Origin of the sequence: Streptomyces sp. NBC_00691 (assembly GCF_036226665.1) — a bacterium.
Classification (GTDB): domain Bacteria; phylum Actinomycetota; class Actinomycetes; order Streptomycetales; family Streptomycetaceae; genus Streptomyces.
Map to the genome: position 1 here is coordinate 3,842,773 of NZ_CP109007.1, position 450,921 is coordinate 4,293,693.

419 protein-coding genes, 13 tRNA genes, 1 other RNA gene, 7 pseudogenes and 1 riboswitch are annotated in these 450,921 nt (G+C 71.5%); of the genes and pseudogenes, 211 read left to right on the plus strand and 229 right to left on the minus strand.

Going from position 1 to position 450,921, the window contains the following annotated elements; all coding sequences use genetic code 11:
* Window positions 1-16: 16 nt before the first annotated feature.
* Window positions 17-1,381, minus strand: a complete 1,365-nt coding sequence (locus OG392_RS17215; protein WP_329280306.1) for an aspartate aminotransferase family protein — start codon at window positions 1,379-1,381, stop codon at window positions 17-19.
* Between the two features lie 199 nt (window positions 1,382-1,580).
* On the opposite strand from OG392_RS17215, the gene OG392_RS17220 reads away from it, so the two are divergent.
* Together OG392_RS17220 and OG392_RS17225 are read left to right on the plus strand one after the other, a co-directional pair.
* A complete protein-coding gene (locus tag OG392_RS17220; RefSeq protein WP_329280308.1) occupies window positions 1,581-2,204 on the plus strand; it encodes a DJ-1/PfpI family protein in 624 nt (207 codons plus the stop codon).
* Entirely contained in the window at window positions 2,201-2,656 is a 456-nt protein-coding gene (locus OG392_RS17225; protein ID WP_329280310.1) for a MarR family winged helix-turn-helix transcriptional regulator, read from the plus strand. The genes OG392_RS17220 and OG392_RS17225 overlap by 4 nt, the downstream gene beginning before the upstream one ends.
* A 22-nt stretch (window positions 2,657-2,678) precedes the next feature.
* Here the strand turns inward: OG392_RS17225 and OG392_RS17230 are convergent, their stop codons facing one another.
* Entirely contained in the window at window positions 2,679-3,095 is a 417-nt protein-coding gene (locus tag OG392_RS17230) for a hypothetical protein (protein WP_329280312.1), read from the minus strand.
* A gap of 157 nt (window positions 3,096-3,252) precedes the next feature.
* Between OG392_RS17230 and OG392_RS17235 the strand changes: the two genes are divergently transcribed.
* The gene (locus OG392_RS17235; RefSeq protein ID WP_329280314.1) at window positions 3,253-4,089 is read left to right on the plus strand and encodes a helix-turn-helix domain-containing protein; all 837 of its coding nucleotides are present in this window, start codon (window positions 3,253-3,255) and stop codon (window positions 4,087-4,089) included.
* Window positions 4,086-4,271: a DUF397 domain-containing protein gene (locus tag OG392_RS17240; protein WP_329280317.1), complete on the plus strand. Its 186-nt coding sequence runs from the start codon at window positions 4,086-4,088 to the stop codon at window positions 4,269-4,271. The genes OG392_RS17235 and OG392_RS17240 overlap by 4 nt, the downstream gene beginning before the upstream one ends.
* Window positions 4,272-4,275: 4 nt before the next feature.
* Here the strand turns inward: OG392_RS17240 and OG392_RS17245 are convergent, their stop codons facing one another.
* From OG392_RS17245 to OG392_RS17260, 4 genes are all read right to left on the minus strand, one after another.
* Window positions 4,276-5,196: a glycoside hydrolase family 19 protein gene (locus tag OG392_RS17245; protein WP_329280319.1), complete on the minus strand. Its 921-nt coding sequence runs from the start codon at window positions 5,194-5,196 to the stop codon at window positions 4,276-4,278.
* 156 nt (window positions 5,197-5,352) lie between these two features.
* Window positions 5,353-6,303: an FG-GAP repeat domain-containing protein gene (locus OG392_RS17250; RefSeq protein WP_329280320.1), complete on the minus strand. Its 951-nt coding sequence runs from the start codon at window positions 6,301-6,303 to the stop codon at window positions 5,353-5,355.
* 148 nt (window positions 6,304-6,451) lie between these two features.
* Complete coding sequence (locus OG392_RS17255; protein WP_329280321.1) at window positions 6,452-7,393, minus strand: NADP-dependent oxidoreductase; 942 nt, start codon at window positions 7,391-7,393, stop codon at window positions 6,452-6,454.
* 36 nt (window positions 7,394-7,429) lie between these two features.
* Window positions 7,430-7,765, minus strand: coding sequence for a hypothetical protein (locus OG392_RS17260; RefSeq protein WP_329280323.1), 336 nt, complete (start codon window positions 7,763-7,765; stop codon window positions 7,430-7,432).
* On the opposite strand from OG392_RS17260, the gene OG392_RS17265 reads away from it, so the two are divergent.
* Both OG392_RS17265 and OG392_RS17270 read left to right on the plus strand, forming a co-directional pair.
* Window positions 7,752-8,888: a PstS family phosphate ABC transporter substrate-binding protein gene (locus OG392_RS17265; protein ID WP_329280325.1), complete on the plus strand. Its 1,137-nt coding sequence runs from the start codon at window positions 7,752-7,754 to the stop codon at window positions 8,886-8,888. The two genes, OG392_RS17260 and OG392_RS17265, sit on opposite strands and share 14 nt — an antisense overlap.
* A 116-nt stretch (window positions 8,889-9,004) precedes the next feature.
* Entirely contained in the window at window positions 9,005-10,897 is a 1,893-nt protein-coding gene (locus OG392_RS17270) for a serine/threonine-protein kinase (protein WP_329280327.1), read from the plus strand.
* On the opposite strand, the gene OG392_RS17275 is transcribed toward OG392_RS17270, so the two are convergent.
* On the minus strand, window positions 10,894-11,802 hold the full coding sequence (locus OG392_RS17275; protein WP_329280329.1) for a LysR family transcriptional regulator: 909 nt from the start codon (window positions 11,800-11,802) through the stop codon (window positions 10,894-10,896). The genes OG392_RS17270 and OG392_RS17275 overlap by 4 nt on opposite strands.
* 101 nt (window positions 11,803-11,903) lie before the next feature.
* On the opposite strand from OG392_RS17275, the gene OG392_RS17280 reads away from it, so the two are divergent.
* Complete coding sequence (locus tag OG392_RS17280) at window positions 11,904-12,734, plus strand: oxidoreductase (RefSeq protein WP_329280330.1); 831 nt, start codon at window positions 11,904-11,906, stop codon at window positions 12,732-12,734.
* A gap of 93 nt (window positions 12,735-12,827) precedes the next feature.
* Here the strand turns inward: OG392_RS17280 and OG392_RS17285 are convergent, their stop codons facing one another.
* Entirely contained in the window at window positions 12,828-14,111 is a 1,284-nt protein-coding gene (locus OG392_RS17285) for an adenylosuccinate synthase (RefSeq protein ID WP_055600217.1), read from the minus strand.
* A 142-nt stretch (window positions 14,112-14,253) separates the two neighbouring features.
* Here OG392_RS17285 and OG392_RS17290 point away from each other — a divergent pair, with 142 nt between their 5' ends.
* Entirely contained in the window at window positions 14,254-15,051 is a 798-nt protein-coding gene (locus OG392_RS17290) for a diacylglycerol kinase (protein ID WP_329280333.1), read from the plus strand.
* Window positions 15,052-15,087: 36 nt separating this feature from the next.
* On the opposite strand, the gene OG392_RS17295 is transcribed toward OG392_RS17290, so the two are convergent.
* Window positions 15,088-15,594 (minus strand): GbsR/MarR family transcriptional regulator, encoded by a 507-nt coding sequence (locus OG392_RS17295; RefSeq protein ID WP_329280335.1) that lies wholly within the window; start codon window positions 15,592-15,594, stop codon window positions 15,088-15,090.
* Between the two features lie 84 nt (window positions 15,595-15,678).
* Between OG392_RS17295 and OG392_RS17300 the strand changes: the two genes are divergently transcribed.
* Both OG392_RS17300 and OG392_RS17305 read left to right on the plus strand, forming a co-directional pair.
* Complete coding sequence (locus tag OG392_RS17300; protein WP_329280337.1) at window positions 15,679-16,632, plus strand: ABC transporter ATP-binding protein; 954 nt, start codon at window positions 15,679-15,681, stop codon at window positions 16,630-16,632.
* A complete protein-coding gene (locus OG392_RS17305; protein WP_329280339.1) occupies window positions 16,629-18,242 on the plus strand; it encodes an ABC transporter permease in 1,614 nt (537 codons plus the stop codon). Before OG392_RS17300 ends, OG392_RS17305 begins: the two co-directional genes overlap by 4 nt.
* Before the next feature lie 122 nt (window positions 18,243-18,364).
* Here OG392_RS17305 and OG392_RS17310 read toward each other — a convergent pair whose 3' ends face one another.
* The 19 genes from OG392_RS17310 to OG392_RS17400 form a co-directional block, all read right to left on the minus strand.
* A complete protein-coding gene (locus OG392_RS17310) occupies window positions 18,365-19,561 on the minus strand; it encodes a cytochrome P450 (protein ID WP_329280341.1) in 1,197 nt (398 codons plus the stop codon).
* 83 nt (window positions 19,562-19,644) lie between these two features.
* Complete coding sequence (locus OG392_RS17315; protein ID WP_329280343.1) at window positions 19,645-20,307, minus strand: response regulator transcription factor; 663 nt, start codon at window positions 20,305-20,307, stop codon at window positions 19,645-19,647.
* On the minus strand, window positions 20,304-21,626 hold the full coding sequence (locus OG392_RS17320; protein WP_329280345.1) for a sensor histidine kinase: 1,323 nt from the start codon (window positions 21,624-21,626) through the stop codon (window positions 20,304-20,306). Before OG392_RS17320 ends, OG392_RS17315 begins: the two co-directional genes overlap by 4 nt.
* Before the next feature lie 97 nt (window positions 21,627-21,723).
* Entirely contained in the window at window positions 21,724-23,964 is a 2,241-nt protein-coding gene (locus OG392_RS17325; RefSeq protein WP_329280347.1) for a VCBS repeat-containing protein, read from the minus strand.
* A gap of 8 nt (window positions 23,965-23,972) precedes the next feature.
* Entirely contained in the window at window positions 23,973-26,183 is a 2,211-nt protein-coding gene (locus OG392_RS17330) for an FG-GAP repeat domain-containing protein (RefSeq protein ID WP_329280348.1), read from the minus strand.
* 99 nt (window positions 26,184-26,282) lie between these two features.
* Window positions 26,283-27,152 carry an alpha/beta hydrolase gene (locus tag OG392_RS17335; protein ID WP_329280350.1) on the minus strand — a complete coding sequence of 290 codons (870 nt, stop codon included), beginning with the start codon at window positions 27,150-27,152 and terminating at the stop codon, window positions 26,283-26,285.
* Window positions 27,153-27,278: 126 nt separating this feature from the next.
* Window positions 27,279-28,478 carry a kynureninase gene (gene kynU / locus OG392_RS17340; protein WP_329287325.1) on the minus strand — a complete coding sequence of 400 codons (1,200 nt, stop codon included), beginning with the start codon at window positions 28,476-28,478 and terminating at the stop codon, window positions 27,279-27,281.
* Between the two features lie 10 nt (window positions 28,479-28,488).
* Complete coding sequence (locus OG392_RS17345) at window positions 28,489-29,346, minus strand: tryptophan 2,3-dioxygenase (RefSeq protein WP_329280353.1); 858 nt, start codon at window positions 29,344-29,346, stop codon at window positions 28,489-28,491.
* Window positions 29,347-29,469: 123 nt separating this feature from the next.
* Entirely contained in the window at window positions 29,470-30,309 is an 840-nt protein-coding gene (locus OG392_RS17350) for a DUF3152 domain-containing protein (RefSeq protein ID WP_443055077.1), read from the minus strand.
* A gap of 302 nt (window positions 30,310-30,611) precedes the next feature.
* Window positions 30,612-31,025, minus strand: a complete 414-nt coding sequence (locus OG392_RS17355) for a DUF3151 domain-containing protein (protein WP_329280357.1) — start codon at window positions 31,023-31,025, stop codon at window positions 30,612-30,614.
* Between the two features lie 125 nt (window positions 31,026-31,150).
* A complete protein-coding gene (locus OG392_RS17360) occupies window positions 31,151-32,605 on the minus strand; it encodes an MFS transporter (RefSeq protein WP_329280359.1) in 1,455 nt (484 codons plus the stop codon).
* A gap of 90 nt (window positions 32,606-32,695) precedes the next feature.
* Window positions 32,696-33,862, minus strand: a complete 1,167-nt coding sequence (locus tag OG392_RS17365) for a MalY/PatB family protein (RefSeq protein WP_329280361.1) — start codon at window positions 33,860-33,862, stop codon at window positions 32,696-32,698.
* 90 nt (window positions 33,863-33,952) lie between these two features.
* Window positions 33,953-34,975, minus strand: coding sequence for a class II fructose-bisphosphate aldolase (fbaA, locus tag OG392_RS17370; RefSeq protein WP_329280363.1), 1,023 nt, complete (start codon window positions 34,973-34,975; stop codon window positions 33,953-33,955).
* Between the two features lie 222 nt (window positions 34,976-35,197).
* Window positions 35,198-35,737 (minus strand): orotate phosphoribosyltransferase, encoded by a 540-nt coding sequence (gene pyrE / locus OG392_RS17375; RefSeq protein WP_329280365.1) that lies wholly within the window; start codon window positions 35,735-35,737, stop codon window positions 35,198-35,200.
* A gap of 10 nt (window positions 35,738-35,747) precedes the next feature.
* Window positions 35,748-36,533, minus strand: a complete 786-nt coding sequence (locus OG392_RS17380) for an aldose epimerase family protein (RefSeq protein ID WP_329287327.1) — start codon at window positions 36,531-36,533, stop codon at window positions 35,748-35,750.
* 24 nt (window positions 36,534-36,557) lie between these two features.
* Window positions 36,558-37,487 (minus strand): SRPBCC family protein, encoded by a 930-nt coding sequence (locus tag OG392_RS17385; RefSeq protein ID WP_329280367.1) that lies wholly within the window; start codon window positions 37,485-37,487, stop codon window positions 36,558-36,560.
* Window positions 37,488-37,631: 144 nt separating this feature from the next.
* Window positions 37,632-39,305 carry a polyamine aminopropyltransferase gene (locus OG392_RS17390; protein ID WP_443054798.1) on the minus strand — a complete coding sequence of 558 codons (1,674 nt, stop codon included), beginning with the start codon at window positions 39,303-39,305 and terminating at the stop codon, window positions 37,632-37,634.
* 75 nt (window positions 39,306-39,380) lie between these two features.
* Window positions 39,381-39,899 carry a DUF2617 family protein gene (locus tag OG392_RS17395; RefSeq protein WP_329280369.1) on the minus strand — a complete coding sequence of 173 codons (519 nt, stop codon included), beginning with the start codon at window positions 39,897-39,899 and terminating at the stop codon, window positions 39,381-39,383.
* A 288-nt stretch (window positions 39,900-40,187) separates the two neighbouring features.
* Window positions 40,188-40,424: a hypothetical protein gene (locus OG392_RS17400; protein ID WP_329280370.1), complete on the minus strand. Its 237-nt coding sequence runs from the start codon at window positions 40,422-40,424 to the stop codon at window positions 40,188-40,190.
* 100 nt (window positions 40,425-40,524) lie between these two features.
* Between OG392_RS17400 and OG392_RS17405 the strand changes: the two genes are divergently transcribed.
* The gene (locus tag OG392_RS17405; RefSeq protein ID WP_443054799.1) at window positions 40,525-41,697 is read left to right on the plus strand and encodes a pyridoxal phosphate-dependent aminotransferase; all 1,173 of its coding nucleotides are present in this window, start codon (window positions 40,525-40,527) and stop codon (window positions 41,695-41,697) included.
* Between the two features lie 75 nt (window positions 41,698-41,772).
* Here the strand turns inward: OG392_RS17405 and OG392_RS17410 are convergent, their stop codons facing one another.
* Together OG392_RS17410 and OG392_RS17415 are read right to left on the minus strand one after the other, a co-directional pair.
* On the minus strand, window positions 41,773-42,123 hold the full coding sequence (locus OG392_RS17410; RefSeq protein WP_329280374.1) for a hypothetical protein: 351 nt from the start codon (window positions 42,121-42,123) through the stop codon (window positions 41,773-41,775).
* Complete coding sequence (locus tag OG392_RS17415) at window positions 42,120-42,605, minus strand: prevent-host-death family protein (protein WP_329280377.1); 486 nt, start codon at window positions 42,603-42,605, stop codon at window positions 42,120-42,122. Before OG392_RS17415 ends, OG392_RS17410 begins: the two co-directional genes overlap by 4 nt.
* A 398-nt stretch (window positions 42,606-43,003) precedes the next feature.
* Between OG392_RS17415 and OG392_RS17420 the strand changes: the two genes are divergently transcribed.
* Window positions 43,004-43,462, plus strand: coding sequence for a hypothetical protein (locus OG392_RS17420; RefSeq protein WP_329280380.1), 459 nt, complete (start codon window positions 43,004-43,006; stop codon window positions 43,460-43,462).
* A gap of 216 nt (window positions 43,463-43,678) precedes the next feature.
* Here OG392_RS17420 and OG392_RS17425 read toward each other — a convergent pair whose 3' ends face one another.
* Window positions 43,679-44,215 carry a YbjN domain-containing protein gene (locus OG392_RS17425; RefSeq protein ID WP_329280382.1) on the minus strand — a complete coding sequence of 179 codons (537 nt, stop codon included), beginning with the start codon at window positions 44,213-44,215 and terminating at the stop codon, window positions 43,679-43,681.
* Window positions 44,216-44,322: 107 nt separating this feature from the next.
* On the opposite strand from OG392_RS17425, the gene OG392_RS17430 reads away from it, so the two are divergent.
* Window positions 44,323-44,775 (plus strand): hypothetical protein, encoded by a 453-nt coding sequence (locus OG392_RS17430; protein ID WP_329280383.1) that lies wholly within the window; start codon window positions 44,323-44,325, stop codon window positions 44,773-44,775.
* Window position 44,776: 1 nt separating this feature from the next.
* Here the strand turns inward: OG392_RS17430 and clpB are convergent, their stop codons facing one another.
* On the minus strand, window positions 44,777-47,368 hold the full coding sequence (clpB, locus tag OG392_RS17435) for an ATP-dependent chaperone ClpB (RefSeq protein WP_329280385.1): 2,592 nt from the start codon (window positions 47,366-47,368) through the stop codon (window positions 44,777-44,779).
* Between the two features lie 122 nt (window positions 47,369-47,490).
* Here clpB and OG392_RS17440 point away from each other — a divergent pair, with 122 nt between their 5' ends.
* Window positions 47,491-47,895, plus strand: coding sequence for a pyridoxamine 5'-phosphate oxidase family protein (locus OG392_RS17440; RefSeq protein ID WP_329280387.1), 405 nt, complete (start codon window positions 47,491-47,493; stop codon window positions 47,893-47,895).
* 116 nt (window positions 47,896-48,011) lie between these two features.
* Here the strand turns inward: OG392_RS17440 and OG392_RS17445 are convergent, their stop codons facing one another.
* Together OG392_RS17445 and OG392_RS17450 are read right to left on the minus strand one after the other, a co-directional pair.
* Window positions 48,012-48,332 (minus strand): hypothetical protein, encoded by a 321-nt coding sequence (locus OG392_RS17445; RefSeq protein WP_030323603.1) that lies wholly within the window; start codon window positions 48,330-48,332, stop codon window positions 48,012-48,014.
* Window positions 48,329-48,592, minus strand: a complete 264-nt coding sequence (locus OG392_RS17450; RefSeq protein ID WP_329280390.1) for a hypothetical protein — start codon at window positions 48,590-48,592, stop codon at window positions 48,329-48,331. The genes OG392_RS17445 and OG392_RS17450 overlap by 4 nt, the downstream gene beginning before the upstream one ends.
* A gap of 107 nt (window positions 48,593-48,699) precedes the next feature.
* Between OG392_RS17450 and OG392_RS17455 the strand changes: the two genes are divergently transcribed.
* Window positions 48,700-49,704 carry a helix-turn-helix transcriptional regulator gene (locus OG392_RS17455; protein WP_329280392.1) on the plus strand — a complete coding sequence of 335 codons (1,005 nt, stop codon included), beginning with the start codon at window positions 48,700-48,702 and terminating at the stop codon, window positions 49,702-49,704.
* A gap of 44 nt (window positions 49,705-49,748) precedes the next feature.
* Window positions 49,749-50,222, plus strand: coding sequence for a hypothetical protein (locus tag OG392_RS17460; RefSeq protein ID WP_329280394.1), 474 nt, complete (start codon window positions 49,749-49,751; stop codon window positions 50,220-50,222).
* An 84-nt stretch (window positions 50,223-50,306) separates the two neighbouring features.
* Here OG392_RS17460 and OG392_RS17465 read toward each other — a convergent pair whose 3' ends face one another.
* Genes OG392_RS17465 through dnaK form a run of 4 tightly spaced genes read right to left on the minus strand, consistent with a single transcriptional unit; the run spans window position 50,307 to window position 54,494 of the window.
* The gene (locus OG392_RS17465; RefSeq protein WP_015034631.1) at window positions 50,307-50,750 is read right to left on the minus strand and encodes a heat shock protein transcriptional repressor HspR; all 444 of its coding nucleotides are present in this window, start codon (window positions 50,748-50,750) and stop codon (window positions 50,307-50,309) included.
* A 4-nt stretch (window positions 50,751-50,754) separates the two neighbouring features.
* The gene (gene dnaJ / locus OG392_RS17470) at window positions 50,755-51,936 is read right to left on the minus strand and encodes a molecular chaperone DnaJ (protein WP_329280398.1); all 1,182 of its coding nucleotides are present in this window, start codon (window positions 51,934-51,936) and stop codon (window positions 50,755-50,757) included.
* Window positions 51,937-51,993: 57 nt separating this feature from the next.
* Entirely contained in the window at window positions 51,994-52,647 is a 654-nt protein-coding gene (gene grpE / locus OG392_RS17475) for a nucleotide exchange factor GrpE (protein WP_329280400.1), read from the minus strand.
* Window positions 52,647-54,494 (minus strand): molecular chaperone DnaK, encoded by a 1,848-nt coding sequence (dnaK, locus tag OG392_RS17480; RefSeq protein ID WP_329280402.1) that lies wholly within the window; start codon window positions 54,492-54,494, stop codon window positions 52,647-52,649. Before dnaK ends, grpE begins: the two co-directional genes overlap by 1 nt.
* Before the next feature lie 255 nt (window positions 54,495-54,749).
* Here dnaK and OG392_RS17485 point away from each other — a divergent pair, with 255 nt between their 5' ends.
* A complete protein-coding gene (locus OG392_RS17485; RefSeq protein WP_329280404.1) occupies window positions 54,750-55,238 on the plus strand; it encodes a sugar transferase in 489 nt (162 codons plus the stop codon).
* Window positions 55,239-55,345: 107 nt separating this feature from the next.
* A complete protein-coding gene (locus OG392_RS17490) occupies window positions 55,346-57,601 on the plus strand; it encodes a (Fe-S)-binding protein (protein WP_329280406.1) in 2,256 nt (751 codons plus the stop codon).
* Between the two features lie 79 nt (window positions 57,602-57,680).
* On the opposite strand, the gene OG392_RS17495 is transcribed toward OG392_RS17490, so the two are convergent.
* A complete protein-coding gene (locus tag OG392_RS17495; RefSeq protein ID WP_329280408.1) occupies window positions 57,681-58,394 on the minus strand; it encodes a hypothetical protein in 714 nt (237 codons plus the stop codon).
* 175 nt (window positions 58,395-58,569) lie between these two features.
* On the opposite strand from OG392_RS17495, the gene OG392_RS17500 reads away from it, so the two are divergent.
* Complete coding sequence (locus OG392_RS17500; protein ID WP_329280410.1) at window positions 58,570-59,442, plus strand: Yip1 family protein; 873 nt, start codon at window positions 58,570-58,572, stop codon at window positions 59,440-59,442.
* A 70-nt stretch (window positions 59,443-59,512) separates the two neighbouring features.
* Here the strand turns inward: OG392_RS17500 and OG392_RS17505 are convergent, their stop codons facing one another.
* Both OG392_RS17505 and dcd read right to left on the minus strand, forming a co-directional pair.
* Entirely contained in the window at window positions 59,513-60,010 is a 498-nt protein-coding gene (locus OG392_RS17505) for a phosphoribosyltransferase (protein ID WP_030323619.1), read from the minus strand.
* A 13-nt stretch (window positions 60,011-60,023) separates the two neighbouring features.
* Window positions 60,024-60,599: a dCTP deaminase gene (dcd, locus tag OG392_RS17510; protein ID WP_056653242.1), complete on the minus strand. Its 576-nt coding sequence runs from the start codon at window positions 60,597-60,599 to the stop codon at window positions 60,024-60,026.
* A gap of 402 nt (window positions 60,600-61,001) precedes the next feature.
* Between dcd and OG392_RS17515 the strand changes: the two genes are divergently transcribed.
* A tRNA-Gly gene (locus OG392_RS17515) sits at window positions 61,002-61,072 on the plus strand.
* A gap of 224 nt (window positions 61,073-61,296) precedes the next feature.
* On the opposite strand, the gene OG392_RS17520 is transcribed toward OG392_RS17515, so the two are convergent.
* Both OG392_RS17520 and OG392_RS17525 read right to left on the minus strand, forming a co-directional pair.
* Window positions 61,297-61,956 carry a response regulator transcription factor gene (locus tag OG392_RS17520; RefSeq protein ID WP_329280414.1) on the minus strand — a complete coding sequence of 220 codons (660 nt, stop codon included), beginning with the start codon at window positions 61,954-61,956 and terminating at the stop codon, window positions 61,297-61,299.
* Window positions 61,953-63,080 (minus strand): sensor histidine kinase, encoded by a 1,128-nt coding sequence (locus OG392_RS17525; protein ID WP_329280416.1) that lies wholly within the window; start codon window positions 63,078-63,080, stop codon window positions 61,953-61,955. The genes OG392_RS17520 and OG392_RS17525 overlap by 4 nt, the downstream gene beginning before the upstream one ends.
* Window positions 63,081-63,275: 195 nt before the next feature.
* Here OG392_RS17525 and OG392_RS17530 point away from each other — a divergent pair, with 195 nt between their 5' ends.
* Entirely contained in the window at window positions 63,276-63,620 is a 345-nt protein-coding gene (locus OG392_RS17530) for a DUF6223 family protein (protein WP_329280418.1), read from the plus strand.
* A 26-nt stretch (window positions 63,621-63,646) separates the two neighbouring features.
* On the opposite strand, the pseudogene OG392_RS17535 reads toward OG392_RS17530, so the two are convergent.
* Window positions 63,647-64,192, minus strand: a pseudogene (locus OG392_RS17535) (amino acid permease); the annotation flags it as partial.
* Window positions 64,193-64,595: 403 nt separating this feature from the next.
* On the opposite strand from OG392_RS17535, the gene OG392_RS17540 reads away from it, so the two are divergent.
* From OG392_RS17540 to OG392_RS17550, 3 genes are all read left to right on the plus strand, one after another.
* Window positions 64,596-64,799 (plus strand): cold-shock protein, encoded by a 204-nt coding sequence (locus OG392_RS17540; RefSeq protein WP_329280420.1) that lies wholly within the window; start codon window positions 64,596-64,598, stop codon window positions 64,797-64,799.
* Window positions 64,800-65,103: 304 nt separating this feature from the next.
* Window positions 65,104-66,624: a DEAD/DEAH box helicase gene (locus tag OG392_RS17545; RefSeq protein ID WP_329280422.1), complete on the plus strand. Its 1,521-nt coding sequence runs from the start codon at window positions 65,104-65,106 to the stop codon at window positions 66,622-66,624.
* Between the two features lie 46 nt (window positions 66,625-66,670).
* Window positions 66,671-67,075 (plus strand): CBS domain-containing protein, encoded by a 405-nt coding sequence (locus OG392_RS17550; protein ID WP_329280424.1) that lies wholly within the window; start codon window positions 66,671-66,673, stop codon window positions 67,073-67,075.
* 63 nt (window positions 67,076-67,138) lie between these two features.
* Here OG392_RS17550 and OG392_RS17555 read toward each other — a convergent pair whose 3' ends face one another.
* Complete coding sequence (locus tag OG392_RS17555) at window positions 67,139-67,498, minus strand: hypothetical protein (RefSeq protein ID WP_329280426.1); 360 nt, start codon at window positions 67,496-67,498, stop codon at window positions 67,139-67,141.
* An 840-nt stretch (window positions 67,499-68,338) separates the two neighbouring features.
* Between OG392_RS17555 and OG392_RS17560 the strand changes: the two genes are divergently transcribed.
* Entirely contained in the window at window positions 68,339-68,677 is a 339-nt protein-coding gene (locus OG392_RS17560) for a MerR family transcriptional regulator (RefSeq protein WP_329280428.1), read from the plus strand.
* A 208-nt stretch (window positions 68,678-68,885) separates the two neighbouring features.
* On the opposite strand, the gene trhA is transcribed toward OG392_RS17560, so the two are convergent.
* A complete protein-coding gene (gene trhA, locus OG392_RS17565; protein WP_443054801.1) occupies window positions 68,886-69,653 on the minus strand; it encodes a PAQR family membrane homeostasis protein TrhA in 768 nt (255 codons plus the stop codon).
* A 296-nt stretch (window positions 69,654-69,949) separates the two neighbouring features.
* On the opposite strand from trhA, the gene OG392_RS17570 reads away from it, so the two are divergent.
* Entirely contained in the window at window positions 69,950-70,171 is a 222-nt protein-coding gene (locus OG392_RS17570; protein ID WP_329280430.1) for a hypothetical protein, read from the plus strand.
* A 706-nt stretch (window positions 70,172-70,877) separates the two neighbouring features.
* Here OG392_RS17570 and OG392_RS17575 read toward each other — a convergent pair.
* Window positions 70,878-71,537, minus strand: coding sequence for a TetR/AcrR family transcriptional regulator (locus tag OG392_RS17575; RefSeq protein WP_329280432.1), 660 nt, complete (start codon window positions 71,535-71,537; stop codon window positions 70,878-70,880).
* A 128-nt stretch (window positions 71,538-71,665) separates the two neighbouring features.
* On the opposite strand from OG392_RS17575, the gene OG392_RS17580 reads away from it, so the two are divergent.
* Window positions 71,666-72,604 carry an alpha/beta fold hydrolase gene (locus tag OG392_RS17580; RefSeq protein WP_329280434.1) on the plus strand — a complete coding sequence of 313 codons (939 nt, stop codon included), beginning with the start codon at window positions 71,666-71,668 and terminating at the stop codon, window positions 72,602-72,604.
* 117 nt (window positions 72,605-72,721) lie between these two features.
* Here the strand turns inward: OG392_RS17580 and OG392_RS17585 are convergent, their stop codons facing one another.
* The 3 genes from OG392_RS17585 to OG392_RS17595 all read right to left on the minus strand — a co-directional run bounded on the left by OG392_RS17585 (window position 72,722) and on the right by OG392_RS17595 (window position 76,689).
* Window positions 72,722-73,996, minus strand: coding sequence for a M23 family metallopeptidase (locus tag OG392_RS17585; RefSeq protein ID WP_329280436.1), 1,275 nt, complete (start codon window positions 73,994-73,996; stop codon window positions 72,722-72,724).
* 298 nt (window positions 73,997-74,294) lie between these two features.
* Window positions 74,295-76,136 (minus strand): alkyl/aryl-sulfatase, encoded by a 1,842-nt coding sequence (locus OG392_RS17590; protein ID WP_329280438.1) that lies wholly within the window; start codon window positions 76,134-76,136, stop codon window positions 74,295-74,297.
* Window positions 76,137-76,473: 337 nt separating this feature from the next.
* Window positions 76,474-76,689 carry a DUF6243 family protein gene (locus OG392_RS17595; RefSeq protein WP_329280440.1) on the minus strand — a complete coding sequence of 72 codons (216 nt, stop codon included), beginning with the start codon at window positions 76,687-76,689 and terminating at the stop codon, window positions 76,474-76,476.
* A 326-nt stretch (window positions 76,690-77,015) separates the two neighbouring features.
* Between OG392_RS17595 and OG392_RS17600 the strand changes: the two genes are divergently transcribed.
* The gene (locus OG392_RS17600) at window positions 77,016-77,960 is read left to right on the plus strand and encodes an RNA polymerase sigma-70 factor (RefSeq protein WP_329280442.1); all 945 of its coding nucleotides are present in this window, start codon (window positions 77,016-77,018) and stop codon (window positions 77,958-77,960) included.
* Window positions 77,961-78,041: 81 nt separating this feature from the next.
* Window positions 78,042-79,235, plus strand: coding sequence for an NAD(P)/FAD-dependent oxidoreductase (locus OG392_RS17605; RefSeq protein WP_329280444.1), 1,194 nt, complete (start codon window positions 78,042-78,044; stop codon window positions 79,233-79,235).
* A 106-nt stretch (window positions 79,236-79,341) separates the two neighbouring features.
* Here the strand turns inward: OG392_RS17605 and sigJ are convergent, their stop codons facing one another.
* Window positions 79,342-80,274, minus strand: coding sequence for an RNA polymerase sigma factor SigJ (gene sigJ / locus OG392_RS17610; protein ID WP_329280446.1), 933 nt, complete (start codon window positions 80,272-80,274; stop codon window positions 79,342-79,344).
* A gap of 150 nt (window positions 80,275-80,424) precedes the next feature.
* Here sigJ and OG392_RS17615 point away from each other — a divergent pair, with 150 nt between their 5' ends.
* Window positions 80,425-80,892 carry a hypothetical protein gene (locus OG392_RS17615; RefSeq protein WP_329280448.1) on the plus strand — a complete coding sequence of 156 codons (468 nt, stop codon included), beginning with the start codon at window positions 80,425-80,427 and terminating at the stop codon, window positions 80,890-80,892.
* Here OG392_RS17615 and OG392_RS17620 read toward each other — a convergent pair.
* Window positions 80,871-81,512: a TetR/AcrR family transcriptional regulator gene (locus tag OG392_RS17620; RefSeq protein WP_329280450.1), complete on the minus strand. Its 642-nt coding sequence runs from the start codon at window positions 81,510-81,512 to the stop codon at window positions 80,871-80,873. The two genes, OG392_RS17615 and OG392_RS17620, sit on opposite strands and share 22 nt — an antisense overlap.
* 68 nt (window positions 81,513-81,580) lie before the next feature.
* On the opposite strand from OG392_RS17620, the gene OG392_RS17625 reads away from it, so the two are divergent.
* Window positions 81,581-82,501, plus strand: coding sequence for an alpha/beta fold hydrolase (locus OG392_RS17625; protein ID WP_329280452.1), 921 nt, complete (start codon window positions 81,581-81,583; stop codon window positions 82,499-82,501).
* A 97-nt stretch (window positions 82,502-82,598) separates the two neighbouring features.
* Here OG392_RS17625 and OG392_RS17630 read toward each other — a convergent pair whose 3' ends face one another.
* The gene (locus OG392_RS17630) at window positions 82,599-83,138 is read right to left on the minus strand and encodes a DM13 domain-containing protein (protein WP_329287332.1); all 540 of its coding nucleotides are present in this window, start codon (window positions 83,136-83,138) and stop codon (window positions 82,599-82,601) included.
* 211 nt (window positions 83,139-83,349) lie between these two features.
* Between OG392_RS17630 and OG392_RS17635 the strand changes: the two genes are divergently transcribed.
* The 6 genes from OG392_RS17635 to OG392_RS17660 all read left to right on the plus strand — a co-directional run bounded on the left by OG392_RS17635 (window position 83,350) and on the right by OG392_RS17660 (window position 86,574).
* Window positions 83,350-83,760, plus strand: coding sequence for a VOC family protein (locus tag OG392_RS17635; RefSeq protein ID WP_329280455.1), 411 nt, complete (start codon window positions 83,350-83,352; stop codon window positions 83,758-83,760).
* A gap of 31 nt (window positions 83,761-83,791) precedes the next feature.
* Window positions 83,792-84,232, plus strand: a complete 441-nt coding sequence (locus OG392_RS17640; RefSeq protein WP_329280457.1) for a helix-turn-helix transcriptional regulator — start codon at window positions 83,792-83,794, stop codon at window positions 84,230-84,232.
* Between the two features lie 10 nt (window positions 84,233-84,242).
* Window positions 84,243-84,872 (plus strand): glyoxalase, encoded by a 630-nt coding sequence (locus OG392_RS17645; RefSeq protein ID WP_329280459.1) that lies wholly within the window; start codon window positions 84,243-84,245, stop codon window positions 84,870-84,872.
* Between the two features lie 108 nt (window positions 84,873-84,980).
* Window positions 84,981-85,481 carry an iron chaperone gene (locus OG392_RS17650; protein ID WP_443054802.1) on the plus strand — a complete coding sequence of 167 codons (501 nt, stop codon included), beginning with the start codon at window positions 84,981-84,983 and terminating at the stop codon, window positions 85,479-85,481.
* Window positions 85,482-85,889: 408 nt separating this feature from the next.
* Complete coding sequence (locus OG392_RS17655; protein WP_015034705.1) at window positions 85,890-86,093, plus strand: cold-shock protein; 204 nt, start codon at window positions 85,890-85,892, stop codon at window positions 86,091-86,093.
* A 208-nt stretch (window positions 86,094-86,301) separates the two neighbouring features.
* Window positions 86,302-86,574, plus strand: a complete 273-nt coding sequence (locus tag OG392_RS17660) for an SCO5918 family protein (protein WP_329280462.1) — start codon at window positions 86,302-86,304, stop codon at window positions 86,572-86,574.
* Between the two features lie 4 nt (window positions 86,575-86,578).
* On the opposite strand, the gene OG392_RS17665 is transcribed toward OG392_RS17660, so the two are convergent.
* Both OG392_RS17665 and OG392_RS17670 read right to left on the minus strand, forming a co-directional pair.
* The gene (locus tag OG392_RS17665) at window positions 86,579-86,938 is read right to left on the minus strand and encodes a hypothetical protein (protein ID WP_073908329.1); all 360 of its coding nucleotides are present in this window, start codon (window positions 86,936-86,938) and stop codon (window positions 86,579-86,581) included.
* A 114-nt stretch (window positions 86,939-87,052) separates the two neighbouring features.
* The gene (locus OG392_RS17670) at window positions 87,053-87,652 is read right to left on the minus strand and encodes an MBL fold metallo-hydrolase (protein ID WP_329280467.1); all 600 of its coding nucleotides are present in this window, start codon (window positions 87,650-87,652) and stop codon (window positions 87,053-87,055) included.
* A gap of 184 nt (window positions 87,653-87,836) precedes the next feature.
* On the opposite strand from OG392_RS17670, the gene OG392_RS17675 reads away from it, so the two are divergent.
* The 4 genes from OG392_RS17675 to OG392_RS17690 all read left to right on the plus strand — a co-directional run bounded on the left by OG392_RS17675 (window position 87,837) and on the right by OG392_RS17690 (window position 91,859).
* Complete coding sequence (locus tag OG392_RS17675) at window positions 87,837-88,799, plus strand: GlxA family transcriptional regulator (protein ID WP_329280469.1); 963 nt, start codon at window positions 87,837-87,839, stop codon at window positions 88,797-88,799.
* Window positions 88,800-88,904: 105 nt separating this feature from the next.
* On the plus strand, window positions 88,905-90,368 hold the full coding sequence (locus tag OG392_RS17680) for an APC family permease (RefSeq protein WP_329280471.1): 1,464 nt from the start codon (window positions 88,905-88,907) through the stop codon (window positions 90,366-90,368).
* The gene (locus tag OG392_RS17685; RefSeq protein WP_329280473.1) at window positions 90,365-90,802 is read left to right on the plus strand and encodes a hypothetical protein; all 438 of its coding nucleotides are present in this window, start codon (window positions 90,365-90,367) and stop codon (window positions 90,800-90,802) included. Before OG392_RS17680 ends, OG392_RS17685 begins: the two co-directional genes overlap by 4 nt.
* Window positions 90,803-90,899: 97 nt before the next feature.
* Complete coding sequence (locus OG392_RS17690; protein WP_329280475.1) at window positions 90,900-91,859, plus strand: D-2-hydroxyacid dehydrogenase family protein; 960 nt, start codon at window positions 90,900-90,902, stop codon at window positions 91,857-91,859.
* A gap of 77 nt (window positions 91,860-91,936) precedes the next feature.
* Here the strand turns inward: OG392_RS17690 and OG392_RS17695 are convergent, their stop codons facing one another.
* The 3 genes from OG392_RS17695 to OG392_RS17705 all read right to left on the minus strand — a co-directional run bounded on the left by OG392_RS17695 (window position 91,937) and on the right by OG392_RS17705 (window position 94,434).
* A complete protein-coding gene (locus OG392_RS17695; RefSeq protein ID WP_055598364.1) occupies window positions 91,937-92,293 on the minus strand; it encodes a GntR family transcriptional regulator in 357 nt (118 codons plus the stop codon).
* Between the two features lie 2 nt (window positions 92,294-92,295).
* Entirely contained in the window at window positions 92,296-93,330 is a 1,035-nt protein-coding gene (locus OG392_RS17700) for a hypothetical protein (protein ID WP_329280477.1), read from the minus strand.
* A 228-nt stretch (window positions 93,331-93,558) separates the two neighbouring features.
* On the minus strand, window positions 93,559-94,434 hold the full coding sequence (locus OG392_RS17705) for an alpha/beta hydrolase (RefSeq protein WP_329280479.1): 876 nt from the start codon (window positions 94,432-94,434) through the stop codon (window positions 93,559-93,561).
* A 162-nt stretch (window positions 94,435-94,596) separates the two neighbouring features.
* On the opposite strand from OG392_RS17705, the pseudogene OG392_RS17710 reads away from it, so the two are divergent.
* Window positions 94,597-94,986, plus strand: a pseudogene (locus tag OG392_RS17710) (ATP-binding cassette domain-containing protein); the annotation flags it as partial.
* A gap of 17 nt (window positions 94,987-95,003) precedes the next feature.
* On the opposite strand, the gene cobN reads toward OG392_RS17710, so the two are convergent.
* Entirely contained in the window at window positions 95,004-98,615 is a 3,612-nt protein-coding gene (cobN, locus tag OG392_RS17715; protein WP_329280481.1) for a cobaltochelatase subunit CobN, read from the minus strand.
* A gap of 39 nt (window positions 98,616-98,654) precedes the next feature.
* A riboswitch (cobalamin riboswitch) is annotated at window positions 98,655-98,807 on the minus strand.
* A 75-nt stretch (window positions 98,808-98,882) separates the two neighbouring features.
* On the opposite strand from cobN, the gene OG392_RS17720 reads away from it, so the two are divergent.
* Genes OG392_RS17720 through cobJ form a run of 3 tightly spaced genes read left to right on the plus strand, consistent with a single transcriptional unit; the run spans window position 98,883 to window position 102,243 of the window.
* Window positions 98,883-100,112 carry a cobalamin biosynthesis protein CobG gene (locus OG392_RS17720; RefSeq protein WP_329280483.1) on the plus strand — a complete coding sequence of 410 codons (1,230 nt, stop codon included), beginning with the start codon at window positions 98,883-98,885 and terminating at the stop codon, window positions 100,110-100,112.
* Window positions 100,109-100,762, plus strand: a complete 654-nt coding sequence (locus OG392_RS17725; RefSeq protein WP_329280485.1) for a precorrin-8X methylmutase — start codon at window positions 100,109-100,111, stop codon at window positions 100,760-100,762. The genes OG392_RS17720 and OG392_RS17725 overlap by 4 nt, the downstream gene beginning before the upstream one ends.
* Before the next feature lie 47 nt (window positions 100,763-100,809).
* The gene (gene cobJ / locus OG392_RS17730) at window positions 100,810-102,243 is read left to right on the plus strand and encodes a precorrin-3B C(17)-methyltransferase (RefSeq protein WP_443055078.1); all 1,434 of its coding nucleotides are present in this window, start codon (window positions 100,810-100,812) and stop codon (window positions 102,241-102,243) included.
* 13 nt (window positions 102,244-102,256) lie between these two features.
* Here cobJ and OG392_RS17735 read toward each other — a convergent pair whose 3' ends face one another.
* Window positions 102,257-103,771 (minus strand): serine hydrolase, encoded by a 1,515-nt coding sequence (locus tag OG392_RS17735; RefSeq protein WP_329287335.1) that lies wholly within the window; start codon window positions 103,769-103,771, stop codon window positions 102,257-102,259.
* Between the two features lie 177 nt (window positions 103,772-103,948).
* Window positions 103,949-104,680: a cobalt-precorrin-6A reductase gene (locus OG392_RS17740; protein ID WP_329280489.1), complete on the minus strand. Its 732-nt coding sequence runs from the start codon at window positions 104,678-104,680 to the stop codon at window positions 103,949-103,951.
* Window positions 104,681-104,692: 12 nt separating this feature from the next.
* Here OG392_RS17740 and OG392_RS17745 point away from each other — a divergent pair, with 12 nt between their 5' ends.
* The gene (locus tag OG392_RS17745; protein WP_329280491.1) at window positions 104,693-105,817 is read left to right on the plus strand and encodes a cobalt-precorrin-5B (C(1))-methyltransferase; all 1,125 of its coding nucleotides are present in this window, start codon (window positions 104,693-104,695) and stop codon (window positions 105,815-105,817) included.
* A gap of 30 nt (window positions 105,818-105,847) precedes the next feature.
* On the opposite strand, the gene OG392_RS17750 is transcribed toward OG392_RS17745, so the two are convergent.
* Window positions 105,848-106,525 carry a hypothetical protein gene (locus tag OG392_RS17750; protein ID WP_329280493.1) on the minus strand — a complete coding sequence of 226 codons (678 nt, stop codon included), beginning with the start codon at window positions 106,523-106,525 and terminating at the stop codon, window positions 105,848-105,850.
* A 99-nt stretch (window positions 106,526-106,624) separates the two neighbouring features.
* Here OG392_RS17750 and OG392_RS37530 point away from each other — a divergent pair, with 99 nt between their 5' ends.
* Complete coding sequence (locus OG392_RS37530) at window positions 106,625-106,699, plus strand: 50S ribosomal protein bL37 (RefSeq protein ID WP_015034725.1); 75 nt, start codon at window positions 106,625-106,627, stop codon at window positions 106,697-106,699.
* 70 nt (window positions 106,700-106,769) lie between these two features.
* Here OG392_RS37530 and cobM read toward each other — a convergent pair whose 3' ends face one another.
* The 3 genes and pseudogenes from cobM to OG392_RS37535 form a co-directional block, all read right to left on the minus strand.
* A complete protein-coding gene (gene cobM / locus OG392_RS17755; RefSeq protein WP_329280495.1) occupies window positions 106,770-107,519 on the minus strand; it encodes a precorrin-4 C(11)-methyltransferase in 750 nt (249 codons plus the stop codon).
* The gene (gene cbiE, locus OG392_RS17760) at window positions 107,516-108,742 is read right to left on the minus strand and encodes a precorrin-6y C5,15-methyltransferase (decarboxylating) subunit CbiE (RefSeq protein ID WP_329280497.1); all 1,227 of its coding nucleotides are present in this window, start codon (window positions 108,740-108,742) and stop codon (window positions 107,516-107,518) included. Before cbiE ends, cobM begins: the two co-directional genes overlap by 4 nt.
* A gap of 93 nt (window positions 108,743-108,835) precedes the next feature.
* A pseudogene (locus tag OG392_RS37535) lies at window positions 108,836-108,904 on the minus strand (DUF6126 family protein); the annotation flags it as partial.
* Window positions 108,905-109,009: 105 nt separating this feature from the next.
* Here OG392_RS37535 and OG392_RS17765 point away from each other — a divergent pair.
* Genes OG392_RS17765 through OG392_RS17775 form a run of 3 tightly spaced genes read left to right on the plus strand, consistent with a single transcriptional unit; the run spans window position 109,010 to window position 111,221 of the window.
* A complete protein-coding gene (locus tag OG392_RS17765) occupies window positions 109,010-110,098 on the plus strand; it encodes an LLM class flavin-dependent oxidoreductase (RefSeq protein ID WP_329287337.1) in 1,089 nt (362 codons plus the stop codon).
* Between the two features lie 3 nt (window positions 110,099-110,101).
* On the plus strand, window positions 110,102-110,740 hold the full coding sequence (locus tag OG392_RS17770) for an FMN reductase (RefSeq protein ID WP_329280499.1): 639 nt from the start codon (window positions 110,102-110,104) through the stop codon (window positions 110,738-110,740).
* 52 nt (window positions 110,741-110,792) lie between these two features.
* Complete coding sequence (locus OG392_RS17775) at window positions 110,793-111,221, plus strand: universal stress protein (RefSeq protein WP_329280501.1); 429 nt, start codon at window positions 110,793-110,795, stop codon at window positions 111,219-111,221.
* Between the two features lie 10 nt (window positions 111,222-111,231).
* On the opposite strand, the gene OG392_RS17780 is transcribed toward OG392_RS17775, so the two are convergent.
* On the minus strand, window positions 111,232-112,443 hold the full coding sequence (locus OG392_RS17780; RefSeq protein ID WP_329280502.1) for a MerR family transcriptional regulator: 1,212 nt from the start codon (window positions 112,441-112,443) through the stop codon (window positions 111,232-111,234).
* Window positions 112,444-112,592: 149 nt separating this feature from the next.
* On the opposite strand from OG392_RS17780, the gene OG392_RS17785 reads away from it, so the two are divergent.
* A complete protein-coding gene (locus OG392_RS17785; RefSeq protein ID WP_329280504.1) occupies window positions 112,593-112,964 on the plus strand; it encodes a VOC family protein in 372 nt (123 codons plus the stop codon).
* 202 nt (window positions 112,965-113,166) lie between these two features.
* Window positions 113,167-113,742 carry a hypothetical protein gene (locus OG392_RS17790; protein WP_329280506.1) on the plus strand — a complete coding sequence of 192 codons (576 nt, stop codon included), beginning with the start codon at window positions 113,167-113,169 and terminating at the stop codon, window positions 113,740-113,742.
* On the opposite strand, the gene OG392_RS17795 is transcribed toward OG392_RS17790, so the two are convergent.
* Complete coding sequence (locus OG392_RS17795) at window positions 113,700-114,104, minus strand: hypothetical protein (RefSeq protein ID WP_329280508.1); 405 nt, start codon at window positions 114,102-114,104, stop codon at window positions 113,700-113,702. The genes OG392_RS17790 and OG392_RS17795 overlap by 43 nt on opposite strands.
* Window positions 114,105-114,231: 127 nt before the next feature.
* A complete protein-coding gene (locus tag OG392_RS17800; RefSeq protein WP_329280511.1) occupies window positions 114,232-115,593 on the minus strand; it encodes an aminotransferase-like domain-containing protein in 1,362 nt (453 codons plus the stop codon).
* 89 nt (window positions 115,594-115,682) lie between these two features.
* Here OG392_RS17800 and OG392_RS17805 point away from each other — a divergent pair, with 89 nt between their 5' ends.
* From OG392_RS17805 to OG392_RS17840, 8 genes are all read left to right on the plus strand, one after another.
* On the plus strand, window positions 115,683-116,504 hold the full coding sequence (locus tag OG392_RS17805; protein WP_329280513.1) for an alpha/beta fold hydrolase: 822 nt from the start codon (window positions 115,683-115,685) through the stop codon (window positions 116,502-116,504).
* Window positions 116,505-116,541: 37 nt separating this feature from the next.
* A complete protein-coding gene (locus OG392_RS17810; protein WP_329280515.1) occupies window positions 116,542-116,973 on the plus strand; it encodes a DUF7144 family membrane protein in 432 nt (143 codons plus the stop codon).
* An 11-nt stretch (window positions 116,974-116,984) separates the two neighbouring features.
* Window positions 116,985-117,422, plus strand: a complete 438-nt coding sequence (locus tag OG392_RS17815) for a hypothetical protein (protein WP_329280517.1) — start codon at window positions 116,985-116,987, stop codon at window positions 117,420-117,422.
* A 4-nt stretch (window positions 117,423-117,426) separates the two neighbouring features.
* Window positions 117,427-118,500: an endonuclease/exonuclease/phosphatase family protein gene (locus OG392_RS17820; RefSeq protein ID WP_329280519.1), complete on the plus strand. Its 1,074-nt coding sequence runs from the start codon at window positions 117,427-117,429 to the stop codon at window positions 118,498-118,500.
* Between the two features lie 18 nt (window positions 118,501-118,518).
* Window positions 118,519-118,755, plus strand: a complete 237-nt coding sequence (locus OG392_RS17825) for a DUF2630 family protein (protein WP_329280521.1) — start codon at window positions 118,519-118,521, stop codon at window positions 118,753-118,755.
* Between the two features lie 55 nt (window positions 118,756-118,810).
* Window positions 118,811-120,763, plus strand: coding sequence for an FUSC family protein (locus OG392_RS17830; protein ID WP_329280525.1), 1,953 nt, complete (start codon window positions 118,811-118,813; stop codon window positions 120,761-120,763).
* Between the two features lie 198 nt (window positions 120,764-120,961).
* Window positions 120,962-122,437, plus strand: a complete 1,476-nt coding sequence (locus OG392_RS17835; RefSeq protein ID WP_329280527.1) for an APC family permease — start codon at window positions 120,962-120,964, stop codon at window positions 122,435-122,437.
* 92 nt (window positions 122,438-122,529) lie between these two features.
* The gene (locus OG392_RS17840) at window positions 122,530-123,519 is read left to right on the plus strand and encodes a hypothetical protein (protein WP_329280529.1); all 990 of its coding nucleotides are present in this window, start codon (window positions 122,530-122,532) and stop codon (window positions 123,517-123,519) included.
* 22 nt (window positions 123,520-123,541) lie between these two features.
* On the opposite strand, the gene OG392_RS17845 is transcribed toward OG392_RS17840, so the two are convergent.
* Window positions 123,542-125,614, minus strand: a complete 2,073-nt coding sequence (locus tag OG392_RS17845; RefSeq protein WP_329280531.1) for a PhoX family protein — start codon at window positions 125,612-125,614, stop codon at window positions 123,542-123,544.
* A gap of 256 nt (window positions 125,615-125,870) precedes the next feature.
* On the opposite strand from OG392_RS17845, the gene OG392_RS17850 reads away from it, so the two are divergent.
* From OG392_RS17850 to OG392_RS17860, 3 genes are all read left to right on the plus strand, one after another.
* Window positions 125,871-127,703: a VWA domain-containing protein gene (locus OG392_RS17850; protein WP_329280533.1), complete on the plus strand. Its 1,833-nt coding sequence runs from the start codon at window positions 125,871-125,873 to the stop codon at window positions 127,701-127,703.
* A gap of 199 nt (window positions 127,704-127,902) precedes the next feature.
* Window positions 127,903-129,090, plus strand: coding sequence for a 4-hydroxybenzoate 3-monooxygenase (locus tag OG392_RS17855; protein WP_329280535.1), 1,188 nt, complete (start codon window positions 127,903-127,905; stop codon window positions 129,088-129,090).
* 388 nt (window positions 129,091-129,478) lie between these two features.
* Complete coding sequence (locus OG392_RS17860; protein WP_329280537.1) at window positions 129,479-131,179, plus strand: methyltransferase; 1,701 nt, start codon at window positions 129,479-129,481, stop codon at window positions 131,177-131,179.
* 19 nt (window positions 131,180-131,198) lie between these two features.
* Here the strand turns inward: OG392_RS17860 and OG392_RS17865 are convergent, their stop codons facing one another.
* A complete protein-coding gene (locus OG392_RS17865) occupies window positions 131,199-132,329 on the minus strand; it encodes a HAMP domain-containing sensor histidine kinase (protein ID WP_329280539.1) in 1,131 nt (376 codons plus the stop codon).
* Window positions 132,326-132,982: a response regulator transcription factor gene (locus OG392_RS17870; protein WP_329280542.1), complete on the minus strand. Its 657-nt coding sequence runs from the start codon at window positions 132,980-132,982 to the stop codon at window positions 132,326-132,328. Before OG392_RS17870 ends, OG392_RS17865 begins: the two co-directional genes overlap by 4 nt.
* Before the next feature lie 88 nt (window positions 132,983-133,070).
* On the opposite strand from OG392_RS17870, the gene metG reads away from it, so the two are divergent.
* Window positions 133,071-134,684: a methionine--tRNA ligase gene (gene metG, locus OG392_RS17875; RefSeq protein WP_329280544.1), complete on the plus strand. Its 1,614-nt coding sequence runs from the start codon at window positions 133,071-133,073 to the stop codon at window positions 134,682-134,684.
* Between the two features lie 67 nt (window positions 134,685-134,751).
* Here metG and OG392_RS17880 read toward each other — a convergent pair whose 3' ends face one another.
* Complete coding sequence (locus OG392_RS17880) at window positions 134,752-135,108, minus strand: DoxX family protein (protein WP_329280546.1); 357 nt, start codon at window positions 135,106-135,108, stop codon at window positions 134,752-134,754.
* 123 nt (window positions 135,109-135,231) lie between these two features.
* Window positions 135,232-135,594 (minus strand): winged helix-turn-helix transcriptional regulator, encoded by a 363-nt coding sequence (locus tag OG392_RS17885; protein ID WP_329280548.1) that lies wholly within the window; start codon window positions 135,592-135,594, stop codon window positions 135,232-135,234.
* A 55-nt stretch (window positions 135,595-135,649) separates the two neighbouring features.
* Between OG392_RS17885 and OG392_RS17890 the strand changes: the two genes are divergently transcribed.
* A complete protein-coding gene (locus OG392_RS17890; protein ID WP_329280551.1) occupies window positions 135,650-136,876 on the plus strand; it encodes an MFS transporter in 1,227 nt (408 codons plus the stop codon).
* 90 nt (window positions 136,877-136,966) lie between these two features.
* On the opposite strand, the gene OG392_RS17895 is transcribed toward OG392_RS17890, so the two are convergent.
* Both OG392_RS17895 and OG392_RS17900 read right to left on the minus strand, forming a co-directional pair.
* On the minus strand, window positions 136,967-137,176 hold the full coding sequence (locus OG392_RS17895; RefSeq protein WP_329280553.1) for a DUF397 domain-containing protein: 210 nt from the start codon (window positions 137,174-137,176) through the stop codon (window positions 136,967-136,969).
* Window positions 137,173-138,048 (minus strand): helix-turn-helix domain-containing protein, encoded by an 876-nt coding sequence (locus OG392_RS17900; protein WP_329280555.1) that lies wholly within the window; start codon window positions 138,046-138,048, stop codon window positions 137,173-137,175. The genes OG392_RS17895 and OG392_RS17900 overlap by 4 nt, the downstream gene beginning before the upstream one ends.
* A 156-nt stretch (window positions 138,049-138,204) precedes the next feature.
* Here OG392_RS17900 and OG392_RS17905 point away from each other — a divergent pair, with 156 nt between their 5' ends.
* The 7 genes and pseudogenes from OG392_RS17905 (at window position 138,205) to OG392_RS17945 (ending at window position 146,900) form a co-directional block, all read left to right on the plus strand.
* Window positions 138,205-138,636 carry an ATP-binding protein gene (locus OG392_RS17905; RefSeq protein ID WP_329280557.1) on the plus strand — a complete coding sequence of 144 codons (432 nt, stop codon included), beginning with the start codon at window positions 138,205-138,207 and terminating at the stop codon, window positions 138,634-138,636.
* Window positions 138,637-138,931: 295 nt separating this feature from the next.
* Window positions 138,932-139,780 (plus strand): helix-turn-helix domain-containing protein, encoded by an 849-nt coding sequence (locus tag OG392_RS17910; RefSeq protein WP_329280560.1) that lies wholly within the window; start codon window positions 138,932-138,934, stop codon window positions 139,778-139,780.
* A 95-nt stretch (window positions 139,781-139,875) separates the two neighbouring features.
* Window positions 139,876-140,445: pseudogene (locus OG392_RS17915) on the plus strand (hypothetical protein); the annotation flags it as partial.
* A gap of 159 nt (window positions 140,446-140,604) precedes the next feature.
* Window positions 140,605-141,144: an SseB family protein gene (locus tag OG392_RS17920; protein ID WP_443054804.1), complete on the plus strand. Its 540-nt coding sequence runs from the start codon at window positions 140,605-140,607 to the stop codon at window positions 141,142-141,144.
* On the plus strand, window positions 141,141-141,788 hold the full coding sequence (locus tag OG392_RS17925) for a hypothetical protein (RefSeq protein ID WP_329280562.1): 648 nt from the start codon (window positions 141,141-141,143) through the stop codon (window positions 141,786-141,788). The genes OG392_RS17920 and OG392_RS17925 overlap by 4 nt, the downstream gene beginning before the upstream one ends.
* Window positions 141,788-146,421 (plus strand): annotated as a pseudogene (locus tag OG392_RS37540) (putative T7SS-secreted protein). The gene OG392_RS17925 and the pseudogene OG392_RS37540 overlap by 1 nt, the downstream one beginning before the upstream one ends.
* Window positions 146,418-146,900 carry a barstar family protein gene (locus OG392_RS17945; protein WP_329287342.1) on the plus strand — a complete coding sequence of 161 codons (483 nt, stop codon included), beginning with the start codon at window positions 146,418-146,420 and terminating at the stop codon, window positions 146,898-146,900. The pseudogene OG392_RS37540 and the gene OG392_RS17945 overlap by 4 nt, the downstream one beginning before the upstream one ends.
* Before the next feature lie 63 nt (window positions 146,901-146,963).
* Here OG392_RS17945 and aspS read toward each other — a convergent pair whose 3' ends face one another.
* Window positions 146,964-148,772, minus strand: a complete 1,809-nt coding sequence (gene aspS / locus OG392_RS17950; protein ID WP_329280564.1) for an aspartate--tRNA ligase — start codon at window positions 148,770-148,772, stop codon at window positions 146,964-146,966.
* Between the two features lie 172 nt (window positions 148,773-148,944).
* Here aspS and OG392_RS17955 point away from each other — a divergent pair, with 172 nt between their 5' ends.
* Entirely contained in the window at window positions 148,945-151,062 is a 2,118-nt protein-coding gene (locus tag OG392_RS17955; RefSeq protein ID WP_329280566.1) for an ATP-binding SpoIIE family protein phosphatase, read from the plus strand.
* Between the two features lie 250 nt (window positions 151,063-151,312).
* Window positions 151,313-152,128, plus strand: a complete 816-nt coding sequence (locus OG392_RS17960) for an MBL fold metallo-hydrolase (protein ID WP_329280568.1) — start codon at window positions 151,313-151,315, stop codon at window positions 152,126-152,128.
* On the opposite strand, the gene OG392_RS17965 is transcribed toward OG392_RS17960, so the two are convergent.
* The 3 genes from OG392_RS17965 to OG392_RS17975 all read right to left on the minus strand — a co-directional run bounded on the left by OG392_RS17965 (window position 152,125) and on the right by OG392_RS17975 (window position 155,104).
* Entirely contained in the window at window positions 152,125-153,210 is a 1,086-nt protein-coding gene (locus tag OG392_RS17965) for an AI-2E family transporter (RefSeq protein ID WP_329280570.1), read from the minus strand. The two genes, OG392_RS17960 and OG392_RS17965, sit on opposite strands and share 4 nt — an antisense overlap.
* Window positions 153,211-153,499: 289 nt before the next feature.
* Window positions 153,500-154,462: a pirin family protein gene (locus OG392_RS17970; protein WP_329280572.1), complete on the minus strand. Its 963-nt coding sequence runs from the start codon at window positions 154,460-154,462 to the stop codon at window positions 153,500-153,502.
* Between the two features lie 138 nt (window positions 154,463-154,600).
* A complete protein-coding gene (locus OG392_RS17975; RefSeq protein WP_329280574.1) occupies window positions 154,601-155,104 on the minus strand; it encodes an SseB family protein in 504 nt (167 codons plus the stop codon).
* Between the two features lie 198 nt (window positions 155,105-155,302).
* Here OG392_RS17975 and OG392_RS17980 point away from each other — a divergent pair, with 198 nt between their 5' ends.
* The 4 genes from OG392_RS17980 (at window position 155,303) to OG392_RS17995 (ending at window position 160,151) form a co-directional block, all read left to right on the plus strand.
* Entirely contained in the window at window positions 155,303-155,731 is a 429-nt protein-coding gene (locus tag OG392_RS17980) for a hypothetical protein (protein ID WP_443054805.1), read from the plus strand.
* Between the two features lie 5 nt (window positions 155,732-155,736).
* The gene (locus OG392_RS17985) at window positions 155,737-157,518 is read left to right on the plus strand and encodes an alpha/beta hydrolase (protein WP_329280578.1); all 1,782 of its coding nucleotides are present in this window, start codon (window positions 155,737-155,739) and stop codon (window positions 157,516-157,518) included.
* Window positions 157,518-158,090 (plus strand): hypothetical protein, encoded by a 573-nt coding sequence (locus OG392_RS17990; protein ID WP_329280580.1) that lies wholly within the window; start codon window positions 157,518-157,520, stop codon window positions 158,088-158,090. Before OG392_RS17985 ends, OG392_RS17990 begins: the two co-directional genes overlap by 1 nt.
* A gap of 231 nt (window positions 158,091-158,321) precedes the next feature.
* On the plus strand, window positions 158,322-160,151 hold the full coding sequence (locus tag OG392_RS17995) for an acyl-CoA dehydrogenase (RefSeq protein WP_329280582.1): 1,830 nt from the start codon (window positions 158,322-158,324) through the stop codon (window positions 160,149-160,151).
* Between the two features lie 97 nt (window positions 160,152-160,248).
* Here the strand turns inward: OG392_RS17995 and OG392_RS18000 are convergent, their stop codons facing one another.
* Window positions 160,249-160,824, minus strand: a complete 576-nt coding sequence (locus OG392_RS18000) for a YciI family protein (protein WP_329280583.1) — start codon at window positions 160,822-160,824, stop codon at window positions 160,249-160,251.
* 89 nt (window positions 160,825-160,913) lie between these two features.
* On the opposite strand from OG392_RS18000, the gene OG392_RS18005 reads away from it, so the two are divergent.
* A complete protein-coding gene (locus OG392_RS18005) occupies window positions 160,914-162,221 on the plus strand; it encodes a M18 family aminopeptidase (protein ID WP_329280586.1) in 1,308 nt (435 codons plus the stop codon).
* An 83-nt stretch (window positions 162,222-162,304) separates the two neighbouring features.
* On the plus strand, window positions 162,305-162,649 hold the full coding sequence (locus OG392_RS18010; protein ID WP_329280588.1) for a hypothetical protein: 345 nt from the start codon (window positions 162,305-162,307) through the stop codon (window positions 162,647-162,649).
* On the opposite strand, the gene OG392_RS18015 is transcribed toward OG392_RS18010, so the two are convergent.
* Complete coding sequence (locus OG392_RS18015) at window positions 162,646-164,451, minus strand: NHL domain-containing thioredoxin family protein (protein WP_329280590.1); 1,806 nt, start codon at window positions 164,449-164,451, stop codon at window positions 162,646-162,648. The genes OG392_RS18010 and OG392_RS18015 overlap by 4 nt on opposite strands.
* Before the next feature lie 143 nt (window positions 164,452-164,594).
* Here OG392_RS18015 and OG392_RS18020 point away from each other — a divergent pair, with 143 nt between their 5' ends.
* From OG392_RS18020 to OG392_RS18030, 3 genes are read left to right on the plus strand one after another with little or no spacing between them, the layout of a single operon-like run.
* Entirely contained in the window at window positions 164,595-166,037 is a 1,443-nt protein-coding gene (locus tag OG392_RS18020; protein WP_329280592.1) for a DUF7507 domain-containing protein, read from the plus strand.
* A gap of 2 nt (window positions 166,038-166,039) precedes the next feature.
* On the plus strand, window positions 166,040-166,789 hold the full coding sequence (locus tag OG392_RS18025) for a bestrophin-like domain (RefSeq protein WP_329280594.1): 750 nt from the start codon (window positions 166,040-166,042) through the stop codon (window positions 166,787-166,789).
* A 54-nt stretch (window positions 166,790-166,843) separates the two neighbouring features.
* Window positions 166,844-167,329 (plus strand): LURP-one-related/scramblase family protein, encoded by a 486-nt coding sequence (locus tag OG392_RS18030; RefSeq protein ID WP_329280597.1) that lies wholly within the window; start codon window positions 166,844-166,846, stop codon window positions 167,327-167,329.
* Window positions 167,330-167,371: 42 nt separating this feature from the next.
* On the opposite strand, the gene OG392_RS18035 is transcribed toward OG392_RS18030, so the two are convergent.
* Window positions 167,372-168,613, minus strand: coding sequence for a trans-sulfuration enzyme family protein (locus OG392_RS18035; RefSeq protein WP_329280599.1), 1,242 nt, complete (start codon window positions 168,611-168,613; stop codon window positions 167,372-167,374).
* A gap of 63 nt (window positions 168,614-168,676) precedes the next feature.
* Between OG392_RS18035 and yczR the strand changes: the two genes are divergently transcribed.
* From yczR to OG392_RS18060, 5 genes are all read left to right on the plus strand, one after another.
* Window positions 168,677-170,167: an aminotransferase-like domain-containing protein gene (gene yczR, locus OG392_RS18040; protein ID WP_329280602.1), complete on the plus strand. Its 1,491-nt coding sequence runs from the start codon at window positions 168,677-168,679 to the stop codon at window positions 170,165-170,167.
* 157 nt (window positions 170,168-170,324) lie between these two features.
* The gene (locus OG392_RS18045; protein ID WP_329280605.1) at window positions 170,325-170,708 is read left to right on the plus strand and encodes a hypothetical protein; all 384 of its coding nucleotides are present in this window, start codon (window positions 170,325-170,327) and stop codon (window positions 170,706-170,708) included.
* 14 nt (window positions 170,709-170,722) lie between these two features.
* The gene (locus OG392_RS18050) at window positions 170,723-172,180 is read left to right on the plus strand and encodes a hypothetical protein (RefSeq protein WP_329280608.1); all 1,458 of its coding nucleotides are present in this window, start codon (window positions 170,723-170,725) and stop codon (window positions 172,178-172,180) included.
* 56 nt (window positions 172,181-172,236) lie between these two features.
* Window positions 172,237-172,845: a hypothetical protein gene (locus tag OG392_RS18055; RefSeq protein WP_329280610.1), complete on the plus strand. Its 609-nt coding sequence runs from the start codon at window positions 172,237-172,239 to the stop codon at window positions 172,843-172,845.
* Between the two features lie 148 nt (window positions 172,846-172,993).
* Window positions 172,994-173,845 (plus strand): histidine kinase, encoded by an 852-nt coding sequence (locus OG392_RS18060; RefSeq protein ID WP_329280613.1) that lies wholly within the window; start codon window positions 172,994-172,996, stop codon window positions 173,843-173,845.
* Window positions 173,846-173,940: 95 nt separating this feature from the next.
* Here the strand turns inward: OG392_RS18060 and OG392_RS18065 are convergent, their stop codons facing one another.
* The gene (locus OG392_RS18065) at window positions 173,941-174,738 is read right to left on the minus strand and encodes a carbon-nitrogen family hydrolase (protein ID WP_329280616.1); all 798 of its coding nucleotides are present in this window, start codon (window positions 174,736-174,738) and stop codon (window positions 173,941-173,943) included.
* Between the two features lie 155 nt (window positions 174,739-174,893).
* Here OG392_RS18065 and OG392_RS18070 point away from each other — a divergent pair, with 155 nt between their 5' ends.
* Complete coding sequence (locus OG392_RS18070) at window positions 174,894-175,721, plus strand: maleylpyruvate isomerase family mycothiol-dependent enzyme (protein WP_329280618.1); 828 nt, start codon at window positions 174,894-174,896, stop codon at window positions 175,719-175,721.
* A gap of 25 nt (window positions 175,722-175,746) precedes the next feature.
* On the opposite strand, the gene OG392_RS18075 is transcribed toward OG392_RS18070, so the two are convergent.
* The 5 genes from OG392_RS18075 to pdhA (OG392_RS18095) all read right to left on the minus strand — a co-directional run bounded on the left by OG392_RS18075 (window position 175,747) and on the right by pdhA (OG392_RS18095) (window position 181,453).
* Window positions 175,747-177,063 (minus strand): MFS transporter, encoded by a 1,317-nt coding sequence (locus OG392_RS18075; protein WP_329280620.1) that lies wholly within the window; start codon window positions 177,061-177,063, stop codon window positions 175,747-175,749.
* A complete protein-coding gene (locus OG392_RS18080; RefSeq protein ID WP_329280623.1) occupies window positions 177,060-177,713 on the minus strand; it encodes a GntR family transcriptional regulator in 654 nt (217 codons plus the stop codon). Before OG392_RS18080 ends, OG392_RS18075 begins: the two co-directional genes overlap by 4 nt.
* Before the next feature lie 95 nt (window positions 177,714-177,808).
* Window positions 177,809-179,260 carry a dihydrolipoamide acetyltransferase family protein gene (locus OG392_RS18085; RefSeq protein WP_329287343.1) on the minus strand — a complete coding sequence of 484 codons (1,452 nt, stop codon included), beginning with the start codon at window positions 179,258-179,260 and terminating at the stop codon, window positions 177,809-177,811.
* Window positions 179,261-179,291: 31 nt separating this feature from the next.
* Window positions 179,292-180,272: an alpha-ketoacid dehydrogenase subunit beta gene (locus OG392_RS18090; RefSeq protein ID WP_329280625.1), complete on the minus strand. Its 981-nt coding sequence runs from the start codon at window positions 180,270-180,272 to the stop codon at window positions 179,292-179,294.
* Window positions 180,273-180,274: 2 nt separating this feature from the next.
* Entirely contained in the window at window positions 180,275-181,453 is a 1,179-nt protein-coding gene (pdhA, locus tag OG392_RS18095) for a pyruvate dehydrogenase (acetyl-transferring) E1 component subunit alpha (RefSeq protein ID WP_329280627.1), read from the minus strand.
* Window positions 181,454-181,791: 338 nt separating this feature from the next.
* Here pdhA (OG392_RS18095) and OG392_RS18100 point away from each other — a divergent pair, with 338 nt between their 5' ends.
* The 3 genes from OG392_RS18100 to OG392_RS18110 all read left to right on the plus strand — a co-directional run bounded on the left by OG392_RS18100 (window position 181,792) and on the right by OG392_RS18110 (window position 184,306).
* A complete protein-coding gene (locus OG392_RS18100; protein ID WP_329280630.1) occupies window positions 181,792-182,451 on the plus strand; it encodes a response regulator transcription factor in 660 nt (219 codons plus the stop codon).
* A 274-nt stretch (window positions 182,452-182,725) separates the two neighbouring features.
* Window positions 182,726-183,178: a pyridoxamine 5'-phosphate oxidase family protein gene (locus OG392_RS18105; protein ID WP_329280632.1), complete on the plus strand. Its 453-nt coding sequence runs from the start codon at window positions 182,726-182,728 to the stop codon at window positions 183,176-183,178.
* A gap of 15 nt (window positions 183,179-183,193) precedes the next feature.
* Entirely contained in the window at window positions 183,194-184,306 is a 1,113-nt protein-coding gene (locus OG392_RS18110; RefSeq protein ID WP_329280634.1) for a phosphotransferase, read from the plus strand.
* A gap of 38 nt (window positions 184,307-184,344) precedes the next feature.
* Here the strand turns inward: OG392_RS18110 and OG392_RS18115 are convergent, their stop codons facing one another.
* Window positions 184,345-185,955, minus strand: a complete 1,611-nt coding sequence (locus OG392_RS18115; protein WP_329280636.1) for a protein kinase domain-containing protein — start codon at window positions 185,953-185,955, stop codon at window positions 184,345-184,347.
* Between the two features lie 276 nt (window positions 185,956-186,231).
* Here OG392_RS18115 and OG392_RS18120 point away from each other — a divergent pair, with 276 nt between their 5' ends.
* The gene (locus OG392_RS18120; protein WP_329280638.1) at window positions 186,232-187,908 is read left to right on the plus strand and encodes a protein kinase domain-containing protein; all 1,677 of its coding nucleotides are present in this window, start codon (window positions 186,232-186,234) and stop codon (window positions 187,906-187,908) included.
* 192 nt (window positions 187,909-188,100) lie between these two features.
* On the opposite strand, the gene OG392_RS18125 is transcribed toward OG392_RS18120, so the two are convergent.
* The gene (locus OG392_RS18125; RefSeq protein WP_329280641.1) at window positions 188,101-188,628 is read right to left on the minus strand and encodes a hypothetical protein; all 528 of its coding nucleotides are present in this window, start codon (window positions 188,626-188,628) and stop codon (window positions 188,101-188,103) included.
* A gap of 112 nt (window positions 188,629-188,740) precedes the next feature.
* Here OG392_RS18125 and OG392_RS18130 point away from each other — a divergent pair, with 112 nt between their 5' ends.
* From OG392_RS18130 to OG392_RS18150, 5 genes are all read left to right on the plus strand, one after another.
* Window positions 188,741-188,863 carry a hypothetical protein gene (locus OG392_RS18130; RefSeq protein ID WP_329280643.1) on the plus strand — a complete coding sequence of 41 codons (123 nt, stop codon included), beginning with the start codon at window positions 188,741-188,743 and terminating at the stop codon, window positions 188,861-188,863.
* A gap of 96 nt (window positions 188,864-188,959) precedes the next feature.
* Window positions 188,960-189,679, plus strand: coding sequence for a PadR family transcriptional regulator (locus OG392_RS18135; RefSeq protein ID WP_329280646.1), 720 nt, complete (start codon window positions 188,960-188,962; stop codon window positions 189,677-189,679).
* Window positions 189,680-189,823: 144 nt separating this feature from the next.
* Window positions 189,824-190,558, plus strand: a complete 735-nt coding sequence (locus OG392_RS18140; protein ID WP_329280648.1) for an ABC transporter ATP-binding protein — start codon at window positions 189,824-189,826, stop codon at window positions 190,556-190,558.
* Entirely contained in the window at window positions 190,555-193,419 is a 2,865-nt protein-coding gene (locus tag OG392_RS18145; RefSeq protein ID WP_329280650.1) for an ABC transporter permease, read from the plus strand. Before OG392_RS18140 ends, OG392_RS18145 begins: the two co-directional genes overlap by 4 nt.
* Window positions 193,420-193,516: 97 nt before the next feature.
* On the plus strand, window positions 193,517-194,065 hold the full coding sequence (locus tag OG392_RS18150) for a bacterial proteasome activator family protein (RefSeq protein ID WP_017240334.1): 549 nt from the start codon (window positions 193,517-193,519) through the stop codon (window positions 194,063-194,065).
* Window positions 194,066-194,194: 129 nt separating this feature from the next.
* Here the strand turns inward: OG392_RS18150 and OG392_RS18155 are convergent, their stop codons facing one another.
* The 7 genes from OG392_RS18155 to pdhA (OG392_RS18185) form a co-directional block, all read right to left on the minus strand.
* Window positions 194,195-195,181, minus strand: a complete 987-nt coding sequence (locus tag OG392_RS18155) for an NAD(P)H-quinone oxidoreductase (RefSeq protein ID WP_329280654.1) — start codon at window positions 195,179-195,181, stop codon at window positions 194,195-194,197.
* A gap of 48 nt (window positions 195,182-195,229) precedes the next feature.
* Complete coding sequence (locus OG392_RS18160; RefSeq protein WP_329287344.1) at window positions 195,230-196,291, minus strand: potassium channel family protein; 1,062 nt, start codon at window positions 196,289-196,291, stop codon at window positions 195,230-195,232.
* Window positions 196,292-196,311: 20 nt separating this feature from the next.
* Window positions 196,312-197,652 carry a molybdopterin molybdotransferase MoeA gene (locus tag OG392_RS18165; protein ID WP_329280656.1) on the minus strand — a complete coding sequence of 447 codons (1,341 nt, stop codon included), beginning with the start codon at window positions 197,650-197,652 and terminating at the stop codon, window positions 196,312-196,314.
* Window positions 197,649-198,578, minus strand: coding sequence for a DUF6457 domain-containing protein (locus OG392_RS18170; RefSeq protein ID WP_329280658.1), 930 nt, complete (start codon window positions 198,576-198,578; stop codon window positions 197,649-197,651). Before OG392_RS18170 ends, OG392_RS18165 begins: the two co-directional genes overlap by 4 nt.
* 215 nt (window positions 198,579-198,793) lie before the next feature.
* The gene (locus OG392_RS18175; protein ID WP_329280660.1) at window positions 198,794-200,209 is read right to left on the minus strand and encodes a dihydrolipoamide acetyltransferase family protein; all 1,416 of its coding nucleotides are present in this window, start codon (window positions 200,207-200,209) and stop codon (window positions 198,794-198,796) included.
* Entirely contained in the window at window positions 200,209-201,174 is a 966-nt protein-coding gene (locus OG392_RS18180) for an alpha-ketoacid dehydrogenase subunit beta (protein ID WP_329287345.1), read from the minus strand. The genes OG392_RS18175 and OG392_RS18180 overlap by 1 nt, the downstream gene beginning before the upstream one ends.
* 86 nt (window positions 201,175-201,260) lie before the next feature.
* A complete protein-coding gene (gene pdhA / locus OG392_RS18185) occupies window positions 201,261-202,421 on the minus strand; it encodes a pyruvate dehydrogenase (acetyl-transferring) E1 component subunit alpha (protein WP_329280662.1) in 1,161 nt (386 codons plus the stop codon).
* A gap of 177 nt (window positions 202,422-202,598) precedes the next feature.
* Here pdhA (OG392_RS18185) and OG392_RS18190 point away from each other — a divergent pair, with 177 nt between their 5' ends.
* Window positions 202,599-203,201 carry an Lrp/AsnC family transcriptional regulator gene (locus OG392_RS18190; RefSeq protein WP_329280664.1) on the plus strand — a complete coding sequence of 201 codons (603 nt, stop codon included), beginning with the start codon at window positions 202,599-202,601 and terminating at the stop codon, window positions 203,199-203,201.
* Window positions 203,202-203,334: 133 nt separating this feature from the next.
* On the opposite strand, the gene OG392_RS18195 is transcribed toward OG392_RS18190, so the two are convergent.
* A complete protein-coding gene (locus OG392_RS18195; RefSeq protein ID WP_329280666.1) occupies window positions 203,335-203,949 on the minus strand; it encodes a TetR/AcrR family transcriptional regulator in 615 nt (204 codons plus the stop codon).
* A complete protein-coding gene (locus OG392_RS18200; protein ID WP_329280668.1) occupies window positions 203,946-205,553 on the minus strand; it encodes a 3-hydroxyacyl-CoA dehydrogenase in 1,608 nt (535 codons plus the stop codon). The genes OG392_RS18195 and OG392_RS18200 overlap by 4 nt, the downstream gene beginning before the upstream one ends.
* A gap of 124 nt (window positions 205,554-205,677) precedes the next feature.
* Here OG392_RS18200 and paaN point away from each other — a divergent pair, with 124 nt between their 5' ends.
* Window positions 205,678-207,375 (plus strand): phenylacetic acid degradation protein PaaN, encoded by a 1,698-nt coding sequence (gene paaN, locus OG392_RS18205; RefSeq protein ID WP_329280671.1) that lies wholly within the window; start codon window positions 205,678-205,680, stop codon window positions 207,373-207,375.
* Between the two features lie 118 nt (window positions 207,376-207,493).
* Here paaN and OG392_RS18210 read toward each other — a convergent pair whose 3' ends face one another.
* From OG392_RS18210 to OG392_RS18220, 3 genes are read right to left on the minus strand one after another with little or no spacing between them, the layout of a single operon-like run.
* Window positions 207,494-208,180 carry a TrmH family RNA methyltransferase gene (locus tag OG392_RS18210; protein ID WP_329280673.1) on the minus strand — a complete coding sequence of 229 codons (687 nt, stop codon included), beginning with the start codon at window positions 208,178-208,180 and terminating at the stop codon, window positions 207,494-207,496.
* On the minus strand, window positions 208,177-209,487 hold the full coding sequence (locus tag OG392_RS18215) for an HTTM domain-containing protein (protein ID WP_443054807.1): 1,311 nt from the start codon (window positions 209,485-209,487) through the stop codon (window positions 208,177-208,179). The genes OG392_RS18210 and OG392_RS18215 overlap by 4 nt, the downstream gene beginning before the upstream one ends.
* On the minus strand, window positions 209,484-210,215 hold the full coding sequence (locus tag OG392_RS18220; RefSeq protein WP_329280675.1) for a DUF5819 family protein: 732 nt from the start codon (window positions 210,213-210,215) through the stop codon (window positions 209,484-209,486). Before OG392_RS18220 ends, OG392_RS18215 begins: the two co-directional genes overlap by 4 nt.
* 112 nt (window positions 210,216-210,327) lie before the next feature.
* Here OG392_RS18220 and paaA point away from each other — a divergent pair, with 112 nt between their 5' ends.
* The 6 genes from paaA (at window position 210,328) to OG392_RS18250 (ending at window position 215,251) form a co-directional block, all read left to right on the plus strand.
* Complete coding sequence (paaA, locus tag OG392_RS18225; protein ID WP_329280678.1) at window positions 210,328-211,380, plus strand: 1,2-phenylacetyl-CoA epoxidase subunit PaaA; 1,053 nt, start codon at window positions 210,328-210,330, stop codon at window positions 211,378-211,380.
* On the plus strand, window positions 211,377-211,664 hold the full coding sequence (paaB, locus tag OG392_RS18230; protein WP_329280680.1) for a 1,2-phenylacetyl-CoA epoxidase subunit PaaB: 288 nt from the start codon (window positions 211,377-211,379) through the stop codon (window positions 211,662-211,664). The genes paaA and paaB overlap by 4 nt, the downstream gene beginning before the upstream one ends.
* Window positions 211,661-212,401: a 1,2-phenylacetyl-CoA epoxidase subunit PaaC gene (gene paaC, locus OG392_RS18235; RefSeq protein ID WP_329280683.1), complete on the plus strand. Its 741-nt coding sequence runs from the start codon at window positions 211,661-211,663 to the stop codon at window positions 212,399-212,401. Before paaB ends, paaC begins: the two co-directional genes overlap by 4 nt.
* Complete coding sequence (gene paaD / locus OG392_RS18240; RefSeq protein WP_329280684.1) at window positions 212,395-212,892, plus strand: 1,2-phenylacetyl-CoA epoxidase subunit PaaD; 498 nt, start codon at window positions 212,395-212,397, stop codon at window positions 212,890-212,892. Before paaC ends, paaD begins: the two co-directional genes overlap by 7 nt.
* On the plus strand, window positions 212,893-213,996 hold the full coding sequence (locus tag OG392_RS18245) for a 2Fe-2S iron-sulfur cluster-binding protein (RefSeq protein WP_329280686.1): 1,104 nt from the start codon (window positions 212,893-212,895) through the stop codon (window positions 213,994-213,996).
* A gap of 121 nt (window positions 213,997-214,117) precedes the next feature.
* The gene (locus tag OG392_RS18250; protein ID WP_329280688.1) at window positions 214,118-215,251 is read left to right on the plus strand and encodes an acyl-CoA dehydrogenase family protein; all 1,134 of its coding nucleotides are present in this window, start codon (window positions 214,118-214,120) and stop codon (window positions 215,249-215,251) included.
* A 59-nt stretch (window positions 215,252-215,310) separates the two neighbouring features.
* On the opposite strand, the gene OG392_RS18255 is transcribed toward OG392_RS18250, so the two are convergent.
* The 5 genes from OG392_RS18255 to OG392_RS18275 form a co-directional block, all read right to left on the minus strand.
* The gene (locus tag OG392_RS18255) at window positions 215,311-215,655 is read right to left on the minus strand and encodes a rhodanese-like domain-containing protein (RefSeq protein ID WP_329280691.1); all 345 of its coding nucleotides are present in this window, start codon (window positions 215,653-215,655) and stop codon (window positions 215,311-215,313) included.
* A gap of 57 nt (window positions 215,656-215,712) precedes the next feature.
* Complete coding sequence (locus OG392_RS18260; protein ID WP_106975874.1) at window positions 215,713-216,456, minus strand: hypothetical protein; 744 nt, start codon at window positions 216,454-216,456, stop codon at window positions 215,713-215,715.
* Window positions 216,457-216,720: 264 nt separating this feature from the next.
* Window positions 216,721-218,211: a DUF2252 domain-containing protein gene (locus tag OG392_RS18265; protein WP_329280693.1), complete on the minus strand. Its 1,491-nt coding sequence runs from the start codon at window positions 218,209-218,211 to the stop codon at window positions 216,721-216,723.
* A gap of 183 nt (window positions 218,212-218,394) precedes the next feature.
* On the minus strand, window positions 218,395-219,054 hold the full coding sequence (locus OG392_RS18270; RefSeq protein ID WP_329280694.1) for a response regulator transcription factor: 660 nt from the start codon (window positions 219,052-219,054) through the stop codon (window positions 218,395-218,397).
* A gap of 37 nt (window positions 219,055-219,091) precedes the next feature.
* Window positions 219,092-220,870 carry a sensor histidine kinase gene (locus OG392_RS18275; protein ID WP_329287347.1) on the minus strand — a complete coding sequence of 593 codons (1,779 nt, stop codon included), beginning with the start codon at window positions 220,868-220,870 and terminating at the stop codon, window positions 219,092-219,094.
* A 106-nt stretch (window positions 220,871-220,976) separates the two neighbouring features.
* On the opposite strand from OG392_RS18275, the gene OG392_RS18280 reads away from it, so the two are divergent.
* On the plus strand, window positions 220,977-221,399 hold the full coding sequence (locus OG392_RS18280; RefSeq protein ID WP_443055079.1) for an aldo/keto reductase: 423 nt from the start codon (window positions 220,977-220,979) through the stop codon (window positions 221,397-221,399).
* Window positions 221,400-221,487: 88 nt separating this feature from the next.
* Window positions 221,488-221,561: transfer RNA gene (locus OG392_RS18285), tRNA-Met, on the plus strand.
* Between the two features lie 333 nt (window positions 221,562-221,894).
* Here the strand turns inward: OG392_RS18285 and OG392_RS18290 are convergent.
* Window positions 221,895-221,981: transfer RNA gene (locus OG392_RS18290), tRNA-Leu, on the minus strand.
* A 630-nt stretch (window positions 221,982-222,611) separates the two neighbouring features.
* On the opposite strand from OG392_RS18290, the gene OG392_RS18295 reads away from it, so the two are divergent.
* The 6 genes from OG392_RS18295 to pknB all read left to right on the plus strand — a co-directional run bounded on the left by OG392_RS18295 (window position 222,612) and on the right by pknB (window position 230,798).
* Window positions 222,612-223,481, plus strand: coding sequence for a DUF3662 and FHA domain-containing protein (locus OG392_RS18295; protein WP_329280696.1), 870 nt, complete (start codon window positions 222,612-222,614; stop codon window positions 223,479-223,481).
* Window positions 223,482-223,491: 10 nt separating this feature from the next.
* Entirely contained in the window at window positions 223,492-224,019 is a 528-nt protein-coding gene (locus OG392_RS18300; protein WP_073908637.1) for an FHA domain-containing protein FhaB/FipA, read from the plus strand.
* A 179-nt stretch (window positions 224,020-224,198) separates the two neighbouring features.
* Window positions 224,199-225,680 (plus strand): Stp1/IreP family PP2C-type Ser/Thr phosphatase, encoded by a 1,482-nt coding sequence (locus OG392_RS18305; protein ID WP_329280701.1) that lies wholly within the window; start codon window positions 224,199-224,201, stop codon window positions 225,678-225,680.
* Window positions 225,681-225,706: 26 nt separating this feature from the next.
* On the plus strand, window positions 225,707-227,146 hold the full coding sequence (locus OG392_RS18310) for an FtsW/RodA/SpoVE family cell cycle protein (RefSeq protein WP_329280703.1): 1,440 nt from the start codon (window positions 225,707-225,709) through the stop codon (window positions 227,144-227,146).
* Window positions 227,143-228,609 (plus strand): peptidoglycan D,D-transpeptidase FtsI family protein, encoded by a 1,467-nt coding sequence (locus OG392_RS18315; RefSeq protein ID WP_329280706.1) that lies wholly within the window; start codon window positions 227,143-227,145, stop codon window positions 228,607-228,609. The genes OG392_RS18310 and OG392_RS18315 overlap by 4 nt, the downstream gene beginning before the upstream one ends.
* Before the next feature lie 155 nt (window positions 228,610-228,764).
* Window positions 228,765-230,798, plus strand: a complete 2,034-nt coding sequence (gene pknB, locus OG392_RS18320) for a Stk1 family PASTA domain-containing Ser/Thr kinase (protein WP_329280708.1) — start codon at window positions 228,765-228,767, stop codon at window positions 230,796-230,798.
* A gap of 104 nt (window positions 230,799-230,902) precedes the next feature.
* Here the strand turns inward: pknB and OG392_RS18325 are convergent, their stop codons facing one another.
* The 6 genes from OG392_RS18325 to OG392_RS18350 form a co-directional block, all read right to left on the minus strand.
* Window positions 230,903-231,577, minus strand: a complete 675-nt coding sequence (locus OG392_RS18325) for a class E sortase (RefSeq protein ID WP_329280710.1) — start codon at window positions 231,575-231,577, stop codon at window positions 230,903-230,905.
* Between the two features lie 37 nt (window positions 231,578-231,614).
* Window positions 231,615-232,862 carry a class E sortase gene (locus OG392_RS18330; protein WP_329280712.1) on the minus strand — a complete coding sequence of 416 codons (1,248 nt, stop codon included), beginning with the start codon at window positions 232,860-232,862 and terminating at the stop codon, window positions 231,615-231,617.
* Window positions 232,859-233,497: an aminodeoxychorismate/anthranilate synthase component II gene (locus OG392_RS18335; RefSeq protein ID WP_329280713.1), complete on the minus strand. Its 639-nt coding sequence runs from the start codon at window positions 233,495-233,497 to the stop codon at window positions 232,859-232,861. The genes OG392_RS18330 and OG392_RS18335 overlap by 4 nt, the downstream gene beginning before the upstream one ends.
* The gene (locus OG392_RS18340) at window positions 233,494-233,655 is read right to left on the minus strand and encodes a hypothetical protein (RefSeq protein WP_024760376.1); all 162 of its coding nucleotides are present in this window, start codon (window positions 233,653-233,655) and stop codon (window positions 233,494-233,496) included. Before OG392_RS18340 ends, OG392_RS18335 begins: the two co-directional genes overlap by 4 nt.
* Window positions 233,656-233,719: 64 nt before the next feature.
* Window positions 233,720-234,388 (minus strand): class E sortase, encoded by a 669-nt coding sequence (locus tag OG392_RS18345; RefSeq protein WP_329280718.1) that lies wholly within the window; start codon window positions 234,386-234,388, stop codon window positions 233,720-233,722.
* A 54-nt stretch (window positions 234,389-234,442) separates the two neighbouring features.
* Window positions 234,443-235,210, minus strand: coding sequence for a DUF881 domain-containing protein (locus tag OG392_RS18350; protein ID WP_329280720.1), 768 nt, complete (start codon window positions 235,208-235,210; stop codon window positions 234,443-234,445).
* A 140-nt stretch (window positions 235,211-235,350) separates the two neighbouring features.
* Between OG392_RS18350 and crgA the strand changes: the two genes are divergently transcribed.
* A complete protein-coding gene (gene crgA, locus OG392_RS18355) occupies window positions 235,351-235,605 on the plus strand; it encodes a cell division protein CrgA (RefSeq protein WP_329280722.1) in 255 nt (84 codons plus the stop codon).
* Between the two features lie 315 nt (window positions 235,606-235,920).
* Here crgA and OG392_RS18360 read toward each other — a convergent pair whose 3' ends face one another.
* Entirely contained in the window at window positions 235,921-236,805 is an 885-nt protein-coding gene (locus OG392_RS18360; RefSeq protein WP_329280724.1) for a rhomboid family intramembrane serine protease, read from the minus strand.
* A gap of 22 nt (window positions 236,806-236,827) precedes the next feature.
* On the minus strand, window positions 236,828-237,355 hold the full coding sequence (locus OG392_RS18365; protein ID WP_329280725.1) for a peptidylprolyl isomerase: 528 nt from the start codon (window positions 237,353-237,355) through the stop codon (window positions 236,828-236,830).
* 165 nt (window positions 237,356-237,520) lie between these two features.
* On the opposite strand from OG392_RS18365, the gene OG392_RS18370 reads away from it, so the two are divergent.
* The gene (locus OG392_RS18370; protein ID WP_329280727.1) at window positions 237,521-238,246 is read left to right on the plus strand and encodes a DUF5324 family protein; all 726 of its coding nucleotides are present in this window, start codon (window positions 237,521-237,523) and stop codon (window positions 238,244-238,246) included.
* Between the two features lie 245 nt (window positions 238,247-238,491).
* Here OG392_RS18370 and OG392_RS18375 read toward each other — a convergent pair whose 3' ends face one another.
* Window positions 238,492-238,878, minus strand: coding sequence for a DUF6344 domain-containing protein (locus OG392_RS18375; RefSeq protein ID WP_329280729.1), 387 nt, complete (start codon window positions 238,876-238,878; stop codon window positions 238,492-238,494).
* A gap of 346 nt (window positions 238,879-239,224) precedes the next feature.
* Window positions 239,225-239,297 (minus strand) — tRNA-Ala (locus OG392_RS18380).
* Between the two features lie 128 nt (window positions 239,298-239,425).
* Between OG392_RS18380 and OG392_RS18385 the strand changes: the two genes are divergently transcribed.
* Both OG392_RS18385 and OG392_RS18390 read left to right on the plus strand, forming a co-directional pair.
* The gene (locus OG392_RS18385) at window positions 239,426-239,974 is read left to right on the plus strand and encodes a helix-turn-helix domain-containing protein (RefSeq protein ID WP_329280731.1); all 549 of its coding nucleotides are present in this window, start codon (window positions 239,426-239,428) and stop codon (window positions 239,972-239,974) included.
* Window positions 239,975-240,035: 61 nt separating this feature from the next.
* Complete coding sequence (locus OG392_RS18390) at window positions 240,036-241,460, plus strand: serine/threonine-protein kinase (RefSeq protein WP_329280733.1); 1,425 nt, start codon at window positions 240,036-240,038, stop codon at window positions 241,458-241,460.
* A 101-nt stretch (window positions 241,461-241,561) separates the two neighbouring features.
* On the opposite strand, the gene OG392_RS18395 is transcribed toward OG392_RS18390, so the two are convergent.
* From OG392_RS18395 to dnaA, 11 genes are all read right to left on the minus strand, one after another.
* On the minus strand, window positions 241,562-242,848 hold the full coding sequence (locus OG392_RS18395; RefSeq protein ID WP_329280735.1) for a hypothetical protein: 1,287 nt from the start codon (window positions 242,846-242,848) through the stop codon (window positions 241,562-241,564).
* 105 nt (window positions 242,849-242,953) lie between these two features.
* Window positions 242,954-243,088 (minus strand): DLW-39 family protein, encoded by a 135-nt coding sequence (locus OG392_RS18400; RefSeq protein ID WP_003958712.1) that lies wholly within the window; start codon window positions 243,086-243,088, stop codon window positions 242,954-242,956.
* A gap of 158 nt (window positions 243,089-243,246) precedes the next feature.
* A tRNA-Ile gene (locus tag OG392_RS18405) sits at window positions 243,247-243,320 on the minus strand.
* Window positions 243,321-243,429: 109 nt separating this feature from the next.
* Window positions 243,430-243,996 (minus strand): DUF3566 domain-containing protein, encoded by a 567-nt coding sequence (locus OG392_RS18410; RefSeq protein WP_329280737.1) that lies wholly within the window; start codon window positions 243,994-243,996, stop codon window positions 243,430-243,432.
* Window positions 243,997-244,102: 106 nt separating this feature from the next.
* A complete protein-coding gene (gyrA, locus tag OG392_RS18415) occupies window positions 244,103-246,742 on the minus strand; it encodes a DNA gyrase subunit A (RefSeq protein WP_329280739.1) in 2,640 nt (879 codons plus the stop codon).
* Window positions 246,743-246,783: 41 nt separating this feature from the next.
* Window positions 246,784-248,814 (minus strand): DNA topoisomerase (ATP-hydrolyzing) subunit B, encoded by a 2,031-nt coding sequence (gene gyrB / locus OG392_RS18420; protein ID WP_329280741.1) that lies wholly within the window; start codon window positions 248,812-248,814, stop codon window positions 246,784-246,786.
* 346 nt (window positions 248,815-249,160) lie between these two features.
* Window positions 249,161-249,724 (minus strand): DUF721 domain-containing protein, encoded by a 564-nt coding sequence (locus OG392_RS18425; RefSeq protein WP_329280743.1) that lies wholly within the window; start codon window positions 249,722-249,724, stop codon window positions 249,161-249,163.
* Entirely contained in the window at window positions 249,721-250,842 is a 1,122-nt protein-coding gene (gene recF, locus OG392_RS18430) for a DNA replication/repair protein RecF (protein WP_329280745.1), read from the minus strand. Before recF ends, OG392_RS18425 begins: the two co-directional genes overlap by 4 nt.
* 60 nt (window positions 250,843-250,902) lie before the next feature.
* Window positions 250,903-251,781 (minus strand): phosphogluconate dehydrogenase (NAD(+)-dependent, decarboxylating), encoded by an 879-nt coding sequence (gene gnd, locus OG392_RS18435; RefSeq protein ID WP_030321240.1) that lies wholly within the window; start codon window positions 251,779-251,781, stop codon window positions 250,903-250,905.
* A 120-nt stretch (window positions 251,782-251,901) separates the two neighbouring features.
* Window positions 251,902-253,032 carry a DNA polymerase III subunit beta gene (gene dnaN / locus OG392_RS18440; protein WP_125664301.1) on the minus strand — a complete coding sequence of 377 codons (1,131 nt, stop codon included), beginning with the start codon at window positions 253,030-253,032 and terminating at the stop codon, window positions 251,902-251,904.
* A 919-nt stretch (window positions 253,033-253,951) separates the two neighbouring features.
* Entirely contained in the window at window positions 253,952-255,727 is a 1,776-nt protein-coding gene (dnaA, locus tag OG392_RS18445) for a chromosomal replication initiator protein DnaA (protein WP_329280749.1), read from the minus strand.
* Between the two features lie 396 nt (window positions 255,728-256,123).
* Here dnaA and rpmH point away from each other — a divergent pair, with 396 nt between their 5' ends.
* The 9 genes from rpmH to OG392_RS18490 all read left to right on the plus strand — a co-directional run bounded on the left by rpmH (window position 256,124) and on the right by OG392_RS18490 (window position 262,859).
* Window positions 256,124-256,261: a 50S ribosomal protein L34 gene (gene rpmH, locus OG392_RS18450; protein WP_079045023.1), complete on the plus strand. Its 138-nt coding sequence runs from the start codon at window positions 256,124-256,126 to the stop codon at window positions 256,259-256,261.
* A 20-nt stretch (window positions 256,262-256,281) separates the two neighbouring features.
* A complete protein-coding gene (gene rnpA, locus OG392_RS18455; RefSeq protein WP_329280753.1) occupies window positions 256,282-256,653 on the plus strand; it encodes a ribonuclease P protein component in 372 nt (123 codons plus the stop codon).
* Window positions 256,650-256,976, plus strand: coding sequence for a membrane protein insertion efficiency factor YidD (gene yidD / locus OG392_RS18460; protein WP_015034858.1), 327 nt, complete (start codon window positions 256,650-256,652; stop codon window positions 256,974-256,976). The genes rnpA and yidD overlap by 4 nt, the downstream gene beginning before the upstream one ends.
* A gap of 3 nt (window positions 256,977-256,979) precedes the next feature.
* Window positions 256,980-258,305 carry a membrane protein insertase YidC gene (gene yidC / locus OG392_RS18465; RefSeq protein WP_329280755.1) on the plus strand — a complete coding sequence of 442 codons (1,326 nt, stop codon included), beginning with the start codon at window positions 256,980-256,982 and terminating at the stop codon, window positions 258,303-258,305.
* Window positions 258,306-258,334: 29 nt separating this feature from the next.
* Window positions 258,335-258,844 carry a Jag family protein gene (locus OG392_RS18470; protein WP_030321234.1) on the plus strand — a complete coding sequence of 170 codons (510 nt, stop codon included), beginning with the start codon at window positions 258,335-258,337 and terminating at the stop codon, window positions 258,842-258,844.
* Between the two features lie 117 nt (window positions 258,845-258,961).
* The gene (rsmG, locus tag OG392_RS18475; RefSeq protein ID WP_329280758.1) at window positions 258,962-259,678 is read left to right on the plus strand and encodes a 16S rRNA (guanine(527)-N(7))-methyltransferase RsmG; all 717 of its coding nucleotides are present in this window, start codon (window positions 258,962-258,964) and stop codon (window positions 259,676-259,678) included.
* A 236-nt stretch (window positions 259,679-259,914) separates the two neighbouring features.
* Window positions 259,915-260,991 (plus strand): ParA family protein, encoded by a 1,077-nt coding sequence (locus OG392_RS18480; protein ID WP_329280760.1) that lies wholly within the window; start codon window positions 259,915-259,917, stop codon window positions 260,989-260,991.
* Window positions 260,988-262,082 (plus strand): ParB/RepB/Spo0J family partition protein, encoded by a 1,095-nt coding sequence (locus OG392_RS18485; RefSeq protein WP_329280763.1) that lies wholly within the window; start codon window positions 260,988-260,990, stop codon window positions 262,080-262,082. The genes OG392_RS18480 and OG392_RS18485 overlap by 4 nt, the downstream gene beginning before the upstream one ends.
* A 159-nt stretch (window positions 262,083-262,241) precedes the next feature.
* A complete protein-coding gene (locus tag OG392_RS18490; protein WP_329280765.1) occupies window positions 262,242-262,859 on the plus strand; it encodes a GNAT family N-acetyltransferase in 618 nt (205 codons plus the stop codon).
* 125 nt (window positions 262,860-262,984) lie between these two features.
* Here OG392_RS18490 and trxA read toward each other — a convergent pair whose 3' ends face one another.
* From trxA to OG392_RS18525, 7 genes are all read right to left on the minus strand, one after another.
* Window positions 262,985-263,317, minus strand: a complete 333-nt coding sequence (gene trxA / locus OG392_RS18495; RefSeq protein WP_329280767.1) for a thioredoxin — start codon at window positions 263,315-263,317, stop codon at window positions 262,985-262,987.
* A gap of 45 nt (window positions 263,318-263,362) precedes the next feature.
* On the minus strand, window positions 263,363-264,328 hold the full coding sequence (gene trxB / locus OG392_RS18500) for a thioredoxin-disulfide reductase (RefSeq protein WP_329280769.1): 966 nt from the start codon (window positions 264,326-264,328) through the stop codon (window positions 263,363-263,365).
* 139 nt (window positions 264,329-264,467) lie between these two features.
* Window positions 264,468-265,430 (minus strand): hypothetical protein, encoded by a 963-nt coding sequence (locus tag OG392_RS18505; protein WP_329280771.1) that lies wholly within the window; start codon window positions 265,428-265,430, stop codon window positions 264,468-264,470.
* Window positions 265,427-266,131, minus strand: a complete 705-nt coding sequence (sigM, locus tag OG392_RS18510; protein ID WP_443054808.1) for an RNA polymerase sigma factor SigM — start codon at window positions 266,129-266,131, stop codon at window positions 265,427-265,429. The genes OG392_RS18505 and sigM overlap by 4 nt, the downstream gene beginning before the upstream one ends.
* Before the next feature lie 25 nt (window positions 266,132-266,156).
* A complete protein-coding gene (locus OG392_RS18515; RefSeq protein WP_329280773.1) occupies window positions 266,157-267,845 on the minus strand; it encodes a protein kinase family protein in 1,689 nt (562 codons plus the stop codon).
* A gap of 118 nt (window positions 267,846-267,963) precedes the next feature.
* Window positions 267,964-270,201 (minus strand): murein biosynthesis integral membrane protein MurJ, encoded by a 2,238-nt coding sequence (gene murJ / locus OG392_RS18520; protein WP_329280775.1) that lies wholly within the window; start codon window positions 270,199-270,201, stop codon window positions 267,964-267,966.
* 45 nt (window positions 270,202-270,246) lie between these two features.
* A complete protein-coding gene (locus OG392_RS18525) occupies window positions 270,247-272,625 on the minus strand; it encodes a DUF6049 family protein (protein WP_329280778.1) in 2,379 nt (792 codons plus the stop codon).
* A 210-nt stretch (window positions 272,626-272,835) separates the two neighbouring features.
* On the opposite strand from OG392_RS18525, the gene OG392_RS18530 reads away from it, so the two are divergent.
* Complete coding sequence (locus tag OG392_RS18530) at window positions 272,836-274,302, plus strand: CCA tRNA nucleotidyltransferase (RefSeq protein WP_329280780.1); 1,467 nt, start codon at window positions 272,836-272,838, stop codon at window positions 274,300-274,302.
* Window positions 274,303-274,382: 80 nt separating this feature from the next.
* Here the strand turns inward: OG392_RS18530 and OG392_RS18535 are convergent, their stop codons facing one another.
* The 3 genes from OG392_RS18535 to OG392_RS18545 all read right to left on the minus strand — a co-directional run bounded on the left by OG392_RS18535 (window position 274,383) and on the right by OG392_RS18545 (window position 277,529).
* Entirely contained in the window at window positions 274,383-275,642 is a 1,260-nt protein-coding gene (locus OG392_RS18535; protein ID WP_329280782.1) for an MFS transporter, read from the minus strand.
* Between the two features lie 75 nt (window positions 275,643-275,717).
* On the minus strand, window positions 275,718-276,800 hold the full coding sequence (locus tag OG392_RS18540) for an inositol-3-phosphate synthase (protein WP_329280784.1): 1,083 nt from the start codon (window positions 276,798-276,800) through the stop codon (window positions 275,718-275,720).
* Window positions 276,801-276,848: 48 nt separating this feature from the next.
* Window positions 276,849-277,529, minus strand: a complete 681-nt coding sequence (locus OG392_RS18545) for a PadR family transcriptional regulator (protein WP_329280786.1) — start codon at window positions 277,527-277,529, stop codon at window positions 276,849-276,851.
* A 372-nt stretch (window positions 277,530-277,901) separates the two neighbouring features.
* Between OG392_RS18545 and OG392_RS18550 the strand changes: the two genes are divergently transcribed.
* Entirely contained in the window at window positions 277,902-280,670 is a 2,769-nt protein-coding gene (locus OG392_RS18550; protein ID WP_329280788.1) for a transglycosylase domain-containing protein, read from the plus strand.
* Window positions 280,671-280,805: 135 nt separating this feature from the next.
* A complete protein-coding gene (locus tag OG392_RS18555; protein ID WP_329280789.1) occupies window positions 280,806-282,308 on the plus strand; it encodes a glycosyltransferase family 87 protein in 1,503 nt (500 codons plus the stop codon).
* A 32-nt stretch (window positions 282,309-282,340) separates the two neighbouring features.
* Here OG392_RS18555 and OG392_RS18560 read toward each other — a convergent pair whose 3' ends face one another.
* The 3 genes from OG392_RS18560 to OG392_RS18570 form a co-directional block, all read right to left on the minus strand.
* Window positions 282,341-283,372 carry an alanine racemase gene (locus OG392_RS18560; protein WP_329280791.1) on the minus strand — a complete coding sequence of 344 codons (1,032 nt, stop codon included), beginning with the start codon at window positions 283,370-283,372 and terminating at the stop codon, window positions 282,341-282,343.
* Window positions 283,373-283,454: 82 nt separating this feature from the next.
* Window positions 283,455-284,573 carry a lipid II:glycine glycyltransferase FemX gene (locus tag OG392_RS18565; RefSeq protein WP_329280793.1) on the minus strand — a complete coding sequence of 373 codons (1,119 nt, stop codon included), beginning with the start codon at window positions 284,571-284,573 and terminating at the stop codon, window positions 283,455-283,457.
* Between the two features lie 119 nt (window positions 284,574-284,692).
* Window positions 284,693-285,007: a hypothetical protein gene (locus OG392_RS18570; RefSeq protein ID WP_329280795.1), complete on the minus strand. Its 315-nt coding sequence runs from the start codon at window positions 285,005-285,007 to the stop codon at window positions 284,693-284,695.
* A gap of 284 nt (window positions 285,008-285,291) precedes the next feature.
* Here OG392_RS18570 and rpsF point away from each other — a divergent pair, with 284 nt between their 5' ends.
* From rpsF to rplI, 4 genes are all read left to right on the plus strand, one after another.
* Window positions 285,292-285,582, plus strand: coding sequence for a 30S ribosomal protein S6 (gene rpsF / locus OG392_RS18575; protein WP_015034882.1), 291 nt, complete (start codon window positions 285,292-285,294; stop codon window positions 285,580-285,582).
* Between the two features lie 74 nt (window positions 285,583-285,656).
* Entirely contained in the window at window positions 285,657-286,253 is a 597-nt protein-coding gene (locus OG392_RS18580) for a single-stranded DNA-binding protein (protein WP_329280797.1), read from the plus strand.
* 55 nt (window positions 286,254-286,308) lie between these two features.
* The gene (gene rpsR / locus OG392_RS18585; RefSeq protein ID WP_003967857.1) at window positions 286,309-286,545 is read left to right on the plus strand and encodes a 30S ribosomal protein S18; all 237 of its coding nucleotides are present in this window, start codon (window positions 286,309-286,311) and stop codon (window positions 286,543-286,545) included.
* An 18-nt stretch (window positions 286,546-286,563) separates the two neighbouring features.
* A complete protein-coding gene (rplI, locus tag OG392_RS18590) occupies window positions 286,564-287,010 on the plus strand; it encodes a 50S ribosomal protein L9 (protein ID WP_030317964.1) in 447 nt (148 codons plus the stop codon).
* Between the two features lie 176 nt (window positions 287,011-287,186).
* Here rplI and OG392_RS18595 read toward each other — a convergent pair whose 3' ends face one another.
* Entirely contained in the window at window positions 287,187-288,524 is a 1,338-nt protein-coding gene (locus tag OG392_RS18595; protein WP_329280799.1) for an MATE family efflux transporter, read from the minus strand.
* 424 nt (window positions 288,525-288,948) lie between these two features.
* On the opposite strand from OG392_RS18595, the gene dnaB reads away from it, so the two are divergent.
* Window positions 288,949-290,436, plus strand: coding sequence for a replicative DNA helicase (dnaB, locus tag OG392_RS18600; protein WP_329280802.1), 1,488 nt, complete (start codon window positions 288,949-288,951; stop codon window positions 290,434-290,436).
* A gap of 19 nt (window positions 290,437-290,455) precedes the next feature.
* On the opposite strand, the gene OG392_RS18605 is transcribed toward dnaB, so the two are convergent.
* Window positions 290,456-291,340: an alpha/beta fold hydrolase gene (locus OG392_RS18605; RefSeq protein ID WP_329280804.1), complete on the minus strand. Its 885-nt coding sequence runs from the start codon at window positions 291,338-291,340 to the stop codon at window positions 290,456-290,458.
* A 374-nt stretch (window positions 291,341-291,714) separates the two neighbouring features.
* Between OG392_RS18605 and OG392_RS18610 the strand changes: the two genes are divergently transcribed.
* The gene (locus OG392_RS18610) at window positions 291,715-293,097 is read left to right on the plus strand and encodes a serine hydrolase domain-containing protein (RefSeq protein WP_329280806.1); all 1,383 of its coding nucleotides are present in this window, start codon (window positions 291,715-291,717) and stop codon (window positions 293,095-293,097) included.
* A 103-nt stretch (window positions 293,098-293,200) separates the two neighbouring features.
* Here OG392_RS18610 and OG392_RS18615 read toward each other — a convergent pair whose 3' ends face one another.
* From OG392_RS18615 to OG392_RS18625, 3 genes are all read right to left on the minus strand, one after another.
* Window positions 293,201-293,653, minus strand: a complete 453-nt coding sequence (locus OG392_RS18615) for a GNAT family N-acetyltransferase (protein ID WP_329280808.1) — start codon at window positions 293,651-293,653, stop codon at window positions 293,201-293,203.
* Window positions 293,654-293,727: 74 nt separating this feature from the next.
* Window positions 293,728-294,186 carry a MarR family winged helix-turn-helix transcriptional regulator gene (locus OG392_RS18620; protein ID WP_055599091.1) on the minus strand — a complete coding sequence of 153 codons (459 nt, stop codon included), beginning with the start codon at window positions 294,184-294,186 and terminating at the stop codon, window positions 293,728-293,730.
* Window positions 294,187-294,297: 111 nt separating this feature from the next.
* Window positions 294,298-295,161 carry a GNAT family N-acetyltransferase gene (locus tag OG392_RS18625; RefSeq protein ID WP_329280812.1) on the minus strand — a complete coding sequence of 288 codons (864 nt, stop codon included), beginning with the start codon at window positions 295,159-295,161 and terminating at the stop codon, window positions 294,298-294,300.
* A 184-nt stretch (window positions 295,162-295,345) separates the two neighbouring features.
* Between OG392_RS18625 and OG392_RS18630 the strand changes: the two genes are divergently transcribed.
* Together OG392_RS18630 and OG392_RS18635 are read left to right on the plus strand one after the other, a co-directional pair.
* Window positions 295,346-295,999 carry an HAD family hydrolase gene (locus OG392_RS18630; protein WP_329280814.1) on the plus strand — a complete coding sequence of 218 codons (654 nt, stop codon included), beginning with the start codon at window positions 295,346-295,348 and terminating at the stop codon, window positions 295,997-295,999.
* Between the two features lie 106 nt (window positions 296,000-296,105).
* Window positions 296,106-297,398 carry a globin domain-containing protein gene (locus tag OG392_RS18635; RefSeq protein ID WP_443054809.1) on the plus strand — a complete coding sequence of 431 codons (1,293 nt, stop codon included), beginning with the start codon at window positions 296,106-296,108 and terminating at the stop codon, window positions 297,396-297,398.
* On the opposite strand, the gene OG392_RS18640 is transcribed toward OG392_RS18635, so the two are convergent.
* The 5 genes from OG392_RS18640 to OG392_RS18660 form a co-directional block, all read right to left on the minus strand.
* Window positions 297,341-297,820 (minus strand): NUDIX hydrolase, encoded by a 480-nt coding sequence (locus OG392_RS18640; protein WP_329287352.1) that lies wholly within the window; start codon window positions 297,818-297,820, stop codon window positions 297,341-297,343. The genes OG392_RS18635 and OG392_RS18640 overlap by 58 nt on opposite strands.
* Window positions 297,821-297,931: 111 nt before the next feature.
* Window positions 297,932-298,828, minus strand: a complete 897-nt coding sequence (locus tag OG392_RS18645; RefSeq protein WP_329280816.1) for a LysR family transcriptional regulator — start codon at window positions 298,826-298,828, stop codon at window positions 297,932-297,934.
* A 371-nt stretch (window positions 298,829-299,199) separates the two neighbouring features.
* Window positions 299,200-300,333 carry a cystathionine gamma-lyase gene (locus OG392_RS18650; RefSeq protein WP_329280818.1) on the minus strand — a complete coding sequence of 378 codons (1,134 nt, stop codon included), beginning with the start codon at window positions 300,331-300,333 and terminating at the stop codon, window positions 299,200-299,202.
* Entirely contained in the window at window positions 300,330-300,821 is a 492-nt protein-coding gene (locus tag OG392_RS18655; protein ID WP_329280820.1) for a low molecular weight protein-tyrosine-phosphatase, read from the minus strand. The genes OG392_RS18650 and OG392_RS18655 overlap by 4 nt, the downstream gene beginning before the upstream one ends.
* A 9-nt stretch (window positions 300,822-300,830) precedes the next feature.
* On the minus strand, window positions 300,831-301,208 hold the full coding sequence (locus tag OG392_RS18660; protein ID WP_329280822.1) for a phage holin family protein: 378 nt from the start codon (window positions 301,206-301,208) through the stop codon (window positions 300,831-300,833).
* Between the two features lie 51 nt (window positions 301,209-301,259).
* On the opposite strand from OG392_RS18660, the gene OG392_RS18665 reads away from it, so the two are divergent.
* The 4 genes from OG392_RS18665 (at window position 301,260) to OG392_RS18680 (ending at window position 303,586) form a co-directional block, all read left to right on the plus strand.
* Entirely contained in the window at window positions 301,260-301,577 is a 318-nt protein-coding gene (locus OG392_RS18665; protein WP_209495886.1) for a cupin domain-containing protein, read from the plus strand.
* A gap of 200 nt (window positions 301,578-301,777) precedes the next feature.
* Window positions 301,778-301,996: a DUF5326 family protein gene (locus OG392_RS18670; protein ID WP_329280826.1), complete on the plus strand. Its 219-nt coding sequence runs from the start codon at window positions 301,778-301,780 to the stop codon at window positions 301,994-301,996.
* A 237-nt stretch (window positions 301,997-302,233) separates the two neighbouring features.
* Complete coding sequence (locus tag OG392_RS18675) at window positions 302,234-303,004, plus strand: IclR family transcriptional regulator (protein ID WP_329280828.1); 771 nt, start codon at window positions 302,234-302,236, stop codon at window positions 303,002-303,004.
* A gap of 138 nt (window positions 303,005-303,142) precedes the next feature.
* Window positions 303,143-303,586, plus strand: a complete 444-nt coding sequence (locus OG392_RS18680; protein WP_030317990.1) for an SsgA family sporulation/cell division regulator — start codon at window positions 303,143-303,145, stop codon at window positions 303,584-303,586.
* Between the two features lie 228 nt (window positions 303,587-303,814).
* Here OG392_RS18680 and OG392_RS18685 read toward each other — a convergent pair whose 3' ends face one another.
* On the minus strand, window positions 303,815-305,224 hold the full coding sequence (locus tag OG392_RS18685) for a YibE/F family protein (protein ID WP_443054810.1): 1,410 nt from the start codon (window positions 305,222-305,224) through the stop codon (window positions 303,815-303,817).
* A 211-nt stretch (window positions 305,225-305,435) separates the two neighbouring features.
* On the opposite strand from OG392_RS18685, the gene thiC reads away from it, so the two are divergent.
* Complete coding sequence (thiC, locus tag OG392_RS18690; protein WP_329280832.1) at window positions 305,436-307,229, plus strand: phosphomethylpyrimidine synthase ThiC; 1,794 nt, start codon at window positions 305,436-305,438, stop codon at window positions 307,227-307,229.
* A 59-nt stretch (window positions 307,230-307,288) separates the two neighbouring features.
* Here the strand turns inward: thiC and OG392_RS18695 are convergent, their stop codons facing one another.
* The 3 genes from OG392_RS18695 to OG392_RS18705 all read right to left on the minus strand — a co-directional run bounded on the left by OG392_RS18695 (window position 307,289) and on the right by OG392_RS18705 (window position 310,929).
* Window positions 307,289-307,948: a hypothetical protein gene (locus tag OG392_RS18695; RefSeq protein WP_329280834.1), complete on the minus strand. Its 660-nt coding sequence runs from the start codon at window positions 307,946-307,948 to the stop codon at window positions 307,289-307,291.
* A 160-nt stretch (window positions 307,949-308,108) separates the two neighbouring features.
* Window positions 308,109-309,548, minus strand: coding sequence for a metallophosphoesterase (locus OG392_RS18700; protein WP_443054811.1), 1,440 nt, complete (start codon window positions 309,546-309,548; stop codon window positions 308,109-308,111).
* Between the two features lie 274 nt (window positions 309,549-309,822).
* Complete coding sequence (locus OG392_RS18705; RefSeq protein WP_041130217.1) at window positions 309,823-310,929, minus strand: LacI family DNA-binding transcriptional regulator; 1,107 nt, start codon at window positions 310,927-310,929, stop codon at window positions 309,823-309,825.
* A 687-nt stretch (window positions 310,930-311,616) separates the two neighbouring features.
* Between OG392_RS18705 and hisC the strand changes: the two genes are divergently transcribed.
* Window positions 311,617-312,720, plus strand: a complete 1,104-nt coding sequence (gene hisC / locus OG392_RS18710) for a histidinol-phosphate transaminase (protein WP_329280837.1) — start codon at window positions 311,617-311,619, stop codon at window positions 312,718-312,720.
* A 129-nt stretch (window positions 312,721-312,849) separates the two neighbouring features.
* On the opposite strand, the gene OG392_RS18715 is transcribed toward hisC, so the two are convergent.
* Window positions 312,850-313,230 (minus strand): cyclophilin-like fold protein, encoded by a 381-nt coding sequence (locus OG392_RS18715; RefSeq protein ID WP_329280839.1) that lies wholly within the window; start codon window positions 313,228-313,230, stop codon window positions 312,850-312,852.
* 204 nt (window positions 313,231-313,434) lie between these two features.
* On the opposite strand from OG392_RS18715, the gene OG392_RS18720 reads away from it, so the two are divergent.
* From OG392_RS18720 to OG392_RS18735, 4 genes are read left to right on the plus strand one after another with little or no spacing between them, the layout of a single operon-like run.
* A complete protein-coding gene (locus tag OG392_RS18720; RefSeq protein WP_329280841.1) occupies window positions 313,435-314,943 on the plus strand; it encodes a cytochrome ubiquinol oxidase subunit I in 1,509 nt (502 codons plus the stop codon).
* An 18-nt stretch (window positions 314,944-314,961) separates the two neighbouring features.
* Window positions 314,962-315,963: a cytochrome d ubiquinol oxidase subunit II gene (cydB, locus tag OG392_RS18725; protein ID WP_329280844.1), complete on the plus strand. Its 1,002-nt coding sequence runs from the start codon at window positions 314,962-314,964 to the stop codon at window positions 315,961-315,963.
* A gap of 28 nt (window positions 315,964-315,991) precedes the next feature.
* Window positions 315,992-319,576, plus strand: coding sequence for a thiol reductant ABC exporter subunit CydD (cydD, locus tag OG392_RS18730; protein WP_329280845.1), 3,585 nt, complete (start codon window positions 315,992-315,994; stop codon window positions 319,574-319,576).
* Between the two features lie 58 nt (window positions 319,577-319,634).
* Window positions 319,635-321,347: a GAF domain-containing sensor histidine kinase gene (locus OG392_RS18735; RefSeq protein WP_329280847.1), complete on the plus strand. Its 1,713-nt coding sequence runs from the start codon at window positions 319,635-319,637 to the stop codon at window positions 321,345-321,347.
* Window positions 321,348-321,414: 67 nt separating this feature from the next.
* On the opposite strand, the gene OG392_RS18740 is transcribed toward OG392_RS18735, so the two are convergent.
* Window positions 321,415-322,296, minus strand: a complete 882-nt coding sequence (locus OG392_RS18740) for a Cof-type HAD-IIB family hydrolase (protein WP_329280849.1) — start codon at window positions 322,294-322,296, stop codon at window positions 321,415-321,417.
* Between the two features lie 286 nt (window positions 322,297-322,582).
* Here OG392_RS18740 and OG392_RS18745 point away from each other — a divergent pair, with 286 nt between their 5' ends.
* A complete protein-coding gene (locus OG392_RS18745; RefSeq protein WP_329280851.1) occupies window positions 322,583-323,077 on the plus strand; it encodes a DUF6083 domain-containing protein in 495 nt (164 codons plus the stop codon).
* Between the two features lie 116 nt (window positions 323,078-323,193).
* Here OG392_RS18745 and OG392_RS18750 read toward each other — a convergent pair whose 3' ends face one another.
* From OG392_RS18750 to OG392_RS18775, 6 genes are all read right to left on the minus strand, one after another.
* Window positions 323,194-324,087, minus strand: coding sequence for an LLM class flavin-dependent oxidoreductase (locus OG392_RS18750; protein ID WP_329280853.1), 894 nt, complete (start codon window positions 324,085-324,087; stop codon window positions 323,194-323,196).
* Between the two features lie 25 nt (window positions 324,088-324,112).
* A complete protein-coding gene (locus OG392_RS18755) occupies window positions 324,113-324,565 on the minus strand; it encodes a hypothetical protein (protein WP_329280856.1) in 453 nt (150 codons plus the stop codon).
* A gap of 56 nt (window positions 324,566-324,621) precedes the next feature.
* Window positions 324,622-325,191 carry an RNA 2'-phosphotransferase gene (locus OG392_RS18760; RefSeq protein WP_329280858.1) on the minus strand — a complete coding sequence of 190 codons (570 nt, stop codon included), beginning with the start codon at window positions 325,189-325,191 and terminating at the stop codon, window positions 324,622-324,624.
* Between the two features lie 122 nt (window positions 325,192-325,313).
* A complete protein-coding gene (locus OG392_RS18765; protein WP_329280860.1) occupies window positions 325,314-326,261 on the minus strand; it encodes a MerR family transcriptional regulator in 948 nt (315 codons plus the stop codon).
* Between the two features lie 126 nt (window positions 326,262-326,387).
* Entirely contained in the window at window positions 326,388-328,181 is a 1,794-nt protein-coding gene (locus tag OG392_RS18770) for an SDR family oxidoreductase (protein ID WP_329287356.1), read from the minus strand.
* Complete coding sequence (locus OG392_RS18775) at window positions 328,181-329,014, minus strand: M24 family metallopeptidase (protein WP_329280862.1); 834 nt, start codon at window positions 329,012-329,014, stop codon at window positions 328,181-328,183. Before OG392_RS18775 ends, OG392_RS18770 begins: the two co-directional genes overlap by 1 nt.
* Before the next feature lie 285 nt (window positions 329,015-329,299).
* Between OG392_RS18775 and OG392_RS18780 the strand changes: the two genes are divergently transcribed.
* From OG392_RS18780 to OG392_RS18795, 4 genes are read left to right on the plus strand one after another with little or no spacing between them, the layout of a single operon-like run.
* On the plus strand, window positions 329,300-330,283 hold the full coding sequence (locus OG392_RS18780; RefSeq protein WP_329287357.1) for an ABC transporter ATP-binding protein: 984 nt from the start codon (window positions 329,300-329,302) through the stop codon (window positions 330,281-330,283).
* Window positions 330,280-331,182, plus strand: a complete 903-nt coding sequence (locus OG392_RS18785) for an ABC transporter permease (protein ID WP_329280863.1) — start codon at window positions 330,280-330,282, stop codon at window positions 331,180-331,182. The genes OG392_RS18780 and OG392_RS18785 overlap by 4 nt, the downstream gene beginning before the upstream one ends.
* A 49-nt stretch (window positions 331,183-331,231) precedes the next feature.
* Window positions 331,232-332,143, plus strand: a complete 912-nt coding sequence (locus OG392_RS18790; RefSeq protein ID WP_329280865.1) for an ABC transporter ATP-binding protein — start codon at window positions 331,232-331,234, stop codon at window positions 332,141-332,143.
* Window positions 332,144-332,157: 14 nt separating this feature from the next.
* The gene (locus OG392_RS18795) at window positions 332,158-332,877 is read left to right on the plus strand and encodes an ABC transporter permease (protein WP_329280869.1); all 720 of its coding nucleotides are present in this window, start codon (window positions 332,158-332,160) and stop codon (window positions 332,875-332,877) included.
* An 87-nt stretch (window positions 332,878-332,964) separates the two neighbouring features.
* On the opposite strand, the gene OG392_RS18800 is transcribed toward OG392_RS18795, so the two are convergent.
* Together OG392_RS18800 and OG392_RS18805 are read right to left on the minus strand one after the other, a co-directional pair.
* The gene (locus OG392_RS18800) at window positions 332,965-334,263 is read right to left on the minus strand and encodes a CynX/NimT family MFS transporter (protein ID WP_329280871.1); all 1,299 of its coding nucleotides are present in this window, start codon (window positions 334,261-334,263) and stop codon (window positions 332,965-332,967) included.
* Window positions 334,260-334,940 carry a FadR/GntR family transcriptional regulator gene (locus OG392_RS18805; RefSeq protein WP_329280873.1) on the minus strand — a complete coding sequence of 227 codons (681 nt, stop codon included), beginning with the start codon at window positions 334,938-334,940 and terminating at the stop codon, window positions 334,260-334,262. The genes OG392_RS18800 and OG392_RS18805 overlap by 4 nt, the downstream gene beginning before the upstream one ends.
* A 123-nt stretch (window positions 334,941-335,063) precedes the next feature.
* On the opposite strand from OG392_RS18805, the gene lpdA reads away from it, so the two are divergent.
* Entirely contained in the window at window positions 335,064-336,467 is a 1,404-nt protein-coding gene (lpdA, locus tag OG392_RS18810) for a dihydrolipoyl dehydrogenase (protein ID WP_329280876.1), read from the plus strand.
* An 88-nt stretch (window positions 336,468-336,555) separates the two neighbouring features.
* Window positions 336,556-337,146: a rhomboid-like protein gene (locus tag OG392_RS18815; RefSeq protein WP_443054812.1), complete on the plus strand. Its 591-nt coding sequence runs from the start codon at window positions 336,556-336,558 to the stop codon at window positions 337,144-337,146.
* A gap of 146 nt (window positions 337,147-337,292) precedes the next feature.
* Here OG392_RS18815 and OG392_RS18820 read toward each other — a convergent pair whose 3' ends face one another.
* From OG392_RS18820 to OG392_RS18860, 9 genes are all read right to left on the minus strand, one after another.
* Entirely contained in the window at window positions 337,293-338,099 is an 807-nt protein-coding gene (locus OG392_RS18820) for an HAD family hydrolase (RefSeq protein ID WP_329280880.1), read from the minus strand.
* Complete coding sequence (serS, locus tag OG392_RS18825; RefSeq protein ID WP_329280882.1) at window positions 338,096-339,385, minus strand: serine--tRNA ligase; 1,290 nt, start codon at window positions 339,383-339,385, stop codon at window positions 338,096-338,098. The genes OG392_RS18820 and serS overlap by 4 nt, the downstream gene beginning before the upstream one ends.
* Before the next feature lie 497 nt (window positions 339,386-339,882).
* A complete protein-coding gene (gene pheA / locus OG392_RS18830) occupies window positions 339,883-340,818 on the minus strand; it encodes a prephenate dehydratase (RefSeq protein ID WP_055602630.1) in 936 nt (311 codons plus the stop codon).
* An 81-nt stretch (window positions 340,819-340,899) separates the two neighbouring features.
* Window positions 340,900-342,171 carry an iron uptake transporter deferrochelatase/peroxidase subunit gene (gene efeB, locus OG392_RS18835; protein ID WP_329280885.1) on the minus strand — a complete coding sequence of 424 codons (1,272 nt, stop codon included), beginning with the start codon at window positions 342,169-342,171 and terminating at the stop codon, window positions 340,900-340,902.
* A 3-nt stretch (window positions 342,172-342,174) separates the two neighbouring features.
* Entirely contained in the window at window positions 342,175-344,127 is a 1,953-nt protein-coding gene (locus OG392_RS18840; protein ID WP_329280887.1) for a copper resistance CopC/CopD family protein, read from the minus strand.
* Between the two features lie 45 nt (window positions 344,128-344,172).
* A complete protein-coding gene (locus OG392_RS18845; protein ID WP_329280889.1) occupies window positions 344,173-344,631 on the minus strand; it encodes a copper chaperone PCu(A)C in 459 nt (152 codons plus the stop codon).
* Window positions 344,628-345,359: an SCO family protein gene (locus OG392_RS18850; protein ID WP_329280891.1), complete on the minus strand. Its 732-nt coding sequence runs from the start codon at window positions 345,357-345,359 to the stop codon at window positions 344,628-344,630. The genes OG392_RS18845 and OG392_RS18850 overlap by 4 nt, the downstream gene beginning before the upstream one ends.
* 47 nt (window positions 345,360-345,406) lie before the next feature.
* A complete protein-coding gene (locus OG392_RS18855) occupies window positions 345,407-346,189 on the minus strand; it encodes a YcnI family copper-binding membrane protein (protein ID WP_329280893.1) in 783 nt (260 codons plus the stop codon).
* A gap of 110 nt (window positions 346,190-346,299) precedes the next feature.
* The gene (locus OG392_RS18860; protein ID WP_329280894.1) at window positions 346,300-347,091 is read right to left on the minus strand and encodes a hypothetical protein; all 792 of its coding nucleotides are present in this window, start codon (window positions 347,089-347,091) and stop codon (window positions 346,300-346,302) included.
* A gap of 213 nt (window positions 347,092-347,304) precedes the next feature.
* On the opposite strand from OG392_RS18860, the gene OG392_RS18865 reads away from it, so the two are divergent.
* Complete coding sequence (locus OG392_RS18865; RefSeq protein ID WP_329280897.1) at window positions 347,305-347,754, plus strand: ATP-binding protein; 450 nt, start codon at window positions 347,305-347,307, stop codon at window positions 347,752-347,754.
* A 63-nt stretch (window positions 347,755-347,817) separates the two neighbouring features.
* Here OG392_RS18865 and OG392_RS18870 read toward each other — a convergent pair whose 3' ends face one another.
* Together OG392_RS18870 and OG392_RS18875 are read right to left on the minus strand one after the other, a co-directional pair.
* Window positions 347,818-349,278: an aminopeptidase P family protein gene (locus OG392_RS18870; RefSeq protein ID WP_329280899.1), complete on the minus strand. Its 1,461-nt coding sequence runs from the start codon at window positions 349,276-349,278 to the stop codon at window positions 347,818-347,820.
* 139 nt (window positions 349,279-349,417) lie between these two features.
* Window positions 349,418-350,869, minus strand: a complete 1,452-nt coding sequence (locus OG392_RS18875; RefSeq protein WP_443054814.1) for a PP2C family protein-serine/threonine phosphatase — start codon at window positions 350,867-350,869, stop codon at window positions 349,418-349,420.
* Between the two features lie 566 nt (window positions 350,870-351,435).
* Between OG392_RS18875 and OG392_RS18880 the strand changes: the two genes are divergently transcribed.
* Window positions 351,436-352,116 (plus strand): bifunctional DNA primase/polymerase, encoded by a 681-nt coding sequence (locus OG392_RS18880; RefSeq protein ID WP_329280904.1) that lies wholly within the window; start codon window positions 351,436-351,438, stop codon window positions 352,114-352,116.
* Between the two features lie 150 nt (window positions 352,117-352,266).
* Window positions 352,267-352,926 (plus strand): hypothetical protein, encoded by a 660-nt coding sequence (locus tag OG392_RS18885; protein ID WP_329280906.1) that lies wholly within the window; start codon window positions 352,267-352,269, stop codon window positions 352,924-352,926.
* A 219-nt stretch (window positions 352,927-353,145) separates the two neighbouring features.
* Here the strand turns inward: OG392_RS18885 and OG392_RS18890 are convergent, their stop codons facing one another.
* From OG392_RS18890 to OG392_RS18900, 3 genes are all read right to left on the minus strand, one after another.
* Complete coding sequence (locus OG392_RS18890) at window positions 353,146-354,123, minus strand: DUF5926 family protein (protein WP_329280908.1); 978 nt, start codon at window positions 354,121-354,123, stop codon at window positions 353,146-353,148.
* 256 nt (window positions 354,124-354,379) lie between these two features.
* Entirely contained in the window at window positions 354,380-354,982 is a 603-nt protein-coding gene (locus tag OG392_RS18895; RefSeq protein ID WP_329280910.1) for an ATP-binding protein, read from the minus strand.
* A 223-nt stretch (window positions 354,983-355,205) separates the two neighbouring features.
* Window positions 355,206-356,027 carry a glycerophosphodiester phosphodiesterase gene (locus OG392_RS18900; protein WP_329280912.1) on the minus strand — a complete coding sequence of 274 codons (822 nt, stop codon included), beginning with the start codon at window positions 356,025-356,027 and terminating at the stop codon, window positions 355,206-355,208.
* A gap of 206 nt (window positions 356,028-356,233) precedes the next feature.
* Between OG392_RS18900 and OG392_RS18905 the strand changes: the two genes are divergently transcribed.
* From OG392_RS18905 to OG392_RS18965, 13 genes are all read left to right on the plus strand, one after another.
* Window positions 356,234-357,706 carry a S1C family serine protease gene (locus tag OG392_RS18905; protein ID WP_329280914.1) on the plus strand — a complete coding sequence of 491 codons (1,473 nt, stop codon included), beginning with the start codon at window positions 356,234-356,236 and terminating at the stop codon, window positions 357,704-357,706.
* 48 nt (window positions 357,707-357,754) lie between these two features.
* Window positions 357,755-357,841, plus strand: a tRNA-Ser gene (locus OG392_RS18910).
* 254 nt (window positions 357,842-358,095) lie between these two features.
* Window positions 358,096-358,305 carry an antitoxin gene (locus tag OG392_RS18915; RefSeq protein WP_329280916.1) on the plus strand — a complete coding sequence of 70 codons (210 nt, stop codon included), beginning with the start codon at window positions 358,096-358,098 and terminating at the stop codon, window positions 358,303-358,305.
* Between the two features lie 203 nt (window positions 358,306-358,508).
* Complete coding sequence (locus tag OG392_RS18920; protein WP_329280918.1) at window positions 358,509-359,033, plus strand: O-acetyl-ADP-ribose deacetylase; 525 nt, start codon at window positions 358,509-358,511, stop codon at window positions 359,031-359,033.
* 420 nt (window positions 359,034-359,453) lie between these two features.
* Window positions 359,454-359,759, plus strand: coding sequence for a hypothetical protein (locus OG392_RS18925; RefSeq protein ID WP_329280920.1), 306 nt, complete (start codon window positions 359,454-359,456; stop codon window positions 359,757-359,759).
* A gap of 199 nt (window positions 359,760-359,958) precedes the next feature.
* Entirely contained in the window at window positions 359,959-361,125 is a 1,167-nt protein-coding gene (locus OG392_RS18930) for an acyl-CoA dehydrogenase family protein (RefSeq protein WP_329280922.1), read from the plus strand.
* Entirely contained in the window at window positions 361,122-362,150 is a 1,029-nt protein-coding gene (locus OG392_RS18935; RefSeq protein WP_329280924.1) for a bifunctional MaoC family dehydratase N-terminal/OB-fold nucleic acid binding domain-containing protein, read from the plus strand. Before OG392_RS18930 ends, OG392_RS18935 begins: the two co-directional genes overlap by 4 nt.
* A gap of 1 nt (window position 362,151) precedes the next feature.
* A complete protein-coding gene (locus tag OG392_RS18940; protein WP_329280926.1) occupies window positions 362,152-363,213 on the plus strand; it encodes an acyl-CoA dehydrogenase family protein in 1,062 nt (353 codons plus the stop codon).
* Entirely contained in the window at window positions 363,210-363,617 is a 408-nt protein-coding gene (locus OG392_RS18945) for a MaoC family dehydratase (RefSeq protein ID WP_329280928.1), read from the plus strand. Before OG392_RS18940 ends, OG392_RS18945 begins: the two co-directional genes overlap by 4 nt.
* Entirely contained in the window at window positions 363,614-364,780 is a 1,167-nt protein-coding gene (locus OG392_RS18950; RefSeq protein ID WP_329280930.1) for a lipid-transfer protein, read from the plus strand. Before OG392_RS18945 ends, OG392_RS18950 begins: the two co-directional genes overlap by 4 nt.
* A 229-nt stretch (window positions 364,781-365,009) precedes the next feature.
* Window positions 365,010-366,014, plus strand: a complete 1,005-nt coding sequence (locus OG392_RS18955; RefSeq protein ID WP_443055080.1) for a DUF1906 domain-containing protein — start codon at window positions 365,010-365,012, stop codon at window positions 366,012-366,014.
* Window positions 366,015-366,142: 128 nt separating this feature from the next.
* The gene (locus tag OG392_RS18960) at window positions 366,143-366,706 is read left to right on the plus strand and encodes a SigE family RNA polymerase sigma factor (RefSeq protein ID WP_329280934.1); all 564 of its coding nucleotides are present in this window, start codon (window positions 366,143-366,145) and stop codon (window positions 366,704-366,706) included.
* 159 nt (window positions 366,707-366,865) lie between these two features.
* Complete coding sequence (locus OG392_RS18965; RefSeq protein ID WP_329280936.1) at window positions 366,866-368,518, plus strand: long-chain fatty acid--CoA ligase; 1,653 nt, start codon at window positions 366,866-366,868, stop codon at window positions 368,516-368,518.
* Between the two features lie 96 nt (window positions 368,519-368,614).
* Here the strand turns inward: OG392_RS18965 and OG392_RS18970 are convergent, their stop codons facing one another.
* The gene (locus OG392_RS18970) at window positions 368,615-372,565 is read right to left on the minus strand and encodes a PAS domain-containing protein (RefSeq protein WP_329280938.1); all 3,951 of its coding nucleotides are present in this window, start codon (window positions 372,563-372,565) and stop codon (window positions 368,615-368,617) included.
* Between the two features lie 147 nt (window positions 372,566-372,712).
* Entirely contained in the window at window positions 372,713-373,138 is a 426-nt protein-coding gene (locus OG392_RS18975) for an SSI family serine proteinase inhibitor (RefSeq protein WP_329280939.1), read from the minus strand.
* Window positions 373,139-373,460: 322 nt separating this feature from the next.
* On the opposite strand from OG392_RS18975, the gene OG392_RS18980 reads away from it, so the two are divergent.
* Window positions 373,461-373,551 (plus strand) — tRNA-Ser (locus OG392_RS18980).
* Between the two features lie 232 nt (window positions 373,552-373,783).
* Window positions 373,784-373,856 (plus strand) — tRNA-Arg (locus tag OG392_RS18985).
* 84 nt (window positions 373,857-373,940) lie between these two features.
* Here the strand turns inward: OG392_RS18985 and OG392_RS18990 are convergent.
* From OG392_RS18990 to OG392_RS19010, 5 genes and pseudogenes are all read right to left on the minus strand, one after another.
* Window positions 373,941-374,300, minus strand: a complete 360-nt coding sequence (locus tag OG392_RS18990; RefSeq protein ID WP_329280941.1) for a hypothetical protein — start codon at window positions 374,298-374,300, stop codon at window positions 373,941-373,943.
* Window positions 374,301-374,500: 200 nt separating this feature from the next.
* Window positions 374,501-375,286 carry a site-specific integrase gene (locus OG392_RS18995; RefSeq protein ID WP_329280944.1) on the minus strand — a complete coding sequence of 262 codons (786 nt, stop codon included), beginning with the start codon at window positions 375,284-375,286 and terminating at the stop codon, window positions 374,501-374,503.
* 99 nt (window positions 375,287-375,385) lie between these two features.
* Complete coding sequence (locus tag OG392_RS19000) at window positions 375,386-376,153, minus strand: SDR family NAD(P)-dependent oxidoreductase (protein WP_329280946.1); 768 nt, start codon at window positions 376,151-376,153, stop codon at window positions 375,386-375,388.
* 238 nt (window positions 376,154-376,391) lie between these two features.
* A pseudogene (locus OG392_RS19005) lies at window positions 376,392-376,859 on the minus strand (SgcJ/EcaC family oxidoreductase); the annotation flags it as partial.
* A 58-nt stretch (window positions 376,860-376,917) separates the two neighbouring features.
* On the minus strand, window positions 376,918-377,382 hold the full coding sequence (locus tag OG392_RS19010; protein WP_329280948.1) for an SgcJ/EcaC family oxidoreductase: 465 nt from the start codon (window positions 377,380-377,382) through the stop codon (window positions 376,918-376,920).
* Between the two features lie 96 nt (window positions 377,383-377,478).
* Between OG392_RS19010 and OG392_RS19015 the strand changes: the two genes are divergently transcribed.
* The 3 genes from OG392_RS19015 (at window position 377,479) to OG392_RS19025 (ending at window position 379,482) form a co-directional block, all read left to right on the plus strand.
* Window positions 377,479-377,982 carry a MarR family winged helix-turn-helix transcriptional regulator gene (locus OG392_RS19015; protein ID WP_329280950.1) on the plus strand — a complete coding sequence of 168 codons (504 nt, stop codon included), beginning with the start codon at window positions 377,479-377,481 and terminating at the stop codon, window positions 377,980-377,982.
* Window positions 377,983-378,164: 182 nt separating this feature from the next.
* Window positions 378,165-378,530, plus strand: a complete 366-nt coding sequence (locus tag OG392_RS19020) for a PH domain-containing protein (protein ID WP_030318096.1) — start codon at window positions 378,165-378,167, stop codon at window positions 378,528-378,530.
* Between the two features lie 127 nt (window positions 378,531-378,657).
* Complete coding sequence (locus tag OG392_RS19025) at window positions 378,658-379,482, plus strand: BRO family protein (protein ID WP_329280953.1); 825 nt, start codon at window positions 378,658-378,660, stop codon at window positions 379,480-379,482.
* Here OG392_RS19025 and OG392_RS19030 read toward each other — a convergent pair.
* Window positions 379,467-379,862 (minus strand): hypothetical protein, encoded by a 396-nt coding sequence (locus OG392_RS19030; protein WP_329280955.1) that lies wholly within the window; start codon window positions 379,860-379,862, stop codon window positions 379,467-379,469. The genes OG392_RS19025 and OG392_RS19030 overlap by 16 nt on opposite strands.
* 25 nt (window positions 379,863-379,887) lie before the next feature.
* Between OG392_RS19030 and OG392_RS19035 the strand changes: the two genes are divergently transcribed.
* The 9 genes from OG392_RS19035 (at window position 379,888) to OG392_RS19075 (ending at window position 390,481) form a co-directional block, all read left to right on the plus strand.
* The gene (locus OG392_RS19035) at window positions 379,888-380,757 is read left to right on the plus strand and encodes a DUF2797 domain-containing protein (protein ID WP_329280957.1); all 870 of its coding nucleotides are present in this window, start codon (window positions 379,888-379,890) and stop codon (window positions 380,755-380,757) included.
* A gap of 96 nt (window positions 380,758-380,853) precedes the next feature.
* Window positions 380,854-381,189 (plus strand): antibiotic biosynthesis monooxygenase family protein, encoded by a 336-nt coding sequence (locus tag OG392_RS19040; RefSeq protein WP_329280959.1) that lies wholly within the window; start codon window positions 380,854-380,856, stop codon window positions 381,187-381,189.
* Window positions 381,190-381,250: 61 nt separating this feature from the next.
* A complete protein-coding gene (locus OG392_RS19045) occupies window positions 381,251-382,141 on the plus strand; it encodes an amidohydrolase family protein (RefSeq protein WP_329287358.1) in 891 nt (296 codons plus the stop codon).
* A 78-nt stretch (window positions 382,142-382,219) separates the two neighbouring features.
* Entirely contained in the window at window positions 382,220-382,963 is a 744-nt protein-coding gene (locus tag OG392_RS19050) for a response regulator transcription factor (RefSeq protein WP_329280961.1), read from the plus strand.
* A gap of 6 nt (window positions 382,964-382,969) precedes the next feature.
* On the plus strand, window positions 382,970-384,529 hold the full coding sequence (locus OG392_RS19055) for a sensor histidine kinase (RefSeq protein WP_329280963.1): 1,560 nt from the start codon (window positions 382,970-382,972) through the stop codon (window positions 384,527-384,529).
* Between the two features lie 26 nt (window positions 384,530-384,555).
* The gene (locus OG392_RS19060) at window positions 384,556-385,839 is read left to right on the plus strand and encodes a bifunctional glycosyltransferase family 2/GtrA family protein (protein WP_329280965.1); all 1,284 of its coding nucleotides are present in this window, start codon (window positions 384,556-384,558) and stop codon (window positions 385,837-385,839) included.
* Window positions 385,836-388,043: an ArnT family glycosyltransferase gene (locus tag OG392_RS19065; protein ID WP_329280967.1), complete on the plus strand. Its 2,208-nt coding sequence runs from the start codon at window positions 385,836-385,838 to the stop codon at window positions 388,041-388,043. The genes OG392_RS19060 and OG392_RS19065 overlap by 4 nt, the downstream gene beginning before the upstream one ends.
* 75 nt (window positions 388,044-388,118) lie before the next feature.
* Entirely contained in the window at window positions 388,119-389,645 is a 1,527-nt protein-coding gene (locus OG392_RS19070; RefSeq protein WP_329280969.1) for an MFS transporter, read from the plus strand.
* 35 nt (window positions 389,646-389,680) lie between these two features.
* A complete protein-coding gene (locus OG392_RS19075) occupies window positions 389,681-390,481 on the plus strand; it encodes a TetR/AcrR family transcriptional regulator (protein ID WP_329280971.1) in 801 nt (266 codons plus the stop codon).
* Between the two features lie 81 nt (window positions 390,482-390,562).
* Here OG392_RS19075 and OG392_RS19080 read toward each other — a convergent pair whose 3' ends face one another.
* Together OG392_RS19080 and OG392_RS19085 are read right to left on the minus strand one after the other, a co-directional pair.
* Window positions 390,563-392,179 carry an MDR family MFS transporter gene (locus OG392_RS19080; RefSeq protein WP_329280973.1) on the minus strand — a complete coding sequence of 539 codons (1,617 nt, stop codon included), beginning with the start codon at window positions 392,177-392,179 and terminating at the stop codon, window positions 390,563-390,565.
* Window positions 392,180-392,194: 15 nt separating this feature from the next.
* The gene (locus tag OG392_RS19085) at window positions 392,195-392,662 is read right to left on the minus strand and encodes a MarR family winged helix-turn-helix transcriptional regulator (RefSeq protein WP_329280975.1); all 468 of its coding nucleotides are present in this window, start codon (window positions 392,660-392,662) and stop codon (window positions 392,195-392,197) included.
* A gap of 190 nt (window positions 392,663-392,852) precedes the next feature.
* Here OG392_RS19085 and OG392_RS19090 point away from each other — a divergent pair, with 190 nt between their 5' ends.
* A complete protein-coding gene (locus OG392_RS19090; RefSeq protein ID WP_329280977.1) occupies window positions 392,853-393,080 on the plus strand; it encodes a hypothetical protein in 228 nt (75 codons plus the stop codon).
* A 134-nt stretch (window positions 393,081-393,214) separates the two neighbouring features.
* Here OG392_RS19090 and OG392_RS19095 read toward each other — a convergent pair whose 3' ends face one another.
* A complete protein-coding gene (locus OG392_RS19095; RefSeq protein ID WP_443055081.1) occupies window positions 393,215-393,889 on the minus strand; it encodes a TetR family transcriptional regulator in 675 nt (224 codons plus the stop codon).
* 92 nt (window positions 393,890-393,981) lie between these two features.
* Between OG392_RS19095 and OG392_RS19100 the strand changes: the two genes are divergently transcribed.
* Window positions 393,982-394,920 carry an oxidoreductase gene (locus tag OG392_RS19100; RefSeq protein WP_329280980.1) on the plus strand — a complete coding sequence of 313 codons (939 nt, stop codon included), beginning with the start codon at window positions 393,982-393,984 and terminating at the stop codon, window positions 394,918-394,920.
* On the opposite strand, the gene OG392_RS19105 is transcribed toward OG392_RS19100, so the two are convergent.
* The 5 genes from OG392_RS19105 to OG392_RS19125 all read right to left on the minus strand — a co-directional run bounded on the left by OG392_RS19105 (window position 394,907) and on the right by OG392_RS19125 (window position 398,477).
* Entirely contained in the window at window positions 394,907-395,749 is an 843-nt protein-coding gene (locus OG392_RS19105) for a hypothetical protein (RefSeq protein ID WP_329280983.1), read from the minus strand. The two genes, OG392_RS19100 and OG392_RS19105, sit on opposite strands and share 14 nt — an antisense overlap.
* A gap of 50 nt (window positions 395,750-395,799) precedes the next feature.
* On the minus strand, window positions 395,800-396,705 hold the full coding sequence (locus tag OG392_RS19110) for an RNA polymerase sigma factor SigF (RefSeq protein WP_329280985.1): 906 nt from the start codon (window positions 396,703-396,705) through the stop codon (window positions 395,800-395,802).
* A gap of 235 nt (window positions 396,706-396,940) precedes the next feature.
* The gene (locus OG392_RS19115; RefSeq protein WP_030318136.1) at window positions 396,941-397,786 is read right to left on the minus strand and encodes an RNA polymerase sigma factor SigF; all 846 of its coding nucleotides are present in this window, start codon (window positions 397,784-397,786) and stop codon (window positions 396,941-396,943) included.
* Between the two features lie 223 nt (window positions 397,787-398,009).
* Window positions 398,010-398,303 carry a Dabb family protein gene (locus OG392_RS19120; RefSeq protein ID WP_055599441.1) on the minus strand — a complete coding sequence of 98 codons (294 nt, stop codon included), beginning with the start codon at window positions 398,301-398,303 and terminating at the stop codon, window positions 398,010-398,012.
* A 9-nt stretch (window positions 398,304-398,312) separates the two neighbouring features.
* Entirely contained in the window at window positions 398,313-398,477 is a 165-nt protein-coding gene (locus tag OG392_RS19125) for a hypothetical protein (RefSeq protein WP_167346861.1), read from the minus strand.
* 503 nt (window positions 398,478-398,980) lie between these two features.
* Here OG392_RS19125 and OG392_RS19130 point away from each other — a divergent pair.
* Window positions 398,981-399,139, plus strand: a complete 159-nt coding sequence (locus tag OG392_RS19130) for a hypothetical protein (RefSeq protein WP_329280988.1) — start codon at window positions 398,981-398,983, stop codon at window positions 399,137-399,139.
* Between the two features lie 278 nt (window positions 399,140-399,417).
* Here OG392_RS19130 and OG392_RS19135 read toward each other — a convergent pair.
* From OG392_RS19135 to OG392_RS19150, 4 genes are all read right to left on the minus strand, one after another.
* Window positions 399,418-399,505 (minus strand) — tRNA-Ser (locus OG392_RS19135).
* Window positions 399,506-399,560: 55 nt separating this feature from the next.
* Entirely contained in the window at window positions 399,561-399,989 is a 429-nt protein-coding gene (gene tadA / locus OG392_RS19140) for a tRNA adenosine(34) deaminase TadA (protein WP_443055082.1), read from the minus strand.
* A gap of 62 nt (window positions 399,990-400,051) precedes the next feature.
* Window positions 400,052-400,585 (minus strand): tRNA adenosine deaminase-associated protein, encoded by a 534-nt coding sequence (locus OG392_RS19145; protein WP_329280992.1) that lies wholly within the window; start codon window positions 400,583-400,585, stop codon window positions 400,052-400,054.
* A gap of 339 nt (window positions 400,586-400,924) precedes the next feature.
* Entirely contained in the window at window positions 400,925-401,134 is a 210-nt protein-coding gene (locus OG392_RS19150) for a hypothetical protein (RefSeq protein ID WP_329280994.1), read from the minus strand.
* 93 nt (window positions 401,135-401,227) lie between these two features.
* Between OG392_RS19150 and upp the strand changes: the two genes are divergently transcribed.
* Entirely contained in the window at window positions 401,228-401,863 is a 636-nt protein-coding gene (upp, locus tag OG392_RS19155) for a uracil phosphoribosyltransferase (RefSeq protein WP_024756127.1), read from the plus strand.
* A 116-nt stretch (window positions 401,864-401,979) separates the two neighbouring features.
* Here upp and OG392_RS19160 read toward each other — a convergent pair whose 3' ends face one another.
* Together OG392_RS19160 and OG392_RS19165 are read right to left on the minus strand one after the other, a co-directional pair.
* Complete coding sequence (locus tag OG392_RS19160) at window positions 401,980-402,609, minus strand: LytR C-terminal domain-containing protein (RefSeq protein WP_329280997.1); 630 nt, start codon at window positions 402,607-402,609, stop codon at window positions 401,980-401,982.
* A 117-nt stretch (window positions 402,610-402,726) separates the two neighbouring features.
* A complete protein-coding gene (locus OG392_RS19165) occupies window positions 402,727-403,023 on the minus strand; it encodes a type II toxin-antitoxin system VapB family antitoxin (protein WP_015034993.1) in 297 nt (98 codons plus the stop codon).
* Between the two features lie 96 nt (window positions 403,024-403,119).
* On the opposite strand from OG392_RS19165, the gene OG392_RS19170 reads away from it, so the two are divergent.
* Window positions 403,120-404,712 (plus strand): helicase HerA-like domain-containing protein, encoded by a 1,593-nt coding sequence (locus tag OG392_RS19170; RefSeq protein ID WP_329280999.1) that lies wholly within the window; start codon window positions 403,120-403,122, stop codon window positions 404,710-404,712.
* A 32-nt stretch (window positions 404,713-404,744) separates the two neighbouring features.
* Here OG392_RS19170 and OG392_RS19175 read toward each other — a convergent pair whose 3' ends face one another.
* From OG392_RS19175 to OG392_RS19195, 5 genes are all read right to left on the minus strand, one after another.
* On the minus strand, window positions 404,745-406,298 hold the full coding sequence (locus OG392_RS19175; protein WP_329281001.1) for a M28 family metallopeptidase: 1,554 nt from the start codon (window positions 406,296-406,298) through the stop codon (window positions 404,745-404,747).
* 115 nt (window positions 406,299-406,413) lie between these two features.
* Window positions 406,414-407,064, minus strand: a complete 651-nt coding sequence (locus OG392_RS19180; protein ID WP_329281003.1) for an HhH-GPD-type base excision DNA repair protein — start codon at window positions 407,062-407,064, stop codon at window positions 406,414-406,416.
* A 42-nt stretch (window positions 407,065-407,106) separates the two neighbouring features.
* On the minus strand, window positions 407,107-408,045 hold the full coding sequence (gene pip / locus OG392_RS19185; protein WP_329281005.1) for a prolyl aminopeptidase: 939 nt from the start codon (window positions 408,043-408,045) through the stop codon (window positions 407,107-407,109).
* Between the two features lie 10 nt (window positions 408,046-408,055).
* The gene (locus OG392_RS19190; RefSeq protein ID WP_329281008.1) at window positions 408,056-408,628 is read right to left on the minus strand and encodes an RBBP9/YdeN family alpha/beta hydrolase; all 573 of its coding nucleotides are present in this window, start codon (window positions 408,626-408,628) and stop codon (window positions 408,056-408,058) included.
* Window positions 408,629-408,707: 79 nt separating this feature from the next.
* Window positions 408,708-410,978, minus strand: a complete 2,271-nt coding sequence (locus OG392_RS19195) for an excinuclease ABC subunit UvrA (protein ID WP_329281010.1) — start codon at window positions 410,976-410,978, stop codon at window positions 408,708-408,710.
* A gap of 140 nt (window positions 410,979-411,118) precedes the next feature.
* Between OG392_RS19195 and OG392_RS19200 the strand changes: the two genes are divergently transcribed.
* Complete coding sequence (locus OG392_RS19200) at window positions 411,119-411,898, plus strand: TetR/AcrR family transcriptional regulator (RefSeq protein ID WP_329287360.1); 780 nt, start codon at window positions 411,119-411,121, stop codon at window positions 411,896-411,898.
* 88 nt (window positions 411,899-411,986) lie between these two features.
* Here OG392_RS19200 and OG392_RS19205 read toward each other — a convergent pair whose 3' ends face one another.
* Window positions 411,987-412,622: a TetR/AcrR family transcriptional regulator gene (locus tag OG392_RS19205; RefSeq protein WP_329281012.1), complete on the minus strand. Its 636-nt coding sequence runs from the start codon at window positions 412,620-412,622 to the stop codon at window positions 411,987-411,989.
* A gap of 195 nt (window positions 412,623-412,817) precedes the next feature.
* On the opposite strand from OG392_RS19205, the gene wrbA reads away from it, so the two are divergent.
* The gene (gene wrbA / locus OG392_RS19210) at window positions 412,818-413,426 is read left to right on the plus strand and encodes an NAD(P)H:quinone oxidoreductase (protein WP_329281014.1); all 609 of its coding nucleotides are present in this window, start codon (window positions 412,818-412,820) and stop codon (window positions 413,424-413,426) included.
* 94 nt (window positions 413,427-413,520) lie between these two features.
* Here wrbA and OG392_RS19215 read toward each other — a convergent pair whose 3' ends face one another.
* Together OG392_RS19215 and OG392_RS19220 are read right to left on the minus strand one after the other, a co-directional pair.
* Complete coding sequence (locus OG392_RS19215) at window positions 413,521-413,808, minus strand: metal-sensitive transcriptional regulator (RefSeq protein WP_030318196.1); 288 nt, start codon at window positions 413,806-413,808, stop codon at window positions 413,521-413,523.
* 136 nt (window positions 413,809-413,944) lie between these two features.
* Entirely contained in the window at window positions 413,945-414,685 is a 741-nt protein-coding gene (locus OG392_RS19220) for a TetR/AcrR family transcriptional regulator (RefSeq protein WP_329281017.1), read from the minus strand.
* A 64-nt stretch (window positions 414,686-414,749) separates the two neighbouring features.
* Here OG392_RS19220 and OG392_RS19225 point away from each other — a divergent pair, with 64 nt between their 5' ends.
* Window positions 414,750-416,213, plus strand: a complete 1,464-nt coding sequence (locus OG392_RS19225) for an MFS transporter (protein ID WP_329281019.1) — start codon at window positions 414,750-414,752, stop codon at window positions 416,211-416,213.
* Window positions 416,214-416,237: 24 nt separating this feature from the next.
* On the opposite strand, the gene OG392_RS19230 is transcribed toward OG392_RS19225, so the two are convergent.
* Together OG392_RS19230 and OG392_RS19235 are read right to left on the minus strand one after the other, a co-directional pair.
* Entirely contained in the window at window positions 416,238-416,780 is a 543-nt protein-coding gene (locus OG392_RS19230) for a GNAT family N-acetyltransferase (RefSeq protein WP_329281021.1), read from the minus strand.
* A gap of 58 nt (window positions 416,781-416,838) precedes the next feature.
* Window positions 416,839-417,255: a YciI family protein gene (locus tag OG392_RS19235; RefSeq protein ID WP_329281023.1), complete on the minus strand. Its 417-nt coding sequence runs from the start codon at window positions 417,253-417,255 to the stop codon at window positions 416,839-416,841.
* Between the two features lie 165 nt (window positions 417,256-417,420).
* Here OG392_RS19235 and OG392_RS19240 point away from each other — a divergent pair, with 165 nt between their 5' ends.
* Window positions 417,421-418,050: a MarC family protein gene (locus tag OG392_RS19240; RefSeq protein ID WP_329281025.1), complete on the plus strand. Its 630-nt coding sequence runs from the start codon at window positions 417,421-417,423 to the stop codon at window positions 418,048-418,050.
* Window positions 418,051-418,074: 24 nt separating this feature from the next.
* On the opposite strand, the gene OG392_RS19245 is transcribed toward OG392_RS19240, so the two are convergent.
* Both OG392_RS19245 and OG392_RS19250 read right to left on the minus strand, forming a co-directional pair.
* On the minus strand, window positions 418,075-419,316 hold the full coding sequence (locus OG392_RS19245) for a winged helix DNA-binding domain-containing protein (protein ID WP_329281028.1): 1,242 nt from the start codon (window positions 419,314-419,316) through the stop codon (window positions 418,075-418,077).
* Window positions 419,317-419,332: 16 nt separating this feature from the next.
* Window positions 419,333-420,133, minus strand: coding sequence for an alpha/beta fold hydrolase (locus OG392_RS19250; RefSeq protein ID WP_329281030.1), 801 nt, complete (start codon window positions 420,131-420,133; stop codon window positions 419,333-419,335).
* Window positions 420,134-420,347: 214 nt separating this feature from the next.
* Between OG392_RS19250 and OG392_RS19255 the strand changes: the two genes are divergently transcribed.
* Window positions 420,348-421,199, plus strand: coding sequence for a helix-turn-helix transcriptional regulator (locus OG392_RS19255; RefSeq protein ID WP_329281031.1), 852 nt, complete (start codon window positions 420,348-420,350; stop codon window positions 421,197-421,199).
* A gap of 154 nt (window positions 421,200-421,353) precedes the next feature.
* On the opposite strand, the gene OG392_RS19260 is transcribed toward OG392_RS19255, so the two are convergent.
* The 3 genes from OG392_RS19260 to OG392_RS19270 are packed head-to-tail and all read right to left on the minus strand — an operon-like array spanning window position 421,354 to window position 424,370.
* On the minus strand, window positions 421,354-422,412 hold the full coding sequence (locus OG392_RS19260; protein ID WP_329281032.1) for an aldo/keto reductase: 1,059 nt from the start codon (window positions 422,410-422,412) through the stop codon (window positions 421,354-421,356).
* A 9-nt stretch (window positions 422,413-422,421) separates the two neighbouring features.
* Window positions 422,422-423,345 carry an alpha/beta fold hydrolase gene (locus OG392_RS19265; protein WP_329281033.1) on the minus strand — a complete coding sequence of 308 codons (924 nt, stop codon included), beginning with the start codon at window positions 423,343-423,345 and terminating at the stop codon, window positions 422,422-422,424.
* A 14-nt stretch (window positions 423,346-423,359) separates the two neighbouring features.
* The gene (locus OG392_RS19270; protein ID WP_329281034.1) at window positions 423,360-424,370 is read right to left on the minus strand and encodes an ArsR/SmtB family transcription factor; all 1,011 of its coding nucleotides are present in this window, start codon (window positions 424,368-424,370) and stop codon (window positions 423,360-423,362) included.
* A gap of 163 nt (window positions 424,371-424,533) precedes the next feature.
* On the opposite strand from OG392_RS19270, the gene OG392_RS19275 reads away from it, so the two are divergent.
* On the plus strand, window positions 424,534-425,763 hold the full coding sequence (locus OG392_RS19275) for an MFS transporter (RefSeq protein WP_329281036.1): 1,230 nt from the start codon (window positions 424,534-424,536) through the stop codon (window positions 425,761-425,763).
* 9 nt (window positions 425,764-425,772) lie between these two features.
* On the opposite strand, the gene OG392_RS19280 is transcribed toward OG392_RS19275, so the two are convergent.
* From OG392_RS19280 to OG392_RS19295, 4 genes are all read right to left on the minus strand, one after another.
* Entirely contained in the window at window positions 425,773-425,982 is a 210-nt protein-coding gene (locus OG392_RS19280; protein WP_030318217.1) for a DUF4287 domain-containing protein, read from the minus strand.
* 86 nt (window positions 425,983-426,068) lie between these two features.
* The gene (locus OG392_RS19285; RefSeq protein WP_329281039.1) at window positions 426,069-428,321 is read right to left on the minus strand and encodes an FtsX-like permease family protein; all 2,253 of its coding nucleotides are present in this window, start codon (window positions 428,319-428,321) and stop codon (window positions 426,069-426,071) included.
* The gene (locus OG392_RS19290) at window positions 428,318-428,992 is read right to left on the minus strand and encodes an ABC transporter ATP-binding protein (RefSeq protein ID WP_329281042.1); all 675 of its coding nucleotides are present in this window, start codon (window positions 428,990-428,992) and stop codon (window positions 428,318-428,320) included. The genes OG392_RS19285 and OG392_RS19290 overlap by 4 nt, the downstream gene beginning before the upstream one ends.
* A gap of 57 nt (window positions 428,993-429,049) precedes the next feature.
* Window positions 429,050-429,460, minus strand: coding sequence for a hypothetical protein (locus OG392_RS19295; RefSeq protein ID WP_329281044.1), 411 nt, complete (start codon window positions 429,458-429,460; stop codon window positions 429,050-429,052).
* A gap of 224 nt (window positions 429,461-429,684) precedes the next feature.
* Between OG392_RS19295 and OG392_RS19300 the strand changes: the two genes are divergently transcribed.
* Complete coding sequence (locus tag OG392_RS19300; RefSeq protein ID WP_329281046.1) at window positions 429,685-430,257, plus strand: hypothetical protein; 573 nt, start codon at window positions 429,685-429,687, stop codon at window positions 430,255-430,257.
* 87 nt (window positions 430,258-430,344) lie between these two features.
* Here OG392_RS19300 and OG392_RS19305 read toward each other — a convergent pair.
* Window positions 430,345-430,432, minus strand: a tRNA-Ser gene (locus tag OG392_RS19305).
* A gap of 275 nt (window positions 430,433-430,707) precedes the next feature.
* Here OG392_RS19305 and ffs point away from each other — a divergent pair.
* From ffs to OG392_RS19335, 6 genes are all read left to right on the plus strand, one after another.
* Window positions 430,708-430,806: signal recognition particle sRNA small type (ffs, locus tag OG392_RS19310), an RNA gene on the plus strand.
* Between the two features lie 197 nt (window positions 430,807-431,003).
* Window positions 431,004-433,187: a DNA polymerase III subunit gamma and tau gene (locus OG392_RS19315; RefSeq protein WP_329281048.1), complete on the plus strand. Its 2,184-nt coding sequence runs from the start codon at window positions 431,004-431,006 to the stop codon at window positions 433,185-433,187.
* A 61-nt stretch (window positions 433,188-433,248) separates the two neighbouring features.
* A complete protein-coding gene (purD, locus tag OG392_RS19320) occupies window positions 433,249-434,499 on the plus strand; it encodes a phosphoribosylamine--glycine ligase (protein WP_329281050.1) in 1,251 nt (416 codons plus the stop codon).
* Window positions 434,500-434,750: 251 nt separating this feature from the next.
* Window positions 434,751-436,715, plus strand: a complete 1,965-nt coding sequence (locus OG392_RS19325; protein ID WP_329281052.1) for a hypothetical protein — start codon at window positions 434,751-434,753, stop codon at window positions 436,713-436,715.
* A 287-nt stretch (window positions 436,716-437,002) separates the two neighbouring features.
* Window positions 437,003-438,463 (plus strand): N,N-dimethylformamidase beta subunit family domain-containing protein, encoded by a 1,461-nt coding sequence (locus tag OG392_RS19330; RefSeq protein ID WP_329281054.1) that lies wholly within the window; start codon window positions 437,003-437,005, stop codon window positions 438,461-438,463.
* Window positions 438,464-438,551: 88 nt separating this feature from the next.
* Window positions 438,552-439,460: a phosphoribosylaminoimidazolesuccinocarboxamide synthase gene (locus OG392_RS19335; protein WP_329281056.1), complete on the plus strand. Its 909-nt coding sequence runs from the start codon at window positions 438,552-438,554 to the stop codon at window positions 439,458-439,460.
* A 128-nt stretch (window positions 439,461-439,588) separates the two neighbouring features.
* Here OG392_RS19335 and OG392_RS19340 read toward each other — a convergent pair.
* The 5 genes and pseudogenes from OG392_RS19340 to OG392_RS19360 form a co-directional block, all read right to left on the minus strand.
* Window positions 439,589-439,664, minus strand: a tRNA-Gly gene (locus OG392_RS19340).
* A 22-nt stretch (window positions 439,665-439,686) separates the two neighbouring features.
* A pseudogene (locus OG392_RS19345) lies at window positions 439,687-440,181 on the minus strand (response regulator); the annotation flags it as partial.
* Between the two features lie 110 nt (window positions 440,182-440,291).
* Window positions 440,292-440,367, minus strand: a tRNA-Gly gene (locus tag OG392_RS19350).
* Window positions 440,368-440,448: 81 nt separating this feature from the next.
* Window positions 440,449-440,520 (minus strand) — tRNA-Gly (locus tag OG392_RS19355).
* Between the two features lie 122 nt (window positions 440,521-440,642).
* Entirely contained in the window at window positions 440,643-440,984 is a 342-nt protein-coding gene (locus OG392_RS19360) for a histone-like nucleoid-structuring protein Lsr2 (protein ID WP_329281058.1), read from the minus strand.
* A gap of 366 nt (window positions 440,985-441,350) precedes the next feature.
* Between OG392_RS19360 and purS the strand changes: the two genes are divergently transcribed.
* The 4 genes from purS to OG392_RS19380 all read left to right on the plus strand — a co-directional run bounded on the left by purS (window position 441,351) and on the right by OG392_RS19380 (window position 445,176).
* On the plus strand, window positions 441,351-441,596 hold the full coding sequence (gene purS, locus OG392_RS19365) for a phosphoribosylformylglycinamidine synthase subunit PurS (protein ID WP_017240564.1): 246 nt from the start codon (window positions 441,351-441,353) through the stop codon (window positions 441,594-441,596).
* Window positions 441,593-442,273: a phosphoribosylformylglycinamidine synthase subunit PurQ gene (gene purQ, locus OG392_RS19370; RefSeq protein WP_015035033.1), complete on the plus strand. Its 681-nt coding sequence runs from the start codon at window positions 441,593-441,595 to the stop codon at window positions 442,271-442,273. Before purS ends, purQ begins: the two co-directional genes overlap by 4 nt.
* Window positions 442,273-444,522: a phosphoribosylformylglycinamidine synthase subunit PurL gene (gene purL, locus OG392_RS19375; protein ID WP_329281061.1), complete on the plus strand. Its 2,250-nt coding sequence runs from the start codon at window positions 442,273-442,275 to the stop codon at window positions 444,520-444,522. Before purQ ends, purL begins: the two co-directional genes overlap by 1 nt.
* Window positions 444,523-444,624: 102 nt before the next feature.
* Window positions 444,625-445,176 (plus strand): ArsR/SmtB family transcription factor, encoded by a 552-nt coding sequence (locus OG392_RS19380; RefSeq protein WP_329281064.1) that lies wholly within the window; start codon window positions 444,625-444,627, stop codon window positions 445,174-445,176.
* A gap of 71 nt (window positions 445,177-445,247) precedes the next feature.
* Here the strand turns inward: OG392_RS19380 and OG392_RS19385 are convergent, their stop codons facing one another.
* Window positions 445,248-445,652, minus strand: a complete 405-nt coding sequence (locus OG392_RS19385; protein ID WP_329281067.1) for a nuclear transport factor 2 family protein — start codon at window positions 445,650-445,652, stop codon at window positions 445,248-445,250.
* A 78-nt stretch (window positions 445,653-445,730) separates the two neighbouring features.
* On the opposite strand from OG392_RS19385, the gene OG392_RS19390 reads away from it, so the two are divergent.
* The 4 genes from OG392_RS19390 to purM all read left to right on the plus strand — a co-directional run bounded on the left by OG392_RS19390 (window position 445,731) and on the right by purM (window position 450,395).
* Window positions 445,731-446,522, plus strand: a complete 792-nt coding sequence (locus OG392_RS19390) for a maleylpyruvate isomerase family mycothiol-dependent enzyme (protein ID WP_329281069.1) — start codon at window positions 445,731-445,733, stop codon at window positions 446,520-446,522.
* A gap of 57 nt (window positions 446,523-446,579) precedes the next feature.
* Window positions 446,580-447,497: an META domain-containing protein gene (locus OG392_RS19395; RefSeq protein ID WP_329281071.1), complete on the plus strand. Its 918-nt coding sequence runs from the start codon at window positions 446,580-446,582 to the stop codon at window positions 447,495-447,497.
* Between the two features lie 219 nt (window positions 447,498-447,716).
* Entirely contained in the window at window positions 447,717-449,243 is a 1,527-nt protein-coding gene (gene purF, locus OG392_RS19400) for an amidophosphoribosyltransferase (RefSeq protein WP_030318264.1), read from the plus strand.
* Between the two features lie 57 nt (window positions 449,244-449,300).
* Window positions 449,301-450,395 carry a phosphoribosylformylglycinamidine cyclo-ligase gene (purM, locus tag OG392_RS19405; protein ID WP_329281073.1) on the plus strand — a complete coding sequence of 365 codons (1,095 nt, stop codon included), beginning with the start codon at window positions 449,301-449,303 and terminating at the stop codon, window positions 450,393-450,395.
* A 209-nt stretch (window positions 450,396-450,604) separates the two neighbouring features.
* Here purM and OG392_RS19410 read toward each other — a convergent pair whose 3' ends face one another.
* A complete protein-coding gene (locus tag OG392_RS19410) occupies window positions 450,605-450,859 on the minus strand; it encodes a DUF3073 domain-containing protein (RefSeq protein WP_030318267.1) in 255 nt (84 codons plus the stop codon).
* Between the last annotated feature and the right edge of the window lie 62 nt (window positions 450,860-450,921).

A 450,921-nucleotide genomic window follows, 5' to 3' on the forward strand; every position in this document is an offset into this window, starting at 1 on the left:
CCACCCCGTTCCGCGGTTACGCGGTGTGCTCGTCGGCCACCGTGAGGGCTGCGTCGAGGGCCGCGAGGCCCTCCTTGGCCTCCGCCTCGGTGACGTTGCAGGCGGGGACGGCGTGCGTGCGGTTCATGTTGACGAAGGGCCACAGGCCGTTCTTCTTCGCCGCGGCGCCGAAGGCGGCCATCGGGGCGTTGGCCTCGCCGGCCGCGTTGTACGGGACGAGCGGCTCGCGCGTCTCGCGGTTCTTGACCAGGTCGAGGGCCCAGAAGACGCCGAGGCCGCGGACCTCGCCGACGGACGGGTGGCGCTCGGCGAGCTCGCGCAGGCCGGGGCCGAGGACGTTCTCGCCGATGTGGGCGGCGTTCTCGACGACCTTCTCGTCCTCCATCACCTGGATGGTGGCGACGGCGGCGGCGCAGGCCAGCGGGTGACCGGAGTAGGTCAGGCCGCCCGGGTAGGGCCGCTTGTCGAAGGTGGCGGCGATCTCGGCGTTGATGGCGACGCCGCCGAGCGGCACGTAGCCGGAGTTCACGCCCTTGGCGAAGGTCATCAGGTCGGGCACGACGTCGAAGTGCTCGGCGGCGAACCACTTGCCGGTGCGGCCGAAGCCGGCCATGACCTCGTCGAGGACGAAGACGATGCCGTACTTGTCGCAGATCTCGCGGACGCCGGCGAGGTAGCCGGGCGGCGGGGTCATGATGCCGGCGGTGCCGGGCACGGTCTCCAGGATGATCGCGGCGATCGTCGCCGGACCCTCGAAGGCGATCGTGTCCTCCAGGTGCTGGAGGGCCCGCGCGCTCTCCTCCGCCTCGGTGGTGGCGTAGAAGGGCGAGCGGTAGAGGAAGGGCGCCCAGAAGCGCACGACGCCGGCGGAGCCGTTGTCGGAGGCCCAGCGGCGGGGGTCACCGGTCAGGTTGATCGCGGTGGAGGTGGCGCCGTGGTACGAGCGATAGGCGGAGAGCACCTTCGTACGGCCGGTGTGCAGCCGGGCCATGCGGACGGCGTTCTCGACGGCCTCGGCGCCGCCGTTGGTGAAGAAGATCTTGTCCAGGTCGCCCGGGGTGCGCTCGGCGATGAGGCGTGCGGCCTCGGAGCGGACGTCGATGGCGAAGGCGGGCGCGAAGGTGGTGAGCTTCGCGGCCTGCTCCTGGATGGCGGCGACCACACGGGGGTGCTGGTAGCCGATGTTCGTGTAGACGAGGCCGCTGGTGAAGTCCAGGTAGCGGTTTCCGTCGTAGTCCCAGAAGTACGAACCCTCGGCGCCGGCGACGGCGAGCGGGTCGATCAGGCCCTGGGCGGACCAGGAGTGGAACACGTGCGCGCGGTCGGCGGCCTTGACGGCGGCCCCGGCCTGGGGATCGGGTTCGACGACATGAGGGGTCATGGGGTCGAGGGTAAGGAACCGCAGGTAGGGCGGGCCATGGCCATCTTGTCCACCGAGACCGGGGCGGACGCGACACCTTGTTCCGTGAGGTGGAATCCCCGCGGAATCCCACCCCCTGATTGACAGCATACTGTCGATATGACAGCCTGTTGTCATCAGCGGAACCGAGGGATCGACCACACCGACCAAGGGGTCAGCCATGGGAACGAACACCGGTACGAAGACCGTCCACCTCGCCGTCTACGACACGCTCGCCGACTGGGAGACGGGCCACGCCACCGCCTGGCTCGCCCGCGCCGGCTACACGATCAGGACGGTCGGCCCGGTCGCCGGGGAGCCCGTCACGACCCTCGCCGGCATCCGGATCGTCCCCGACCTCGCGCTCACCGACCTCCGGCCCGAGGAGAGCGAGCTGCTGATCCTTCCGGGCGCCGAGAAGTACGACGAGGGCGACGAACTGGCGCCGTTCGCCGCCAAGGCCCGCGCCTTCCTCGACGCCGGTGTGCCGGTCGCCGCGATCTGCGGCGCCACGGCCGGACTCGCCAAGGAGGGCCTGCTCGACGACCGCCCCCACACCGGCGCGGTCTCCTTCTATCTCGCCGCCACCGGCTACAAGGGCGGCGAGCACTACGTCGACGCGGACGCGGTCACGTCCGGCGGCGAGGCCGGGACCGGTGACCTGATCACGGCGGGCCCGACGGAGCCGGTCGCCTTCGCGCGTGAGGTCTTCGCGGCCCTCGGCGCGTACGAGGGCAAGCGGGACGCCTGGTTCCGCCTCTTCCACGACTCCGACCCGGCGGCCTTCGTCGAGCTGAACTCATGAGCCGCGAGCAGCAGGACGCCCTCTCGCGTACGGCCCTGGGCGTCTTCCGCCTCAACGGTCAGTTCCTCGCCGTCTCGGAGAAGCTGGCCGAGCCGGCCGGCCTGACCGCCGCCTGGTGGCAGGTCCTGGGAGCCGTCCTGCCGGAACCCCTCCCGGTCGCCGGGATCGCCCGGGCCATGGGCATCACCCGGCAGAGCGTCCAGCGGATCGCCGACCTGCTCGTACGGGAGGGACTCGCGGCGTACGAGCCGAACCCGGCCCACCGCCGCGCCAAGCTCCTCACCCCGACCGGGGCGGGCCGGGCGGCCATCGCCCGCATCGAACCGGGCCACGCGGAACTGGCCGCCGCGCTCCTGCGGGAGCTGGGCGGCCAGGAGGCCTTCGACGAGACGGTACGGGTCCTGGACCGGCTGTCGGCCGCGCTCGATGCCGTCGAGACGGATCAGCCGTAGGCGGTCCGCCGGGGCCGGGCGGTCAGGACACCCCGTTGAACTGCTCGGCCACGGCGCTCCTCAGCAGCAGCGGATGGACGAAGCGGTCCGGCGACGACGGCGGGAAGCGCCACGACAACGGCCACGTCCTGCCCGTCAACGCCGGCACCGGTACGTAGCTCACCTGGCCGGGACCGGCGTTGAACCGGGTCACCCCGCGCGGCCACGACTTGCGCGCGGTCGACCCCGGCGGCAGGAGGAAGTAGACCCCGCGCCGCCCGTTCGCCTCCAGCACGACCGGCCCCGGGTCGCCCCCGGTCAGTTCCTCCATCCGGTCGGCGAGCCGCCGCCCCTCGTCACCGTCCACCCGGACGGCGTCGAATTGCACCCCCGCCTTACGGAGTTGGAATCCGGAAACTGGAATCCAATCCGCGTTTACGTCCCGATTCTCTTCGTTCACGAGGACATGCTCCCGCGCCGGCGCTAGCGTTTTCCACGACTGCGACGGGCGCGTCGGTAACCCCTTGACCTGCGCCAACGAGCCTTGCGGGCAGTCGAATTCGGCGGGGAGCAGTTGAGACCGGTTGAGATCGGTTGAGTCCGAATGGGGAACGGGAATGGCGCGAGCGGAGAACAAGGAAGCGGCGGGGCCTGCGGCGCGGACCGTCGCGGGCATGGCGAAGAAAATGCGACAGCGAAAGGGGCTCACCCAGGAGCAGCTGGGGGCGCAGATGGGCTACACCGGCGCGGCGGTGAGCGCTCTGGAGACGCTCGCGCAACCGGTGAGCGACGAGATGCTGGTGAAGCTCGAACAGACGCTGGGCGAGGAGACGGGCATCTTCGAGGCCCTGCGCGAACTCGTACGACTGGAGAAGCTTCCTCAGAAGTTCCGGGACTACGCGCCGATCGAGCAGAAGGCGCTGGTCCTCAGCCTGTACGCGAACCACGTGGTGCACGGCCTCTTCCAGACGGAGGAGTACGCGCGGGCGCTCATCGCGGGGGGCTACCCGGAGCCGACGGAGGACCGGGTCGCGGAGCTGGTGGAGATGCGAGTGGCACGCAAGGCCCTCTTCGACAGACGACCTCCGTGCCAGATCGAGCTGGTCCTGGACGAGTCGGTCCTGAGGCGTCCGTTCGGCAGCATGGAGATCATGCGCGAGCAGCTGACGCACCTGGCCGAGTGCGCACGCCGCAGGAACGTCCACTTGCTGGTGCTCCCCCTGGACGCCGCGCTCATGGGGGAGTACGCCGGTGCGCGGGGCGAGTTGAACCTGGTGGAAACACCCGAGCATGAGCGGCTGGCCTACCTCGACGTCCAGGACGAGAGCATGATGATCGGGGACCAGTCGAGGGTGAGCACATACCTCCAGCGCTATGCGAAGATCCGGGCACAGGCCCTCGGCCCTCGCGAATCACTGGGCCTCATCGAGAGGTTGGCGGGAGACGGAAGATGAGCGAGAACTTGCACTGGCACAAGTCCAGCTTCAGTGACGACAGCGGCGGCAACTGCGTCGAAGTGGCTCACGCCCACCGGCCGGAAGGCGCCGCCGTCCACCTCCGCGACTCCAAGCAGAGCGACGGGCCCACGTTCACCGTGGAGCCCGCCGCCTGGAGCGTGTTCGTCGCGTGGCAGTAGCCGACTAGCAGGACAGGTTCGACCCCGCGGGGACGCCCAGGATCTGGGTGAACTGCTGGTACTTGGTGACCCGGCTCTGCACCTGGGCCGGGTTGCGGCCGTTGCACTCCAGGCTGCCGTTGATCGCCCAGATGGTCTGGCCGAAGCCGGCGCCGTTGACCATGGCGTTGTGGGCGGTCATCGTGCCCGGGCCGCTCTGGGTGTTCCAGTACCAGAGGCCGGTCATCATGGCGACGGCCGGGTCCTGCTCGACGCGCCAGGGGTTGTTCAGCAGGTCGATGCCGAGGGCGTCACCGGCGGCCTTGTAGTTGAAGTTCCAGGAGAGCTGGATGGGGCCGCGGCCGTAGTAGGCGGCCTGGCCGGCGGGGCAGCCGTAGGACTGGCTGGTGTCGCAGTAGTGCGGGTAGTTGGCGGTGTTCTGCTCGACGATGTAGACGAGGCCGCCGGTCTCGTGGGAGACGTTCGCGAGGAAGGCCGCGGCCTCCTGCTTCTTCACCGTGTCGCTGCCGGTGTTGGCGAAGCCGGGGTACGACTTGAGGGCCGCGGTGAGGCCCGCGTACGTGTAGAAGGGGTTCCGGCTCGGGAACATCTGGTTGAACTGGGCCTCGGAGACCACGAATCCGGAGGTCGGCGGGGTGGTCGGCGGGGTCGTGGGCGGGGTCGTGGGCCCGCCGCCGCAGACGCCCTGGTCGGCCCAGACGCCCCACTCGCCGGTCGTGCCGGGGGTCTCGTTCTGGGTCCACCACTTGGCGGACCAGTTGTGGCCGTTGTGCGAGGCGGTCATCCCGCCGGTGTAGACGCTGGAGGAGTTCCATGCGGCCGCGCAGGCGGCGGCCGCGCCGGCGGAGGCGGCGGGGAGGAACAGCACAGCGAGTCCGACGACCGTACAGAGCGCGGCCACTGAGGTGACCAACTTACGCAGCATGCGGGCTTCCTTCCGGGTGGGGCCGGGACGGGGAAGCCACAGAAAAGCGCGATTGGTCTGGACCTGTCAAGGTCTAGACCAGAACTTGTGACAATGGCCCCGGCCCCCCGGAGACGGGGGCCGGGGCCATGAGCCTGCCGCTCAAACCGCCTGCGGTTAGAGCAGGTTGTAGATCTGGAAGCCGGTGCCGATCTTGACCGGCGCCTGGAACACGGCCGGGGCGCCGCCCGTGCCCGAGTACCGCAGCAGGTCGCCGTTCGGCTTGCGCGCGATCAGGTCCGTCCTGCCGTCGGCGTCGAGATCACCGACCGACAGCAGGCGGTCGTAGGCGTTCCAGCCGCCGCCGATCTGCGTACGGCCCGCGAAGGGGGCCTTGTAGTCGCCGGTGCCCTTGTAGAGCCACAGGACGCCGGCCTTGTCGCGGGCGACGACGTCGGGCTTGCCGTCACCGCTCAGATCGCCCTGGCCCGCGATCTGGTCGAACTGCTCCCAGCCGCCGCCGACGCGGGTGCGCGGGGCGAGCGTGCCGTCCGGGTAGGCGAGGTACGACCACAGGACACCGGCCGCGTCGACACCGAGGAGGTCGGCCTCCGGGGCGCCGCCGACACTGCCGGGCGAGAGGACCGTGCGGTAGGTGTTCCAGCCCGTACCGACCTGCTTGGAGTGCTGCTGCCCGTCGTCCGAGAACCAGTGGTACGTGAGGGTTCCGTCCTTGTGGAGGAACCAGGTGCCGTCGCCCCAGCCGTCCTTGTCGTTGTCGACGTCGATCACGTCGGCAAGGTGCTCGAAGGACGCCGCGATGTGGTCGCGGGGGCCGAAGGCGCCTTCGCGGTCCGGGAAGTAGAGGTACCCCTCGTTCGTCTGCTTGTGCACGCCCATCATGGCGAAGCTCGGCGTCTCCACCGGCGCTTCCTCGGCGGCGAGCGCACCGGCGCGCCGGGCGCCCTCGGCCCGGTGCTCGGCCCCGGCCACGGCGGTGGCACGCGCCCGGTCGGCGCCGGCCGGGTCGCCGGAGGCGACGGCGATGCCCGCGGTGGCGGTCAGCGCGAGGGTGGCGGCGGTGGCGGCGAGCGCGCCGCGCAGCGCGCGGCGACGTCGGATGATCATGAAGGTCCCCCTGGGATCCACTCTGCTCGTCAACGGACTCGACGGCGGCACACGGTCGTCGGGCCGCCGGAGTCCAGAAGCCTCTCACAGGGGACCGACAAGGCTCGCGGAGAATCCAGGGGGGGTGGCGGGGCGGGCGGTGGCCGCCTCAGATCATGAGCACGATCCGCCCCGGCCGGTGGCCCGCCTCCGCGCGGCGGTGGGCCTCGGCGACCTCCTCCAGCGGCATGACGTCGGCCACCCGGGTGATCAGCTCGCGGTCCGCCACCTTCCGCAGCGCCTCCTTGAGCCGGGCGGCGTCCGGGCGGGCGCGGACGGCCTCGACGCGGATGTTCCGTTCGGCGAGCGGGACCCGGTCGGGAGCGATCGCGACGAAGACGCCGTCATCCTTCAGCAGCGGGAGGAGCTCCCCGCCGACGAGCGCCCCGTCGAAGATCCCGTCCACCCGCTCCGGGGCCGCCTCGGCCACCCGGGCACGCACCTCCTCCAGGCTGCCGCGCGGGACGGCGTGGTCCGCGCCGAGAATCCTCAGCTCGCTCTCGTCGCCCTCGTGGGCGACGGCCACGACCCGCAGTCCGGCCGCATGGGCGTACTGGACGGCGAACCGGCCCACCACGGCGCTCGCACCGGTCACGAGCAGCGTCGACCCGGCCGGCAGCGCGAGACGGTCGAGGCCCTGCTGGGCCGTGTCCGAGGCCAGCGGGACGGACGCGGCCACGGTGAACTCCACGTCGTCCGGGATCACGGCCAGCCACGCCGGATCGACCCAGATGACCTCGGCGTACGTGCCCTCGCCGGTCAGCAGCTCGTACCAGGGGATGTGACCGGCCACACGGGTCCCGGGGTCCATTCCGGGCGCCGGGTCGAGCAGCTTTCCCGCGAAGTCCGTCCCCAGGACGAACGGGGGCTTGAGATCACCGACCGCGTCGGCGTACAGGCCGGCCCGGATCCGGATGTCCGCCTGGTTCACACCGGCGGCCTTGAGCCGCACCCGCACCATGCCGGGGACGGCCCCGGCCTCCGGCTCCGGCCGACGGGCCATTCTGAGGACCTCGGGTCCGCCGTAGGCGGTCACTTCGACGACACGCATGGGGTTCTCCTCAGAATGAAGGCCCCCTCGTGGCCATTACACCCACGCTCCCCACCCCCGGCAACCTCTGATGAGCCGCCCGCGCACGGCCCGCCCGCTCCGGCCCGCCCGGCCCACCCCGGACCCGGCCCGCGGAGAGGCCTGGTTGACGGAAGGACGAACGAAGAACCCGCGCCGCACGGTCGCGCCGGGTCCGGTCACGACGGTGCTGGCGGCGGCCCCGGCGCCGATGGAGGTGTCGAGCTGGACGCGGTAGCCGATCCGGCGGCGGCGCGGAACCCACCACTGGACCCAGATGGCGGCGACGGAGACGAGGACACCGGCCAGCGCGGTGACCACGGCGATGATGCTCTCAGCGGTGAGCGAGTCCACCCGTGCGACGGTACGGACGTGTGTGCGGCGACGGCGGGTACGTCGCTCCCCGCCGTCTGGACTGCTCGTCCTGCTCACCGGCGGGCCGACGGGCGGCCCCGTCACCGTCGAGGGCACCCTCGACGACGGCGTCGTCCACGTCAACCACAGCACGACCCCCGACGACAAGGCGCCCCTGTTCAGCCGGGTCGCGCGGACCGTCACCCTCACCCTCACGCTCTGCATGATCGCCCTCGCCGTGATCATCGTCCGGGAGCGGACCCCGCCTCCGATCGGCTGCGCCACGGGCGATCTCACCGTCGTCGGGTCGACGGCCTTCGCCCCCGTCGTACGGGACGTCGCGAAGAAGTACGAGAAGGACTGCGAGGGCGCGACCGTGCGCGTGGAGACCCACGGGTCGACGTCCGGGACACGGCGGCTGGCCGAGCAGGGCGCGAAGACCGCCAAGGGCTCCCCCTCGGTCGTCGCCCTGTCCGACGGGCGCAAGCCGGACGGCTTCCCCGAGCTGCGGGAGAGCATGGTCGCCGTCTCCCTCTACACCCTCGTCCTCAACGACGACGTGCCCGTGGACAACCTGACCCTGGACCAGATCCGCCGGATCTACCGGGGCGAGATCAAGAACTGGGGCGAGCTGGTGCCGAGCCTGGACCAGCCGGTCCTGCTGGTCAGCCGGGACGCCAACTCCGGTACCAGGGAGGTCTTCCAGCGCCGGGTCCTCGGACGCAACGAGCCCGCCAACTCCTCCCTGGACTGCCGGACCAGCAACGATCCCGAGTCGGAGGTCGTCCGCTGCGAACTCGACTCCACGGACCAGGTCCTGTCCACGGTGGCCAGGCTGTCCGGCGCGATCGGCTACAGCGAGGTGCGGAAGGGCACCGGTCTGAAAGGCCTGCACCGGGTGGCCATCGACGGCCGCAGACCGGTCCTGGACGAGCTGGGCGAGTCGAGCTACCCGTACCGGGAGATCGAGTACGCGTACACCTGGCGGGAACCGAAGGCCGACTCGCCGGCCGCCAGCTTCCTCACCTATCTGCGCTGGGGCAGCGGCCAGGACATCATCCGCGTCCACGGGCACCTGCCCTGCTCGACGCCGAAGGGGCTGCGGATCTGCGGGGAGGGCTGACCGCCCGCCCGGCGCCGACCACCGGTCCGGCGGGCATGGGGCGGACACCGGCGCAGCCCCGTCCGGCGGGCGATCGGTAGGGACGGCCGACCCCCGGTCTGGCATGCTCTGACGACGTGGATCCATTGAACGCGGAAGACCCGGTCAGCATCGGCCCGTTCCGTCTGCTCGGCCGCCTCGGGGTCGGGGGCATGGGCCGGGTGTTCCTGGCGCGTTCGGCCGGCGGGCGGACCGTCGCGGTGAAGGTCGTGCACGCGGAGCTGGCCGCCCAGGAGGAGTTCCGGCGCCGGTTCGCCCGCGAGGTCGCCTCCCTGGAGCGCGTCGGCGGCACGGGCACCGCACCCGTCCTCGGCTCGGACACCGCCGCCGACTCCCCGTGGGTGGCGATCGGCTACGTACCGGGGCCGTCGCTGCGGGCCGTGGTCGGCGACGAGTTCGGCCCGCTGCCGCCCGCGACCGTGAAGGCGCTGGCCTCCGGTCTCGCCCGCGCCCTCGTGCACATCCACGCGGCCGGACTCGTGCACCGCGACCTCAAGCCCTCCAACGTCCTGCTCACCGTCGACGGGCCGCGGATCATCGACTTCGGCATCGCGCGGGCCGTCGACACCGTCGCCGACGGCGGCGATCTGACCACCACCGGCGCGGTCGTCGGCTCCCCCGGCTTCATGTCGCCCGAACAGGTGCGGGGCGACCGGCTCACCCCGGCGTCGGACATCTTCTGCCTCGGCTCCGTCCTGGCGTACGCGGCGACCGGCCGTTCCCCCTTCGGGACGGCCGACAGCGGCGTGCACGCGACGATGTTCCGGATCGCCCACGACGAGCCCGACCTGACGGATCTGGCACCCGAGCTGACCGGGGTGATCCGGGCCTGTCTCGCCAAGGACGCGGCCGCGCGGCCGACGGCCGCAGAGATCGCGGAGACCCTGCCGATCCCCGACCCCTGGCTCCCCGCCGATGTCCTGGCCCGCCTCGGCCGGCACGCGGCACGGCTCCTGGAGGCCGAGACGGAGAGCGCGACGGGCACGGGCGCCGGTGGCGCCATCCGCGCCGACGGTGACCCGACCCCGCCCACCCCCCTCCCGTCCACCGCCTCCACGACGCCCCGGCCGCAGGCCGGCCGCCCGCGCCGGACCGCCCTGGCCGCCGGAGCCGCGGCCCTCGCGGTGGCCGCCGCCGCCACCCTCGCGTACACCTTCTGGCCCGACCCGGACACCGGCATGGACGACCGGAAGAACCAGGCCCCGAGCGGCACCGGCAAGGTCGCGGCCCGCCCCGCCGGCATCGTCCCGGCCGCCTTCCTCGGCGCCTGGGAGGGCGTCGTCCAGGGCTCCCCGACCCACCCGCGGGAGACCGGCCGGTTCGAGATCACACAGGGCGCTGCGGGCTCCAAGAGCGCGGTCTACGTCCAGGTCGCCGAGAACCGCCTGTGCATGGGACGCTCCCGGCTCGTCTCCGCCGACGAGGACAAGGTCGTCCTCGGCGAGTCCGACGTGACGACCAGCGTGCCCGCCCAGCGCTGCGTCCCCGCCGCCCACCAGACGCTGACGCTGCGCTCCCCCGACGTCCTGGAGTGGACCTCGGGCACCGCGAAGGCCACCTTCCGCAAGGCCCCCACCGGCACCGAGGTCGTCCCCGCGCGCTTCCTCGGCACCTGGTCGCGCATCCCCGCCCCGGAGATCTACGGCGAGAACGACGACCGCTACACCTCGCAGGTGACGATCACCCAGGGCCCGGTCGGCGCGCCCGTGGTGAACACCCTCGACGGCTATCCGCGCACGGTCGACGGCGTGCTCATGGACGAGGACTGGTCCTGCGGGACCACGGCCGTCCTCGCGGGCGTCGGCGGCCAGCTGATCGTCGGCCCGTCGACCCGGGACACCAACGCCTGGGACCGCGAATGCCAGGAGGGCCTGTCGCGCTATCTGGTGGTCGACAAGCTGAACGGCAAGGACCGGCTCCTGGTCTACCCGATGCTCGACGGCGAACCGAACGAGTACTACCGCTCCTAGGAGACGGACCGCCCGGGCAGTCCCGCCGCCGCCTCGGCGTACCCGCGGACCAGGGGACGGGTGTCGTCCGCGCGGTGGGCGAGGGCGAGGTGGCTGGGGCCGATGCCGTCGACGGGACGGGTGACGACTCCGTCGCGGGCGAGGAGCGGGGCGTTTCCGGCGGCGACCAGACAGATGCCGTGGCCGCCGACGAGGGCCTCGTACGTCTCGTCGGCGCTGGCGATCTCCGCGCCGACGACCGGCGGGCGGCCGCCCCGGGCGTCCAGCGCCAGCCAGTGGTCACGCAGTTCGGGCCCGGTGTCCGGCAGGGCGAGGAACGGCTCGTCGAGGAGCTCCGCGAAGTGGAGGCGCTCGCGGGCGGCCAGCCGATGGGTCTCCGGAAGGGCGACGAACCGGGGTTCGGCGGCCACGACGACCCAGCGGAAGCGTTCCGCCGCGGGCAGCGGCAGCCAGACGAACGCCACGTCGCTGGCGCCGTCGGCGAGTCCGGCCGTCGGGTCCTCCCACCCCACCTGGCGCAGCTTGAGGACCGCCTCCGGGTGGGCCTCGGTGAATCGGGAGCGGATCGAGGGAAGCAGCCCGCCGCGCCCGGGGCTGGTGGACATGCCGACGACGAGCGTGGTCCGCTCGGCCGCGCGGGCCCGCCGTACGGCCCCGTCCGCCTCGGCCCAGGCGGCGAGCACGGCGCGGGCGTGCGGCAGCAGGGCCGTACCGACGGAGGTGAGACGGACGCCGTGCCGGTCGCGGTCGAAGAGCGGCGCGCCGAGCTGACGTTCCAGGGCCCGGATCTGCTTGCTGAGGGCGGGCTGGGAGACGTACAGCCGCTCGGCGGCGCGGGTGAAGTGCAGTTCCTCGGCGACGGCGACGAAGTACCTCAAGTCCCGGCCGTGCACGTCCATGGTCATGCCCATGGGCTATCACAACAGATCTTGGACCGGCAACGGCCTTGTGGCACAGGCTGGTTGAGCCATCGGAGCGAGGACGAGAACGAGGAAGAGGGATCCACATGAGCAAGGTCTGGCTGATCACGGGCGCCAACAGCGGTTTCGGACGTGCCTTCGCCGAGGCGGCGATCGCGGCCGGCGACGTCGTGGTCGCCGCGGCCCGCCGTACCGAGACCCTGGACGACCTGGTCGCGGCCCACCCGGACCAGGTCGACCCGGTCGCGCTGGACGTCACCGACGCGGTGGCTGTCGACCGGGTCGTCGCGGAGGTCGCCGAGCGCCACGGCCGCATCGACGTCCTCGTCAACAACGCGGGACGCACGCACGTCGGTTCGGTCGAGGAGACCTCCGACGCCGAACTCCGCTCCCTCTTCGACGTGCACGTCTTCGGGCCCGCGGCCCTGACGCGCGCGGTCCTGCCCCATATGCGGGCCCGCCGCTCGGGCGCGATCGTGCAGCTCAGCAGTGTCGGCGGCCAGATGTCGATGGCCGGCTTCGGGGCGTACAGCGCGACGAAGTTCGCGCTGGAGGGGATGTCGGAGGCGCTCGCGGCGGAGGTACGGCCGCTGGGCATCGACGTCCTGATCGTCGAACCGGGCGCCTTCCGCACGAGCCTCTTCGGCAACCACAGCCTGAGCGGCGACGGCATCGCGGACTACACGGACACGGTGGGCGCGACCCGCGCGTTCGTCGAGACGGGCGGCGGCGCGCAGGAGGGTGACCCGGCGAAGGCGGCCGCGGCGGTCCTCGCCGCCCTGAACGCCGACGAGACGCCGATGCGGCTCGCCCTGGGCGACGATTCGATCGACACGATCCTGGGCCACCTGGACCAGGTCAGGTCGGACCTGACGACCTGGGAGAAGGTCGGCCGGGACACGAAGCTGACCGGCTGAGGCGCCGGGGAACGAAGCGACCGGCCGAGGCCGTCGGGAAGGACTCGGGGGCAGGCGTTCCGCGAACGGAACGCCTGCCCCCGACCCGTCCCTCTAGAGGAACGAGTTGATCTCGATCGTCTCGGTGCGGCCGGGGCCGACGCCGATCGCGGAGATCGGGGCGCCCGACATCTCCTCCAGCGCCTTCACGTACGCCTGCGCGTTCTTCGGCAGGTCCGCGAAGGTCTTCGCCTTGGTGATGTCCTCGGACCAGCCCGGCAGCATCTCGTAGATCGGCTTCGCGTGGTGGAAGTCGGTCTGCGAGTACGGCAGCTCCTCGACGCGCTTGCCGTCGATCTCGTACGCGACGCAGACCGGGATCTGCTCCCAGCCCGTCAGCACGTCGAGCTTGGTGAGGAAGAAGTCCGTCAGGCCGTTGACCCGGGTCGCGTAGCGCGCGATGACCGCGTCGAACCAGCCGCAGCGACGGTCACGGCCGGTGGTGACACCGCGCTCGCCGCCGATGCGGCGCAGCGCCTCGCCGTCCGCGTCGAACAGCTCCGTCGGGAACGGGCCGGCGCCGACACGGGTCGTGTACGCCTTGAGGATGCCGATGACCCGGCTGATCTTCGTCGGGCCCACGCCGGCGCCGGTGCAGGCGCCGCCCGCGGTCGGGTTCGAGGAGGTGACGAAGGGGTACGTGCCGTGGTCGACGTCGAGCAGCGTGCCCTGGCCGCCCTCGAACAGGACGACCTTGTCCTCGTCGAGCGCGTTGTTCAGGATCAGCGTGGTGTCCGCGACGAACGGCTTGATCTGCTCCGCGTACTGGAGCATCTCCTCGACGATCTGCTCCGCGTCGATCGCCCGGCGGTTGTACAGCTTGGCGAGCAGCTGGTTCTTGCCCTCCAGCGCCGCCTCGACCTTCTGGGTGAGGATCGACTCGTCGTACAGGTCCTGGACCCGGATGCCGACGCGGTTGATCTTGTCGGCGTAGGTCGGACCGATGCCGCGACCCGTGGTGCCGATCTTGCGCTTGCCGAGGAACCGTTCCGTCACCTTGTCGAGGGTGACGTTGTACGGGGTGATCAGGTGGGCGTTACCGCTGATCAGGAGCTTCGACGTGTCGACGCCGCGCTCGTTCAGTCCACTCAGCTCGGAGAGCAGGACCGCCGGGTCGACGACGACACCGTTTCCGATCACCGGGGTACACCCCGGTGAGAGGATTCCGGAAGGGAGAAGATGCAGCGCGTACTTCTGGTCGCCGACGACGACGGTGTGGCCGGCGTTGTTGCCGCCCTGGTAGCGCACTACATAGTCAACGGATCCACCGAGGAGATCGGTGGCCTTTCCCTTGCCCTCGTCACCCCACTGAGCACCGAGCAGCACAAGTGCGGGCACAGGCGTACACCCCTTCCGGGTGGGGCATGTCCAAGGTCAGGGGCCGAGGCCGCCTCACCGGTGTGCCCCGGAATAGACGAAGCCCCTGGCGCAATAGCGCAAGGGGCTCTTGCACAAAGATGCTACCCGAGGAAGGACCGAGGTGTCGGATCACGACCAGCTGCTGGTCATCGTCGACCCGGTCGCCCGCCGAAGTGACGGCGAGTCCGTACGGATCGCGAAGGATGTGCTGTCCGCGGGCGCGGAGGCGAAGATCTGCCTGCCGGACAGCCCGGAGGAATTCACCCGGGCCCTGGCCCGGCGCGGCTCACGCCGCCCCGTGGTGCTCGGCGACGACCGTGCGCTGCTGCGTACGGTGGGCCTCCTCCACCGGGAACGGGAGCTCGCCGCGGGCGTTCTGTCCGTCGTCCCGATCGGCGCCCCGGACGCCCTGGAAATCGCCCACGCCCTCGGCGTGCCGCGCTCCACCCCGGCGGCCGCCCGCGCCGTCCTCGACGGGGCCGTACGGCGGCTCGACCTGCTGGTCGACGACAGCGACGGTGTCGTCCTCGGCGATCTGCGGGTGCCGGCCTCGCCCGTCCTCGGTCCGGCGGCCCCGACCGTCTGGGGCACCTGCCGGTCCCTCGTCCGCACCCTGGTCCGGCCGGCTCCGACGGCCCTCGCGGTCCGCGCCCACCGGCTGCGCGTGGAGGCGGACGGGGTGCTGCTCACCGATGTGGACACCCCGCTGGAGAGCCTCACGGTCCGCTCGGTCGGCGGGACGGCCGAGGTGGTCGTCCACCCCACGGAAGCCCCGCCCCTGCGGACGACCGCCCGTGTCCTCACCGTCTCGGGCCCGGACTTCCGCTACCGCGCGGACGGCCGCGTCTCGGGGCCGGTCCGCCGCCGCACCTGGACGGTCCTGGGCGAGGCGTGGGGGCTGACGCTGCCCCGCGGCTGAGCTTTTCGGGGGGGCCGGGCCCGGGTCCCGGGCCCCTCAGGAACCCGTGCGGGACTCCCGGTGGGCCGCCCAGCGGTCCATGACTCCCAGCATCTCCCGCTGGAGGAACGCGAAGAACTCGGCCGTCTCGGCCGTCCGCGCGCCCGCGGCCGTCTCCGGGCCGAGCAGTTCGGACCCCTCGCGGAGGACCTTCTCCCAGCGGACGAGGATCTGGTCGCGGCGGGTGAAGGTCTCGTACCAGAGCTCGTTGTGGAGGACGTACCGCTCGCGCCGGGTGCCGGGGTCGCGCTCACGGCTGACCATGCCGACCTGGCTGAGGTAGCGGATCGCGCCGGAGACCGCTGCCGGGCTGATCCGCAGCTGCTCGGCCAGCTCGGCCGAGGTCAGCGAGGCGCCCTCGGAGGCGAGGAGCGCCGCGAAGACGCGGGAGGCCATGCGCTGCATGCCGGCTTCCGTCAGCTCACCGGCGAAGCGCTCCACGAAGCGGGACACACCCTCCTCGTTGCCGCCCTCGCCCGCCTCGGTGGTCGCCATGCCGGTCATCGTCTCCCTCGTCCGCTCCGCCGCCTCGACTTTATACGCTTCCTTAACTTCACAACTTTGTGAAATCAGCGTACGTTCTGAAACATGACCAAGGCCCTCAGCATCGCCGGACTCCACAAGTCCTTCGGGCGGACACGCGCGCTCGACGGCCTCGACCTCGCCGTCGAGACCGGCGAGGTCCACGGCTTCCTCGGCCCCAACGGCGCCGGGAAGTCCACCACCATCCGGGTCCTCCTCGGCCTCCTCCGCGCCGACTCCGGCGGCGTCTCGCTGCTCGGCCGGGACCCCTGGAAGGACGCCGTCGAACTGCACCGCCGGATCGCGTACGTCCCCGGCGACGTGACCCTGTGGCGCAACCTCTCCGGCGGAGAGGTCATCGACCTCTACGGGAGGCTCCGGGGCGGCCTCGACAAGGCGAGGCGCGCCGAGCTGATCGAGCGCTTCGAGCTCGACCCCACCAAGAAGGGCCGCACCTACTCCAAGGGCAACCGGCAGAAGGTCGCCCTCGTCGCGGCCTTCGCCTCCGACGTCGACCTGTACGTCCTCGACGAACCGACCAGCGGCCTCGACCCGCTGATGGAGGAGGTCTTCCAGAGCTGCGTCCAGGAGGCCCGCGAGCGCGGCCGGACCGTGCTCCTCTCCAGCCACATCCTCAGCGAGGTCGAGGCCCTCTGCGACCGCGTCAGCATCGTCCGCAAGGGCCGGACCGTGGAGTCCGGCTCCCTCGCGGAGCTGCGGCACCTGACCCGTACCAGCGTCACCGCCGAACTCGCCGCCCCGCCCGACGGCCTCGCCGGCCTCCCCGGCGTCCACGGCCTCGACGTCCAGGGGCCGCGGGTGCGGCTCCAGGTCGACACCGACAAGCTCGACGCCGTCCTGCGCTCCCTGACCGCCTCCGGCGTACGGAGCCTCACCAGCACCCCGCCCACCCTGGAGGAGCTGTTCCTCCGGCACTACGAGGACGAAGGCGGGGGCGGGGGCGAGGGCGAGGGCGGGGCCGACGACGCGCACGTCGCGAGCGGGGTGACGGCGTCATGAGCACGGTGGCCCCCGCCCCCGCCGGCTCCCCGGCGGGCACCGGCGGCCTCGCCGGGACCGGCACCCTCACCCGGCTCGCCCTGCGCCGCGACCGGCTGACGATCCCGCTCTGGGCGCTGGTCACCGGCGGCCTCGTCGCCAGTGGCGCCGGCTCGCTCGAAGGCGTCTACGGCACGGCCGCCGCACGCGCCGAGGCCGCCGCCGCCATGACCGCCAACAGCTCGATGCGCGCGCTCTACGGACCGGTCTTCGACGACTCCCTCGGCGGGCTCGTCGCCTGGCGGTTCGGCACCTTCGCCGCCGTCCTCGCCGCCGTCGCGAGCCTGATCGTGGTGGTCCGGCACACCCGCGAAGAGGAGGAGACGGGCCGCCAGGAGATGCTCTCCGCCGGCGCGGTCGGCCGCCGTGCCCCGCTCACCGCCGCCCTCCTCGCCGCGCTCGCCGTCAACGCGGCCGTCGCCCTCGTCGTCACCGCGGGGCTCGCCGGACAGGGCGCGGCCGGGGCGCTCGCCCTCGGCCTGGCGATCGGCGGCACCGGCATGGTCTTCGCGACCACGGCCGCGCTCGCCGCCCAGCTGACGGAGAGCGCCCGGCTCGCGAAGGGCCTGACGGGGGCCGCCGTCGGCCTCGCGTTCGTCCTGCGGGCGGCCGGCGACTCCGGCACGGCCGGGGGAGGTTCGTCCGTGCTGACCTGGCTGTCGCCGATCGGCTGGGCCGAGAACGTCCGCGCCTTCGCCGGCGAACGCTGGTGGGTCCTGCTCCTGATCGTCGCGGCGATCCTGTTCCAGACGGCGGCGGCGTACGCGCTGACCGGCCGCCGCGACATCGGCGCGAGCTTCCTCGCGACCCGGCCGGGCCCGGCGGAGGGCGGACTCGCGACGGCGGGCGCGCTCGCCTGGCGGCTCCAGCGCGGCACGCTCCTCGGCTGGTCGCTGGGGTTCCTACTCGGCGGGCTCGTCTTCGGCGGGATGGTCGAGGGCGCCGCCGACATCGTCGGCGACAACGCACAGGCCCGGCAGATCTTCGAGCGGATGGGCGGCCAGAGCGCCCTCACCGACGCCTTCCTCGCCACCATGGTGTCCCTCTTCGGGATGGTCGCGGCGCTGTTCGCGGTCGGCTCCGCGCTGCGGCCGCACGGCGAGGAGACCTCGGGCCGCGCCGAACCGCTCCTCGCGAACGCCCTCGGCCGGACCCGCTGGGCGGCCGGCCACCTGCTGATCGCCTTCGGCGGCTCGGCCCTGATCCTGGCCCTCAGCGGGATCGGCCTGGCCCTCTCGTACGGCCACGACGCCGGCCCGGTCCTGGGCGCCTCGCTCGCCCAGCTCCCGGCGGTGTGGACCCTGGCCGGGCTCGCGGTCCTCCTGTGGGGCGTGGTCCCGAAGGCCGCGACCGCCGCGTGGGGCGCGGCCGGCCTGTGCCTGGCCCTCGGCTGGATCGGCCCGGCGCTCGACCTGCCGCAGGCGGCGCTGAACCTCTCCCCCTTCGGCCATCTGCCGAAGCTCCCGGGCCCGGAGACGGCCTGGACCCCGGTCCTGGCCCTGACCGCCCTGGCGGCGGCCCTGGTGACGACGGGCCTGGCGGGACTGCGGCGGCGGGACGTGGTGGCCTGACGTCGTCCGCACGGCTCAGGACCGGGGCGGCGCCGCCGGCCTGAGGGCGCGGGCCGGCACCTCCAGCGCCTCGGTGACCTCGCCGACACCCGGTGAGCGCACGGGGGCGGGACGGGCGCGGCTCACACCTCCACCAGCAGCTCCTCGAACCCCCTGATCACGAATCCCGGCTTCCGGACGGGCTCCGCCGTCAGCCGAAGGTTCGGGGCCTGCTGGAGCAACTCACGGAAGACCGCCGTCAGTTCGAGGCGGGCGAGCGGGGCGCCGAGGCAGTAGTGGATGCCGGCGCCGAAGGTGATGTGGGGGTTGTCGGCGCGGGTGAGGTCGAGGGTGTCGGCGGTCGGGCCGAAGCGGGCGGGGTCGCGGTTGGCGGAGCCGAAGAGCAGGGCGACCTCGGAGCCGCGCGGGATCGTCCGGTCCCCGATCTCGATGTCGTCGAGGACCCAGCGCTCGAACATCTGGAGCGGGGTGTCGTAGCGCAGAAGTTCTTCCACAGCTGTGGACAACTTTTCGGGATCCGGACGGACGCCCTCCCTCAGCAGGGTCCACCAGCCGCTGACCGTGGTGTTCACCGTCGCCTCGTGGCCCGCGTTCAGGAGCAGGACACAGGTCGAGATCATCTCCTGCTCGGTCAGCCCCTCCACCGCGATCAGCGAGGAGATCAGATCGTCCCCCGGCTCCTTGCGCCGCCGTGCGATCAACTCCCGCAGATAGTCGGAGAACTCCACGGAGGCCTCGACCGCCCGCCGGGCCGTCTCCGCCGACGGGTTCAGCTCGAACATCCCGCAGATCGCCGCCGACCAGGGCCGCAGCCGGCCCCGCTCCTCTGCCCCCTCGGGAACGCCCAGCATCTCGGCGATCACCGCGACCGGCAGCGGCTCGGCGACCGCCGCCTGGAGGTCGCCGCCGCCCGCCGCCACCAGATCCCCCACCAGACCGGCGGCGAGGCGGCGTACCGTCGGCGCCAGGTCCTCGACCGTCCTCGGGGTGAACGCCTTCGACACCAGGCGCCGGATGCGGCTGTGGTCGGCCGCCTCGAGATCGAGCAGTCCGTGGTCGTTGAGCGTGTGGAAGGGCTCGTACGCGGCGGGCGGCGCCTCCTGCCCGAACTCCTCGTGGGTGAAGCGGTGCGTGTACGTACGGCCGAGGCGCCGGTCCCTGAGGAGCGCGGACACGTCCTCGTGGTGCGGGATCAGCCACTGGCCGGTCGGGCCGTGCCAGTGGGCACGGCCCGCCGCGCGCAGCTCGGCGTAGGCGGGGTACGGATCGGCGACGAACTCCGGGGAGAAGGGGTCGTAAACAGCCTCGGCAGCGTCCATGACCGGACGCTACCCGTGCGGCCCGGCCCGCTCCAGGTCCTGTCGATCACGCCGCGAGCCCGGCCCGGCCGGGACGACACCCCCTAGCCGCCGACGCGCACCAGACCCGCCTCGTACGCGAACACCGCCGCCTGCGTCCGGTCCCGCAGCCCCAGCTTCACCAGGATGCGGCTCACATGCGTCTTGATCGTCGACTCGGCGACGACGAGGTGCTCGGCGATCTCGGAGTTCGACAGGCCCTGCGCGATGAGCACCAGGACCTCCGTCTCGCGCTCCGTCAGCTCCCCTATCTGCGCCATCGCCGGCGGGCGCGGAGAGCTCCCCGGCGCCTTCGCGAACTCGTTGATCAGCCGCCTGGTGACGGTCGGCGCGAGCAGCGCCTCGCCCGCCGCGACGACCCGCACCCCGTCCGCGAGCTGCCGGGCCGAGGCGTCCTTGAGCAGGAAGCCCGAGGCCCCGGCGCGCAGCGCCTGGTAGACGTACTCGTCCAGGTCGAAGGTGGTCAGGACGAGCACCTTCGCGTCCGCGTCGGCGGCGACGATCTCCCGGGTGGCGTCGATGCCGTTCAGCTCGGGCATCCGGATGTCCATGAGGACCACGTCGGGGCGGAGGGCGGCGACCTGGTCGACGGCCTCCCGGCCGTTGACGGCCTCGCCGACGACCTCGATGTCGGGCATCGCGCCGAGCAGCACCGAGAAGCCCTCGCGGACCATCATCTGGTCGTCGACGATCAGCACGCGGATCACTGGTCACTCTCCTCACGGCTCACGGGGACGAAGGCCGCCACCTCGTAGCCACCGTCCTCGGTGACCTCGGCCGTCATCTCCCCACCGAGCATCGTCACACGTTCCCGCATGCCGGTGATGCCGTGGCCGGCGCCCGGGGAGGGCTTCACCAGTCCCCGCGCCGGGCCGTTGGCGATGCGCAGGCCGAGACCGCCCAGGACATAGCTGACCTCGACCTTCGCGGCGGCGCCCGGCGCGTGCCGCAGCACGTTCGACAGGGCCTCCTGGACGATCCGGTACGCGGAGAGTTCCACGCCCTGCGGCAGCTCGCGCACGGCGCCGGTCACCGTCTTCTCGACGACGAGCCCGGCCTCCTGGACGTTGCGGACGAGCGAGTCGAGGTCGGCGAGGGTCGGCTGCGGGGCGTCGGGGGCCTCGTAGTCCTCGGCGCGGACGACGCCGAGGATGCGGCGCAGTTCGGTGAGCGCGGCGACCGCGTTCTCGCGGATGGTGAGGAAGGCCTGCTCCAGCTCCGGCGGCGGGTTCTCGACCCGGTACGGGGCGGCCTCGGCCTGGATGGCGACCACCGACATGTGATGGGCGACGACGTCGTGGAGTTCGCGGGCGATCGTGGTGCGCTCCTCCAGGAGGGTCCGCTTGGAGCGCTCCTGGGCGGTGACGGTCTGCTGGGCGGTGACCTCGCGGTCGGCCTGGCGGCGGGTCTGGACGACGGTGACGGCGAGCAGGACCAGGGCCGCGACGAACATCAGCGGGATGGACTCGGAGGGGCCACCGGACCCGAGGAACAGGTCCAGGAACATGCTGTAGGCCCCGGTGACGACCCACATCCAGGCGGCCGTACGGGGCCGGGTGCGGGCGGCGACCACGCCGAGGACCACCAGGTGGGCGGCGAAGGCGGGCGCCGACCAGGGCCAGTCTCCCCCGGAGCCGCCGAGGTAGCCGATGAAGGGCGCCAGGCCGAGCGAGGCCCAGAAGGCGAGCACCGGCCGGACCATGGTGAGCAGCACGACCACGGCCGGAGCAGTGGTGATCATGAACGCCGTCGGGCCGAAGCTCGCGTAGATGCGGTCGTATCCGAGGGCGAAGACGACCATGGCGCAGAACGCGATGAACGCGTGCGGCAGCAGCCCGGCGGACGCGCGTATCCGTGCCGGCAGGAAGCGGGTCGGGCCACTGCTCACGTCCATGCGCTGCAGCGGCCGGTAGGCGAACGCGTCGTGGAAGAGTTCCTGGCGCAGACCGCCGAGGGCCACCTGCGCCAGGCGGATCTCGGGGCTGCGGCTCGTCTCGGGGGCCTGTGTCTGGGTCACCCGCACCACGGTACGGGCGGCGGGGAACCCGGTCGTCCCGCTCGCTGCGGATCCTTCCGGGTCCCCCTTGAGGACTATGGCCGCTGCCTTCCGTCCGTCCCCCGGCTCAGAAGAGCGTCGGGTTCAGTTCGCCCAAGGGCCCCTGGGTGAAGAGCTGGGTGCGCGACGAGAAGGGGGCCTTCGCGTCGCCCGTGCCCGTGTAGAACCCGAGGGAGTCCCGTCCCGTGGAGAAGGCGTCGTTGACCAGGAGGTCGGGACGGCCGTCCTTCGTCGCGTCCCCGACGGCCACGATGTCGGCGTACCGCTGCCAGCCGCCGCCGATCCTGGTGCGGGGCGCGAACGTTCCGTCGCCCTTGCCGAGGTACTGCCAGAGGGCTCCGTCCCTGCCCCGGGCCAGGAGGTCCCCGGCGGGGCCGCCTCCGATGTTCCCGGTGGCGACGAGCTTGTCGTAGCCGCTCCAGCCCCCGCCGATCCGCCGGCGCGGGGCGAACGGCTCGGCGGTGTCGCCGGTGGCCCTGTAGAGCCACAGGACGCCGGTCCTGTCGGTGGCGACGAGGTCGGGCCGGCCGTCGCCGGTGAGGTCGGAGCCGGCGGTGAGCTGGTCGTACGCCTGCCAGCCGGTGCCCACCGCCGTGCGCTTGGCGAGGGAGGGGCCCGTGCCCTGGTAGAACCAGAGGACACCGGCGCGGTCCCGGGCGACGAGGTCGGGGTGCTTGGACCCGGCCAGGTCGCCGGTGGCGACGATCCGGTCGTACGCGTTCCAGCCGGCGCCTCGGTCGGTCAGGACCCAGTCCGCGATCCACCGGGAGCGGAGCTGGTTCACGTCGTACGAGATCAGCCGGCCGTCACCGGTCCGGGCGAGGAGGTCCGGAGCTCCCTTGTCCCCGTAGTCGTGCGGCGCCGTGCCGCTGTCGACCCGAAGGGTGCCGGTCCGCGTCAGGGCGGGGCCGATGCCGTTGTCCGGCCGGGCCGTGAGCGTCCAGGTGTACTCGCCGTTCAGCGCGAGGAAGAAGTCGCCGAACTGCCCGTTCCAATCGGTGACGAAGCGGCCGTCGGCGATCGCGCCGGTCGGCCCCATGAAGGAGCGCCAGCGCTTCCCGGTCCTCTTGTGGACGAGCACGACCTCGACCCGCGCCTGCGGTCGGCTGAGTTCCCAGCGCATGACGCCCCGCGAACCGCCCCTGCGGAAGTCCATGTCGGGCATCTCGACGTGCGAGTCGGTGAGCACGGTGGAGACCTTGGCGGTGGCCACCATGGTCGCGACCGGACGCCCGTCGGCACCGGGGGCGATCCGGTAGAAGCCCTCGCCGTTCGCGAGCGTCCCGCCCTGCGCGAGGGCGCCGTCCGCGCCGCTCAGGACCAGCGCGGCGCTGTCGAGGAGCTTGACCGTGGTGCTGTTGTCCTGGAGGGAGAGGGCGGTCAGCGGGTGGAGCGGGTTCGGCGCCTCGGCCGTGGCGCCGCCGGTCACGGTGTACGTGACCCAGCCGTCCAGCAGGCCGGGCGAGATCGTGCCGCTCTGGGCCGGCAGCACGAACCGGGTCGTGTCCGCCGAGCCCCGGCGGGCCGTCATCAGCACCGACCGCTGGTCGGGAAGCCGCTCCACCCAGGCCACGTGCGTGGCGGAGGCGGCGGCCCCGACCGCGGTGGCCGACACCGCCCGGTCGTCCACGACCCTGGCCGCCGCGAGGTCCACGACCGCGAGCCGCTGCCCGGTCCTTCCGTCGGCCGTCCCGGAGTAGCGGACGGCGAGGACACCGGGGGCGGTGGCCTGCGCGCTGAGTGCCGTCGCGTCGGCGGGCAGACCGGTGATCTCGCGGTGGAGCACCTCGCCCTGCTGCCGGGACACCAGGTGCAGGCGCTGGGCGGAGCCCTCGCCGGTGCGCAGGAGGAGGGCGTCGCCCACCGCCTGGAGGAAGACGGCGGTCGGCCCCAGGAACGCGGTGTCGACGACGACGGGGGCGCCGCCCGCCGCCATGTCGAACACCTGGAAGTCGCTCTGGTAGCCGCTGCCCTCCACGCGTACGACCAGGTCGCTGTGTCCGCCGCCCCGGTAGTACGGCGCCGGGGGCAGCACGGTCGTGACCCCGTCCGCGTACCGCGTCCAGGAGTAGGTCCGCTGGTCGCCCACGGCGACGCGGCTGAGGTGGCCGGACGGCCCCGCGCCCAGCAGCCGGGCGGTGGGGGCGACGACGACGGGGGCCGTCTCGTCGGCGGCGGACGGGACGGTCACCGCCGCGGGGGCGGCGACCGAGACGGGGGCGGCGGCCGCCGCCGCCGCGGTCACCGCGAGGGTGACCGCGAGGGCGGTGGCGAGCCGGCGGCGCTGCCGCAGGGGGCGCTTCACCATGCCGTTCCTCATGCGACGTGGTTGAACGTGGCGCCCTCGCCCGTGTACAGGTCCGTCGTCCGACGGCTGAACGGGGCGGTGGCGGAGCCCGTGGAACGGTAGACGTACGTGCCGCCCGTCCCGTACGCGATCAGGTCGGGGCGGCCGTCGGCGTCGACGTCGCCGGCACCGACGAGCTGGGAGAAGGCACCCCAGCCGCCGCCGATCTGCACGCGCGGGGCGAAGTTGCCGCTGCCGTCGCCCTGGTAGAGCCAGAGGACGCCGGAGGTGTCGCGTGCGACGAGGTCGCCCGCGCCCGTGCCGGCGATGTTGCCGACCGCCGTGAGGTGGTTGTACACGCCCCAGCCGCCGCCGACGCGGGCGCGGGTCGCGAAGGGCTTTGCGGAGTCGCCGGTGCCCTTGTAGAACCACAGGACGCCGGTGGTGTCCGTGGCGAGCAGGTCGGCGCGGCCGTCGCCGTCGAGGTCCGAGCCGCCCGTCAGCTTGTCGTAGGCGTTCCAGCCGGTGCCGACCTTGACGCGGGTCTCGAAGGTGCCGTCGCCCTTGCCGAGGTAGTGCCAGAGCACTCCGGCACCGTCGAGCGCGACCAGGTCGCCGACCTTGCTGCCCGCGAGGTCCCCGACGGCCTCGATCTGCTTGTACGCGCCCCAGCCGGTGCCGACCTTGGTGCGTCCGGCGGTCACGACCGTGCCGTCCACCGGCCGGTCCCGCAGGTCGTCGCGCCACAGCGCGCCGGCGGCGTCCCGGGCGAGGACGTCGGTGGAGCCGTTGTCCGTGTAGTCGTGCGGGTTGACCGACCGGACGACGTTCAGCTGCCAGCCCTGGTAGGCCGGCACGCCGGTGCCGTCGAGCAGCTTCGCCTCGGCCTCCACCGCGTACGAGCCGTTCGGCGCGTCCGCCCCGTCCAGGACGGCGTCCCAGGTGAAGGAGAAGAGGTTGCCCTCGGCGGGGGCGTACACCCGCGTCCGGTACGTCTGCTCCGTGACCATGTGCGTCAGCGTGACGTCCACGTAGGCCTCGCGGTGCGAGAGGGTCCAACCCAGGGTGACCTTGCCGCCGGTCTGGTCGAGGTTCACCGTGTCGGGGACGTGGACCTGCTCGATCTTCAGGTCGACCAGCGGGGCCTCGTCGGCCACCTTGGTGACCTTGGGGGCGCCCTCCGCGATCTCGACCCGGAACAGGCCCTTGCCGTCGGCGGCGCGCGCACCGCGCACCACGCCGGTGCCGTCGGCCCCGGCCGTCGCCTCGGTGCCGGAGTCCAGGAGTTCGCGGGTCTCGCCGGTGCTCAGGGAGACGGCCCGGACGGGCGTCGTGGGGTTGCCGTAGACCAGCCAGTCGCCGACGAGAGTGAAGTACCACTCGCTGTCGTGGGCGCCCAGGACGGTCCGCTTCTCCGCCCCGGTCGCACGGTCGACGGACGCGACGTACCCGCCGGTGCCGGCCTCGTAGCCGTACCAGGCCACGTGCGAGGCGGAGAACTCCAGGCCGCCGAAGCCGTACCCGGACTCGGGGGCGGCGAACGTCTTGGTGACCGCCCCGGTCGCCAGGTCGATCAGGGCCCGGCCGCCGGTCCGGGCACCCTCCGGGCCGGTCCCGTACCCGACGAGGACGGAGCCGTCGTGGGGCTTCGAGGCGAAGAAGTCGGAGGCGGTGCCGGGCAGGCCCGTGATCTTGCGGGTGGTCGTCGTGGCGCCGTCCTTGGTCACGACGTGCAGCTCCGCCAGGTCGAGGGCGTTCGGCAGCTGCGCGAGCACGCTCGTCGGGCTCAGCGCGGCCACGTAGTTGCCGTTGAGGGCGCCGAGGTCGATGTCGACGCCCGGGGCGGAGGGGTCGGCCATGTTCCGCAGGGTGATCGCACGCATCTGGGAGGACCAGTTGTGGTCGCCGATGACGACCACGTCGTCGGCTCCCATGGTCCAGCCGCCGCCCTCGGGCACCGCGAGCGGGGTCCGGGCGCCTCCGTCGTTCGGCGTCCAGACCAGCGTGCGGCGGCGGTCCTCCGTGAAGGAGAACGTGAGGAAGCCGGAGGCTCCCACACCCCCGAGGTCGGTGCCCTCGGGGTAGACGGGAAGGGTCTGGTCGGCCGGGGCCGCGACGGCGGCCGGCGCGGCCGCGAAGGCGGCGGGAGCGGTGGCCAGGGTGCCTGCCCCGAGCGCGGTCACGGCGAGGACGACGGTGACCGCTGTGGCGAGACGGGTGCCGGTGAAACGGTGCTGCAAGGTGAAACCCCCACGAAGAGACTCGGACACGGGAGTGCCGCACCCGATCAGACCACCGACCCGGTCGAATAGTTGTACGGGTATTCCGAAGGTCCCGGATCACCAGGCCAGTTGGGCGATCTCCTCCGCCACCACCGCGCACGCGTCCGCCGCCGGATCGATCAGCGGGAAGTGGCCGACCTCCTCGAGGAGCGTCACACCGACCGTCTCGCCCGCCTTCGCGGCCGCCTCGGCGTAGGCGTCGACGACGGCGTACGGCACGTCGACGTCCGTACGGCCCTGGACGACGGTGGTCGCGATCCCGGTCGGCAGCAGCACCGAGGGGTCGGTGTGGGCCGCCCGCTCCTCGTACGAGGAAGGGCCGCCGAGCAGTTCGGTGACCGCGCCGCCGCACACCCCCAGCTCGACCGACCGGCCGAAGTGGGCGATCGGGGCGAGGGCGACGACCCCGCGGAGCGCGGGCGGGGCGGGCAGCCGCCACGGGGAGCCGACGGGCAGGACGTGCCGGGCGGCGGCCCAGAGGGCGAGCTGGCCGCCCGCCGAGTGGCCGGTGAGCACGATCCGGTCGGTGTCGGCCTGCGGCAGATGTACGGCGGCGAGTCGGGGCAGGGCGTCGAGCGCCGCCGCCACGTCGTCGAAGGTCTCGGGCCAGCGCCCGGCGACCGGGGTGGCACCACCCTGACGGGGGATGTCGCTGCCGCGCCGGTACTCGACGTTCGCCACGGCGAAGCCACGCCGGGCCAGGAAGTCCACGAACGGGGTGAGGTGCCGCCGGTCGTACGGGGCCCGCCACGCCCCGCCGTGCAGGGCGACCACGAGCGGCGCCCGGGCCGGTCCGCCGCGCGGGGCGTAGAAGTCGATCACCTGGTCCGGGTGGCCGCCGTACGCGGCGGAGCCGTCCGGGGGGACGGCCGGGTGCGAGAAGGCCGAGGCCTCTTCGGCGGCGGCGCGCGCGGCGGGGTCCGGCATGCTGTTCCAACCTCTCGGATACGAGGCCGAATTGGCCTGACCTGCGGGGACGGTACCAGGAGTGGAGCCCCCGCAGATCGGGCGATCATCGGACCGTACGAGACCGTGCGCCGCGCGCACGAGGCCTCAGACGGGCAGGTCCGCCAGGACCTCCGAGAGGACCCGCGCCGCCCGCTCCGCGTCCGCGAAGCCGACGTACAGCGGGGTGAAGCCGAACCGCAGGATGTCGGGGCGGCGCAGATCGCCGACGACACCTCGCTTGATCAGCTCGGCCATGACGGCGGGAGCGTTCTCACAGGCGAGCGCGGTCTGGCTGCCGCGCTCCTCGTGCGCCTCCGGCGTCACGGAGGTGACACGGCCCTCCGGCACGTACGCGCGCACGCACTCCAGGAAGAAGTCCGTGAGCGCAAGGGACTTGGCCCGTACGTCCTCGATCGCGACGCCGTCCCAGACGTCCAGCGCCGCTTCGAGGGCCAGCATCGAGAGGATGTCGGGCGTCCCGACCCGGCCTCGTACGGCACCCTCGGCCGCCTGGTACCCGGGGGTCATGGCGAACGGGTCGGTGTGCGAGTTCCAGCCCGGCAGCGGCGAGTCGAACGCGGCCTGGTGACGCTCGGCGACATACAGGTAGGCCGGCGAACCGGGCCCGCCGTTCAGGTACTTGTACGTGCAGCCGACGGCCAGGTCGACCCCGTGCGCGTCCAGGCCGACCGGCAGGGCGCCCGCGCTGTGGCACAGGTCCCAGACGGCGAGCGCGCCCGCCGCGTGCAGCGCGGCCGTGAGGCCGGGCAGGTCATGGCGGCGGCCGCTGCGGTAGTCGACGTGGTTGACGAGGGCGGCGGCCGTCCGCGGGCCGGCCGCCGCGGCCATGCCGGCCGGGTCGACGGGCACGATCCGGTGGCCCGTCATCCGCGCCGCGGACTCCGCGATGTACCCGTCCGTGGGAAAGGTCGTCGCGTCGACGAGGACCTCGTCGCGGTCGTCGGCGCTCAGCCGGGCCGCCGCGACGACCGCCTTGAAGACGTTCACGCTGGTCGAGTCGCCGACCACGATCTGTCCGGGAGCGGCGCCGACGATCGGGGCGATCCGGTCGCCGATCCGCTCGGGAGCGGTCCACCAGCCGGACTCGTCCCAGGAGCGGATGCGCAGCTCGCCCCACTCGCGGGTGATGACATCGGCCATCCGGGCGGGGACGTGGGCGGGCAACGCGCCGAGCGAGTTGCCGTCGAGGTAGACGGTGCCGGCGTCGAGGGCGAACTTCTCGCGGTGCTTGCCCAGCTCGTCGGCGGTGTCGAGGGCGCGGGCCTTCTTCTGGAGGTCTGCCATGACATCGGTCTCAGACATGGCTGCGCGCCGTCCAGAGCTCCGGGAAGACGTTCTTCTGCGCCCGCTTCTCCAGCCAGGCCACGCCGGCCGAGCCGCCCGTGCCGGTCTTCGAGCCCATCGCGCGGCGGGTCGCCACCAGGTGGTCGTTGCGCCATCGCCAGATCAGTTCGGCGACGTCGCTGAGCGCCTCGCCGAGCCGCACGAGCTCGCCGTTCTGGTCGGCGTCCGCGTAGATCCCGGCCCAGACGGCCTCGACCTCGGCCGAGGGCTCGTACCGCTGCGCGAGGTCGCGGCCGAGGACGGCGGCCGGGACGGGCAGGCCGCGCCGGGCGAGCAGGCCGAGGACCTCGTCGTACAGGCTCGGCTCGTGGAGCGCCTTCTCCAGCTCGGCGTGCACGCGGGGCGCGCCCCGGTGCGGGACGAGCATGGACGCGGACTTCTCGCCGAGCAGGAACTCCATCCGCCGGTACATCGCGGACTGGAAGCCGGAGCCCTCGCCGAGCGCGGCGCGGTAGGCGTTGAACTGGGCGGGGGTGAGCTGGGCGAGCGGCCGCCAGGAGTGGTTGAGGGCGTCCAGCTCGCGCACGGAGCGCTTGAGCGCGTCCATCGCGACGGGGACGCGGTCCTCGCGCAGGGCACGGCTCGCGGTCTCCCACTCGTGGACGATCACGGTGAACCACAGCTCCATGACCTGGGTGGTGACCAGGAAGACCATCTCGCCGGGGTCGTCCGAGCGGAGGTGCTGGAGGTGGGTGAGGACGTCCGCCTGGACGTAGTCCTCGTACGGCGTCGTGCCGGCGAAGTCGAGGTTCGGGGCGTTGGTGGCCGAACCTGCTCCGGAATCGGGATTACCCGGGGAGAGTGACATTTCTGTCTCCTCGATACGAACTACCGGGTAGCGGTCTGCTCCACCGTGCGCACGTCGTCCGTGCGTCACGGGAGCCCCGGTCCCCTCGGGAGGCGGGCTTCGTCGCGCGCCGTCCCAAGCGCATCATGACACGATCGGCCCGGTGATGTAGCTCCCGTCTTCGTCATACGGAAATGCGTTCGACCGACATCCGTCCAGGCCCTTGATCTGCTGCATCATCGCGGGCGCCGGCCTGCCCGGACCCGGGCAGCCCAGGTGCTGCCGGAGGCCGATCTCGTGCCCGACCTCGTGGTTGATGATCAGGTGCCGGTACTCGGCGGCCTCCCCCGCGAAGGTCGGCGAGCCCAGCATCCACCGTCTGAGGTTCACCACGACCCCGTCGGTGGTCTCACAGTTCAGCTCGCCGTGGGTGTCCAGGCCCTGCCGCAGACAGAGCGCGTCGGCGGTGTCCGGGGTGGCGATCCGGATGACGAAGTCGGCGTCCTCCGAGACCAGCTGGAAGCGGCCCCGGCCGTGCGCGGCCCAGCCGCGCGGATGCGCCAGGATCCGCTGGATCTCGGTGGCCGCCCCGCGGGCGTCCAGCTCGATGCCCTGTTCGACCTCGACCCGGTAGCGGCGCAGCTCGCCGCTGTCGCCGACCGGCGCCCCGGAGGCCTGCGCGGTGGTGAAGGTCCCGGCGCCGGACTTCGGCACGGTGGGCGGCTCGACCGGCTTCGTCTGCGGCTTCGGAGGCGGCGTCGGTGCCGTGTCCGGTGACGGGGGCGGGGTCGGCCTCGGTTTCGGTCTCGGCGGCGGTTTCGGTTTCGCCCTCGTGGGCCTGGGGGTGGGCGCGGTGGTCCGCGGCGCCGGGCTCTCGGTGGTCGCCGTCGGCGCGGGGACGGCGGCCTCGGCCGCCGTGTCCTCGACCGGCGGGCCGTCGAAGTGGGCGAGGGCGACGCCGGCGCCGAGCGCGACCGTCATCAGGACCAGCGTCGGCAGGAGGAGCCGGCCGGCCGGGCCGCGGCCCCCTCCGGCCCGCCGCCGGGCGCGTGTTCGTCGCCGTCCTGCGGATGCGGCACGCTTGCCCACGACAGACTCTCCCCTGCGTCGGCCGGCAGTGGGGGAAGAGGACAACGGGGCCTCGGTACCGGCGTGTTCGGTCCTGCGGTACCGGGGATCGTACCGGCCCCGATCGAACAGTCTCGAACGGGCCGGGGAGTCTGTCCGGATTTCCCCCGGTCCGCCGGAGCAGGGGAAATCCGGCCGTTCTCAGCCGTCGGGCGGGGTCAGCCGAGCGTCTCCGCCGCGGTCTCCGAGGAGTCCCGCAGGAAGGTCGTGCAGCGCTCGAACTCGTCCTTCTCACCGATCTCGCCGGCCGCGCGGGCCAGCGAGTGCAGGGCGCGCAGGAAGCCGCGGTTCGGCTCGTGCTCCCACGGCACGGGGCCGTGGCCCTTCCAGCCGTTGCGGCGCAGCGCGTCGAGGCCGCGGTGGTAGCCGGTACGGGCGTAGGCGTACGACTCGACGACCGAGCCGCGCTCGTACGCGTCGTCCGCGAGCTGGGCCCAGGCGAGCGAGGAGGTCGGGTACTTCGCGGCGACGTCCGCCGGCGCCGTACCGTTCGCGAGCAGCTCGCGCGGACCGGGGTCGTCGGGCAGGTGGGTGGGGGCCGGTCCCCCCAGGAGGTTCTCATGCATGGCCATGGGGCCAGTCTGCCTCAGTCCCGCCCGCCGGAGGCCCGCCGACGGGGAAGCATCACGCGCCGGTCACCGGCGACGGAAGCCCCGGCCGTCCCCGGCCGGGGCGAACGGAGGCGTCGGGCGCCTCCTCAGCCCGAGGCGTCGCGCCGGCCCGGGTCCAGCGGCGGGGACGTCACCCCGCAGTGCACCTTGCACTCCGGGTGGCAGTCCGCGGCCACCGGCCTCCGCATCGTCGTCCACGCCAGCACCGCCCCCACCACCAGGATCCCCGCACACATCGGCATCGCCCGCCGGAACGTCGCCCCGAACTCCTCCGCCGACAGGTACGCCTCCGGGCCCATCCCCGCGAGCATCGGCAGCGCGGCCACCGCGAGCAGCCCGGCCGCCCGCGCCGCCGCGTTGTTGATGCCGCTGGCCAGGCCCGCCCGGGACACGTCCACCGAGGCGAGCACCGTCGCGGTCAGCGGGGCGACCAGGGCCGTCATCCCGAGCCCGAGGACCAGCAGGGCCGGCAGCACGTCCCGTACGTACGAGGCGTCCTCACCGACCCGCAGCATCAGGAGCATGCCCGCGGCGCACAGCAGCGGCCCCACCGTGAGCGGGATCCGGGGCCCGATCCGCTCCCCAAGCTCCCCGGACTTCGCCGAGAGCAGCAGCATCAGAACGGTCGTGGGCAGCAGGGCCGTACCGGCACCCAGCGCCGAGTAGCCGGCCACCACCTGGAGCTGGAGCGCCGCCAGGAAGAAGAATCCGCCGAAAGCGGCGTACACGCACAGGGTGACCAGGTTGACCGCGGTGAACATCCGGGACGCGAAGATCGACGGAGGCACCATCGCCCGCTCCCCGCGCCGCCGCTCCACCAGCACGAACCAGGCACCGACGAGGACCCCGGCCACCCCGGCCCACCAGGCCTCGCCGATCAGCGCGTACGTCACCAGCGCGAGCCCCGCCGCGCCCAGGACCGCGCCGAGCACGTCGAAGCGGCCGTGCGCGGTCTCGTCCCTCGACTCGGGGACGTGTTTCAGCGCGACGGGGACGCAGAGGGCGGCGAGCGGCACGTTCAGCAGGAACACCCACCGCCAGCCCGGCCCGTCCACCAGCCAGCCGCCCACGAACGGCCCGATCGCCGCCCCCACACCGCCGAAGCCGGACCACAGCCCGACCGCCCTGGCCCGGTCGTCCTCGTGGAAACTCGCCTGGATCAGCGCCAGGGACCCGGGGGTGAGCAGCGCCCCGCCCACGCCCTGGAGGGCGCGGGCGGCGATGAGCACCCCGGCGTTCGGGGCGAGGCCGCACAGGAGCGAGGCGAGCGCGAACCACACCACGCCGATCACGAAGACCCGGCGTCGCCCGAACCGGTCGCCGAGCGATCCGCCGAGCAGGATCAGACCGGCCAGGGTGAGCATGTAGGCGTTGACCGTCCACTGGAGAACGGCCAGGTCGGCGCCCAGGTCCTCGCCGATGTGCGGCAGTGCCACATTGACGACCGTGGAGTCGAGCAGCGCCATGCCGGAGCCGAGGACGGTCGCGAACACGATCCATCGCCCGGCCCTCGAAGCCATCCGCACGTCCCGCTCGCCCATGCCAGCATGGTCCCGCGAAGCGCGCCGCCCCGCCCTCCGAGACCCGCCCCGCCCTCCGTGATCCGCCCCGCCCTCCGGCGGCGCCGGGCCTCAGGTGGTGCGCAGCCGTCCCGCCGCCCTGACCAGGGCGTCCACACCCCGCTCCGCCTTCTTGCGGGTGCAGCCGACGTTCAGCCGGACGAAGCCGGGCGTGCCGTAGACCCCGCCCGGCATGATCGCGACCTTCTCGACGGTCACCAGCTCCTCCTGGAGCCGGGTCTCCTCGATGCCGAGCGGCCGCAGGTCGATCCAGGCGAGGTAGCCGGCCTGCGGGGGCTCCCAGACCACCCCCGGAAGGCCCTCCGCCAGCCGCTCCCGGACCGACTCCATCGTGCCCGCCACATAGGCGCGCAGCTCGTCCAGCCAGGGCGCCCCGTGCCGGTACGCGGCGATGTGGGCGGTCAGCGAGAGCACGGCGGGCGAGGCGAGCCCCTCGCCGGTCTCCATGCGCCGGACGAAGGCCGCGCGCTCGTCGGGGTCGCCGATGATCCCGTACGAGCCGGAGAGCGCGGGGAAGTTGAACGCCTTGGTGGCCGAGGTGACCAGCGCCCAGCGGCTGCCCCGGCCCCGCTCGGCGATCCGGGTCCACGGGATGTGGCGGTGGCCCTCGGTGGTCAGGTCGGCGTGGATCTCGTCGCTGACGACGGCCGCGCCGTGGCGCTCGGCGAGCGCGGCGAACTCCCGGAGCTCGTCCTCCGTCCACACCCGGCCGGTCGGGTTGTGCGGGGAGCAGAGCAGCAGGACCGTGCTGTCGGGCCGGGCCAGCTCCCGTTCGAGGGCCTCGGCGTCGCCGAGCGGGACGCCGCGCAGCTCGCGTCCGAGCCCCGTGACCGCCTTGCGGAAGCCGTCGTACGTGGGGGTGTGGACGACGACGCCGTCGCCGGGCGCGGTCCACATCCGCAGCAGCTGGGAGAGCTGGTTCAGCACGGAGGGCGCGTACACCAGGGAGTCCGGGTCGGTGTCGGCCCCGTACCGGGTGGCGTGCCAGTGGCGTATCGCCTCGCGGAACTCGCCGAGCCGCCAGTCGGTGTAGCCGAAGACCCCGTGGTCGACGCGCTCGCGCAGGGCCGCGAGCACCTCCGGCGGGGAGGCGAAGTCCATGTCGGAAATGGTGAAGGGAAGCAGGTCGGGGACGCCGAAGCGGTCCGCGATCCCGTCCCACTGGACCGACCAGGTACCGCGTCGGTCGATCTCCCGGTCGAAGTCGTACGTCGTCACCGTCTTCTCTCCTCCAGACAGGCCGAGGGCCCGGCACCCCCACGCCAGAGTGGGGGCACCGGGCCGCTCGTACAACGCGTGATGCAGCGCTTACTTCAGCTTGGTGCCGGTCGAGCGCAGCGCGGCGCACGCCTCGGTCACCCGGACGGCCATGCCGGCCTCGGCCAGCTTGCCCCAGGTGCGCGGGTCGTAGGTCGACTTGATGCCGACCTCGCCGTCGACCTTCAGGACACCGTCGTAGTTCTTGAACATGTGGTTCGCCACCGGACGGGTGAAGGCGTACTGGGTGTCGGTGTCGAGGTTCATCTTCACGACGCCGTTCTCCAGGGCGGTGGCGATCTCCTCGGCCGTGGAGCCCGAGCCGCCGTGGAAGACGAAGTCGAACGGGGACGCCTTGCCGTACTTCTCGGCGACACCGGCCTGGAGGTCCTTGAGGAGCTCCGGGCGGAGGACGACGTTGCCCGGCTTGTAGACGCCGTGCACGTTGCCGAAGGAGGCGGCGAGCAGGTAGCGGCCCTTCTCGCCCAGGCCGAGGGCCTCGGCGGTGCGGAGCGCGTCGTCGACCGTGGTGTACAGCTCGTCGTTGATCTCGTGGCTGACGCCGTCCTCCTCGCCACCGGTCGGGGTGATCTCGACCTCAAGGATGATCTTGGCCGCGGCGGCCTTCGCGAGCAGCTCCTGGCCGATGGCCAGGTTGTCGGCGAGGGTCTCGGCGGAGCCGTCCCACATGTGCGACTGGAACAGCGGGTTCTCGCCGCGGGCGACGCGCTCGGCGGAGACCTCGATCAGCGGACGGACGTAGCTGTCCAGCTTGTCCTTCGGGCAGTGGTCGGTGTGCAGCGCGACCGTGATGTCGTACTTCGCGGCGACGATGTGCGCGAACTCGGCCAGGGCAACGGCGCCCGTGACCATGTCCTTGTTGTACTGGCCGCCCAGGAACTCGGCTCCGCCGGTCGAGATCTGGATGATGCCGTCGCTCTCGGCCTCCGCGAAGCCGCGCAGGGCGGCGTGCAGGGTCTGGGACGAAGTCACGTTGATGGCCGGGTAGGCGAACTTGCCTGCCTTCGCCCGGTCGAGCATCTCGTTGTAGACCTCGGGGGTTGCGATGGGCATTCGTCCGCTCCTTGTGATGTGCGGGGTGTGTGCGTTGCTGTCCCTGACCTGGGGGCGACGTCATCGTCGACGCCCATCCTTCCAGACTCTTCTGTGGGCTCCCACGGGCCCGGCATGCCAAGGGGCGGGGTGTTTCACGTGAAACACCCCGCCCCTTGGTAAAAACCCAGGTCAGGACAGTTATCACCGCTGTCCGGGACCTAAGTCACGACTTCGCGGCGGTTACGCCAGGTCGAGATCGGCCAGCTGGTAGCCGGTGAGGTAGGCCAGATCCGCCCCGGCGATGGCCTCGGCGGCGCCCCGATCGACGATCGTGGCCACCGCGACGACCTCGCCGCCGGCCTCGCGGACGGCCTCCACGGCGGTCAGCGGCGAGCCGCCGGTGGTCGAGGTGTCCTCGACCACGAGGCAGCGACGGCCCTTGACGTCCGTGCCCTCGATACGGCGCTGCATGCCGTGCGCCTTCTGGGCCTTCCGGACGACGAAGGCGTCCAGTCGCTGTCCGCGCGCGGCGGAGGCGTGCAGCATCGAGGTCGCGACCGGGTCGGCGCCCAGGGTCAGACCGCCGACGCAGTCGAAGTCCAGGTCGGCCGTCAGGTCGAGCATGACCTGACCCACCAGCGGAGCGGCCTCGCCGTCCAGCGTGATCCGGCGCAGGTCGATGTAGTAGTCGGCTTCCAGACCCGAGGAGAGGGTCACCTTGCCGTGCACCACGGCCTTGTCCTTGATCTGCTGGAGCAGCTCAGCGCGTACGTCAGTCATGCTGAGCAGCTTAGAGCCGCCGCCAGCGCCAGGTGCTCTCGACCTCCAGGGGGTCGATCGGGGTGACCAGACGCGGGTGGGTGTTGAGGCCGTTCGGCGGGCCGGACTGCGGCTCGACGCAGACGGCCTCCTCGGGCTCGTCGTAGATCACCACCCACTCGGCGCGGCTGGTGACCTTCAGCTCCAGCTCCTCCGGCCAGGTGAGGGTGACGTCGACGCCTTCGGGCATGCCGAAGCAGTCGTCCCAGGGGCCGGGCGTGCGGTCGATCCGGCGGCCGGTCGGCAGGTGGTCGTCACCGCGCTCCTCCTGCCAGGCCGGGGTGAAGTCGAGGCGCACGTCCTGGCCTCCCCGGCCGAGGTTCCGCAGGAACCAGGGGTGCCAGCCGGCCTGGGCCGGGAAGGAGTCGTCGTAGGTCTCGACGCCGAAGCGGAGGGTGAGGGCGTCCTCGGCCAGCTCGAAGACCTGGGTGACCGTTCCCCGGTACGGCCACGGGTCGTCGAGCTCGCAGGTGAAGACGGCCTCGGTCGCGGAGACCCGCGCGGTCTTCCAGGCGAGGTCCCGGACGGTGCCGTGGATGGCGTGCGGGGGTGCGTTCACCGGCAGCTGATGGCTGGTGGCCCCGTTACGGAAGCGGCCGTTCTCGGTCCGCCCGCACCAGGGCACCATCGGGAAGGTCCCGAACCGCTCGCCCTGGCGCAGCACCTCGGCGCCGCCGATGCGCAGGCTCTCGATCCGGCAGCCGTTCTCGGGGCTGATGGTCAACTCGGCGTCGCCCGCCGTCAGTCGCGTCTGCATGCTCACGCCCCGACCCTAATCGTGTCAGCGGCGTCGGCGCAGGGCGCGGCCGACGACCACGGCGGAGGCGAGCGCGAGGGCCGCGGCCGGGGCGATCCAGCGCAGGGTGGCACCGGCACTCGACGACTCGGGCGCGGGAACGGGCGCGTACCGGCCGCGCGGCGGCGCGTGGTCGACCTCCTCGGCGCTTCGGCCGATCATGGTCCGGCGGGCGTGGGCGGCTTCGGCGGCGGGCTGCGGGGCGGGGAACTCGATGGGCGTGTCGGCGAGGTTCTCGTCCAGGAGGGGGTCGAGGGAGGGCGGCGGGACGGGCGCGTCGAAGACGGAACTCCGGCGCGGCTCTTCCACCCCGTCGTCGACCCCGTCGTCGTCGGAATCGGCCTCGACGACGGCGTCGGCGGCGGCGGCGTTGTCGGTGCCGGATGCGTCGGCGGCGTCGTCGGCATCGGTGCCGGTACCGGTGGCGGCACCCGCGTCGGCGGCGTCGTCGGCATCGGTCGCCCCGTCCGGAGTCGTCTCCTCCGGCTGTTCCGCCAGCGCCGCCAGCGCCTCCGCGAACTTGTCGAGCATCCGGACGCCCGCCGTGGACCGGGCCTCGTCGGTCGCCTCGGCGAGCCGGCCGGCCGCCGTCAGGCCGCCCGTGAAGCTCAGGCTGGTGCCCTCGGCCACCGGAGTGAGGACCACGGTGAGCGACAGCTCCGCCGTGCCCTTGCCACGGGCCTCGGTTCCCTGGCCCTCGTAGGTGATGGCGCCGTCCCGCTCGACGACCTTCAGGCCGCCCCGGTAGGTGATGGTGTTGCCGCCCACTCGCACCTTGAGCCGGCCCGTGAGGGGGCTCGCCTCCGCGTCGGCGTCGCGCTGGAGACCGGGGACGCAGCGGACCACCCGCGCCGGGTCCGTGAGCGTCGCACGCAGAACCTCTGCCGGGACCGGGACGAACACCTCATGCTCCATGGAAGCCGAGCCTACTCAGACGGGGGCGCGGCGTCGCCCGTTCGGCACGGAACCCGGTTTCCCGCGCCGCCGGTGCCACCGCCTCCCGCCCTCGCCCGGGCCCGCGCCCCGGCCCGTGCCCTGCCCCTGCCCCTGCCGAAACCTTCACCCTCCGTACCTCGGGTGCACCAGCGTCGACGGGGGCGGTTCGGTACCCCGGCCGCGCTCCGCGCGGCGCGCCGCGGCCGCCAGGACGTCCTCGCCGAGCGAACGCAGCCGGGGCGCGTCGGGGGCGAGGCCGAGGACGGGCGGGCGGCTGCCCGGTACGGCCAGGAGGAAGCCCCAGTCGCCGGGCCCCCGCCCCGTACCGCCGGAGTTGTCGGCGCGGTCGGGTCCGGCGGCGAAGCCGGGGGTGCGGCCGCTCGCGCTGTAGGGGCGGGTCGCGAAGCCGGCCGCGCGCAGGGTGGCGTCCACGGTCCAGTAGGTGCGGGGCCGGTCGCCGACCGACCCGGCGTGCACGGCGAACCGTCCGGAGGGGGTGAGGACCTGGGCCACGAGCCCGTAGAACTCCTGCGCGTACAGCTTGGCGCTGGGGGTGATCCCGGGGTCGGGCAGATCGGAGATCACCACGTCGTACCGTTCCTGCAGATGACCCGTGGCCCCCCGGAGCCAGTGGAACGCGTCCGCGTAGACCACCCGGACGCGCGGGTCCCGGAACGCCTGACCGTTGAGCGAGGCGAGGGCCGGGTCCGTCCGGGCCAGGCGGACGACTCCCGGGTCGAGTTCCACGACGGTGACGGAGCGGACCCCGGGGTACCGCAGGGCCTCCCGGGCGGCCATGCCGTCCCCGCCGCCGACGATCAGCACCCGGGCGTGCCCGCCGTTCATCGCGGGATGGACGAGGGCCTCGTGGTAGCGGTACTCGTCCTGGCCGGCCACCCGGAGGCGGCCGTCGAGGAACAGGTCGGGCGGGCCCTCGGGGCCCCCGGTCACGACGATCTCCTGGAGGTCGGTGTGGACCGCGACCCGCACCCGCTCCCCGTACACCGCCCGGCGGGCGGCCTGTTCGAAGTCGTCGACGAGCACGGTCGCCGTGGCGAGGACGGCGAGGACCGACACGTTCACCGCGACGAGCAGGGCGCGGGAGCGGGAGGTCAGGTCGTGGCGGAACACCCAGAGCACGAGGCCGCCGCCCGCCACGGCGTTGACCGCGCCGGTGACGAGGGCGCCGGTGAGCTGCCCGAGCCAGGGCAGCAGCAGAAAGGGGAAGGCGAGACCGCCGACCAGGGCACCGACGTAGTCGGCGGCGAAGAGGTCGGCGACGGTCCCGGCGGCGTCGTCCTGCTCCCCGAGCGAGGCCTTCCGCCCGGACCGCCCCGACCGGTCGCCCCGTTGTATCAGCGACATCAGGAGGGGGATCTCTGCACCGATGAGAACCCCGATGGCCAGCGAGAACGCCACGAGGACGTACCGCGATTCGCCGAACCAGGCGAAGGCCGCGTACAGCACCATCGCCGAGGTGCCGCCGACGAGCGCGAGCCCGGCCTCGACCAGGCCGAAGCCGACGGCGGCCCGGCAGCGCAGCGCCTTGGCGAGGAGCGAGCCCACCCCCATGGCGAAGACCATGACGGAGAGCACGACGGAGGCCTGGGTGACCGAGTCGCCGATCAAGTAGGAGGCGAGCGCGACCAGTTCGAGTTCGTAGACCAGGCCGCAGGCGGCGCAGACGAAGACCACCGCGAGGACCGGGAACCGCACCGTCCCGCGCGGCGGGGCGGGCCGCCGCACGGGCGCCCGCCGCACCCTCTTGGGTGGCATGGTCACGGTCGGCTCGATCATGACCGTAACGCTACGTCACGACCAAGGTGCCCCCTGTCACCCACACGAGTGGATCTGGGGCTCCGAGAGGGCGTATCAGAGCGTTGCGGGCATACGTACGCCGATACGCGTCCTGGTCACCACCAACTGCCCTTCCTGCGGGTAGGCGTGCCAGGTGCGCCAGCGCACCTGGCCCTCGTGGCGCTGCGCCAGCATCGCCGTGAAGGCGTGCGGGGAGCCGGGAAAGGTCCCCGCGAGTCCGTTGGGGTGGTCGGCGACGAGCGCCAGCAACTCCTGTGCCCGGCCCGCGAAGGAGCCGTGCGAGAGCGTCTCGACGCGGGCGGCGAATTCGTACTCCCATTCGCCGACGCGCCTGGAGACGCCGAGCGGCAGCGGGGTGCTGTTGCCCGGCATGCAGGCGACGGTCTCCGAACAACTGCGGCCCTCCTCCTCCAGGAGCACCTGATGGGAGGCGCCGAGCAGCCTCAACTGCAGCTTGGCGCCGGAGAGTTCGAGGTCGAGGACGGCCAGGGCGGGCAGCGGCTCGCGCCCGAGGGCCCAGGCCAGATCGGCCGCGCGGGTGTCGGTGTAGGAGGTTTTCAGGGTGGTGAGCATGGGTCGGCTCCGCAAACACGGTTTGACGGGTGGGCCGGGGGCGCCCCGGAGAAGGGTTCAACGGGAGTGGGGAATCGCCGACTCGGGTCCACACACGGTCCGAGGGCTGTCTCTGTCAGGAGCGAGAGAACCACGGACGCCGGACGACTCGCAGCGTTTTTACCCAACTTGCTGTGTTTTCCAACCCCTTCGGGGACCCCACAGTTCAATTGTTCAATCAGAATCGATCGACAAGTCCCCGTGGATTGCCCACGTCACGTGCCACACGGCTGGGAAGCCGCTCCGCGCTCAGCTGCTGCCGCCGCAGCCGCCCCCGCCGCCCCCGCAGGAGCTGGATCCGCCGCAGGAACTCGATGACCCGCAGCCTCCCCCGCTCCCGCCGCCGTCCGCCCAGGTGACGCTGCCGCTCGACCGCGAGTGCCGTCGCCGCGGCCCGCTGCTGCGGAACGCCCCCCGGAACACGGAGACGAGCCCCACGGCGACCACGACGCCCAGGAAGATGAAGAAGATGGTGAAGATTCCCATCAGTACTACCCCCGTTCGCTTGTGCGAGGGAGATTCCCTCTCCCCCGTCCCGTCAAAGCGCACTTGAGGAAGTCCAGAGCTTCGCCGCAGGATGGCCGTCATGACACGACCGCCGCTCAACCGCCGCCTCGCCGAGTTCGGGACGACGATCTTCGCCGAGATGTCCGCGCTCGCCGCCAGGACCGGGGCGATCAACCTCGGTCAGGGCTTCCCCGACACCGACGGCCCCGAGGAGATCAGGGAGGCGGCGGTCCGCGCGCTGCGGGACGGCCCCGGCAACCAGTACCCGCCCGGCCCCGGCGTCCCCGAACTGCGGTCGGCGATCGCCGACCACCAGCGGGACCGCTACGGCCTCGGCTACGACCCGGACACGGAGGTGCTCGTCACCGCGGGCGCCACCGAGGCGATCGCGGCGGCCCTGCTCGCCCTGGTCGAGCCGGGCGACGAGGTGATCGCCCTGGAGCCGTACTACGACTCGTACGCCGCCTGTGTCGCCATGGCCGGCGGGACCCGGGTCCCCGTCACCCTGCGCCCCCACGACGGGGCCTACGTCCTCGACCTCGACGAACTGCGGGCCGCCGTCACCGACCGGACACGGCTGATCCTCCTCAACACCCCGCACAACCCCACCGGCACCGTCCTCACCCGGGCCGAGCTGACCGCCGTCGCCGAGCTGGCCGTCGAGCGGGACCTGCTCGTCGTCACCGACGAGGTGTACGAGCACCTGGTCTTCGACGACGCCGAGCACCTGCCGATCGCGACCCTGCCGGGGATGCGCGAGCGCACGGTCACCATCGGCTCGGCCGGCAAGACGTTCTCGTTCACCGGCTGGAAGGTCGGCTGGATCACCGCGAGCCCCGAGCTGACCTCCGCGGTCCGCTCGGCCAAGCAGTTCCTGACGTACGTGTCCTCCGGCCCGTTCCAGTACGCGATCGCCGAGGCCCTGCGCCTCCCGGCCACCTACTTCGACACCCTCCGAACGGAGCTCTCCGCCAAGCGGGACCTGCTGAGCGAGGGCCTCGCCCAGGCGGGCTTCGCCGTCTACAAGCCCGCCGGCACCTACTTCGTCACCACCGACATCCGCCCCCTCGGCGCCGAGGACGGCTTCGCCTTCTGCCGCTCCCTGCCCGAGCGCGCCGGAGTCGTCGCCATCCCGAACGCGGTCTTCTACGACCACCGCGAGGCCGGCGCCCCCTTCGTCCGCTTCGCCTTCTGCAAGCGGACGGTTGTTTTGGAAGAGGCGGTTGAGCGCCTCGGTCGGCTGGCTCGCTGAGCGCGACCCAGATGGACGTGCAGGCACAGGGCCCGGCCTCTCAGGCCGGAGCCCGGGCCGCACGGGAACTACGAGTTACTCGGTGTCCTTGGGGTGCCGCGTGGATGCGTAGACCAAGATGACGGTCGACGTCTCAGGGCTGACCAGGTAGCGCACGCGACCGCCACTCGTAACCTCGAACTCCCATTGCTCCAGCGCGGAGCCCTTCCACTCCTTGGTGGCGAGCCTCCCGCGTAGCCGGTGCTGACGGTTCCAGTTGTCACGCGACAGCGGGTCGGTGCGCAACGCCTCCACGCATCGGTGGGCGCTGGGCAGTGCGGCGCGGCACAGCTCCTCCCACCCCGTCACCGCCTCCGTGGTCCCGAAGATCACGTTCCAGCCGCTCAGGGGTGGAACACTGACACGATCGCCCTTCTTCGGGCTCACCCGCCCACCTCGACCGGCCCCAGGTCATCCCCGTCGAGCGGACGCAGAGCTTCCGTGAGCTGCGCCGGATCAGCGTTGATACGAGCCGTCGCCCTCCAGGACACCAGCGCACGGTGTACGGCCTCCCGGGCACCCAGCTCCGCCGCGTCGGACAGAGCTTCCAGGAGCTCCACGGTGAAGGCGCGCATCTCTTCGTCGTCCAGGTGCCGCACCCACGGGAAGACTTCGGGCAGAGCCAGCAGAAGCGACCGGGCCCCGTCATCGTGCTTCATGAGCGCGAGGAAGAGTCGAGAGGCCGTCGTCAGGTTCTCCTCTGTGCGCTCCGCGTGCATCGCAGTCGTCAGCACCATGTCGGGCGCATCGCGGTGGGTGACGCGCAAAGTCCCGAGGGCCGCAGCCCTGGCAGCTACGGCCTTGGGGTTTCTCGACAGGTCAGTGAACGAAACCGACTCGGGTTCGGCTCCCAGGTAAGCGAGGCTCATACTCAGACTGTACTCTGAGTACAGTCTGAGTACCAGTGTTTGAGCCGTCGCGCCTCAAGCTCAGGTTCTGATCGAATCCAGGGTTCGAGGCCGTCCCAACAGCCACCATCCCGCCATGCAGACAGCCATCTCTCCCGCCGCGGAAACCTCGCGCACCCCAGCCAAGAAGGACGCGCTACAGGCGATCGCTGGCATTCCTCGGATTCCTGGTCGTGCCGGCTTTGCTGGCACTTCCCGGCCTGTTCAACATAGGCATAACCGCGAGTTCGAACCGCACCTGCTTGGCGGGTTTCCTGCTGCGACAGTCTCGCCAGCACCCCGGGCTGCGCACCCTCGCGCTGTCAGCGCTGGTGGGATCGGCCTGGGCGGCCACAGCCTTGATCTAGAGTCCCACCAACATGCTGAGGGAAGGCCTGTGGATCACGATGCTGGTAGCCGGAACTCTCGTCGCGGCGCCCACGCTGCATCTGGCCAGCAAGCATCGGGCGCTGGGACCGATCCTCCGCCTCTGCGCGATCGTCTTCATGCTGACCGGGCTGTGCCTGATGAGCCTCGGTCATGTGATGGAGCAGCGCGGCACAGGCGCTGCAGAGTCTGCCCACGTCGGACGGTTGGAGCAGCTCCTGGGCATCCGAGCGCAGTACGTCCTGGCAGATTTCTCGGAGGTTGCCGGCAGTCCGACACCCGAGGACAAGCTGATGCTCCATCTCGGCCAAGCAGGCGGCATCCATGTTCTCTACGACTGCTCATCTTCCGCAGTGATCCGCAAAGCTGCCGTGCAGGTCCAGCTGACCACGCGCGTGGGGCGAAGCCGAGATCTGCTCGCCGATGAAGCCGAACGCTCATGCCGACGCTGAGGTTGCGCACAGATGCTCCTACCTTGCCCTTCTGCAAGAAGACCGAGGTCCTGGAGGAGGCCGTCTCCCGGCTCAAGCGCCTGGCCTGACGCACGGGCGGGCCTCCGTCGGCGACAGGAGCCCCGCGCACGCCCGCACCACCGCGGACGGCCACCACGGACGACGAGAGCCCGGCCCCTCGGAAGGGGCCGGGCTCTCGTGGTGGTGCGGGGAGGCTCAGGCCTCGTCGTCGCCCGCGGCCTTGTCCTCGGGGGACTCCAGGCCGAACTGCTCGACGACCCACTTGTCGAACTCGATGGAGGCGCGGACCCAGCTGACCGTGGAGGACACGAAGTGCTCCAGGGCGACGCCGGTGCCGATCAGCATCTGGGCCTCACCGATGAGGCGGAGGGTGGCGGAGCCGTCCTCCTCCTCGTGCAGGTGCGTGTAGACCTTGGGCCACAGGGTGCGGCGGTTCCAGTCGTCGATCGCGTCGAGGATCTTGGCGCGGTCGTCGGCCGAGTGGGGGCGGTCGTAGAACGTCCGCACCGAGAAGACCTGCTGCTCGTCCTCGCCGCGGAACATGAAGTACGTGCGGAATTCCTCCCACGGCGCGGCGAGGTCACCCTCGTCGTCGATGACGTACTTCAGTTCCATCTGCTCGAGGAGCTGCTTGACGAGGTCCTGGTCGGGGACGACGGGGCCCGCCGGTCCTGCGGCCTGAGGCTGGGGCTGGCCCCCGAAATTCGGAATCGAGGACGGGTCGATGCTCACCGTGTATTTCCCTTCGTACGGATGCTCGCCATCCTCCCCCATCGCGGGCGGTTCGTGGCAAGCCCCGCCTCCCGCGATCCGCTGCGGGCTGACAAGATCTGGTCCTCATGGGGGAGAAATCGGGGAAGAAGGCCGGTCCGGTGAAGCCGCGGGCGTGGACCTGGGTGTGGGTCTCGGCGGCGGTGACCGTGTTCTGCGGCGGGCCCGCGGCCGTGCTGGCCTGGGGCGCGATGGCCTGGAGCGAGATCGGTGAACCGGAGCAGGTGGACTGCGCCGAGGTGATGACCTTCGCGCGGGGAAGCCTCCCCGCGAGCGCCGAGGACGCCCGCTGCACGGCGGCCCACTGGCAGGAGACCCAGGCGGAGGCCGAGTTCCGGATGCCCCGCGACGAGGTCGGGGGGTGGCTGGAAGCGACCTACCCGGCCGGGAAGCCCGCCTTCTCCTGCGAGCAGGACCGGTGCGTGGACGTGTCCTTCGACGAAGCGCTGTACGTGCACCTGCGGGTCACGTACGAGGACGGCGGCACCGCCCTCGTACGTGTCCGGGCCTTCGACACCTGAGCTACCGCGCCGGCCCCACGATCAGGCCGTCCTCGAAGCGGTCCACGCGGACGGTGTCGCCGTCCCGGACCTCGCCCGCGAGGATCTCCTTGGCGAGCCGGTCGCCGATCGCCGTCTGGATGAGGCGGCGCAGCGGCCGGGCGCCGTACGCCGGGTCGTTGCCCTCCTCGGCGAGCCACTCCAGGGCCTCCGGGGTGACGTCCAGGGTGAGCCGCCGCTCGGCGAGCCGCTGGGCGAGCCGGTCGATCTGGAGCCGCGCGATCCGGCCCAGCTCGGCCCGGTCGAGGGCGGAGAAGACCACCAGGTCGTCGAGCCGGTTCAGGAACTCCGGCTTGAAGCTGGCCCTGACCACGTCCAGGACCTGCTGCTTCTTCACGTCGGCGGGGGTGAGCGGGTCGACGAGGTACTGGCTGCCCAGGTTCGACGTGAGGATCAGGATGGTGTTGCGGAAGTCCACCGTCCGCCCCTGCCCGTCGGTCAGCCGTCCGTCGTCCAGGACCTGGAGCAGGACGTCGAAGACCTCCGGGTGCGCCTTCTCCACCTCGTCGAGCAGGACCACGCTGTACGGGCGGCGGCGGACCGCCTCCGTGAGCTGGCCGCCCTCCTCGTATCCGACGTAGCCGGGCGGCGCGCCGACCAGCCGGGCGACGCTGTGCTTCTCGCCGTACTCCGACATGTCGATGCGGATCATGGCCCGCTCGTCGTCGAAGAGGAAGTCCGCGAGCGCCTTCGCCAGCTCCGTCTTGCCGACGCCCGTGGGGCCGAGGAAGAGGAAGGAACCGGTGGGGCGGTCGGGGTCGGCGATGCCCGCGCGGGTGCGGCGCACGGCGTCGGAGACGGCCTGGACGGCCTCGGACTGGCCGATCAGCCGTCGGCCGAGCTCGTCCTCCATGCGCAGCAGCTTCTGCGTCTCGCCCTCCAGGAGACGGCCGGCGGGGATGCCGGTCCAGGCGCCGACGACGTCCGCGATGTCGTCGGGGCCGACCTCCTCCTTGACCATCGTGTCCTTGGAGGACTCCTGCTGGGCCTCTGCCTCGCTGGCCTCCTCCAGCTCCCGCTCCAGGGCCGGGATCTCCCCGTAGAGCAGCTTGGAGGCGGTGTCGAAGTCTCCGTCGCGCTGGGCGCGCTCGGCGCGGCCGCGGGTCTCGTCGAGGCGCTCCTTCAGCTCGCCGACCCGGTTGAGGGACTGCTTCTCCTTCTCCCAGCGGGCGGTCAGACCGCGCAGCTCCTCCTCGCGGTCGGCGAGGTCGCGCCGCAGCTTCTCCAGGCGCTGCCTGCTCGCCGGGTCCGTCTCGTTCTTGAGGGCCAGCTCCTCCATGCGGAGCCGGTCCACGGAGCGCTGGAGCTCGTCGATCTCGACGGGCGAGGAGTCGATCTCCATACGGAGCCGGGAGGCGGCCTCGTCGACCAGGTCGATGGCCTTGTCGGGGAGGAAGCGGGAGGTGATGTACCGGTCGGAGAGGGTCGCGGCGGCCACCAGCGCGGAGTCGTTGATCTGCACCTTGTGGTGGGCCTCGTACCGGCCCTTGAGGCCGCGGAGGATCGCGATGGTGTCCTCGACCGTGGGCTCGGCGACCAGGACCTGCTGGAAGCGGCGCTCCAGGGCCGGGTCCTTCTCGATCCGCTCGCGGTACTCGTCGAGGGTGGTCGCGCCGACCATGCGGAGCTCGCCGCGGGCCAGCATGGGCTTGAGCATGTTGCCCGCGTCCATGGAGGAGTCGCCGCCGGCGCCCGCGCCGACGACCGTGTGCAGCTCGTCGATGAAGGTGATGATCTGGCCGTCGCTCGCCTTGATCTCGGAGAGCACGGTCTTGAGGCGCTCCTCGAACTCGCCGCGGTACTTGGCCCCGGCGACCATCGCGCCGAGGTCGAGCGAGACCAGCCGCTTGTTCTTCAGCGACTCGGGTACGTCGCCCTTCACGATCCGCTGGGCGAGGCCCTCGACGACGGCGGTCTTGCCGACGCCGGGCTCACCGATGAGGACCGGGTTGTTCTTGGTGCGGCGGGACAGCACCTGCACGACGCGGCGGATCTCGTGGTCGCGGCCGATGACCGGGTCCAGCTTGCCCTCGCGCGCGGCGGCCGTGAAGTCCGTGCCGAACTTCTCCAGCGCCTTGTACTGCCCCTCCGGGTCGGGTGTGGTCACCCGGCGTCCTCCCCTGCTCTTCTCGAACGCGTCGAGCAGCTTCGAAGCGCTCGCGCCCTGCCCGTCGAGGATCTCACCGGCCTGGCCCCCCTTGGCCGCGATCGCGATGAGGAGGTGCTCGGTGGACAGGTAGTCGTCGCCGAGTTCCTTGGCCTGCCGGTCGGCGTCGGCGATGACCGCGAGGAAGTCGCGGCTGGGCTGCGGGGGCGCGACCGTGGAGCCGGTGACGCTCGGCAGGGCGGCGAGCAGCCGCTCCGCGCCGGTGCGCACGACCGCCTGGTCGGCTTCGACGGCGGCGAGCAGGTCGGTGATGTTCTCGTTGTCCTGACCGGTGAGCAGCGCCAGCAGAAGGTGCGCGGGGGTCAGGTCGGCGTGTCCTTCGGACACGGCGCGGCTGCTGGCCGCGTTGATCGCGTCCCGGCTCCGGTTGGTCAGTTCGGCGTCCACGTGCGGTGCTCCTCCTGGGTTGCTACGGGTCCTCTCCCTTTATGACTCGTCCAGGGTACACAAAGTTGAGTCGAATGCGCTCAAGGTATCGGGGGAGGCTCCGCCCCGGGTAGTTTCCGTGCATGGCGACCGACCCGAGGAACCCCTCCGACTCGTACCTGAGCTTCTGGCGCGAGTACCACATGTGCACCCTGACCACCCCGCGCCCGGACGGCACTCCGCACGTCGTGGCGGTGGGCGTCACGTACGACCCCGAGGGCGGATACGCCCGGGTCATCACGAACAAGCACAGCCGGAAGGTCGCCAACGTCCTGGCGGCGGGCACGGACGGCGCGCGGGTCGCGGTCTGCCAGGTCGACAAGGGCCGCTGGGCCACCCTGGAGGGCGTGGCACACATCCGTACGGAGGCGGACGTCGTCGCGGACGCGGTGGGGCGCTACGCGGAGCGCTACGGGCGCACGCCGGCGGAGAACCCGGACCGGGTCGTCATCGAGATCGCGCTGACGCGGGCGATGGGACGCGCCTGAGAGAAGGGCCCCCGGCCGTACGGGGGCAGCACAACGGCGCCATCGCGTTTCAGGTCCGCGATGGCGCCGCTGTGTGGGGGAAGTGCCGGAGCGATCTACAACGACGGGGGAATCGCTCAGGCACTGCGGGGGGTGGCGGTGATGGTCTCGGGCTCGATCAGCTGGTGGTCACGCTGGTCGAGGTTGACGAAGATCATGCCGTACCGGATGGCACAGCGGATGGGCTGTGGGGCGCCGCGGGGACGGCGGAGGCAGCGGTAGGCGCGGACGTCCTCGTCCTGCTCCCGTGCCACCACGATCGGCTCTCCGAAGAGGGTGATCTTCAGCGCGTCGCCACGGTGGGGGATGGCCGTGGCGAGGTCGACGAAGTGCCACCCTGACCGGTAGGCCGAAGCCATCTCCCGGCGGAACCTGGGGTCGTCCGGCGGCACGGTCACGCCCCCGCGCCCCTGGAAGCGATCTCCCAGGACGGCTCGTAGGGAGCGGCGAGCACGACGTCCCTGGGAGAGCTCTCCCACGAGGGTTCGCCGGGTCCCGCCACCACGTCGTGCGCCGGGTTGCTCTCCCACGAGGGCTCGTCCGGCCCTGCCACGGAATGCGCCGGGGTGCTCTCCCACGAGGGCTCGCCGACGGCGAGTGCGCCGAGAGCAGCCGCCGCAACGGCTATGGCGCTAAGTGCACGAACCATCCTGGTCATGGCCGATCTCCACCTCTTTTGATCACTACCTCCCCCCCGCGAGTAAGACGATGGCTCACTCACGACCCTTTTCACCAGCCAACCCGGGCATCATGTTCCTGTAATTCATGACCCTGAGGGGGGTGCAAATGAGGCGAGAATGCGACGAGTCCGGTCATAAGCACAGTCACGGTGAACTATGCGACGTGGGCAAGGAGCTCTATGCGAGTGCGCTCCGCACCGGCCGCATAGCCCGAACGGACGCCGAAGCCGCCCCCTGCCTGAGGGAACTCTCCCTCCTGCACCCGGACCCGGACGACAGCCAGTGCCTGCGTCCCGTACCGCCGTCGATCGCCCTCAACCAGCTCGTGCACCCCATCGAGCAGGAGATACAGGTCAGACGGCAGCACGCGATAGCCCTCGCGGACGCTTTCGAGCCGTTCATGGCGATCCACACCCAGGATCCCTCCGGCGCCCAGGCGATCACGGTCCTCGAAGGGCTCAGCGTCATCAACGCCGCCCTCGACCGCGCCATCAACGAGTGCACCGAGGAACTCCTCACCATCCAGCCCGGCAGCGGCCGCCGTCCCGAGACCCTCGAAGCCGCCCTGCGCCGCATGGAGCCGCTCCTCGACCGCGGTGTCCGGATGCGGACGCTCTACCAGCACACGGCACGGCACCATCCCGCCACGCTGGCCTACGTCGAACGCGTCGCGCCGTACGGACTCGACCTGCGCACCCTCGAGGAGATCGTCGACCGGCTGATCATCGTCGACCGCAAGGTCGCCTTCGTACCCGCGCGCAGCGACCGTCAGGTCGCCCTCGAACTCCGCCACGAGGGCCTCGTCCAGTACCTCGTCGGCGTCTTCGACCAGTTCTGGCTGCACGGCGTGCCGTGGGAGGACGAGATCCCCTACAGCCCCTCCGTGGACGGCATAGGCGGCGTCCAGCGCTCCATCGCCAAACTCCTCGTCGAGGGCCACGTCGACGAGGCCATCGCCCGCCGCCTCGGCATGAACGTGCGCACCTGCCGCGCCCACATCGCCAAACTCGCCGCCGCCCTCGGCAGCGGCAGCCGGGCCCAGCTCGGCTACCTGATCGCGCAGTCGGGCATCCTCGAGGGAGACAACTGACCAGCCGGACACCTGACCAGCGCCGAACGGGACAACTCGCCACCGTGTACGTACAGATCGACCTCGACGGGCCCGCGGGGACCCTCCGCGTCTCCGGGCACGACCTGCCCACCGCGGAGCTCGTACGGGCCCCCGGGGCCCGCCCCGACACCCACACGCCGATCGGCACCCGCAAGCCCGCCCTGCTCGCGCTGACGGTGGACGGGGAACCCGCCGTGATCAAGCCGGCCCGCGCCCGGCTGCTGCGCCGCTCCTACCGGGTGGACGTCCGCGTCCGCGGCGTCCGCTACCGGCTCGTCCCCTGCTCGCACGTGGACAGCCGGCTCACCCGGAACGGGAAGGCCCTCGGCACCCTGGAGTCCGCCGGGGACGGCAGGGTCGACGCCGACTGGGACCCGGCCGCCGCCCTCACCCCGCTCGACCACACCGTCGGCACCGCCCTCGCCGCCGCGTTCGGCACGGGGGCGGCGCCCTGGTGGGAGACGGTCGGCGACATCGTCGCGGAACTCATCCCGTAGGGACGTCACATGCCCGAGGCCCCCTTCCACAGCTGTGGAAGGGGGCCTCGGGCATACGGGAAGCGCTCGCCGCGCTCCCGGGGGCTACTCGCCGCGCTTCGGACGCCAGACCACCAGCGCGCTCGCCTGCTGCACGTCCTGGTACGGCACCAGGTCGCGCCGGTACGAGGCGTGCACCTGGGCCTCGCGCTGCCGCATCGCCGCCGCCGCGCCGTCGACGGCCGCCGACAGCTCCGCGATCCGGCTCTGCAGCGCCGCGACCTGGTTCTCCAGTTCGATGATGCGCTTGATCCCGGCCAGGTTGATGCCCTCGTCCTGCGACAACTGCTGCACCTGACGGAGCAGCTCGATGTCACGGGCCGAGTAACGCCGGCCACGGCCCGCCGTACGGTCCGGGGAGACCAGACCGAGACGGTCGTACTGACGGAGGGTCTGCGGGTGCAGACCGGAGAGCTGGGCCGCCACCGAGATGACGTACACCGGCGACTCGTCGGTCAGTTCGTACGGATTGCGTCGGCGCCCGTCCACCGGGTCACGCTCCCTTCGCGGCCTGGAACAGCTCCGCCCGCGGGTCCTCGGAGGCGGTCGCCTCGCGATAGGTCTCCAGGGCGTCACGTGCCTTGTCGTCCAGCTCCTTGGGCACCGCGACCTCGACCGTCACGAGCAGGTCGCCGCGCGTGCCGTCCTTGCGGACCGCGCCCTTGCCCCGGGCGCGCATGGTCCGGCCGTTCGGCGTGCCCGCGGGCAGCTTGAGGGTGACCGCGGGGCCCCCGAGGGTCGGGACCTTGATCTCGCCGCCGAGCGCGGCCTCCGTGAAGGAGACCGGCACGGTGACGGTGAGGTTGTCGTCCTTGCGGCCGAAGACCGGGTGGGTGTCGACGTGCACCACGACGTACAGATCGCCGTTCTGCCCGCCGCGCTCCCCCGGCGCCCCCTTGCCGCGCAGCCTGATCTTCTGGTTGTCGGAGACCCCCGCCGGGATGCGGACCTGCATGGTGCGGGAGGACTTGGCCCGGCCGCTGCCCTTGCAGACCTCGCAGGGGTTCTCGGCGATGAGGCCGCGGCCCTTGCAGTCGACGCACGGGTCGGTGAGCGAGAAGCCGCCGCCGCTGCCGCGCGAGACCTGACCGGTGCCGACGCAGGTCGGGCACACCCGGGGGGTGCCGTTCTTGTCGCCGGTGCCCGAACACGCCGTGCACGGCTGCTGGCTGGACATCCGCAGCGGTACGGTCGCGCCCTCGATGGCCTCGGTGAAGCTGAGCGTCACCTCGGACTCGATGTCCTGACCGCGCCGCGGCTGGGTACGGGTGCCCCCGCCGGCGCCGCGGTTGAACAGGCCGCCGAAGACGTCCCCGATCCCGCCACCGCCGCCGCCGAAGCCACCGCCCGCGCCGCCCTGGGTGCCTCCGAAGAGGTCACCCAGGTCGAAGTTGAACGAGCCGCCCGCCCCGGGGGCGCCGGCCCGGAAGCCGCCGTTCCCGAAGAGGGCGCGGGCCTCGTCGTACTCCTTGCGCTTCTTGGGGTCGCCGAGGATGTCGTTCGCCTCGGAGATCTCCTTGAAGCGCTCCTCGGCCTTGGCGTCGTTCTTGTTGGCGTCCGGGTGGTTCTCGCGGGCGAGCTTCCGGTACGCCTTCTTGATCTCGGCCTCGGTGGCGTCCTTGGGGACGCCGAGAACCTTGTAGTAGTCCTTCTCGACGAAGTCCTTCGTGCTCATCGACGTCCCTCCTTCCGGACTGCTCCGGGGTCTGTCACCGCTGTGTGGCTGGTGGCGCTACCCCTCCTCGGGGGCACCGCTCTCCTCGTCAGTGGACGACTTCGCGTCGTCCTTGGCCGGTGCCGCGCCCGGCTGGGGCTCGGCGACGGCCACGCGGGCGGGCCGGATGGTCCGCTCGCCGATCCGGTACCCGGGCTGCAGGATCGCCACGCACGTCGTCTCGGTGACGTCCGGCGCGTACGAGTGCATCAGGGCCTCGTGGATCGTCGGGTCGAAGGGCTCGCCCTCCTTGCCGAACTGCTGCAGACCCATCTTGGCGACGACGGTCTCCATCGATTCGGCCACCGACTTGAACCCGCCCACGAGCTCGCCGTGGTCCCGGGCCCGGCCGACGTCGTCGAGCACCGGGAGCAGGTCGCTCAGGAGGCTCGCGACGGCGATCTCCTTGACCGTGACCCGGTCCCGCTCCACGCGGCGGCGGTAGTTCTGGTACTCGGCCTGGAGCCGCTGGAGGTCCGCGGTGCGCTCCTCGAGCGCCTTGCGTGCCTGGTCCAGCTGCGCCAGCAGAGCGACGTCAGTAGCGTCCCCGGCCGGGGCCGCCCCCTCCGCCTTGTCGGCGGAAGCGGCGGCAGCGGCGGTCTCGGGCTCCTCGGGCGTGCCGTCGGCGGGGACTTCGGGCTTCTCCTCGAAGCCCGGGGTCTCCTCCGACATCAGACAGCGCCGCCCTTCGGCTTGTCCTCGTCCACGATCTCGGCGTCGACGACGTCGTCGTCGGCCTGGGCCTGCTGGCCGGCGCCGGCGTCGCCGCCCGCGGCCTGCGCGCCCTGGGCGTCGGCGTACAGCGCCTGGCCGAGCTTCTGCGAGACGGCCGCGACCTTCTCGGTGGCGGTGCGGATCTCGGCGGTGTCCTCGCCCTTGAGCTTCTCCTTCAGCTCGACGAGCGAGGCCTCGACCTCGGCCTTGACGTCACCGGGGACCTTGTCCTCGTTGTCCTTGAGGAACTTCTCCGTCTGGTAGACGAGCTGCTCGCCCTGGTTGCGGGACTCGGCGGCCTCGCGGCGACGGTGGTCCTCGTCCGCGTACTGCTCGGCCTCCTGGCGCATCCGGTCGACCTCGTCCTTCGGCAGCGAGGAGCCGCCGGTGACGGTCATCTTCTGCTCCTTGCCCGTGCCGAGGTCCTTCGCGGTCACGTGCATGATGCCGTTGGCGTCGATGTCGAAGGCGACCTCGATCTGCGGGACACCGCGCGGGGCCGGAGGCAGCCCGGTCAGCTCGAACATGCCGAGCTTCTTGTTGTACGCCGCGATCTCGCGCTCGCCCTGGTAGACCTGGATCTGCACGGACGGCTGGTTGTCCTCGGCCGTCGTGAAGATCTCGGACCGCTTGGTCGGGATCGTGGTGTTGCGCTCGATGAGCTTGGTCATGATGCCGCCCTTGGTCTCGATGCCGAGGGACAGCGGGGTCACGTCGAGGAGCAGGACGTCCTTGACCTCACCCTTGAGGACACCGGCCTGGAGCGCGGCGCCGATGGCGACGACCTCGTCCGGGTTGACGCCCTTGTTGGCGTCCTGACCGCCGGTCAGCTCCTTGACGAGCTCGGCGACGGCCGGCATACGGGTCGAACCACCGACGAGAACGACGTGGTCGATCTCGGAGAGGTTGATGCCCGCGTCCTTGATGACGTTGTGGAACGGCACCTTGCAGCGGTCGAGCAGGTCCGAGGTCAGCTGCTGGAACTGGGCTCGCGTGAGCTTCTCGTCCAGGTGCAGCGGGCCCTCGGCGGAGGCCGTGATGTACGGCAGGTTGATGGAGGTCTCGGTCGAGGACGAGAGCTCGATCTTCGCCTTCTCCGCGGCCTCGCGGAGACGCTGGAGAGCCATCTTGTCCTTGGCCAGGTCCACACCGTGGCCGTTCTGGAACTGCGTCACCAGGTAGTCGACGACGCGCTGGTCCCAGTCGTCGCCACCGAGGTGGTTGTCACCGTTGGTGGCCTTCACCTCGACGACGCCGTCGCCGATCTCCAGGAGGGACACGTCGAAGGTGCCGCCACCGAGGTCGAAGACGAGGATCGTCTGGTCGTCCTTGTCGAGGCCGTACGCGAGAGCGGCGGCGGTCGGCTCGTTGACGATGCGCAGGACGTTGAGGCCCGCGATCTCACCGGCCTCCTTGGTGGCCTGGCGCTCGGAGTCGTTGAAGTACGCCGGCACGGTGATGACCGCGTCGACGACCTTCTCGCCCAGGTAGGCCTCGGCGTCGCGCTTCAGCTTCTGCAGGATGAAGGCGCTCATCTGCTGCGGGTTGAAGTTCTTGCCGTCGATCTCGATCTTCCAGTCGGTGCCCATGTGGCGCTTGACCGACCGGATGGTCCTGTCGACGTTGGTGACGGCCTGACGCTTGGCCACCTCGCCGACGAGCACCTCGCCGTTCTTCGCGAAGGCGACGACGGACGGCGTGGTCCTGGCGCCCTCGGCGTTGGTGATGACGGTGGGCTCGCCGCCTTCCAGAACGCTGACGACGGAGTTAGTCGTGCCCAGGTCGATGCCGACCGCACGTGCCATTTCGATTCCTCCAGCTGACGTACTTGAGTGGATCTGGCTCAAGGATGCATGACTGTCCTCGATGAGTCAACAGACCTGAGCGGAGGAGGCTCAACTCTTCGCCCTTTATCTCGCTCATACGGCGGCCGGGCGCGCGTCGTTCACCGATCCGGCGGGGTGCCGCATGAGAGAGTCCGATGGCCCTATGTCGGGCAAACAAGGCATATCCCACGAATATCCCATGATTCTCGTTCGTCGCTCGGAAGGGTGTGGGGAATGACGGCCAAGCGCACGTTCGACGTCGTGGGCGGGCTCGCCCTCCTGGTCGCGCTGTCCCCGCTGCTCGCCGCCGTCGCCCTCTCGGTCGCCCTCGGCTCGGCCACCCCCGGCCGGGGCGTCCTGCGCCGCCGCACGGTGGCGGGCCTGGCGGGAGAGCCCTTCACGATGCTGACCTTCCGCAGCAGGAGCCCGCTGGCCGCGCTGCCGCTCCTCGTGCATGTCGTCGGCGGCCGGATGTCGCTGGTCGGACCGTGTCCCCTGACCCCCGGCCACCGCGAGTGCACGGGCGAGGGACGCCGCCGGCTCTCCGTACGCCCCGGGCTCACCGGCCCCTGGCAGATCAGCGGACGCTCGGACCTGCCGTGGGAGGAACGCGAGCTCCTCGACCTCCACTATGTGGACCACCACTGGCTGGGGATGGATCTGACGATCCTGGCGCGTACGCTTCCAGCAGTCCGCAGGCGTCGCGCGGCAAGGTTTGCCTGAGCGACACAGATCACCGCGAGCGCCGCTACAGCACGGGGCCCCGAACGGGTAATCTCAGCACGGACTCCATAAGTTACCGCTTAGTAGGCCCGCCCGAGGAGCCCCTCATGCAACTCGCCGCGATCATCGTGTCGATCGCCATCACGGTGGTGGCCGTCGCGCTGTTCGGTCGTGCCACCGTGCAGATCTACCGGTTCGTGCGCCTCGGGCAGCCCGTGCCCGCCGGCACCCGCACCGGCGACCCCACCCAGCGCACCGTGACCCTGGTCAAGGAATTCCTCGGCCACACCCGGATGAACCGCTGGGGCATCGTCGGCTTCGCGCACTGGTTCGTCGCGGTGGGCTTCTTCTCGCTGCTCCTGACGATCGTCAACGCCTTCGGCCAGCTCTTCCAGGCCGACTGGCTGATCCCGATCATCGGCGACTGGCTGCCGTACGAGATCTTCACCGAGTTCCTCGGTCTGATGACGGTCCTGGGCATCGTGACCCTCATCGTCATCCGGCAGCTCAGCAAGCCGACCAAGGCCGGCCGCAAGTCCCGCTTCGCGGGCTCCAAGACCGGACAGGCGTACTTCGTCGAGGCCGTCATCCTCATCGTCGGCCTCTGCATCATGACGCTGCGGGCCCTCGAAGGCGTCCAGCACCACGTCACCGGCTGGGAGCCGGGCTTCTTCGCCTCGTACCCGCTGATCGCGCTGCTCGACGGCCTGGACCTGAGCACGATCCAGTACCTGACCTACTTCTTCGCGTGCCTCAAGATCGTCACGTCCTTCACCTGGATGATCACGGTCTCGCTCAACACGAACATGGGTGTCGCCTGGCACCGCTTCCTCGGCTTCCCGAACATCTGGTTCAAGCGGAACGCCGACGGCTCCACCGCCCTGGGCGCGCTCCAGCCGATGACGACGGCGGGCAAGGAGATCGACTGGGAGGACCCGGCCGAGGACGCCGTCTTCGGTGTCTCCCAGGTCGAGCAGTTCTCCTGGAAGGGCATCCTCGACTTCTCCACCTGCACCGAGTGCGGCCGCTGCCAGTCGCAGTGCCCCGCCTGGAACACCGGCAAGCCCCTCTCCCCCAAGCTCCTCATCATGTCGCTGCGCGATCACGCGCACGCCAAGGCGCCGTACCTGCTCGCCGGCGGCGGCAAGGACATGGAGGGCAACGAGAAGGCCACCGAGGAGCAGCTCAAGGACGTCCCCGCGTCGGCGATCGCCGAGGCCGAGCGCCCCCTCATCGGCACCGCCGAGGAGAACGGCGTCATCGACCCCGACGTCCTGTGGTCCTGCACCACCTGCGGCGCCTGTGTCGAGCAGTGCCCGGTCGACATCGAGCACATCGACCACATCGTCGACATGCGCCGCTACCAGGTGATGATCGAGTCCGCCTTCCCCTCGGAGGCCGGCACGATGCTCAAGAACCTGGAGAAGAAGGGCAACCCCTGGGGTCTCGCCAAGAAGCAGCGCGTCGAGTGGACCAAGGAGGTCGACTTCGAGGTCCCGATCGTCGGCAAGGACGTCGAAGACCTCTCCGAGTTCGACTACCTCTACTGGGTCGGCTGCGCCGGCGCCCTGGAGGACCGGGCCAAGAAGACCACCAAGGCCTTCGCCGAGCTGCTGCACATGGCGGGCGTCAAGTTCGCGATCATGGGCGGCGACGAGAAGTGCACCGGTGACTCCCCCCGCCGCCTGGGCAACGAGCCGCTGTTCCAGCAGCTCGCCCAGGAGAACGTCGCGATGCTGAACATGGCGTTCGGCGAGGACGACGAGGACCCGGAGACGAAGAAGCCGAAGTCGGCGAAGCGGATCGTCTCGACCTGCCCGCACTGCTTCAACACCATCGCCAACGAGTACCCGCAGCTCGGCGGCGAGTACGAGGTCATCCACCACACCCAGCTGCTCCAGCACCTCATCGACGAGGGCAAGCTGGTCCCGGTGACCCCGGTCGACGGTCTGATCACCTACCACGACCCGTGCTACCTGGGCCGTCACAACAAGGTCTACACGCCGCCGCGCGAGATCATGTCCGCCGTCCCCGGCCTGCGCCAGCAGGAGATGCACCGCCACAAGGAGCGCGGCTTCTGCTGCGGCGCCGGTGGTGCCCGGATGTGGATGGAGGAGCGGATCGGCAAGCGCATCAACAACGAGCGCGTCGAGGAGGCCCTGTCCCTCAACCCGGACATCGTCTCCACTGCCTGCCCGTTCTGCCTGGTCATGCTGACCGACTCGGTCAACGGCAAGAAGAACGAGGGCAAGGCCAAGGAGTCCGTCACGGTCGTGGACGTGGCCCAGCTGCTCCTCGAGTCCGTGAAGACCCCGGCGGACCCGGAGCCGGAACCGGCCGAGGAGCCGGAGCCGGCCGTCTGACCCGGACATGAGCCGGACATGAGCCGGACAGGAGAGGGCCGCCCCGCGAGAGATCGCGGGGCGGCCCTTCTCCATGTCGTCAGACCTTCCTGGCGACGTACTTCTCCACGAGCCTGCCCCAGAAGTCGTAGACCGAGCTGCCGGCGCCCTGCTTCGGGGTGTCGACGGCGGCGAGCTTGTAGTGGTGCCCGCCGGCGTCGACGAGCCTGTACGTCCAGCCGTGGTGCCCGGCGGTCGGGTGCCTCAGGTCGAGGGAGGCGACGGCGCGCCCGTTCGGCCGGCTGATCTCGACACGGGGCCAGGTCGCGCTCTTGTAGAACCGGGCGGTGTTCCCGTCGGGCAGCGTGACCCTGGCGGAGGCCTGCTCCGGGGCCGGCGTGGGCTCGGGCGTGGGGGTCGGCTTCGGCTTCGGCTTCGGGGCGGGGGCCGGCTCGGGGGCCGGGGCGTGCTCGGTCCAGGAGGAGACGGTGCCGTCGGGCCGGAGGACGACGTGGAGCCCGTTGTTCCGTCCGTGGGCGGGCCGCCCGTCGGTGCTGGTGAGGGTGTCGATCAGGGACCCGCCGGCGTAGATCTCGGCGGAGAAGCGGCCGGGGCCGTCCTGGTAGACCTTGGCGAGGGAGCCGTCCGCGAGATCGACGTTGCGCCAGAGGACGGACCGGTCGCTCGTGGCCCCGGTCCCCGGCCCCTGGTCCGGCCCGTCGGCGGCGAAGGCTCCGGCGGCCGGCAGGAGGAGGGCGGCGACAGCCCCGGTGGCGACGGCGGCGGTACGGGCGGAACGACGGGTGACACGCATCGGAAGGGCTCCTTGCTCGGGTCGCTGACATCTCCGAAGCTACGAGTACGACATTGAGGTGATACGTCGGATTTGTAACGAGCGCCCGGCATATCCCCCTAGGGGATGTCACAGCACCGTCGCAAGGACAGGTCCGGGGAGCGCCCGCGCGGCGGAAGCGGGTACGTTCGACGACGTGGCTGGATTCAGGAACGGACGCGGCCGGGACAACCGCCCCCCGCACAATCAACCGCAGCAGGCGCCGTACGGGTACAACGCGGCCCCGCCGCCGTACCCGCAGCAGCAGTGGCAACAGCAGCCACCGCAGGGGCACCAGGGGCACCAAGGGCATCAGCAGGGGCAGCAGCCCTACGGGGAGCCGGAGTACTTCGGCGAGCCGTACGGCCAGCCGCAGCACCCGCACGCGGCGGCGGCGAACAACCCGGGCCACACCCAGATGTTCAGCGTCGACGACCCCTACGGCGACGCCTCGACCCACCGGCCCGGCGCCGCACCCGTCCCCACGGGGCCCCGCCTGCCGTGGAAGGCGCTCCTGAGCGGCATCGTGCTGCGCCCGGCGGACACGTTCCTGCGCATGCGGGACCACGCCGTCTGGGGCCCGGCACTGATCGTCACCTTCCTGTACGGGCTGCTCGCGATCTTCGGCTTCGACAAGGCGCGCGACGAGGCGATCAACGCGACCCTCTCGACGGCGATCCCGTACGTCCTGATGACCGCCCTCGGCTTCGTCGTCGGCGGACTGATCCTGGGCGCGGTGACGCACACGCTGGCGCGTCAGCTCGGCGGCGACGGGGCGTGGCAGCCGACGGTCGGCCTGTCGATGCTGATCATGTCGATCACGGACGCGCCGCGGCTCGTCTTCGCGCTCTTCCTGGGCGGCGAGAACGGCCTGGTCCAGGTGATCGGCTGGCTGACCTGGCTGGCGGCCGGGGCGCTCTTCACGGTGATGGTGAGCCGCTCGCACGACCTGCCGTGGCCGAAGGCGCTGGGCGCCTCGGCGATCCAGCTGGTGGCGCTGCTGGGCCTGATCAAGCTCGGCACGCTCTGACGGCACGGGACGAGACGCGAAGAGGCCCCCACCGGCGCGGTGGGGGCCTCTTCACATGCCGTGACGGGACTCAGGCGTCGAGGACCTGGCCCTCGCGCTTGACGACGGGCGGCTCGACCGACCAGGGGAAGTTGATCCACTCGTCGGTCTTCTTCCACACGTACTCGCACTTCACGAGGGAGTGGGACTTCTCGTAGATGACGGCGGAGCGGACCTCGGCGACGTGGTCGACGCAGAAGTCGTGGACGAGCTTGAGGGTCTTGCCGGTGTCGGCGACGTCGTCGGTGATGAGCACCTTCTTGTCGCTGAAGTCGATCGCGTCGGGCACGGGCGCCAGCATGACCGGCATCTCCAGCGTGGTGCCCACGCCGGTGTAGAACTCCACGTTCACGAGGTGGATGTTCTTGCAGTCCAGGGCGTAGGCCAGGCCGCCGGCGACGAAGACGCCGCCGCGGGCGATCGAGAGCACGATGTCGGGCTCGTAGCCGTCGTCGGCGATCGTCTGCGCCAGCTCACGGACGGCGCGTCCGAAACCCTCGTACGTCAGGTTCTCGCGTACTTCACTCATGCCTGCGACCGCCTCACACCTGGGTCCGATGGAAGTTCATGAACGAGCGGGAGGCCGTCGGCCCCCGCTGGCCCTGGTACCGGGAGCCGTACCGCTCGCTCCCGTACGGGAACTCGGCGGGCGAGCTCAGCCGGAACATGCACAGCTGCCCGATCTTCATACCGGGCCAGAGCTTGATCGGCAGGGTGGCGAGGTTCGACAGCTCCAGGGTCACGTGACCGGAGAAACCGGGGTCGATGAACCCGGCGGTCGAGTGCGTCACGAGCCCGAGCCGCCCGAGGGAGCTCTTCCCCTCCAGACGCGACGCGATGTCGTCCGGGAGGCTGATGACCTCGTAGGTCGAGGCGAGCACGAACTCGCCGGGGTGGAGGATGAACGCCTCGTCACCCTCCGGCTCGACCTCACGGGTCAGGTCGAGCTGCTCGACGGCGGGGTCGATGTGGGGGTAGCGGTGGTTCTCGAACACCCGGAAGAAGCGGTCAAGCCTCACGTCGATGCTCGAGGGCTGCACCATGGATTCGTCGTACGGGTCGATGCGCACCCGTCCGGCATCGATCTCGGCCCGGATGTCCTTGTCTGAGAGAAGCACGCCCCCACGATACGCAGAGGGCGCGGACCTGCCCCAATCGGCAGGCGTCCGCGCCCCGACCGCCGGTCAGCGCCGTCCGGACTCCACGGGCACCGCGTGCCGCAGCCGCGCACAGCGCGGACACCGGATGAGCCGCCCCGGCCCGATCCGCCCGGCCCCGAGCTGCTGCAGCGGGAACGAGGCGGTACTGAACACATGCCCTTCGGCACAACGGACGACGGTGCGCTCCATCGGACCCATCAAGTCCCTTCCCCTACACATGTGGTGGACGGGAAGCCACATTAGGGGATCAACGGGACACCCTCCAGGCGGCACTCCGCACCCGAAAAGGCGCAAGCTTCGCCGCAAGTGGCGCATGGGGTACAGTGTGCAACGATGCGGCACCGTTCACCGGCCCGCTGTGCGGATGTAGTTTAATGGTAGAACATGAGCTTCCCAAGCTTATAGCGCGGGTTCGATTCCCGTCATCCGCTCTTGAACGAAGGCCCAGGTCAACGACCTGGGCCTTCGTTGTTGTCTAGACCTCTCAGCCTGCGCCGCGCCCTCCGCGTGCCCCGACTCGCACGACGAACAGGCTCATCGCCTTGTTCCGGACGCACCAGGCCGCAGAGACGAGGTGTTGGATCCATCCGAGCCTCTGACCTCGCACATCCCAGCACGCGACGAACCTCGCGGCGTATCTGTCCGACGTGGGTGGCTAGCTGCGCGGGGTCACCAGGCCGGATTCGTAGGCGAGGATCACGAGCTGTGCGCGGTCGCGGGCGTGGAGCTTGGTCATGGCCCGGTTGACGTGGGTCTTCGCGGTCAGCGGGCTGATCACCATGCGAGCCGCGATGTCGTCATTGGACAGGCCTTGCGCCACCAGGACGACCGCCTCGCGTTCCCGGCCGGTCAAGCCTTCGAGCTCCGCGCCCGTCTCGGCGGGGGGCGGCTGGGTGACGTACCGGTTGATCAGTTTGCGGGTGATCGAGGGTGCGAGGAGGGCGTCGCCGCGCGCGGCCACCCGTACGGCGTGCAGGAAGTCCTCCGGCACGATGTCCTTGACGAGGAACCCGGCGGCGCCCGCGGACAGGGCGTCGAAGACGTATTCGTCCAGGCCGTAGTTGGTGAGGATGACGACGCGGACGCCCGCCAGCGCCGGGTCGGCCGCGATGCGCCGGGTCGCCTCGATGCCGTCGAGGACCGGCATCTGGATGTCGACGAGTGCGACGTCAGGCAGGTGTTCGCGGGCGAGCACCAGGCCTTCCTGGCCGTTGGCGGCTTCGGCCACGACCTCGATGTCGTCTTCGAGGTCGAGGAACGCACGGAATCCGCTGCGGATGAGCGGCTGGTCGTCGACCAGCAGGACACGGATCACGAGGCACGCTCCACGGGGAGTTCGGCCCGGACGGTGAAGCCACCCTCGTCGCGCGGTGCTGCCCGGAGGCGACCGCCGAGAGCGGTGACGCGTTCGCGCATCCCGAGCAGTCCGATGCCCGGCACGGCGTTGGTGCCTGGCGTGGCCGTGCCGTTGTCGTCGATCCGGAGGGCGACGGCATCGGGGCGGTGGTCGATGTGGACCGATGCCGTGGTGGCGTCCGCGTGACGGGCGACGTTGGTGAGGGACTCCTGGACGATCCGGTAGAGGGTGCGGCCCACCGCCGCCGGTACGCCCTGCTGCCGGCCCTGGACCGTCAGCGTCGCCCTCACGCCGGTCTTACCGGCGCGCTCCACCAGTTCGGGGATGTGGTCGAGGCCGTGCGGCGGGGTGGTGTCGTCGTCGCGCAGGGCCTCCAGGGTGGCGCGCAGCTCCCGTGACGCCTCCCGGCAGGCTTCCCGGATGGCCAGCAGGGCCTCCGAAACCGCTTCGCCGCGTTTGCGGGCCACATGGACGGCGACTTCGGACTGCACCTTGATCACCGAGATCTGATGGGTGAGCGAATCGTGCAACTCCCGCGCGATGTGCAGCCGTTCCTCGTCGGCACGGCGCCGCGCCGTCTCCTCGCGGGTGCGCTCGGCTTCGTCCGCCCGCTGCTCGGCCTGCCGGAGGGCTTCGCCGGCCGCGCCGGCGGCGATGAGCCAGGCGATCTGGAGGGCGCCCCGGGCCTGCGCGAACGCCTCGCCCGTGTCGTGCAGGCCCGAAGCGAGGGCCGCGACGGGGAGCGCGGCCAGCACGGCCACGCTGGTCACCACCGTGATGAGGCGGTGTCCCGCGCGCATGGCCGCGTACACCGCGAAGAGGAACGCGACGGCAGCCACGTCGAACCCCGCCGCTTGATACCCCACCGCGCACAGCCCGGTGACGGCGAGGACGGCAACCGGTGCCCGGCGGCCCGCGGCCAGCGCCAGTCCGCCGCCCGCCAGCAGCGCGTACCCGAGCAGGCCGAGGCCCGTGGCGGAGTGCTGCCCCGACAGCCCGGTAACCAGCAGCACCGCCGCCACGCCCACGGCGATCAGCCAGTCCCGGACACCGACCGGAACGCGGAACCGTCCTTTGCTCATGGGCGCACCGTAGCCCGGGGCCGCCTCCGGCGAATCCCGCTCGCGGACAAGCGCCCGGCTACCACGCACGCAGTAGCTCCACGGCACCTGCCGCGTCCGTCGTAGCGCGAAGTGTCTGCGCCTGCGGGACGACCGGCCAGGGCCCGGCCGACATGCTCGAAGCACATCCAGTCGTCGGAAGAGAAGGAGCACCCGATGTCCGCAAGACACCTGTTCGCCGCCGAAGTGACCGACTTCAGCCTCGGAAGGCTCGGCGCCACCACCGGCGGGCTGCTGGGGCTGGCCGCCGTGGTCATCGCCGTACTGGCGCTGACCCGACCCGCCGGTCGTCTCGGCATCGCCAACGGGCCTCTCGGGGCCAGGGCGGCCGTGGTCGCGGGGCTGATCGCCATGGCTCTCGGCGCTCTGGTCGCGGCCACCGCCGACGGTGGCCTCGGCACCGGCAACGGGCTCGGCGGCGCCTACGTGGCCCTGCTGCTCGGGCTGGCCGGCACCGTCCTGGGCGGGCGGGCCCTGACCCGCTCCCGCCGCACGGGGTGACCACCCCGGAGGCGTGTTCACGGCGGTCACACGCCGCGGGCGCTCACCACGCGGCGTACCGCGTAGGCAGCGGCGCCAATGACCAGCACTGCGGCGCCGGAAACCACCGAGGAGGCCGGGAGGGCGAAGGCGAGGACGAGGCAACCGGCGAGCCCGACGACCGGGATGACCCTCGCCGGTCGGCCCTCGTCCGGGGTGAGGGTCCAGGCGGAGGCGTTGGCGACGGCGTCGTAGGCGAGCACGCCGAAGGAGGAGAAGCCGATCGCCCCGCGCAGGTCGGCGGTCGCGGCGAGTACGGCGACGACGGCGCCGACCACGAGTTCGGCGCGGTGCGGCACCTGGAACTTCGGGTGGACGGCGGCCAGGGCGTGCGGCAGGTGCCGGTCGCGGGCCATCGCCAGGGTCGTGCGCGAGACCCCGAGGATCAGGGCGAGCAGCGAGCCGAGCGCCGCCACCGCGGCGCCCACCCGGACGACCGGCGCCAGCCCGTCCGCGCCCGCGGCCCGTGCGGCATCCGACAGCGGGGCGGTGGCGTCGGCCAGCCCCTGCGGGCCCAGCACGAGCAGGCGCGCTCGACACTCGCCAGCGGCCTCTCCCCGTCCGGGCCCCGTAAGCGCCTTGACGACCGTGGACTCAAGCCGGTCACCGTCCGCCCGGCCGGCCGTCTCTCTTCCAAAACGCCGTATTCGGAGTGTACGAATACCTGTGTTCGCGGCCTGAGATTTTAGCGTCCCTCGCGGAGAGGGTTTTTGCCAGCGGCGCCCGGGAGGAATATTCGACACGCAAAAACCAGGAGAACGTGCTAGTGTCCATCCAAGTTGCAGTTTTGGTACCCAAAAAACTTCGAGCGCTCCGTCGGCCACGCGCCGCCCGGAAGCGCTTTATATTTCCGGTATTTTCCGGGCAGGGCATCATCGCGGCGACACGGCGTCCGTATGGTACGGGTGCTGGTGTACTGCCCCAAGGAGATACAACATGGCTGCTGGCACCGTGAAGTGGTTCAACGCGGAAAAGGGTTTCGGCTTCATCGAGCAGGACGGTGGCGGCCCTGACGTGTTCGCCCACTTCTCGAACATCGCCGCCCAGGGCTTCCGCGAGCTTCAGGAGGGCCAGAAGGTCACCTTCGACATCGCGCAGGGCCAGAAGGGCCCGACGGCCGAGAACATCGTCACCGTCTGACACTGACGCGCATCTTGCAGCTGGGGCCCGCATCCCTCGGGGTGCGGGCCCCAGCTGCATGCGTTTCCGCAGTGATTCCTCCTGCCGGAAAGCCGCCCCAAGGTACGCGACCCCGTCTTCGGAGTCGTACCCCTTGGTGCTCCGGATCAGATTCCGCACGCATTCCCTTTTCAGCTGCGCCGCCACCATATTTCCGTGCGCCGCGTTCGCTTCTCGAATTACATTCGGTCCGTACCTGTGATTCCGCATGCTGCCCTTACGCTGCGGACTTCCTTGATGCGTGCCGTATCAAGGAAGGTTCTGAATGAACCCCACACGTACGAACAGCCGCTCTTCCCGCACCCGCCGCACCGGCGCTCCCGCGCCCGGCTACTCCTCCGGTTCGACCCGGGGCAGTCGCTTCGGTGTGTCGTCCGCCCCGAGCCGTTCGGGTGCACCCCGCCGCTCGGGAGGTCAGGGTCGGCGGCCCGCCCCGGTGCAGGGCGAGTTCGCCCTGCCGAAAACGATCACTCCGGCGCTGCCCGCCGTGGAGGCGTTCGCCGATCTCGACATGCCGAAGACCCTGCTTGCCGCGCTCACCGCGCAGGGGGTCTCCGTCCCCTTCCCCATCCAGGGCGCGACACTGCCGAACTCCCTCGCGGGCCGTGACGTCCTCGGCCGCGGCCGGACGGGCTCCGGCAAGACCCTCGCCTTCGGCCTGGCCCTGCTGGCCCGCACCGCCGGACAGCACGCCGAGCCCCGTCAGCCGCTGGCGCTGGTCCTGGTCCCCACCCGGGAACTCGCCCAGCAGGTCACCGACGCGCTCAGCCCGTACGCCCGCGCCGTGAACCTGCGCCTGACCACCGTCGTCGGCGGAATGCCGATCGGCCGGCAGGCGAACGCGCTGCGGAGCGGCGTCGAAGTCGTCGTCGCCACCCCCGGCCGCCTCAAGGACCTCATCGACCGCGGCGACTGCCGACTGAACCAGGTCGCGATCACCGTCCTCGACGAGGCCGACCAGATGGCCGACATGGGCTTCATGCCCCAGGTCACCGCGCTGCTGAACCAGGTCAGGCCCGAGGGCCAGCGGATGCTGTTCTCCGCGACCCTGGACCGCAACGTCGACCTCCTGGTCCGCCGCTACCTCACCGACCCCGTCGTCCACTCCGTCGACCCCTCCCAGGGCGCGGTCACGACGATGGAACACCACGTCCTGCACGTGCAGGGCGCCGACAAGCAGCGGCTGACCACCGAGATCGCGGCGCGTGACGGCCGGGTGATCATGTTCCTGGACACCAAGCACGCCGTGGACCGACTCACCGAGGACCTCCTCCGCAGCGGCGTGCGGGCCGCAGCCCTGCACGGCGGGAAGACGCAGTCGCAACGCACCCGCACCTTGGCCTGGTTCAAGGCCGGGCACGTCACCGTCCTGGTCGCGACGAACGTCGCGGCCCGCGGAATCCACGTCGACCAGCTCGACCTCGTCGTCAACGTGGACCCGCCCACCGACCACAAGGACTACCTCCACCGCGGCGGCCGCACCGCCCGGGCCGGCGAGTCCGGCAGCGTCGTCACCCTCGTCACGCCCCAGCAACGCCGTGGCATGAACCGCCTCATGCAGGACGCGGGCATCGTGCCCGAGACCAACCAGGTCCGCTCGGGTGAGGCAGAGCTGGTCCGGATCACCGGCGCCCAAGCCCCCTCCGGCATCCCGGTCACCATCACGGCACCGGCGCCCGAGCGCCCCAAGCGCAGTACATCCTCATCCCGTGGTCGGCGTAGCTCCGCCTCGGCCGCCCGGCGGGCCGGCGCCCGTCGGCCCGCCTCCCCCGCGGCGGCGGCCTGAGAATCACGTGATCCGGCAGTTCGCCCATCTCCGCAGGAGGCATGTTGTGACGCTGATCCGAATGCAGCCCGGCTCGTCGAGCACCAGTTCTGGACCGCAGACGGTCAACGAGGTCATGGAGGTGGCCGGACCGCAGGTCGGCGACGACATGACGGTCGAAGTGGCCCTGGCCGTGATGGCCAGTGCGCGCACCGAGCATCTCCTCGTCTGCGACGATGACGGCGTGTGCACCGGGCTGGTCACCCTGGCCCAGCTCATCGCCGTCCGCGACAGCGCCGACTACGACGACCAGTTCCGGTTGCGCGCCGTACCCGGCGACCGGGGGCTGTTCACCTCGCCCCCGACCCCGACGGCCGAAGCCGAACACGCGATGCGCCACCGCCGGCTCGACGCGCTGCCCGTCATCGACGAACAAGGTTGCGCCCTGGGCGTCCTCGCCCTGGCTCACTGAACCGCCTCGCCACGGCTGCACCGCCCCTCCCTCGTGCCATGGGTTTCGGAGATGGTCCCGGGGTCAGTGCTCGGAGTAGCTGAAATCGCCCATGGTCCAGGCGCTCACGTCCGCGATCGAGACGCGGTACATCCCGCCCGTCTCCGGGATCCCGACCGTGCCCTGAAGGATCCGCGCCAGGTGGAAGTGCAGATGGGTGGGCGGCCCGTCCTTCCGGGTCGGTGCGGTGAAGACGGCGGAGAACTCTCCCAGGCGATCCGAGTCCGCCAGCACCTCCGAGACCCGCTGCCTCCACACCGCTTCGGGGGCCAGGCGGCCGGTGATGACCGTGCCGCCGGTGGCTACCGTCAGGGACATCTGATTGCTCTGCCCGGACTCCACCAGGGTGGCAACGTCCACGAGCAGCTCGTCAGGCTTCGACATGAACACTGATTCTATTCACGGGTCGCCCCGGCCCCCTCCACCGGTCGTGCCGCTGTAGAGCTGCCTCTGAAGGGCCGTCACCGCTTTGCTTTCAGAAGCGGATCACTCATGCCCGTTCCTCCCCGCCCGCCGCCTCTGCCACTGCCCCAGAAGCCGCGGTCGACCAGGTGCGACCGCCCTGCGCCCCACCTGCTTCACTGCCCGAAGCCGATTACCTCGCTGCCGGACGCACGAAAATCTGCATCGGCCAGAGTAGACATTGGGCAGTGGTGTCGCTATGTTTTCTTCCGTAGCCGAGAAGGACAGCAGGGCCTGGCAGAGACGAACTGCCGGCAAGCAGTACCAGCAGTACAGGTGGTTGCAGTTCGCAGGACGGTGCGGCGGCGGAGTTTCGAAGCCAGGGTTGTTGCAGGACGGCGACGGGACTGGCGGCCGGACCGGGTGGCCCGCAGTGATCAGGGGCCGCCGCGCGGGACCGCGGTCACGGCATGCGCGGTACCCGTGAGTGCGCAGTTCACAGCAGTGAGGCAATGGAGCGGTACCGCCAGTACGCAGTACCCAGTGGTAGGCAGTCGATCGCCGAGGGAAGAACGGAGGAACGAGGCACCATCAGGATCGCCCGGACGGAAGTCTTGAGTCCGGGTACCGCAGGACATCGATAGTGAGGTGGTCTCCGGTCAAGCAACCGCGATCCCCGCACGCCCGACAGCAACTGGGTCGGGTAGGCGGACACAGAAGGCCGACGCGGTATCAAGGTCGGCATGTGGTGTAGAAGTTCCTTCGGGGCCCTGGTGCCGTACGGCACCAGGGCCCCTCCGCGCGTTCCAGAGAGAGGTGCAGATGACAGCAGATGACTCGTACGGCCGACTTGACGACGACGACTATCCCGCCTACACGATGGGCCGGGCCGCCGAAATGCTCGGCACCACCCCCGCCTTTCTGCGGGCCCTGGGTGAGCACCGCCTGATCACCCCGCTGCGTTCCGAGGGCGGTCACCGCCGCTACTCCCGCTACCAGCTGCGCATCGCCGCCCGCGCCCGTGAGCTCGTCGACCAGGGCACCCCCATCGAGGCCGCCTGCCGCATCGTCGTCCTCGAAGACCAGCTGGAGGAAGCCCAGCGCATCAACGCCGAATACCGCCGTGCCACCGAACCGACCCACCCCTCGGCCGTGGCTTGAGGGGTTCGACCGCCGTCGGCATCGGCCGACGATGCGCCGCCGCCGTGGTGCGCACAGAACGAGCCGGTCGGTCTCCAGCACGTGAGGCACACCGCGATCCTGACCAGGACGGGCCGGGCCTACCGTCGGTTTTCCGGCCGCCCACAGAGGGGACGCTCATGCCGCGAGGATCTCGGATCACCCGGCCATGGCGCCCCACTCGTCGTGGTCAGGTGGCGGCGAGGAAGATCGCGATGTAGTGGGCGGTGAAAGCTGCCACTGTCAGCGCGTGGAAGACCTCGTGGAAGCCGAACCAGCGGGGCGAGGGGTCGGGGCGCTGGAGGGCGTAGACGACCGCACCCGCGCTGTAGAGGAGCCCTCCGGTCACGATCAGACAGACCACGGCGACCCCGCCGCTGTGCATGAATTCGGGTAGGTATCGCACGGGCGCCCAGCCCAGGGCCAGGTAGCAGGGGGTGTACAGCCAGCGGGAAGCCCCGACCCACAGAACGCGGAAGGCGATGCCGACCACAGCACCCGCCCACACGATCCACAGCAGGAAGGACCACTGGTCGCGGGAGAGCAGAAGCACGGCGAGGGGGGTGCATGTGCCGGCGATGATCAGGAAGATGTTGGCATGGTCGAGGCGGCGCAGAACAGCCTCGCCGAGGGGTCCCCAGGTGCCGAGGTGATAGACGGCGCTCGTCCCGAACAGCAGCCAGGCCGTCACGGAGTACACGGTGCAGGCCAGCACGGCTCCCGGCGTCCCTGCCAGGCAGATGAGGACGATGCCCGCGGCAAGCGACGCAGGGACCATGACGGCGTGAAGCCAGCCACGCAGTCTCGGCTTGAGCGGTTCCATCAGATCGGCCGCCCGCTCCGTCACGGACTCCCTTCCTTCTCCCGTCGGCGCGGAAGCAGGGCAGGCGACTTCGGCGCCGCCTCGGAACGCTGCATCCCGTCCCGAAACGGACCGCTGACTTTCTCCAGCAACCATGTGCACATGCTAGGAAACGGCCCGAAAGGGCTACCAGAGGGCCACCTCATCGCACATGGCCTGTTCGGTCGCCTCACGATCCGATCCTGGCCGCCTGGCCAGAACCTGCTCCGGGTGATGCCCAGGCTTATGATCCCCAGGCTTACGGTGAGGGTTCGACCCCCTTCATCCACTCCGCAGCGAAGCCCCAGGGCGGCGTCTTGGTCCTGCTTGCTTTCGGCGAGGCCCCTCGCAGCTGCCGCGGGCTGCGTACGTGAACGGCCGTAGCGGACCTCCATGGGCGCATACTGGCAGCAATGACAAAACCAAGTGCACCGAAGCGCGTTCTGCCCACCAGCCCCTTCAAAGCCCCGGTCACGCTGCCTCCCAAGCAGTTCGCTGTAGGCGACCAGGTCACACATGACGTGTACGGCCTCGGCCGGGTCACCGGCGTCGAGGCCGGAATCGCGGCGGTCGTGGATTTCGGCTCTGAAAAAGAGCGGATCCTGAGCCCGTACGCCAAGATGAGCAAGCTCTAGGACCGCCGTACCCGTTCACGGCGCACCAGATCCGTCTACGGACCCGCAAGGAAGAGGACCCCTCTCATCGACCTGAACTCGCCCTTCTCCGCCCCGGTAGAGACGTCCCCCTGCGCCGCCGCAGCGTCGCCGCATCCCACCACACGTCCCTTCCAGGCACCCGATTACGGGGAAATCGAAGCCTTCCTGCTCGACGACGACGTGCAGGCGTCCGCCTCGGGCGCGAGTGCGGCTCGACGCGAGGCAGGCTAGGTCCCAGGCGCAACGACCGCTTCGGCATCGGGCTCCGAGGCGTATCCGTTTCCGTCTCCCTCCACGGCGTGCGTCGACCAGCTCCGGGTGGCTGGGATGAGGTCGGCCGCGAACAGCACGGTGCCGACGAAGGCGACACGAGGGGCACATCCCCGGCGGCCGGCCCGAATCGCGGCCATGGCCGGCTCGTCGGTGCCGGTGCCGACGTAGATCGCTCCCAGGCTCTGACAGCGTGCCCCAGCCGTGCCCTCAAGGGCGGTGAACAGCGGTCGACACGGGCGTCCCGGGATACGCGAGAAATGCCCCACCAGGAACGTTTTCGCAGGTCAGAGCTCAGATGATCGAGCCGAGCGTCGGTGGTTCCCCAGCTCATGGCGCGGGTTCGATTCCCGTCATCCGCTCTTCTCACGAAGCCCCAGGTCAGAGACCTGGGGCTTCTGCGTTGCCGGTCCGGTCAGGACCCCGCGCCGCGCAAGTCGGGCCTGGCGGCAGCGCCGTCCTCGGACGCCTGGACAGGAGCGAAGATCCGGTCCAGGTGGTGATGGAGCACCGCCATCGCCGACTCCGGGCTCCGCTGGCCCACGAGGATGCTGGTGCCCATGGTCGCCGTCATCGCGAGCAGGCTGATCGCCTCCATGCGCGCGTCGGCGTCCGGGTCGGCCAGGCCGGCCTCCTGCGCCTGCTCGAGGAGTCCGGTCAGGGCGTTCTCCGCGACGTCGGGATTGTCGATGAAGGGCTGGGCGGCCAGCGCCCCGTCGGTCACCGACAGGATCGCGTAGGAGCTGTACAGCAGGTGGAACGTACGGCTCTCCTCATCGACCGGAAGCGAGGCCGACAGCAGCGCGTCCACCGTGGCGCGCGGGCCCGGGTCCGGGCCGACGGCGGCCAGGCGGGCACCCACCCTCGCGGTGAATCGGTCGGTCAGGTGCCGGAGGCCGTAGAAGAGCAGCTTCTCCTTGGTCTCGAAGTAGTACTGCACGAGCCGGAGCGACACACCGGCCTCCGCGGCCACGTCGCGCATGCCGACGGCATGCAGCCCCCGCCGCCCCGCGACCTGGATGAGCGCCTCGGCGATCTGCGCGCGCCGCTCCTCGTGATCCACACGCTTCGGCATGTTCCCGCGTCTCCGCCTGTCGATGAGTGGGTTCGCGCTCCGCTACCCGAACGCCTTCATGATACCGGTGTACCACATTGATGATACGGTCGTACCACAAAGAACGGTTCTTCACAGGAGGTGCCGCCGTGCCCGAGAACACCGCCCCGGTAGGCCGCGACGTCGGCCGCTACGTCAACGACACCCTGCGCGACCGCTACTTCGCCGCCGCCGACGTGATCTACGCGATGGGGGCACCCGCGCGCTCCGAGACCGACGTCGAGACGAGCTTCGGCACCACCCACGTCTACCGGTACGGGCCCGCGGACCCCGCCGCCGAGTCCCGGACCCCGATCGTCCTGATCCACGGCGCCGGCTACAGCTCGGCGATGTGGTACCCCAACACCCCCGGCCTCAGCCTCGACCGCCCCGTCTACGCGCTCGACACCCCGGGCGACGCCAACCGCAGCATCCACCGCGAACCCATGTGGCAGCCCGAGCGCGCCGCCCAGTGGATGGACGAGACCCTCGAAGCGATCGGCCTCGACCGGGTCCACCTCGTCGGCTCCTCCTACGGCGGCTGGCTCGTCCTCAACCAGGCCCACCTGCGGCCCGGACGGCTCGCCTCGGTCACCGCCCTCGACCCCGGCGGTCTGGAGAAGGTCGGCCTGCGCTTCTTCGCCTGGGTCTTCGTGAGCCTGTTCGCCACCCTCGCCCCGAAGGCGCTGCGCCCCCGGCTCGCAAAGTGGCTGGACCAGCCGGTGATCGCCGTCCCCGAGATGCGCAGGTGGATCCAGCTCGGCGCCCGCGCGTACCGGATCCGCCGCCCCGCACCCCGGCCGCTGGCCGAGGACGCGCTGCGATCCATCCGGACCCCGCTCTACGTCATCATGGGCAAGCACAGCCTGCTCGTACACCCCAAGCGGCAGCTGGAACGCGTACCGCGCCTCATAGCCGGCGCCCGCGCCGAGATCATCACCGCGACGGGGCACGGCCCGCAGATCGACCACCCCGACGTGGTCAACGCCCGGATGCTGTCGTTCATGGAGGACGTCGACTCCCTCGACCCTGCCACCGTCGACGGATAGGAACAGCGGTCGATTCCCGTCATCCGCTCGTGAACGAAGGCCCTGGTCGGAGACCAGGGCCTTCGTCGTCCTCCGGGCCTCTCCGGGCGTCACGCGCCGAGGTCGGCCGGGAGGCGGTCAGAACTCCAGCACCTCGCGGTCGAGCGGGTACCGGGCTCGGTGGGGGCCGTCGTACGGCGAGGGTGTGATCGGCAGGACTCCGGTCGGCTGGAGGCCCAGGTTGTCGTCCCAGATCCGGGGTTCGACATGACCGACGACGCGGAACCTCCGGAAGGTGAACGGCGGGCTGTCGGTCGGGAAGAACTCGGGCGTGGTCATCACCTGGAAGTGCAGGTGCGGCGTGGTCGAGTTGCCGCTGTTGCCGATCAGGCCGAGGACCCGGCCGGGTTCGACGTGGTCGCCTTCCCGGACCCTGAGCGAGCCGGGCTTCAGGTGGGCGTAGAGCAGGTAGCGGCCGGGCGCCACCTCCACGGTGACGTGGTTGCCGACGGTCTCGTCGATCGGCGGGACCGGCGGGGTGACGGGCGGCGTGTTGTCCGGGATCCCGTCCTGGACCTCCACCACCCTGCCGCCGGCCGCGGCGACGACAGGCTGCCGGTAGCTCAGGTAGCTGGTGAGCCGCGCGGGGTCGCCTTCCCAGGTCTGCCCCCGCTCGCCGACCTTGTACCAGTCGATCGCGAAGCGCTGCGGTACGTAGAAGCGGCCGTTGATCGGGCCGAGGCCGCGGCGGTGGTGGGTGTTGCCGCAGCACGACTCGCTGGAGTACCAGGTGCCGGGGCGGACCGGCGCGTCCAGGTCCAGCGGAACGGTGCGGTCGGTCGGGGTGATCTGGACCGTCTCCTCGAACGGGGAGGAGCCGGAGGCGGTGAGGACGGCGCCCGAGAGGCGGTGTTCGAGGACCTTGGGCACCCGCTGACCTCGGTCGAGGGCCAGGTCGAGCCAGACCACCCACTGCTGGGAGCCCGGGATCACGGTCGGCGTCGGCCCTGGCGGCGCCGGCGTGTACCCGTCCGCACCCGGCAGGGGATCGCCCACCGGGTTGGCGGCATCGGCCAGCGCCTGCCCGCTCAGCGAGCCCACCACCCGGTGCGTTCGCGCGTCCCGGACCTCGACACGGTCCAGCCGCACCCGTGCGCTGCTGGGCAGCGCGTTCGTGGTGAGCAGTTCGTACGAGAGGTGCGTCTTGCCGTCCGTCGCGCGGAACGGCGCCGGTTCGGTCATCACGGTCGCCGTCAACGGCGTGAACTGGGGGCCGGGCGCCGGCGTGGCCGCGCCGGTGCCGTATCCGGGTGCCGTTGCGGCCGTCAGCATGCCGACGGCGAGCACGGCGGCCGCGAGCCCGCGACGTAGCGGACTGCGGGCGGTGCGGTTACGAGGGTGGCGCTCTGCCATGGTGCTCTTCCCGTCGTCGGGTCCGGGACCGTGAAGATCACCGGCACGCCCCGCGCCGAGGCGCAGGCCCATGTCTAACCCGGCGACGCGCCGATCCGGGCCGAGGGCACCGGTGCCAGGTCCGGACTCCACCCGTCCAGCCCCATCGACCGGCGAGCCCGGGTCGCCCTCAGCGTGGGAGCGTCGGCCTCGGTATGCGCGGTCCCGCCTCCGGGCCGGTCCGCGCGCCCGCGCGGTCCTTCGGCCGACGACCGGGCGTCCGACGGCGCCTGGGGCCTCGTTGCCGCCCGGAGGGCCGTCAGGGGGTGACGATCGGGAAGGTCCGGTCGGGCTGCGAACGGTAGGCGAGGAGCCGGGCGATGAGGGCCGGGTCGCCCTCGGTTCCGATGCCCAGGGCGTCGACGCCCTTCCCTGCGAGCAGGCCGAGGAGCTGGGCCTTGCCCAGGGTGAGGGTGAGGCCGGCCGGGGTGCGGGGCGGGGCGGTCGCCTCGCGGTGGGTGAGGGCGCCGTTGTGGAGGGTGAGCCGGTGCCGGGTGCCCGCGCCCGTGGGACCGTCCGTGAGGACCAGGTCGATGACCAGCTCGTCGTCCCAGGCGCGCGGGCCGTCGATCGCGATGGCGATCGAGTCGAGCAGCATGGGGACGGTGAGGGCCATCACCATCTCGGGGTTGGCCAGGTCGATGACCTCGCCGGTGATGCCGCCGCGCAGCTCCTGGGCGCCGCGCAGGTAGAAATTGCGCCAGGTGGCGTTCTCGGCGCCGTACCCGAGCCGCTGGTACACCCCGGCGAGGGTGTCCTTCGCCTCCTGGTCGTCCGGGTCGGTGAAGACGAGGTGGTTCAGGAGGGTGGCGGCGAAGCGGAGGTCGCCGTCCTCGGCGTAGGCGCGGGCCTTGGCGAGGGCGTCGGCCGGTCCGCCGACCGCCTCCACGTAGCGGCGGGCCAGTTCGACGGGCGGGTGCTCCCACAGATGGGCCGGGTTGCCGTCGTACCAGCCGAGGTAGCGCTGGTAGATCGCCTTGGTGTTGTGGCTGAGCGAGCCGTAGTAGCCGCGCGCGTGCCAGGCCCGCCGCAAGGCGGGCGGCAGCTCGATCCGTTCGGCGATCTCGACGCCGGTGTACCCCTCGTTGAGGAGGCGGAGGGTCTGGTCGTGCATGTAGGCGTAGAGGTCGCGCTGCTCGGCGAGGAACGCCACCACGTTGTCGTGGCCCCAGGTGGGCCAGTGGTGGGAGGCGAAGCCGACGTCGTACTGCCCGTGGAAGTACTCGATGGCCTCGTCGAGGTAGTGGGCCCAGACGCGGCTGTCGCGGACGAGGGCGCCGCGCAGGGTCAGCACGTTGTGCATGTTGTGGGTGGCGTTCTCGGCGAGGCAGAGGGCGCGGTGGTCGGGAAAGAGGAAGTTCATCTCGGCGGGCGCCTCGGTGCCCGGGGTGAGCTGGAAGACGATCCGCACCCCGTCGACCGTCTCCTCCTGGCCGGTCTCCGTGATGTCCACGGTCGGCGGGATCAGGCTGATGGTGCCGGTGGAGGTGGCCTGGCCGAGCCCGACGCCGATCTGCCCGTCGGGGGCGGTGGGGAGACCGACGCCGTACATGTAAGTGGCACGGCGTCCCATCGCGTTGCCGGCGTACACGTTCTCGCTGACCGCGTGCTCCAGGAAGCCGGCCGGGGCCAGGATCGGGACGCCGTCCCCGGTGCCGTGCGGGAGCACACCACGGACGCCGCCGAAGTGGTCGCCGTGCGAGTGGGTGTAGATCACCCCGGTGACCGGGCGGTCGCCGCGGTGCGCCCTGTAGAGGGCGAGGGCGGCCGCCGCGGTCTCGACGGAGATCAGCGGGTCGATGACGATCACCCCGCGCGTACCCTCGACGAGCGTCATGTTGGAGAGGTCGAGGCCGCGCACCTGGTAGACGCCCTCCGTGACCTCGTAGAGGCCCTGGCGGGAAGCGAGCTGGCCCTGGCGCCACAGACCGGGGTGGGCTGTGTCCGGGCAGTCGGCCTCGAGGAAGGCGTAGGCGTCGTTGTCCCAGATCACCCGGCCGTCGTCGGCCTTCACGACACCCGGGACGAGGGCACCGAGGAAGCCCCGATCCGCGTTGGCGACGTCGGTCGTGTCCTCGAAGGAGGGCAGGGTCTCGGCCATGGCCTGATGCTCCGTTCCGCACGCTCGTTCCGCCTGTCGGTCCATCTGAACATCAGCCGCGAACTATCGCATATCGGACCCTCGGTGGGGTGGTCGAGAGGTCCAGCGGTGCGCCGTCCTGGCCGCCGCGGCCGGCCACACGGAACTGACGGAGGGGGTACGCCGCCTGGGAGCCGCGCAGGCCGATCGCGGGCGCTCCGACTGGGCCGCCTTCGTCGGGTCGGGCCTTCTCCCGGCGCACACGGCCCGCCCCGCGCCCGGTACGAGGGCAGGGCCCGGACCGCGTGTCGCCGTCCGGGCCCTGCTCTCGTTCACCACCGCCCTCGGCGGCGGCGTATCAGCTCTCGTCGTTGTCGTCGTCGGTCCGGTCGGCGCCCTCGGCCGTACCCGTCTTCTCGCGCATCTTGCGCACCAGCTCCGCCTTCCGGTCGGCCGCGTTCTGGCGGTCGCGGTTGCGGTGCGGGCCGTTGTTCTGGCGCTCGGCGCGGGACTGCCGCTTGCGCTGGCCGCCGCCCTGGCCCACGGGGTTGTTGATGTTCTTGCTGTCGGTCACGGGTTCTCCCGGTCGTGCTGCGAGGTGGTCTGCGGATTCATCGGTGGGCGGCGGGCTGCGACGTCGAAGAGGTCGGCGGAGGCCCGTCACACCCTCACTCGTGAATCGGCGTCTGGAAGAACATGACAAAGACGTTACCCGGTTCCACCGACCCCGCACACCAGGCCCTGCGCCGCTCAGGGACGGACCCAGTAGACGTCGAAGAAGCCCGGGAGCCGACGGCGCACCACGCACGGGGCCGCTCGCCCCCGGTCAGGGTGGACGCCGGTCGGAGTGGACGCCGGTCAGGGTGGACGCCTCCCCTGGCCAGGCCCGATCATGAGGGAATGTCGCTCCGCACGTACGAGGCCGATCTGTTCGAGGGTTTCCGCGGGCGTCTGGAGGCGATCGCCTATCGGATGCTCGGGTCCGCCGGTGATGCCGAGGACGTCGTGCAGGAGACGTATCTGCGGTGGCACGCGGCGGACCGGGAACGGATCGAGACGCCCGAGGCGTGGCTGACCAAGGTGCTCACCAATCTCTGCCTCAACCAGCTCACCTCCGCGCGGGTCCGGCGGGAGACCTACGTCGGCCAGTGGCTGCCGGAGCCGGTGCTCGCCGGGGACCGGATGCTCGGGCCGGCCGACACCGCCGAGCAGCGCGATTCGGTGTCCCTCGCGATGCTCACCCTGATGGAGCGGCTGTCGCCCAACGAACGCGCGGTGTACGTGCTGCGCGAGGCCTTCGGGTACGCGCACCGGGAGATCGCGGAGATCCTCGACCTCACCGAGTCGAACTGCCAGCAGATCCACCGGCGGGCCAGGCAGCACCTCGCCTCCGGCCGGCCCCGTGCCGAGGTCGACGCGGCCGCCGCGCGGAAGGTCGTCGAGGAGTTCCTCGCCGCGGCCCTCAGCGGTGACACCGAGCCGCTGGTACGGCTGCTCACCGACGACGCGGTCGGTGTGGCCGACGGCGGGGCCCGTGTCCCGGCCCGCAGGAGCCCGGTCGTCGGTGCGCTCGGCATCGCCCGCTACCTGCGGGGGCTGTTCCGGCCGAGCGCCGCCAAGCGCGCCCTTGCCGGCGGCGAACCGGTGCTGTACTCCGCCGTCGTCAACGGCGGTCCCGCCGTGCTGGTCTCGATCGACGAGCGGATCGCCGGAGTCATCTGCCTCCACACGACGACCGACGGTGTCGTGGCGGTCCATCTCCAGGTCAACCCGGACAAGTTGGAGCGTCTGACCCGCCGGTGGGCGGCCTCCGGGCCCCATCTCCCGTTCTCGAAGATGTGGTGACCCAGGTCACACTCGATTCCTGTCAGGGATCGCGTGGCTGTCCGGTTCAGGAGGTGAGTCCAACCGGATAGGGAGCCAGCCATGAAGCACCGCATCGTTGTCCTCGGAGCCGGGTACGCCGGAGCGATCGCCGCCGGTCGCCTCGCCAAGCGGCTGCACCGCGACGACGTCGAGATCACCCTCGTCAACGGCGAGTCCGAGTTCGTCGAGCGGGTCCGTCTGCACCAGCTCGCCAGCGGACAGGATCTGCCGAGCCGCCCGCTGCGGGACGTGTACGCGGGCACCGGCGTGGAGCTCCGGTCGGCGTGGGTCACCGCCGTCGACGTGGACCGCGGGACCGTCGAGCTCTCCGGTGAGCACGGCGCCGAGACCCTCGGCTACGACAGCCTCGTGTACGCGCTGGGGAGCACCGCCGGCGCCCTCGACGTCCCGGGGGTCGTCGAGCACGCCCACGGTGTCGCAGGGAAGCAGGACGCGCTGCGACTGCGGGCGCGCCTGGGCGAGCTGGAGGCCGGCGGGACCGTGCTGATCGTCGGCGGCGGCCTCACCGGCATCGAGGCGGCCACCGAGATCGCCGAGGCCCGCCCGGACCTGGCGGTCGCCCTCGCCGCCCGCGACGGGGTCGGCGCCTGGCTGAGCGAGAAGGCCCGGAACCACCTGCGGACCGTCTTCGGCCGGCTCGGCATCACCGTCCACGAGGGCGCCGACATCACCCGGGTCGACGCGCACGGCGTCGTCACGGGCGACGGGCGGGAGATCCCGGCCGACGTGACCGTGTGGACCGCGGGCTTCGCAGTGCACCCGATCGCCGCCGCGACGGCCCTGGAGGTGTCCGGCACCGGACGGATCGTCGTCGACGCCACCATGCGCTCGGTCTCGCACCCCGATGTGTACGCCGTCGGCGACGCCGCGTTCGCCGAGGGACCGGGCGGCAGGCCGCTGCGGATGTCGTGCGCCACGGCGAGCCCGATGGCCTGGCGGGCCGCCGACGCCCTCGCGGCGCGCCTGACCGGCGGCAGGATTCCCGAGAGCACGATCGGTTACGCCGCTCAGTGCATCAGCCTCGGTCGCCGTGACGCCGTCTTCCAGAAGGTGACCCACGAGGACGGGATGACGTCCACCGTCGTCACGGGCCGGGCCGGTGCCCGTATCAAGGAGTTCATCTGCGCGGGCGCGGCCTGGAGCGTCTCCCACCCGACGATGATGATGCCGAGCCGCCGCCGCCGGCTGACGGCGGCCACCGAGCCGGCCGCACCGCGCCTCGCCGCCCGCTGAGGACCGCGGGCGGCGCGGTCGGTGGGACGGGGTCGGTGGCCCGACGGTGGCACCCCCGCGGCCCGGTCGCTGCTTCGAATGAGCGGCCGGGTCTCGCCCGGTCGCCTCATTCCGTCCAGGGCTGGAGCTTCTCCGGGTTGCGGACCGCCCAGATGTGCGTGATCCGGTCGCCCGCGAGGCCGAAGGCCGCCACCGTCACGGTCGTACCGCCGCGTCGGGCCACCAGGCCGGGGCGGCCGTTGACCGTGCGGACCTGGAGGGTCGTTCCGGGCGCCATGTCGCCGATGGCGACGATGTAGCGGGCGATCTCCGCGGCACCGGTGATCGGGCGGAGTGCCGCGCCGACCAGGCCGCCGCCGTCGACGACCACCGTGGCGTCGGGGTTGAGCAGGCCGACGAGCGCCGCGATGTCCTGGGCCTCCCACGCCTGCTTGAAGTCCTTGATGACACGCGCCTGCAGCCCGGTCGGCAGCTCCGGCGCCCGGGCGTCCCGGACGCGCCGGCGGGCCGACGAGGCGAGCTGTCGGCAGGCAGCGGGCGTGCGGCCGACGATCGTGGCCAGTTCCGTGAAGGGGTACCGGAAGACGTCGTGCAGGATGAACGCGACCCGCTCGGCCGGGGTCATGGATTCGAGGACGACGAGGAAGGCCATGTCGACCGACTCGTCGAGGGCGATCCGGTCGGCGGGGTCGCTCCCGCCGTCGCCGGCCCGGCCGTTCAGCCACTCCACCGTGTCGGGCAGCGGCTCCGGGACCCACTCGCCCACATAGCGCTCGCGCCGCGCCCGCGCCGAGCCGAGGACGTCCAGGCAGATACGGCCGACCACGGTCGTCAGCCAGGCGCCGGGCACCTCGATGGCCTCCTGCTGCGGGCCGGACATCGCGTACCAGCGTGCGAAGCCCTCCTGGACGGCGTCCTCCGCCTCCGCGAGGGAGCCGAGCAGCCGGTACGCGACGTTGATCAACTGCCGGTACTCGCCCTCGGGTCGGGCGGCCGCGGGCGCGAGCCCGCGTTCTGGTTCCGTACGGCTGCCGTTCATGGTGGTGGTGTCCCCCTTCGTTCGATGCGCGCTCGCCATGATCGGTGAGACGCGCGTCACTCCGTAACCCCGGTACCGCGCCTCACATTCTCGGGGGCCGTGTCGTCGGACTGTCGAGAGAGCGACCGGCAGCGGAAGGACGGGATCATCATGGTCACGCGGACGACAGCGGGGACGGCGTCGACGACGGCAGCGGGGACGGCGGTGGCGGGACGGCGCGACGGCCGGTTCGCGGGGTTCGTGCGCGTCTCGATCGCCCTGCAGACGGCGAGCATCTTCTTCCAGGCCGTCACGGCCGGAGCGGCGCTGACCTCAGAGGTCGGCTCGACCTTGCACGATCTGGGCTCCAAGGGCATGTACGCGATGTCGATGCTGTACCTGCTCGCGGCGGTCCTGGCGTGGCGGCCGGGCGGCGGGGCGGGCAGGCCGGCTCTCCACGCGACCGGTTTCCTGCTCCTCGGGACGCTGCAGGTGGTGATGGGCGTCTATCACGTGATGGGCGTTCATGTTCCGCTGGGTGTCCTGATGTTCGGCCTCAGCATGCTCGACCTGGGACGGGTGGTGCTCCAGCGGATGCGCCCGGCACCGGAGGGCGCCTACGCGCACTCGCCCTCCTGAGACAGGGCCGCCCGCACGACGGCCGCGGCCGCCCGCGCCGCGGCCGTCACCGGATCGGTGCTGCGGGCGGCGCGGCCCAGCATGAACGCGCCCTCCAGCAGGGCGATCACCGAGCTCGCGGTCTCGTGCGCCGCGGGTTCGGCGATGCCGCCGGCCCGGTAGTGGGCGGCGAGGCCGTCCGTCCAGCTCGCGAACACCTCGGCCGTGGCGATGCGCAGCGGTTCATGGGTACTGGCCACCTCCAGCGCGACGGTGGCGATCGGGCAGGGGTCCGCGAAGTCGAGCTCCCGCAGAGTCTCCGCCGCGGCGATGAACGCGTCGTGGGTGACGGTGGCCATGTCACCGGTCGCGCCCCCGGCGGTGGCCGCGTCCGCGCCCCCGGGGCCGGCGGGCGTCGGGAAGAGCGCGGCAATCAGCCCGAGATAGGCCGCACCCGACGTCCGGACCACCTCCTCGCCGAGCTGCGCCTTGCCCCCGGGAAAGAAGTGGTACGCCGAGCCGTACGGGGCGTCCGCCGCCGCGACGATCTGTTTCATCCCGCTGGCCGCGTAGCCCTGGCGCCGGAAAAGCTCGGTCGCGGCGGTGACGATGCGCTGCCTGGTGTCGCCCGTGGTCCTCACACTCGCTAGTCTCTCACTAGATAGACCGATCTAGTGAGAGCCAGTCGTATCGAGCCGGGGGTCGTCCGTTGTCCGAGATCGAACTGAGCGCAGGCGTCATCGACTACACGGACACGGGCGAGGACGGAGGCGAGGACGGAGGCGAGGACGGAGGCGAGGACGGAGGCGGGGACGGGGCCGCGGGCGGCCGGACCGCGGACAAGCACGTCGTGGTGCTCGTCCACGGGCTCGGCTTCGACGAGTCGGTCTGGGACGCGGTCGTCGAAGAGCTGCGCGGGGACTTCCGCGTCGTGGTGCCCGTCCTGCCGCTCGGCAGCCACCGCAGACCGATGCGGCCGGACGCGGACCTGTCGGCGCACGGGATCGCCGCGCTCCTCGCCGAGTTCCTCGAACGCCTCGGCCTGCGCGACGTCACCCTGGTCCAGAACGACGCCGGTACGGCCCAACTCCTCGTGGGCGTACGCGACGAGCGCGTCGGCCGCCTGGTGCTCACCTCCTGCGAGGCACTGGACAACTACCCGCCCGGCGTCCAGGGCAGGACCCTGTACGCGGCGAGCCGCGTCCCGGGCGGCCTCTTCCTACTGCTCCAGTCCTTCCGGGTGCCCTTCCTCGTCCGGATGGGGACCTCGCTGGGCGGGATGGCGCGGCACCCGATCCCGTACGCGCTCGTACGCCGCTGGTACCGGCCCCTGCTCACCCGGCGCGCGATCCGCCGGGACCTCGCCTCGTTCCTCCGCGGCACGGAGAAGCGCACGTACCTCGAAGCGGCCGGGAGGCTCCGGGAGTTCGACCGGCCGGCGTTGGTCGCCTGGGGTGCCGAGGACCGCATGATGCCGCCCGCCACGGGCCGCCGTCTCGCCGAACTCCTGCCGCGCGGGCGCTATGTGGAGATCCCCGACGCGGGCACCCTCGTCCAGCTGGACAACCCCGGCGCCCTCTGCGCGGAACTGCGCCTCTTCATCGGTGAGAGCGCCAGGGAGTCCCGGTGAACCGCGCCACGCCTCACCACGCCCGCCCCCGCCTCACCACCGCCCGGCCCGGCCTGAGCCGGCCCGGTCGGCCCGGCCTGTCGCCCGGTCGGCCGCGCTACACCGCCCCGAGCTCCGCCGCGCCGAAGGACACGTCGAAGCGGTCGCACCAGATGGTGACGCTGGAGTAGTCGGCGATGTCCACCCCGGCGGGGACCGGGTAGTTCTGGTCGCCCTTGTTGCCCTTGAGCCTGCCGAGACTGACGTACCGGCCGTCGTCGAAGACCCGCCAGCCGGGCGTGCCCTCCTTCACCGGGGCGTCGGTCAGCCAGACGCGCAGGTCCGGGCCGTTGCTGGTGTCGAGGTTCTCCAGGCGGAGGAGGTGCGAGCCGTCGGGCAGGCGGACGAGCCTGACCGTGCCCGTGGTCGCGTGCTCGTGGCTGATCAGGTCGCCCCGGGCGACCGCCTTCGGGCCGGCCGGGGCCGCGGGGCCGCCCGTGGCCCCCGGAGCGGACGACCGCGCCGCGTCCCCCCGCGAAGCCGGCGCGGTCGGGAACGCCTCGTGCACCCGGTCGTCCTGCCACAGCTTCCACGGCTGGAACCAGTACGCCCCCGCGATCAGCACCGGTGTCAGCGCCACCAGACCGGCCGCGAGCAGCCGCCGCCCGCGCCGGCGCGTCCGCCCCGGATCGTTCCCCGTGCCGCCTGCCACCGTCCGTGCCCCTTCCCCTGGTGCCGCTTCCGCCGTCCTCGTCATTCAAGTGCGGCGCGGCCTCCCCGTACCAGAGCGATCGGCTTACGAAGGTCTTACGTCCCCATGCGTCAGGAATCGAGAAGCGGGGCCGCGGGCGCCCAACTAGCTTGTGGACATGGACATCACCATTCACACCACCGTCCTCCCGCACGAGGATCCCGACGCCTCCCTCGCCTTCTACCGCGACGCCCTCGGCTTCGAGGTGCGCAGCGACGTCGGCCAGGGCAGGACCCGCTGGATCACCGTCGGGCCCGTCGGACAGCCCGGTACGTCGATCCTGCTCGCGCCGCCCGGCGCCGATCCGGGGATCACCGAGGCCGAGCGGCGCACCATCGCCGAGATGATGGCCAAGGGCACCTACGGCTGGATCCTGCTCGCCACCCCCGACCTCGACGGCACCTTCGAGAAGGTCCAGGCCCAGGACGTCGAGGTGGTCCAGGAGCCGACCGACCAGCCGTACGGCGTGCGGGACTGCGCCTTCCGCGACCCCGCGGGCAACCTCGTCCGCGTCCAGCAACTCCGCTGAAAGGAGCCCTCCCATGTGTCATCCTGCGTGGATGAGCGCACTGACCGAGGCGCAGCGCCTGAGTGATCTGGCGCGGTTGCGCCGCGTCCGCGACCGGATCGACCGGGAGTACGCGGAGCCGCTCGACGTCGAGGCACTCGCCCGCGGGGTGAACATGTCGGCCGGGCACCTCAGCCGCCAGTTCAAGCAGGCGTACGGGGAGGCCCCGTACTCGTACCTGATGACGCGGCGCATCGAGCGCGCCATGGCGCTGCTCCAGCGCGGCGAGCTCAGCGTCACCGACGTCTGCTTCACGGTCGGCTGCTCCTCCCTCGGCACGTTCAGCACCCGCTTCACCGAGCTCGTCGGCGTGTCGCCCAGCGTCTACCGACGCCAGGTCGCCGACGGCGAGGCCGGGATGCCCTCGTGCGTGGCGAAGCAGGTCGGCCGACCGGTCAGGAATCGAGAAGCACCGGTGGCCCCCCGCGCCTAGCGTGATTCTCATGAACGCCATCGCCTCCGTCACCGTCGAGGTGGCCGACCTCCAGGCCGCCGACCGTTTCTACGCCGCGTCCGGTCTCGGCGCCCACGTGCGTCTGCGGGCCTCGGACGCGCCGACCACCGGCTTCCGCGGCTTCTCGCTCTCCCTCACGGTGGACCGGCCGGCCGACGTCCGGCATTTCGTCGACGCGGCCCTCGCCGCCGGCGCCACCTCGCTCAAGCCCGTCTCGAAGTCCTTCTGGGGTTACGCCGGTGTCTTCCGGGCCCCGGACGGGACCATCTGGAAGGTCGCGACCTCGAACAAGAAGGACACCGGCCCGGCCACCGGCCGCGTCGACTCCTTCGTGCTCCTGGTCGGAGCGGAGGACGTCGCCGCCAGCAAGGCCTTCTACGTCGGGCACGGTCTCACCGTCGGGAAGAGCTTCGGCCGCAAGTACGTCGAGTTCGCCGCCGCCGAGGGCAGCCCGGTCACGCTCGCCCTGTACGGGCGCCGCGCGCTCGCGAAGGACGTCGGCGTCCCCGTCGACGGCGAGGGATCGCACCGGATCGTGCTCGGCGGCGAGGGCACCGGCGCCTTCACCGACCCGGACGGGTTCACCTGGGAGCCGGCCTCCGTGGCCGCCGCGTCCTGACCACGGCCCCGGCCCCCGCTCGTACAGCCACTCCCGCACCCCACCTCGCCATCGCCCCCCGCCCTTGCGCGGAACCGTCCCAGCCGTCCTTGTGAGAGGAACCCCGTCATGTCGGACACGCGGTCGTCCATCAAGAGCACCAGCACCGGCACCACCGCCGCCAAGGCCACGAGCGGCGCGAAGTACGACGGCTTCGACGAGGAGGAGCGCGACGCGATGAAGGAGCGCGCCGCGGAGCTCAAGCGCAGCGCCCGGCGCGGCGCGCGCTCCGCCAAGGCCGACGGCGAGGCCGATGTCCTGGCGAAGATCGCCGAGATGACGGACACCGACCGTGTCCTCGCCGAGCGCATCCACGCGATCGTCAAGGAGCACGCCCCGGGCCTGGCGCCGAAGACCTGGTACGGGATGCCCGCGTACGCCAAGGACGGCAAGGTCGTCTGCTTCTTCCAGAGCGCGCAGAAGTTCAAGAGCCGCTACGCCACGCTGGGCTTCAGCGACCTCGCCGGGCTCGACGAGGGCAGCATGTGGGCGACCAGCTACGCGCTCACCGAACTCACCGCCGCCGACGAGACCCGGATCGCCGCGCTCATCGCGCAGGCCGCCGGCTGACGCCGGCGGCGCGGGCGGCACGTGTGACCTGAGTCATGGCACGGAGGTCCGCCGCACCCCGCCCGCACGGCGTGCGGCCCCGGCCAGGCCCTCGCCCGACCCGTGCCACGGGCGGGGGGATTTCCGAGATCGCCCGGTGCGAATTCGATGCTACGCGCGGTGAAAATTTGTCATGTAAACACACGGGATGCGACAGGGCGAAATCTTCACCCCGCACGCTCCGTCCTGTCGTGCTACTGTCGATATCAGTTGCAGTTGTGGGTCCCGAACGTACGAGTGCCCTTCCGGTTTTTCCGGCGCTGGGCACCCTTTTTCATTTCCGGGCTTTTTCCGGACGGGGCGATCATCGCAGCGACACGGAGCACACACAGTGTGCGCTCCGAGCACTGCCCCGAAGGAGAATTTGGCATGGCGACTGGCACCGTGAAGTGGTTCAACTCGGAAAAGGGCTTCGGCTTCATCGAGCAGGACGGTGGCGGCCCCGACGTCTTCGCCCACTACTCGAACATCGCCGCCTCCGGCTTCCGTGAGCTGCAGGAAGGCCAGAAGGTGAGCTTCGACATCGCGCAGGGCCAGAAGGGCCCGACCGCCGAGAACATCGTCCCCGCCTGACACCCGGCGCTGACGCGTAGCACAAGCTGACGAGCTGAGGCCCGCACCTTTGGGGTGCGGGCCTCAGCTCTTTGCAACCCTGAGAACCCCGGTACCTCAGTACGGTGGAGTACCGCGTAGAACCACTCCGTACCCTTCAGTACCCCTCATCGGCTGCGGGAATTTCCTGGCCGGCCCCCTTCTGGACCACTTCTCCGCAGGAGTCACCATGCGCTGTGTCATCGCCCGCTTCCCGTTCGAGCTGACCAAAGCCGGCGTGCTCGAATCCATGAAGGGCGTCAAGCCCGAGCCCGCCGTCGGCGACGTCGTCGTCATCGGGCGGCGCCAGTACCCCGTGAAGCAGGTCGGCGAGGTCGTCACCCGCCAGGACCGCCGCGACTTCAGCGTCGGCGAGGTCGTGCGGGCCATGACGAAGCTCGGCTTCACCTGCCTCACCGTCACCGCCGAGGAGCAGACGCCGTCCTCCGAGACGACCTTCTGACCGGTCAGTGGTCGAAGTAGCTGAAGTCGCCCACCGTCCAGGCGCTCACGTCCTCCAGGGCGACCCGGTACATGCCGCCGGTCTCCGGGATGCCCACCGTGCCCTGGAGGATCCGGGCGAGGTGGAAGTGCAGGTGGGTGGGCGGGCCGTCCGCGCGTTCGGAGGGGCTGAAGACGCCCGAGAACTCGCCGAGGCGGGCGGAGTCCGTCAGGACCTCCGACACGCGCTGTCGCCACAGGGCTTCCGGGGCCAGCCGGCCGGTGAGGACCACACCCCCCGCGACCACCGTCATGGACATCTGATTGCTCTGCCCGGACTCCACCGTGGCGGCAATGTCAACGAGCAGCTCGTCAGGCTTCGACATGGAAGTCCATTCTAGGCGGCACCCCGGCCCCCCGGCCGTACCGCGGGAGGACCTGGACCGGACCCCGCCGGCCCGCCGCCGGCCGTACCCGGGCCGCCGCCGCCCGACCGCCCGCTACAGCGGCGCCGTGTCGTCCGCCGGGAACGCCGGGCCGTGGCCCGGGACGATCACGTCGGCCGTGGCCAGGACGCGCAGGCGGGAGTCCTTGAGGACCGTGTGGTCGGGGGCGACCGGGTCCTCCACCGGGCCGTTCGGCCGCCACCACAGGTCGCCCACGAAGGCGACGACCCCGGCGTCGGTCCCGGCGAGCAGCGTGATGTCCTCGGGGCTGTGGCCGGGGGTACGGATCAGCCGCAGCGACGGGGCCAGCTCGTGGCCCTCCGCGTCGCGGTCGGTCCACTGGTCGTTCTCGTAGATCGCCTTGTGGTCGTGCACGCGGGCCCGGCCGAAGAGACCGACGTTCATGGTGTTGTCGGGGTGGTGGTGGCTGAGCACCACGTCGGTGATGTCGTCCGGACCCAGGCCGAGTTCGGCGAGAGGGCCGAGGATCCGGTCGCGGCTCGCCACCATGCCGGGGTCGACGATCACGTGCCGGTCACCGTCCCGCACGTACGAGACGGTGGCGGCGACCCCGGGGCCCGTGGAGAGCGTGTAGCCGGTGGTCAGGATCGTGTAGGCGGCGGTGCGGGCGCTCGGTGCGTCGTGGTTCGTCATGTCCCCAAGTCTTCTGCGCGGCAGGGATCTTCACGAGTGGCCGTACTGCCACCGATCGCGGGAATCGTGCCATCGTCGTTCCGGCGCCACGGGATGCCCCCTCCGGCGTCGTTCCGGCGTCCCGCCCGGGCGTCGGCACCCCCGTCATCGGTACCCCTGCCGGCCCCCGTGCCAGACTCGCCCCATGCCGCCGTTCGTCACCGTCGCCGCCTACGCCCCGCACGGGGTCGGCATGCTCGGCGCGGGCATCGTCTCCGAGGTGTTCGACGCCCGCGGCGGCGGGCTTCCCCTCTTCGACTTCGCCCTCTGCACCGACCGGCCGGGAAACGTCCGCACCGATGTCGGGCTGCCCCTGGTCGTCGAGCACGGTCTGGACCGGCTGGCCACCGCCGACCTCGTGATCGCCCTGCCCTGGGCCGAGTTCCGCACGCCCCCGGGGCCCGCCGTGCTCGACGCGCTGACCGCCGCCCACGCGCGCGGGGCGCTCGTCGCCGCCCACTGCGTCGGGGCGTTCGCGCTCGCCGCCGCCGGGCTGCTCGACGGGCGGCGGGCCACCACCCACTGGCGGTTCGCCGGACTCCTGGCCGAACGCCACCCGGACGTCACCGTCGAACCCGACGCCCTCTACGTCGACCAGGGCCCCATCGTCACGGGCGCGGGCGCCGCCGCCGGCTTCGACCTCTGCCTGCACCTGCTGCGCCGGGAGTACGGGGCCACCACGGCCAACGCCATCGCCCGGGACCTGGTGCTCCCCTCCCACCGGGACGGCGGCCAGGCCCAGTACCTCGCCACGCCCGTCCCCGAGGACAGCCGGGACGACCGGCTCACCGAGGTCCTCGCCTGGGCCCGGGAGCATCTGCACGAGCCGCTCCCCGTCGCGGAGCTGGCCCGCCGGGCGCTGATGAGCCGTCGCTCCTTCGCGCGCCGGTTCGCCGCCTCCACGGGCACCACCCCCCACGCGTGGCTGCTCTCCCTGCGGCTGAGCCGGGCCGAGGAGCTCCTGGAGACCACGGACCTGCCGGTCGAGGAGATCGCCCACGCGGTCGGCTTCGGGAGCGCGGCGGTGCTCCGCGCCCAGTTCGTCCGCCGCCGCGGCGTCCCGCCCCGGTCGTACCGCCGCTCCTTCACCCGCACGCCCACCGTCTGAGACCTACCGTCCGACCGCCTGTCCCCCGTCCGGACGCACTCCACTTGTGGAAGCCCCCCGTGCGATCGAGCGTGAACTGATCGTGTGATCCGAGGGAAGGCGCCCATGAGCAGCATCGACACACCGGCCGACGTTCCCCGGCCACGGGCGGCGACACGGCCCGCACCGACCACTCTCACCTGGGTGACGCTCGCCCTGATGACCACCGCGTCGGTGGCGAGTCTGCGGGCCGCGCCCACCATGGCCGTCTACGGCCTGGCCTGTGTGTTCCTCTACCTCGTCCCGGCGATCGTGTTCCTGCTGCCGACTGCCCTGGTCTCCGCGGAACTCGCCTCCGGCTGGAACGGCGGCGTGTACCGGTGGGTCTCCGAGGGGCTGTCGAAGCCGCTCGGATTCCTCGCCGTGTGGTGCCAGTTCGCGATGACGATCTTCTACTACCCGAGCCTGCTCGGATTCGTCGCGTCCACCATCGCGTACATCATCGATCCGGCCCTCGCCAACAGCGGCCCGTACACCGCGATCGTCATCGTGGTCCTCTACTGGTCCGGCGTGTGGGTCTCCTCGCGCGGTACGAAGGCGCTGGCCGGACTGGCCAGCTGGGGCCTGATCATCGGCACCCTGATCCCCGGCACCCTGCTCGTCGTCCTCGGCATGGTCTTCCTCGGGCAGGGCAACCCCTCGGCCGCCCCGATGACCGCCTCGAACCTCTTCCCGCAGTGGACGGGCCTCGCCAGCCTCGTCCTGATCGTCAACAACTTCCTGTCGTACTCCGGCATGGAGATGAACGCCGTGCACGTCTCCTCGCTCAAGGACCCGCCGCGGGAGTACCCGAAGTCGATGTTCCTCGCGATGGGCCTGGTGCTGCTGATCTTCATCCTGCCGGCGCTCGCCATCAGCTGGGTCGTCCCCGCCGACCAGCTCAGCCTCACGGCCGGCGTGATGCAGGCCTTCGACGCCTTCTTCGCGTACTTCAAAATCGGCTGGCTCACCCCGATCATCGCCGTCGCCCTGGTATCCGCCTCCCTCGGCGGCATGCTCACCTGGCTCGCGGGCCCCTCCAAGGGCCTCCTCGAGATCTCCCGCCAGGAGGGCTACCTGCCGCCCTTCCTGCAGAAGCTGAACAAGAACGGCATCCAGCAGAACATCCTGGTCACCCAGGGCATCGTCACCACGGTCATCGCCCTCGGGTACGCGCTGATCCCGAACGTCTCCAGCGTCTACTGGATCTTCTCGGTCATCACCACGCAGGTGTACCTCATCGTCTACCTGCTGATGTTCGTCGCGGCCATGCGCCTGCGGAAGTCCCAGCCCGACCACCCCCGCGGCTACCGCGCACCCGCGCTCGGCGTCCTGTGCGTCGTCGGCCTGCTCGCCTCGCTCGCCGCCCTGTGCATCGGCTTCATCCCGAGCTCGCAGTTCGGCAGCGGCAGCGTCTGGTCGTACATCGCCATCGTCGGCGGCGGCCTCGTCATCCTGGGCCTGCTCATCCCGTGGGCCTTCCTGAAGTTCCGCAAGCCGAGCTGGAAGACGGCCGCCGCCACCACGCCGGGCGAAGGAGGCCAGGCATGAGCCCCACCCGCTTCGCCTCCGAGCACAAATGGGTCTACTGGGGTGCGATCGTCATCCTCGTCGGCCTCGTCGTCACCGGTCTGATCCGGTACGAGAGCGTGAGGACGAACAACGAGACCGCGTCCAAGGCCCACCAGCTCCAGGAGGAGCTGGTGAAGGCCGGATACCCGTCCCCCGACACCGAGACCCTCGAACGGGTCCTCGGCACCGACGGCGGCCCGGTCTGCGACGATCCCGGCAACGCGCTGAAGACGGCGCTGTGGAAGATCCAGCAGGGGAACGGCGCCACGGGCCCGGGGATGCGTCCGGTCATCACCGACTCCAAGGCCGTCGAGGTCGAACGGATCGTCCTCCAGGTCTACTGCCCGGACGAGGTCGACGAGTTCGTGGACGAACTGAACGACCTCAAGACGGACGACACCGTGCGTCGCTGAGGTCCGGGGCCGGCCCGCCCGGGCCCCGGACAGCGGCCGCCCGGTGCCGGTGGGAGCGGCCTTCCACCGGCACCGGGCCGTGCGCGATCATGCCGTCATGAAGCTGCGCTGCGCCGTACTCGACGACTACCAGGGCGCCGCCCTGAACTCCGCCGACTGGAGCCCGCTCGCCGACCGCGTCGAGGTTCGCGTCCTGCGCGAGCACCTCACCGACCGGGACGCGCTCGTCGCCGCCGTCGAGGACTGCGAGATCCTCGTCGTCATGCGGGAACGGACCCCCGTCGACGCCGAACTCCTGGCCCGGCTCCCCCGGCTCCGGCTCCTGATCACCTCCGGGATGCGCAACGCCTCCGTGGACGTCGCGGCCGCACGCGCGCGCGGGGTCACCGTCTGCGGTACGGCCAGCGGCTCCGAACCGCCCACCGAACTCACCTGGGCGCTCCTCCTCGGCCTGGCCCGGCACGTACCGGCCGAGGCACGGGCACTGCGTGAGGGCGGGCCCTGGCAGTCCACCGTGGGCGCCGACCTGGCGGGCCGGACCCTCGGCCTCGTCGGCCTCGGCAAGATCGGCGCCCGGATGGCCCGGATCGGCCTCGCCTTCGGGATGGACGTGCGCGCGTGGAGCCCGAACCTGACGGAGGAGCGGGCCGCCGAGCACGGCGTGCGTCGTGCGGAGGACAAGCGGGAGCTGTTCGCGGGGAGCGACTTCGTCTCGCTCCACATGGTGCTGTCGGACCGTACCCGCGGCCTGGTCGGGGAGTCCGAGCTGCGGGCGATGCGCCCGCACGCGTACCTCGTCAACACCTCCCGGGCGGGGCTCGTCGACGGCGCCGCGCTGCTGCGGGCGCTGCGCGAGGGGTGGATCGCGGGGGCCGGGCTCGATGTCTACGAGACGGAGCCGCTGCCCGCCGACGATCCGTTGCGGTCCCTGCCGAACGTGCTCGCGCTGCCGCACCTCGGCTATGTGACGGAGAGGAACTACGGGCGGTACTTCGGGCAGGCGGTGGAGGACATCGAGGCGTTCCTGGCGGGTGCGCCGGTACGGGAGCTGGGCTGAGCCACCCGGGCCGGCCCGGTGCCGGGTCCCCGACGGCCCGGGTCCGGCCGCGCCCGGTGCCGTCGCCACGCCTGCGCCTACGCCAGGCTCGTCCGGGCCAGTTCCACGAACTCCTCGTCCGTCAGACCCAGTTCGCGGGCGTCCGCCGCCGCCTCGCGCAGTCGCGAGACCAGGCGGGCGCGGTCGGGGGCGGTGGCGCCGGGGACGATGAGGGCGCCGCGGCCCCGGCGGAGTTCGATGAGGCCCTCCTCGCGGAGCCGCTGGTAGCCGCGGAGGACGGTGTGGACGTTGACGCCGAGGGAGTCGGCGAGTTCCCGGGCGGCCGGGAGGCGCTCGCCGGGCGCGGCGGAGCCGTCGGCGAGGGCGCCCCGGACACAGGCGGCGATCTGGTCGCCGAGGGGCACGGCGGAGGCCGGGTCGACACGGAAGAGCACGGTCAGACCTTCCCACGCCGTTCGGCGAGCGTGTTGAGGAGGGCGACGGCGGTGTGCGCGTCGGGCACGGTGACCGCGAACTCGCGCCCGCCGGTCCGGCGTACGACGAGGGCCTCGCCGGCGTGCAGCACCACGCCCGTACGCCCGGCCCGGACCCGGTAGCCCCAGCCGCCGTAGTCGGCGAGCACGGCGGCGGTGTCGAGCCGCCGGACGCTCGCGCCCGCGACCTCGTCGAGCGGCACGCGCACGCGTGGCCGGGAGACGAACGAGGGCCTGACGGTGACGCCGCGCCGGTCGACGGTCACCCGCACGCGGGCGAGGGCCAGCCCCGGCAGGCCGATGACCAGGCCGAGCAGCGCGAACAGGGCGCCGGGCCAAGGGGCCAGGACCAGGCCGACCGGGACCGCGACGAGGGCCAGGACCGCGAGGACGGTCAGCGGCCGGGACGTGGTGGCGCGGGTCCAGCCGGCGACCTCGCTCGCGCCGAGCGCGAGCCGGGGCGCGTCGGGCTCGCCCTCGGAGGCGTCCGCTCCCTCCGAGGCCGGTACGAGGCGGGTCAGCGCCCAGCCCGTGAGGGCGGCCAGGGCGGCGACGGCCGCGCCGAGCGCCAGGTTCGTGAGCGGGGAGACGACCTGTGCGGGGTCGGGGGCGTCCAGGTTGTCCCGTACGAGGAGGACGAGCAGCGTTCCGGCGAAGCCGGCCGTCGCCCACGCGCCCCAGAGCGCGGTGCGGCGGACGAGGGCCGTCCAGCCGGCACCGAGTCCGACGAGCAGGGCGACGCTGACGACGGCGAACGCGGTGCGGCCCGTGAAGCCGTCGGCGCGGCTGCCGTCGACCCCGGAGAAGTGGGTGGCGAGAGTGCCGGGGATCCGGTCGTCCCAGACGGCGAGCAGCGTGACGTGGGCGACGAGGGCGAGGACGAACGGGAACGCGGCGAGCGCGCGAAGGCGGCGTGCGGCCGGAGTCGCCGGTGCCGCGGGTGTCGTCGTGGTGGAGGCCGCCGGAGTGGCGGGTGTGGACGGCCTGGCTCGGTTCATGAGAAACCCTCCCTTGTTCGCACCAGGATAGAACAAGTTGTTTGCACTTCGCTAGAACAACTCGACTTCTCTTCCCGGCGCGGACCGTGCCCACGGGTTGCCGAACGCGCCGAACGCCGACCGCGGCCCGGCGGCCGCCCCGGGGAACCTGGTCGAGCTGGGCCCGGGAACGCCGACGCGGCGGCGGCCGTGAAGGCCGCCGCCGCGTCGAGGAGCCGGCCCGGAGCGTCAGCCGGCGTTCTCCTCCAGGACCGCGTGCAGCGCCTCCGCGAACTCCGCCGGAGCGCCCTGCTGGCCGAACTCGCCGCCCAGGAAGCCGCCGTGGTGGCTCGGGAAGACGGCGAGCGGAGTGCCGACGCCCTCGGCGACGGCGACGGCCGCGCGGGCGGCGAAGGTGCCCTCGGACTCCTTGCCCGCGGCGACGACGATCCGGGTCGGCGCGGCGCGCAGGGCGGGGAAGTCGGGGACGAAGGAGGTGCAGCCGCGCATGTTCTGGCCGAGCAGCGGGTCGCCGCGCGAGCCGTCGTCCTCGGTCGGCAGGCCGAACGCGGCCGGGGAGGGGACGGGCTCCTCGGCCCAGTTCGCCGGGAACTCGCCCTTGCGGGCCGTCAGCGCGAGGAACTTGGCCATCGCGGGCCCCCAGCCGTCCCGCAGATAGGTGGCGTGGACGTCCGCGCAGACCCCCAGGACCGCCTCGCGGTCCGGGACGACCTGGGCGGTCGGGGGCTCGTGCGCGACCAGGGTGTGCACCAGGTCGCCGCGCCGGGCGACCAGCGCGAGGGCGTTGACCGCGCCGCCACTGCTCGCGAAGACGTCCACGGGACCGGCGCCGAGCGCCTCGATCAGCCGGGCCAGGTCGTCGGCGTGCTCCTCGGGGAGCGTCTCCGCCGCGCCGTCGGTGCGCTCGCTGCGGGACACCCCGCGCGGGTCGTACGTCACGACGGTCCGGTCGGCGAAGTGGGAGGCGAGCGTGGTGAAGCCGGTGGCGTCCATCGGGGAGCCGATCAGCAGCAGGGGGCGCTCGCCGGTGCCGGTGCCGGTGCGTACGTCGTAGCGCAGGGTCGCGCCGGCGGTGTCCAGGGCGCGGGTGTCGGTCTCGACCATGGTCGTCTCCTCGGTGGTGGGCCGTGCGGCTGTTCATGGGGGTAGACCCCCGGCCCCACCGGAACTCATCGGTCGCGCACGGCCTCCGGGGGTCTTCTTCCGCCGCCCGGCCGGGCGGCCGCGACCGTCCGGCACACCGCCCCCGTGTCACGGCCGGAACCGCCCCGCGCGGGCACGGTGGAGGTGCCTGTCCGGGTGGGAACGCTCCGTCAGGAGACAGCCCCGCCCACCGACCCCCGTACGGTGGGCGAGGCCTTCGGAGCGGACCGCGCGGACGAACTGCTCGCCCTCGGTCTCTTCTCCGCCGGGGACCTGAGAACCCCGGTCCGGTATCTGTCGACAGGACAGCGCCGGAAGCTCGAACTGGCGCGTCTCGTCACCGAACCGGCCGATCTGCTCCTCCTCGACGAGCCGACCAGCCATCTGGCCCCGGCGCTCGTGGAGGAGATCGAGGCCGCGCTCGCGCACTACCCGGGCACGCTGGTCGTGGTCACCCACGACCGGCGCCTCAGGGAGGGCTTGCGGGGCCGCCGCCTGGAACTGGCACCGGCCCCCGCCCTGGTGAGGAGCTACTCCTCGTCGGAGGAGCCTTCGAGGTCGCCCTCGGTCTCCAGGAACACCTGGCGCAGCGCGGCCAGGGTCTCCGGGTCGGGCTTCTCCCACATGCCGCGCGACTCGGCCTCCAGGAGGCGCTCCGCGATGCCGTGCAGGGCCCAGGGGTTGGCCTCCTTCAGGAAGGCCTGGTTCTCCGCGTCGAGGACGTACTCCTGGGTGAGCTTGTCGTACATCCAGTCGGCGACGACTCCGGTCGTGGCGTCGTACCCGAAGAGGTAGTCGACGGTCGCCGCCAGCTCGAACGCGCCCTTGTAGCCGTGGCGGCGCATCGCCTCGATCCAGCGCGGGTTGACCACGCGGGCGCGGAAGACCCGGGAGGTCTCCTCGACGAGCGTCCGGGTGCGGACGGTCTCGGGGCGGGTGGAGTCGCCGATGTACGCCTCGGGGGCCGTGCCCTTGAGCGCGCGGACGGTCGCCACCATGCCGCCGTGGTACTGGAAGTAGTCGTCGGAGTCGGCGATGTCGTGCTCGCGGGTGTCGGTGTTCTTCGCGGCCACCGCGATCCGCTTGTACGCCGTCTCCATCTCCTCGCGCGCCGGGCGGCCTTCGAGCCCGCGCCCGTAGGCGTAGCCGCCCCAGACCGTGTACACCTCGGCGAGGTCGGCGTCGGTGCGCCAGTCGCGGGAGTCGATCAGCTGGAGGATGCCCGCGCCGTACGTGCCCGGCCGGGAGCCGAAGATACGGGTCGTCGCCCGCCGCTCGTCGCCGTGCTCGGCGAGGTCGGCCTGCGCGTGCGCCCGGACGTAGTTGTCCTCGGCGGACTCGCCCTCCAGGCCGGCGACCAGCCGTACGGCGTCGTCGAGGAGACCGATGACGTGCGGGAACGCGTCCCGGAAGAAGCCCGAGATGCGCAGGGTGACATCGACGCGCGGGCGGCCGAGTTCGGCGAGCGGGATCGGCTCCAGGCCGTTCACCCGGCGCGAGGCCTCGTCCCACAGCGGGCGGACGCCGAGGAGGGCGAGCGCCTCGGCGACGTCGTCGCCGGCGGTGCGCATCGCGCTGGTGCCCCACAGGGAGAGGCCCACGGACGTCGGCCACTCGCCGTTGTCGGTGCGGTAGCGCTCCAGGAGCGAGTCGGCGAGCGCCTGCCCGGTCTCCCAGGCGAGCCGGGACGGCACGGCCTTCGGGTCGACCGAGTAGAAGTTCCGGCCGGTCGGCAGGACGTTGACCAGTCCGCGCAGCGGGGAGCCGGACGGGCCGGCCGGGACGAAGCCGCCGTTCAGGGCGTGCACGGCGTGGCTGAGCTCGTCGGTGGTGGCGGCCAGGCGCGGCACGACCTGCTCGCAGGCGAAGCGGAGCACGGCGTGGACCTCGGCGCCGTACGCGGCGGCCACGGCCGCGATCGCGTCCACGGACCAGTCCGCCGCCTCCATGGCCTCGACCAGCTCGCGGGCCTTGGCCTCCGCCTCGTCGGCGGTGGTGCGGGTGGCGGCCGACTCGTCGAGACCGAGGGCCTCCCGCAGACCGGGCAGCGCCTGGGTGCCGCCCCAGATCTGGCGGGCGCGCAGGATGGAGAGGACCAGGTTGACCCGGGCCTCGCCCTCCGGGGCGCCGCCGAGGACGTGCAGACCGTCGCGGATCTGGGCGTCCTTGACCTCGCACAGCCAGCCGTCGACGTGCAGCAGGAAGTCGTCGAAGCCGTCGTCCTCGGGCCGCTGCTCCAGACCCAGGTCGTGGTCGAGCTTCGCGGCCTGGATCAGCGTCCAGATCTGGGCGCGGATCGCGGGCAGCTTCGCCGGGTCCATGGAGGAGATCTGCGCGTACTCGTCGAGCAGCTGCTCCAGGCGCGCGATGTCGCCGTAGGAGTCGGCGCGGGCCATCGGCGGCACCAGGTGGTCGACGAGCGTGGCGTGCACCCGGCGCTTGGCCTGGGTGCCCTCGCCCGGGTCGTTGACCAGGAACGGGTAGATCAGCGGGATGTCGCCGAGCGCGGCGTCGGGGCCGCAGGCGGCGGACAGGCCGGCGTTCTTGCCGGGCAGCCACTCCAGGTTGCCGTGCTTGCCCAGGTGGACCATGGCGTCGGCGCCGAAGCCGCCGTCCTCGGCGCGGGCGGCGATCCAGCGGTAGGCGGCCAGGTAGTGGTGGGACGGCGGGAGATCGGGGTCGTGGTAGATCGCGATCGGGTTCTCGCCGAAGCCGCGCGGCGGCTGAATGAGGATCAGGAGGTTCCCGCGCCGCAGCGCGGCGAGGACGATGTCGCCCTCCGGGTTGCGGGACCGGTCCAGGAACATCTCGCCGGGCGCCGGGCCCCAGTGCTCCTCGACATGGGTCCGCAGCTCCTCGGGGAGCGTCGCGTACCAGCGCTTGTAGTCGGCGGCCGGGATGCGGACCGGGTTCCTGGCGAGCTGCTCCTCCGTCAGCCAGTCCTGGTCGTGACCGCCGGCCTCGATGAGGGCGTAGATCAGCTCGTCGCCGTCGCCGGAGACGAGGCCGGGAAGGTCGGCCTCGGGGCCGAAGTCGTAGCCCTCGGCGATCAGCCGGCGCAGCAGCGAGACGGCGGAGGCGGGGGTGTCGAGGCCGACGGCGTTGCCGATGCGGGAGTGCTTCGTCGGGTACGCGGAGAGGACGAGCGCCAGCCTCTTCTCGGCGTTCGGGATGTGCCGGAGGCGGGCGTGCCGTACGGCGATCCCGGCGACGCGGGCCGCGCGCTCGGTGTCGGCGACGTACGCGGGCAGCCCGTCCTCGTCGATCTCCTTGAAGGAGAACGGCACGGTGATGAGCCGGCCGTCGAACTCGGGGACGGCGACCTGGCTGGCGGCGTCCAGCGGGGAGAGGCCCTCGTCGTTCTCCTCCCAGGCGGCGCGCGAACCGGTCAGGCAGAGGGCTTGCAGGATCGGTACGTCGAGCGCGGCCAGCGCGCCCGCGTCCCAGGCCTCCTCGTCGCCGCCGGCCTGTGCCTCGGCGGGCTTGGTGCCGCCCGCCGCGAGGACGGTGGTGACGATCGCGTCGGCGGTGCGGAGGCGGTCGAGCAGCTCCGGCTCGGGGGCGCGCAGGGAGGTCACGTACAGCGGGAGGGCCTGGGCGCCGGTGTCCTCGATCGCCTCGCACAGCGCGTCGACGAAGGCGGTGTTTCCGCTCATGTGGTGGGCGCGGTAGTAGAGCACGGCGACGGTCGGGCCGGTCGTGGTGCGGGCGGTGCGTTCCAGCGGGCCCCAGGTGGGGGCGGCCGCCGGGGACTCGAAGCCGTGCCCGGTGAGCAGGACGGTGTCGGAGAGGAAGCGGGCCAGCTGCTCCAGGTTGGCGGGGCCGCCGTGCGCGAGGTAGGCGTGCGCCTCGGTGGCGACGCCGACGGGGACGGTGGACGCCTCCATCAGCTGGGCGTCGGGGGCCTGTTCGCCGCTGAGGACCACCACCGGCTTTCCGGCGGCGCGCAGGGCGTCGAGGCCCTCCTCCCAGGAGCGGAGGCCGCCGAGGAGGCGGACGACGACGAGTTCGGCCTCGGCCAGGAGGCCGGCCAGTTCGGTGAGGGGGAGACGGGCGGGGTTGGCGAAGCGGTACTCCACCGGGCCGCCGGCCGCGCGGGCGCTGAGCAGGTCGGTGTCGGAGTGCGACAGCAGCAGAAGCATGGCGAGCGCAGGCCTTCCTCGGGGTTGTCCGCGCCCCGGGTGGTCGTGTGGATTGGCGGGAGTTCCTGACTCACCCGTTCCGGTTCGTGCCGAGGCACGTCCGGTACGGGCTCACAGTGGCGGGACCGCGCCGGATTCTCACCGGGCTTCCTCCCCGGGGTCCTGGGACCCCATGCCGTCTGCATAGTAGATCGTGCGGTCGGCGGGCCGGGAGGAGCCGGGGAGTCGGCCGGATCACACCCGGTGGTCGGCCGGTTCCCCGTCGGTATGCTCGCCGCCATGCCGCCCACCCCGCCCCCGACGCCCGAACCGGGCGAACCTCGTATACGGGACCGTGGCGACGCGTGCCCCGGGGCGCTGCGCCTGCACTCCGCCGACGACGGCCGCCTCGCCCGACTCCGCCTGCCCGGCGGCCGCTTGACGTCCCGTCAGGTCGAGACCCTGGCGGACGCGGCGGAGACCCTGGGCGACGGACGGCTCAGCATCACCTCACGCGGCAACGCCGAGCTGCGCGGCCTCGGCGACGACTGCGGGGCCGAGCTGGCGGCACTCCTCGACGAGGCGGGCCTGCTGCCCTCCCCCACCCACGAACGCGTCCGCAACATCGTCGCCTCCCCGGCCTCCGGCCTCGACGGACTCGGCGCCGCCGACGCACAGTTGTGGGCCCGCGAGCTGGACACCCACCTGCGCTCCGCGCCCTGGGCGGCGGCGCTCTCCGGCCGGTTCCTCTTCGTCCTCGACGACGGACGCGGCGACGTCGCCGGGCTCGGCGGGGATGTGACCTTGGTCGCAGTCGGCGGCGGAGAGGCCGAGCTGCACGTCGGCGGCCGGGCCGTCCGGCTCGCGAGCTCCGACGCGCCCGGCGCGGCCCTCGCGGTGGCGGGCGGCTTCCTGGACACGGCACGCAGGGCCGGAACCGGGGCCTGGCGGGTCCGCGAACTCCCCGAGGGGTACGCGGTGGACGTGGCGGCCTCGGGGGTGGGGTCCGAGCCCGTCCCCACGCCGGAACTTCCCCAGGGCCCTCCGCTCACCCCCGGAATCCTCGGGCCCGCCGCCCTCTCCGTCCTCGCCCCGCTCGGTCGCCTCACCGCCGCCCAGCTGCGGGCGCTGCTCCCCGCCGAAGAGGTCCGGCTGACGCCCTGGCGCGGCGTCGTCGTGGCCGGGGCCGGCGCCGACCGGCTGCCCGCCCTCGACGCCGCCGGGCTCGTCACCCGCCCCGACTCCCCCTGGGCCGGTGTCACCGCCTGCACCGGGCGGCCCGGCTGCGCCAAGTCCCTCGCCGACGTCCGCGCCGACGCCGCCCCCGGGCCCGGCACGCACCCCGGGCCCCCCGGCCTGCCCGTGCACTTCTCCGGGTGCGAGCGCCGCTGCGGACACCCGCACGGCACCTGGACCGACGTCCTCGCCACCGCCGACGGCGCCTACCTGGTGGACGGCGTCCCCACCCCCCGTACCGCCCTGCCCGGAGCCGTGACCGCGGCCCGCACGACGAGATGAGCGAGAGCAACAGGATGTTCGACTACGAGAAGGACGGGGCGGAGATCTACCGCCGGTCCTTTGCCACGATCCGCGCCGAGGCGGATCTGGCGGGCCTGCCCGCCGACGTCGCCCAGGTGGCGGTCCGGATGATCCACGCCTGCGGCATGACCGACCTCGTACGCGACATCGCCTGGTCGCCGCGGGTCGTCACGAACGCCCGCGCCGCCCTCCGGGCCGGGGCGCCGATCCTCTGCGACGCGCAGATGGTCGCGAGCGGAGTCACCCGGCGCCGGCTGCCCGCCGACAACGAGGTGATCTGCACCCTCTCGGACCCGTCCGTGCCTGCCCTCGCCGCCGACCTCGGCACCACCCGCTCGGCCGCCGCCCTCGAACTGTGGCGGGACCGCCTCGAAGGCTCCGTCGTCGCCATCGGCAACGCGCCGACCGCCCTCTTCCACCTCCTGCAGATGGTCGCGGAAGGAGCCGGGAGGCCGGCCGCCGTCCTCGGCATACCGGTCGGCTTCATCGGCGCCGCGGAGTCCAAGGACGCCCTGGCCGAGCAGGGCCTGGGCCTCGACTACCTCGTCGTCCGGGGCCGTCGCGGCGGCAGCGCGATGACGGCCGCCGCGATCAACGCGATCGCCCACGAAGCGGAGATCCAGAAGTGACCGGCAAGCTGTACGGCGTCGGGCTCGGCCCCGGCGACCCGGACCTGATGACGGTGGCCGCCGTGAAGGCCATCGCCGCCGCCGACGTGATCGCGTACCACTCGGCCCGCCACGGCCGGTCCATCGCGCGCTCGATCGCCGCCGAGCACCTCCGTGACAACCACATCGAGGAGCGGCTCATGTATCCGCTCACGGTGGAGACCACGGACCACCCGGGCGGCTACCGGGGCGCCCTGAACGACTTCTACGAGGAGGCGGCGGCCCGCCTCGCCGCACACCTCGACGCCGGCCGCACCGTCGCCGTCCTGGCCGAGGGCGACCCGCTGTTCTACGGCTCGTACCAGCACATGCACAAGCGGCTCGCGGACCGCTACGACACCACCGTCATCCCCGGCGTCACCTCGGTGTCCGCCGCCGCCGCCCGGCTCGGCGAGCCGCTGTGCGAGGCGGAGGAGGTCCTCACGATCATCCCCGGCACCCTGCCGGAGGACGAGTTGACGGCCCGTCTCGCGGGCACCGACTCGGCGGTCGTGATGAAGCTCGGCCGCACCTTCCCCACCGTGAAGCGGGCCCTGGAGAGGGCCGGCCGGCTCGACGACGCCCGGTACGTGGAGCGGGCGTTCATGGCGGGCGAGCGGACCGGCGACCTCGTGGACGTCGACCCCGGGTCCGTCCCGTACTTCTCCGTCGCCGTGCTGCCCTCCCGTATCGACCGCGAACCCGCCGTACGCGAGCGGGGCGAGGTCGTCGTGGTCGGCACCGGCCCGGCCGGCGCGCCCTGGCTCACCCCGGAGTCGCGCGGCGCCCTCGTCAACGCCGACGTCCTCGTCGGCTACACCACCTACCTGGACCGGGTGCCGGTGCTCCGCCCCGGGCAGATCCGGCACGGCTCGGACAACAAGGTGGAGTCCGAGCGCGCCGAGTTCGCCCTCGACCTGGCCCGCCGCGGCCACCGGGTCGCGGTCGTCTCCGGCGGCGACCCGGGCGTCTTCGCGATGGCCACGGCCGTCCTGGAGGTCGCCTGCGAGCCGGAGTACGCCGACGTGCCCGTACGGGTCCTCCCCGGGGTGACCGCCGCCAACGCGGCCGCAGCCGCCGCGGGCGCCCCCCTCGGCCACGACTACGCGACGATCTCGCTCTCCGACCGCCTCAAGCCCTGGGACGTCATCGAGGCCCGGCTGCGCGCCGCGGCCGCCGCCGATCTGGTCCTCGCGCTCTACAACCCGGGGTCGAAGTCCCGTACGCACCAGGTGGCCGCCGCCCGCGACCTCCTGCTCGGCCTCCGGTCGCCCGAGACCCCGGTGGTCGTCGCCCGGGACGTCGGCGGCCCCGAGCAGTCGGTGCGGGTGGTGACGCTGAAGACCCTGGAGCCGTCCGAGGTCGACATGCGCACCCTGCTGCTCGTCGGTTCCTCGCAGACGCGGGCGGTCGAGCGGGCCGACGGCCGGACGATCACGTGGACGCCGCGCCGCTACGGCTAGAACGCGGCGGGCCCTACTGCCGGGTGAAGGTGCCGAGACCCTGCTCGTCCAGGTACTCGACGCGGACGGTCCTGCCGTCGGGGGAGAACGTGACGGCGGTGGGACCGACGGCGTTCTCCCCGCGCGTCGCGAAGCTGAACGTGTCGCCGTCGTAGTGGGTGAGCTTGTACGACTGGGGCTCCGGCCCCAGTCGCAGGACCAGCCCGCCGTTCTCCTCCGCCACCGTCAGACGGCCGTAGTAGTCGTTGTCGTACGTGCCGGTGTAGGCGCTGTCCGCCTTGGCGGGCGTCGCGTCGGCCGGCGGCTTCGCGAAGTCCGTGGCCGAAAGGCCGGCCTCCGCCTCCTGCTCGTACAGGGCGTTGACGATCGGCAGCCAGTCCCGGCTCGGCTTCCCGTCCTGCGCGGTGTCGAAGAAGTCGAGGGCGACGGCGTCGGCGACGCCGACCGGCGCGCCGTTGGTGAGGACGACGATGCCGAGCTGCTCGCCCGGCAGCATCGTGACGTTGGTGTGCGCGCCTTCGGCGAACGCGCCGGTGTGCGAGAGACGCAGCCGGCCCTCGTCGTCGTACGACACGTTCCAGCCGAGTCCGTAGAAGCCGGTCCGCGCGGCGGGCGCGTGCGCCGGGTTGGCGACGGACTCGGGGTGATGAGTGAGGACGAGGGCGTCCTCGTCGATGATCCGGCGCCCGCCGAGCGAGCCGTCGGCCAGCTGGAGCCGCAGCCAGGTCGCCATGTCGGAGGCCGAGGAACTCACCCCGCCCGCGGGGGACTGGGCGTCCGGGTCCCGCACGAACTGCGCCTTCCAGGTCCCGTCGGGCTGCTTGACGTGCCCGTGGGCCCGGTCGGGGTTCGAGACGAAGTCCTGGAAGCGGGAACTGGTGTCGTTCATCCCGGCGGGCTTGTACAGGGTGTCCTCGGCGAGCTTCGCCCAGGGCACGCCCTTCTGCGCGGCGACGGACTCGGCGGCCGCCGTCAGGCCGAAGTTGGTGTACGCGTAGCTCGCGCGGAACGGCGCGAGGGGCTCGTACCGCAGGTGGGACAGGATGTAGTCCTGGTCGTAGCCGAGGTCCTCCAGCAGGTCGCCCGCGTGGTCGGGGAGGCCGCTGCGGTGCGAGAACAGGTCGGCGACGGTCACGTGGTCGGTCACCCACGGGTCCTTCACGCGGAACTCGGGGAGTTCGGGGTTCACCGGCTTCTGCCAGCCCTCCACGCCGACCGTTCCGGCGACGACGGTGGAGGCGATCGGCTTCGACACGGAGGCCAGCTGGAAGACGGTGTCGGCGTCGACCCTGCCGTCCTTGCCGACCTCACGGACGCCGTATCCCTTGAGGTGGACGACCTTGTCCTTGTACACGACGGCGACGGAGACCCCGGGCACCCCGGTCTTCCGCATCAGCTCCGCGACGCTCGGATCGAGCCGGGCGACGGCCCGGTCCACGTCCGCCCGGTCGAGCTGGGGCGGCGGCTGGGCCGGGGGCGGCTCGGGCGTCGGTGTCGGGGTCGGACCGGTCCCGGCGAGGGAACCCATGCCCAGCACGGACACGATTCCAGCGGTGACCAGCCATCGGACGGTAACCACGCTTCCATTGAACGCCCGCCCGGGTCCGCTGTCGCGCGGGAGGAACGGGGCCCGGGCGGGGCCGGGACTCCCACTGCCCGACTCCGGCCGGCAGGAGGCGGGGGCGTGTCGACGACGCCCCCGTCCTCACGTGAGGCGCGACCGCACCCACATCGCGGCCTCCCCGGGGGTCGCCGCCACCGGCACGCCCTCCGGGACCTGGGGGCGGCGGACGACGACGACCGGGAGGCCCGCCTCACGGGCCGCGGTCAGTTTCGGGGCGGTCGCCGCGCCGCCGCTGTCCTTGGTCACCACGACGTCGATCCGGTGGCGGGCGAGGATCTCCCGCTCGCCCTCCAGGGTGAACGGCCCCCGGTCGAGGAGGACCTCAGCTCGGGCCGGCACCGGGGCCTCCGGGGCGTCCACCGAGCGGACCAGGAACCACTCCGGACGGCCCGCGAAGGCCGCGAGGCCCATCCGGCCGGTCGTCAGGAACACCCGGTCGCCGAGGCCGTCGAGAGCCCCGGCCGCCGCCTCCAGGGACGCCACGGAACGCCAGTCGTCGCCCTCCCCCGGGACCCAGCCTGGGCGGCGCAGCGCCAGCAGGGGAACATGGGCGGTGGCGGCCGCCCGGGCCGCGTTGAAGCTGATCCGCTCGGCGAAGGGATGCGTGGCGTCGATGACCGCGTCCACGGCGTGCCCGCCGATCCACTCCACGAGCCCGTCGACCCCGCCGAACCCGCCGATCCGGACCTCGCCCTCGGGCAGCCGGGGGCTCGCCACCCGCCCCGCGAGGGAGCTGGTGACCCGGGCCTCGGCGTGCAGCAGTCCCGCCAGGGCGCGGGCCTCGGTGGTCCCCCCGAGAATGAGTATGTGCACAGGAGCCTCTTCGTGACTTCAGGCGGCGGGCGTGAGGCCCAACTCAAGCACACGGGTCTCCGCCCGGGCTGGACGACGGGCGCCTGCGCGACGGCGGCCACAACGGCCGCGTACACGGCGCTCCTGACCGGCGATTTCCCCGACCCGGTGACCGTCACGCTGCCGAAGGGGCAGACGCCGTCCTTCGCGCTCACGGCGGAGTCCCTCGGCGCCGGTACGGCCATGGCCGCCGTGACCAAGGACGCGGGCGACGACCCGGACGTCACGCACGGCGCCGTGATCCGCTCGACGGTACGGCTCCTGCCGGCCGGCTCGGGCGTCGTCTTCCGGGCCGGTGAGGGCGTCGGTACGGTCACGCTGCCGGGCCTGCCCCTGGAGGTCGGCGAACCGGCGATCAACCCGGTGCCCCGGCAGCTGATGCGGGAGCACGTGGCGGAGGTCGCGGCCCGGCACGGCGGGAGCGGCGACGTCGAGATCACCGTCTCCGTCGACGACGGCGCCGAGATCGCCCGCTCCACCTGGAACCCCCGGATCGGCATCCTGGGCGGCCTGTCGATCCTCGGCACGACGGGGGTCGTGGTCCCCTACTCGTGCTCGGCGTGGATCGACTCGATCCGCCGGGGCGTCGACGTGGCCCGTGCGGGCGGTCTGACGCACGTGGCGGGCTGCACGGGCTCGACGTCCGAGCGGACGGTCGCGGGCCTCTACGAGCTGCCGGAGATCGCGCTCCTCGACATGGGCGACTTCGCGGGCGCGGTCCTCAAGTACATCCGCCGGCACCCCGTCGACCGCCTCACGATCTGCGGCGGCTTCGCCAAGCTCTCCAAGCTGGCCGCCGGCCACCTGGACCTCCACTCGGCCCGCTCCCAGGTCGACAAGGGCTTCCTGGCGGAGCTGGCCCGCACGGGCGGCGCCTCCGAGGCCCTCGCCGCGGAGATCGCCGAGGCCAACACGGGACTCGCCGCGCTCCGCCTCTGCGAGGCCGCGGGCGTGCCCCTCGGCGACCTCGTCGCCGCCCGCGCCCGCGACGAGTCCCTCGCGGTCCTGCGGGGCGCTCCGGTGGCGGTGGACGTGATCTGCGTCGACCGGGCGGGCACGGTGGTGGGACGGTCGGAGGCGGCGGGGCCGGGCGCGTAGCCCCGCCAGGGGTGGCCGCTCCCGTCCTGGTCAGGCCGCCGGGTAGCCGATCTCGCGCGCGTCCTCGGCGAGGTCCGCGAGCGTCACCTCCGGGTTGAGGGCGGCGACGATCTCCGCGGTCAGCGGGCGCAGGGCGAGCACGTGGCGGACGGCCTCGATGTCGACCGGCCGCTCGTAGTAGTCCTCGGCGAACGCCACGTACGCCTCCGCCGTGCGGTCCGTCAGCAGCTGGAGGAGACGCCCGGAGCCGTCCGGGTCCTCACGGTCCGCCAGGTCCGTGAACTCCACCGGGCCCGTGTGCCATGCGGTGTCCGCGGGCTCGCGCCACAGACAGGCGGTGGTCACGTGGACCCCGTCCTCGTCCGTGAACGCGGGCTCCGTCAGGTACTCCCGGAACGCCTCCGGAACCCCGTCGATCACCCCGGGCCACGTGGCCCCGTCCGCGAGCGGCCCGAACGGGCTCATCGGCGACTCGTGGTCGAAGGCGCGCGCGAACGCTCCCGCCGGTGAGAGGACGATCGTGTACTCGTCGCCCGAGCCGTTCTTCATGGACGCCAGCTGCTCGGTCTCCGACCAGTGCGCGTCGAAGGAGTAGTACCGGCTCTCCCACTCGGGGCAGAGCACGGCCTCCACCATCGCGAGCCCCCGGCTGTGGTCGCGCAGTTCCTCGATGCCCGGCAGCGCCCGGGCCACGTCGTAGACAGTCACGCCCCCATGAGACCGCACGGACGCCGGAGGCCGACATGCGGCCCCTGGGTCCCGAACCTAGGCTGGCGAGGGCATACCCCCCGAGCGAGAGGGAGTCCCATGGCCAAGCGAGGCAACAAGAGGCGCGCCCGCAAGAAGAAGAACGCGAACCACGGCAAGCGGCCCAACGCCTGACGCCGTCCCCGCACGGGGCCCCGGGGATCGGACTCCCCGGGGCCCCGGCGCGTTCCGGGTCCGGGCGGGTTCAGCAGGCGTGGCGGTCGCGGGCCGGGTCGTACAGGTGGCTGTCGCGGAACTCCGAGGCGCCCAGTGTGCGGCCGACCAGGATGACCGCCGTCTTCGTGATGCCGGCGTCCTTCAGCTGGGCCGCGATGTCCTCCAGTGTGCCCCGCAGCACGATCTCGTCGGGGCGGCTGGCCATCGCCACGACCGCGGCCGGGCAGTCGGCGCCGTAGTGGGGGACGAGTTCGTCGACGACCCGGTCCACGTACCGCGCGGCCAGGTGCAGGACGAGCAGCGCGCCGCTGCGGCCCAGGGTCGCCAGGTCCTCGCCCTCGGGCATCGGCGTGGCCTGCTGGGCGACGCGGGTGAGGATGACCGTCTGGCCGACCGTGGGGACGGTCAGCTCCCGCTTGAGGGCCGCCGCGGCCGCCGCGAAGGCCGGGACGCCGGGGACGACCTCGTACGGGATGCCCGCCGCGTCCAGGCGGCGCATCTGCTCGGCCATCGCGCTGAACACCGACGGGTCGCCCGAGTGCAGCCGGGCCACGTCCTGGCCGGCCTCGTGGGCGGCGGTGATCTCGGCGACGATCTGGTCCAGGTCCATCCGCGCCGTGTCGACGAGCCGTGCCTCCGGCGGGCACTCGGCGAGCAGCTCGGTCGGCACGAGGGAGCCCGCGTACAGGCAGACCCCGCACGTCGCGAGCGTCCGCGCGCCGCGCACGGTGATCAGGTCGGCCGCGCCGGGACCCGCGCCGATGAAGTAGACGGTCATCGCTCTTCAGAACCTTTCGTTACGGACCACTGCGTGACCGGCATCGCCTGGCGCCAGCCGGTGAAGCCGCCGACGGGGACGGCGGCGGCCACGGCGAGCCGGACCAGTTCGCCGCCGTGGCGGCGGTAGCGGTCGGCGAGCAGCGCCTCGGACTCCAGCGTCACGGTGTTCGCGACGAGCCGGCCGCCGGCGGGCAGCGCGTCCCAGCACGCGTCGAGGAGGCCGGGGGCGGTGAGGCCGCCGCCGATGAAGATCGCGTCGGGGGCCGGGAGGGCGGCGAGCCCCTCCGGGGCCGAGGCCGTCACCACTCGCAGGGAGGGGACGCCGAGGCGGTCGGCGTTCCGGGCGATCCGCGCCGCACGTTCCGCCGACTTCTCGACCGCCACCGCCCGGCAGGAGCGGTGGGCGCGTGTCCATTCGATGCCGATGGAGCCGGAGCCGCCGCCGATGTCCCAGAGGAGTTCGCCGGGCGCGGGCGCGAGGGCGGCGAGCGTGGCGGCGCGCACGTACCGCTTGGTGAGCTGCCCGTCGTGCTCGTACGCCTCGTCCGGCAGCCCGGGCACCACGCCGAGCCGGAGCGCGTCCGGGTCCCGCGCGCAGTCGAGGGCGAGTACGTGGAGCGCGTCGGTCCGCTCGTACGGCCAGTCGGCGGCGGTCCCGTCGAGGAGCCGCTCGCGGTCCCCGCCGAGCTGCTCCAGGACGCGGATCCGGGTGCCGCCCCAGCCGCTCTCGCGGAGCAGGGCCGCGACCCGCGCGGGGGTCTCCGGGCCCTCGCCGAGGACGAGGAGCCGGCGGCCGGGGTGGAGCTGGGCGGACAGCGCGGCGAGGGGCCGGGCGACGAGCGAGACGGTCTCGACGGCCTCCAGGGGCCAGCCGAGCCGGGCGGCGGCGTAGGAGACGGAGGACGGGTGCGGGTGGATCCGGAGGCGGTCGGCGCCGACGGCGTCGGCGAGGGTGCGGCCGATGCCGTAGAAGGAGGGGTCGCCGCTGGCGAGGACGGCGATCGTCCGGCCCTCGTGGGCGGCGAGCAGTCCGGGGACGGCGGGGCGGAGCGGGGAGGGCCAGCGGACGCGCTCGCCGGGGCAGTCGCCGGCCGGGAGGAGGTCGAGCTGACGGGGGGCGCCGATCAGGACCTCGGCGGTCCGCAGGACTCGGCGGGAGCTCTCGGGGAGTCCTTCCCAGCCGTCCGCGCCGATTCCGACGACCGCTATCGCACCGTTCACGTCGGCGACTCTACGTGAGGGCCGTTTTCCGGCGGTACGTGGCGGGCCCCACTCGGGCCTCTCCGGCGGCCCCTGCTTCTGGGCGTTCTGCCCTACGGAGAAGAGGATCCGGACGAAGCCGGCGAACGCGTGCGTCGCGAAGACGTACACGAAGACGTACACGAAGGCGTACGGGCCGGAATAGACGGCGGGGTGGCACCGTTGAGCCGGATAGTTTAAGCTTCAACCACTAGCCGCGAGGCACCAGGAACGCGAGAGGTGAGCACGATGCAGTTCGGGATCTTCACCGTCGGCGACGTGACGACCGACCCCACCACCGGCCGCACCCCCACCGAGCACGAGCGGATCAAGAACACCGTCGCCATCGCGCTCAAGGCCGAGGAGGTCGGGCTGGACGTCTTCGCGACCGGTGAACACCACAACCCGCCGTTCGTGCCCTCCTCCCCCACCACCCTCCTCGGGCACATCGCCGCCCGTACGGAGAACCTGATCCTCTCCACCTCCACCACGCTGATCACCACCAACGACCCGGTGAAGATCGCCGAGGACTACGCGACCCTCCAGCACCTCGCCGACGGCCGCGTGGACCTGATGATGGGCCGCGGCAACACAGGCCCCGTCTACCCGTGGTTCGGCCAGGACATCCGGCAGGGCATCCCGCTCGCCATCGAGAACTACGCGCTCCTCCACAAGCTGTGGAGGGAGGACGTGGTCGACTGGGAGGGAAAGTTCCGCTCCGCCCTCCAGGGCTTCACCTCCACCCCGCGCCCGCTCGACGACGTCCCGCCGTTCGTCTGGCACGGCTCCATCCGCTCCCCGGAGATCGCCGAGCAGGCCGCCTACTACGGCGACGGGTTCTTCGCGAACCACATCTTCTGGCCCAAGCAGCACACCGAGAAGATGGTCCGCCTCTACCGCCAGCGGTACGCCCACTACGGCCACGGCACCCCCGAGCAGGCGATCGTCGGCCTCGGCGGCCAGGTGTTCATGCGCAAGAACTCGCAGGACGCGATACGGGAGTTCCGCCCGTACTTCGACAACGCGCCGGTCTACGGCCACGGCCCCTCCCTGGAGGAGTTCTCCCGGGAGACCCCGCTGACCGTCGGATCGCCGCAGGAGGTCATCGAGCGCACCCTGTCCTTCCGCGACTACGTGGGTGACTACCAGCGCCAGCTGTTCCTGGTCGACCACGCGGGACTGCCGCTCAAGACCGTCCTGGAGCAGCTCGACATCCTCGGCGAGGAGGTCGTGCCGGTGCTGCGCAAGGAGTTCGCGAACCTGCGCCCGGCCGGCGTCCCGGACTCCGCGCCGCTCCACCCCGCCGTCCTGAAGACCCGTACCCGGAAGGAGTCGTAAGCCATGCGGACCCTCAAGCTGGTCGCCGTCTCCGCCGGCCTCAGCTCGCCCTCCTCCACCCGCCTCCTCGCCGACCGGCTCCTCCAGGCGGCGCGCCACCGGCTGGCCGAGCAGGAGTACGCCGTCGACGTCCAGGTCGTCGAACTGCGCGACCTGGCCGTGGACATCGCGAACAACCTCGTGACCGGCTTCCCCTCCGGGCGGCTCCAGGACGCGATCGACGCGGTGGCCGGCGCGGACGGGGTCATCGCCGTGACCCCGGTCTTCACCGCCTCGTACAGCGGTCTGTTCAAGTCGTTCTTCGACCTGATCGACCCGGTCGCGCTGACCGGCACCCCGGTCCTCGTCGGGGCGACCGGCGGCACCGCCCGGCACTCGCTCGTCCTGGACCACGCGCTGCGGCCGCTCTTCGCCTATCTGCGGGCCCTCGTCGTCCCGACCGCCGTCTACGCGGCTTCGGAGGACTGGGGCACGGGCGGCGACACGGCCTCCCCGACGGGATGGAGGGACGGGCTGCCCTCCAGGATCACCCGGGCGGGGAACGAGTTCGCGGACACGGTCGCGGCCCGGCCGTCCCGGCCGGCCGACGACGGCGAGGTCGTCCCGTTCGAGAAGCAATTGGCCGATCTGCGGATGGATTGATCCTTTTGTTACGTTGTGGGGGAGGGTTCCCGACAACGAACGGAGGTCGGCGATGGCCGGCAGGATCGTGGTGGGCGTGGACGGCTCGGAACCGTCCCTGAAAGCGCTGCGGTGGGCGGCCGGGCAGGCCGCCCTCACTGGGGACTCCCTCCAGGCGGTCATCGGCTGGGAGTACCCGGCGTCCTGGGCGGCGGCGCCCGGGGTACCGCCGGACTTCGACCCCCAGATGCTCGCCGAGCAGTCCCTGGACGAGTCCCTGGCCAAGGCGCTCGACCCGGCCGTCGCCGCCGGCGTGACCCGGACGGTCGTCAGCGGCAACCCGGCCCAGGCTCTGATCGACCAGGCCGAGGGCGCGTCCCTGCTGGTCGTCGGCGACCGCGGCCACACCGGTTTCAAGGCGGCGGTCCTGGGCTCCGTCTCCAGCAGGGTGACCCAGCACGCCCCGTGCCCGGTGGTGGTCGTACGGGGCACGGACGACTGACGGGACGTCCTCAGGCGGGCACCACGTCCGCCACCACGCACGCCACGTTGTCGGGGGCGCCCAGGCCCCGCGCCAGCGCGACCAGGGCGTCGGCCGCCTCCTCCGGACCGACGCCCGCGGCGAGCGCATGGCGGATGGCCTCGGCCGGCGCGACCGCCGACAGCCCGTCCGTGCACAGCAGATAGCGGTCGCCGGGCCGCGTCTCGTGCACTCCCAGCTCCGGCTCGGGCGGCACGTCCCCGCCGTCCAGGGCCTTCAGGAGCAGCGCCCGGTCGGGGCGGTCCACCGCCTCGGCCGGGTCGAGCTCGCCCGCGTCGACGAGGGCCTGGACCACGGTGTGGTCGCGGGTGAGGCGTACGAGCGAGCCGTCCCGCAGCAGGTACGCGCGCGAGTCGCCCACGTGAGCCAGGGCCAGACGGCCGCCCGTCCACACGGCCGCGGTCAGGGTCGTGCCCGACCCGTCCAACCCGGAGACCGCGCCGTCGGCCGTGCGCACCGCGTCCTCCAGGGCGTTGAGCACGTCCCCGGCCCGCGCCGAGGGAGCCGGTGGCGGTACGGCCTCCAGGGCTCCGACGGCGGCCAGCGCGGCCCGCCCGCCCTCGGGTCCGTACCCGTCGGCGACGGCCAGCAGGTGCGGGTCCGCGTGGGCCGCGTCCTGCTGGGCGGCCCGGACCAGGCCGCGGTCGAGACGGACAGCGGTCCGCAGCACGAAGGCGGCCCGGCCCACCGGCCCGCCGACCGCCGAGGCGCGCACGGCACGCGGCGCGCCGGTCGTCCGGTCCCCCGAGCCGTCCGTCATCCCGTCGCCCGTCCCGTCGCCCATCCCGTAGTCCATCGCCTCGGCCATCTCGTCGCTCATCTCGGTGGGTCCCTTCAGCCGGTCCACCAGGGAGGCCGCCAGGTCCCGCCGTGCCGCCGTCTCCGACTCGACCCGCGCCCAGTAGCCGCGGATCGCGCGGGCCGCGCCCGACGCGTCCGAAGCGGACAGCGCGCAGACCCGTCCCACCTCGGCGAGCGGCATGCCGATCCGCCGCAGCCAGGCGATCAGCCGGGCCCGTTCGAGCTGTTCCACCGCGTAGTGGCGGTAGCCGGTGAACGGGTCGACGCGGGCGGGCGGCAGCAGGCCCAACTCGTCGTAGCGGCGCAGCGCCCTGGCGGAGAGCCGGGAGGCACGGGCGAAGTCCCCGATGGTCAGCATCGGCCCGGACACGGGCGCAGGCATGGGCTCTTCGTCGCGCACGACTCGATTCTCCTCCCTGTGCCGGGCCTTCCGCCCGGCACGCCCGATGCTGGGCCTTCCCCACGGGGGAAGGTCAACCGCGCGACGGCATACACCGTGCGCCCGGCCGCCGCCCGGCGCATGATGCCCTCATGGACATCAGACTCGAACTGATCGGCGTGCCCGTCACCGACATCGACCGGGCCAAGGACTTCTACGAGCGCGTGGGCTTCCACGCCGATCACGACATCCCGGTCAGCGACGACATCCGCTTCGTCCAGATGACCCCGCCCGGCTCGGCCTGCTCGATCGCCTTCGGCAAGGGGATCACGGAGATGCCCCCCGGCTCCCTGGACAACATGCAGGTCGTCGTCACCGACATCGAGGAGGCCCACCGCGACCTCACCGGCCGCGGGATCGAGGTCAGCGCGATCGACGACCAGCCCTGGGGCTCCTTCGTGTACTTCGCCGACCCGGACGGGAACCGCTGGGCGGTGCAGCAGACCACTCCGCGCGGGAAGTAGCCGTTCCTCGCCGGCGCCAGACGGGTCACCGGGCTGTCCAGCAGGGCGACCCCCGCGGGGCCGGACGCACACCCGCCGCACAGCGCGCCGCGCTCCGTCCCGGGGAGGCGTCCCGTACGACGACGCCGTCTCCCCCGTCCGGCGGAGGCGGACCGTTCCCCGGGGCGACGGCCGGGGGCGGCCGCGACGGGACGCTGGATCCATGATGAGAATCAAGGCCCTTCCCGGCGTGCCCCGTTGGGCCGCCCTCGCCGCCCATGCCGTGCCGCTCGTCACCCTCCCGTCAGGTCTGTGGCGGCTCGCGCTCGTCGCCGGGCTGCCGGTCACCCAGGACGCCGGCCGGGGTGCCATGAGCACGGGCGAGTCCGTGTACGTCGTCTCCCTCAGCGTCGTGTCCGAGCTGCTCGCCTTCCTCACCCTGGGGCTCGTCCGCTCCTGGGGCGAGGTCTTCCCGCGGTGGATGCCGTTCCTCGGCGGGCGCCGGGTGAACCCGGCCGCCGCGACCGGCGCGGCCCTCGCCGGGGCGGCGGGGCTGTGCGCGATCGCCGCGTGGGGCGCGTACGCCGCGTACGCGGGCCTGGGGCCCGGCATCCCCGCCACTCCGGCGCAGGACGCCCTGCTGATCGTCTGCTACGCCCCGCTCCTCGCCTGGCCGGTGCTGCTCGCGGCCGTGGCGGTCGCCTACCGCCGGCGCCGCCGCGACGGCGGGAGGGGTCCTGCCGGGGGTGGGATCCGTCAGTACGGCGCGGGCCGTCCCCGGGCGTCCTCGTGGGTGTAGAAGAGGTAGTAGGCGGCGGCGCCGTTGAGCGCGCCGAAGGCCAGTCCGAGCCCGCTCGACGACAGGATGCTGGCGCCCGAGAGGCTGTAGAGGAAGCCTGCCGCGATGCCCGTCAGGGACGCCCAGGCGGCGGCCCGCGCCTCGCGGAACAGGGCGCGTCCGTAGCGCCGGAGGGCGTAGATCCCGGCGGCGAGCACGATGGCCGAGATCAGGCCGAGCCACAGCTGCCCCAGGGTGGTGGGGCCGCCCTGGCGGGCCACGGTCGCCGCGTAGAGGCCGTACAGGACACCGATGATGATCGGGGTGGCCAGGCCATGCGTACTGAACGGCTTCCGGACGGGTATCGCTGCGTGTGCGGCCATGGCAGGAGCTCCTTCGTCTCTCGCCCCCCTGCTGCTTCCCGCACCCTCAAGAGCACACCCGCGCCCGGCACCCCGCAAGTGGATCAGGCGGCGGACCGGGCGAAGCCCCTTGGCCTCTCTCCGGCCCTCAGCCCCTCTCCGGCCCCTCGGCCCCCTCCGCCGCCAGGGCCGCCAGTCGTCCCAGCGCCTCGTCGAGCACCCCTCGCGGCGGGGACGCGAGGCCGATCCGGAGGGCGTCCGGCGCCGTCCCCGTACCGTCCCGGCCGCCCACCGCGAAGGCGCTGCCCGGGGTGACCGCCACGCCCGCGCGTGCGGCGGCCGCCGCCGTGAAGGCCTCCGCACGCCAGGGCGCGGGCAGCTCCCACCAGCAGTAGTACGCGTACGGGGAGGTCCGGACGGCCTGCCCGGCGAGGCGCCGCCGCACCAGGGCGTGCCGGGCCCCGGCGTCCGCCCGCTTCGCCGCGACCACCTCGGCGACCGTCCCGTCCGCCGTCCACCGGGTGGCGGCCGCCAGGGCGAGCCCGCCCGCCGTCCAGGCACCGGAGCGCAGGGCCTGCGCCACCGCCGCCCGGAACCGCCCGGGGACGACGAGGTAGCCGACGGTGAGACCGGGGGCGAGCCGCTTGGAGAGGCTGTCGACGAGCAGGACCCGCTCGGGGGCGTGCGCCGCGAGCGGCGCGGGCGCGTCCGGGACGAGGAAGGCCCAGGTGGTGTCCTCGACCGCCGTCAGGTCCATGGTCCGCAGCAGCTCGGCCAGTTCGGCCCGGCGCTCCTCCCCCGCCGTCGAGGAGAGCGGGTTGTGCAGGGTGGGCTGGAGGTAGACGGCGGCCAGCGGCGCCGCCCGGTGGGCCGCCGCGAGCGCCTCGGGCCGCACCCCCTCCTCGTCGAGGGCGAGCGGGACGAGCCGGATGCCGAGCGTCTCGGCCACCGCCTTGACCAGGGGATACGTGAGAGCCTCGACGCCCAGTCGACCGCCGGGCGGGACGAGGGCGGAGAGGGCGGCGGCGATGGCCTGCCGGCCGTTCCCGGCGAAGAGCACGCTCTCGGGGTCGGGTGCCCAGCCCGGCCGGGCGAGCACGGCCGCCGCCGCGTCCCGGGCCTCCGGGGTGCCGGTGGCGGCGGCCGGCCGCGAAACGGCCCGGGCCAGGACGTCGGACCGGGCGAGGGCCGCGAGGGCCCGGGCCATCAGCTCCGACTGCCCTTCGGCGACCGGGTAGTTGAGCTGGAGGTCGACGGGCGCGGCACCGGTCGCCTCGGCGAGCGCGGGCCCCGGGAGCGGGGGCGCGGCCCGGACGAAGGTGCCGCGCCCGACCTCCCCGACGACGAGGCCGCGCCGGGCGAGTTCGCCGTACACGCGGATGGCCGTCGAGTTCGCGATGGCGTGCCGGCGGGCGAAGACCCGCTGGGGCGGCAGCCGGTCACCGGGGCGCAGCCGCCCGTCCCGCACGGCGGCCTCGACCCGGTCGGCGATCCTCCGGTACTCCTCCATGCCGCCCCGCCCCATCCGTCCCCGAACCGATTGCACCGAGAGCAAAGATCTTATTGCACCGAGTGATCGGCGGTGCCTAGCCTGCGGACATGCCCGTCATCCAGACCCCCGCCACCGAGGTCCACTACGAGGACAGGGGCGAGGGCCCCGCCCTCCTCCTCGTCCACGGCCACCCCTTCGACCACACCATGTGGCGGCCCCAGATCGAGCGCTTCTCGCGCACGCACCGGGTCGTCGCCCCGGACCTGCGCGGCTACGGCGCGACACCCCTCGGTACCGCCGGACCCGACGGACAGCGGGCGGTGACGGGCCTCGACGACTTCGCCGAGGACCTGATCGCCCTCCTCGACGTCCTCCACATCGACACCTGTGTCCTCGCCGGCCTCTCCATGGGCGGCCAGATCGCCATGGAACTCGTCCGCCGCCACCCGGAACGCGTCCGGGGCCTCGTCCTCGCCGACACCTTCCCCGCCGCCGAGACGGCCGAGGGCAAGGCCGCGAGGAACGCCATGGCCGACCGTCTGCTCGCCGGCGGCGCCGAGGCGATGCGCGCGTACGCCGACGAGGTGCTGGACCGGATGGTGGCCCCGTACAACACCCATGCCGCCCCGCACGTGCACCGCATGATGTGCGCGACCGACCCGGCCGGCGCGGCGGCCGCGCTGCGCGGCAGGGCCGAGCGCCCGGACTACCGGAAGACGCTCACGACGGTCCCGTACCCCGCGCTCGTCGTGGTCGGCCGGGACGACTCGTACACCCCGGTCGCGGACGCGGAGGAGATGCACGCGCTCCTCCCCGGGTCCACGCTCGCCGTGATCGAGGGGGCCGCGCACCTGCCGAACCTGGAGCGCCCCGACGCCTTCGACGCCGTACTGGAGACCTACCTCCGCTCACTCGTACGGCCCAACTGAACGTTCGGAACGGAACGAACGCTCCGACGATGGGTCCATGAGCCAGAACACGGCACCACCCCGCAGGCCCACGTCCTCCTCCGCCGCCTGGGCGAGCGGCGGCACGCTCTTCGCGGGCGTCCTCATGCTCGTCACCGGCTTCATGGACGTCTTCCAGGGCATCGCAGGCATCGCCGAGGACGACGTCTACACACGCGTCGGCGACTACGTCTTCAAGTTCGACCTCACCACCTGGGGCTGGATCCACCTGATCCTCGGCGTCGTGGTCGCGATCGCCGGCTTCGGGATCCTCAAGGGAGCGGAGTGGGGCCGGGTCGCCGGTATCGCGCTCGCGTCCCTGAACATCCTGTTCCAGTTCATGTTCCTGCCGTACCAGCCGTGGTGGGCGCTCTTCTCGATGGCCATCTCGGTCTTCGTCATCTGGGCGCTGGCGACGGACGACGCGTACGGCCGGGAAGAGAAGTTCTGAGGGGGCGGACGATGAGACGCATCACGGCGACGGCCCTGTCCCTGGCCGCCACCACCGCGCTCTGCCTCACGGCCACCGGGTGCGACACCGTCACGGAGAAGGCGGGCGACATCGTCTCCACCGCCACGGCGGCCGTCGCCTCGGCCGCCGAGGAGAAGATGAACGAGGTCAAGGACGGGGTGAAGGCCACCGGCGACGTGAAGGCCGGGCCGACCAGCACCGACGGGGACCGGACGGTCGCCGAGATCACCGCGGCCAACCCGAAGGACGCCGCCGCCGACTACACGGTCATGGTCACCTTCCGGGACGCGGACGGGAACTTCCTCGACTCGGTCGTCCTGAACATCGACGGAGTGGAACCCGGGCAGTCCAAGACCGGTACGGCACGCAGCAATCGGACGCTCTCGGGCGAACCGACGGCGGAGATCGCGCAGGCCCTGCGACACTGACGGGGTGGACCGAGTCCAGACCGCGCAGACCGTACAGACCGCAGAGCACGGGGAGACGGCGGAACCCGTGAACAGCAGCCCCGCCGAAGCGACTCCCGGGCCGGCCCCCGAGTCGCCGCCCCTCCGGCCCAGGCACCGCTTCACGGCCTGGGCCGCGGGGCTGCTCCTGGTGGTACCGGCCCTCGTCGCGGCCTGCCGCGCCCTCGACACGGACGCGATGACCCCGGTCCCCCAACTCCTCTCGGCCCTCCCCTGGCTGACGGTCCCCGCGGCCCTCGCCCTGCTCCTCGCCGCCGCGGCCCGGCGCCGGGTCCTGACCTTCGTGTCGGTCCTGGTCCTGGGCGCGACCGCCTGGAGCGCCGTGCCGTACATGCCGCAGACCGTCATCTCGTACGGGCTGCCGCTGGCGCGGGTGAAGGTCATCGCGTCGAACGTCGAATTCGGCGAGGGCACGGGGTCGTTGATCGAGGTGGTGCGGCGGGAAAGCCCCCAGCTCGTTTTCGTGTCGGAATGCGACCGCGCCTGCCGGTCGGCCCTCACGCAGACCTTCGCCGACGCCCTGCCGCACTACGCCGCCGTCGAGGAGGAGGGCTCGGCCGGCTCGATCGTGCTCAGCGCGTACCCGCTGCGCGACTGGCGGATGATCCCGGCGGCCATGGGCATGCCGGGCGCCACGGCGGACATCGCGGGCGTGCCGGTACAGCTCCAGCTGGCGCACCCGCTGCCGCCGGTGCCGGGACAGGTGTCCCGGTGGAAGCGGGAACTGGGGCGGGTGAAGGAGGCCGTCGCGGCGCGGCCCACCGGGCCGATGCTCGTCGCGGGCGACTTCAACGCCTCGCAGGACCACGCGGCGTTCCGCGCGATCCTCGCGGCGGGCGGGCTCCAGGACGCGGCGCGCCGGGCGGACGAGAGCCGCCGGCCGACCTGGCCGACGGAAGGCCCCCCGCTGCCGCCGTTCGTCCAGATCGACCACGTCCTGGTGCGGGACTTCAGCGTCCGCGAGGTCCGCTTCCTCGACATCCCCGGCTCCGACCACCGGGCGGTGCTCGCGGATCTCGACCTGCGCGGGCCGCGCTGATCGGCGACGCTGGAGGACATGGAGAACGAGGAGATCCTGGACGACATCGGCGCCCTCGTCGAGGAGGAGCGCGCCCTACGGCAGCGCGTGGGTGGCCTCCTCCCGGAGGAACGCGCCCGGCTGTCGGAACTGGAGGTCCGGCTGGACCAGTGCTGGGACCTGCTGCGGCAGCGGAGAGCGAAGGCGGAATTCGGCGAGGACCCGGACACGGCGACCCTCCGCCCGGCCACCGAGGTCGAGTCCTACCGCAACTGACCGCCGGGGCGGCTCCGCGCGTAGGGGGCACGGGCCGGGACAGTACGTTGGGGGCATGGCACGAAGCTCAGGGCCCGCGCGTCTCGCCCCGCCCGCCTGGCTCACCGCCGGGTTCAAGCCCGCCCCCACCCCGATCCCCTGGGCCGCCGTCGCCCGCGCCGCCGTCGCCCTGTCCGCGCCGCTCGCCGTCGGGCTGGCCGTCGGGCAGCCCGCCTACGGGGCGCTCGTGTCGATGGGCGCGCTCTCCGGCGTCATCGGCGACACCGCCGACGCCTACCGGATGCGCATCCTCAACATCGCCGTGCCGCAGCTCTTCGGCGCCGTCGGAGTCACCCTCGGGACCCTCGTCTTCGGGCACGGCTGGGTCGCCGTCGCCGTGCTCACGCTCGTCGCGCTCGTCTCGGGGATGATCTCCTCGATCGGCGCCGTCGCCTCCGTCTCCGGGCTGCTCCTGCTCCTCAACGCCGTCGTCGGGGCCGGGCTCCCCATGCCCGAGCCCTGGTGGAAGGCGCCCCTGCTGCTCGGCCTCGGCGGGCTGTTCGTGCTCCTCCTCACCCTGCTCGGCTGGCCCCTGCGCCGCGCCGCGCCCGAGCGGTCCGCCGTCGCCGCGACCTACCGTTCCGTCGCCGAGCTGTTCGAGGCCACCGGCACCCCCGCGTACGACGAGAAACGGCAGGCCGTCACCGCCTCCCTCAACCAGTCCTACGACCTCGTCCTCGCCCGCCGTGCCCGCCAGCACGGCCGCGCGCCCTCCCTCGTCCGGCTGCTCGCGCAGCTCAACGTCGCCATCCCGCTCGTCGAGGCCGCCCCCGCCGCCCACCTCCGCGCCCAGCTCCACGGGCCGTTGTCCGCCACGATCCAGGCGGCCGTCCGCGAACTCGCCGACGCCGTCGAGGAGGGCCGCACCGGGGCACCCGAACTCGATCTCCCGGTCCCCGGGCGGCCCGCCGAGAAGGCCGTCGACCACGCCCTGCGGTACGCCGCCGCCGTCGTCCACAAGGCCGAGCCCGACGCGTACAACGTCGACGACCGGCTCGGCCGCCCCGCCGCGCTCCGGGTCCGGGTCCGCCGGACCACCCGCGCCGTCCTGTTCTCCGAGGCGTCCTGGCGGTACGGGCTCCGGCTCGCCCTCTGCATCGGGCTCGCGCAGGCCCTCGTCTCGCTGATCCCCGTCCCCCGCTCGTACTGGGTCGCGCTCACCGTCACCTTCGTCATGAAGCCCGACTTCGGCTCGGTCTTCTCCCGCGCCGTGCTCCGCGCCTTCGGCACCGCCGCCGGGCTCCTCCTCGCCGCCCTCGTGCTCGCCGAGGTGCCGCGCGGCTGGTGGGACGTCCCCGTGATGTGCGTGCTGGCCGCCCTCATCCCGGCCTTCTCCGCGAAGGGGTACGCGTTCCAGACGGCGGCCATCACCCCGGTGATCCTGCTGCTCTCCGACACCCTCAACCAGCAGGGCTTCGACCTCGTCATGCCCCGCCTGTACGACTCCCTGATCGGCTGCGGCATCGCGCTGATCGCCGGCTATCTCCTCTGGCCCGAGTCCTGGCACTCCCGGATCGGCGACCGGCTCGCGGACGCAGTCGCCGACACCGCCGCCTATGTGACCTGCGCGTTCGGAGAGACGGAGGACCAGGGCGGACGGCTGCGCGCCCGGCGGAAGCTCTACCGCGACCTCTCCACCGTCCGCTCCGAGTTCCAGCGCGCCCTCACCGAGCCCCCGCCGACCGGGACCCGCGCCGCCGCCTGGTGGCCGCTCGTCGTGGCCGTCGAGCGGATCGTGGACGCCACCACCGCCGCCCGGATCAGGGTCGATCACGGGGCCGCCGGCCCCGATCCGGCCGAGGTCGCCGCCGTCGAGCGGGAACTGCGCGAACTCGCGGAGGGAATCCGCGTGTCGGAGACCCTGATCGAGGTCCGGAGCGAGCTTCCCGGCGACGAGAACGGAGTCCTCGCGCCCCTCCGTCAGGAGGTCAGCGCGGCCCGCGCGATCGCCGGTCCCGACCTGCGGTAAACCTTCCCCCGGGGGCGTACGGGAGGACTTACCGGCGGTCACGGAACGGAACCCTCCCCACCGCCGTTACCCGGAGCCATCCGGGCGACTACGATGCGCTCGAAATCACCCGCGATCCGCGCCGGTCGCCGTCGGCAACCGGCCCGGCGGACGGGACACTTCGTCCTGCCTCACCCCCCGCGCCCCGAGGACACCGCCATGCGCACCACCACGAACAGAGGGCTGCAGCCCAATGTCCTCGGCACCTTCGACACGATCGTGATGGCCGTCGCCGGCAGCGCCCCCGCCTACTCGATGGCGGCGACGACCGCCGTGCTCTTCGGCGCCGTCGGCTACGCGGGGCCCGCCGCCCTGCTGTACTGCGCGATACCGATGTTCGGCATCGTCCTCGCGTACGCCCGCCTCGGGCGGATCGACGTCAACGCCGGTGCCGGCTACTCCTGGGTGGGCCGCACCCTCCACCCCTTCCTCGGCTTCCTGTCGGGCTGGGCCCTGGTCTTCGCCGCCACCGTCTTCATGGTGGCCGGCTCGCTGCCCGCCGGATCCCTCACGCTCGCCCTCATCGACCAGGACCTCGCCGACAGCACCCCGCTCGCCGCGGCCGTGGGCGCGGGCTGGTTCCTGATGATGCTCCTCGTGGTCCTGGGCGGTGCCCGGCTGACCGTGCGCGCCCAACTGATCATGTCCGGGGTCGAGATGCTGATCCTGGTCGGCTTCATCCTGGCGGCCGTGGCGCACCGGGGCCGGGCCACCGCCTTCGACTGGTCCTGGTTCGGCTTCGGGCAGTTCGACGGGACGCAGGGCTTCGCCGCGGGCGCGCTGATCGCCGCGTTCTACTACTGGGGCTGGGACGTCACCAGCAACCTCAGCGAGGAGACCCGGAACAGCCGCCGCACGGCGGGACTCGCCGCGCTCGTCGGCGTCGGCTTCGTCTTCCTCCTCTTCGTCGCCGTCACCGTCGTCGTCAACATCCTGCTGACCGCGGAGGAGATCCGTACCGCGGGACCCAACGTGCTGGCCGTCATCGGCCAGGAGGTCTGGCCCGGCGTGGGCGGCAAGCTCCTCGTCGTCGCCGTCCTGCTGTCCACCGTCGCCACCCTGGAGACCACCCTCCTCCAGGTCACCCGCTCGCTCTTCGCGATGGGCCGCGACCGGACCCTGCCGGCCGCGCTCGGCGCCGTGCACCGCCGCTGGAACACCCCGTGGGTCGCGATCGCCGCCGTCGGCGGGGCCGCGCTGCTGCTGTTCGCGGCCGCCGCGGCCGCCGGCTCGCTGCAGCAGATCCTCCGCGACGCCGTCTCCGCGATCGGGCTGCAGATCGCGTTCTACTACGGCCTCGCGGGCATCGCCGCCGTCGTCGCCTACAAGTCGGTCCTCCTCCGCTCCGTACGGAACCTGCTCCTCGGCGGCGTCTGGCCGCTGCTCGGCTCCGCGTTCATGCTCTGGACCTTCGTCGAATCGCTCGGCGAACTCTCCACCACCGCCCTCACCATCGGCCTCGGCGGTCTGCTCCTCGGCGTCGTCCCGCTGCTCGTGTACTGGCGCAGGGGCAGCGACTACTACCGCCCGGCCCGCCTGGACGCGGCCCGCGCGATGGCCGCCTCGGAGGGCTCGGGCCCGGCCACGCGCGCGCGAAGCGGAACCCGGGACAAGAGCTACGCAACGGATTTCTGATCCCGGCCGTCATCTGGAGCACAGAGCCAAGAGCACGGGAACACAAGCGAGTCACCACTTCTGACGGCAGCCGAACCCGAAGGAGGCCCCCGATGGCCGTACGCCGCCGCTCCGCGCGCTCGGCACGTCAGGAGCGCTTCGCGCCCGACTTCGACCCGGACTTCGGGGACCGCGCCCTGACGGAGGCGCGCCACGACATCGTCATCGGCCGCTGGCAGGGCGTACGGGACCTGCTCGCCGCCACCGGGGACCACTGGGCGCGCCGCACCCACCGGCTGCGGCTCCTCTCGCACGCGGCCGCGGGCAGCTCCACCGTGGAGACCTGGCGGGCCGCCGAGCCGGGCAACCCCGACGCGGCCGTGCTGCGGGCGGCGACCGAGGTGGTACGGGTCTTCGACGCGGCCATCGCGGCCGGCCGCGGCGCGGCCGTGGAGCGGGGACGGATCGACGCCGCCGTCGACGCCTGCCGGGGCGCGGCGGAGGCGGCGCCCGCCGACCCGATGCCGTGGGTGTCGCTGCTGTCGGTGGCCAGGCTGTACGAGGGCGGGGTGCCGCGCCGCGAACTGCGTCACTGGTTCGACGAGTTGCGGCGCCGGGACCCGTACAACACGGAGGGCCACATCCAGGTGCTGCGCTACTGGTCGGCGCGGTGGCACGGGACGCACGGCAGCATGTACGACTTCGCGCGGGACGCGGCGGGGGTGGCGCCGCCCGGCTCCCCGCTGCCCGTGCTCGTGCAGGTGGCCCGGGTGGAGGAGTACCGGTACATCGCGGACGGGGCACTCGGCCGTGGCCCGGTGCGCGGCTTCGACCAGCACTGGAAGCACGAGCTCGCGGTGACCGAGCTGCGGCGCACCCACGCCCGGTGGATCGGCGGCCGCGAGCCGGGGGCCCCGGTGGCTCCGGAAGAGGTCGGGGACCTCAACTTCCTCGTCCACGCGGCCTGCTACGCGGGTCAGGTGGAGATCGCCCGGGAGCTGCTCGGCATGCTGGGCCCCCGGGCGGCCTGGGTGCCGTGGGCGTACACAGGGGACCCGGAGGAGCAGTTCGTACGGTTCAGGGAGGGCCTGGGGGTGGAGTGACCCACCCCCGGGCCCGTGGCACTCAGACCCCGATGTCGCGGCCGTCCGTGCGCCACACGGCGACGACCGACGGGCGGACGATCTTGCCGGGGCCGTCGGGCCACTCCGACTTCGGGTTCTCGACGGAGGCGCCGTCGATCTCGCCCGGGTGCTGGACGGCCACCAGGACACGGCGGTCCTGGATGATCGGGCCGCAGGTCTCGGCGCCCTTGGGCACGGTCAGGAACTGCTTGAGCTCACCGCGGCGCTCGCCCTGGGTGGCGACACCGAACAGGCCGTCGTGCGAGCCGAGCTGGGCGCCGTCCGTGGAGATCCACAGGTTGCCGTGCGGGTCGAAGGCCACGTTGTCCGGGCAGGAGATCTGGGAGACCTTCTCCTTCGGGTAGCCCGCGAAGTAGGTGGCCGGGTCGTTCGGGTCACCGGCGACCAGGAAGAGACGCCAGGCGAAACCGTCGGACGACGGGTCGTCCCAGTTCTCGGCGAGCTCCAGGATCTGCCCGTGCTTGTTGAGGTTGCGCGGGTTGGCCTCGTCGGCACCGGCCTTGCCGGCCTTGCCGCGGTCGGTGTTGTTGGTGAGCGCGACGTAGACGCGACCGGTGCGCGGGGACGGCTCGACGTCCTCGGGGCGGTCCATCTTGGTGGCGCCGACCTTGTCACCGGCGAGGCGGGTGAAGACGTACACCTCCTCGGCGGTCATGCCGGGGACGTGCGAGACGTCGCCGGTGGCGAGCGGGATCCACACGCCGGAGCCGTCGAACTCGCCGTCGGTGGGGTGCTTGCCGGTGCCGTCGATCTCGGCTGCCGGGGAGTCGCCGGTCAGCTTGGCGACGTACAGGGTGCCCTCGTCGAGCAGGGTGAGGTTGTGCTCGCGGGCGGCCCGCGAGTTCCCCTTCTTCATCCGCTTGCTGGAGACGAACTTGTAGAAGTAGTCGAACCGCTCGTCGTCGCCCATGTAGACGACCGGACGGCCGTCGGCGGTCAGCCGGGGCTGCGCGGCCTCGTGCTTGAAGCGGCCGAGCGCGGTGCGCTTGCGGGGGGTCGATTCGGGGTCGTACGGGTCGAGCTCGACGACCCAGCCGAAGCGGTGGACCTCGTTGGGCTCCTGCTTGAGGTCGAAGCGCTTGTCGAACCGCTCCCACTTGCGCTCGGTGGCACCGGTGCCGACGCCGTAGCGCTTGTCGGTGGCGCTGGAGCCGTTGGCGAAGTACTGGTTGAAGTTCTCCTCGCCGTGGAGGGTGGTGCCCCACGGAGTGGTGCCGCCGGCGCAGTTGTTCAGCGTGCCGAGGACCGTACGGCCCTCGGGGTCGGCGGAGGTCTTCAGCAGGGCGCTGCCGGCGGCGGGGCCGGTCACCTCGAACTCGCTGGTCGTGTGGAGGCGACGGTTGAGGTGGTGGCGGGAGACCGGGGTGAGCCTGCCCGTACGGTGCTCCTCCTGGACGACGACGACCGAGAGGCCGTGCGCGGCCCAGGCGATCTCGACCTGCTCGCGCGTCGGAGCGGCGGCGTCGTAGCCGCGGAACATCAGGACCTCGTCGGTGTACTCGTGGTTCGCCACGAGGACCTGACGGTCGCGCTCACCGTGCAGCGGCAGCAGGGAGAGGAAGTCGTTGTTGTAGCCGAACTGGCCGGCCTGGGCCTTCGCCGTCTGCTTCTCGGAGTCGAAGGCCGGGGCGCCGCGGAGGATGGGCTCGCCCCAGCGGATGACCACGTTCTGCGCGTAGCCGGAGGGGACGGTCACCTTGTCGGCGGTGTTGGGCGCGACCGGGGTGAAGCGGAGACCGCGGGCGCCGTCGGTCTTGCCGGAGCCGTGACCGGCGCCGTGACCGTGGCCGAAGGTCTCCTGGCCGGCGACGGCCTCGGGCGCGTTGCCGAACGCGATGGCGCCACCGGCGGCGGAGGCGACCGTCACGACGGCGGCGGCGCGGAGGGCCGAACGGCGGGAGAGGACCCCGGCTATGACGTCGCCGGCGTACTCGTTGTCGCTGGTGTTGGGAACCTCGTGGAAGCAGGCGTCACCACACCGGTAACGGCAGGTGAGAGCGGAACGTCCGCCTCCGTGGGGGTTCGTGCTCAGCAGCGGCAGCAGTTTGCGCACTTCGTCCTCCTCCGGCGCACACTGCGCCGACATGCTGTCGGGTCAACCTTCGCGGCGACGCTATGTGCGCACGTCTGCACAGGGACTGCGACGGGGTGAACGGCGAATGAATGCACGGCAACCGGGGGCGACCGGGTCACCGAGGAGGGGAGGGGTGGCCGCTAACCTTACGTGTCCGCCCTGGCCAGGGATGAACGTCCCGAAACGCCCAGTACGGACATTCACACGCACCCCACTCATGCGAAAGGGTTCGCCCATGGGTATTCGGAGCATGCTGCGCAAGGTGTTCGGCCGAGACCGCGAGGAATCCCCGGCGACCACCGTCGTCCCGCCCCAGACGCGTGAGTCCACGTCGACGGCGACGTCGACGGCTTCGCCCTCGGAGACGGTCACGGCAGAGGCCACGGTCACGGAGCGGGCGGCGGAACCGGTCGCCGAGCCGGTCGCCGCCGCGTCCTCGGCCGCGACGACGGCTCCGGCCAGGGCGACGGCGTCGTCCGGGTCCGGGTCCACGGACACCTCGGAGGCGGTGGCACGACGGGCGGCGGACGACCTGGTGGCGGCGTCGTTCGACAACCCGCAGATCCCGCGGGCCCGGGCGAAGACCCCGTCGGCCACGCCGGAGTCGCCCGCGACCGAGACAAAGGTCCCGGCCGCCGCGGAGGACCCGGTCGTCGCGGAGGCGGAGACCCCGACCACGACCGAGGTGCCGGCCGCCGCGGAAGACCCGGTCGTCGCGGAGGCGGAGACCCCGACCGCGACCGAGGTGCCGGCCGCCGCGGAAGACCCGGTCGTCGCTGAGGCGGAGACCCCGGCCGCGACCGAGGTGCCGGCCGCCGCGGAGGCTCCTGAGACCGCCGCGGAGGCCGCGCCGGCCGAGGAGACCGTCGAGTCGGCGGACGCCACCGCGGCCGACGACGCCCCGGCAGGGGCGAAGGCCGAGGCGGAAGCCGACGCCGAGCCCGTGGCGGAGACCCCGCCCACGGCGGCAGCCGAGCCGGAGGCCGTGGAAACGGCCGAGCCGGAAGCCGTGGAGTCGGTGGAGGCTGTGGAGGCCCCGGTGGCCGAGGAGGCGACCGCGCCCGAGGCCGAGGTCGCACCCGAGGCCGACGAGGTGGCGCCGGAGACGACCGCCGCCAAGCCCGAGGTCGAGGTCGACACGGCCGAGGAGGCGGTCACGGCCGAGCCCGAGGCCGCTGTCGTCGCCGCCGCCGCCGACACGACCTCGGTGGCGGAGGCCGTCGAGGAGCCGCAGGCGGAGCAGGCCGAGCCGGAGGCCACCGAGGCCGTGCCGGAGGTCGAGCCCGCCGCCGAGCCCGAGGCAGAGGCAGTGGTCGCCGAGCCCGAGGCAGAGGCAGAGGCCACCGAGGTCGAGCCCGCCACCGAGCCCGAGCCCGAGGCAGTGGTCGCCGAGCCCGAGCCCGCCGACATCGCCGCCCCCCTGACCGGGGGCGACCGCCTTCCCGCCCATCTGGTCGACGCCTACGACGCCGCCGCCGCGCAGCTGACGGCGCAGGGCCTCTCCGGGGCGCGCGCCGCCGTGTACCTGGTGGTCGACCGGTCCGGGTCGATGCGCGGGTACTTCAAGGACGGTTCCGTGCAGCGGCTCGCGGAGCAGGTGACCGCGCTCGCGGCGCACCTCGACGAGGACGCCACCGTCACGACCGTGTTCTTCTCGACGGACATCGACGGAACGGTCGACCTCACCCCGGCCGACCTCACGCCGACCCGGATCGACGAGGTCAACGCCACCCTCGGCCGCCTGGGCCGGACCAACTACCACCGCGCCGTGGAAGAGGTCCTCGCCCACCACGAGAAGGCCGACCCGACCCGTACCGCCCTGGTCGTCTTCCAGACGGACGGCGCGCCGGAGTCGAAGGCCGCCGCCACCCAGGCCCTGGCCGAGGCCGCGGAGCGTCCGCTGCACTGGCGCTTCGTGGCCTGGGGCGAGGAGGACAGCAAGGCCTTCGACTACCTCCGCAAGCTCGACGGCACCCCCCGTACCGGCACGTACTTCGCGGGCGTGGCCCCGGCCGGGACCGCGCACGCGGTCTTCTACGGCGGCCTGCTCGCCGGTCTGGAGTTCTGAGGCCCCGAGAAGGAGTTCCTCGGCGCGGGCCGGGTCCGGGTTCCTCCCGGCCCGGCCCGCGCGCGTATGTGAGGATCTTCCTCGGCAGAATCCTTTTCTCCTGTGCGGCAATCGGGTGATATTCAGCATCCGCTGAGTTTCGCCACCCCTAAGATCCATTCTCGTGACAGAACGTCAAAGTCCTTTATCTGCACCGGACATGACCCATTCCGCCGATGTGGTCGTCCTCGGCGCGGGCCCCGCCGGGCTGGTGCTCGCAAACATCCTCCTGCGCAGCGGTGTCGACTGCGTCGTCCTGGAGCGGGCGAGCCGCGAGCATGTGCAGCAGCGGGCGCGGGCCGGTTTCCTCGTCCCTCACACCGCCCGGCTGCTGGCGGGACACGGCCTCGACGAGGGGCTGCGCGAGCGCGGGCAGGAGCACGGCGTCTGTGAGTTCCGTACCGAGAGCGGACGGTTCCGCCTCGACTACGGCCGGCTCGGCAGGGGCGAGCCGCACACCGTCTATCCGCAGCACGACCTGGTCACCGATCTCGTCCGGCTCTTCCTGGGCGCCGGCGGCCAGATCCGCTTCGACACCGAGGCCGTCGAGGTGACGGGCCTCGACGGCTCTCGCCCCTCGGTGGCGGTACGGGAGCCGGACGGCCGTACCGCACGCTGGCGGGCTCGCTACGTCGCCGCCTGCGACGGACGGTACGGGGCGGGCCGCCGCTCACTGCCTCCCGGCGCGGTGCGGCAGCACCACCGTGACCACGGGGTCTCGTGGCTCGGGCTGCTGGCGGAGGCACCGCCGAGCCTCGACGCCGTCGGATACGCCACCCACGCCCGGGGGTTCGCGGGTCACATGGCGCGCTCGCCCGAGGTCACCCGCTACTACCTCCAGTGCGCGCGCGGCACGGTGCCGGAGGACTGGTCCGACGAGCGGGTGTGGGACGAGCTCGACCTGAGGATGCGGGCCGAGGAGTTCGGGCCGCTGCGGCGGGGGAGGATCCTGCAGCGGACGGTGGTCGACTTCGAGTCGGACGTCCTCGAACCCCTGCGCCACGGCCCCCTGTTCCTCGTCGGTGACGCCGCGAGCCTGATCAGCCCGTCCGCCGCGAAGGGGGCCAACCTGGCCGTGCTGGAGGCCGACCTCCTCGCCCGCGCCCTCACCGACGACCTGCTGCACGGGGACTCCGGGGGGCTCGACCGGTATTCCGAGCGGTGCCTCGAACACATCTGGCGGTCCCAGGAGTTCTCGCACTGGATGATCCAGCTCCTGCACCGCGTACCCGGCCCCGACGGCGGCGCCTCGCCCTTCCAGGAGGGGCTGCGGCGCGCCCGCATGGAGGCGCTGCGGACCTCCCGCGCCCACCAGGACTGGTTCGCCGAGAACTACGTCGGCGTCTGAGCGACCGTACGGCCGCACGACCGCACGACCGTGCTTCCGTCCTTCCGTCCTTCCGTCCTTCCGTCCTTCCGTCCTTCCGTGCAGCCGGATGCTCGTCCGTCCGTGCGCGGAGAGCGGTGCTCCCGGGTCGAACGGGGCCCGGCACACGGCACCGCGCTGTCCACGCCCGGCCGTGACCTGCCGACGGCGGCCGTGCCCTGACCGCCGTGCCCCGCCCCGATCGGCCCACTCGGCCCGATCCGCCTGACCGGCCCGGCCGGCAGTCCACGAGGCTCCCTCCCCTCGTCCCTCCCTCACCCCACCCCGAGCCCGGCCCGCCCCTGGGGCCGCCGCGGCTCTCCCTCCCCTGCCCGAATTCCGCCGTCCCTCCCCGAAGGAAGCCCCCGCGATGACACCCACCACCAGCCCGACCGCCACCGACGTCGAGCGGCTGCGGGCCGCCGCCCGGTTCGTACGGGAGCAGGAGACGACCGACCTGTTGGCCCGCGTCCTGCCCGGGCTCGACGGTCCCGAGCTGCGGGCGACGGCCGAGCGGTGCCGGTTCGCGCACGCCGCGCTCCTCGTCTTCCCGCCCGACGAACAAGCCCTCCGGACGGAGCTGGCGGCCGCCGGACTGACCCCGGACGGCGAGGCGCGGCCGAGCGTCGTGGTGCGGGAGCGGCTGGCGGCACGCCACGGACTGGGCGTCGAGGAACTGGACGTGCGGATCCTCCGGCCGGCGGTGTTCGGGCGGCCGGGCGGCGAACAACGTGCGGTGGAGGTGTTCGCGCTGACGGCCCCGGCGGGCTCGGCGGCGGCGACGGTCGCCGCCGAGGAACGGGCGGTGGACCGGGAGGCGCACGTGGCCTTCGACGTGGAGCGGCCCGACCCCCTGGTGCTGCGCGGGCTGCGGGCGGGCTTCCTGCGGTACGGCGCGGCGCCGGACGGGGGCGGCTACAACCCGCACGAGGACGGGACCGTCTTCTACTTCGCCGCACCCGACGAGACGAAGACGCCCTACCGGCGGGTGGAGCTGTACGCGCGCGGTGACCACCGGGACGTGCTGGCCGAGCATCTCGACGAGCGGCGGGCCGGCGCGCACCCGGCGGAGACGCTCCTCCGTCTGCTGACCGGCGCCTGGACGACGCAGGCGCTGGCCGTCTGCGCGGAGCTGCGGCTCCCGGAGGCGATGAGCCCGCGCACCGCGCGCGGGGCCGAGGCGCTGGCGCCGGTGGTGGGGGCCCGGCCGGAGAACCTGGCGACGCTGCTGCGGTACCTCGCCATGGTGGGTGTCGTGGCGGAGGAACCCGGCGCGCGGGGCACGTTCCGGCTGACGGAGGCGGGGCTGCTGCTGCGCGAGGACGCCGAGGGGTCGGTACGGGCGCTGGCGCTGATGTACGGCGGGCCGTTCTACGAGTCCTTCGGCCGGCTCGCGCACACCGTGCGGACGGGGGAGCCGGGATTCGAGGACCGGTACGGCGAGAACCACTTCGACCACTTCGCGCGCGATCCCGAGCTGGCCGCCCGGTTCGACCGGTCGATGACGGCGAGCGCCCCGATGTTCGACCCGCTGCCGCGTCACCCGGTCGTCACCGCGGCGGCCGCCGCCCCCGGCGGCCGTACCGTCGTGGACATCGCCGGAGGCACCGGGGAACTCCTCGGGCGGCTCCTCACCGCGCATCCCTCCCTGCGCGGGGTCCTTCTCGAACGCGCCCACGTGGTCGAGGCGGCGCGGTCCCGGCTCGGCGCCGTCGTGGAACGGTGCGCCTTCCGGACCGGTGACTTCGCGGACGTGCCGTCGGACGGGGACGTGTACGTGCTCTCCCGCGTCCTGCACGACTGGGACGACGAGCGGTGCCGGGCGATCCTGCGGCACTGCGCGGCCGCGATGCCGCCCGAGGCGGACCTGCTGATCGTGGAGCGTCTGCTGCCGGTGGACTCCTCGCCCTCGCTGGCGACGGCGTGGGACCTCCACATGATGTGCAACACGGGAGGCCGGGAGCGTACGGCGGCCGCGTACGCCGGGCTGCTCGCCGACGCCGGACTCACTCTCGTCGGCCGCACGCCGCTGCCCCTGGAGGCCCACGTGCTGCACGCCCGCCGGCGGTAGAGGCCCGACCGGCGGGGCCTCAGGGGGAGGCGTCGGCGGCGGTCACCGGCAGGGTCACCGTCACCACCAGGCCGCCGCCCTCCCCCGCGGTCCGGGCCACGGCGCCCGCCCGTCCTCCGTGGGCCTCCGCGATCGACCGCACGATGGACAGGCCGAGGCCCGCGCCCGGCCCCATGCGGTCCCGCCCCTCGCCGCGCCGGAAGGGTTCGAAGAGCCCGGCCACCTCGTCGGGCGGGACGACGGGGCCCGTGTTGGTCACCGTCAGGACGCCGCCCCCGGCCCGTACGTCCACCGTCCCGTCCGGCACGTTGTAGGCGACCGCGTTCGCGACGAGATTCCGGACGAGCTGCCCGAGCAGCACCCGGCTGCCCCGTACGACACCGCCGTCGGCCGCCACGTGCGCGTCCGCCCACTCCTCCTCGACGAGCTCGCCGAGCCGCACGTCCTCGCGTTCGGCGAGCCCCCGCTCGCTGCGGGCGAGCAGGAGCAGACCGTCGATGAGGCGTTCGCTGCGCCGGTTGCTGTCGAGGAGGACCTGTCGCACGTCGCAGCTGTCGTCCAGGCCCACCTGGATCGCGGCACGCTGAGTGGCGAGCGGGGTGCGCAGCTCGTGGGAGGCGTTGGCGATGAACCGGCGCTGGCTGTCGAAGGCGGTCTCCAGGCGGCCGAGCAGCGCGTCGATCGTGTCCCCGAGTTCCTTGAGCTCGTCGTCGGGTCCGGTGACGCCGATGCGGTCGTGCAGAGTGCGTTCGGAGAGGCGCCCGGCGCGGGCGGTCATCTCGTGCACGGGCCGGAGCACCCGACCGGCGGTCCACCACCCGACGACGACGGCGCAGCAGGCCATGACGAGCAGGGCGAGGCTCGACCACATGAGCATCTGCTCGCCGGCGGCGCGGCTGATGTCGTCCCCCAGCTCGTACGCCTCGACGACGGCGACACCGTTCGCCGGCGCCCCGGTCCCGGTCACGGCCCCGTTGGCGCGCGCCACGATCGCGTCGGTCTCGTCGCCGGTCCCGGCGAGGACGAGCAGGTTCACGACGAGCAGCAGCACCGTCCCCAGGACCAGGAAGGCGCCCCCGTACACGAGCGCGATCCGCGTCCGGATGGTGGAGCCGGACCCCAGGTATCCGGCGTCCCCGCCCGGCCTCACAGCTGGTACCCCACGCCCTGCACCGTCCTGATCAGCGCGGGCTCGCCCAGCTTCGCGCGCAGCTTGCTCATGCAGACGCGTACGGCGCCGGTGAACGGATCGGCGTGGGCGTCCCAGGCGCGGTCGAGGAGCTCCTCGGCGGAGACGGCCGCCCCGTCACCCTCCAGAAGGATCTGGAGGACGGAGAACTCCTTGGGGGAGAGGTCGAGGTCCCGCCCGTCGCGGGTGGCGGTCCGCCGGACGGTGTCCACGCGGAGCCCGTGCCGCTCCAGGAGCGGCGGCAGGGGCGCGCGGGCGGAGCGGCGCCGCAGGGCGCGCACCCGGGAGACCAGCTCGGGGAACTCGAAGGGCTTGCCGAGGTAGTCGTCGGCGCCCAGGTCGAGGCCGGTGACGCGGTCCTCGGTGGCGGTGGCGGCGGTCAGCATGAGGATGCGGGTGGGTGAGCCCTCGGCGACGAGGCGGCGGGCGACGTCGTCGCCGTGGACACGTGGCAGGTCGCGGTCGAGGACGAGGACGTCGTACGGGTGGAGCCCGAGGTGGTCGAGGGCGGCGTCGCCGCTGTGGACGGTGTCGACGGCGAAGCCCGCTCGCCGCAGTCCGGTGGCGACGAGCGCGGCGAGGTCCCGCTCGTCCTCGGCTACCAGTACACGCATGCCCCCATCCTCCTCGTCCCCGGTCCGCCGCCCGCCCCGGGGTTTATCGATGTGAGTGGATCTTCGTACGACCGTTAGGATTTCGACCATGGCGGCCACTGGATCCGAGAAGTCAGGGGGCGAGGACGTGAAGAGCTTCTACGTCACGACCCCCATTTACTACGTCAACGACGCTCCTCACCTGGGCCACGCCTATACGACCGTCGCAGGCGACGTGCTCACGCGCTGGCACCGTCAGCGCGGCGAGAAGGTGTGGTACCTCACCGGCACGGACGAGCACGGTCAGAAGATCATGCGCACGGCCGAGGCGAACGACGTCACGCCCCAGGCCTGGTGCGACAAGCTCGTCGAGGAGGCCTGGAAGCCCCTCTGGGAGCACCTGAACATCGCGAACGACGACTTCATCCGCACCACGCAGAAGCGTCACACCGACCGCGTCCAGGAGTTCGTGCAGGACCTGTACGACAAGGACGAGATCTACAAGGGCGGCTACGAGGGCCCGTACTGCGTGGGCTGCGAGGAGTACAAGCTCCCCGGCGACCTCATCGAGGCCGAGGACGGCACCAAGCTGTGCGCCGTCCACAAGAAGCCGGTGGAGATCCTCAAGGAGGAGAACTACTTCTTCAAGCTGAGCGAGTACGGCCCGAAGCTCCTGGAGTTCTACGAGGCCAACCCGGGCTTCATCCAGCCGGAGTCGGCCCGCAACGAGGTCGTGAACTTCGTCAAGCAGGGCCTGGAGGACCTCTCCATCTCGCGTTCGACCTTCGACTGGGGCGTCCCGGTGCCGTGGGACGAGAAGCACGTCATCTACGTGTGGATCGACGCGCTGCTCAACTACGCGACGGCCGTCGGCTACAACGAGAACCCGGCGAAGTTCGACGAGACCTTCCCTGCGAACGTCCACCTCATCGGCAAGGACATCCTGCGCTTCCACGCGGTGATCTGGCCGGCGATGCTGATGGCGCAGGGCCTGCCGGTCCCGGGCCGGGTGGCGGCCAACGGCTGGCTGATGGTCGGCGGCGAGAAGATGTCGAAGTCGAACCTGACCGGCATCAAGCCGCAGGACCTGACCTCGCACTTCGGCGTGGACGCGTACCGCTGGTACTTCCTGCGCGCGATCGCGTTCGGCCAGGACGGTTCGTTCTCGTGGGAGGACTTCTCCGCCCGCTACACGTCCGAGCTGGCCAACGACTACGGCAACCTCGCGTCCCGCGTCGCGGCCATGGTCGGCAAGTACTTCGACGGTGCGCTGCCGGCCTCGACGGCCGACGGCGACGCGGAGAAGGCGATCCACGAGGGTCTGGCCAAGGCCGTCGCGACGGCCGACGCGAAGATCGGCGAGGAGCTGGACTTCCAGGGCGGCATCCTGGCGATCTTCGACTTCGTGAAGCAGGTCAACGGCTACATCACGGAGCAGGAGCCGTGGAAGGTCGCGAAGGACGAGTCGGAGGAGGGCCGGGCCCGCCTGGCGACCATCCTCTACACGGCCGCTGAGTCGCTCCGCGCCGTCGCCGTCCTGCTGAACCCGATCATGCCGGAGACCTCGCAGGCGCTGTGGGAGTCGCTGGGCGCCGAGGTGTCCCTGGGCGCCCTGGCCACCCAGCCGGTCCAGTCCTCCGGCACATGGGGACAGCTCCCCGCGGGCTCGACGGTGACGAAGGGCGCGGTGCTGTTCCCGCGCCTGGAGGAGAAGAAGGACTGACGTCCTCTGCCGCACGGCGAAAGGCCGCCACCCCTCTGCGGGGTGGCGGCCTTTCCCTTGCGGCGGGTCACCAGGTCAGCGCGAGGGCGGCGACGGCGGGGGCCATGTAGACGAGCGGGAAGGGGGCGTGGCCGTAGGCGCGGGCCCGCAGCACGGTGATCACCGCGCCGGTGAAGTACAGGATCAGTCCGATCGCGGCGAGGGTCCCGATCACCGGGACCCAGAATCCGACGACGAGCCCGACGGCCCCGGCCGCCTTGGCCGCCCCCAGCCAGTTCCACCACGAGCGCGGGACCCCGTACTCGGCGAGGGGCTCGACGACGAACTTCGCCCGGAAGAAGATCGAGGCCCCGGAGAACCCGGCCATGAACGCGGCGACGGCGGTGACGACGACGGCGGTGGTGGTGGACATCTCGGTGAACATCTCGGGCTCCTCGTCCGGTGGATGTCCGCCTCGGCCGAGCCGGACACAGCACTGACGGAGCCCGGAACGGATGTGTGACAGCCCCGGCGAGATCTCTCAGGACGATTTCCCCGGTGTTCGGGGTCACCGCAGCGCGTCGGCTCGGGCGCGGGCTCGTTCGATGTCGGGGACGTGGCTCTCGGCCCATTCCCTGACGGCACGCAGGGGGATGAGCAGTGACCGTCCGAGGTCGGTGAGGGCGTACTCGACATGAGGGGGACGCGCCTGAATCTCCGTGCGGATGATCAGACCGTCGTACTCCATCGCGCGAAGGGTCTCGGTGAGCGCCTTCGGTGTGATCCCCCGGATGTGCGCCTTGAGTTCGGTGAACCGCATCGGACCACTGTCCAGCGCGTTGACGGTGAACACCGTCCAGCGCGCCCCGATCCGGTGCAGAACGGTGCGACTGGGGCAGGTCGCGGCCATGACGTTGTAGGCGTTACCCATGCACGACTCCCGGTAGCGTTGTAGATACCGGTATAGAATCTATACCGTCCGGGTGATGACCCTTCCCGATCGCACGATCCGCCCCTCGACAGCTCGGCACGGCCGCTTCGTCGCGGCGATCGTCATCGACTCGATCGGCACCGGCGCCTTCGTCCCCGTTTCGATGCTGTTCTTCCTGGCCACGACGTCGCTGACGCTGGTGCAGGTGGGCGTGGCACTCACGACGGCCGGGCTGCTGGCGCTCCCGGCGGGCCCCCTGATCGGGGGACTGGCCGACATGTACGGCGCCAAGCCGCTCCTGCAGGCCGCGAACCTGGCCCAGGCACTCGGCTTCGCCGGGTATCTCGTCGCGGGCCAGACATGGCAGATCGTCGTCTGCGCCTGGTTGAGCAGTGCCGGGCGGGCGGTCTCCTCCAGCTGCTACGGCGTGACCGTCACGGCGCTGGCCGCGCCCGGTCGACGCGAGCGCTGGTTCGGTCTTCTGGGTTCCGTCCGCAACCTCGGCTACGCACTCGGCGGGCTGCTCTCCGCCGTCGCGGTCGGTTTCGGCACCCACGGCGTCTGGGCCACGATCGTGGTGGTCAACGCCTTGTCCTATGTCACCGCCTTCGTTCTGATGCGGGCCGTGCCGAACATCCGCCCCGCGGCGGGCCAGGACGCTGCCGGTGGCTGGGGGCGCGTGCTCCGGGACCGGCGGTACCTGTCGCTGGTCGCGCATCAACTGTGCTTCGCGATCTCCCTGTTCGCCCTCAACATCGCGATACCCGTCTACGCCGTGGACGTGCTGGGACTCCCTGGCTGGACCGCCGGCGCGGTCTTCACGCTCAACACCCTGATGGTCGGCTTCGGCCAAGGCGTCGTCGTCCGGTGGCTCGGAGGGCGAACCCGCAGCCGCGTCCTCGTCGCCGGACACGCCTGCTTCGCGGCCGGCTACCTCCTGTTCCTCGCCGCCGACCGCGTGGTCGCGCTCGCCCTCGCGGTCGGCGTCGTCCTGCTCGGTGCGGTCGGCTACACCTTCGGCGAAGTCCTCTGCGGCCCCATCACCGCCACTGTCGCCGCGGAGAGCGCCCCGGACGCCCTCCGCGGCCGGTACCTGGCCCTCAACCAGCTCGCCGTGACCGTCGCGGGAGCGGTCGCTCCGGCCGCCCTCTCCGGGTTGCTGTCCGGCGGGGCAACCACGATCTGGCTGACCCTTGTCGGCGTCAGCGTCCTCGGAGCCGCACTCGCCACGCTGATCGGCAGAGTGCTGCCGGCGGCGCGGAGCGGCATCGGCGGTGTCTAGTGCCGCGCCCGCACGGGTTCGCCGGGCCCACGGTCGGCCCAGGCCGCGTCGTACGGCTCGGCGGGCTGTGGGTTCCCGGGTACGGGTACGTCAGTTGCCGGCCGCGTACGAGACGAAGCCCGCCCAGGCGCCCGGCGTCAGCGCGAGCTGGGGACCGCCGAGGTTCTTGGAGTCACGGACGTGGACGGTGGCGGGGGTGGGGGCGATCTCGATGCAGGAGTCACCCTCGTTGCCGTCGCTGTAGCTGCTCTTGAACCACGCCAGTTCGGAGGCGTCCCCGGTAGAGGACTTGCGGATCATGTCTCTCCCAGCAGTTTTTCAATGAAAGCGAGCGACTCCCGGGGCGGGAGAGCCTGAGCCCGGATGGTGCCATACCGGAGCTCAAGGATGCGTACCTGCCTCGGATCCATGACAGGTCGACCGTTGAATGCCCCGTCGGAGCGACCCGTCGCAGTACCGTCCACGAACTTCAGCAGTTCGATCTTGCCGTCCAGACCGGGATGGACCTCCACATGCGTCGGCATCACCTGGAGAGTGACGTTGCGCAACCGGCCCACCTCCAGAAGGCGTTCGAGCTGCCCTCGCCATACCAGTGTGCCTCCGAGCGGCCGTCGCAGCAGCGCCTCTTCCAGCACGAATCCAAGTGAAGGTGCCGGATCCCGCTCAAATACGGACTGCCGAGCCACCCGAGCCACAACAAGTCGCTCCACCTCGCCCTGCGAGTAGGGAGGCTGCCGTGACTCGAACACGGCCCGAGCATGGTCCGGCGTCTGCAACAACCCACTGATGCTGTTGCAGACGTAGACACCGATCTCTACGGCTCTCCCCTCTACCCCGGCCAGATCCCGCACCTTCTTCGGGTAGCGGACCTTCGCCACGTCCTCCTTCATGGCCGAGAGCAACCCACCCGCGCCCAGCACCTCGTCCGCCCTGTCCAGGAACTCCGGGCGGGGGATCCGCTTGCCGCTCTCGATCTTGTAGATGAGGTCCTCGCCGTACCCCGTGGCGGTCCCCAGCTCGGCGGCCCGCATCCCCACCGCCTCCCTTCGGATCCTCAACTGCCGCCCCACCGTGGCGACCACGGCCACGCCCCAGTCATCGTCGGGATCGACCTCCCATCCCGGCTCGTCCGCTTCGGTCTTGAGCCGCTGCGCCCCACCGTCCACCGACATACCGCGCCCTTCCCTCGCCCCGCCTCATGGTGCGACGCCCCTACCCGCCACGGGGGTCCGGACAGCCCGGACAGCGGTGGACAAGCTCCGGACAGTCACCCTACGTATCGAGCCCGTCACTGTTCACGGTAGTCGGCGGCGGCCACGCTCGGTGACGTGAACCAGAAGAACACCACCCAAGTACCCGTATCAGTCGGCGACTTCGGAGTACTCCTGTCGCCCACGCCCCGAGGGGCCCGGCTCGCCCGGCTGCTCGCCGTCCAATGGATGCGGGATCACGAGGTGCCGTACGGCGTGACGGAGACGGTCACCCAGCTCGTCGCCGAACTCGCCGCGAACGCCGCGACGCACGGCCGGGTCGCGGGCCGGAGCTTCCGGCTCGCGCTCCTGTCACGGCCGGACATCCTCCGCGTCGAGGTGACGGACACCCGGGGTGAGCGGCTTCCCCGGACCCAACCGGCCTGCTCCGATGGCGACTCGGGGCGGGGGCTGATCCTGGTGGCGGCGCTGGCCGACCGCTGGGGCGTGGAGCGCGGCCCCGTGCCCCGGAAGACCGTATGGGCCGAGGTGGATCTGCCACACCTCTGACCTGCGGAGATACGAGAGTCACCGGGCCCCGGGAACGCGGACTTCGGTGAGGCGGGCGGTCTCCTCAAGGACGACCACCGTGAGAAACAAACCGAACCAGACCCCACCCCTCCGCCCCGCCGAGGCTGCACTCACTCGCTTGAGTGAATATGCCCAAACCGGCTGGCCAAAGGGCGGGTTGGTTGATCTACGCTCAGCGCGACACACCCCACCACTGCTGACATGCGTCGGCCCCCGCCGGGAGTGCGAATCCCGGGGCGGGGGCCTGACCACCGAGGAAGTAAAGGGCTTCCCGATGGGTACTAAGAACACTAGCGTGCGCCCGCCCGCCGAGTCCCGTAACGACGGGAAAAGTCACTCGTCTCAGTGCGGCGGCGTCACCCACGACAACGTCCGTCACACCACCCGCTTCACCGTGGTCGGGAACCATCTCGCCCAGCACACCGAACTGTCGCTGCTGGCGATCGGGCTGGCCGTCCACATCCAGTCGCTTCCCAGCGGCGCCAGGGTCGACATCAACAGCCTCGCCGCCCGCTTCCCCGAGGGGAAGACCCGGATCGCCGGCGCCCTGCGCGAGCTGGAGACCCACGGCTACCTGCGGCGCACGCGCTTACGGACCCAGCAGGGCCGCATGGTCACCCGCACGGTCTCCTGCAACCAGCCGGGCCGGACGGGCGGCGAGGACGGACCGAGCCCCCCGCCCCCGCCCCGGCCCCGGCGGACCGCCGAGAAACCAGCGCGCCGCCGCGTCCTGCCCGCCGTGCCGGAGCCCGTGTACCCGACGCCGGACCTCCTGCAGACCGCCCTCGGCGTGCTTTCCGGCCTCCGCCGCACGGACCCGCGGCTCCTGATCCCCGCCACGGACGCCGAGCACCTCGTCCCGGGCGTCGCCGCCTGGCTCGAACGCGACCTCACCCCCGAGGACGTGCACCGCGCTCTGACCACCGCCCTGCCACCGGAGCCCCTGCACCGGCCGGCGGCCCTGCTGGCCCACCGCCTCACGGCCCAACTCCCGCCCCTGCCACCCTTCCGCGCGGAGAGACCGTCGGCGAGACACCCCCTCCAGAACTGCGACACCTGCGACCGCGCCTACCGCGCCCCCGAACCAGGCACCTGCGGCAGCTGCGGCAGCTGCCGCAGCTGACCAGCCGCCGGCCTCACTCCTAGGAACCCCGTGGTCAACCCACCGCATGAAGCGATGCACCACATCTTCCGGCACGACCTCCACCTTTCAGCCGCCGCGCCACGGCGGAATGGGCCACCCAGCCGGCCGCCAGCGGACCGGCTCACATGCCGACCCTCAGCATCCGGCCCATCGTCGTGGGTCCGCACGACATGCCCGTCATCACCGATCCGGTCAGGGCGGGCGAGGACCTCGCGCTGGCCACCCTTTCGGCCATCACGCACGCGGGCGATCCGGACATCGGTGCCAGACTGAAAGCACTGTCCCCCGCTCTGCGGGACGTGCCCGAGAGCGTCGCCGACCCGATCATCGAATTCACCGCACAGGGGCTGAGCAAGCGCCCGGTCCAAGACCTCTGGAGGACGCTGGTGGCCGTGGACCTCTCCTTCTACACGTCGTACCTCTCGGAGGAGATCCGAGACGAGGGCCGGACTGCGGGCCGTGCGGAGGGCCGTGCCCAGGCGAGCGCCGACGCCATACTGCTGGTCCTGGAGCAGCGCGGCATCGCCGTCCCTGACGACGTCCGCGACCGCGTCACCGGCTGCGACGCCCCCGAGACGCTGCGCGCCTGGCTGATGCGCGCCGTCACGGCGGACTCGGCCGAGGAGATCTTCGCGGACGAGTAGACCGCCGACCGCACGGGAGGGGCCTGGGGACGACGTCGTCCCCAGGCCCCTTTCCCGCTTCCTGGAGCTGCCACCAGGCACATACGGATCCGCTTCGGACAGGCCGAATCGAACACAAGCTCGTTGCTCGTGTGAACGGCCACATGGCAGCATGCGTGGGTGAATGACATCGGGGGCAACGGACCGAAGTCCCATCAGGTTTCAAGGCTGTCGGAGTTGGCGGACACCCACGTCGACGTGGCACGTCCGGACGTGGAGACAACCCCGGGAGACCCTGCCGCACCGACCGTGTCGCAGGCGGAGCAGGCCGACGGCATCGCCGAGGCGCGGCGCCGGTTTGCGCGGTTGCTCGGCGAATTCCGGCGCACGGCCGTGCTGGTGCCGTTCGACGACCAGGACAGTCTGTGGACGGCGGACTTCAACGGCGTGCGGTGGATCTGCGCGTTCTCGGACGAGGAAGCGCTGGCGCGGTTCGCGGACGCGCGCGGGGAGTCGGCCCGGGAGTGGACGTACCGCACGATCCTGGGCGCGCGACTCCTCGACGTGATGGTGCCGATGCTGCCCGGTCCGGGCGGCGTCGCGCTGGACGCCGGCAGCACGGACGGAATGCTCTTCCCGCCGGTGGCGGGCATCGTCCCGGACGAGGTGGCGGTGGGCCTGGAGGACACGGTGGATCTCGGGGGAACGGGGACGCGATGAGTGGGAACACGCCCGACCTGGCGGCGCCGGCGGCGGCGCTGACGGAGATAGCGAAGGGCATCGACCTGGCGCACGCCGAGCTGAAAGAACTCGGCATGGTCGGCGAGGCGTCGGCGGGCCGCGGCTTCTCCGATCTGGCTCTCTCGGGGCTGGAGTTGGGGCACGGCGGCCTGACGTCGCAGTTCGAGACGTTCTGCGACCGCTGGGAGTGGGGCATACGCGCCCTCACCCAGCGAGGAAACGGCTTCGCGCAGGCGGTCGGCCTGTCGGCGGGCTCGTTCGCGGAGCAGGAGCGGTACATCAAGGACTCGATCAAGATCGGTGTGAACTCCCTCAACGGGAACCCGCACCTCTCCGAGGACGAGGTCAAGCAGAAGAGCTGGGACACCCTCCGTGACCAGCAGATGTGGGACGGCGCGGACTGGAGCGGGGAGTCGTTCAGTACGGCTCATGACGAGGTCGAGCAGACCTGGAAGAACACCGCGTACGACGTCGAGGACTCGATGCTCGACGGCCTGGAGCGCTCAGGTGCGATCGACCCGACGACGCGGGACGGAGCGGACCAGCGGCTCAAGGACCTGCTCGATCCGGACCAGGCGACCGTCGACCAGGCCGAGCAGCCGCGCTGGGGGGAGAACCGCTGATGGTGGACTGGGGAGGCCTGTTCGACAAGGGCGTCGACAAGATCGGTGACGGCGTCGACAAGGGCAAGGAGCTGCTCGGCGAGGGCATCGACCACGCCACCGACAAGATCGGCCAGGGCCTGGAGAAGATCGGTGCGCATGAGATCGCTGACAAGGTCGAGGACTGGGGCGACGGGACGGCGTCCGCGCTCGGCGCGCAGGTCGGGGAGCAGCAGCTCGGGCAGACCGAGGAAGCGGACGAGCTGATCCACGGGAAGCCGGAGAAGATCGCCGAGGCGGTGAAGAACCTCCGGGACTTCCAGAAGGCGTTCGACCTGGTCGGCAGCGGCATGCGGAAGCTGGACTCCGGTCACTGGAAGGGCGAGGCGGCCGACGCGTTCCGGGAGAAGTTCTCGACCCTGCCGACGGACTGGCTGCACGCGGCGGACGCGATGGAGAACGCGGCCAAGGCGCTGGAGACGTACTCCAAGGCCGTCGTGAGCGCGCAGGGCAAGGCGCGCGAGGCGATAGCCCTCTACAAGGAGGGCGACGGGGACTCCAAGACGGCGGTCGACACGTACAACAAGAAGGTCGACGCCTACAACGCGGCCCGCACCGGGGACAATCCGCTGCCGGACCCGGGCGCCTTCTCGGACCCGGGGAAGGCCAAGCGGCAGCGGGCCAAGGAGATCCTGAACGACGCGCGCACGGCCCGCAACGAGGCGGGCGACACCGCGAAGGCGGCCGTCAGTGCCGCCCTCGCGCACGCGCCGAAGGAGCCCACGGGCCGCGAGCGGGCCAAGCTGGAGCTGATGGACTACGGCCTGGGGCAGGGCATCGAACTGGCCCATTTCGGCGGCGGAGTCGTCAAGGGCACGGCCGGCCTCCTCAACTTCGTCCGCTCGGTCAACCCGGTGGACCCGTACAACCTGACCCACCCGGCGGAGTACTACAAGGGCGTCAACATGACGCTCGCCGGCCTGGTGTCCACGGCGGCCAACCCGGACCGGGCGCTCAAGAACGCCTGGGAGGCGGCGAAGGGCGACCCGTCGGAGTTCTTCGGCCGGCTGGTTCCGGAGATGCTGGGAACGAAGGGCGCGGGCGTGATCCGCGGAGGACTGCGCGCCGGCTTGAAGGACGCGACCAAGCACCTGCCGGACGAGAGGAAGCCGGGCGGCAGCCGCGGGGACCAGGAGAAGGACCCGCCGACCGCCTGCAAGCAGGGCAAGGAGACACGATGCGAGAAGGACCCCGTCGACATCGCCTCGGGCCGGGTCCTGCTGCCGCAGAGCGACATCGTCCTGCCCGGCTCGCTTCCCGTCGTCTTCCGGCGGACCTTCGACTCCTCGCGCCGCTCGGGCCGCTGGTTCGGCCCGACGTGGTCGTCGTCGGTGGACCAGCGTCTTGAGATCGACTCGGAGGGCGTGGTCTTCAACTGCGACGAGGGCAGCCTGCTCGCGTACCCGCACCCGGCACCCGGCGTCCCGGTCATGCCCACGCACGGCAGACAGTGGCCGCTGGACCGGGTCGAGGACGGCTACACGATCACCGACCCCGACACCGGAACGGTCCGGCACTTCGTCGACCACACCGACGAACTCGCGCTCCTGGCCCAGATCGACGACCGCAACGGCCGCTGGATCGCCTTCGAGCACGACGAGACGGGCGCCCCGACGGCGATCGTCCACCACGGCGGCTACCACCTCAAGCTCACGACGAGCGAGGGCCGGGTGACGGCGCTCCACCTCGCCGACGCGGCGGCGGACGGCTCCGACCAGGAGATCCTGCGCTACGGCTACACGGACGGCCACCTGACCGAAGTCACCAACTCCTCGGGCGTGCCCCTTCGCTTCGGCTGCGACGAGCACGGCCGCATCACCTCGTGGACCGACACCAACGGCAGCCACTTCGACTACGTCTACGACGACCAGGACCGCTGCACCTACCAGTCGGGCACGAACGGACACCTCGAAACCAGCTTCACCTGGGACGACGTCGATCCGTCGACGGGTCTCCGCATGACATCCCTCACCGACGGACTGGGCCACACCAAGCGGCACGTGATCAACGACCTCTCCCAGGTCGTCGCCGAGATCGACGAGCTGGGCGCGGTCACCCGCTTCGTGTACGACCGCCGCAACCGGCTCCTGTCCCGGACGGACCCGCTGGGTCACGTCAGCTCCTTCACCTACGACGAGCAGGGCCGGCTGACCCTCCTGGAGCGTCCGGACGGCCGGCAGGCGCGGACCGAGTACGACGCCGCCGGATTCCCGATACGCATCACCGGGACCGACGGCAACGTCACGCGGCAGACCTTCGACGAACGCGGCAACCGCACGTCGGTGACAGACCCTTCAGGCGCGACGACGGAGTTCGCGTACGACGGGGCGGGCTCACGTCAGTTACGGACCCGTTCGGTGAAACCACGCGGGTGGTCCTGGACAGCCGGGGGCTGCCGGCTGAGATCACCGGTCCGCTGGGAGCCACGACCCGCTACGAACACGACAGCTTCGGCCGTACCGTTCAGGTCACCGACCCTCTGGGCGGCGAAATTCAGCTGGCGTGGACGATCGAAGGTCAACCGGCACGCCGGACAGCCCCCGACGGCACGGAGGAATCCTGGACGTACGACGGCGAGGGCAACTGCCTCAGTCATACGGACGGGATGGGCGGAACGACCAGCTTCACGTACACCGACTTTGACCTGCTGACCTCCCGAACGGGCCCGGACGGTGTCCGCTACCAGTTCTCGCACGACGCAAACCTACGGCTAACGAGGGTGACCAACCCACACGGCTTGACGTGGGAGTACACCTACGACCCCACGGGGAGGCTGCTCGCCGAGACGGACTTCGACGACCGGACACTGAGATACGACCACGACGCAGCCGGCCGTCTGGTATCCCGAGTGAACGGCATGGGCCAGACCGTCAGGTTCGTCCGTGACAATCTCGGCCGGATCGTCGGCAAGGACGCGGAAGGCGTCGTGAGTACATATGAGTTCGACGTATTCGATCAGCTGACGACGGCGATCGGTCCTGACGCGACACTCCAACGCCTCCGGGACCGCTACGGCCGCCTTGTCTCTGAGACCGTGAACGGCCGTACTGTCTCTTTCACTCACGATGTGGCGGGACGGCGCACTGGCCGGACGACACCAAGCGGATCGACGAGCACCTGGGCCTACGATGCTGCCGGCCTACGAACTGAACTGACCACCTCAGGTCGCATCCTGACTTTCACTCATGATGCTCAGGGTCGCGAAACCAACCGCAGAATAGGTGACTTCGCTGCCCTCGCATCGTCATTCGACTCAATGGGTCGCCTCATCGGGCAGGAGGTCACCCGTGGTTCGGGTCACCGTGTCCAGAATCGCACCTACACCTACCGCTCGGACGGGGGCCTCACCGGCATCACGGACGAGTTCTGGGGTGCTGTCCGCTTCGAACTAGACACTGCAGGTCGAGTCACGTCGGTCCAGGCGAAAGGCTGGACAGAACGCTACGCATACGACGACGCCGGCAACCAGATAGAGGCCTCTTGGCCGGACACCCACCCATCCCATTCCACAACGGGCACACGCGCCTACCAGGGCACCAGAATCACTCGTGCGGGGCATGTCAGCTACGTACATGACGCCCAGGGGCGGGTCGTCCTGAGGCAAAAGACCCGCCTGTCCCGTAAACCGGATACGTGGCGCTACGAGTGGGATGCAGAGGACCGCCTCACTGTGGTGACGACACCCGACGGCACTGCGTGGCGATACACGTACGACCCTCTTGGCCGCCGTATATCCAAGCAGTCCCCCTCCGAGTCGGTCCACTTCACGTGGGATGGCACGACACTCTGCGAACAGACGTCCGCGAACGTCGTCCTGACCTGGGACTACGCGGGCCCGCGCCCCCTGACCCAGAAGGAACGACGCACGGACACAGACGACGAACGCTTCTTCGCCATCGTCACCGACCTGATCGGGACCCCCACGGAACTTCTCGATGAATCAGGTGAGTTGGCCTGGCGCACTCGGACGTCACTTTGGGGCACAACGACGTGGAACCGTGACGCTACGACATACACACCGCTTCGCTTCCCCGGTCAGTATTTCGACCCCGAATCGGGCCTCCACTACAACCACTTCCGCTACTACGACCCCGGATCGGCCCGATACCTCAGCCGGGACCCTTTGGGCCTTGGCCCGGACCCAAACCCGGTGTCGTACGTACACAACCCACATACGTGGGGTGATCCGCTGGGGCTCAGCCCCTGCGAGGATTTCGCTCCGGGGACAACTCTGGGAGACGTCAGCAGGATTCATGGATGGGTTCCCGACTCCATCCCGAAGGAGGCAATGGAAGTCCTCCAGGACCTCCGAAAGTACAATTTTGGCTGGTGGGGTGGCCCAGGTTTCTACGGCCCCAAGTGGTGGACTGAGCCATTTTCCAACGACGGGAGGAACAACGCGTACCAACTGCCCACGCACGAACCTTCAGGAAAGCCGATCAAGTACCAGGAATACGGCACCTACCCGTCACCCGATAATCCAGAACCAGGCGGAGAGCGTTGGGTGTTCGGCACCGATGGATCTTCGTACTACACTCCGACGCACTATCAGACCTACATCGTCGGAGACACTCCCAGATGGGCGGAACAATGAAAGAAGACGCGCATTCAATTCACCTCGCCCCCTGGCTGCACATTGTCTCAACGAACGGCGGAGTACCCCTCGATGAGCTACTGCCGGGGTCGGGCAGTGTATACGTCGCCCGCTTGGACGGTCGAAAAATGTCCGACGATGTCTCGACTTGGCAGCAGTTCGATGAGGCACTGAAGTTCCCGTCCTACTTCGGCTGGAACTGGAACGCTTTCAACGACTGTCTTCGCGACCTTCAGTGGCTGGCATCCGATCATCACGTACTGATCATCGAGTCCGCAGAGCAAGCACTTTCCGAAGATCAAGAAGGCCACAGTCAACTACTTAAGAACCTGTGGCAGGCGGGTCGAGGATGGTCCTATGTGAAACGCCCCGAGGGCGTGACACTCAGCAGGCTTTCTATCATCCTGTCGTGTGACGAAGAATCCGTGTACGGCCTTGCAGGAGCATTTCAGGAGCTTCAAGAACGGTCCGCCCTCTGAGGCGATGAGCAAGGGCCCGGAATCCGTGAGGATTCCGGGCCCTTCGTCGCTCAGGGCGAGGGACTACCGCGCCGCGTCCGGGTGGACCGCGTCCGTGATGTCGACCGTCTTCTTCTCGACCGGCTTGCGGAGCTGGATGTTCAGCTCGCGCAGGCGGGACTCGTCCAGCTCCGTCGGGGCGCCCATCAGGAGGTCCTGGGCGTTGCCGTTGAGCGGGAAGGCGATCGTCTCGCGGATGTTGGGCTCGTCCGCGAGGAGCATCACGATGCGGTCGACGCCCGGGGCGATGCCACCGTGCGGCGGGGCGCCGTACTCGAAGGCGCGGAGCATGCCCGCGAACTCGTGCTCGACCGTCTCGCGCGAGTAGCCCGCGATCTCGAAGGCCTTGAACATGATCTCGGGCTCGTGGTTCCGGATCGCGCCCGAGGAGAGCTCGATGCCGTTGCAGACGATGTCGTACTGCCAGCCGAGGACGTCCAGCGGGTCCTGGGTCTCCAGGGCCTCCAGGCCGCCCTGCGGCATCGAGAAGGGGTTGTGCGAGAAGTCGATCTTGCCGGTCTCCTCGTCCTTCTCGTACATCGGGAAGTCGACGATCCACGCGAAGCGGAAGACGTTCTCCTCGAACTGGCCGGCGCGCTTGGCGGCCTCGACCCGGACCGGGCCCATGATCTTGGAGACCTCGTCGAACTCGCCCGCGCCGAAGAAGATCGCGTGGCCGGGCTCCAGGCCGAGGCGCTCGGTGAGGACCTTGACGTTCTCCTCGGTGAGGAACTTGGCGATCGGGCCGGTGAGGGCGTTGCCCTCGCCGACGCGGACCCAGGCCAGGCCCTTCGCGCCGAGGGAGACGGCGAAGTCGCCGAGCTGGTCGAAGAACTTGCGCGGCTGGTCACCCGTGTTCGGGACGGCGAGCGCGCGGACGTGCTTGCCGGCGAAGGCCTTGAACTCCGACGCTTCGAAGACGTCGGAGATGTCGACGAGTTCGAGGGCCGTGCGCAGGTCGGGCTTGTCGTTGCCGTACTTGAGCATCGACTCGCGGAACGGGATCCGCGGGAACGGCGAGGTGACGTGGCGGCCGCCGCCGAACTCCTCGAAGAGCTCCGTCATGAGCTTCTCGATCGGCTGGAAGACGTCCTCCTGCTCGACGAAGCTCATCTCGACGTCGAGCTGGTAGAACTCGCCGGGCGAGCGGTCCGCGCGGGCGTCCTCGTCGCGGAAGCACGGCGCGATCTGGAAGTAGCGGTCGAAGCCGGAGATCATGAGCAGCTGCTTGAACTGCTGCGGCGCCTGCGGCAGCGCGTAGAACTTGCCCGGGTTCAGACGGGACGGGACGACGAAGTCGCGGGCGCCCTCGGGGGAGGTCGCGGCGAGGATCGGGGTCGCCATCTCGTTGAAGCCGAGGGCCACCATCTTGGAGCGGATGGAGGCGATGACGGCGGACCGCAGCATGATGTTGCGGTGCATGCGCTCGCGGCGCAGGTCGAGGAAGCGGTACTCCAGGCGCCGCTCCTCGTTGACGCCGTCGTCGGCGTTGATGGTGAAGGGGATCTGCTTCGCGGCGCCCAGGACCTCGACCGTGGCGGCCTCGATCTCGATGTCGCCGGTGGCGAGCTCCGGGTTGACGTTGTCCGCGCCACGCGAGACGACCTTGCCGTCGACGCGGACGACGGTCTCCTTCGTCAGCTTGTCGAGGACCTCGGCCGCGGCGGTGCCGGGCCGGGCGACGAGCTGCGTGATGCCGTAGTGGTCGCGCAGATCGATGAAGAGGATGCCGCCCAGGTCGCGCCGATTGTGCAGCCAGCCGCTCAGCCGGACGTCGGTGCCGACGTCAGAGGCGCGGAGCTCGCCGCAGGTGTGGGACCTGTACCGATGCATCGTCGTTTCATCCAGTCTTCGGGATCTGTGGTCGTGGAGCGCCGCCCTGTGGCCCCTGTCACAGATGTCACAGGACACGCGGGCAGACCCACCCAGAGTACCGGCCGGGCCAAGATCGGTTTTCGAATACGCTCAGTGGCGATCTGGTGTCCGATATTCCTAAAGTGGGGCAATGCGCACCGAGGACGTCCTGGCCGCGATCGCGACCGGCCTGTGGCGCTGGGACAACGCGTCCGGGATCGTCTCGCTCGACGCCGAGGCCGCCCGGCTGCTCGGGCTGCCCGCGGTACCCGTTCGGCTCACCGAGTCGGCCGTACGCTCGCGTTTTCATCCCGTCGACTGGAACGAGATCGACGGGGTCGTGAACCTCGCCGTCGCCGAGGGGACGCTCGCCGAGGCGCGGCTGCGGATCATGGACGAGCACGGCCGGGTGATCCGTACCGTACGGAGCAGGTCGAAGCCGCTCATCGAGGCGAACGACTACCAGCTGGTCGGCACCCTTCAGGAGGTCGCCGAGCAGGTGCCGGGGACCGCGGCGCACACCCCCATCACGGGTGACTGGCGCCGGTCCCGCGAGGCCTTCCTCCTCGACGCCGGACGGGCGCTCGCGGAGGCCCGGTCGACGGCCGAGGTGCTGCGGGTCGCCGCCTCGCTCTCGATGCCCGGGTTCTCGCCGGACGGGCTCGCCGTCTTCGGGGTGGCGGGCGACCGGCTGACGGTCATCGGCCATCACGGGCACAGCGAGGGCGACGAGGGGCCGTTCTCGTCGATGGCGCTCGACACCGACTACCCGGCGGCGGAGGTCGCGCGGACGGGGCGCGCGATCTATCTGCCGAGCCCCGACGAGTACCTGCGCCGCTTCCCGGTGACCTGGCCGCTCGCGCAGCGCTTCGGCCGCCGTTCCTGGGCCTTCGTGCCGCTGGTCGTCGCCGGCCGCACGATGGGGGCCTGGATGGCGGCCTTCAAGCACCCGGTGGCCTTCACCCCCGATGAGCGGTCGGTGCTGACGACCGTCGCCCGGATGCTCGCCCAGGCCCTCGCACGCGCGGGCGTGGCCGAGTCCGAGCGCGAGCTGTCGCTCGGTCTGCAGCGGACGATGATGCCGGTCCTGGGACCGGGCATCCCCGGCATCCAGGTGGCCGCGCGGTACGTGCCGACCGGCGGCGGGCTCCAGGTCGGCGGGGACTGGTACGACATGATCCGGCTGCCCGGCGGCACCTCCCGCACCGGCGGCCGCGGCGCCGGGCGCATCGCCCTCGTGATCGGCGACGTCCAGGGCCACGACGTACGGGCGGCCGGCCTGATGGGCCAGCTGCGGATCGCCCTGCGCGCGTACGCCGCCGAGGGCCACCGGCCGGACGCCGTCCTCTCCCGCGCCTCGCGTTTCCTGTACGGGATCACCGACGGCGACGACGGGGAGGGCGAGGCCGGCCCGCGCTTCGCCACCTGCCTCTATCTGGAGGTCGACCTGGAGAACGGGACGGTCGACATCGCGCGGGCCGGGCATCCGGACCCGGCGGTACGGATGAACGACGGAACGGTTCTCCTCAGACCCACCGCGGGCGGTCTCCCCCTCGGCATCGACCCCGACACCGATTACCCCACCACCCGGCTCACCCTCGAACCCGGCGAGACCCTGATGATCTGCACCGACGGCCTCCTGGAGACCGGCGGGCACGACCTCGACACCGGCTGGGAGCGGGTCCGCGCGCTCCTGGAGTCCCACGACGGCGAGGACCTGGAGGGACTCGCCGACATCCTCGTGGAGGCCGTCCACGGCCCCGGCTCCCACCACACGACCGGGCCGCTCGCCGACCGCCGCGAGGACGACATCGCCGTCCTGCTGCTCTCCCGCCGGCCCGTCGGCACGATCCCGGAGGCCCCGCGCCGCACGCTGATGACGATCGCCCAGGCCGAGCCGGAGCGGATCGCCGCGGCGCGGGAGCAGGTGCGGCAGCTGCTGCACGACTGGCGGGACGAGGACCAGCGCGACTCGGCGGTCCTCATGGTCTCCGAGATGGTCACCAACGTCCTCGTCCACACGGACGGCGACGCGCTCCTCGTCGCCGAGGTCGCCTGCGGGGAGAAGGCCCGGCGGCTGCGCGTCGAGGTCTCCGACGGGAGCGACGAACTGCCGCACAAGCGCCACCCGGGCGAGATGGCGTCGAGCGGACGCGGCCTGGTCCTGATGGAGATGCTCGCGGACGCGTGGGGCGTCGACCCGCGCGGTGAGGGCAAGGCGATCTGGTTCGAGCTGAACGAACCGGACCCGGGGCAGGGCCGCGGATAGCCCGAGTGGGCGGGGGCGGCGTGCTGCCCGAGGGCGAAGCCCGTGCGCGGTGCGCGTTCCGCCGAGGCGGGGGGGCGGCGCGTCCCCCGGCCGCGGGGCTCGTGTGCGCGGCGCCTTCCCGGCCGCGGGGCTCCCGTGCGCCGCACGCCCCGTGTGCGGGGCCCCCGTGCGCGGCGCACACTGGTGTCGTACGGCCGCCCGGGGGACTCATGTCGCGGGGACCCGCCTCGGGGGGACCACGGAGCATGCCATGGACACCCACAAGGTCGGCAGCGACACCACCGTGCTGGCCGACAGCCTCGAAGTCCCGGGCATCGGGCACCTGCCCATCAACGCCTACGTCGTCACCGCCGCCGAACCCGTCGTCGTCGACACCGGTGTCTCCCTCCCCGACCGTGACTTCGTCGCGGCGCTCGGCGAGGTCGTCGACCCGGCCGACGTCCGCTGGATCTGGCTCACCCATCCCGACCGGGACCACACCGGCGGGATCTTCGACCTCCTCGACGCCGCCCCGGACGCGCGGGTGATCACGACGTTCCTCGGCGCGGGCGAGATGACCACCGAACGCCCGCTGCCCATGGACAGGGTGTACTTCCTCAACCCCGGCCAGTCCCTGGACGTCGGCGACCGCGCCCTGCACGCCTTCCGGCCGCCGCTCTTCGACAACCCCGCCACCGTCGGCTTCTACGACGACCGCACCCGATTCTGCTTCAGCTCCGACTGCTTCGGCGGGCCCATGCCGAGCGCCGAGGTCGCGGAGAGCGGGCACGCGAGCGACCTCAAGCCGGAGGACCTGCGGCGGGCGCAGCTGATGTGGGCGACGATCGACAGCCCGTGGGCGCATCTCGTGGACCCGGCGAAGTACCGGGCGACGATCGAGCCGCTGCGGGAGATGGCCCCGGAGATCGTGCTGTGCACGCATCTGCCGCCGGCCGTGCGGATGCTGGACCGGCTGATCGAGACGATCGCGATGGTCCCGGACTCCGACCCCTTCGTGGGACCCGACCAGGCGGCCCTCGAACAGCTCCTGGCCTCGTTCCAGCCGGGCGGGCCTGTGCCGGCCTAGCCAGTGCCCGCGGTGCCCGAAGGGTCCTCGGGGGAGGCCCGGGGAGCCCCGTACCGCGTCCGCAGTTCGCCGAGGATCCCCGTCGCCGCGGCCGTCAGGGGGACGGCGAGCAGCATCCCGAGGATGCCCGCGACGGATGCCCCGGCCGTGATCGCCAGCATCACCGCGGCCGGGTGCATCTGCACGGTCCGGCTCTGCACCATCGGCTGGAGCAGGTAGCCCTCGATCATCTGGACGGCCAGGACGATGCCGAGCACCCACAGCGCGATGGCGAAACCCCGGTCCGCGAGCGCGACGAGGACGGCGATCGCGCCGGAGAGGAAGGCGCCGAGGTACGGGATGTAGGCGGTGACGAAGACGAGCGCGGCGAGCCCCACCGCGCCGGGTACGTCGAGGACGACGAGGCCGAGGCCGATGAGGATCGCGTCGACGAGGGCGACGAAGGTCGTCCCGCGCATGAAGCCCTCGACGGCCTCGAAGGCGCGGCGCGCCATGGCCTCGACGAGGTCGCCGGTGGCGCGGGGCACGAGGGCGCGCAGCGCGCCGGCGGCCCGGTCCGAGTCCCGCAGGAAGAAGAAGATCAGGACCAGGGAGAGGGCGGCGGTGGCGAGCATCCCGCCGACGACGCTGAGTCCCGTGAGCACGCCCGACGCGGCCGTTCCGCCGAACTGTTTCAGGAGGCCCTCGGCGTTCTTGGCGAGGTCGTCGAGGGAGGTCCCGGCCGGGCCGAGGTGCTCGGCGATGTCGGTGGCGGCCTGCCGGAGCGAGGCGATGATCTGGTCGCCGGTCTCGATGAGCGCGGCGACGACGATGTACGTGGCTCCGCCGACGACCGCGAGGACGGCGACGACGGTGAGCGCGGCGGCGAACGACTTCCGGACCTTCATCCGGAGCAGGCGCCGGTAGAGGGGCCCGAGGAGGGCGGTGCCGAGGATCGCGAGCAGGACGGGGGTGACGACGGTCTCGAAGACGACGCAGAGCCAGATGCCGACGGCGGCGACCCCGGCGGCGAGGAGCAGGACGACGCACCAGGCGGCGACCCGGCGGGCGGGTTCGGGGAGGAGCGGGGACGACGTCTGCACCCGACCACCGGACCACGCTCCTCGGCGTGTCGTCGCGCGCGGACCGACCGTACGGGTGACGGGGCGTCAGAGGAGGCCCGGACCGCACCGGAGCCCGCTTCCCGGAGCCCCACCCGGACGGGGCCCTACAGACGAAGGCCCCGCCCGGACGGGGCCCTACGGACGAAGGCCCCACCCACCCAGACGCGAGCCCGTCCCGCTCCCGCTCCCGCCCCCGTCCCGCCCGCGCCCGCACGCGCGCCTACGGGGCCGGGCGTGGCGCCCGGCCCCGTATCGCGTCCCGCCGTTCCTACTCGCCCATCCCGTGCACCGCCGGGATCGTGCCGAGCCGGCCCGCCTGGAAGTCCTCGAAGGCCTGGCGGAGTTCGGCCTGGGTGTTCATGACGAACGGGCCGTAGTGGGCCATCGGCTCACGGATCGGCTGTCCGCCGAGGAGCACGACCTCCAGGTCCGGGGTGTTCCCGTCCTGCTTCTCGTCGGCGCGGACGGTCAGCGAGCCGCCCTTGCCGAAGACGGCGGTCTGGCCCGTGTGGACCGGGCGCCGCTCCGCGCCCACGCTGCCGCGGCCCGCCATGACGTACGCGAGGCCGTTGAAGTCCTCGCGCCACGGCAGGGTGATCTCGGCACCCGGCCGCAGGGTCGCGTGGATCATCGTGATCGGGGTGTGGGTGATGCCCGGCCCGTCGTGGCCGTCCAGCTCGCCCGCGATGACGCGGAGCAGCGCGCCGCCGTCGGGGGAGGTGAGCAGCTGGACCTGGCCGCCGCGGATGTCCTGGTAGCGGGGGGCCATCATCTTGTCGCTCGCGGGCAGGTTCACCCACAGCTGGAGGCCGTGGAAGAGGCCGCCGCTGACGACGAGGGACTCCGGCGGCGCCTCGATGTGGAGGAGGCCGGAGCCGGCCGTCATCCACTGGGTGTCGCCGTTGGTGATGGTGCCGCCGCCGCCCTGGGAGTCCTGGTGGTCGAAGGTCCCGTCGATGATGTAGGTGACGGTCTCGAAGCCCCGGTGGGGGTGCCAGGGCGTGCCCTTGGGCTCTCCGGGCGCGTACTCCACCTCACCCATCTGGTCCATCATGATGAACGGGTCGAGGTACTGGTAGTTGATCCCCGCGAAGGCGCGGCGGACCGGGAAGCCTTCGCCCTCGAAGCCCGTGGGAGCCGTGGTCACGGCGAGTACCGGGCGCGGAGCGGCGTCGGCCTGGGCGGCCACGCGCGGCAGGGTGAGCGGGTTCTCGACAGTCACTGCGGGCATGACGGACCTCCTAGAGCGGCCTTCTCCGACCGTGTGCGTCCACTTTAGTTGAACGATGAACTTCTTGCCACCCGTAACGCGGAACGCCCGGGAGGAATTCCTCCCGGGCGCTCTCCCACGTCTTGGGCCAAGCCTGCGTCAGCCGTACATCCGGCGCATCGCGAAGTCGACCATCTGCTCCACGGCCTTCGCGTCGAAGACCATCCGGTGGTCGCCCTCCATGTCGAGCACGAAGCCGTAGCCGGTCGGCAGCAGGTCGATCACCTCGGCCCCGGTGATCACGAAGTACTTGGACTCCTTGCCCGCGTACCGCCGCAGCTCCTTGAGCGAGGTGAACATCGGGATCACCGGCTGCTGGGTGTTGTGCAGGGCCAGGAAGCCGGGGTTGTCGCCGCGCGGGCAGTAGACCTTGGACGTCGCGAAGATCTGCTGGAAGTCCTCGGGCGCGAGCGTACCCGTCGTGAAGGCGCGGACCGCGTCGGCGAGGGAGGGCGGCGAGGGCTCCGGGTAGAGCGGGGGCTGCTGCCCGTACCCGCCCTGCATTCCCCCCTGCATGCCGGCCTGCATGCCGCCCTGCATGCCGCCCTGCTGCGGCGGGGCGTACTGCTGCTGGGCACCCGGATTCTGCTCGTAGCCGTACATGGGGCCAGCCTATCGACCCGGGGGCGGTCGCAGCACGGGGCACGGGTCGCTCACACCCCGCCCGGCCGCCCGTGCGCGTCCGCATCCCCGCACACGCGATCTCCCCCCGTCCCCCTCGCCCGGGTTTTCGTGCGTGCCACCGCCTCTTGCTAGGTTCGCGGAAGCAATTTCTGGTCACCACGGGGGTGGAACATGGCGTTGAACGCCACTTGGGAAGAGTTGTTCGGCGGCACCGCACCGCCCGGACCGCCCGCGACGATGACCCTCGCGGGCGTGCCCGCCCCCGACTCCGGCGGTGGCGGCGACGCGAACCTCAAGGCCGACGTGGGCCCGTGGCACGAGGCCGGGAACACCGCCGGCGAGCTGCGCACCTCCACCACCACCTCGCTCACCGACCTGGACACCGCGAACGAGGGCGTCGCCGGCGGCACCGCCGGTTTCGCCTCCTCGGGCGCGCTCACCGAGATCCTCGGCACCTGGAAGACCCGCCTGACCGCCGTACGCGACGAGTGCGGTCGCCTCGAAGGCGCCTTGAAGAGCGCCGGCCGTGACTTCGGCGAGCGCGAGACGGCGACGCAGCGGAAGATCGCCGCCGAGGCGCCGGCTCCCGCGCGGAAGGAGGGCTGAGCCCCGTGCCCACCTGGCAGCAACTGCGCGATGTGAGACCCGGCGAGTTCTCGGACGCCGCCGACGGCTGGGGCAAGGTCAGCTCCCGCGCCAACTCGGACAAGGACCGTGTCGACAACGGCATGTTCGCCAGGATCCACGACACGCAGAAGGGCGAGACCGCCACCAAGGCGGGCGCCGACGTCCAGCAGCTCTCCCGCAACTACCAGTACCTGCACACCGAATGCGGACTGATCCGCACGGCGCTCAACGGCCTCGCCACCGAGATCACCGCCCCGCAGAGGAAGTTGAAGCAGGCCCTGGAGGACGCGGAGAACCTCGGGTTCACCGTGAAGCCCGACGGCTCGGTCGAGTACCCGACCGATTCCCTCGTCCTCTCGCCCGGCACCCGCACCGCCGAGCACGGCGCCCCCGTCCCGCTCGCGCCCGGCAAGGGCGAGGGGGTCGGCAGCGCCGACGCCAACAAGGGCAAGGCCGAGGACATCGCCGAGCGCATCGGCGACGCCGTCCGCGAGGCCGACGAGATCGACGGCCGGTACGCCGCCGCCCTGCGCAGGCTCAAGGCCGATCCGGGTCTGGAGGTCAGCGCCGAGGACCTCGTCGACGCCGCCGCCGACACCAGGGCCCTCCAGCAGGCCGCGGGGAGGTACGCCGCCGCCGACAGGATCCCGCACGACAAGTCCGCCAAGGAGAACGCCGACTGGTGGAACGGGCTCAGCCAGGAGCAGCGTGACGAGTACGCCACCCTCTACCCGGCCTCCGTCGGCGCCCTGGACGGCATCCCGTCCTCGGTCCGCGACGACGCCAACCGGACGGTCTTCGCCGAGACCAGGGCGCAGATCCAGACGGACCTGAACAGGCCCGCGCCGAACCAGTACATCCCCAACCCGAACGGCAGCTACCCGGCCGCGGTCCTCAGCCCCGAGTACAAGCAGTGGCAGAAGGACCAGGAGCGGCTGAAGGACCAGCTCAAGGGCAGCGACTCGATCCAGGCCCGCTTCGACGCCACCGGCAGGGAGGGCCTGCCGGAGGCGTACCTCCTCGGCTACGACGAGGAGGGCATCGGCCGGGCGATCATCGCCAACGGCAACCCCGACACCGCCGACCACACCGCCGTGTACGTGCCGGGGACGACGACGAACCTGAACGACTTCGACGAGGACATCGGCCGGATGACCGACATGTGGCGGGAGACCCAGAAGTGGGCGCCGGGTGAGAGCGTCTCGACCATCACCTGGTTCGGCTACGAGGCTCCTCAGTCGGTCGTCACCGACGCCACGCAGAAGGACTACGCGTACGACGGCTCGCCCAAGCTGCTCCGGTTCATGGACGGGCTGGAGACCGCGCAGGGCGGCCCGGACAACAGCCACACGACGGTGATCGGCCACAGCTACGGTTCGACGGTGGTGGGCGACGCCTCCAACAAGGGCGATCTGGCCGCCGACGACATCGTGGCGGTCGGCAGCCCCGGCATGCTCACCGGCAGGGCCGAGGACCTCGATGTCGGCAAGGACCACGTCTGGTCCGAGGCGGCCACGAGCGACGTGGTGCCGGCGGGCGGGAAGGTCGCCGGTCTCGGCGGCTACACCTGGGGCGTCGAGACCTGGAACGGCGTCCCGTTCAACGCCGGGTACGTGCAGACCGTGCCGTCGGACGAGCTGTTCGGGGCGCACCGGATGGACGTGGACACCAGCGGCCACACCGATTACTGGACGCGGGACTCGGAGAGCCTCAGGAACCAGGCCAAGGTCGTGGCGGGCCGATACGACGAGGTGAACGAGGACTGATGAACCCCACCAACCACCGCACCAGGACCCGCGGGGCGGCGCTCGGCGTCCTCCTCCTCTGCCTCACCACCCTCGCGACGGGATGCTCCATGCACGACACCGGCGGTGCCGACGACCTCGGCTACACCCCGACGACCCTCGACGTCGAGAAGGCGCGGACGCGCACCAAGGAGATCTCCAGCGAGATCTTCGACATGATCGGGCTGCCCGAGGGCAGGACGACCCCGGGCGGCGCCGGTGCCTCCACGTGCCAGGAGGACCCGGAGCATCTCTTCCTGATCCGCCACCCCTGGTCGGTGTACGACGTCTCCGAGGAGGAGCTGAAGCAGGGCTTCGAACGGCTGCGGCAGGCCCTGCCCGTCAAGGGCTGGAAGGTCGTCTCGTACGGCCCGAACAACAGCAGGGCCAAGAACCTGGAGCTCCTCGCGGAGTCCGAGAAGGAGCACTTCGCCGTCAACGCGGAGCTGTCGGTCGGCAGCACGGACCCGAAGAAGAAGAACCTGATCGGCGTCACCGTCGCCTCCGGCTGCTTCCGCGCCCCCGAGGGGACGGACCTCAAGGGTCTGTACTGAGACGGCGCGGCATCGCGTGAGGGAGGCCCGGGGCACATGCCCCGGGCCCTTTTTCTGCGGCTCGTGTCACAGATGGCCCGATAGGGGTTGCCCTTATTACCGACGGGTAGCATCATCGTAGAGAAGCGTGGGCTACTCGCCGGTAGTACGAGCACATGCGGGCCCGAGTACGACCACGCGCGCGCAGGACACAGGACATCCGCCTCCCCGAGCCTTTACGGAGCCGTCGCCATGGGGCACTACAAGTCGAATCTCCGCGACATCGAGTTCAACCTCTTCGAGGTCCTCGGCCGCGACAAGGTGTACGGCTCCGGGCCGTTCGAGGAGATGGACGTCGAGACCGCCAGGAGCATCCTCGACGAGATCCGCCGCCTCGCCGAGAACGAGCTCGCGGAGTCCTTCACCGACGCCGACCGCAACCCGCCGGTCTTCGACCCGGAGACCAACACCGCCCCCGTGCCGGCCACCTTCAAGAAGTCGTACAACGCCTTCATGGAGTCCGAGTACTGGCGCCTGGGCATCCCCGAGGAGATCGGTGGCACCGTCTCCCCGCGCTCCCTGATCTGGGCCTACGCGGAGCTGCTGCTCGGCTCGAACCCGGCCATCTGGATGTACTCCTCCGGCCCCGCCTTCGCCGGCATCCTCTACAACGAGGGCAACGAGGCGCAGAAGAAGGTCGCGCAGATCGCCGTCGAGAAGCGCTGGGGCTCCACCATGGTGCTCACCGAGCCCGACGCGGGCTCGGACGTCGGCGCCGGCCGCACCAAGGCCACCCAGCAGGAGGACGGCTCCTGGCACATCGAGGGCGTGAAGCGCTTCATCACGTCCGGTGAGCACGACATGGAGGAGAACATCCTCCACTACGTCCTCGCCCGCCCCGAGGGCGCCGGCCCCGGCACCAAGGGCCTCTCCCTCTTCCTCGTCCCGAAGTTCGAGTTCGACTGGGAGACCGGCGAGCTGGGCGAGCGCAACGGCGTCTACGCCACCAACGTCGAGCACAAGATGGGCCTCAAGGCCTCCAACACGTGCGAGATGACCTTCGGCGACCAGCACCCCGCCAAGGGCTGGCTGATCGGCGACAAGCACGACGGCATCCGCCAGATGTTCCTCATCATCGAGTTCGCCCGCATGATGGTCGGCACGAAGGCGATCTCCACCCTCTCCACGGGCTACCTCAACGCCCTGGAGTACGCCAAGGAGCGCGTCCAGGGCACCGACCTGGCGAACTTCATGGACAAGGCCGCGCCCAAGGTCACCATCACGCACCACCCCGACGTCCGCCGCTCGCTCATGACGCAGAAGGCGTACGCCGAGGGCATGCGCTCCCTCGTCCTCTACACGGCCTCCGTCCAGGACGAGATCGCGATCAAGGAAGCGGCCGGCGAGGACGTCAAGGCCCTGCACGGCCTGAACGACCTGCTGCTCCCGATCGTCAAGGGCTACGGCTCGGAGAAGGGCTACGAGCAGCTCGCGCAGTCGCTCCAGACCTTCGGCGGCTCCGGCTTCCTGCAGGAGTACCCGATCGAGCAGTACATCCGGGACGCCAAGATCGACACCCTCTACGAGGGCACCACGGCCATCCAGGGCCAGGACTTCTTCTTCCGCAAGATCGTCCGCGACCAGGGCGCCTCCCTGAACGCGCTGTCCGAGGAGATCAAGAAGTTCCTCGCGGTCGGCACCGGCGGCGAGGACCTGGCCGTCGCCCGCGACGCGCTGGCCAAGGCCGCCGTCGACCTGGAGAGCATCGTCGGCACGATGATCACCGACCTCACCGCCACCGGCGAGGACGTCAAGAACATCTACAAGGTCGGCCTCAACACCACCCGCCTGCTGCTCGCCTCCGGCGACGTCGTCGTCGGCTACCTGCTCCTCAAGGGCGCGTCCGTCGCCGCCGAGAAGCTCGCCGCGGGCGCCACCGGCAAGGATGTCGCCTTCTACCAGGGCAAGATCGCGGCCGCGAAGTTCTTCGCCGCCAACATCCTGCCGGGCGTGAGCGCCGAGCGCGCCCTCGCCGAGGCCGTCGACGGCTCGCTGATGGACCTGGACGAGGCCGCGTTCTGAGAACGCCTCGAAGGCGCCCCCGGGCGCCTCTCGTCCATACCGGCACGGCCCGTCCCCGGGGAGGGGGGCGGGCCGTGCCCGTCTTCCGGCAGGCGGACTACGAGGGACGGCCGCCGAACTGCCAGTCGTGCACCTCGACGGCGGCGTACGCCTCCGAGGTCGACAGGACGCCGCTCGCCGCCTCCGGATCCGCCGCCCGGACCAGCGCCGCCGTACCCAGCCAGCTCTCGCCGTCGTCGGAGAGCAACGGCCCGTAGGCGATCAGGTCGCCCCGGTCCTCCCAGTCCGACGGAGCCTCCAGGTCGACGGCCCGCCCCACCGGCGAGGCGGCGCCGAGACCGATCACGAGGAACCGGTCACCGCCCTCCCGCCCGCCGGGGAAGTCCCACATGGTGCGGCCCAGGACGTTGCGCCACCGGCGCAGCAGCACGTCCCGGTAGACACCGGCCTGATAGGTGGGCTCGTCGAACGCGAACGCACGGGCGGCGAGGGCATCCGGCAGGTCGAGGATGTGCACGCTGCCGCTCGGCGTCTCGCCGTCCTCGCCGAACGTCGGCCCCCGGGCGATCATCTCCTCGGCGTACTGGTCCATATAGGCCCAGTGGGTCTCCAGCAGCGCCTCGCGCAGCGGCAGGGAGCCGATCCGGTCCCGGTGGTAGAAGAGGAATTCCATGACCGAAGGATCGCCTCACGAAGGGTCGCGGGGCGAACGTTTTGCGGGGCCTCGTATTCGTATTCCGGGCTCTGCGTAAGGTGGAACCCATGAGCAGCACAGCCTCCCGTCCGACCACCGGCCCCTTCGACCGCGGCCACACCGACGACCTCATGGCCTTCCTGACGGCCTCCCCCTCGCCGTACCACGCGGTCGCGAGCGCCGCCTCACGCCTTGAGAAGGCCGGGTTCCGTCAGGTCGAGGAGACGGCCGCCTGGGACGGGACGAGCGGCGGGAAGTACGTCATCCGCGGCGGCGCGATCATCGCCTGGTACGTGCCGGAGAGCGCCTCCGCCCACACCCCGTACCGGATCGCCGGCGCCCACACCGACTCCCCCAACCTCCGCGTCAAGCCGCGGCCCGACATGGGCGCGCACGGCTGGCGGCAGGTCGCGGTCGAGATCTACGGCGGCACCCTGCTCAACACCTGGCTCGACCGCGACCTCGGCCTCGCCGGACGGCTCACCCTCCGCGACGGCAGCCACCACCTGGTCAACGTGGACCGGCCGCTGCTGCGCGTCCCGCAGCTCGCGATCCACCTCGACCGGGGCGTCAACGACGGCCTCAAGCTGGAGCGCCAGCGCCACATGCAGCCGATCTGGGGCATCGGCGACGTCCACGAGGGCGACCTGATCTCCTTCGTCGCCGCCGAGGCCGGCGTCGACGCCGAGGACGTCAGCGGCTGGGATCTGATGGTCCACGCCGTCGACGCGCCCGCCTACCTGGGCCGCGACCGCGAACTGCTCGCCGGGCCCCGCATGGACAACCTGCTGTCCGTGCACGCCGCCGTCGCCGCGCTCGCCTCCCTCGCGGACCGCGACGACCTCCCGTACATCCCGGTCCTCGCCGCCTTCGACCACGAGGAGAACGGCTCCGAGGCCGACACCGGCGCCCAGGGCCCGCTCCTCGGCAACGTCCTGGAGCGCTCGGTGTACGCGCGCGGCGGCTCCTACGAGGACCGCGCCCGGGCCTTCGCCGGAACCGTCTGCCTCTCCTCCGACACCGGCCACGCCGTCCACCCGAACTACGCGGAGCGCCACGACCCGACGCACCACCCGCGCGTCAACGGCGGCCCGATCCTGAAGGTGAACGTCAACCAGCGGTACGCCACCGACGGCAGCGGCCGCGCGGTCTTCGCCGCCGCCTGCGAGAAGGCGGGCGTGCCGTGGCAGTCGTTCGTCTCCAACAACGACATGCCCTGCGGCACCACGATCGGCCCGATCACCGCCGCCCGCCACGGCATCAAGACCGTCGACATCGGCGTGGCGATCCTCTCCATGCACAGCGCCCGCGAACTCTGCGGCGCCGACGACCCGTACCTCCTGGCCAACGCCCTGGTCGCCTTCCTGGAGGGCTGACCCGGACGGCCGGGGCCGCCGGGCGTCCGGCGGCCCCGACCGCGAAACATCCGCGAAAGGCCCCGGCTGACAGCGTCGCCCTCATGCATCGTCATGAGGGCCCCTCCCGGGGCAGGTTCGCCGCTGGTGTCGGAGGCGCCGCCGTGATCGCCACGGTGGTGGCGGGCGTGCTGATCGGCACGTTCAACGACCGGCCGCCGTGGGGGACGGACATCGCCTACGAGGGCGGCTTCGTCATGGGCTCCCGGATCCGCGGGTACGACGTGGACGGCTCACGCACCAAGGCGCTGCTCGCCGGGGAGTGCGGGCTGATGGAACGGCAGGGAATGGGCGGCGACCGGGCCGTGCACGACCCGGACGCCTGGGTGGACGGCTGCCTGGACGCCGCCGCGGGACGGCCGTCCAGGAACCAGGGGCTCGTCCGCTAGGTCCGGTCGTCCATGCCCGCGAGGATCAGGGGGAGGCGGGCCGTGCCCGACTCCGTGATCTTCACCGGGACGCCCCAGTCCTGCTGGTGGACGTGGCAGGCCGGGTACTCGTTCGCCGGGTCGTCGTCGCAGGACGCGGCCATCGCCGAGACGTGCAGGACGCCCTCGGTGAGCCCGGGGTTCAGGTCGAGTTCGCGGAAGAGGTCCGTGCCCGTGCCCTCGCCCGCGAGGAGGAGCTCCGGCGGCGTCGAGGAGACCAGGAGACGGGTCGAGGGGCCGTACCGCTCGTCCAGCTTCTGGCCGTTGGGGGCCTGGAAGACCACGTCCAGACGGAGCCGGCCCGGAGCGACCTCGGTGGCCTCGCGGCGGGTGCGGTGGGCGACGGCCTCCACCTGGACGGCCTCCTCGGGGAGGCGCAGCCGGGTCAGCCGGTGCCGGGCCGACTCGACGACCACGATGTCGCCGTCGACGAGGACGGCGTCGCTGGGCTCCCGCAGGTCCGTGGCGAGCGTCGTCACCTCGCCGGACGCCGGGTCGTAGCGGCGCAGGGCGTGGTTGTACGTGTCGGAGACCGCGACCGAGCCGTCCGGGAGGGCGGTCACGCCCAGCGGGTGCTGGAGCAGGGCCTGGCCGGCGGCACCGTCCCGGTGGCCGAAGTCGAAGAGGCCGGTGCCGACGGCGGTGTGGACCACGCCCTCCGTGTCGACCCAGCGCAGGGCGCTGGTCTCGGAGTCGGCGACCCACAGGCGGTCCTCGGTGGCGGCGAGCCCGGAGGGCTGCGCGAACCAGGCCTCGGCGACGGGCCCGTCGACGAGCCCCTCGTTGGTGGTGCCGGCCGCGACCTCGACGGTCCTGGTGGCGGGGTCGTAGGTCCACAGCTGGTGGACGCCGGCCATGGCGATCCACACCTTGCCCTGCCACCACGCGACGTCCCACGGCGAGGACAGGTCGACGTCCAGTGCGGGCCCGGAGGTGGGGGAGCCCTGCCACCACTGCTTCCCGGTGCCGGCGATCTTCTCGATCGTGCCGGTCGCCGGGTCGAGGACGCGCAGGGCGTGGTTCACGGTGTCCGCGACGACGACGCTGCCGTCGGGCAGCTGCGCGAGACCCTGCGGCTCCCGGAAGACCCCCTCGCCGATCCGCCGTACGACGGTCTCGCCGTCGGCGGCCATCTCGACGAGCTGGTGCCGGGTGGTGTCGGAGACCAGGAAGTTCCCGGAGGGCAGCAGGATCGCCTTGCCGGGGAAGCGCAGATCGGTGGCGACCGGCTCGGGCGCCACGTACGGCCCGTCGCCGCGCCGCAGCGTCCCCTTGGCCTCGTGCTCGGCCTCCAGCTCCTCCACGAGCGTCCGGATCGCGTTGGCGTGCCCCTCACCGGCGTGCTGGGCGACGACGTACCCCTCGGGGTCGATCACGACGAGCGTCGGCCACGCGCGCACGGCGTACTGCTTCCAGGTCGCGAGCTCCGGGTCGTCGAGAACGGGGTGATGCACCTCGTACCGCTCGACGGCGTCGACGACGGCCTGGTGCTCGGCCTCGTGCACGAACTTCGGCGAGTGCACACCGACGATGACGAGCGTGTCGCGGTGCTTCTCCTCCAGATCGCGCAGCTCGTCGAGCACGTGCAGGCAGTTCACACAGCAGAACGTCCAGAAATCGAGCAGAACGATCTTTCCTCGCAGGTCCGCGAGGGACAGATCGTCCCCTCCCGTGTTCAGCCAGCCGCCCTTGCCGATCAGCTCGGGGGCACGGACACGGGCACGGCGGGGCGCGGGGGTGGGCGCCGGGGCGGCATCGTTCATTCTTCAAGCTTGCCATCCGGGTGTGCATGCCGGATCACGCCGGTACGTCAGGAGTGCCGTACGGGTGGAATCGGGAGCCGGGTGGGGGTGGGGGGCGTGTCCGGGGGTGGGGTCGGGGGTGGGAGGTGGTCAGCATGGCGGGCATGGCGGAGCGCTTGATCGGATCATCGGACCACTCCTGCGGCTGGGTGAGCGGTGGACTCCCGGTGGCGCTGCTCGTGCTCCCCTGTCTCTTCCTGACCTGTCTCTTCCTGCCCGCGACCGTCGCCCGGGCCGGTGGGGTCGGTGACGGGGCCCTACGGGTCACCGTCACCGTGAACGGACGGGGTGACAGCGGCGTCCGGCCACCCGACCTGCGCGTCGGCCGGCCGGCCGTGAAGCGGTACCGGCTGGTCAACAGGAGCGAGGCGCATCTCTACGGGGTCCGGGTCACCGACCCCGGCGTGCCCCGGGGAACCGTCGTACGGTGCCCCGGCCGGCCCCTTCCCGCGCTCGGGGAGCTGGAGTGCGTCGCCAGGTTCCAGGCCGCTCCCGGCCTGCGCCGGGGGACCGTCCGCGCCACGGGCTCCGTCCCCTCGCTCGGGCGGATGCTCACCGCGACCGCCCGCACCGCGTACTCCGGGGTCGCCGGGGACCTCCGCCTCACCGAACAGGTCACCGTCGGGCCCGCCCGCCGGTCCGCCGCCCCGGGGCTGCGCTCCCTCGCCGTCACGTACCCCGCCGCCCTCACGTACACCGTCACCAACCACGGCAACCGGCCCCTGCACGCCGTCCGCGTCGAGGACCCCGCCCTCGGCCTGCGCGCCGGCTCCGTGGACTGCGCCGGGCGGCCCGGGACCGTGCCGCTGCTCGCCCCCGGCGCCTCCGCCCGCTGTACGGCCGCCGTGCGGCGGGCCCCCGGCACCCACCGGAGTACGGGGCTCGCCTCCGGGAGCGACCGGGTGACCACGTACGGGCCCGGGGGCGGCCGGGTGCCCGCGCCGACCCTCGTCGCACGGTCGGCGGCCGCCTTCACGGTGCGCGTGAACACGGCGGTGGCGGAAGCGCCGACCGCCGCGGCGGGGAACCCGGCGGGTTCTGGCCGGGGGAGCGGTGTGGCGGGGCGGCCACCCGGTGCGGCGGGTACCCCCGGTGCGGCGGGTGCCCCCGGTGCCTCCGGTCGGCCCGCCGCACCAGCCGCGGCGGCGGGTGGAGCGGGCGCCGCCCTCGGGGCCGGTGGGGTTCCTGGGGTCGCTCCCCCTCCCGCTCCCGGGAGTGGCGTTCCGGTGCCTGGAGCCGCGGGAGCCGCCGCCCTCGACGCCGCCGCCGTGCCACCCGCCGGCGTCTCAGCCCCGGCCCCGCCCCTCCCTACGGCCGCCACCGCCGGGACCACCGGAACCGCCGAGCCCCTCGCGTCGGACGCCGGCGCCGGGAACCCCGACGCCCCCGCCGCCCGGCGTGCCGCTCTTCTCGACACCGAGGGGTTCCTGGGGCGGCTGCGGCGCCGGGGGCGTGAGGCGAGCGAGTTCGGGGTGGTGGCGATGCTGCTGCTGATCCTGATCCCGGCCGCCGTCGCGGCCGCCCTTCTCGGCAACCGGAGAAGCTGACCGTGGCCCTGTTCGAGACGCTCGTCGTCGTCCTCGGCGTCGCGTTCGTCGCCGCCCTCGTCGTCGTCGCCAAGACCCGGCTCTTCCCCGTGAGTGAGGACGAGGAGCCCCGGGAGGACGTCGCCGAGTACATCGCCATGATGGTCTCGGTGCTCTACGCCGTCGTCCTCGGCCTCTGCCTGGTCTCGGTCTGGGAGACCCGGTCCTCCGCCGCCGACCACGTACAGGTCGAGGCGAGCGCCCTGCACCAGATGTATCTGCTCGCCGACGCCCTCCCCTCCGACCGGCGGGAGCCGGTGCGCGACGCGGCCCGGACGTACGCCTCCCACGTCGTCGACGTCGAATGGCCGGAGATGGCTGCCCGCCGGCCGCTCGACCCGAACGGCTGGCGGCTGCTCGAACAGCTGCGGCAGGCGGGCGAGGTCGACGACTCCGCGAAGGTGCCCCAGCAGATCGCCGCCCAGGAGGTGCTCGCCCAGCTCGGCTACATCGACGACGCGCGGCGCGGCCGGGAGGCGGCGGCGCAGGAGCGGCTCTCCCCCGTGCTGTGGACGGGACTGCTCATCGGGGGCGCGCTGACGCTGGCGTTCATGTTCCTCTTCGGGATCAAGAGGAGTACGACGCATGTGGTGATGGTCATGGGGCTCTCGGGCTTCATCGCGTTCACGGTGCTGCTGATCCATCAGCTCGACTCGCCCTTCGGCGAGGTGCTGGGGGCGACCCCGGACGCGTTCACCCGGTATTTCAGGTGACCGCGAGGGTGACGATCCGGGTGGGACCCCGGCCCGGCGGGCAGGCATAGCACCGTGAAATATCTCGTACGGGACAAGATCTTCGCGATCGGCGACGACTACTGGATCGAGGACGAGCAGGGCCGCCACGCCTTCCTCGTCGACGGCAAGGCCCTGCGCCTGCGCGACACCCTGGAGCTGAAGGACCCCGACGGGCAGGTCCTCATCACCCTGCGGCAGAAGATGTTCAGTCTGCGGGACACGATGACGATCGAGCGGGACGAGCGGCCGCTCGCGACCGTCCGCCGCAAACGGCTCTCGCTGCTGCGCAACCACTACCGGGTGACGCTGGTCGAGGGGACGGAACTCGACGTCAGCGGCCGGATCCTGGACCGGGAGTTCACCGTCGAGTACGAGGGCGAACTCCTGGCCCACATCTCCCGCCGGTGGTTCCACGTCCGCGAGACCTACGCGGTGAACGTGGTCCGCGAGGACACGGACGCCGCGCTGCTCGTCGCGGTCGCGGTGTGCGTGATCCGGATGGCGGAGCGGGAGGACTGACGCGGATGCCGGAGCGGGAGCGGGGGCCGACCCGGCGGGCGCCTAGACGGCCTTCTCCAGCGCCTGCTCCAGGTCCGCCCACAGGTCCTCCACGTGCTCGATGCCGGTCGAGATCCTGACCGTGCCGGGGCCGATCCCGGCCGCCTCCAGGGCTGCCGCGTCGAGCTGGTGGTGGGAGGTGGAGGCCGGGTGCATCACCAGGGTCTTCACGTCGCCGAGGGAGACGCTGAGGGAGGCGAGCCGGACCGCCTCGACGAAGGTGCGGCCCGCCTCCCGGCCGCCCGCCAGGTCCATCGAGATCACGCCGCCGCCCCCGTCGGGCAGCAGGCGCGCGGCGATCGCCCGGTCCGGGTGGCCGGCGAGGGCGGGGTGGCGTACGGCCGCCACGGCCGGGTGTGCGGCGAGCCGGGCCGCCAGGTCGGCGGCGCTCGCGCACTGGCGTTCCATGCGCAGGGAGAGGGTCTGCATGCCGCGCAGAGTGAGCCAGGCGGCGAACGGGTCGGTGGAGGCGCCCTGTTCGACCGCGTGGTGGCGGATCCGCCCGTACAGCTCGGGGTCCTTGAAGACGGCCATCCCGCCGAGGACGTCCGCGTGCCCGGACAGGTACTTGGTCGCGGAGTGGATGACGATGTCGGCGCCGTGGTCGAGCGGCCGGAAGAGGAGCGGCGAGGCGAAGGTGTTGTCGACGGCGACCGGGACACCGGCCTCGGCGGCGACGGCGGCGAGCGCGGGCACGTCGGAGACGCGGGTGGTCGGGTTGGCGATGGTCTCCAGGTAGAGCAGCCGGGTCTCGGTGCGCAGGGCGGCCCGGACCTCCTCGGGGTCGGTGCCGGAGACGTACGTGACGTCGACGCCCCAGCGGGTGGCGAGGTCGGTGAGGACGGCGTAGGTGCCGCCGTACAGGCAGGTCTGGGCGATGACGTGGCCGCCGCTGCGGAGCAGGCCGAGGAGGACGGCGTTCACCGCGCCCATGCCCGAGGCGAAGGAGACGCCGGCGGTGCCGCCTTCGAGACGGGCGACGGCGTCCTCGAGGGTGCGGACGGTGGGGTTGCCGAGGCGGCTGTAGAGGAAGGCGTCGGCGGAGGTGAAGGCGGTGGCGAGAGCGTCGGCCGAGTCGAAGGCGAAGACATGGCCCTGGTGGAGCGGGACGCCGAGGGGCCGGCTGCCGGTGATCTCCACGTGCGGCGGGTGGACGGCGAGGGTCTCGGGACGGGGAGACGGCGCGGCGGAAGCGGTGGAAGCGACGGACGCGGCGGGGACGGCGGGCCTGGAGTCGGTGCTCATGAACTCAGTCTGTGGACAGCGCGTTTGCCTTCCCAGGTCCAATCCCGGCAGATTGGTCCGGCCATGAAACCAATTGTTCCCTCCCCCGACCCCGATGACCTCGTCTCACGGCTCGGTCGCTGGTCCGCCGGCCGCGGGCCCCTCTATCTGCTGCTCGCGGCCCGGCTGCGCGCCCTCGTCGACGAGGGCGCGCTGCCCCCGGGCACGCTGCTGCCACCCGACCGGCGGCTCGCGAAGGCTCTGTCCGTGGGCCGTACGACGGTGGTCGCGGCGTACGACACCCTGCGCCAGGAGGGGCGGCTCGTACGGCGGCAGGGCAGCGGGACCCGGGTCTCGCGGGCCGCGCTCGCGCCGGAGGCGCCCCGGGCGGGGGACGCGCCCCGGGTGGCGGAGACGTCCAATCCGCTGTTCCTGCACCTGCTGGAGGCGCCGGACGAGGTCATCCTGCTGAGCTGCGCGGCTCCCGTGGAGCCGCCGCCCGAGCTGGCGGAGGCGTACCGCTCGCTGGTCCTGCCGGCCGGGGACCTCGGCTACCACCCGGCGGGGCTCGGCGTGCTGCGGGAGGCGGTGGCCGCCCGGTACGCGGACCGGGGCGTGCCGACCGGGCCCGGGCAGGTCCTGGTCACCACCGGTGCGCAGCAGGGGCTTTCGCTGCTCGCCCGGCTGCTGCTGGCTCCGGGGGACGGGGTGCTGGTGGAGGCGCCGACGTATCCGGGGGCGCTCGACCTGTTCCGGGAGGCGGCGGCCGTGCCGCTGCCGGTGGCGGTCGGGCCGGACGGGCTCGACGTGGCGGAGGCGGTACGGGTGATGGAGCGCCATCGTCCGGCTCTGGCCTATGTGGTGGCCCGCTTCCAGAATCCGACGGGCACGGTGCTTCCGCCGCTCGCGGGCCGCCGGCTCGTGGAGGCGGCGAACGCGCTGGGGGTGCCGCTCGTGGACGACGAGGTGCTGGGCGACCTGGCGTTCGGGGTGGGGCGGGACCCGCTGCCGCTCTCCGCGTACGGCGAGGTGATCGCGGTCGGTTCGCTCAGCAAGGTCGTGTGGGGCGGACTGCGGATCGGCTGGGTGCGCGGTCCTGCGCCGTTGATCGCCCGGCTCGCCCGGCTCAAGGCGCTGCACGATCTGGGCTGCGACGTGCCGTCCCAGCTCGTCGCGACGCGGCTCCTGGCCGACTTCGGGTCCGTACGGGCCGCCCGGCTGCGCGGCCTCCGCGCGGGTCACGCCCATCTGCGCGCGGAGCTGGCCCGGCTGCTCCCGTCCTGGTCCTGCGCCCCTGCGGCCGGCGGGCAGACCCTCTGGGTGCGGCTTCCGCACGGCGACGGCGTCTCCTTCGCGCAGGTCGCCCTCCGGCACGGGGTGGCCGTCCTGCCGGGTGCGACCACCGATGCGCTCGGGGGCAGCCTCCGGCATCTGCGGCTGCACTTCCTGCTGCCGCCGGAGGTGCTCACGGAGGCGGTACGGAGGCTGGCGGCGGCCTGGGCGGAGTACGCGCCGCTCACGGGGGCGGAGGCGGGTGAGGGGCGGAGCGCGTCCCTTCAGGGCATCACGCTCTGACCAGGCGGGAGGGATCCAGCCTTGCATCCGGGGCCGCACCACGGAAACATACGGTGCACCTGCAAAGTGATGATCATTCTTTTCATGGGGGCGCAGCGGCATGGGTTTTGACGAGGACTGGGCCGGCATACGGTCCGGCGTGACCGAACAAGCCCCCGTGGGAACGCGGTTGAACCAGCTCGACGGCGGCGGCGGTGGGGGCACGTCCGGCGGGCCGCCCAGCCTCGCTACCGCACCAGCAAAGAAGAAGGCCGCGGCAAACACCATCGAGAACGAGCTGGAACCGGACACGGCCAAGGCCGCCAAGGTGGCGGACGCCGCCACGACCGCCGCCGTCGGCGGCTTCGAGGGCTGGGCGACCGCGGCCGGCCTCAAGACCGTCGAGACCACCTGGGACAGCCAGGTGAAGAACCTCCTCGCCCGGCTCGCCTCCGAGAAGACCGCGCTGCGCGGCACCGCGGTCGCGTTCGGCCAGCAGGAGCTCGACACCCGTGCCCGTATCGCCGGGGTCGGGCCGACCTCGCGCATCGAGCAGTACTGAGGGGGCGGACGTACATGCTGACGTACTCCGAGATCATGACGACCGACCTGGGCAAGCTCTCCTCCGCCGCCGACAAGTGGACCGAGATGGCGGGCGACCTGCACAAGGTGGAGGAGCGCTACCACGACAGCGTCGAATCGCTGACGGCGTCCCAGGCCTGGCTGGGCGAGAGCGCGACCGCCGCGCAGACCAACTTCGCGGCCACCCGCTACGAGTACCAGGCCGCCCAGACCCAGGCGAAGGCCACCGCGACGGTGCTGCGCAACGCCCACGAGCAGTTCACCGAGCTGAAGAAGCAGCTGGAGAGCGCCCGCGCCGACGCCGTCAAGGCCGGGATGAAGGTGTCCGAGCAGGGCAGGGTGGCCTACGACTACGAGCGGCTCTCGCCGAGCGAGCGCAGCGCCCTGCACCACGACCCGGACGGCGCCAAGAGCGTGCGGGAGGCCGAGACGGCCTGGACCGAGCACCTCGACGGCTGCGTCAAGGCCTTCGACCTCGCCGACCAGGACCTCAAGAAGGACCTGGAGGCCCTGGTCAAGGACGGCCACGGCAACAAGAACGACGCGACCGTCGGCACCGGGTTCAACGGTGACGCCGGAAAGGTCGCCGCGGCCGACGACAAGGCCAAGGACGACCGGATGAACCTGGCCTGGCTGAAGATGAAGGACGACGAGACGCTCGACGACTACGTCCAGCGGCTCCAGCGCGACGGCATCGCCAAGCTCACCGGCAACGAGAAACTGGCCGATCTGGTCGACAAGTTCACCAAGGGCACGATCACGGCCGGCGCCTTCGCCGGCGCCCTGACCGCGGCCGGCATGTACTCGTACAAGCTGTCCAAGGCGATCCGGCCGCCGTTCGTCCACCCGACCGCGCCGGGCACCTTCCTGTCCAAGCACTTCAACATGCGGCTCGCGGGCGCGGCTCCCGGCAGCCTGCTCAGCAAGATCCCGCCGGGTCTCGCGACCGCGCTGACCGGCTCGGACGAGGCCGCCATGCTCGGCGGGTTCATGCGCAACGGCGCCTTCTTCATGCCGACCGCCGCCGAGGCCAACCTCCTGAAGGTCGCGCAGAACGGCGGCCTCGCCAACGCCGCCAAGGCGGCGGGCGTGCTGCGCGGTGCCGGTGTCGTCGGCGGCGTCGCGGCCACCGCGTACGGCATCGCCAACCTCACCACGTACAACACGGACATGATCAAGGCCGACCCGGCGAAGTTCGCCTCGGACCTGACCGGCACGGCGTTCAGTGCCTCGATGACGGCGCTGACCGTCGCCCCGACCCCGGTCACCCTCGGCCTCGCCGTCGGCACCGGCGTGGCGTACGGAGCCGCGCTCATCTGGGACAACCACGAGGCCATCGGAAAGGGCATCGAGGAGGCCGGGGACTGGATCGGCGACAAGGCGTCCGACGTGGGCTCCGGGATCGCGAGCGGAGCGAAGAAACTGGGCAGTGCCCTGAATCCCTTCGACTGACCCGGACCGCCCCCGACCGCGGGACCCCGATCCCTGAGACGCAGAGGAATCCGTTCATGCACACCCAGGTCAGCCCGTTCGAACTCCAGGCGTGGAAGGAGGGGAACCGGCACAACTACAGCGCCGGCTGGAAGGGTGTCTCGCCTGAGTTCGGCGAGATCACGCTGACGGCGCCCCTCCCCCGCACCAACCCCGAGTCACTCGTCTCGGAGGTGCGCGGCGGGCTGCTCCCGGTGGCCTCGTTCGAGGCGCGCGGCATGCACGCCGAGGGGCTCAAGCTGCCGACCCTGAACCGGTCCACGCTGCGGGTCGGCGACCGGATGGTGTATGTCTCGCGGAACCGGTTCGGCGCCACGCTCGACCAGCGCGCCCTGACCATGAAGTACGCGGGCGACCAGTACCGTCTCGCCGCCCTCGACAAGAACGCCTACGTCCTGAGCCGCGAGCCCGACGACGAGGACCCCGGGGTCAGGATCACCGTCCGCGAGTCGGGGCGCGGCAAGAACCGCCGGCTCTCCGTGCGGGCCGAGGGGCGCGCGGAGGGCGGGGACCTGGCCCTCGGCCTGATCTTCGCGGGCGTCGACCGGTCGGTCCTGACCCGGATCGGCGCGGTGAAGGCGGGCATCTCCCGCGTGACCCATTTCTGGACCGAGGCGACGTACTGATCCCCCGCCGCCGCCCGAACCCCGCCCGCGCGGCCCGACGCGGCCGTGCGGCCCGACCCGGCCGTGCTGCCCGCGCGGCCCGACCCGGCCTCGTTTCGGGGCCTCCCCGGCCTCTCCGTCCTTCCCGCCCTACCCGAGTGAGCGACACATGCCTTCCTTCGACGTGACCCGATCCCGTTTCCGGCTGGCCGACGACGAGGTCTTCGTCCTCGCGCAGCTGGCGACCGGTCAGCCGGTACCGGAGTCCATGGCGCCCGCCGAGGCGCGGCTCCGTGACGCCGGGCTGATGAACGGGGCCGGGGAGCTGTCCGCGCTCCTGCTGCCCCTGATGCAGACCGTCGTCAACCCCTCCGTGATCGTCTCCCTGGAGGCGGGCGGCCGGCAGGGCCCCCTGCACCACGGGCTGCTCGTCGGCGACGACCACGTCGTCTGCCACGAGACCTGGCCGGGCGAGGAGGAGGCGGTCTACCGGCTCGTCGAGCCACGGACCATGGTGTGGACGCTGGCCGATCTGATCGCCCTGCGCCAGTCCGACCCGGCGGGCGCCGGCGCGGCCGGGGAGCAGGTCGTCGAGACGACCATCGGCGTCCTCGAAGCGGGTCTCCAGGCCCTGGAGAAGGCCGCGTCGACGCCCGGCGCGGACGAGCGGCAGCTGGTCGTCGACGCGCTGCGGGCGACCGGGACGGCGGAGGCGACCGCCACGCTGCTCGCACAGCTGATCGTGGAGGTGCGCTCCAACTGGCGGATGACCGCGGCCTGGCAGAGCAGCCAGGAGGGGACGGCGGGCGTGACGGCCCGGGTGGTCGCCGCCTGGGACTGCGGTCCGCTCGGCTACTGGCTGCGCGAGCTGCCCGCCGAGCCGGTGGCGGAGGGCGAGGTGACGGACGGCAGTCCGTTCCGGCTGCGCCGCGTCGCCCCGAAGCGGATCTGGCAGGAGCTCACCGGGCTGCTCCCGGACGAGACGGAGATCGCCCGCCGGGAGGCCCCGGCGCAGCCGTAGCGGGCCACACCGCGGAGCTCTTACGGGAGAAGGCCCCGGCCCCGGCGACCACCCGCGCGTCCGCGTTCAGCCCCGCCCGGCCCCCGCGTCCGCGTTCAGCCGCGCTTCGGCGTCGCGATGCCCAGGACCCGGTCCTTGAGTGCCGGGAACTGTTCGCGGGTCGTCGTGACCTTCGCCGGGTCCAGGACCACGCGCAGGATCTCCTCGTCCGGGCCCGCCTCCGCGAGGGTCTCGCCCCACGGGTCGACGACGATCGAGTGGCCGGCCTGCTCCACGCCCGCGTGCGTGCCCGCCGTACCGCAGGCGAGGACGTACGCCTGGTTCTCGACGGCGCGGGCCCGGGCCAGCAGGCTCCAGTGGGCGCGGCGCCGGGCCGGCCAGCCGGCCGGGACGACGAAGGCCTGGGCGCCCGCGTCGACGAGCCCGCGGAACAGCTCGGGGAAGCGCAGGTCGTAGCAGGTGCCGACGCCGACGGTGAGGTGCGGCAGGTCGACGGTGACCAGGTCCTCCCCCGCGGCCATCATCACCGCCTCGCCCTTGTCGAAGCCGAAGCGGTGGATCTTGCGGTAGGAGGCGGCGAGTTCGCCGTCGGGGGAGAGGACGAGCGAGGTGTTGTACAGCGCGCCCCCCTCCGCCTCCACGAAGGATCCGGCGTGCAGCCAGACCCCGGCGTCGCGCGCGGCGGCGGCCATCGCGCGGTGCGTGGGGCCGTTCAGCGGCTCGGCCTCGGCGGCGAAGGACTCGTACGCGAAGGCGCCCATGGGCCACAGTTCGGGCAGGACGACGAGGTCGGCGCGGCCGGATTCCTCCTGTACGAGACGGGCCACGCGGGCACGTCGGGCGTCGACCGGTTCGTCCGGGTCTACCGCGATCTGGATCAGCGAGGCGCGCACACTACCACCGTCCTGGCATTCGAGCCGTCAACACCGGCCTACGATCGTCACACGAAAGCACTGCCGGGGTGCCTTCGGGCAGCGTAACTTAGCGTCCGAGCCTCCCACCCAGTCGTGCTTTCAGCCCGCGCACCGAAGAACCGCCGAGGGGTCCCGTGACCGTCCATCCCAGCCTCCAGAACTACGCCGACGCCTGGACCCATTCCATCGAGGCGATAGCCGAGCTGGTGCAGCCGCTCGTGGAGGGCGAGTGGAACCGGCCCACACCGTGCCCCGGCTGGTCGGTGCGGGACATCGTGTCCCATGTGATCGGCATGGAGACCGAGATGCTCGGCGACCCGCGCCCGATCCACTCCCTGCCGCGCGATCTCTACCACGTACGCAGTGACTTCGCGCGCTACATGGAGGTCCAGGTCGATGTGCGGAGGCATCACACGGCGCCGGAGATGACCTCGGAGCTCGAGTACATCCTGATCCGCCGGGCCCGCCAGCTCCGCAACGAGAACCGCTCCCCCGAGCACCTGATCCGCGCCCCCCTCGGCGCCGAGCAGTCCCTGGAACTGGCCTACCGGATGCGCGCCTTCGACGTGTGGGTGCACGAGCAGGACCTGCGGGTCGCGCTGGGCACACCGGGCAACCTGGACTCGGCGGGCGCCCACGTGACGCGTGACGTGCTCCTGGCGGCCCTGCCGAAGGTCATCGCCAAGGACGCCGGGGCGCCCGCCTCCTCGGCCGTCGTCATCGACGTCAGCGGCCCGGTGGAGTTCCTGCGGACGGTACGGGTCGACGCGGAGGGCCGGGGTTCGATAGACGGTGCGCCCTCGCTCGGCCCGGCGGTGACGCTGGCGACGGACTGGGAGACGTTCGTGCGCCTCGCCTGCGGCCGGGTCCGGCCGGCCGATGTGGCCGACCGGGTCAAGACGGAGGGCGACGAGGCACTGGCCCGGGCCATCCTCGACAACTTCGCGGTGACGCCCCGATAGGTCCCGGTACGGGGGCGCCGGTTCCCTAGACGGGAACGTGGACGGCTTCCACCCTGCTGGCGACGAGCCGTTCCCGTTCCCTGCGATGGGTGCGGGCCTTGAGACGCAGGATCTGCACGACGCCGAGGGCCTCCAGGACGAAGACCGAAGAGAACGCGATCCGGTAGTTGTCGCCGGTCGCGTCGAGCAGCACGCCCACGGCGAGCAGCGTCGTCATCGAGGCGACGAAGCCGCCCATGTTGACGATGCCGGACGCGGTGCCCTGACGCTCCGGCGGATTGGCCGGACGGGCGAAGTCGAAGCCGATCATCGAGGCCGGTCCGCAGGCGCCGAGGACCAGGCAGAGGGTGACGAGCAGCCACATCGGGGCGTGGTCGCCGGGGTACGCGAGGGTGGTCGCCCACAACAGGGCGGTCGCGGCGACCGTGCCGAGGGCGAGCGGCGCGCGGGCCGTGTGGTGGCGGGCGATGATCTGCCCGTACGCGAGGCCGACGACCATGTTCGACAGGACGACCAGGGTGAGCAGGGTACCGGCGGTCGACCGGGAGAGGCCCTGCGCCTCCACCAGGTACGGCAGTCCCCACAGGAGCAGGAAGACCATCGCGGGGAACTGCGTGGTGAAGTGCACCCACATGCCGAGCCGGGTGCCGGGTTCCCGCCAGGACTCGGCGATCTGACGGCGTACGAAGGCGGCGCCCGCGTGCGTGGCGGGCTGCGGCTCGTACCCCTCGGGGTGGTCCTTGAGGAAGAGCAGCATCAGGACGAGGACGACGACGCCGGCGAGGGAGCTGCCGACGAAGGTGGTCGTCCAGCCGAGGCCGTGCAGGGCACGGGCGATGAAGACGGTGGAGACGAGGTTGCCGGCCATGCCGAAGAGCGCGGCGACCTGGCCGATGAGCGGGCCCCTGCGGGCCGGGAACCAGCGGCTGCCGAGCCGCAGGACGCTGATGAAGGTCATGGCGTCGCCGCAGCCGAGCAGCGCCCGGGAGGCGAGCGCGGTGCCGTACGAGGGGGAGAGCGCGAAGCCCAGCTGGCCGAGGGTGAACAGGACGACGCCGAGGGCGAGGACCTTCTTGGTGCCGAGCCGGTCGACCATGAGGCCGACGGGTATCTGCATGCCCGCGTAGACGAGCAGCTGGAGGATGGAGAAGGTGGAGAGCGCGGAGGCGTTGACGTCGAAGCGGTCGGCGGCGTCGAGTCCGGCGACCCCGAGGGACGTGCGGAAGATGACGGCGACGAAGTAGACGGCGACGCCGACGCCCCAGACCAGGGCGGCCCGGCGGCCGCCGGGCGGATCGCCGGGGAGGGTCACGGCGGAACCGTAGCCGTTGCGGTTGCTCATCGGTCCTCGCCCCGGACCAGGACCTTCACCCAGCTGAGGTGCTGGCGGACGCAGTGCGCCGCGCCCTCGGTGTCGCCGGCTCTTATCCGGTCGAGGATCTCGGCGTGCTCGGTGATGTTCTTGGCGACCCGGTCGGGCTGGGACTGCATCACGGCGACGCCCATCCGCAGCTGGCGGTCGCGGAGCTGGTCGTAGAGGCGGGAGAGGATCTGGTTGCCGGCGTGCTGCACGATCTCGGCGTGGAAGCACCGGTCGGTGACCGCCACCTCGGCGAGGTCCCCGGCCGCGGCCCGCTGCTTCTGCTCCTCCAGGAGCTCCTCCAGCCGCTCGATGAGCGAGGCGGGCGCGGGGACGGCGCGGCGGACGGCGAACTCCTCGACGAGCAGCCGGGTCTCGACGACGTCGGCGATCTCCTGGACGGAGACGGCGAGGACGAGGGCGCCCTTCTTCGGGTAGAGCTTGAGCAGCCCTTCCATCTCCAGCTTGAGCAGCGCCTCGCGGACGGGCGTCCGTGACACCCCTACGGCGAGAGCCAGTTCGCCCTCGGTGAGGAGGGTGCCTCCCTCGTAGCGCCGGTCGAGTACGGCCTGCTTGACGTGCATGTAGACGCGGTCGGCTGCGGGTGCCTGCTTGGCCGGGGCGGAGGGCATGCGCACAGCATAGATACAACAGAGGTGCAACAGAGAGCCCCGTCCACATCATGGACGGGGCCTCATGTTTCACGTGAAACGGGCGAACCCGCGCACTACGCCCAGCTGATCAGGCGCTTCGGCTGCTCCAGGATCGCGGCGACGTCCGCCAGGAACTTGGAGCCCAGCTCGCCGTCGACCAGTCGGTGATCGAAGGAGAGGGCCAGCGTCGTGACCTGTCGCGGCTTCACCTTGCCCTTGTGGACCCACGGCTGGAGCTTGATCGCACCGACCGCGAGGATCGCGGACTCGCCGGGGTTCAGGATGGGCGTACCGGTGTCGACGCCGAAGACGCCGACGTTGGTGATGGTGAAGGTGCCGCCCTGCATCGCCGCCGGGGTCGTCTTCCCCTCACGGGCGGTGGAGATCAGCTCGCTCAGCGACGCCGAGAGCTCGGGCAGGGTCTGCGCGTGCGCGTCCTTGATGTTCGGCACGAGCAGACCGCGCGGGGTGGCCGCGGCGATGCCCAGGTTCACGTAGTGCTTGAGGACGATCTCCTGCGCCGCCTCGTCCCAGGCCGCGTTGATCTCCGGGTTGCGCCGGACGGCGACCAGGACGGCCTTGGCGATGAGGAGCAGCGGGTTGACCCGCAGGCCCGCCATGTCCGTACCGGACTTGAGCTCCTCGACCAGCTTCATCGTGCGCGTGATGTCGAAGGTCACGAACTCGGTGACGTGCGGGGCGGTGAAGGCCGACCCGACCATCGCCGCCGCCGTGGCCTTCCGTACGCCCTTGACGGGGATACGGGTCTCCCGGGCGTCGGTCGACACCGCGGGAGCCGCCGGCACGGCCACCGGGGCGGCCACCGGCTGGGCGACGGGCGTCGGGGCCGGGGCCTCGACGGCCGGCGCGGGCGCCGGAGCGGCCGCCGCGTGGACGTCCTCACGGGTGATGATGCCGTCCGGCCCGGTCGGGGTGACCGTCGCCAGGTCGACGCCCAGGTCCTTCGCGAGCTTGCGGACCGGCGGCTTGGCCAGCGGGCGCCCGGCACCGGGCCCGTGCCCGTTGAGCTGCTCCGGCACGGAGACCGGGACGGCGACGGGGACGGCGGCCGGAGCGGCCGGCGCCGGAGCGACGGGAGCGGCCGGAACCGCACCCTGCGCCACCTTGCGGGGGCGCCGCTTGGTGGAACTGGCGGCCACGCCGTAGCCGACGAGGACGGGCGTACGGCCCTGCGGCTCCGCCTCCTCCTCGGCGACGGGCGCGGCCGGAGCGACGGGCGCGGGAGCGACCGCCGCGGCGGCGACCGGAGCGGCCTCGGCCGCCGGCACCTCGGGCGCCGCCCCGCCGCCGACGTTCACCGAGATGATGACCTGGCCGACGTCGACCGTGGTCCCCTCGGCGAAGCGCAGCTCGTGGACCGTGCCGTCGAAGGGGATCGGCAGCTCGACCGCGGCCTTGGCCGTCTCGACCTCGCACACGATCTGGCCGTCCTCGACCGTGTCACCGGGCTGGACGTACCACTTGAGGATCTCGGCCTCGGTGAGGCCCTCGCCCACATCGGGCATCTTGAATTCGCGGATCGTCACGGTGCTCTCCTCAGTACGCCAGCGAGCGGTCGACGGCGTCGAGCACGCGATCGAGACCCGGCAGGTACTCCTCCTCCAGGCGCGCCGGCGGGTACGGCGCGTGGTAGCCGCCGACCCGCAGGACGGGGGCCTCCAGGTGGTAGAAGCAGCGCTCGGTGATCCGGGCGGCGATCTCCGCGCCGGCGCCGTAGAAGACCGGGGCCTCGTGGACCACCACGAGGTGGCGGGTCTTCTCGACGGACCGCTGGATGGCGTCGAAGTCGATCGGGGACATCGAACGGAGGTCCAGGACCTCGACCGACTTGCCCTCCTCCTGGGCGGCCGCGGCGGCCTCCAGGCAGACCTTCACCATCGGGCCGTACGCGGCGAGCGTGAGGTCGCTGCCCTCGCGCGCCACCCGGGCCTGGTGGAGCGCGCCGGGGATGGCCTCGGTGTCGACCTCGCCCTTGTCCCAGTAACGGCGCTTGGGCTCGAAGAAGATGACCGGGTCGTCGCTCTGGATGGCCTGCTGGAGCATCCAGTAGGCGTCCGAGGAGTTGGACGGCGAGACGACCTTGAGACCCGGGACGTGCGCGAAGAGCGCCTCGGGGGACTCGGAGTGGTGCTCGACCGCGCCGATGCCGCCGCCGTACGGGATACGGATGACGACGGGCATCTTGACCTTGCCGAGCGCACGGGCGTGCATCTTGGCGAGCTGCGTGACGATCTGGTCGTACGCGGGGAAGACGAAACCGTCGAACTGGATCTCGACGACCGGGCGGTAGCCGCGCAGGGCCAGACCGATCGCGGTGCCGACGATGCCGGACTCGGCGAGCGGCGAGTCGATGACCCGGTCCTCGCCGAAGTCCTTCTGCAGACCGTCGGTGACCCGGAAGACACCGCCGAGCTTGCCGACGTCCTCGCCCATGATGAGGACCTTGGGGTCGGTCTCCAGCGCCTTGCGGAGCGACTCGTTGAGCGCCTTGGCGAGCGGAAGCTTCTGTACAGCCATGGTTACTTGACCTCGCCATCCGCGAAGGACGCCTGGTAGGCGGCGAACTGCGCGCGCTCCTCGTCGACGAGCGAGTGCCCGTCCGCGTACACGTTCTCGAAGATCGCCATGTCGTCGGGGTCGGGCATGTTGCGCACGCCCTCGCGGACGCGCTTGCCGAGCGCCTCGCTCTCGGCCTCCAGGGCCTCGAAGAAGGCCTCGTCGGCGTGGCCCTCGCGCTCCAGGTACGCCTTGAGGCGCAGGATCGGGTCCTTGGCCTCCCAGGCCTCCCGCTCCTCGTCCCGGCGGTACTTCGTCGGGTCGTCGGAGGTGGTGTGGGCGCCCATGCGGTAGGTGAAGGCCTCGACGAGGGTCGGGCCCTCGCCGCGGCGGGCGCGCTCCAGGGCGGAGCGGGTGACGGCGAGGCAGGCCAGGACGTCGTTGCCGTCGACCCGGACGCCGGGGAAGCCGAAGCCGCGGGCGCGCTGGTAGAGCGGGACGCGGGTCTGCTTCTCGGTGGGCTCGGAGATCGCCCACTGGTTGTTCTGGCAGAAGAACACGACGGGCGCGTTGTAGACCGCGGAGAAGGTGAACGCCTCGTTGACGTCGCCCTGGCTGGAGGCGCCGTCGCCGAAGTAGGCGATCACGGCGGAATCCGCGCCGTCCTTGGCGATACCCATCGCATAACCCGTGGCGTGCAGGGTCTGGGAGCCGATGACGATCGTGTAGAGGTGGAAATTGTTGCTGTTGGGATCCCAGCCACCGTGGTTCACACCGCGGAACATTCCCAGCAGATTCGTCGGGTCGACGCCACGCACCCACGCGACACCGTGTTCGCGATAGGTCGGGAAGACGTAGTCGTCGTCCCGCAGGGCGCGGCCGGAACCGATCTGGGCGGCCTCCTGGCCGAGCAGCGAGGCCCACAGGCCCAGCTCGCCCTGACGCTGCAGCGAGGTCGCCTCGGCGTCGAAGCGTCGGGTGAGGACCATGTCGCGGTAGAGACCGCGCAGCTCCTCGGCGCTCAGGTCGATGTCGTAATCGGGGTGCTGGACGCGCTCTCCCTCGGGCGTCAGCAGCTGGACGAGCTCGGGCTCTGCGCCCTGCGCCGCCGGTGCCTTCTTCGCGCTTGCGGCGCTGGTGGTGCGCTTGGCGCCGCTGCTGCGTCGCGTCGTCTTGCGCGCGGCAGTGCTCTCCACGGTCACGTGCGTGCTCCTCCGTCGGTCCGGCCTCCGGGTTCGCCGGTAAGCCAGTGCGGCTCCGCCTTATCCGTACCCTTCGCACGGGGTGGGTGCGACGCGGCCGGAGTCGGGCGTGACAGGTGCCCCGGCGAGCGCCGTCATAGGCACGTTACCCATAGTGCGGCATTCCCGCGAAACCCCACTTGACCTGCGATTTTGCTTGGATTTCCAAGTAAATCGAGAAAAGGGGGACTCGCTGCTGGTCAGCGCATGGACAACGGCCCGACGCCGTCGTCGGAACATCCGGCACGTTATCCCGCGCACCCCGGGCGCGGGAAGAGCCAATATGTGAGACTGGCAGCGTGCGCGAAGAAGGAAAAATCCGGGTATTTCTGCTCGACGACCACGAAGTCGTCCGGCGCGGCGTCCACGAGCTGCTCTCCGTGGAGGACGACATCGAGGTGGTCGGAGAGGCCGGGACGGCAGCGGACGCGCTGGTCAGGATCCCCGCGACCCGGCCCGACGTCGCCGTGCTCGACGTCCGCCTGCCGGACGGCAGCGGGGTGGAGGTGTGCCGCGAGATCCGTTCGAGGGACGAGGGCGTCAAGTGCCTGATGCTGACCTCGTACGCGGACGACGAGGCCCTCTTCGACGCGATCATGGCCGGTGCCTCGGGTTATGTCCTCAAGGCCATCCGCGGCAACGAACTCCTGAACGCGGTACGGGACGTGGCGGCCGGCAAGTCGCTGCTCGACCCGGTGGCGACCGCCCGTGTCCTGGAGCGGCTGCGCGACGGCAACAATCCGAAGGGGGACGACAAGCTCGCCAACCTGACGGAGCAGGAGCGCAAGATCCTGGACCTCATCGGCGAGGGCCTCACCAACCGGGTCATCGGCGAGCGGCTCCACCTCGCGGAGAAGACCATCAAGAACTATGTCTCCAGCCTGCTGTCGAAGCTGGGCATGGAGCGGCGCTCGCAGGCCGCCGCCTACGTGGCGCGGCTCCAGGCGGAGCGCCACTGACGCACGGGCAGGGCCCGGAGCCCGCCTCCCGGCGCCGGAGGGGCCCGGAGCCCGCCTCCGGGCCGCCGGGTCCGGGCGCCGCCTCCGGGCCGCCGGGTCCGGGCGCCGCCTCCGGGCCGCCGGGTCCGGGCGCCGGTGACGCCGGACCGGCCGGGGGCCCTCACCCTTACGGGCCAGGGCGCGGCCGGTGGCCCCGATTCGGGACCTACGTCCCCGTGAAAGCGGGGCAGGGGCCCCTTTTCCGACACGGTGCCGGTGGCGGAGAGTGGATGCCATGTCCACCGACGAGATCCGCGCCATCGAGTTGCTCAGCCGCGTGTCGTACGGCCGGGTGGCGACGAGCATGCGGGCGATGCCGTTCGTCGCCCCGGCCCGCCACATCGTGGCCGACGGCCGTGTCCTGCTCCGGCTGCACCGGGGCCTCGGCTACCACCGCGCCTGCAACGGCAGCGTCGTCGCCTACGGCGCGGACAACTTCAGCTCCGGGTCCGCGAACCTCTGGTCCGTGCAGTTCACCGGCACCGCCGAGATCGTCGAGCCGACCGCGGAGGAGCTCGTGGAGTTCGGCTCCGAGCCGGAGCTGGTGGACGGCGAGGCCTTCGACCCGGTCTACATGCGGATCGAACCGCAGTTCGTGACGGTGCACGCGCTCGACTACGCGAGCGAGACCCCGGTGACCCGCTCCGCCGCCCAATCCGTCCGGCGACACCTCCATCACGTAGCGTGATCTAACATCTGACGGGTGCCGCGCTCATCTGAAACGCTCACTCCACCGGACGGACCGACCGCCCCGCGGTCCGGTGGCCGACTGGGCGCCACCCGGCCCGGCGGCGCCCCGCCCGCCCCACCGGTCGGCGCCCTGCTCCGCCGCCACCGGCACGCCGGGGAACCCCTCTCCTGCGTGCCCGTCGCCGAGGGGCTGCTCAACCGCGGCTTCCGCCTCTCCACCACCCGCGGCACCTACTTCCTCAAGCAGCACCTGGACGCCCCCACCGCCGACCGCGCCACGATCGCCCGCCAGCACCGCGCGACCCAGCGGCTGCACGCCCTCGGCCTGCCCGTCGCCCCGCCGCTGCCCGACGCCACCGGCCGCACGGTCGCCGTCGTCGACGGCCACTGCTACGCCCTGCACCCGTGGATCGACGGTCGCCACCGCCACGGCACCCAGCTCTCCACGGGCTGCTCCCGGCGCCTGGGCACCCTCCTCGGGCAGGTCCACACCGCCCTGGACCGGGTCATGGAGCCCTCGGGACCGGGCGGGACTCCCGGCACCGACGACGGCGGCCGCGCCAGCGCCGACCTCCAGGACACCTTCCGGGCCATCGACGAGCTGATCCGCCTGGCCCGCGCCCACCGCCCCCGCGACAGCTTCGACGCCCTCGCCGAGCACCGGCTGAGGGAGCGCCGCCGGCTCCTCGCCCAGCACGCCCACCACCGGCCGCCCCCCGCCGCCGCCGCCGGCTGGGTGCACGGCGACTTCCACCCGCTGAACCTGCTCTACCGGGGCGCCGAGCCCGCCGCGATCGTCGACTGGGACCGGCTCGGGGTCCGCCCGAGGGCCGAGGAGGCGGTCAGGGCCGCCGCCATCTTCTTCGTACGGCCGGGGGGCGAGCTGGCCCTGGAGAAGGTGCGGGCGTACGCGCGCGCGTACCGGCGGGCGACCGGTGCCGACCGCGCCGAGCTGGCGGCGGCGGCGCACCGGGTGTGGTGGGAGCGGCTCAACGACTTCTGGACCCTGCGCTGGCGCTACCAGCTGCACGACCGAAGGGCCGACCCGCAGTTTCCTGCGGTGTCGGCCCTGGCGGTCTGGTGGACCCGCGAGTACGAGGCGGTGAGCGACGCGTTCGCGGGGTGAGACGGGGTCCGGGCCGGGGGGCCCGCGGCGGAGTCCGGTCAGCCGGTCTCGGCGCCGTCCGTCGGCGGCGGGTCCGAGTTGTTGCCGCCCCCGGAGGGATTGCTGGGCGTCCCGGTGCCCGGCGTGCCCGTGGGATCCGTGGGCTGGTCCGTGGGCTGCGTCGGCTCGTCCGTCGGGTCCGTCGTCGGCTCGGTCGTCTTCGACGGCTCGGTCGTCGGCGGGGTCGTGGTCGGCGGCTGCGTCGTCGGCTCGTAGGTGGTCGCCGGCGGCCACGGCGCCTCCGTGACACCCCCGTCGGACGTGCCCGAGTCGGTGGACGGCTCCTCGGAGGGCTCCGCGGAGGAGGGTGACGGCTCCTCGGACTGCGTCGACGGCGACGTGCTGACCGTCGGCGTGGTGCCGCCCGTGCTGCCACCGGAGTCGCCCGCCTTGTTCACGGCGTAGACGACACCGGCGACGACCGCGACCAGCGCGAGCGCGGCGAACAGCCAGATCTTGCCGCGGCGGCCGTTGCCGCCGTTGTGCGAGCCGTACGAACCGTCCTGGCCGTAGCCGCCGTTCCCGCCCGCACCGCCGTCGTAGCCGCCGTCCTCCGGATTCATCGGGGGAAGGATCGGGCGCTGCGCGGTCTCGCCGTGCATGGGGTGGCCCATCGCGGTCGTCGCGGCCATGCCGCCGCCCGGGGTGTGGCCGCCCTCGTGCATCTCGACCGGCCCGGTGTTCCACGTACCGGTGTGACCGCCCTCGTGCTGGAGCATCTGCAGGCCGTACTGGATGAGGCCGCGCATCTCCTCGGCGCTCTGGAACCGGTCGTCCGGGTCCTTCGCCAGCGAGCGCATCACCAGACCGTCCAGCTCCGGCGGCACGGACCCCGTGACGTCGGAGGGCGGCACCGGCGCGTCCTGGACGTGCTGGTACACGACGGACAGCGGGGTCTCACCGGTGAACGGGGGCCGCAGCGCGAGGAGTTCGTAGAGGAGACAGCCCGTCGCGTACAGGTCGGAGCGGTGGTCGACGGCCTTGCCGAGCGCCTGCTCCGGGGAGAGGTACTGCGGGGTGCCCATGACCATGCCGGTCTGGGTCATCGTCGACTGCGCGCCGTGCAGGGCGCGGGCGATGCCGAAGTCCATGACCTTCACGGCGCCGCCGTGGGTGATGATCACGTTCGCCGGCTTGATGTCACGGTGCACGATGCCGTGCTGGTGCGAGTAGGCCAGCGCCTCCAGGACTCCGGAGACGATGATGAGGGCCTGTTCGGGCCCGGGGGCCTCGGCGCTGAGCAGCAGGTCACGGATGGTGCGGCCCTCGACCAGCTCCATCACGATGTACGGCACGGGCCGGCCGGCCACGAGGTCCTCGCCGGAGTCGTAGACCGCGACGATGGCGTGGTGGTTGAGCCCGGCGACCGACTGCGCCTCACGGGTGAAGCGGGCCTTGGAGACCGGGTCCTCGGCGAGATCGGCGCGCAGGAGCTTGACCGCGACCGTACGGCCGAGCCGTACGTCCTCGGCCGCGAAGACCTCCGCCATGCCGCCGCGTCCCAGACGGTGCGTCAGGCGGTAGCGGCCGTCGCCGACGACCCCACCGACGCCCCAGGACTCCGCCGACGAGTCCGGCACACCGCCGCCTGCTCCGGATTCGGGTGCCATCAGTCCTCGCCGTCGTCTGTCGTGCCGTGTCCAGTCGTCACGCTACAGGCTCCGTACGACACCACGGTCCGAGATGGACCGGCCATCCAATCCCTTCCACGTACACCTGTGCAAATTCGACAGGATTCCTCCGCCCTCGCGGAAACGGTTCGGGGAACCTTCCTGTGCGGAGGGTCACGGAACCGTTCACCCGGCTTGACGTGTCACTGCCCTCGGGCAGACTTGGCCAGGAAATTCCGGATCAACGCCGCCACGCGCGCGTAGGGGGAAGCACAGATGAGCCAGGACGGCGCACAGGGCCGCTATGCGGGCGGTTCGGTCGCGGGCGGCCGGTACCAGCTGCGCGACCTTCTCGGCGAGGGCGGCATGGCGTCGGTCTACCTGGCCTACGACAGCGCACTCGACCGCCAGGTCGCCATCAAGACGCTGCACACCGAGCTCGGCCGGGAACAGTCCTTCCGCGAACGCTTCCGCCGCGAGGCGCAGGCGGTCGCGAAGCTGTCGCACACCAACATCGTCTCGGTCTTCGACACCGGCGAGGACACCCTCGACGGGGCCGTCATGCCGTACATCGTCATGGAGTACGTGGAGGGGCAGCCACTCGGCTCGGTCCTCGTCTCGGACATCCAGCAGTACGGCGCGATGCCGGCCGACAAGGCGCTCAAGGTCACGGCCGACGTGCTCGCCGCGCTCGAGGTCAGCCACGAGATGGGCCTGGTCCACCGCGACATCAAGCCCGGCAACGTGATGCAGACCAAGCGCGGCGTGGTCAAGGTCATGGACTTCGGCATCGCGCGGGCCATGCAGTCCGGGGTCACGTCGATGACCCAGACCGGCATGGTCGTCGGCACCCCTCAGTACCTCTCCCCCGAGCAGGCCCTCGGGCGCGCGGTGGACGCCCGCTCCGACCTCTACTCGGTCGGCATCATGCTCTTCCAGCTGCTGACGGGCCGGCTGCCCTTCGACGCCGACTCCCCGCTGGCCATCGCGTACGCGCATGTACAGGAGGAGCCGGTCGCCCCGTCGACCGTCAACCGGGCGGTGACGCCGGCGATGGACGCGCTCGTCGCCCGCGCGCTGAGAAAGAACCCGAACGAGCGGTTCCCGAGCGCCGCCGCGATGCGCGACGAGTGCCTCCGGGTGCTCTCCGCCGGTCAGACCGGCGCGCCGATGATCGTCCCCGGCGGCCCTGTCAGCAGCGGCGCGGGCGTCGGCTCGGCGGTCTTCCCGCCCGTCGGCCAGACCCCGCCGCCGGGACCGCACTCCGGACCGCACGGGGTGCAGCACCCCTACCAGCCGCCGACGCCGCAGCCCGGACCGTACGGTCCGGCGACCCCGGCGCCCGCCTCCTCGTACGGATACCCGCAGCAGGCGCCGACGCCCGCTCCGGCGTACTCGGCTCCCGCCCCGCAGGCCTCGTACCAGCAGCCCACCCCCGCGCCGTACTCCCCGGTGCACACGCCCGCGCCGAGCCCGGCGGGTGGCGGTGCGCGACGGAACACGCCGATGATCGTGGGTGCCGCCGTCGTCGCCCTGCTCGCGATCGGCGGTCTGCTCGTGGCCCTCAACCTCAACAAGGACGACGACCCCAACGCCGGCGGCACGGGTGGGGGCACGGGTGGCACGGAGACCCAGCAGAGCCAGTCCGCGGCGCCCGGGCACAAGGGTCCGGACCTGACCAAGACGATCGACCCGAAGAAGTGCACGCAGCCGACCGAGTCGAGTGACGACCCCGAGAAGTTCGAGGTCCCCAACTTCACCTACAAGAACATCCAGTCGGTGAAGGAGTGCATCCAGGCGGCCGGCTGGAAGCTCATGACCCAGCGCCCGGTGGACGAGGCGACGTACGGCGAGGGCACGGTCCTCGAGCAGTACCCGCCGGCGGGCCAGGACATCGACGCCAAGGACGCCGAGTTCACCCTCAACATCTCGACGGGCAACCCGGGACAGTAGGACGGGCCCGCCCCCGGACCCGGCCTCGTCCGGGCTCCGGGGTGGCTCGGGCGGGCTCGGGTGGACTCCGGCGGGCTCCGCCTGTACTCCTCCTGACGACCTTTTACGTCGACTGCCCCCGCCCCGGATGCCGGAAGTGTCCCTACATGTGACGCTGAGTTCACTATCTCGGCGGCTCGGTACGGGAGGGGGTCACCCGGTGACTCCAGCACTCCGCAGGGCACGGGCACGGGTCCTCGGACCTGCTCTCACCTGCGTGTTCGCCTGTTTCTGCGTGATGTACGGGGATCCGGTCGCGTACGGAGCCGAGGTCCCCGGCACGGCAGTGGGGGCCGCGGCCCCGACCGCGCCGTCGGCCCCTTCGCCGCTCCCGCCCTCACCCTCCTCGGCGTCCGCCGCCCCGTCGCCCTCCTCCGGCCCGCCCTCCGCGACGGTCACGCCCTCCCCTTCGGCCTCCGTCTCCGCCTCCCCGGGGCGGACCGGGGACGCCGGCACGCCCGCGCCCCCCGCGCCCGCGCCCACCGGCACCGGGGTGGCGCGCCCCGTCCCGCCGGGCGCCGAGCCCAGCGACGCGCCCTCTCCCCACGGCTCCGCTTCGCTGGCGGGCCGGCCCGCGGGCGAGGGGCGGCCGAGGCCCGGACGTTCCGTGCCGCCGGCCTCCCCGGAGGACGACACCCCTCCGCCACCGGCGGCCTCCCGTACCGAAACGGCAACAGACACGGAGAGCCCAGAGGGCCCCGCAGCCGTCGAACAGGAGGCCGAGGGGGTACGCGAGGAGGAGGCCCTCGTGCCGGAGGCGGCGCGCGCCAGCCGGCCGGGCGCCTCGCCGCGCATGGCGTCAGAATCCGCGACACCCCTCGTCGACCAGCGGATTCCCGTCCTCACGCTGGGGGTCGGCCTGGCTCTGATGGGGCTCGGCATCGGCTTCCTCGGGCTCCGGATGCGGCGCAGCTGAGCCCCTCGCTCCGCCCCGGGTCCCCCTTGAGACGGACGTGCCCCTTCCCTCTCAGGACGGTTGTTCGCGACGGCATACCCGGTATACATACTGAGTATGTCGATCCGCCACGGGCTTCTCGCCCTCCTCGAACGCGGCCCTCGGTACGGCTCCCAGCTCCGTACGGAGTTCGAGTCCCGCACCGGTTCCACCTGGCCGCTCAACGTCGGCCAGGTCTACACGACCCTCAGCCGGCTGGAGCGCGACGGCATGGTCGCCCAGGGCGGCGAGGACGCGGCCGGCCACGCGCTCTACGCGATCACGGAGAGCGGCCGCGCCGAGCTCAGGTCCTGGTTCGAGAAGCCGGTGGACCGCACCAGCCCCGCCCGTGACGAGCTCGCCATCAAGCTCGCCATGGCCGTCGGCGCCCCCAGCATCGACATCCGCGACGTCATCCAGTCCCAGCGCCGGCACACCGTGAAGGCCATGCAGGACTACACCCGCCTCAAGGCCCAGGCCCTCATCGCCGTCGAGAGCGGCGGGGCGCGGGAGCGGGACGACATCGCCTGGCTGCTCGTCCTGGAACAGCTGATCTTCCAGACGGAGGCCGAGGCGCGCTGGCTGGACCACTGCGAATCCCGGCTGATCCGCCTCTCGGCGACGGCCGCGGACACCGGATCCGCCCGGGGGACCACGCCCGGAAGCACCACCGGAAGCACCTCCGCGGCCGGGGCAGCCGAGGCACCTGCCGCGTCCGCGCCGCCCGGCACCGCTGCCGAAGCGCCCACCGAAACCGCACCACCCGAGGCCGCGTCACCCGTCGCCGGGGCGCGCTGACCGCACGGTCGCGCCCCGGACGTACCGCTCGCGCCTCACCGCCGTACGGCCCGCGCACGCCCGCCGTACCACTCCCGCATCACCTTTCCACCGCTCGCTCCCGCATCCGGCCGACCGCCGGGTGCGCCCAAGGGGGGACCCCTCATGTCCGCACAGCAGCCCGTGCTGCAACTCCAGAACCTGACCCGCGTCCATGGCGCGGGTGCCACCGAGGTGCATGCCCTGCGCGGCATCGACCTCGCCGTGTACCCGGGTGAACTCGTCGCCGTCATGGGCCCGTCCGGCTCCGGCAAGTCCACACTCCTCACCATCGCCGGCGGCCTCGACGCCCCCACCTCGGGCCGCGTGATCGTCGAGGACACCGACATCACCCAGGCGAGCGTCAAGGAGCTCGCGGCCCTGCGCCGCCGCAGCATCGGCTACGTCTTCCAGGACTACAACCTCATCCCGGCCCTCACCGCCGCCGAGAACGTGGCCCTGCCCCGCGAGCTGGACGGGACCTCCTCCCGCAAGGCACGCGTCGAGGCCCTCAAGGCCCTGGAGGAGATGAGCCTCGGTCACCTCGCCGACCGCTTCCCCGACGAGATGTCCGGTGGTCAGCAGCAGCGCGTGGCCATCGCCCGCGCGCTCGTCGGCGAGCGCCGGCTGGTCCTCGCCGACGAGCCGACCGGTGCCCTCGACTCCGAGACCGGCGAGTCGGTGCTCGCCCTGCTCCGCAGCCGCTGCGACGCCGGCGCCGCCGGTGTCCTCGTCACCCACGAGCCGCGGTTCGCGGCCTGGGCGGACCGGGTCGTGTTCCTGCGGGACGGCGCCATCGTCGACCAGACCGTGCGCAGCGAGGCCGATTCCCTGCTGTCGGGCCAGGTGGCTGAGGCGTGAAGACCTGGCTCCACTCCTGGCGCGCCGCGATCCGGATCGCCCGCCGCGACGCCTGGCGTTCCAAGGGCCGCAGCGCCCTCGTCCTCGCCATGATCGCCCTGCCGATCCTGGGTGTCAGCGCCCTCGATCTGACCTTCCGCAGCTCCGAGCTGTCCCCCGCCGAGCGGGCGGACCGCATGATCGGCGCGGCCGATGCCCAGTTCAAGGACCCCGGCTACGGCGGGGAGCCGGTCTTCCAGGACCCGGTCGGCGAGATGAGCACGCCGGCCAAGGACTACAAGGACACGGCGTGGCCGAGCGGCCCCACCGACGTCACCAAGACCTTCCCCGCGGGTTCCACGGTCCTCACGGACAGGTCGGGCACGGCCAAGCTGACCACGAAGCACGGTCTGCTCGTGACCCAGGTGCGTGAGCTCAAGACGGCCGATCCGGTCGCCCGGGGCATCACGACCCTGCTGGAGGGGCGCCACCCGGAGAAGAACGACGAGATCATCGCGACCTCGAACTTCCTGGAGAGCAGCGGTCTGTCGATCGGCTCGACCCTTTCCGCGCGCAACTTCGACCGCCCGTACCGGATCGTCGGCTCGTACGAGATTCCCGACGAGCTGAACGCCGTCCAGGTCAACGCGCTCCCGGGGGCCTTCCTCGCGCCGTACGCGAGCGCCGTCGAGAAGGCCGGTCTGCAGAAGCCCGACACCAGCACCACGTTCCTGGTGCGCGCGTCCGGTGGTTTCACGTGGAACATGGTCAAGGAGCTCAACACCAAGGGTGTCGTCGTCTCCTCGCGTGCCGTGATCCTCGACCCGCCCGCGAACTCCGAGGTCCCGCTCTTCCAGAAGGACGGTTGGGGCGACTTCGAGACCAGCACGGTGGGCAACGCCACGGAACTCGCCGCCATCGGCACCGTCGTCGGTCTGGCGATGCTGGAGATCTGTCTGCTCGCCGGACCCGCGTTCGCGGTCGGCGCCCGTCGCTCGCGCCGCCAGCTCGGTCTGGTCGGTGCCAACGGCGGTGCCCGCAGCCACATCCGGGCCATCGTGCTGAGCGGCGGTCTGGTCATCGGTGTCGCCGCGGCGGTCACCGGTACGGTCCTCGCCCTGATCCTCACCAAGGCGCTCCAGCCGTACCTCGAGGAGACCATGGGCCAGCGGTTCGGGGCCTTCGACATCCGGCCGCTCGAAATCCTCGGCATCGCCCTGCTCGCCGTGCTGACCGGTCTGCTCGCGGCCATCGTGCCGGCGATCACCGCCTCGCGGCAGACCGTCCTCGCCTCGCTCACCGGTCGGCGCGGCGTCCGCCGCAGCAGCCGGGTGCTGCCCCTGATCGGCCTCGCGGCCCTTCTGATCGGTGGCGCCATCGCGCTCTTCGGCTCCATCGTCAGCCAGCAGTTCATCATCGTGGCGGGCGGCTCGGCCGTCGCGGAGCTGGGCGTCGTCGCCATGACCCCGGCCCTGGTCGGCCTGTTCGGACGGGCCGGGCGCTGGCTGCCGCTGTCGCCGCGGCTCGCCCTGCGGGACGCCGTGCGCAACCGGGGCCGCACGGCACCCGCGGTCGCCGCCGTCCTCGCCGCCGTCGCCGGTACGGTCGCCGTCTCCACGTACATGGCCAGCGAGGAGGCTCAGCACAGGGCCGAGTACACGGCCCAGATGCCGCACGGGACCGTCTCCGCGTTCGTCACCGAGGAAGGCGGCCGGGACGTCCCCGCGGTCCGCGAGGCGATCCAGCGGTACGTCCCCGTCGACGTCCGGGCGGATGTCGCGCGCGTCTCGGTCGGCAAGCCCAGCTGCCAGCCGTGGGACAGCGGCCCGGGCTGCGGCCGTTACGAGGTCGTCGTCCCCCCGGCGAACGAGTGCCCGATGTACGCGTCGCTGCCCGGCGGCGGAGACGCCTCGGAGAAGTACACGCCCGAGCAGCGGCGGAAGATGCTCACCGAGGACTGGCGGTGCAAGGAGGGCCGGAGCAGCGGGATGTACGTCTCCGACGGCGGGCTGCTCGTCGGTGACGCCGCGCTTCTGAAGGTCCTCGGCCTCGACGACGCCGCGACCGTGAAGGCGCTCGACGAGGGCAAGGTCGTCAGCTTCAACCCCGTCAACATCGACAAGAGCGGCATGTTCGGGATCAAGCAGATCACCGACCTCGCCGCGGCCGACAAGGCCTCCCAGGAGAGCAAGCCCGCTCCCGGCAAGGTCACCCGCCTGCCCGCCTACCAGGTGCCCGGGAACGAGAAGTCCTACGGCGTCCAGGCCCTGATCACCCCGGCCGCCGCCAAGGCCGCCGGTCTCGCGACGGTGCCGCTCGGCATGTACGCCGGCACCGACCGGCTGCCCGACACCACCGCACGCCAGAAGCTCGACGGCGAGCTCACCAAGCTCGGCAGCACCGTGGATCTCCGCGTGGAGGAAGGATTCGTCAACGCCAACAGCCTCATCCTGCTGTCGCTGGCGATCTTCGCGGGGCTCGTCACCATCGGCGCCGCCGGCATCGCCACCGGGCTCGCCCAGGCCGACGCCGAGGCCGATCTGAAGACGCTCGCCGCCGTGGGCGCCCCGCCGCGGGTCCGCCGGACCCTCAGCGGCTTCCAGTGCGGCGTGGTCGCCGCGATGGGCGTGATCCTCGGCTCGGCCGCCGGAGTGCTGCCGGCGATGGGCCTCCGGCTCAACGAGGAACGGCTGCAGATCCGCTTCCACGAGGAGGCCGTCGCCCAGGGCTGGAGCGCGGCCACGGACGTGCCGTACGTCCCGATCATCATTCCCTGGGAGACCCTCGCCGGTCTGCTCGTCGCCGTACCCGTGGGTGCCGCGCTGCTCGCCGCCCTGGTGACCCGCTCGCGCGGCGCGCTCTCCCGGCGCGAGGCGACCTGACGGTCTTCGTTGTCGTCCTGTGCCCCCGCACGAGGGTGGATCACCCTCGTGCGGGGGCACACCCCGTGGTGACGCATGTGTACGAGAGAATGGCGGCATGGAGATGCCGAGGAATGACAGGTCGCAGGAGAGCCCCCAGGTCCTCATCGTGGGACAGGACGGGATGGCGCTCGGCGGCACTCAGGGCGACGACGAACCCCGCGAGGTCCCGGTGACGGAAATGGTCGAGCAGCCTGCGAAGGTCATGCGGATCGGCAGCATGATCAAGCAGCTCCTGGAGGAAGTACGCGCGGCACCTCTCGACGAGGCCAGCCGCGTCAGGCTCAAGGACATCCACGCCAGCTCCGTGAAGGAGCTGGAGGACGGGCTCGCCCCCGAGCTGGTCGAGGAACTGGAGCGGCTCTCCCTGCCGTTCACGGACGAGGCGATCCCCTCCGAGGCGGAGCTGCGCATCGCGCAGGCGCAGCTCGTGGGCTGGCTCGAGGGCCTCTTCCACGGCATCCAGACGGCGCTGTTCGCCCAGCAGATGGCGGCCCGCGCCCAGCTGGAGCAGATGCGCAGGGCGCTCCCGCCGGGTGCGTCGCACGACGATGACGACGACGACCGCGGCCACGGCCACGCCGTCCGCTCCGGGCCGTACCTGTAGGCCGCGACGGAGCACGCACGAGGAGGGGCCCGGCACACTGCGTGCCGGGCCCCTCCTCGTGCGAGGACGGGGAGAACCGGGCCGGGTCAGCCCTGGGGGCGTGGCCGTCAGCCCTGGAGGGCGTGGCCGTCAGCCCTGGGGGGTCACCAGCAGGACCTTGCCCACGTGAGTGCCGGATTCCAGCGCCCGGTGACCCTCCGCGGCGTCGTTCAGCGGAAGCGTCCGGTCGACGACCGGCCTGACCGTGCCCGCGCCGATCAGGGGCCAGACGTGCTCCCGTACGGCGGCCACGATCGCCGCCTTCTCGTCCGCGGGACGGGCCCGCAGCGTGGTCGCCATCACCGCGGCGCGCTTCGCGAGCAGCGCCCCGAGGTTCAGCTCGCCCTTGACGCCGCCCTGGAGGCCGATGACGACGAGCCGGCCGTTCACGGCCAGCGCCTTCACGTTCCGCTCCAGGTACTTGGCGCCGACGATGTCCAGGATGACGTCCGCACCCGCTCCGTCCGTCGCCTTGGCCAGCTCCTCGACGAAGTCCTGCTCGCGGTAGTCGATGAGGATGTCCGCGCCGAGCTCGGCGCAGCGTGCCAGCTTCCCGGGGCCTCCGGCCGTGACCGCGACCCGCGCCCCGACCGCCTTCGCCAGCTGGATCGCCATCGTGCCGATCCCGCTCGCACCGCCGTGCACGAGCAGCGTCTCGCCGGGACGCAGGTGGGCGATCATGAAGATGTTGGACCAGACCGTGCAGGCGACCTCGGGAAGCGCCGCGGCCGTGGCCAGGTCGATTCCCTCAGGCACCGGGAGCAGCTGCCCGGCGGGGACGACGACCTTCTCCGCGTATCCGCCACCGGCGAGCAGCGCGCAGACCTCGTCGCCGACGGCCCAGCCGGACACCCCCGGGCCGAGCGCGGCGATCCGGCCCGAGCACTCCAGGCCGGGGTACGGCGAGCTGCCCGGCGGCGGGTCGTAGAAGCCCTGGCGCTGGAGCAGATCGGCGCGGTTCACCGCGCTCGCCACCACCTCGACGAGGACCTCGCCCTCGCCGGGTACGGGATCGGGCACCTCGGCCCAGACGAGGGCCTCGGGACCACCGGGTTCCGGAATCGTGATCGCATACATGGCGGCGAGGCTACTCCCGGGACCGGCCGGGGGCGCGATGCTCCGGGCTCAGTCCTCCGGCGGCGTCCTGAGCGGGGTGACCGGCGCGGCGCGCACGATGGTGATCACCCGGTCGGTGAGCTGGAGCGGGCTGGCCGCGGGGTCGTCGTAACCGAGCAGCCGGTGGCCGCGGAGCACGCTCACGACCAGGTCACCGGTCTCCCGCACGCTCTTTCCGACCTCGCTCTTGGTCACCGGGCGCTCCACCAGGTCGAGGCCGGAGCCCTGCTGGATGAGGTCCTCCATCACCGTGCCGGCGCTGGGGCTCAGCACGGAGAGGCCGAGCAGGCGCCCCGCGGCGCTGGCACTGGTGATGACCGCGTCCGCGCCGGACTGGCGCAGCAGCGGCGCGTTCTCCTCCTCGCGGACCGCGGCGACGATCTTCGCGCCCCGGTTGAGCTGCCGGGCCGTGAGGGTGACCAGGACGGCCGTGTCGTCGCGCTGGGTGGCGATGACGATCTGCCGGGCCCGCTGCACCTCGGCGCGGAGCAGGACGTCGCTGCGGGTCGCGTCGCCGACCACGCCGACGAAGCCGTCCGCGTTCGCCGTCTCGATCACCTTGTTGGAGGGATCGACGATGACGATCTGGTCCTTGCTGAGACCGGTCGCGCAGAGCGTCTGGATCGCGGACCGCCCCTTGGTGCCGAAGCCGACGATGACGGTGTGGTCGCGCAAGGTGGACCTCCAGCGATTCAGCCGGAACTCCTCGCGGGTCCGCTCCGTGAGGACCTCGAGGGTGGTGCCGACCAGGATGATCAGAAACAGCACGCGCAGGGGCGTGACCAGCAGGATGTTGGCGAGTCGCGCCGAGTCGCTGTACGGGACGATGTCGCCGTATCCGGTGGTGGAGAGCGTGACGGTCGCGTAGTAGGCGCAGTCGAGGAAGTCGAGCGTCTCGTTGGCGTTGTCGTGATAGCCCGAGCGGTCGACGTAGACGATGAGGACCGTCACGGCCAGCACGCCGAGGGCCATCAGGAGCCGCTTGCCGACCTGGCGCAGGGGACGTTCGACCTCCCGGCGCGGCAGCTTGATCTGCGGACCGGAGATCCGTTCGTCCGCGTGGCGGGCCATCACGTCACGACTGGGAAGTTTCACGTGAAACACGCTCCTTGGGCCGGTACGGCCCCCTCGGCCACCGGCCAGGGAAGGTCGAGGACATCCAAATCTTGGCCGGGGCGGGCGCCGCCGGGCGGGACGACGGCCAGGCCGTCGGCGGCGGCGATGCCCCGGAGCATGGCCGGTCCGGTGTAGCGCAGGGGCACGGCGCGTCCACCACGGCGCACGACCGGGACGAGCCGGGTGTCGTACGGATGCCCGTGCACCTCGTCCTGGACGGGCACGCGGGGCGGGGCGGGCGGCTCTGCCCCGGCCCCGGTCAGGGCGGCCAGAAGCGGCTGCGCCAAGGTCAGAAGCCCTGAGACGGCTGCGAGCGGATTGCCGGGAAGCCCGACGAGGTGACGGACGTGCCCGGGCCGGGCGGGTCCGGCGGCGAGGCGGGCGAGCAGCATCGGGTGGCCGGGCCGGACCTTCACGCCGTCGACCAGGAGGGTCGCGCCTGCCTTGTCCAGGACGCCGTGGACATGGTCCACGGGCCCGGCGGCGGTCCCGCCGGTCGTGAGGACCAGGTCGGCGGCGGAACCGGTGACGGCCGCGTACAGCTCCTCGGCCTCGTCACCGATCCGGCGGGTGGCGAGGACGTCGGCGCCGAGCGCCGTCAGCCACGGGCCGAGCATGGGGCCGAGGGCGTCACGGATCAGGCCGTCGTGGGGGAGACCCGCCGTGAGCAGCTCGTCGCCGAGGACCAGGATCTCGACCCGTGGGCGCGGCGGTACGGGGAGCTCGTCGTAGCCGGCTGCGGCGGCGAGGCCGAGCACGGCGGGGGTCACCACGGTGCCGGCCGGCAGCAGCTCGTCGCCGGCCCGGCACTCCTGGCCCCGGGGCCGGATGTCCTGCCCCGGCACGACCTCGCGCAGGGCGTGCAGCACGGCGTCCTCACCGGGTACGTGCTCGGCGTGTGCGTGTTCGGTGCGTGCGCGTTCGGTGCGGACGACGGCGGTGGTCCCGGCAGGGACGCGGGCGCCGGTGGCGATCCGTACGGCCTCGCCGTCGGCCGCCACGGCCGCGGACGCCTGTCCGGCAAGGACGGCGCCCTCCCCGCGTACGGCCCAGGGGCCGGGACCCGCGACCGCCCAGCCGTCCATGGCGGAGGTGTCGAAGGGCGGCAGGTCGGTGAGGGCGAGCAGCGGCTCCGCCAGGACCTGGCCGAGTGCCTGCCCGAGGGGTACGCCGAGCGGCGCCCGGCCGGCCCGCGCGGACGCCCCGGCACTGACGGCCGTGGCGCGCGCCTCGGGCCAGGGGGTGGCCCGGTGCGGCTGCCCGGCCCGCGCGTCGTCGGTTCCGGGGGCCACCGGGAGGGGCTCCTTCAGGGTCATCCGGCCTCGTCCTGCTCGGCGGCCCAGCGCTGGGCCAGCGCGGCGGCCTTGCGGGCGGCCTCGGCGACCGCCTCGGGACCGCCCTCGTCGCCCGCGCGCGCCGCCGCGTATCCGACCAGGAAGGTGGTCAGGGGCGCGGCGGGGCGGGCCACTCCATGGGCGGCGTCCCGGGCCAGATCGAGCAGTACGCCGGTGTCGACGTCCAGCTCGATGCCCAGTTCGTCCTTGACTGCGGTGATCCATTCATCCAGCACGGTCCCATGCTCCCTGATGCGGGCCCGGGCCGTGGCGATGTCCTCCCAGGTGTCGCAGTCGAAGGAGGCGAGGGGCCCGGCGGGGACCCGGGTGAGGCGCAGCGCTCCGGTGAGCCGCCGCAGCGGGCCGCCGGCGAGGGTGCCGCGTTCCTCGGCGATGCGCGCCAACTCCCGCCGGAGCGGGGCGGCTCGGTAGGCGGCGACGAGTGGCTGGTCCCGTCCCCCGGAGTCGGTGAGGAGGGCGGCCTCGGCGTCGGGGGCGGCGACGAGTGCCCCGATCAGGCGCTGGACGGTGTCCTCGTCGAGGAAGGGCAGGTCGGCGGAGAGGACGAGCAGGACGTCGGCCCCGGTGTCCCCGCCTCTGTCGCCGGTCCCCGATCCGGCGGCGGTTCGGGTGGCTGTGGCGGTGCCGGTCGACGCGCCGATCTTCCGAACTCCCGCGTCGAGGGCGGCGAGAGGCCCTCCGCCGGGCGGGTCCTCCCTGGTCCAGAGGACGGGGTGGACGGTCGCGCGGGGGTCGCCGACGACCACGGTCCGGTCCGCGCCACGGCATGCGGCGAGGACCCGGTCGAGGAGTGCCCGGCCTCCGACCCGTACGCCGGGCTTGTCGGCACCGCCGAGTCGCTGGGCCGCGCCGCCGGCGAGCACGACGGCGTCATGGGGGATGGTCACCCCAGCAGTATGGTCCGCCGCCCCGTCCTCCGTCGGGCGCGTCTCCCTCAGTGGGACGGCGCGGATGCCGGACGCGACGCAGAAGGGGCCGACGGAGGACACGCGGACGGCGCGATGGCCGGTCCCGGGCCACGGTCCGGGGGCCTCCGGCGATGGGCCAGGGACGCTCGTGGACGCTCCGGCGGGACCGGGAAGGTCCGGCCGGAGCGCCGGTGTCAGAGCGTGCGGAGCAGGACCGCGGGCTGCTCGACGCAGTCCGCCACGTACCGCAGGAAGCCGCCCGCCGTGCCGCCGTCGCAGACGCGGTGGTCGAAGGTGAGCGAGAGCTGCACCACCTGGCGGACGGCCAGTTCGCCCTGGTGGACCCAGGGCTTGGGAATGATCCTGCCGACGCCGAGCATCGCGGCCTCGGGGTGGTTGATGATCGGCGTGGACCCGTCGACCCCGAACACCCCGTAGTTGTTCAGGGTGAACGTGCCACCCGTCAGATCGGCCGGAGTCAGCGCCGACTCCCGTGCGGCCTCCGTCAGCCGGGCGAACTCCGCCGTCAGCGCCTCGGCCGTCCGGGTCCCCGCGTCCTTGACCACCGGGACGACCAGGCCGCGCGGGGTCTGGGCGGCGAAGCCGAGATGCACGGCCGGCAGCCGGACGATCTCCCGGGCCGCCATGTCCACGGTGGAGTTGAGCTCGGGGAATCGCGCCAGGGCGTGGACGCAGATCCGGGCGAGAAGCGCGAGCAGGGAGATCTTCGGCCCGCCCGCCGCGTTCATCGCCGCCCGCGCGGCCATCAGTTCGGTCGCGTCGGCGTCCACCCAGCAGGTCGCGTCCGGGATCTCCGTACGGCTGCGCGACAGCTTGTCCGCCACGGCGCCCCGGACCCCGCGCAGCGGCACCCGCTCACCGGACGAAGCACCCGCGGCGGAGGGCGCAGGGACGGGCGCGGCGGCCGGTGCGGTCGTCGTCGCGGCGACGGGCCGCTCCAGCGCCGCGATGGCCAGCTCCACGTCGGCCCGCAGGATCAGGCCCTCGGGCCCCGATCCGCGCACCTCGCGCAGATCGAGCCCCCGGTCCCTGGCCAGCTTCCGCACCAGGGGCGAGATGACCGGCACCGGCCCGTCGCCGTGGCCGGCGCCGGGCACGGCGACCGGAGCCGGAGCGGCCACCGGGGCCGCGACCGCGGCTGCGGCGGGTGCGGGTGCGGAGGGCTTCGCCACGGCCTGGCTCTCGTGCCGGACCCGGCGGCGCCGGGCGGCGGGCCCGGCCGTGCCGTAGCCGACGAGCACATTGCCCGAGTACTCGGACGACACGGCGGACTCGGCGGCGGTCCCGCCCACCGTGGGAGCGGCTCCCGGAGCCGCCTCCGCGAGCTCCTCCGGAGCGCCCGTGCCACCCACCGCGACCGTCAGGAGCGGCGCGCCGACGGGCAGCTCGGTGCCCTCCTCGCCGTACCGGGCGGTGACGACGCCGCCGTACGGGCAGGGCACCTCGACCATGGCCTTGGCCGTCTCGACCTCGACGACCGGCTGGTCGATGGCGACGACATCGCCGACAGCGACCAGCCAGCGGACGATCTCCGCCTCGGTGAGTCCCTCACCGAGGTCGGGCAGCTTGAACTCGAGCACCTGCGCCATCAGCTTCCCGCCTCCCACTGCAGTCGCGCCACCGCGTCCAGGACCCGGTCGACTCCCGGCAGATGGTGCCGTTCCAGCATGGGCGGCGGATAGGGGATGTCGAAGCCCGCGACCCGCAGCACCGGCGCCTCCAGGTGGTGGAAGCAGCGCTCGGTCACGCGCGCGGCGATCTCCGCGCCGGGGCCGCCGAAGCCCGTCGACTCGTGGACGACGACCGCGCGGCCGGTGCGCCGCACCGAGGCGCAGACCGTCTCGTCATCGAAGGGGACGAGCGAGCGCAGGTCGACGACCTCCAGGTCCCAGCCCTCCGCCTGCGCGGCCTCCGCCGCCTCCAGGCAGACGGGCACGGAGGGGCCGTAGGTGATGAGCGTGGCACCGGTGCCCCGCCGTCGTACCACGGCCTTGCCGATCGGCTCCACGGCCGCGGGGGACCAGTCGGACTTGGACCAGTAGAGCCGCTTGGGCTCCAGGAAGACCACCGGGTCGTCGGAGGCGATGGCCGCGCGCAGCAGCCCGTAGGCGTCCTCGACGGTGGCCGGGGTGACGACGTGGAGTCCCGGGGTGGCCATGTAGTAGGCCTCGGAGGAGTCGCTGTGGTGCTCGACGCCGCCGATCCCGCCGCCGTACGGCACACGGATGACGATCGGCATCGGCATCGCGCCGCGCGTGCGGTTCCGCATCTTCGCCACGTGGGAGAGCAGCTGCTCGAACGCCGGGTAGGCGAACGCGTCGAACTGCATCTCGACGACCGGCCGCAGGCCGTACATGGCCATGCCGACGGCCGCGCCGAGGATGCCGGCCTCGGCCAGCGGGGTGTCCGTGCAGCGGTCCTCGCCGAACTCCTTCGCGAGGCCGTCGGTGACCCGGAAGACCCCGCCGAGGGTGCCGACGTCCTCGCCCATCACATGGACGGTCGGGTCCTCGGCCATCGCGTCGCGCATGGCGCGCTGGAGCGCCTGCGCCATCGTGGCGGGCTTGGCCTTCCCGGCCCCGCCGCCCTTACCGGCCCCGGCGGTCCTGTCCGCCGTGGATCCGGTCGTCGCCGTCGTCATCACGCCTCACCCTCGGCTTCGAGCTCGGCGCGCAGCTGCGCCGCCTGTTCCCGCAGTTGCGAGGTCTGCTCCGCGTACACGTGCGAGAAGAGGTCCATCGGGTTCAGCACCGGTTCGGCGTTCATCCGCTCGCGCAGCTCCGCTGCCATCGTCTCGGCGGCCTCGGCCGCCGCGCGCCTGCCGTCCTCGTCGAGCAGGCCCCGCTCGGTCAGCTCCCGTTCGAGGATCAGGATCGGGTCGTGCGCCCGCCAGGTCTCGACCTCGCCGGCCGCGCGGTAGCGGGTGGCGTCGTCGGCGTTGGTGTGGGCGTCGATCCGGTACGTGATCGCCTCGACGAGGGTGGGGCCGCCGCCCCGCCGCGCGCGGGCCACGGCCTCGGTGAGGACCTGGTGGACGGCGATCGCGTCGTTGCCGTCGACGAGCCGGCCGGGCATCCCGTATCCGACGGCCTTGTGGGCCAGGGACGGGGCGGCGGTCTGCTTGGCGAGCGGTACGGAGATCGCGAAGCCGTTGTTCTGCACGAGGAAGACCACCGGGGCCTGCCAGACGGCCGCGAAGTTCAGCGCCTCGTGGAAGTCGCCCTCGCTGGTGCCGCCGTCGCCGACCATGGCGAGCGCGACGACGTCGTCGCCCTTGAGCCGGGCGGCGTGGGCGAGGCCCACCGCGTGCGGGAGCTGGGTGGCCAGCGGGGTGGAGAGCGGCGCGATGCGGTGCTCGTGCGGGTCGTACCCGGTGTGCCAGTCGCCGCGCAGCAGCGTCAGGGCCTGTACGGGGTCGAGGCCACGGGCGACCGCGGCCAGGGTGTCGCGGTACGAGGGGAAGAGCCAGTCCCGCTCCTCCAGGGCGAGGGCGGCGGCGATCTCGCACGCCTCCTGGCCGTGGGTGGACGGGTACACGGCGAGCCGGCCCTGCTTGGTGAGGGCGGTGGCCTGCGTGTTGTACCGGCGGCCGCGGATCAGCTCCGCGTAGAGCCGGAGCAGCAGCGCGGGGTCGGCGTCGGCCACGGCGTCCGTGCCGAGCACGCGCAGCGGCTCGGTGTCGGGCAGCAGCGGGGTGGGGTCGGTACGCGGCTGCCACGCCGGCGGCGGGGTGGGCCGGTGGGCGGGAACGGCACCGGGCGGCTCTTGGACTGTCGAACTGCGCTGTTGCAACGAGTCCACCTCCTCGTGGGAGCGGGCATAAGACCCGAAGGCGGGTGGCGCGAGTGTGGCGCGCCTCACCTACCGATTGTTCGGTCGTGGAGGCATTTTGGCTACAGGCACCTGCAGCCTGTGGACAAACGGTTCTCCACAGCCTGGGATGAGTACAGGTCGTCCACCGGAGAGAGGCGGGGGCACATGGCGGATGAACAAATGGCCGTCGACCGGAGCGGGGCTCCGGACGACGACACGGGCGGCGACCCGGGCGGCACGCTCCGCGGGACCGGGAGCGAGGTGCCCGGCGAGGCCCTGAGCGCCCCGATCGGCACCCCGACGGGCGCCCTTCCGGCACGCCCGCTGGACGCGATCGACCGGGACATCCTGCGACTGCTGCAAACGGACGGTCGCGCCTCGGTACGCTCCGTCGCCGAGCGGGTGCACGTCTCCCGGGCCAACGCCTACGCGCGCATCAACCGGCTCATCGACGACGGGGTGATCCGCGGTTTCAGCGCGCGGGTCAACCACGAGCGGGCGGGCCACGGCGCCTCCGCCTACATCACGCTCAAGATCGTCCAGAACTCCTGGCGCACCGTCCGCGAGCAGCTCGGAGCGCTGCCGGGGGCCACGCACATCGCGCTGGTCAGCGGCGATTTCGACGTCCTGCTGCTGGTCCACACACCGGACAACCGGACGCTGCGCGAGCTGGTGCTCACCCGGATCCAGGCGATCCCCGAGGTCCTGTCCACGCGCACCCTGCTGGTGTTCGAGGAGACGGACCTGAACACGGACCCGCACGCGTGAGCCCGCACGCGTGACGACGCGCGCGGAGCCCGCACGCGTGATGATGAGGCGCGCCCCGTGACGACGCGTGCCCCGTGAGGCCGTCAGAGCTCTCCGCGGGGCCGCGGAGAGCCGACGGGGCCGGGCAGCGGTGTCAGCGGGGTCCCACGGGACCCTGGCGGGCCGTGCGCAGCCCGTCGAAGGCCAGATGCGCGACGGTCTCGGCGAGCTGCTCCCGCTCCGCCGTCGCGTCCGGGTGCGGCCGGTACCACTCCACCAGCGAGTTGATCATGCCGAAGAGCAGCCGGGTCGCCAGCCGGATGTCCACATCGGCCCGCAGGTCGCCCTCCTCGGCGGCCGCCTTGAGCAGATCGGCCACCTTGTGGTCGAACTCGCGCCGTCGCTCCATGGCCCACCGCTCGGTGCCGGTGTTGCCGCGCACCCGCAGCAGCAGCGTCACGTACGGCAGCTCCGCGATGAGCACCTCGACCGTGCGGCGCGTGACGTACTCGACCCGCTCGACGGCCCGGCCGCGCCCGGCGTCCGGCTCGTCGAGGATCGCGAAGAGGCCGTCCAGCGCCCGGCTGACCGCCCGCCGCAGCAGCTCCTCCTTGCCGGACACGTGGTGGTAGATCGACGACTTGGAGATCCCGGCCGCCTTGGAGAGGTGCTCCATGGACGTGCCGTCGTAGCCGCGCTCGTTGAAGACCCGCACGGCGACCGACAGCAGCGTCTCGGGGGTGTAGGTGTCGCGCTTGGCGGTGGTCATCGGGAGTCCTCCGCGGCCTCGGCGCAGCCCCGGCGTGCCGTGGCCAGGCTCGGCGCGTACCGGCCCGTGGGGTAGCGGTCGTGCATCGCGTCGAGGAGGTCCCTCACGCGCGCGTGGCCCACGGTCCCGGCCCATTCCAGGGGGCCGGCCGGATAGTTGACGCCGAGCCGCATGGCCGTGTCCACGTCCTCGGCGGTGGCGACCCCCCGGGCGACGGCGTCGGCGGCGAGGTCGGCCAGCATGGCGACCGTACGGCCGACGATCATGCCCGGCACGTCGCCGATCACGGACACCTGCTTGCCGAGCGCCTGGAAGAGGCCGACCGCTTCCGCGAGCGTCTCGTCCGAGGTTCCCTCCCGGGTGGAGAGCACGATCCTGGTCGCGCGCGCGTAGTCGAGCGCCAGGTCGAAGTAGATGATCTCGTCGGTGTCGTACTCGAAGGAGGTCTCGCCGTCGACGAGGCAGAGCCTGCCGCCGCCCGGCAGCAGGATGTACCCGTTGCCGCCCTTGCGCCGGACGGTGATCCCGGCCTCCTCGAAGAGCCCGATCAGCGGCTCCGCGGGCCCGAGGCCGCCCCGTACGGCGATCTTCTCCGGCGCCGGCGCCGGGGCCGCCGTGTGGGGTACGGGCCGCTCGGCGCCCTCCGCGTACGAGAACCAGCCGTGGCCCGTCTTGCGGCCGAGGCGCCCCGACTCCACGAGCCGCCGCTGCGCGAGCGAGGGCGTGAACTTCGGGTCCTGGTGGAAGGACTCCCAGACGGAGCGGGTGACGGCCTCGTTCACGTCCTGGCCGATGAGGTCGGTCAGCTCGAACGGGCCCATCCTGAAGCCGCCGCACTCGCGCAGGGCCGCGTCGATGGTCGCGGGGTCGGCCGCGCCCTCCTCGAAGACCCGGAGCGCCTCCGCGTAGAAGGGGCGGGCGACCCGGTTGACGATGAAACCGGGGGTGTCCGCGCAGCGCACGGGGGTCTTGCCCCAGCCCTTCACCGTCTCGTACGCGCGCGTGGCGACGTCCGGCTCGGTGGCGAAGCCGCTGACGACCTCGACGAGGGGCAGCAGCGGCGCCGGGTTGAAGAAGTGCAGTCCGACGAACCGGCCGGGGACGCGCAGGCCTCCCGCGATGGCGGTGACGGAGAGCGAGGAGGTGTTGGTGGCGAGGACGGTGTCGTCTCCGACGACCTTCTCCAGGTCGGCGAAGAGCTGCTGCTTCACGGGCAGCAGCTCGACGATCGCCTCGACGACGAGCGCCGCGTCCGCGAGCTCCCCGAGGTCCTGGGCGGCGTACAGCCGTCCGCCGGCCGCCTCGCGCGCGGTGGCGTCGAGGCGCCCCTTCTCCACGAGCCGGTCGAGGCGTGCGGTGAGGGCGGACACGGCCTCCTCCGCGCGGCCGGGGGCGCTGTCGTAGAGGCGCACGGAGTGTCCGGCGACCAGCGCGACCTGAGCGATGCCCTGGCCCATGGTGCCGGTGCCGACGACGGCGACGGTGCGGTCCCGACCGACGGGCCCCGGGCCCGTGGCGGCTACGGCTTCGGATGCCTCCACGGCGGCGGCAGGCTCACTGGCGGTCACGTCGTCGCTCCCCCTGACGGTCACGTTGGCGCTCATAGGAGTGATCCTCCCCGATGGGTTTTCCACAGGATCGACAGGCCCCCTTGTCCCGACCGATCGTTCGGTTACTCTAACTCCGTACGTGTCTCCCTGCCCAGCTCGACGAGGAGTTGGTCCACCCATGGCCACCGCTCTGCCGACCACCGACCGACTGGCCGAGAAGCACCGGTCCACGCTCGACCAGGCGCTCGACACCATCCGGACCCGTGCCTACTGGTCGCCGTACCCCGAGCACCCGAAGGCGTACGGGGAGGACGGTTCGCTCGACGCGGCGGCCGGTCTCGCCGCCCACCAGGCCCTGCTCGACACCCGCTTCGAGCTCGACCAGCCCGGCACGGACGGCTGGACCGGCGGCGAGACCTCGCCGTACGGCCCCGAGCTCGGCATCGAGTACCCGCACGCCGACATCGACGTCCTGCTCCCCGCGATGCGCGCGGGTACGGGTGCCTGGCGCGACGCCGGGGCCGAGACCCGCGCCCTGGTCTGCCTGGAGATCCTCGCCCGGATCTCCGCCCGCACCCACGAGTTCGCCCACGCCGTCATGCACACCAGCGGCCAGGCGTTCATGATGGCGTTCCAGGCCGGTGGCCCGCACGCCCAGGACCGCGGCCTGGAGGCCGTGGCGTACGCGTACGCGGAGCAGACGCGCACCCCCTCCGGCCGGGCCGACTGGTCCAAGCCGCAGGGCAAGCGGGACCCCCTGGAGCTGAGCAAGGAGTTCACCCCGGTCGGCCGCGGCATCGCCCTGGTGATCGGCTGCAACACCTTCCCCACGTGGAACGGCTACCCGGGCCTGTTCGCCTCCCTCGCCACCGGCAACCCGGTGCTGGTCAAGCCGCACCCGCGCGCCGTTCTCCCGCTCGCACTGACCGTGCGGGTCGCCCGCGAGGTGCTCGCCGAGTCCGGCTTCGACCCGAACCTGGTCGCGCTCGCCGTCGAGCGTCCGGGCGAGGGCATCGCCAAGACCCTGGCCGTGCGCCCCGAGATCCGGATCATCGACTACACAGGCTCGACCGCCTTCGGCGACTGGCTGGAGGCCAACGCCCGCCAGGCGCAGGTCTACACCGAGAAGGCCGGCGTCAACACGGTGGTGGTCGACTCCACCGACAACTACAAGGGGATGCTCGCCAACCTGGCCTTCTCCCTGTCCCTGTACAGCGGCCAGATGTGCACCACCCCGCAGAACCTGCTGATCCCCCGCGACGGCATCGCCACCGACCAGGGCCCCAAGTCATACGACGAGGTCGTCGCCGACCTCGCCGCGGCCGTCGGCGGTCTGCTCGGTGACGACGCCCGGGCGAACGGTCTGCTGGGCGCCCTGGTCAACCCGGACGTGAAGGCGCGGCTTGAGGCCGCCGCCGACCTCGGCGAGGTGGCGCTCGCCTCCCGCGAGGTCGTCAACCCGGAGTACCCGGACGCCGTGGTCCGCACGCCGGTGGTCGTGAAGCTGGACGGTTCAAAGCCGGACGCCCAGGCCGCGTACTTCTCGGAGTGCTTCGGCCCGGTCTCCTTCGCCGTCTCGGTGGACTCCACCGCCGATGCCCTGGAGCTGCTGCGGCGCACGGTCCGCGAGAAGGGCGCGATGACGGTCGGGGCCTACACGACCTCGGCGGACGTCGAGCGCGCGGTGGAGGAGGTCTGCCTGGAGGAGTCGGCGCAGCTGTCGCTGAACCTCACGGGCGGGGTCTATGTGAACCAGACCGCCGCGTTCTCCGACTTCCACGGCTCCGGCGGCAACCCGGCGGCGAACGCGGCCCTGTGCGACGGCGCCTTCGTCTCCAACCGCTTCCGGGTGGTGGAGGTCCGCCGCCAGGCCTGAGGCACACCCGCGTGGAGGCTCCCAGGGCCTCCGCGCGGCTCCCCGGGCACGGACCTCGCCCACCGGGGGGACCAGGTCGCGGGTCAGGCAAGATCCGGAAGGGACACCCCCTGGCGCGTCAGGGGCCCGGGGGCGTCTCGATCTCCGCGTACCGTTGGACCCACGCGTGCATGGCGATGGCGGCGGCCGCTCCCGCGTTGATCGAGCGGGTCGAGCCGAACTGGGCGATCGAGCAGACCATCCGCACATGGGCGCGGGCCTCCTCGGTGAGTCCCGGGCCCTCCTGCCCGAAGAGCAGCACACAGCGGCGGGGCAGCACGGTCCGCTCCAGCGGTACGGCGCCCGGCAGGTTGTCGATGCCGATGACGGGGATGCCCTCGGCCGCCGCCCACGAGGTCAGCGACTCGGTGTCCGGGTGGTGCCGGACGTGCTGGTAGCGGTCGGTGACCATGGCGCCTCGCCGGTTCCAGCGCCGCCGGCCCACGATGTGGACCTCCTTCGCCAGGAACGCGTTGGCCGTCCGTACCACCGAACCGATGTTGAAGTCGTGGCCCCAGTTCTCCACGGCCACGTGGAAGTCGTGGCGCCGGGTGTCCAGGTCGGCGACCACCGCCTCCCGCGTCCAGTACCGGTAGCGGTCCACGACATTGCGCCGGTCGCCCCCGGCGAGCAGCTCGGGGTCGTACCGCTCGCCCTCGGGCCACGGCTCGGGGTGCGGACCGACGCCGATCTCGGGGCCGAAACCCTCGTCGTACTGGACCGGCTCCGACGCCTCGGGCGCTGCCGTCTCTTCGGTGGTGCTCACCCGACGAGGGTACGGGGACTGTCCTCCTCACCCGTACGGCGCTGCTCGGGCAGCGCCCCGGCGGGTGTCCGGCGCCACAGCCGGTCCCTGCCCCGCGCGGCCAGGGCGCCGAGAGCCACCAGGAACGTCGTCGGCAGGAACACGGCGTCGGCGGAGATCATCGCGAGTGAGAAGACCGGCAGCCCCAGGAGCAGCGCGATCCCGGCGTGCTCCAGCATCATCGCGACGAGCAGGACGTTCTTGACCTTGCGGTGGAAGAGCGTGAACGGGAAGGCGACCTGCACGATGACCGTGCCGTAGGTCAGCAGCATCACCATGACCCCGCTGGCCCCGAGCAGCTCGGAGAGGGCGGGCCAGGGCGTGAAGTAGTCGAGGTGGAGCGGGTAGAACAGCGCGGTGCCGTCCTGCCAGCGCGAGCCCTGGATCTTGTACCAGCCGGCCGTGGCGTAGATCAGACAGACCTCCGCCATGATCACGACGAGGGCGGCGTTGTGCGCGAGGTTCGCCAGGGCGTCGAGCAGCGTGCGCGGCTCCCCGGGCGCGAACCGGGACACCAGCCACCACAGACCGTTCCCCAGCCACAGGACCCAGAGCAGCACCGGCAGCCACCATTCGCCGGTGACCTGGCTGAACCAGGTGGCGGCGAGAAGGAAGCCGCCGAGCACCGTCCACAGGAGGGGACCGACGCGGTCGTGCCGCGGGGGCTCACCGGCGGCCGTGGCACGGGCCTCGCGGGCGGCCCGCCGGGCGTCGAGGGACCACACCTGGGAGCAGCGGGTCAGCACGAGGTAGATCGAAGCGAGGTGGAGGACGTTGTCGCCGCCGTCGCCGACGAAGACGGACCGGTTCTGCAGCGAGAGCACACCGACCATGAAGACCACCGACACGGCGCGGGTGCGCCAGCCGAGCAGGAGCAGCACGGCCGAGAGCACGGCGAGCCCGTAGACGAGCTCGAACCAGAGCCGGCCGTCCGACCACATGAGCACGGTGAAGGACCGGTTGTCGGCGATCAGCCGGCGGGCCATCTCCCAGGACCAGGGGCCGTCGGGGCCGTACAGCTCGTGCCGGAACGGCAGCTCGCGCAGCAGGAAGACCAGCCAGGTCAGCGAGAAGCCGATCCGCACGATCGCGGTCTGGTACGGCCCCAGGGAGCGCCCCGTGACGTTCTGGACGGCGCGGGCGAGCCGGCGGTCGAAGGGCTCGCGGGCCCGGCCACGCGCGGGCGTGGAGGCGGCGGAGGCAGGAGCGGGGGCAGGCGTGGGGCTGGGGGAAGGTGTGGGGCTCGGGCTGGGGCTGGGGGTGCTCATCGGCCCGCCTCCGCGCGGCTTCGGTCGGCCCCGGTGGGCCGGTCGGCGTCGGTGACCGGCCACCACGGGAAGTCGCGGTAGGAGGGCGCCGTGTCGGTCTTCTCGGAGCTCCACCCGGGGGAGCCGACCGCCCGGGTGACGGTGCGCAGCTGGACGCGCTCCACCTGACCGGGCCGGTCCGCGAGGCGCAGCATCGCGATCCGGCGCATGTACTCCTCCGAGAGGCGGCCGCGCATCCCGTTGGGGGTGTGGTCGTCGGAGTGCGAGTTGAGGTAGAAGTCCACGGCCCGCCGGAGCTCGTTCTGCTGGGCGTGGCTGGGCATCGGGTTGTGCCGGATCGCCTCGGTGTCCTGGGCGGTGAGGTCGATCCAGCCGGTGGTGCGGCGGCTGCCGTCGGCGGCGGCGAGTTCGGCCCGGACCTCGACGGAGACGTTCTGCTGGAGCGGGTTGGGCGCGAAGAGCTTCCAGTTCTGTTCGAACTCGGGATAGACCCAGTCGTCGACGGCCTGCCCGTGCCGCTTGGTCAGCGTGTTGGACGGGGCGACGTGCAGGAACACCATCGCCAGATGGACGCCGGCGAGGACGGCGGCGACGGCGAGCGCCACGGCGAGGACGACCTGGTAGGGCATCGACAGGGCCATGATCCCGGCCCCCGCGCGGTCCGCCGCGGGCGACGCGTCGGGGCCGTCGTCCACGTCAGCGGCGCCCTTTTCGACGTACGCGTCCATCCCGCCCCGATCCCGATCGGCCCACCTCGGTTATCCACAGGGTTGACACCATACGGGCCGCCGACTCACCATTGAAGTCATTCAACCGAACGATCGGTCGGTAGGGAGTCCGATGACCGCAGTGACGGCAGGGACGGCAGAGACCACGGGCGCGCCCGGCGTGTCGGATGCGGCCGTGGCGGCGGAGCAGGCCGCCTACGAGGCCGTGTTCGACGCCGCAGTGGCCGCCGACGAGCGGATCGAGCCGCGCGACTGGATGCCCGAGGCCTATCGCGCCTCGCTCGTCCGGCAGATCGCGCAGCACGCCCACTCCGAGATCATCGGCATGCAGCCGGAAGCCAACTGGATCACCCGCGCGCCCTCGCTGCGGCGCAAGGCGATCCTCATGGCCAAGGTCCAGGACGAGGCCGGCCACGGCCTGTACCTGTACAGCGCGGCCGAGACCCTCGGCACCAGCCGCGACGAGCTGCTCGACAAGCTCCACTCGGGCCGCCAGAAGTACTCCTCGATCTTCAACTACCCCACGCTGACCTGGGCCGACGTCGGCGCGATCGGCTGGCTGGTGGACGGCGCCGCGATCACCAACCAGGTCCCGCTGTGCCGCTGCTCCTACGGGCCGTACGCCCGCGCGATGGTCAGGGTCTGCAAGGAGGAGTCCTTCCACCAGCGCCAGGGGTACGAGGCGCTGCTCGCCCTCTCCCGCGGCACCGAGGCCCAGCACGCCATGGCGCAGGACGCCGTGGACCGCTGGTGGTGGCCCTCGCTGATGATGTTCGGCCCGCCGGACGACGAGTCCACCCACACCGCGCAGGCGATGACCTGGAAGATCAAGCGGCACACCAACGACGAGCTGCGCCAGCGCTTCGTCGACATCGCCGTGCCCCAGGCCGAGGCCCTCGGACTCGCCCTCCCCGACCCCGACCTCCGGTGGAACGAGGAGCGCGGGCACTACGACTTCGGCGCCATCGACTGGGCCGAGTTCTGGGACGTCCTCAAGGGCAACGGCCCCTGCAACGACCAGCGGCTGAGCCGTCGGCGCCAGGCCCACGAGGACGGCGCCTGGGTCAGAGAGGCCGCGGCGGCCCACGCCGAGAAGCACCGCGTGGACAAGCACCACGCCGAGCAGCACCAGCACACCGGCAAGCACGGGGAGGCACAGGCATGACGAGCGACGGTTGGCCGCTGTGGGAGGTGTTCGTGCGCTCCCGCCGCGGGCTGTCCCACACCCACGCGGGCAGTCTCCACGCACCCGACGCGGAGATGGCCCTGCGCAACGCCCGTGACCTGTACACCCGCAGGAGCGAGGGCGTGTCGATCTGGGTCGTGCCCTCCGCGGAGATCACCGCCTCCTCGCCCGACGAGAAGGACCCCTTCTTCGAGTCGGCCGCGGACAAGCCCTACCGCCACCCGACGTTCTACGAGATCCCGGAGGGGGTGAAGCACCTGTGAGCACCACCCCGGCCACCAGCGGGGCCGCCGCGCTCACCGGCGCCGCCCTCGCCCTCGGCGACGACGCCCTCGTCCTCTCCCACCGTCTGGGGGAGTGGGCGGGCTCCGCCCCCGTCCTGGAGGAGGAGGTGGCCCTGGCCAACATCGCGCTCGACCTCCTCGGCCAGGCCCGCGTCCTGCTCTCCCTCGTCGGCGACGAGGACGAACTGGCGTACCTCCGCGAGGAGCGCTCCTTCCGGAACGCCCAGCTGGTCGAACAGCCGAACGGCGACTTCGCCCACACCATCGCCCGGCAGCTCTACTTCTCCACCTACCAGCGCCTGCTGTACGCGGAGCTGGCCTCCGGCGACGGACCCTTCACCGGCCTCGCGGCCAAGGCCGTCAAGGAGGTCGCCTACCACCAGGACCACGCGGAGCACTGGACGCTGCGCCTCGGTGACGGCACCGACGAGAGCCACCGCCGCATGCAGCGGGCCTGCGACGCCCTCTGGCGGTACACGGGCGAGCTGTTCCAGCCCGTCGAGGGACTCGACGTGGACCACGCGGCCATGGAGAGCGCCTGGCTGGCCTCGGTGACCGATGTCCTCGGCAGGGCCACGCTCACCGTGCCCGAGGGGCCGCGCACCGGCGCCTGGGCCGCGGGCGCCGGCCGCCAGGGTCTGCACACCGAGTCCTTCGGTCGGATGATCGCCGAGATGCAGCACCTGCACCGCAGCCACCCGGGGGCGACATGGTGACCATGACGGCCCTCGAGGAGGAGCTGAGCCGGATCGCCGGCGCCGTCCTCGACCCCGAGCTGCCCGTCCTCACCCTGGCGGAGCTCGGTGTCCTGCGCGGCGTCCACGTCACGGGACCCGGCCGGGTCGAGGTCGCTCTCACCCCGACGTACACGGGCTGCCCCGCCGTCGAGACCATGTCCTCGGACATCGAGCGCGCGCTCCACGAGCACGGAGTCGCCGACGTCTCCGTCGTCACGGTCCTCGCGCCCGCCTGGTCCACCGACGACATCAGCGAGGAAGGACGGCGCAAGCTCGCCGAGTTCGGCGTCGCACCGCCCCGGCCCCAGGGCCCGGCCGGCGGCCCGATCCCGCTGACCCTGGCGATCCGCTGCCCGAACTGCGGCTCCACCGACACCGAACTCCTCAGCCGCTTCTCCTCCACCGCGTGCAAGGCCCTGCGCCGCTGCACCGCCTGCCGCGAACCGTTCGACCACTTCAAGGAGCTGTAGATGGAGTCCTCAGGCGTGGGCGCCCGGGCCGGCGGACGGGCCGGGTTCCATCCCCTCAGGGTGAGCGAGGTCGAGCGGCTCACGGACGACTCCGTGGCGGTCACCTTCGCGGTCCCGCCCGAGCTCCACGAGACGTACCGGCACCTCCCCGGCCAGCACCTCGCCCTGCGCCGCACCGGCGAGCAGGGGGAGGAGATCCGGCGCACGTACTCGATCTGCGCCCCCGCCACGCCCGTCGGCCAGGTCCCCGTCCTGCGCGTCGGCATCCGGCTCGTCGACGGCGGCGCCTTCTCGACGTACGCCCTCAAGGAGCTGGCCGTCGGCGACCTGGTCGAGGTCATGGAACCGATGGGCCGCTTCTCGCTCGCCCCCCGCCCCGGCCACTTCGCGGCCGTCGTCGGCGGCAGCGGCATCACCCCCGTCCTGTCGATCGCGGCCACCCTGCTCGCCCGTGAGGCCGAGGCCCGGTTCTGCCTGATCCGCAGCGACCGCACCGCCGCGTCCACGATGTTCCTCGACGAGGTCGCCGACCTGAAGGACCGCTACCCCGACCGCTTCCAGCTGGTCACCGTCCTCTCCCGGGAGGAACAGCAGGCGGGTCTGCCGTCCGGCCGGCTCGACCGCGAGCGGCTCGCCACGCTCCTGCCCTCGCTGCTGCCCGTCGAGACCATCGACGGCTGGTTCCTCTGCGGCCCCTTCGGACTCGTCCAGGGAGCCGAACAGGCCCTGCGCGGCCTCGGGGTCGACCGCGGCCGGATCCACCAGGAGATCTTCCACGTCGACGACGGCTCCGCGCCCACCCCGGTCCCCACCGCCGAGACCCCCGCGCACGCCACCCTGACCGCGACCCTGCACGGCCGGTCCGGCACCTGGCCGGTCGACCGCGGCGAGAGCCTCCTCGACACGGTGCTCCGCTCCCGCGCCGACGCGCCGTACGCCTGCAAGGGCGGAGTGTGCGGCACCTGCCGTGCCTTCCTCGTCGGCGGAGAGGTGCGGATGGACCGCAACTTCGCGCTGGAACCGGAGGAGACCGAAGCCGGATACGTGCTGGCCTGTCAGTCCCACCCGGTCACCCCGGACGTGGAGCTGGACTTCGACCGCTGACCCGAGAGGAACCGGCGCCGCACCCCGACCCAAGTGCGGCGCCGCCATTCCCTTCCACTAGAACCTGTTCTATCTTGACGATCCGTCAGGACCAACAGGGACACAACGGGAGGGCAGGGCAGTGGACTTCACCTTCACCGAAGAGCAGCAGGCGGCCGTCGAGGCCGCCAAGGCGGTCTTCTCCGGCGTCACGCCCGACGCCGTACCGAGCCCCGCCCTCACCCCGGGCGCCGTGTCCGAGGACCTCGACCGACCGCTCTGGTCCCGCCTCGCCACCGCCGACCTCCTCGGCCTCGTGGTGTCCCAGGAGCACGGCGGCGGCGGACTCGACCCCGTCGCCCTCTGCCTCGTCCTGCGCGAATCGGCCCGCGTCCTGGCCCGCGTCCCCCTCCTGGAGACCAGCGCCGTCGCCATGACCGTCGAGCGGTACGCACCCCCGAAGACGGCCGCCGCCCTGCTCCCCCGCGTGAGCCGCGGCGAACTCGTCCTCACCGCGGCCTCCCAGGGACGCACCGGCCACGACCCCGCCGAACGCGCCGTCACCGCACACCGCGACGGCACCGACTGGATCCTCGACGGCCTGCAGACCGCCGTCCCCTGGGCCCACGGCGCCGACCTCATCGCCGTACCCGCGCACACCCCCGACGGCGCCACCGTCCTCGCCCTGCTGCCCCGCGCGCACGACGGACTGGCCCTCACCGCGCAGTACTCCACCAGTGGCGAACTCCTCGCGGAACTACGGCTCGACGCCGTCCGCCTCGACAGCGCCGACGTCATCGACGCCGAAGGCGCCTGGGGCCTGCTGCGCGGACTCCTCACCACCGGCACCTGCGCGCTCGCCCTCGGCCTCGGTGAGGCCGTCCTCACCATGACGAGCCAGTACACCGGAAAACGCGAACAGTTCGGCCACCCCGTCGCCACCTTCCAGGCCGTCGCCGTCCAGACCGCCGACCGCTACATCGACCTGCGCGCCATGGAGGTCACCCTCTGGCAGGCGGCGTGGCGGCTCTCCAGCGGAGCCGAAGGGGCGCTGCCCGCCGAAGGAGACATCGCCGTCGCGAAGATCTGGGCCTCCGAAGGCGTACGACGGGTGGTGCAGACCGCTCAGCATCTGCATGGCGGCTTCGGCGCCGACACCGACTACCCGCTGCACCGCTTCCACGCCTGGGCCAAGCATCTGGAACTGTCGCTCGGCCCCGCCGCGGCTCACGAGGACGCCCTGGGCGACCTCCTGGCCGCCCACCCCCTCGACTGAGACCCGCCGGAGCGGTCCGAGGCCGAGAGAGCCCGGGAAGGTCAGAGAACCCGGGAAGGTCAGAGAACGAAGGCCGGGTTCCCGGTGCCCGTCACCATCGGGCGCCCGGCGCCGTCCCAGGCGAGCATGCCGCCGTCGACGTTCACCGCGTCGAAGCCCTGCTGCACCAGGTACTGGGTGACCTGCGCCGACCGGCCACCCACCCGGCACATCACATAGGCGCGACCACGCTCGGCCACCGCCTCGGTCACCTCACCGAAGCGGCCCACGAAGTCGCTCATCGGCACGTGCAGCGCACCCTCGACATGCCCGGCCGCCCACTCGTCGTCCTCCCTGACGTCCAGCACCAGGGCATCCGCCGGCACGGAAGCCGCGTCCACCGAGGGCAGAGGGGAGAAATTCATGGGACCGGCCTTCTCTCGATCAGTACCGCCCGAAGGGTGTCGAGCGCACGGAAAAACCTACTGCACCAGCCCGGCCAGCTCGCTCTCCCGCTCGGATACCTGCGCGAGCAGCTGCTCCGCGATCTCCTCCAGGAGACGGTCCGGGTCCTCCGGCGCCATCCGCAGCATCGCGCCGATGGCGCTCTCCTCCAGCTCGCGCGCCAGCGTCGACAGCATGTCCTTGCGCTGCGCCAGCCATTCGAGGCGCGCGTACAGCTCCTCGCTCTCGCTGAGCCGCTCCTCGGCCGGCACGGGACCGGCCTCCCACTCGGCGGACAGCTCACGGAGGACGGCCTCGTCCCCGCGGGCGTAGGCGGCGTTCACCCGGGTGATGAACTCCTCGCGCCGCTTCCGCTCGTCCTCCTCGCGCGCCAGGTCGGGGTGGGCCTTACGGGCCAGCTCCCGGTAGAGCCTGCGGACCTCCTCGTTGGGGCGGACCCGCTTGGGCGGCCGCACCGGACGGTCGGTGAGCATGGCCTCGGCCTCGGGGGAGAAGCCGTCGGAATCGATCCAGTCGTGGAACAGCTCGTCCACCCCGGGCATCGGCATGACCGCGGCCCGCGCCTCCTGGGCACGCCGCAGATCCTCCGGGTCACCGGTCCGCGCCGCCCGTGCCTCGGCGATCCGGGCATCGAGTTCGTCGAGCCGCGCGTACATCGGTCCGAGCTTCTGGTGGTGGAGCCGCGAGAAGTTGTCCACCTCGACACGGAAGGTCTCGACGGCGATCTCGAACTCGATCAACGCCTGCTCGGCCACCCGCACGGCCCGCTCGAGCCGCGCCTCGGGCCGCTCGTCCCGGGGCGCCTCGCCCGCGAGCGGCTCGTCCCGGCCCGGCTCCTGCTGCGACGGCTCGCTCGGCGACGGCTCGTCCTGAGGCAGCTCGCTCTCGGGACCCTCGTTCGCACCCTGGTGCACGCTCACGTCTACGCCCGCCCACGTCCTCGTTCCGGCTCGTCCCACCCAGCCTACGGTCCTTCCGGCTCCGGCCTTCTCGGGGCGTCGGTCAGACCTTCTCGGGGCCTCGGGTCAGACGCCCCGTTCCGCCGCTATGCGGCCCGCCCGGACGGCGGTGAGCAGGTCGGCGTGATCGGCGGTGGTGCGGTCCGCGTAGGAGACGGCGAACTCGGCGACGGCCTCGTCGAACTCCTCGTTCTTCCCGCAGTACCCGGCTATCAGGCGCGGGTCGGCGCTGTGGGCGTGGGCGCGGGCGAGCAGGGCCCCGGTCATCCGGCCGTAGTCGTCGACCTGGTCCACGGTGAGCGCGGCGGGGTCGACGCTGCCCTTGCGGTTGCGGAACTGGCGGACCTGGAAGGGGCGCCCTTCGACCGTGGTCCATCCGAGCAGGATGTCGCTCACGACCTGCATGCGCTTCTGCCCGAGCACGACGCGCCGCCCGGCGTGGCCGGGGTCCGGCACGGCGAAGCCGGCGGTCGGCAGATGGGGCAGCAGGGCGGACGGACGGGCCTCCTTCACCTGGAGGACGAGTGCCTCGCCCCGGTGGTCGAGGAGGAGCACGACATAGGAACGGGTGCCGACGCTGCCCGTGCCGACGACCCGGAAGGCGACGTCGTGGACCGCGTACCGCGCGAGGAGCGGCAGCCGGTCCTCGGAGACGGTCTCCAGGTAGGGGCCCAGCGAGGCGGCGACGGCGGCCGCCTCGGCGTCGGGGACCCGGCGCAGGACCGGGGGAGCGTCCACGAAGCGGCGGCCGCCGCCCTCGGCGTCGGTGACGGCTTCGGTGGAGCGGGCGGCGAACCGGGCGCTGGTGTTGTTGCGGGCCTTGGCGGAGACCCTCTCCAGGGTGCCGAGGAGGTCACGGGCGTCGGTGTGGGAGACGAGTTCCTCGTCGGCGATGGCGTTCCACGCGTCGAGGGAGGGGAGGCGGGCGAGCAGCCGCATGGTGCGCCGGTAGGCGCCGACGGTGTCGAAGGCGGCGGCCCGGCACAGGTCCTCGCTCGCGCCCGCTTCCCGGCCGACGAGGACGAGGGAGGTGGCGAGCCGCTTGAGGTCCCATTCCCAGGGGCCGACGACGGTCTCGTCGAAGTCGTTGAGGTCCATGACGAGCCGGCCGCGCGCGTCGCCGTAGAGCCCGAAGTTGGCGGCGTGGGCGTCACCGCACAGCTGGGCGGCGATCCCGGTGACGGGCGTCCCGGCGAGGTCCTGGGCCATGAGCCCGGCGGCTCCGCGCAGGAACGTGAAGGGGCTGGCCGCCATCCTGCCGACCCGGATCGGTGCGAGCTCGGGGACGCGGTCCCGGTTCGACTCCTCGACGGCCCGGACGGCGTCGGGCCGGTCGGCGGCGAGGGCGGGCTGCCGGTGGGCGGAGCGCGGGACGCGCTCGCGCAGTGCCTTGCCGCGCTCCTTGGGGGAGGCCCCGGCGGTCCTGCCGCCGATGGCGGCGCGGCGGGCGAAGCCCGGCACGTGCGGCACGCGCACGCCGTCCGAGCCGGCGGCCGGGCCGTCCGGGGCTCCGTCCGTGCCGCGCTGTCCCGGCACGACGACCTGGTTGTCTTCCATGGCCTGCCCTCCCCCGATACGAAAGTCCAACATCATCCGGCCTGACGGTACCGCCGTGGCCGAGCGGCCGTCTCCCCCTGTGGACAACCGTCTGTGGACAACTCCCCGGACACCGGCGACGCCCGCCGTCTGCTCTGCCGCCGCGCCCCCGACCGCCCGTGATCAACGTGCCGCGGCCCACTCCTACAGCCCCGCGTCCCGTGCGAGCAGCGCCGCCTGGACCCGGTTCTCGCAGTGCAGCTTGGCGAGGATCCGGCTCACATACGTCTTCACCGTGGCCTCGCTCATGTGCAGCCGCTTCCCCGCGTCCGCGTTGGACAGCCCTTCACCGAGCAGCGCCAGCACCTCGCGCTCCTTCTCGCTCAGACCCGCGACCCGCCCCCGCGCCTCCTCGGCGCGGGCCGCCTCCCGACCCGTGGCGAGCCGCTCCACGACATGCCGGGTCGCCGCCGGCGACAGATACGCGTCGCCCGCCGCGGCGGCCCGTACCGCCCGGATCAGCTCCGCGGGCGCCGTGTCCTTCAACAGGAACCCGGCGCCCCCGTGCTCCAGCGTCCGCAGGACGTTGTCCCGCTCCCCGAAGGTGGTCAGGACGATCACCCGGGCCGTCGGCGCCGCACGGCGCAGCTCCGGCAGCGCGGAGAGGCCGTCGAGCACCGGCATCTGGATGTCGAGCAGCACCACGTCGGCGGCGTGCGCCCGGGCCGCCTCGACCGCCTCCCTGCCGTTGGCGGCCTCGGCGACGACCTCGATCTCCGGGTCGGAGGTGAGGATCATCCGGATCCCGGCCCTGATCAGCGGCTCGTCGTCGGCGATCACGACCCTGATGGGCTGCCCTGCCACAGCTACTCCCCACGGCTCCGGTACGGGCGGGTCGGCGCTAACGCGCCTCGACCTCGTACGACTTCTTCTCGATCAGCTTGCCGTCCTTGAAGCAGAACCGGAAAACAGGCTCCTTCTCGAAGGTCTCGCTCAGCTCCGAGGACATCAGCACCAGGCAGTCGGCGCCCTCCGGCTGCGCCGGTCCCTTGCCGCCGAGGCCGGCGGTGGCGATCGTGTCGCCGGACGGGAGCTGGCCGCGCACCTCCTTCTCCGACGCCCCGACCCTCACCGCGTCGTACTGCGCGGGCTCGATCATCCCCTCCTTCACCGACCCCATCAGGAAGTAGAGACCGAAACCCGCCGCCACCACCAGCAGGACGAGCGCCGCGAACGCGATCCCGCAGCCCAGCGCGATCGAACCGCCCGTGCTTCTGCCTCTTCCCCCACGCACCGCCATCGCCAACTCCCGCTCCGTGAAAGTCCAGTCGGCCGGTCCGACCACGACCGGACGACCATCGCCCACCAGCGGCTTCGTGGTCTGCTGCCGGAAGTCGTCGGCGGCATCGACCAAAGGCGCCGCTTCCGCGAGCGGCGCGGCCCCGTAGGGCAGCATCCCGGCCACCCGGAAGCCGCCGCCGTCGGCCGGACCGGCATGACACATGCCGCCCACCAGCCGGGCACGCTCGGCGAGACCGGTGAGCCCCTGCCCGCCGCTCACGACGTCCTTCGCGGGCTCGTCCGTGGGCTGCTCGTTGAGGACCTCGACGACGAAGGTGTCCGGCTCGTACCGCAGGTCGACACCGATCGACGCCCCCGGCGCGTACTTGTAGGCGTTGGTGAGGGCCTCCTGCACGATCCGGTACGCCGCGTGGTCGGCGGCCGGGGCGAGCGACCGCTCCTCCCCCGACCGTCTCAGGCCGACCGAGGTGCCGGCCGTGCGCGCCGCCTCCACGAGCCCTTCGATGCCCGCGATCCCCCGCGCCGCGCGGCCCGTCTCGTCCCCGGTCCGCCCGGGCGCGGCCGCCGAACCGTCGGGGGCCTCGATCCCGTCGCGCAGGATCCCGACGACCTCCCGCAGCTCGTGCATGGCGGTCACCGAGGCGTTCCGCAGGACGCCGACGACCTCGCGCTGGCGCGCGCTCAGCTCCCGGTCCACCTCCAGGGCTCCGGTGTGGACGGCTATCAGGGCCAGTTGGTGGCCGAGGCTGTCGTGCATGTCCTGGGCGATCCGCTGCCGTTCCCGCAGCCGCGCCTGCCCGACCACCATGGTCCGCTCCCTCAGCAGCTGGGCGTTGCGCTCCTGGAGCGCGTGCAGCAGGGTCCGTCGCTGGGTCCAGTAGCGGTGGGCGAGCCCGGGGGCCAGGGTGGTGCCCAGGTAGTAGAGGGTCGCCGTGAGGGCGATGGTGAGGAGCCGGCCGCCCTCCCAGGGCCCCACGAGGCTCCCTCCGACGTTCAGGACGAAGGCGGCGATGAACGCGGCCAGCGCGCGGCCCGCCCCCGCGATGTACCGGCCGGAGGACCAGCCGACCACCAGCAGCAGAGGGCCGAAGCCGGGCACGAAGGGCGTGAGTCCCGCGGTCAGGACGAGCACGCTGGCGGGAAGTCTGCGCCGCACGAGGGACAGCAGGGCGGAACCGGCGGCGACCAGGCCCAGCACCCAGCCCTCACCGCCCAGGAGGTCCTCGGTCCCGGCGCCGAGCAGCGCGACGACCGCGGCGAGTGCCACCTCACCGGTGGTCCTGCGCCCCGACCACTGCCCCGGCACCGCGAACCACGCCCACCCCGCGGCGAGCGCGGCCCCGATCCCGTACGAACCCCGGGTCCCCGACTTCGGCATAACGTCCACGCTCGCACCGTAGGCGGCGGTCAGGCCCCGGGTCGTCCCTCTTTCGTCGCACCCCGCGTCGACAAAAGTCGCTCCCCCGGGACACACCAACGCACTGCTGGTCGGCAAGGCGCTCAAGGGACATCGCGAGAAGGCCCTGCTCGCCACCAAGGGCGGGCTCGTCGTCGACGACCCGGCCACCTACAAGAGCCACCGCGACGGCAGGCCGGCGCATCTGCGCGCCGCCGTCGACGCGAGCCGGCGACAGCTCGACGTGGACCACATCGACCTCTACCAACTGCACCGCATCGGCCCCGAGGTTCCGGTCGAGAAGAGCTGGGGCGCGCTCGCGGAACCCGGCTCGGCGCTCCGGCGAAGGGACTGCCCGAGCTCGCGAGCTGCCGTGGACGCGCGGCCGACCGCGAACCCGACGCACATGGAGGAACTCCCTCCGCCTGGCCTCCGGGCCTGCCCGGGGAGCACCCGGCGGCTCACCGGGCACGGACCGACGTCCTCGCTCGACCGGACGGGAATCCGATGACGGCCGCCACCTGCGGTCCGCCGATGTGACGTTGGTCATGGTGGGCGGGAAAAGACGGGCCCGGACCTGTGTAGAGTGGCATCACCGACGCGGGGTGGAGCAGCTCGGTAGCTCGCTGGGCTCATAACCCAGAGGTCGCAGGTTCAAATCCTGTCCCCGCTACGAGAAGAAAGGGGCCCGGCATCAGCCGGGCCCCTTTCGCGTTCCTCGCACTTCTTCCCATGCCCCCGGCCACAGCCCGATCCGCGCCTGTGCGAGCTGCCTCACATCGCGTCCGACCACCGCGCCGGACGACCACCGCGCCGACTCAGGGCACCCGGTCCCCCGCACGAACGATCCACCTGGTGCCGCGCGCGACCGATCCGCCCGAGCCCACTCGTGACTGCTCCCACCGGACCCGCACCTGATCACGGCCACCGGCACATCGGGGGATAAACGAAACGGTCGGCATCGTGATCACGATGCCGACCGTTTCCTCGGTTTCCCGAGTTGAACTGGTGCGCGAGGGGGGAGTTGAACCCCCACGCCCTTTCGGGCACTGGAACCTGAATCCAGCGCGTCTGCCTATTCCGCCACCCGCGCATTGGGTGTGCTCCGGACACTCTCACTTTGCGGTGCGAGCGCCTGGCGACATCAGAAGATTAGCACGTCGCAGACCGTGGATTCACATCCGTTGTTTGGCCTCCGCTCACGCAGACCAAGGTGAGGGAGGGACAGATGCGCGGCAGGGGGAAGGAGGGGCGGGAGGGGCACCAGGAGAAGCGGAGCCGGGAAGGAAGCCGGCGCGAAACAGGGTGCGGGAGAGGGCGGGAAGAGGCGGGGAAGCGGTCCGGGTGAGGCCGGGAAGAGGTCCGGGTGAGGCCGGGAAGAGGTCAGGAAGAGGGATGAACGGGAGGAAGAGGGAGAAGAGCGAGGGAGGGCAAGAAGAGGGATGCATCACCCCGAACCGTCGGGGACCACTCCCGAACGGGCCTCGTGCCGACGTCGAACGAGCCCCGAACCGCCCCCGATCCGCCCCGACACCTCGACCGAGCCCCCGCTCCCACAGCCGGGTGCGGGACACTGTCCACAGGCCGCCTCTACGATCCGTGGGGAAAGCTTGTGAGAGGTGACACTCGTCCACAGGGCAGAGAAGGGGAACCAGCCGATTTCCCGACGCGTGGATACGATCAGTAAGCAGTACCAGGACGACAACGACGGAGGAGGTGCCCCATGGGAGTCATGAAGCGTTTCGAGCAGCGTCTCGAAGGTCTGGTCAACGGCACCTTCGCCAAGGTCTTCAAGTCCGAGGTCCAGCCGGTCGAGATCGCGGGCGCACTCCAGCGTGAGTGCGACAACAACGCGCAGATCTGGAACCGCGAGCGGACCGTCGTCCCCAACGACTTCATCGTGGAGCTGAGCGCGCCGGACTACGAGCGCCTCAGCCCCTACTCGGGTCAGCTCGGCGACGAGCTCGCCGGCCTGGTCAGGGACTACGCGAAGCAGCAGCGGTACACCTTCATGGGACCGATCAAGGTCCACCTGGAGAAGGCGGAGGACCTCGACACGGGTCTGTACCGCGTCCGCAGCCGCACCCTGGCGTCGAGTACGTCACAGTCTCAGCCGCCCTCGGGCGGCCAGCAGCAGTCTCACCAGCAGCAGGGCCAGGGACAGGGCCGCGGCGGATACGGGTACCCCCCGGCCGGCGCCCCGCCCATGCCCGCCTCCCCGCCTCCCGGCGCTCCCGGCCACCGGCCGGGTCCCGCCGCGGCGGGCCGTCCGGCGGCCCCCGGCCCCGGTACGCACGGGGGAGCGGGCACCCAGGTGCGCCGCTGGATCGAGATCAACGGCACCCGCCATCAGATCTCACGCCCGACCCTGGTCCTCGGCCGCAGCACCGACGCGGACGTGAGGATCGACGATCCCGGCGTCTCCCGCCGGCACTGCGAGATCCGGACCGGAACGCCCTCGACGATCCAGGATCTGGGTTCCACCAACGGCATCGTGGTGGACGGGCAGCACACCACCCGCGCTACGCTCCGCGACGGCTCGCGGATCGTCGTGGGCAGCACCACCATCGTTTACCGGCAAGCCGAAGGGTGAAGCGGGGGCAATGTCAGAGCTGACCCTTACGGTCATGCGGTTGGGTTTCCTGGCCGTTCTGTGGCTGTTCGTCATCGTGGCCGTCCAGGTCATCCGCAGCGACCTCTTCGGTACGCGGGTCACCCAGCGCGGTTCACGGCGCCAGGAGGCGCGACCTCAACAGCAGCAGCAGGCGCGGCAGGCCGCCGCGCCTCCGCAGCAGCGCGGCCAGCAGACCGCGGGCGGTGGACGGCAGCGCCGCGGCGCCCCGACCAAGCTGGTCGTGTCCGAGGGCACCCTCACCGGTACGACCGTCGCCCTCCAGGGGCAGACGATCACGCTGGGCCGGGCCCATGATTCGACGATCGTGCTGGACGACGACTACGCGTCCAGCAGGCACGCCAGGATCTACCCGGACCGGGACGGCCAGTGGATCGTCGAGGATCTCGGGTCCACGAACGGCACGTATCTCGACCGGACCCGCCTCACCACCGCCACTCCCATTCCGCTGGGCGCGCCGATCCGCATCGGCAAGACCGTCATCGAGCTGCGGAAGTAGTGCTACATCATGAATAGGCGCGAGCGGAGCGAGCGAGTCGGGACGGTCCCCGCCACAGACCGTGCCGGGCTCCCGACCCGAGCGACTGAAGCGACCGGCGTGACCGGAGCGACCGGAGGGTGGGCAGTGTGGGTCGAGACCGGCTGTACCCCGATGCAGCGTCGACAGGGCAGGTGGGCATGACTCTGTCCCTGCGATTCGCCGCGGGCTCGCACAAGGGCATGATCCGCGAGGGCAACGAGGACTCCGGCTACGCCGGCCCCCGTCTGCTCGCCATCGCCGACGGCATGGGCGGCCAGGCCGCCGGTGAGGTCGCCTCCTCCGAGGTGATCTCCACCCTCGTCACGCTCGACGACGACGTCCCCGGCTCCGACATCCTCACCTCGCTCGGTACGGCGGTGCAGCGCGCCAACGACCAGCTCCGGATGATGGTCGAGGAGGACCCGCAGCTCGAAGGCATGGGCACCACGCTCACCGCCCTGCTGTGGACCGGCCAGCGGCTCGGTCTGGTGCACGTCGGCGACTCGCGCGCCTATCTGCTCCGCGACGGTGTGCTGACCCAGATCACCCAGGACCACACCTGGGTCCAGCGGCTCGTCGACGAGGGCCGGATCACCGAGGAAGAGGCCACCACCCACCCGCAGCGCTCGCTCCTCATGCGCGCGCTCGGCAGTGGCGACCACGTCGAACCCGATCTCTCCATCCGTGAGGTCCGGGCCGGCGACCGCTACCTGATCTGCTCCGACGGCCTGTCCGGCGTGGTCTCGCACCAGACGCTCGAAGACACCCTCGCCAGCTACCAGGGCCCGCAGGAGACCGTGCAGGAGCTGATCCAGCTCGCCCTGCGCGGCGGCGGCCCCGACAACATCACGGTGATCGTCGCCGACGTCCTGGACGTCGACGGCGGCGACACCCTCGCCGGTCACCTCAGCGACACCCCGGTCATCGTGGGCGCGGTCGCGGAGAACCAGGCCGCCCAGCTGAACGACGGCGGGGCGATGCAGACCCCGGCCGGCCGCGCCTCCGGACTCGGCCGCCCGGCCCCGCACCAGCAGCCGCCCGCCGGCGGGTTCGGCCCGCCCGGAAGCGGCGAAGGCCACGGCTACGGCGGAATGCCCCCGCAGGGCTCCTTCGAGTCGTACACCGAAGACGACTTCGTGAAGCCGCGCAAGGGCCGCAAGTGGCTGAAGCGCTCCTTCTTCCTGATCCTCGTCCTCGCGGTCATCGGCGGCGGCCTGTACGGCGGCTGGCGCTGGACGCAGACCCAGTACTTCGTCGGGTCCAAGGACCAGCACGTGGCGCTCTACCAGGGCATCAGCCAGGACCTGGCCTGGGTCTCGCTGTCGAAGGTCGAGAAGGACCACCCCGAGATCGAACTCAAGTACCTCCCCGCGTACCAGCAGAAGCAGGTCGAGGACACGATCACGGGCGGCAGCCTCGCCAAGGCCGAGACGAAGATCGCCGAGCTGGCCGTGCAGGCCTCGGCCTGCAAGAAGACCGCGGAGCGCCGCGCGGCCGCCGAGAAGGCGGCCGACCAGGCGAGCAAGCCCCCGGCCGACCCCGCCACCCCTGACTCCAAGCCCACCACAGCCGCTCCGACCCCGGGTCCCACCCTCACCGCGGAGGAGCAGAAGCTGGCCTCGAACTGCGGCAAGCAGTAAGCACCCGTAGGGGGCCTTTCACCACCATGAGCGTTGTCACCAACACGACCACCATCGGCGCGATCGAGGCGCCGAGCCGCCGCAACACCGAGCTGGCGCTGCTGGCGTTCGCCGTAGCCATCCCGGTGTTCGCCTACCTCAACGTGGGCCTGGCCATGGACGGCAAGGTCCCGGCCGGCATGCTCGGGTACGGACTCGGCCTGGGGCTGCTCGCCGCCGTCGCCCACCTCGTGGTGCGCAAGTGGGCGCCCTACTCGGACCCGCTGCTGCTGCCCCTGGCGACCCTGCTCAACGGCATGGGCCTGGTGCTGATCTGGCGGCTCGACCAGTCGCCGCGGCTGATCGCCACGTCGATGCGCCGCTACGGCACCTTCAACCCCGACGCGCCCAGCCAGATGATGTACTCGGCGATCGGCATCGCCATGTTCGTGGGTGTGCTGCTGCTCCTGAAGGACCACCGCGTCCTGCAGCGCTACACGTACATCTCCATGGTGGTCTCGCTCATCCTGCTGCTGCTCCCGCTGGTCCCCGGCCTCGGCGCGGATGTCTTCGGCGCCAAGATCTGGATCCGGATCGGCGGCTTCTCCATCCAGCCCGGTGAGTTCGCCAAGCTGGTCCTCGCGGTGTTCTTCTCCGGCTACCTGATGGTGAAGCGGGACGCGCTGGCCCTGGCCAGCCGCCGCTTCATGGGGCTCTACCTGCCGCGCGGTCGCGACCTCGGCCCGATCATCACGATCTGGGCGGTCAGCCTCCTCATCCTGGTCTTCGAGAACGACCTCGGTACGTCGCTGCTGTTCTTCGGCATGTTCGTGATCATGCTGTACGTGGCGACGGAGCGGACCAGCTGGATCGTCATGGGTCTGCTGATGGCGGTCGCCGGTGCGGCGGTCGTCGGCTCCACGGCCAGCCACGTGAAGTCCCGTGTGGCGGCCTGGCTCGACCCCTTCGGCTGCCTGGAGACGGCCACCGACCAGAACATGCTGAACGCCTGTGACCAGATGACGCAGGTGCTGATGTCCTTCGGCTCCGGCGGCATCCTCGGCACCGGCCTCGGTCAGGGCAACTCCGACCTGATCCAGTTCGCCGCCAACTCCGACTTCATCTTCGCCACCGTCGGCGAGGAGCTCGGACTGGCCGGCGTCATGGTCTTCCTGCTTCTCTACGGCCTGATCGTCGAGCGCGGCATCCGCACCTCCCTCGCCGCCCGCGATCCCTTCGGCAAGCTGCTGGCGATGGGCCTCTCCGGCGCGTTCGCGCTCCAGATCTTCGTCGTCGCCGGCGGTGTGATGGGGCTCATCCCGCTCACCGGTATGACCATGCCGTTCCTCGCGTACGGCGGATCCTCGGTGATCGCCAACTGGGCTCTGATCGGCATCCTGATCCGGATCAGCGACACGGCGCGCCGCCCCGCGCCCGCGCCCGCCCCGTCCCCCGACGCCGAGATGACCCAGGTGGTCCGTCCGTGAACAAGCCGCTGCGACGGGTCGCGATCTTCTGCGGCCTGCTCATCCTCGCCCTGCTCGTGCGCGACAACTGGCTCCAGTTCGTCCGTGCCGACGAGCTGAACGCCCACCCGAAGAACACCCGCGTCCGGATCGAGCGCTACGCCAACGAGCGCGGCAACATCATCGTCGACGGCAAGCCCATCACCGGCTCGGTCGACTCCGGAGACGAGTACTTCAAGTTCAAGCGCACCTACACCGACGGCCCCATGTGGGCCCCGGTCACCGGTTACGCCTCGCAGGCCTACGACGCCAACCAGATCGAGAAGATCGAGGACGGCATCCTCACCGGCAACGACGACCGGCTCTTCTTCGACCGCACGCTCGCCATGTTCACCGGCGACAAGAAGAAGGGCGGCGACGTCGTCACCACCCTCAACGGGGCCGCGCAGAAGGCCGCCTTCGAGGGTCTCGGCAACAAGACCGGCGCCGTCGTGGCGATCGAGCCGTCGACCGGCAAGATCCTGGCGCTCGCGTCCACCCCCTCGTACGACCCCTCCTCGTTCGCCGGCTACTCCGGGAAGGACGAGAAGGCCTGGCTGGCCCTGGAGAAGGACAAGAACAAGCCGAAGCAGAACCGCGCGATCCGTGAGATCTACCCGCCCGGTTCCGTCTTCAAGGTCGTGACCGCCGCCGCCGCGCTGGAGAACGGCAAGGTCAAGGACATCAACGCGGCGACCGACACCCCCGAGGGCTGGAAGATCCCCCTCTCCAACCGGGAGATGGTCAACCACGCCAAGGGCTGCGCCAACGCCAGCCTGAAGCGTGCCCTCGACATCTCCTGCAACTCGGTCTTCGCGAAGCTCGGCGACGACGTCGGCCGCGACAAGATGGTCGAGATGGCCGAGAAGTTCGGTTTCAACGCCGAGCAGTTCACCCCGGTCCGTTCCTCCGCCTCGGTCTTCGACAAGACGGCCGACCGCGGTGGAAACGCGCTCTCCTCCATCGGCCAGTTCAACACCGCGACCACCCCGCTCCAGATGGCGATGGTCACAGCGGCGATCGCCAACGACGGCAAGCTGATGAAGCCGTACATGATCGACGAGCTGCGCGCCCCCAACGTCGACCTGCTCAAGAAGACCGAGCCGGAGGAGATGAGCCGCCCGGTCTCGCAGGAGAACGCGCAGCTGCTCCAGCAGATGATGGAGAGCGTCGTCACCAACGGCACCGGCGGCAACGCCGACCTGAACATGGACGGCGTCAAGGTCGGCGGCAAGACGGGTACGGCCCAGCACGGCGACAAGAACGCGAAGCGCCCGTACGCCTGGTTCATCTCGTACGCGAAGACCGCCGAGGGCTCCCCGGTCGCGGTCGCCGTGATCGTGGAGGACTCGGCGGGCACCTCGCGTGAGGACATCAGCGGTGGCGGTCTCGCCGCCCCGATCGCGAAGGCCGTGATGAAGGCGGTTCTGAAGACCCGGGGCTGACGTCCCGGCCCCGTACGTGCCAGGTACCGGTCAGGTATCAGCTACCGGCCCCGGGCAGATCGTCTTCCCGGGGCCGGTACCGTATCCGCGAACAGCACACACCGCCGGACCACCCATGGGTGCGGTCGGGACAGACGGAGAGGGCTGGATTAGCTATGGAAGAGCCGCGTCGCCTCGGCGGCCGGTACGAGCTGGGCTCGGTGCTCGGCCGTGGTGGCATGGCCGAGGTGTACCTCGCCCAGGACACCCGGCTCGGCCGCACCGTCGCCGTGAAGACGCTGCGGGCCGACCTGGCCCGTGACCCGTCCTTCCAGGCCCGGTTCCGCCGTGAGGCACAGTCCGCCGCCTCGCTGAACCACCCGGCGATCGTCGCGGTCTACGACACCGGCGAGGACTACGTCGACAACGTCTCCATCCCGTACATCGTGATGGAGTACGTCGACGGGTCGACCCTCCGTGAGCTGCTGCACTCCGGGCGCAAGCTGCTGCCCGAGCGCACCCTCGAGATGACGGTCGGCATCCTCCAGGCGCTGGAGTACTCGCACCGCGCCGGCATCGTGCACCGTGACATCAAGCCGGCGAACGTCATGCTGACGCGCACCGGCCAGGTCAAGGTCATGGACTTCGGCATCGCGCGCGCCATGGGCGACTCCGGCATGACCATGACGCAGACCGCCGCGGTGATCGGCACGGCCCAGTACCTCTCCCCCGAGCAGGCCAAGGGCGAGCAGGTCGACGCCCGCTCCGACCTGTACTCCACGGGCTGCCTGCTGTACGAGCTCCTCACCGTGCGTCCCCCGTTCATCGGAGACTCCCCGGTCGCGGTCGCGTACCAGCACGTCCGCGAGGAGCCTCAGCCGCCGAGCAACTTCGACCACGAGATCACGCCCGAGATGGACGCCATCGTCCTCAAGGCGCTGGTCAAGGACCCCGACTACCGGTACCAGTCCGCCGACGAGATGCGCGCGGACATCGAGGCCTGCCTCGACGGTCAGCCGGTCGCGGCCGCCGCCGCGATGGGCATGGGGATGGGCATGGCGGGCGCGCCCGCGTACGGCGGGGGCTACGGCGGCTACCCGGAGGACCAGCCGACGACGGCGCTGCGTCAGGCCGACCCGGCCGGCCAGACCTCGATGCTGCCCCCGATCAACGCGGACGACGGTGGCTACGGCTACGACGACCGTCCGGACCGCCGTCGCGGCGGCCAGAAGAAGTCGAACACCTCGACGATCCTGCTGGCCCTCGCGGGCGTCCTGGTGCTCGTCGGCGCGATCTTCATCGGCGTCTCGCTGTTCGACGAGAAGGAAGGCACCCGGCAGGTCGCCGTCCCGCAGCTGGTCGGGCAGACGGTCCAGGTGGCCACGGAGCGGGCGGCCAACGCGGAACTGAAGGTGCAGGAGGCCGGCACCCAGCGCTGCGACCAGCCCAAGGGCGCGATCTGCCGCCAGGACCCCGCCGCGGCCCCGGACGGCTCCGCGAAGATGGACACCGGCGCCACGATCCAGGTGTACGTCTCCGAGGGTGCCCCGCTCACCGAGGTCCCGGACGTCGTCGAGCAGTCCCGGGAGCGCGCCGAGGAGTCCCTGAAGGACAAGGGCTTCAAGGTCAAGGTCGAGCAGGAGGAGTCCGATGAGGACCCCGGCACCGTCCTGCGCCAGAACCCCGACGGCGGCACCAGGGCGGAGAAGAACTCCGAGGTGACGATCACCGTCGCGAAGCAGAAGCTGCTGCAGCTTCCCGATGTGAAGACCCGCAGCTACGACCAGGCCGTTCAGCAGCTGAACGGGGTCGGCTTCACCAACATCACCAAGGAGGAGGTCGACTCCGACCAGCCCGCGGGCACCGTCGTCGACCAGACTCCGCAGGGCCCCTCGGACCAGTCCAAGGAGGTCCAGATCACGCTGAAGGTCTCCAAGGGCCCCCAGCAGACCCAGGTCCAGATCCCCACCGGCCTGACCGGCAAGCCGTTCAAGGAGGTCAGGGACGCGCTGCAGGGCATGGGCCTGACCGTCGTGCAGCAGGGTTCCGACAAGGAGGACGCCATGGTCCTCGGCACGAACCCCCCGGAGGGTTCGACGGTCCCCACCACGCAGCCCATCACCGTCATCACGCTGGGCGGCGGCGGCAACCAGGGTGGCAACCCCGGTGGCGGAGACAACAACGGTGGCGGCGGCGGCATCTTCGACTGACGCCCTCACGCCCGTACGAAGGGGAGAGCCCCGGCATCCAGTGGATGCCGGGGCTCTCCCGTTCTCCCGTCCCGCTCGCCTCGGTTCCCGTCGGGCCGCTCGCCTCAGCGCAGCTCCGCCGGAGGTGTCCGGTCGCGGTCGACCCTCTCCGTGCGCACCAGCTCGCCCCAGACGATGTACCGGTAGTCGGAGGTGTACATGGGGGTGCAGGTGGTCAGCGTGATGTAGCGGCCGGGCTTCGTCCGCCCCGACTCCTTGGGAACGGGCTGGAGGACGTCCACGTTGTACTTCGTGGTCTCCGGCAGGGCCTTGTAGACCTTGTAGACGTACCAGGTGTCCTTGGACTCGAAGACGATCGGGTCGCCGTTCTTCAACTTGTGGATGTTGTGGAACTTGGCTCCGTGTCCGTCCCGGTGCGCGGCGAGCGTGAAGTTGCCCTGCTTGTCCTGCGGGAGCGCGGACTTGATCGGGTCGGTGTAGTAGCCGGCGACGCCGTTGTTGAGGATGGCGCTCTCGGTGCCCTGCTTGACCAGGACCTCGCCGTTGCCCATGGCCGGCACGTGGAGGAAGCCGATGCCGTCCTTGGTGTCGAGCGCTCCGGGTCCGTCGGCCCAGCGGTCGCGGACCTGTGCGCCGTCCTGGTCGGCGGCGCGGTCGGCGAGGACGTTGGTCCACCAAAGGGAGTAGACGACGAAGAGACCGAGCACCAGGCCCGCGGTGATGAGGAGTTCGCCGAAGAGGCTGATGACTCCGGCGATCCGATTACGCACGCGTGCCACTAGGTCGTCCCGTCGTCCCGTCCGGAGGTGTGGGGTCTCAGCCTACGAGCGCTTTCGGCTTTCCCTGACTGCGCGGACGTTCCTCGATCAGCCTGCCCCACACGATCATGCGGTAGGTGCTGGTGAACTCGGGTGTGCAGGTGGTCAGCGTGATGAACCGGCCGGGCTCGGTGAATCCGGAGCCCTTCGGGACGGGTTCGATCACGGAGACGTTCGAGGGGGCGGTCTGGGGCAGGATGCTCGCCATCTCGTAGGTGTAGTACGCGTTCCGGGTCTCGACGACGATGGGGTCGCCGGGCTTCAACCGGTTGATGTACCGGAACGGTTCGCCGTGGGTGTTGCGGTGGCCGGCGACGGCGAAGTTGCCCTGCTTGTCGGAGGGCATGGCCGTCTTGAGCCTGCCTTCGGCGTAGTGGCCGACCATGCCCTTGTCGAGGACCTTCGCCTTGCTGATGCCCTCGGCGACGGGCACGACGACGTCCAGCTTGGGGATGTACATGATGGCGAAGCCCTCGCCGGGTTCGAACGCTCCCGGCTCGCTGTCGTCCTTGGCCGCGTCGTCCTTGGCCCAGGTGTCCTCGATCTGCTCCTTGGCGCGGTCGGTCTCCTGGCCGGCGAGGACGTTCGTCCACCAGAGCTGGTAGGTGACGAAGAGCAGCATGACGACGCCGAAGGTGATGAAGAGTTCCCCGACGGCACGGCTGGCGATGACGCCGACGCTGTCCTTGGCCGCGCGGGCGGCGCGCCGGGCCTCGACGCGGGAGAGCGGTGCGGCGGCCGGTTGGCCGGTCGCGGTGCCGCCCGGGCCGGCGGGCCGGCCGCCTCGACGGCCCTTGCCCCGGCTGCCGCCGCCCTTGGCCGCCCGGCGGCGTTCTGCGCGGCCGGGCCCGGGAAGGGGCTCCACGGCCTCCAGAACGGTCGTGTCGCCCGGGGAGGGCCGAGGAGCCTCAGGCGCCTCGTACGGCTCGTACGGGGGCGTGTGGGCGTCCTCGGGGGGAGTCTCGCGGGGAGCCGCGTAGGCGTCCTCGCGGGGAGCGTCGTAGGTGGCCTCGTACGGGGCCTCGTAGGCAGGCGCGGGCTCCTGATACCCCTGCGTGGGGTCCTGATACGCCTGCGTGGGGTCCTGGTACGCCTGCGCGGGGTCCTGGTACGCCGCCTGATCGGTGTACGGGTACGGGACCGGAGCCGGTTCCTGGTGCGCCGAGGGGACCCCGTAGGGGTCCGCGGGTATCGGCTCGGGCTCCGGCTCGTTCGTCGCCCGGAACCACGGAGACCCCGTCGTCACGCGACGGCCTTGCCCACCACCGGCGCCAGCCCCGCCGACCGTCCGACCGCCCCCTTGTCGCCGCACTGCTCCAGCCAGTTGGCGAGCATCAGGTGTCCGTGCTCGGTGAGAACCGATTCGGGGTGGAACTGGACTCCCTCGACGGGCAGTTCGCGGTGGCGCAGGCCCATGATGATGCCGTCCTCGGTCCGCGCGGTGACCTGTAGCTCGGCCGGCAGGGCGGCGGGCTCGGCGGCGAGCGAGTGGTAGCGGGTCGCGGTGAACGGCGAGGGCAGCCCGGCGAAGACGCCCTGCCCCTCGTGGGTGACGGGGGAGGTCTTGCCGTGCAGCAGCTCGGGCGCCCGGTCGACGACGCCGCCGTACGCCACGGCCATCGACTGCATGCCGAGACAGACGCCGAAGACGGGCACGCCGGTGGCGGCGCAGTGCCGGACCATGTCGATGCAGACTCCGGCCTGTTCGGGCGCGCCGGGGCCGGGCGAGAGCAGGACGCCGTCGAAGCCGTCCTGGGCGTGGCTCAGCTCGACCTCGTCGTTGCGGAGGACTTCGCACTCCGCGCCGAGCTGGTAGAGGTACTGAACGAGGTTGAAGACGAAGCTGTCGTAGTTGTCGACGACGAGAATGCGCGCGCTCACTGGCCGTCCACCGTCACATCGTTGAACGGAAGCAGCGGCTCCGCCCAGGGGAACACGTACTGGAAGAGGGCGTACACGACCGCGAGGACCAGCACGATCGAGATCAGCGCCCGTACCCACGCGTTGCCCGGCAGATGCCGCCAGATCCAGCCGTACATGACGTCGACCGCCCCTTCTGTTCGTTACGGGGACCAGAGTACGGGGCGAGGGGGCCGTGGGGGGTCAGCTGTCCAAAGCCTGTGGACGACCGTCGGCGACCGGCCGGGTCGCGTCGAGGTGCGCCCAGACGACGAGCCGGTGGCTGCTGCCCCACTCGGGTTCGCAGGTGGTGAGGGTGAGATAGCGGCCGGGTCCGTCGAATCCCGACTTCGCCGGTACCGGGTCGATGACGGCGACGTCGGTGGGCACGGTCCGGTAGGGGGCGCGGTCGACGCGGTACGTGAACCAGGTCGTCCCGTCGGTGAGGACGATCGCGTCGCCCTCGCGCAGCCGGGGGAAGTCCTTGAAGGGGTCGCCGTAGGTGCGGCGGTGGCCGGCGACGGCGAAGTTGCCGGTCGCGCCGAGGCGGGCGCTGTCGGCGTAGTGGCCGAGGCCCTTCTTGAGGGTGCCGACACCGGTGCCCTGGAGGACGGGCCACTTCCAGTCCCTGCCGAGCCGGGGGACGTACATGACGGCGATGCCCTTGCCGGCGGCGTACGGGACGGCTTCGGGGGCGGGCGCGGCGGGGCGGACCGGGGTGGCGGTCCATTCGCGCTGGAGGGTGTCGATCTGGCCGGCGCTCGCGCTCGCGGCCTGGACCCCTGTCCAGCACAGGACGTACACGACGAAGAGGACGATCAGGGCGCCGACGGTGATGCACAGCTCGCTGAAGGTCCTCACGACGAGACGCAAGCGCCCCTCCCGCAGTCGGCTCCCGGCGGTGCCACCCCGGCCGCGCGCGTGGGGTCAGCTCACCGGCTTCGCTTGATGGAGGTCCACTGTGCCCGAGTACCCGGGAAGAGTCACCGCCCTGTGCTCGTCGACTTTCCAGCCGAGCCCGTACGCCTTCACGTACAGCTGGTAGTTCTGGATCGCCGGGGATCCCGAGAGCGCCCTGCTCAGCTTCCCCCGGTCACCGACGGCGGTGATCTTGTACGGCGGCGAGTAGACGCGCCCCTGGAGGATCAGGGTGTTGCCGACGCAGCGCACGGCGCTGGTGGAGATGAGCCGCTGGTCCATGACCCGGATGCCCTCGGCGCCGCCCTGCCACAGGGCGTTGACGACGGCCTGGAGGTCCTGCTGGTGGATGACCAGGTCGTTCGCCTGCGGTTCGGGGTAGCCGGGGGCGGCCTGGGCGTTCGGCGGGGCGTCGTTGAGGGTGACGGTGAGGCCGGAGCCCGAGACCTCGGTGGTGCCCGCCGCCGCCTCCAGCGCGTCGAGTTTCGCGTCCTCCGCGCGCGTGGAGCCGTCGTCCCGGGCGGCGAGGGTGTCGACCTGGGAGCGGAGGGCGGAGGTTGACTCGTCGAGGCCCGCGTTCTTGTGGCTGCGCTCCTCGATCAGGTCGGAGAGCCGCAGGAGTGAGGCGTCGGTGCGGATGTTGGTGCCCTTGGCGGTGTTGAAACTCGTGACGAAGATCAGTCCGGCGAGGGCGAAAACGGCAAGGGTGAGCACCTGGACCGGGCGCCACCTCGCGGTGCGGCCAGGTCCTTCGGGAGTGCCGGCGGAATTGCTCAACGTACCCTGATCCCCTTCGGTGCCGCGGAACCACTACGCTAACGGACGCCTGGGGGACGCAGTCGTCCTCCTTCGTCACATCCCGGCGCCAGCCACAGTTCCCTGCGCGGTCACGCAGCGCATCGACAGGAGAGTCCCTCGTGCCGAAGTCACGGATCCGCAAGAAGGCCGACTTCACGCCCCCGCCGGCGAAGCAGGCCACCTCGATCAAGCTGACCAACCGCAGCTGGGTGGCGCCTGTGATGCTCGCGCTGTTCGCCATCGGTCTGGTGTGGATCGTGGTCTTCTACGTCACTGACGGCTCGATGCCGATCGAGTCGATCAGCAACTGGAACATCGTGGTGGGCTTCGGCTTCATCGCGGCCGGCTTCGGTGTCTCCACACAGTGGAAGTAGCGGCGAACAGCAGGGGTACGGCGGCGGTCTAGCGCCCGTACCGGCTGCTCGTCAAGCTCTCCCCTGAACTTATCCACAGCGTTGTGCACAGCACTGGATAACTTACGAAGATCTGTGGATAACTCGCACGAGGTTGACGCCGGTATGACCGGAATCACCCTCACAGGAGACCATGACGCCCCTCACCTCCCTGGAGAAACACCAGGTCAGAGGTGAGGGGCGCGGTCTTTCCCCACAGAGCGGGGAGGGATCGCCACGCACTGTGGATAACTCTGGGGAAAGCTCACAGAGAAGCTCGTCCACAGCCCTCTGCGCTCAGGTGAGCGCCGCCGAGCGGGCCAGCACGATCCCCACGTCGAGCAGCAGCACCAGGGCCAGCGCCCCGTACTGCACCAGGTCCCGCCGGGCCCTCGGCGCGTGCACGAGCGCGTACGTCACCACGAGGCCCGCGACCAGACCACCGACGTGGGCCTCCCAGGAGATCCCCGGTCGGGTGAATGTCATGAGCAGTGACAGGGCCACGAAGAGGATCACCGGCCGCATGTCGTGGCGGCGCCGGCGGGCGAGCACCACCCAGGCGCCGATCAGCCCGTAGACGACGCCCGAGGCGCCGAGCGAGGGCTGGTTCTGCGCGGCGACGAGATAGGCCAGCACGGAGCCGGAGAGGCCGGAGAGAAGGCACAGGGCCGCGTACCGGATCCGGCCCAGCTCGGGCTCGACGATCCCGCCGATCACCCACAGGCCCAGCACGTTGAAGAGGATGTGCCAGACCTCCTGATGAAGGACGGTCGACGTCAGCAGCCGGTACCACTCGCCGTCGGCGACCCCGACGAGCTCGCCGAGCGCCGGGCTGTAGGCGTAGCCGATGAGCACGAGCTCGTCGACGAGCCGGTCGCCGAACACCAGGACGGCGAGGTAGACCGCGAGGTTGATCCCGATGAGGATCTTGGTGACGAGGCGGCCGTCCGACGCGATCCGGCCGCCCGCGAGCGTCCGCGGCTGATTGGCGTCAGGGGCGTGGCCGGTCCCCGAACCGTTGCGGACGCAGTCGGGGCACTGGAAGCCGACGGAGGCGGAGACCATGCACGCGGGGCAGATCGGCTTCTCGCAGCGCGTGCAGCGGATGCCGGTCTCCACCTCGGGGTGGCGGTAGCAGCGCGGCAGACCGGCGTGCTTGTTCTCGGAGGGTCTCGGTTCCATGAGAGGTGCCGTCCCTTCCGTCTCAGCGCTTCTCGATCACCACGGACTCGATGACCACGTCCTTCAGCGGTCGCTCGGTGTGCGGGTCGGTCGCGGTGGCCGCGATCGCGTCCACGACCTTCCGGCTCTCCTTGCCGGCGACCTCGCCGAAGATGGTGTGCTTCCGGTTCAGCCAGGTCGCGGGGGCGACGGTGACGAAGAACTGCGAGCCGTTGGTGCCCGGACCGGCGTTGGCCATGGCCAGCAGGTAGGGACGGTCGAAGAAGAGCTCCGGGTGGAACTCGTCGGCGAACTCGTAGCCGGGGCCGCCCGTGCCGTTCCCCAGCGGGTCGCCGGCCTGGATCATGAACCCCTTGATGACCCGGTGGAAGACCGTGCCGTCGTAGAGCGGGTCCGAGGAGACCGTGCCGGTCGCGGGGTGGGTCCACTCGCGCTCACCGCCGGCGAGCTCGACGAAGTTCCTGACCGTCTTCGGGGCGTGGAACGGCATCAGCCGCACCTCGATGTCACCCAGGCTCGTCTTGAGGATCGCGTACAGCTGCTCGGCCACGGTCGCCTTCCGTCCACGTCATGTCACGTCTGTCTCTGGCGTGTCCGATCCTCGCATGCCCCGGATGCCCACCCCACATGCCGGACCCGGCTCGGGGGGGCATGATTCCGGAAAGGATGGAAAGGTGAAAAACCGACATCGTCGCCACCGAGGAGGAGGAATCCCGTGACCCGCATGGACAGCGTGCGCGCCGCGTCAGATTCGGCGAAGGAGAGCGTCCTGCACGCCGCGGAAGTGGTGGCGCCGTACGCCGGAACGGCCAAGGACCAGGCCACGCACTACGCCCACGAGGCGCGTGTGCTGATCGCGCCGAAGGTCTCGAAGGCCGCTCAACAGGCCCGGGCGCAGGCTCGCGAGCAGTACGACTCGTACGTCGCACCGCATGTACCGCCGCGGGTCGACGCGGCCGCACAGCGTGCGGCGGTCAAGACCCGCTCGGCCTGCCGTCAGGCGGCCGATTACACCGTTCCGCGCGTCGAGAGCGCGGTCGCCGCGACCGGTCCCGTCCTTGAGGAGGCCGGGTCGCGTTCTACTGCCGCCTGGGCCGCGCTGCGCGGTCAGGTGACACCGAGGGACATCGAGAAGATCGTGAAGCGTCACGAGCGTCGGGCACGGGCCGGACGCCTCGCCAAGGGACTCTTGATCCTGGGCGTTCTCGCCGGCGGCGCGTTCGCCGCCTGGAAGTGGTGGGACAAGCAGGCCAATCCCGACTGGCTGGTCGAGCCGCCCGCTGCCACCGAGGTGGAAGAGGAGGGTTCCGTACTGACGTCCTACGACGAGGGCGGGGATTCCCTCGACCCCGAGGTGGAGGCCAAGCAGTCGGAGGCCGAGGCCGAAGCCGCAGCCGCTGCCGCGGCCGAGGAGGCCGCCGATCGCGACGAGCGCCGCTGACCTACCGGGGTACCGCTGGGTGCTGCCGAGGTCCTGCCGGGTGTGTCCACCAGGGCCCTGCCGAAGTCTGCCGGGGTCCTGGTTCCTGCGGGGTCACGGTCTCCGCGGGGTGCCGCAGGTGCTGCCGTGTCGTACGAGGCGAAGCCGTGCGAGGAAACGCGGGCACGGGTTCGGGTACCGATTCGGGCACCGGTTCGGGTTCGGGTACGGGTGTGGGGAGTGCGCATCGTCGTTCTCCCCACGCCCTAAGCCGCCGCGGCGAGCGCCAGCTCCGTCAGCGCGGCCGGCTCGTCGCCCTCGGCCGAGGCGGTCACACCGGCGGCGGAGCGGTTACGGCTGGCGGGAGAGGAACCGTGGGCCTCGGCGGCGATGCGCTGCTTGATCGTGGGCGGCAGGGAGCGGTCTCCGACGAGCGGCCACCGGTGCGCCCTCTGTGCAGGCACGGAGGCGTGAGCGGCCCGCTTCTCCCCGACGACGGGTGCGGCCGCGGCGGGGCCGGCCGGCTCCTCGGGCTGCTGGACGGCGGGCTGCTGGGTGGCGGCGGCGGTGCCCGCCAGGCCGACGGAGGCGAGCAGGGCGAAGAGGACGGAGATGAAGGCGGTCCAGAACTGCTTGACCTTGGCGGTGGCCATGGCCCCTCACTTTCGTGACGATCTCGAATGGTTCATTTCGGTTTGCGCGCTTTACGTACTTTCCTCATGATGTGGATGCGCGCCCGATTTCCACGGAACGTCGCCGCCGTCGCGCAGTTCTTCCGATGAACACCACCCGTCCGGAGCAGTGGACCGCTCACGGCCGCCCGGCGCCGAACCGGCACCTCGTGAGAGAACGCCGGCCGGGGCCCGGTCCCGACGCCCGGACCGGCACGACGGGCCCGGTTCCCGTGCGGGACGGCCTCCGAACACCGGCCGTCGGCACCGACAACGCAAAACACCCCCTGTGAACTGCGGAAACGCAGCTCACAGGGGGTGTGTGCCGTGGAGCCTAGGGGAGTCGAACCCCTGACATCTGCCATGCAAAGACAGCGCTCTACCAACTGAGCTAAGGCCCCGGAACGAGAACAGCGTACCGGGTCACCCCCCATGTCCGGCAAAAGGATTGGGACTCCCCGTCGGCGACCACTCTCCGTAAGATGCTGATCGAGGTTCGCAGTGGCGAACCGAGGGATGGGGAGAAGAAATGGACGCAGCGCAGCAGGAAGCCACGGCGAGAGCCAGAGAGCTTCAGCGCAGTTGGTACGGAGAGCCGCTGGGGGCGCTCTTCCGTCGGCTGATCGACGATCTCGGACTCAATCAGGCCAGGCTGGCGGCCGTGCTCGGACTGTCCGCGCCCATGCTGTCCCAGCTGATGAGCGGCCAGCGGGCCAAGATCGGGAATCCGGCCGTCGTCCAGCGCGTCCAGGCGCTCCAGGAGCTCGCCGTGCAGGTCGCCGACGGCACCGTCAGCGCCGCCGAGGCCACCGACCGGATGGACGAGGTCAAGAAGTCGCAGGGTGGCTCCGTCCTCACCAGCACCGGTCAGCCGACCACCGGGTCGGGCGCTCCGACCGTCCGACGGGTGGTCCGCGAGATCCAGTCGCTGCTGCGCTCCGTAGCCGCGGCGGGCGACATCATCGACGCCGCCGACTCCCTCGCCCCGGCCCACCCGGAACTGGCAGAGTTCCTCCGGGTGTACGGCGCGGGGCGCACCGCGGACGCGGTCGCGCACTACGAGTCGCACCAGAACTGACGCGGTCGGCAGCCGGCCGGCATCGCCTACGGACGAGGCAACGGGGAGCGGACGCAGCACGATGGGTGAGGTATTCGCCGGGCGGTACGAACTGGTCGACCCGATCGGACGGGGCGGGGCGGGCGCCGTGTGGCGCGCCTGGGACCACCGACGCCGCCGCTACGTGGCGGCCAAGGTGCTCCTGCAGAGCGACGCGCACACGCTGCTCCGCTTCGTCCGCGAGCAGGCGCTGCGGATCGACCATCCGCACGTCCTCGCCCCGGCCAGCTGGGCCGCCGACGACGACAAGGTCCTGTTCACCATGGACCTGGTCGCCGGCGGGTCTCTGGCGCACGTCATCGGCGACTACGGCGCGCTGCCGCCCCGGTTCGTGTGCATCCTGCTCGACCAGCTGCTCTCGGGCCTGGCCACGGTGCACGCCGAGGGGGTCGTGCACCGCGACATCAAGCCCGCGAACATCCTGATGGACGTCACCGGGACCGGGCGGCCGCATCTGCGGCTGTCCGACTTCGGCATCTCCATGCGCAAGGGCGAGCCCCGCCTCACCGAGACCAACTACGTGGTGGGCACGCCCGGATACTTCGCGCCCGAGCAGCTCCTCGGTGCCGAACCCGACTTCACCGCCGACCTCTTCGCCGTCGGCCTGGTCGCCCTCTATCTGCTCCAGGGCCGCAAGCCGGACTCGCAGGCTCTGGTCGGGCACTTCCTCACGCACGGCACTCCCGGCGCCCCAGAGGGCGTTCCGGAGCCCCTGTGGCAGGTGCTCGCTGGTCTGCTGCAGCCCGATCCGCAGGCCCGCTTCCGGACCGCCACGGGCGCGCGCAAGGCCCTGACCGCCGCCGTCGACATGCTTCCCGAGCCGGGCCCCGACGAGGAGCCGGTCGAGATCTTCGACCAACTCGGCCCCCTGCCGTCCGGCTTCGGCCCCGAGGGCCCGACGGGAGCCTTCGGGCCCGCCGCCCCCGTATCCCCCGCCGCCCCGGTCGGCGACGCGCCCGCGGCCGCCCTGGGCGGCCCGGTGAGCGCCTCCACGGCCGCCGCACCCGGCACCGTCCCGACGCCCGCCACCACGCCCGTACCGCCTCGGCAACAGCCCCAGCAGCCCCCACAGCCGCACTACCGCCCCCAGCACCCGGTCACTCCGGCCACGGCCCCGCTCGCCTCCACGGCCGCGGCACCCGCGCCACTGCCCGGCCCCTCCGAGACGGGCAGCTTCCACCTCCCCCCGCCGGTCGGCCACCCGACCCCCTCCTTCGACCGGGCACCGACCTCCGCGGTGCCGTACGGACAAGCCCCTACTCATCCATACACCGCTCGACCGGTTCAGGTTCCCGCGCAGCACACGGCCCCCGCGGGAGCCCCGGCGGCGTCCCCGGCCCCTGCCCCCGTACGCCGACCGGGACCGCCCCCGAAGGTGACGATCCCGGTCCTGCTGCTCGCACTGGTCTGCTTCGCGGTCGGCTTCTGGGCACTCGCCCAGACCTGAGCTTCCCGAGCCGCCCAGACCCGAGCCGCCCAGACCCGAGCCTCCCGAGCCGCCCGGGTCGGTCCGCCGGCGGCGACGCGGAAGGCCCGGCCCCCGGCCCCTTAAGCCGCCCGCCTCCGTGCCACCAGCGTCCATCCGCCGAGGCCCAGCAGCAGCACCGTCCCGCTGCCGATCCCGGCCGCCGCGACGACCCGCATGGAGTCGCTCCCGGAGGCCGCCTGCGCCCCGGAGACACCCTTCTCCGCCGCCTCCTTGTCGTCGGCGGTCACGCTGAACCGCCCCGGGTCACCGGCGTACCCGGGCCCCGGCTTCGCGTCGCCCCGGAGGGAGATCCGCAGGGTCAGCGGCACGGTCTTGTCCCCGTACTCCTGGGCCATCGCCGGGTTGAGCGTGGCCGACAGGTAGTACCAGCCGGCGAAGCGCATCCCGCTGGTGGCCTCGTCGTACGAGGTGCGGTTCTCGTGGGCCACCGGCCGCAGCGCGTCGAGCGCGAGCGTCGCGGGCTTCCCGCTGTAGCTGACGGTGTTCTCGTCGACGTGGCCGAGCGCCGGGTTCTCCAGCGAGAGGACCAGGGCGTGGCCGATGTACTCGTCGCCGGTGGCGCTGCTGCCGAGTTCGGCCGTGGCGAAGAGCTGCTGTCCCCAGTCGACGGGAACCCGGTAGAAGAGCGTCTGCCCGGGCCGGATGTCGGACCGCCACTCGCCCTGCGTCAGCGAGGCGGCGTCGTGGACGCCGGAGCCGCCCTGGCGCGGCCGGGGGCCTCCCGCGGGCGGTCCTGGCGTGCCGGAGGCCCAGACCTCGGGGAGCTTGGTCGGGCCGGCCTTCTTCAGCACGGGCTCGGGCGCGTAGCGGATCTCCAGCTCCCAGTCGTCCGTGCTCGCCTTCGACTCGCGTTCGACGAGGACGTAGTAGGCGCCGGCGCGCTGGCAGGTGGAGCTGTCGGCGTCGACGATGCGGCGGGCGTAGGCGGCGAGCGGCCGGGTGTACTCGCCGGAGGAGAAGTTCGTCCGCTGGTAGCCGCATTCGGTGCCGGAGCCGTCCTGCATGCTCACCTTGAAGCCGTCGCCGTACTCGGCCTTGCCACCGGCCTTGGGCACCGCGACGACGGAGACGTACGCGTTCTGCTGATCGAGGTTGACCCGGTAGTAGACCTTGCCGTTCCTCTTGAGCGTGTCGCGGTAGGTCTGTCCGGTCCTCAGCTCCACGGCGTCCGAGCTCGAGGCCGCGCCCTGGACGCGCTGGGCCGAGCTGTCGAAGGTGTACGGCGGGATCGCACCACCGGCGGCCGCGGCCGCCGTCTGCCCGGGAAGCGCCACGACCGCTCCCACCGCCGCGGCCGCCGTGATCAGGGCCCCCGCCCTCCGGCCGAAGCCGGCCTGCGTCTTCACGCGCTGCTCCTCTTCACTCAAGCAAGTCGACAATTTGCTCAGGCAAAAGGGAAGCCCCGGCCCGCTCTCGCGCGGCCGGGGCTTCACCCACAGACGGTTTTCGTCTCAGACACCGGAACCTGCGGGCACGGAGTCGGTCGCCTCCGTCCACAGGTCCTGCTCGGCGCGATCCGCCTGGATCTGGCGGTACACGAGGAGCCCGCCGATGGCGGCCAGTGCGACCAGGAGAAGCTTCTTCACCGCGCGACCTCGTCTTTCGTTGACGTAGGAGACTTCTGACGCCCACTCTACACATCGACCGATACCGATCGGTGACCTGTACGAGGTTCAAACCTTCCAAGGCTCCCGGACAAACAAATCGACCCGGACGGAGTAACCGTCCGGGTCGATCGATACTGTGGGGCTAACAGGATTTGAACCTGTGGCCTCATCCTTATCAGGGATGCGCTCTAACCAACTGAGCTATAGCCCCGCCGCGCTCTGCGGTGTGTGTCCCGCGCGCTGACTCCTGAACATTAGCGCACGAGAGGGCCAGTCCCAAAATCGGTAACCGACCGGCCCCCTCGCAGGTCATCCGGCCGTCACTCGTCCTCGGCGAGCGTGAGCTCCACGCCACCCACGAAGCCGGCCGACAGGTTGTAGACGAACGCGCCCAGCGTCGCCAGCGCGGTCATCAGGACCACGTCGATCACGGCGATCACCGAGGTGAACATCAGCACCCGCGGCAGCGACAGGAACGACTGCAGATCGAAGCCGTTGGACTCGTTCGAGCCCGTGGCCTCGCTGATCGTGCCGCCGACCGTCGAGAAGACGCCCATGGCGTCCATGACCATCCACAGCACCGCCGCGGCGACGATCGTGCAGATGCCCAGCGCGATGGAGAGCAGGAAGCTCACCTTCATCACCGACCACGGGTCGGCCTTGGCCACCCGCAGCCGCGCCTTGCGCGTACGGGGCGTCGTGCGGGCCCCCGTACGCGGCCGGCGCACGGCACCGGTCTGGCCACCCGCCGTACCGCCCGACGCCGGAGCGCCGTACGCCTGCGGCGGGTGGTAGGGCCCGCCCGGCTGCTGCGCACCCGTGCGCTCGCCGGGCAGCGGCCCGTTGTAACTCTCGTACGAGGACTGCTGCCCTCGAGTGTCCGTCACCGCAACCCCCTGGGAGTCCGTGGCGGAGCCACGGGCGCCGTTCGCTCCAGCACCAGCAGAAGCTCCGGCGGCCGCCGATCCGGCGCCCGTGGCTCCACTCACGCTCTTACTCCTCGTGCTCCCCGGCCGAGGGCTCCGTGCCCTCGACTGCCTCGGTCTCGACCACGACGGTCTCGACCACCGCTGCCTCGGCCGCCTCCACGGCGCCCTCGGCGTCGACTGTCTCGTCGATGTCGTCGTCCTCGCTGCCGGCCTCGGCATTCCGTGCGATGCCGACGACGGCATCACGCTTACCCAGGTTGATCAGCTGGACGCCCATGGTGTCACGGCCGGTCTCCCTGACTTCGTTGACTCGCGTACGAATCACACCGCCGGACAGCGTGATGGCGAGGATCTCGTCCGTCTCCTCGACCACCAGCGCGCCCACGAGCGAGCCACGGTCCTCCACGATCTTGGCGGCCTTGATACCGAGGCCGCCACGGCCCTGGACGCGGTACTCGTCGACGGGGGTGCGCTTCGCGTACCCGCCGTCGGTCGCGGTGAAGACGAACGTACCGGGCCGGACGACATTCATCGAGAGCAGTTCGTCGTCAGCTCGGAAACTCATCCCCTTGACGCCCGATGTGGCACGTCCCATCGGACGCAGCGCGTCGTCGGTGGCGGTGAAGCGGATCGACTGCGCCTTCTTGCTGATGAGCAGCAGATCGTCCTCGGCCGAGACCAGCTCGGCCCCGATCAGCTCGTCGGCGGTGCCTTCGGCGCCGTTGTCCGTCTCGCGGAGGTTGATCGCGATGACACCACCGGAACGCGGCGAGTCGTAGTCCTTGAGCGCGGTCTTCTTGACCAGGCCGGCCTTGGTGGCGAGCACCAGGTAGGGCGCGGCCTCGTAGTCGCGGATCGCCAGGATCTGGGCGATCTGCTCGTCCGGCTGGAAGGCCAGCAGGTTGGCCACGTGCTGGCCGCGGGCGTCCCGGCCGGCGTCGGGCAGCTCGTACGCCTTGACGCGGTAGACCCGGCCCTTGTTGGTGAAGAAGAGCAGCCAGTGGTGGGTGGTGGAGACGAAGAAGTGGTCGACGATGTCGTCCTGCTTGAGCTTCGTGCCCCGCACGCCCTTGCCGCCGCGCTTCTGCGAGCGGTAGTCCTCGGTCTTCGTCCGCTTCACGTAGCCACCGCGCGAGATGGTGACGACGATGTCCTCCTCGGCGATCAGGTCCTCGATGGACATGTCACCGTCGAAGGGCACGAGCTTGGACCGGCGGTCGTCGCCGAACTTCTCGACGAGCGCGGCCAGCTCCTCGCTGACGATCGAGCGCTGGCGCTCGGGCGAGGCCAGGATCGCGTTGTACTCGTTGATCTTGGCCTGGAGCTCGTCGTGCTCCGCGACGATCTTCTGGCGCTCCAGGGCGGCGAGCCGGCGGAGCTGCATCTCCAGGATCGCGTTGGCCTGGATCTCGTCGATCTGGAGCAGGTCCATCAGGCCGCCGCGGGCGACCTCGACCGTGTCGCTGCGCCGGATGAGCGCGATGACCTCGTCGATCGCGTCGAGCGCCTTGAGCAGACCGCGCAGGATGTGGGCGCGCTCCTCGGCCTTGCGCAGCCGGAACTTCGTCCGGCGCACGATGACCTCGATCTGGTGCGTCACCCAGTGGCGGATGAACGCGTCCAGCGAGAGGGTGCGCGGCACGCCGTCGACGAGCGCCAGCATGTTCGCGCCGAAGTTCGTCTGCAGATCGGTGTGCTTGTACAGGTTGTTGAGGACGACCTTGGCGACGGCGTCGCGCTTGAGCACGATGACGAGGCGCTGACCGGTCCGGGACGAGGTCTCGTCGCGGACGTCGGCGATGCCGCCGATCTTGCCGTCCTTGACCAGGTCGGCGATCTTCTGCGCGAGGTTGTCCGGGTTGGTCTGGTACGGCAGCTCCGTGACCACCAGGCACTGGCGGTTGTGGATCTCCTCGACCTCGACGACCGCGCGCATCGTGATCGAGCCACGGCCGGTGCGGTACGCCTCCTCGATGCCCTTGCGGCCGACGACGAGCGCGCCGGTGGGGAAGTCCGGGCCCTTGATCCGCTCGATCAGCGCGTCGAGGAGCTCCTCGTGGCTGGCGTCGGGGTGCTCCAGCGCCCACTGCGCACCGGCCGCGACCTCGCGGAGGTTGTGCGGCGGGATGTTGGTGGCCATACCGACGGCGATGCCGGCGCTGCCGTTGATCAGCAGGTTCGGGAACCGGGACGGCAGGACCGTCGGCTCCTGGTTGCGGCCGTCGTAGTTGTCCTGGAAGTCGACGGTCTCCTCGTCGATGTCCCGGAGCATCTCCATCGACAGCGTCATGAGCTTGCACTCGGTGTAACGCATGGCGGCGGCCGGGTCGTTGCCCGGGGAGCCGAAGTTGCCGTTGGAGTCGACGAGCGGCATGCGCATCGACCAGGGCTGGGCGAGGCGGACGAGCGCGTCGTAGATCGAGGAGTCGCCGTGCGGGTGGTACGTACCCATGACGTCACCGACGACGCGGGCGCACTTGTAGAAGCCCTTCTCGGGCCGGTAGCCGCCGTCGTACATCGCGTACAGCACGCGACGGTGGACGGGCTTGAGGCCGTCCCGTACGTCGGGCAGCGCGCGGGACACGATGACGGACATCGCGTAGTCGAGGTACGAGCGCTGCATCTCGGTCTCGAGCCCGACGGGCTCGATGCGCAGCACGGGCTCTTCTTCGGTGGTCCCGGTCGGGGTGGTTTCGTCGGCCATTGCTGGTCGTCAGTCCTTTCGTACGGTCAGCTGAGACCGACTCAGATGTCGAGGAAGCGAACGTCCTTGGCGTTGCGCTGGATGAACGAGCGGCGTGCCTCGACGTCCTCGCCCATCAGCACCGAGAACAGGTCGTCGGCCTGCGCGGCGTCGTCCAGGGTGACCTGGCCGAGTACGCGGTGCTCGACGTCCATGGTGGTGACGCGCAGCTCCTCGGCGTTCATCTCGCCGAGACCCTTGAAGCGCTGGATCGAGTCTTCCCGGATCCGCTTGCCGCTCTGCTTGCCGAGTTCGACGAGCGCGTCCCGCTCCCGGTCCGAGTACGCGTACTCGAAGTCGTCCCGGCCCCACTTGATCTTGTAGAGCGGGGGGCGGGAGAGGTAGACGTGACCGGCCTCGACCAGCGGTCGCATGAAGCGGAAGAGGAAGGTCAGCAGCAGGGTGTTGATGTGCTGACCGTCGACGTCGGCGTCCGCCATCAGGATGATCTTGTGATAGCGGAGCTTCTCGATGTCGAAGTCCTCGTGCACACCGGTGCCGAAGGCCGAGATGAGCGCCTGGACCTCGGTGTTCTGCAGGATCTTGTCGATCCGGGCCTTCTCGACGTTCAGGATCTTGCCCCGGATCGGCAGGATGGCCTGGTACATCGGGTTGCGGCCGGACTTGGCCGAGCCGCCGGCGGAGTCGCCCTCGACGATGAAGATCTCGCACTTGGCCGGGTCGTTCGACTGGCAGTCGGACAGCTTGCCCGGCAGCGACGCCGACTCCAGCAGACCCTTGCGGCGGGTCAGGTCGCGCGCCTTGCGGGCGGCCACGCGCGCGGTGGCGGCCTGGATCGACTTGCGGATGATGTCCGCGGCCTCGAGCGGGTTGCGGTCGAGCCAGTCGTTGAGGTGCTCGTAGACTGCCCGCTGGACGAAGGTCTTGACCTCCGTGTTGCCCAGCTTGGTCTTGGTCTGGCCCTCGAACTGCGGCTCGCTCAGCTTGACCGAGATGATCGCGGTCAGACCCTCGCGGATGTCGTCGCCCGTGAGGTTGTCGTCCTTCTCGCGGAGCAGCTTCTTGTCGCGCGCGTACTTGTTGATCAGCGAGGTCAGCGCGGCACGGAAGCCCTCTTCGTGCGTGCCTCCCTCGTGGGTGTGGATGATGTTGGCGAAGGAGTACACGCCCTCGCTGTAGCCGCTGTTCCACTGCATCGCGACCTCGAGGGACAGGGCCTTGTCCTTGTCCTCCGCCTCCAGGTCGATCACGGTGGGGTGGACCAGCTCGCCCTTGCGCGAGTTGAGGTACTTCACGAAGTCGACGATGCCGCCCTCGTAGTGGTACTTCACCGTGCGCGCGGGCGGCTCGGCGGCCGCCTCGGCGTCCGGGTCGTCGGCGCCGACCGTGGCCTTGGCGGACTCGCGCTCGTCGGTGAGCGTGATCGTCAGGCCCTTGTTGAGGAAGGCCATCTCCTGGAAGCGACGCGAGAGCGTCTCGAAGGAGTACTCGGTCGTCTCGAAGATGTCCGGGTCGGCCCAGAAGGTGACCGAGGTGCCGGTCTCGTCGGTCTTCTCGTGCTGGGCGAGGGGCGCGGTCGGGGCGCCCATCTTGTAGTCCTGCGTCCAGCGGTGGCCGTCCGTCTTGATCTCGACGGAGATCTTGGTGGACAGGGCGTTCACGACCGAGACGCCGACACCGTGCAGACCGCCGGAGACGGCGTAGCCGCCGCCGCCGAACTTGCCGCCCGCGTGCAGGACGGTGAGCACGACCTCGACGGCCGGCTTGCCCTCGGAGGCCACGATGCCCACCGGGATGCCTCGGCCGTTGTCGATGACGCGCACGGCGCCGTCGGCCAGGATCGTCACGTCGATGGTGTCGGCGTGGCCGGCCAGGGCTTCGTCGACCGAGTTGTCGACGACCTCCTGCACCATGTGGTGCAGACCGCGCTCGCCGGTCGAGCCGATGTACATGCCAGGGCGCTTGCGCACGGCATCCAGGCCTTCGAGGACCTGGATGTTGCTGGCGGTGTACTGGTTGTTCTCGTTGGGGTCGCCGGAATCGGCCACGAAGCGCCCTTTCTGGCACAGCACAGGCCGTTCTCCGGGCATACGGGAGCGGCTGCGTCGTTCGACTTGTTCCGCAGGGTGGCGGGATTGTCTCCCAGTCTACCGGTAGCGCCGACAGTCATGGGGGTTTGCCGGTGCCTGAGTCCGCATGTGCCGCCCTGAGCGGGAGCCAAACGACTCCCCATATCCGGACAGGGGCTCCAGAGCCCCCTGACGGCCACCCAGCGCTTCGGCCCGATGCCTCGCTGTGGGCATGCGGGCGTCCCCCGTCGCGGGCATCCGTTCCGCAGGGAGGAACAGGTGGGTACAACGCCCCACCGCACGGTGCCCCGTGGCCTCGCCCACACCCCGGGAACCCGGCCGCGCGCCCCTACCCGTAGGTATCTCCGGGCCCCACGGATCCCGGCGCCCGCAGCGGGCCGTACCCGCGCCGGGGCGCGCCGGGCCCGAGCACCTTGATCATCCGGACGGTGCCGTGCCCGAGGTCCTCGTTGAGCCGTGCCACCAGCGTGGGCGCCAGCAGCCGCAGCTGCGTGGCCCATGCCGTCGAGTCGCACTGCACGGTCAGCACCCGCGCGTCCGGCTCGTCGTCGTACTTCACGGGTACGCAGTGCTTGGCCAGGTCCTCGCCGACGATCTGCGGCCAGCGGCCCATGACCCCGCCGACCGCGGCCGGTGCCTCCCAGCCCCGCTCGGTGATCAGCCGGTTGATCGCGGCGCCGAGCGCCATCGGGTCGCGCCCGTCGGCGCGCGCGCCGGAGCGCAGGCCGCCCCCGCGCCGGGCCTGCTTCTTCTGCTGGGCGGCAGCGCCCTTGGCCTTCGCCTGTTCCTTGGCGGCGCGCAGCGCGACCCGCGCGAGATCCACCCCCGAGGCCTCGGGAACGGACGGAGCCGGAGGTGTGTCCACAGGCTGGGGAAGCTTTTCCTCGCTCATACGCGCTCCACCGTCCCTCCGGCCACCTGGTACCGCGTCCCCGCGAGCACCCCAGGTACGTCGTCGTCCACAGCGGCCGTCACCAGGACCTGATCGCCGCCCGCGACCAGCTCCGCGAGGCGCTCGCGCCGGCGCGCGTCCAGCTCGGCGAAGACGTCGTCGAGGACGAGGACGGGCTCGTTGCCCTCGGACCGCAGCAGGTCGTACGAGGCGAGCCGCAGCGCCAGCGCGTACGACCAGGACTCTCCGTGGCTTGCGTACCCCTTCGCCGGCAGCTCGCCCAGCTTGAGGAGCAGCTCGTCGCGGTGGGGTCCGACGAGGGTGACGCCCCGCTCGATCTCCTGCTTGCGCACCTCGGCCAGCGCGGCGATCAGCTGTGCGTACAGCTCCTCGCGGGTGTGTCCGGTGCCCGGCGCGGAGGGCCGGTACTCCAGCAGGATCGGTCCGCCACCGGGCGCGAGCTGCTCGTACGCCTTGTCGGCGAGCGGCTGCAGTACGGCGATCAGGTCGAGCCGCTGAGCGAGCAGCTCGGCCCCGGTCCGCGCCAGGTGCTGGTCCCATACGTCGAGCGTGGACAGGTCCATGCCCCGGCCGCCGTGCCGGCGGGCCATCGCCGCGGACTTCAGGAGGGTGTTGCGCTGCTTGAGCACGCGGTCGTAGTCGGAACGCACGCCGGCCATGCGCGGCGTGCGCGCCGTGATCAGCTCGTCGAGGAAGCGCCGCCGCTCGCCGGGGTCGCCCTTCACCAGGGCCAGATCCTCGGGCGCGAACAGGACGGTCCGTACGATTCCGAGCACGTCACGCGGTCTGACCTGCGAGGACCTGTTGATACGGGCGCGGTTGGCCCGGCCCGGGTTGAGTTCGAGCTCGATCAGCTGGGAGCGCTCGCCCTGGGTGACGGCGGCCCGGATCACCGCGCGCTCCGCGCCCATGCGGACGAGCGGGGCGTCGGAGGCGACGCGGTGGCTGGAAAGGGTCGCGAGATAGCCGACGGCCTCGACCAGATTGGTCTTGCCCTGGCCGTTCGCGCCCACGAAAGCCGTGACGCCCGGGTCGAGCGGGACCTCGACCCGGGCGTAGGAGCGGAAGTCGGCCAGCGAGAGATGCGTGACGTGCATGGTTGGGCGCCGACCTTCTTCCCCCGGCGGCTGTGCACCGCGGGGTGCACAGCCTGTGGATTACTTCTTCGTCTCGACCGCGTGGCCACCGAACTGGTTGCGCAGCGCGGCGATCATCTTCATCTGCGGGGAGTCGTCCTGGCGGGAGGCGAACCGCGCGAACAGCGAGGCGGTGATCGCCGGCAGCGGGACGGCGTTGTCGATGGCGGCCTCGACCGTCCACCGGCCCTCGCCGGAGTCCGACGCGTAGCCGCGCAGCTGGTCCAGGTGCTCGTCCTCGTCGAGGGCGTTCACCGCGAGGTCGAGCAGCCAGGAACGGATGACCGTGCCCTCCTGCCACGAGCGGAAGACCTCGCGCACGTCGGTGACGGAGTCGACCTTCTCCAGGAGCTCCCAGCCCTCGGCGTAGGCCTGCATCATCGCGTACTCGATGCCGTTGTGGACCATCTTCGCGAAGTGGCCGGCGCCGACCTTGCCGGCGTGCACGGAGCCGAACTCGCCCTCGGGCTTGAGCGCGTCGAAGATCGGCTGGACCCTCGCGACGTCCTCGGCGGAGCCGCCGTACATCAGCGCGTAGCCGTTCTCCAGGCCCCAGACGCCGCCGGAGACGCCGCAGTCGACGAAGCCGATGCCCTTGGCCGCCAGCTCCTCGGCGTGCTTCTCGTCGTCCGTCCAGCGGGAGTTGCCGCCGTCCACGACGATGTCGCCGGGGGAGAGCAGGTCGGCCAGCTCGTCGATGGTGGACTGGGTCGCGGCACCGGCCGGGACCATGACCCACACGACACGGGGCCCCTTGAGCTTGCCCACAAGCTCCTCGAGGCTGTGGACATCGGCGAGGTCCGGATTGCGGTCGTATCCGATGACGGTGTGGCCTGCGCGGCGGATGCGCTCACGCATGTTGCCGCCCATCTTGCCGAGACCGACGAGACCGAGCTCCATCAGAGATTCCTTAAGCGTCGTGTGCGGTTTACCCGGATCCGAGCCTACGCCCGGACCCGGGTGCACACCTGTGGGGTCAGCCGCTCAGGCGATGGCCCCGAAGAGACGACGTCGGTCGGCTCAGCCGCTGAGGCGCACCGGCATGATCAGGTACTTGTACGCCTCGTCCGCCTCGGCGTCCACGGCCGGCCTGCCGCTCAGCAGCGCCGGCTTGGTGGAGGTCGTGAAGGAGAGCTGGGCGACCGGGGAGTCGATCGCGCTCAGGCCGTCCAGCAGGAAGGTCGGGTTGAAGGCGATCGAGATGTCGTCGCCCTCCAGCTGGGCGTCGACACGCTCCACAGCCTGTGCGTCGTCGCTGGAGCCGGCCTCCAGGATCAGCACGCCCTGCTCGAAGCTCAGCCGGACCGGGGTGTTGCGCTCGGCCACCAGGGCCACGCGCTTGACGGCCTCGACGAACGGCGCGGTCTCGATGACCGCCACCGAGTTGAACTCGGTGGGGAAGAGCGTCCGGTACTTCGGCAGGTCGCCCTCGAGGAGACGGGTGGTGGTGCGGCGGCCCGCGCCCTCGAAGCCGATGAGGCCCTCGCCCTTGCCGGAGCCCGAGAGCGCCAGGGTGACCGTGTCGCCGCTCGTGAGCGCCTTGGCGGTGTCCAGGAGGGTCTTCGCGGGCACCAGGGCGACCGCGGAGGCGTCCGGGGACTCCGGCTTCCACAGGAACTCGCGGACCGCGAAGCGGTAGCGGTCGGTGGAGGCCAGGGTGACCGTGTCGCCCTCGATCTCGATGCGCACACCGGTGAGCACGGGCAGCGTGTCGTCACGGCCGGCGGCGATGGCCACCTGCGCGGCGGCGGAGGCGAAGACCTCGCCGGGGACGGTGCCGGTCGCGGTGGGCATCTCCGGCAGCGCCGGGTACTCCTCCACGGGCAGGGTGTGGAGGGTGAAGCGGGAGGAGCCGCAGACCACGGTCGCCCGTACACCGTCTGTGGAAATCTCCACCGGCCGGTTGGGGAGGGCGCGGCAGATGTCGGCGAGCAGCCGGCCGGAGACCAGGACGGTGCCGTCCTCCTCGACCTCGGCCTCGACGGAGACACGGGCCGAGACCTCGTAGTCGAAGCTCGAGAAGCTCAGCGCGCCGTCCTCGGCCTTCAGCAGAAGGCCAGCGAGCACGGGGGCCGGCGGACGGGCCGGGAGGCTGCGGGCCACCCAGGCCACCGCCTCGGCAAGTACGTCGCGCTCCACCCGGATCTTCACCGGAACCGCCTCCTGCTTGTTGCTGGCTCTTCGTCGACTGCGGGAACCAGTCTGACGTACGCCGCGGACACTCGGTGCTGCTCGGGGTCAAGTCGCGACAAGAGCGCGTCGGAGCTCCGGCGCCGAGTTGTGCACAGGTCCCACTTCGAAGCGGATTCCTAGCTAACTCTATGTGGGAGTAGTAGTAGGGCCTGTGGAAACGGTGGATAACGTCGTTTTCGCAGGTCAGGCCCGGTTTTTTGTCCACTGCGCCTGTGGGTGGAGCCGGTGGACAACTGGGGTTCTCTGTGGACACCCAAAAGTTCTGCACACCCGGTACACAGGCCACGGGGAGTTCTCCCCAGCGCTGTCCCCAGCTTTACCCACGTTCCCCACAGCCCAACCGTCCTCCTTGGTGTGACGGCTTTCACTCGACGCGGTGAGGGCGGGCGATTCGTTGCCGAACAGTGGACAGGGGTGTGGAGAAGCTGTGGGCAACGGACCTCCCCCTGTGGGTGGCCGGTGGACAACTTTCGGGACCCCCTGTGGACGAAAGTTCTGTCCACAGCCTGTGGAGATCTTTTACCAACAATTCCACAAGGGTCTGACCTGGGGTGATGATCTGTCAGTACTCCGGCCTGTGGACACAATCCGGATAACTCGACAGTCCCCACCCTGTGGACGGGAGATCATCCCGCAATCTGTGGAGAACCCGCCACCGGAACGGAGTAATCGAACAGCCCGTCCCCCCTACGAGGTCCCGACCGGTGGTCGCGAGCGCTCCGGGAGGGCTCCGAGCGGGCTCCCGGAAGGCTCGCGGAGCGCTCGGGAACGGTTCCGGAGGGGCCTGTGGACGGCCTTACGACGGCTCCTGGAGAAGCCGAAGGGCGCCCCGGGAGGTGTCCCGGGGCGCCCTTCGGAGGCCGGCCGCAGCCGGCCGTCAGCCGTTCTTGATGCGGTTGGTCAGCTCCGTGACCTGGTTGTAGATGGAGCGCCGCTCCGCCATCAGCGCGCGGATCTTCCGGTCCGCGTGCATGACTGTCGTATGGTCACGGCCGCCGAACTGCGCGCCGATCTTCGGCAGCGACAGGTCCGTGAGTTCGCGGCACAGATACATGGCGATCTGCCGGGCCGTCACCAGGACGCGGCTGCGCGACGATCCACAGAGGTCCTCCACCGTCAGACCGAAGTAGTCGGCGGTGGCCGCCATGATGGCCGGCGCGGTGATCTCGGGCGACGAGTCCTCGCCGCCCGGGATCAGGTCCTTGAGGACGATCTCGGTGAGCCCGAGGTCCACCGGCTGCCGGTTGAGGCTCGCGAAGGCCGTCACCCGGATCAGCGCGCCCTCCAGCTCACGGATGTTCCGCGAGATACGGGACGCGATGAACTCCAGGACCTCCGGCGGGGCGTTGAGCTGCTCCTGCACCGCCTTCTTGCGGAGGATCGCGATACGCGTCTCCAGCTCCGGCGGCTGTACATCGGTGGTGAGACCCCACTCGAACCGGTTGCGGAGCCGGTCCTCCAGGGTCACCAGCTGCTTGGGCGGCCGGTCCGAGGAGAGCACGATCTGCTTGTTCGCGTTGTGGAGGGTGTTGAAGGTGTGGAAGAACTCCTCCTGCGTCGACTCCTTGCTCGCGAGGAACTGGATGTCGTCGACGAGGAGAATGTCCACATCGCGGTAGCGCTTGCGGAAGGCGTCGCCCTTGCCGTCGCGGATCGAGTTGATGAACTCGTTGGTGAACTCCTCCGAGCTCACGTACCGCACGCGCGTGCCCGGGTAGAGGCTCCGCGCGTAGTGCCCGATCGCGTGCAGCAGATGGGTCTTGCCGAGGCCCGACTCCCCGTAGATGAAGAGCGGATTGTACGCCTTCGCCGGCGCCTCGGCCACCGCGACCGCGGCCGCGTGCGCGAAGCGGTTCGAGGAACCGATGACGAAGGTGTCGAAGAGGTACTTGGGGTTCAGCCGCGCGTGCTGCTCACCAGGTGCGCCGGAGCCCTGCGCAGACGGGGAACCGTGGCCGCTGTGGCCCCCGCCCCCCGGGCCGCCGGGCCGGGGACCGGGACGGGCGCCGTGGTTCTGCGGATCGGGCAGCTCGGCGCGCTCGGGCCGCTGCTGCTCGTAGCCGCGGGGCGGCTCGTCGTACCGCGACGGCCGGGACTGCTCGGGGCCGGTCGGGCCCGTGTAGGGGGGCCGCTCCTGGTAGCCGCCCAGCCGGGGCTGCTGCCAGGACAGGTCCTCCTGGGTGCGCGGCCAGGCCCCCGGGTCGGGGCGCTGCTGCGAGTAGTCCGGGTAGGCCGGGCGGGCGGTGGGCAGCCCGTCGTCGGGCATCGGCCGGTGGCCGTAGCCCCCGTCGTACTTGTCGTACGGCTCGGGCTGCTGGCGCTCGTCGTAGCGTGGCTGCTGCGACTGCTGGAGCGGGGGCGCCGGCGGGGTCGGCTCGCCGACGGAGTCGTCGACGGTGATCGCGATCCGGATCGGGCGGCCGCACTCACGGCTGAGGGTCTCGCTGATCAGCGGCGCGAGCCGGCCTTCGAGGACGCGCTTGCCCCATTCGTTGGGCACGGCGAGCAGTGCGGTGTCGGCGACCAGGGCGAGAGGCTGGCAGCGCTCGATCCACTGCTTGTCCTTGGGCTCGATCCCCTGCTGGCCCTCCGCGAGGAGATGCTCCAGGACGCGTGGCCACACTGCGGCAAGATCAGCAGGTACGTCAGCCACAGGGCACGCTTTCTCGCGGGTCCCCTGATGGTGTGGTTCTCGGGGGACGGTGGGTCGATGTCCGTGAGGACAGATCCATGAGGACAGGTAAGGACAGAACGGAAAAGATTGTGGAGTCCAACCACGGTAGTCGTGGCGGCTGACGTGGTTCAAGTTGTTGTCCACAGCCTGTGCACAATGGGAGGTGGCGACAGGTCGGTTTGACCGGATGGCGTAGCCGCGCGTACCGTGACCAGGTCGAGTTGTCGATGGCTGCTGCCGCCTGCCTCCGATGGGCAAAGATCACGGTCTGTGAACGTGTAGCGGTGCACTCGGGCGTATTGCGAGCTACTCGTGGGCGCACGGTGACAGCCAGGCGATGTCCCGCCATCTACGAATCATTTCTGGAGCCCCCGAGTGAGCAAGCGCACCTTCCAGCCGAACAACCGTCGTCGCGCCAAGACCCACGGCTTCCGCCTGCGGATGCGTACGCGTGCCGGCCGAGCCATCCTTGCGAACCGCCGTTCCAAGGGTCGCACTGAGCTGTCCGCCTGATCTGCTTAACAGGTCATGACGTGCTGCCTACCGAGAATCGGCTGAGGCGGCGCGAGGACTTCGCAACCGCGGTACGCCGAGGTCGCCGGGCCGGTCGCCCGCTCCTCGTCGTACATCTACGCAGCGGTGCAACGAACCCGCACGCGCCTGGGGAGAGCGCTCCCCCGGCACGTGCGGGTTTCGTCGTGAGCAAGGCCGTGGGCGGTGCCGTCGTACGCAACCAAGTGAAGCGTCGTCTGCGCCACCTCGTCCGCGACCGGCTCACCGGGCTGCCCCCCGGTAGCCTGGTGGTCGTACGGGCGTTGCCCGGAGCCGGCGACGCCGAACACGCACAGCTGGCCCGAGACCTGGACGCCGCTCTTCAGCGGCTGCTGGGAGGGGGCGCGCGATGAAGTACCCGCTGCTGGCTCTCATCAAGCTGTACCAGTGGACGATCAGCCCGCTTCTCGGGCCCGTCTGCCGGTACTACCCGTCGTGTTCCCACTACGGATTCACGGCCATCGACCGGCATGGCGCGATCAAAGGCACGGCCCTGACCGCTTGGCGCATCCTGCGGTGCAACCCGTGGTCGCCCGGTGGTGTGGACCATGTCCCCCCGCGTAAGCGCCCCCGCTGGCACGAAATGCTGAGGAACGCGCTGCGCGGCGACAAGGGCGGGTCCACCGCCGAGACGAGCCCGGCCGCAGAGACCTCGCCCAATGCTCAAGGAGCCTGATTAGTGGACACGATTGCCAGTCTGTTCAGCTTCATCACCACACCTGTCTCATGGGTGATCGTCCAGTTCCACAAGGTGTACGGGGCGATCTTCGGCCCTGACACGGGCTGGGCCTGGGGCCTGTCCATCGTGTCCCTCGTGGTGCTGATCCGTATCTGTCTGATCCCGCTGTTCGTCAAGCAGATCAAGTCGACGCGGAACATGCAGGCGCTCCAGCCGAAGATGAAGGCGATCCAGGAGCGCTACAAGAGCGACAAGCAGCGTCAGTCCGAAGAGATGATGAAGCTGTACAAGGAGACGGGTACCAACCCGCTCTCCTCGTGCCTTCCCATCCTGGCGCAGTCGCCGTTCTTCTTCGCCCTGTACCACGTGCTGTCCAGCATCGCCTCCGGCAAGACCATCGGCGTCATCGACGACTCGCTGCTCGCCAGCGCCCGTCAGGCCCACATCTTCGGTGCCCCGCTCGCGTCGAAGTTCACGGACTCCGCCGCCGAGGTCGCCGCTCTCGACGCCTCGCTGACCTCGGTCCGCATCGTCACCGCGATCATGATCGTCATGATGTCGGCCTCGCAGTTCTTCACCCAGCGCCAGCTGATGATGAAGAACGTCGACCTCTCCGTGAAGACCCCGTACATGCAGCAGCAGAAGATGCTCATGTACATCTTCCCGGTGATCTTCGCCGTCATGGGCATCAACTTCCCCGTCGGTGTCCTCGTCTACTGGCTGACCACCAACGTGTGGACCATGGGCCAGCAGATGTACGTGATCAACCAGAACCCGACCCCGGGCAGCAAGGCTCAGGACTCCTACCTGCAGCGTCTGCTGAAGAGCATCACGCAGCACGAAGAGGTCCGCGGCCGTCGCCGGAAGACCATCGTCAAGGTCATCGTCGCCAAGGGCAGCGACCGCAACGAGAATGAGCGCCGCTTCTTCGCGGGTCTGAGCAAGGCCGGCTTCGCCGCCCAGGCCGACGGCACCGTGATCAAGAGCGACACGCTCGTGGTCGACGCCGAGGGCGGTCCCGCCGCCAGGCGCCAGCAGCCCAAGCGCCAGACCAAGGCCCAGCGCCACGCCGCCGCCGCCCAGCACTCCGCTGCGAAGGACACCGAGGACGCTTCCGAGCCGGCCGCCGAAGAGGCGCCGACCACCTCGCTCGAGAAGAAGCCCGAGGGTTCGGCCAAGACCGCCGCCAAGGAAGAGCCCAAGGACGAGGCGCAGGGCGACAAGCCCGCGCGTCCCCGCGCCAACTCCGGAGGGTCTCGCCAGCAGGGCAAGTCCGGACAGCGCAAGGGCCAGCAGCGGCCCAAGCACCCGTCCTCCAAGAAGTAAGCCTCGCCGAAGCAAGAAGGAGTCCATCCGTGACGGAAGGCACCACCTCCGCCGCCGCCGAGGGTGGCGACACCCTGACCCGCCTGGAGCAGGAGGGTGAGATCGCGGCCGACTACCTCGAGGGCCTGCTCGACATCGCCGATCTCGACGGCGACATCGACATGGACGTCGAGGCGGACCGGGCCGCGGTCTCGATCATCAGCGACTCGGCTCGTGAGCTGCAGAAGCTCGTGGGCCGTGACGGCGAGGTCCTGGAGGCGCTCCAGGAGCTGACCCGGCTGGCCGTGCACCGGGAGACCGGTGACCGCAGCCGCCTGATGCTCGACATCGCCGGATTCCGCGCCAAGAAGCGTGCCGAGCTCGCCGAGCTCGGCGCCAAGGCCGCGGGCGAGGTGAAGTCCACCGGTCAGCCGGTCAAGCTGGACCCGATGACGCCGTTCGAGCGCAAGGTCGTGCACGACGCGATCGCCGCCGCCGGTCTGCGCAGCGAGTCCGAGGGCGAGGAGCCGCAGCGCTTCGTCGTCGTTCTCCCGGCCTGAACCCTCACGTAGTCTCGGCCCCGTCTGTTCGCAGGCGGGGCCGATCTTTGTCAGCCTGATAGTCAGCCACCACAGTGCGCCCGCACAGGATGCGGGCGGTACGGAAGGACGGTTCCCGTGACGGAGGAAGCGGAGCTCCCCGAGGCTCCGGAGCAGGCGCGGACAGTCTTCGGTGAGTACTTCCCGGAGGCCGTTCGGTACGCGGAGCTCCTCGCGGACGCGGGTGTGAAGCGTGGTCTGATCGGACCGCGCGAGGTCCCGCGGCTGTGGGAGCGCCACCTGCTGAACTGTGCCGTCCTCTCCGAGGTCGTCCCCGAGGGCGTCACCGTCTGCGACGTGGGCTCGGGCGCCGGGCTTCCCGGCATCCCGCTGGCTCTGGTCCGGCCCGACCTGAAGATCACGCTCCTGGAGCCGCTTCTCCGCCGGACGAACTTCCTCCAGGAGGTCGTCGAACTGCTCGGCCTCGACCATGTGACCGTGGTCCGGGGACGCGCGGAGGAGATGCTCGGCAAGATCACGCCCGTGCACGTGGTGACGGCCCGCGCGGTGGCACCGCTCGACCGCCTGGCCGGCTGGGGAGTTCCCCTGCTGCGCCCGTACGGGGAGATGCTGGCGCTCAAGGGCGACACCGCGGAGGAGGAGATCATCGGCGCTCGTGCCGCGCTCTCCCGCCTCGGTGTGGTGGAGACCTCCGTGATGCAGGTGGGCGAGGGGATCGTCGATCCGCTGTCCACGGTGGTCCGGGTGGAGGTCGGAGAGAGCCCGGGTGGTGTGCGGTTCGCCGCCAAGCGTGCCAAGGCCGCCCGGACGAGCAAGACCCGCCGACGCCGCTGAGCGTCGCATTCGTACCATTTCGGAGTGTCGAGCGGTCCCGGCCGTGCAGCAGGGGCATGGTGTTTCACGTGAAACGTCGCTCACTGCTGCAGGGGATCATCAGCCGCGGTCGCGCGGCTGCCGCGCCCCGGGACCGTAGACCCCGCGTGAACCCACCCGCGAGGGTTACGGAGATGTCCACAGAGGTGGATTCACCCACAGAACCACCGGCCTCGCTGGTTCACGACCCCGAAAGCATGGCAGGCTCTCCCCATCGCGAGCCTGAAGCCGAGGAGAGTGAATCCTTGCGGTCCGACGCCAACATCGCGGGACCGATGACCGATCCGGTCCCCGGTCCCCGAACCGAATCGGTGGGGGAGGATGTTTCACGTGAAACACCGCCCCCGATGGACGACACCCCCATTGGTCGTGCTGCCCAGCTGGCAGTAGAGGCCCTGGGTCGTGCCGGTGAGGGACTTCCCCGCCCGGCACAGACTCGCGTGATGGTGGTCGCCAATCAGAAGGGCGGCGTGGGTAAGACGACCACGACGGTCAACCTTGCCGCGTCCCTCGCCCTGCACGGTGCCCGGGTCCTGGTCATCGACCTCGACCCGCAGGGCAACGCCTCCACGGCGCTCGGCATCGACCACCACGCCGAGGTCCCTTCGATCTACGACGTTCTCGTGGACAGCAGGCCGCTCTCCGAAGTCGTGCAGCCGGTCATGGATGTCGAGGGCCTGTTCTGCGCCCCCGCCACCATCGACCTCGCCGGCGCGGAGATCGAGCTGGTGTCGCTCGTGGCCCGTGAGAGCCGCCTTCAGCGGGCGATCCAGGCCTACGAGCAGCCGCTCGACTACATCCTGATCGACTGCCCGCCCTCGCTCGGTCTCCTCACGGTCAACGCCATGGTGGCCGGAGCCGAGGTGCTGATCCCGATCCAGTGCGAGTACTACGCCCTGGAGGGGCTCGGCCAGCTTCTGCGGAACGTCGACCTGGTCCGGGGGCACCTCAACCCGGCGCTCCATGTCTCGACGATCCTGCTCACCATGTACGACGGCCGGACGAGGCTCGCCTCCCAGGTCGCCGACGAGGTGCGTACCCACTTCGCCGAGGAGGTGCTGCGGACCAGCATCCCGAGGTCCGTCCGCATCTCGGAGGCACCGAGCTACGGGCAGACGGTCCTCACCTACGACCCGGGCTCCAGTGGTGCCCTGTCGTATCTCGAAGCGGCGCGGGAGATCGCCCTGCGGGGGGCCGCCGTGCACTACGACCCGCAGCACGCCCATGCCGGGCATCAGAACCACCAGCGCAGCATGTCGGAGGGGATCCAGTGAGTGAGCGACGTAGGGGATTGGGGCGTGGGCTCGGTGCGCTGATTCCCGCTGCTCCCCAGGAACGGCAGTCGCCGTCGGGCGGCGTGGGCGTGGTCTCGCCCGGTGCGGCTCCCGGCATGCCCTCGGACCGGGGGGTGGCAGCCGCGAAGCTGGCGTCCCTCCCGCAGAGTGCGCAGTCCCCGGAATCGGCTCCGTCATGGAACGACGCCGAGTCGGCGGTCCGGCCGGAGCCCCCGGCGGGTGCCTACTTCACCGAGCTTCCGCTCGACTCCATCGTTCCCAACCGGCACCAGCCGCGTGAGGTCTTCGACGAGGACGCCCTGGCGGAACTCGTCGTCTCCATCAAGGAGGTCGGCCTCCTCCAGCCCGTGGTCGTGCGCAAGACCGATGGCGACAGCTATGAGCTGGTCATGGGTGAGCGGCGTCTGCGGGCGTCCAAGGAAGCGGGCCTTGAGCGGATCCCGGCGATCGTCCGGGATACCGACGACGAGAAGATGCTCCTGGACGCGCTCCTGGAGAACCTCCACCGCGCCCAGCTGAACGCGATCGAAGAGGCCCACGCCTACGAGCAGCTGCTCAAGGACTTCGGCTGCACCCACGATCAGCTCGCGGAGCGGATCGGGCGGTCCCGCCCGCAGATCTCCAACACGCTGCGACTGCTGCGCCTCTCTCCGCCGGTGCAGCGCCGGGTCGCCGCCGGAGTGCTCTCCGCCGGCCACGCGCGGGCGCTGCTCGGTGTCGACGACCCGGAGGCCCAGGACAAGCTGGCGTACCGGATCGTCTCCGAGGGTCTCTCGGTGCGTACCGTCGAGGAGATGGTGAGCCTCATGGGCTCCGAGGAGCCCGGCGATGCGGTGAAGCCGACGAAGCCGCGTGCCGGTGGCCGCGTCTCGCCCGCGCTCACGGATCTCGCCTCCCGTCTTTCGGACCGCTTCGAGACCCGGGTGAAGGTCGACCTGGGACAGAAGAAGGGAAAGATCGTCGTCGAGTTCGCCTCGGTGGAGGATCTGGACCGGATCCTGGCGACCCTGGCCCCCGGTGAGGGACGGGTCATGGACCAGAAGAGCACCGAGAAGGGGGCGGAGGGCTGACGCCTGCCGCTGTCCAAGGTCGCTGAGGGCAGGCTGTGTTCCGGGATCACCGGAACACAGCCCGCCCTTTGCCTGTGAGCGGTGTCGTCCCGATCGGCCGATCGATACGATTCCAGGAGGCGTATCCGTACTCGATCGCGAGGGAAGTGAGGCGCGGCCGTGGGGCGTCGGCTCGTACCGCTCACGCTGGACAACCTTCCGGATCTGCCCAAGCGGTGTCGCTCCTGCGTGTTCTGGGAGCTCGACCCGGTCAGCGGGGAAGCCGCGGTGAAGGCCGGGCGGGCGGAGCGGGAGAAGGAGGCCTGGATCTCGGGCGTTCTCCTGGAGTGGGGCTCCTGTGGCCGTGTGGTCTATGTCGACGAGGTGCCCGTCGGCTACGTCCTCTACGCTCCCCCGGCCTATGTGCCGCGTTCCATCGCCTTCCCCACGAGCCCTGTCGCGGCCGATGCCGCGCAGTTGATGACTGCGTGGATCATGCCGGGATATCAGGGGCAGGGGCTCGGCCGGATGGTCGTACAGACCGTGGCCAAGGATCTGCTGCGGAGGGGCTTCAAGGCCATCGAGGCGTTCGGTGACGCCCGGTGGAAGGAGCCGGCCTGTGTGCTGCCGGCCGAGCATCTGCTGGCGGTGGGCTTCAAGACGGTGCGGCCGCATCCGGCCTTCCCCAGGCTGCGGCTGGAACTCCGGACGACGCTCTCCTGGAAGGAGGACGTCGAGATGGCGCTCGACCGGCTCCTCGGCGCGGTCCAGAAGGAACCCGTCCTGCGTCCTCTGTAGCTCGGGACACGAAGCCGGTCCGCTCGGGACATGAGAACGGCCCGCCCCCGAAGGGGCGGGCCGTTCTGTTTCACGTGAAACGCTGCGTCCGCTTCACGGTTTCACGTGAAACAGACGCCGGAGCGTCAGGCCTTGCTCGGCTCGACGAAGCCCTCGAGGTCGCGCAGGATGGCGGCCTTCGGCTTGGCACCGACGATCGTCTTCACGACCTCGCCGCCCTGGTAGACGTTGAGCGTCGGGATGGACATGACGCCGTACTTGGCGGCCGTGGCCGGGTTCTGGTCGATGTTGAGCTTCACGATCTCGATCTCGCCGTGCTCGGCGGCGATGGCCTCCAGCGACGGGGCGATCTGGCGGCACGGGCCGCACCACTCGGCCCAGAAGTCCACCAGGACGGGCTTGTCGCTCTTGAGGACGTCCTCTTCGAAGGAAGCGTCGGTCACAGTCTTCAGGGCCACAGCGGCCTCCTTGATCTCGCGGGGTGTGGGTGAGGAGAGACGGGGTCAGACCGCAGGGGTCTCGGCCAGCTTCTCGCTGTCGGCGAGTGCGGCCAGGAAGCGCTCGGCGTCCAGCGCGGCGGAGCAGCCGGTGCCGGCGGCCGTGATGGCCTGACGGTAGGTGTGGTCGACGACATCGCCGGCGCCGAAGACACCCGTGAGGTTGGTGCGCGTCGACGGGGCGGCGACCTTGAGGTAGCCCTCCTCGTCGAGGTCCAGCTGGCCCTTGAAGAGCTCGGTCCGCGGGTCGTGGCCCACGGCGATGAAGAGGCCGGTGACCGGGAGCTGACGGGTCTCGCCGGTCTTCGTGTCGCGCAGGGTCAGGCCGCTGAGCTTCTGCTCACCGTGGATCTCGGTGACCTCGCTGTCCCAGGCGAAGGAGATCTTCGGGTCGGCGAAGGCGCGCTCCTGCATGGCCTTCGAGGCACGCAGGCTGTCCCGGCGGTGGACGATGGTGACCGTCTTGGCGAAGCGCGAGAGGAAGGTGGCCTCCTCGATCGCGGTGTCGCCGCCGCCGACGACGGCGATGTCCTGGTCCTTGAAGAAGAACCCGTCGCAGGTGGCGCACCAGGAGACACCGCGGCCGGAGAGAGCGTCCTCGTTGGGGAGGCCGAGCTTGCGGTGCTGCGAGCCGGTGGTGACGATGACGGCCTTGGCGCGGTGCACGGTGCCGGCGGTGTCGGTGACGGTCTTGATCTCACCGGACAGGTCCACGGCGATGATGTCGTCCGGGATGAGCTCGGCGCCGAACCGCTCGGCCTGGGCCCGCATGTTGTCCATCAGGTCCGGGCCCATGATGCCGTCACGGAAGCCGGGGAAGTTCTCGACCTCGGTCGTGTTCATGAGCGCGCCACCGGCGGTGACGGCCCCTTCGAAGACCAGGGGGTTCAGCGACGCTCGGGCGGTGTAGAGCGCAGCGGTGTAACCCGCGGGCCCGGAGCCGATAATGATCACGTTACGGACGTCGCTCACGGGTTTCTTCCTCGTCTCTGCAGACTGGCACTGCCTACGGGGGCGGTTGTCTCGGTCACTCTCACCCCACCCAACGGATCCTAAGGGGCGTACATTCCCGAAACTGCCGCGCGGCACCGTCGCCGGAGGAGGAGAGGGGTCAGGAGCGGGGATACGTGTCGCTGAACAGCAGATCAGCGTCGGCGCTTCCGCTCCCGGACGTCCGCTTCGCGCAGGAGGCGTCGACCACATAGGCCTGGACCCGCTTGCTGTCCGCCGGGTCGTTGAGGACCAGCAGATAGGCGGGCTTTCCCTGGTATTCGCCCTGCTCGTGCCTCAGAACCGCGTCGGAGCGGCCGGTGCCGGCGAGGACGCAGCCGGGAACGGCACTGTCCCTGTTCCGCTCGGGGACCTGGCTCCCGGTCTCGGCGGACATCGACTCCGGACCGATCGCTCGGGGTGTCCCGGCGGAAGCGTCTTCTGTCAGGAGCGCGCGGACCCGGTCCTCGACCGGGGAGCCTGAGAAGGGGCTGAGTGACGCCCCTGCCACGCTGTCGGCCTTCCGGGTGTCTCCCGCCTCACCACCGGCGGTCACGTTGCCCGCCTGGCTGAGGTAGAGGCTCGTGCCGAGGACCACGGCACCGAAGGCGGCGCCGAGCGTCGAGAGCAGGGCGATACGACGGCGGCGGGGCCTCCCGGCCCGTCCGGGGCCGCTGGCAGCCCCGGAGCGGCCGGCCGGACGGTCGGTGCCGCGGCCGGCGGGGCGGTCCGTGGCAGGGGTGGGAGGGCCCGTGGGAGCCGCTGCGGACGGGGCGGGCGATGTTTCACGTGAAACGGGGGCGTCGCTCTCCGGCGTGGTGGCGTTGAGGAGGGCTTCGGCGGCGAGGGCGGCGTCGATCCGCCCGGCGATCTCCGCAGGCATGCGGGGCGGCCCGGGAAGGGTGCCGAGCAGGCCTCGGATCTCCTCCAAGGAAGTGCGTACATCCGCGCAGAGGGGGCATGCGTCGACATGGCGGCGGACGGCGGCCGAGCGGGTCGGTGAGAGGAGCCCCTCGGTCAGATCGGAGATTTCCGAGACGTCCGGGTGCTGTGTGGTGTTGGCCCTGCCGGCCGTGGAAGTCACGTGCGCCCACCTCCGCCCTTCACAGCAGCTGGATCAGTCGTTCCGGTGTCCGTCGGCCCCGGCACCGGTGGGACGGATGTCCCCGGCGTCCGGTTCCTTCCCCCATCGAGGGCTTCGTTACCCACGGTGTCGGCGCGCAGATGAGTGACCATCGGAAGCAGTCGTGCCCTCCCGCGCGCACAGCGGCTCTTCACCGTGCCGGTGGGAACGCCGAGGATACGGGCCGCCTCCGCGACCGGGTATCCCTGCATGTCGACCAGGACGAGGGCGGCACGCTGATCGGCGGGGATCGAAGCCAGCGCGGCGAGGACTTCACGGTGGACGTCCAGGCGCTCCACGGGAGCCTCGGCGGACTCGTGCGGTTCGAGGAGCTGCTCGAACCGGTCGTTGTCCTCGACGGGTGAGGTCTTGCGCGAGGCCGCTTTGCGCAGACGGTCGAGACAGGCGTTGACCGTGATGCGGTGAAGCCACGTGGTGACGGCCGACTGGCCGCGGAAGGTGTGGGCGGCCCGGAAGGCCGACAACAGGGCGTCCTGGACCGCGTCAGCGGCCTCCTCGCGGTCCCCCAGGGTCCGCAGGGCCACCGCCCAGAGCCGGTCGCGGTGGCGCCGTACGAGCTCACCGAAGGCGTCGGGATCTCCGGCGACATGGCGAGCCAGGAGTTCCTGGTCGCCCGTGGCGTCGTCTATCGGTCGGTCCAACGGTGAGCCCCCTCCCCTGCGGTCGTCAGCCCATGATCTTGACTTCGCTCAGCTTGCCCCGGTAGCCCCCGTCGTTGGAGGGCAGCTCGGTCAGCCACACGAGAACGTAGCGGGTCGTGACGGGCTTGGTGAGTTTCAGGGCGACCTGGCTGCCCTGTCCCTTCGCCTGGGTGGTGTACGCGTCCGGCTGGGACGGCTGCGACGTCGCGTCGGACGGTGCCGTGCGCAGCTCCACCGAGGTGTCGCCGACGAACGACAGGTCGACCTCGCTGACGTTCTGCGCCTTGCCCAGGTCGAGCACGAGGCCCACGCCGGTCTTCAGATTGGCGAAACCGAGGCCGCGGTAGTTCTCGGTGTACCAGTACGTGCTGGGATCGCCGTCGTAGGCGAGGTCTATGGCCTGGGGCTTCTCGGAGCCGTTCCCCAGCGGGTCGAAGTCCTGAGCCGACTCGATGGCGACCGGCTTGAGGGGCGCGGGCTTCTCGTCGACCGTCGGCGTCGGACCCGGAGTCTCCTTCTGCCCGGAGTCCGCCGCGAGGAGCCGGTCGGCGATCTGCCAGCTGCCGAGGCCGAGAGCCGCGATCAGGAGAGCGGACACGGCCCACTTCAAGGCCCTGCCGGTACGGCTCTGCAGCGGGGGCGGCGGTACGACCACCGGCTGGGTGGCCGCGGGATGCACCTGGGGACGCCCGTACGTGCCCTGCTGGTACGTCGTGCGCTGGTACTCGGGCGGAGCGGTGAACTCGGGCTCCGGGGGCCTCACCCGGGGCATGGCGGCCACGGCCTTGGCCAGCTCGTCCGGAGTGGTGCAGGGAGGCTCCTGGCGCGAGGCGGTGGCCCCGTCGTTGGCCAGGGCGCGCATGGCGATCTCCGAGAGGCCCCGGTGGACACCCGCGCGGACCTGGTCGGGCGGGAGCAGGCCGACGCCCTTGGGCAGGCCGGAGAGTCCGTAGGCGTCGCTGTCGTACGGCCAGCGCTGGGTGAGCGCGGCGTACAGGAGCGCGCCGATGGCCTCGGTGTCACTGCGCTGAGGACGTTCGGCGGTGATGCCGCGCAGGGCGGCGTTCACGGCCAGGCCGCGGATCCGGTACTGGCCGGTGGAGCTGCGCAGGACGGCGCTCGGCGTGAGCCGGAGGTGGGCGAGGCCTTCCCGGTGGGCGGCGGCCATGGCCTGGGAGACCTGGCTCACGAGCTGGTAGGCGTCGTGCGGCTCCAGCGGGCCGGCCGCGAGGAGCGCGGTCAGCTCGGTGGAGTCGGGCAGCCATTCGTGCACGACGTACACGAGGTCGTTCTCCTCGACGGCGTCGAGGACCTGCACGAAGCGGGGGTCACCGAGGAGGGCCGAGGAACGGGCCGCGGCCAGGACCGAACGGGCCCGGGGATGGTCGGCGGGCAGCAGGTGGACCCCGACGGCACGCCGTAGTTTCTCGTCGACGGCACGCCAGCTGCTAAAGCCGTCCAGACGGGTGACGCACTCCTCCAGCCGGTAACGCCGGGCCAGTTTGTGGCCGCTGTGCAGTTCCGGAGCCGTGATGGAGGGCTGTTCGCCGCTCTGTCGTTCGACCGCCTTCTTCTCCGTGGCCTCGGCGGACTGTTCCGCCGCCTTCTGCTTTTCCGCCACCCCGTCGGTCGCGGCCGTGTCCGCCTTGGCGGTCAGCGGGTCGTCACCGCTGTTGTCGGCCACGTCGACGGCAGCCGTGCTACGTTCCGCCACCGTCGTTCCTGCCTCCCCATCCGTTGCGCCACATCCAACAGCCAAGCCAATTGTGCCCACAGTCGGACGCTATGCACGACACGCGGTTCCCCCCGATGGTTGTGCGGGAGGTACAGGCTCAGCGTCCCAGACGCCCGCGCACCATTCCCACCAGGGTGTTCAGCTCCGCGATCCGCATGCGCCTGGCCGCGACGAAGAAGACTCCGAGCAGCACCGCTCCGCCGACGATCAGGGCGACGAGCGAGCCCAACGCCCCCTCGCCGAGGAGCTTCAGCAGTCCGAAGCCGACGGCGCCGGAGACGACGGCGGCGGGCACGGAGGCCATGCACAGGCGGGCGTAGGTCCGCAACACGTGGGTGCCGTCCAGGTCGCCGCCCAGGCGCTTGCGGAGGCGGCGCCAGGCGATGCCGACACCGACGGCGTAGGCGAGGCCGTACGAGGCGGCCATGCCGACGACGGCCCACTGGGCCGGCAGGACGACGTAACAGATCGCGGAGGCGGCCGCGTTGACGGCGGCGACGATGACCGTGTTGTAGAACGGCGTCCGGGTGTCCTCGTAGGCGTAGAAGCCTCGGAGCACGACGTACTGGACGGAGTACGGGATCAGACCGAGGCCGAAGGCCATCAGGATGAAGCCCATGCCCTGGGCCGCCTCGACGCCGCTGGAGGCGTAGAGGAGGGTGCACATCGGGACGCCGAGCGCCAGGAAGGCGAAGGAGACCGGGACGATCGCGACGGCCGAGTTGCGCAGGCCCTGCGAGATGTCGTCCCGGACGGCGCCCGGGTCGTTGTCGTGAGCGGCGCGGGAGATCCGGGGCAGCAGCGCGGCCATGACGGAGACCGTGATGATGGCCTGCGGCATGCCCCAGATCAGCTGGGCGTTGGAGTACGCGAGGAAGCCCGCGCCGTTCTTTCCGGACTCCTCACCGGCCGCCGTGGCGAGCTGGGTGACGACCAGGACGCCCGCCTGGTTGGCGAGCACGAAGAGCACGGTCCACTTGGCGAGCTTGACCGTCTTGCCGAGGCCGTGGCCCTTCCAGTCGAACCGGGGCCGGAATCGGAAGCCGGTCTCCCGGAGGTACGGGATCATCGCCAGGGCCTGGACGACGAGTCCGAGCAGGGTGCCGATGCCGAGCAGGCGGATGCCGTCGTCGGGGATGGTCTGCACACCCATGTGGGACTCGGCGGAGGTGCCGTAGACCCAGATGAACAGGCCGAAGGTGACGATCATGACGATGTTGTTGAGGACCGGGGTCCACATCATCGCGCCGAACTTGCCGCGTGCGTTGAGGATCTGACCCATCACTACATGCACGCCCATGAAGAAGATCGTGGGCAGGCAGTAGCGGGCGAAGGTCACCGCCACGCTGTTGGCCGCGGCGTCGTCGGCGATGGTGTTCGACATCAGCCGGATGAGCAGGGGCGCCGCGAAGACGGCCAGGACCACGATCGCGCCGAGCGCCACCATCACCAGGGTGAGCAGGCGGTTGGCGTAGGCCTCGCCGCCGTCCTCGTCGTTCTTCATCGAGCGGACGAGCTGCGGGACGAAGACCGAGTTGAGGCCGCCGCCGACGGTGAGGATGTAGATCATCGTCGGCAGGGTGTAGGCGATGGTGAAGGTGTCACCGAGCAGGGCGGCGCCGAGCGCTCCGGTGATCACCAGGCTGCGGACGAAGCCGGTGAGCCGGGAGACCAGGGTGCCGGCGGCCATGACCGCGCTGGACTTGAGCAGTCCTGAGGCGCGGCTGGACTTCTTGGCGGCGGGGGCGGGCATGGGATCCGGCTCCGGGGCGGGCGGGGGCACCTGTCCGGGGGTCTGCTGGTCCCGGTAGAGGTGCGCGAAGGCGTCCGGCTCGGGCTCCTCCTCGCCGGCCCGGGTCACCAGGTCGTCGACACCGGTGAACTGGACGGTGCGCGCGTCGTCGCCGTACGGCAGGTGGCGGGAGGGGCCCTCGGGCTCCGGCGCCGGCGTCTGGGCCCACACCCGGGGGTCGGGGGCGTGGTGGGGTGCGGCCGGCTGCTGGTAGAGCGGCTGCGGCTCCGGGTACATGCCGGGCGGGGGCGGCGGGTGCGCGGCGCGGTCGTAGAGCGCCTCGGTCACCGGATCCTGTGCGGAGAGGTCCTGGGCCTGGTACGGGTCGTGGGTGAAGACATCCTGGACGTAGGGGTCCTGGACGTACGGGTTCTGCTGGTAGCCGTCCTGCGTGTAGGGGGCGTGCCCCTGCGGGCCGGGGCCGCCCGGCGGTGGGGGCGGCACCGGCGGCTGGCCGGAGCCGGGGGGTGGCGCGGGCGTCCCACCGGACGGCGGGGTGCCGCCCGCACCCTGGCCGCGGTCACCGTCGTACGGCGCGTTCATGGTTACCCCACCTCATCGTTTCCGGCCGACCGGCCACGACATCGCTCAACGGTCCACTTTCTCACCCGGGCCCGACGGGTCGCCGCTTTCGGGCCCGGTGTCCGGTGTCGGGTCACTCGGCTGCTCGGGTTCGTCCACGTCGGGATCCCCCGGAGAAGCCTCCGGCTTCCGCGGCGTGTCCGCCTCGGGAGCCGTCCCGGCATCCGCCCCGGATTCCGGCCGCGGCTCCGTCTCCGCCGCTTCGGCCTCGGCCTTCCGCGCGGCCACCCGCTTGCGCTGGCTGTACATCCGCACGCCGGCCAGGACGAGGAGGAGGACTCCACCGGCGATCACGAGCATCACCGTGGCGGTGATCTCGGAGACCTTCACGGTGAACGTCATCGGCTGCCCGTAGGGCGTGCCGTCCTCGGTGTAGAGCTGGGCCGTCATCGGCACCTGGCCGTTGACGGTGGCGGAGGCGGAGAACTTCACCGACTGGCTGTGGCCGCCGCTGATCCGCACGGGCAGCTCTTTGTACCGCTCGCCGCTCAGGTTGAGCCGGTTCTTGCTGCCGGAGGTGAGCCGCAGCACGAGATGGACGTCCTGCAGCAGCTTGTTCTGGACGGTCACGGGGATCGTCGCGCTACGGCCCGAGAGGGTGAGGTCGGACTTGTCGACCAGCTGAACCCCCTCGGTGAGCGTCTGCAGATACTCCAGGACGTTGATCCGGTAGAGCGCGGCGGCCCGGGCCTGCCCCCGCCACGAGGTCGACATCTCGCGGTTGATCGCGTTGCTGAACGGGGGCACGACGCGGTACTGGGCGGTGAGGATGACCTTGAAGTCGTCCAGCTCGTCGCGCGTGGTCTTCATGTCGCGGAAGGCCTGGACCGGAAGCTCGCGGTCGCGCAGCTTCTTCGGGTACCGGGAGCCGGGGGGCACCGCGGTGGAGGCGTCGGGGTCCGGCTTGGCCGCGGCGGCCGCCAGGAGGTCGCTGGGCTGGCTCCACCGCTTGGCGGCGAGCCCGCGCAGGGCGGTCGCCATGGTCTGCGCCTGGGCGACCGTCGGCACCCGCTGCGGGGCGACGACGATGCTGCGCTGGTCCTCCGGCTGCTCCAGGGTGACCGCGAGGGACTGGGCGAGGAACTCCTGGACCGCGAGGGTCGAGTTCTCCGTGCGGACCATGTCCCCCTCGAAGGCCGTGGACAGGAGCGCGTCGCTCACCACGGCGTTGGTGCCGTTGCTGAAGGGGCGGGCCGCGGTGGGCGTGTAGGGGAGGTCGTCGCGGACACTGTCGCTCCGTGCGATCACCTTGTCGGCACCGGCCGAGGTCGCCACCGCCACGATGGACGGGTCGACAGCCCCGTCGACGGGCCAGGCGAAGTCGGTGGCGGGCTGGACGTGGAGGATGGTCTCGACCGTCGTCCCGGCGAGGGCGGTCGCCGACTGCAGGTGTCCCAGCGAGCCGGGGACGTCCTTGCCGCGGTGGGCGAGGGAGGCCAGGTCGGGGTCGGCGAAGGGCAGGGCGACGACCTTGTGGCCCTGGACGGCCTTCTCCAGCGAGTCCAGCCAGCGTTGGGCGACGGCCTGGTGCTTGCCGGGGACGCGGAGGGTGCCGTTCTTGACGCGGTAGCCGTTCGCCATGGCGTCGACGGAGGCCAGGAGGTCCGGATCGACCACCCAGGTGACGGGGAGGTCCTTGCCCAGCGAGACGAGCTCGTCGAGCCGCCCGCCGGGCTTCAGCTCGGCCGCCAGGGTGTCGTCCTCGAACACCGGGGTCTGCTGGTCGTCCGTGGCCGTCTCGGCCGACACATGGGCCGAGGAGATCAGCGGCCAGAGGTACGTCAGCTGGGTCTTCTTCTCGGTGGGCTCGGGCTGGTACGGGACGAAGGTCCGCTCGATGCCGAGCACCCGGTCGTAGCGCTGGTCCGAGGTCTGCCCGGTGAGCGAGACGCCCAGCTGGTAGACGCCCGCCTCGTCGAGGCCGAGGTCGGAGACCGGTACGGAGAGGGAGAAGTCCGCGCTGAGGCCGGCACCGAGTCGGGGGATCTTGACCTCGGGGGCGTCGGCGAGGGGGGCGGGGTCGCTGTAGCGCCGGTAACCCGTGCGACCCGCCACCTGCTCGATCTCGCTGCGGCTCGTCATCTGTGGCCCGACGCGCAGGTCCACGGTCGCGTCGGTCACCGTCTTCTTGCTCCGGTTGGTCACCGTGCCGGTGATGGTGACCGTGTCTCCCTCGACGGGCGCGCTCGGCGCCAGCGTGTCGAGAGACACATCGACGGTCTTCGAGCCGGTGGCGTCGTCCGCGGCGAATGCCGGGGTGGACGTGGCCGGGGCCTGGAGGAGACCGGCGAGGAGCGGCGCCCCGAAGGCGACGGTGATCGTGCGCCGCAGCCATCGGCGGGCAGGTGAGGGACCGGTTCCCTGGATGTCTGCCGCCTCGGCCACGCGTTCGCCCGTCCTCGTCGTTGTCTCTGGTGTCAGTGGTGTGGATGGTTCCCGGTTGCTGTGTCCAGGCATGGTAACGAGGCACGCTGGGAGCAAGTGCCGGGGACTGCTCCAGGCGATCTTCGACAGGCTGCTCCGACGGCTCCCGGTGCACCGCCCACGGGAAAACGAGGACGTCGGCGGGGGCCGGGGCACGTACCCTTTTCTGTTGTGCCGAACGCCAACGAAGACACCCCGACTGCACTGAGCCAGGTGCAACGCCGCGCGGTCAGTGAACTGCTCCGTGTGTCCCCCGTCGCCGACGATCTCGCCAGCCGTTTCCAGGAGGCCGGGTTCAGCCTCGCGCTGGTCGGTGGCTCGGTACGGGACGCGTTGCTCGGCCGGCTCGGGAACGACCTGGACTTCACCACCGACGCCCGCCCCGAGGACGTATTGAAGATCGTCCGTCCGTGGGCCGACGCGGTGTGGGAGGTCGGCATCGCCTTCGGGACCGTCGGCTGCCAGAAGGAGGCCCGCGTCGGAGACCTCGATCAGAGCTATCAGATCGAGGTCACCACGTACCGCTCCGAGGCGTACGACCGGACCTCGCGCAAGCCCGAGGTCTCCTACGGCGACTCCATCGACGAGGACCTCGTCCGGCGTGACTTCACCGTCAACGCCATGGCCGTGGCCCTCCCGGAGAAGGAGTTCATCGACCCGTACGGCGGCCTCGAGGACCTCGCCGCCCGGGTGCTGCGTACGCCGGGTACGCCGGAGGCGTCCTTCTCCGACGACCCGCTGCGCATGATGCGGGCCGCGCGCTTCGCCGCTCAGCTGGACTTCGAGGTGGCCCCCGAGGTCGTCACGGCGATGAAGGAGATGTCCGGTCGGATCGAGATCGTCTCGGCCGAGAGGGTCCGTGAGGAGTTCAACAAGCTGCTGCTCTCCTCCCACCCGAGGAAGGGCCTGGGACTGCTCGTGGACACGGGGCTCGCCGAGCATGTGCTCCCCGAGCTGCCGGCGCTGCGGCTGGAGAGTGATGAGCACCACCGGCACAAGGACGTCTACGAGCACTCGCTGACCGTGCTCGACCAGGCCATCGACCTGGAGGAGGACGGTCCCGACCTGGTGCTGCGTATCGCGGCCCTGCTCCACGACATCGGCAAGCCGCGCACCCGTCGCTTCGAGAAGGACGGGCGGGTCTCCTTCCACCACCACGAGGTGGTGGGCGCGAAGATGACCAAGAAGCGCATGACGGCGCTCAAGTACTCCAACGAGATGATCAAGGACGTCTCGCGGCTCGTGGAACTGCATCTCCGCTTCCACGGCTACGGGACGGGCGAGTGGACCGACTCGGCCGTCCGCCGCTACGTCCGTGACGCCGGACCGATGCTCTCGCGTCTGCACAAGCTGACCCGCTCGGACTGCACCACCCGCAACAAGCGCAAGGCGGGCGCCCTCTCCCGCGCCTACGACGGCCTGGAGGACCGCATCGCCCAGCTCCAGGAGCAGGAGGAGCTCGACGCGATCCGTCCCGACCTCGACGGCAACCAGATCCAGGAAGTCCTGGGCATCGGCCCCGGCCCCGCCATCGGGCAGGCGTACAAGTTCCTGCTGGAGCTCCGGCTGGAGAACGGACCGATGGAGTACGACCAGGCCGTGGCCGCGCTCAAGGAGTGGTGGGCCGCGCAGGGCTGAGACTGGTCCGCGAAGGGTGATGTTTCACGTGAAACGTCGCCCGCGCGAGCGTCGAGAGGGGTGGTGTTTCACGTGAAACATCACCCCTCCGTGCGTTCCCCTCGCAGGGCCAGCGCGATCCCCGCGTAGAGCACGGCCACCAGCACGACCAGCAGCGCGGAGCGGCCGTCGGGCGGCAGCATCAGCGCCGCGACTCCCGCCGCGGCCACGAAGGCCACGTTGAACAGCACGTCGTACAGGGCGAAGACCCGCCCTCGGTAGGCGTCGTCCACGGAAGTCTGCACGACCGTGTCCGTCGCGATCTTGGATCCCTGGGTGGTGAGCCCGAGGACGAAGGCGGCGGCGAAGAAGGGCAGCGGGGCGAAGGTCAGGCCCAGAACCGGTTCGAGCACGGCAGCCGTTGCCGCGCACACCGTCATCCAGCCGAAGGGCCCGAGCCGCCCCACCGCCCACGGGGAGAGCAGTGCCGCCGCGAAGAATCCCGCGCCCGAGGTGCCGACGGCGATTCCGAGGAGCCCGAGGCCTTCGGACTCCGTGGAGCTCCACTCGTAGCGGCAGAGCATGAGCACAGTGACGAGCAGGGCGCCGTAACAGAAGCGCATGAGACCCACCGCGGCGAGGGCGCGGGCGGCAGGTCGTCGCTCGGAGAGGTGCCGTAGTCCCTCGCCCAGCCCCCGGGCCGTGGAGGCCAGGGCGGTACTGAGCCGCTGGGGCACGAGGGTCGGATCGGGGCCGAGGAGTTCCCGGGACATCCGGAGCGAGGCGAGGGCCGCGCAGAGGTAGAGGACGGCGCCGAAGGCCACCACGGCCGCGTCGGACTTGTCGGCGATCAGCTGGATGCCGAACGCGAGTCCGCCGCCCGCGGTCGCGGCGAGGGTGCCGGCGGTGGGGGAGAGCGAGTTCGCCACCACCAGCCGTTCGGCGTCGACGACGCGCGGCAGGGAGGCCGAGAGGCCCGCGAGGACGAAGCGGTTGACGGCCGTGACGGAGAGCGCGGAGGCGTAGAAGAGCCACTCGGGGACCGAGGCGAGGACCAGTACGGCTGTCCCGCCGGCGAGGACGGCCCGCAGGAGGTTGCCGTACAGGAACACCTGGCGGCGCTGCCAGCGGTCGAGGAGCACGCCCGCGAAGGGCCCGACGAGCGAGTACGGCAGCAGGAGGACAGCCATGGCGGAGGCGATGGCGGCGGGAGAGGTCTGCTTCTCGGGGGAGAACACGACGTACGTGGCCAGCGCCACCTGGTAGACGCCGTCGGCGCACTGGGAGAGCAGCCGGACGGCGAGCAGGCGGCGGAAGTTCGTCAGGCGCAGGAGTACGCGCAGATCACGTACGACGGACATGGCAGCAAGACTCACATACGAAGAGGGCCCCCGGGCAGTGCCGCGGGGACCCTCGATCGACAAGCGTGCGGCGCTTTAGCGCTCGACCTCACCCTTGATGAACTTCTCGACGTTGGCCAGGGCCTCGTCGTCGAAGTACTGCACCGGCGGGCTCTTCATGAAGTAGCTCGACGCGGAGAGGATGGGACCGCCGATGCCGCGGTCCTTGGCGATCTTCGCGGCGCGCAGGGCGTCGATGATGACACCCGCGGAGTTCGGGGAGTCCCACACCTCGAGCTTGTACTCGAGGTTCAGCGGAACGTCGCCGAAGGCGCGGCCCTCGAGGCGCACGTACGCCCACTTGCGGTCGTCCAGCCAGGCCACGTAGTCCGAGGGACCGATGTGGACGTTCTTCTCGCCCAGCTCGCGGTCGGGGATCTGCGAGGTGACGGCCTGCGTCTTCGAGATCTTCTTGGACTCGAGGCGGTCGCGCTCGAGCATGTTCTTGAAGTCCATGTTGCCGCCGACGTTGAGCTGCATCGTGCGCTCAAGACGGACACCGCGGTCCTCGAACAGCTTCGCCATCACGCGGTGCGTGATGGTGGCGCCGACCTGCGACTTGATGTCGTCGCCGACGATCGGGACGCCCGCCTCGGTGAACTTGTCAGCCCACTCCTTGGTGCCGGCGATGAAGACCGGAAGGGCGTTGACGAAGGCGACCTTGGCGTCGATGGCGGCCTGGGCATAGAACTTCGCCGCGTCCTCGGAACCCACCGGCAGGTAGCAGATGAGAACGTCGACCTGGCGGTCCTTGAGGATCTGGACGACGTCCACCGGCTCCTCGGCGGACTCCTCGATGGTCAGGCGGTAGTACTTGCCGAGACCGTCGAGCGTGTGACCGCGCTGGACCGTGATGCCCTTGTTCGGGACGTCACAGATCTTGATGGTGTTGTTCTCGCTGGCGCCGATGGCGTCCGAGAGGTCGAGGCCGACCTTCTTCGCGTCGACGTCGAAGGCGGCGACGAACTCGATGTCACGGACGTGGTAGTCGCCGAACTGGACGTGCATCAGGCCGGGGACCTTGGCCGCCGGGTCGGCGTCCTTGTAGTACTCGACGCCCTGAACCAGCGAGGCGGCGCAGTTGCCCACGCCGACGATGGCTACGCGAACCGAACCCATTCCGGTTGCTCCCTGTGTGATCGTGGAAGCCCTGCTGTGCGCAGGGTTTCACTTGGTGGTGTCGTCGGACGGATCCGGCCGGGTACTGCCCCCGTGCCGGGGCAGGCCGCCCGTTTCTCCAGAATCGTTGTCGTGCAGAGCGGGGGCGTCGGGGCCGGATCGCTGATCCCGCCCTGCCCGCTCGCTCTCGATGAGCTCGTTCAGCCAGCGCACTTCGCGCTCCACGGACTCCATACCGTGGCGCTGCAGCTCAAGCGTGTAGTCGTCGAGGCGCTCGCGGGTCCGGGCCAGGGAGGCGCGCATCTTCTCCAGACGCTCCTCCAGCCGGCTGCGGCGGCCTTCGAGGACCCGCATCCGCACCTCGCGTTCGGTCTGCCCGAAGAAGGCGAACCGTGCGGCGAAGTGCTCGTCCTCCCAGGCGTCCGGGCCGGTGTGGGACAGGAGCTCCTCGAAGTGCTCCTTACCCGCGGCCGTCAACCGGTAGACGATCTTGGCTCGGCGTCCTGCGAGTGAAGCGGCGAGGGCTTCCTCGGGAGCGCTGCCCGGTTCCTCGATCAACCAGCCGTTGGCGACCAGCGTCTTGAGGCAGGGATACAGCGTTCCGTAGCTGAAGGCCCGGAAGACGCCCAGCGAGGTGTTGAGGCGCTTCCGCAGCTCGTACCCGTGCATCGGAGCCTCGCGCAGCAGGCCGAGGACGGCGAACTCGAGGATGCCGGAGCGTCTGCTCATGTGCCGCCTCCTCCTCCGCCTTCGGGGTCCTTATGCCGTGCTGATGTATCGACTCGATACATCAGCACGATAGAACGGCCCGGAGGTCCCGACAAGTGGGCCCGCCGTGACCGGCGTCACATCATCAATTCACAGTGTTCGACTTGCCTGATTTGGGGTGAACTCCGGTCCTCCGCGGGTTTTGGCCGTGCGTAGTCTGTGCGGCATGCAGAACACCGGGAACCGAGCGCTGTCGTGGGGCGTCAGTGCTCCGGGTGACCGGCTGCGACACGGAGGGGCCTCCGATGAGGTTCCGGCCGTGCGCATTTCGGGGGGACCGGAACTCAACTGCCGCTTCCAGGCGTTCACGCCTGCCCGAGGAGTAGTCGTTCGATGAGCGAGCATCGTCGCAAAATGCCGCCGCAGCAGCCGCCGACGGGCGGTCGCGCGGCGGCACGGCGCGCTGCCCAGCAGCCGGTGGGCCGCAGGTCGGCCCCGGCCCATGACGTCGGTACGGAGGCCCCGTCGGCCTCGTACGGTCCCGGCTCCTCTCCCGGAGAGGAGCAGCGGCCCTACGGGGGTCGCGCGGAGGCCCGCAGGGCCGCCCAGCGCGGCAGCCGCCGGAAGGGAGCCGAGTCCGGCCCCGGAGGACCCGGTGGTCCCGGTGGCGGCCGCCGAGGCGGTGGCGGCGGTGGCGGCCGCGGCAGCGGTCCCGGCCGTGGCGCCGGCGGACGTCCGCCGGGCAAGAAGCGGATCATCGACTACCCCCGTTACGGCAAGTACGGCTGGCGTCGCTGGATGCCGTCGTGGAAGCTCGTGACGGGCACGTTCCTGTTCTTCATGGCCAGCCTGATGGGCGCGGCCGCGATCGCGTACTCGCAGGTGGACATCCCCGACGAGGCGCTGACCGCGAAGTCGCAGAACAACATCTACTACTGGGGCGACGGGTCCCGGATGGTCGCGACGGGCGACGGTACGAACCGCCAGATCGTCCAGTTCGACAAGATCCCGAAGTCCATGCAGAACGCCGTGATCTCGGCGGAGAACAAGACCTTCTGGGACGACTCCGGAATCGACCCCATGGGTATCGGCCGCGCCGTGTGGAACATGGCCAAGGGCGGCGAGACCCAGGGTGGTTCGACGATCACCCAGCAGTACGTGAAGAACAACCGTCTCGACGACCAGTCGCAGACCCTCAGCCGGAAGGTGAAGGAACTCTTCATCTCCATGAAGGTCGGCGGCGAGGTCGACAAGCCCGAAATCCTCGCCGGCTATCTGAACACCGCGTACTACGGCCGTGGTGCCTACGGTGTCCAGGCGGCGGCCCGCGCGTACTTCAACGTCGACGCCGAGAAGCTCAACCCCAGCCAGTCCGCGCTGCTCGCCGCGGTGCTCAAGGGCGCGACGTACTACGACCCCGCCGGCTACCCCGAGGTCGACTCCGAGGCCACACCCGAGAAGAACCTCGTGCGGGCCACCGCACGGTGGTCGTGGATTCTCGACGAGATGGAGAAGGACGGGCACCTCCCGGCCGCGGAGCGGGCGAAGTACACGACGTTCCCCAAGGTCGAGAAGCCCAAGAAGAACGCCAACCTCAGCGGTCAGATCGGCTATCTGGTCAACACCGCGAAGGCGAACATCAAGGCCCAGTTCGACATCACCGAGCAGGACCTGGAGCGCGGCGGCTACGAGATCTACACCACCTTCGACAAGACGAAGGTGAAGAACATGGAGGACTCGGTCTCGAAGATCCTCAAGGAGTACATCGACCCGAAGAAGCGTCCCGACACGGACACGAACGTGCAGTTCGGCGGCGCCTCCGTCGACACGGAGACCGGGAAGATCGTCGCCCTCTACGGCGGCACCGACGCGACCAAGCACTTCCGGAGCAACGCCGACAGCACCGGTGCCCAGGTCGGATCGACGTTCAAGCCGTTCGTCCTCGCCGCCGCGATGAGGGACGGTGTCCGGGACAAGACCCTGGGCCCGGTCCAGGACGCGTCCAGCCGCACCATCGTGGACCCGGACAAGAGCCGCTACTCCGGCAAGAACAAGCTGACGATCCGCAAGTACAACGGCGAGATCTGGCACAACGAGAAGGGCGAGGAGTGGCGTCAGACCAATGACGACGACGCGACCTACAAGGACATGACCTTGCGTCGCGCCATGGTCAAGTCGGCCAACTCGCCGTACGTACAGCTCGGTATGGACGTCGGGATCGACCAGGTGCGTAAGGCCGCCATCGACGCGGGCCTGCGCACCGAATCGCTCGTCGGGGGCGAGGTGCCCTCCTTCTCCCTCGGTATCTCCAGCCCGAGCGCCATTCGCATGGCGGGCGCCTACGCGACCTTCGCCAACGAGGGGAAGCAGAACGAGCCCTACTCGGTGGAGACCGTCAAGAAGAACGACGTGGTCATCAAGCAGCACGAGACGGAGACCAAGAACCCCTTCTCCCCGGCCGTCGCCAACAACGTCACCGACGTCCTCCGTTCCGTCGTGGAGGACGAGGAGGGCACCGGCAGGAAGGCCCGCATCCCCGGTCGCCAGGTGGCCGGCAAGACGGGTACCACCGACGGCAACAAGTCGGCCTGGTTCGTCGGATACACCCCGCAGCTGTCGACCGCGATCGACATGTTCCGCTTCGACGACGACGACACGAAGAAGAACCGCCAGTTCCAGGAGATGTTCGGCACGGGTGACCAGCCGAAGATCCACGGTTCGTCGTTCCCGTCGCGGATCTGGCAGGACTACATGACCGAGGCCGCGGCGAGCTACCGGGAGGTCAAGACCTTCCCGAAGCCGGAGAAGCTCGAGGGTGCCGAGGCCGTCTTCGGCGGTGGCGCGGCCAGCCCGACGCCGACCCCCACGGCCACCCCGACGCCGACCGAGAGTTCGGCCACGCCGACGACGTCCGCGCCGACCACCACGCCGCCGCCCACGACGACCGCGCCGACGACGACGCGGACGCCGAAGCCGGGCAAGACGACCTGTGGTGTCTGGGGCTGGGGCTGCACGGAGGACCCGGGCGATCCCGGTGGCAACACCGGTGAGCCCACCACCTCGCCACCCACCACCGGCACACCGACGGGGACGGGCACACCGACCGACAACGGTCCGGGCGGCGGAAACGGGCGCCCAGGCAGCGGGAGCCTGGTTCCCTGACCCCCGCCGGGGCACCGCCCGGTCCCCCGCCGACGCGTGAGCCGAGGGCCGCCGCGTCCGATCCGTACCTTTCCGTACGGGCAGGACGCGGCGGCCCTCGCCGTTTTCCCGGAGCCGTACGGCAGGATGTCCCCCATGCCGAGCCTCCAGAAGACGAGCGCGCCGCAGGACCGGCCCCAGGGCCGCTCGCAGACGGTCATCCCCACCCACCGGGACAAGGTGGCCGCCGCGGGCAGCGCACTGATCGGCGGCCCCTACGGCCGGCGGGCGAAGACCGGCACCGGACAGTTCTCGCCGGTGCGGGTGATCGCCCTCGTGGCCATCGGCATGTTCGCCCTCGGCATGGTGCAGAAGCTGCCCTGTTACAACTGGGCCTGGTTCCGGGGAACGACCTCCCAGTACACCCACGCCTGCTACTCGGACATCCCGCACCTGTTCACGGGGCGGGGCTTCGCCGAGGGACTGGTGCCCTACTTCGACCGGCTGGGCGGCGACATACCGTTCCTCGAGTACCCGGTCCTGACCGGGCTCTTCATGGAGGTCGCGGCCTGGCTGACGCCGGGCGGCGGCGACACGATGCAGCGTGAGCAGTCGTACTGGCTGGCCAACGCGGGTCTGCTGATGGTCTGCGCGGCCGTTCTCGCGGTCTGTGTGGCCCGAACGCACCGGCTGCGGCCCTGGGACGGGCTGCTGGTCGCCCTGGCGCCCTCGATCGCCCTGACGGCGACGATCAACTGGGACATACTGGCTGTCGCGCTGACGGCCGCCGCGATCCTGATGTGGTCGCGCGAGCGGCCGCTGGCCTTCGGGATCCTGCTGGGTCTGGCGACCGCCGCCAAGTTCTACCCGATACTGCTCCTCTGCCCGCTGCTGCTGCTCTGCTGGCGGGCCGGGAAGTGGCGGGAGTACGGGACGGCCGTGCTGGCCGCGGGCGGCGCATGGCTGGTGGTGAACCTGCCCGTGATGCTGCTCGCACCCGAGGGCTGGAAGCAGTTCTACCTCTTCAGCCGGGACCGGAACGTCGACTTCGGTTCGATCTGGCTGCTGATCAGCCAGCGGACGGGCGACGCCATAACGCCGGGCCAGGCCAACCTGTACGCGCTGCTCCTGATGCTGGCGGCGATCGCCGGACTCGCCTACCTGGCGTTCACCGCGCCCCGCCGGCCCCGCTTCGTCCAGCTGGCGTTCCTGATCGTGGCCGCCTTCGTCCTGACCAACAAGGTCTACTCACCCCAGTACGTGCTGTGGCTGGTGCCGCTGGCGGCGCTCGCCCGGCCGCGCTGGCGCGACTTCCTGATCTGGCAGGCGTGCGAGGTCATGTACTTCGTGGGCGTCTGGATGTACCTGGCGTTCACGAACAGCGGCGTCACCAAGCAGGGTCTGCCGGTGGACGGCTACCAGTTCGCGATCGTGCTGCACCTGCTCGGCACCCTGTACCTGTGCGTGATGGTCGTACGCGACATCCTCACGCCCGAGAAGGACCCGGTCAGGCAGGACGGCGCGGACGACCCCTCGGGAGGCGTCCTGGACGGTGCAGAGGACGTCTTCGTGGCGGGCAGGGCCGCCCATCCGGCCCGGCACGCGGCCCCGGCCGCGGAGGAGACGCTGCTGGTGGAATGGGGAACCCCCAGGAGCTGAGCTCCCGGGGGTGAGGGGCGGAACCGGCCGGCTCAGCGCTCGACGAGCCGGTCGAACTGCGTCGTGGTGTGGCGCAGATGGGCCACGAGCTCGTCGCCGACCCGGGGCTCCTGGGCGTCGGCCGGCACGAACAGGATCGACACCTGCATGTGCGGCGGCTCGGCGAACCAGCGCTGCTTCCCGGCCCAGACGAAAGGCGAAAGGTTCCGGTTGACGGTCGCGAGACCGGCCCGTGCGACGCCCTTGGCGCGCGGCATGACGCCGTGCATGGCCTTGGGGGCCTCCAGACCCACACCGTGAGAGGTGCCGCCGGCGACGACGACCAGCCAGCCGTCCGACGCGGCCTTCTGCTGGCGGTAGCCGAAGCGGTCGCCCTTGGACACCCGGGTCACGTCGAGGACCGCGCCCCGGTACTCGGTGGCCTCGTGGTCGCCCAGCCACAGCCGGGTGCCGATCCGGGCGCGGAAGCGGGTCTGCGGGAACTGCTGCTGGAGCCGCGCCTGTTCCTGGGCCCGCAGGTGGCTGACGAACATGGTGTGCAGCGGCAGCCGGGCGGCCCGCAGCCGGTCCATCCAGCCGATGACCTCCTCGACGGCGTCGGTGCCGTCCGGGCGGTCCAGCGGGAGGTGGAGCGCGAAGCCCTCCAGACGGACGTCCTCGATGGCGGAGTGGAGCTGCTGGAGCTCCTCCTCGCGGACACCGTGGCGCTTCATCGAGCTCATGCACTCGATGACGACCCGGGCCCCGACGAGGGCGTGGACGCCGTCCACGGACGACACGGAACGGACGACCCGGTCGGGCAGCGGAACCGGTTCCTCACCCCGGCGGAAGGGGGTGAGGACCAGCAGGTCGCCACTGAACCAGTCCTTGATCCGCGCGGCCTCGTACGTGGTGCCCACGGCGAGCATGTCGGCGCCGAACCGGGCCGCCTCGTCCGCGAGGCGTTCGTGGCCGAAGCCGTAGCCGTTGCCCTTGCAGACCGGGATCACGCCGGGGAACTGGTCGATGACGGTCTTCTGGTGCGCGCGCCAGCGAGCGGTGTCGACGTAGAGGGAGAGCGCCATGGCCGGCCCGGAACCTTTCTGATGGCAGCGGTGTGTCAAAGGTATGTACGAGACTACGGAAACGTCAGCGGCACGGCACGGGTCAGCGGCGCGACATGTAGATGTCGAGCGCCTTGTGCAGCAGCTTGTTCAGCGGGAAGTCCCACTCGCCGACGTACTCGACGGCCTCGCCGCCCGTGCCCACCTTGAACTGGATGAGGCCGAACAGGTGGTCGGTCTCGTCGAGCGAGTCCGAGATGCCGCGCAGGTCGTAGACGGTCGCACCCATCGCGTAGGCGTCGCGCAGCATGCGCCACTGCATCGCGTTCGAGGGCCGGACCTCACGGCCGATGTTGTCGGAGGCGCCGTAGGAGTACCAGACGTGACCGCCGACGACGAGCATCGTCGCCGCGGAGAGGTTCACGCCGTTGTGGCGGGCGAAGTAGAGCCGCATGCGGTTGGGGTCCTCGCTGTTGAGGACGGTCCACATGCGCTGGAAGTACGAGAGCGGTCGCGGCCGGAAGTGGTCACGGACGGCCGTGATCTCGTACAGCCGCTGCCACTCGGCCAGGTCCTCGTAGCCGCCCTGGACGACCTCGACACCGGCCTTCTCGGCCTTCTTGATGTTGCGGCGCCACAGCTGGTTGAAGCCCTTGAGGACATCGTCGAGCGAGCGGTTCGCGAGCGGGACCTGGAAGACGTAGCGGGGCTGCACGTCGCCGAAGCCGGCGCCGCCGTCCTCGGCCTGCTGCCAGCCCATCTTCCGCAGCCGGTCGGCGACTTCGAAGGCGCGCGGCTCGATGTGGGTGGCCTCGACGTCCTTGAGGCGCTTGACGTCGGGGTCCTGGATGCCGGACTTGATGGCGGCCGAGTCCCAGCGCCGGATGACGACCGGCGGGCCCATCTTCACCGAGAAGGCGCCCTGCTGCTTGAGGTGCGCCAGCATCGGCGTCAGCCAGTCGTCCAGGTTGGGCGCGTGCCAGTTGATGACCGGGCCCTCGGGCAGATAGGCCAGGTAGCGCTTGATCTTCGGGAGCTGGCGGTAGAGCACCAGGCCGGCACCGACGAGCTCGCCGTTCTTGTCGAACCAGCCGAGGTTCTCCGAGCGCCACTCGGTCTTCACATCAGCCCACGCCGGGACCTGGCAGTGGCTCGCCGCGGGCTGGCTCTGGATGTACGCCAGATGCTGCTCACGGCTGATGGTCCTCAGGGTCAGGCTCATGCGGGGCGCTCCTCGGCAGGTGTGTCCCCATCGGTCAGGGGCTCCGGCTCTCGCGCCGAAGCCTACTGTGACCGAGGAGCGCCCCGAATGGGTGTGTGCGTCCTGACGTGCCCCTGGACTCAGCTGATGACGCCGCCGAAGAGCCCGCCGTACGCCATTCCGAGGTAGAACCCGAACGCCGAGGCACCGAGTCCGAGGATCAGCAGGAAGCGCTCGCGTGTCGTCACGGAGATGAACTGTCCGTAGGCGCCGGTCAGGATGCCGATCAGGCCCGCCCAGGAGCTCAGCAGGTGCAGGTTGTGGAACTGCGCGGTGACGAAGGCGAGGACGCCGAGGACCAGCGTCACTCCGACCAGGGTGTCCTGGATGGGGTGTGGTTTGCCGTCGGTGGCGAAGAGGGAGTGGCCGGGTTCGGGTCGCATTGCCTGTGCCATGGGGCACCTCCTGGCGTAGCTGCCGGAAGGCGGCGCATCGTAGCGCCGCCGACATCCGTTGTGTACAGATTGCGTCCCCTCACCAGTGAATTTCAACCGCAGGGGGATGAGCAGGTACTCTGTACGGTCTGCACCGGTGTCTGCCCTGGTCCGTCTGGATCCCGGCAGTACCCCTCGTTCGCCGAGGGGGACTGTCAGTGGTGGCGGATACCGTTGCTTACGCATCACGACCCTCCTGCCACGGAACGACCGTGGCCGCTGAGTCCAAAGGAGGTGGGTTCCACATGCGTCACTACGAAGTGATGGTCATCCTCGACCCCGATCTCGAGGAGCGCGCTGTCTCCCCGCTGATCGAGAACTTCCTTTCCGTCGTCCGTGAGGGCAACGGAAAGGTCGAGAAGGTCGACACCTGGGGCCGTCGTCGTCTCGCCTACGAGATCAAGAAGAAGCCCGAGGGCATCTACTCGGTCATCGACCTGCAGGCCGAGCCTGCGGTCGTCAAGGAGCTCGACCGACAGCTCAACCTGAACGAGTCGGTCCTCCGGACCAAGGTCCTCCGTCCCGAGACCCACTGAGCGACTAGCTCAGTGGTCTTCGGATCCGAGTAGCAGCAAAGCAGCCAGAAGCAATCCCGCCGAGAGGTTCCCCCATGGCAGGCGAGACCGTCATCACGGTCGTCGGCAATCTTGTCGACGACCCCGAGCTGCGCTTCACCCCGTCCGGTGCGGCGGTCGCGAAGTTCCGTATCGCGTCCACCCCCCGCACCTTCGACCGTCAGACCAATGAGTGGAAGGACGGCGAAAGCCTCTTCCTCACCTGCTCGGTCTGGCGTCAGGCGGCGGAGAACGTCGCCGAGTCGCTTCAGCGAGGCATGCGCGTCGTCGTGCAGGGCCGGCTGAAGCAGCGGTCCTACGAGGACCGTGAGGGCGTCAAGCGCACGGTCTACGAGCTGGATGTCGAGGAAGTCGGCCCCAGCCTCAAGAACGCCACGGCCAAGGTCACCAAGACCACCGGTCGAGGCGGCCAGGGTGGTTACGGCGGGGGCGGCGGCGGCCAGCAGGCCGGCGGCGGTGGCAGCTGGGGTGGGAACTCCGGCGGTGGCCAGCAGGGTGGTGGCGGTGCTCCCGCCGACGACCCGTGGGCGACCGGCGGTTCCTCCTCCTCCAGCGGCCAGCAGCAGGGCGGCGGAGGCGGCTGGGGTGGAAACTCCGGCGGCGGCGGCTACTCGGACGAGCCCCCCTTCTAGGCCACGGCCTGGAAGCAGCTCGTACCCCCATTCTTGATCACACAGGAGAAACACCATGGCGAAGCCGCCTGTGCGCAAGCCTAAGAAGAAGGTCTGCGCGTTCTGCAAGGACAAGACCCAGTACGTGGACTACAAGGACACGAACATGCTGCGGAAGTTCATTTCCGACCGCGGCAAGATCCGTGCCCGCCGCGTGACCGGCAACTGCACGCAGCACCAGCGTGACGTCGCCACGGCCGTCAAGAACAGCCGTGAGATGGCGCTGCTGCCCTACACGTCCACCGCGCGATAAGGAAAGGGTGACCGAATAATGAAGATCATCCTGACCCACGAGGTCTCCGGCCTCGGCACCGCCGGCGACGTCGTCGACGTCAAGGACGGCTACGCCCGCAACTACCTGGTCCCGCGTGGCTTCGCCATCCGCTGGACCAAGGGTGGCGAGCAGGACGTGGCGCAGATCCGCCGCGCCCGCAAGATCCACGAGATCGCGACCATCGAGCAGGCCAACGAGATCAAGGCCAAGCTCGAGGGCACGAAGGTGCGCCTGGCCGTTCGCTCCGGCGACGCCGGCCGTCTCTTCGGCTCCGTGACCCCGGCCGACATCGCCTCGGCGATCAAGGCCGCGGGTGGCCCCGACGTCGACAAGCGTCGCGTCGAGCTCGGCTCGCCGATCAAGACCCTGGGCTCGCACCAGGTGTCCGTGCGTCTGCACGCCGACGTTGCCGCGAAGCTCGGCGTCGAGATCGTCGCCGCGTAACGCTGCCGCCGGCGCTCTGCGCTGAGCAGTGAGGAAGGGCCGCACCTCTCGGGGTGCGGCCCTTCCGCTGTGCCAGGGGTCTTGTCCTGCGGACTCGGCTGCCAGGGTGGCAGTGCGTGGCAGTGCGGGCCTCTCGGCTTCGTTTCACGTGAAACAGGGCGTTTCACGTGAAACATTCACCGTGTGGCGCCGGTGACGATCCAGCGACCCGAGCGGGAACGGAACCAGAGCGTGGCCATCCGGACGGACATCATCAGCGTCATCGCCCACCAGAGCGCCGTCAGACCGCCGCCGAGCGCCGGGACCAGCAGGGCCACCGGGGCGAAGACCGCGAGCGTCAGCAGCATGGCCCAGGCCAGATAGGGGCCGTCCCCCGCACCCATCAGGACGCCGTCGAGCACGAAGACGACCCCGGCGATCGGCTGCGAGATCGCGACCACGAGCAGAGCCGGGAGCAGGGTGTCCTGGACGGCCGTGTCCCCGGTGAAGAGCGGGATGAACAGGGGGCGGGCGACGATGAGCAGCGCGCCGAGCACCACACCGGAGAGCACGCCCCACTGGACCATGCGGCGGCAGACCTGACGGGCGCCCTCGGCGTCGTTCGCGCCGAGATACCGGCCGATGATGGCCTGGCCCGCGATCGCGATCGCGTCCAGGGCGAAGGCCATCAGGCTCCACAGGGACAGGATGATCTGGTGGGCCGCGACCTCCGCGTCGCCCATCCGGGCCGCTACGGCCGTGGCGATCATCAGGACCGCGCGGAGCGAGAGCGTACGGACGAGGAGCGGGACGCCGGCCTGGGCGGAGGCGCGTATGCCCCCCGCGTCGGGGCGGAGGGAGGCTCCGTGCCGTCTGGCACCCCGTACGACCACGACGAGGTAGGCGACGGCCATGCCGAACTGGGCGATCACCGTGCCCCAGGCCGAGCCCGCGATCCCCAGACCGGCGCCGTAGACGAGGCCGACGTTGAGAGCGCCGTTGGCCGCGAAGCCTCCGATGGCCACGTAGAGGGGCGTACGCGTGTCCTGGAGACCGCGGAGGACGCCGGTGGCGGCCAGGACCACCAGCATGGCGGGGATGCCGAGGCTGGAGATCCTGAGGTACGTGACGGCGTACGGTGCGGCGGTGTCGGAGGCTCCGAAGAGTTCGATGAGCCAGGGCGCCGAGGGCAGGGTCAGTGCGACGACGGCTGCGCCGAGGAGAAGGGCGAGCCAGATGCCGTCCATGCCCTGTCGGATGGCGGCCTGGAGGTCCCCGGCGCCGACGCGGCGGGAGACGGCGGCCGTGGTGGCGTAGGCGAGGAAGACGAAGATGCTGACGGCCGTGGACAGCAGGGCGGCGGCGATTGCCAGACCGGCGAGCTGGGGGGTGCCGAGATGGCCGACGATGGCGCTGTCGACCATGAGGAAGAGCGGCTCGGCGACCAGAGCGCCGAAGGCCGGCAGGGCGAGGGAGACGATCTCGCGGTCGTGCTGTCGGCGGACGGCCTTGGGCGTCGCGGGAGCCTGGGTCATGGGGGTCAATCTAATCTTCCACAGGTAAGAGATGCAATGTATCTGTGATCCTTACTTGTTGGGAGCAAGGCGCTTCGGGTGTGGGTCGTTTGTTCTGATCTTGGTCCAGGGTGAAAAGTTTTTCTCCCCCACAGCCCGTGGATGGGAAAACTGCAGGTCAGACCCGCGAGGGTGGGGGGCTTATGAGTTTGTCCACATGGCTGTCCCCCGGTCCGTGCACAGGTTCCGGCGAGTTCTCCACAGACTGAGGCCCTTCACCCACAGGGCCTGTGGATAACCAGATTGGCTGACGCCTCTCGCGGGCCTACCGTGGTCCGGCGCCCGACGCGCCAGAAGCGGTCGCAAAGCCACTCGTTGATCAAGCCCGTGGCGTAAGAAAGAGTGGCACGGCGATGTCCGCGGAGCGGACGGGAGGAGGTGCTTGGTGAGCATTCCCGAGCCCATGGACGACCCTTGGGCCGACAGCGGACCGAGCGACCGACTGCCCACCCGCACCCGAGGCGAGGGGCGCGGTCGCGGCCGCGGGCGGGACGACCAGCACGAGCGGGGCGGCGAAGGCGGCGGGCCCTGGGACGGTGGCCTCTCCGGCTTCGAGCGGGTTCCCCCGCAGGACCTCGACGCCGAGCAGTCCGTCCTCGGCGGCATGCTGCTCTCCAAGGACGCCATCGCGGACGTCGTGGAGATCATCAAGGGCAACGACTTCTACAAGCCCGCTCACGAGACCGTCTACGCCGCGATCCTCGACCTGTACGCCAAGGGCGAGCCTGCCGACCCGATCACGGTCGGCGCCGAACTCACCAAGCGCGGCGAGATCACCCGGGTCGGCGGTGCCTCCTATCTGCACACCCTGGTCCAGTCGGTACCGACGGCGGCCAACGCCTCGTACTACGCGGAGATCGTCCACGAGCGGGCCGTCCTGCGCCGCCTCGTCGAGGCCGGCACCAAGATCACGCAGATGGGCTACGCGGCCGACGGAGACGTCGACGAGATCGTGAACTCGGCCCAGGCCGAGATCTACGCGGTCACCGAGCAGCGCACCACCGAGGACTATCTCCCGCTCGGCGACATCATGGAGGGGGCGCTCGACGAGATCGAGGCGATCGGCTCCCGCAGCGGTGAGATGACCGGTGTGCCCACCGGCTTCACCGACCTGGACTCGCTCACCAACGGTCTGCACCCCGGTCAGATGATCATCATCGCGGCGCGTCCCGCCATGGGTAAGTCGACCCTCGCCCTCGACTTCGCGCGGGCGGCGTCCATCAAGCACAACCTGCCCAGCGTCATCTTCTCCCTCGAAATGGGCCGCAACGAGATCGCGATGCGTCTGCTCTCGGCGGAGGCGCGGGTCGCCCTGCACCACATGCGCTCCGGCACGATGACCGACGAGGACTGGACCCGGCTCGCCCGCCGGATGCCGGACGTCTCCCAGGCCCCGCTCTACATCGACGACTCCCCGAACCTGTCGATGATGGAGATCCGGGCCAAGTGCCGTCGGCTCAAGCAGCGCAACGGCCTCAAGCTCGTCATCATCGATTATCTGCAGCTGATGCAGTCCGGTGGTTCGAAGCGGCAGGAGAGCCGCCAGCAAGAGGTCTCCGACATGTCGCGAAACCTGAAGCTCCTCGCCAAGGAGCTGGAGCTGCCGGTGATCGCGCTCTCCCAGCTGAACCGTGGACCCGAGCAGCGAACCGACAAGAAGCCGATGGTCTCCGACCTGCGCGAGTCCGGCTCGATCGAGCAGGACGCGGACATGGTCATCCTGCTGCACCGCGAGGACGCGTACGAGAAGGAGTCACCGCGAGCGGGCGAGGCCGACATCATCGTCGGCAAGCACCGTAACGGCCCCACGGCCACGATCACCGTGGCCTTCCAGGGCCACTACTCCCGCTTCGTGGACATGGCTCAGACCTGATCCCGGCCGATACGGGATCTCATCCTCGGTTCAACGGGCGGATCTGGAGCGGGCCGAGGAGTGCGGGAACGACTTCGTTCCAGGTCTCGCGGGGGAACACCTCGTGGCCGGTCCGGTCCATGGTGAGGAATCGGGCGCCGGGGATCTCGGTGGCGAGGGCGCGTCCGTGTTCCAGGGGGAACAGCGGGTCCTCGGCGCCGTGCAGGACGAGTGTCGGGGCCGTGATCGTGCCGAGGCGGGCCCGCCAGGGTGCTCCGGCGTCGATCAGGAAGGGGTTGGTGACCTGCGCGGCAATGTCGTCCGCGTGGTCGACGACCCGCGTCGCCCAGGCACGCATGGCCTCGGTATCGAAGGGGCGTGAGGGGGCGGCGAAGGGACGCTCGCCCTCGACGAGCCATTCGACGACGGCGGCCCGGTCGTTCCAGTCGGGCACCGGCGCGTGTGTGGTGAAGACCGCCCGCAGGGCTTCGGTCATCGGCGGCAGATCGGGCTGGTCGTGGCCCGGTCCTCCGGGCGTGGAGGACGCGAGGGCGAGCGAGGTGACCCGGTCCGGGTGGTCGAGGGCGAGCAGCTGGGCGACGGCGGAGCCCTGGGACATGCCGACGATCTCCGCGGACGGCAGGCGGAGCGCGTCGAGCAGCCCGGCGGCATCGGCGACCAGGTCGCGCAGGTCGTACGGCGGTTCGCCAGCGGGGTACCCGGTGGAGCGGCCCGCGTCCCGGCTGTCGTAGCGGATCACGTACCTGCCGCCGGCGGCGAGGCGGCGGACGAACTGCTCGTCCCAGGCGAGCATCGAGTGTCCGGCGCCGTGGATGAGGAGGAGGGGCGGGTCGGCGGGGTCGCCGAAGGTCTCCGCGCACAGTTCGACGCTGTTGGTCCGGACGATGTGTCCAGTGCCTCGCATGGGGTGCCGCCTTTCCCTCGCCTTCGTCACCTGTAGCGAAGATGCCAGTCAAGCATCCGTGTCAGTGGTCTCGCCGCCCATCTGCGCTGGGCCCACAGCCGGTTGTCACGGCACCTGGGACGGACGGAGCGGCGGGGGACTGGTCGCCCGTGAGCCCTGCGAGCGGGACGGGCGCGCTGACGTCGTCCTCCTCGCGTCCTCCGGACGCGCGGCACACGACGAGGCGACACCGGTCTACCGGGCTTCCGTTCAGCGGCACTTCGCCGCATTGCTGTCTCCGGAGCAGCTCGCGGTCCTGACCGGCATCGCGGAGGCCGTCGTGGCGCAGCGCTAATCCGGAGGTCGTCGTTCGGGTGATCGCGTTGGATGGGCCCATGACGACAACTTTCGAAGCTCTGCTGCCCGGCACCGAGCGGGCTCTGCTGCATCGCGTCGCGGTCGCGCAGTCCGAGGGCCGGGCTCCCTCTTTCGTGGGCGCCGTGGTGCGTGACGGAGCGCTGGTGTGGAGCGGCTCACGCAGTTGCGTGGACGGACACGCGCCGGATGCCGACACCCAGTTCAGGATCGGGTCCATCACCAAGGTGTTCACCGCCGTGCTGGTGATGCGACTGCGGGACGAGGGGCTCCTCGGTCTCGACGATCCGCTGGAACGGCACCTCAAGGGCACGGGCGTCGGGGATGTGACCATCGCTCAGCTCCTCGGGCACAGCGGCGGTCTCGCGGCCGAGACGCCTGGTCAGTGGTGGGAGCGCTCGTCCGCCGCGCTGCGGCCGGAGCTCTCCGACGTGCTGGGGGAGGAGCCCTTCCGTCAGGCGCCGGGGCGTCGGCATCACTACTCCAACCCCGGTTACACCCTGCTCGGTTCGCTGGTCGAGGCCGTGCGGGGGGTCTCCTGGGAGGAGGCGCTGCGGGGCGAGATCCTGGAGCCGCTCGGGATGAGCCGGACGACGCTCGATCCGGTGGCCCCGCACGCGGGTGGCTGGGCGGTGCACCCCTGGGCCGATGTGATGCTGTCGGAGCCGTCCGAGGACCTCGGGCTGATGGCGCCGGCCGGACAGCTGTGGTCGACGGCCGCGGATCTCGCCCGCTTCGCCGCCTTCCTCGCGGCAGGGGACGAGCGGGTGCTCGGTGCGGCCTCCGTGGCGGAGATGCGGGCCCCGGCCGCCGCGGCCGGGGAGGGGGACTGGGACGGAGGCTACGGGCTGGGTCTCCAACTGGTCCGCAAGGACGGCCGGACCCTGATCGGCCACACCGGATCGCTCCCCGGTTTCGTCGCCGCTCTCTGGGTGAGCGTGGAGGACGGGCTGGCGGCGATCGCCCTCGCCAATGCCACCTCGGGGCCGCTGACGGGGGCTGTGGCCGCCGATCTCGTCCGGATCGTGGCAGAGGCGGAACCGAGGTTCCCGGAGCCCTGGCGCCCGCTTCCGGAGGCCGAGGTCGACGAGGAGCTGCTGGCGCTGACGGGTCCTTGGTACTGGGGTACGTACGCCTATGGTCTCCGGATCGGTCCCGGGCGGAGTGTGGTGCTCGAACCCCTGCGGGGTGCTGGGCGACGGGCCCGCTTCGAGGCGCTGCCCGGGGGCGGCTGGGTCGGGCTGAACGGCTACTACGAGGGGGAGACGCTCCGGGCGGTGCGGCGCGCCGACGGCAGCGTGAGCCATCTCGACCTCGGGTCCTTCGTCTTCACACGGGAGCCGTACGCCCCGGCGGACGTGGTGCCGGGTGGCGTGGACGAGGCGGGCTGGCGCGGTCTCTGAGCCGTTCCGCGCTGTTGACGGCTGTTCCCTGTTTCACGTGAAACAGGGCTCCGTCGGCGTGCCGGGACGCGGTCACGGCATGCCGACGGAGCGTTTCCTCGCCTCAGAGGGTCTTCTTGAAGCCCAGGTGAGAGGCCTCGAAGCCGAGCCGCTCGTAGAAGCGGTGGGCATCGGTGCGGGTGACGTCGGAGGTCAGCTGGACGAGCCGGCAGCCCTGGCGTCCGGACTCCTCGACGGCCCACTCGATGAGCAGGGTGCCCAGGCCGCTGCCACGCTCCTCGGTGTGGATGCGGACGCCCTCGATGATCGAGCGGGTGGCGCCCCGACGGGAGAGGCCGGGAATGATCGTCAGCTGGAGGGTGCCGACGACCTTGTCCTCACGGACGGCCACGACGAGGTGCTGATGGGGGTCGTTCGCCAGGCGCTCGAAGGCCACCAGGTACGGGCCGAGGTCGTCGGGGGTTTCGCGCTGCGCGCCCAGCGGGTCGTCGGCCAGCATCGCGACGATGGCTTCGATGTCCTCCGCGGTGGCGGGACGTATCTCAAGATCGCTCATGCCCCGCAGAGTACGCCGGGGAATGTGACCGCATGGCCGATGGAGCGTGCCGTGCGGGTGAGACGGCCGGTGCCTCAGGCGGGGACGCCCACGCCTTCCACGACCTGGACCAGCGGGGCCAGCTCCGGGTTCTTGGCGGCCTCGTCGAGCGCCTCGCGCAGAGCGCTGTCGTTGGTGGGACGGGCCTCTGCCAGGAGCTTCTGGCCGGCCTCGGTGACATCGGTGTAGATACCGCGTCGGTCGGTGGCGCAGAGATACCGGGTGAGCAGACCCCGGTCCTCGAGCCGGGTGACCAGCCGGGTGGTGGCGCTCTGGCTGAGGACGACCGCGTCGGCGACCTGCTTCATCTGGAGGTGCCCGCCCGGTCCGCTGTGCTGGCGGCTGAGGACGTCGAGGAGCGAGTACTCCCGCACGCTCAGACCGTGCCGGGACTCCAGGGCGCGCTCGATGTGCGACTCGATCCTGCCGTGCAGCAGGGAGAGGGCGCACCAGCGCTGGGAGAGCGCGGTGAGTGCGGGGTCCGTCGCGGTCATGGTCTCTCCTCGGTCTCTCCTCGGCACCGGAGTGGTTCTCGACCCCAGGGTAAACGATGCGACGCAATAATGCGCGTGTGCAAGTAATTGGGGGCGGGTGGACGGGCCGCGCTACCCGGCCGCGACGGTCAGGGGAGCGAAGCGACGGCGCCAGTCGCCGGGGAGGCCGGGGAGGGAGCGGACCATCACCGCGTTGGAGGCGATCGGGTCGAGGCCGTTCTCCTTCACCCAGCTCAGCAGGGCCGCATGCCGCACGTCGATGTCCGTCCGCAGCGGGCGGTCGGTGGCCGCCGCGAGCGAGGCGATCAGGGCCTGGGCCGTGGCGGGGTCGCGGGCGATCAGCGGTCCGACGACATGGGTGTCCATGTTGGGCCAGGCCGCTGCGAAGCCGGTGATCCGGCCGTCCTCCTCCGCGACCCGGAGATGGTCGGCGAAGGCGGGCAGCCGGGTGATGACATGGGTGCGGTCGAGGCCGAAGACCTCGCGGTCCAGACGCAGGATCGCCTGCAGGTCCTCCGCCGTCGCCGGGCGGACCGGAACGGCCGGAGCGGGCGTGGTGAAGGTGAACAGCCCGCGCACCATCTCCGCGCGCCCGGTCTCCGTGAAGCCCAGCTGGTCGTAGAGGGGCTGTCCGTTGGGCGTGGCGTGCAGGGTGAGCGGAGTGTCCCCGGCTTCCGCCAGGACGTGCTCCATGAGCCGGCGTCCCACGCCTTGGCGTGCGTACTGCTCCGCGACGAGCACCATGCCGATCGCGGCGAGCCCCGGGCCGTACGAGGTGACCACGCAGCAGGTGATCAGCCCGGTCCCGGAAGGGTCGTCGATGCCGTAGCCGGTGCCCGCGGCGAGGAGGAGGCCCCACTTGTGTTCCTCACGCGGCCAGCCCCGGTTCTCGGAGAGGTCGGCGCAGGCGAGGAGGTCTTCCACGGTGAGGCGCCGGATGGGGAGCTGTGCGAGCGAGGAGGGGGAGATCGGCATGGTGTCAGGCTGGCCGACGTGGTGATCTTCCGTCCACCGCTTTAGCGGATCTGGCCGAGAGGTGCGCGGCGCGGAGCCGGACGGGGTGAAGGGGTGGCGAGGCGGCAGCCGTGGAAGGGCGGTGATTCCACGGCGTGGGACGGACCGGGGAAGGGCGTTGATTCCACGGCGTGGGACGGAGACGATGTTTCACGTGAAACCGCGACAGCAGCGACTGCACTTCTTCGACCTCGACGGCACCCTGATCCGGGGGTCCGCCGCGGCGGTGGAGATCTCCAGGCAACTGGGCGTCGACGAGGAGATCGCCGCCCTGGAAGCGGGCTTTCTGCAAGGGCTCACCCCGGACGAGTTCGCCGTCCGGGCCCACGAGCTGTGGTCCGCACTCACCGTGGACCACGTCGCGGCGGCCTTCGACGGGGCACCCTGGCTGTTGGGCATTCGCGAGGTCTGGGCCGACATCCGGGAACGGGGCGACCGCTGCGCGGTCATCTCGCTCTCTCCCGACTTCTTCGTCGAGCGGCTTCTCGACTGGGGTGCCGACGCGGCGCACGGGTCGCACTGGCCGGCCGTCCCCTTCACCGAGCCGATCCACCGGCCCGGGATCCTCGACGCGCGGGCGAAGGTACGGATCGCAACCGAACTCTGCGCGGAGTTCGGGGTGGACCCCGCGCACTGTGTCGCTTACGGCGACTCGATGTCCGACGCGGAACTCTTCGCGCTGGTGCCGGACACCGTGGCGGTGAACGCGGACCACCATCTCGACGGTCTCGCCCGCCACAGCTACACCGGAGGCGATCTGCGCGAGGCCTACGCCTTGGTCCGAAACAGCGCAGCTTAGTCAGAAACCCTGCCCTTTGGCCCCAGAACGCCGCTTTCTCTCCGAAGCGCTGTTCGGAGGGGTCATGCTGCCTCCACGGAAGCCGGCCAGCGCGAGGGCGAGGCACATGATGGATGCTCCGACCACCACGAGGGCAGCGGAGGACGGGGACGGGCCGGAGCGCCCGGCGGGGGACGGGAGCGAGCGCCGTCGTCCGGCCGCCGAGGGGAACGAGCCCCGAATATCCGCGGGAGCCTCCACCGACGCGGTACTCGTCCGCCGCACCCTCGCCGAGATCGCACCGGTCGCCGAACGGGTGACCTCGTACTTCTACGCCCTGCTCTTCATAGGGCACCCCGGGTTGCGCGAGATGTTCCCCGCGGCCATGGACACCCAGCGGGACCGGCTCCTGAAGGCGCTGCTCACCGCGGCGGAGCACCTGGACGACGCCCCGGTCCTCACCGCCTATCTGCAGAACCTCGGCAGGGGCCACCGGAAGTACGGCACCCACGCGACCCACTACCCGGCTGTCGGCGAGGCCCTCATCGGCGCTCTCACCCGGTACGCGACGACGACCTGGGACGAGGAGACCCAGGCGGCCTGGGTCCGTACGTACACGACGATCTCTCAGATCATGATCGACGCGGCGGCGGAGGACGAACGCTCGGCGCCCGCCTGGTGGCAGGCCGAGGTGGTCTCCCATGATCTGCGGACCCCGGACATCGCCGTCGTCACGCTCCGCCCCGACCAGCCGTACCCGTTTCTCGCGGGGCAGTACACGACGCTGGAGACTCCGTGGTGGCCGCGGATATGGCGTCACTACTCGTTCGCCTCGGCGCCCCGCCCCGACGGGCTGCTCTCCCTGCACGTGAAGGCGGTTCCGGCGGGCTGGGTGTCCAACGCGCTGGTCCACCGGGCGCGCCCCGGGGACGTCCTGCGCCTCGGTCCGCCGGCCGGCTCCATGACCGTCGACCACGACACGGACACGGGCCTGCTCTGTGTGGGCGGTGGCACCGGGATCGCTCCCATCAAGGCCCTGGTGGAGGACGTCGCCGAGCACGGTGACCGGCGTCAGGTCGATGTCTTCTACGGGGCCCGCAACGGCCACGACCTCTATGACATCGACACGATGCTGCGGCTCCAGAAGACCTTCCCCTGGCTGTCCGTCCATCCGGTCACCGAGGAACAGGGACGGCTCCCGGAAGCCGTCTGCCGTTACGGCTCCTGGAGCGAACGCGACGCCTATCTCTCGGGGCCGCTGGGCATGGTCCGCCGCGGGGTGGACGCCCTGCGGGGAGCGGGGGTCCCCGCGGAGCGGATCCGCCACGACTTCCTCGCCGAGCTGGCCCCGGCGGCCGAGGATCAGCCCAGGTCGGGGGCGTGCATCGCGCGGACGCCCTCGATGTTGCCGTCGAGGTAGTGGCGCAGCGACAGCGGGACGAGGTGCACGGCGGCGATGCCGACCCGGCTGAACGGCACCCGGACGATCTCGTACTCGCCGACGGGCTCGTCCATCTCGGGGCCGTGCCGCAGCGAGGTGTCCATGGAGTCGAGGCGGCACACGAAGAAGTGCTGGACCTTCACCCCGGAGACCCCGCCGTCGACGATGTGCTCGACGGTGTCGACGAAGCAGGGCACCACGTCGACGATCTTGGCGCCGAGTTCCTCGTGGACCTCGCGGTGCAGGGCCTCGACGACGGTGGCGTCCGTGGCTTCCACGCCGCCACCGGGCGTGACCCAGTAGGGATCCATCCCCGGCTTGGTGCGCTTGATGAGGATGAGGGCGTCCCCGTCGAGCAGGATGGCGCGTGCGGTGCGCTTGATCACGGGCCGTTCGTTCATGGGCCGTTCGTTCATGGGAAGAAAATGGCCCGTCCGGGGTGTCCTGAAACTCGCCGTCACCGGCGGAAACTCACCAGTCCTCGCGAAAGGCCGTGCCTCCCCCGCCGGGACTCACCAGTCCCCCGCGGCCCGCAGCAGCTCCTCGTGCGCGCGGGCGATGGGCGACAGCGCCAGCGTCCCCGTGCGTACGACCAGGAAGTAGGTCCGCAGCGGAGGGACCGGAGGGTCGAGCAGCGCCACGAGCCGACCCTGCTCCAGGGCCTCCTCACAGAGGTAGCGGGGCAGGACGGCGAGCCCGGCGCCGGAGGCCGCCGACTCGCGCACGGCGCGCAGATCAGGGGCGATCACGGTCGCGGCGACCGCGGGCTTGGTCTCGAAGACGCTCGCCCAGTAGCGGGCCACGAAGGGCAGCGACTCGTGCACCTCGACCACCGGCAGCTGCTCCAGGACCACCGCGCCCTTGCGGAGAAGGACGTCGGGGGAGAGGCGGGCCGCCCATCGCGGGGCCGCCACCAGCACGTACTCCTCGTCGCAGAGCGGTGTGGAGACGAGCAGGCCGCCCCGGGGCCGGGCGGTGGCGACGGCCAGATCGTGATGGCCGGCGGCGAGCCCGTCGAGGATCTCCTCGGTGTTGCCGAGGAACGACGCCCGTACGGCGAGGCCCTGGCCGACCAGAGGGGTGAGGGCCGGCAGGACGCGGAGCGCGGTGAACTCCGGGGGCCCGGCGACATGGAGGGTGCGGACGCCGCTCTCCTCGTCGAGGCCTGTCTCGGCGATCTCGACGAGGGCGTCCAGATGGGGAGCGGCGCGGTGGGCGAGCTCGTCGCCGATGGTGGTCGGCGTGACACCCCGGGCCTGTCTGAGGAAGAGAGGGCGTCCGAGCTGCCGTTCGAGCGTCCGGATCTGGCTGGTGACGGCCGGCTGGGAGAGTCCGAGGAGCGCGGCGGCGCGGGTGAAGGAGCCGGCCCGGTGCACCGCGACGAACGTGCGCAGCAGGGCCAGATCCATGTCCGCCCCCTCCCGGCCGTGCGGCCGTTCGACTCACGCGGTCGGCTGACTGCGCCTCAGGAACGTCCAACTATAAATAAGTCGATAGGTCTCTGTCGCTACCGTGATTGGACACTGACGCACAGTCAACTAGCCTTGTTCAGGCGGTCTCCGCGCGTGGAACCGAGGCGTTCCGAGCCACGAGGGGGGAGGCTCGGAGCGCCTCGTTCCGTGCGCCCGGGACCGGCGCGGGCCGTGCACAGGACCTGTGAGGCCGGTGCACGGAACCCGCGAGGCCGGTGCACGCGACCCGCGAGGCCGCCGCCCGGGACCGGCGTCGGCCGCACGCCGGACGGGTCCACGAGCCGGCCGAACCGGCGGGCTCGACGGGCCTACGAGCCGGCTTCGTCGAGAGCCCGCAGCACGTCGGCGATCAGGTCCTCGGGGTCCTCGGCGCCGACCGAGAACCGGACGAAGCCCTCCGCGACCGCGTCCCCGCCCCAGCGCCCGCGCCGCTCCGCCGTGGAGCGCACGCCGCCGAAGCTGGTCGCGTCGTCCACGATCCGCAGTGCCTCCAGGAACCGATCGGCCCGCTTCCGGTCCGCCAGCTCGAAGGAGACGACCGGCCCGAAGCGCCGCATCTGACGGGCGGCCACCGCGTGCGAGGGGTCGTCGGGCAGCCCCGGGTAGCGCAGCCCGGTCACGTCCGCGCGCCCCGCGAGCGTCTGCGCGAGCGCGAGCGCGGTGGAGCACTGGCGGTCGATCCGCAGCTGCAGCGTGGCCAGCGAACGGTGGGCGAGCCAGGCCTCCATGGGGCCGGGGATGGCGCCGACGACCTTGCGCCAGCGCCGTACCTCCGCCGCCCGCTCGGGATCACGGCAGCTGACATGGCCGAGCAGGATGTCGCCGTGCCCGGTCATGCCCTTGGTGTCGCTGGCCACGGAGAAGTCCGCGCCCAGTTCGAGCGGGCGCTGGCCGAGCGGGGTGGCGAGCGTGTTGTCGACGGCCACGAGCGCCCCCGCTGCATGCGCCTCGCGGACCAGCCGCCGGATGTCGCAGACATCCAGCCCGGGGTTGGACGGGCTCTCGATCCACAGCAGCCGGGCCCCTTCCAGGACGTCGAGCTGGCTGTCGCCGCCGGTGGGCGCGGTGCGGACCTCGATGCCGTACGCCCTCAGCTGCTCGTGCAGCAGGGGCAGCGCCTGATAGCCGTCGCTGGGCACCACCACGACGTCGCCCGTCCTCAGCTGCGAGAAGAGGACGGCGGAGATCGCGGCCATGCCCGAGGCGAAGACCAGCGTCTCGACGCCCCGCTCCCCCGGCGCCTCCAGTTCCCCGATGGCCCGCTCCAGATGGGTCCACGTCGGGTTCTCGTCGCGGCCGTACGCGTATCCGCCGGTCGGCTCGCCCGGCAGATGGAAGTGCGCGGCGAAGACCGGCCCCGGCAGGGTCGGCTCGTACTTCACGGGTTCGGGCAGTCCTGCCCGGACCGCGCGGGTGCCGTCGCCGTAGTGCTTGTCGGTCACGGTGTCCGTTCCTCCAGTTCACGGCGTACGGCCGCGAGCAGTCCTCCGCTCGCGGCCTCCACCATCTCAAGACACTCCTCGAAGCCCTCGCGGCCCCCGTAGTACGGGTCGGGGACGTCGAGTCCGTCCCCGGCGGCGGGGTCGTAGGAGCGCAGCAGTCGTATGCGCGCCGCCTCTTCGGGCGTCCGGGCGAGCCCACGGAGCTCCCTCAGATGCCCTTCGTCCAGGGCGATCACCAGGTCGAGGGCGGGGAACCAGGAGGCGCGGAACTGGCGGGCCGTATGCACCGAGGTATAGCCGTTCTCGTCGAGGACGGCGACCGTGCGCGGGTCGGCGCCGTCGCCCTCGTGCCAGCCTCCGGTTCCGGCGCTGTCGACCTCCACCAGACCGCCGAGGCCGGCGTCCTCCACATGCCTGCGGAAGACGTGCTCGGCCATCGGCGAACGGCAGATGTTGCCGGTGCAGACGAAGCAGACGCGGTAGGTCATGGTCTCCCCTCAGTCGCCGTCGGGGAGCACGACGTTCAGCGCCCAGGAGACGACGGAGATGATCAGGCCGCCGAGGACGGCGGTCCAGAAGCCCTCCACGTGGAAGCTGAGGTCGAACTGCTCGGCCAGCCAGGACGTGAGGAGCAGCATCAGGGCGTTGACCACGAGGGTGATCAGGCCGAGCGTCAGAATGAAGAGCGGGAGCGTCAGCAACTGGACGATCGGCTTGACCAAGAAGTTCACGAGCCCGAAGACCAGGGCGACGAGAATGAGGGTCAGGGCCTTCTTGCCGGTGCTGTCACCGGTGAGGGTGATGTCCTGGAGCAGCCAGATGGCGACTCCCAGGGCGCCCGCGTTGGCGAGCGTCTTGACTACGAAATTCATCATGTGTCTGATCGTGGCAGACATGATCGGGCCGACGGCAGGGGCTGACAGGCGATGAAGGCATTCCGACTGGACGAACTGGAGGCGGAGCGTGCCGCGAACAAGGGCGCGTACCTCCAGTTCCTGCGGGAGCGGAACATGTCGGTGGGCCTGTACGCGCTGGACGCCGGGGAGCTCGATCCGCAGCAGCCGCACCGCCAGGACGAGGTGTACTTCGTGGTGAGCGGCCGGGCGGCGATCACGGTGGGGACGGAGACGACCCAGGTGGCGCGCGGCAGCGTGGTCTACGTGCCGGCCGGGGTGGAGCACAGGTTCCACCACATCAGCGAGGACCTGCGGGTGATGGTGGTCTTCTCCCCGCCGGAGGCCTGAGGGTCGGGCGGGCGGAGCCCGCAGGGGGTGGCTTGTCGATCAGGCCGGGCTCGCGGCCCGATCGACAAGACACCCCCTAGGGGGCGGATCAGGGGAGAGCGGGGGCCGCAGGGCCCCCGTGCGTCTCTTCCGGACCCTAGCCTTGAGGGTGTTCGGCACGGAGCGTGCGGAACTGATCTTCGAGAGCGAAGGAGAGGGCGATGGCCGTACAGGAGGTTCTCGCGGGGATGCCGTGGTGGGTGAAGTGGGTCGCCATACCCGTGATCGCACTGCTCGTCTTCGGCGGACTGATCACCAGCGTCCTGGCCTTCGTGATCGGCCTGCTCTTCAAGGTGCTGCTCTTCGTGGCCATCGTCGCCGGACTGATCTACGTCGTACGGAAGTTCAGCTCCTCCGACCGGTCGCGCGAGGAGTGGTAGCACACGCTACCGAGCGGTATGAAGCCGACGGAGGGGATTAGCCCGGCCGGGGGAACGCGCTGGTCGAATCAGGGCGCGGGCCCAGGGGCTGCCACTAGAGTGGAATCCCTCCGCCGCGTTGGGGACTACAGGCGTAGACCTCCCTACTGACCAGCGGTTTCCCAGGCCCGGCGGGCGCGCGGGGGCGGCCCCCGCGGGCGGGTGCACTGCATCCGTCGTCACGCCTGGGGGTGACCTTTGGCCACGGCTACGCATCCGGCTGCGCCTACCCTGATCGGCTCGGTGCAGCGCGCGCTGAGACTCCTGGAGGCCGTGTCCTCCCATGCGGAAGGCGCCCCGGCCAAGCAGCTCGCCCGTGAGACGGGTCTTCCGCTGCCCACCACGTACCACCTGCTCCGCACCCTGACGCACGAGGGCTATCTGCTCCGCGAGAAGGGTGTGTTCGTCCTGGGCGACGCCGCGGCCCGACTGGCCGGCGGCGGAGATGTGCAGAATCGTCGCATCAAGATCGAAGACTCCCTTGCCCAGTGGCGGGACGCGATCGGTGTGCCGATCTACTTCGCTGTCTACCGCGAGGGGGAGATCGAGCTCGTCGCCGTCGCCGACACTCCCTCCGCTCCCGCGGTCGAGGAATGGGCCGACTTTCGCGAGACCGGGCACGCCCATGCGATCGGGCAGTGCCTGTTGAGCCAACTCGATCTGAAATCTCGTCAAGACCACCTTGAGCGCCACCCGGTGGAAGCCATCACTCCGTACACGCTGCGTAACCGTCAAGTGCTTTTGGAGCGTTTGGGCGGTTTGGGGCGAATGGAGCCCCTGGTGGAACGTCAGGAATATGCGCTCGGCACGGTCTGTGCCGCAATCCCCATCACGGCGGGCTCCACGGCGGCCGCAATGGCCATTTCCCTCCCCCTCCACCAGGAAGAACGGTTGCTCCCAGCAGTCGAGCGACTACGTACAGAGATCGGGAGGCTTTTCAGTTCGCTCGCGTTCTCTATCAGTATCTGAAAAATCACTCCTTGTGATCTGCTAGTGCTTACAGCACGATTGCGTCAAGGGGGCCACGGGGGATCATTCCTGGCCGTTTCGGTCACAGCTTTCAGCAGCTGTGTTTACACAACTGCTTCATCTACTGCGGGGTACATGATGCGAGAGTCGGTTCAGGCCGAGGTCCTGATGAGCTTCCTCGTCTCCGAGGAGCTCTCCTTCAAGATCCCGGTTGAACTCCGATACGAGACCCGGGATCCCTACGCGGTGCGCATGACCTTCCACCTCCCCGGGGACGCGCCCGTCACCTGGGCGTTCGGCAGGGAGCTGCTGCTCGACGGGATCAACCGGCCGAGCGGGGACGGCGATGTCCACATCGCCCCGACGGAGCCCGAGGGGCTCTCGGACGTCTCCATCCGGCTCCAGGTCGGCGGTGACCGTGCCCTGTTCCGGGCGAGCGCGCCGCCGTTGGTCGCCTTCCTGGACCGTACGGACAAACTGGTTCCGCTCGGTCAGGAACGGACGCTCGGGGACTTCGAGGACAACCTGGAAGCCGCGCTGGGCCGGATTCTGGCCGAGGAGAGCGCGGGCCCGGCCGCCTGAACCGACGCCCCTCCGCGGCTGCCCGCCCGCGACTGCCCGCTCCCACGCTCGTCCGTGACTGCCCGCCCGGTGTCCCTCCGCGGCTGCCGCCCCGGCGCCCGTCCGAGCCCACCGGCTCGGTGTCCCTCCGCGTCCACCACCGGCTCGGCGTGCGTCCCCGCACACCGGCCCAGTGCGCGTCCCCGTGCCCCGCGCCCCGCGTCCCTGGTTCCCCGCGTACCGGCGCGCTCACTTCGCGCGGCGACGCCGTCCGCCCCGCCCCGCCGCGGGCTTCCTGATGTCCGCGCCCGGCCGGCCTCCGGCATCCGTGCGGTCGGCGGAGACCACCAGGGCCGCGAGCGCCGTGGTGAGCGGCACGGAGGCGACCAGACCGATCGAACCGACGAGCGTCCGGACGATCTCGACGGCGACCAGCTCGCTGTTGGCCACCGTCCCCATGCTGCTCTGCGCGATGGAGAAGAGCAGCAGCAGCGGGAGGGCGGCTCCCGCGTAGGCGAGCACCAGCGTGTTCACGACCGAGGCGATGTGGTCGCGGCCGATCCGGATGCCGGCCCGGTACAGCGCGCGTGGCCCCATGCCCGGATCGGCCTGGTGCAGCTCCCAGACCGCCGACGTCTGGGTGACCGTGACGTCGTCGAGGACACCGAGCGAACCGATGATCACACCGGCCAGGAGCAGGCCGGACATGTCGATCTCCGGGTACAGGCCGTGGATCAGCCCCGTGTTGTCGTCGGTGTTGCCGCTCAGGGAGGCCCAGCCGATGAACACCGAGCCGAGCAGACCGATCAGCAGCAGGGAGATCAGCGTCCCGAGCACCGCGACCGAGGTCCGGGCCGAGAGCCCGTGGCACATGTAGAGCGCGATCAGCATGATGGCGCTCGCTCCGACCACCGCCACGACCAGCGGATTCGACCCGTCCAGGATGGCGGGCAGGATGAAGAACGTCAGGATCAGGAAGCTCACGACGAGCGCGACGAGAGCCATCACGCCCTTCATCCGGCCGACGAGCACGACCGCGAGGGCGAAGATGCCGGCGAGCACGGCCATCGGGAGCTTCCGGTTCACATCGGTGACCGAGTACTGCAGATCGCGCGGGGCGTCGGGGGCGTACGCGACCACCACGCCCTGACCCTGGTGCAGTTGGCGCGGTGCGTCAGGCTGCACGATCTCGGTGAACGTCCGCCCCTTCTCCGGACCGCTGGTGACCTCGATCGTCGCCTTCGCGCACTCTCCCTGCTGCGCGTTGACCGCCTCCCGGCCCTCTGGCGTCGAGGTGTCACCGGTCGGCGGGACCTGCCCCGCGTTCACGGAGGCGCAGTCCACGTGCTGGACGGCGACGACCTCGCCCTGTTCCGTCTGCCGGTCGAAACCGACGCCGGTGCGCTCGTGCGGCGGGGCGCCACCCGGCCACAGGACCACGAGTCCGACCACGACGGCCGTGGCGAACGGGATCAGGATCGCGGCGATGACCCTGCGCAGATGCCGGGACACCGGGGTGGCGGGCCCGTGGCTGTGGCTGTGCCCGTGGGATCCGTGCCCTTGACCGGGCCCGTGGGAGCCGTGTGGCTGAGCAGGTTCGCGAGGGCTGTGGTCCTGGTCGTGGCCGTGCGGCTCGGGAGGCTGTTGGGGGGAAGTCACCGACCGATCATCGCAAGAACGGCGGGGGCCCACTGTTCAGCACGCCAAGGATGGCGCTAGCGTGGTGGCACCTTTGCACACGCGGGAGCTCGGAGCACCGGGCTGAGAGGGCGCTGATCACCGTACGCGCGTACTGATGTACGTACGGGAGGAGGCTGCGCCGACCGCCGAACCTGTTACCGGGTAATGCCGGCGTAGGGAGATCGGTCTCATGACCATTCAGGATGCACGCACGCCTGCCTCCGAGCAGGACGACACCTCTGCCGACGGCGCTCGCACGCCGGGCTGGCACAAGGGCTACGTCCAGGGCTCGCGCCCCGACCTCAGGGTGCCGGTCCGTCAGGTGCACCTCACCAACGGCAAGGACGTCACGCTGTACGACACGTCCGGCCCGTACACCGACCCCACCGTCGACACCGACGTACGGCGGGGCCTTCCGCCGCTGCGCGAGAACTGGATCATCGCGCGCGGCGACACCGAGGAGTACGCGGGCCGCCCGGCCCGCCCCGAGGACGACGGCATCAAGCACACCTCGCCGCGCGGCGGGGGGCTCAAGAACCTCGACGCGGTCTTCCCCGGTCGGCCGCGGCTGCCGCGCCGCGGCCGCGAGGGCCAGGCCGTGACCCAGCTCGCGTACGCCCGCCGAGGGGAGATCACCCCGGAGATGGAGTACGTGGCGATCCGGGAGAACGTCTCCCCCGAGGTCGTACGGGAGGAGATCGCGGCGGGCCGCGCGGTGCTCCCGGTGAACGTCAACCACCCGGAGATCGAGCCGATGATCATCGGCAAGCGGTTCCTGGTGAAGGTCAACGCCAACATCGGCAACTCTGCCGTCACCTCCTCGATCGAGGAGGAGGTGGAGAAGATGACCTGGGCGACCAAGTGGGGCGCCGACACGGTCATGGACCTGTCCACCGGCCGCAACATCCACACCACCCGCGAGTGGGTCCTGCGCAACTCCCCCGTGCCCATCGGCACCGTGCCGCTCTACCAGGCGCTGGAGAAGGTCGACGGCCGTGCCGAGGACCTGACCTGGGAGATCTACAAGGACACGGTCATCGAGCAGGCCGAGCAGGGCGTGGACTACATGACGGTGCACGCCGGCGTACTCCTGCCGTACGTGCCCCTCACCGCGCGCCGCAAGACCGGCATCGTCTCGCGCGGCGGCTCGATCATGGCCGCCTGGTGTCTCGCGCACCACAAGGAGAACTTCCTCTACACGCACTTCGAGGAGCTCTGCGAGATCCTCGCGACGTACGACGTCACGTACTCGCTCGGCGACGGGCTCCGCCCCGGCTCCATCGCGGACGCCAACGACGCGGCGCAGTTCGCGGAGCTGCGCACGCTCGGCGAGCTGAACACCATCGCCAAGCGGCACAACGTGCAGACGATGATCGAGGGCCCCGGGCACGTCCCGATGCACAAGATCAAGGAGAACATCGACCTGCAGCAGGAGATCTGCGAGGAGGCGCCGTTCTACACGCTCGGCCCGCTGACCACGGACGTCGCGCCCGCCTACGACCACATCACCTCCGGCATCGGCGCCGCGATGATCGCCTGGTGGGGTACGGCGATGCTCTGCTACGTCACGCCCAAGGAGCACCTGGGCCTGCCGAACCGCGACGACGTGAAGACCGGTGTCATCACGTACAAGATCGCGGCCCACGCGGCGGACCTCGCCAAGGGGCACCCGGGCGCGCAGGAATGGGACGACGCGCTCTCGGACGCGCGGTTCGAGTTCCGCTGGGAGGATCAGTTCAACCTGGCGCTCGACCCGGACACCGCGCGGGAGTTCCACGACGAGACGCTGCCGGCGGAGCCCGCGAAGACCGCGCACTTCTGCTCGATGTGCGGTCCGAAGTTCTGCTCGATGAAGATCTCGCAGGACATCCGCCGTGAGCACGGCGGCGATCTCAAGGCGGACGAGATCGAGGCGGGCATGGCCGCGAAGTCGGCCGAGTTCGCGGCGACTGGCAACCGCGTCTACCTGCCGCTGGCGGACTGACCCCCGCCCGGCTACCGGGCCGGCCCGCGACCCCGGGGGAGTCGCGGGCCGGTGGTGTGTCAGGGGCCGGGTGAGGCGGTGGGCGGGCTGGTGGCGGCGAGGACGTCGCGGAGGAAGGGCAGGATGCCCCGCTCCAGGAGGGCGCGGCGCCAGGCCTCGCGCGCGCGGGACAGTTCGTCGTCCGGCGCGGCCGGGAGCGGGCCGCCCCTGCTCACCTCGGCCGGGCTGTTGCGCAGGGCCGTCACGAGCAGTCCGGCGGCCGCGCCGAGCAGTCCGGCGGCGGCCACCGCGCCGAAGACCAGGCCGGCCGTGAGCAGGGTCGCCCCGAACGCCACGGTGGGGGCGACGACGTGCAGGACCGCCCCGACCAGCAGGAAGATGACGGCGGCCGCGCCCGCGAGGACGGGCACCATGACGGTGAGGATCGCCACGACGCCGGGGCCGGGGCCCGGGCGGTCCGGGGACGCCGGTGCCCTGGTCCCGAGGGCCGCGCGGTGCTGCTCGCGGACCTTCACGAAGTGGTCGTACTCGCTCGCCGCGGCGCTGGTGACCAGTGTCGTCGCGTTCAGGGTCAGGGAGCGCAGCTGCGCGAGCGTGAGGCGGGTTCCCGCTCCGGCGAGATCCGGACGTGCGTGGGCGGTGCTCAGTGCGTCGTCGAGGATCCGCTCGTACTCGGCGCGGTCCTCGGTCAGCAGGTGCGGAGCCACGTTCATGTGCATCCCCCGATGCTCCGTAGGCCCGGATCAGCCGTGGGAAACGGTCGGTTGGGCGGAAACGGAGGAGAGCCTGCTACGGATGGACCCGATGGTATTGCGGCGGTGCCACACGCTGACAGGGTGTTTCCCGAATTCGCCTTCCCCGGATGCGGAGGGTTATGCGTCAGCCGTTCAACGGGAGTTGGACGACCAGTAGCTTTCCGGCCATGGTCACTCCGCCGTCCATGGCGATCGCCAGACCGTCCGCGTACACGTGCGGTCCGTCGACGAGCGGGCCCGAACTGCCCTCGCCCTCCTCCGTGCCGACCTGGCCGAGGAGGTACGGGATGGGGCTGTGGCCGTGCACGATCCGTGAGCCGCCGTAGGTGGAGAGCAGCTCCTGGACGGCCTGCGGGCCGCCCTCGTCGCGGAACGCGAAGCGCTTGGTGAACTTGCGGAAGACGTCCCAGACCTCGTCGGCGTCGTTCCGGGTGAGGATCTCGTGGACCGTGTCGTTGACGTCCTCGATGGTCTGGCCGTAGTCGAGGTACGCGGTGGTGTCGGAGTGCAGCAGGAGGTGGTCGTCCTCCCGCACCACGGCGTCGAGCCGGGACATCCACTGCAGATGGACGTCCTGGAGCCGGTCCATGTCGTGCTTCTGGCCGCCGTTGAGCAGCCAGGCGGCCTGGAAGGTGGCGGTGCCCGCACCGGAGTTCACCGGCGTGTCGCCGAAGCGCTTGGCGCCGATGAGCAGCAGCTCGTGGTTGCCCATGAGGGCCTTGCAGTAGCCGCCCGCGGCGGCGGCCTCGGCGGAGAGGCGCATGACGAGGTCGATGACGCCGATGCCGTCGGGGCCGCGGTCGGTGAAGTCGCCGAGGAACCAGAGACGGGCGTTGCCCGCGGCCCAGCTGCCGTTCCCGTCGATGAGTCCCTGGGCGCGGAGGGCCTCGACGAGCTCGTCGAGGTAGCCGTGCACGTCGCCGACGACGAAGAGCGGGCCGGGCCCCTCGCCGTTCGCGGGGGCGGGTTCGGCGGCGGGGACGGGCTCGGGGGCGACCTGGACCTGGACGGTGTCCCCGCGGTTGATGACCGGGAGGTCGCGCTCGGTCGGTGTGTAGCCCTCGGGCATCCCGCCCTCGGGGAAGGCGTTCCCGGGGTGGCCGGTGGCCACGGAGACGATGGAGGAGCCGGCCGGGTCGGGGGCGTACGCGGGAGCGGTACGACGTCCCAGGTGCAGGGTCGGCTCGGCGGGCGCGGGCGCGGGCGGACCGGCCATGGGCGCGGCCGCGACGGGCGCGTGCGGGGGGAAGGCGGGGGCGGCCGGGGCCGCCGGAGGCTCGGGTGCCGCCGCGGAGGCCGCGGGCACCGGTGCGGCGGGCGCGGAGCCCACGGGCACGGAAGCCGCGTGCGCGGGCGCGCGGACGGCGGCCGGGGGCGCGGCGGATGAGGCCACGGACACGCGCTCCGGGGGAGCGGGTTCTGCCGGTGGCGGCACCGGCAGGGGTTCCGTGGTCGTCGGATCGGTGGCATGGCCCTGTACGGGCACGCGGGCGTACGGCGGTACGCGGAAGTCACGCAATGTCGCCGTGCGCACCACGGGCTCCTGCCCGGCCCCCTGAGTCATGGACCCCTCCACCACCGTCGCGATGCCCTGCACATCGCGGACCGGCCTGGTCGGGGTGGCCCGCGATGTCGTGCGCCCATCATAGGAATGAGGGTCCTCCTGTGTGACGCACCAGGGGTGGTGAATCCGGGTCCACTCCGGGTTCACCGGTTGTTTCGCCCGAATTGAGAAGGTCGAGTCCAGGGTTGAGGCCGGATCGGTGGCCGGTTTCGCCGTCCCGGCCCACGGGCAGGGGCGGGGACGGCGGATTTCGGTGGCGCCGGTTGGCGGGGTGTCAGTCCTTCGCGGGTGAGCGCGGCGGGCTGACGGTGGTGCGCGGTGAACGGCGCTGTGAGGAGGTGCGGACGATGAGTTCGGTCGGTATCACCTGCTCGACCGGGCCGTCGGTGTCGATCCCTTCGATGGCGTCGATCAGGAGCTGGACGACGGCCGTGCCGATCCGGCGCGGCTTGAGCGAGAGCGTCGTGATGGGCGGTTCGGTGGTGGCGTACACGGTCGACTCGCTGCAGCAGACCAGCAGCAGGTCGTCCGGGACACGCAGCCCGTAGCGGCGCGCGGCCGCGAGGAGGTCGGTTCCGTTGGGGTCGAAGAGGCCGTACACGGCGTCGGGCCGGTCCGGTCGGGCGAGCAGCCGGTCGGCCGCGACGGCGCCCGCGCACGGGTCGTGCGCCGGATAGGCCTCGTAGACGGGGTCCTGGCCCACCCGCTCGCACCAGTTGAGGTACGCGGTGGTGGACAGGCGGGTGTAGGTGTCGGTGGTGGTTCCGGTGAGGAGACCGATCCGGCGGGCGCCGGCGTCGGCGAGGTGGTCGAGCAGATCGAGGACGGCGGCTTCGTGGTCGTTGTCGACCCAGGCCGTGACCGGAAGGGTGCCGGCGGGGCGTCCGTCGGAGACGACGGGGAGGCCCTGCCGGACCAGTTCGGTGACGACCGGGTCATGGTCGGAGGGGTCGATGACGACGGTGCCGTCGAGGGCGACGTTCGACCAGACGTCATGGCGGGAGGTCGCGGGGAGGATGACCAGGGCGTAGCCCCGCGCGAGCGCCGCCGATGTGGCTGCTCTGGCCATCTCCGCGAAGTACGCGAATTCGGTGAAGGTGAAAGGTTCATCCCCGTACGTGGTCACGGTCAGGCCGATGAGTCCCGACTTCCCGGTGCGGAGCGTGCGGGCCGCCGCGGACGGGCGGTAGCCCAGCCGGTCGGCGACCTCGCGCACGTGACGGCGGGTGGCGTCGGGGAGTCGGCCCTTGCCGTTGAGCGCGTCGGAGACAGTCGTGATGGAGACCCCGGCGGCGGCGGCCACGTCCCGGATGCCTGCCCGGCCCTGCCGGCTTCCCCGGGTCTGTGCCCGGCTCACCTGGTGCTTCCCTGCTGCTGTCATGGCGAGCCGATAGTAGGGCGATGAGGGGCGGTTGGGCCGGTCGCATATGCAGGCGTTGACAGGCACGTTTCTGCATGGCCGAAAGGTGTTAAGAGCCAAGGAATCCAAGGTAGTTGGGGCCTTCGCCATGGGACCAGTGGTTGCCGAACGGCGTAGGCCTGGCGTGGGGGCGAGGTCTCGAAGAGGTCTCAACTCACCTCTACGGGGGATGCGCGCCACGGCGCCCGCCACCGGCGCGCGCCACCCGGGCACGCGCTCCCCCGGTTCGCGGGCGCGGGGGGCGGGGCTCGTGGGGCGGCGCCGGGGACGGCTCACGGGCGGCCCCCTGGCGGCTCACGAGGCGGTTCGTGGGGCGGATACGGAGGGCCGCTCAGGGTGGCGTGACGGGTGGCGTGCCGGGGGCGGTCTCCGGGGGGCGCTCGGGTGGCACGCCGGGGTCGCTCGGACGTGGTGCCGGGGGTTGCTCGGAACGCGTGGCCGGGGGCGCTCGGACGTGGTGCCGGGCGGCGGTTTCCGGGGCGCTCGGGTGTGCCGCGACAGGGCGGGCGTCCGGGGTGCGGACGTGTCGCTTCGGGAGGGCGTTGTCCACAGTGTGTCCCTCCTGTTGTCCACAGCCCATTCGCAGCGGAGGGGAATCCTCTTAAGGTGAGGAGTATTGGCGGTACGGACGGTCGAGGAGGCCACAGAGTGAGCGAGACCAGCGGGACCAGCGGGACGAGCACGGGCCCGAAGCTGCGCGCCGAGCTGGACGGCGTGCCCACCTACAAGCCGGGCAGGCCGGCGGCCTCGGGCGGTCCCGTGGCCTTCAAGCTGTCCTCCAACGAGAACCCGTATCCGCCGCTGCCGGGCGTCATGGAGACCACGCTGGCCGCCGCCGCGAACTTCAACCGCTACCCGGACATGGCCTGCACGGGGCTGACCGAGGAGCTGGCGGACCGTTTCGGCGTGCCCGTCTCGCACCTGGCCACCGGCACCGGCTCGGTCGGCGTCGCCCAGTCCCTCCTCCAGGCCACCTCCGGCCCCGGCGACGAGGTCATCTACGCCTGGCGCTCCTTCGAGGCGTACCCGATCATCACGCAGATCAGCGGGGCCACGTCGGTGCAGGTGCCGCTGACCGAGGGCGAGGTGCACGACCTCGACGCGATGGCCGCGGCGATCACCGACAGGACCCGGCTGATCTTCGTCTGCAACCCCAACAACCCCACGGGCACCGCCGTGCGCCGGGCGGAGCTGGAGCGCTTCCTCGACCGGGTGCCCTCCGACGTCCTGGTCGTGATCGACGAGGCGTACCGCGAGTTCGTCCGCGACACCGACATCCCGGACGGCATCGAGCTCTACCGGGACCGGCCGAACGTCGCCGTTCTGCGGACCTTCTCCAAGGCGTACGGCCTGGCGGGTCTGCGGGTCGGCTTCGCGGTCGCCCATGAGCCGGTGGCGGCGGCGCTGCGCAAGACGGCCGTGCCGTTCGGCGTGAGCCAGCTGGCGCAGGACGCGGCGGTGGCCTCGCTGCGGGCCGAGGACGAACTGCTCGGACGGGTCGGCTCGTTGGTGGCCGAGCGCGAGCGGGTCCACGCCGGGCTCGTGGCGCAGGGCTGGACCGTGGCGGACACCCAGGCGAACTTCGTCTGGCTGCGGCTCGGCGAGCGGACGCTGGACTTCGCCGCGGAGTGCGAGCGGCACGGTGTGATGGTGCGCCCGTTCGCCGGCGAGGGTGTGCGCGTCACGATCGGCGAGACCGAGGCGAACGACCTGTTCCTGAAGGCGGCGGAGGGTTTCCGCAAGGAGGGCTGACCACGCGCCGACCCGCCCCACACGCTGCCGCGGACCGGCCGGTGACGTCGAGACCGGCCGGTGGTGACGAATGGCCATCCGCCCGGTGGCGCCGCCCGGCCGCTGACGCCGTCCGGCCACGGGCGCCGGTCAGCCGCTGACGCGCTCCGCCCGGATCGGGTCGCCGTCCCGCACGGTGGCCAGGATCCGGGGGTCGCCGTCGAGCGCGCCCAGGACGTTGCAGGGGCTCGCGAGCCGGCACTCCTCGCCCCGCGAGATCGGAGTGGGACCGTAGGGGAGGGCGAGCGCGTCGCCCTCCGTCCAGAAGGCCACGGTGCCGGGGCCGACGACCTGCCGCGCTCCGTCCTCGACGGAGGCGGAGACCGGAGTGTCGAAGTAGACCTCCTCGCCCCAGGTCCGGGCGGTGGAGGAGATCGGGAGAGCCCCCGCGAGCGCCGCGCTCGTGGGGGTTTCCTCAAGGGTGGCCGTGGTGTGTCCGGCCGGCCAGACGATGCGTATCCGAAGGCTCATGGCCCGGATTCAACAATATGTTGAAGGTCCTGGGAAGAGGGGGCCTTCGACAGAGGACCCCCGGCTGAAGGTACGGATTTCGTATGAGTAATAATGCTTGTGAATGTGAACGCGTTCACAAGCGTGTCCGGGTTCGTCCCTTGTTTGGTGGGATTATCCGGGCAAACTGCCGATGTGACCACGGCGATGTAAGGAGAAAACGACGTGGACCTCGCTCTGGCGCCAGAGACCCTGGCGCGCTGGCAGTTCGGCATCACCACCGTCTACCACTTCCTCTTCGTCCCCCTGACGATCTCCCTCGCCGCGCTCACCGCGGGTCTCCAGACCGCGTGGGTCCGGACGGAGAACGAGAAGTACCTCAGGGCGACGAAGTTCTGGGGCAAGCTCTTCCTGATCAACATCGCCATGGGTGTCGTCACCGGCATCGTGCAGGAGTTCCAGTTCGGCATGAACTGGTCCGACTACTCGCGCTTCGTCGGCGACATCTTCGGTGCGCCGCTCGCCTTCGAGGCGCTCATCGCCTTCTTCTTCGAGTCGACCTTCATCGGTCTGTGGATCTTCGGCTGGGACAAGCTCCCCAAGCGGATCCACCTCGCCTGCATCTGGATGGTGTCGATCGGCACGGTCCTCTCCGCCTACTTCATCCTCGCGGCCAACTCCTGGATGCAGCACCCGGTGGGCTACCGGATCAACGAGGAGCGCGGCCGGGCCGAGCTCACCGACTTCTGGCAGGTGCTCACCCAGAACACCGCCCTCACCCAGTTCTTCCACACCATGACGGCGGCCTTCCTGGTCGGCGGCGCGTTCATGGTCGGCATCGCCGCCTTCCACCTGGCGCGCAAGAAGCACATCCCGGTCATGCGGACCTCGCTGCGGCTCGGCCTGATCACCCTGATCATCGCCGGACTCGGCACCGCCATCAGCGGTGACCTGCTCGGCAAGGTCATGTTCAAGCAGCAGCCCATGAAGATGGCCGCCGCCGAGGCGCTCTGGGACGGTGAAGCGCCCGCGCCGTTCTCGATCTTCGCGTACGGCGATGTCGACAAGGGCCACAACAAGGTGGCCATAGAGATCCCGGGCCTGCTGTCGTTCCTGGCGAACGACGACTTCAGCTCGTACGTCCCGGGCATCAACGACATCAACAAGGCCGAGCAGGAGAAGTTCGGCCCCGGCGACTACCGGCCCAACATCCCGGTCGCGTACTGGGGCTTCCGCTGGATGATCGGCTTCGGCATGGCCTCGCTGACCCTCGGCATGCTCGGCCTCTGGCTGACCCGCAAGAAGTTCATGCTGGCCCCGGGGCTGCGGACCGGTGAGGACGAAGTGCCGAACCTGGTGCTGTTCAAGCGGAAGGCGCTCAGCCCCCGCCTGGGCAAGTGGTACTGGATCGTGGCCCTCTGGACCATGGCCTTCCCGCTGATCGCCAACTCCTGGGGCTGGATCTTCACCGAGATGGGCCGTCAGCCCTGGGTCGTCTACGGTGTGCTGCGCACCCGGGACGCGGTCTCCCCCGGCACCACCACGGGCGAGGTGCTCACCTCGATGATCGTCTTCACCGCGCTCTACGCCGTGCTCGCCGTGATCGAGGTCAAGCTCCTCGTGAAGTACATCAAGGCCGGCCCCCCGGAGCTCACCGAGGACGACCTCAACCCGCCCACCAAGATCGGCGGGGACTCTCGTGACCCCGACCGCCCCATGGCCTTCTCGTACTGAGGCTCAGGAGATCGAGGCATGGAACTCCACGACGTCTGGTTCGTACTCATCGCCGTCCTCTGGATCGGCTACTTCTTCCTCGAGGGCTTCGACTTCGGGGTCGGGATCCTCACCAAGCTGCTCGCCCGGGACCGGCCCGAGAAGCGGGTCCTCATCAACACCATCGGACCCGTCTGGGACGGCAACGAGGTGTGGCTGCTCACCGCGGGCGGCGCGACCTTCGCCGCGTTCCCCGAGTGGTACGCGACGCTCTTCTCCGGCTTCTACCTGCCCCTGCTGATCATCCTGGTCTGCCTGATCATCCGGGGCGTCGCCTTCGAGTACCGGGCGAAGCGGCCCGAGGAGGACTGGCAGCGGAACTGGGAGCAGGCCATCTTCTGGACCTCGCTGATCCCCGCGTTCCTCTGGGGTGTGGCCTTCGGCAACATCGTCCGGGGCGTGAAGATCGACGAGAACATGGAGTTCGTCGGGAGCTTCTGGGATCTGCTCAACCCCTACGCGCTCCTCGGCGGCCTGGTCACGCTGACGCTCTTCACCTTCCACGGCGCGGTCTTCGTCTCGCTCAAGACGGTCGGCGACATCCGGACCCGGGCCCGGGCGCTCGCGCTCAAGCTGGGCCTGATCACGGCGGTGCTCGCGCTCGGCTTCCTGATCTGGACCCAGATCGACACCGGGGACAGCTGGAGCCTCGCGGCGATGGTGATCGCCGTGGCGGCCCTGGTCGGGGCGATCGCCGCGATCAAGGTGGGGCGTGAGGGCTGGTCGTTCGCGCTCTCGGGCGTCACCATCACCGCCGCCGTGGCGATGCTCTTCCTCGCGCTCTTCCCGGACGTCATGCCGTCTTCGCTCGACCCGGAGTGGAGCCTTACCGTGACGAACGCGTCGTCGAGCCCGTACACGCTCAAGATCATGACCTGGTGCGCGGCGATCGCGACCCCGCTGGTGCTGCTCTACCAGAGCTGGACCTACTGGGTGTTCCGCAAGCGGATCGGGACGCAGCACATCGCCGGGACCCACTAGCCGGCCCTCTCCAGGGAGCATGTTTCACGTGAAACCGATCGATCCGCGTCTGCTCCGGTACGCCAGGGCCACCCGTGTCTTCCTGGCCGCGGTGGTCACGCTCGGCCTCGTCGGGGCGGCCCTGGTCATCGCCCAGGCGATGCTCGTCGCCGAGATCGTGGTGGGGTCCTTCCAGAAGGGCCAGTCGGTTTCCGCCCTGACCACCCCCCTGCTGCTGCTCGCAGGCATCGCGGCGGCACGGGGGCTGGTCTCCTGGCTGACCGAGCTCGCAGCCCATCGGGCGAGCGCGGCGGTCAAGTCCGAACTCCGCGGCCGGCTGCTCGACCGCGCGGCCGCGCTCGGTCCGGGCTGGCTCAGCGGCCAGAAGGCCGGCTCGCTGATCGCCCTCGCCACCCGTGGTGTGGACGCCCTCGACGACTACTTCGCCCGCTATCTGCCCCAGCTCGGCCTCGCGGTCGTCGTGCCCGTGGCGGTCCTGGCCCGGATCGTCACCGAGGACTGGGTCTCGGCGGCGATCATCGTCGTCACCCTGCCGCTCATCCCGGTCTTCATGATCCTCATCGGCTGGTACACCCAGGCCCGGATGGACCGGCAGTGGAAGCTGCTCTCCCGGCTCTCCGGGCATTTCCTGGACGTGGTCGCCGGGCTTCCCACCCTCAAGATCTTCGGCCGGGCGAAGGCCCAGGCCGAGTCGATCCGCGCGATCACCTCGGAGTACCGCCGGGCGACGATGCGCACGTTGAGGATCGCCTTTCTCTCCTCCTTCGCGCTGGAACTGCTCGCCACCCTGTCGGTCGCGCTCGTCGCCGTGACCATCGGCATGCGGCTCGTCCACGGCGAACTCGATCTCTACACCGGTCTCGTCATCCTGATCCTGGCGCCCGAGGCGTATCTGCCGCTGCGGCAGGTCGGCGCGCAGTTCCACGCGGCGGCCGAGGGGCTCGCGGCGGCGGAGGAGATCTTCGACGTCCTGGAGGAGCCGGTACGGGACGGGGGCGGGAGCGCTGCCCCGGAGTCCGTGCGGCTGGAGCTGGAGGGCGTGACGGTACGCCATGCCGGCCGCACCGAGCCCTCGCTGGACGCGATGTCCCTGACGGTCGAGCCGGGGGAGACGGTGGCCCTGATCGGGCCGAGCGGGGCCGGGAAGTCGACGCTCCTCGATGTCGTCCTCGGGTTCGCCGTCCCGGAGGAGGGCGGTTCCGTACGAATCGGGGGCGAGCCACTCGCCGTGCTGGACCTGGAGGCCTGGCGGTCGCGGATCGCGTGGGTGCCGCAGCGGCCGTACCTCTTCGCGGGGACGATCGCCGAGAACGTACGGCTCGCCCGCCCGGACGCCTCGGACGAGGCCGTACGGGAGGCCCTGCGGGACGCCGGGGCGGACGGGTTCGTCTCGGAGCTGCCGCACGGGCTCGACACCGCGCTCGGCGAGGACGGGGCCGGGCTCTCGGCGGGGCAGCGGCAGCGGCTCGCGCTGGCGCGGGGATTCCTCGCCGACCGACCGGTGCTGCTGCTCGACGAGCCGACGGCGGCGCTGGACGGGGAGACGGAGGCGGGAGTCGTCGACGCGGTGCGCCGGCTGGCGGCGGGGCGGACGGTGCTGCTGGTGGCGCACCGGCCCGCGCTGCTCGCGGTGGCGGACCGGGTGGTCACCGTCGGGCGGAGCGCCGGGGCCCTCACGGTCGCCGCGGGTCCGTCGCGTCCGGCTGACGGCGTCGACGGCGTCACCGACACGGGTGCGGAATCGGAGCGGGGCGCCGCCGCGGATCCGTACCCGCCCGTTCCGGCCGGCGAGGAACGGCTGCCCACACCGCGTGGGTCGGTTCTCACACGGGTGCGGGGCATGGCCGGGGAACTCAAGGGGCGGATGGGGCTCTCCCTGCTGCTCGGGAGTCTCGCGCTCGGGTCCGCCGTCGGGCTCATGGCCGTGTCCGGATGGCTCATCTCGCGCGCCTCCGAGCAGCCGCCCGTGCTCTATCTGATGGTGGCGGTCACCGCCACGCGCGCCTTCGGCATCGGGCGGGCCGTCTTCCGTTACGCCGAGCGGCTCGTCTCGCACGACGCCGTCCTCCGGATGCTCGCCGAGCTGCGGGTCTCCGTCTACCGGCGCCTGGAACGGATCGCGCCCGCCGGGCTGCGCCGCACCCGCCGCGGGGACCTGCTCTCCCGGCTCGTCCAGGACGTCGACGCGCTCCAGGACTACTGGCTCCGCTGGCTGCTCCCGGCGGGCGCCGCGCTCGTGGTGGGGGTCGCCTCCGCCGGATTCACCGCCTGGTTGCTGCCCGAGGCAGGTGCCGTCCTCGCCGTGGGCCTGCTCGTCGCCGGTGTCCTCGTGCCCGCGGTCAGCGGTGCGCTCGCCCGCCGTGCCGAACGGCGGCTCGCCCCCGCGCGCGGAGCCCTGGCGACCGCCGTGGCCGATCTGCTGCGCGGCTGCGCCGAACTGACCGTGGCCGGCGCCCTGCGGGACCGGATCGAACGGACACGGGCCGCCGACCGAGCCCTCACCGGCATCGCCTCCCGGCAGGCCGCGGCCGCCGCACTCGGCGCCGGACTCTCGGCCCTGGTCTGCGGTCTGACGGTCGCGGCCGCCGCGGTCGTCGGCGTCGGGGCCGTCGCGGACGGACGGCTCGACGGGGTGGCCCTCGCCGTGGTCGTCCTCACCCCGCTCGCCGCCTTCGAGGCCGTCACCGGGCTGCCGCTCGCCGTCCAGTACCGACAGCGCGTCAAGCACAGTGCCGAGCGGGTCTTCGAGGTGCTCGACGCCCCCGTCCCCGTACACGAGCCGGACCGGCCCGCGACTCCCCCGGCGACCCCGTTCCCGCTGGAGCTGTCCGGGCTCTCCGCCCGGCACGCCGGACAGGACCGGGACGCGCTCGCCGACTTCCGGCTCACCCTGGAGGCCGGACGCCGGGTCGCCGTCGTCGGTGCCTCCGGCTCCGGCAAGACCACGCTCGCCCAGGTCCTGCTGCGGTTCCTGGACGTCGAGTACGGCATGTACCGGCTCGGCGGGGTGCCCGCCCGGGAGCTCGACGGCGACGCGGTGCGGCGGCTCGTCGGTCTCTGCGCCCAGGACGCCCACCTCTTCGACAGCTCGGTCCGCGAGAACCTGCGGCTCGCCCGCACCGATGCGGGCGACGAGGAACTGCGCGAGGCGCTGCGACGGGCCCGGCTGCTCGACTGGGTCGACGGACTTCCCGAAGGGCTCGACACCCTCGTGGGCGAGCACGGCTCCCGGCTCTCCGGCGGTCAGCGGCAACGCCTGGCGCTCGCCCGCGCGCTGCTCGCCGACTTCCCCGTCCTCGTCCTCGACGAGCCGGCCGAGCACCTGGACCTGGCCACCGCCGACGCGCTCACCGACGATCTCCTCCGGGCCACCGAAGGCCGTACGACCGTCCTCATCACCCACCGGCTGCACGGACTCGACGCGGTCGACGAGGTGCTCGTCCTGGACGAGGGAAGGACCGTGCAGCGCGGCCCGTACGCGGAACTCGCCGAGACGGACGGACCGCTGCGCCGGATGCTGGAACAGGAGCGGGAGACCGATCTGCTGGCCGTCGGCGCGGGTGCCGGGACGACCTCCGGCAGCGACGGGGAGCACCTCGGACCGCGACCGTAGACACCGGTCGGCACCGGCTGACTTTTCTCGCCAAATAGGACTTACTAGGCTCAAGCCCATGACCGCCGCAGCGTCCGACGCCCCGGACCCCCTGGAAGCCGCCACTCAGGCCACCCGCAGCCTCCAGGGGCTGTCCACGGAGCTGACCGCCCGCGTGCCACAGCTCCTGGAAGCCATGCGCTCGGTGGGCACCGGGCTCGAACTCCACTCCACCCTCGACCGCATCTGCGAGACCGCCGCCGAACTCGCCGACGCCCGCTACGCCGCCATCGGCGTCGTCGACGAGGAGGGCAAGGGCCTGTCCGACTTCGTCACCTTCGGCGTCGACGAGGACGTGGCCCGTCGGATCGGGCACCGTCCCGACGGCCACGCGGGACTGCTCGGCGCGCTCATCCGCGACCCGCAGACGATCCGCCTCGCTGACCTCTCGGCCGATCCGCGTGCGGCGGGCTTCCCTCCCGGACACCCGCCGATGCGGACCTTCCTCGGCGTGCCCATCCGCGTCCAGGGCGAGATCTTCGGCAATCTGTACCTCGCGGAGAAGCACGGTGGCGGTCAGTTCAACGACTACGACGTCCACATGGTCCGGGTCCTCGCCACCGAGGCGGGCATCGCCATCGGCAACGCGCGTCTGTACGAGGCCGCCCGCCAGCGCGAACGGTGGATCGACGGCTCGGTCGCCGTCACCACCGCCCTCCTCTCCGGCGGCGACGCGGACGACGCCCTCACCGTCGTCGCCGAACAGGCCCGCCGCCTCGCCGACGCCGACGCCGGGATCGTGCTGCTGCCCGCCGAGGACGGCGGCCTGGAGATCGTCGCCGTCTCCTCGCCCCGGCCCACGAAGTCGCTCGGCGTGGTCATCCCGCCCGAGAGCGCCGTCGTGCGGCGGCTCCTGGAGGGCGAGGCCGTCTTCGTGGCGGACGCCTCGGCGGACCCGCGCATGATCAGCCGACTGACCTCAGCGTACGGACCCAGCATGATGCTGCCGCTGCAGAGCGGCGGACGGGTGCTCGGCGCGCTCGCCACCCCGCGGCTGCGGGGCAAGCGCCAGTTCACCGAGACGGAGCGGACGCTCGCCAGCCAGTTCGCCTCGCAGGCGGCGCTGGCCCTGATGATGGCCGACGCGCAGCGGGACCGGGAGCGCCTCGCCGTGTACGAGGACCGCGACCGGATCGCTCGTGACCTGCACGATCTCGTCATCCAGCGGCTCTTCGCCACCGGCATGATGCTGGAGAGCGCCCAGCGCCGGTCGATCGTGCCGGCCGTGCGCGACGGCGTCGGCAAGGCCGTGGACGAGCTGGACGTGACCATCCAGGAGATCCGTACGGCGATCTTCGCGCTCCAGCAGGGCCCTGCCGAGGCCCCGTCGGGGCTGCGCACACGCGTCCTGCGGGAGATCAACATGGCGGCCGTGCCGCTGGGCTTCAAGCCCGCGCACCGCTTCCTCGGCGCGATCGACTCGACGGTCGGCGAACTCACCGGCAAGAACCTCATCGCCGCCCTGCGGGAGGCGCTGTCCAACGCCTTCCGGCACGCGGAGGCGAGCCGGATCGAGGTGGTCGTCGACGCCGGCGTCACCCTGCCCGACGGCTCCGCCGGGGTACGGCTCGAGGTCGCCGACGACGGCATCGGCATCCCGGCGGGCGGGCGGCGCAGCGGTCTGCGGAATCTGGCGCGCCGGGCCGAGTCGCTGGGCGGAGCGAGCTGGTGCGGGCCGGGCCTCGGGGAGGACGGCGGCGGGACGACGGTGGTGTGGGAGGCGCCGCTGTAGGCCTCGGGCCGTCACGGAGCAGCCTGAGGGCGCGGGCTTTCCGCAGGCGTGTCTTCCCGGGTGCGGCTCAGTCCCGCGGTGCCGTGGTTCCGGCCGCGCGCAGGGCGTCGGCCACCAGCCGTTCGACGACGACGGCCACCCCGTCCTCGTTGTTGCCGACCGTGCGGCCGGAGGCGGCGGCGATCACCTCGGGGTGCGCCTCGCCCATCGCGTACGAACGGCCCGCCCAGCTCAGCATCTCGATGTCGTTGGGCATGTCGCCGAAGGCCGCGACCTCGTCGGCCGAGATCCCGCGCTCGGCGCAGCACCGGGCCAGGGTGGACGCCTTGGAGACACCGAGGCCGCTGATCTCGATGAGGGCGGAGGGCCCCGAGCGGGTGAACGAGGCCCGGTCCCCGGCGGCCTCCCTGGCCAGCGCGAGGAACACGTCGGGGTCGAGGTCCGGGTGCTTGGCGAGCAGCTTCAGGACCGGGGCCGCCGCGCCGGGCGCCTCCTCGAAGAGGAGCTTCTCGGCGGTGGCGACGGTCGCGCCGGGGTCGAGGTGGAACGGCGGGTAGTGCGGCTCGTAGTGGATGCCGGTGGTGAGCTCGACCGCGAAGGAGCTTCCGGGCGCGGCGGCGCGCAGGGCCACGACGACGTCCATGGCGGCCGACCGCTCCAGCGGGCGCACCTCGACGAAGGTGCCGCCGGCGTGGAGGTCGACGACGGCGGCGCCGTTGGCGCAGATCGCGAGGCCGTGGCCGTGGACGTGGTCGCTGACGACATCCATCCAGCGGGCCGGGCGGCCGGTGACGAAGAAGACCTCGATCCCGGCCCGCTCCGCGGCGGCGAGGGCGGCGACCGTGCGCTCGGACAGGGACTTGTCGTCGCGCAGGAGCGTGCCGTCGAGGTCGGTGGCGATCAGTCGGACCGTCGGGGCGGGCGTGCGCGGGGAACGGGGAGTGGTCACCGCACCATTCTTCCGCACCGAACGCACGGGCGTGCGGGGAGCCGCACATATGAGTGACCGGTTTCGGGCAGGCCCTGCCCTGGCGGCCGGGTGCTTACGCCCCGACGTGGCCGTAAACGTCCGTTCGTTTTCGGGCTGACGGGGAAGATCCCTGGGAGCTGATGACGTCTCAAGGGGGCGGGGCATGGGCTCGGGCCGGAGAAACGACGAGTGCGACTCCTGCGGTGCGCCGTACGGGACGTGGGTCCCGAGTCTCGGCATGGTGCTCTGCCCGCGGTGCGAGGGAGTGGGAGCGGCACATCCCGTCCGGGACCCGGTGCTGGTCGGAGACGTCCTGGCGGGTCTGGTCGACGCCGCGGCGTTCGCGGCGCGCGGTGGCGGGGTCGTACGGGACATCCGCTGCGGGGAGGCGATACGGGACGCGCGGCCCGTGGCCGTCGGTGTGCCGGAGCCCCGTTCAGGAGGATCCACCCCCTCCGTACCGAGAGCGGTGGATCCGGTCACCTCCGCCTGCCGGCGGTGCGGGGGCCGGGGCAGCTGGTACCGGACGGTGCGGGGCCGCTGGATCATGATCGAGCCCGGGGAGCTGGCCACCGTCGCGGTTCCGGCGGGCAGCCGGTGGCGGGTGACGGGGGACGGGACCGCGGTCAACCTGGGCTCCGCCGTGCCGTCCGACACGTGCCGGGTCAGTCACTTCGACGTCTGCGCGGCGGGTCCGGAGCCGGTCGGCTCCCTCGCCCTGCTTGCCCTGTGGCGCGGCCACGCCCGGCGGATCGCCTGATCCACCGGGCGGGAGCCGCGGCGACCCGGTGCCGGGCGGATGCCGCTGCGACCGCGCGCCGGGCGGATGCCGCGGCGACCCGGTGCCGGGCGGATGCCGCCCCGGTGACCGGGGCGTCAGCCCAGCTGGGCGAGCGCCTCCGTGGCGATCCGCTCGAAGACCTGCTGGTCGGCGGCGAAGTCGGAGTCCGGGATCGGCCAGTGGATCACGAGCTCGGTGAAGCCCAGTTCGCGGTGGCGCCCCGCGAAGTCGACGAACGCGTCCACGGACTCCAGCGGGCGGCCGCGGTCCGGGGTGAAGCCCGTCAGGAGGACCTTGTCGAGCTCGGCCACCGCGCGTCCGGTGTCGGCGCACGCCTTGCCGAGCTTCTCGATCTGGCCGCGCAGCGCCACCACCGACTGCTCCGGGGTGCCGTCCTCGAAGATCTTCGGGTCACCCGTCGTCACCCACGCCTGCCCGTACCGGGCCGCGAGCTTCAGCCCGCGCGGACCGGTGGCCGCGACCGCGAACGGCAGGCGGGGGCGCTGGACGCAGCCGGGGATGTTCCGGGCCTCGTCCGCCGAGTAGAAGGTGCCCCGCTGCGTCACCGCGTCCTCGGTGAGGAGCCGGTCGAGCAGCGGTACGAACTCGGCGAAACGGTCGGCGCGCTCCTTCGGCGTCCATGGCTCCTGCCCCAGCGCGGTGGCGTCGAAGCCGTTGCCGCCCGCGCCGATGCCGAGCGTGATCCGTCCGCCGGAGATGTCGTCGAGCGCCATCAGTTCCTTGGCGAGCGTCACCGGGTGGCGGAAGTTCGGCGAGGTCACGAGCGTGCCGAGCCGGATCCGTTCGGTCGCCGTGGCCGCTGCTGTGAGCGTGGGCAGGGCACCGAACCACGGGCCGTCCCGGAAGGTCCGCCAGGACAGGTGGTCGTAGGTGTAAGCGGCGTGGAAGCCGAGTTCTTCGGCCCGCTGCCAGGTCTTCTGCCCCTCGCTCCATCGGTGGATGGGGAGGATCACCGTACTCAAGCGCATGACTGCCACGATACGCGCGGGAGGTTCAGCGGACGGTGCGGTTCATCCAGGGGGTGAGCGAGGCGCCGGGGACGAGTTCCTTGTACGTCTCGTCGCCGGGCAGCGGGACGACGAGCCACCAGCCGGGCGGGAAGAAACGTCCCTTCACGTGGGCGATGCCGCTGTGGACCGCGCGGACGAAGGCGGGGACGGAGTCACGGGGGACGTCCGCGAACTCGATGCCGTCGACGATGATCCGGGCGTCGTCCTCCGGGAAGATCTGGACGGTCACGGAGGGCGAGCCGCCCAGTTCCACATAGGCCTCGTGCGGCAGGGAGCCGTCGTGGTCGAGGACGGCGAACGCGCCGGAGGACGTACGCCGGGACGTCTGGTCCGCGCCGATGTCGTCGGTCACCGTCATCTCCAGGTTGAACTCCCGGGCGAGCTCGCGGATCGCGACGACGGCCGCTTCGGTGCTGGGCAGGTGCGGGTGAGCCATGGGAACGATCATGCCTCAGCCGGACCGGGCCGGGCAGTCCCCGCCGGGGACCGGTCTCAGCCGGGAAAGCGGAGGAACTCCGGTGGGACGGTCTCGGCGAGCCAGACCCCGTTGGCGCTGACGCGGAAGACGTGCCCTGCCCTGTGCATGGCGCCGGCGTCGACGGCGATCACGACCGGCCGGCCGCGGCGTGCGCCCACCCGGGTCGCGGTCTCCCGGTCGGGGGAGAGGTGGACGTGGTGGCGGGCCATGGGGCGCAGCCCCTCCGCCCGGATCGCGGGAAGCACCGCGGCGACCGTACCGTGGTAGAGGTACGCGGGCGGTTCCGCGGGCGGCAGGTCGAGGTCCACCTCGACGGTGTGGCCCTGGCTGGCGCGGATGCGGGTGCCTTCGACGGCGAAGCGCTTCTTGTCGTTGGTCGCGACGACGTGGTCGAGTTCCGCGCGGGTGACCGGGAAGTTGTTGCGGGCGAGCGCCGCGAGCAGTGTGTCGATCTCCGTCCAGCCCTGGGGATCGAGGACGAGGCCGATGCGCTCGGGCTGATGCCGCAGATGCTTGGAGAGGTACTTCGAGATGCGCACCGTACGGCGGTCGTCCGGTGGTGGTCCGGGATGTTGTCGGGTCATTCCGTCAGGATGGCGGAGCCTGGATCGCCGGGCCATTGATTTTGATGCACAGGTTTGATCCACAGCCAAAGTGAGTTATCCACAGGGTAGTTGGCAATTCTGTGGACAACGCGCCTTGTTTTTCAGGTGGATTGAGTAAATTCACCACTGATTTGGTGACTTGTGGCAAGAGTGTCCAATGTCCGCTTGTGGAGCTCTCGTTCGGCGGCAGCCGCGAAGAAGGTCGCGACTCCTTCCGGACCCACCAGATCCTGAACGGCCCGCACGGTCCCGGCCGGTAGCGCCACCGGCCGCGGCTCGTCGTCCCTCGCCGGAGGCGCGTGGGGCGACAGATGAAGCTGCAGATGCCGGGTGGCCAACAAACGCATTGCCCGAGCCAGTTCGGCGTCCACCGTCTGCTGGGCCAGCGGCCGAAGGCGCCGGACCATCGTCGCCGCCTCGCTCGCGTCGGCGTCCGTCGGCGGCCGGTGCTCCAGATAGCGGGCGAAGACGTGCTCGGTCGTGAACTCCAGGAAACGGGAGGCTATGTGCTCGACCTGGTCCCGAAGTTCTCGTAGGTGCCCGGTGATTGCCGCGAGCGGCACCCCCGCCGCGTACAACTCGGCCGCCACGGCCAGCTCCTGGGGACTCGGTACGAGGTACTCCTCCGTCTCCCGGTCCGCCAGGGGCTCCAGTACGCCGAGCTCGACGGCCTCCAGGATCGCCGCCTCGTCCGGCGTTCCGCCGAAGCGGGCGTCGAGTTCCGCCCGGGAGATCCGGTCCGCCTCCTCGTCCGTCCACGGGCCGTGCACCTCGGCGACCAGACCGAGCACCCCGCCGAGTCCCCGGCCGGTGTCCCAGGCCTCCAGGAGCTCCTTGATCGAGGCCAGGGTGTAGCCCCGGTCGAGAAGGTCGGCGATCTGCCGGAGCCGCGCGAGATGCGCGTCCCCGTACACGTTCGACCTGCCCCGCCGCTCCGGGCGGGGCAGCAGCCCGCGGTCCTGGTAGGCGCGGATCGTCCGGACCGTGGCCCCGCTGTGATGGGCGAGATCCTCGATCCGGTACTCCGGCTGTGCTGACTGCTCGGACAAAACCGCTCCCACCGACCGCTCGCTCCACCCCGCCCTCGCGGGGCCCCTCCTGCAGGGGATCGATCGTACGACCGCCGTGCCGGCCCGAACCCGCGCGGGCACGACGGCCGCTCCCGACGGCCCGCCCTACGCCGGCGGCTGCCACCGGGCGAAGGCCCGTAGCGTTCCCGGGCTGAGCCGGGACAGGAGGTGCGCGCCCCGCGCCTCGGGTGTCACCGGGACGACCGCGCGGTTGTGCAGGACCGCCCCCAGGATCGCGTCCGCGACCTTCTCCGGCGGGAAGTTCCGCAGGCCGTACAGCCGGGACGCCTTCCGTTGGCGCCGCTTCTCCTCCGTCTGGTCGGTGACCCCCGCGAACCGAGTGGTCGCCGTGATGTTGGTGTTGACGATGCCGGGGCATATCGCGGAGACCCCGATGCCCTGGTCGGCCAGCTCGGCCCGCAGGCACTCGCTGAGCATCAGCACCGCCGCCTTCGACGTGCTGTACGCGGGCAGGGCGCGGGAGGGCTGGAACGCCGCGGCGGACGCGGTGTTGACGATGTGGCCGCCCTGGCCGCGTGCCGTCATCTGCGCGCCGAAGACCCGGGATCCGTGGATCACGCCCCACAGATTGACGTCGAGGACCCGCTTCCACTCCTCGCTGGTCGTGTCGAAGAAGGAGCCGGTGAGTCCGATGCCCGCGTTGTTGACGAGGACGTCGACGACTCCGCAGTCGCTCGCCACCTTCGCGGCGAGCTTCTCCATCGCCTGTTCGTCAGCGACGTCGACGGTCTCTCCCCAGGCCTCCGGAGCGCCGATCAGCCGGGCCATCTCGGCCGTGCGGACGGCTCCTTCGGCGTCCCGGTCGACGGCGACGACCCGGGCGCCCGCCTCAGCGAACGCGAAGGCGGTGGCCCGTCCGATGCCGCTGGCCGCGCCGGTCACCAGGACGAGCTGACCGCCGAACCGCTCGGCGTACTCCGGCTTCACGCCGGTCCTCGCCACCGTCGCCGCGACGGGCCGGGGCGCCCTGGTCGCCGGTTCCTCGTGGGTCCGGACGAAATCGCCGATCCAGGACGACAGTTGGTCGGGACGGGTGCGCGGTACCCAGTGCTTCGCGGGGAGCGTGCGCCGGGTCAGCTCCGGCACCCAGTCGCCCAGGTCGTCGTAGAGCCGCTCGGAGAGGAACGCGTCGCCGGTCGGTGTGATCAGCTGCACGGGCGCGTGCGCGTACGCGTCGGGGCGCGGCCTGCCGAGCCGGGCACGGACGTTGTCCCGGTAGAGCCAGGCGCCGTGCGCGGCGTCGCTCGGCAGCGAGGGCGTCGGGTAGTCACCGGCGGGGACCTTCTCGACGCGCTCCAGGATCTTCGGCCAGCGCTTGCCGAGCGGGCCGCGCCAGGCGAGCTCCGGAAGCACGGGCGTGTGCAGCATGTACACGTACCAGGACTTGGCTCCCTGGCCGAGGAGCTGGCCGACCCGCCGCGGGGTGGGCCGGGTCATCCGCCGCTTGATCCAGTGTCCGAAGTGGTCGAGGGAGGGACCCGACATGGAGGTGAAGGAGGCTATCCGGCCCTCGGTGCGCGGGACGGTCACGAACTCCCAGGACTGCACCGATCCCCAGTCGTGGCCGACGAGGTGGACGGGCCGGTCGGGGCTGACGGCGTCGGCGACCGCGAGGAAGTCGTCCGTCAGCTTCTCCAGGGTGAAGCCGCCGCGCAGCGGTGCCGGCGCGGTCGAGCGGCCGTGGCCGCGGATGTCGTAGAGGACGACGTGGAAGTCCTCGGCCAGCCGGGCGGCGACCTCCGTCCACACCTCCTTGGAGTCCGGGTAGCCGTGCACGAGCAGCACGGTGGGCCGGCCCTCCTCGCCGAGTTCGGCGACGCACAGCTCGATCCCGCCCGTCCGTACCCAGCGCTCCCGTGCTCCGTCGAGCCCCGCCATCAGATCGTCCCCTCGTTCCATCGCCGCACGTGCGGCAGATCGTCGTCCAGCCAGAACGCGCTCTGCTCGGGGTCCCGGGAGTCGGTGACGACCAGGATCTCCTCGAACTTCGCGCCCGTCCCCCGGAACCCGAGGTGCGGCTCGACCGCCCACAGACCGGGCTGCGGTGGGTGGTCGGAGAACGTGTACGGCGACCAGAGCGGCGACCAGCCGTCCCGGTGGCCGTGCAGGGCGTCGCTCGCGAGGCCCTTGAGCGCCTGGGTGCCGAAGCCGAAGACGGTCGGCGACCAGCGGCGCTGCTTCACCCGGTCGATCTTGTGGGCGATGACGCCGAAGGGGTAGGCCCGGTGCCGGTTGGCGTACCCCTGCCGGACCATGAGGCGGTCCACGTCCTGGTAGATCTCACGGAGAGTGCGGCGCTCGCGCACCTCGCGCAGGATCAGTTCGCGGTGGTCCTGGAGATCGGCGAGCAGCTTGTCGTGCAGGGGATCGAGCCCCAGGCAGCCGCTGTAGCCGATGTCGGCCGTGTATCCCTTGAACACCGGGGCCATGTCGAGGATGAACGGCATCCCCGCCTCGAGACGCCGGTTCGTCGGGAAGAACTGCAGCGGGATCTTGAAGTCGACGAAGGCGGTGCGGTCCCCGAACCAGGCGAACGGCCGGTGGAACCAGTCCCGCACCCCCCGCTCGTACAGCCACTCCCGCTGCATCCGCGCGGCCTCGCGCTCGGTCACCCCGGGCTTGAGCTGAGCCGCGACGGCCTCCGCGCACTCGTAGGAGAGCCGCTGTACTTCCCTGAACCCCCGCAGCTCCGCGGAGAGTTCGCCTGTCATCGCTGAGGCCATGCCACCCGCCGTCCCGTGTGAGCGCCCGACTGCGCTACGCGTCCGTAACTTGACACCGATGAATGTGACAATGCTCGGCGGCTGCGTCAAGGGGTCCGACGACGCCCTGTGGAAAAGCGGCCGTCCTGGAGCGCCGCACCCGGCCGCGAGCCTGTGGAAAAAGACTTTCGTCGCGAGCTCCCCTACTGGCTTGTACTCCTCTGGTCGGACAAGGATCGAGCCGTTGGGCTGACGACCGCTGTGGCGCAGGCCACTACCGTCGGAGGCGTGACTGTGATCGCGACCGAAAGCCTCAGCAAGCGGTTCCCCCGGGTGACCGCTCTTGACCGGCTCTCCCTGGACATCGGACCCGGTGTGACCGGACTCGTGGGTGCCAACGGAGCCGGCAAGTCCACCATGATCAAGATTCTGCTCGGACTCTCCCCCGCCACGGAGGGCACCGCGCAGGTCCTCGGCATGGACGTCCGCACGCACGGCGCGGAGATCCGCGAGCGCGTGGGCTACATGCCCGAGCACGACTGCCTTCCGCCGGACGTCTCGGCCACCGAGTTCGTCGTCCACATGGCGCGGATGTCCGGGCTGCCCGCGACGGCCGCCCGCGAGCGGACCGCGGACACCCTGCGGCACGTGGGTCTGTACGAGGAGCGGTACCGCCCGATGGGCGGCTACTCGACCGGCATGAAGCAGCGCGTGAAGCTCGCCCAGGCGCTGGTCCACGACCCGAAGCTGGTCCTCCTGGACGAGCCGACGAACGGTCTGGACCCGGTCGGCCGGGACGAGATGCTGGGACTGATCCGCCGGGTCTGGACCGACTTCGGCATCTCGGTCCTCGTCACCTCGCACCTGCTCGGCGAGCTGGAGCGCACCTGCGACCACGTCGTCGTCATCGACGGCGGCACGCTCCTCCGCTCCAGTTCCACCAGCGACTTCACCCGGACGACGACGACGCTCGCCGTCGAGGTCACCGACTCCGACCGGCACACCGACGGCACGGCGGCCCTCCGCGCCGCCCTCGCCGCCGCGGGTGTCACGCTCCACGCGGGCGTGGAGGAGGGCCTGCCCGGCGCCGGCCACATCCTCCTCCTGGAGGCCCCGGGCGAGGAGACGTACGACCTCGTGCGGGACACCGTCGCCGACCTCGGCCTCGGTCTCGTCCGCATGGAGCAGCGCCGCCACCACATCGCCGAGGTCTTCCGTCCCGAGGCGTCCCCGCAGCACGAGGACCCGCAGCAGCCCGAGGAGGTGCAGGCCCGATGAGCACCCCCGCCCCCCAGGCCGCTCCCGACACGACCCGCATCCACAACATCGGCTACCGCTCCTACGACGGCCCGAGGCTCGGCCGGGCGTACGCGCGCAGGTCGCTGTTCTCGCAGTCCCTGCGCGGCGCGTACGGCCTCGGCCGCAGCGCCAAGTCCAAGGTGCTGCCGATGCTGCTCTTCGGCGTGATGTGCGTACCCGCGCTGATCATCGTCGCGGTCGCCGTCGTCACCAAGCAGACCAAGCTGTCGATCGAGTACACGCAGTACGCGATCTTCCTCCAGGTCGTCATCGGCATCTACCTGGCCTCCCAGGCGCCGCAGTCGGTCTCCCGCGACCTCCGGTTCCGGACCGTGCCGCTGTACTTCTCCCGGCCGATCGAGCGCGCGGACTACGTGCTCGCCAAGTTCGGCGCGATGGCCTCGGCGCTCTTCCTGCTGACCGCGGTCCCCCTCCTGATCCTCTGGATCGGCTCCCTGCTGGCCAAGATGGACTTCGGCACGCAGACGCAGATGTTCGGCCAGGGACTGGTCTCCGTGGCCCTGCTCTCGCTGCTGTTCGGCGGCGTCGGACTGGTCATGGCGGCGCTCACCCCGCGCCGCGGCTTCGGTGTCGCCGCCGTGATCGGTGCGCTGACGATCTCGTACGGAGCGGTCTCCACGCTCCAGGGCATCGCGTACGGCACGGACAACCTCGGCGCCATCTCCTGGCTCGGCCTGTTCTCGCCGATCACGCTCATCGACGGCGTGCAGACCGCCTTCCTCGGCGCGCCCTCCTCCTTCCCCGGAGGCGAGGGCCCGGGCGCCGGTGTCGGCGCGGTCTATCTGCTGGTCGTCCTCGCGCTCGTCGCCGGCTCGTACGGCACCCTGATGCGCCGCTACCGAAAGGTCGGGCTGTGACAGCCGTCCCGTCGCCCGCCACCACCCCTCTAAGGAATGGGCTGCGCCCATGAGCATCCTCTCTATCGACCACGTCTCCCGATGGTTCGGAAACGTCGTGGCCGTGAACGACGTCACGATGACGGTGGGCCCGGGTGTCACCGGCCTCCTCGGGCCGAACGGCGCGGGAAAGTCCACTCTGATCAACATGATGGGCGGTTTTCTCGACCCCTCCACCGGCAGCGTCACCCTCGACGGGCGGACGATCTGGGGGAACGAGTCGGTCTACCGCGAGATCGGCGTGGTGCCCGAGCGGGAGGCGATGTACGACTTCCTCACCGGCCGCGAGTTCGTCGTGGCGAACGCGGAACTGCAGGGCCTCGGCGCCGAGGAGGCCCAGCGGGCGCTGGCCACGGTCGAGATGGAGTACGCGCAGGACCGCAAGATCTCCACGTACAGCAAGGGCATGCGGCAGCGCGTGAAGATGGCCTCGGCCCTCGTGCACGACCCGTCGGTGCTGCTGCTCGACGAGCCGTTCAACGGCATGGACCCGCGCCAGCGCATGCAGCTGATGGACCTGCTGCGGCAGATGGGCGCGGACGGCCGCACGGTGCTGTTCTCCTCGCACATCCTGGAGGAGGTCGAGCAGCTCGCCTCCCACATCGAGGTGATCGTGGCAGGGCGGCACGCGGCGTCCGGCGACTTCCGCAAGATCCGCCGGCTGATGACGGACCGGCCGCACCGCTACCTGGTCCGCTCCAGCGACGACCGGGCACTCGCCGCGGCGCTGATCGCCGACCCGTCCACGGCCGGCATCGAGGTCGACCACGTGGAGGGCGGACTGCGCATCCAGGCGGTGGACTTCGGGCGGTTCACCGAACTGCTGCCGAAGGTCGCGCGCGAGCGGGGGGTCCGTCTGCTGACGGTCTCGCCCTCGGACGAGTCCCTCGAATCGGTCTTCTCGTACCTCGTCGCGGCCTGAAAGGAGCCTGACCGATGTACAACCCCACAGTCGCCCGGCTCACCTACCGGGCCCTCCTCGGCCGCCGCCGGGCCCTGATTCTCTTCCTGCTGCCCGGCATGCTGCTGCTCATCGCCGCGGCGGTGCGCGCCTTCAACGGAGCGGACGACCAGGTCGCGGCCGACGTCCTCGGCGGCTTCGCGCTGGCCACGATGGTCCCGCTGATCGGTGTGATCGCCGGAACGGGCGCGATCGGACCCGAGATCGACGACGGCTCGATCGTCTATCTGCTGTCCAAGCCGGTGAAGCGGCCCTCCATCATCTTCACCAAGCTGATCGTCGCGATCGCCGTGACGATGGTCTTCTCGGCGGTGCCGACGTTCATCGCCGGTTTCATCCTCAACGGCAACGGCCAGCAGGTCGCCGTGGCGTACACGGTGGCGGCGCTCGTGGCCTCCATCGCCTACAGCGCGCTGTTCCTGCTGCTCGGCACGATCAGCCGGCACGCGGTGGTCATCGGCCTGGTCTACGCCCTGGTGTGGGAGGCCCTGTTCGGCTCCCTGATCGAGGGGGCGCGCACCCTGAGCGTCCAGCAGTGGGCGCTCGCCCTCGCCGAGAAGGTCACCGGCGACGGCCTGATCACCTCGGAGGTCAGCCTCACCACGGCGGTCGTGCTCCTCTCCGCGGTCACGGTCGCGGCGACCTGGTTCGCCGGCTTCAAGCTCCGCACGCTGAAGCTGGCGGGCGAGGAGTAGAGGCGGACATGCAAGCGGTACGGCTCCGAGGCCGGGCGTCCCACCCCGGGAGCCCCACCCCGGAGCCGCACCGCAACCCCCCTCCCCTCACACCGTCCGGTCCCGGGCCGCGAAGAGCCCCACGGTGAGGGCCGCCGCGCAGACACCGAGGACGACGCAGATCGGCAAGGTCCAGGAGCCGGTGGCCTGGTGCAGGGCGCCGGCCGCGAGCGGCCCCGCGGCGGCGAGCAGATAGCCGACCGTCTGGGCCATCCCGGAGAGCCGGGCCGCGGTCACCGCGTCCCCGGAGCGCAGCACGATCAGGGTCAGAGCGAGACCGACCGCGCCGCCCTGGCCGACCCCGAGCACCGCCGACCAGAGCCAGGCACCCTCCACCGGCGCCACCATCAGACCGGCGTAACCGGCCGCGACCAGCGTCGTGACCAGGACGATCAGTGGACGCTGGCTCCGCATCCGGCCGGCGAGCAGCGGCACCACGAAGGCGCCCGCGACCTGGATCAGGTTGTTGAAGGCGAAGACGACACCGGCCGCGGAACGGCTCATCCCGTGATCGGTGAAGATCGTCGGCATCCAGGCGATCAGCACGTACGACCACAGCGACTGCAGTCCCATGAAGAGCGTGACCTGCCAGGCGAGCGCCGAGCGCCAGACGCTCACCGGGCGGGCGCCGACGGCCGGGACGGCCCGTACCGCGTGGCCTGTACGGCCCCGGGCGATCAGGACCTGGGGCAGCCAGGCGACGGCGGCGATCACGGCGAGCAGGGACCAGAAGCCGAGCGAACCCTGCCAGCCGCCGCCGAGCGCCTTCTCCAGCGGCACCGCGGCCGCCGCCGCGACCGTAGCACCGGCGATCATCGCGCCCGTGTAGACCGAGGTCATCGCGGCGGCCCGGTCCGGGAAGTCACGCTTGATCAGGCCCGGCATCAGTACGTTGAGCAGGGCGATCGCCGTGCCGACGAGGATGCCGCCGCCGTACAGCGCGTACACGGAGGGCAGTACGCGCGCGAGGATGCCGACGGCGAGCAGCAGCAGGGCCCCGAGCAGCACGCGTTCGGCGCCGAAGCGGCGCCCCAGCCAGGGCGCGACCAGCGCGCCCACGCCCAGGAACAGCACCGGCACCGAGGTCACGAGCGAACTCGCCGTCGAGGAGAGCCCGAAGGCGCCGGATATCTCGCCGACCAGCGGCGCCACGCTCGCGAGCGCGGCCCGCATGTTCAGCGAGGCCAGCACGATCCCGGCGAGGAGCAGCGCCGGATGCGCGAGCAGCGCCCGCCGCGCCGCCGCGCCGGTGGCCGACGCCGTGACCCCGGCCTCCGCGTCGACGAGCACCGGCGGCGGTACGGGTGAGGGTGTGGCGGACCCCGCCGTCCGGGTCTCCGCGCTCATCGGGAGGTCTCCGTGAGTGCCGTGACCGTCTCCATGGGGACCCGCAGCAGCTCGCGGGCCTGCCGGTCCGCCGCTTCCGGGTCGCCCGCCTCGATCGCCGTGACCAGGGCCTCGTGGGCGTCGATGTCGACCGGAGGCATCTCCCGGTCGCCGAGGGCCTCCACGAGGACCTCGTGGACCTGGGCGGAGAAGAAGCGGTAGACCTCGACGAAGGCCGTGTTGTGGGTGGCGCCGACGACCGCGAGGTGGAAGGCGAGGTCGGCGTCCGCGTTCCGGTCGCCCTCCTCGCGCAGGGTGGTGAGGGCCGCCCGGAGCCGCAGCAGGTCGTGGGTGTCCCGGCGGGCCGCCGCGAGCCGGGCCGCCTCGGCCTCCAGTGCAACCCGGAGTTCGAGGACGTCGGCCGCGCCCGCGTGCCGTACCCCGCGCAGCACGGCCGCCGGATCGGCGGTCGACCTGACGAAGGTGCCGTTGCCCTGACGGGATTCGAGGAGGCCCGCGTGGACCAGGACCCTGACCGCCTCGCGGACGGTGTTGCGGCCCACACCGAGCTGCTGGGCGAGCTCGTGCTCGGTCGGGACGCGGTCGCCGACGGCCCACTCGCCGTCCGCGAGCTGTGTCCGCAGCTGGTCCACCACGGAGTCCACCAGCGAGGTCCGTCCCGTCGCCCTGAGTGCCATGCCGTTCCGACCTCTCCATTTGCCCGGTTGCCCGGTCATCCTACAACTGACTGCGGGCGGGACACCGGACTACTGTGGGCCCGTACGCGGACCGAACACCCTCACCACCCTCGGGAGTCAGTCATGTCAGACCGCTTCGACGTCGTCGTACTCGGAGCTGGCCCCGGCGGCTACGTCGCCGCCATCCGCGCCGCCCAGCTGGGCAAGCGGGTCGCGGTCGTCGAGGAGAAGTACTGGGGCGGTGTCTGCCTGAACGTCGGCTGCATCCCCACCAAGGCGCTGCTGCGCAACGCGGAACTGGCCCACATCTTCAACCACGAGGCCAAGACCTTCGGCATCAAGGTGGACGGCACCGTCTCCTTCGACTACACCGAGGCGTTCCGCCGCAGCCGCTCGGTCGCGGACGGCCGCGTCAAGGGCGTTCACTTCCTCATGAAGAAGAACGGGATCACCGAGTTCGACGGCCGGGGAACCTTCCTCGACGCGAACACCCTCCAGGTCGCCAAGTCCGACGGCACCTCGGAGACGATCCAGTTCGACAACTGCGTCATCGCCACCGGCGCCACCCCGCGCCTGCTCCCCGGCACCGCCCTCAGCGACCGCGTCGTCTCGTACGAGCAGCAGATCCTCGCCGAGAACGCGCCGCAGTCGATCGTCATCGCCGGCGCCGGCGCGATCGGCATCGAGTTCGCGTACGTCCTCAACAACTACGGCACCAAGGTCACGATCGTCGAGTTCCTCGACCGGATCGCGCCGCTGGAGGACGAAGAGGTCTCCAAGGAGCTGGCGAAGCAGTACCGCAAGCTCGGCATCGACGTCCTGACCTCGACCCGTGTCGAGGCCATTGACGAGACCGGCCCGCAGGTCCGCGTCACCGTCACCGGCAAGGACGGCGCCCAGAAGGTCCTGGAGGCCGACAAGGTCCTCCAGGCCATCGGATTCGCCCCGAACGTCACCGGTTACGGCCTCGAGGCCACCGGCGTCGCGCTCACCGAGCGCGGTGCGATCGACGTCGACGGCCGCTGCCGCACCTCGGTGCCGCACATCTTCGCCATCGGTGACGTCACCGCGAAGCTGATGCTCGCGCACACCGCCGAGGCCATGGGCGTCATCGCCGCCGAGACCATCGGCGACGCGGAGACCATGGAGCTCGACTACCCCATGATCCCGCGCGCGACCTACTGCCAGCCGCAGATCGCCAGCTTCGGCTGGACCGAGGCGCAGGCCCGCGAGAAGGGCTACGACGTCAAGGTCGCCAAGTTCCCCTTCGTCGCGAACGGCAAGGCGCACGGTCTCGGCGACGCCACCGGCTTCGTCAAGATCATCGCGGATGGGACGCACGGCGAGATCATCGGCGCCCACCTGATCGGCCCCGACGTCACCGAGCTGCTCCCCGAGCTGACCCTGGCGCAGCAGTGGGATCTCACCGTCCACGAGGTCGCCCGGAACGTCCACGCGCACCCGACGCTGGGCGAGGCCGTGAAGGAAGCGATCCACGGCATTGCCGGACACATGATCAATTTCTGAGGTCCACACCGTTCGGGGTGATAGGCACGGACACGTGCCTCCCGAGACCTCCCCGGGTGGCGAACCGTCCCGACCGATCAGGTCGTGGGTGCGTTCGTCACCCGGTACGCATCTCTGGCTCGCGGTCATCGCGATCACCAGCCTCGTCATCGCGCTGTCCCCCCAAGGCCTCGAGACCTATCTGCTGCACCGCAACAGCAGCAATCTCCACCAGCTGTCCCACCACCCGCTGCGGGCCCTGCTCGGCAGCGCGTTCTGGATCGAGGACCCGGCCGACCTGCTGCTGTACGCGGCGCTGTTCGAGCTGGTCCACGCGCCCGTGGAGCGCTGGCTCGGCACGGTGAAGTGGCTCTTCGTCGTCGCCACGGCCCATGTCGCGGCGACTCTGATCAGCCAGCAGGTCGTGCTCGTGGCCATCCGCCTCCACGACGTGCCGCGCAGCATGGCGCATGTCGTCGACATCGGGGTCAGCTACGGTCTGGCCGCCTCGGCGGGAATCCTCACCTACCGGCTCGCCCGCCCCTGGCGCTGGCTCTACCTCGCGGGGGTGGTGGCCTTCTTCGTCGTACCCCTGCTCGCGGACCGCACGTACACCGATCTCGGGCACGCGATCTCGCTGGCCATCGGCCTCGGCTGCTACCCGCTCACCCGCGGAAAACCGTTCGACCCCGGACGGTGACCCGGCGCACACTGGTCGCACGGGGGAGACGGGGGTTCCCCCGAGGAGAACGGGGCGGCCGCTTCGAGCGCGTGGACCTGGTCCACGCGGGCCGCCCCTTCTCTCTTCCCCGGGGCCGGTCGGACCGGCGACAGGCGCCGTGCCGGTCAGGCGGACAGCAGGCGTTCCAGGACGACGGCGATGCCGTCCTCCTCGTTCGAGGTCGTGACCTCGTCCGCCACCGCGCGCAGTTCGTCGTGCGCGTTGCCCATGGCGACGCCGTGGGCGGCCCAGCCGAACATCGGGATGTCGTTGGGCATGTCGCCGAAGGCGATCGTCTCCGCCGCCTTCACCCCCAGCCGGCGCGCCGCCAGCGAGAGACCGGTCGCCTTGCTCAGACCGAGCGGCAGGATCTCCACCACGCCGGGCCCCGCCATGACGACGTCCACGAGACCGCCGACCGTCGCACGGGCGGCGCCGGTCAGCTCGTCGTCCGTCATGGTCGGGTGCTGGAGGTAGAGCTTGGTCAGCGGTGCCGCCCACAGCTCCGCCGGGTCCTCGTACGGCACGTACGGCAGCGGCCCCGGGTGCGCCCGGTAGCCGGGGCCCATCAGGACCTCGCCCTCCAGACCGTCGCGGCTCGCGGCCAGCGCCAGCGGGCCGACCTCCGCCTCTATCTTCGAGAGGGCGAGCCCGGCCAGCTGCCGGTCCAGGGTCAGCGAGGTGAGCAGCCGGTGCTCGCCCGCGTGGTAGACCTGCGCGCCCTGCCCGCACACCGCGATGCCCTCGTAGCCGAGGTCGTCCAGGATGTGCCGGGTCCAGGGCACGGCCCGGCCGGTGACGACGATGTGCGCGGCGCCCGCCTCCGTGGCGGCGGCGAGCGCGTCCCGCGTGCGGGCGGAGACGGACTCGTCGGCGCGCAGGAGCGTGCCGTCGAGATCCGTCGCGACCAGGCGGTAGGGGAAGGGGCTCACTTGGCGATCGGCTCCAGGACCTCACGGCCACCGAGGTAGGGCCGCAGCATCTCCGGGACGCGCACGGAACCGTCGGGCAGCTGGTGGTTCTCCAGGATCGCCACGATCGTGCGCGGTACGGCGCACAGCGTGCCGTTCAGTGTGGCCAGCGGCTGCACCGTCTTCTTGCCGCCCTGCTCGTCGCGCATGCGGACGGAGAGGCGGCGGGCCTGGAAGCTGTCGCAGTTCGAGGCCGAGGTCAGCTCGCGGTACTTGCCCTGGGTCGGGATCCAGGCCTCGCAGTCGAACTTGCGGGAGGCGGAGGAACCGAGGTCACCGGTGGCGACGTCGATGACCTGGAACGGCAGCTCCAGACCGGTCAGCCACTGCTTCTCCCACTCCAGGAGCCGCTTGTGCTCGGCCTCGGCGTCCTCCGGCGCGACGTACGAGAACATCTCGACCTTGTCGAACTGGTGGACGCGGAAGATGCCGCGGGTGTCCTTGCCGTACGTGCCGGCCTCGCGGCGGAAGCAGGGCGAGAAGCCCGCGTACCGCAGGGGCAGCTTGTCCGCGTCGATGATCTCGTCCATGTGGTACGCCGCGAGGGGCACCTCGGACGTGCCGACGAGGTAGTAGTCGTCCTTCTCCAGGTGGTACACGTTCTCCGCGGCCTGGCCGAGGAAGCCGGTGCCCTCCATGGCGCGCGGACGGACGAGCGCCGGGGTCAGCATGGGGATGAAGCCGGCCTCGGTGGCCTGCGCGATCGCCGCGTTGACCAGGGCGAGCTCCAGGAGGGCGCCCACGCCGGTCAGGTAGTAGAAGCGCGAGCCGGAGACCTTGGCACCCCGCTCGACGTCGATGGCGCCGAGCGCCTCGCCGAGCTCCAGGTGGTCCTTGGGCTCGAAGCCCTCGGCCGCGAAGTCGCGGATGGTGCCGTGCGTCTCGAGGACGACGAAGTCCTCCTCGCCGCCGACCGGGACGTCGGTGTGGACGATGTTCCCGAGCTGGAGCAGCAGCCGCTTGGCCGTCTCGTCGGCGTCGTTCTGCTCGGCCTCGGCGGCCTTGACGTCGGTCTTGAGCTGTTCGGCCTTCTGGAGGAGCTCGGCACGCTCTTCCGGGGTGGCCCTGGGGATCAGCTTGCCGAGCGCCTTCTGCTCGGATCGGAGCTCGTCGAAGCGGACGCCGGACGACCTGCGCCGCTCATCGGCGGAGAGCAGGGCGTCGACGAGCGCGACGTCCTCTCCACGGGCGCGCTGGGAGGCGCGAACACGGTCGGGGTCCTCACGGAGCAGGCGAAGGTCAATCACCCCACCAGGCTACCGGTGCGCGTTCGCCCGCCCCCACCGGATAACCTCACGCGTGTTGTCACGCGTGACGTTATGCCCGAATTGATACCCGTGAGAATGCCGGGAGCCGGGCTCTGCATTTAGTTATCCACAGGCTGTGCGGAAGATCTGTGGACTACGGGGAAGATCGCGTGGATTTCCTGCCCCCGCCCTGGGAATTCCGTGATCAAACGGCATTGGGGCACTCATTTGGGTGGGAATTGCTCGCTCCAAAGAGTTGGTCGAGCGAACCGCGCTGACGAGGGCTTCCTGTCTGCACTGTGGACAGCCGGCCGGGGTCGAGGAGTGGCTAGGGCGATTTGTCGACCTTGTCGGGGCGGGCTGTCGACTTGTCCCCAGGCCGAGCCCGGGACCTGTGGATAACTGCTGTGGGTAACTGAAAAATATGCAGGTAGGACTACTGGTTCGCACCTGTGGACGAACGCTCCCGCCATCGGGAGCGTTCGGTCACCATCGGGTCAGGCCCGACCGTCCTGGGCCCTCGCCAGCCAGTCGGAGGCCGCCATGAACTCCCCGTCCGAGGTGCCGCGCCGCAGCGCCGCCACGTCCTCGACCGCGACGCCCGCCCTCGGGTACGAGCCGAGGAAGCGCACCTTGGGGCAGATCCGCTTGAGCCCCATCAGCGCCTCGCCCACGCGCCGGTCCGAGATATGGCCCTCGGCGTCCACGGCGAAGCAGTAGTTCCCGATCCCCGCCCCCGTCGGCCGGGACTGGATCAGCATCAGGTTCACCCCGCGCACCGCGAATTCCTGGAGCAGTTCGAGGAGGGCACCCGGATGATCGTCACCCAGCCACAGCACCACCGAGGTCTTGTCCGCGCCGGTCGGCGCCGCGGGCCGGGCCGGCCTGCCCACCAGGACGAACCGGGTCTCGGCGTTCTCCGCGTCGTGGATCTCGGTGACCAGCGCCTCGAGGCCGTACGTCACCGCCGCGAACTCCCCCGCGAAAGCAGCGTCGAAGCGGCCCTCCTGCACCAGCCGGGCCCCGTCCGCGTTGGACGCGGCGGACTCCCACAGCGCCTCGGGGAGATGCGCCCGCAGCCAGTTCCGGACCTGCGGCTGGGCCACCGGGTGGCCCGTCACGGTCTTGATGTCCGACAGCTTGGTCCCAGGCCGCACGAGCAGCGCGAAGGCGATCGGCAGGAGCACCTCGCGGTAGATCATCAGCGGCTCGCCGGAGGCCAGTTCGTCGAGGGTCGCGGTCACCCCGCCCTCGACCGAGTTCTCGATCGGGACGAGAGCGGCGGCGGCCTCCCCGTTCCGCACGGCGTCGAGCGCGGCCGGGACCGAGACCATGGGGACGAGTTCCCTCGTCGCGGCCTCGGGCAGCGTACGCAGCGCGGCCTCCGTGAAGGTGCCCTCGGGGCCGAGATACGTGTACCGGGTGGCGGACATACCGTCACCCTAATGGGCCCCGGAGCCGCGGGCCGCCCGCCCGGCGGGACACGCGTGCCCGCCGGCGGACGACCCGGCAGGTCAGGACTCCAGCAGCCGCTGTCCCACGTACTCGCCCTCGGCGGGACCACCGGGGACCGCGAAGAGGCCGCTCGCCTCGTGCCGGATGAAGGCGGACAGCGCGTCGCCCCGGTCGAGCTTGCGCTGCACGGGCACGAAGCCCCTCAGCGGGTCGGCCTGCCAGCAGATGAAGAGGAGACCGGCGTCCGGCGTCCCGTCGGGAGCGATCCCGTCGTGGAAGGAGAACGGCCTGCGCAGCATCGCCGCCCCGCCGTTCTGTTCGGGGGCGGAGATACGGGAGTGGGCGTTGTCCGGGATGACCGTCGCCCCGTCCGGACCGCGCTTGTTCAGGTCGAGCTCGGCGTGCTCACCGCCACCGGTGAGCGGCGCCCCGTCGGACTTCCGCCGCCCGATCACCTTCTCCTGCCGGTCCAGCGGCAGCTTCTCCCAGTCGTCCAGCAGCATCCGGATCCGGCGCACCACCGCGTACGAGCCGCCGGCCATCCACTCGGTCGCGTCCCCCGTGCCCGCCGGGACGAAGATCCGCCGGTCGAAGTCGGGATCGGAGGCCCTCGGATTGCCCGTGCCGTCGATCTGGCCCATCAGGTTGCGGCCCGTCATCGGCTTCGCGGTGGCGCCGGCCGAGCGGTTGAAGCCGTTCATCTGCCAGCGCACCCGGGCCGCGTCGCCCGCGTCCTTCTGGAGGGCGCGCAGCGCGTGGAAGGCGACGAGCGCGTCGTCGGCGCCGATCTGCACCCACAGATCACCCTCCGAGCGCCGCGCGTCCAGGGCGTCGGCGGAGAAGGCGGGCAGCGGGTCGAGCGCGGAGGGGCGCCGGGCGGTGAGCCCGGTCCTGTCGAAGAACGTACGGCCGAAGCCGAAGGTGACCGTGAGGGAGGAGGGGCCCGCGTCGAGCGCCACTCCGGTGTCCCCGGCGGGGGCCTTGCCCGCCATCAGCGCCTCCGCCGTCGCCGACCAGCGGCGCAGCAGGGCGGTCGACTCCTTGCGACCTGCGCCGGGGGCGAGGTCGAAGGCGATCAGATGGCCGTGGGACTGCGAAGGCGTGGTGATGCCCGCCTGATGTTTCCCGTGAAACATCACCTGGGTCGAACCGACCGTGGTCAGCGCCGGAGTGCCGTCGGTACCGGCCCCGTCGGTGGTGCCGCCGTCCGACCCGGCCGTGGTGACGCCGACGCCGCCTGCCGCGCCGATGACGAGTCCCGCCGCGCCCGCCGCGCCGACGGTGCCGAGCAGCCGTCGCCGGGAGATCTCAAGAGTGTTGTTCTCGGTCAAGGATCAGCCGATCTTCACGTTCTTCTCGATGGTGGTCTGGTCGATCTCGGACGTCCGGACGGTGACCTCGATCGACCACTCGCCGGGCATCGGGATCTGGACGCCACTCGCGCTCCAGTGCCCGGTCTGGATCCGGTCCGGGGCGACGGGCAGCGGGCCGACGTCCTTGGCCTCCAGCGTGAGGGCGACCTTGATCTCAGGCACGTCCAGCGGCTTGCCGTTGGGCCGTTCGACGAAGAGGTGGAGGGCGTTGGCACCGGTACGGCCCGGGTCGAGGCTGAGCCGGACGATTCCCTTGCCGTCGACGCCGCCGGTGTCGAAGGGCAGCCGGATGTCGACGGGCCGGTCGGGCACGGCGGCCGGGCCGGAGGCGGTGGTCCCGCCCTGCCCCGCCTCCTCCTCGGTGCGGCCGGGCTCGGTCGAGGTGAGGACGGTGGTGACGGCGAGGAGCACGACGGCGACGGCGGCCTCGGTCAGCACCGAGCGGCGCAGTCCGGCCCGCTCCGGGTCCGCGTCCCGCTCCCGCTTGCGCCGGGCGGTGGCGACGGCGGCCTGCTGCCGGGCGAGCTGAGCGGCCCGCTCGGGATCGGCGGTCTCGGCACTCCCCGGGCCCTCGCTCTCTTCGGTCCCCTCGCTCTCTTCGGTCCCCTCGCTCTCTTCGGTCCCCTCGGTCTCTTCGGTCCCCTCGGTCTCTTCGGCTTCCTGGGCCGGTTTCGGGTCGGCCAGGCGCTGGGTCCAGCGACGCGAGATCCAGGCGATGCCGATGAGGACACACATCAGGCCGATCTTGACGAGCAGCAGCTGCCCGTAGCGGGTCCCGGTCAGCGCGGACCAGGAGCCGACCTGGCGCCAGGACTGATAGAGCCCGGTGGCCGCGAGGACGACCACGGAGCCGAAGGCCACCCTGGAGAAGCGCTCGATCGCCGAGCGATCGACGGACGGCGCCTTGTAGAGGGAGACGAGCAGCACCGTGAGACCGCCGAGCCAGGCGGCGACGGCCAGCAGGTGCAGGATGTCGACGGGCATCGCGATCCCGGGCTGGATACCGGTCGACGCGTGTTCGGCCAGGGCCCAGGTGCCGGCGATTCCGGCGGCGACGACGATGCCGCCGACCCCGAGCCCGAAGGCGAGGTCCTTCTTCTCCTTCGGGTCGGTCCGCCGGGCGTAGGCGCCGAAGAGGACGGCCACGAAGAGCGCGGCCGCGCCGAGCAGCAGCAGCCGGGAGGTGAGCGCGGCGCCGGTCTTCGTCTCCAGGACGGCCTTCAGGCCAGCCAGGTCGAAGGCGTCGGAGAGTTCACCGGAGCCGGTGTACGGGTTGCGCAGGAGCAGCAGGACGAGGGTGGCGCCGGTGAGGGTCAGCCAGCCCCGGACCACGGTCTGCTGGACCGGGCGGACGCTCGCGCCGCGTGGCCAGCAGGCCAGGACGAAGGCGCCGCCGCCGACGAGGACGGCGAACCCGGCGTAGGAGACGTAGCGCGCGATGCCGTAGAGGGTGCCGACGAGACCGCCGCCGGCCGTCCGGTCGGGCAGGGCCACGGATGTCGTGGAGGGGGCGCCGATGGAGAAGGTGAAGGCGCCGGAGATGGGGTGGCTGTCGGCCGAGACGGTCTGCCAGGCCACGGTGTACGTGCCGTCGGGGAGACCGGCCCTGAGCGCCACCCCGTAGCGGACGATCGAGCCGCTGCAGAGGTCGAGTATCTCGCCGGTGTCGGCCCGCCGGCCCGCCGGATCGAGGACCCGGATCGAGTCGGCGCTCATGGCGACCTGTTCGGAGAAGGTGAGGTTGACCTCCTTGGGAGCGGTGGCGACCACCGCCCCGTCCTTCGGATCGCTTCCGGTCAGCGCCGCGTGCGCGGACGCGGGGCCGGCACCGGCGAGCAGCGTGCCGAGCAGCGCGGCCGCGAGGATCAGCAGCCGGGCCAGGGCGGTACCGAGGCGCGGGGCGGTGGTTGTCATCTTCCGGTTCACTCCGTCAGTTCTGTGAGAACTCCGTCAACGCGCTCAGTGCTGCTGCGGGTTGTGGTTGGCGGCTTCGACGGGAAGGTCGACCTTGATCGGGTCGGACTTCTCGAAGTGGAGCTCGATGCTGACCTTCTCGCCCTGCTTGGGCTTCGTCTTCAGCTCCATGAACATGATGTGGTTGCCCCCGCGGGCGAGCTTCAGCTCCCCGTTCGCGGGGATGTCGAAGGACTTCACCGGCTGCATCTTCTGGTTCTTCGTCTCGTGGATCGTGACGTCGTCGGAGATGGCGCTGGTGACCGAGGTGAGCTTGTCCGCGGTGCCGCTGTCGTTCTTGATGGTGAGGAAGCCGCCGGCCATGTCCATCACCGGCTGCGGCATGAACGCGCCGCTGACCTTCAGGTCGGGCTTCCCGTCCTCGGACGAGGACGAACACCCGGTCAGTGCGAGCGCGGCGGCGAGCGCCACGGAGGCGGACAGGGTGGTGGTGCGGCGGTTCACGGGTTCTCCCCCTTGATGAGCTTCGGCAGATCCTTGGCGTAGTCGTCGACGCTGGTGTCCTCGCCGTACAGGACGTAGCCCTGGTCGGTCGTCGGCGAGAAGGCGATCACCTGCGCTCCGTGCATGGAGACGACCTGGCCGTTCTCCTTCTTCGGCGGGTCGATGCCGATGCCGATCTGCCGTGCCCCCGCCTGGATGGTGGAGAACGCGCCGGTGAGACCGGTGAAGGAGGGGTCGCCCGCGGCGGGCAGCCACTTGGCGAGCTCGGCCGAGGTGTCCCGCTCGGGGTCGGTGGTGACGAAGACGACCTGGAGCTTGTCCTGGTCGGCCTTGGGGAGCTGCTTCCTGGCGATGGCGATGTTGCTCATCGTCATGGGGCAGACGTCGGGGCAGTGGGTGTAGCCGAAGTAGATGAGCGTCGGCTTGCCCTTGGTCCGCTCCCGGAGGTCGTACTTCTGGCCCTTGGTGTCGGTGAGGACGAGTCCGGGCTTGGTGAACGGCCGGTCGAGGACGGTCGCGGCCTTGGTGGAGTCGTCGCCGCCGGAGACCACGGCGACCGAGCCGGAGCCGTCGGACGCGGACGTGTCGTCGCCGCCCCCGAGGCCGACGGCCGCGGTGATGCCGATGGCGGCGACGATCGCGACCGCGGCGACGATCAGCGGGGTGCGCCGCCCGGGACGGGCGGGGCCGTCCTCGGGCGTCGGAGAGGGTGTCTTCTCTGCGGACATGCTGGTTCTTACCGCTTCTTTCCGGGTTCTCTGGAGGAGGGCGGGCGTCAGGCCGAGCGGCGGCGGCCGGCGAGGACACCGAACGCGACGCCGGCGATGCCGACGAGGATGCCGATGACGCCGAGGATCCGGGCCGTGGTGTCGGAGGAGTCGGCGGCGGCCGTCTCCTTCTTCGTGTCGGCCTTGTCGTCGTGGCCGGCCTTGTCGTCCGCCGCGGCCGGGGTGGTGGCCGAGGCGGAGGGGGCGGTGCCGCCGTGGTGGTCGGCGGAGGCGGCCGAGAGCTTCAGGACGGGGGCGGGGTTCTGCGGTTCCTCCGCGCCCTCCTTCTGCTCCTCGATCCAGCGCACGACCTCCTTGTTGTCGTACGTCTGGATCGCCTTGAGGACCAGCTGGTCGGCGTCCTCGGGCAGCTGGCCGAGGGAGAGCGGGAACTGCTGGAACTGGCCGGGGCCGATCTTCGAGCCGTCGGCGGTCCACGTCACCTTGGAGACGGCCTCGTTGATCGTCTTGCCGTGCAGCTCCAGCGGCTTGCTGAGCTTGCTCTTGGTCACCTCGGCCTTCCAGCCGGGGATGGGCTGGGGCATGACGGAGGCGAGCGGGTGGTCGAGCGGGAAGTTGACCTCGACCTTCACGGTGGAGGCGTTGTCGCGCTCGTTCGGCACCTTGATGTTGACGGTCGCGTAGCCGCCCTTGGCGGCCTCGCCCTGCGGCTGCACGCTCACGTGCGCGAAGGCCGTGCCGGAGAGCAGCACGACGGAGGAGAGGGCGATGCCACCGGCGAGGGCGACCCGGGTGGCGGCGACACGGGAGGAGACACGGGAAACGGTCATGGCAGAAGACACTCCAGCTCGGAGGAAGGCGAGGGAGTCCGGCGCGCCGGGGGCGGACCCTGGACCGGCGTGCGGACGGGCACGGCCCCGCTCCCTGTGAGCGGTCCGTGTCAGGCTGCGAGAACGCAGTCGGCGATCGGCGGGCCGCGCCTGATCACCGTGTGCTGGAGTGCCTCGGCCACCGGTGGCGGCGAGGAGGCGAAGGCCGTACGGAGGGTCCGCCGCGGCCCCGGTCCGGGCGTCGCCGCGAGGCCGTTGAGCAGCGCGCGTACGAGTCGCAGCGCGGCCCGCAGCGAGCGGACGAGAGCGCACTCGGCGAGCTCCGTCGCCCCCTGCTCGGAGAGGTCGACGAGGCGGACGAGGGCCCGGTCGCCGCGGCGCAGCAGCCAGCCCGTGGCCAGGGCGGCCAGCAGATGGCCGAGGAGCATGGGCAGACCGGGCAGCAGCTCACCGGCGGGCGAGGCCGCCGCGGCGGCCGTGTGCCCGAGGTGGTGGGCGCCGGTCTGCGCGGTGGCCGGGTCGATTCCGGCGTCGCGGATGATCCTGGTGGCGTCGGCCGAGGTGAGGGACGAGGTCCCCGCGCCGCAGACGAGTCGCGCCGCCATCCGGACGAGGGCGTCGTCGGCCTGGGGGCTCAGGCCGAGCTGGCGCTGGCCGAGGCCGAAGAGGACGTGCAGCCCGAGCTGTCCGCCGGCGAGGGCGCCGACGACGAAGCGGAGCGAGCGTTCCCGTCCGGTGAAGAGGACCGTGATGCCGAAGACGCCGAGGAATCCGGCGAGCAGCGTCCACAGGGCGATGCCCGCGCAGGCGGCGATGGCGTGCCCGAGCGCGGACAGCACGACGCAGACCGCGGTGAACACCGCGGCCCTCAGCAGCCGTGGAGCGAGCGCGGGGGCATTCATGGCGGGCCCATCATCGCACCACGGGCCCCACCGGTATGAGGCAGGTCCAGAAGGTCGTTCTTGGGGCTCTTGGGGGCCTTCGAGGTGACATACACCGGCGCGCGGGCCCGGTGTATCCGCCGAACGAGCGCTCTTGACGCGTCCGTGCGCTTACGAAGGGTTCTGTCCGGCAATAGGTATCGGTATGTCGAGCCGCTGCCGGGAGGCTGGAGCATGAGCATCTGGTGGTCACTCCATCTGCGGCGCGAAGCCGCGAGCGTGCCGCTCGCCCGAAGGCTTCTGCTGGGCACGATGGAGACGGCGGGTGTCGATCCCGACGTGTCGTACGAGTTGTCGGTGGCGCTGACCGAGGCGTGCGCGAACGCGGTCGAGCACGGCGGCGACGGCCCCGAAGGGTCGGGTGCGGCGGGCAGGGCCTATCGGGTGACGGCGTACCTGGACGGCGAGACCTGTCGTATCGAGGTGGCGGACTCGGGCCCCGGTTTCCCCGGCGTCGAGCTGCCCGCCGCGCCGTCGGACGCCGAGAACGGCCGGGGGCTGCGCCTCATCGAGGAGCTCGCCGACCATGTGCAGTTCGGCAACCGGTCGGGCCGGGGCGGCGCGGTCGTCAGCTTCGACAAGATCCTGAAGTGGAAGGACAGTCCTTCCCTGCTCATGGCGTGAGCACGGGGAAGGGCCCCCGCCGGTCGGTCGGCGAGGGCCCTTCGGTTCCAACGTACGCGGACGTCAGCCCTTCAGCGCGGCCATCCACGCCTCGACCTCGTCGGCGTGGCGCGGCAGCGCGTCCGAGAGGTTCCGGTTGCCGTCCTCGGTGACGAGGATGTCGTCCTCGATCCGGACGCCGATGCCGCGGTACTCCTCGGGCACGGTCAGGTCGTCGGCCTGGAAGTACAGACCGGGCTCGACGGTCAGGCACATGCCCGGCGCGAGGGTCGTGTCGACGTAGGCCTCGGTGCGCGCGGCGGCGCAGTCGTGGACGTCCATGCCGAGCATGTGACCGGTGCCGTGGAGGGTCCAGCGGCGCTGGAGACCGAGCTCCAGGACGCGCTCGACCGGTCCCTCGACGAGGCCCCACTCGACGAGCTTCTCGGCGAGGACGCGCTGCGCGGCGTCGTGGAAGTCGCGGTAGGCGGCGCCGGGCTTCACCGCGGCGATGCCGGCCTCCTGCGCCTCGTACACGGCGTCGTAGATCTTGCGCTGGAGCTCGGTGTACCGGCCGTTGATCGGCAGGGTGCGGGTGATGTCCGCGGTGTAGAGCTCGGTGGTCTCCACGCCGGCGTCGAGCAGCAGCAGGTCGCCGGAGCGGACGTCGCCGTCGTTGCGCACCCAGTGGAGGGTGGTGGCGTGCGGGCCGGCGGCGCAGATGGAGCCGTAGCCGATGTCGTTGCCTTCGACGCGGGCGCGGAGGAAGAAGGTCCCCTCGATGTAGCGCTCGCTGGTGGCCTCGGCCTTGTCGAGGACCTTGACGACGTCCTCGAAGCCGCGGGCCGTGGAGGCACAGGCCTTCTCCAGCTCGGAGATCTCGAAGGAGTCCTTGATGAGGCGGGCCTCGGAGAGGTAGACGCGGAGTTCCTCGTCGCGCTCGGCGGTGACCTTGTCGGTCAGCGCGGCCTCGATGCCGGCGTCGTGGCCGCGGACGTTGCGGACGGGGCCGGTGGCCTCGCGCAGCGCCTCGGCCAGCTCGCGGACGTCCTTCGCGGGGACGCCGAGGAGCTGCTCGGCCTCGGTGAGGGAGTGGCGACGGCCGACCCACAGCTCGCCCTGGCCGTCGAGCCAGAACTCGCCGTTCTCCCGGTCGGAGCGCGGCAGCAGGTAGACGGTCGCCTGGTGGCCGCTCTTCGTCGGCTCCAGGACGAGGACGCCGTCCTGGGTCTGGTCGCCGGTGAGGTACGCGTACTCGGTGGAGGCGCGGAAGGCGTACTCGGTGTCGTTCGACCGGGTCTTGAGCTTGCCGGCCGGGATCACCAGGCGCTCGCCCGGGAAGCGGGCGGAGAGCGCCGCGCGGCGCTCGGCGGTCTTGCCGGCCTGGGCGATCGGCTCCAGGCCGTGCAGCTCGGTGTCGGCCCAGCCGGACTTCATGCTCTCGGCCAGCTCGTCGGAGACGCCCGGGTACAGGCCGTTCTTCCGCTGCTTGATCGCCTGTTCCTCAGTCTCTTCCGGGGTCTCCGGCGTGAGCTCCTCGGCCACGGGTCTGCCTCCTCTTGGTACGACACTGAACCCCCACCATCGTACGGTCGTACGGAAGGGGGCCCAGGGCCGGAAGACCCATTACCGGAATGTCACGCTCCGCTTACCTGTGCCCACGCGGACGGCCACCCCGCGCGGCTCAGTCGAAGCGGGCGGCGAGCAGGACCACGTCCTCCCCGTCCGTGGCGAAGTCGAGACCCTCGGGCAGCACGGTCCGCAGGACGTGGTCGGCGATGGCGCCCGGGTCGCCCCGGTCCGCCCTCGGCACGCTCGACGCGGCCGCGTGGAGCCGCGCGAAAGCCCGGTCCATGGCGTCGCCGGTACGGCGAAGCAGCCCGTCGGTGTAGAGAAGCACCGTTTCTCCGGGCTCCGGGGACAGCTCCACGCTCGGTGCCTCCCAGCAGGACAGCATCCCGAGCGGGGCGGACAGCGAGGTCTCGACGAACTCGGTGCGGCGCTCCCCGATGACCAGCGGCGGCGCGTGCCCCGCCCCGGCGAGGACGATCCGGCGCCGCGCCGGTTCGGCGTACGCGAAGAGCGCGGTCGCCGAGCGGGCCGGTTCGGTGAGCCGGAGCAGCAGCTCCAGGTCGGACAGGACGGCGACGGGGTCCTCGCCCTCCATCACCGCGTACGCCCGCAGGGAGGCGCGCAGCCGCCCCATGGCCGCCAGCGCGCTCGGTCCGGTGCCGGAGACCGAGCCGACGGCGAGGCCGAGGGCGCCCTCGGGCAGCGGCAGCGCGTCGTACCAGTCGCCGCCGCCCCGGGGGCCGGTGCGGTGGCGGGCGGCCAGCTGGACACCGGGGACGCGGGGGAGCCGGCTCGGGAGCAGCTCCTCCGCGATCGTGGCGACCCGCACGCGGGCGCGTTCCACCTGGAGGAGGCGGGCGAGGTGCTCGGTGGCGAAGCGGCCGTAGAGCCCGATGAGGTGGCGCTGGCGGTCGGTGGGCTCCGCGGGCTCGTCGTAGAGCCAGACGGCGGCGCCCAGCCGGCCGGCCTCCTCGGTGGCGAGGGGCAGGGCGTAGCTGGCGGCGTAGCCGAGGCGGGCGGCGACCTCGCGGTGACGCGGGTCGAGGCCCTCCTCGGTGCGGACGTCGCGGATGGCGATCGGGTCGGGGACCCGCTCGGGGTGGACCGGATCGGGGAGGCCGTCGAGGAGGCGGCCGTAGCTGCTGGTGCCGCGGGGGACGGTCTCGATCGTGCCGAGGTCCGCGTGGGCGAGGCCGAGGCCGATGGTGGAGGCGGGGCCGAGTCCGTCGGCCGGTTCGAGGACGGCCATGCCGCGGCGTGCCCCGACGAGGGCGGCGCCGGCGCCGAGCACCTCGCGGAGGGCCTCGTCGAGGGAGGAGGTCCTGATGAGGCGCTCGGTGAGTTCGTGGAGGGTGGTGAGGTCGGAGACCCAGGCGGCGAGCCGGTCCTGGATCAGCGCTCCCGGTGGGGAGACCGGTTCGGAGGGCGCTGCCGCCGCGGGGACCCCGGGGAGCGGGGCCGTAGTGTGCGGGGGCCCGGGAACCGTGGAATCGATTCCGGCCACTTTCGGCATGTGTGGGGCGCTCATGTCAGTCGGCTTTCCGACCGGTGCGTTTGACGCCATAGCATCGCAAACCCCCATGTCATTCTGAGCCGCTCGATGCATCCACATGTACACGCACAAGAGGAACGATGTCCAGCATTGTCCCCACGGGACTTGTGGTGTCCGTGAGGTCGTGCGAGAGGGTTGAAGTCCTGGCGAAGTTGGCCGAAAATTGTCCTCGGTGTGCACCTTTTGCGGTCGACTGGCGTCGTTTGAAAGCGCGTCATTCCGAGCGTGCTGGGTACGTAATCGGTGACAGGCAGGGGCAGTTGGAGCTGCCCCGGAACGCGACGCGGGACCCCGGCGTCCTACATGCCGCAGGCCGCAGCCCGTCACCGAGTGGCGGGGAACGTGTTCTGACCCGCCCCTGGTGCTGACCCGGCTCCACCTCGTTCTGACCTGGCTCCACCTGGTACTGACCCGCTCCATCCGGTTTCCATGTGGTCCACCTGGTTCCGGCACGGCCGGCCCCGCTCCGACAGGGGCCGTCATCCCGCCGACCCGGTACGCGCGCTGATACGCACGGTGAAGTGTCCTGCACATGGTGTGATGTGGATTCGGCGTTCAACGGAAAGGAACGAGCGCTCATGCGCGAGATCCTCGGAAGGCGACGCAGGCTCCGGTTCCGGCGCAAGGCGAGGACCGCCCGGCTCGACGCCGCGGTCGCCTTCGCCGTCGAATGGGACTGGCCCGTTCTGCCGGGAGCCGGCCTGAGAGCGACGACCCGCACGTCCGCGGGAGCGGTCTGCTCCTGCCCCGACCCCGAGTGCGCGGTGCCCGGCGCGCATCCCTACGACCCCGGACTGCTCGCGGCCACCACCGACGAGCGGATGATCCGCTGGTGGTGGACCCGGCGCCCGGACGCCCCGGTGGTGCTCGCCACGGGCGGCGGCGCGCCCTGCGCGGTCAGCCTGCCCGCAGTCGCGGGAGCGCGGGCGCTCGCCGCGCTCGACGCCATGGGCATGCGGCTCGGCCCGGTGGTCGCGACCCCGACCCGATGGTCGATCCTCGTCGCCCCGTACGGCCTCGAGCGGCTCGGCGAGCTGCTGTACGCGAAGGACAGCGTCCCCAGCTCGCTGCGCTTCCACGGAGAGGGCGGCTATCTGCTCCTGCCGCCCTCGGTCGCCGGCACCGGACAGGTCCGATGGGAACGGGCCCCGCTCGCGGGCTCGGCGCGCCCCTGGCTGCCCGACGTCGAAGCGGTGGTCGACGCCCTGGTGGAGGCGAGCACGAGCACACCGGGCGGCGGGAGCCGACTGGCGTACTGACAGGTCGGCGGGACGTCCTTCACCCGAACGGGTGTGTCCTGGCCCCACTTGTCGGGGAAACGGGCGCGCGGCCGACCGCGCGCCCGTCGGCCGCCGCTATGTTCGCCCCACCGTTCAAGATCTCCAGCAGAGCAGGAGCAGGTGGGACGCATGGGTCCGGTGAACCTCCGCGTGGTCGGACTCGGGGCCGCCGTCACGGTCGCCGTGCTGCTGCCGCTGGTCGCGACCGCGGGGCCGACGGGCGAGCCCGCGGCGGGCGGGTCCGCACGGTCCGCCGGCGCGGCCGCCGCAGGCGACGCGAAGTCGGGGGACCTGCTCGGGGGGATCGGTCGGGGACCCCGCACGGAGCCCGCCGCCGAATCGGCCTCCCCCGGCACGTCCGGCGCGTCCCGCACGTCCGGCGCGTCCGGCGCCCCCGTCACTCCCCGTGACGACCCCTCGGTTCCGGCGTCCCCGGAGCGGGTCACGCACTGTGGGCCGGAACTCGCCTCTCCCGAGGGGGTCGAGGCACAGACCTGTGTCCTCACGGAGGGCCCCGACACCTGGGGGCGTACCTACTACCGGAACGCGACCGGCCAGAATCTCGACGCGTTTCTGACCCTCATGGCACCCGGCGGACGGACCGTACAGGTCCGCTGCGCGGTCGCCGCGCAGGATGAACCGGGAACCTGTGAAACGCCCAGGGAGCGGGCCCGGGGGGTGGCCACGGCCTATAGGGCGGTAGCGGAATTCGCGGGCACCGGCGAGGGGGACGACACCCCGCTGCTGTTGCGGGCGGGCAGCAACACGGCAGACGGTGAAGGAAGTTGAGCGTCGACGCCCCGGGCCTGCCGGAAGCGGACATGGAAAGGCCCGATCGCTGGCGACGGGGGATGCACCAGCGACCGGGCTTCCAGAACGGTAACAAGAGATCTGCTGTTCGCAAATTCGATCTCGGTTATTCGGACAGGGATTTACCCGTCCGCAGACCGGGTTGTGGCGGAAGTCACCGACTGGTCGGTCTGTCAGTCACCGATACCGCGCGGGGTATCAGCTGAGAGTGACCTGACGGTTCGTGAGGCCACCCCGCGCGCGCCGCTCCTCCGCGGTGAGCGGAGCGTCCGATGCGAGCGCCTCGGTCAGCCTCTCGGCGAACTCGGCGGCGGGCTTCTCGCACTCCTCGGCGGTCATCGCGGTCGGCAGGTCCCAGACCGGCACCATCAGTCCGTGCGCGCGGAACGAACCGACGAGGCGGGTGTCCGCGCCGATGGAGGTGCCGCCGGCGGCCTGGAGACGGGCGAGCGCGTCGAGGAGCTTCTCCTCCGGGTACGGCATGACCCAGCGCAGGTGGTTCTTGTCCGGGGTCTCGCACCAGTACGCCGAGTCGACGCTCGCCAGCTTCACGGTCGGGATCGCGGCAGCGTTGGCCCGCTCCAGGGATGCGGCGACCTCCGGGTCCGCGCCGTCCGCGGACTGCGGGATCCAGAACTCGAAGCCCGAGTGGACCTCAGGGGCGAACGTGGCGTCGGCGTCGAGCAGGTCCTGCAGACGCGGACCCTCGGCCGGGACGCGGCGCGGCGGGACCGGAGTGCCCGGCTCGGTCTCCAGGGCGCGCTGGAGGGTGTCGGCGAGGTCGCGGGCGAGGTCGCCGGAGGTGGAGTCGTTCTGCAGGGCGAGCAGCACGGAGCCGTCGTCGCGGCGGAGCGCGGGCCACGCCATCGGCAGCACGGTCGCGAGCGTCACGGAGGGAACGCCCTCCGGGAGCCCGCCCTTGAGGGTGAGCGGCACGGTGGCGGCGGGGACCAGCTCGCGCAGCGCGACCCAGTCGCACTCGCCGGCCAGGCCCTCGAAGGGGCGCTGGACGAGCTCGGTCACGGCGTGCGCGGCGGCCCGGCCGTGACACGCCTTGTAGCGGCGGCCCGAACCGCACGGGCACGGCTCGCGCGCCCCGACGACCGGGATCTCCCCGTTCGTGACCTGTGCCTGACCGGTCTTGCCGGCCTTCGTCTGGGGGCGCTTCTTGGCCATGGTGTGGCATTCTCCCGATCGCGGCGGTGCGGTGCTTGTTCCGGGCGCGAGCCTAGCCGTACCGCGCACCGACGCCCCTCAGGCGGGCCGCTGCCCCCGGGAGAGGAAGCGGCCACGGGGCGCGGCGCGGGGCCGGGATCGGGTTCCGCGGCCGGGATCCTCGTGCGCGCCGCCGGGACCCCGTACGCCCGCCCGGGCCTCGTACCCCGCCGGGAGCTCGTACGGTGTCGGTCCAGGCCGCCGGGCTCATGCGACGTCAATCCAGGTCGTCGTACGCGTCCAGGATGTCGAAGCGGGAGCCGCCGCCGACGCGGGACGCGAAGTCCTCGCGGCGGTGCCCCTCGGTCACCACCACCCAGACGGTGACCTCGCCGGTCGCGCTGTCCCGTACACCCCAGTCCCGGGCGAGCGCACTGATGATGTTCAGCCCGCGGCCGCCCCGTGCCGTGACCGACGGCGTCGCCGGAACGGGCCGGGTCGGACCGCCTCCGTCCGTCACCTCGACTCTGAGGCCGCCCGCCGGGTCCACCCGCCAGGCCGCCCGTACATCTCCGTCGCCCCGATCCGCGTGCCCCAGCGGCCTGCCGTACCGGCAGGCATTGCTGAGCAACTCGGAAAGGATCAGCACCGCGTCGTCGACGACCGATTCGGACACCCCGCTGCGGTACAGCTCGTCCCGCATCCGGTGCCTCGCCTCACCCACGCCCGCAGGGCCATGGGGTACGGCCATGCTCGACGACGTGGGCACCTCCTGTGCCACCACCAACGCCACCCCCGAGACCTCCTTTGCCCCACGCCACCGTGTGGATGCCCCAATGGCCTGGACCGGAAACCGGCCAATCAGTGTGCGATGAGGCACTCGTGACGATCGCGTAGGCGCGGAACGCGCCGGTGCACACCCTGAAAGTCCTGTGAAGCCTTGTGGCGCAAGGGGAAGAGGGTGCTCAAGGGACTGCTGAGGAGGCGAGAAGAGGTGAGAAAAGGGGAAACGCGAGGTCGGCGGCGAACACGGGAGACGAGAGGCCGGCGGGAAACGCGGGGGATCGCGGTCGGCACGGCCGCACGGCCCTCGACTGCGCCGCTCAGTCGCGGCGCAGCTGGGAGAGCACCTGCTTGGGCCGGTTGGTGATGATCGCGTCCACCCCGAGGCGCTCGCACAGCTCGACGTCCTCGGCCTCGTCCACGGTCCAGACGTGGACCTGGTGCCCGGCCTTCTGGAGCCGCAGGATCACGGTCGGGTGGTGGCGGACGATCCGGATCGAGGGCCCGGCGATGCGCGCGCCCGCGGGGAGCCGTCCGTCGCGCAGCCGCGGCGAGACGAACTGGGCGAGGGAGACGGTGGGCAGCGTCGGCGACGCGGTGGCGATCCGGTGCAGGGAGCGGGCCGAGAAGCTCATGACGCGTACGGGGGATTCGGCGGGGGACGCGGGCGCGTCCAGGCCGAAACGCTTGAGGAGCTGGAGCAGCCGCTCCTCGACCTGGCCCGCCCAGCGGGTGGGGTGCTTGGTCTCGATGGCCAGCTCGACCCGGCGTCCGGCGTCGGAGACCAGTTCGAGGAGCCGCTCCAGGGTGAGGACGGAGGTGTACCCCGGGTCGCCCCAGTCGGGGCTCTCGCGGGAGTCGTCGCGGCCCTTCCAGGTGCCGAAGTCGAGGGCGGCGAGATCGGCGAGTTCGAGGGCGGAGACGGCGCCGCGGCCGTTCGAGGTGCGGTCGACGCGGCGGTCGTGGACGCAGACGAGATGGCCGTCGGCGGTGAGCCTGACGTCGCACTCCAGGGCGTCGGCCCCGTCCTCGATGGCCTTCACATAGGCGGCCAGGGTGTGTTCCGGCGCGTCCTCGGAGGCTCCACGGTGGGCGACGACCTGGAGGGGGACGCTGTTCGGGTGCTGCCGTGCGTGAGTCACGGCGTCATGGTGCCATTGGCGGGGCGGAGCGGGCACACCGGAAGCTGTCCGTTCTGTCCGTATATAAAGGTAGGGGGGTGAACGCACAGCTCCGCCTTACGGCGGCCTGACGTCCTGTGGGAAAAGCTGGTGCAGCACCCTGGACCCCGTGGGTGACCCGTAGGTACCACCACCCCACCCCACGCAGTCAACGAGGAGAGCGAGCTGTGAGCACCGAGAACGAGGGCACGGCGGTACCGGCGGACCACCCGGCTGCCCCGTCCACTCCGTCCACCCCTCCGGCACCTCCGACGCCTCCGACGACTCCCTCGGCGGAGACGCCGGCCGCCGCGCCGGCGGACGCCCCGGCCTTCCCGCCGGCGGACGCCCCGACGGTCGCGCAGACCCCGGTTCCGGAAGCGACCCCGGCGCCCGCGCCGGAACCGACCGCGACCGCGCACGCCCACACCCCTGCGCCCACCCCGGCCGCCGCCGGGGCCGGCTGGCCGCCGCCCCCGCCGACCGTGCCCGCCTGGGGCGCCCCGCTCCCGCCCGCGTCCCCCGCCCCCGCGGGTCCTCGCCGAGGGGCCGGCGGCCTGGTGGCGGCGGTCCTGGTCGCGGCGCTCGTCGCCGGCGGCATCGGCGGCGGCATCGGCTACTGGGCCGCCCAGCGCGGTGACGAGGGCGTCAGCTCCACGACGGTCGCCTCCGGCGAGGCCCCGGCGTCCTTCAAGCGTGAGCCCGGCACGGTCGCGGCGGTGGCCGCGAAGGCGCTGCCGAGCGTGGTCACCATCCAGGCCAAGTCGGGCGGTTCGCAGGGCGAGGGCGGCACGGGCACCGGCTTCGTGTACGACCAGGAAGGCCACATCGTCACCAACAACCACGTGGTGGCGTCGGCGGCGGACGGCGGCACGCTGTCCGTGACGTTCCCGGACGGCAAGGCGTACGACGCGCAGGTCGTCGGCCGGGCCGAGGGCTACGACGTGGCCGTCCTGAAGCTCACGAACGCGCCGAAGGGACTGAAGCCGCTTCCGCTCGGCGACTCCGACAAGGTGGCGGTCGGCGACTCGACCATCGCGATCGGCGCGCCCTTCGGGCTGTCGAACACGGTGACGACGGGCATCATCAGCGCCAAGAACCGCCCGGTCGCGTCCGGCGACGGCTCGGGCGGCAGCAACTCGTACATGAGCGCGCTGCAGACGGACGCGTCGATCAACCCGGGCAACTCGGGCGGTCCGCTGCTCGACGCCGGCGGCGCGGTCATCGGCATCAACTCGGCGATCCAGTCCACCGGCAGCGGCTTCGGCCAGTCCCAGGCGGGCTCGATCGGCCTGGGCTTCGCGATCCCGGTGAACCAGGCGAAGAACGTGGCGCAGCAGCTGATCAGGACGGGCAAGCCGGTGTACCCGGTGATCGGCGCGACGGTGAACATGCAGGAGCAGGGCGAGGGCGCGACGATCGCCTCCCAGGGTTCGGGCGGCACCCCCTCGGTGACCCCCGACGGTCCGGCGGCGAAGGCGGGCCTGAAGGCCGGTGACGTGATCACCGGCTTCGGCGACCACCAGATCGACAGCGGTCCCTCCCTGATCAGTGAGATCTGGACCCACAAGCCGGGCGACCAGGTCGAGATCACCTACGAGCGCGACGGCAAGACGTCCACCGCCACGGTCACCCTCGGCGAACGCACCGGCGACAGCTGACCGGCTAGGCTGTCCCCCGCGCCGCACGTGGACACACCGCCGGCGCGGGGTGGGTTGCCCGAGCGGCCTAAGGGAACGGTCTTGAAAACCGTCGTGGCAGCGATGTCACCGTGGGTTCAAATCCCACACCCACCGCAGTGGACCGGCGAACGCGCCGGTCGGAAGGGGTGCTCCGGATGCCGGGGCGCCCCTTCTTCGCGTGTGGGGGCGGGGACTCCTTGCGGGGCGGGGGCTTCTGACGCGTTTCCCCGGGCCCGTCCCGGGTCTGTGCGGGGTGGTCCGACGTCGTTCCGGGCCGGTCGGGGACCCGGCCGGGTTCTTCTGCGGATGCGGGACCCGAGTGGTGCCGTGATGCTGGAGGGGCTGGAACATTGGCTAGGAGGGCCAGGATGTCTGTGTTCGACAAGCTCAAGGGAATGCTGAAGGGCCACGAGGATCAGGCCTCCAAGGGCGTCGACAAGGCCGGCGACTACGTCGACGGCAAGACGCAGGGCAAGTACACCGGTCAGGTCGACACCGCCCAGGAGAAGCTCAGGGAGCAACTGGGAGGCACGGGTCAGCAGCCGGACTCTCCGCCCCAGCCCCCGCCCCAGCAGTAGCGCGAGCCCCGCCCCAGCAGTAGCGCGAGCCCCGCCCCAGCAGTAGCGCGAGCCCCGCCCCAGCAGTAGCGCGAGGCGCGAAGCGAGCGTCAGGGCGCCCCGGATCCGCATCCGGGGCGCCCTTTTCCGGGGTGTGGCGGGCTCGGCTCTCCGGGTTTCATGGGACGCCGGAAGGGTGTGGGACCGGACGAGGGAGTGGTGTCGTGGTGCGGATCGTGCTCGTGCAGGGGGACATCACGGCCGAGGCCGCCGACGCGATCGTGAATGCCGCGAACTCCTCGCTGCTGGGCGGCGGCGGGGTCGACGGCGCCATTCACCGCAAGGGCGGCCCCGAGATCCTCGCCGCCTGCCAGGATCTTCGCCGCTCGCACTACGGCAAGGGGCTGGCCACCGGGCGGGCCGTGGCGACCACGGCGGGGCGCCTGCCGGCCCGGCACGTGATCCACACGGTCGGACCGGTCTGGTCGCGCGACGAGGACCGTTCGGAGCTGCTGGCCTCCTGCTACCGCGAATCCCTGCGGATCGCGGACGAGTCGGGCGATCGGACGGTCGCGTTCCCCGCCGTCTCCACCGGGATCTACGGCTGGCCGATCGACGACGGCGCCCGCATCGCCGTGGAGACGGTACGAGCCACCCCCACGGACGTGGAGGAAGTCCGCTTCGTGCTCTTCGACGCCCAGGCCTACGCGGCCTTCGAGGCGGCGGTGGGGGACCGGGACGTTCCGTAGCGGGACTCCCGGCAAGCGTCGTCCGAGCGGTCGAACATGCGCGTTCTTCTGTCCGTCCGTTCGGTCTCGGTGTTCCGGGGGCGCGCCGTGGTGATCTTCCGGCTGGGAGATTGGCGGGAAATCTGCCGGAACGCTTCCTCTCTTGGGGCGTACGGGCTGCCTCTGTCCTGAACGCTGTCCGCCCCGGTGAGCTGGACCTTTGCTCAAGACCGCCGGGTTTATCTGCTTGTCCTCACGCTTGCGGGGGAATCGGGCGCTCCGGGGTGGTTCGCCGGGGATTCGGTGGGCAACTCTGGATTCGCGACGTCGAGCACGAACGACCGGGGCGGTCGGCCAACTGCCTTGGGAATGGCCGTACTTCACAGAACTTCAGAGCAGTTCCGTGCACAGCAACAGCTTTCAGTTCCCGGAGGAACAGACATGGCAAGCATCCGTACCGCCCGCATCCTCGCCGTTGCCGCCGCCCTGCCCCTCGCCGCCGCGCTCTTCACGGGGGTGGCCCAGGCCGACAACGGCGGTTTCGCGGACGACGGATCGAACACGAGCGTCGCCACGATCGTCGGCAGCGGCGTGGGTGGGGACAACTTCGGCAACTCGACCACGACGCAGCAGGTGGCGACCGGTTCCGGTGCCTCCAACCAGAACAACACGGCCAGTGTGAACGGCTCCGCCTTCACCCACATCGCCCAGAACAACGCGGTGGTCAACTTCAACCCGTGGTGGTGACCGACCCGGCACGGCAGCCGGCCCGACGGGGGGCGTGACCGCGGTGTGAACGACGGCCTGTACGGCGGTACTTCGGTGCCGCCGTACAGGCCGTCCCGCGTGTGCCCCCGGGCGGCCGCGGTCGGTCGTCGACCTTGACAGGGGTCCTGAATCTGACGGACAGTCAGAAATCTCAGTCGTCCCACGGGAGGCCGTCGCCGTGCACCTCGCCCCGACCGAGCGGCAGCTACGGCTGCGCGCCGAACTCCGCGCGTACTTCCGGGACCTGATGCCCGGAGGTCCACCTCCCGCCACCGACACCCAAGCCCACCGACGGCTGCTGCGCCGGATCGGCGCCGACGGGCTCCTCGGACTCGGCTGGCCCGAGGAGTACGGCGGCCAGGGTCGCGGCCCCGACGAGCAGTTCGTCTTCTTCGACGAGGCGTACCGCGCGGGAGCCCCCGTCTCGATGGTCACGCTCAACACCGTCGGCCCCACGCTCATGGCCTACGGGACCGAGGAGCAGAAGGCCTTCTTCCTGCCCCGGATCCTGCGCGGCGAGACGGTCTTCGCGATCGGGTACAGCGAGCCCGAGGCGGGCACGGACCTCGCCTCCCTCCGGACGCGAGCCGTCCGCGACGGCGGGTCCTGGCTGATCGACGGCCAGAAGATCTTCACCTCCAACGCCCAGAACGCCGACTGGATCTGGCTCGCCTGTCGCACCGATCCCGACGCGCCCCCGCACCGGGGCATCTCGATCGTCCTCGTCCCGACGGACGCCCCCGGCTTCTCGTGGACCCCGATCGCGACCGTGGGCGGGCTGACGACCACGGCCACCTACTACGACGGGATACGGGTCCCCGCCGGGAACCTGGTCGGGCCCGAGCACGGCGGCTGGGGGCTCATCACCAATCAGCTCAACCACGAGCGGGTCGCGCTCGCCGCGATCGGCATGCAGGCCGAGGACTTCTTCGCCGCCGTGCTCGACCGGGCCCGTACCCCCGATCCGGTGACGGGCAGGCGTCGCATCGACGAGCCGTGGGTGCGGATCCGAGCCGCCGAGGCACATGCCCGGCTGGCCGCGACGCGCCTGCTGAACTGGCGTCTGGTGGGGGACGTGGGGGCCGGCCGGCTGGCCCCGGGGGACGCGAGCGGCGTGAAGTTCGTGGGAACCGAATCGGCGGTCGAGGTGTATCGGATATGTCAGGAGATCGCGGGTGGGCCGGGGACGGTGCGAGCGGGATCGCCGGGGGAGTTCGACGGCGGTGAGCTGGAGCGCATGAACCGGGCCGCGCAGATCAACACCTTCGGGGGAGGGGTGAGCGAGGTGCAGCGCGAGATCGTCGCGAGGATGCGGCTCGGCATGAAGGGGAGGGGACGGCGATGACCCTCACACGGAACCAGGACGGCCCGGACGGGCAGCGCGGACCGGACGGGCCCGAGGGGCAGCGCGGACCGGACGGGCGGCGCGGACCGGACGGGGCGCCGGACGGGCTGTACGAGCGGCTCGCGGGGTTCGCGGGGCGGTCCGCCGCCACGGCCGGGGTCGGCAAGGACCCGGTGAACCTGCCCATGATCCGGCACTGGTGCGAGGCCATGGGCGACGAGCATCCGGCCTACCGGGGGCCCGACGCGGTCGCTCCGCCCACGATGCTCCAGGCCTGGACGATGGGTGGCCTCTCGGGGCACACGGACCGCTCCTCCGCCCACGAGGAGCTGTTCGCCCTCCTCGACGGGGCCGGATACACCTCGGTGGTCGCGACCGACTGCGAGCAGGAGTACCTGCGGCCGCTGCGGCCCGGTGACGAGATCGCCTTCGACACCGTCATCGAGTCCGTGTCACCGCTCAAGACCACCAGACTCGGGTCCGGGCACTTCGTCACCACCCGGACCGACGTCCGCGCCGGCGGGCAGCTGGCCGGCACTCACCGCTTCCGCATCCTCAAGTACGCGCCCGCCGCGCGACCGCGGAGGCCGGAGCCCGCCGGGACCGAAGGCCCGCGGACGGCGGCCCGGCGGCCCCGGCCCGTGGTCAACCGGGACAACGCCGGGTTCTGGGAGGGCGTGGCCGCGCACCGGCTGCTCATCCAGCGCTGCGGCGACTGCGCCGCCCTCCGTCTCCCCTGGCTGCCGGGGTGCGCCGACTGCGGTTCGCCCGCATGGGACACGGTCGAGGCGAGCGGCGCCGGGACGGTCTACTCGTACGTGGTGATGCACCACCCGCCCTTCCCGGCCTTCGACCCGCCGTACGCGGTCGGTCTCGTCGAACTCGCCGAGGGCGTCCGGATGGTCAGCAACGTGGTGGGGGTGCCGTACGACAAGGTGCGGATCGGGATGCCGGTGCGGCTGGAGTTCCTGCGGGTCGACGAGGAGCTGGAGCTTCCCGTCTTCCGCGCGGGAGGGGAGGACTGACATGGACTTCACCCCCACCGAGGAGCAGGAGGCGGCCCGCGAGCTGGCCGCCCGGATCTTCGCCGACCTCTCCACCCACGAGCGGCTCAGGGCGGCCGGCACCGGCAGCGACGCCGAGCTGTGGAAGGCCCTCTGCGCCGCCGGGCTGCCCGGCTCCGTCGAGGAGACCGGCCTGCTCGGCCTGGTCCTCCTCCTGGAGGAGCAGGGACGCGTCACGGCCCAGGTGCCGTTCGCCGCGACCTGTGTGTACGGGATCCTCGCCGTCGCCCGGCACGGGACGGACGGGCAGCGCGCCCGGCTCCTGCCCGGACTCCGCGACGGTACGACGGTGGTGACGGGCGCCTTCCCGGCGTCCGGCGCCGTCACCTCGCGCGCGGGGCGGCTCAGCGGGGCCGTGGACTGGGTGCCGTGGCTCAGGGACGCCACCCATGTCCTCGTTCCCGACGAGAACCGCGTCCTCTGGCTGGTCCGCACCGAGGACGCGGCCCGTGTCGATCCCGTCGAGCTCACCGCCCCCTGGTCCGCCGGCCGGCTCGTCCTCGACGGGGCGACGGGCGAGCGGCTCGGGGAGGCGGAGGGGACCGTGGAAGGGGAGCGGCCCGGGAAGGGGGCCTACGCGGACGTGCTCGCCGCCGCCCGGGTCGCCTTCGCCGGGCTGCAGGCCGGGGTCTGCGCCGGATCGCTCGCCCGGGCCGTCGAGTACACCTCCGTACGGGAGCAGTTCGGCCGCCCGCTCTCCACCCACCAGGCGGTGCAACTGCGGGCCGCCGACGCCCACATGGACACCGAGACCATCCGGGTCACCGCCTACGAGGCGGCCTGGCGCCACGACGGGGACCTGGACGCCCGGGAGGCGGCCCTGACGGCCGCCTGGTGGGCCTCAGAGGCGGGGAAGCGGGTCGTGCACGCCGGCCAGCATCTGCACGGAGGCATGGGCGCGGACCTCGACCACCCCGTGCACCGGCACTTCCTCTGGGGCCGGCAGCTCGACGCCCATCTCGGCTGCGGTACCGAACTCCTCGCCGAACTCGGCGACCTGCTCGCTGAAGGAGACCTGTCATGAAGCCCGGCACGGAGACCTTCGTCGAGCCCGGGGACGAGCTGCCGCCGCTGACGATCCCGATCACCCGCACCCTGATCGTCGCCGGGGCCGTCGCCTCCCGCGACTACCAGGACGTGCACCACGACGCCGAACTGGCCCGGGAGAAGGGCTCCCCGGACATCTTCATGAACATCCTCACGACCAACGGCCTCGTCGGCCGGTACATCACCGACCACTTCGGCCCCCGCGCGGTGCTCCGCAGGGTCGCCATCCGGCTCGGTGCCCCCAACCACCCCGGCGACATCATGGTGCTCACCGGCACGGTCACCGAGGTCGACGGGACCACCGTGCACGTCCGGGTCGTCGGTGCGAACGGCCTCGGGCACCACGTCACGGGGACGGTCACCGTGGAGGTGCCGCGATGAGCGTCCGCACCCGGGACGGCCTCGGCGGCCGGGCGGCCGTCGTGGGCATCGGCGCCACCGAGTTCTCCAAGGACTCGGGCCGCAGCGAACTGTCGCTCGCCGTCGAGGCGGTGCGCGCGGCCCTCGACGACGCCGGGCTCGCTCCTGCCGACGTCGACGGCATGGTCACCTTCACCATGGACACCAACCCCGAGATCACCGTCGCCCAGGCGGCCGGCATCGGCGAGCTGTCCTTCTTCTCGCGCGTGCACTACGGCGGCGGGGCCGCCTGTGCCACCGTGCAGCAGGCGGCGCTCGCCGTCGCCTCAGGGGTCGCGGAGGTCGTCGTCTGCTACCGGGCGTTCAACGAGCGCTCCGGACGGCGCTTCGGCTCCGGAGTCCAGCAGCGCGAGCCCTCCGCCGAGGGAGTCGCGCTCGGCTGGCAGCTGCCGTTCGGGCTGCTCACCCCGGCCTCCTGGGTCGCGATGACCGCCCAGCGGTATCTGCACACCTACGGGCTGACCCCGGACGCCTTCGGCCATGTCGCCGTCACCGACCGGCGCCACGCCGCCCGCAACCCCGCCGCGTACTTCCACGGGAAGCCGATCACCCTCGCCGACCACGCCGCCTCCCGCTGGATCGTCGAACCCCTCCGGCTGCTCGACTGCTGCCAGGAGACCGACGGCGGCCAGGCCGTCGTCGTCACCTCCGTCGAGCGCGCCCGGGACCTGCGGCGCCCGCCGGCCGTGATCGTGGCGGCGGCCCAGGGCGCCGGCCGGAAGCAGGAGGCGATGACCAGCTTCTACCGGGACGGGCTGACGGGGCTTCCGGAGATGGGGGTGGTGGCCCGCCAGCTCTGGCGGACCTCCGGCCTCGCACCGGGCGAGATCGACGTGGGCATCCTCTACGACCACTTCACCCCCTTCGTGCTCATGCAGCTGGAGGAGTTCGGCTTCTGCGGTCCGGGGGAGGCGGCCGATTTCGTCGCGGCGGACGCGCTCCCGCTGAACACGCACGGGGGACAGCTCGGCGAGGCGTATCTGCACGGCATGAACGGGATAGCGGAGGCGGTACGACAGCTGCGCGGGACCTCCGTGAACCAGATACCCGGGGCGGAGCGGACCTTGGTCACGGCGGGAACGGGGGTTCCCACGTCCGGGTTGATCCTGGGCACGGACGGCTGAGGCGACGGCCCCTGCGGTGGCCGGACGGGGCGGGCGGATCTTCACTCGCGCCATGAGCACACACGCACCAGGACCGGAGCCCACGCCCACGCGCGCGGCCTCACCGACCTCGCGGCCGCCCTCGTCCCCGGCCCGTCCGCCCTCGTCCCCGGCCCGTCCGACGACCCGCCCGCCGTCTGCGCCGTCTCCTGTGCGCCGGGCCCGCACCCGGGTCCGGCGCACGGCCAGGGTGCGGATCGTGGTCGGGGCCGTCGTGGCGGCACTGGCCGGGGCGGCCCTGGTCAGTGCCCCCGCACCGGCCGTCGATCCCGGCCGCGTGCCGGCCGCCGCCCCCGCCCCCGGCGCCGCTCCCCCCAGCGACCGCATCGCCGACCGCATCCCCGACCGCGTCACCCGTCCCGTCGGCCACCCCGGTGCGCCGGCGCCCGCACCCGGCGGGCCCGCCGATCCCGTGACCTTCGTCGGGCGTGCCTTCGACACCTGTGAGGCGCCGTCCCTCGACGTGATGAAGGCCTGGCGCAGTTCGCCGTACGGGGCCGTCGGCATCTACTTCGGCGGACGGGGGCGCGGCTGCCCCACCCAGCGGGAGCTGAACCCCGCCTGGGTCGCCTCCGCCCACGCCATGGGCTGGCGACTGCTGCCGCTGTTCGTCGGGTCGCAGGCGCCCTGTGTGAACGCCGTCGCCAAGCGGCCGTTCGCCATCGGCGGCAGCCCGGTGAGCCAGGGCACCCGTGAGGGGGGCGAGGCCGTACGGGCAGCGCAGGCCCTGGGGCTGGACGTGAGCAGTCCGCTCTACCTCGACATCGAGGCGTACGAGCCGGGTGACGCGGGCTGCACCGCGACCACCCTCTCCTTCGTCCGCGCCTGGAACCGGGAGGTGCGTCGCCTCGGCTACGTACCCGGGTACTACAGCAGCGCCGACACGGGGGTGCGGGACATCGAGGCCGCGCGGCGGGCGGGGACGCCGGACCTGCCGGCCGTGATGTGGTTCGCGCGCTGGCTGGGGCGGCCCGCGCTGTACACCGAGTCGGTGCTGCACCCGGACGCCTGGATGCCGCACGCCCGGATCCACCAGTACGCGGGCAACGTCACCGAGGCGTACGGCGGCCGCCGTCTCGCCATCGACCGGAACGCGATGGACGCGCCGGTCGCCCGTGTCACCGACACGGCCCTGCGCGTGGCCGGGGATCCCGTCCGGGCGGCGGAAGAGGTGCCTCCCGTACTCCGACCCTGAGGGTGCCCCCGAGAGGGCTCTCCACCCAGAGGAGGTCGGGCCGTCCCCACCCCTACAACCTGAGGCGGACTGCGGGTCGGGACCTGGGGCCGATCCGCCGGGCGTCCCTCTCCTCATAGCGTGGAGTCATGACTCCGCCACCTTCTGGCCCCGTCTGCGCCGGTGCCTCGCAGTACGCGTCGTACTCGACCTTCTCGTCGTACGTACGGGCGCGTGGGCCCGTGCTCCTGCGCACCGCGCGCTCCCTGACCGCCAACCCCTGTGACGCCGAGGACCTGCTGCAGACCGCGCTGGCCAAGACGTTCGTCGCCTGGGAGCGCATCGAGGACCACCGCGCCCTGGACGGTTACGTCCGTCGCGCGCTGCTGAACACCCGCACGTCGCAGTGGCGCAAGCGCAAGGTCGACGAGTTCGCCTGCGACGAGCTGCCCGAGCCCTCCGGCGTCCCGGAGCCGGACCCGGCCGAGCGGCAGGTGCTGCACGACGCGATGTGGCGCGCGGTGCTGAAGCTGCCCGAGCGTCAGCGCCAGATGGTGGTTCTCCGGTACTACGAGGACCTGAGCGAGGCTCAGACCGCCGAGGTCCTGGGGGTGTCCGTCGGCACCGTGAAGAGCGCGGTGTCGAGGGCGCTCGGCAAGCTCCGTGAGGACCCCGAGCTGACCCCGGCCCGCGAGGAAGTAAGCAGAAAGTAAGCAAGAAGACCGGCATAACGGTAGAAATCGACGCCACGCATCACTCACGCCAGTGATCACTGGCATTTTCCGTACTCTCGGGTAGTGACATACCGAGCGGTACGTGCGCAGAATCGCCACACCCTTTCTGCCACGTAGCGCCCACCGGGAGGACGCCCCGTGTACAGCACCATGCAGGACGTACAGCTGACCGTGAGCCGCATTCTCAAGCACGGAATGACGATTCACGGGAAGTCGATCATCACCACCTGGACGGGCGAGCCCGAGCCGCAGCGCCGCACGTTCGCGGAGGCCGGAGCACGCGCGCACCAGCTGGCCAACGCCCTGCGCGACGAACTCGGGGTCATCGGCGATCAGAGGGTCGCGACCCTCATGTGGAACAACTCGGAGCACGTCGAGGCGTACTTCGCGATTCCGTCCATGGGCGCGGTCCTGCACACCCTCAACCTCCGTCTTCCCCCCGAGCAGCTGGTGTGGATCGTCAACCACGCCGCCGACCGGGTCGTCCTCGTGAACGGCTCCCTGCTCCCCCTCCTCGCCCCGCTGCTGCCGCACCTGCCGACGATCGAGCACATCGTGGTCGCGGGCCCCGGTGACCGTTCCGTCCTGGACGGCGCGGCCCCCCGCGTGCACGACTACGAGGAGCTGATCGCGGGCCGCCCGACCACGTACGACTGGCCCGAGCTGGACGAGCGTTCGGCCGCGGCCATGTGCTACACCTCCGGCACCACCGGCGACCCCAAGGGCGTCGTCTACTCGCACCGTTCGATCTACCTGCACTCGATGCAGGTGAACATGGCCGAATCGATGGGTCTCACCGACCGGGACACCACCCTGGTGGTCGTCCCGCAGTTCCACGTCAACGCCTGGGGCCTGCCGCACGCCACCTTCATGACCGGCATCAACATGCTCATGCCGGACCGTTTCCTCCAGCCGGCCCCGCTCGCCGACATGATCGAGCGCGAGAAGCCGACCCACGCGGCCGCCGTCCCCACCATCTGGCAGGGCCTGCTCGCCGAGGTCACCGCCAACCCCCGCGACCTCTCCTCGATGTCCCAGGTCACCATCGGCGGCGCGGCGTGTCCGCCCGCGCTCATGGAGGCGTACGACCGCCTCGGCGTCCGCCTCTGCCACGCCTGGGGCATGACCGAGACCTCCCCGCTCGGCACCATGGCCCACCCGCCGCACGGCCTCACCGCCGAGGAGGAGTGGCCGTACCGCGTCACGCAGGGCCGCTTCCCGGCCGGCGTCGAGGCCCGTCTGGTCGGCCCGGCCGGCGAACACCTGCCCTGGGACGGGGAGTCCGCAGGTGAGCTGGAGGTGCGCGGCACCTGGATCGCGGGCTCGTACTTCGGCGGCATCGACGGCGAGGCGATCCGCCCGGCGGACAAGTTCAGCGAGGACGGCTGGCTCAAGACCGGTGACGTCGGCGTGATCAGCCACGAGGGCTTCCTCACCCTCACCGACCGCGCCAAGGACGTCATCAAGTCCGGCGGCGAGTGGATCTCCAGCGTCGAGCTGGAGAACGCGATCATGGCGCACCCGGAGGTCGCCGAGGCCGCCGTCGTCGCGGTGCCGGACGAGAAGTGGGGCGAGCGCCCGCTGGCGACCGTCGTCCTCAAGGACGGCGCCACGGCGGACTACGAGACGCTGAAGGCCTTCCTCGCCGACGAGGGCGGCATCGCCAAGTGGCAGCTCCCGGAGCGCTGGGCGATCGTGCGGGCGGTCCCGAAGACGAGCGTCGGCAAGTTCGACAAGAAGGTCATCCGCAAGCAGTACGCGGAGGGCGAGCTGGACGTGACGGAACTCTAGTCACCGGCGCCGGAACCGGAAACGGGACCGGAAGCAGGACCGCGTACGGGGAGGGCTTCGGTGACGAAGCCCTCCCCGTACGCGTGTCCGTGACGGCTAGTTGGTGCCGATCTTCGCGAGCAGGTCCACGATCCGGGCCTGGACCTCGGTGCTGTTCGAGCGCTCGGCGAGGAAGAGGACCGTCTCGCCCGAGGAGAGCTTCGGCAGCTCCTCCTCGGCGAGGTCGACCGAGGTGTAGACGACGAGCGGGGTGCGGTTGAGCTGCCCGTTCGCCCGCAGCCAGTCGATGATCCCGGCCCGGCGGCGGCGTACCTGCATCAGGTCCATCACCACCAGGTTCGGTCGCGTCTGGGTGGCGAGCGTGACTGCCTCGGTGTCCGTGGCGGCCCGCGCGACCTGCATCCCGCGCCGCTCCAGGGTGGCCGCGAGCGCCTCCGCGATGTCCTCGTTCTCCTCGATCAGGAGGACGCGGGACGGGTGCTGCTCGCTGTCGCGCGGGGCGAGCGCCTTGAGGAGCACGGCCGGATCGGCGCCGTACGCGGCCTCCCGGGTCGCCTGACCGAGACCGGCCGCGAGGAGCACGGGCACCTCGGCGGCGACGGCCGCCTGGCGCAGCGACTGGAGCGCGGTACGGGTGATGGGACCGGTCAGCGGGTCGACGAAGAGCGCGGCCGGGAAGGCGGCGATCTGGGCGTCGACCTCCTCGCGGGAGTGCACGATCACCGGCCGGTAGCCCCGGTCGCTCAGCGCCTGCTGGGTGGAGACGTCGGGGGCGGGCCAGACGAGCAGCCGACGCGGGTTGTCGAGGGGCTCCGGGGGGAGTTCGTCGTCGACGGGGCGCGGCGCGGGCCGGTTGGCGACCTCCACGGCGCCACCGGGACCGTCGAGCGGCTCGGGACCCTCGTCGGAGCCCTCCGCGGGTGCTCCTATGGCGTACGCGCGGCCCTCGGGCGCACGCGACGGCGTCTGCGACGAGGTGTCCGCCTGCGGGTGCGGCCTGGCCTCGCCGTGGGCCGGTACGGGGAGCGCGGCGGGGACCGGCGGGTCGGCCTCCGGCGGGGTGGCGAGCCTGCGCCGCCGCCCGGAACCGGTGGAACCGCCGGAGCCGTTGGAGCCGTTGGAGGGCGCGCCGGGGGCCGAGGGGGCCGCCGGGGCGGGAGACACGGCGGGGGCCGCCGGGGTCGCCGCGGCGGGCGGCGGGACGAAGGGGACGCCCTGCCCGAGGGTGCGCACGCTGAACGCCCGTCCCTGGGTCGAGTCCTTCGGCATGGGCAGCTCGGGCGGCAGCGGTACGGAGCCGGTGCCGGTCCCGGAGGGCGCGGCGCCGGAGGACGCGATGCCGGACGATCCGGTCCCGGAGCCGGAACTGGTGCTGTTCCGGGGCTCGGCCTGCGGCGGTGCCGGCTGCGACGGCAGCGACGGCGGCTCGGGCGGCGGGGGCGTGACGGCCCGGCGGCGCCCGGTCGGCTCGGCCGGCGGCTGAGCGTGCGGAGGGTGCTGCGCGGACGTGTGACCGGCGCCGGGGACGCCTCGCAGGGCCTCGTGCCCGCCCTCGTCGGAGACCGGCAGCGGCCCGGCGACGTGGGAGGGAGCACCCGGTACGGCGAACGGCGCCGGATCCGGCTCGGCGGGACGGTCGGCATCGGCGGGCGGAAGCGCGAACGGCGTCCGGGGCCCGGCCTCGGCCGCCGCGGCCCGCTCCTGCGCGGCGGCGAGCGCACGCCGACGGCGCCCGCTCGGCTGCGCCTCGGGAGCACCTTCGGGGGAGGCCACCGCCGGCAGGGCGCGAGCGAGCGCGGGAGCCGACGGAGCCCCCGAGGGCTCGACGGCGACACCCTGGGGCGGCACGGCGGCGCCGAGCGCGGCCCGTCCCTGCGCACCCTCGGCGGCGGTCACGACGGACCCCTCGGCGGGGCGGCCGCGCCGACGGCCGGTCGGCTCGACGACGGAGGCGCCGGGGCCGCCCGGGGCGTGGCCGGTGGCGGGAACGGCCTGCTCCACGCCCGAGTTCTGCTGGGCCGGGATCAGTTCGGCGGGTCCGCCCGCCGCGTCTCCCGTACGGGCACGGCGACGCCCACTGGGCTCGGCACCGCCCTCAGGGGCCACCGAGCTCTCCAGGAAGGCGTCCGTGGAGCCGCGCCGGGCCCGCCGCCGTCCCCCGCCGGAGGCCTCCGGGGAGTCGGCGGAGGGCGCGAGGGGCCCGGAGGGCCCGGAGAGGCCCGAAGGATCGGCAGGACCGGCAGGAACCGAAGCGCCGGCAGGAACCGAAGCACTGCCGGAGGAGGCGGAGGGGTCGGAGACGGATGCGGACGCCTGCGCGGGCAGCGCGAGAGCCTCCCGGCCGAGGCCCGCCTGCCCGCCGACCGGTCCACCGGTCCGCCCGCCGGCCGGTCCGAGCGCGGGCACGCCGCCGGGACCGCCCTGCGCCCCCGGATGGCCCTGCTCCGTCGCGGGGACCGTGCCCCGCCCCGTACCGAGCGGGACTTCGAGGACGTACGCGCCGCCGCTGGTGCCCGGCACCTCGTGGGTCTGCACGACACCGCCGTGCGCCGCCACGATGCCGCGCACGACCGGCCCGTGGACCGGGTCGCCGCCCGCGTAAGGGCCGCGGACCTCGATCCGTACGACGTCACCGCGCTGTGCGGCCGCGACGACGATCGTGGAGTCGGCCGGCCCGGAGCCCTGGGAGGTGGCGCGGTTCTTGCCGGTCGCGTCGACGCCGGCGACGTCCGCGACGAGGTGGGAGAGCGCCGTGGCGAGCCGGGTCGCGTCGACCTCGGCCTCGATGGGCGGCGCGTGCACGGCGAACTGGGCGCGGCCGGGACCGATCAGGTCGACGGCCCCGTCGATGCCGGCCGTCACGACCCCGTCGAGAAGGGCGACGCGCTTGTCCAGCACCTCCGCGCCCGCGTCCAGGCGCTGGTAGCCGAGGACGTTGTCGACGAGCGCCGTCATGCGGGCGTACCCGGCGGCGAGGTGGTGCAGGACCTGGTTGGCCTCGGGCCAGAGCTGTCCGGCGTCGTCGGCGGCGAGGGCGCCCAGCTGGGTGCGCAGCTCCTGGAGGGGGCCGCGCAGGGACTCGGCGAGGACGGCCGTGAGCTGCTCGTGCCGGGCGGCGAGCGAGGCGTACAGCTCCTGCTGCGCCTCCCGGTCGGCGGCGTTCCGCTCGGCGCGGTCGGCGAGTTCGGCGGCGTTCCGCTCGGTGAGTTCCTTGATCTCGGCGGCGTGTTCCTCGGCCAGCTGCTCGTACGGCCTGCGGTCGGTGAAGGTCATGACCGCGCCGACGAGCTGATCGCCGTCACGGACCGGGGCGGTCGTCAGGTCGACCGGCACGCGGTCGCCCTTCTTCGCCCAGAGGACCTGTCCGCGGACGCGGTGCTTGCGACCGGACTTGAGGGTGTCCGCGAGCGGCGATTCCTCGTACGGGAAGGCCTCGCCGTCGGGCCGCTTGGCGAGGATCAGCGGGTGCAGCTCCTGGCCGCCGAGTTCGCCGGCGCGGTAGCCGAGGATCTGGGCGGCGGCCGGGTTGACGAGGACGACGCGGCCGTCGGTGTCCGTGCCGACGACGCCCTCGGCCGCGGCGCGCAGGATCATCTCGGTCTGCCGCTGCGAGCGGGCGAGTTCGGCCTCGGTGTCGAGGGTGCCGGTGAGGTCCCGGACGACCAGCATGAGCAGCTCGTCGCCGGTGTAGCCGCCGTAGGAGTCGTAGGCCTCGCGGCCGTCCTCCAGGCTGGCGCTGGTCACCTCGACGGCGAACTCGCTGCCGTCGGTGCGGCGGGCGATCATCCGGGTGGGCTTGGTGCGGCCGCGCTCGTCGGTGCCCTCGGGGCGCCGCATGGAGCCGGGGATGAGCCGGGAGTCGAAGCCGGGCAGGAGATCGAGCAGTCCGCGTCCGACGAGCGCGGTACCGGGGGTCTCGAACATGCCGAGGGCGATGGTGTTGGCGTTGACGACCGTGCCGTTGCAATTGACGAGCACGAGGCCGTCGGGGAGGGCGTCGAGTATGGCTGCGAGGCGAGCAGCGCCCCGGGATGGCCTGCTGCTCACGACGACGTTCCTCCCTGACGCACTGCAACGTGCATGCCCTATCGGCCGGCCGGCCCCATCTTGCCCCTCGGGCCGCACCCTGTCACGGAAGGGAGTCTAAGGGAGCCGCCGGGGGGTGACCCCGGTCTCATCCCGTCCCATCCCGTCTCATCCCCGGACAAGAGGAAGGACCGGCTCCAGATTCTCCCAGCGGTTGATCTCACAGCCGTCGGCGCGGGAGAAGCGGGCGTCGACCGTGCGGCCCTGCCAGGTGCCGGTGACGTGGGCGAGTGCGGGGCCGCCGTACACCTGCGTGCAGAACTGGTCCGCGGGCACGGGCGCGAACGGGTCGGCGCCCTCCTGCGCGAGCCGGTCGAGGCGCTCGCAGGCGTTCTCGTGGGCCGGGTGGTTTCCGGCGGCACGGTCGTCGCACCTCAGCTCGAAGGTGCCGTCGGCGTCCGGATGGCCGCTCTCGGAGACGGTGACGGTCAGCTTCTCGGGCGGGGAGAGCAGGGGCAGCGGCGGGAGCGGACCGAACCCCGCGGTGCCGGCGGCGGCGGTGGCGAGGGATGCGAGGACGAGGCGGCGCAGCATGCGGATCTCCAGGAGCGGGGAGCGGGAGCGGCGGTGGACGGCGGGGCGGGCGCATGCCGTGCCCCGCCCCTTCTAACGCTCCGGGCGCCGGGGCGTTGCGCAAGCGGGGTGCGCCGGGCGGGCGGCGGGCGGGTGCCTGTCGGGCGGAGGCCGCGGCGGGGAGGCGTCCGGAGGTGAGCCCGCGCCTCGGAAGGGCGCCACGTCGGGGTCGCCGGGCTTTGCCCTCGACCCCGGAGGACTAGTACGGTGAGAATCGATTGGTGACAGCCGGTTCGCCTGTGTCATCATCTGCACGCACCACTCGCGTATGCGCGGGGTGCATGGAGGCGTCGCCTAGTCCGGTCTATGGCGCCGCACTGCTAATGCGGTTTGGGTCTTAAAGCCCATCGAGGGTTCAAATCCCTCCGCCTCCGCCCCTACCGAAGCCCCGGCCCCACAGGCCGGGGCTTCGGCCGTTTCCGGCCCGCGGAGCCTCCGCCCGCCCGCCCTCACCCTCGGCCCGCACTCCGGGCCCGCGCGGCGTTTTCGCAGCTCACAAGGGGTAAGGCCAATGGATTTCACATGGCGGCGGCAGTCATGTAATGTTCTGTCTGTCGCCGCGAGCGGGTCGAAAGACCGGGGAGCGGAGGCAAGACAAAAGAACAAGCACTCGTAGCTTAACGGATAGAGCATCTGACTACGGATCAGAAGGTTGCAGGTTCGAATCCTGCCGAGTGCACACAGATCAGAGGCCCCCTGGACATGGTCCAGGGGGCCTCTGACATCAGCGGGTGACATCAACGTGCTGTGTCTCGTGCTCGGCTCAGAATCCGCTGCAGGTGGCTGCCGCCGATGGCCCGGACGCGGTGGCTGTCTTTGGCGAGTCGTTGTCTACGCTCACCGAGCATGTGGCCGTCCCTCCTGACCCGCTCAGACTGATGAGCAGTGATCCACCCTTCACGAAGCCCTTCGTCTTTAGGGTCTTCCGCCACGGCAGCTTCTCGACGGTTTCGGATCTTGACGAGATGCCATCGTCGTTCCAGAAGGAATAGGCGATGGTCACGTCTCTTGCGTCGCCAGTGACCGCGTACTCCACCGTGACTTCTTTCGACACTTCGTTTGAGATGCCCGCGATGACGGCTACGCATCCGCCTGCCGCCAGCAGGACCAGGATGAGCAGCACCCACGGCCACTTCCGCCGCTTCTTCCTTGGCGGGGTTGCTCCGTAAGGTGCGCCACCGCCCGGCGGGGCCTGCCAGCCTGCCCCGGCATGAGGCTGCTGTGCACCCTGCCCCCACGGCTGCTGGTACGGATCTGGGCGGGGCTCTTGCCCTGATGGTGGTTGGTCCATGTCATCAGCCTCCGACTGCGCGCTCAAGCGCGCTACTCCGCTTTCGGGTCCTGGAGCCCGTTCGGCTGACGAGATGAGGGTGAGTCGTGGTCGTTCTCGTCCTGGTCGGTCTCCAACCCCAAAGCGTCGTCCATTCGCTCGGCCGCCGCCCTGAGCGTCGTCTGCATGACGTGCGCGTAGGTGTCGAGCGTCATCGTGATTGTGCTGTGCCCAAGCGTTTCCATGATGATGCGGGCGTCCACCCCCTGCGCGAGCAGCAGTGACGCGCAGGTGTGCCGCAGGTCATGCACCCGGATCCGACGCACCTTCGCCTTGGCGCACAGGAGCGTGAGCATCCTGTTCAGGCTGCGGGGGTCGGTGGCCCTACCGGTCGACGTGGTGAAGATGAGCCCGCCCGGCTGGTGGTCCAGCGGCTTCCACTTCGCGCCGGCCACCTTCCGTTCCTGTTCCTGGGTGACCCGGTGCGCGTGGAGGGCGTCCACACACCGCTTCGGAAGCGAGACCGTACGGATGGACCGTGCCGTCGTCGGGGTGCCGAAGAGCAACTCTCGCTTGATCCGCTGGAGATTCCGGCGGACCCGGAGCTGACCGGCGCCGAGGTCGACGTCCGACCACGTGAGCGCGAGGACCTCCCTGCGGCGCAGGCCGGTGGAGACCATGAGAAGCCACAGGACGTAGATCAGAAGGTTGCAGGTTCGAATCCTGCCGAGTGCACATGGATGAGAGGCCCGGACGAGAGTCCGGGCCTCTTGCGTTTCCTGGGCGTACAGCAGTGAAGTACAGCAGCCGCGTTGATCGCTGTCAGGAGCGAACTGCACGTGTGCCGGGTGGTCCGGAGCGGGATCGCGCGCACGCCGGCGCGACGAGAGGCGGCGAGGCCGGGCTGCCTCGGCCCGTAGGGACTCCTGGTCGCAGCTCTAGCGGCTGAGCATCGCCAGGAGCGTGCGGCGTGGCAGCAGGCGGGTGGCGAGGACGAAGAGGGAGTTCGTCCGCCCCGGGACGACGGTGGGGCCGGTACGGCGGTCCAGGGCGCGCAGGGCGGTGCGGACGACCGCCGCCGGGCTCTGGACCATGGCCGCCGGGGCGTCCTGGTGGCGACGGGCGGCCGCCCCGGCGCTGGACTCCGTCTCCGGCTCCGTGGAGGTCGGGCCGGGGGAGAGGGTCATGACGTGGACGCCGAGGGGGCGTTGCTCGTACCAGAGGGCTTCGGAGAAGGCCGTCACGAAGGCCTTGCCGGCGCTGTAGACGGCGAGGCCCGGGGCCGGGGCGTGCGCGAGGGTGGAGGAGACGTTGATGAGCGCGTCCCCGCGCCGGGCCCCGGAGAGGAAGGCGTGCGCCAGTACGACGACGGCGTCGCCGCTCAGGTGCAGGGCGGCCAGCGCTTCCCGCGGGCCGGTCCCGGTGAAGGGGCCGTGGTGGGCGGTGCCGGCGTTGTTGACCAGCAGCTCGACGGGCCGCTGGACCAGCTCGGCGGCGACCAGTTCCTGCCCTTCGGGGGTCGAGAGGTCGGCGACCAGGTAGCGATGGCCGGGTCCGAGCTCCTCCACGAGGGCGCGTAACCGGTCCTCGCTCCGGGCCACGGCGGTCACGGTCCAGCCGGCCGAGGCGAGTTCGCGGGCGAAGGTCAGGCCGATGCCCGCACTGGCCCCGGTGACCAAGGCGGCGCGAGCGGGTCGGGCGGTCACTTCTCGGCCCTGGGCGCCGTGCCGGGGGACAGCAGGAAGGAGACCTTCTCCATGACCGGCTGGCGCTGCGTGTTCTGGAAGGCCGCGATCCGCCACCGCCCGTCGGCTTCCCGGGTGAGCGTGTACGTCTGGACCTTCGACAGCTCTCCCGGTGGACCTTCGACAGCTCTCCCGGCCGCCCGCCCGTGTACGTGTCGCCGCGGCTGGTGACGACGGCCGCGTCGGGGCCGAGGAAACGGATGCCCAGGATGGAGTCGGCCAGCTTCGTCCCCTTGACGAAGCCGCCGAAGAGGGCTCGGTGGGCCTCGGTGATGTCGCCGCGGCCCTGGTAGTGGGTGCCGACGTAGGTCGTGTACGTGGCGTCCTGCGTGAAGAGGGCTCCGAACGCGTCGGCGTCGGCCGCACCCCACGCCGCGGCGAGCGAGGACAGCACCCCGCACACGGCGTCGCGGTCTCCCGTACCCGTGCCGGTGCCCGCCGGGGTGACGGCGGTGCACGCCGCGGCGCCGGTGACCTTGACCTCAGAGGCGGAGTCGAGCCACAGGTAGCCCCCACCGGCTGTCAGGCCGAGGGTGAGCGCGGTGGCGATCAGGGCGCGCTTGAGGGTGCGTCGACGTCGGCGGGGCGAGGCGGGAGGGGCGGACGGGGTAGCCGGGGCATCGGCTCCGTCGCGCGGGGCGGCGGCGGTGGCGAGGTCGGGGGTCATCTGGGTTCTCCGTAAGGTCGTCAGGTCGGCGAGTGGTGCGGGTGGGCGGCCGCGCACGTCAGTGTTCGCCGGACGGGACGAGGCCCGGGGCGAAGCGGTAGGACACGGCCTCCATCAGCGGCTTGCGCTTGGTGTTCTGGAAGGCGGCGATCCGCCACCGCCCGTCGGCCTCGCGGACGAGCGTGTACGTCTGGATCTTGGCCAGCTTCGCCGGACGCCTGCCCTTGTAGGTGTCCCCGCGCCCGTTCACCACGGCAACGCCGGGCCCGTAGAAGCGGATGTCGAGGACCTCGTCCGCCAGCCGGGTGCCCTTGAGGAAGCCGGTGAAGAGGGTGCGGTGGCTCTCCACGATGTCGCGGCGTCCCCGGTAGAAGGTGCCGACGTAGGTGATGTACGTGGCGTCCTCGGTGAACAGCTCGCCGTAGGCCTCGGCGTCGTGGCGCTCCCAGGCGGCGACGAGGCGGCGCAGCACGGCTTGGACGGAGGCGATGGACTCGGTGGTGGACGTGCTGATGGGCTGCATGACGGACCACTCCCCAATTGGCTAGACTCATGCAGATACTGACTGTACTCAGTATCTGCATGCGTGCAGATATAAAGATAGGAGGCGATCCCGAGAATGGCAACAGGTGGCGGCGCGGACGCGCACACGGTCTTCCGGCAGTACCTGGACGCCGTCGGACTCCAGGGTCTGGCCAGCGCCGAGGCGGCGGGCCTGCACACGTCCGAGTGGTACGCACTCAGCCTCATCACCCTCGAGGGCGGCCTGTCCTCCGGTGAGCTCGCCCTCCGTACCGGGCTGACCACGGGCGCGACCACCCGGCTCATCGACCGACTCGAACGGGCCGGCTACGCCCGCCGGGCCGCCGATCCGAGTGACCGGCGCCGGGTCATCGTGGAGCCGGTACCGGACGCGCTGGACCGCATCGAGGACGTGGTCGGCCCGGCTCGCCGCCACATCGCGGCGGTGATCGGCTCCTACCCACCGGAGCACCAGGCCGTGCTCTTCGACTACTTCGCCCGCGCGGCGCCCGCGTTCCGCGCGGCCACGGAGGAGATCCGCGGCGCCGCGGCGCCCCGGCGGGGCAAGCGCCGGCCGGAGAAGCCGGAGGAGACCGGCTAGGTCCGCCTTGGCCAACTGGTGCGAGAGGCAGGCGACTCGGGTCGGGTGCCGGTCGCCACCGTTCGTCATGCCGGAGGTCATCCGGAGGCCCCCCGAGGGGAGTCCTGAGCCCTTCGGCGGTGGCGGGGTGGAGGGTTAGGGTCGGATGATCGTTCTTTTCTCTTCGATGTGGGGGTAGGGGCATGGCGCTCTTCGGGAACGCGCACGCGATTGATCCGGCGCAGGCGCAGCAGGACTACGCGCGGCTGCTCGGGCAGGGGGAGCAGGTGCACGCCGCGTACCTGCTGATCCGCGACACCATCTTCTTCACCGACCGGCGGCTCGTGCTGGTCGACAAGCAGGGCATCACCGGCAAGAAGGTCGAGTACCACTCGATCCCGTACAAGAGCATCACGCACTTCGCGGTCGAGACCGCCGGCACCTTCGACCTGGACGCCGAGCTGAAGATCTGGATCTCGGGCAGCCAGCTGCCGGTCCAGAAGACCTTCACCAAGGGCGTCGACATCTACGAGGTGCAGGCGATCCTCACGCAGTTCGTCGCCCGCTAGGCAGGTGTGAGGGGAGGGATTTCCGGGGGTATACCCGGGATTCTCTCCCCTTTTGGGTGAACCTGTCTGATTTGCATGTCAGTTGAATATGCCTTCGGCCTAGCTTGCGAGGCGGAGGTGATGATCGATGGACGCGATCGACATCGATGACTTGGTGTACGCCGCCACCGGTGCGCCCCTGCGGAGGCTCACCGCGCACGACGGGACCCACTGGTTCCCCCTCGTGGACGTGGCGAAGCGGCTGGGATACGCGGGGAGCCGGGAGGCGTTGCGGACGGTGACGCTGCCCGGGGCGTGGCTGGCGTCCGCGCGGGAGCTCGCCGGGGGCGAGGAGTTCTCCGGCCGGGGCGGGATCCGGGCGGCGACGCGGATGGTGAGCCTGCAGGGGCTCGTCCAGCTCGTCGGGGCCTGCCGCAGACCGGAGGCCGCGCCGTTCCGGGCGTGGACGGCCGAGGTCATAGCGGCGGTCCAGCGGTACGGGGGGTACGGGCTCGAACCCTCCCCCGCGCATACCGGGTTCGTGCTGCCACCGGAGCTTGTCGACGTCCTCGTCCGGCTCGACGGGCAGTTCGACGAGCGGTCGGTCGCGTTCGCGGAGGACATCGAGTACGCGGAGCTGCTCCGCGAGACCCGGCGGAGCCTCTCAAGGGTCGCCGACTCCCTTGAGCGGCTCTCCGTGCCCCGCCAGCGCGCCGGGGCCGCCGTCGCACTCACCCCGGATCAGCTCGTCGAGTCCTGGGCCGTCACCGGGGACGTACGCACGGTCGCGAGCTGTCTCGCCCCCGGCCTGGTGCACGGCGGCGTCCGCTACCGGGCCCAGGACGTCACCCGGCGCACCGGTCTCTCCGGCGAGCGCGTCCGGGACTGCGTGCGCCTGCTGATCGAGCGCGGGTGCATGCGCGAGGTCGGCGGGCCCGACGCCGACGGGGCGCGGATCTACGTCCTGCCCTGAGCCGGCACGACGACGACCTGGTACGCGTCCGCGTAGACGACCCGGCCCGGGTCGGCCGACTCCAGGCGGACGCAGGGCACCCCGTGGTCCCGCAGGATCCGCAGGTACGGGTCGACGCGGGCCAGTGCCTCGGTGGCCGTCGGCCGGAACCACGCGGCCGCGCCCGGGTTCAGCTCCGGGTCGTAGACCGTCGGGTCGGCCGCGGTCGGGTCGGGGAAGTGGGCGTCGTACCAGTCGTTCGAGGAGCGCCAGATCGCCCACTCCTCGGGAGTGAGCCTGCCCTCCCGGGCCAGCAGGTTGGCCAGGCCGAACACTCCGGGGTGATGGCCCCGGGGTCCCGGGGCAGGGGACTGGAAGCGGATGTGGCGGAGACTGGACATCCGGGGAGCATAGGGAGGCGCGGGCGTGGAGTGGCGGAGCCGGGGGATCACCTGGAGCGGAGGCGTGCCCGGACTGCGGTGGCAGGGCGGGAGGGTCAGCGCCCTCGCGTACGGGCGGAAGCTCGCCTTCCGGGCCGTGGGGGAGCGCCGGTGCCCGGGGGCCCGGGGCAATCCCTGCCCACTGGATGCCGTCGTGGCCGGCCGGGCCACGGGGGGCCGGTGCGCGGAGTGCGCGCGGCTCGACCGGGCCCATTCCGTCGCCGCCGACACCTTCCTGGACGATCCGCAGCCGTACCGCGTGTATCTGGCCTGGTTCGGGCCCGGGATGACCAAGGTCGGGATCACCGCGGAGGCCCGGGGCGAGGCCCGGCTGCTCGAACAGGGCGCCGTCACGTTCAGCTGGCTCGGGCGGGGGCCGCTGATGGCCGCCCGGCGGACCGAGGAGGTGCTGCGGCAGGCGCTCGGGGTTCCCGACCGGGTGGCGTACGAGCGGAAGCGCGCCGCCCGGCACACCCTGCCGCCCGCCCCGGACCGGTCCAGGGAGGTCCGCGACCTGTACGGGCGGGCGCGGGAGGTCGGCGGCTGGACGGAGACCCTGGAGCCACTGGAGTTCGCCGCGCGCGACCACGCCGAGGCTTTCGGTGTCGACGGGCTGCCGCCGTTCGCGGGCACGGTCACGGAGCTGGTCGACGGGGGTGTCGTCAGCGGGCGGCTGCTCGCCGCGGCCGGGCCCGATCTGCACCTGCTCGACTCCGCCGGGCGCTGTCTGGCCCTCGACACCCGGCTGATGGGCGGGTGGGTGCTCCAGGGCGCCGGGGAGGGGGACGCCTTCTCCGTACCGGTGTCGGAAGCGGTGTCCGCCGTCGACCCGAGCAGCCAGGGGGAGCTCTTCTGAGGCCCGCGACCTCTCGTGACGGCCCTTCGTAAAGTCTTGGATCCCTTTCCCCGGGCGCCGTGGACATCCCCGTGCCGGCCCGGCGAGGGTGATCACATGACTCCCAGGCTGGTGGCGGATCTCGAACCGCCCTACTACACCGCTGTGTTCACTTCGATCCGTCCCGACGCTCCCGAGGGCTACGCCGAGACGGCCGCCCGGATGAACGCGCTCGCCCAGGAGATGCCGGGCTTCCTCGGCCACGAGTCCGCCCGGACTCCCGGCGGCATCGGCATCACCGTCGCCTACTTCCGGGACCTGGAGTCGCTCGACGCCTGGCGTCTGCACGGGGAGCACCGGGCCGCCAAGGCGTACGGGCGGGAGCACTGGTACGACAGCTTCAGCGTCCACATCGGCAAGGTCGAGCGGAGTTACAGCTTTGAGCGTGCATAGTGAGAACGGCGCGAGCGACGCCGACGGCCGAGGAAGCGACGCCGACGGCGGAGGAAGCGACGTGGACGGCGAGGGACGCGAGAGCGAGGACATCCGGGCGCTCGTCGAGCGGCTCGGGATTCCCGGGCTCGTCGACGTCCACACCCACTTCATGCCGCAGAACGTCCTCGACAAGGTCTGGGCCTACTTCGACGCCGTCGGTCCGCTGACCGGGACGGAGTGGCCCATCACCTACCGCGAGGAGGAGGAGCGCCGGCTCGCCCTCCTGCGGGGCTTCGGAGCGGTCGCGTTCACCGCGATGCTCTATCCGCACAAGCCCGGGATGGGCGCCTGGCTGAACTCCTGGGCCGCCGACTTCGCCGCCCGTACTCCCGACTGTCTGCACACGGCGACCTTCTTCCCCGAGCCGGGCGTCGAGCGGTACGTCCCTGAGGCGCTCGACGCGGGGGCGCGGGTCTTCAAGGTGCACCTCCAGGTCGGCGGCTTCGACCCGACCGACCCGCTGCTGGACGGGGCATGGGGAGCGCTCGCCGACTCCGGCACCCCCGTGGTGGTGCACTGCGGCTCCGGGCCCACGCCGGGCGCCTTCACCGGGCCGGGGCCCATGGGGCGGCTGCTCGCCCGCCACCCCGGGCTCCGGGTGATCGTCGCTCATATGGGGATGCCCGAGTACGGCGACTTCCTCGACCTCGTCCAGCGGTACGAGGGCGTCCATCTCGACACCACCATGGCCTTCACCGACTTCAGTGAGAGGCTCGCGCCCTTCCCCCGGGCGGAGCTCACGCGGCTGGTGGACGTCGGTGACCGGATCCTCCTCGGCTCCGACTTCCCGAACATCCCGTACCCCTACGTGCACCAGCTCCAGGCCCTCGAACGCCTCGGGCTCGGGGACGACTGGCTCCGGGGGGTCCTGTACGAGAACGGCGCCGCGTTGTTTCACGTGAAACCCTGAGAGCCCCGGCGCCCCTTTCTCAGGGAATTCACAGGAAAGGGAAAGAGGCCTCTCAGCGGCGGCCGACAGCGTGGGTCCATGACCGTCACCACACGCCGTACCGGCACCCGCGCCGACATGCTCCGTGCCGACGGCACCGCTGTCCGTGTCCTCGTCGTCGACGACGAGGCCTCGCTCGCCGAGCTGCTCTCCATGGCCCTGCGGTACGAGGGCTGGCAGGTGCGCAGTGCCGGGGACGGGGCCGCCGCACTGCGCTCCGCGCGTGAGTTCCGGCCCGACGCCGTCATCCTCGACATCATGCTGCCCGATGTCGACGGGCTGAGCCTGCTCGGCCGGATCCGGCGCGAACTGCCCGACGTACCGGTGCTGTTCCTGACGGCGAAGGACGCCGTCGAGGACCGCATCGCCGGGCTCACCGCCGGCGGCGACGACTACGTCACCAAGCCGTTCAGCCTGGAGGAGGTCGTGGCCCGGCTGCGCGGCCTCATCCGCAGGTCCGGGGCGGCCTTCGCACGCAGCGAGTCGCTGCTCGTCGTCGGGGACCTCACCCTCGACGAGGACAGCCACGAGGTCACCCGGGGCGGGGACTCGATCCACCTCACGGCGACCGAGTTCGAGCTGCTGCGCTATCTGATGCGCAATCCGCGGCGGGTGCTCAGCAAGGCGCAGATCCTCGACCGGGTCTGGTCCTACGACTTCGGCGGCCAGGCCAATGTCGTCGAGCTCTACATCTCGTACCTGCGGCGGAAGATCGACGTGGGGCGCGCCCCGATGATCCACACCCGGCGCGGGGCCGGCTACCTCATCAAGCCGGGGGAGTAGCGACTCGTGGGGCGAGATGCAGGGCAGCGGTCACGGTCTCCGCGGACACGGGGGCCATGGTCGCTGCGGACCCGTCTCGTCGTCTCGGCCGTCGCGCTGATCGCGGTCGTCGCGGCCGTGATCGGCGCGGTCACGACGATCGCGTTCCGCTCGTACCTGTACGACCGGGCCGACGAGGAGGTCCGCGCCGTCTCCCACTGGGCCGCGGGCCCGCCGACCGCCCGGCCCGAACCAGACCGGGGCGGCGGGGACCCGCTCCGGTTCGTCGTGGGACCGGGCACGAAGACGGGCACGCTCGGCGCGGTCCTCACGGACGGCGAGGTGACGGTGGCCGGCTACTCGGCGGAGGCCGAGGACAGCGGGGTGTACGGCCCGCCGGAGCGGATCGAACCGCTCGACGACGCCCAGCGGGCCGCGCTCGCCGCCGTCCCGCGCGACGGCGAGCCGCACACCGTCGACCTGCCCGGCGGTCTCGGCAGCTACCGGGTCGCGTACGCGGAGGGGAGCAAAGGCACCTTCCTCACCGGCATACCGCTCAGCGAGGTCGAGAACGCCCTCTCCACCCTGATCCTCGTCGAGCTGAGCGTCACCGGCGCCGGCCTCGTCGCGGCCTCCCTCGCCGGAACCGTCCTCGTCGGGGTGGCCCTGCGGCCCCTTCGACGGGTGGCCGTGACAGCACGGCAGGTCGCCCGGCTGCCCCTGCACAGCGGGGAGGTGGCGCTCCATCAGCGGGTGCCGGAGACGGAGGCCGACCCCCGGACGGAGGTCGGACAGGTCGGCGCGGCCATCAACCGGATGCTCGACCACGTCCACTCGGCGCTCGACGCCAGGCAGCAGAGCGAGACCCGCGTCCGGCAGTTCGTCGCCGACGCCAGCCACGAACTCCGCACCCCGCTCGCCTCGATCCGGGGATACGCGGAGCTGACCCGGCGCGGCGGCGAGGAGTGCGGGCCCGACACCCGGCACGCCCTCGGCCGCATCGAGTCCGAGGCGACCCGCATGACGGGCCTCGTGGAGGACCTGCTGCTGCTCGCCAGGCTCGATACCGGACGCCCTCTCTCGTACGAGCCCACCGACCTCGTCCCCCTGGTCGTGGACGCCGTGAGCGACGCCCGTGCCGCCGGGGCCGACCACCACTGGTGCCTCGAACTGCCCGAGGACGGTGCCAGTCCCGTACGGGCGGACGGCGCCCGGCTCCAGCAGGTCCTCGTCAACCTCCTCGCCAACGCCCGGACGCACACCCCGCCCGGGACCACGGTCACCGCGCGGGTCCGTACCGAACCCGGCGCGGTGACCGTCCGGATCGAGGACGACGGACCCGGCATCCCCGCCGCGCTCCTGCCCGCCGTCTTCGAGCGGTTCGCACGCGGCGACGCCTCCCGCTCCCGCAACGCCGGATCGACCGGCCTCGGGCTCGCCATCGTCCGGGCGGTCGTCGTCGCCCACGGCGGTGACGTGACCGTCGAGAGCGTCCCCGGACGGACCGTCTTCACCGTCCGGCTGCCCGCCGCCCACCCGGCGGAAGCCCACTCACAGGCAGGCCACAGGCTGATCACACAGCCGTGACAGCGGCCCCGGCGAGTGTCGTCGGTATGCGAACCCCAACGATCGCGGGGCCCACGTCCGGAGCCCTCCCCGCCCGGGAACACCTGCCCGTGAACATCGCGGGACGGCCCGCCCTGGACGTGGTGATCCCCGTCTACAACGAGGAGAAGGACCTGGAGCCGTGCGTCCGCCGGCTCCACGAACACCTCCTCCGGACCTTCCCGTACGGCTTCCGCATCACCGTCGCCGACAACGCCTCCACCGACAGCACCCCCGAGGTCGCCGCCGGCCTCGCGGCCGAGGTGCCCGAGGTGCGCTCCGTACGGCTGGAGCAGAAGGGGCGAGGCCGGGCGCTGCGGACGGTGTGGTCGGGATCGGACGCCCCCGTCCTCGCCTACATGGACGTGGACCTGTCCACCGACCTGAACGCCCTGCTGCCCCTGGTCGCGCCGCTCATCTCCGGCCACTCCGACCTGGCGATCGGCTCCCGGCTCGCCCGCTCCTCGCGGGTGGTGCGCGGCCCGAAGCGGGAGTTCATCTCCCGCGCGTACAACCTGATCCTGCGCGGCTCGCTCGCCGCCCGGTTCTCCGACGCGCAGTGCGGGTTCAAGGCGATCCGGCGCGATGTCGCGGAGCGGCTGCTCCCGATGGTGGAGGACACCGGCTGGTTCTTCGACACCGAGCTGCTGGTCCTCGCGGAGCGGGCCGGGCTGCGGATCCACGAGGTGCCCGTCGACTGGGTCGACGACCCCGACTCGACCGTGCACCTCGTGAGCACGGCCACCGACGACCTGAAGGGCGTCTGGCGGGTGGGCCGGGCGCTCGCGACGGGTTCGCTGCCGCTCGACCGGCTGGTCAGGCCCTTCGGGGACGACCCCCGGGACCGTGAACTCAGCGGTGTACCGGGCGGACTCGCCCGGCAGCTCGTCGGCTTCTGCGTGGTCGGGGCCCTGTCGACGCTCTTCTACATCGCCCTGTACTCGCTCTTCCGGCTCGGTGCCGGGCCGCAGATCGCCAACGCCGTCGCGCTCCTCGTCTCCGCCGTCGCCAACACGGCGGCCAACCGGCGGCTCACCTTCGGGGTGCGGGGCCGGGACCGGGCCGTTCGCCATCAGGCGCAGGGACTCGTGGTCTTCGCCATCGGGCTGGCCCTGACCAGCGGTTCGCTCGCCGCCCTCGGCGCGGCGACCGGCGATCCCGCGCACTCCACCGAACTCGCCGTCCTGGTCGTCGCCAACCTTGCCGCGACCGTCCTGCGCTTCCTCCTCTTCCGGCTCTGGGTCTTCCCCGAGCGGTCCACCTCAAGGAACGACCCAAGGAACGACCGATGACTTCGACCTCCCTGGCCGCGCCGGCCGGTACGGCCCCTGCCGCGCCGGCCCGCGGCGGCCCCCTCGCCCGGCTGTGGCGCGGCCGCGCCGAGGACGCCCGTTGGGTCCGTCCCGCGTTCCTGGGCCTGCTCGCCGTGACCGCCGCGCTCTACCTGTGGAACCTGAGCGCCTCCGGCTACGCCAACTCGTTCTACTCCGCCGCCGTCCAGGCGGGCGGCGAGAGCTGGAAGGCCTTCTTCTTCGGTTCGCTCGACGCGGCCAACGCCATCACCGTCGACAAGCCGCCGGCCGCCCTCTGGCCGATGGCGTTCTCCGTCCGCCTCTTCGGCCTCGGCTCCTGGCAGATCCTCGTCCCTGAGGTCCTCATGGGCGTGGCGACCGTCGCCGTGCTCTACGCGGCCGTACGGCGCCGGTTCGGCGCGGGCGCGGGCCTGATCGCGGGCGTCGCCCTGGCACTCACGCCCGTCGCGGCGCTGATGTTCCGCTTCAACAACCCGGACGCGCTGCTCGCCCTCCTCATGACGGTCGCGGTGTACTGCGTGCTGCGCGCCCTCGAACAGTACCGGGGCGCGGCCAGGTGGCTCGTGTGGGCCGGGGTGGCCTTCGGGTTCGCGTTCCTCGCGAAGACCCTCCAGGCCTTCCTGATCCTGCCGCCGCTGGCGCTGGTGTACCTGGCCTGCGCGCCGGGCGGGTTCGGGCGACGGCTCGGCCGACTCGCCCTGGGCGGGCTCGCGATGCTCGTCTCGGCGGGCTGGTGGGTGGCCCTGGTCGAGCTGTGGCCGGCGTCCTCCCGCCCGTACGTCGGAGGCTCGCAGAACAACAGCTTCCTGGAGCTGACCTTCGGCTACAACGGCCTCGGGCGCATCAACGGCAACGAGACCGGCAGCGTCGGCGGCGGAGGAGGCGGTGGCGCCGGCGGTGGTGGCCGCTGGGGTGAGACCGGTGTCCTCCGGATGTTCAACGACTCGATCGGCGGCCAGATCTCCTGGCTGCTGCCTGCCGCGCTGATCCTGCTCGTCGCCGGGCTCGTCGTCACCTGGCGGGCGCCCCGGACGGACACGGCACGCTCGGCGTTCCTGGTGTGGGGCGGGTCGCTGCTGATCACACTGGCCGTGTTCAGCTTCATGGCCGGCATCTTCCACGAGTACTACACGGTGGCCCTGGCCCCGTACGTCGCGGCGCTCGTCGGCATGGGCGCGGCCGTGCTGTGGGAGGAACGGACCCGGCTGCTCGCCTCGGCGGGCCTCGCGGTGACGGTGGCGGTAACCGGCTGGTGGGGCTGGACCCTGCTCGGGCGGACGCCGGACTGGCTGCCGTGGCTGCGCTGGACGGTCCTGGTCGCGGGCGCGGTGGCGGCGCTCGGGCTGCTGGGCGCGGGCCGGGTGGACCGGCGGCTCGGTCTCGGGCTCGCGGGCCTCGGCCTGGCGGCGGGACTCGCGGGTCCCTTCGCGTACACCCTGGCGACGGTGGACGCCGGGCACCAGGGCTCGATCGTCACGGCGGGCCCGCCGGGCGGCGCGATGGGCGGCCGGGGTCCCGGCGGCGGTGGCGGCATGCGGATGTTCGAGGGCGGGGGATTCCCCGGCGGTGGCCAGGGCGGCCAGATGCCGGGCGGCCCCGGCGGTCAGGGCGGTCAGATGCCCGGTGGCCCCGGCGGTCAGGGCGGTCAGATGCCGGGCGGTCAGGGCCAGGCCCAGGGTCAGATGCCGGGCGGCCAAGGCCAGGCCCAGGGTCAGATGCCCGGTGGCACCCCGCCCCAGGGCATGACCCGGGGCGACGGCCCCGGCGGTGGCGGTGGCGGCATGGGCGGTCTGCTCAACGGCGCCAGCGTCGGCAAGGAGGCCGAGGCCGCGCTCCTCCAGGACGCCGGCACGTACACCTGGGTCGCCGCCACGGTCGGCGCCCAGAACGCGGCCAGCTACCAGCTCGCCACCGAGAAGCCGGTCATGGCGATCGGCGGCTTCAACGGCAGCGACCCGTCTCCCACGCTCGCGCAGTTCCAGCGGTACGTGGCCGACGGGAGGATCCACTACTTCATCGGCAGCGGCGAGGGCGGCGGCACCGGTGAGGCCGGCGGGGGCCGCATGGGCGGCATGGGGGGCCCTGGCGGGAACTCGGAGATCGCCACCTGGGTCGCGGAGAACTTCGAGAAGGTCACGCTCGGCAACGCGACCTTCTACGACCTGACCGCCCCGAGCAACTAAGCGCTATACAGCGTACGAGAGCCCTTGTACGGTGTACGAGACCCAGTCCCGTACACCGTACAAGGAGCCCTGCCCATGACGGCGACGACCGCCGCGACCGAACCGACCGCGACCGGTGGTCACCCGCAGCGCTGGCTGATCCTCGGCGTCATCTGTCTCGCCCAGCTCACCGTGCTGCTCGACAACACCGTGCTCAGCGTCGCCATCCCGTCGCTGACCTCCGAACTCCACGCGACCACCACCGACATCCAGTGGATGATCAACGCGTACTCGCTCGTCCAGTCCGGTCTGCTGCTCAGCGCGGGCAACGCCGCCGACCGCTACGGCCGCAAGAAGCTGCTCGCGATCGGACTCGCGCTCTTCGGCATCGGCTCGCTCGCCGCCGGAATCGCCGACTCGACCACGCAGCTGATCGCCGCCCGGGCGGGCATGGGCGTCGGCGGCGCGCTCCTGATGACCACCACCCTCGCCGTCGTCATGCAGATCTTCGACGACTCGGAGCGGGTCAAGGCCATCGCGCTCTGGTCCACCGTCGCCTCCCTCGGCTTCGCCGGCGGGCCGCTGATCGGCGGCGTGATCCTGAACCACTTCTGGTGGGGAATGATCTTCCTGATCAACATTCCGGTCGCGGTCGTGGCCCTGGTCGCCGTCCTCAAGCTCGTACCGGAGTCCAAGAACCCACAGGGCGAGCGCCCCGACCTGCTCGGCGCGCTGCTCTCCACCATCGGCATGACCGCCGTCGTGTACGCGATCATCAGCGGCCCCGAGCACGGCTGGGTCTCCGCCCAGGTGCTGGTCCCGGCCGCGATCGGCCTGCTCGGTCTCGGCGCGTTCGCGCTGTGGGAGCTGCACACCCCGTACCCGATGCTCGACATGCACTTCTTCCGGAACCAGAAGTTCATCGGCGCCATCGGCGGTTCGATCCTGGTCGTCTTCGGCATGGGCGGCTCGCTCTTCCTGCTCACCCAGCACCTGCAGTTCGTGCTCGGCTACGAGCCGCTCGAGGCCGGTCTGCGGATGGCGCCGCTCGCGCTGACGATCGTCGGCCTCAACCTGACCGGCATCGGCCCGAAGATCGTCATGAAGCTCGGTACCCCGCCCACCGTCGTCCTCGGCATGACCCTGGTCGCCGGCGGTCTGACCTCGATCTCGCTGCTCGGCGGCGGCACGGACGGCAGCTACGCGGGCATGCTCCTCGGCCTGGTCCTGATGGGCGGCGGCATCGCCGTCTCCTCGCCGGCCATGGCCAACGCGATCATGAGCTCCATCCCGCCCGAGAAGGCGGGGGTGGGTGCGGGGATCAACGGCACCCTCGCCGAGTTCGGCAACGGTCTCGGCGTCGCCGTCCTCGGTGCCGTCCTCAACGCGCGTTTCGCGGCGCTCGTCGCCGTCACCGCGACCTCCCTCCCGGCCGCCCTGGCGGCCGCCGGCGGCGAGGCCGAACGGCGGGAGATCGCGGACGCCTTCGCCTCCGGGCTCCAGACCAGCCAGCTGGTCGGCGCGATCGCGGTCTTCGCCGGCGGTCTGGTGGCGGCGGCTCTGCTGCGGCGGGCCGAGCGCACGGAGAAGGCGCCGGCGGCCGAGCGGTCCATCGCTGCCTAGCATGGTCACGGAGATCTGACAGACGGAGGGACGCGATGGTCAAGGCAGCCGACCGGGCCAGGAACCCGGCGCGTTCCAGCGTCTGGCTGGAGACCCGTACCCAGCGGAGCGGCGGCGGTCCGGCCGGTCTCGACCGGGACCGGATCGTCGCCGCCGCGATCCGCATGCTGGACGAGGAGGGCCTGGCCAAGCTGTCGATGCGCAAGCTGGCGGCCGACCTGAACGTCACCGCGATGTCCCTGTACTGGTACGTGGACACCAAGGACGACATCATCGAGTTCGCCATGGACAGCGCCTACGGCGAGGTCGACCTCGCGGCGGTGGAGGCCGCCGACGGCTGGCGGGACATGATCCGGGTGCTCGCCCTGGAGTACCGCCGGATGCTGGTCCGCCATCCCTGGATGTCGCCGAGCGCCGGGCAGTACCTGAACATCGGCCCGCACGCGATCGCCGTCGGAGGCAAGATCCAGGAGGCGATCGGGGACACCGGTCTGCCGATGGACCGTCAGCCCAGCGCGATGTCGGCGGTCTTCCAGTTCGTGTACGGCTACGGGACGATCGAGTCCCAGTTCGGGCGGCGTGCGGCGGAGGCCGGGATGTCGCAGAACGACTTCTACGTGGAGTCGATCAAGGCCTTCCGTGACGACCCGAGCTTCGGGGAGGTCCTCGAACCCATGGCGGAGATCCTCGACGAGCGGGCCTCGCACGGCACCGTCACCGAGATCTGGGACCGCGACTTCGCGTACGCGCTGGACGTGCTCGTGGCCGGCATCGAGACCATGGTCTCCCGTGAAACCGAGGCGCGCGAAGCCCCGGGGCCCGAGACCGGGACATGACGGAGCGGCGGGCCGTCCCCTGCCCGCCGCTCCGTACCGGACCCGGCCGCGCCTCCGCTCGAAGCGCGGCCGGGAGCTTTTCTAGGCCTTCTGCGAAGCCTCCTCGGAACCCTTCACCGAGCTGCTCTTCAGGGCGACTTCCTTGATGAAGAGCGTCACCACGAAGGCCAGCAGCGCGAACGGCGCCGAGTAGAGGAAGACGTCGCCGACGCCGTGCCCGTAGGCGCTCTCCATGACCGTACGGATCGGGGCCGGCAGCTTGTCCATGTCGGGGATCCCGCCGCCCGAGCCGCCCTGGCCCATCGCGGCCGCGGCCTTCGGGCCCAGCTCGGTCAGGCCCTCCTTGACGTAGTCCGTGACCCGGTGGGCCATGACCGCGCCGAGCGCCGAGACACCGATCGCACCGCCCAGGGAGCGGAAGAAGGTGACGACGGAGGAGGCGGCACCGAGGTCGGCGGGGGCCACCTGGTTCTGGGTGCAGAGCACGAGGTTCTGCATCATCATGCCGAGGCCGAGGCCCAGGACCGCCATGAACAGCGCGATGTGCCAGTACGTCGTGTCGTAGCGGATCGTGCCGAGCAGGCCGAGACCGCCCGCGGCGAGGGCGCCGCCGCTGACCAGCCACGCCTTCCACCGGCCGGTCTTGGTGATGACGAGACCCGAGACGGTGGAGGAGACGAACAGGCCCGCGATCATCGGGATGGTGAGGACGCCGGACATCGTCGGCGACTCGTTGCGCGCCAGCTGGAAGTACTGGCTGAAGAAGACCGTGCCGGCGAACATCGCGACACCCACGAAGAGCGAGGCGAGCGAGGCGAGGGTGATCGTGCGGTTGCGGAAGAGGCGGAGCGGGATGATCGGCTCGCTGGCCTTCGACTCGACGAGCAGGAAGATCCCGCCGAGCGCGATCGCGCCGAGCACCATCACGGCCGTCTGCCAGGACATCCAGTCGTACTTGTCGCCCGCGAAGGTGACCCAGATGAGCAGGAGGGAGACCGCGGCGCTGATGAAGAAGGCGCCGGCCCAGTCGACCTTGACCTTGCGCTTCACGACGGGGAGCTTGAGGGTCTTCTGCAGGACGATCAGCGCGATGATCGCGAAGGGCACGCCCACGTAGAAGCACCAGCGCCAGCCGAGCCAGTCGGTGTCGGTGATGACGCCGCCGAGCAGCGGACCGCCGACGGTGGCGACGGCGAAGGTCGCGCCGAGGTAGCCGCTGTACCGGCCGCGCTCACGCGGGGCGATCATCGCGGCCAGGATGATCTGGGAGAGGGCGGTCAGACCGCCGACGCCGATGCCCTGGACGACGCGGCAGGCGATGAGCATGCCGGTGCTCTGCGAGAGACCGGCGACGACCGAGCCAGCCACGTAGATGACCAGGGCTATCTGGACGAGCAGCTTCTTGGAGAAGAGGTCCGCGAGCTTGCCCCAGAGCGGGGTGGTCGCGGTCATCGACAGCAGTGCGGCGGTGACCACCCAGGTGTAGGCGGACTGGCCGCCGCCCAGGTCGGTGATGATCTGGGGGAGGGCGTTGGAGACGATCGTCGAGGACAGGATGGCGACGAACATGCCGAGCAGCAGCCCGGACAGCGCCTCCATGATCTGCTTGTGCGTCATCGGGGCGCCGCCGGAGGCGGTGTCCCCCTGCTTGGCGCTCCCGCCGCTCACACCGGTGTCTGGTGTGGTGGTCGTAGCCATCAAGTTCCTTCGTTCTCAAGCGTGGTGGGCCCGGCAGTCCCCGAAGGAATCGCGGAGGCGGGCGAGCAGGGTGGTGAGCAGTTCGACGTCGTCGTCGGACCACTCCGCGAGGGTGCGGGCGAGCATGCCGGTCAGCCGTCGGTCGAGGACGGCGAGCATGTCTTCGCCCGCCCGGGTCAGGTGCAGGATCCGGGAGCGCCGGTCGGCAGGGTCGGGCAGGCGCTCGACCCAGCCGCGGTCCACGGTGTGGGCCACGTGCCGGCTGCTGACCGACATGTCGACGGCCATCAGCTCGGCCACCCGGCCCATCCGCATGTCGCCGTGGTGGTTGAGCAGGGCGAGGACGATGGCGGATCCGCTGGGGCACTCGGCGGGCAGGACCCGTCCGAGGCCGCGCTTCACCGCTCCGATGGCGCTCACCTGGCGGGCGAGGTTCTCGTAGCGATTGCCCCGGTCCAGTGAGCTGTCCGTCGAGACGTCCATCGGGCACTCCCCAGATGTTGTTGCTTAGGGCAACCATAGAGATCGATGGTTGCTCCAGGCAAACTAAATCGGTCAAACGGCGCTAAAGAATAGGCAAAGGTGGAGTGGAGGTGTGGGTCGCGGACGGTTCCGCAGAGGTGGGGGTACGGGGCTTGGGCCCCTCACCTGTACTTCGCTAGGGTCCTGACCCATGGCACACAACCCCCAAGCACCGTACGGCCAGGGCCAGGGCCCCGAGGGCTCCTACGACCCCGCCGGCAACACGCAGATGTTCCGCGCCTTCGTCGACGAGGGCGCCCCGCAGCAGCGGCAGCCGCAGGCCGCGGCCTCTTCGGGCGGCCCGAAGGTCGGCCTGATCGTGGGCGTGGTCGCGGTGATCGTCGTCCTGGCGGCCGTCGCCTGGCTGGCCCTGGGCTGACCGAACCGTCCTTCACCGAGCCCCGAGGTGGGCCGGATCCGCGTCACGCGGCCCCGGCCCACCTTTCTTCGTGCGCGGTCGCGGGCCGAGCCCTCGGAGGCTGCGCGCTCGGGGCCCGCGCCCGTCGGGCGCTCTCAGGCGGTGACGGAGACGGAGTCCAGGGCGGGCGCCAGCGCCGCGAAGGCCTCACCGATCAGGGCGCTCGGGTCCGCGGAACTCCCGGCGTCCTCGCCCTCGCTCCACCGGTGCAGTACGGCGTCGAAGGCGGCCAGCGCCATGCCGGCGGCGAGCCGGGGATAGAGGTCGGCCCGGGGGTCGCGGTCCAGACGGACCGCCAGCTCCTCCGTCAGCTCCTCCCGCCACCGCGCCTGGTGTTCGAGGAGGCGGGCGAGCAGCGCGGGGGTGCGCAGGATCAGCCGGACCACCGGCAGGGCCCGCTCGGCGTGGGCGTCGCAGACCGTCAGGGGTACGGAGACGGCGTGCAGGAGCGCCTCGGAGGGGCGCTCCCCGGCGGGCCGGGCGGCGAGGCCCGCGCGCATGTCGGCGCCCATGTCGGCCAGGAACTGGACGACCACGTCCTCCTTGGACGCGAAGTACCGGAAGAAGGTCCGCTTGGAGACCCCGGCGGTGGTCGCGATCTCGTCGACGGTGACGGCGTCGAAGCCCTTGAGGGCGAGCAGCTGGAGGGCCGCCTCGGTCAGCTCGGTGGCGACGAGCTGACGCTTGCGCTGGGCCAGGCTCGCGGGGGCGGGGCCGGCGGTGCGGCCGGGACCGGGGTCGATTGCGGGGCGGGTGCTCACGGTCGGAATCGTAACGTGGTGCCTTCGGTGACACCAGGATGCGCGCATGGCACTCATTTGCGTGCTTGACACTCGGTGACACAAACGGCAGCGTGTGTAGCATGACCATGAAGCAGCGCTGGACCGCCGACCGGATCCCGGACCAGACCGGGCGGCTCATCCTCGTCACCGGGGCCAACAGCGGCCTCGGGCTCGCCACCACCCGCGCGCTCGCCGACCGCGGCGGGCGGGTGATCCTCGCCGTACGGGACGAGGGGAAGGGCCGCCGGGCCGCCGACGAGCTCGTCGCGGCCGGGATCGCGCCGGACCTGCTCGCCGTACGCCCGCTCGACCTCGCCGACCTCGACTCGGTACGTGCCTTCGCCGACCGGCTGCACGAGGAGCACCCGCGCCTGGACGTGCTCGTCAACAACGCCGGTGTGATGGCCCCGCCCCGCACCCTGAGCGCCCAGGGGCACGAGCTCCAGTTCGCCACCAACCACCTCGGCCACTTCGCGCTCACCGGGCTGCTGCTCGACCTGCTCGCCGCCGGGCGGGACCCCCGGGTGGTCACGGTCAGCTCGATCAATCACCGGCAGGGCAGCCTCCGCCTCGACGACCTCAGCGGAGAACGCGGCTACACGCCCATGGCCTTCTACAACCAGACGAAGTTCGCCAACACCGTCTTCGGTCTCGAACTCCACCGGCGCCTCAGCGAGGCCGGCAGCCCGGTCCGGAGCGTGCTCGCCCACCCCGGCTACACGGCGACCCGGCTCCAGACCCGTGACACCTCGGGCCTGGTGAAGCTGGCGTTCGGCCGCATCGGCAACCCGCTGCTCGCCCAGCGGCCGGAGCGGGGCGCGCTGCCGCAGCTGTACGCGGCCACCGAACCGGGCCTGTCGGGCGGCGAGTTCATCGGCCCCGACGGCATGGGAGAGCTGCGCGGCGCGCCCACGCGGGTGCGTCCCTCCGACGCGGCGGCCGACCCGGGGACGGGGCGCACGCTGTGGGAGCTGTCGGAGCGCCTGACCGCGGTGAGCTTCCCCGTCACCGCCAGGTAGCGGTGACCTTCAGGGTGTCGATCCGCATCCCGAGCGGCACCCGCCAGGAGTCCACGCACACGGTGTACGTCTCCGTCCGCGTCGTCCCCGCGGCGATCGGCGCGGGCAGCGGCCGGGTGGACGTGAGCGTCGCCCAGTCGACGCCGAGGGCCCCGATGACATGGGTGGCGAACGTGACCGTGCCCGAACGGGCCGCCGTTCCGCCGCTGTTCCGGAAGGTGACCGTCACCTTCTCGCACCAGCGCCGGTCGCCGTCGGCGAGGACGGGCGCGGAGACGGTGAGCGCGGCGGGTCCGGGGGCGGGCGTCGGCGTGGGAGCCGGGGTCGCGGACGGTGCCGGGGCGGTGGTGCCGGGCGCGGGCTCCGAGGGGGTGGGGGAAGGTGTACGAGGAGGGGTGCCGCTTCCGGTTCCGGGGCCCGAGGGCGGGCCGCCGGAGCCCGAGCCGGAGCCGCCGGGCGCGGCGGAGCCGGACCCCGTGCTCGATCCCGTACCCGATCCTGTGCCGGAAGGGCCGGGTGGTGCGCCCGGGGGCGTCGTGACGCCGTCCACGCCGTCTCCGGGCGGTGGTGCGGATGACCCGCCGGATCCCGCTCCCGGGGCCGTGCCCGGCGCCGGTGAGGGGGACGAGGTGCTGGACGTGTCCCCGCTCGTGGTGGGGCCGTCCAGGGGTACCAGGGTGACCGCGCCCGAGGGGGTTCCCGCCGCTCCCGGGGAGGGGCCGGCGCCCACCGCCGCGTACCCCTCGCCGTCTCCTCCGCCGCCACAGGCGGTCAGCGCCCCGCCGAGGCAGAGCGCCACCGCTACGAGTCCGGGCTTCCTTCGCCTCATGACCGTCAGTCTGTCTGACGGACCGTCAACTGGGGAGTCCTTCGCGGAACTCAGTCGGCGATGAGGCCCTCGCGCAGCTGGGCGAGGGTGCGGGTGAGCAGCCGTGAGACGTGCATCTGGGAGATGCCGACCTCTTCGCCGATCTGCGACTGGGTCATGTTGGCGAAGAAGCGCAGCATGATGATCTGCCGTTCCCGGGGCGGGAGTTTGGCGAGCAGCGGCTTGAGCGACTCGCGGTACTCCACGCCTTCGAGCGCCGTGTCCTCGTAGCCGAGGCGGTCGGCGAGGGAGCCCTCGCCGCCGTCGTCCTCGGGCGAGGGGGAGTCGAGCGAGGAGGCGGTGTACGCGTTGCCCACGGCGAGGCCGTCGACGACATCCTCCTCCGACACCCCGAGCACGGCGGCGAGTTCGGGCACGGTGGGGGAGCGGTCGAGCTTCTGCGCGAGTTCGTCGCTGGCCTTGGTGAGGGCCAGACGCAGCTCCTGGAGCCGGCGCGGGACGCGGACCGACCAGGAGGTGTCGCGGAAGAAGCGCTTGATCTCACCGACGACCGTCGGCATCGCGAACGTCGGGAACTCCACGCCCCGTTCGCAGTCGAAGCGGTCGATCGCCTTGATCAGGCCGATGGTGCCGACCTGGACGATGTCCTCCATCGGCTCGTTGCGGGAGCGGAAGCGGGCCGCCGCGTACCGCACGAGGGGGAGGTTGAGCTCGATCAGGGTGTCGCGGACGTAGGTCCGCTCCGGGCTGTCCGCGGCGGCGCCCGCGGTGTCGAGGGCGCGCAGCCTCAGGAAGAGGGAGCGCGAGAGGGTGCGGGTGTCGAGGGCTCCCGACGTGACGGGCATCGGCGGAGGCGTGGCCTCCGCGCTGTCGGTCGCGGTCGGCGCCGTCGTCTGCGTGGGCACGGGAACGGGCGAGAGCGTGAGCACCTTCGAGCTGCCCAGTTCTGTGGACATGCCACCCCCTTGAGGTCGCGGACGGTCGCGGTGGCCGCGACCATCTGAGGAACGCAGCCACCACCTGAATACCGGCGGCGGGGCTGCGGCAAACTCGGTTCCAGCAGAATGTCACATGTCGGCAACACGCTGTAGTGACATGTCGACAAGCCGAGGGCGTATATCCGCAGGAAACAAGGGGTGTGCGGCATTTGGGGCGCCGCTGAACTGCTCCGAACCGGTCTACCCGATTCAGCTACGCCTCGATTCTGTTTGCGGATCTCAAACGTGCGAAGCTGCGGGCGAGGAGCCTTGACACATGCATCTGGGAGACGCCCAGTTCCTGGCTGATCTGGGACTGCGTCAGATTGCTGTAGTAGCGCAGCATCAGGATCCGCTGCTCCCGCTCGGGCAGTTGGACGAGCAGATGCCGGACGAGGTCGCGGTGCTCGACGCCGGCCAGTGCCGGGTCCTCGTAGCCGAGCCGGTCGAGCAGTCCGGGCAGCCCGTCGCCCTCCTGCGCGGCCTCCAGGGAGGTCGCGTGGTACGAGCGTCCGGCCTCGATGCAGGCGAGTACCTCGTCCTCCCCGATCCGCAGCCGCTCGGCGATCTCGGCGGTCGTGGGGGAGCGGCCGTGGGCGGTGGTGAGGTCCTCGGTGGCGCCGTTCACCTGGACCCAGAGCTCGTGCAGACGGCGGGGCACGTGCACGGTGCGGACGTTGTCGCGGAAGTACCGCTTGATCTCGCCGACGACGGTCGGCATGGCGAACGTCGGGAACTGGACGCCGCGGTCGGGGTCGAAGCGGTCGATGGCGTTGATGAGGCCGATGGTGCCGACCTGGACGACGTCCTCCATCGGCTCGTTGCGGGAGCGGAACCGGGCCGCCGCGTACCGGACGAGCGGCAGGTTGGCCTCGATGAGGGCCCCACGCACCCGGTGGTGCTCCGGGGTGCCCGGTTCCAGGTTCTTGAGCTGCCCGAAGAGCACCTGGGTGAGGGCGCGGGTGTCGGCGCCACGGGTGCTCTGGGGCCGGGGGCGGGGGGTCTCCGCGCCGCCTGCCTCGTGCTGGGGCGGGACCTGAGGCGCTGTACTGGCCGGCACGTTCACGCCACCCCTTCGGCTGGTCTTGCGGGTCCACTGGGTCAACTACGGTCAACTCATCCGTCAAAAGCGGTCATAGCATCACAAGACATGTCCACTGTGTGCAAGCACCGCATAGTGACGTGTTGAGGGCATACTGGCGGAAAAAGGGGAGGTCACGCGCGGAATCAGACACGGAAAAGCCCCCCACCTCGACGGCGGGGGGCCTGGCGACGACCGGGGACTAGAACGCGTAGTCCGCGATCACCCAGGTGGCGAACTCGCGCCACTGGGCGACACCCGCCTGGTGCGCGGGGTGGTCCAGGTAGCGCTGGAGCGCGTCGGTGTCCTCGACGGCCGAGTTGATGGCGAAGTCGTACGCGATCGGCCGGTCCGTGATGTTCCAGTCGCACTCCCAGAAGCGCAGCTCCGGGATCTGGTCGCCGAGGGCGCGGAACGCCTCCACGCCGGCGACGACGCGCGGCTCGTCGCGTGCGACACCGTCGTTGAGCTTGAAGAGGACCAGATGGCGGATCACGAAGGGCTCCTAGTTGATGAGTTCGGTCATGAACTCGCCGACACCCTGGGCGGCGCTGGAAATGCCCTCGAACCCTACCTGCACGAGATCGGCGGCCCGGGCCGGGGACGTGATGATCGTGTACAGCACGAAGACCGAGACCGCATAGAGCGCGACCTTCTTCGCTTGCGCCATGGCCAGCCCTCCCCTGTTCCCCCGCCTGTTCCCCCGCCGTACGACCGCGCCACTCTAACCGAGGCTTTATGGACCAAGGGCCCGGCGATCGAGGCCTTTCGCCGCCCCCCGGAAGGGTGACGACGGAGCAGGATGGATGTCGAGCCCGGACGATCTGGCAGGAATCGGAAGGGCTCCTGGAACCGGCCCGCACTGCGGGGTCCGCGCCACGAGCTTCCCCCCTGACCGTGGCGCAGGACTTGTAGGACCGGTTCTCATCGGGGGGAGCGGCTTGTCCCCCCGATGCCGCTCCCCCCGTCCTAGCGATCTGTCCCGGCACGGTCGGTTCCCGGGGCGCCTGACGCCGTCCGGGGCCGGCCCGCGCCTCAGCCGTCGGCTTTCGGCCGGGCTCCGCGATTCGGCCATCGACCTGTGGTGTCTCGTCCGCCATTCGGCGTAACGTGCCGAGAAGTTGGCGGTCTCTTTGGCGAGCGCACGCATGTGACAGGGGGGGACTCACCGGTATGAAGCGCGTCTTCGGGCTGACGGCGATCGTCGCGGGCGGAGTGCTCGCCCTGTTCTTCCCGGATCTCGAGTTCGGTTGGTTCAGAGGACGTCCGCTGGGAATCGTCCTCGTCGTCATCGGCGGGATCGAACTCCTGGAGAGCCGGCGCCGCCGCTAGGGGTGTCTTGTCGATCAGGCCGGAGGCCGGCACCGTACGAACCGGCTCGGCCCGCCTCCGGCTGACGGAGGGCCAGAGACCTTGCCAGGGGCCCCGGCACGCCCCGCCCAGGCCCGCCCGTGCCCCGCCCAGGCCCGACCGCGCCGCCCAAGCCCTGACCCGGTCCCCAGGCCCTGCCAAGCCCCCGGGCCTTGTGCACCCGCCTTCTCGCCCGTCGACAGCAGAAGCAAAAGAAAGAGCCCCTCCGATCTGCTTCCACAGATCGGAGGGGCTCTCGCTGGCGGTAGCGGAGGGATTTGAACCCTCGGTGAGTTTCCCCACACTCGCTTTCGAGGCGAGCTCCTTCGGCCGCTCGGACACGCTACCGAGAGAGAGCTTAGCCGAAACTCGCGCTGCGATGAAATCCGTATCCCGCGGCAGGTCAGCGGGTGCGGAAGAAGGCCGTGAGCTGCGCCGCGCACTCCTCGCCGAGCACGCCCTGGATCACCTCGGGGCGATGGTTGAGCCGACGGTCCCGTACGAGGTCCCAGAGCGAACCCGCCGCGCCCGCCTTCTCGTCCGGCGCTCCGAACACCACCCGCTCGACCCGCGACTGGACGAGTGCCCCCGCGCACATCACGCACGGCTCCAGGGTCACGACCAGCGTGCAGCCCGTCAGCCGCCACTCGCCGGTCGCCGCGGCCGCCCGGCGCAGGGCGAGCAGCTCGGCGTGCGCGGTGGGGTCACCGGCCGCCTCCCGCTCGTTGTGCCCGCGGGCGAGCACGGCGCCGCCTGGGCCGAGCACGACCGCGCCGACCGGTACGTCACCGGCCGGCAGGGCCGCGTCGGCCTCGGCGAGGGCGAGTCGCATGGCGTCCCGCCAGGGGTCCCGAACCGGGTCGGGCACCGGTACGACAGGTACAGCGCGCCCCACTATCGGACGGCCTCCAGGACCTCGGCGGCCCCCAGCGCGTCCGCGATCTCCGCGAGCGCGTCGCTCTCGAGCGCCAGCAGATCGGCCGGCGGCATGCCGAGGTCCGCGAGGATCAGCCGGTCGCCGACCGGAGCGGCCGGCACGGCCTCGGCCGCGACGCTCGTCTCCTCGTCGTCGTCCGTGTCGCCGTCGAGCGGCTCCCCGTCCTCCGTACCGTCCAGGTCCAGCGATTCGAGCTCGTCGACGATGTCGTCCAGGTCGTCGCCGAGGATCTCCCGGGTGAGGATCTCCCCGTACGAGGAACGGGCGGCGGCGGCGCCGTCCGAGACGTAGATGCGAGGGTCTTCCTCACCCTCGATCCGTACGATCCCGAACCACGCGTCCTCCTGCTCGATGAAGACGATCACCGTGTCGTCGTCCGAGGCCTCGCGGGCGAGCTCGGTCAGATCCGACAGGGTCTCCACGTCGTCGAGCTCCGTGTCGCTCGCTTCCCACCCGTCTTCGGTGCGCGCGAGCAGTGCGGCGAAGTACACCTGACTCTCTCCCACTGATCAGAGGTGTGACGATCCGGCGGCGCGCTCCTGATGCCCCGCCCAATCGGCATCGTGACAGATGCGGCGCCCACAGGAGAGGTCTTCGGCTCTTGCGTCGTGCATCAGTCTGAACGACCCCGCGATCGGGCGGGCGTGCGACCCCGGCGCACGCAGGGGGCGCACATAGGGACGGAACGGGGTGCGGCCGGGGACGGAGCGGCAGGATCACGTTTCAGGGACCCGTCAGGCACCGCGGGGCTCCTGGCGCCCCTCCGGCGGATTCCCGGCGCGCCTCCGTCGTGCCCCCGGCCGGCCTCCGCCGGATTCCGGGCGGGCTTCTCACCAGCGGAAGGTGCGCATGCGCATGGCCTGGCGCATCCGGGCCGCCCGCGCGCGTCGCGGCTGGACGCGCTCGCGCAGCGCCTTCGCCTCGCCGAGTTCACGGAGGAACTGGGCGCGGCGCCTCCGGCGCTCCGCGTCCGTCTCCGGTGTCGGTCGCCGGGCCGCCCTCTCGGCGGCGCCGTCGGCCGGTTCTTCCAGGTCGGGCATCGGCCACTCCACCCCATCGCTGGGTCCCCGTGCCACCCACCTTCCCCCAGTGGCGTGGGTCGATGCCAGTGCGCGGCGGGCTACTGTTGAGTCATGCGTCTCCACGTCGTCGATCACCCGCTGGTCGCCCACAAGCTCACCACGCTGCGCGACAAGCGCACGGACTCCGCGACCTTCCGTCGGCTCGCCGACGAGCTGGTCACCCTGCTCGCCTACGAGGCCACCAGGGACGTCCGGACCGAGCAGGTCGACATCGAGACCCCCGTCACGCCGACGACCGGCGTGAAGCTGTCGTACCCGCGTCCGCTGGTGGTCCCGATCCTGCGTGCCGGGCTCGGCATGCTCGACGGCATGGTCCGGCTGCTTCCGACGGCCGAGGTCGGCTTCCTGGGCATGATCCGCAACGAGGAGACGCTGGAGGCGTCGACCTACGCGACGCGCATGCCGGAGGACCTCTCGGGCCGCCAGGTGTACGTCCTGGACCCGATGCTGGCGACCGGTGGCACGCTCGTCGCGGCCATCCGGGAGCTCATCAAGCGCGGTGCCGACGACGTGACCGCGGTCGTGCTCCTCGCCGCCCCGGAGGGCGTCGAGATCATGGAGCGCGAACTGGCGGGCACCCCCGTCACCGTCGTGACGGCCTCGGTCGACGAGCGTCTCAACGAGAACGGCTACATCGTTCCGGGCCTGGGCGACGCGGGCGACCGCATGTACGGCTCCGCCGAATAGAGCTGCAGTCGGCTCCGCCGAATAGAGCTGCAGTCGGCTCCGCCGAATAGAGCTGCAGCCGGCTCCGTCGTACACGACGCAGCCGGCTCCGCGGAGCGTTGCCCCTCTTGGGGCCCTCAGCACTTTCCTGTCGGTACGGGCGCGGGCTTGGTCAGGGCGACCAGGGCCGCGTCCGCCGTCGTCTTCGGGGCCAGGTTCTTGAAGGCGGTCCCGATGATCAGGTCCACGTCCGCCGTGCCCCGGGTGTCCGTCTTCGTCGTGGCGCCCGCGAGCTGGGTGCCGAGGACCGGGAAGACGCCCTTGGCGGCGGTCGTGGCGCCGAGGATCAGACCGGCGCCGGGGACCTTCTTGTCGTAGGCGGCGGGTGCGTTCCCCACCTTGCCGATCTTGAAGCCGCGTTTCTTGAGCTCGTCCGCGGTCGTCTTGGCGAGCCCGCTGCGCGGGGTCGCGTTGTAGACGTTGACCGTGATCTGGGCGGGCTTGGGGAGGGCGGCCGCGGGTGCGGTCGTCGCTCGGGCGGCGGGTTTGCAGTCGGCCTGTTTGCCGGCCGTCGCACGGGTGCCCTCGTCGCCGGAGAAGACGTCGACGAGCTGGAGCGTGCCCCAGCCGGCCGCGCCGAGCACGACCACGGCGGCCGCGGCCGCGAGGATGATCCTGCGCCGGCGGTGGGGGCGGCGCATGCGCGGGTAGACGTCCCCCGTGATGCGGTACTTTCCGCCCATTCCGGGGGGAGTGAGCATGCTCATGAACGCAGCGTAATGCCGCCCGTCGGCGATGCCTACTTGATGATCATGTGATCGCGTCCGGATGGGGGCGAACTGACCCCGAAAGGGTCAGCGAGGACGGGGCCGGTCGGCGCCGTCTCAGTCCATTTCCAGGACGCGGGCGTGCAGCACCTGGCGCTGCTGGAGCGCCGCGCGGACGGCTCGGTGCAGTCCGTCCTCGAGGTAGAGATCGCCCTGCCACTTCACGACGTGCGCGAAGAGGTCGCCGTAGAACGTGGAGTCCTCGGCGAGCAGCGTCTCCAGGTCCAGCTGGCCCTTGGTGGTGACCAGCTGATCGAGGCGGACCGGGCGCGGGGCGACGTCCGCCCACTGCCGGGTGCTTTCCCGGCCGTGGTCGGGATACGGCTTTCCGTTTCCGATGCGCTTGAAGATCACACGGAAAGCCTACCGGGCGAGCGGCTCCCGGCGCAGCCATGCACGGGCAGTGGGATGCTGGTGCGAACCGTGACAAACCGGAATTGGGGTGCCGTGATGAGCGTGAGCGAGCAGCCACCGGCCGCGCCGGGCGGCCCTGCCGCCGAGATCGCCGCCGGGTACGCCTTCGAGGGCGCGGCACTCGATCTGGGGGCTCTGCTCTGGGACGGCGCGTGTCACCCGGACGCGCCGATCCGCATCCCGCTGCCCGTGCTCAACCGGCACGGACTGGTCGCCGGCGCGACCGGCACCGGCAAGACGAAGACGCTCCAGCTGATCGCCGAGCAGCTCTCGGCCAACGGAGTGCCGGTCTTCCTCGCCGACATCAAGGGCGACGTCTCCGGCGTCTCGGCCCCCGGCGTGGACGGCGAGAAGGTCAGGGAGCGGGCCGCCCAGGTCGGCCAGGAGTGGCGGGCGACGGGCTTTCCCTGCGAGTTCTACGGCCTCGGCGGGACCGGCCCCGGGATCCCGGTGCGCGCCACCGTGACCAGCTTCGGCCCCGTACTGCTGTCGAAGGTGCTCCAGCTCAACCAGACGCAGGAGCAGTCGCTCGGCCTGATCTTCCACTACGCCGACTCCAAGGGCCTGGAGCTGGTGGACCTCAAGGACCTCCGGGCGGTGGTGGCGTTCCTGGTCTCGGACACGGGGAAGGCCGAGCTCAAGGGGATCGGCGGGCTCTCCACGGTGACGGCCGGGGTGATCCTGCGGTCGATCACGGCCTTCGAGCAGCAGGGAGCGGGGGACTTCTTCGGGGAGCCGGAGTTCGACACGGGCGAGTTCCTGCGGACGGCGGCGGACGGGCGCGGCATCGTCTCGGTCCTGGAGCTGCCGTCGGTGCAGGACAAGCCGCAGCTCTTCTCGACCTTCCTGATGTGGATGCTGGCGGATCTCTTCGGCGACCTGCCGGAGGTGGGCGATCTGGAGAAGCCGAAGCTGGTGTTCTTCTTCGACGAGGCGCACCTGCTGTTCAACGGGGCGTCCAAGGCCTTCCTGGAGTCGGTCACCCAGACCGTGCGGCTGATCCGCTCGAAGGGGATCGGCGTGTTCTTCGTGACGCAGACGCCGAAGGACGTGCCCTCGGATGTGCTCGCACAGCTGGGCAACCGGGTGCAGCACGCGCTGCGCGCGTTCACCCCGGACGACGCGAAGGCCCTGAAGGCGACGGTACGGACCTTCCCGAACTCGCCGTACGACCTGGAGGAGGTCCTCACGGGCCTCGGTACGGGCGAGGCGGTGATCACCGTCCTCAGCGAGAAGGGCGCCCCGACCCCGGTCGCGGCGACCCGGCTGCGGGCGCCGGAGTCGCTGATGGGCCCGATCGACGCGGCCGCCCTGGAGGCGGCGGTGAAGGGTTCGTCGCTCTACGGGCGGTACGCCGAGGCGGTGGACCGCGAGTCGGCGTACGAGAAGCTGACGGCCGAGCAGCGGGCGGCGGAGGCGGCGGCGCTGGAGGCGGCGGCCGCCAAGGAGGCGGAGAAGGCGGAGGAGGCCGGGAGGCAGGGCGGAGGGAGGGCTCCGAAGCCGGAGCCCTCCCTCGCCGAACAGGTGGTGGGCAGTGGGGTCTTCAAGTCCCTGGCGCGCTCGATCGGCACCCAGCTGGGCCGGGAGATCAGCCGCTCGATCTTCGGCACCGCCCGCCGCAAGAGGTAGCCCCGCCGCAGGAGCCGGCGGGGCCGGCAGGACTACTCCGTGACCTCGTGGTGGTCGCTGTGCAGGCCGCCGCCGCTGCTCTCGCCGCCCGTGGTCGGGGTGGAGACGACCGGCTTGCGCAGCGAGGAGATGTCGTGGGCGTAGGTGCCGACGGCGTTGGCGATGACCTTGATGTTGGCGTCGAAGGCCTTCATGTTGATGTTCTTCAGGTCGTCGCCCTTGGCGTGGTAGTTCACGTCGTACGCGACTCCCGCCGTGCCGCCGAACTTGGCTGCCTGGGCTGCGGTCTTGATGCCCTCGGCGCCGGTGAAGGTGCCACCGGAGGGGATGCCGACCTTGATGAACGGGCCGTAGTCGGAGCGGCCGGAGAAGTCGGTGCCCTCGTGCGGGAGGCCGCGCGAGCCCATGAAGTCGGTGATGTCGCGCTCCAGCTGGGCGGAGCCCGCGGGGCCGGCGCCCTCGCCGACGTTGTCCGAGTTGTCGCCGTCGTAGACGAACAGGCCGTAGTTCGGCGAGGCGATCATGTCGAAGTTGAGGTAGAGCTTGATCTCGCTCTTGTCGAGCGCGGTCAGGTTCTTGACGTAGTGGTCGGAGCCGAGGAGACCGTTCTCCTCCGCGGACCACCAGGCGAAGCGGACCTTGTTGCGGACCTTGTCCTTCGACTTGGCGAGCTCCAGGGCGGTCTGCAGGAGACCGGCGGAGCCGGAGCCGTTGTCGTTGATGCCGGGGCCCGCGGTGACGGAGTCGAGGTGCGAGCCGAGCATCACGGTGTTGGCGGCGTTGCCGCCCTTGGTCTCCGCGATGACGTTGTTGGTGATCCGCTTCTCCTGGAGCTGGCGGATCTCGAAGGAGAGCTTGACCGGGCCCTTGGCGAGGTCGGCGGCGAGCTTCTCGCCCTCGGCCAGGCTGATGCCACCGGTCGGGATCTTGCCCGCGGCCGGCTCGCCGAGGGTGCCGGAGAGGATGCCGTCGACGTTGTTGTAGACGATCGCGCCGGCGGCGCCGGCCGCCGCGGCCTGCTGCTGCTTGATCGCGAAGGAGCAGCCGCCGCGCTTGATGAGCGCGACCTTGCCGGTGAAGGCGCCCGCGGCGTAGTCGCCCGGCTCGCAGCCGGTGGTGCCGTCGGCGTCGACGGGCACGGCGACCAGATCGGCCTTGATGCCGCCGACCGGGGTGGACTTGGTGTACGTCATGGCGTGGATCTCGAGGGCGCGCGGCGCGGGCGCCTCCACGGAGACCTTCTCGGCGAGCGTCTCGGTGTAGATGAAGTCGAACTGCTCGTACGAGACGTCGTAGCCGGCCTTCTTGAGCTGCTGGTACACGTATGCGGCCGAGGCGTCGTGTCCGAGCGTGCCGGCCGCGCGGTGACCGCCGGCCGAGTCGGCTATCGCCTGGAACTTCTGCAGGTGCTTGTAGGCGTCCTGGCCAGTGGTTTCGCGGACCAGCTTCTTCGCCAGCCTGGCGGCATCGCGGGCGGGTGCGGCCGAGGGGTCCTTCACCGCGGTGGCGGGGGAGGCGAGCACCAGCGGGGTGGCGAGGGCGGCGGCGGCCAGAATGGCCGCGGCCCGGCGCTGGGTAGCGTTCACAGAAGTCCTTCCCGTTACGGACGAGGTTGAGGGGAAGTTAGCGATCGGCAGGGCCTCCTGTGAACACCTTCTCCACAATTCCTGTCACATAGAGCAGGATTGAAATCTGGAATTTTCAATTCCCGTCTGGTTTCGGCTCCTTGGCGGCTTTCGCCGCTTTCGCCGCCGCCTTCATCTCCTGCTTGTGGGCCCGCACCTTCACCAGCGACTCCGGGCCCGTGATGTCGGCGGCCGAGCGGTACGAGCCCTGCTCGCCGTACGCGCCCGCAGCCTCCCGCCAGCCCGTGGGCCGGACCCCGTACTGCTTGCCCAGCAGGGCCAGGAAGATCTGCGCCTTCTGCTTGCCGAAGCCGGGCAGTGCCTGGAGACGCCCGAGCAGCTCCTTCCCGCTCGCCGCGTCCGCCCAGACTGCTTCGGCATCGCCCCCGTACTCCTCCACGAGGAACGCGCACAGTCGCTGTACGCGCTGGGCCATCGACCCCGGGTAGCGGTGCACGGCGGGTTTCGCGGAGAGCAGCGCGGCGAACTCCTCCGGGTCCCGGGCGGCGATCTCGTGCGCGTCGAGATCGTCCGCGCCGAGCCGCTGGGCGATGGTGTACGGCCCGGAGAAGGCCCACTCCATGGGCACCTGCTGGTCGAGCAGCATGCCGACGAGCGCGGCCAGCGGCGACCGGCCGAGCAGCGCGTCCGCCTCCGCCTGCTGGGCGAGATGGATCTCAGGGTGCTTCGGGTGGGAGGCGGCGGGGCTCTTGGACGCGGGGCTCATGTTCCGATCATCCCGCCCGGCCAGGTTGATCGCCTGGTGGACTCACCCCTTCGCGAAGCGGTCGAGGGCGGCGAGGATCAGCTTCCCCGTCTCCTCCCCGCCCAGGTGACCGGCGGTCTCGACGACGTGCAGCTCGGCGTCCGGCCAGGCCCGGGACAGCTCCCAGGCGGTACCGAGCGGCCCGCCCATGTCGAGCCGGCCATGGATCAGGACCCCGGGGATGCCGGCGAGCCGATGGGCGTCCCGGATCAGGGCACCCTCCTCCAGCCAGGCGCCGTGCGCGAAATAGTGCGAGCAGATCCGGACGAAACCGAGCCGGGTGTCGTCGACCCGGTCGGTGTACGGAGTGCCCATGCCCTCCATCGACAGGACCGCGTCCTCCCAGGCGCACCAGTCGGCAGCGGCCTTCTCCCGTACGGCCCGGTCGGGGTGGTTCATCAGGGCCGCGTAGGCGCCCACCGGGTCCGCGGCCCCGCCGGCGCCCGCCCGGAAACGCTCGTGGGCCTCGGGGAAGAACCGTCCCACCCCGTCGTACAGCCAGGCCGTCTCGGAACGGCGGGTCGTCGTCACGGCCGCGATCACGATCTCCGTGACCCGCTCCGGGTGCGCCTCCGCGTACGCCAGGATCAGGGTGGAGCCCCAGGACCCGCCGTACAGCAGCCAGCGGTCGATCCCCAGGTGCTCGCGCAGCCGCTCCATGTCGGCGACCAGATGCGCGGTGGTGTTCACCGCCATGTCGGCGGCCGGGTCGCTCGCGTGTGGGGTGGAACGGCCGCAGCCCCGCTGGTCGAAGAGGACCAGGCGGTACGCCTCCGGGTCGAAGAGACGGCGACCCCGCGGCGAGGACCCGGAGCCCGGACCGCCGTGGACGACGAGCGCGGGCCGGCCCTCCGGGTTGCCGGAGACCTCCCAGTGGATGCGGTTGCCGTCGCCCACGTCGAGCAGGCCCTGGTCGTACGGTGCGATGTGGTCGGAGTACATCCGACCGAGCCTAACGACCCTCGATCCGCACCGAAGGGTCCTCGCACCACTCCAGGAGCGAGGGCCATTCCCCGTACCCGGAGTCGGGGTTGAGGTGCTTCCCGCCCGGTACGAGGTCCATGTCCAGGCCGAGCGGGAGACCGTAGTGCAGGTCGGCGCCGTCGGGGCAGTAGGGGTCGCCGTCGCCGTGCACGAGACGCGCGTCGAGCCCGGTCTCCGCCAGGTCCAGTCCGTCGGCGAAGGCCGCGATCTCGGGGATCCCGGCGGTGACGGGCGGCGAGGGCGGGGCGACGAGCAGCACCCGGTCGGCCGCGGGCCGGCGTGCGCCGGCCCGCAGCCAGAGCAGCACGGACAGGCTGTGCGCGAGCACGACGAACTCGCCCCGCGCGGGCCGGGTGCCGTGCTCGTCGAGCGCGTCGAGCCAGTCGCCGAGCACGGGGGCCTCGGGCGCGGGCAGCTGCGGATAACGCACGTCGTGCCCGCGGGCCCGCAGCTGCCGGGCGAGCCAGTGCTGCCAGTGCTCGGGGGGCCGGCGGTTCTGGTAGCCGTGCAGGATGAGGAAGGTCTTGGAGGGATCGCTCATGCGGAAATGCTGCGTCCCGACCCACCCGGAGGTCCACCGCCTCCCAAGCCGTGGACACCCCCGCCGCGCGGCTCCGGCCTCAGGCCTGCACGTACTCCCGGAGGTGCTGGGCCGTCAGGGTGTCCGACTTCGAGACCAGTTCCGCCGGCGTCCCCTCGAACACCACGCGCCCCCCGTCATGCCCCGCCCCGGGGCCCAGGTCGATCAGCCAGTCCGCGTGGGCCATCACGGCCTGGTGGTGTTCGATCACGACGACCGTGTTGCCGGACTCGACGATCCGGTCGAGGAGGGCGAGCAGTTTGTCGACGTCGGCCAGGTGGAGCCCGGTGGTCGGCTCGTCCAGGACGTACACCGCGCCCTTCTCCGCCATGTGGATCGCCAGCTTGAGGCGCTGCCGCTCGCCGCCGGAGAGCGTGTTCAGGGGCTGTCCGAGGCGGAGGTAGCCGAGGCCTACGTCCTTGAGGCGTCCGAGGATCGTGCGGGCCTGGCTCTTCGCCGTGAAGAAGTCGTACGCCTCCTCGATCGACAGCGACAGGACCTCGTGGATGTTCTTGCCGTCGAGCCGGTACGTGAGGACCTCGGGCGTGAACCTCTTCCCCTCGCACTCCTCGCAGACCGACGCGACGCCCGCCGCGATGGCGAGGTCGGTGTAGACCAGCCCGAGGCCGTTGCAGCGCGGGCAGGCGCCCTCGGAGTTGGCGCTGAAGAGGGCCGGCTTGACGCCGTTGGCCTTGGCGAAGGCCGTACGGATCGGGCCGAGGAGCCCGGTGTACGTCGCCGGGTTCGAGCGGCGCGAGCCCCGGATGGGGGACTGGTCGGCGACGACGACCCCTTCGCGGCCCGGCAGGTTGCCGTGGATGAGGGAGGACTTGCCGGAGCCCGCCACGCCCGTGACGACGGTCAGGACCCCGGCAGGGATCTCGACGCTGACGTCCTTGAGGTTGTGCTGGGTGGCGCCGGTGATGCTCAGCGCGCCGGTGGGAACCCGTACCTCCGCACGGAGCTTCGCCCGGTGCGCGAGGTGGTTCCCGGTGAGGGTGCCGGAGGTGCGCAGTCCCGGAACGTTTCCGCTGTAGCAGATCTCGCCGCCCGCGGTCCCGGCCCGCGGGCCGAGGTCGACGACGTGGTCGGCGATCTCGATGACCTCGGGCTTGTGCTCGACGACGAGCACGGTGTTGCCCTTGTCGCGCAGCCGCAGGAGCAGGTCGTTCATGCGCCGCACGTCGTGCGGGTGCAGTCCGGTGGTCGGCTCGTCGAAGACGTACGTGACGTCGGTGAGCGGGGAGCCGAGGTGGCGGACCATCTTCACGCGCTGCGCCTCGCCGCCGGAGAGCGTGCCGGACGACCGGTCGAGGGAGAGGTAGCCGAGGCCGATCTCGACGAGCGAGTCCAGGAGTTCGCGCAGGCCGGCGAGGAGCGGCGCGACGGCGGGGTCCTCGATCCGGCGGACGAACGCGGCGAGGTCGCTGATCTGCATCGCCGAGCACTCGGCGATGTTGACCCCGTCGATACGGGAGGACAGCGCGGCCCGGGTGAGCCGGGCGCCCTCGCACTCGGGGCAGGTCCGGAAGCCGACGGCCCGGTCGACGAAGGCGCGGATGTGGGCCTGCATGGCCTCCCGGTCCTTGGTGAGGACGGTCCGCTGGAGCTTCACCACGAGGCCCTCGTAGGTGAAGTTGTTGCTGCCGACCTTCACCTTGCAGGACGGCTTGTGGAGGAAGTCCTCCCACTCCCGCTCGGTGAAGTCCGCGAGCTTCTTGTCGGGGTCGTAGAAGCCGGAGTGGGCCATGATCTGCCACATCCAGGAGTCGACGGCGTAGCCCGGCACCGTGATGGCGCCCTCGTTGAGGGACTTGGTGCGGTCGACGAGTTCGTCGACGTCGATGTCGGAGATCTGGCCGGTGCCCTCGCAGCGCGGGCACATGCCCTCGGGCAGGTTGAAGCTGAACGCGCCCGAGGTGCCGACGTGCGGGGTGCCGAGGCGGCTGAAGACGATCCGCAGCATCGTGTACGCGTCGGTGGCGGTGCCCACGGTGGAGCGGGAGTTGGCTCCCATCCGCTCCTGGTCGACGACGATCGCGGCGCTCAGGTTGTGCAGTCCGTCGACGTCGGGGCGGGCGAGCGACGGCATGAAGGACTGCAGGAAGGCGCTGTAGGTCTCGTTGATCAGGCGCTGCGACTCGGCGGCGATGGTGCCGAAGACGAGGGAGGACTTTCCGGAGCCGGAGACTCCGGTGAAGACGGTGAGGCGGCGCTTGGGGAGGTCGACGTCGACGTTCCTGAGGTTGTTCTCCCTGGCCCCGCGGACCTGGATGACGTGGTGGCTGTCCGCTGCGACGGGGTGGTTCATGCGTGCGCCCTCCGGTGGTCGTCCTGTATGCGGGGGAAGCGTACTCTATACAACGTACAAAGTAAGCGGGAGCTATTCTGACCTGCGAGAACGCGAAAAAAATGAAGAACACGACACACGCGATGAGGGACGGGAGCGGCATGGCGGGAGCGAAGGGGAAGAGCAGCAGCGGCGCGGGCGACCCGGCGCGCACCCTGGAGCTGCTGTGGCGCGACGGCTCGGCCGCCCCGGCGGGGCGCCGCGGCCCGAGACAGGGCCTCACGGTGGACGCCGTCGTGGACGCGGCGATCGCGCTCGCCGACGCCGGCGGACTGGACGCGCTGACCATGCGCGCGGTGGCCCAGCACCTCGGCGTGACCCCGATGACGCTCTACACGTACGTCCCCGGCAAGGCCGAACTCCTCGACCTCATGCTCGACGCCGTCTTCCTGCGCATGGACCGGCCGCCGTTCCGCCCGGAGGAGCCCTGGCGGTCCCGCGTCACGGCGGTCGCGGACGCGAACAGGACCCTGCACCTGAGCCACCCGTGGCTGGTCGAACTGCGCATCGTGCGCGCCCCGTTGGGGCCCGGCGTGATGACCAAGTACGAGTACGAGCTGGGCGCCTTCGAGGGTCTCGGCCTCGACGACGTGGCCCGGGACTCGGCGCTGACGTACGTCCTCGGCTTCGTCCAGGCCGGCGCCCGCGCGGAGCTGGACGCGCGGGCCGTGGCGCGGGAGAGCGCGATGTCGGACGGGGAGTGGTGGGAAGCCCACGAGCCGCTGCTGGCCCGGGCGCTGGACCAGTCGCGGTTCCCGCTGGCGAGCCGGGTGGGGGAGGCGGCGGCGATCGCGTACGACGGCCTGTACGACGCGGAACACGCGTACCGCTTCGGCCTGGCCCGGGTGCTGGACGGCCTGGCGACACTGGGCGGGATCTGACCCGGCAGGTCGGCTCCGGTCCGTGGACCCGGCCCGTCCCCCGGCCCGTCCCCCCGGCCCGTGCCACCGGCCCCCTCCGTCCCGGCGCTCAGGCCCGCAGGCGGAGCAGTTCCTGCAGGCCCGCCTTGAGGCGGTCCGCCGACAGCTCCTGCTCGACCGTCAGATGGTGCATGACGTCGGGCGAGAACGGGGCGAGCAGCAGGTGCGCGAGGAGCGTGCTGTCGGAGCCGGGCCTCAACCGCCCGATGAGCAGGGCCACATGGGTGTGCATCACCCGGTACGCGCCGCTGTGGTAGCGGGCGCGGGGCGCTGCGGAGTGCGCGGCGAGCAGGATCTCGCGCTGCTCGCGGACCCGGTCGACGAGCGCGTCGAGGAAGGCGTCGAGCCGGGCGTCGGCGGGGGCGCCGGGGCCGAGCGGCGGCGGGCCGCTCATGTACGACTCCTGGAACTGGCGCTCGCGGTCGTCGAGGAGCGCCCACAGGAGCTGGGAGACGTCGCCGAAGCGGCGGTAGACCGTGCCGACGCCGATGCCGCTGGCGTGGGCGACCTGGTTCATGGTGACGGCCTGGGGGCCGTCCTCGCTGACGATCCGGGCGGCGGCGTCGAGGATCTTGCGCCGGTTGCGGGCGGCGTCGGCGCGCTCGGGCGCGGGTGTCCCGACGGTGGGGAGAAGGCCGAGCAGGGGTGCCGACGTGTGTCCGGCCCGCGGTATCTCGGTGCTCATCTGCCGACTCCTGTTCCTGGTGCGCCGCCCGTGCGCCCTGTTGCGCGCTGCGTCGCGCTGTTTGCCTTTTCGCGCCCCGTCTCCCCGTTCCGGTAGCCCTCGATGTGAGCATACCCGTTCCCCTTGCGAAACGGATAGCAATCCGTTTAGTCTCATGACGTTGAAACGGAAACTGATCCGCTTGAGGAGATCGCCATGTCCGTGAAGGTCGCCGTCATCTACTACTCGGCCACGGGTGCCGTTCACCAGCTCGCCCAGGCCGTTGCGGAGGGTGCCGAGAAGGCGGGCGCCGAGGTGCGGCTGCGCCGGGTGACCGAGCTCGCCCCCGCCGCCGCCATCGACTCGAACCCGGCGTGGCGCGCCCATGTGGACGCCACCGGTGACGTGGAGGTCGCCACCCTCGACGACCTGGAGTGGGCGGACGCGTACGCGCTCGGCTCCCCGACCCGTTTCGGCAACGTGGCCGCGCAGCTGAAGCAGTACATCGACACCTCGGGCGGCCTCTGGCAGCAGGGCGTCATGGCGGACAAGCCCGCGACCGCCTTCACCAGTGCCCACAACCTGCACGGCGGCAACGAGTCGACGCTGCTCGCGCTCTACAACACCTTCCACCACTGGGGCTCGGTCATCGTCTCCCCCGGTTTCACGGACCCGGCGGTCTACGCGGCCGGCGGCAACCCGTACGGCACCGCCCACCCGGGTGCGAACGGCGCCCCGGAGGAGCCGGTCCTCGCGGCCGCCCGCTACCAGGGCCGCCGTCTGACGACGATCGCGAAGCGCCTCAAGGGCCTCGCGACCGACTGATCGCACGGGAGGGCGGCCCGGGAGCCGCCGCCGTACGAGACGTGCCCCCGGGGGATCTCCCCCGGGGGCACGTCCGCGTCCGGAAGCGCGGCGGTCACGCCAGCGACAGGAAGAGCTTCTCCAGCCGGGCGCGCATCGCGTCACGGTCCTCGCCGTTCCGGCGGGCGTCCTCGACGTCGGTCAGGCACTGCTGCAGGCCGGTCGCGATGATCGCGAACCCGGCCCGGTCGAGGGCCCGGGAGGCGGCCGCCAGCTGGGTCACGACCTCCTCGCAGTCGCGGCCTTCCTCGATCATCCGGATCACGCCGGAGATCTGGCCCTGAGCCCGGCGGAGCCGGTTCAGTACCGACTTCAGCTCCGCACCAGCGAGATCCAGTTCCACAGCCACTCCTCCTAGATACCCCACGGGGTAATTTACTCCCCACGCGGGGTTCCGTCGAAGACCAAGGATGACACCTGCGCCGGGAGACGGGCGTGCACGAGGGCGGGGCGGGCCGGGGCCGGGGCGGGGTCCCGGGTCAGGACCCGGGTGCGGGCGCGTACCGGCGGAGGAACATCTCGGCCCCGTCCACGACGAGGCGCTCGCACAGTTCGTCGCCGAGCTCCGCCCCGTGCTGCTCGAACACCATCTGCGGGAAGAGCAGCAGCGAGTAGAGCTGGAGGACGGCGACCTCCAGGTCGGGGATGTCGAGGAGACCCCGGTCCGCGAGGGTGCGCAGGGCGTTCGTGACGGCGGGGTGGTGGCCGGCCGGGCCGTGCGCGCGCCAGGCGCGGCCCAGCTCGGGGAAGCGGTGGACCTCGGTGGCGACGAGGGTGCGCAGGGCGCGGCCCTCGGTGTCGGCGCGTACGGCCCGGCCCCAGGCGCGGCCGGCGTCGGTGAGGGCGGCCTTGAGCGCTTCGGGGCCGTCGGCGTCGACGAGCCGCGCGAGATCGGGCCCGCCGGCCGGCCCTTCGCCGCCCTGGCCGCCGGGGCCGAGCGGCTCGTCGAGGGCGCCCGCGACGACGGCGGTGAAGAGGGCTTCCTTGCTGCCGAAGTGGTTGTAGACGGTCACCTTGGAGACGCCGGCCTCGGCGGCGATGGCGTCCATGCCGACGCCGAAGCCCTCGCGGAGGAAGAGGTCGCGGGCGGCCCGCACGATCGCCTGCCGCTTGCGGGCTGCGCGGGGGCCGGTGGGGGCGGGCTTGGGGGCCGGAGCGGGCTCGGCGGAGGGCTCGGTCGCCGGTGCGGGGTCGGTGGCCGGTGCGGGCTGGGCGTCCATGGCCCCACCCTATCCAGGAAACTGTACTCTTGAGTTCAACTGTACTGTGCCGTACAGTTCAGTTATGTCCACCCACCCCGCCGTACCCTCCCCTGCCCACGACCAGGCGCCCGGGCGGCCCCACAGCCACCCCCGCCCCGACCCCCGCCGCTGGAAAGCCCTCGCGCTGATCTGCGCGGCCCAGTTCATGCTCGTCCTCGACGTGACCGTGGTGAACGTCGCGCTGCCCGCGCTCGCCACCGACCTCGACCTCGGACGCTCGACTCTGACCTGGGTCGTCACCGCGTACACCCTCTGCTTCGGCGGGCTCATGCTCCTCGGCGGACGCCTCGCCGACGCCCTCGGCGCCCGCCGGGTCCTCCTCACCGGCCTCGCCCTCTTCACCGCCGCGTCCCTGGCCTGCGGCCTCGCGCCGAACGCCGGCGTGCTCCTCGGCGGCCGGATCGTCCAGGGCATCGGCGCCGCGCTGCTCTCCCCGGCGGCCCTCGCCCTGGTCACGACGGTGTTCCACGGCCCGGAGAAGCCCAGGGCGCTGGGCGTCTGGGCGGCCGTCGGCGGTACGGGATCGGCGGTGGGCGTCCTGCTCGGCGGCGCGCTCACCTCGGGCCCCGGCTGGCCGTGGATCTTCTACGTCAACGTCCCGGTGGGCCTCGCGGTCCTGGCGGCCCTCCCCAGGTTCGTACCGGCGACGGCGCGGCCCGCGCGGCGCGGCGCGGGACTCGACGTCCCCGGCGCCCTCCTCGTCACGACGGCGACCGGCGCACTCGTCTACGGCCTGGTCACGGCGGGCGACTCCGGCTGGACGTCGACGGCGACGCTGCTGCCCCTCCTGGGCGCGCTCGTCCTCTACGCAGCCTTCGCGGCGACCGAACGGAAGGCCCGCACCCCGCTGATGGACCTGCGGATGCTCACCCGGCGACCCGTCGTCGTGGGCTCACTCCTCATGCTGGTCGCGACGGCGCTGCTGATCTCGTTCTTCTTCCTGGGCTCGATGCACCTCCAGCACCTCCACCACCTCGGCGCCCTCCGCACCGGCCTGCTGTTCCTCCCGGTGGCCCTCACCACGGCGATCGGCGCCCACTTGGGCTCCCGCCTGGTGAGCACGGCCGGCCCGCGCGTCTGCGCGACGGGAGGCCTGACGGTGGCGGCCCTCGGCTGCCTCCCGCTGGTCCTCGTCGACCCCGCGTCCGGCCCGTGGACCACGCTCCTCCCGTCCCTCGCGACGGCGTCGCTCGGCCTCGGCGCGGTCTTCGTCACGGCGACGACGACGGCCCTGGGCCTGATCGCCCCCACCGAGGCGGGCCTCGCCTCCGGCATCGTGAACACCTTCCACGAACTGGGCGGCTCCATCGGCGTCGCGCTCGTCTCCACCCTGGCCCTGACCGCCACGACCACCCCGACCCCCACCGGCCTGACCGCCGCGTACACCCTCTGCACCGCCACAGCGGCCACCGCCGCCCTCGCCGCCCCCCTCCTCATCCCAAGGGGCCGCCCCCACCTGACGGGCGGCCCGCACGGGATGCACTGAACCGATCCCGGAGACGTGCTCGGTTCAGAGCGGGGCCAACATCATCAGGACCTCGTCCCGGTCGTCCCCGGGCGCCAGCCGAAGCGCCCCGGGCCACCGTCCGACCTCCCGCCAGCCGAGCCGCCCGTAGAAGGCCTCCAGGCCGACGCCGCCGCGCGCGGCGAGCCGGAGCTGCTCGAGCCCCATCTCGTCGCGGGCGATCTCCCGTACGCGGGACATGAGGGCGGCCCCGATCCCGCGCCCGCGCAGACCCGTCCGGGTCTGGACGTGGTGGAGCGTCCCCCAGTGCGCCACGAGCCGGAAGTCGTCGCGGCGGACGTGCAGCCATCCGGCGAGGCCGCCGTCGACCGACGCGACCAGAAGACGGCTCGACCCGGGGCCGAGGCCCGCGACGAGGGCGTCGACCGCGGGGCCGGCCAGGTCCGTGCCGATCGGCGGGAAGGGGAAACCCGCCGCGCCACCCGCGTTGGTCACCTCGATCCAGCACTCGATGAGTTCGTCCCGCAGCTCCGGGGAGACATCATCCGGAGCCGTGAACTGTCGAAGAACGAGGGGTCCGATATCCACGCGGCGATCCTCGCACCCGGTACGGACAGCGCCGGGTGCGAGGAAGCGGAATCGGGGGTCAGTCCTGGCTCGGGCCCCGTTCGTCGACCGGGCGGATGACCACCGCGTACTCCGGGGCGCCGGAGGGCTGCGGGCAGCGGGCCACCTGGGCGGCGATCTCCGTCACGCGTTCCAGGGAGGCGCAGTCGAGGAGCCAGTAGCCCGCGATGACCTCCTTGGTCTCCGCGTAGGGGCCGTCGGTGACGACCGGCTTCCCGTCGCCGTCCACCGTCACGAAACGGGCCGTGGACGGGGCCGCCAGGCCCTGGGCGTCGAGCATCTCGCCCTTCGCCGACAGCTCCTCGTTGATCGCGTTCATGTGCTCGAACATCGCCTTGAGGTCCGGCTTGGTCCAGGCGGGGCTGTCGTCGGTGGGGCGGCCCACCATGGCCTCGTAGTCGGCCTCACTGCCCTGCACCATCACCAGGTACTTCATGACGTCCTCCTCGTCCTCACGTCCTGTGCGGCCGGTTCCCCGCTTTCGGGGGGTGCCGCGTACTGCCTCTCGCAGGACAGTCGGAGCGGAGGGCCGGTTCTCGACACCGCGCGGGCCGCGGCCGGAAAAACCGGAGAAATCACCCGCCCGCACGATGATCTGCGTGTGAACGCCTTCAGCTACTCCGCCGCCTTCATCACCTTCTTCTCCGTCGTCGGCCCCCCGAAGGTCCTCCTCTCCTTCGCCGGCCTCGCCCAGGTCCACCCGGTGAGCCAGTTGAGGACCGTCGCCCTCATCTCCTCGGGCGCGGCCGTCCTCGTCGGCCTGGTCATCGGCATCACCGCCCCCTGGGTGCTGAACGTCTTCCACATCAGCACCCCCGCGCTCCAGCTCGCCGGCGGCGTCATCTTCTTCATCTACGCCGTCGGGCTCGTCCTCGGCCTCCACTTCGGCACCGGCACCACCCAGCAGGACGCCCCCGACCTGACGAGCGCCGTGCGCGAGCTGCTCATCCCGTACGTGGTCAGCCCGCTCGCCATGACGGCCGTGCTCATCGAGGCGGCCGCCCGCGACTCCTTCACCTGGCGCTCGACCGTCGTCGGCGCGTACGTGTCCGTCATCGCGCTCGACCTGATCTGCGTCCTGCTGCTCGCCCCCGCCCTGCGCCGCACCCACCACGCCACGATCGAGCTCCTCGGCCGTCTGCTCGGCCTGCTGCTCGCCGCCGTCGGCGTGGACCTGGTCCTGGACGGTCTCGCGGACCTGGGCGTCCCGGGCCTCTACACGCGCCACTGATCCCGGAAGCGGGGCGAACCGCGCTCAGGCGCCCAACTCCCGCTCCAGCGGCGTACGGAACCGAGGCGTCACCCGTACGTCCCCGATCCACCCCGCGAGCCGCTCCGCCTCCGCGCCGATCACCCGCCCGGCCGCTGAGCCCGCGTCCGTCAGCATCCGGTGGACGATCTCGCCGTCCGGGCGCTGCGCCCAGCCGCCGACGATCCGGCCGTCCCACCACACCGTCGGCCCGATGTTCCCGCTGCGGTCGAACAGCGCCGCCCGGTGCTCCGGGTCCAGGTACCAGTCACGGGCCTGCCAGCCCATCGCCGTCGGATCGAGCGCGGGCAGCAGCGCCGCCCACGGCTCCGGCTCCTCCGCCCGCTCCGACACGGGGTCGAGGTCGTCGGGAAGGACGAAGCCGGTCCCCTCGTCGAGGGTCACCGGCAGCGCCCCGACCGCGGCGAGCGCCCCGCGCACATCCGTCACCTTCCACCCCGTCCACCACTTCAGATCCGCCTCGGTGGCGGGCCCGCTGGCCCGGAGCCACCGCCGGATCAGTGCGGCCCGCGCCGACGCGGGACCGGGATCCTGAAGGGCTGCCGGACCGGGATCCCGGGAGGCAAGGGGATCCGGCCGGGCGTCGGGACCGGCGGGGCGCGCCCACCGGAACCGGCTGGACGTCCACGTGCCCAGCGGCCGGCCCCGCACGATCCGCCCCTCCATGCCGAGCACCCGCAGCACCCGGCTCGCGACGGACTGGACACCCTCCTGCCGGGTGCCCTTCCCGTACACGTACGTCGATCTCAACACCGGTACGGCCTTGCCGAGTTCGGCCCCGGTCGCCTCGCCCCGTACGGCCAGCTCGGCGAGGACGAGCCGCTCGGTCTCCGCCAGCCAGGCGGCGTCGAAGTCGCTCCCGGCCGCCAAGTGCTGGATCAGCGTGCCGCGTTCACGGACGGCGGCCGGACCGGTCGTCGAGACCTGGACGGCCGGGGCGAGCGCGGCGGGGAGGACGAAGACCGTGTGCCGCATGCCGTGCATCCGGACCAGCGACCGTTCCTCGTACAGCGCCCGCTCGACGTCCGCCACGGGCCCGGCCTTCCCCGCCAGCCGCGCCCCCACGGCGAGGAACACACTCGCCGGGTCCGTCCCGTGCAGCGCGACGAGCGACTCCGCGACCTCCTCCGCCGACCCGGCCCGCGCACTCCCGGCCAGCCTGTGCCGGAGCCCGAGCCGCGCCCTGCGCTCGGCGGCGTCGATCGTCCTCTTCCGCTTCTCACCCATGCGGCCAAGCATGGCCTCACACCCCGACGGGGACGAGGAAATCCGTCACGGTCGCCACGAACTCGTCCTCCTTCTCGAAGAAGACGACATGCCCGGCGTCGATCTCGGCGTACGCGCTGCCGCCGATGGCCGCGTGCAGCTCCCGGCTGTTCTCCACCGGCACGGTGGCGTCCTGCGCGCACCCCACGACCAGCGTCGGCGCCGTGATCCGGGGCAGCAGCGCCCGGATGTCGACCTCCAGGTCGAGTGCCACGTGCCGCAGCGTGCCCGGGGTGGGCGGCATGTTGGGGATGAGCGCCTCGACGCCCTCGCGGCCCACGGAATTGAGGAACCCGCGGCTGAACCCGGTCATGGTCACGCTCCGCCCGAAGCCCGCCGGATCGAACTCCCCGAGCCGCTGCCAGAGCGTGAACAGGTTCCGCAGGTACTCGTCGCCCTCGGTGTGCGCCCACCCCGCGACCAGGACGAGCCGGTGGACCAGGTCCGGGCGGAGGGCCGCGACGGCCGCCGAGACCGGGGAGCCCATGGAGAACCCGAGCAGGTCCACGGGGCCGGTGCCCGCGTCCTCGATCACGGCGATCACCTGCGCGGCGAGCGACTCGACGGTCAGCGGACCACCGTCGTCCACGGTCCGGTCGGCGCCGGACAGGTCCAGGGTGACGACCGTACGGCCGGTGGCGAAACGGGGAGTGGTCTGCCCCCAGTTGACGACGGCGCCACCGGATCCGGTGCCGTGGACGAGGAGAAGGGCGGGCCCGTCGCCCGAACCTTCGACGTCGTAGCGGACGAGGGCGGTGCCGACGGTGACGGTGGCCATGAGGGCGCTCCAAGAGGTGAGGAAGGGGTGGGTCGGGAGGGGTGTCGTTGGCCGACACCCGGAACCCTGCCTCCCGCCGGAAGGGGACGGGAGAGCCCTTCCGACCCTGGGACCGGCAGTCCCTGGATCAGCTCGGGAAGACGTGCGACGGTGCTGCGCGGGCCCGTTGGAGGGCCCGGAGGAGCCCCCGACGAAGATCCGCGAGGATGACCGCATGACGACGATCGACCGCCGTGAACTCGCCGACTTCCTCCGCCGTACCCGCGACCGGGTCCGGCCGCAGGACGTGGGCCTCCCGGTGGGGCCCCGGCGCCGTACGCCCGGACTGCGCCGCGAGGAGGTCGCCCAGCTGGCCGGGATGTCCTCCGACTACTACATCCGCCTGGAGCAGGCCCGCGGCCCGCAGCCCTCGCCGCAGATGCTCGCCGCGCTCGCCCGCGCGCTGCGCCTCGACACCGACGGGCGCGACCACCTGTACCTCCTGGCGGGGCACCGCCCGCCGGCGGGCCCGACGGCCGGCGACCATGTCTCACCCGGCCTGCTCCACCTCCTGGACCAGCTGCGGACCACGCCCGCGCAGGTCCTGAGCGATCTGGGGGACGTACTCGCGCAGAACGAGATGGCCCGCGCGCTGCTCGGCGGGGTGTGCACGGTGTCGGAGCACGGCCGGAACGTGGCGTGGCGCTGGTTCGCCGATCCGGAGGCCCGGACGGCGTACCCGGCCGAGGAGCACGCGTACCACAGCCGCCTCCATGTCGCCGATCTGCGCGCGGCGTTCGGCCGCCGCTCGGGCGATCCCGCGGTGACCCGGCTGGTGGAGCGGCTGCGGGGGGCGAGCGAGGAGTTCACGGAGCTGTGGGAACGACACGAGGTGGCGGTCCGCCGGCACAACCGGATGAGGGTCACGCACCCGGTGATCGGCCCGGTGGACCTGGACTGCCAGGTGCTGCTCGCCCCGGAGGGCGAGCAGCGCCTCGTCCTGTTCACCCCGCCGCCGGGCACGGACGCGGGGGAGCGGCTGGCGCTGCTCGGGGTGGTGGGCACGGAGCAGTTCACGAGGGGGTGAGGGCCGGCGGAGCGGTTCGCGAGGGGGCGAGGGCGGCCGGAGCAGGCGCTGCCGCCCCACCCCGGCGAGGCCGGGTGGCCTTGTCGGCTCTGCCGCCTTCGGCGAGGCCGAGTGGCCCTGTCGGCCCAGTCGCCCCACCGGGATCAGCTCCCCCTTAGCCGGCCGCCCGCTCCTCCAGCGGTCGACGCCGCAGCGCGGACTGGGTGAGGAAGGGCGGCTGCCAGGCGCCGTCCGCGCGGTAGAGGTTCGTGCCCGGCGGCACGATCGCGTCGATCCGGTCCAGGACCTCGTCCGTGAGGACGACGGGCGCGCCCTTCAACAGCCCCTCCAGCTGGTCCATCGTCCTCGGCCCGATGATGACCGACGTCACGGCCGGGTGCGAGGCGGCGAAGGCGAGGGCGAGCTCGGGCAGGGAGCAGCCGATCTCGTCGGCGAGCGCGATGAACTCCTCGACGGCGTCGAGCTTGGCGGCGTTGCCCGGGAGCGCCGGGTCGAAGCGGTGCGGGGTGAGCGCGGCGCGCCCGCGGGTGAGGTCGATCGGCTGTCCCTTGCGGTACTTGCCGGTGAGGAAGCCGGAGGCGAGCGGAGCCCAGGTCAGGACACCCATCCCGTACCGCTGGGCGACGGGCAGGACGGAGGCCTCGACGCCCCGCGCCAGCAGCGAGTACGGCGGCTGCTCGGAGCGGAAGCGGCGCAGGCCGCGCCGTTCGGCGACGGCGTGGGCCTCGACGATCTCCTCGGCGGGGAAGGTGGAGCAGCCGAACGCCCGGATCTTGCCCTGGCCGACGAGATCGCCGAGGACGTCGAGGGTCTCCTCGATGTCCGTGCGGTGGTCGGGCCGGTGGACCTGGTAGAGGTCGATCCAGTCGGTGCCGAGCCGCTTGAGGCTGTTCTCGACGGCCCGGGTGATCCAACGGCGCGAGAGGCCACCCCGGTTGGGACCCTCGTCGCCGACGGGGAAGTACACCTTGGTGGCGAGGACGGTCGCGTCCCGCCGGCTGGAGTCGCGCAGTGCCTTGCCGACGATCTCCTCGGACTCGCCGGAGGAGTACATGTCGGCGGTGTCGACGAAGTTGATGCCCCGGTCGAGGGCGGCATGGATGACCCGTACGGAATCCGCGTGGTCAGGATTGCCGACGGCACCGAACATCATGGTGCCGAGGCAGTACGTACTTACTTCGAACCCGGTCCCGCCGAGTACCCGATAGCGCATGCGCGCACTCTAGGAATTCGAGTGCGCTCCAAGGCAAGAGCCGGGGGCCGCGAGGAAGTCGACGATCAGCCGGTGGAGGACCCCGGGCCGCTCCAGGTGCACGTCGTGGCCGATACCGGGCAGGCTGGTGCCGTGCAGCGCGGGCCGGCGGCGGGCCATCTCCGCGTACTCCTCGGCCCCGACGATCCCACCGTGTTCGCCCTGCCCGAGGACGACGAGGGTGGGGCAGGTGAGGGAGGACCACTCGTCCCAGAAGGCGCGGGTGGCGTTCTCGTCGAGGGACCGGACCATGACCTCGGGGTCGAAGCGCGGCCACAGCCCGTCGGCCCGCTCTTCGAGCCCGCTCGCCCAGCCCTCGCCCACGGCGTCCGTGCCACCGCCGAGGTACGCGACGGCCACCGCCCGCGAGGGGAACGGCACCGGCCAGGCCCGCAGCCAGCCGCCGATCTGTTCCTGGACGCCGGGGTTCGCCCCGCCGGGTCCGGCCTCGACGAGGACGAGGGCGCGCGTCAGGCCGGGGTGGGCGGCGGCGGTGAGGAGGGCGGTGCTCCCGCCCAGTGACTGTCCGATCAACACGGGCCGCTCCAGGCCGAGTTGTTCGATGACGGCGACGGTGTCGGCGACGTACGCGGCGCGCGAGACGTCCCCGTCGGCGGGGTTCCGCTCGCTGTCGCCGTGCCCGCGCTGGTCGAGGGCGACGACGCGATGGCCGGAGTCCCTGAGGAGCCGGGCCGTGTCGTCCCACTCACCGGCGTGCCCGGCGAGCCCGTGGAGGAGGAGTACGTCGCCCCCGGAGCCGCCCCGGTCACCCCGGCCGCCCCGATCACCTCGGTCGCCCCGGCCACCCCGGCCGCCCCAGTCGCGGCAGGAGAGCCGCACGCCGTCACGGACCACGAACCGCTGTGACCAGGAGGGACTGGAGGAAGATGTCATCCCTCCATGATCCCCTACGGGTTGAGGAGCTGATCGGCGACTGCGGTGCGGGCGTAGAGGACGGAGCGCCCGCTGCGGTGGGCGGTGACGAGTCCGGCGTTGCGCAGCGCGATCAGGTGCTGGGAGACACCGGCGGCCGACAGGCCGCAGTGGGCGGCGAGCCGAGTGGTCGACGCGGGGGTGTCGAGCGCGGTGAGGAGCAGGGTGCGGGAGCGCCCGAGGACGGCGGCGACGGCCTCGGTGGAGCCGGCGGTACGAGGCTCCCAGACGGCCCCGAAACCCCGCGCCGGGTAGGCGAGTTGAGGCGGGTCCGGAGGGACGGAACGAGTGAGGACGCGGGGCCAGGCGAACACGGACGGGACGAGCAGCAGCCCGGACCCGGCCTGGTCGCGACTGAGCGCGCAGTGCCGCCGTACGAGCCGCAGGGTGCCGTCGTCCCACCGCACGGTGTCGTGGAGCTCGCTGAGCACCCGAGCCGAACCGTGCTCGGCGACCTGCCGGGCCCGATGGAAGACATCGGCCTCCAGGACATGCTGGATGCGGGCCCAGTAGGGGGCGAGGGCGAGCTCCCAGTAGGCCTCGATCTCGTCGACGACCTTGGGGAGAACGGCGGCAGGATCGTCGTGCAGCAGCCGGAGCCGACGGAGGTGCTCACGGTGCCGGAGGCGGGGGCGGCCGTCGGGGTCCTCACCTCCCGCCAGGGCGCGGAGATCGTCCCGTACCCGGTCGGCGGGCGTGCGGAGAACGGCGTCGAGCTCGGCGGCGAGGGTGGGGAAGGGCCCGGCGGGGGTGGGATTGAGGAAGTCGGCGAGGTAGCCGTGGTCGGGGACGAGCGCGGCGAGCCACCCGCGATCCAGCCCGGCCCGCACGATCCGGGGCCTGACCTGGGCGACCCAGCGCCGATGGGGCCCGGAGTCGGGCCCGCCGACGAGGACGCGGTAGCCGGTGACGACCTCCCACATGGGGGAGACGGCGAAGCGGGTCTGGGCGAGGTCGGCGGCGGAGAAACTGAGCCCGGATTCCAAGGGATCCACGTCCTAGGGGTCCACGAACGAGAAGGAAAGAGCGCAACTGATCGGCGTCGGGACCGGTGCCGGGACCGGCGTCGGGGCCGGCGTCGGCGTTCCGATGGATTCGGCCAGAGCTTAATCAATGGAGGTGGAGTCGGGGGAGGGGCAACCTCGGCGCATGCCCACTCTCACTGCCTCGTCCCTTGTCCCGTCCTCGTTCAGGGGACTGCCGTCCGTCGTCTGGACGATCTTCGCGGGAACGATCGTCAACCGGCTCGGCTACCTCGTGACGCCGTTCCTGGTCTTCTTCCTGGCCGCGCGCGGAGTGACGGGCGCGGAGACCTCGTACGTCCTGGGAGCCCTCGGCGCGGGCAACCTCCTGGGCCCGGCCGTGGGCGGCATCCTGGCCGACCGGATCGGACGCCGCCCGACGATGCTGATCGGCCTGATCGGAGCGTCGGCGGCGCAGGGCGCGCTGTTCCTGGCGCCCGGTGTGTGGACGATGGCGGCGGCGGCGCTGCTGATCAGCGCGGCGGGCAGCACGGTCTCGCCGGCGGCGTACGCGCTGCTCGCGGACGCGGTGGACAGCGAACGACGGCGGCGCGCGTACGCCCTCTTCGGCTGGGGAGTGAACATCGGTACGGCGGTGGCGGGCGTCCTCGGCGGCTACCTGGCGGCACGGGGCTACTGGCTGCTGTTCGCGGTGGACGCGGGCTCGATGCTTGCGTACGCGCTGGTGGTGGCGCTCCGCCTCAAGGACCCGAAGGACGCGGAGAGCCCTCAGGAGAAGCCCGAGGAGACGAAGGACGGCATCGGCTACGGAGTGGTCCTGAGGGACCGCCTGGCCCTGCTCCTGCTGCCCCTCTTCGGAGTGCAGCTCTTCGTGTACTCGCTGACCGAGGTCGCGCTGCCGCTGGCGGTCCACGACAGCGGCCTGTCGCCGGCGGTGTACGGGGCGATGGCGGCGGTCAACGCGATCCTGGTGGTGGCGCTGCAGCCGTTCGTGACGGCGCGACTGGCGAGGTTCCCGCAGCTGGCGGTGCAGGGCGCGGGCGGGACGCTGATCGCGGGCGGGGTGGCGCTGACCGGAACGGCGGACGGGGTCGCGGGCTACACGGTGTCCGTGGTCGTCTGGTCCCTCGGCGAGGTGGTGGTGGCGGGCATCGCCGCGGGCGTGGTCGCCAACCTGGCGCCGGCCCACGCAAGGGGCCGCTACCAGGGCGCTTTCAGCTGGACGTGGGGGCTGGCACGCTTCGCGGCGCTCACGCTGGGGGTGGCGACGTACACGACGCTGGGCCCGTCGGTGCTGTGGTGGACGGCCCTGGTGGCGGGCACGACCGCGGCGCTGGCGACCGCGGCGCTGACGGCGAGGGTCAACGCGCGGACGGGCCACCGACTGGCGGCGTGAGGGCGGGGGTCACTTCCCCTCGGCAAGGGTGTGGGCCACGAGCGCGTTGGCGTGCCCGTGACCCAGCCCGTGCTCGGCCTTCAGCCAGGAGACCAGCTCCATGTGCTTGGTGAGCGGCGAGGAACGGATGAGGTCCTGCCACTCGGAGACGGGCCGGCCGTACTTCTTCTCGATGGAGGGGAAGTAGCTGGCGGGACCCTTGACGACGTTCTCGGCCACGGGAGTCTCCTGGGTGGTGGGAGTGGGGCGACTGCGGACAACGGACAGGACCCCCACTCCACCGAAAACTCATCGGTGCCGCAAGATCAATCCCGCCGGATGTGCTCGGGGTCGATGTGCCGCCGCACCATGGGCACGGAGGCGAGCGCGGCGACGAGCAGCACACCGAGCGCGCAGGCGAACAGCAGGGGCAGCCCCTCCCAGTCCCAGTGCACGGCGCCACCCCCGGTGATCAGATAACTGGACTCGGCCAGCCACCCGGCAACGACGGCACCCCCCAGCCCCACCCCGAGCGGCAACAACACCTGCAGCACCTGCACCCCCCGCAACGTCCCGGCCCGAGCCCCCAGCAACGCCAACGCGGTCACCTGCCCCCGCCGCTCCAGGGCCCGATCGGCCACGGACACGACGAACGCGGCCACCCCGATGACCAACCCGAGCACCATCCCGACGACAAGCAGACTCCGAATGACGGTGAGCTGAGCGAGCGAGTCGATGACGATCCCGACGGGCTCGACGGCCGAGGTAGGCGCAACGGCCCCGATGCCGTCGAGAACGGCGCGGATGGTGGCGGGGTCGGAGTCGCTCACGAGGGTGAGGGTGCCGGAGGAATCGGCGAGGGGGGCTGGGAGGAGGGACGGGGGCACGATCAGGGCGCCCGAATCGAAGACGGAGACGTCCCAGGGAAGTACTTCGACCCTTTCGCGGGGCACGGTGAAAATGGCTTTTCGCCCGTCCTTCAATGCAAATGGGTAGCGCTCTCCAGCCTTCGGGTCGTACGCGAAGTTCGAACGCTGGTCGCGCAACTGCATGATCCTGCCGTCTACGCAGCCTGTGGCGTGCTGTGTAGATGCGGAGAGCTGAGCGCAGGTCGCAACCACGAGATTGGCATGGGGCACATCGCTGCCGTCCAGCGGATCCCAGGAGCTGTATGAGACCACCTGCGTCCGCACCCGTGGCACCTTTGTGAGCGCCATCCGTTGATTTGAATCCAGGCCGCTCAGATGGACGTTGTACTCCTGGAGAGGTGCAGTCCGCCGGCTGGCTTGACCCAGTTCGATGAGCACACCTTGCGTAAGCGAGGCACCGAACACCAGCAGAACAAGGCCGGTAACCACGCGCAGCGATGAACCTGGGTCTACCTCGGTACGCCGCATCGCCAGCGCCAACGGCAGCGATTTGGCCACCCCGGCCAGCCGTCGTGCGAGCCACGCGGTGATGGGCGCCAACCCAAAGACGAGCCCGGCGCCGGTCAGCAGGACAGCACCAGGCACCAGCAGAGAACTGGCCGACCCTCCGGACGGGTCGCGCCCCATGACGCTGAGCACGCAGTATCCGGAGATGACCCCTACCCCAGGGATCAGTAACAGCGCCCCGAACTTCTTCGGAGGCTTGGGCTCCCCCGCCCGTCTCACACTGATTGGCGAACGGGCCGCTCGCCTTGCACTGAACTGCCCTACGCTCCACGCGAGCGCGGGACATCCCACCAGACACACTGCCACGGTCGCCACCGAGGGGCGGCCGTCCTCGGGATACCAGTGCAGCCCCGGCAACCCGAGCCGAGCTGCAATCTCGTTGACACCGAGATACGCGACGATGCCGATTACTGCCCCAACCAGAGCTGCGGCGACGCTCTCCCCGGCATTGACCCGCAAAGTGTCTTTCACGCTGAGCCCGACAAGGCGAAGGGCAGCGAGCCGTCGGGCCCGCGACTCTCCGGAGAGTCGTGCACAGACGGAGAGGAAAATAACGAGTGGGAGCAGCACGATGCACCCTAGGGTGAATCGAAGGATGTCGAGGGTCGATGGCTCGACAATCTGCCGCCACGACCGCCCAGCGCCAAAGCTGCCCAGTTCCTCTGCTTCGGTCAGCTTGGCGGGAATGGTGCCGATGTACGCGTAGAGATCCTCAGAGTCCCCTAGCCCCTCTGGGGCGATGGTGCCGGTTACGCGTCCCGGAACAAGACCTGCCGTCCTTGGATTGGTGGAAAGAATCTCACCGAGTTTCGGAGAGACGATGGCCTCGCCAGCGACGGGCAGCTTCTCGATGCCCGGGGGCAGGGGGCTGGGCCCGGAGCCTGTACGCGCGACGAAGACCCGGTGAAGTGGCTGTGACCCATACGGATCCCGGAACTCTTGGTACAGAGTGTTACTCGTCCCCGGGTTCGGTTCACGAGCGGCCGTGCGTGCGTCATGTGCGGCAAGGATCGAGGGAATGGTGAGCACTGCAGCCAGGCAGGCCACTCCGAGCGCTGAGCCCAGCGCCATCAGGAGGAAGCGCACCCGCCCCCGGCGGCCGCTTCCCCATAACAGTCGCAATCCGAGGGCGAACGCGTTCACACCGTCACCCGTTGGGCCAGAACGCCATCCGACATCGTGTACTGCGTATCGGCCCGCGCGGCGACATCGGAATCGTGCGTGACGATGACCACTGCTGTCCTCTGTCTGCGTGCTAGCTGGAGAAACTCCTCCAATACGGCAGCCGCGTTGGCGCTGTCGAGTGCCCCGGTTGGCTCGTCAGCGAACACCACGTCAGGCCGGTGGACCAGAGCGCGTGCGACCGCGACACGCTGACTCTGGCCCCCGGACAACTTCGAGGTCCTGCGCCGCAGCAGATCGCCCATCCCGAGCCGCCCCAGCACCTGTGCGGCCACAGCATGCGCATGAACCTTGCTGATGCCGGCGAGACGAAGGGGAAGGGCTGCGTTTTCCTCGACGGTCAGTTCAGGCAGAAGCTCCCCGTACTGGAAGACGAACCCGAGGCGGGTGCGACGCAGGGCGCTCAACTCGCCGTCAGGGAGGCTCGATAGCTGGATCCCGTCGAAGGTCACGGTGCCATTCGTCGGTGGCAGGACCCCTGCGAGGCAATACAGCAGCGAGGACTTCCCCGAGCCGCTGCTGCCCATGATGGCGGCCACCTCGCCGCGCTTGAGCACTAAATCCGCGTTGCTGACGGCCTGCTCAGTGCCGTAGAAGAGATCCACGCCGTCGGCGCGGAGGATGACGTCCATGCTGGTGTGCTCCCTGGGCGTGGGGAGCCGCTCGTAGGCGGCTCCCGAAACCGTTGACTACCTGCGCGAGAACAGCCGCTCCGGCGAGCAGTAGTCAGGGCGTAGCGAGCCGCGGTCGATGCAGGCGTGCAACCGCACCTTCTTGGTCTTCAGAACGGCTCCGTCGTAGAAGACCTTGTCGACCTTGATGCTCTTCTTCTGGACACCCTTGAGATCGCCCCAGGCGTAGCCCTCGACCTTGGTACGGAGGTAGACGTTGTGGCCGTCGTTACCGTTTTCGTCCCGCAGCTGACCCTTCAAGTGAAGTCCGCTGGGTACCTTGTTCGTCGGCTGCCACTGGTACTTGCCTTCAAACGCAACTCCAGGCGTCTCCATGACCAACTCGTGCCAAGACGAGTCCGCGACCGCCACCCCCATCCCCCCAAAGAACAGCCCCGCGGCCACCACCGCCGTAGCGAACTTCCTCATCGATAACCCCTGCTTGGTCGTGCCGACTGGTCATCACAGAAAGTATCGGCATCACTACACACCGGTAGCCGCAGTAACGTCCCTCCCTCTCATCACCCCCCGATCCGGTGAATGAGCCCGCCGCGCGGGACCGGGTAACCCTCTGGCCGGTGCCTCCACCCCGTAGGAGTGATCACCGGTGCGCCTCCGTGAAGGCGTGCCTCGGCAGCCCCAAAGATGCGCGCATGCGCCTATCTCCCTCCCCCTCCCCCTCCGCGCTCCGTCGCGCCCTCCTCCCCTTCGTCGCCGCCGTCGCCCTTCTCGGAACCGCGGGTTCCGCCGGTGCGGGTGCCGTCGAGGCGTGTGGGTCGGTCATCACGTCCCCGCTCGCCCGGCCCGTGTCCGCCGACGACCCCTGTCCCAGCACCGACCCCGTCGTCTGCCGGATTCGCGTGCTGCCGATGGACCAGAAGGTCGAGGCCCAGCGGACCCGGATGCGGTACCACGGGCTCCTCGAGGACATGCACCGCACGGAAGCCGCCATGCGTGAGGCGGGTGCCACGGACGAGGAGATCGCCCGGGAGCTGGTCGACATGCGGAACCAGGCCAAGGAGATCACCCGCGCCGGCATGACTCCGGAGGAGGTCCGGATCCTCGAGCAGCGGAACATCGCCAAGTACGGCAACCCGCTCGGCCCGACCGCGGACCAGCTCTACGCCAAGTACGGCTCCTGGCAGCAGGTGATCGACGCGTCGATGCGCACGAGCTACGCCGTCGACCGCGAACTCAGCCTCGAGTACCGCCCCTGCCCCGTGTAGGCATCGGAACGCCGGTGGCCCCGGACAACGCCGAAGGGCCCCACCGCGAACGGTGGGGCCCTTCAACGAATTGCCCGGTGAGAGCAATGGCGGAGGATACGAGATTCGAACTCGTGAGGGGTTGCCCCCAACACGCTTTCCAAGCGTGCGCCCTAGGCCTCTAGGCGAATCCTCCGCGGCGAACATTACATGACCGAAGAGGGTGCTCGCGAACTCGATCCTGGTGGGGAGTGGTGAGGGGGTGAGGAGGGGGTCGGAGGTGTGTCCGGTGGTCCCGCCGGCGACGTCTTCACGGACGTCTGCACGGACGTCTTCACGGACGTCCTCGCGGACGTGTCCGCCGGCCGTCCCGGGGGGTTCCCTCAGAGGTTCCGTGAGGGGACCCGGCGGGGGGCCCAGGCGGAGTCAGGGGTGTGGGGCTTCCGGGTGTTCGGCATCGGGTACTCTGGGCGAAGCCCCTCACGCGGTGCTATCTGACTGAACTCCCCCAGGGCCGGAAGGCAGCAAGGGTAGGTCGGCTCTGGCAGGTGCGTGGGGGGCGCTTGCGTTCTCTCCCCGTACGACGTGGACCCCGGCGCCTGACGGGCCTGACCCGCGTCGGGCCCGGGTCGGCTGCCTCGGCCGTAGCCGTACCCGTAGCTGTACCCGTACCCGTACCCGTCCCCGTACCCCTGGACCGCCGCCCCCGCCCGTCGCCGACGACGGTTTTTCCCGGGTTGTCGGTGGGCGCCTATAACCTCGTACATGTGTCGTCTCTCGCGCTCTACCGCCGCTATCGCCCCGAGTCCTTCGCCGAGGTCATTGGGCAGGAGCATGTCACCGACCCGTTGCAGCAGGCCCTGCGGAACAACCGGGTCAATCACGCGTACCTGTTCAGCGGGCCCCGCGGCTGTGGCAAGACGACCAGTGCGCGCATTCTCGCGCGGTGTCTGAACTGTGAGCAGGGGCCCACGCCCACGCCCTGCGGGGAGTGCCAGTCCTGCCGTGACCTCGCGCGGAACGGGCCGGGGTCGATCGACGTCATCGAGATCGACGCCGCTTCCCACGGTGGTGTGGACGACGCCCGTGACCTGCGCGAGAAGGCCTTCTTCGGCCCCGCGTCGAGCCGGTACAAGATCTACATCATCGACGAGGCCCACATGGTCACCCCGGCGGGCTTCAACGCCCTGCTGAAGGTGGTCGAGGAGCCGCCGGAGCACCTCAAGTTCATCTTCGCCACGACCGAGCCCGAGAAGGTGATCGGGACCATCCGGTCCCGGACCCACCACTACCCCTTCCGTCTCGTCCCGCCCGGCACCCTGCGGGAGTACCTGCGCGACGTCTGCGGGCGTGAGGGCATTCCCGTCGAGGACGGCGTGCTGCCGCTCGTCGTGCGCGCCGGCGCCGGTTCCGTGCGTGACTCGATGTCCGTCATGGACCAGCTCCTCGCCGGAGCCGCCGCCGACGGTGTGACGTACGCGATGGCCACCTCACTGCTGGGCTACACGGACGGCACGCTGCTCGACGCGGTCGTGGAGGCCTTCGCCGCAGGTGACGGCGCCGCCGCGTTCGAGGTCGTCGACACGGTCATCGAGGGCGGCAACGACCCGCGCCGCTTCGTCGCCGACCTCCTGGAGCGGCTGCGCGACCTGGTGATCCTTGCCGCCGTGCCCGACGCCGCCGAGAAGGGGCTCATCGACGCCCCGGCCGATGTGATCGAGCGCATGCAGGCGCAGGCGTCCGTGTTCGGGGCCGCCGAGCTCAGCAGGGCAGCCGACCTGGTCAACACCGGTCTGACCGAGATGCGGGGCGCCACCTCGCCCCGGCTCCAGCTGGAGCTCATCTGCGCGCGCGTGCTGCTGCCCGCCGCCTTCGACGACGAGCGTTCCGTGCAGGCACGCCTCGACCGGCTGGAGCGTGGTGCGGCCGGCGGGCCCGCGCCCGTCTTCACGCCCGGAGGGCCTGGAGCGCCTGGAGCGCTCGGCGCGCCCGCGCCCGCCATGGGGTACGTCCCCGGGCCCGACGCCCACACGCCGATGGCCCCGCCCCCGCTCGCCCCCGCCCCGGCTCCCGCGCCCATGCCCGTACAGGCACCGCCGCAGGCCGCACCCGCACACGCGCCCGCCCCGGCACCCGCACCCGAGCCCGTCCAGGCGCAGCCCTCCGCCCCCCGCCCCGGTGCCTGGCCCGGTGCGGCCACCCCGGGTGGCGGTGCTCCCGGCGCCTGGCCCGGTGCGTCCACGCCCGCCGCCCCGGCCCCGGCCGCCCCCGTGCACGCACAGCCCGCTCCGCAGGCCTCCGCGCCCGCTCCCGCCGCCTCGGGCGGCGGCGGTGACACCGCCCAGGTGCGCAACCTCTGGCCGCAGATCCTCGACGCCGTGAAGAACCGGCGCCGCTTCACCTGGATCCTGCTCAGCCAGAACGCGCAGGTCGCGGGCTTCGACGGCACGACCCTCCAGCTGGGCTTCCTCAACGCCGGAGCCCGTGACAACTTCGCGAGCAGCGGCAGCGAGGAGGTGCTGAAGCAGGCCCTCGCCGAGCAGTTCAACGTGAACTGGAAGATCGAGGCGATCATCGACCCCTCGGGCGGGGCCTCGCCGCCGCCCGCCGCGACCGGCTTCGGCGGATCGGGCGGTACCGGGGGCTTCGGCCGCCCGCAGGCCTCCGCCCCCGCTCCCGCGCCGTCCTTCCAGCAGGCCCCGCCTTCCGCCCCCGTACAGCCGCAGGCGTCGTCCGCGCCCGCGTCCGGCCCGCCGTCCTCGTCGTTCCAGCAGGCGCCCCCGTCCGCCCCCGCGCCCGCGTACACACCGCCCGCGCCGCAGCCCGTGGCGCCGGAGGACGACGTGCCGGAGGAGGACGATCCGGACCTCGTCGACTCCGCCCTCTCCGGGCACGACCTGATCGTGCGCGAGCTCGGAGCCACGGTTGTGGAGGAATACACGAACGAGTAGGGGCGTCTCGTTCAGTGGCCCGCACAAGGGGCATCCCGGTCGTCGGGCTACCCTGACTGGCGTGAAGGTCCTCGTCATCGGCGGCGGCGCCCGCGAACACGCCCTGTGCCGCTCTCTCTCCCTCGATCCCGACGTCACCGCTCTGCACTGCGCGCCCGGCAACGCCGGAATCGCGGAGGTCGCCGAGCTGCACCCCGTCGACCAGCTGGACGGCGAGGCCGTCGCGCGCCTCGCCACCGAACTCGGCGCCGGCCTGGTCGTCGTCGGCCCGGAGGCTCCGCTCGTCGCCGGTGTCGCCGACGCCGTCCGCGCGGCCGGCATCCCCGCCTTCGGCCCGTCGCGCGCAGCGGCGGAGCTGGAGGGCTCCAAGGCGTTCGCCAAGGACGTCATGGCCGGCGCCGGGGTGCCCACCGCCCGCAGCTACGTCTGCACGACCCCCGAGGAGATCGACGAGGCGCTCGACGCCTTCGGCGCTCCGTACGTGGTGAAGGACGACGGCCTCGCCGCCGGCAAGGGCGTCGTCGTCACCGACGACCTCGCGCAGGCACGGGCCCACGCGCTCGCGTGCGACCGGGTGGTCATCGAGGAGTTCCTCGACGGCCCCGAGGTCTCCCTCTTCGCCATCACCGACGGCACCACCGTCCTCCCGCTCCAGCCCGCGCAGGACTTCAAGCGCGCGCTCGACGACGACGAGGGCCCGAACACCGGCGGCATGGGCGCCTACTCGCCGCTGCCCTGGGCCGACCCGAAGCTGGTCGAGGAGGTCCTCGCGACCGTCCTCCAGCCGACGGTCGACGAGCTGCGCCGCCGGGGCACGCCGTTCTCCGGCCTGCTGTACGCGGGTCTGGCGATCACCGGCCGCGGCGTACGGGTCATCGAGTTCAACGCCCGCTTCGGAGACCCCGAGACCCAGGTCGTCCTGGCCCGGCTGCGGACCCCGCTGGCCGGCGTCCTGCTGAACTCCGCCAACGGCACCCTGGACGACCAGGCCCCGCTGACCTGGAGCGACGAGGCCGCGGTCACCGTGGTCATCGCCTCGCACAACTACCCGGAGACCCCGCGTACGGGCGACCCGATCGAGGGCCTCGACGAGGTCGCCGAGAAGGACGCCCCGCTCGCGTACGTGCTGCACGCCGGGACGAAGCGGGACGGCGACGCCGTCGTCAGCGCGGGCGGCCGCGTCCTTTCGGTCACCGCGACCGGAACGGACCTGGCGCAGGCCCGCGAGCGTGCCTACGCGGCGGTCAGCCGTATCCGTCTTGACGGCTCCCAGCACCGTACGGACATCGCACGGAAGGCCGCCGAGGCCTGACGGCACCGCCGATTTCTCGCGCGGCCGTGCGGTGGATCGTACGGCCGCGCGAAATCCATCACCTTTGCCCAAAGCCATACCTTCGAGTGACGGCTGGGCCATCCGGATGACGTCCGCCGAAGCCCCAACTAGGGTGCGGCGAAGGCATTCCGGCACTTGGCCCACCGGCATTGCGATGTCGGTGGCGGGTGCCACAGTGGGGGAGTGAGCAACACCGCCACAGGCAGTCCCGACGTGGGCAGGAGGGGGTGATGTACGGCGTGTCCGGTACCGGTTCCGTTGTCGGCGAGGAGTGGGGAGCGCGCGCCGCGCGCTCCCGGGCCCTCGCCGTCCTCCGGGTCCGCGGCAGGGCGCTGGGCCTCGCGGTCCTGCCCGCCGCCGTGGCCGTCGTCCTCTACGCGGGCGGGGTCACCGGCCACTTCACCGGCTCCGGCTGGGACGCGGCCCGCTGGGTGGTGACCGTCCTCGCGATCCTCGTCCTGCTCGCCGCCACCGCCGTCGCCCTCGTCGTCACCCGGGCCCGTCCCGCCGCCACGCCGACCGTGGAGCTCGCCGAGACCGCCGCCCCCGACCTCTACCGGCTCGTCCGGGACCTGGCCGACCGGCTCGACGTCCCGGCGCCCGCCGCGATAGCCCTGACCCCGGACTGCGACAGCTGGCTGGAGGACCGCACCCACCGGGCCCACCGCGCGCTGCGCACACCGGGTGCCGAGGGGGAGGGCGAAGGCGCCCCCGTCCTCGTCATAGGCTCGCCCTTCCTGTGGTGGATGCGCGTCGGCGAGCTGCGGGCGGTCCTCGCCCCGGTCGTCGCCGGCACGGGCCCCGCCGCCCACCCCGACATAGCGGCGGCCCGCCGCTTCGTCCGCGGTCTGGACGCCGCCGTGGCGGTGCCCGGGACCCCCGGCCTCGACCCGGTCCGCCGCCTCGGCGCCCACGGCGTCGGTCACGTCGCCCGCGTCCTCCTCCGCGCCTGCCGCGGGCACGCCGCCGAGATGGAGCGCGGGGTCGCCGCCGCCGGCTCGGAGCGCGCCCAGGCCGTGGACTACGGCGTACGGATCGTCGCCCAGGAGCAGGTCGGCCTGGCGTACGCGGGCTGGGACCGGCTCCTGACCCGTGTCGCACTGCCCGCCTGGCGAATGGGCCGCTGGCCCGCCAAGCTCGACGCCGGCGTCGTCTCCGCCCTCACCGAGCTCTCCCGCCGCGACCGGCTCGCCGACGGCTTCTCCTCCCGGCTCGGCGAGCGCCCCGCCTGCGACCTCCTGGAAGAGCCGGGCGCGGTCGACGAGGCCACCTCGCTGCTCGCCGCCCGCCTCTTCCACGGCGGCCCGGCCGAGCCCGGGCCCGACTGGTCCCCGGTGGAGTGGAGCCAGTACCCGGAAGAGGTCGTCGACCGGAAGTGGCGCACCGACGCGGCCCGGCTGCACCAGGTCCTCGACGGCCTCGGCCTGGCGGATTCCGCGGCCGGGGGCGGGAGCGGTGAGGGCGCCGCCGACGGCCCGACCCTGACCCGGGTGATCGCCCACCTCTCCACGGAGCCGACGAAGCCCGCCGATGCCGATGCCGATGACGGTGCCGAAAAAAACGACGCCGCACAGGAGCGCGCGTTCCCGGCGGACGACGCCCACCTCACCGAAGCCCCCGTCAGCGGCACACGCACCGACACCGGCACAGGCACCGACATCGCCACTGATGCCGACGCCGACGCCGACATCGACGACAACGCCCACATCGGCATCGACATCGACGACGAAGAAGTCGTCAACCCCGCCGCCGAGGCCCTCGCCGGTGCGCTCAGCGCGCTTCTCGCGCGGGAGGAGGCCGCTCGGGAGGCGCGGGTGGCCGCGACCGTCCTGACCGCCGAGGCGGCGGCCCGCAGCGCCGAGAAGGACGACCTGCACTCCGGCGCCACACCGCCCCCGGTGGTCAGCGGCCCGGACGGCCCGCTGCCGCTCTTCCCGCTCCAGCCGCCCCGCTCCGGCCGCGACCTGCTCGCCGACCATGTCACCGCGATGGTCTGCTGCGCTGCCGTGGACACCGCCGAGGCGACCCCCGGCCTCGACTGGCTCGACGGTCCCGCCCTCCTCGTCGGCGGCGAGCGGGCCGTGGACCTCGGCCCCCGCGTCCTCGCGCTCGTCGAGGACGGCGACCCGGAGCCGTTGCGGGTCTGGCTGGCCCGCACGGGGGTGCGCCCCGAGAAGCCCGTACGCCTGGTCTGAGGAGCCCTCCGGACGGCCTCTGACGGCCCCCGCGGGCCTCCTCCGGACGGCCTCCGGAGGAGCCCAGCAGGCCGTCCGGACGGGCCCCGGAGATCACTTGTTTCGGAGCCCCGGCTTCCACTCTCGTCAATTCACGACGAACGGTGACGGAGTGCGTGCGTTATGTGATGTGCTGGAGACCGGCACTGACAGAGGCACGGACCAAGGGCCTGCACCAGGGGCAGGAGCCGATACGAGCACACAGGCACTGACCAGCCGACCCGGGGGAGTCGAGGGAGGGGCGCAGCATGGGGGCGGACCAGATCAGACGGTGGGAGTCGGGTGCGCTCGCGCACGCCGTCACCGATCCCTTCGGCCAGGGCCCGTTGCCCTGGCTGCGCGGTTCCGAGAACTACTTCGACGACACCGGGCAGATGGTCCCCTGGTACGCGGACGAGATCCTGGCCCGGGGCGGCAGCGGCGGCCCGCGCACGGCCGACGACGTCCGGCGTCAGATCAAGGGTTTCGCCTCCGACGGGGCCGTGGCGCCGGGCGAGTCGATCGACTTCCACATCACGGTCGACCCGCCGCAGCAGTTCTCGGTCGACATCTACCGGATCGGTCACTACGGCGGCGACGGCGCCGCGAAGATCACCACGAGCCCCCGGCTCTCCGGGATCGTCCAGCCGGCCCCGCTGACCGCCGACCGCACGGTCTCCTGCCACCACTGGTGGCAGTCCTGGCGGCTGCAGGTCCCCGGCTACTGGTCGATCGGGGCGTACGTCGCCGTCCTCACCACCGCCGACGGCCACCGCTCGCACATCCCCTTCACGGTCCGGGACAACCACCCGGCGGATCTGCTCCTCGTCCTCCCGGACGTGACCTGGCAGGCGTACAACCTCTATCCGGAGGACGGCCACACCGGCGCCAGCCTCTACCACGCCTGGGACGAGGAGGGCCGGCTGCTCGGTGAGCAGGACGCGGCCGTCACGGTCTCCTTCGACCGCCCGTACGCGGGCGCGGGGCTGCCGCTCCACGTCGGTCACGCCTACGACTTCATCCGCTGGGCCGAGCGCTACGGGTACGACCTGGCGTACGCCGAGACCCGCGATCTGCACGCGGGCCGGGTCGACCCGAGCCGCTACCGGGGCCTGGTCTTCCCGGGGCACGACGAGTACTGGTCGGTGCCGATGCGCAAGACCGTCGAACTCGCCCGCGACCAGGGCACGTCACTGGTCTTCCTCTCCGCGAACACCATGTACTGGCAGGTGGAGCTGGGCCCTTCGCCGTCCGGGGTGCCGGACCGGCTCCTCACCTGCCGCAAGCGCAGGGGCCCCGGCCGGCCCGCGCTCTGGCGCGAGGTCGACCGGCCCGAGCAGCAGCTCCTCGGCATCCAGTACGCGGGCCGGGTGCCCGAACCGCACCCGCTGGTCGTACGGAACGCCGAGCACTGGCTCTGGGACGCCACCGGCGCCGGTGACGGCGACGAGCTCCCCGGTCTGGTCGCGGGCGAGGCCGACCGCTACTTCCCGCGTACGGCGCTGCCCGAGCACCAGGGCCGCATCCTGCTCGCCCACTCGCCCTACCGCGACGGCGAGGGGGCGCTCCGGCATCAGGAGACGAGCCTCTACCGGGCGCCCTCGGGCGCCTGGGTCTTCGCCTCCGGCACCTTCGCCTGGTCGCCGGCGCTCGACCGGCCGGGCCATGTCGACGCCCGGGTCCAGCGCGCCACCGCGAACCTCCTCGACCGGATCTGCAAGAGGGACTGAGCGGGGGGTCACAGGGCCAGGCGGCCGGGGCCACCCGGATGTGCGAGAGAATCGGACACGCTCCTGGATCAACCTACGCGGAGGAACCGTGTCCGGATTCGTAGAAAAGCCCGAGCCCGTCCAGGTCCCGGGCCTCACCCATCTCCACACGGGCAAGGTGCGTGACCTGTACCGGAACGAGGACGGGGACCTCGTGATGGTGGCGAGCGACCGCATGTCCGCGTTCGACTGGGTGCTGCCCACCGAGATCCCCGACAAGGGCCGGGTCCTCACCCAGCTCTCCCTGTGGTGGTTCGACCGGCTCTCCGACCTGGTCCCGCACCACGTGATCTCGACCGAGCTGCCGGCCGGCGCCCCCGCCGACTGGGCGGGCCGCACGACGGTCTGCACGTCGCTGAACATGGTCCCGGTCGAGTGCGTGGCCCGCGGCTACCTCACCGGCTCCGGCCTCCTCGAGTACAACGAGTCCCGCACCGTCTGCGGCCTCGCGCTCCCCGAGGGCCTCGGCGACGGCTCCGAGCTGCCCGCCCCGATCTTCACCCCGGCCACCAAGGCCGCGGTCGGAGACCACGACGAGAACGTGTCGTACGAGGAGGTCGCCCGCCAGGTCGGCGCCGAGACGGCCGCCCTGCTGCGCCGGACGACCCTCGACGTGTACGGGCGGGCCCGGGACATCGCCCGTGAGCGCGGGATCATCCTCGCGGACACCAAGTTCGAGTTCGGCTTCGACGGGGAGACCCTCGTCCTCGGTGACGAGGTCCTCACCCCGGACTCCTCGCGCTTCTGGCCGGCCGACCAGTGGGAGCCGGGCCGTGCCCAGCCCTCGTACGACAAGCAGTTCGTCCGGAACTGGCTGACCTCCCCGGCCTCCGGCTGGGACCGCAAGAGCGAGCAGCCCCCGCCGCCGCTGCCGCAGGAGATCGTGGACGCCACGCGCGCCAAGTACCTGGAGGCGTACGAGCTGCTGACCGGCAAGGCCTGGTCCGACAGCTTCTGAGGTCCCCGGCGCCCGGCCCCCGGCCCCCGGCACTCGTGTCAGGGGCTGGGGTACGCCGCTCCGGCGCCTCCGGCGCGTACTTCGGGACACGAGAAAGCCCCCGGTCTATTCGACCGGGGGCTTCTTCATGGAGCGGACGACGAGATTCGAACTCGCGACCCTCACCTTGGCAAGGTGATGCTCTACCAACTGAGCCACGTCCGCATGCGCCGTAGCGCGGGGCTAACTATACCCAACCTTTCGCCTGGGTGAGACGCACCGCCGTATGACGCTTCTCGGCACCGAGCTTCGCGGCCGCCGAGGAGAGGTGGTTGCGCACGGTTCCGGGGGAGAGGGAGGCGCGCCGGGTGTTCTCCGCGCCGGGTGGCCCGTCGCGGAGAACTCGAGCACCTCGGCCTCGCGCGCGGTCGGCGGGGAGTCGCCGGCGGCGATGGCGTCGGTCCCCAACTCCGTGTCCACGTAACGGTTTCCGGCGTGCACGGCACGGATGATCTCGGCGAGCCGCCGGGCGCTGACGGTCTTCGGGGCGAGGCCGCGCACGCCGGTCGAGAGGGCTCGCTCGAGGTGCCCGGGACGGCCGTGGCCGGTCACGATCACGGTGCGGCAGTCGGGCAGTTCGTCCCGCGGGACTGTGGCGACCCTCACACCGTCCGTCCCCGGCATCTGCAGATCGAGCCGCGACATCGGGTCGATGGGCGCGCGCGATGGCGAGGGTCTCGGGTGCGCGCGGCTGATGCGGATACGACGAAGGCCCGTACACGAGGAGGCCCGTACGCGAGGAGGGCCGTACACGCCGAAGGCCCCGGTTCCAGAGAACCGGGGCCTTCGATCTGGAGCGGACGACGAGATTCGAACTCGCGACCCTCACCTTGGCAAGGTGATGCTCTACCAACTGAGCCACGTCCGCATTGCTGCCGCTCAGCTCTCACTGGGCGGTGCGAGCACCACTCTACCTGATGCACCGGAGTGCTTTGGTCTTGCGATGCAGAGCGGGTGACAGGAATTGCACACTGCGCCTTCCCCCTGGAAGGGGGATGTTCTACTACTGAACTACACCCGCACGCTGCGTGAGGTGGGGCTTTGCGGCCTCGCCCCTCGGCGTGTTCCAGACTTTAGCGGATCATGGGGGGTGCAATGCAAATCGGCTCGCCCCGCCGTGTCGGCGGGCGGGGGTCGTGGGCCTCAACTCGCGGCGCGGAAGGCCTCGTAGACCCGCTTCGGGATCCGGCCGCGGGCCGGCACCTCCATCTTGTTGGACTGCGCCCAGGCGCGGACCGCCGCCGGGTCGGGGGCGAGGGAGGTGCGGGTGTACGACTCCAGGGAGACGCTCCGGCCGGTCACGGCCTTCGCCGGCAGCTTGCGTCCGGCGGCGAGGTACGGGGCGAGCGCCTTGCGGAGTTTCTTTGCATTGGCAGCATTCAGGTCGATCTCGTACATCTTCCCGTCGAGGCCGAACGCGACCGTTTCAGCTGCTTCTCCGCCGTCCATGTCGTCGGAGATTGTGACCACCACACGCTGAGCCACGGATATCGGTCCTTTCCTGCGGCCGATGCCGCAGAGGAGGCGCTTGTGACGCCTCTGACGTGCGGCGATGCCGACCGTACGGCTGTGCCGCGACAATGCTGATTTCTTCTTGATTCCTTTGTACAGCGGTGGGTGTCGCATTGTGAAGCCCTGGCAATTGTTTCAGCGTGTCCCGGTGCAATGAGGTCCGCAATATTTCACTCGAATTTTGCGTGGGTGTGCTCGGGCGGGGGTGTGCGCTGTGATCCCTGGTGGAGTGGCGTCGCGGCCTGGCTTTTGTAGGATCCTTCAGATCTCTACCCGCGTAGAATTTGGAGACAGGTACGCTGAGGGAACCGCCCACGCAACACACCACCGGGAGTGCCAGTGGCACGCGTCGTAGTCGACGTCATGCTCAAGCCGGAGATCCTCGACCCTCAGGGGCAGGCGGTGCAGCGTGCACTGCCCCGCCTGGGATTCGCCGGAATCGCCGATGTCCGTCAGGGGAAGCGTTTCGAGCTGGAGGTGGAGGGACCGGTCGACGACGCCGCCCTCGCCCGCATCCATGAGATGGCCGAAACCTTCCTTGCCAACACTGTGATCGAAGACTTCATCGTGAAGGTGGAGTCGTGACCGCACGCATCGGCGTCGTCACGTTCCCCGGAACGCTCGACGACCAGGACGCGCTGCGTGCCGCCCGCCTCGCGGGCGCCGAACCCGTATCGCTCTGGCACCGCGACAAGGACCTCAAGCAGGTCGACGCCGTGGTCCTGGCCGGCGGTTTCTCCTACGGCGACTATCTGCGGGCCGGAGCCATCTCCCGCTTCTCGCCGGTGATGGAGACGATCATCGAGCAGGCGAAGGCGGGCATGCCCGTCCTCGGTATCTGCAACGGCTTCCAGATCCTCACCGAGGCGCATCTGCTGCCGGGCGCGATGCTGCGCAACAACCACCTCCACTTCATCTGCCGCGACCAGAAGCTGCGGGTGGAGAACGCGGAGACCGCCTGGACCTCGGACTACACCGAGGGCCAGGAGATCGAGGTCCCGCTCAAGAACATGGACGGCCGGTACGTCGCCGACGAGCGGGTGCTCGACGAGCTGGAGGCCGAGGGGCGGGTCGCCTTCCGCTACCTGGACATGAACCCCAACGGCTCGCTGCGTGACATCGCGGGCATCACCAACGCCGCGGGCAACGTGGTCGGCCTCATGCCGCACCCCGAGCACGCCGTCGAGCCGCTCGTCGGCACCGGCAAGACGGACGGCCTCGGTTTCTTCACCTCGATCCTCAAGAAGCTGGTCAACGCCTGATGAGCCTCGACACCGTCAAGCACGCGAGCGAGACGCCGGACAGCGAGCAGCCCTGGAAGGAGCTCGGCCTCAAGGAGGACGAGTACGCGCGCATCCGCGAGATCCTGGGCCGCCGTCCCACCGGCGCCGAGCTCGCCATGTACTCCGTCATGTGGTCCGAGCACTGCTCCTACAAGAGCAGCAAGGTCCACCTGAAGCAGTTCGGCGAGAAGGTCCCCGAGAACGACGCCATGCTCGTCGGCATCGGTGAGAACGCCGGCGTCGTCGACGTCGGCCAGGGGTACGCGGTCACCTTCAAGGTCGAGTCGCACAACCACCCCTCGTACATCGAGCCCTACCAGGGCGCGGCCACCGGCATCGGCGGCATCGTCCGCGACATCCTCGCCATGGGCGCCCGCCCGGTCGCGGTCGTCGACCCGCTGCGCTTCGGCGCGGCCGACCACCCCGACACCAAGCGCGTGCTGCCCGGTGTCGTCGCCGGCATCGGCGGCTACGGCAACTGCCTCGGCCTGCCGAACATCGGTGGCGAGGTCGTCTTCGACGAGTGCTACCAGGGCAACCCCCTGGTCAACGCCGGCTGCATCGGCGTGATGAAGCACGAGGACATCCACCTCGCCAAGGCCTCGGGCCCCGGCAACAAGGTGATCCTGTACGGCGCCCGCACCGGCGGCGACGGCATCGGCGGCGTCTCGGTCCTCGCGTCCGAGACCTTCGACGACACCAAGCCGACCAAGCGTCCGGCGGTCCAGGTCGGCGACCCCTTCCAGGAGAAGCTCCTCATCGAGTGCACCCTGGAGATCTTCAAGGAGAAGCTGGTCGCGGGCATCCAGGACCTCGGCGGCGCCGGGCTCTCCTGCGCCACGTCCGAGCTGGCCTCCGCCGGTTCCGGCGGCATGCGCGTCGAGCTCGACCGGGTCCACCTGCGCGACGCGACGCTCTCGCCCGAGGAAATCCTCATGAGCGAGTCGCAGGAGCGCATGTGCGCGATCGTCGAGCCCGCGCACGTCGACCGCTTCCTGGAGATCTGCGAGAAGTGGGACGTCATCGCGGTCGTCATCGGTGAGGTGACCGAGGGCGAGCGTCTGGAGATCTTCTGGCACGGCGAGCAGATCGTCGACGTGCCGCCGCGTTCCGTCGCCCACGAGGGCCCGACCTACCACCGGCCGTTCGCGCGTCCGGAGTGGCAGGACGCGCTGCAGGCCGACGACGCCGGCAAGCTGCCCCGGCCGCAGACGGGCGAGGAGCTGAAGGACCAGGTCCTGAAGCTGGTCTCCTCCCCGAACCAGGCGTCGAAGTCCTGGATCACGGACCAGTACGACCGGTTCGTGCAGGGCAACACGGTCCTGGCGCAGCCCGAGGACGCGGGCATGGTCCGTATCGACGAGGAGACCAACCTCGGCGTGGCCATGGCGACCGACGGCAACGGCCGGTACGCCAAGCTCGACCCGTACACGGGTGCGCAGCTCGCGCTGGCGGAGGCGTACCGCAACGTCGCCGCCTCCGGTGCCAAGCCGCTGGCGATCTCGGACTGCCTGAACTTCGGTTCGCCCGAGGACCCGGCCGTGATGTGGCAGTTCGCCGAGGCCACCCGTGGTCTCGCGGACGGCTGCCTCCAGCTCGGCACCCCGGTGACCGGCGGCAACGTCTCGCTCTACAACCAGACCGGTGAGGTCGCGATCCACCCGACGCCGGTCGTGGCCGTCCTCGGTGTGATCGACGACGTCAACCGCCGTACGCCGATCGCCTTCGCGGAAGAGGGCCAGCTCCTCTACCTGCTCGGCGACACGCGTGAGGAGTTCGGCGGCTCGGCCTGGTCCGAGGTCGTCCACCAGCACCTCGGCGGTCTGCCGCCGGCCGTGGACCTCGACCGGGAGAAGCTGCTCGGCGAGATCCTGATCTCGGCCTCGCGCGACGGCATGATCGACGCCGCGCACGACCTGTCCGACGGCGGTCTCGTCCAGGCGGTCGTCGAGTCCTGCCTGCGCGGCGGGAACGGCGCGCGCCTGGTCGTCCCGGAGGGTCTGGACGCGTTCACGTTCCTCTTCAGCGAGTCGGCCGGCCGTGCGGTCGTGGCCGTCCCGCGCAGCGAGGAGCTCCGCTTCACCGACATGTGCGGTGCGCGGGGTCTTCCGGCGGCGCGGATCGGTGTCGTCGACGGCGACGCGGTCGACGTCCAGGGTGAGTTCGCGCTCTCCCTGGCGGAACTGCGCACGGCGCACGAGGCGACGATTCCGGCCCTGCTGGCCTGATACGGAGCACCGGGGAAGCCCCCGCCCGGACCGAAGGGTCCGGGCGGGGGCTTTCGCGTTTCTCCCTTGCGAGGGATTACGTAATTACGTAATCTCGACAGTATGGAGCTGGAAGAGCGGGTCGCCGCGCTGGAACGGCGTATCGCGGCCCTGGAGAGCCCGGCCGGGAGCGCGACCGAAGCCGCGGAGCGCCCCGCGCCCCAGGCCGCCGCCCTGTCCGAGGTCACCGACAGCCCCCTCTGGGCCCTCGAAAGCCTCAAGGCCCAGCTCGCGGCGGACCCGGGGGAGCGGAGCGAGGACGGCGCGGTCGTCTTCACGGGAGCGGTCACGCTGCCGACCCGGGAGCGGTACGAGTGGCAGTTCGGCGCCTTCACCGGGCAGCTGCTCGAGGAGGACTGGGCGGACACCGCCGAGTCCTTCGCCGCGCTCGGCCATCCCGTACGGCTCCGGCTGCTGCGGGAGATCCTCGGCGGCCGGCACACGGCCGCCGAGCTGGCGGAGCTGGAGGAGACCGGTACGACCGGTCAGATCTACCACCACCTGCGCCAGCTGACCGGCGCGGGCTGGCTCAGGACCGTGGGACGCGGTCGCTACGAGGTCCCGGGAGCCCGGGTCGTCCCGCTCCTGGTCGTCCTGACCGCCGCCCGCCCGTAACCGGCACCACGATCCTCAGGGGAATCCGGATGTCCTCGCGGCGAGACGTTCGAGGTGCCCCGCGACGCGGTCTACTCGGCCTGACCCCAGAAGGCGTCCGACTGGTCGATGTCCGCCACGCACTCGTCGATGTCGGAGATCTTGCCGCCGATGATCGTGAAGACGAGCGCACCCTTCATCTCGATGCCCCGGTCGCCGCGCTCGGCGTAGAAGGTGGTGGCCGCCACGGCGTGACCGCGGCCGTCGACGGAGACGCTGTCGAGCTCGACGCGCAGCTTGCCACCGGTGAGTTCGAACATCTTGCGGTACATGGCGAGGATGTTGTCCCGGCCCTTGTAGTGGCCGGAGATCTGGCTCTCGCCGGGCGAGTGGTGCGTACAGTCCGTCGTCATCATCGTGCCGACGGTCTCCATGTCTCCCTTGCTCCACGCTTCGAATCCCCGGCGGACCAGGGCGGCGTCCGAGTGCTCAGCCATCGCCGATCGACCCCTCTCGTGCGGCTGGGTGTGCTGGTGACGGACCTCCCCTTCCAGTCTCCGACTACCCTCGCCCCCATGCCACCGGCCAAGAAGCGCACCCGCCGCTATGACTCCGCCAAGACCAGGGCCGCCGTGCTCGCCCAGTTCGCCCACGTACGGGAGGCGGTCGAGGCGCTCACCGCCGAGCAGCTGGACGGTCCGACCCGGCTGGGGGAGTGGACGGTACGGGACCTGGCGGCGCACATCGCGTGGACGGTCGACGACGTCACGCAGCTCCTGGCCGCGCCGGAGCGCCCGGGGCCGGAGCGGCTCGCGCTGCTCGACTGGCCGTTCAGGACGGCCGGAGCCGCCGAGCGGATCGACGCGCACACCCGGAACGTGGACGCCTCCGATCTGCCGGGGCTCTACGCGCGCGTGGCGGCGGATTACGAGCGGGCGCTGGAAGACGCCTCCGACGAGCGCCTGGTGGTGCTGAGCTTCGGCGTGATGACCCTCGCCGACTTCCTCGTCACCCGGACCGTCGAGCTCGTCGTCCACACCGACGACCTCGTCGCCGCGACCGGCGCCGAAGTCCCGTACGACCGGCAGGCCCTCGCCGCCTGCACCCGGCTGCTCGCCGACGCCCTCGCGGCGAAGGCGCCGGGCGGGGCGGTCGAGGTGCGGATCCCGCCGTACGCGGTGGTGCAGTGCGTGGAGGGCCCCCGGCACACCCGGGGCACCCCGCCCAACGTCGTCGAGACCGATCCGCTGACCTGGATCCGCCTCGCGACCGGGCGGGCGGAGTGGGCGGCGGAACGGGAAGAGGCCCGGGTCGGCGCGAGCGGCGAGCGGGCCGACCTGGAGGACCTGCTGCCCCTGATGGGCTGAGATCCCGTACGGCGCCCCCGGGAGGAACCGACTTCCGCCCAGGACCGTCCCATCGCCATGCAGACGCCGACGCAGCGCACCCTCGCATCCGCCGCATCCGCCGCCGCCCTGGCCCTTCTCCTCGCCGCCTGCGGCACGGAGGGAGGCACCACCGGGGCGGGCTCCGGATCGGGCTCCGACACGGTCTCCCCCGATCTGCCCGTCGCGGGTACCCACTGGACGATCGGCGCCGTCACGGTCGACGGCCGGAGGTCCGCGGCCCCGGACGGCGCCCGCGTCGAGTTCGGCGCGGACGGCAGCGCCCGTGGGAACAGCGGCTGCAACACCTTCGGCGCGACCGTCGCCGTGAAGGGGGACACCCTGACGGTCTCCCCGCAGGAGATCACCGAGATGGGCTGCCCCGGGGACCGGCAGCGCTTCGAGAAGGAGCTGGTCAAGGCCTTCACCGGCCCGCTCAAGGGAAAGCAGCGGGGTGAGAGCCTCACCCTGACCTCCGCGGACGGCCGCAACGGCCTGGAGCTGAGCGCCGAGGCGGACCTCCCGCTGCGCGGCACCACGTGGAAGATCGACGGGCTGATCTCGGGGGGCACCGCGTCTTCGCTGCCCGCCGGCAGCGGCGACAAGGCCCGTCTGGTCCTCGGCGCGGACGGCCGGGTCACCGGCAACCTGGGTTGCAACAACTTCGCCGCGACCGCCCGCGTCGAGGGGAGGACGCTCACGATCGAGGGCCCGGCGGCGACCACCCGGATGATGTGCACCGGCCCGCAGATGCAGCTGGAGACCCAGCTGTACGAGCTCCTCGACGGCCCCCTCACCTACCGTCTGGACCACCGGACGCTCACCCTCACCGATGCCGGGGGCAAGGGCCTGGGGGCGAAGGCGGCGACCGGGGCGGAGACGGACGCCGCCAGGACTGGCGGAACCTCCGAAGGAGGGGACGGAACGGAGGGCCAAGAGCCCCCGGCGTCCCGGTGAACGAGCCCCTTCGGGGTGCCCTCCGTCACATCGCGACGGGACTCCCGTCCTGGTACGAGCGTCCGCTCGGCAGGGCCTCCGGGGCGGGAATCCCTTACCGCGCCTGCCTCGTAGGCCCCTCCATGCCAGAGATGATCATTTCGTGCGATCGCACGAGTGGGGCGGACCCTGCATTTCCTCAATTCGGACCAGTGGTCGAGCCCGTCTACACTCGGAAACGTGCCACGTGGTGACGGTCGACTCAATCACGACCTGCTTCCCGGCGAGAAGGGCCCCCAGGACGCTTGTGGCGTCTTCGGGGTCTGGGCTCCGGGTGAAGAGGTCGCAAAGCTCACGTACTTCGGGCTCTACGCCCTCCAGCATCGGGGCCAGGAATCCGCGGGAATCGCGGTCAGCAACGGCTCCCAGATCCTCGTCTTCAAGGACATGGGCCTCGTGTCCCAGGTCTTCGACGAGACCTCTCTCGGTTCCCTCCAAGGTCATATCGCGGTCGGTCACGCCCGCTACTCGACCACCGGGGCCTCCGTGTGGGAGAACGCGCAGCCGACGTTCAGGGCAACCGCCCACGGCTCGATCGCGCTCGGCCACAACGGCAACCTGGTGAACACGGCGCAGCTCGCCGAAATGGTCGCCGACCTGCCCAAGAAGGAAGGCCGCAGCACCCGTGTCGCGGCCACCAACGACACCGACCTGCTCACGGCGCTCCTCGCCGCCCAGGTCGACGACGAGGGCAAGCCGCTCACCATCGAGGAAGGTGCCGCCAAGGTCCTTCCCGATGTCCGGGGCGCCTTCTCCCTCGTCTTCATGGACGAGCACACGCTCTACGCGGCCCGTGACCCGCAGGGCATCCGCCCGCTGGTCCTCGGCCGTCTGGAGCGCGGCTGGGTGGTCGCCTCCGAGTCCGCCGCCCTCGACATCTGCGGTGCCAGCTACGTCCGCGAGGTCGAGCCGGGCGAGATGATCGCGATCGACGAGAACGGCATCCGTACCTCGCGATTCGCGGAAGCGAAGCCCAAGGGCTGTGTCTTCGAGTACGTGTACCTGGCTCGCCCGGACACCGACATCGCCGGCCGGAACGTGTACCTCTCCCGTGTGGAGATGGGCCGCCGCCTGGCGAAGGAGGCGCCCGTCGAGGCCGACCTGGTGATAGCGACGCCGGAGTCCGGAACCCCGGCCGCGATCGGCTACGCCGAGGCCTCGGGCATCCCGTTCGGCGCTGGCCTGGTGAAGAACGCCTATGTCGGGCGCACCTTCATCCAGCCCTCCCAGACCATCCGCCAGCTCGGCATCCGGCTGAAGCTGAACCCGCTCAAGGACGTCATCAAGGGCAAGCGCCTGGTGGTCGTCGACGACTCGATCGTCCGCGGCAACACCCAGCGCGCCCTCGTCAAGATGCTCCGCGAGGCCGGCGCGGCCGAGATCCACATCCGGATCTCCTCGCCGCCGGTGAAGTGGCCCTGCTTCTTCGGCATCGACTTCGCCACCCGCGCGGAGCTGATCGCCAACGGCATGTCGATCGAGGAGATCGGCAAGTCTCTGGGCGCGGACTCGCTCTCGTACATCTCGATCGACGGGATGATCGAGGCGACCACGATCCAGAAGCCGAACCTCTGCCGTGCCTGCTTCGACGGCGAGTACCCGATGGAGCTGCCGGACCCGGAGCTGCTCGGCAAGCAGCTCCTGGAGACCGAACTGGCCGCGGGTCCCGCGGCCACGGCGGCCTCGGACGCGCTCCGCCGTCCGTGAGCGCCGTCGCCCGTGAGACCCCGCCGCAACCGCAGTACGACACGAAAGTTCCCAGTCATGCCTGCTGAACCCTTTGAGCGTGCTCCGCACGCGGGCACCGGTGCCAGCTACGCGTCCGCGGGCGTCGACATCGAAGCGGGTGACCGCGCCGTCGAGCTCATGAAGGAGTGGGTGAAGAAGACGCAGCGCCCCGAGGTCCTCGGTGGCCTCGGCGGCTTCGCCGGCCTCTTCGACGCCTCCGCCCTCAAGCGCTACGAGCGTCCGCTGCTCGCCTCCGCCACCGACGGCGTCGGGACGAAGGTCGACATCGCCCGGCAGATGGGCGTGTACGACACGATCGGCCACGACCTGGTCGCGATGGTCATGGACGACATCGTCGTCTGCGGCGCGGAGCCGCTCTTCATGACCGATTACATCTGTGTCGGCAAGGTCCACCCGGAGCGGGTCGCCGCCATCGTCAAGGGCATCGCCGAGGGCTGTGTCCTGGCCGGCTGCGCGCTGGTCGGCGGCGAGACGGCGGAGCACCCGGGCCTTCTCGGCCCGGACGACTTCGACGTCGCCGGCGCGGGCACGGGTGTCGTGGAGCACGACCGGCTGCTCGGCGCCGATCGCATCCGTACGGGGGACGCGGTCATCGCCATGGCCTCCTCGGGTCTTCACTCCAACGGGTACTCGCTCGTCCGGCACGTGGTCTTCGACCGCGCCGGGATGACGCTCGACCAGCGGGTCGACGAGCTCGGCCGGACGCTCGGCGAGGAGCTCCTGGAGCCCACGAAGATCTACTCGCTGGACTGCCTGGCCCTCACCCGGACCACGGACGTCCACGCGTTCAGCCACATCACGGGCGGCGGTCTCGCGGCCAACCTGGCCCGGGTGATCCCGGACGGCCTGCACGCCACGGTCGACCGTTCGACCTGGGCGCCGGGCGCGATCTTCGACCTGGTCGGCAAGGCCGGTCAGGTGGAGCGCCTGGAGCTGGAGAAGACCCTGAACATGGGCGTCGGCATGATGGCGGTCGTGCCGGCCGAGTTCGTGGACGCGGCCCTGACGACGCTGGCGGACCGGGGCGTCGAGTCCTGGGTCGCGGGCGAGATCACCGAGCGCGGCGCGCACACCACGGGCGCGGAGCTGGTCGGGGACTACGCGAAGTAGTCCGGCTGTACGACACGGACGGGGCGCTCCGCCAGGGGCGCCCCGTCCGTGTCGTACGGAGCGCCCCGTGCGACGTCGCGGGCCCCGCGGCGCCCGGCCACGAGGGTCTTCGGCACCCGGACGCGGGGCCCTTCGGCACCCGGACGCGGACAGCACAGAAACCCGGCCGGGTGATCCCGGACCGGGTTTCTGCGATGCGATTCAGAAGGTCAAGCGCGACGCGGGGACGCGCTCGGACCGGACTCGTCGTCCTCGTCCTCGTCGTCCTCGTTATAGAGATCCGCGTACTGGGCGTACGGGTCGTCTTCCTCGTCGTCGTCCTCGAACGGCTCGCCATTCGGCGGCTGGTTCGAAGTCGAAGCGCCCAGCTCATTGGCCAGACGCGTCAGGTCCGTCCCGCCGCTGCTGTACTTCAGCTGGCGGGCGACCTTGGTCTGCTTGGCCTTTGCCCGGCCGCGCCCCATGGCTCGACCCCCTCGGTGACGGGGCTCGGTGGCCCCAGAGTCTTGACACGCGTTCATGATTC

Coding starts and splice junctions, on each gene's coding strand:
- OG392_RS17805 (WP_329280513.1), top strand. CDS start 115,683: ATGCCCGTCATCCAGACCCCCGCCACCGAGGTCCACTACGAGGACAGG.
- OG392_RS18605 (WP_329280804.1), bottom strand. CDS start 291,340: ATGCGAGGCACTGGACACATCGTCCGGACCAACAGCGTCGAACTGTGC.
- OG392_RS19015 (WP_329280950.1), top strand. CDS start 377,479: ATGGCAACAGGTGGCGGCGCGGACGCGCACACGGTCTTCCGGCAGTAC.
- OG392_RS18935 (WP_329280924.1), top strand. CDS start 361,122: ATGACCCTCACACGGAACCAGGACGGCCCGGACGGGCAGCGCGGACCG.
- OG392_RS18310 (WP_329280703.1), top strand. CDS start 225,707: ATGAGCGTTGTCACCAACACGACCACCATCGGCGCGATCGAGGCGCCG.
- OG392_RS19020 (WP_030318096.1), top strand. CDS start 378,165: ATGGCGCTCTTCGGGAACGCGCACGCGATTGATCCGGCGCAGGCGCAG.
- OG392_RS19330 (WP_329281054.1), top strand. CDS start 437,003: ATGGGGGCGGACCAGATCAGACGGTGGGAGTCGGGTGCGCTCGCGCAC.
- grpE (WP_329280400.1), bottom strand. CDS start 52,647: ATGTCGGAGGAGACCCCGGGCTTCGAGGAGAAGCCCGAAGTCCCCGCC.
- OG392_RS17665 (WP_073908329.1), bottom strand. CDS start 86,938: ATGTCGAAGCCTGACGAGCTGCTCGTTGACATTGCCGCCACGGTGGAG.
- OG392_RS17295 (WP_329280335.1), bottom strand. CDS start 15,594: ATGACCGGCATGGCGACCACCGAGGCGGGCGAGGGCGGCAACGAGGAG.
- OG392_RS19160 (WP_329280997.1), bottom strand. CDS start 402,609: ATGAGCATGCTCACTCCCCCCGGAATGGGCGGAAAGTACCGCATCACG.
- OG392_RS17855 (WP_329280535.1), top strand. CDS start 127,903: ATGACCCATTCCGCCGATGTGGTCGTCCTCGGCGCGGGCCCCGCCGGG.
- OG392_RS17780 (WP_329280502.1), bottom strand. CDS start 112,443: ATGCCTGCGCCCGTGTCCGGGCCGATGCTGACCATCGGGGACTTCGCC.
- OG392_RS17395 (WP_329280369.1), bottom strand. CDS start 39,899: ATGCTCACCACCCTGAAAACCTCCTACACCGACACCCGCGCGGCCGAT.
- OG392_RS17440 (WP_329280387.1), top strand. CDS start 47,491: ATGGCGACCGACCCGAGGAACCCCTCCGACTCGTACCTGAGCTTCTGG.
- OG392_RS17775 (WP_329280501.1), top strand. CDS start 110,793: ATGGCCGGCAGGATCGTGGTGGGCGTGGACGGCTCGGAACCGTCCCTG.
- OG392_RS19050 (WP_329280961.1), top strand. CDS start 382,220: ATGACCGTCACCACACGCCGTACCGGCACCCGCGCCGACATGCTCCGT.
- OG392_RS19380 (WP_329281064.1), top strand. CDS start 444,625: ATGGAGCTGGAAGAGCGGGTCGCCGCGCTGGAACGGCGTATCGCGGCC.
- OG392_RS18195 (WP_329280666.1), bottom strand. CDS start 203,949: ATGACCACCGCCAAGCGCGACACCTACACCCCCGAGACGCTGCTGTCG.
- OG392_RS19030 (WP_329280955.1), bottom strand. CDS start 379,862: ATGTCCAGTCTCCGCCACATCCGCTTCCAGTCCCCTGCCCCGGGACCC.
- OG392_RS19010 (WP_329280948.1), bottom strand. CDS start 377,382: ATGCAGCCCATCAGCACGTCCACCACCGAGTCCATCGCCTCCGTCCAA.
- OG392_RS18540 (WP_329280784.1), bottom strand. CDS start 276,800: ATGGGTTCGGTTCGCGTAGCCATCGTCGGCGTGGGCAACTGCGCCGCC.
- dnaK (WP_329280402.1), bottom strand. CDS start 54,494: ATGGCACGTGCGGTCGGCATCGACCTGGGCACGACTAACTCCGTCGTC.
- purM (WP_329281073.1), top strand. CDS start 449,301: ATGCCTGCTGAACCCTTTGAGCGTGCTCCGCACGCGGGCACCGGTGCC.
- OG392_RS17815 (WP_329280517.1), top strand. CDS start 116,985: ATGAGACGCATCACGGCGACGGCCCTGTCCCTGGCCGCCACCACCGCG.
- OG392_RS18700 (WP_443054811.1), bottom strand. CDS start 309,548: ATGACTCAGGGGGCCGGGCAGGAGCCCGTGGTGCGCACGGCGACATTG.
- OG392_RS18535 (WP_329280782.1), bottom strand. CDS start 275,642: ATGTCCGTCGTACGTGATCTGCGCGTACTCCTGCGCCTGACGAACTTC.
- OG392_RS18755 (WP_329280856.1), bottom strand. CDS start 324,565: ATGGCTCACCCGCACCTGCCCAGCACCGAAGCGGCCGTCGTCGCGATC.
- OG392_RS18190 (WP_329280664.1), top strand. CDS start 202,599: ATGGCGGATGAACAAATGGCCGTCGACCGGAGCGGGGCTCCGGACGAC.
- pyrE (WP_329280365.1), bottom strand. CDS start 35,737: ATGACTGACGTACGCGCTGAGCTGCTCCAGCAGATCAAGGACAAGGCC.
- OG392_RS18805 (WP_329280873.1), bottom strand. CDS start 334,940: ATGGCACTCAGGGCGACGGGACGGACCTCGCTGGTGGACTCCGTGGTG.
- upp (WP_024756127.1), top strand. CDS start 401,228: ATGCGTCTCCACGTCGTCGATCACCCGCTGGTCGCCCACAAGCTCACC.
- OG392_RS19190 (WP_329281008.1), bottom strand. CDS start 408,628: ATGAGCGATCCCTCCAAGACCTTCCTCATCCTGCACGGCTACCAGAAC.
- OG392_RS18715 (WP_329280839.1), bottom strand. CDS start 313,230: ATGAGCCTTCGGATACGCATCGTCTGGCCGGCCGGACACACCACGGCC.
- OG392_RS18665 (WP_209495886.1), top strand. CDS start 301,260: ATGAAGGCATTCCGACTGGACGAACTGGAGGCGGAGCGTGCCGCGAAC.
- OG392_RS18880 (WP_329280904.1), top strand. CDS start 351,436: ATGCGCGAGATCCTCGGAAGGCGACGCAGGCTCCGGTTCCGGCGCAAG.
- OG392_RS18090 (WP_329280625.1), bottom strand. CDS start 180,272: ATGGCTGTACAGAAGCTTCCGCTCGCCAAGGCGCTCAACGAGTCGCTC.
- OG392_RS18220 (WP_329280675.1), bottom strand. CDS start 210,215: ATGGACGCGTACGTCGAAAAGGGCGCCGCTGACGTGGACGACGGCCCC.
- OG392_RS17830 (WP_329280525.1), top strand. CDS start 118,811: ATGGCACGAAGCTCAGGGCCCGCGCGTCTCGCCCCGCCCGCCTGGCTC.
- OG392_RS18035 (WP_329280599.1), bottom strand. CDS start 168,613: ATGAGCACCGACTCCAGGCCCGCCGTCCCCGCCGCGTCCGTCGCTTCC.
- OG392_RS17635 (WP_329280455.1), top strand. CDS start 83,350: ATGGACATCACCATTCACACCACCGTCCTCCCGCACGAGGATCCCGAC.
- OG392_RS18670 (WP_329280826.1), top strand. CDS start 301,778: ATGGCCGTACAGGAGGTTCTCGCGGGGATGCCGTGGTGGGTGAAGTGG.
- cobN (WP_329280481.1), bottom strand. CDS start 98,615: ATGCTTCTGCTGCTGTCGCACTCCGACACCGACCTGCTCAGCGCCCGC.
- OG392_RS17380 (WP_329287327.1), bottom strand. CDS start 36,533: ATGCAGACGCGACTGACGGCGGGCGACGCCGAGTTGACCATCAGCCCC.
- aspS (WP_329280564.1), bottom strand. CDS start 148,772: ATGCATCGGTACAGGTCCCACACCTGCGGCGAGCTCCGCGCCTCTGAC.
- OG392_RS18855 (WP_329280893.1), bottom strand. CDS start 346,189: ATGACCGTTTCCCGTGTCTCCTCCCGTGTCGCCGCCACCCGGGTCGCC.
- OG392_RS19105 (WP_329280983.1), bottom strand. CDS start 395,749: ATGAGGCGAAGGAAGCCCGGACTCGTAGCGGTGGCGCTCTGCCTCGGC.
- metG (WP_329280544.1), top strand. CDS start 133,071: ATGGCGGCCACTGGATCCGAGAAGTCAGGGGGCGAGGACGTGAAGAGC.
- OG392_RS18705 (WP_041130217.1), bottom strand. CDS start 310,929: ATGACAGCAGCAGGGAAGCACCAGGTGAGCCGGGCACAGACCCGGGGA.
- OG392_RS18950 (WP_329280930.1), top strand. CDS start 363,614: ATGAGCGTCCGCACCCGGGACGGCCTCGGCGGCCGGGCGGCCGTCGTG.
- OG392_RS19200 (WP_329287360.1), top strand. CDS start 411,119: ATGGCGGGAGCGAAGGGGAAGAGCAGCAGCGGCGCGGGCGACCCGGCG.
- OG392_RS17765 (WP_329287337.1), top strand. CDS start 109,010: ATGCAGTTCGGGATCTTCACCGTCGGCGACGTGACGACCGACCCCACC.
- kynU (WP_329287325.1), bottom strand. CDS start 28,478: ATGGCAGACCTCCAGAAGAAGGCCCGCGCCCTCGACACCGCCGACGAG.
- OG392_RS17300 (WP_329280337.1), top strand. CDS start 15,679: ATGACCAAGGCCCTCAGCATCGCCGGACTCCACAAGTCCTTCGGGCGG.
- OG392_RS18305 (WP_329280701.1), top strand. CDS start 224,199: ATGACTCTGTCCCTGCGATTCGCCGCGGGCTCGCACAAGGGCATGATC.
- OG392_RS19180 (WP_329281003.1), bottom strand. CDS start 407,064: ATGAGCCCCGCGTCCAAGAGCCCCGCCGCCTCCCACCCGAAGCACCCT.
- OG392_RS18385 (WP_329280731.1), top strand. CDS start 239,426: ATGGACGCAGCGCAGCAGGAAGCCACGGCGAGAGCCAGAGAGCTTCAG.
- yczR (WP_329280602.1), top strand. CDS start 168,677: ATGAAACCAATTGTTCCCTCCCCCGACCCCGATGACCTCGTCTCACGG.
- OG392_RS18790 (WP_329280865.1), top strand. CDS start 331,232: ATGAGCATCCTCTCTATCGACCACGTCTCCCGATGGTTCGGAAACGTC.
- OG392_RS18150 (WP_017240334.1), top strand. CDS start 193,517: ATGGAGATGCCGAGGAATGACAGGTCGCAGGAGAGCCCCCAGGTCCTC.
- OG392_RS19265 (WP_329281033.1), bottom strand. CDS start 423,345: ATGACATCTTCCTCCAGTCCCTCCTGGTCACAGCGGTTCGTGGTCCGT.
- OG392_RS18550 (WP_329280788.1), top strand. CDS start 277,902: ATGAGCGAGCATCGTCGCAAAATGCCGCCGCAGCAGCCGCCGACGGGC.
- tadA (WP_443055082.1), bottom strand. CDS start 399,989: ATGCGACTCGCCCTCGCCGAGGCCGACGCGGCCCTGCCGGCCGGTGAC.
- OG392_RS18120 (WP_329280638.1), top strand. CDS start 186,232: ATGAGCCAGGACGGCGCACAGGGCCGCTATGCGGGCGGTTCGGTCGCG.
- OG392_RS18635 (WP_443054809.1), top strand. CDS start 296,106: ATGATGGATGCTCCGACCACCACGAGGGCAGCGGAGGACGGGGACGGG.
- OG392_RS18010 (WP_329280588.1), top strand. CDS start 162,305: ATGCATCGTCATGAGGGCCCCTCCCGGGGCAGGTTCGCCGCTGGTGTC.
- purL (WP_329281061.1), top strand. CDS start 442,273: ATGAGCCTCGACACCGTCAAGCACGCGAGCGAGACGCCGGACAGCGAG.
- OG392_RS19195 (WP_329281010.1), bottom strand. CDS start 410,978: ATGAACCACCCCGTCGCAGCGGACAGCCACCACGTCATCCAGGTCCGC.
- OG392_RS18200 (WP_329280668.1), bottom strand. CDS start 205,553: ATGAGCGCCAACGTGACCGTCAGGGGGAGCGACGACGTGACCGCCAGT.
- OG392_RS18625 (WP_329280812.1), bottom strand. CDS start 295,161: ATGCCGATCTCCCCCTCCTCGCTCGCACAGCTCCCCATCCGGCGCCTC.
- OG392_RS18840 (WP_329280887.1), bottom strand. CDS start 344,127: ATGACAACCACCGCCCCGCGCCTCGGTACCGCCCTGGCCCGGCTGCTG.
- OG392_RS17420 (WP_329280380.1), top strand. CDS start 43,004: ATGCTGAGGGAAGGCCTGTGGATCACGATGCTGGTAGCCGGAACTCTC.
- OG392_RS18480 (WP_329280760.1), top strand. CDS start 259,915: ATGGCAGGCTCTCCCCATCGCGAGCCTGAAGCCGAGGAGAGTGAATCC.
- OG392_RS18390 (WP_329280733.1), top strand. CDS start 240,036: ATGGGTGAGGTATTCGCCGGGCGGTACGAACTGGTCGACCCGATCGGA.
- OG392_RS19255 (WP_329281031.1), top strand. CDS start 420,348: ATGACGACGATCGACCGCCGTGAACTCGCCGACTTCCTCCGCCGTACC.
- OG392_RS19395 (WP_329281071.1), top strand. CDS start 446,580: ATGCAGACGCCGACGCAGCGCACCCTCGCATCCGCCGCATCCGCCGCC.
- OG392_RS17910 (WP_329280560.1), top strand. CDS start 138,932: ATGGGTACTAAGAACACTAGCGTGCGCCCGCCCGCCGAGTCCCGTAAC.
- OG392_RS18915 (WP_329280916.1), top strand. CDS start 358,096: ATGTCTGTGTTCGACAAGCTCAAGGGAATGCTGAAGGGCCACGAGGAT.
- OG392_RS18890 (WP_329280908.1), bottom strand. CDS start 354,123: ATGGCCAAGAAGCGCCCCCAGACGAAGGCCGGCAAGACCGGTCAGGCA.
- OG392_RS18160 (WP_329287344.1), bottom strand. CDS start 196,291: ATGGCCCGCCACGCGGACGAACGGATCTCCGGTCCGCAGATCAAGCTG.
- OG392_RS17240 (WP_329280317.1), top strand. CDS start 4,086: ATGAGCGAGAACTTGCACTGGCACAAGTCCAGCTTCAGTGACGACAGC.
- OG392_RS17215 (WP_329280306.1), bottom strand. CDS start 1,381: ATGACCCCTCATGTCGTCGAACCCGATCCCCAGGCCGGGGCCGCCGTC.
- OG392_RS17455 (WP_329280392.1), top strand. CDS start 48,700: ATGACCCTGAGGGGGGTGCAAATGAGGCGAGAATGCGACGAGTCCGGT.
- OG392_RS17530 (WP_329280418.1), top strand. CDS start 63,276: ATGTCCGCAAGACACCTGTTCGCCGCCGAAGTGACCGACTTCAGCCTC.
- OG392_RS17385 (WP_329280367.1), bottom strand. CDS start 37,487: ATGGAGCATGAGGTGTTCGTCCCGGTCCCGGCAGAGGTTCTGCGTGCG.
- OG392_RS18140 (WP_329280648.1), top strand. CDS start 189,824: ATGTCCGCACAGCAGCCCGTGCTGCAACTCCAGAACCTGACCCGCGTC.
- OG392_RS17280 (WP_329280330.1), top strand. CDS start 11,904: ATGAGCAAGGTCTGGCTGATCACGGGCGCCAACAGCGGTTTCGGACGT.
- paaD (WP_329280684.1), top strand. CDS start 212,395: ATGGTGACCATGACGGCCCTCGAGGAGGAGCTGAGCCGGATCGCCGGC.
- OG392_RS17900 (WP_329280555.1), bottom strand. CDS start 138,048: ATGTCGGTGGACGGTGGGGCGCAGCGGCTCAAGACCGAAGCGGACGAG.
- pip (WP_329281005.1), bottom strand. CDS start 408,045: ATGTACTCCGACCACATCGCACCGTACGACCAGGGCCTGCTCGACGTG.
- OG392_RS17870 (WP_329280542.1), bottom strand. CDS start 132,982: ATGCGTGTACTGGTAGCCGAGGACGAGCGGGACCTCGCCGCGCTCGTC.
- cydB (WP_329280844.1), top strand. CDS start 314,962: ATGGAACTCCACGACGTCTGGTTCGTACTCATCGCCGTCCTCTGGATC.
- cobJ (WP_443055078.1), top strand. CDS start 100,810: ATGACGGTGGCCGCCGTGAAGGCCATCGCCGCCGCCGACGTGATCGCG.
- OG392_RS18960 (WP_329280934.1), top strand. CDS start 366,143: ATGACTCCGCCACCTTCTGGCCCCGTCTGCGCCGGTGCCTCGCAGTAC.
- OG392_RS17860 (WP_329280537.1), top strand. CDS start 129,479: ATGACACCCACCACCAGCCCGACCGCCACCGACGTCGAGCGGCTGCGG.
- OG392_RS18645 (WP_329280816.1), bottom strand. CDS start 298,828: ATGGATCTGGCCCTGCTGCGCACGTTCGTCGCGGTGCACCGGGCCGGC.
- OG392_RS19130 (WP_329280988.1), top strand. CDS start 398,981: ATGAAGCGCGTCTTCGGGCTGACGGCGATCGTCGCGGGCGGAGTGCTC.
- OG392_RS17540 (WP_329280420.1), top strand. CDS start 64,596: ATGGCTGCTGGCACCGTGAAGTGGTTCAACGCGGAAAAGGGTTTCGGC.
- OG392_RS18180 (WP_329287345.1), bottom strand. CDS start 201,174: ATGGCGCAGGCGCTCCAGCGCGCCATGCGCGACGCGATGGCCGAGGAC.
- OG392_RS17660 (WP_329280462.1), top strand. CDS start 86,302: ATGCGCTGTGTCATCGCCCGCTTCCCGTTCGAGCTGACCAAAGCCGGC.
- OG392_RS18760 (WP_329280858.1), bottom strand. CDS start 325,191: ATGACCCGACAACATCCCGGACCACCACCGGACGACCGCCGTACGGTG.
- OG392_RS17975 (WP_329280574.1), bottom strand. CDS start 155,104: ATGTACGGCTACGAGCAGAATCCGGGTGCCCAGCAGCAGTACGCCCCG.
- OG392_RS17325 (WP_329280347.1), bottom strand. CDS start 23,964: ATGGTGAAGCGCCCCCTGCGGCAGCGCCGCCGGCTCGCCACCGCCCTC.
- OG392_RS17880 (WP_329280546.1), bottom strand. CDS start 135,108: ATGTTCACCGAGATGTCCACCACCACCGCCGTCGTCGTCACCGCCGTC.
- OG392_RS18300 (WP_073908637.1), top strand. CDS start 223,492: ATGTCAGAGCTGACCCTTACGGTCATGCGGTTGGGTTTCCTGGCCGTT.
- OG392_RS17250 (WP_329280320.1), bottom strand. CDS start 6,303: ATGATCATCCGACGTCGCCGCGCGCTGCGCGGCGCGCTCGCCGCCACC.
- OG392_RS18695 (WP_329280834.1), bottom strand. CDS start 307,948: ATGCACATGAACGTGGCTCCGCACCTGCTGACCGAGGACCGCGCCGAG.
- OG392_RS19220 (WP_329281017.1), bottom strand. CDS start 414,685: ATGGACGCCCAGCCCGCACCGGCCACCGACCCCGCACCGGCGACCGAG.
- OG392_RS17885 (WP_329280548.1), bottom strand. CDS start 135,594: ATGGGTAACGCCTACAACGTCATGGCCGCGACCTGCCCCAGTCGCACC.
- OG392_RS18865 (WP_329280897.1), top strand. CDS start 347,305: ATGAGCATCTGGTGGTCACTCCATCTGCGGCGCGAAGCCGCGAGCGTG.
- OG392_RS18155 (WP_329280654.1), bottom strand. CDS start 195,181: ATGTATGCGATCACGATTCCGGAACCCGGTGGTCCCGAGGCCCTCGTC.
- OG392_RS19060 (WP_329280965.1), top strand. CDS start 384,556: ATGCGAACCCCAACGATCGCGGGGCCCACGTCCGGAGCCCTCCCCGCC.
- OG392_RS19110 (WP_329280985.1), bottom strand. CDS start 396,705: ATGTCCACAGAACTGGGCAGCTCGAAGGTGCTCACGCTCTCGCCCGTT.
- OG392_RS18630 (WP_329280814.1), top strand. CDS start 295,346: ATGTTTCACGTGAAACCGCGACAGCAGCGACTGCACTTCTTCGACCTC.
- OG392_RS17255 (WP_329280321.1), bottom strand. CDS start 7,393: ATGCGTGTCGTCGAAGTGACCGCCTACGGCGGACCCGAGGTCCTCAGA.
- OG392_RS19235 (WP_329281023.1), bottom strand. CDS start 417,255: ATGAAGTACCTGGTGATGGTGCAGGGCAGTGAGGCCGACTACGAGGCC.
- OG392_RS18360 (WP_329280724.1), bottom strand. CDS start 236,805: ATGGAACCGAGACCCTCCGAGAACAAGCACGCCGGTCTGCCGCGCTGC.
- OG392_RS18940 (WP_329280926.1), top strand. CDS start 362,152: ATGGACTTCACCCCCACCGAGGAGCAGGAGGCGGCCCGCGAGCTGGCC.
- OG392_RS17825 (WP_329280521.1), top strand. CDS start 118,519: ATGGAGAACGAGGAGATCCTGGACGACATCGGCGCCCTCGTCGAGGAG.
- OG392_RS18255 (WP_329280691.1), bottom strand. CDS start 215,655: ATGAATTTCTCCCCTCTGCCCTCGGTGGACGCGGCTTCCGTGCCGGCG.
- OG392_RS17495 (WP_329280408.1), bottom strand. CDS start 58,394: ATGCGTGTCACCCGTCGTTCCGCCCGTACCGCCGCCGTCGCCACCGGG.
- OG392_RS19170 (WP_329280999.1), top strand. CDS start 403,120: ATGAGCGTGAGCGAGCAGCCACCGGCCGCGCCGGGCGGCCCTGCCGCC.
- OG392_RS17795 (WP_329280508.1), bottom strand. CDS start 114,104: ATGGCCGCACACGCAGCGATACCCGTCCGGAAGCCGTTCAGTACGCAT.
- OG392_RS17785 (WP_329280504.1), top strand. CDS start 112,593: ATGGACATCAGACTCGAACTGATCGGCGTGCCCGTCACCGACATCGAC.
- OG392_RS17305 (WP_329280339.1), top strand. CDS start 16,629: ATGAGCACGGTGGCCCCCGCCCCCGCCGGCTCCCCGGCGGGCACCGGC.
- OG392_RS17430 (WP_329280383.1), top strand. CDS start 44,323: ATGGGGGAGAAATCGGGGAAGAAGGCCGGTCCGGTGAAGCCGCGGGCG.
- OG392_RS17945 (WP_329287342.1), top strand. CDS start 146,418: ATGAAAGAAGACGCGCATTCAATTCACCTCGCCCCCTGGCTGCACATT.
- OG392_RS18560 (WP_329280791.1), bottom strand. CDS start 283,372: ATGGCGCTCTCCCTCTACGTCGACACCGCTCGCTGGCGCGCGCACCAG.
- OG392_RS18000 (WP_329280583.1), bottom strand. CDS start 160,824: ATGGAATTCCTCTTCTACCACCGGGACCGGATCGGCTCCCTGCCGCTG.
- OG392_RS19070 (WP_329280969.1), top strand. CDS start 388,119: ATGACGGCGACGACCGCCGCGACCGAACCGACCGCGACCGGTGGTCAC.
- OG392_RS18115 (WP_329280636.1), bottom strand. CDS start 185,955: ATGGCACCCGAATCCGGAGCAGGCGGCGGTGTGCCGGACTCGTCGGCG.
- OG392_RS17770 (WP_329280499.1), top strand. CDS start 110,102: ATGCGGACCCTCAAGCTGGTCGCCGTCTCCGCCGGCCTCAGCTCGCCC.
- OG392_RS17490 (WP_329280406.1), top strand. CDS start 55,346: ATGCAACTCGCCGCGATCATCGTGTCGATCGCCATCACGGTGGTGGCC.
- OG392_RS18570 (WP_329280795.1), bottom strand. CDS start 285,007: ATGGCACAGGCAATGCGACCCGAACCCGGCCACTCCCTCTTCGCCACC.
- OG392_RS17345 (WP_329280353.1), bottom strand. CDS start 29,346: ATGTCACTCTCCCCGGGTAATCCCGATTCCGGAGCAGGTTCGGCCACC.
- OG392_RS17390 (WP_443054798.1), bottom strand. CDS start 39,305: ATGATCGAGCCGACCGTGACCATGCCACCCAAGAGGGTGCGGCGGGCG.
- OG392_RS17310 (WP_329280341.1), bottom strand. CDS start 19,561: ATGGACGCTGCCGAGGCTGTTTACGACCCCTTCTCCCCGGAGTTCGTC.
- OG392_RS17680 (WP_329280471.1), top strand. CDS start 88,905: ATGAGCAGCATCGACACACCGGCCGACGTTCCCCGGCCACGGGCGGCG.
- OG392_RS18770 (WP_329287356.1), bottom strand. CDS start 328,181: ATGGCGGGGCTCGACGGAGCACGGGAGCGCTGGGTACGGACGGGCGGG.
- OG392_RS17800 (WP_329280511.1), bottom strand. CDS start 115,593: ATGGAGGAGTACCGGAGGATCGCCGACCGGGTCGAGGCCGCCGTGCGG.
- OG392_RS18850 (WP_329280891.1), bottom strand. CDS start 345,359: ATGTCCGCAGAGAAGACACCCTCTCCGACGCCCGAGGACGGCCCCGCC.
- OG392_RS19080 (WP_329280973.1), bottom strand. CDS start 392,179: ATGGCTACGACCACCACACCAGACACCGGTGTGAGCGGCGGGAGCGCC.
- OG392_RS18860 (WP_329280894.1), bottom strand. CDS start 347,091: ATGAATGCCCCCGCGCTCGCTCCACGGCTGCTGAGGGCCGCGGTGTTC.
- OG392_RS19410 (WP_030318267.1), bottom strand. CDS start 450,859: ATGGGGCGCGGCCGGGCAAAGGCCAAGCAGACCAAGGTCGCCCGCCAG.
- OG392_RS17670 (WP_329280467.1), bottom strand. CDS start 87,652: ATGACGAACCACGACGCACCGAGCGCCCGCACCGCCGCCTACACGATC.
- OG392_RS17840 (WP_329280529.1), top strand. CDS start 122,530: ATGGCCGTACGCCGCCGCTCCGCGCGCTCGGCACGTCAGGAGCGCTTC.
- pknB (WP_329280708.1), top strand. CDS start 228,765: ATGGAAGAGCCGCGTCGCCTCGGCGGCCGGTACGAGCTGGGCTCGGTG.
- OG392_RS19385 (WP_329281067.1), bottom strand. CDS start 445,652: ATGGCTGAGCACTCGGACGCCGCCCTGGTCCGCCGGGGATTCGAAGCG.
- OG392_RS17450 (WP_329280390.1), bottom strand. CDS start 48,592: ATGACCAGGATGGTTCGTGCACTTAGCGCCATAGCCGTTGCGGCGGCT.
- murJ (WP_329280775.1), bottom strand. CDS start 270,201: ATGAACGCGCCGTACGACGGTGACCGCGGCCAGGGTGCGGGCGGCACC.
- OG392_RS19260 (WP_329281032.1), bottom strand. CDS start 422,412: ATGCGCTATCGGGTACTCGGCGGGACCGGGTTCGAAGTAAGTACGTAC.
- OG392_RS17925 (WP_329280562.1), top strand. CDS start 141,141: ATGAGTGGGAACACGCCCGACCTGGCGGCGCCGGCGGCGGCGCTGACG.
- OG392_RS18265 (WP_329280693.1), bottom strand. CDS start 218,211: ATGGAAGACAACCAGGTCGTCGTGCCGGGACAGCGCGGCACGGACGGA.
- OG392_RS18610 (WP_329280806.1), top strand. CDS start 291,715: ATGACGACAACTTTCGAAGCTCTGCTGCCCGGCACCGAGCGGGCTCTG.
- OG392_RS18135 (WP_329280646.1), top strand. CDS start 188,960: ATGTCGATCCGCCACGGGCTTCTCGCCCTCCTCGAACGCGGCCCTCGG.
- recF (WP_329280745.1), bottom strand. CDS start 250,842: ATGCACGTCACGCATCTCTCGCTGGCCGACTTCCGCTCCTACGCCCGG.
- OG392_RS18975 (WP_329280939.1), bottom strand. CDS start 373,138: ATGCTGCGCCGCCTCGTCCTCGCATCCCTCGCCACCGCCGCCGCCGGC.
- OG392_RS18050 (WP_329280608.1), top strand. CDS start 170,723: ATGCTGACGTACTCCGAGATCATGACGACCGACCTGGGCAAGCTCTCC.
- OG392_RS17645 (WP_329280459.1), top strand. CDS start 84,243: ATGAACGCCATCGCCTCCGTCACCGTCGAGGTGGCCGACCTCCAGGCC.
- OG392_RS17585 (WP_329280436.1), bottom strand. CDS start 73,996: ATGGCAGAGCGCCACCCTCGTAACCGCACCGCCCGCAGTCCGCTACGT.
- OG392_RS19300 (WP_329281046.1), top strand. CDS start 429,685: ATGCGCCTATCTCCCTCCCCCTCCCCCTCCGCGCTCCGTCGCGCCCTC.
- rpsR (WP_003967857.1), top strand. CDS start 286,309: ATGGCGAAGCCGCCTGTGCGCAAGCCTAAGAAGAAGGTCTGCGCGTTC.
- OG392_RS18800 (WP_329280871.1), bottom strand. CDS start 334,263: ATGAGCGCGGAGACCCGGACGGCGGGGTCCGCCACACCCTCACCCGTA.
- OG392_RS19295 (WP_329281044.1), bottom strand. CDS start 429,460: ATGAGGAAGTTCGCTACGGCGGTGGTGGCCGCGGGGCTGTTCTTTGGG.
- OG392_RS19125 (WP_167346861.1), bottom strand. CDS start 398,477: ATGGCGCAAGCGAAGAAGGTCGCGCTCTATGCGGTCTCGGTCTTCGTG.
- OG392_RS17575 (WP_329280432.1), bottom strand. CDS start 71,537: ATGCCGAAGCGTGTGGATCACGAGGAGCGGCGCGCGCAGATCGCCGAG.
- dnaJ (WP_329280398.1), bottom strand. CDS start 51,936: ATGAGCACGAAGGACTTCGTCGAGAAGGACTACTACAAGGTTCTCGGC.
- OG392_RS18055 (WP_329280610.1), top strand. CDS start 172,237: ATGCACACCCAGGTCAGCCCGTTCGAACTCCAGGCGTGGAAGGAGGGG.
- OG392_RS18020 (WP_329280592.1), top strand. CDS start 164,595: ATGGCGGAGCGCTTGATCGGATCATCGGACCACTCCTGCGGCTGGGTG.
- OG392_RS18735 (WP_329280847.1), top strand. CDS start 319,635: ATGACCGCCGCAGCGTCCGACGCCCCGGACCCCCTGGAAGCCGCCACT.
- OG392_RS17655 (WP_015034705.1), top strand. CDS start 85,890: ATGGCGACTGGCACCGTGAAGTGGTTCAACTCGGAAAAGGGCTTCGGC.
- trhA (WP_443054801.1), bottom strand. CDS start 69,653: ATGGTTGCTGGAGAAAGTCAGCGGTCCGTTTCGGGACGGGATGCAGCG.
- OG392_RS18375 (WP_329280729.1), bottom strand. CDS start 238,878: ATGGCCACCGCCAAGGTCAAGCAGTTCTGGACCGCCTTCATCTCCGTC.
- OG392_RS18640 (WP_329287352.1), bottom strand. CDS start 297,820: ATGAACGAACGGCCCGTGATCAAGCGCACCGCACGCGCCATCCTGCTC.
- pheA (WP_055602630.1), bottom strand. CDS start 340,818: ATGTCCGCCACCCGGTACACGTATCTCGGCCCCGAGGGCACCTTCACG.
- OG392_RS18680 (WP_030317990.1), top strand. CDS start 303,143: ATGCGAGAGTCGGTTCAGGCCGAGGTCCTGATGAGCTTCCTCGTCTCC.
- OG392_RS18875 (WP_443054814.1), bottom strand. CDS start 350,869: ATGGCGTCAAACGCACCGGTCGGAAAGCCGACTGACATGAGCGCCCCA.
- rplI (WP_030317964.1), top strand. CDS start 286,564: ATGAAGATCATCCTGACCCACGAGGTCTCCGGCCTCGGCACCGCCGGC.
- OG392_RS17505 (WP_030323619.1), bottom strand. CDS start 60,010: ATGAGTGAAGTACGCGAGAACCTGACGTACGAGGGTTTCGGACGCGCC.
- OG392_RS17245 (WP_329280319.1), bottom strand. CDS start 5,196: ATGCTGCGTAAGTTGGTCACCTCAGTGGCCGCGCTCTGTACGGTCGTC.
- OG392_RS17335 (WP_329280350.1), bottom strand. CDS start 27,152: ATGCCGGACCCCGCCGCGCGCGCCGCCGCCGAAGAGGCCTCGGCCTTC.
- OG392_RS17485 (WP_329280404.1), top strand. CDS start 54,750: ATGACGGCCAAGCGCACGTTCGACGTCGTGGGCGGGCTCGCCCTCCTG.
- OG392_RS17600 (WP_329280442.1), top strand. CDS start 77,016: ATGTCGCTCCGCACGTACGAGGCCGATCTGTTCGAGGGTTTCCGCGGG.
- OG392_RS17955 (WP_329280566.1), top strand. CDS start 148,945: ATGCGCACCGAGGACGTCCTGGCCGCGATCGCGACCGGCCTGTGGCGC.
- OG392_RS17725 (WP_329280485.1), top strand. CDS start 100,109: ATGAGCGAGAGCAACAGGATGTTCGACTACGAGAAGGACGGGGCGGAG.
- gyrA (WP_329280739.1), bottom strand. CDS start 246,742: ATGGCCGACGAAACCACCCCGACCGGGACCACCGAAGAAGAGCCCGTG.
- OG392_RS17835 (WP_329280527.1), top strand. CDS start 120,962: ATGCGCACCACCACGAACAGAGGGCTGCAGCCCAATGTCCTCGGCACC.
- paaN (WP_329280671.1), top strand. CDS start 205,678: ATGGCCACCGCTCTGCCGACCACCGACCGACTGGCCGAGAAGCACCGG.
- OG392_RS17525 (WP_329280416.1), bottom strand. CDS start 63,080: ATGAGCAAAGGACGGTTCCGCGTTCCGGTCGGTGTCCGGGACTGGCTG.
- OG392_RS18340 (WP_024760376.1), bottom strand. CDS start 233,655: ATGTACGGCTGGATCTGGCGGCATCTGCCGGGCAACGCGTGGGTACGG.
- OG392_RS19275 (WP_329281036.1), top strand. CDS start 424,534: ATGCCCACTCTCACTGCCTCGTCCCTTGTCCCGTCCTCGTTCAGGGGA.
- OG392_RS18785 (WP_329280863.1), top strand. CDS start 330,280: ATGAGCACCCCCGCCCCCCAGGCCGCTCCCGACACGACCCGCATCCAC.
- OG392_RS17225 (WP_329280310.1), top strand. CDS start 2,201: ATGAGCCGCGAGCAGCAGGACGCCCTCTCGCGTACGGCCCTGGGCGTC.
- wrbA (WP_329281014.1), top strand. CDS start 412,818: ATGTCCGTGAAGGTCGCCGTCATCTACTACTCGGCCACGGGTGCCGTT.
- OG392_RS18085 (WP_329287343.1), bottom strand. CDS start 179,260: ATGCCCGATGTGGGCGAGGGCCTCACCGAGGCCGAGATCCTCAAGTGG.
- OG392_RS18080 (WP_329280623.1), bottom strand. CDS start 177,713: ATGCCCTCCGCCCCGGCCAAGCAGGCACCCGCAGCCGACCGCGTCTAC.
- yidD (WP_015034858.1), top strand. CDS start 256,650: ATGAAGTACCCGCTGCTGGCTCTCATCAAGCTGTACCAGTGGACGATC.
- OG392_RS19090 (WP_329280977.1), top strand. CDS start 392,853: ATGGCACACAACCCCCAAGCACCGTACGGCCAGGGCCAGGGCCCCGAG.
- OG392_RS17545 (WP_329280422.1), top strand. CDS start 65,104: ATGAACCCCACACGTACGAACAGCCGCTCTTCCCGCACCCGCCGCACC.
- paaB (WP_329280680.1), top strand. CDS start 211,377: ATGACGAGCGACGGTTGGCCGCTGTGGGAGGTGTTCGTGCGCTCCCGC.
- fbaA (WP_329280363.1), bottom strand. CDS start 34,975: ATGCCCATCGCAACCCCCGAGGTCTACAACGAGATGCTCGACCGGGCG.
- OG392_RS17615 (WP_329280448.1), top strand. CDS start 80,425: ATGGTCACGCGGACGACAGCGGGGACGGCGTCGACGACGGCAGCGGGG.
- OG392_RS18015 (WP_329280590.1), bottom strand. CDS start 164,451: ATGAACGATGCCGCCCCGGCGCCCACCCCCGCGCCCCGCCGTGCCCGT.
- OG392_RS19205 (WP_329281012.1), bottom strand. CDS start 412,622: ATGAGCACCGAGATACCGCGGGCCGGACACACGTCGGCACCCCTGCTC.
- OG392_RS19390 (WP_329281069.1), top strand. CDS start 445,731: ATGCCACCGGCCAAGAAGCGCACCCGCCGCTATGACTCCGCCAAGACC.
- OG392_RS19040 (WP_329280959.1), top strand. CDS start 380,854: ATGACTCCCAGGCTGGTGGCGGATCTCGAACCGCCCTACTACACCGCT.
- OG392_RS17850 (WP_329280533.1), top strand. CDS start 125,871: ATGGGTATTCGGAGCATGCTGCGCAAGGTGTTCGGCCGAGACCGCGAG.
- OG392_RS19075 (WP_329280971.1), top strand. CDS start 389,681: ATGGTCAAGGCAGCCGACCGGGCCAGGAACCCGGCGCGTTCCAGCGTC.
- OG392_RS17960 (WP_329280568.1), top strand. CDS start 151,313: ATGGACACCCACAAGGTCGGCAGCGACACCACCGTGCTGGCCGACAGC.
- OG392_RS19150 (WP_329280994.1), bottom strand. CDS start 401,134: ATGCCCGACCTGGAAGAACCGGCCGACGGCGCCGCCGAGAGGGCGGCC.
- OG392_RS18620 (WP_055599091.1), bottom strand. CDS start 294,186: ATGACCGCGACGGACCCCGCACTCACCGCGCTCTCCCAGCGCTGGTGC.
- lpdA (WP_329280876.1), top strand. CDS start 335,064: ATGTCAGACCGCTTCGACGTCGTCGTACTCGGAGCTGGCCCCGGCGGC.
- OG392_RS19100 (WP_329280980.1), top strand. CDS start 393,982: ATGACCATGAAGCAGCGCTGGACCGCCGACCGGATCCCGGACCAGACC.
- OG392_RS18130 (WP_329280643.1), top strand. CDS start 188,741: ATGGCGTCAGAATCCGCGACACCCCTCGTCGACCAGCGGATTCCCGTC.
- OG392_RS19250 (WP_329281030.1), bottom strand. CDS start 420,133: ATGGCCACCGTCACCGTCGGCACCGCCCTCGTCCGCTACGACGTCGAA.
- OG392_RS17995 (WP_329280582.1), top strand. CDS start 158,322: ATGGGGCACTACAAGTCGAATCTCCGCGACATCGAGTTCAACCTCTTC.
- gnd (WP_030321240.1), bottom strand. CDS start 251,781: ATGGAGCTCGGTCTCGTCGGTCTCGGCAAGATGGGCGGCAACATGCGT.
- OG392_RS17590 (WP_329280438.1), bottom strand. CDS start 76,136: ATGGCCGAGACCCTGCCCTCCTTCGAGGACACGACCGACGTCGCCAAC.
- OG392_RS17705 (WP_329280479.1), bottom strand. CDS start 94,434: ATGGTCGAGACCGACACCCGCGCCCTGGACACCGCCGGCGCGACCCTG.
- OG392_RS17400 (WP_329280370.1), bottom strand. CDS start 40,424: ATGGGAATCTTCACCATCTTCTTCATCTTCCTGGGCGTCGTGGTCGCC.
- cobM (WP_329280495.1), bottom strand. CDS start 107,519: ATGACCGTCTACTTCATCGGCGCGGGTCCCGGCGCGGCCGACCTGATC.
- OG392_RS18245 (WP_329280686.1), top strand. CDS start 212,893: ATGGAGTCCTCAGGCGTGGGCGCCCGGGCCGGCGGACGGGCCGGGTTC.
- OG392_RS18655 (WP_329280820.1), bottom strand. CDS start 300,821: ATGACCTACCGCGTCTGCTTCGTCTGCACCGGCAACATCTGCCGTTCG.
- OG392_RS19245 (WP_329281028.1), bottom strand. CDS start 419,316: ATGGGTGAGAAGCGGAAGAGGACGATCGACGCCGCCGAGCGCAGGGCG.
- OG392_RS18795 (WP_329280869.1), top strand. CDS start 332,158: ATGTACAACCCCACAGTCGCCCGGCTCACCTACCGGGCCCTCCTCGGC.
- OG392_RS17570 (WP_329280430.1), top strand. CDS start 69,950: ATGACAAAACCAAGTGCACCGAAGCGCGTTCTGCCCACCAGCCCCTTC.
- OG392_RS18555 (WP_329280789.1), top strand. CDS start 280,806: ATGCCGAGCCTCCAGAAGACGAGCGCGCCGCAGGACCGGCCCCAGGGC.
- OG392_RS19290 (WP_329281042.1), bottom strand. CDS start 428,992: ATGGACGTCATCCTCCGCGCCGACGGCGTGGATCTCTTCTACGGCACT.
- OG392_RS17605 (WP_329280444.1), top strand. CDS start 78,042: ATGAAGCACCGCATCGTTGTCCTCGGAGCCGGGTACGCCGGAGCGATC.
- OG392_RS19085 (WP_329280975.1), bottom strand. CDS start 392,662: ATGGACGTCTCGACGGACAGCTCACTGGACCGGGGCAATCGCTACGAG.
- OG392_RS17685 (WP_329280473.1), top strand. CDS start 90,365: ATGAGCCCCACCCGCTTCGCCTCCGAGCACAAATGGGTCTACTGGGGT.
- OG392_RS17890 (WP_329280551.1), top strand. CDS start 135,650: ATGACCCTTCCCGATCGCACGATCCGCCCCTCGACAGCTCGGCACGGC.
- OG392_RS17405 (WP_443054799.1), top strand. CDS start 40,525: ATGACACGACCGCCGCTCAACCGCCGCCTCGCCGAGTTCGGGACGACG.
- OG392_RS17720 (WP_329280483.1), top strand. CDS start 98,883: ATGCTCGCCGCCATGCCGCCCACCCCGCCCCCGACGCCCGAACCGGGC.
- OG392_RS17970 (WP_329280572.1), bottom strand. CDS start 154,462: ATGCCCGCAGTGACTGTCGAGAACCCGCTCACCCTGCCGCGCGTGGCC.
- OG392_RS18060 (WP_329280613.1), top strand. CDS start 172,994: ATGCCTTCCTTCGACGTGACCCGATCCCGTTTCCGGCTGGCCGACGAC.
- rpsF (WP_015034882.1), top strand. CDS start 285,292: ATGCGTCACTACGAAGTGATGGTCATCCTCGACCCCGATCTCGAGGAG.
- OG392_RS17220 (WP_329280308.1), top strand. CDS start 1,581: ATGGGAACGAACACCGGTACGAAGACCGTCCACCTCGCCGTCTACGAC.
- OG392_RS18175 (WP_329280660.1), bottom strand. CDS start 200,209: ATGGCGCAGGTGCTCGAGTTCAAGCTGCCCGACCTCGGTGAGGGACTC.
- OG392_RS18580 (WP_329280797.1), top strand. CDS start 285,657: ATGGCAGGCGAGACCGTCATCACGGTCGTCGGCAATCTTGTCGACGAC.
- OG392_RS18215 (WP_443054807.1), bottom strand. CDS start 209,487: ATGAGCACCCCCAGCCCCAGCCCGAGCCCCACACCTTCCCCCAGCCCC.
- OG392_RS18275 (WP_329287347.1), bottom strand. CDS start 220,870: ATGCCGAAGTCGGGGACCCGGGGTTCGTACGGGATCGGGGCCGCGCTC.
- OG392_RS17555 (WP_329280426.1), bottom strand. CDS start 67,498: ATGTCGAAGCCTGACGAGCTGCTCGTGGACGTTGCCACCCTGGTGGAG.
- OG392_RS17675 (WP_329280469.1), top strand. CDS start 87,837: ATGCCGCCGTTCGTCACCGTCGCCGCCTACGCCCCGCACGGGGTCGGC.
- OG392_RS19225 (WP_329281019.1), top strand. CDS start 414,750: ATGTCCACCCACCCCGCCGTACCCTCCCCTGCCCACGACCAGGCGCCC.
- OG392_RS17355 (WP_329280357.1), bottom strand. CDS start 31,025: ATGGCCATGCATGAGAACCTCCTGGGGGGACCGGCCCCCACCCACCTG.
- OG392_RS18775 (WP_329280862.1), bottom strand. CDS start 329,014: ATGACAGGCGAACTCTCCGCGGAGCTGCGGGGGTTCAGGGAAGTACAG.
- OG392_RS18565 (WP_329280793.1), bottom strand. CDS start 284,573: ATGAGCCTGACCCTGAGGACCATCAGCCGTGAGCAGCATCTGGCGTAC.
- paaA (WP_329280678.1), top strand. CDS start 210,328: ATGACCGCAGTGACGGCAGGGACGGCAGAGACCACGGGCGCGCCCGGC.
- sigJ (WP_329280446.1), bottom strand. CDS start 80,274: ATGAACGGCAGCCGTACGGAACCAGAACGCGGGCTCGCGCCCGCGGCC.
- thiC (WP_329280832.1), top strand. CDS start 305,436: ATGACCATTCAGGATGCACGCACGCCTGCCTCCGAGCAGGACGACACC.
- OG392_RS17275 (WP_329280329.1), bottom strand. CDS start 11,802: ATGACCATGGACGTGCACGGCCGGGACTTGAGGTACTTCGTCGCCGTC.
- OG392_RS17810 (WP_329280515.1), top strand. CDS start 116,542: ATGAGCCAGAACACGGCACCACCCCGCAGGCCCACGTCCTCCTCCGCC.
- OG392_RS17990 (WP_329280580.1), top strand. CDS start 157,518: ATGAACCCCACCAACCACCGCACCAGGACCCGCGGGGCGGCGCTCGGC.
- OG392_RS17735 (WP_329287335.1), bottom strand. CDS start 103,771: ATGGGTTCCCTCGCCGGGACCGGTCCGACCCCGACACCGACGCCCGAG.
- OG392_RS18945 (WP_329280928.1), top strand. CDS start 363,210: ATGAAGCCCGGCACGGAGACCTTCGTCGAGCCCGGGGACGAGCTGCCG.
- OG392_RS18005 (WP_329280586.1), top strand. CDS start 160,914: ATGAGCAGCACAGCCTCCCGTCCGACCACCGGCCCCTTCGACCGCGGC.
- OG392_RS17560 (WP_329280428.1), top strand. CDS start 68,339: ATGACAGCAGATGACTCGTACGGCCGACTTGACGACGACGACTATCCC.
- OG392_RS18885 (WP_329280906.1), top strand. CDS start 352,267: ATGGGTCCGGTGAACCTCCGCGTGGTCGGACTCGGGGCCGCCGTCACG.
- OG392_RS18660 (WP_329280822.1), bottom strand. CDS start 301,208: ATGATGAATTTCGTAGTCAAGACGCTCGCCAACGCGGGCGCCCTGGGA.
- OG392_RS19065 (WP_329280967.1), top strand. CDS start 385,836: ATGACTTCGACCTCCCTGGCCGCGCCGGCCGGTACGGCCCCTGCCGCG.
- OG392_RS18750 (WP_329280853.1), bottom strand. CDS start 324,087: ATGCGCTTGAGTACGGTGATCCTCCCCATCCACCGATGGAGCGAGGGG.
- OG392_RS17690 (WP_329280475.1), top strand. CDS start 90,900: ATGAAGCTGCGCTGCGCCGTACTCGACGACTACCAGGGCGCCGCCCTG.
- OG392_RS18595 (WP_329280799.1), bottom strand. CDS start 288,524: ATGACCCAGGCTCCCGCGACGCCCAAGGCCGTCCGCCGACAGCACGAC.
- OG392_RS19325 (WP_329281052.1), top strand. CDS start 434,751: ATGTACGGCGTGTCCGGTACCGGTTCCGTTGTCGGCGAGGAGTGGGGA.
- OG392_RS17895 (WP_329280553.1), bottom strand. CDS start 137,176: ATGATCCGCAAGTCCTCTACCGGGGACGCCTCCGAACTGGCGTGGTTC.
- OG392_RS18615 (WP_329280808.1), bottom strand. CDS start 293,653: ATGAGCGATCTTGAGATACGTCCCGCCACCGCGGAGGACATCGAAGCC.
- OG392_RS17790 (WP_329280506.1), top strand. CDS start 113,167: ATGATGAGAATCAAGGCCCTTCCCGGCGTGCCCCGTTGGGCCGCCCTC.
- OG392_RS17640 (WP_329280457.1), top strand. CDS start 83,792: ATGAGCGCACTGACCGAGGCGCAGCGCCTGAGTGATCTGGCGCGGTTG.
- OG392_RS17360 (WP_329280359.1), bottom strand. CDS start 32,605: ATGGGCGAGCGGGACGTGCGGATGGCTTCGAGGGCCGGGCGATGGATC.
- OG392_RS18925 (WP_329280920.1), top strand. CDS start 359,454: ATGGCAAGCATCCGTACCGCCCGCATCCTCGCCGTTGCCGCCGCCCTG.
- OG392_RS17235 (WP_329280314.1), top strand. CDS start 3,253: ATGGCGCGAGCGGAGAACAAGGAAGCGGCGGGGCCTGCGGCGCGGACC.
- OG392_RS19025 (WP_329280953.1), top strand. CDS start 378,658: ATGGACGCGATCGACATCGATGACTTGGTGTACGCCGCCACCGGTGCG.
- OG392_RS18545 (WP_329280786.1), bottom strand. CDS start 277,529: ATGAGCAGACGCTCCGGCATCCTCGAGTTCGCCGTCCTCGGCCTGCTG.
- OG392_RS18105 (WP_329280632.1), top strand. CDS start 182,726: ATGTCCACCGACGAGATCCGCGCCATCGAGTTGCTCAGCCGCGTGTCG.
- OG392_RS17650 (WP_443054802.1), top strand. CDS start 84,981: ATGTCGGACACGCGGTCGTCCATCAAGAGCACCAGCACCGGCACCACC.
- OG392_RS18075 (WP_329280620.1), bottom strand. CDS start 177,063: ATGAGCAACCGCAACGGCTACGGTTCCGCCGTGACCCTCCCCGGCGAT.
- OG392_RS17415 (WP_329280377.1), bottom strand. CDS start 42,605: ATGAGCCTCGCTTACCTGGGAGCCGAACCCGAGTCGGTTTCGTTCACT.
- OG392_RS18295 (WP_329280696.1), top strand. CDS start 222,612: ATGGGAGTCATGAAGCGTTTCGAGCAGCGTCTCGAAGGTCTGGTCAAC.
- OG392_RS18165 (WP_329280656.1), bottom strand. CDS start 197,652: ATGACCCTGAAGGAGCCCCTCCCGGTGGCCCCCGGAACCGACGACGCG.
- OG392_RS18425 (WP_329280743.1), bottom strand. CDS start 249,724: ATGAGCGAGGAAAAGCTTCCCCAGCCTGTGGACACACCTCCGGCTCCG.
- OG392_RS17700 (WP_329280477.1), bottom strand. CDS start 93,330: ATGAACCGAGCCAGGCCGTCCACACCCGCCACTCCGGCGGCCTCCACC.